425 protein-coding genes, 19 tRNA genes, 3 rRNA genes, 1 other RNA gene, 6 pseudogenes and 4 other annotated features (2 of these 458 only partly in view) are annotated in these 461,373 nt (G+C 48.9%); of the genes and pseudogenes, 89 read left to right on the top strand and 365 right to left on the bottom strand.

Translation table 11 applies throughout. The annotated features are described in order from the left end of the window. Together DCC85_RS13770 and DCC85_RS13775 are read right to left on the bottom strand one after the other, a co-directional pair. Positions 1-600, bottom strand: the 5' portion of a protein-coding gene (locus DCC85_RS13770) for a hypothetical protein (RefSeq protein ID WP_159081877.1). It extends 195 nt beyond the left edge of the window; the window shows 600 of its 795 coding nt (coding positions 1-600); the start codon lies at positions 598-600; the stop codon falls past the left edge of the window. Positions 601-754: 154 nt separating this feature from the next. Beyond that, positions 755-2,842 (bottom strand): sensor domain-containing diguanylate cyclase, encoded by a 2,088-nt coding sequence (locus DCC85_RS13775; RefSeq protein ID WP_234414168.1) that lies wholly within the window; start codon positions 2,840-2,842, stop codon positions 755-757. A gap of 379 nt (positions 2,843-3,221) precedes the next feature. Between DCC85_RS13775 and rpsD the strand changes: the two genes are divergently transcribed. Beyond that, positions 3,222-3,821, top strand: a complete 600-nt coding sequence (gene rpsD / locus DCC85_RS13780) for a 30S ribosomal protein S4 (RefSeq protein ID WP_108466118.1) — start codon at positions 3,222-3,224, stop codon at positions 3,819-3,821. 67 nt (positions 3,822-3,888) lie between these two features. On the opposite strand, the gene tyrS is transcribed toward rpsD, so the two are convergent. Then, positions 3,889-5,142, bottom strand: a complete 1,254-nt coding sequence (tyrS, locus tag DCC85_RS13785; protein ID WP_108466119.1) for a tyrosine--tRNA ligase — start codon at positions 5,140-5,142, stop codon at positions 3,889-3,891. Positions 5,143-5,203: 61 nt separating this feature from the next. Next, positions 5,204-5,461: a binding site (T-box leader), on the bottom strand. Between the two features lie 156 nt (positions 5,462-5,617). Here tyrS and DCC85_RS13790 point away from each other — a divergent pair. Further along, positions 5,618-8,677 (top strand): transglycosylase domain-containing protein, encoded by a 3,060-nt coding sequence (locus DCC85_RS13790; RefSeq protein ID WP_108466120.1) that lies wholly within the window; start codon positions 5,618-5,620, stop codon positions 8,675-8,677. Positions 8,678-8,891: 214 nt separating this feature from the next. Here the strand turns inward: DCC85_RS13790 and DCC85_RS13795 are convergent, their stop codons facing one another. From DCC85_RS13795 to DCC85_RS13810, 4 genes are all read right to left on the bottom strand, one after another. Next, positions 8,892-9,605, bottom strand: a complete 714-nt coding sequence (locus DCC85_RS13795) for a 5'-methylthioadenosine/adenosylhomocysteine nucleosidase (protein ID WP_442789493.1) — start codon at positions 9,603-9,605, stop codon at positions 8,892-8,894. Positions 9,606-9,754: 149 nt separating this feature from the next. After that, positions 9,755-10,759 (bottom strand): catabolite control protein A, encoded by a 1,005-nt coding sequence (ccpA, locus tag DCC85_RS13800; protein WP_108467869.1) that lies wholly within the window; start codon positions 10,757-10,759, stop codon positions 9,755-9,757. Between the two features lie 113 nt (positions 10,760-10,872). Further along, positions 10,873-11,214: a bacillithiol system redox-active protein YtxJ gene (ytxJ, locus tag DCC85_RS13805; RefSeq protein ID WP_108466122.1), complete on the bottom strand. Its 342-nt coding sequence runs from the start codon at positions 11,212-11,214 to the stop codon at positions 10,873-10,875. Between the two features lie 159 nt (positions 11,215-11,373). Then, on the bottom strand, positions 11,374-11,715 hold the full coding sequence (locus DCC85_RS13810) for a hypothetical protein (RefSeq protein WP_159081878.1): 342 nt from the start codon (positions 11,713-11,715) through the stop codon (positions 11,374-11,376). A 240-nt stretch (positions 11,716-11,955) separates the two neighbouring features. Here DCC85_RS13810 and DCC85_RS13815 point away from each other — a divergent pair, with 240 nt between their 5' ends. Beyond that, the gene (locus DCC85_RS13815) at positions 11,956-12,483 is read left to right on the top strand and encodes a type 1 glutamine amidotransferase domain-containing protein (RefSeq protein WP_108466124.1); all 528 of its coding nucleotides are present in this window, start codon (positions 11,956-11,958) and stop codon (positions 12,481-12,483) included. A 68-nt stretch (positions 12,484-12,551) separates the two neighbouring features. Here DCC85_RS13815 and ptsP read toward each other — a convergent pair whose 3' ends face one another. The 6 genes from ptsP to DCC85_RS13845 form a co-directional block, all read right to left on the bottom strand. After that, positions 12,552-14,312 (bottom strand): phosphoenolpyruvate--protein phosphotransferase, encoded by a 1,761-nt coding sequence (ptsP, locus tag DCC85_RS13820; protein ID WP_108466125.1) that lies wholly within the window; start codon positions 14,310-14,312, stop codon positions 12,552-12,554. A gap of 163 nt (positions 14,313-14,475) precedes the next feature. Continuing rightward, positions 14,476-14,910, bottom strand: coding sequence for a CoA-binding protein (locus DCC85_RS13825; RefSeq protein WP_108466126.1), 435 nt, complete (start codon positions 14,908-14,910; stop codon positions 14,476-14,478). A gap of 91 nt (positions 14,911-15,001) precedes the next feature. Further along, on the bottom strand, positions 15,002-16,297 hold the full coding sequence (gene aroA / locus DCC85_RS13830) for a 3-phosphoshikimate 1-carboxyvinyltransferase (RefSeq protein ID WP_108466127.1): 1,296 nt from the start codon (positions 16,295-16,297) through the stop codon (positions 15,002-15,004). A gap of 24 nt (positions 16,298-16,321) precedes the next feature. Further along, positions 16,322-16,834 carry a shikimate kinase gene (locus tag DCC85_RS13835; protein WP_108466128.1) on the bottom strand — a complete coding sequence of 171 codons (513 nt, stop codon included), beginning with the start codon at positions 16,832-16,834 and terminating at the stop codon, positions 16,322-16,324. A gap of 145 nt (positions 16,835-16,979) precedes the next feature. After that, on the bottom strand, positions 16,980-18,386 hold the full coding sequence (gene gndA, locus DCC85_RS13840; RefSeq protein ID WP_108466129.1) for an NADP-dependent phosphogluconate dehydrogenase: 1,407 nt from the start codon (positions 18,384-18,386) through the stop codon (positions 16,980-16,982). Positions 18,387-18,548: 162 nt separating this feature from the next. Beyond that, positions 18,549-19,145, bottom strand: coding sequence for a hypothetical protein (locus DCC85_RS13845; RefSeq protein ID WP_108466130.1), 597 nt, complete (start codon positions 19,143-19,145; stop codon positions 18,549-18,551). A 262-nt stretch (positions 19,146-19,407) separates the two neighbouring features. Between DCC85_RS13845 and DCC85_RS13850 the strand changes: the two genes are divergently transcribed. Continuing rightward, entirely contained in the window at positions 19,408-20,040 is a 633-nt protein-coding gene (locus DCC85_RS13850; RefSeq protein ID WP_108466131.1) for a YktB family protein, read from the top strand. Between the two features lie 67 nt (positions 20,041-20,107). On the opposite strand, the gene DCC85_RS13855 is transcribed toward DCC85_RS13850, so the two are convergent. After that, the gene (locus tag DCC85_RS13855; RefSeq protein WP_108466132.1) at positions 20,108-21,385 is read right to left on the bottom strand and encodes an MFS transporter; all 1,278 of its coding nucleotides are present in this window, start codon (positions 21,383-21,385) and stop codon (positions 20,108-20,110) included. Positions 21,386-21,550: 165 nt separating this feature from the next. Between DCC85_RS13855 and DCC85_RS13860 the strand changes: the two genes are divergently transcribed. Beyond that, on the top strand, positions 21,551-23,026 hold the full coding sequence (locus DCC85_RS13860; protein WP_108466133.1) for an aminotransferase class I/II-fold pyridoxal phosphate-dependent enzyme: 1,476 nt from the start codon (positions 21,551-21,553) through the stop codon (positions 23,024-23,026). A gap of 135 nt (positions 23,027-23,161) precedes the next feature. On the opposite strand, the gene DCC85_RS13865 is transcribed toward DCC85_RS13860, so the two are convergent. The 3 genes from DCC85_RS13865 to DCC85_RS13875 form a co-directional block, all read right to left on the bottom strand. After that, on the bottom strand, positions 23,162-23,485 hold the full coding sequence (locus tag DCC85_RS13865) for a DUF1292 domain-containing protein (protein WP_108466134.1): 324 nt from the start codon (positions 23,483-23,485) through the stop codon (positions 23,162-23,164). A gap of 104 nt (positions 23,486-23,589) precedes the next feature. Next, positions 23,590-24,144 (bottom strand): stalk domain-containing protein, encoded by a 555-nt coding sequence (locus DCC85_RS13870; protein WP_108466135.1) that lies wholly within the window; start codon positions 24,142-24,144, stop codon positions 23,590-23,592. Positions 24,145-24,253: 109 nt separating this feature from the next. Then, positions 24,254-24,766, bottom strand: a complete 513-nt coding sequence (locus tag DCC85_RS13875) for a GNAT family N-acetyltransferase (protein ID WP_108466136.1) — start codon at positions 24,764-24,766, stop codon at positions 24,254-24,256. Positions 24,767-24,856: 90 nt separating this feature from the next. On the opposite strand from DCC85_RS13875, the gene DCC85_RS13880 reads away from it, so the two are divergent. Further along, entirely contained in the window at positions 24,857-25,588 is a 732-nt protein-coding gene (locus tag DCC85_RS13880) for an MBL fold metallo-hydrolase (protein WP_108466137.1), read from the top strand. A 60-nt stretch (positions 25,589-25,648) separates the two neighbouring features. Here DCC85_RS13880 and DCC85_RS13885 read toward each other — a convergent pair whose 3' ends face one another. From DCC85_RS13885 to DCC85_RS13915, 7 genes are all read right to left on the bottom strand, one after another. Beyond that, positions 25,649-27,526: an arginine--tRNA ligase gene (locus DCC85_RS13885; protein WP_108466138.1), complete on the bottom strand. Its 1,878-nt coding sequence runs from the start codon at positions 27,524-27,526 to the stop codon at positions 25,649-25,651. A gap of 42 nt (positions 27,527-27,568) precedes the next feature. After that, positions 27,569-27,801: a binding site (T-box leader), on the bottom strand. 165 nt (positions 27,802-27,966) lie between these two features. Further along, positions 27,967-28,209: a DUF3892 domain-containing protein gene (locus DCC85_RS13890; protein ID WP_108466139.1), complete on the bottom strand. Its 243-nt coding sequence runs from the start codon at positions 28,207-28,209 to the stop codon at positions 27,967-27,969. Positions 28,210-28,290: 81 nt separating this feature from the next. Next, positions 28,291-28,734, bottom strand: a complete 444-nt coding sequence (locus DCC85_RS13895; protein WP_108466140.1) for a GNAT family N-acetyltransferase — start codon at positions 28,732-28,734, stop codon at positions 28,291-28,293. Between the two features lie 61 nt (positions 28,735-28,795). Next, complete coding sequence (locus DCC85_RS13900; protein ID WP_108466141.1) at positions 28,796-29,113, bottom strand: hypothetical protein; 318 nt, start codon at positions 29,111-29,113, stop codon at positions 28,796-28,798. A 78-nt stretch (positions 29,114-29,191) separates the two neighbouring features. Continuing rightward, positions 29,192-29,431 (bottom strand): hypothetical protein, encoded by a 240-nt coding sequence (locus DCC85_RS13905; protein ID WP_108466142.1) that lies wholly within the window; start codon positions 29,429-29,431, stop codon positions 29,192-29,194. A 109-nt stretch (positions 29,432-29,540) separates the two neighbouring features. Next, positions 29,541-30,308, bottom strand: coding sequence for an SDR family NAD(P)-dependent oxidoreductase (locus DCC85_RS13910; RefSeq protein WP_108466143.1), 768 nt, complete (start codon positions 30,306-30,308; stop codon positions 29,541-29,543). Beyond that, entirely contained in the window at positions 30,292-31,110 is an 819-nt protein-coding gene (locus DCC85_RS13915) for an acetoacetate decarboxylase family protein (RefSeq protein ID WP_159081879.1), read from the bottom strand. The genes DCC85_RS13910 and DCC85_RS13915 overlap by 17 nt, the downstream gene beginning before the upstream one ends. A 130-nt stretch (positions 31,111-31,240) precedes the next feature. Here DCC85_RS13915 and DCC85_RS13920 point away from each other — a divergent pair, with 130 nt between their 5' ends. Both DCC85_RS13920 and DCC85_RS13925 read left to right on the top strand, forming a co-directional pair. Continuing rightward, on the top strand, positions 31,241-32,794 hold the full coding sequence (locus tag DCC85_RS13920) for a PucR family transcriptional regulator (protein ID WP_108466145.1): 1,554 nt from the start codon (positions 31,241-31,243) through the stop codon (positions 32,792-32,794). Between the two features lie 206 nt (positions 32,795-33,000). After that, the gene (locus DCC85_RS13925) at positions 33,001-33,357 is read left to right on the top strand and encodes a hypothetical protein (RefSeq protein ID WP_108466146.1); all 357 of its coding nucleotides are present in this window, start codon (positions 33,001-33,003) and stop codon (positions 33,355-33,357) included. Between the two features lie 67 nt (positions 33,358-33,424). Here DCC85_RS13925 and DCC85_RS13930 read toward each other — a convergent pair whose 3' ends face one another. Then, positions 33,425-33,910 (bottom strand): NTF2 fold immunity protein, encoded by a 486-nt coding sequence (locus DCC85_RS13930; RefSeq protein ID WP_108466147.1) that lies wholly within the window; start codon positions 33,908-33,910, stop codon positions 33,425-33,427. A gap of 157 nt (positions 33,911-34,067) precedes the next feature. Further along, a tRNA-Val gene (locus tag DCC85_RS13935) sits at positions 34,068-34,139 on the bottom strand. Between the two features lie 142 nt (positions 34,140-34,281). Between DCC85_RS13935 and DCC85_RS13940 the strand changes: the two genes are divergently transcribed. After that, positions 34,282-34,521, top strand: coding sequence for a YuzF family protein (locus DCC85_RS13940; RefSeq protein WP_199910023.1), 240 nt, complete (start codon positions 34,282-34,284; stop codon positions 34,519-34,521). A 62-nt stretch (positions 34,522-34,583) separates the two neighbouring features. Here the strand turns inward: DCC85_RS13940 and DCC85_RS13945 are convergent, their stop codons facing one another. Beyond that, the gene (locus DCC85_RS13945; RefSeq protein WP_108466149.1) at positions 34,584-36,170 is read right to left on the bottom strand and encodes a sensor domain-containing diguanylate cyclase; all 1,587 of its coding nucleotides are present in this window, start codon (positions 36,168-36,170) and stop codon (positions 34,584-34,586) included. Between the two features lie 185 nt (positions 36,171-36,355). On the opposite strand from DCC85_RS13945, the gene DCC85_RS13950 reads away from it, so the two are divergent. Further along, positions 36,356-36,565 (top strand): hypothetical protein, encoded by a 210-nt coding sequence (locus DCC85_RS13950; RefSeq protein ID WP_108467870.1) that lies wholly within the window; start codon positions 36,356-36,358, stop codon positions 36,563-36,565. Positions 36,566-36,647: 82 nt separating this feature from the next. Continuing rightward, entirely contained in the window at positions 36,648-36,968 is a 321-nt protein-coding gene (locus tag DCC85_RS13955) for an antibiotic biosynthesis monooxygenase family protein (protein ID WP_108466150.1), read from the top strand. A 77-nt stretch (positions 36,969-37,045) separates the two neighbouring features. Here the strand turns inward: DCC85_RS13955 and DCC85_RS13960 are convergent, their stop codons facing one another. The 3 genes from DCC85_RS13960 to DCC85_RS13970 all read right to left on the bottom strand — a co-directional run bounded on the left by DCC85_RS13960 (position 37,046) and on the right by DCC85_RS13970 (position 39,029). Further along, positions 37,046-38,209: a trans-sulfuration enzyme family protein gene (locus DCC85_RS13960; protein WP_234414169.1), complete on the bottom strand. Its 1,164-nt coding sequence runs from the start codon at positions 38,207-38,209 to the stop codon at positions 37,046-37,048. Positions 38,210-38,462: 253 nt separating this feature from the next. Further along, positions 38,463-38,714: a DUF3949 domain-containing protein gene (locus tag DCC85_RS13965; protein WP_108466151.1), complete on the bottom strand. Its 252-nt coding sequence runs from the start codon at positions 38,712-38,714 to the stop codon at positions 38,463-38,465. Between the two features lie 39 nt (positions 38,715-38,753). Further along, positions 38,754-39,029 carry a hypothetical protein gene (locus tag DCC85_RS13970; protein WP_234414170.1) on the bottom strand — a complete coding sequence of 92 codons (276 nt, stop codon included), beginning with the start codon at positions 39,027-39,029 and terminating at the stop codon, positions 38,754-38,756. A 598-nt stretch (positions 39,030-39,627) separates the two neighbouring features. Between DCC85_RS13970 and DCC85_RS13975 the strand changes: the two genes are divergently transcribed. Continuing rightward, a complete protein-coding gene (locus DCC85_RS13975) occupies positions 39,628-39,948 on the top strand; it encodes an acetyl-CoA acetyltransferase (RefSeq protein ID WP_234414171.1) in 321 nt (106 codons plus the stop codon). A 59-nt stretch (positions 39,949-40,007) separates the two neighbouring features. On the opposite strand, the gene DCC85_RS13980 is transcribed toward DCC85_RS13975, so the two are convergent. Then, on the bottom strand, positions 40,008-40,472 hold the full coding sequence (locus tag DCC85_RS13980; RefSeq protein WP_108466153.1) for a general stress protein: 465 nt from the start codon (positions 40,470-40,472) through the stop codon (positions 40,008-40,010). A 239-nt stretch (positions 40,473-40,711) separates the two neighbouring features. On the opposite strand from DCC85_RS13980, the gene DCC85_RS13985 reads away from it, so the two are divergent. Then, entirely contained in the window at positions 40,712-41,245 is a 534-nt protein-coding gene (locus DCC85_RS13985; RefSeq protein WP_108466154.1) for a DoxX family protein, read from the top strand. A 183-nt stretch (positions 41,246-41,428) separates the two neighbouring features. Continuing rightward, positions 41,429-41,806, top strand: a complete 378-nt coding sequence (locus tag DCC85_RS13990; protein ID WP_234414172.1) for a YidH family protein — start codon at positions 41,429-41,431, stop codon at positions 41,804-41,806. Positions 41,807-41,813: 7 nt separating this feature from the next. On the opposite strand, the gene DCC85_RS13995 is transcribed toward DCC85_RS13990, so the two are convergent. Continuing rightward, positions 41,814-42,383, bottom strand: a complete 570-nt coding sequence (locus DCC85_RS13995; RefSeq protein ID WP_108466155.1) for an LOG family protein — start codon at positions 42,381-42,383, stop codon at positions 41,814-41,816. 168 nt (positions 42,384-42,551) lie between these two features. Between DCC85_RS13995 and DCC85_RS14000 the strand changes: the two genes are divergently transcribed. After that, a complete protein-coding gene (locus DCC85_RS14000) occupies positions 42,552-43,064 on the top strand; it encodes a DUF3231 family protein (RefSeq protein ID WP_108466156.1) in 513 nt (170 codons plus the stop codon). A 269-nt stretch (positions 43,065-43,333) separates the two neighbouring features. Continuing rightward, entirely contained in the window at positions 43,334-43,519 is a 186-nt protein-coding gene (locus DCC85_RS14005; RefSeq protein WP_108466157.1) for a hypothetical protein, read from the top strand. A 4-nt stretch (positions 43,520-43,523) separates the two neighbouring features. Here DCC85_RS14005 and DCC85_RS14010 read toward each other — a convergent pair whose 3' ends face one another. Continuing rightward, positions 43,524-44,648 (bottom strand): NADH-dependent flavin oxidoreductase, encoded by a 1,125-nt coding sequence (locus tag DCC85_RS14010; RefSeq protein ID WP_108466158.1) that lies wholly within the window; start codon positions 44,646-44,648, stop codon positions 43,524-43,526. A 71-nt stretch (positions 44,649-44,719) separates the two neighbouring features. Further along, on the bottom strand, positions 44,720-45,745 hold the full coding sequence (locus DCC85_RS14015; RefSeq protein ID WP_108466159.1) for a LacI family DNA-binding transcriptional regulator: 1,026 nt from the start codon (positions 45,743-45,745) through the stop codon (positions 44,720-44,722). A gap of 111 nt (positions 45,746-45,856) precedes the next feature. On the opposite strand from DCC85_RS14015, the gene DCC85_RS14020 reads away from it, so the two are divergent. Together DCC85_RS14020 and manA are read left to right on the top strand one after the other, a co-directional pair. Then, positions 45,857-46,771: an ROK family protein gene (locus DCC85_RS14020; protein ID WP_108466160.1), complete on the top strand. Its 915-nt coding sequence runs from the start codon at positions 45,857-45,859 to the stop codon at positions 46,769-46,771. Between the two features lie 23 nt (positions 46,772-46,794). Then, complete coding sequence (manA, locus tag DCC85_RS14025; protein WP_108466161.1) at positions 46,795-47,739, top strand: mannose-6-phosphate isomerase, class I; 945 nt, start codon at positions 46,795-46,797, stop codon at positions 47,737-47,739. Between the two features lie 66 nt (positions 47,740-47,805). Here manA and DCC85_RS14030 read toward each other — a convergent pair whose 3' ends face one another. The 10 genes from DCC85_RS14030 to DCC85_RS14075 all read right to left on the bottom strand — a co-directional run bounded on the left by DCC85_RS14030 (position 47,806) and on the right by DCC85_RS14075 (position 57,521). Continuing rightward, complete coding sequence (locus tag DCC85_RS14030) at positions 47,806-48,327, bottom strand: DinB family protein (RefSeq protein WP_108466162.1); 522 nt, start codon at positions 48,325-48,327, stop codon at positions 47,806-47,808. Between the two features lie 35 nt (positions 48,328-48,362). Further along, the gene (locus tag DCC85_RS14035) at positions 48,363-48,575 is read right to left on the bottom strand and encodes a DUF3006 domain-containing protein (RefSeq protein ID WP_108466163.1); all 213 of its coding nucleotides are present in this window, start codon (positions 48,573-48,575) and stop codon (positions 48,363-48,365) included. 7 nt (positions 48,576-48,582) lie between these two features. Beyond that, the gene (locus tag DCC85_RS14040) at positions 48,583-49,518 is read right to left on the bottom strand and encodes a ComEC/Rec2 family competence protein (RefSeq protein WP_199909923.1); all 936 of its coding nucleotides are present in this window, start codon (positions 49,516-49,518) and stop codon (positions 48,583-48,585) included. 184 nt (positions 49,519-49,702) lie between these two features. Next, positions 49,703-51,874: an Ig-like domain-containing protein gene (locus tag DCC85_RS14045; protein WP_108466164.1), complete on the bottom strand. Its 2,172-nt coding sequence runs from the start codon at positions 51,872-51,874 to the stop codon at positions 49,703-49,705. 123 nt (positions 51,875-51,997) lie between these two features. Continuing rightward, on the bottom strand, positions 51,998-52,426 hold the full coding sequence (locus tag DCC85_RS14050; protein WP_108466165.1) for a hypothetical protein: 429 nt from the start codon (positions 52,424-52,426) through the stop codon (positions 51,998-52,000). 38 nt (positions 52,427-52,464) lie between these two features. Next, positions 52,465-53,139, bottom strand: coding sequence for a uracil-DNA glycosylase (locus DCC85_RS14055; RefSeq protein WP_108466166.1), 675 nt, complete (start codon positions 53,137-53,139; stop codon positions 52,465-52,467). A 158-nt stretch (positions 53,140-53,297) separates the two neighbouring features. Beyond that, a complete protein-coding gene (locus DCC85_RS14060; RefSeq protein ID WP_108466167.1) occupies positions 53,298-54,275 on the bottom strand; it encodes a glycoside hydrolase family 43 protein in 978 nt (325 codons plus the stop codon). 64 nt (positions 54,276-54,339) lie between these two features. Then, positions 54,340-55,239: a carbohydrate ABC transporter permease gene (locus DCC85_RS14065; RefSeq protein ID WP_108466168.1), complete on the bottom strand. Its 900-nt coding sequence runs from the start codon at positions 55,237-55,239 to the stop codon at positions 54,340-54,342. 51 nt (positions 55,240-55,290) lie between these two features. Then, on the bottom strand, positions 55,291-56,169 hold the full coding sequence (locus tag DCC85_RS14070) for a carbohydrate ABC transporter permease (protein WP_108466169.1): 879 nt from the start codon (positions 56,167-56,169) through the stop codon (positions 55,291-55,293). A gap of 125 nt (positions 56,170-56,294) precedes the next feature. Next, the gene (locus tag DCC85_RS14075; protein WP_234414173.1) at positions 56,295-57,521 is read right to left on the bottom strand and encodes an extracellular solute-binding protein; all 1,227 of its coding nucleotides are present in this window, start codon (positions 57,519-57,521) and stop codon (positions 56,295-56,297) included. Between the two features lie 308 nt (positions 57,522-57,829). Between DCC85_RS14075 and DCC85_RS14080 the strand changes: the two genes are divergently transcribed. Next, positions 57,830-58,732, top strand: a complete 903-nt coding sequence (locus DCC85_RS14080; RefSeq protein ID WP_108466170.1) for an ArsR/SmtB family transcription factor — start codon at positions 57,830-57,832, stop codon at positions 58,730-58,732. A 99-nt stretch (positions 58,733-58,831) separates the two neighbouring features. Here the strand turns inward: DCC85_RS14080 and DCC85_RS14085 are convergent, their stop codons facing one another. The 3 genes from DCC85_RS14085 to DCC85_RS14095 all read right to left on the bottom strand — a co-directional run bounded on the left by DCC85_RS14085 (position 58,832) and on the right by DCC85_RS14095 (position 61,480). Further along, positions 58,832-59,239 carry a GNAT family N-acetyltransferase gene (locus DCC85_RS14085; RefSeq protein ID WP_199909924.1) on the bottom strand — a complete coding sequence of 136 codons (408 nt, stop codon included), beginning with the start codon at positions 59,237-59,239 and terminating at the stop codon, positions 58,832-58,834. An 86-nt stretch (positions 59,240-59,325) separates the two neighbouring features. Further along, positions 59,326-60,699 (bottom strand): MFS transporter, encoded by a 1,374-nt coding sequence (locus tag DCC85_RS14090; RefSeq protein WP_108466172.1) that lies wholly within the window; start codon positions 60,697-60,699, stop codon positions 59,326-59,328. A gap of 226 nt (positions 60,700-60,925) precedes the next feature. Next, positions 60,926-61,480 carry an ATP-binding protein gene (locus DCC85_RS14095; protein WP_108466173.1) on the bottom strand — a complete coding sequence of 185 codons (555 nt, stop codon included), beginning with the start codon at positions 61,478-61,480 and terminating at the stop codon, positions 60,926-60,928. 222 nt (positions 61,481-61,702) lie between these two features. Here DCC85_RS14095 and DCC85_RS14100 point away from each other — a divergent pair, with 222 nt between their 5' ends. Beyond that, entirely contained in the window at positions 61,703-62,062 is a 360-nt protein-coding gene (locus DCC85_RS14100; protein WP_108466174.1) for a BlaI/MecI/CopY family transcriptional regulator, read from the top strand. Next, on the top strand, positions 62,059-63,534 hold the full coding sequence (locus DCC85_RS14105) for a M56 family metallopeptidase (RefSeq protein WP_108466175.1): 1,476 nt from the start codon (positions 62,059-62,061) through the stop codon (positions 63,532-63,534). Before DCC85_RS14100 ends, DCC85_RS14105 begins: the two co-directional genes overlap by 4 nt. A 403-nt stretch (positions 63,535-63,937) precedes the next feature. Here DCC85_RS14105 and DCC85_RS14115 read toward each other — a convergent pair whose 3' ends face one another. The 8 genes from DCC85_RS14115 to DCC85_RS14150 all read right to left on the bottom strand — a co-directional run bounded on the left by DCC85_RS14115 (position 63,938) and on the right by DCC85_RS14150 (position 72,775). Further along, positions 63,938-64,453 carry a GNAT family N-acetyltransferase gene (locus DCC85_RS14115; protein ID WP_108466177.1) on the bottom strand — a complete coding sequence of 172 codons (516 nt, stop codon included), beginning with the start codon at positions 64,451-64,453 and terminating at the stop codon, positions 63,938-63,940. 133 nt (positions 64,454-64,586) lie between these two features. After that, complete coding sequence (locus tag DCC85_RS23005; protein ID WP_159081880.1) at positions 64,587-64,745, bottom strand: hypothetical protein; 159 nt, start codon at positions 64,743-64,745, stop codon at positions 64,587-64,589. Between the two features lie 24 nt (positions 64,746-64,769). Then, on the bottom strand, positions 64,770-65,510 hold the full coding sequence (locus DCC85_RS14120) for an ATP-grasp domain-containing protein (protein WP_108466178.1): 741 nt from the start codon (positions 65,508-65,510) through the stop codon (positions 64,770-64,772). A 33-nt stretch (positions 65,511-65,543) separates the two neighbouring features. Further along, positions 65,544-66,107 carry a DMP19 family protein gene (locus tag DCC85_RS14125; protein WP_108466179.1) on the bottom strand — a complete coding sequence of 188 codons (564 nt, stop codon included), beginning with the start codon at positions 66,105-66,107 and terminating at the stop codon, positions 65,544-65,546. Positions 66,108-66,412: 305 nt separating this feature from the next. Then, positions 66,413-67,060, bottom strand: coding sequence for a pentapeptide repeat-containing protein (locus tag DCC85_RS14130; RefSeq protein WP_108466180.1), 648 nt, complete (start codon positions 67,058-67,060; stop codon positions 66,413-66,415). 105 nt (positions 67,061-67,165) lie between these two features. Continuing rightward, a complete protein-coding gene (locus DCC85_RS14135) occupies positions 67,166-69,391 on the bottom strand; it encodes a DEAD/DEAH box helicase (protein WP_108466181.1) in 2,226 nt (741 codons plus the stop codon). Continuing rightward, the gene (locus tag DCC85_RS14140; protein ID WP_108466182.1) at positions 69,388-70,728 is read right to left on the bottom strand and encodes an ATP-binding protein; all 1,341 of its coding nucleotides are present in this window, start codon (positions 70,726-70,728) and stop codon (positions 69,388-69,390) included. Before DCC85_RS14140 ends, DCC85_RS14135 begins: the two co-directional genes overlap by 4 nt. A gap of 37 nt (positions 70,729-70,765) precedes the next feature. Further along, positions 70,766-72,775 carry a TerB N-terminal domain-containing protein gene (locus DCC85_RS14150; protein ID WP_234414174.1) on the bottom strand — a complete coding sequence of 670 codons (2,010 nt, stop codon included), beginning with the start codon at positions 72,773-72,775 and terminating at the stop codon, positions 70,766-70,768. Between the two features lie 170 nt (positions 72,776-72,945). On the opposite strand from DCC85_RS14150, the gene DCC85_RS14155 reads away from it, so the two are divergent. The 3 genes and pseudogenes from DCC85_RS14155 (at position 72,946) to DCC85_RS14160 (ending at position 74,793) form a co-directional block, all read left to right on the top strand. Then, positions 72,946-73,659, top strand: a complete 714-nt coding sequence (locus tag DCC85_RS14155) for a M50 family metallopeptidase (protein WP_108466183.1) — start codon at positions 72,946-72,948, stop codon at positions 73,657-73,659. A 199-nt stretch (positions 73,660-73,858) separates the two neighbouring features. Next, positions 73,859-73,996 (top strand): annotated as a pseudogene (locus DCC85_RS23010) (IS3 family transposase); the annotation flags it as partial. A 311-nt stretch (positions 73,997-74,307) separates the two neighbouring features. Then, complete coding sequence (locus tag DCC85_RS14160) at positions 74,308-74,793, top strand: tetratricopeptide repeat protein (RefSeq protein WP_108466184.1); 486 nt, start codon at positions 74,308-74,310, stop codon at positions 74,791-74,793. Between the two features lie 484 nt (positions 74,794-75,277). Here the strand turns inward: DCC85_RS14160 and DCC85_RS23720 are convergent, their stop codons facing one another. Next, complete coding sequence (locus DCC85_RS23720; RefSeq protein WP_442789494.1) at positions 75,278-75,496, bottom strand: hypothetical protein; 219 nt, start codon at positions 75,494-75,496, stop codon at positions 75,278-75,280. Between the two features lie 164 nt (positions 75,497-75,660). Next, positions 75,661-75,746, bottom strand: a tRNA-Leu gene (locus tag DCC85_RS14170). Between the two features lie 273 nt (positions 75,747-76,019). On the opposite strand from DCC85_RS14170, the gene DCC85_RS14175 reads away from it, so the two are divergent. Continuing rightward, a complete protein-coding gene (locus DCC85_RS14175) occupies positions 76,020-76,358 on the top strand; it encodes a hypothetical protein (protein ID WP_108466185.1) in 339 nt (112 codons plus the stop codon). 63 nt (positions 76,359-76,421) lie between these two features. On the opposite strand, the gene DCC85_RS14180 is transcribed toward DCC85_RS14175, so the two are convergent. From DCC85_RS14180 to DCC85_RS14390, 40 genes are all read right to left on the bottom strand, one after another. After that, complete coding sequence (locus tag DCC85_RS14180) at positions 76,422-76,580, bottom strand: hypothetical protein (RefSeq protein WP_234414175.1); 159 nt, start codon at positions 76,578-76,580, stop codon at positions 76,422-76,424. A 58-nt stretch (positions 76,581-76,638) separates the two neighbouring features. Continuing rightward, positions 76,639-77,328, bottom strand: coding sequence for an N-acetylmuramoyl-L-alanine amidase (locus tag DCC85_RS14185; RefSeq protein WP_108466187.1), 690 nt, complete (start codon positions 77,326-77,328; stop codon positions 76,639-76,641). A gap of 46 nt (positions 77,329-77,374) precedes the next feature. After that, the gene (locus DCC85_RS14190; protein ID WP_234414176.1) at positions 77,375-77,683 is read right to left on the bottom strand and encodes a helix-turn-helix domain-containing protein; all 309 of its coding nucleotides are present in this window, start codon (positions 77,681-77,683) and stop codon (positions 77,375-77,377) included. A gap of 83 nt (positions 77,684-77,766) precedes the next feature. After that, positions 77,767-77,973, bottom strand: coding sequence for a hypothetical protein (locus DCC85_RS14200; RefSeq protein ID WP_108466188.1), 207 nt, complete (start codon positions 77,971-77,973; stop codon positions 77,767-77,769). Between the two features lie 99 nt (positions 77,974-78,072). Continuing rightward, positions 78,073-78,285, bottom strand: a complete 213-nt coding sequence (locus DCC85_RS14205; RefSeq protein WP_108466189.1) for a BhlA/UviB family holin-like peptide — start codon at positions 78,283-78,285, stop codon at positions 78,073-78,075. Beyond that, positions 78,282-78,461 carry a hypothetical protein gene (locus DCC85_RS14210; protein WP_108466190.1) on the bottom strand — a complete coding sequence of 60 codons (180 nt, stop codon included), beginning with the start codon at positions 78,459-78,461 and terminating at the stop codon, positions 78,282-78,284. Before DCC85_RS14210 ends, DCC85_RS14205 begins: the two co-directional genes overlap by 4 nt. A 71-nt stretch (positions 78,462-78,532) precedes the next feature. After that, positions 78,533-79,093 (bottom strand): stalk domain-containing protein, encoded by a 561-nt coding sequence (locus tag DCC85_RS14215; protein ID WP_108466191.1) that lies wholly within the window; start codon positions 79,091-79,093, stop codon positions 78,533-78,535. Positions 79,094-79,133: 40 nt separating this feature from the next. Next, positions 79,134-81,305, bottom strand: coding sequence for a phage tail spike protein (locus DCC85_RS14220; RefSeq protein ID WP_108466192.1), 2,172 nt, complete (start codon positions 81,303-81,305; stop codon positions 79,134-79,136). Between the two features lie 9 nt (positions 81,306-81,314). Next, a complete protein-coding gene (locus DCC85_RS14225) occupies positions 81,315-81,839 on the bottom strand; it encodes a phage distal tail protein (protein ID WP_108466193.1) in 525 nt (174 codons plus the stop codon). Continuing rightward, the gene (locus DCC85_RS14230; RefSeq protein ID WP_108466194.1) at positions 81,836-81,979 is read right to left on the bottom strand and encodes an XkdX family protein; all 144 of its coding nucleotides are present in this window, start codon (positions 81,977-81,979) and stop codon (positions 81,836-81,838) included. Before DCC85_RS14230 ends, DCC85_RS14225 begins: the two co-directional genes overlap by 4 nt. Further along, positions 81,972-82,412, bottom strand: coding sequence for a hypothetical protein (locus tag DCC85_RS14235; protein WP_108466195.1), 441 nt, complete (start codon positions 82,410-82,412; stop codon positions 81,972-81,974). The genes DCC85_RS14230 and DCC85_RS14235 overlap by 8 nt, the downstream gene beginning before the upstream one ends. Positions 82,413-82,424: 12 nt before the next feature. Further along, entirely contained in the window at positions 82,425-83,603 is a 1,179-nt protein-coding gene (locus DCC85_RS14240) for a hypothetical protein (protein WP_159081882.1), read from the bottom strand. Positions 83,604-83,640: 37 nt separating this feature from the next. Then, entirely contained in the window at positions 83,641-84,045 is a 405-nt protein-coding gene (locus tag DCC85_RS14245) for a phage tail fiber protein (RefSeq protein ID WP_108466197.1), read from the bottom strand. A 31-nt stretch (positions 84,046-84,076) separates the two neighbouring features. Further along, positions 84,077-84,625, bottom strand: coding sequence for a distal tail protein Dit (locus DCC85_RS14250; RefSeq protein WP_108466198.1), 549 nt, complete (start codon positions 84,623-84,625; stop codon positions 84,077-84,079). Further along, positions 84,622-89,268, bottom strand: a complete 4,647-nt coding sequence (locus tag DCC85_RS14255; protein ID WP_108466199.1) for a phage tail tape measure protein — start codon at positions 89,266-89,268, stop codon at positions 84,622-84,624. The genes DCC85_RS14250 and DCC85_RS14255 overlap by 4 nt, the downstream gene beginning before the upstream one ends. Positions 89,269-89,305: 37 nt before the next feature. After that, the gene (locus tag DCC85_RS14260; protein WP_108466200.1) at positions 89,306-89,578 is read right to left on the bottom strand and encodes a hypothetical protein; all 273 of its coding nucleotides are present in this window, start codon (positions 89,576-89,578) and stop codon (positions 89,306-89,308) included. 29 nt (positions 89,579-89,607) lie between these two features. Further along, entirely contained in the window at positions 89,608-89,994 is a 387-nt protein-coding gene (locus DCC85_RS14265; protein WP_108466201.1) for a hypothetical protein, read from the bottom strand. A gap of 61 nt (positions 89,995-90,055) precedes the next feature. Then, positions 90,056-90,580 (bottom strand): hypothetical protein, encoded by a 525-nt coding sequence (locus tag DCC85_RS14270; RefSeq protein ID WP_108466202.1) that lies wholly within the window; start codon positions 90,578-90,580, stop codon positions 90,056-90,058. Between the two features lie 68 nt (positions 90,581-90,648). Then, on the bottom strand, positions 90,649-91,020 hold the full coding sequence (locus DCC85_RS14275; protein ID WP_108466203.1) for a minor capsid protein: 372 nt from the start codon (positions 91,018-91,020) through the stop codon (positions 90,649-90,651). A gap of 1 nt (position 91,021) precedes the next feature. Continuing rightward, positions 91,022-91,432: a hypothetical protein gene (locus tag DCC85_RS14280; RefSeq protein ID WP_108466204.1), complete on the bottom strand. Its 411-nt coding sequence runs from the start codon at positions 91,430-91,432 to the stop codon at positions 91,022-91,024. After that, entirely contained in the window at positions 91,432-91,737 is a 306-nt protein-coding gene (locus DCC85_RS14285; protein ID WP_159081883.1) for a hypothetical protein, read from the bottom strand. The genes DCC85_RS14280 and DCC85_RS14285 overlap by 1 nt, the downstream gene beginning before the upstream one ends. 16 nt (positions 91,738-91,753) lie before the next feature. Further along, positions 91,754-92,152 (bottom strand): hypothetical protein, encoded by a 399-nt coding sequence (locus DCC85_RS14290; protein ID WP_108466206.1) that lies wholly within the window; start codon positions 92,150-92,152, stop codon positions 91,754-91,756. Between the two features lie 15 nt (positions 92,153-92,167). Further along, positions 92,168-92,377: a hypothetical protein gene (locus tag DCC85_RS14295; protein ID WP_108466207.1), complete on the bottom strand. Its 210-nt coding sequence runs from the start codon at positions 92,375-92,377 to the stop codon at positions 92,168-92,170. A gap of 19 nt (positions 92,378-92,396) precedes the next feature. Then, entirely contained in the window at positions 92,397-93,488 is a 1,092-nt protein-coding gene (locus DCC85_RS14300) for an SU10 major capsid protein (protein ID WP_108466208.1), read from the bottom strand. Between the two features lie 66 nt (positions 93,489-93,554). Further along, positions 93,555-94,256, bottom strand: a complete 702-nt coding sequence (locus DCC85_RS14305) for a phage scaffolding protein (protein WP_108466209.1) — start codon at positions 94,254-94,256, stop codon at positions 93,555-93,557. 81 nt (positions 94,257-94,337) lie between these two features. Continuing rightward, entirely contained in the window at positions 94,338-94,640 is a 303-nt protein-coding gene (locus DCC85_RS23430) for a hypothetical protein (RefSeq protein WP_234414177.1), read from the bottom strand. 1,003 nt (positions 94,641-95,643) lie between these two features. Next, a complete protein-coding gene (locus tag DCC85_RS14315) occupies positions 95,644-96,441 on the bottom strand; it encodes a phage minor capsid protein (protein ID WP_108466211.1) in 798 nt (265 codons plus the stop codon). Next, complete coding sequence (locus DCC85_RS14320) at positions 96,441-98,003, bottom strand: phage portal protein (RefSeq protein WP_234414179.1); 1,563 nt, start codon at positions 98,001-98,003, stop codon at positions 96,441-96,443. The genes DCC85_RS14315 and DCC85_RS14320 overlap by 1 nt, the downstream gene beginning before the upstream one ends. Before the next feature lie 20 nt (positions 98,004-98,023). Further along, positions 98,024-99,550, bottom strand: coding sequence for a phage terminase large subunit (gene terL / locus DCC85_RS14325; RefSeq protein WP_234414180.1), 1,527 nt, complete (start codon positions 99,548-99,550; stop codon positions 98,024-98,026). An 810-nt stretch (positions 99,551-100,360) separates the two neighbouring features. Continuing rightward, a complete protein-coding gene (locus tag DCC85_RS14330; protein ID WP_108466213.1) occupies positions 100,361-100,762 on the bottom strand; it encodes a phBC6A51 family helix-turn-helix protein in 402 nt (133 codons plus the stop codon). A gap of 47 nt (positions 100,763-100,809) precedes the next feature. Beyond that, positions 100,810-101,001: a BC1881 family protein gene (locus DCC85_RS23725; protein ID WP_108466214.1), complete on the bottom strand. Its 192-nt coding sequence runs from the start codon at positions 100,999-101,001 to the stop codon at positions 100,810-100,812. A 389-nt stretch (positions 101,002-101,390) separates the two neighbouring features. Then, positions 101,391-102,269 (bottom strand): helix-turn-helix domain-containing protein, encoded by an 879-nt coding sequence (locus tag DCC85_RS14340; protein WP_159081885.1) that lies wholly within the window; start codon positions 102,267-102,269, stop codon positions 101,391-101,393. Further along, positions 102,262-102,510 carry a hypothetical protein gene (locus DCC85_RS14345; protein WP_108466216.1) on the bottom strand — a complete coding sequence of 83 codons (249 nt, stop codon included), beginning with the start codon at positions 102,508-102,510 and terminating at the stop codon, positions 102,262-102,264. Before DCC85_RS14345 ends, DCC85_RS14340 begins: the two co-directional genes overlap by 8 nt. 744 nt (positions 102,511-103,254) lie before the next feature. Further along, positions 103,255-103,632, bottom strand: a complete 378-nt coding sequence (locus tag DCC85_RS14360; RefSeq protein ID WP_108466219.1) for a hypothetical protein — start codon at positions 103,630-103,632, stop codon at positions 103,255-103,257. 76 nt (positions 103,633-103,708) lie between these two features. Next, positions 103,709-104,176 (bottom strand): hypothetical protein, encoded by a 468-nt coding sequence (locus tag DCC85_RS14365; protein WP_108466220.1) that lies wholly within the window; start codon positions 104,174-104,176, stop codon positions 103,709-103,711. 89 nt (positions 104,177-104,265) lie between these two features. Further along, a complete protein-coding gene (locus DCC85_RS14370) occupies positions 104,266-105,180 on the bottom strand; it encodes a hypothetical protein (protein ID WP_108466221.1) in 915 nt (304 codons plus the stop codon). A gap of 185 nt (positions 105,181-105,365) precedes the next feature. Then, positions 105,366-105,821, bottom strand: a complete 456-nt coding sequence (locus tag DCC85_RS14375; RefSeq protein ID WP_108466222.1) for a DUF3102 domain-containing protein — start codon at positions 105,819-105,821, stop codon at positions 105,366-105,368. Between the two features lie 77 nt (positions 105,822-105,898). Next, positions 105,899-106,627 carry a helix-turn-helix domain-containing protein gene (locus DCC85_RS14380; RefSeq protein ID WP_108466223.1) on the bottom strand — a complete coding sequence of 243 codons (729 nt, stop codon included), beginning with the start codon at positions 106,625-106,627 and terminating at the stop codon, positions 105,899-105,901. 318 nt (positions 106,628-106,945) lie between these two features. Beyond that, the gene (locus tag DCC85_RS14385; RefSeq protein WP_108466224.1) at positions 106,946-107,308 is read right to left on the bottom strand and encodes a hypothetical protein; all 363 of its coding nucleotides are present in this window, start codon (positions 107,306-107,308) and stop codon (positions 106,946-106,948) included. Positions 107,309-107,386: 78 nt separating this feature from the next. Further along, entirely contained in the window at positions 107,387-107,833 is a 447-nt protein-coding gene (locus DCC85_RS14390; RefSeq protein ID WP_108466225.1) for a hypothetical protein, read from the bottom strand. Positions 107,834-108,042: 209 nt separating this feature from the next. Between DCC85_RS14390 and DCC85_RS14395 the strand changes: the two genes are divergently transcribed. The 5 genes from DCC85_RS14395 to DCC85_RS14415 all read left to right on the top strand — a co-directional run bounded on the left by DCC85_RS14395 (position 108,043) and on the right by DCC85_RS14415 (position 111,599). Then, complete coding sequence (locus tag DCC85_RS14395; protein WP_108466226.1) at positions 108,043-108,261, top strand: helix-turn-helix domain-containing protein; 219 nt, start codon at positions 108,043-108,045, stop codon at positions 108,259-108,261. 1,288 nt (positions 108,262-109,549) lie between these two features. Continuing rightward, positions 109,550-110,029, top strand: a complete 480-nt coding sequence (locus DCC85_RS14400; protein ID WP_108466227.1) for a BRO-N domain-containing protein — start codon at positions 109,550-109,552, stop codon at positions 110,027-110,029. 141 nt (positions 110,030-110,170) lie between these two features. After that, positions 110,171-110,395 (top strand): helix-turn-helix transcriptional regulator, encoded by a 225-nt coding sequence (locus DCC85_RS23730; protein ID WP_108466228.1) that lies wholly within the window; start codon positions 110,171-110,173, stop codon positions 110,393-110,395. A 59-nt stretch (positions 110,396-110,454) separates the two neighbouring features. Further along, positions 110,455-110,730 carry a hypothetical protein gene (locus DCC85_RS14410; protein WP_159081887.1) on the top strand — a complete coding sequence of 92 codons (276 nt, stop codon included), beginning with the start codon at positions 110,455-110,457 and terminating at the stop codon, positions 110,728-110,730. Between the two features lie 53 nt (positions 110,731-110,783). After that, complete coding sequence (locus DCC85_RS14415; protein ID WP_325048381.1) at positions 110,784-111,599, top strand: phage antirepressor KilAC domain-containing protein; 816 nt, start codon at positions 110,784-110,786, stop codon at positions 111,597-111,599. 162 nt (positions 111,600-111,761) lie between these two features. Here the strand turns inward: DCC85_RS14415 and DCC85_RS14420 are convergent, their stop codons facing one another. The 4 genes from DCC85_RS14420 to DCC85_RS14440 form a co-directional block, all read right to left on the bottom strand. Further along, the gene (locus tag DCC85_RS14420; RefSeq protein WP_108466230.1) at positions 111,762-112,394 is read right to left on the bottom strand and encodes a type II toxin-antitoxin system HicB family antitoxin; all 633 of its coding nucleotides are present in this window, start codon (positions 112,392-112,394) and stop codon (positions 111,762-111,764) included. A gap of 22 nt (positions 112,395-112,416) precedes the next feature. Then, positions 112,417-112,998 carry a hypothetical protein gene (locus tag DCC85_RS14425; protein WP_108466231.1) on the bottom strand — a complete coding sequence of 194 codons (582 nt, stop codon included), beginning with the start codon at positions 112,996-112,998 and terminating at the stop codon, positions 112,417-112,419. A gap of 55 nt (positions 112,999-113,053) precedes the next feature. Beyond that, complete coding sequence (locus DCC85_RS14430; protein ID WP_108466232.1) at positions 113,054-113,260, bottom strand: helix-turn-helix domain-containing protein; 207 nt, start codon at positions 113,258-113,260, stop codon at positions 113,054-113,056. Between the two features lie 568 nt (positions 113,261-113,828). Then, positions 113,829-114,029, bottom strand: coding sequence for a hypothetical protein (locus DCC85_RS14440; RefSeq protein WP_234414181.1), 201 nt, complete (start codon positions 114,027-114,029; stop codon positions 113,829-113,831). Between the two features lie 184 nt (positions 114,030-114,213). On the opposite strand from DCC85_RS14440, the gene DCC85_RS14445 reads away from it, so the two are divergent. Both DCC85_RS14445 and DCC85_RS14450 read left to right on the top strand, forming a co-directional pair. Next, the gene (locus DCC85_RS14445; protein WP_108466235.1) at positions 114,214-115,080 is read left to right on the top strand and encodes an ATP-dependent DNA ligase; all 867 of its coding nucleotides are present in this window, start codon (positions 114,214-114,216) and stop codon (positions 115,078-115,080) included. Positions 115,081-115,174: 94 nt separating this feature from the next. Continuing rightward, on the top strand, positions 115,175-116,776 hold the full coding sequence (locus DCC85_RS14450) for an ORC-CDC6 family AAA ATPase (RefSeq protein WP_108466236.1): 1,602 nt from the start codon (positions 115,175-115,177) through the stop codon (positions 116,774-116,776). Between the two features lie 30 nt (positions 116,777-116,806). Here the strand turns inward: DCC85_RS14450 and DCC85_RS14455 are convergent, their stop codons facing one another. The 24 genes from DCC85_RS14455 to DCC85_RS14560 form a co-directional block, all read right to left on the bottom strand. Beyond that, entirely contained in the window at positions 116,807-117,010 is a 204-nt protein-coding gene (locus DCC85_RS14455) for a hypothetical protein (RefSeq protein ID WP_234414182.1), read from the bottom strand. A gap of 79 nt (positions 117,011-117,089) precedes the next feature. After that, positions 117,090-118,133, bottom strand: a complete 1,044-nt coding sequence (locus DCC85_RS14460; RefSeq protein ID WP_234414183.1) for a tyrosine-type recombinase/integrase — start codon at positions 118,131-118,133, stop codon at positions 117,090-117,092. A gap of 108 nt (positions 118,134-118,241) precedes the next feature. Further along, entirely contained in the window at positions 118,242-119,180 is a 939-nt protein-coding gene (locus DCC85_RS14465) for a tyrosine-type recombinase/integrase (protein ID WP_234414184.1), read from the bottom strand. 349 nt (positions 119,181-119,529) lie between these two features. After that, the gene (locus DCC85_RS23020; protein ID WP_159081888.1) at positions 119,530-119,676 is read right to left on the bottom strand and encodes a hypothetical protein; all 147 of its coding nucleotides are present in this window, start codon (positions 119,674-119,676) and stop codon (positions 119,530-119,532) included. 142 nt (positions 119,677-119,818) lie between these two features. Next, positions 119,819-120,643 carry a glycoside hydrolase family 25 protein gene (locus tag DCC85_RS14470; RefSeq protein WP_108466237.1) on the bottom strand — a complete coding sequence of 275 codons (825 nt, stop codon included), beginning with the start codon at positions 120,641-120,643 and terminating at the stop codon, positions 119,819-119,821. A gap of 7 nt (positions 120,644-120,650) precedes the next feature. After that, entirely contained in the window at positions 120,651-120,878 is a 228-nt protein-coding gene (locus DCC85_RS14475; protein ID WP_108466238.1) for a hypothetical protein, read from the bottom strand. A gap of 4 nt (positions 120,879-120,882) precedes the next feature. Further along, the gene (locus DCC85_RS14480) at positions 120,883-121,257 is read right to left on the bottom strand and encodes a hypothetical protein (protein WP_108466239.1); all 375 of its coding nucleotides are present in this window, start codon (positions 121,255-121,257) and stop codon (positions 120,883-120,885) included. 83 nt (positions 121,258-121,340) lie between these two features. Then, positions 121,341-121,520 (bottom strand): CD1375 family protein, encoded by a 180-nt coding sequence (locus DCC85_RS14485; protein WP_108466240.1) that lies wholly within the window; start codon positions 121,518-121,520, stop codon positions 121,341-121,343. After that, a complete protein-coding gene (locus tag DCC85_RS14490) occupies positions 121,513-121,854 on the bottom strand; it encodes a hypothetical protein (protein WP_108466241.1) in 342 nt (113 codons plus the stop codon). The genes DCC85_RS14485 and DCC85_RS14490 overlap by 8 nt, the downstream gene beginning before the upstream one ends. Before the next feature lie 12 nt (positions 121,855-121,866). Then, a complete protein-coding gene (locus DCC85_RS23180) occupies positions 121,867-123,288 on the bottom strand; it encodes a pyocin knob domain-containing protein (RefSeq protein WP_199909926.1) in 1,422 nt (473 codons plus the stop codon). After that, complete coding sequence (locus tag DCC85_RS14500; RefSeq protein WP_108466242.1) at positions 123,281-123,865, bottom strand: putative phage tail protein; 585 nt, start codon at positions 123,863-123,865, stop codon at positions 123,281-123,283. Before DCC85_RS14500 ends, DCC85_RS23180 begins: the two co-directional genes overlap by 8 nt. Continuing rightward, positions 123,858-124,976, bottom strand: a complete 1,119-nt coding sequence (locus tag DCC85_RS14505) for a baseplate J/gp47 family protein (RefSeq protein ID WP_108466243.1) — start codon at positions 124,974-124,976, stop codon at positions 123,858-123,860. The genes DCC85_RS14500 and DCC85_RS14505 overlap by 8 nt, the downstream gene beginning before the upstream one ends. A gap of 1 nt (position 124,977) precedes the next feature. Then, on the bottom strand, positions 124,978-125,451 hold the full coding sequence (locus DCC85_RS14510) for a DUF2634 domain-containing protein (RefSeq protein ID WP_108466244.1): 474 nt from the start codon (positions 125,449-125,451) through the stop codon (positions 124,978-124,980). Continuing rightward, complete coding sequence (locus DCC85_RS14515; RefSeq protein ID WP_108467884.1) at positions 125,444-125,827, bottom strand: hypothetical protein; 384 nt, start codon at positions 125,825-125,827, stop codon at positions 125,444-125,446. The genes DCC85_RS14510 and DCC85_RS14515 overlap by 8 nt, the downstream gene beginning before the upstream one ends. 16 nt (positions 125,828-125,843) lie before the next feature. Next, a complete protein-coding gene (locus DCC85_RS14520) occupies positions 125,844-126,824 on the bottom strand; it encodes an XkdQ/YqbQ family protein (protein ID WP_108466245.1) in 981 nt (326 codons plus the stop codon). Continuing rightward, positions 126,821-127,465 carry a LysM peptidoglycan-binding domain-containing protein gene (locus DCC85_RS14525; protein ID WP_108466246.1) on the bottom strand — a complete coding sequence of 215 codons (645 nt, stop codon included), beginning with the start codon at positions 127,463-127,465 and terminating at the stop codon, positions 126,821-126,823. Before DCC85_RS14525 ends, DCC85_RS14520 begins: the two co-directional genes overlap by 4 nt. A gap of 22 nt (positions 127,466-127,487) precedes the next feature. Then, positions 127,488-129,131, bottom strand: a complete 1,644-nt coding sequence (locus DCC85_RS14530) for a hypothetical protein (RefSeq protein WP_108466247.1) — start codon at positions 129,129-129,131, stop codon at positions 127,488-127,490. 15 nt (positions 129,132-129,146) lie between these two features. Further along, a complete protein-coding gene (locus tag DCC85_RS23025; protein ID WP_234414186.1) occupies positions 129,147-129,284 on the bottom strand; it encodes a hypothetical protein in 138 nt (45 codons plus the stop codon). A gap of 23 nt (positions 129,285-129,307) precedes the next feature. Further along, positions 129,308-129,742, bottom strand: coding sequence for a phage tail assembly chaperone (locus DCC85_RS14535; RefSeq protein ID WP_108467885.1), 435 nt, complete (start codon positions 129,740-129,742; stop codon positions 129,308-129,310). 70 nt (positions 129,743-129,812) lie between these two features. After that, complete coding sequence (locus DCC85_RS14540; protein ID WP_108466248.1) at positions 129,813-130,220, bottom strand: phage tail tube protein; 408 nt, start codon at positions 130,218-130,220, stop codon at positions 129,813-129,815. Positions 130,221-130,252: 32 nt separating this feature from the next. Further along, complete coding sequence (locus DCC85_RS14545) at positions 130,253-131,719, bottom strand: phage tail sheath family protein (RefSeq protein ID WP_108466249.1); 1,467 nt, start codon at positions 131,717-131,719, stop codon at positions 130,253-130,255. A 1-nt stretch (position 131,720) separates the two neighbouring features. Beyond that, a complete protein-coding gene (locus DCC85_RS14550; protein WP_108466250.1) occupies positions 131,721-131,912 on the bottom strand; it encodes a YqzN/YkzM domain-containing protein in 192 nt (63 codons plus the stop codon). Between the two features lie 11 nt (positions 131,913-131,923). Further along, the gene (locus DCC85_RS14555; RefSeq protein ID WP_159081891.1) at positions 131,924-132,757 is read right to left on the bottom strand and encodes a hypothetical protein; all 834 of its coding nucleotides are present in this window, start codon (positions 132,755-132,757) and stop codon (positions 131,924-131,926) included. 355 nt (positions 132,758-133,112) lie between these two features. After that, complete coding sequence (locus DCC85_RS14560) at positions 133,113-133,574, bottom strand: ArpU family phage packaging/lysis transcriptional regulator (RefSeq protein ID WP_234414187.1); 462 nt, start codon at positions 133,572-133,574, stop codon at positions 133,113-133,115. Positions 133,575-133,732: 158 nt separating this feature from the next. On the opposite strand from DCC85_RS14560, the gene DCC85_RS14565 reads away from it, so the two are divergent. The 4 genes from DCC85_RS14565 (at position 133,733) to DCC85_RS14580 (ending at position 135,402) form a co-directional block, all read left to right on the top strand. Next, complete coding sequence (locus DCC85_RS14565; protein WP_234414188.1) at positions 133,733-134,074, top strand: helix-turn-helix domain-containing protein; 342 nt, start codon at positions 133,733-133,735, stop codon at positions 134,072-134,074. 91 nt (positions 134,075-134,165) lie between these two features. After that, positions 134,166-134,771: an ImmA/IrrE family metallo-endopeptidase gene (locus tag DCC85_RS14570; protein ID WP_108466253.1), complete on the top strand. Its 606-nt coding sequence runs from the start codon at positions 134,166-134,168 to the stop codon at positions 134,769-134,771. Then, a complete protein-coding gene (locus DCC85_RS14575) occupies positions 134,772-135,113 on the top strand; it encodes a hypothetical protein (protein ID WP_108466254.1) in 342 nt (113 codons plus the stop codon). Between the two features lie 85 nt (positions 135,114-135,198). Then, entirely contained in the window at positions 135,199-135,402 is a 204-nt protein-coding gene (locus DCC85_RS14580; protein ID WP_108466255.1) for a hypothetical protein, read from the top strand. A gap of 44 nt (positions 135,403-135,446) precedes the next feature. Here the strand turns inward: DCC85_RS14580 and ltrA are convergent, their stop codons facing one another. Further along, positions 135,447-136,847, bottom strand: coding sequence for a group II intron reverse transcriptase/maturase (gene ltrA / locus DCC85_RS14585; protein ID WP_108463800.1), 1,401 nt, complete (start codon positions 136,845-136,847; stop codon positions 135,447-135,449). A gap of 603 nt (positions 136,848-137,450) precedes the next feature. Continuing rightward, on the bottom strand, positions 137,451-139,268 hold the full coding sequence (locus DCC85_RS14590) for an APC family permease (RefSeq protein ID WP_108466256.1): 1,818 nt from the start codon (positions 139,266-139,268) through the stop codon (positions 137,451-137,453). A 735-nt stretch (positions 139,269-140,003) separates the two neighbouring features. On the opposite strand from DCC85_RS14590, the gene DCC85_RS23030 reads away from it, so the two are divergent. Then, on the top strand, positions 140,004-140,168 hold the full coding sequence (locus DCC85_RS23030; protein WP_159081892.1) for a hypothetical protein: 165 nt from the start codon (positions 140,004-140,006) through the stop codon (positions 140,166-140,168). Positions 140,169-140,339: 171 nt separating this feature from the next. Here DCC85_RS23030 and DCC85_RS14600 read toward each other — a convergent pair whose 3' ends face one another. Further along, a complete protein-coding gene (locus tag DCC85_RS14600; protein WP_108467887.1) occupies positions 140,340-141,206 on the bottom strand; it encodes a YitT family protein in 867 nt (288 codons plus the stop codon). A gap of 212 nt (positions 141,207-141,418) precedes the next feature. Here DCC85_RS14600 and DCC85_RS14605 point away from each other — a divergent pair, with 212 nt between their 5' ends. Both DCC85_RS14605 and DCC85_RS14610 read left to right on the top strand, forming a co-directional pair. After that, positions 141,419-141,586 carry an asparagine synthase gene (locus DCC85_RS14605; RefSeq protein WP_108466258.1) on the top strand — a complete coding sequence of 56 codons (168 nt, stop codon included), beginning with the start codon at positions 141,419-141,421 and terminating at the stop codon, positions 141,584-141,586. 267 nt (positions 141,587-141,853) lie between these two features. Then, positions 141,854-142,192: a L,D-transpeptidase gene (locus DCC85_RS14610; RefSeq protein WP_108466259.1), complete on the top strand. Its 339-nt coding sequence runs from the start codon at positions 141,854-141,856 to the stop codon at positions 142,190-142,192. Positions 142,193-142,354: 162 nt separating this feature from the next. Here the strand turns inward: DCC85_RS14610 and DCC85_RS14615 are convergent. The 18 genes from DCC85_RS14615 to lspA all read right to left on the bottom strand — a co-directional run bounded on the left by DCC85_RS14615 (position 142,355) and on the right by lspA (position 164,190). Beyond that, a tRNA-Ile gene (locus DCC85_RS14615) sits at positions 142,355-142,428 on the bottom strand. 20 nt (positions 142,429-142,448) lie between these two features. Beyond that, positions 142,449-142,522 (bottom strand) — tRNA-Met (locus DCC85_RS14620). Between the two features lie 346 nt (positions 142,523-142,868). Then, complete coding sequence (locus tag DCC85_RS14625) at positions 142,869-144,374, bottom strand: ABC transporter substrate-binding protein (protein WP_108466260.1); 1,506 nt, start codon at positions 144,372-144,374, stop codon at positions 142,869-142,871. 50 nt (positions 144,375-144,424) lie between these two features. Beyond that, the gene (locus DCC85_RS14630) at positions 144,425-145,918 is read right to left on the bottom strand and encodes an ABC transporter substrate-binding protein (protein WP_325048382.1); all 1,494 of its coding nucleotides are present in this window, start codon (positions 145,916-145,918) and stop codon (positions 144,425-144,427) included. A 45-nt stretch (positions 145,919-145,963) separates the two neighbouring features. Continuing rightward, positions 145,964-147,466 carry an ABC transporter substrate-binding protein gene (locus DCC85_RS14635; protein WP_325048383.1) on the bottom strand — a complete coding sequence of 501 codons (1,503 nt, stop codon included), beginning with the start codon at positions 147,464-147,466 and terminating at the stop codon, positions 145,964-145,966. Next, complete coding sequence (locus DCC85_RS14640) at positions 147,463-148,353, bottom strand: ABC transporter ATP-binding protein (protein WP_108466262.1); 891 nt, start codon at positions 148,351-148,353, stop codon at positions 147,463-147,465. Before DCC85_RS14640 ends, DCC85_RS14635 begins: the two co-directional genes overlap by 4 nt. Before the next feature lie 3 nt (positions 148,354-148,356). Further along, positions 148,357-151,254, bottom strand: a complete 2,898-nt coding sequence (locus DCC85_RS14645; RefSeq protein ID WP_108466263.1) for an ABC transporter permease — start codon at positions 151,252-151,254, stop codon at positions 148,357-148,359. Then, a complete protein-coding gene (locus DCC85_RS14650; RefSeq protein WP_108466264.1) occupies positions 151,254-152,387 on the bottom strand; it encodes an efflux RND transporter periplasmic adaptor subunit in 1,134 nt (377 codons plus the stop codon). The genes DCC85_RS14645 and DCC85_RS14650 overlap by 1 nt, the downstream gene beginning before the upstream one ends. Next, positions 152,353-153,354, bottom strand: a complete 1,002-nt coding sequence (locus tag DCC85_RS14655) for an ABC transporter ATP-binding protein (protein ID WP_234414189.1) — start codon at positions 153,352-153,354, stop codon at positions 152,353-152,355. Before DCC85_RS14655 ends, DCC85_RS14650 begins: the two co-directional genes overlap by 35 nt. Positions 153,355-153,551: 197 nt before the next feature. Then, the gene (pyrE, locus tag DCC85_RS14660) at positions 153,552-154,196 is read right to left on the bottom strand and encodes an orotate phosphoribosyltransferase (RefSeq protein WP_108466265.1); all 645 of its coding nucleotides are present in this window, start codon (positions 154,194-154,196) and stop codon (positions 153,552-153,554) included. Next, positions 154,189-154,926, bottom strand: coding sequence for an orotidine-5'-phosphate decarboxylase (pyrF, locus tag DCC85_RS14665; protein WP_108466266.1), 738 nt, complete (start codon positions 154,924-154,926; stop codon positions 154,189-154,191). The genes pyrE and pyrF overlap by 8 nt, the downstream gene beginning before the upstream one ends. 56 nt (positions 154,927-154,982) lie before the next feature. After that, complete coding sequence (carB, locus tag DCC85_RS14670) at positions 154,983-158,204, bottom strand: carbamoyl-phosphate synthase large subunit (RefSeq protein WP_108466267.1); 3,222 nt, start codon at positions 158,202-158,204, stop codon at positions 154,983-154,985. Continuing rightward, a complete protein-coding gene (locus tag DCC85_RS14675; protein ID WP_108466268.1) occupies positions 158,204-159,343 on the bottom strand; it encodes a carbamoyl phosphate synthase small subunit in 1,140 nt (379 codons plus the stop codon). Before DCC85_RS14675 ends, carB begins: the two co-directional genes overlap by 1 nt. Positions 159,344-159,418: 75 nt before the next feature. Beyond that, on the bottom strand, positions 159,419-160,708 hold the full coding sequence (locus tag DCC85_RS14680; RefSeq protein WP_108466269.1) for a dihydroorotase: 1,290 nt from the start codon (positions 160,706-160,708) through the stop codon (positions 159,419-159,421). Positions 160,709-160,786: 78 nt separating this feature from the next. Beyond that, positions 160,787-161,701 (bottom strand): aspartate carbamoyltransferase catalytic subunit, encoded by a 915-nt coding sequence (locus tag DCC85_RS14685; RefSeq protein WP_108466270.1) that lies wholly within the window; start codon positions 161,699-161,701, stop codon positions 160,787-160,789. Then, on the bottom strand, positions 161,698-162,252 hold the full coding sequence (gene pyrR / locus DCC85_RS14690) for a bifunctional pyr operon transcriptional regulator/uracil phosphoribosyltransferase PyrR (RefSeq protein ID WP_108466271.1): 555 nt from the start codon (positions 162,250-162,252) through the stop codon (positions 161,698-161,700). The genes DCC85_RS14685 and pyrR overlap by 4 nt, the downstream gene beginning before the upstream one ends. 502 nt (positions 162,253-162,754) lie before the next feature. Beyond that, positions 162,755-163,702: an RluA family pseudouridine synthase gene (locus tag DCC85_RS14695; protein ID WP_108466272.1), complete on the bottom strand. Its 948-nt coding sequence runs from the start codon at positions 163,700-163,702 to the stop codon at positions 162,755-162,757. After that, positions 163,699-164,190: a signal peptidase II gene (gene lspA / locus DCC85_RS14700; protein WP_108466273.1), complete on the bottom strand. Its 492-nt coding sequence runs from the start codon at positions 164,188-164,190 to the stop codon at positions 163,699-163,701. Before lspA ends, DCC85_RS14695 begins: the two co-directional genes overlap by 4 nt. A 207-nt stretch (positions 164,191-164,397) precedes the next feature. Between lspA and DCC85_RS14705 the strand changes: the two genes are divergently transcribed. Continuing rightward, a complete protein-coding gene (locus DCC85_RS14705) occupies positions 164,398-165,135 on the top strand; it encodes a TraR/DksA C4-type zinc finger protein (protein WP_108466274.1) in 738 nt (245 codons plus the stop codon). On the opposite strand, the gene DCC85_RS14710 is transcribed toward DCC85_RS14705, so the two are convergent. The 38 genes and pseudogenes from DCC85_RS14710 to DCC85_RS14895 all read right to left on the bottom strand — a co-directional run bounded on the left by DCC85_RS14710 (position 165,122) and on the right by DCC85_RS14895 (position 207,278). Continuing rightward, positions 165,122-165,418, bottom strand: coding sequence for a DUF5665 domain-containing protein (locus DCC85_RS14710; RefSeq protein WP_108467890.1), 297 nt, complete (start codon positions 165,416-165,418; stop codon positions 165,122-165,124). The genes DCC85_RS14705 and DCC85_RS14710 overlap by 14 nt on opposite strands. A 218-nt stretch (positions 165,419-165,636) precedes the next feature. Beyond that, complete coding sequence (ileS, locus tag DCC85_RS14715) at positions 165,637-168,741, bottom strand: isoleucine--tRNA ligase (RefSeq protein ID WP_442789495.1); 3,105 nt, start codon at positions 168,739-168,741, stop codon at positions 165,637-165,639. Between the two features lie 72 nt (positions 168,742-168,813). Continuing rightward, positions 168,814-169,085, bottom strand: a binding site (T-box leader). A gap of 66 nt (positions 169,086-169,151) precedes the next feature. Then, positions 169,152-169,646, bottom strand: coding sequence for a DivIVA domain-containing protein (locus DCC85_RS14720; RefSeq protein ID WP_108466276.1), 495 nt, complete (start codon positions 169,644-169,646; stop codon positions 169,152-169,154). A 189-nt stretch (positions 169,647-169,835) separates the two neighbouring features. Then, positions 169,836-170,618 carry a YlmH family RNA-binding protein gene (locus DCC85_RS14725; RefSeq protein ID WP_108466277.1) on the bottom strand — a complete coding sequence of 261 codons (783 nt, stop codon included), beginning with the start codon at positions 170,616-170,618 and terminating at the stop codon, positions 169,836-169,838. A gap of 6 nt (positions 170,619-170,624) precedes the next feature. Beyond that, positions 170,625-170,897: a YggT family protein gene (locus DCC85_RS14730; RefSeq protein WP_108466278.1), complete on the bottom strand. Its 273-nt coding sequence runs from the start codon at positions 170,895-170,897 to the stop codon at positions 170,625-170,627. A gap of 8 nt (positions 170,898-170,905) precedes the next feature. After that, a complete protein-coding gene (locus DCC85_RS14735; protein WP_108466279.1) occupies positions 170,906-171,355 on the bottom strand; it encodes a cell division protein SepF in 450 nt (149 codons plus the stop codon). After that, positions 171,355-172,047 (bottom strand): YggS family pyridoxal phosphate-dependent enzyme, encoded by a 693-nt coding sequence (locus DCC85_RS14740; RefSeq protein ID WP_108466280.1) that lies wholly within the window; start codon positions 172,045-172,047, stop codon positions 171,355-171,357. Before DCC85_RS14740 ends, DCC85_RS14735 begins: the two co-directional genes overlap by 1 nt. Positions 172,048-172,055: 8 nt before the next feature. Further along, the gene (pgeF, locus tag DCC85_RS14745; RefSeq protein ID WP_108466281.1) at positions 172,056-172,925 is read right to left on the bottom strand and encodes a peptidoglycan editing factor PgeF; all 870 of its coding nucleotides are present in this window, start codon (positions 172,923-172,925) and stop codon (positions 172,056-172,058) included. A gap of 104 nt (positions 172,926-173,029) precedes the next feature. Continuing rightward, positions 173,030-173,341, bottom strand: a complete 312-nt coding sequence (locus DCC85_RS14750; RefSeq protein ID WP_108466282.1) for a YlmC/YmxH family sporulation protein — start codon at positions 173,339-173,341, stop codon at positions 173,030-173,032. A 112-nt stretch (positions 173,342-173,453) separates the two neighbouring features. Further along, positions 173,454-174,236: an RNA polymerase sporulation sigma factor SigG gene (gene sigG / locus DCC85_RS14755; RefSeq protein WP_108466283.1), complete on the bottom strand. Its 783-nt coding sequence runs from the start codon at positions 174,234-174,236 to the stop codon at positions 173,454-173,456. A gap of 105 nt (positions 174,237-174,341) precedes the next feature. Continuing rightward, on the bottom strand, positions 174,342-175,064 hold the full coding sequence (sigE, locus tag DCC85_RS14760; RefSeq protein ID WP_108466284.1) for an RNA polymerase sporulation sigma factor SigE: 723 nt from the start codon (positions 175,062-175,064) through the stop codon (positions 174,342-174,344). Between the two features lie 83 nt (positions 175,065-175,147). After that, a complete protein-coding gene (gene spoIIGA, locus DCC85_RS14765) occupies positions 175,148-176,107 on the bottom strand; it encodes a sigma-E processing peptidase SpoIIGA (RefSeq protein ID WP_108466285.1) in 960 nt (319 codons plus the stop codon). A 220-nt stretch (positions 176,108-176,327) separates the two neighbouring features. Then, positions 176,328-177,440, bottom strand: coding sequence for a cell division protein FtsZ (ftsZ, locus tag DCC85_RS14770; protein ID WP_108466286.1), 1,113 nt, complete (start codon positions 177,438-177,440; stop codon positions 176,328-176,330). 63 nt (positions 177,441-177,503) lie between these two features. After that, positions 177,504-178,763, bottom strand: a complete 1,260-nt coding sequence (ftsA, locus tag DCC85_RS14775; RefSeq protein WP_108466287.1) for a cell division protein FtsA — start codon at positions 178,761-178,763, stop codon at positions 177,504-177,506. Positions 178,764-178,962: 199 nt separating this feature from the next. Next, the gene (locus DCC85_RS14780; RefSeq protein WP_108466288.1) at positions 178,963-179,730 is read right to left on the bottom strand and encodes a cell division protein FtsQ/DivIB; all 768 of its coding nucleotides are present in this window, start codon (positions 179,728-179,730) and stop codon (positions 178,963-178,965) included. A gap of 72 nt (positions 179,731-179,802) precedes the next feature. Then, the gene (gene murA / locus DCC85_RS14785) at positions 179,803-181,083 is read right to left on the bottom strand and encodes a UDP-N-acetylglucosamine 1-carboxyvinyltransferase (protein WP_108466289.1); all 1,281 of its coding nucleotides are present in this window, start codon (positions 181,081-181,083) and stop codon (positions 179,803-179,805) included. A 16-nt stretch (positions 181,084-181,099) separates the two neighbouring features. Then, the gene (gene murB, locus DCC85_RS14790; RefSeq protein ID WP_108466290.1) at positions 181,100-182,005 is read right to left on the bottom strand and encodes a UDP-N-acetylmuramate dehydrogenase; all 906 of its coding nucleotides are present in this window, start codon (positions 182,003-182,005) and stop codon (positions 181,100-181,102) included. Positions 182,006-182,142: 137 nt separating this feature from the next. Beyond that, positions 182,143-183,255 (bottom strand): undecaprenyldiphospho-muramoylpentapeptide beta-N-acetylglucosaminyltransferase, encoded by a 1,113-nt coding sequence (murG, locus tag DCC85_RS14795; protein WP_108466291.1) that lies wholly within the window; start codon positions 183,253-183,255, stop codon positions 182,143-182,145. A gap of 5 nt (positions 183,256-183,260) precedes the next feature. Then, on the bottom strand, positions 183,261-184,358 hold the full coding sequence (gene spoVE / locus DCC85_RS14800) for a stage V sporulation protein E (RefSeq protein ID WP_108466292.1): 1,098 nt from the start codon (positions 184,356-184,358) through the stop codon (positions 183,261-183,263). Between the two features lie 51 nt (positions 184,359-184,409). Further along, positions 184,410-185,831 carry a UDP-N-acetylmuramoyl-L-alanine--D-glutamate ligase gene (gene murD / locus DCC85_RS14805; protein ID WP_108466293.1) on the bottom strand — a complete coding sequence of 474 codons (1,422 nt, stop codon included), beginning with the start codon at positions 185,829-185,831 and terminating at the stop codon, positions 184,410-184,412. Between the two features lie 3 nt (positions 185,832-185,834). Next, a pseudogene (gene mraY, locus DCC85_RS14810) lies at positions 185,835-186,804 on the bottom strand (phospho-N-acetylmuramoyl-pentapeptide-transferase). 18 nt (positions 186,805-186,822) lie between these two features. After that, a complete protein-coding gene (locus tag DCC85_RS14815; RefSeq protein ID WP_108467891.1) occupies positions 186,823-188,229 on the bottom strand; it encodes a UDP-N-acetylmuramoyl-tripeptide--D-alanyl-D-alanine ligase in 1,407 nt (468 codons plus the stop codon). Continuing rightward, complete coding sequence (locus tag DCC85_RS14820; protein ID WP_108466294.1) at positions 188,229-189,719, bottom strand: UDP-N-acetylmuramoyl-L-alanyl-D-glutamate--2,6-diaminopimelate ligase; 1,491 nt, start codon at positions 189,717-189,719, stop codon at positions 188,229-188,231. The genes DCC85_RS14815 and DCC85_RS14820 overlap by 1 nt, the downstream gene beginning before the upstream one ends. 67 nt (positions 189,720-189,786) lie before the next feature. Beyond that, positions 189,787-191,739, bottom strand: coding sequence for a stage V sporulation protein D (locus DCC85_RS14825; protein WP_108466295.1), 1,953 nt, complete (start codon positions 191,737-191,739; stop codon positions 189,787-189,789). A gap of 126 nt (positions 191,740-191,865) precedes the next feature. Continuing rightward, the gene (locus DCC85_RS14830; RefSeq protein WP_108466296.1) at positions 191,866-194,160 is read right to left on the bottom strand and encodes a penicillin-binding transpeptidase domain-containing protein; all 2,295 of its coding nucleotides are present in this window, start codon (positions 194,158-194,160) and stop codon (positions 191,866-191,868) included. A gap of 20 nt (positions 194,161-194,180) precedes the next feature. Then, on the bottom strand, positions 194,181-194,597 hold the full coding sequence (locus tag DCC85_RS14835) for a hypothetical protein (protein WP_199909927.1): 417 nt from the start codon (positions 194,595-194,597) through the stop codon (positions 194,181-194,183). A 1-nt stretch (position 194,598) separates the two neighbouring features. Beyond that, on the bottom strand, positions 194,599-195,573 hold the full coding sequence (rsmH, locus tag DCC85_RS14840; protein ID WP_108466297.1) for a 16S rRNA (cytosine(1402)-N(4))-methyltransferase RsmH: 975 nt from the start codon (positions 195,571-195,573) through the stop codon (positions 194,599-194,601). A gap of 18 nt (positions 195,574-195,591) precedes the next feature. Further along, positions 195,592-196,029 (bottom strand): division/cell wall cluster transcriptional repressor MraZ, encoded by a 438-nt coding sequence (gene mraZ, locus DCC85_RS14845; protein WP_108466298.1) that lies wholly within the window; start codon positions 196,027-196,029, stop codon positions 195,592-195,594. 199 nt (positions 196,030-196,228) lie between these two features. Next, entirely contained in the window at positions 196,229-197,500 is a 1,272-nt protein-coding gene (locus DCC85_RS14850; protein ID WP_325048384.1) for an adenosylhomocysteinase, read from the bottom strand. 12 nt (positions 197,501-197,512) lie between these two features. Beyond that, a complete protein-coding gene (gene bshC, locus DCC85_RS14855; RefSeq protein ID WP_108466299.1) occupies positions 197,513-199,138 on the bottom strand; it encodes a bacillithiol biosynthesis cysteine-adding enzyme BshC in 1,626 nt (541 codons plus the stop codon). A 130-nt stretch (positions 199,139-199,268) separates the two neighbouring features. Further along, the gene (locus DCC85_RS14860; RefSeq protein ID WP_108466300.1) at positions 199,269-200,207 is read right to left on the bottom strand and encodes an ABC transporter ATP-binding protein; all 939 of its coding nucleotides are present in this window, start codon (positions 200,205-200,207) and stop codon (positions 199,269-199,271) included. After that, positions 200,204-201,199, bottom strand: coding sequence for an ABC transporter ATP-binding protein (locus tag DCC85_RS14865; RefSeq protein WP_108466301.1), 996 nt, complete (start codon positions 201,197-201,199; stop codon positions 200,204-200,206). Before DCC85_RS14865 ends, DCC85_RS14860 begins: the two co-directional genes overlap by 4 nt. Positions 201,200-201,211: 12 nt before the next feature. Further along, positions 201,212-202,144, bottom strand: coding sequence for an ABC transporter permease (locus tag DCC85_RS14870; RefSeq protein ID WP_108466302.1), 933 nt, complete (start codon positions 202,142-202,144; stop codon positions 201,212-201,214). Positions 202,145-202,146: 2 nt separating this feature from the next. Further along, positions 202,147-203,076: an ABC transporter permease gene (locus tag DCC85_RS14875; protein ID WP_108466303.1), complete on the bottom strand. Its 930-nt coding sequence runs from the start codon at positions 203,074-203,076 to the stop codon at positions 202,147-202,149. 118 nt (positions 203,077-203,194) lie between these two features. Further along, positions 203,195-204,904, bottom strand: coding sequence for a peptide ABC transporter substrate-binding protein (locus tag DCC85_RS14880; protein WP_108466304.1), 1,710 nt, complete (start codon positions 204,902-204,904; stop codon positions 203,195-203,197). Between the two features lie 236 nt (positions 204,905-205,140). After that, on the bottom strand, positions 205,141-205,524 hold the full coding sequence (locus tag DCC85_RS14885) for a DUF3397 domain-containing protein (RefSeq protein ID WP_234414190.1): 384 nt from the start codon (positions 205,522-205,524) through the stop codon (positions 205,141-205,143). A gap of 28 nt (positions 205,525-205,552) precedes the next feature. Then, positions 205,553-206,506 (bottom strand): ketopantoate reductase family protein, encoded by a 954-nt coding sequence (locus DCC85_RS14890; protein ID WP_108466305.1) that lies wholly within the window; start codon positions 206,504-206,506, stop codon positions 205,553-205,555. Positions 206,507-206,624: 118 nt separating this feature from the next. Further along, positions 206,625-207,278 (bottom strand): RsfA family transcriptional regulator, encoded by a 654-nt coding sequence (locus DCC85_RS14895; RefSeq protein ID WP_108466306.1) that lies wholly within the window; start codon positions 207,276-207,278, stop codon positions 206,625-206,627. 424 nt (positions 207,279-207,702) lie between these two features. On the opposite strand from DCC85_RS14895, the gene DCC85_RS14900 reads away from it, so the two are divergent. Then, positions 207,703-208,782, top strand: coding sequence for a coiled-coil domain-containing protein (locus tag DCC85_RS14900; RefSeq protein WP_108466307.1), 1,080 nt, complete (start codon positions 207,703-207,705; stop codon positions 208,780-208,782). Here the strand turns inward: DCC85_RS14900 and DCC85_RS14905 are convergent. The 7 genes from DCC85_RS14905 to DCC85_RS14935 all read right to left on the bottom strand — a co-directional run bounded on the left by DCC85_RS14905 (position 208,779) and on the right by DCC85_RS14935 (position 216,813). Next, the gene (locus tag DCC85_RS14905; protein WP_159081893.1) at positions 208,779-210,056 is read right to left on the bottom strand and encodes an ABC transporter substrate-binding protein; all 1,278 of its coding nucleotides are present in this window, start codon (positions 210,054-210,056) and stop codon (positions 208,779-208,781) included. The genes DCC85_RS14900 and DCC85_RS14905 overlap by 4 nt on opposite strands. Before the next feature lie 198 nt (positions 210,057-210,254). After that, on the bottom strand, positions 210,255-211,589 hold the full coding sequence (locus DCC85_RS14910; RefSeq protein ID WP_108466309.1) for a PhoH family protein: 1,335 nt from the start codon (positions 211,587-211,589) through the stop codon (positions 210,255-210,257). A 151-nt stretch (positions 211,590-211,740) separates the two neighbouring features. After that, positions 211,741-212,202 carry a pyridoxamine 5'-phosphate oxidase family protein gene (locus DCC85_RS14915; RefSeq protein ID WP_108466310.1) on the bottom strand — a complete coding sequence of 154 codons (462 nt, stop codon included), beginning with the start codon at positions 212,200-212,202 and terminating at the stop codon, positions 211,741-211,743. 76 nt (positions 212,203-212,278) lie between these two features. Next, positions 212,279-213,346: an LCP family protein gene (locus DCC85_RS14920; RefSeq protein WP_108466311.1), complete on the bottom strand. Its 1,068-nt coding sequence runs from the start codon at positions 213,344-213,346 to the stop codon at positions 212,279-212,281. A gap of 165 nt (positions 213,347-213,511) precedes the next feature. Then, a complete protein-coding gene (typA, locus tag DCC85_RS14925; protein WP_108466312.1) occupies positions 213,512-215,353 on the bottom strand; it encodes a translational GTPase TypA in 1,842 nt (613 codons plus the stop codon). A gap of 127 nt (positions 215,354-215,480) precedes the next feature. Then, on the bottom strand, positions 215,481-215,975 hold the full coding sequence (locus DCC85_RS14930) for a hypothetical protein (RefSeq protein ID WP_199910024.1): 495 nt from the start codon (positions 215,973-215,975) through the stop codon (positions 215,481-215,483). A 178-nt stretch (positions 215,976-216,153) separates the two neighbouring features. After that, entirely contained in the window at positions 216,154-216,813 is a 660-nt protein-coding gene (locus tag DCC85_RS14935; protein WP_108466313.1) for a TerC family protein, read from the bottom strand. Positions 216,814-217,081: 268 nt separating this feature from the next. Here DCC85_RS14935 and DCC85_RS14940 point away from each other — a divergent pair, with 268 nt between their 5' ends. Beyond that, the gene (locus DCC85_RS14940) at positions 217,082-217,783 is read left to right on the top strand and encodes a TerC family protein (protein ID WP_234414191.1); all 702 of its coding nucleotides are present in this window, start codon (positions 217,082-217,084) and stop codon (positions 217,781-217,783) included. 75 nt (positions 217,784-217,858) lie between these two features. Here DCC85_RS14940 and thiI read toward each other — a convergent pair whose 3' ends face one another. The 6 genes from thiI to DCC85_RS14970 form a co-directional block, all read right to left on the bottom strand. Next, the gene (thiI, locus tag DCC85_RS14945) at positions 217,859-219,100 is read right to left on the bottom strand and encodes a tRNA uracil 4-sulfurtransferase ThiI (RefSeq protein ID WP_108466314.1); all 1,242 of its coding nucleotides are present in this window, start codon (positions 219,098-219,100) and stop codon (positions 217,859-217,861) included. 5 nt (positions 219,101-219,105) lie between these two features. Then, complete coding sequence (locus DCC85_RS14950; protein ID WP_108466315.1) at positions 219,106-220,254, bottom strand: cysteine desulfurase family protein; 1,149 nt, start codon at positions 220,252-220,254, stop codon at positions 219,106-219,108. 108 nt (positions 220,255-220,362) lie between these two features. Next, positions 220,363-221,103 carry a lytic transglycosylase domain-containing protein gene (locus DCC85_RS14955; protein ID WP_108466316.1) on the bottom strand — a complete coding sequence of 247 codons (741 nt, stop codon included), beginning with the start codon at positions 221,101-221,103 and terminating at the stop codon, positions 220,363-220,365. 192 nt (positions 221,104-221,295) lie between these two features. Then, a complete protein-coding gene (locus DCC85_RS14960) occupies positions 221,296-221,733 on the bottom strand; it encodes a hypothetical protein (RefSeq protein WP_108466317.1) in 438 nt (145 codons plus the stop codon). A gap of 59 nt (positions 221,734-221,792) precedes the next feature. Continuing rightward, positions 221,793-222,038, bottom strand: coding sequence for a DUF1540 domain-containing protein (locus tag DCC85_RS14965; RefSeq protein ID WP_234414192.1), 246 nt, complete (start codon positions 222,036-222,038; stop codon positions 221,793-221,795). A 123-nt stretch (positions 222,039-222,161) separates the two neighbouring features. Continuing rightward, entirely contained in the window at positions 222,162-222,662 is a 501-nt protein-coding gene (locus DCC85_RS14970) for a YpuI family protein (RefSeq protein ID WP_108466318.1), read from the bottom strand. A gap of 250 nt (positions 222,663-222,912) precedes the next feature. Between DCC85_RS14970 and DCC85_RS14975 the strand changes: the two genes are divergently transcribed. After that, positions 222,913-224,784, top strand: coding sequence for a S8 family peptidase (locus DCC85_RS14975; RefSeq protein ID WP_108466319.1), 1,872 nt, complete (start codon positions 222,913-222,915; stop codon positions 224,782-224,784). A gap of 105 nt (positions 224,785-224,889) precedes the next feature. Here the strand turns inward: DCC85_RS14975 and rnpB are convergent. From rnpB to DCC85_RS15100, 25 genes are all read right to left on the bottom strand, one after another. Continuing rightward, positions 224,890-225,298, bottom strand: an RNA gene (gene rnpB, locus DCC85_RS14980) — RNase P RNA component class A. 101 nt (positions 225,299-225,399) lie between these two features. Further along, entirely contained in the window at positions 225,400-226,515 is a 1,116-nt protein-coding gene (locus DCC85_RS14985) for a Nif3-like dinuclear metal center hexameric protein (protein WP_108466320.1), read from the bottom strand. Beyond that, a complete protein-coding gene (locus DCC85_RS14990) occupies positions 226,491-227,249 on the bottom strand; it encodes a tRNA (adenine(22)-N(1))-methyltransferase (protein WP_108466321.1) in 759 nt (252 codons plus the stop codon). Before DCC85_RS14990 ends, DCC85_RS14985 begins: the two co-directional genes overlap by 25 nt. Then, positions 227,246-228,070: a hypothetical protein gene (locus tag DCC85_RS14995; RefSeq protein ID WP_108466322.1), complete on the bottom strand. Its 825-nt coding sequence runs from the start codon at positions 228,068-228,070 to the stop codon at positions 227,246-227,248. The genes DCC85_RS14990 and DCC85_RS14995 overlap by 4 nt, the downstream gene beginning before the upstream one ends. Positions 228,071-228,146: 76 nt before the next feature. Then, positions 228,147-229,277, bottom strand: a complete 1,131-nt coding sequence (gene rpoD / locus DCC85_RS15000) for an RNA polymerase sigma factor RpoD (RefSeq protein ID WP_108466323.1) — start codon at positions 229,275-229,277, stop codon at positions 228,147-228,149. Positions 229,278-229,322: 45 nt separating this feature from the next. Beyond that, the gene (dnaG, locus tag DCC85_RS15005; RefSeq protein WP_108466324.1) at positions 229,323-231,146 is read right to left on the bottom strand and encodes a DNA primase; all 1,824 of its coding nucleotides are present in this window, start codon (positions 231,144-231,146) and stop codon (positions 229,323-229,325) included. Positions 231,147-231,194: 48 nt separating this feature from the next. Further along, positions 231,195-231,644 (bottom strand): YaiI/YqxD family protein, encoded by a 450-nt coding sequence (locus DCC85_RS15010; protein WP_108466325.1) that lies wholly within the window; start codon positions 231,642-231,644, stop codon positions 231,195-231,197. A 567-nt stretch (positions 231,645-232,211) separates the two neighbouring features. Beyond that, entirely contained in the window at positions 232,212-232,958 is a 747-nt protein-coding gene (recO, locus tag DCC85_RS15015; protein ID WP_108466326.1) for a DNA repair protein RecO, read from the bottom strand. Between the two features lie 49 nt (positions 232,959-233,007). Next, the gene (locus tag DCC85_RS15020) at positions 233,008-233,145 is read right to left on the bottom strand and encodes a YqzL family protein (RefSeq protein WP_108466327.1); all 138 of its coding nucleotides are present in this window, start codon (positions 233,143-233,145) and stop codon (positions 233,008-233,010) included. A 107-nt stretch (positions 233,146-233,252) separates the two neighbouring features. Continuing rightward, entirely contained in the window at positions 233,253-234,155 is a 903-nt protein-coding gene (era, locus tag DCC85_RS15025; RefSeq protein ID WP_108466328.1) for a GTPase Era, read from the bottom strand. Positions 234,156-234,203: 48 nt separating this feature from the next. After that, entirely contained in the window at positions 234,204-234,623 is a 420-nt protein-coding gene (locus DCC85_RS15030; protein ID WP_108466329.1) for a cytidine deaminase, read from the bottom strand. A 61-nt stretch (positions 234,624-234,684) separates the two neighbouring features. Beyond that, positions 234,685-235,059, bottom strand: coding sequence for a diacylglycerol kinase family protein (locus DCC85_RS15035; RefSeq protein WP_108466330.1), 375 nt, complete (start codon positions 235,057-235,059; stop codon positions 234,685-234,687). Further along, the gene (gene ybeY / locus DCC85_RS15040; RefSeq protein ID WP_108466331.1) at positions 235,059-235,556 is read right to left on the bottom strand and encodes an rRNA maturation RNase YbeY; all 498 of its coding nucleotides are present in this window, start codon (positions 235,554-235,556) and stop codon (positions 235,059-235,061) included. The genes DCC85_RS15035 and ybeY overlap by 1 nt, the downstream gene beginning before the upstream one ends. Continuing rightward, entirely contained in the window at positions 235,553-237,823 is a 2,271-nt protein-coding gene (locus tag DCC85_RS15045; protein ID WP_108467897.1) for an HD family phosphohydrolase, read from the bottom strand. Before DCC85_RS15045 ends, ybeY begins: the two co-directional genes overlap by 4 nt. A 183-nt stretch (positions 237,824-238,006) precedes the next feature. Then, positions 238,007-238,975, bottom strand: coding sequence for a PhoH family protein (locus DCC85_RS15050; RefSeq protein WP_108466332.1), 969 nt, complete (start codon positions 238,973-238,975; stop codon positions 238,007-238,009). Between the two features lie 6 nt (positions 238,976-238,981). Further along, the gene (gene yqfD / locus DCC85_RS15055; RefSeq protein WP_108466333.1) at positions 238,982-240,163 is read right to left on the bottom strand and encodes a sporulation protein YqfD; all 1,182 of its coding nucleotides are present in this window, start codon (positions 240,161-240,163) and stop codon (positions 238,982-238,984) included. Continuing rightward, entirely contained in the window at positions 240,160-240,456 is a 297-nt protein-coding gene (gene yqfC, locus DCC85_RS15060; RefSeq protein WP_108466334.1) for a sporulation protein YqfC, read from the bottom strand. Before yqfC ends, yqfD begins: the two co-directional genes overlap by 4 nt. 184 nt (positions 240,457-240,640) lie before the next feature. Further along, complete coding sequence (locus DCC85_RS15065) at positions 240,641-241,084, bottom strand: GatB/YqeY domain-containing protein (RefSeq protein ID WP_108466335.1); 444 nt, start codon at positions 241,082-241,084, stop codon at positions 240,641-240,643. Positions 241,085-241,100: 16 nt separating this feature from the next. Next, positions 241,101-241,274 carry a 30S ribosomal protein S21 gene (rpsU, locus tag DCC85_RS15070; protein ID WP_005547957.1) on the bottom strand — a complete coding sequence of 58 codons (174 nt, stop codon included), beginning with the start codon at positions 241,272-241,274 and terminating at the stop codon, positions 241,101-241,103. Positions 241,275-241,418: 144 nt separating this feature from the next. Next, complete coding sequence (locus tag DCC85_RS15075) at positions 241,419-241,778, bottom strand: histidine triad nucleotide-binding protein (protein ID WP_108466336.1); 360 nt, start codon at positions 241,776-241,778, stop codon at positions 241,419-241,421. Positions 241,779-242,052: 274 nt separating this feature from the next. Beyond that, positions 242,053-245,475: an AAA family ATPase gene (locus DCC85_RS15080; protein ID WP_108466337.1), complete on the bottom strand. Its 3,423-nt coding sequence runs from the start codon at positions 245,473-245,475 to the stop codon at positions 242,053-242,055. Next, the gene (locus DCC85_RS15085) at positions 245,472-246,662 is read right to left on the bottom strand and encodes an exonuclease SbcCD subunit D (RefSeq protein ID WP_108466338.1); all 1,191 of its coding nucleotides are present in this window, start codon (positions 246,660-246,662) and stop codon (positions 245,472-245,474) included. Before DCC85_RS15085 ends, DCC85_RS15080 begins: the two co-directional genes overlap by 4 nt. A gap of 84 nt (positions 246,663-246,746) precedes the next feature. Beyond that, positions 246,747-250,754, bottom strand: coding sequence for a helicase-exonuclease AddAB subunit AddA (gene addA, locus DCC85_RS15090; protein WP_108466339.1), 4,008 nt, complete (start codon positions 250,752-250,754; stop codon positions 246,747-246,749). Beyond that, a complete protein-coding gene (addB, locus tag DCC85_RS15095; protein ID WP_108466340.1) occupies positions 250,742-254,275 on the bottom strand; it encodes a helicase-exonuclease AddAB subunit AddB in 3,534 nt (1,177 codons plus the stop codon). Before addB ends, addA begins: the two co-directional genes overlap by 13 nt. Before the next feature lie 204 nt (positions 254,276-254,479). After that, the gene (locus DCC85_RS15100; RefSeq protein WP_108466341.1) at positions 254,480-255,847 is read right to left on the bottom strand and encodes a class I SAM-dependent rRNA methyltransferase; all 1,368 of its coding nucleotides are present in this window, start codon (positions 255,845-255,847) and stop codon (positions 254,480-254,482) included. 126 nt (positions 255,848-255,973) lie between these two features. Between DCC85_RS15100 and DCC85_RS15105 the strand changes: the two genes are divergently transcribed. Next, on the top strand, positions 255,974-256,948 hold the full coding sequence (locus DCC85_RS15105) for a Na/Pi cotransporter family protein (RefSeq protein ID WP_108466342.1): 975 nt from the start codon (positions 255,974-255,976) through the stop codon (positions 256,946-256,948). Positions 256,949-256,973: 25 nt separating this feature from the next. Here DCC85_RS15105 and DCC85_RS15110 read toward each other — a convergent pair whose 3' ends face one another. The 7 genes from DCC85_RS15110 to DCC85_RS15140 all read right to left on the bottom strand — a co-directional run bounded on the left by DCC85_RS15110 (position 256,974) and on the right by DCC85_RS15140 (position 262,126). Then, positions 256,974-257,405: an NUDIX hydrolase gene (locus DCC85_RS15110; RefSeq protein ID WP_108466343.1), complete on the bottom strand. Its 432-nt coding sequence runs from the start codon at positions 257,403-257,405 to the stop codon at positions 256,974-256,976. A 164-nt stretch (positions 257,406-257,569) separates the two neighbouring features. Further along, a complete protein-coding gene (mtaB, locus tag DCC85_RS15115; protein WP_108466344.1) occupies positions 257,570-258,910 on the bottom strand; it encodes a tRNA (N(6)-L-threonylcarbamoyladenosine(37)-C(2))-methylthiotransferase MtaB in 1,341 nt (446 codons plus the stop codon). A gap of 1 nt (position 258,911) precedes the next feature. Then, complete coding sequence (locus DCC85_RS15120) at positions 258,912-259,676, bottom strand: 16S rRNA (uracil(1498)-N(3))-methyltransferase (RefSeq protein ID WP_108466345.1); 765 nt, start codon at positions 259,674-259,676, stop codon at positions 258,912-258,914. Positions 259,677-259,786: 110 nt separating this feature from the next. Then, positions 259,787-260,470, bottom strand: a complete 684-nt coding sequence (locus DCC85_RS15125; protein WP_108466346.1) for a site-2 protease family protein — start codon at positions 260,468-260,470, stop codon at positions 259,787-259,789. Positions 260,471-260,472: 2 nt separating this feature from the next. Next, positions 260,473-261,447 (bottom strand): 50S ribosomal protein L11 methyltransferase, encoded by a 975-nt coding sequence (gene prmA, locus DCC85_RS15130; RefSeq protein ID WP_442789496.1) that lies wholly within the window; start codon positions 261,445-261,447, stop codon positions 260,473-260,475. A 102-nt stretch (positions 261,448-261,549) separates the two neighbouring features. After that, a complete protein-coding gene (locus DCC85_RS15135) occupies positions 261,550-261,723 on the bottom strand; it encodes a YfhD family protein (RefSeq protein WP_108466347.1) in 174 nt (57 codons plus the stop codon). Positions 261,724-261,757: 34 nt separating this feature from the next. Then, a complete protein-coding gene (locus DCC85_RS15140; protein ID WP_108466348.1) occupies positions 261,758-262,126 on the bottom strand; it encodes a hypothetical protein in 369 nt (122 codons plus the stop codon). 130 nt (positions 262,127-262,256) lie between these two features. Between DCC85_RS15140 and DCC85_RS15145 the strand changes: the two genes are divergently transcribed. The 3 genes from DCC85_RS15145 (at position 262,257) to DCC85_RS15155 (ending at position 263,485) form a co-directional block, all read left to right on the top strand. After that, positions 262,257-262,595 (top strand): hypothetical protein, encoded by a 339-nt coding sequence (locus DCC85_RS15145; RefSeq protein WP_108466349.1) that lies wholly within the window; start codon positions 262,257-262,259, stop codon positions 262,593-262,595. Positions 262,596-262,780: 185 nt separating this feature from the next. Next, positions 262,781-263,203 (top strand): hypothetical protein, encoded by a 423-nt coding sequence (locus DCC85_RS15150; RefSeq protein ID WP_108466350.1) that lies wholly within the window; start codon positions 262,781-262,783, stop codon positions 263,201-263,203. A 3-nt stretch (positions 263,204-263,206) separates the two neighbouring features. Next, the gene (locus DCC85_RS15155; RefSeq protein ID WP_108466351.1) at positions 263,207-263,485 is read left to right on the top strand and encodes a YxcD family protein; all 279 of its coding nucleotides are present in this window, start codon (positions 263,207-263,209) and stop codon (positions 263,483-263,485) included. Between the two features lie 83 nt (positions 263,486-263,568). Here DCC85_RS15155 and dnaJ read toward each other — a convergent pair whose 3' ends face one another. The 12 genes from dnaJ to gpr all read right to left on the bottom strand — a co-directional run bounded on the left by dnaJ (position 263,569) and on the right by gpr (position 277,059). Then, complete coding sequence (gene dnaJ, locus DCC85_RS15160) at positions 263,569-264,693, bottom strand: molecular chaperone DnaJ (protein ID WP_108466352.1); 1,125 nt, start codon at positions 264,691-264,693, stop codon at positions 263,569-263,571. Positions 264,694-264,823: 130 nt separating this feature from the next. Continuing rightward, on the bottom strand, positions 264,824-266,668 hold the full coding sequence (gene dnaK / locus DCC85_RS15165; RefSeq protein ID WP_108466353.1) for a molecular chaperone DnaK: 1,845 nt from the start codon (positions 266,666-266,668) through the stop codon (positions 264,824-264,826). Between the two features lie 237 nt (positions 266,669-266,905). After that, positions 266,906-267,484, bottom strand: a complete 579-nt coding sequence (gene grpE, locus DCC85_RS15170; RefSeq protein ID WP_108467899.1) for a nucleotide exchange factor GrpE — start codon at positions 267,482-267,484, stop codon at positions 266,906-266,908. 95 nt (positions 267,485-267,579) lie between these two features. Beyond that, complete coding sequence (hrcA, locus tag DCC85_RS15175; protein WP_108466354.1) at positions 267,580-268,611, bottom strand: heat-inducible transcriptional repressor HrcA; 1,032 nt, start codon at positions 268,609-268,611, stop codon at positions 267,580-267,582. A 146-nt stretch (positions 268,612-268,757) separates the two neighbouring features. Further along, on the bottom strand, positions 268,758-268,985 hold the full coding sequence (locus tag DCC85_RS15180) for a P-loop NTPase family protein (protein ID WP_234414194.1): 228 nt from the start codon (positions 268,983-268,985) through the stop codon (positions 268,758-268,760). A gap of 225 nt (positions 268,986-269,210) precedes the next feature. Further along, the gene (locus tag DCC85_RS15185; RefSeq protein ID WP_108466356.1) at positions 269,211-269,678 is read right to left on the bottom strand and encodes an N-acetyltransferase; all 468 of its coding nucleotides are present in this window, start codon (positions 269,676-269,678) and stop codon (positions 269,211-269,213) included. A gap of 172 nt (positions 269,679-269,850) precedes the next feature. After that, complete coding sequence (locus DCC85_RS15190; RefSeq protein WP_108466357.1) at positions 269,851-270,798, bottom strand: DMT family transporter; 948 nt, start codon at positions 270,796-270,798, stop codon at positions 269,851-269,853. 46 nt (positions 270,799-270,844) lie between these two features. Next, entirely contained in the window at positions 270,845-272,029 is a 1,185-nt protein-coding gene (gene hemW / locus DCC85_RS15195) for a radical SAM family heme chaperone HemW (protein WP_108467900.1), read from the bottom strand. Between the two features lie 123 nt (positions 272,030-272,152). After that, on the bottom strand, positions 272,153-273,967 hold the full coding sequence (lepA, locus tag DCC85_RS15200; protein ID WP_108466358.1) for a translation elongation factor 4: 1,815 nt from the start codon (positions 273,965-273,967) through the stop codon (positions 272,153-272,155). 95 nt (positions 273,968-274,062) lie between these two features. Continuing rightward, positions 274,063-274,482: a hypothetical protein gene (locus DCC85_RS15205; RefSeq protein ID WP_108466359.1), complete on the bottom strand. Its 420-nt coding sequence runs from the start codon at positions 274,480-274,482 to the stop codon at positions 274,063-274,065. Positions 274,483-274,517: 35 nt separating this feature from the next. Continuing rightward, positions 274,518-275,885, bottom strand: a complete 1,368-nt coding sequence (locus DCC85_RS15210) for a stage II sporulation protein P (protein WP_108466360.1) — start codon at positions 275,883-275,885, stop codon at positions 274,518-274,520. A 160-nt stretch (positions 275,886-276,045) separates the two neighbouring features. Continuing rightward, positions 276,046-277,059 (bottom strand): GPR endopeptidase, encoded by a 1,014-nt coding sequence (gene gpr / locus DCC85_RS15215; protein WP_108466361.1) that lies wholly within the window; start codon positions 277,057-277,059, stop codon positions 276,046-276,048. 190 nt (positions 277,060-277,249) lie between these two features. Between gpr and rpsT the strand changes: the two genes are divergently transcribed. Then, complete coding sequence (gene rpsT, locus DCC85_RS15220; RefSeq protein ID WP_108466362.1) at positions 277,250-277,522, top strand: 30S ribosomal protein S20; 273 nt, start codon at positions 277,250-277,252, stop codon at positions 277,520-277,522. Positions 277,523-277,606: 84 nt separating this feature from the next. Here rpsT and holA read toward each other — a convergent pair whose 3' ends face one another. The 7 genes from holA to leuS form a co-directional block, all read right to left on the bottom strand. Continuing rightward, positions 277,607-278,629 (bottom strand): DNA polymerase III subunit delta, encoded by a 1,023-nt coding sequence (gene holA, locus DCC85_RS15225; protein ID WP_108466363.1) that lies wholly within the window; start codon positions 278,627-278,629, stop codon positions 277,607-277,609. Between the two features lie 257 nt (positions 278,630-278,886). After that, positions 278,887-280,107 (bottom strand): zf-HC2 domain-containing protein, encoded by a 1,221-nt coding sequence (locus DCC85_RS15230; protein ID WP_108466364.1) that lies wholly within the window; start codon positions 280,105-280,107, stop codon positions 278,887-278,889. Continuing rightward, positions 280,104-280,652: an RNA polymerase sigma factor gene (locus DCC85_RS15235; RefSeq protein ID WP_108466365.1), complete on the bottom strand. Its 549-nt coding sequence runs from the start codon at positions 280,650-280,652 to the stop codon at positions 280,104-280,106. Before DCC85_RS15235 ends, DCC85_RS15230 begins: the two co-directional genes overlap by 4 nt. Before the next feature lie 281 nt (positions 280,653-280,933). Beyond that, entirely contained in the window at positions 280,934-283,561 is a 2,628-nt protein-coding gene (locus DCC85_RS15240) for a DNA internalization-related competence protein ComEC/Rec2 (protein ID WP_108466366.1), read from the bottom strand. Positions 283,562-283,675: 114 nt separating this feature from the next. Further along, complete coding sequence (locus tag DCC85_RS15245) at positions 283,676-284,203, bottom strand: deoxycytidylate deaminase (RefSeq protein WP_108466367.1); 528 nt, start codon at positions 284,201-284,203, stop codon at positions 283,676-283,678. A 19-nt stretch (positions 284,204-284,222) separates the two neighbouring features. Further along, positions 284,223-284,777 (bottom strand): ComEA family DNA-binding protein, encoded by a 555-nt coding sequence (locus DCC85_RS15250; protein ID WP_234414195.1) that lies wholly within the window; start codon positions 284,775-284,777, stop codon positions 284,223-284,225. Positions 284,778-284,860: 83 nt separating this feature from the next. Next, the gene (gene leuS / locus DCC85_RS15255; protein ID WP_108466369.1) at positions 284,861-287,302 is read right to left on the bottom strand and encodes a leucine--tRNA ligase; all 2,442 of its coding nucleotides are present in this window, start codon (positions 287,300-287,302) and stop codon (positions 284,861-284,863) included. Between the two features lie 81 nt (positions 287,303-287,383). Continuing rightward, positions 287,384-287,619, bottom strand: a binding site (T-box leader). 195 nt (positions 287,620-287,814) lie between these two features. Here leuS and DCC85_RS15260 point away from each other — a divergent pair. Then, a tRNA-Pro gene (locus DCC85_RS15260) sits at positions 287,815-287,891 on the top strand. Positions 287,892-288,206: 315 nt separating this feature from the next. Here DCC85_RS15260 and DCC85_RS15265 read toward each other — a convergent pair. Continuing rightward, on the bottom strand, positions 288,207-288,506 hold the full coding sequence (locus DCC85_RS15265) for a hypothetical protein (protein WP_108466370.1): 300 nt from the start codon (positions 288,504-288,506) through the stop codon (positions 288,207-288,209). Positions 288,507-289,020: 514 nt separating this feature from the next. Between DCC85_RS15265 and DCC85_RS15270 the strand changes: the two genes are divergently transcribed. The 4 genes from DCC85_RS15270 to DCC85_RS15285 are packed head-to-tail and all read left to right on the top strand — an operon-like array spanning position 289,021 to position 292,329. Next, positions 289,021-290,205 carry an acetyl-CoA C-acetyltransferase gene (locus DCC85_RS15270; protein ID WP_108466371.1) on the top strand — a complete coding sequence of 395 codons (1,185 nt, stop codon included), beginning with the start codon at positions 289,021-289,023 and terminating at the stop codon, positions 290,203-290,205. 25 nt (positions 290,206-290,230) lie between these two features. Then, positions 290,231-290,977 carry an acetoacetate decarboxylase gene (locus DCC85_RS15275; RefSeq protein ID WP_108466372.1) on the top strand — a complete coding sequence of 249 codons (747 nt, stop codon included), beginning with the start codon at positions 290,231-290,233 and terminating at the stop codon, positions 290,975-290,977. Positions 290,978-291,013: 36 nt separating this feature from the next. Next, positions 291,014-291,670 (top strand): CoA transferase subunit A, encoded by a 657-nt coding sequence (locus tag DCC85_RS15280; protein ID WP_108466373.1) that lies wholly within the window; start codon positions 291,014-291,016, stop codon positions 291,668-291,670. A 2-nt stretch (positions 291,671-291,672) separates the two neighbouring features. Continuing rightward, the gene (locus DCC85_RS15285; RefSeq protein WP_108466374.1) at positions 291,673-292,329 is read left to right on the top strand and encodes a 3-oxoacid CoA-transferase subunit B; all 657 of its coding nucleotides are present in this window, start codon (positions 291,673-291,675) and stop codon (positions 292,327-292,329) included. A gap of 413 nt (positions 292,330-292,742) precedes the next feature. On the opposite strand, the gene namA is transcribed toward DCC85_RS15285, so the two are convergent. After that, positions 292,743-293,753 carry an NADPH dehydrogenase NamA gene (namA, locus tag DCC85_RS15290; protein WP_108466375.1) on the bottom strand — a complete coding sequence of 337 codons (1,011 nt, stop codon included), beginning with the start codon at positions 293,751-293,753 and terminating at the stop codon, positions 292,743-292,745. A gap of 290 nt (positions 293,754-294,043) precedes the next feature. Here namA and DCC85_RS15295 point away from each other — a divergent pair, with 290 nt between their 5' ends. The 5 genes from DCC85_RS15295 to DCC85_RS15315 are packed head-to-tail and all read left to right on the top strand — an operon-like array spanning position 294,044 to position 298,092. Then, entirely contained in the window at positions 294,044-294,751 is a 708-nt protein-coding gene (locus tag DCC85_RS15295) for a response regulator transcription factor (RefSeq protein WP_108467901.1), read from the top strand. Further along, positions 294,748-295,854, top strand: coding sequence for a sensor histidine kinase (locus tag DCC85_RS15300; protein ID WP_108466376.1), 1,107 nt, complete (start codon positions 294,748-294,750; stop codon positions 295,852-295,854). Before DCC85_RS15295 ends, DCC85_RS15300 begins: the two co-directional genes overlap by 4 nt. 57 nt (positions 295,855-295,911) lie before the next feature. Continuing rightward, positions 295,912-296,643 (top strand): ABC transporter ATP-binding protein, encoded by a 732-nt coding sequence (locus tag DCC85_RS15305; RefSeq protein ID WP_108466377.1) that lies wholly within the window; start codon positions 295,912-295,914, stop codon positions 296,641-296,643. Then, positions 296,640-297,341 carry an ABC transporter permease gene (locus DCC85_RS15310; protein ID WP_108466378.1) on the top strand — a complete coding sequence of 234 codons (702 nt, stop codon included), beginning with the start codon at positions 296,640-296,642 and terminating at the stop codon, positions 297,339-297,341. The genes DCC85_RS15305 and DCC85_RS15310 overlap by 4 nt, the downstream gene beginning before the upstream one ends. A 13-nt stretch (positions 297,342-297,354) precedes the next feature. After that, positions 297,355-298,092, top strand: a complete 738-nt coding sequence (locus DCC85_RS15315; RefSeq protein ID WP_159081895.1) for an ABC transporter permease — start codon at positions 297,355-297,357, stop codon at positions 298,090-298,092. A 72-nt stretch (positions 298,093-298,164) separates the two neighbouring features. Here DCC85_RS15315 and DCC85_RS15320 read toward each other — a convergent pair whose 3' ends face one another. Continuing rightward, on the bottom strand, positions 298,165-298,812 hold the full coding sequence (locus tag DCC85_RS15320) for an SGNH/GDSL hydrolase family protein (RefSeq protein ID WP_108466379.1): 648 nt from the start codon (positions 298,810-298,812) through the stop codon (positions 298,165-298,167). Positions 298,813-299,092: 280 nt separating this feature from the next. Here DCC85_RS15320 and DCC85_RS15325 point away from each other — a divergent pair, with 280 nt between their 5' ends. From DCC85_RS15325 to DCC85_RS15335, 3 genes are read left to right on the top strand one after another with little or no spacing between them, the layout of a single operon-like run. Beyond that, the gene (locus DCC85_RS15325) at positions 299,093-301,555 is read left to right on the top strand and encodes a beta-mannosidase (RefSeq protein WP_108466380.1); all 2,463 of its coding nucleotides are present in this window, start codon (positions 299,093-299,095) and stop codon (positions 301,553-301,555) included. 54 nt (positions 301,556-301,609) lie between these two features. Then, positions 301,610-302,563 carry a glycoside hydrolase family 113 gene (locus DCC85_RS15330; RefSeq protein WP_108466381.1) on the top strand — a complete coding sequence of 318 codons (954 nt, stop codon included), beginning with the start codon at positions 301,610-301,612 and terminating at the stop codon, positions 302,561-302,563. 23 nt (positions 302,564-302,586) lie between these two features. Then, a complete protein-coding gene (locus DCC85_RS15335) occupies positions 302,587-303,789 on the top strand; it encodes an AGE family epimerase/isomerase (protein WP_108466382.1) in 1,203 nt (400 codons plus the stop codon). A gap of 112 nt (positions 303,790-303,901) precedes the next feature. Here DCC85_RS15335 and DCC85_RS15340 read toward each other — a convergent pair whose 3' ends face one another. The 16 genes from DCC85_RS15340 to spoVAC form a co-directional block, all read right to left on the bottom strand. Continuing rightward, a complete protein-coding gene (locus tag DCC85_RS15340) occupies positions 303,902-304,972 on the bottom strand; it encodes a LacI family DNA-binding transcriptional regulator (RefSeq protein ID WP_108466383.1) in 1,071 nt (356 codons plus the stop codon). Between the two features lie 252 nt (positions 304,973-305,224). Then, positions 305,225-305,992: a class I SAM-dependent DNA methyltransferase gene (locus DCC85_RS15345; protein WP_108466384.1), complete on the bottom strand. Its 768-nt coding sequence runs from the start codon at positions 305,990-305,992 to the stop codon at positions 305,225-305,227. A 27-nt stretch (positions 305,993-306,019) separates the two neighbouring features. After that, a complete protein-coding gene (locus DCC85_RS15350; protein ID WP_108466385.1) occupies positions 306,020-306,916 on the bottom strand; it encodes a CvfB family protein in 897 nt (298 codons plus the stop codon). Next, entirely contained in the window at positions 306,913-307,260 is a 348-nt protein-coding gene (rsfS, locus tag DCC85_RS15355) for a ribosome silencing factor (RefSeq protein WP_108466386.1), read from the bottom strand. The genes DCC85_RS15350 and rsfS overlap by 4 nt, the downstream gene beginning before the upstream one ends. 203 nt (positions 307,261-307,463) lie before the next feature. Next, positions 307,464-308,045 (bottom strand): bis(5'-nucleosyl)-tetraphosphatase (symmetrical) YqeK, encoded by a 582-nt coding sequence (gene yqeK, locus DCC85_RS15360; protein ID WP_108466387.1) that lies wholly within the window; start codon positions 308,043-308,045, stop codon positions 307,464-307,466. After that, a complete protein-coding gene (locus tag DCC85_RS15365; protein WP_108467903.1) occupies positions 308,029-308,604 on the bottom strand; it encodes a nicotinate-nucleotide adenylyltransferase in 576 nt (191 codons plus the stop codon). Before DCC85_RS15365 ends, yqeK begins: the two co-directional genes overlap by 17 nt. A 43-nt stretch (positions 308,605-308,647) precedes the next feature. Beyond that, positions 308,648-308,941, bottom strand: a complete 294-nt coding sequence (gene yhbY / locus DCC85_RS15370) for a ribosome assembly RNA-binding protein YhbY (protein ID WP_108466388.1) — start codon at positions 308,939-308,941, stop codon at positions 308,648-308,650. Between the two features lie 32 nt (positions 308,942-308,973). Beyond that, positions 308,974-309,846 carry a shikimate dehydrogenase gene (gene aroE / locus DCC85_RS15375; RefSeq protein WP_108466389.1) on the bottom strand — a complete coding sequence of 291 codons (873 nt, stop codon included), beginning with the start codon at positions 309,844-309,846 and terminating at the stop codon, positions 308,974-308,976. Positions 309,847-309,929: 83 nt separating this feature from the next. Next, positions 309,930-311,060 (bottom strand): ribosome biogenesis GTPase YqeH, encoded by a 1,131-nt coding sequence (yqeH, locus tag DCC85_RS15380; protein WP_108466390.1) that lies wholly within the window; start codon positions 311,058-311,060, stop codon positions 309,930-309,932. Continuing rightward, positions 311,057-311,584, bottom strand: coding sequence for a YqeG family HAD IIIA-type phosphatase (locus tag DCC85_RS15385; protein ID WP_108466391.1), 528 nt, complete (start codon positions 311,582-311,584; stop codon positions 311,057-311,059). Before DCC85_RS15385 ends, yqeH begins: the two co-directional genes overlap by 4 nt. A 98-nt stretch (positions 311,585-311,682) precedes the next feature. Continuing rightward, the gene (locus tag DCC85_RS15390) at positions 311,683-313,926 is read right to left on the bottom strand and encodes a transglutaminase TgpA family protein (RefSeq protein WP_108466392.1); all 2,244 of its coding nucleotides are present in this window, start codon (positions 313,924-313,926) and stop codon (positions 311,683-311,685) included. Next, positions 313,919-315,049, bottom strand: a complete 1,131-nt coding sequence (locus tag DCC85_RS15395) for a DUF58 domain-containing protein (RefSeq protein WP_234414196.1) — start codon at positions 315,047-315,049, stop codon at positions 313,919-313,921. The genes DCC85_RS15390 and DCC85_RS15395 overlap by 8 nt, the downstream gene beginning before the upstream one ends. Positions 315,050-315,173: 124 nt before the next feature. Then, positions 315,174-316,130, bottom strand: coding sequence for an AAA family ATPase (locus tag DCC85_RS15400; protein WP_108466394.1), 957 nt, complete (start codon positions 316,128-316,130; stop codon positions 315,174-315,176). 217 nt (positions 316,131-316,347) lie between these two features. Further along, the gene (spoVAE, locus tag DCC85_RS15405) at positions 316,348-316,698 is read right to left on the bottom strand and encodes a stage V sporulation protein AE (RefSeq protein WP_108466395.1); all 351 of its coding nucleotides are present in this window, start codon (positions 316,696-316,698) and stop codon (positions 316,348-316,350) included. Beyond that, on the bottom strand, positions 316,695-317,717 hold the full coding sequence (gene spoVAD, locus DCC85_RS15410) for a stage V sporulation protein AD (RefSeq protein WP_108466396.1): 1,023 nt from the start codon (positions 317,715-317,717) through the stop codon (positions 316,695-316,697). The genes spoVAE and spoVAD overlap by 4 nt, the downstream gene beginning before the upstream one ends. A 2-nt stretch (positions 317,718-317,719) precedes the next feature. Beyond that, positions 317,720-318,220, bottom strand: a complete 501-nt coding sequence (gene spoVAC, locus DCC85_RS15415) for a stage V sporulation protein AC (RefSeq protein WP_108466397.1) — start codon at positions 318,218-318,220, stop codon at positions 317,720-317,722. A gap of 406 nt (positions 318,221-318,626) precedes the next feature. Between spoVAC and DCC85_RS15420 the strand changes: the two genes are divergently transcribed. After that, the gene (locus DCC85_RS15420; RefSeq protein WP_108466398.1) at positions 318,627-319,700 is read left to right on the top strand and encodes a M42 family metallopeptidase; all 1,074 of its coding nucleotides are present in this window, start codon (positions 318,627-318,629) and stop codon (positions 319,698-319,700) included. Positions 319,701-319,774: 74 nt separating this feature from the next. Here the strand turns inward: DCC85_RS15420 and DCC85_RS15425 are convergent, their stop codons facing one another. Both DCC85_RS15425 and DCC85_RS15430 read right to left on the bottom strand, forming a co-directional pair. Then, positions 319,775-320,740, bottom strand: a complete 966-nt coding sequence (locus tag DCC85_RS15425) for a phosphotransferase family protein (RefSeq protein WP_108466399.1) — start codon at positions 320,738-320,740, stop codon at positions 319,775-319,777. A gap of 37 nt (positions 320,741-320,777) precedes the next feature. After that, complete coding sequence (locus DCC85_RS15430; RefSeq protein ID WP_108466400.1) at positions 320,778-322,808, bottom strand: beta-galactosidase; 2,031 nt, start codon at positions 322,806-322,808, stop codon at positions 320,778-320,780. Positions 322,809-322,934: 126 nt separating this feature from the next. Here DCC85_RS15430 and DCC85_RS15435 point away from each other — a divergent pair, with 126 nt between their 5' ends. Next, positions 322,935-323,759, top strand: coding sequence for an AraC family transcriptional regulator (locus tag DCC85_RS15435; protein WP_108466401.1), 825 nt, complete (start codon positions 322,935-322,937; stop codon positions 323,757-323,759). A 96-nt stretch (positions 323,760-323,855) separates the two neighbouring features. Here DCC85_RS15435 and DCC85_RS15440 read toward each other — a convergent pair whose 3' ends face one another. From DCC85_RS15440 to yicI, 6 genes are all read right to left on the bottom strand, one after another. Further along, positions 323,856-326,228: a glycoside hydrolase family 95 protein gene (locus tag DCC85_RS15440; RefSeq protein ID WP_108466402.1), complete on the bottom strand. Its 2,373-nt coding sequence runs from the start codon at positions 326,226-326,228 to the stop codon at positions 323,856-323,858. Positions 326,229-326,300: 72 nt separating this feature from the next. Next, positions 326,301-328,019 carry an ABC transporter substrate-binding protein gene (locus DCC85_RS15445; protein ID WP_108466403.1) on the bottom strand — a complete coding sequence of 573 codons (1,719 nt, stop codon included), beginning with the start codon at positions 328,017-328,019 and terminating at the stop codon, positions 326,301-326,303. 198 nt (positions 328,020-328,217) lie between these two features. After that, positions 328,218-329,117: a carbohydrate ABC transporter permease gene (locus tag DCC85_RS15450; RefSeq protein WP_108466404.1), complete on the bottom strand. Its 900-nt coding sequence runs from the start codon at positions 329,115-329,117 to the stop codon at positions 328,218-328,220. 15 nt (positions 329,118-329,132) lie between these two features. Next, entirely contained in the window at positions 329,133-330,122 is a 990-nt protein-coding gene (locus DCC85_RS15455) for an ABC transporter permease (RefSeq protein ID WP_108466405.1), read from the bottom strand. A gap of 116 nt (positions 330,123-330,238) precedes the next feature. Next, a complete protein-coding gene (locus DCC85_RS15460; protein WP_108466406.1) occupies positions 330,239-332,017 on the bottom strand; it encodes a sensor histidine kinase in 1,779 nt (592 codons plus the stop codon). A 192-nt stretch (positions 332,018-332,209) separates the two neighbouring features. Next, positions 332,210-334,531 (bottom strand): alpha-xylosidase, encoded by a 2,322-nt coding sequence (yicI, locus tag DCC85_RS15465; protein WP_108466407.1) that lies wholly within the window; start codon positions 334,529-334,531, stop codon positions 332,210-332,212. A 135-nt stretch (positions 334,532-334,666) separates the two neighbouring features. On the opposite strand from yicI, the gene DCC85_RS15470 reads away from it, so the two are divergent. After that, complete coding sequence (locus DCC85_RS15470; protein WP_108466408.1) at positions 334,667-335,623, top strand: AraC family transcriptional regulator; 957 nt, start codon at positions 334,667-334,669, stop codon at positions 335,621-335,623. A 32-nt stretch (positions 335,624-335,655) separates the two neighbouring features. Here DCC85_RS15470 and DCC85_RS15475 read toward each other — a convergent pair whose 3' ends face one another. From DCC85_RS15475 to DCC85_RS15540, 14 genes are all read right to left on the bottom strand, one after another. Next, the gene (locus DCC85_RS15475; protein WP_108466409.1) at positions 335,656-338,490 is read right to left on the bottom strand and encodes a glycoside hydrolase family 3 protein; all 2,835 of its coding nucleotides are present in this window, start codon (positions 338,488-338,490) and stop codon (positions 335,656-335,658) included. 153 nt (positions 338,491-338,643) lie between these two features. Beyond that, positions 338,644-340,185: a response regulator transcription factor gene (locus DCC85_RS15480; RefSeq protein ID WP_108466410.1), complete on the bottom strand. Its 1,542-nt coding sequence runs from the start codon at positions 340,183-340,185 to the stop codon at positions 338,644-338,646. Positions 340,186-340,498: 313 nt separating this feature from the next. Further along, positions 340,499-341,674, bottom strand: coding sequence for a sn-glycerol-1-phosphate dehydrogenase (locus DCC85_RS15485; RefSeq protein ID WP_108466411.1), 1,176 nt, complete (start codon positions 341,672-341,674; stop codon positions 340,499-340,501). A gap of 465 nt (positions 341,675-342,139) precedes the next feature. Next, the gene (locus tag DCC85_RS15490) at positions 342,140-343,570 is read right to left on the bottom strand and encodes an MFS transporter (protein WP_108466412.1); all 1,431 of its coding nucleotides are present in this window, start codon (positions 343,568-343,570) and stop codon (positions 342,140-342,142) included. A 38-nt stretch (positions 343,571-343,608) separates the two neighbouring features. Further along, positions 343,609-344,241: a cysteine hydrolase family protein gene (locus DCC85_RS15495; RefSeq protein ID WP_108467904.1), complete on the bottom strand. Its 633-nt coding sequence runs from the start codon at positions 344,239-344,241 to the stop codon at positions 343,609-343,611. A gap of 51 nt (positions 344,242-344,292) precedes the next feature. After that, entirely contained in the window at positions 344,293-345,282 is a 990-nt protein-coding gene (locus DCC85_RS15500; RefSeq protein WP_442789545.1) for an ABC transporter substrate-binding protein, read from the bottom strand. A 92-nt stretch (positions 345,283-345,374) separates the two neighbouring features. Next, complete coding sequence (locus DCC85_RS15505) at positions 345,375-346,259, bottom strand: ABC transporter permease (RefSeq protein ID WP_108466414.1); 885 nt, start codon at positions 346,257-346,259, stop codon at positions 345,375-345,377. Positions 346,260-346,287: 28 nt separating this feature from the next. Next, positions 346,288-347,067: an ABC transporter ATP-binding protein gene (locus tag DCC85_RS15510; protein WP_108466415.1), complete on the bottom strand. Its 780-nt coding sequence runs from the start codon at positions 347,065-347,067 to the stop codon at positions 346,288-346,290. A gap of 115 nt (positions 347,068-347,182) precedes the next feature. Continuing rightward, positions 347,183-347,560, bottom strand: a complete 378-nt coding sequence (locus tag DCC85_RS15515; RefSeq protein ID WP_234414197.1) for a Na-translocating system protein MpsC family protein — start codon at positions 347,558-347,560, stop codon at positions 347,183-347,185. Positions 347,561-347,872: 312 nt separating this feature from the next. After that, on the bottom strand, positions 347,873-349,306 hold the full coding sequence (wsfD, locus tag DCC85_RS15520; RefSeq protein WP_108466416.1) for a glycan biosynthesis hexose transferase WsfD: 1,434 nt from the start codon (positions 349,304-349,306) through the stop codon (positions 347,873-347,875). Next, on the bottom strand, positions 349,303-349,764 hold the full coding sequence (locus DCC85_RS15525; protein WP_108466417.1) for a GtrA family protein: 462 nt from the start codon (positions 349,762-349,764) through the stop codon (positions 349,303-349,305). Before DCC85_RS15525 ends, wsfD begins: the two co-directional genes overlap by 4 nt. Next, positions 349,754-350,767, bottom strand: coding sequence for a glycosyltransferase family 2 protein (locus DCC85_RS15530; RefSeq protein WP_108466418.1), 1,014 nt, complete (start codon positions 350,765-350,767; stop codon positions 349,754-349,756). Before DCC85_RS15530 ends, DCC85_RS15525 begins: the two co-directional genes overlap by 11 nt. A 245-nt stretch (positions 350,768-351,012) precedes the next feature. After that, positions 351,013-351,675 carry a bifunctional 2-keto-4-hydroxyglutarate aldolase/2-keto-3-deoxy-6-phosphogluconate aldolase gene (locus DCC85_RS15535; protein ID WP_108466419.1) on the bottom strand — a complete coding sequence of 221 codons (663 nt, stop codon included), beginning with the start codon at positions 351,673-351,675 and terminating at the stop codon, positions 351,013-351,015. A gap of 51 nt (positions 351,676-351,726) precedes the next feature. Next, on the bottom strand, positions 351,727-352,707 hold the full coding sequence (locus DCC85_RS15540) for a sugar kinase (protein WP_108466420.1): 981 nt from the start codon (positions 352,705-352,707) through the stop codon (positions 351,727-351,729). A 156-nt stretch (positions 352,708-352,863) separates the two neighbouring features. On the opposite strand from DCC85_RS15540, the gene kduI reads away from it, so the two are divergent. From kduI to kduD, 3 genes are read left to right on the top strand one after another with little or no spacing between them, the layout of a single operon-like run. Continuing rightward, entirely contained in the window at positions 352,864-353,697 is an 834-nt protein-coding gene (gene kduI, locus DCC85_RS15545; RefSeq protein WP_199909928.1) for a 5-dehydro-4-deoxy-D-glucuronate isomerase, read from the top strand. Positions 353,698-353,734: 37 nt separating this feature from the next. After that, entirely contained in the window at positions 353,735-354,487 is a 753-nt protein-coding gene (locus DCC85_RS15550) for a DeoR/GlpR family DNA-binding transcription regulator (RefSeq protein ID WP_108466421.1), read from the top strand. A gap of 48 nt (positions 354,488-354,535) precedes the next feature. Beyond that, a complete protein-coding gene (gene kduD / locus DCC85_RS15555) occupies positions 354,536-355,288 on the top strand; it encodes a 2-dehydro-3-deoxy-D-gluconate 5-dehydrogenase KduD (RefSeq protein WP_108466422.1) in 753 nt (250 codons plus the stop codon). 152 nt (positions 355,289-355,440) lie between these two features. Here kduD and DCC85_RS15560 read toward each other — a convergent pair whose 3' ends face one another. The 9 genes and pseudogenes from DCC85_RS15560 to DCC85_RS15595 all read right to left on the bottom strand — a co-directional run bounded on the left by DCC85_RS15560 (position 355,441) and on the right by DCC85_RS15595 (position 366,886). Beyond that, a complete protein-coding gene (locus tag DCC85_RS15560; protein ID WP_234414198.1) occupies positions 355,441-357,279 on the bottom strand; it encodes an ABC transporter ATP-binding protein in 1,839 nt (612 codons plus the stop codon). A 60-nt stretch (positions 357,280-357,339) separates the two neighbouring features. Beyond that, entirely contained in the window at positions 357,340-358,947 is a 1,608-nt protein-coding gene (locus DCC85_RS15565; protein ID WP_108466423.1) for a glycoside hydrolase family 43 protein, read from the bottom strand. Positions 358,948-358,950: 3 nt separating this feature from the next. After that, a complete protein-coding gene (locus DCC85_RS15570) occupies positions 358,951-359,922 on the bottom strand; it encodes a pectinesterase family protein (RefSeq protein WP_108466424.1) in 972 nt (323 codons plus the stop codon). Positions 359,923-359,944: 22 nt separating this feature from the next. Next, positions 359,945-360,841 carry a dienelactone hydrolase family protein gene (locus DCC85_RS15575; protein WP_108466425.1) on the bottom strand — a complete coding sequence of 299 codons (897 nt, stop codon included), beginning with the start codon at positions 360,839-360,841 and terminating at the stop codon, positions 359,945-359,947. Continuing rightward, positions 360,838-362,211 carry a glycoside hydrolase family 28 protein gene (locus tag DCC85_RS15580; RefSeq protein WP_442789497.1) on the bottom strand — a complete coding sequence of 458 codons (1,374 nt, stop codon included), beginning with the start codon at positions 362,209-362,211 and terminating at the stop codon, positions 360,838-360,840. Before DCC85_RS15580 ends, DCC85_RS15575 begins: the two co-directional genes overlap by 4 nt. Positions 362,212-362,247: 36 nt before the next feature. Further along, positions 362,248-363,363 carry a glycoside hydrolase family 88/105 protein gene (locus tag DCC85_RS23435; RefSeq protein WP_325048423.1) on the bottom strand — a complete coding sequence of 372 codons (1,116 nt, stop codon included), beginning with the start codon at positions 363,361-363,363 and terminating at the stop codon, positions 362,248-362,250. Between the two features lie 72 nt (positions 363,364-363,435). Beyond that, positions 363,436-364,335: pseudogene (locus DCC85_RS23440) on the bottom strand (pectinesterase family protein); the annotation flags it as partial. Positions 364,336-364,412: 77 nt separating this feature from the next. Then, the gene (locus DCC85_RS15590) at positions 364,413-365,921 is read right to left on the bottom strand and encodes an extracellular solute-binding protein (RefSeq protein ID WP_108466427.1); all 1,509 of its coding nucleotides are present in this window, start codon (positions 365,919-365,921) and stop codon (positions 364,413-364,415) included. 107 nt (positions 365,922-366,028) lie between these two features. Then, entirely contained in the window at positions 366,029-366,886 is an 858-nt protein-coding gene (locus DCC85_RS15595; protein WP_108467909.1) for an ABC transporter permease, read from the bottom strand. 399 nt (positions 366,887-367,285) lie between these two features. Between DCC85_RS15595 and DCC85_RS15600 the strand changes: the two genes are divergently transcribed. Continuing rightward, a complete protein-coding gene (locus DCC85_RS15600) occupies positions 367,286-368,167 on the top strand; it encodes a carbohydrate ABC transporter permease (RefSeq protein ID WP_108466428.1) in 882 nt (293 codons plus the stop codon). An 89-nt stretch (positions 368,168-368,256) separates the two neighbouring features. Here the strand turns inward: DCC85_RS15600 and DCC85_RS15605 are convergent, their stop codons facing one another. Beyond that, on the bottom strand, positions 368,257-370,500 hold the full coding sequence (locus tag DCC85_RS15605) for an AraC family transcriptional regulator (RefSeq protein WP_108466429.1): 2,244 nt from the start codon (positions 370,498-370,500) through the stop codon (positions 368,257-368,259). Between the two features lie 212 nt (positions 370,501-370,712). Here DCC85_RS15605 and DCC85_RS15610 point away from each other — a divergent pair, with 212 nt between their 5' ends. From DCC85_RS15610 to DCC85_RS15630, 6 genes are read left to right on the top strand one after another with little or no spacing between them, the layout of a single operon-like run. Next, entirely contained in the window at positions 370,713-372,140 is a 1,428-nt protein-coding gene (locus tag DCC85_RS15610) for a tagaturonate reductase (protein WP_108466430.1), read from the top strand. After that, positions 372,140-373,627, top strand: coding sequence for a UxaA family hydrolase (locus DCC85_RS15615; RefSeq protein WP_108466431.1), 1,488 nt, complete (start codon positions 372,140-372,142; stop codon positions 373,625-373,627). The genes DCC85_RS15610 and DCC85_RS15615 overlap by 1 nt, the downstream gene beginning before the upstream one ends. 42 nt (positions 373,628-373,669) lie before the next feature. Continuing rightward, positions 373,670-375,109 carry a glucuronate isomerase gene (uxaC, locus tag DCC85_RS15620; protein WP_108466432.1) on the top strand — a complete coding sequence of 480 codons (1,440 nt, stop codon included), beginning with the start codon at positions 373,670-373,672 and terminating at the stop codon, positions 375,107-375,109. Further along, entirely contained in the window at positions 375,102-375,860 is a 759-nt protein-coding gene (locus DCC85_RS23445) for an alpha/beta hydrolase (RefSeq protein WP_234414200.1), read from the top strand. The genes uxaC and DCC85_RS23445 overlap by 8 nt, the downstream gene beginning before the upstream one ends. Then, positions 375,857-376,558, top strand: a complete 702-nt coding sequence (locus tag DCC85_RS23450) for a rhamnogalacturonan acetylesterase (protein ID WP_234414201.1) — start codon at positions 375,857-375,859, stop codon at positions 376,556-376,558. Before DCC85_RS23445 ends, DCC85_RS23450 begins: the two co-directional genes overlap by 4 nt. Next, positions 376,555-377,397 carry a sugar phosphate isomerase/epimerase family protein gene (locus tag DCC85_RS15630; protein WP_108466433.1) on the top strand — a complete coding sequence of 281 codons (843 nt, stop codon included), beginning with the start codon at positions 376,555-376,557 and terminating at the stop codon, positions 377,395-377,397. The genes DCC85_RS23450 and DCC85_RS15630 overlap by 4 nt, the downstream gene beginning before the upstream one ends. 106 nt (positions 377,398-377,503) lie before the next feature. Here DCC85_RS15630 and DCC85_RS15635 read toward each other — a convergent pair whose 3' ends face one another. Together DCC85_RS15635 and DCC85_RS15640 are read right to left on the bottom strand one after the other, a co-directional pair. Then, complete coding sequence (locus tag DCC85_RS15635) at positions 377,504-379,270, bottom strand: sensor histidine kinase (RefSeq protein ID WP_108466434.1); 1,767 nt, start codon at positions 379,268-379,270, stop codon at positions 377,504-377,506. Positions 379,271-379,514: 244 nt separating this feature from the next. Then, positions 379,515-381,890 (bottom strand): beta-galactosidase, encoded by a 2,376-nt coding sequence (locus DCC85_RS15640; RefSeq protein ID WP_234414202.1) that lies wholly within the window; start codon positions 381,888-381,890, stop codon positions 379,515-379,517. Positions 381,891-382,256: 366 nt separating this feature from the next. Between DCC85_RS15640 and DCC85_RS15645 the strand changes: the two genes are divergently transcribed. Then, positions 382,257-383,012, top strand: coding sequence for a DeoR/GlpR family DNA-binding transcription regulator (locus tag DCC85_RS15645; RefSeq protein WP_108466436.1), 756 nt, complete (start codon positions 382,257-382,259; stop codon positions 383,010-383,012). Between the two features lie 74 nt (positions 383,013-383,086). Here the strand turns inward: DCC85_RS15645 and DCC85_RS15650 are convergent, their stop codons facing one another. The 27 genes from DCC85_RS15650 to aldA form a co-directional block, all read right to left on the bottom strand. Continuing rightward, positions 383,087-385,159 carry a beta-galactosidase gene (locus DCC85_RS15650; RefSeq protein WP_108466437.1) on the bottom strand — a complete coding sequence of 691 codons (2,073 nt, stop codon included), beginning with the start codon at positions 385,157-385,159 and terminating at the stop codon, positions 383,087-383,089. Between the two features lie 36 nt (positions 385,160-385,195). Beyond that, positions 385,196-386,074 carry a carbohydrate ABC transporter permease gene (locus DCC85_RS15655; RefSeq protein ID WP_108466438.1) on the bottom strand — a complete coding sequence of 293 codons (879 nt, stop codon included), beginning with the start codon at positions 386,072-386,074 and terminating at the stop codon, positions 385,196-385,198. 21 nt (positions 386,075-386,095) lie between these two features. Beyond that, entirely contained in the window at positions 386,096-386,986 is an 891-nt protein-coding gene (locus DCC85_RS15660; RefSeq protein ID WP_108466439.1) for an ABC transporter permease, read from the bottom strand. 188 nt (positions 386,987-387,174) lie between these two features. Then, complete coding sequence (locus tag DCC85_RS15665; RefSeq protein WP_108466440.1) at positions 387,175-388,851, bottom strand: type 2 periplasmic-binding domain-containing protein; 1,677 nt, start codon at positions 388,849-388,851, stop codon at positions 387,175-387,177. Positions 388,852-388,972: 121 nt separating this feature from the next. Beyond that, positions 388,973-390,613 carry a response regulator transcription factor gene (locus DCC85_RS15670; RefSeq protein WP_108466441.1) on the bottom strand — a complete coding sequence of 547 codons (1,641 nt, stop codon included), beginning with the start codon at positions 390,611-390,613 and terminating at the stop codon, positions 388,973-388,975. A 21-nt stretch (positions 390,614-390,634) separates the two neighbouring features. Further along, positions 390,635-392,362 (bottom strand): sensor histidine kinase, encoded by a 1,728-nt coding sequence (locus DCC85_RS15675; protein WP_108466442.1) that lies wholly within the window; start codon positions 392,360-392,362, stop codon positions 390,635-390,637. 270 nt (positions 392,363-392,632) lie between these two features. Further along, positions 392,633-395,017: a phosphoketolase family protein gene (locus DCC85_RS15680; RefSeq protein ID WP_108466443.1), complete on the bottom strand. Its 2,385-nt coding sequence runs from the start codon at positions 395,015-395,017 to the stop codon at positions 392,633-392,635. 269 nt (positions 395,018-395,286) lie between these two features. Further along, on the bottom strand, positions 395,287-396,009 hold the full coding sequence (locus DCC85_RS15685) for a GntR family transcriptional regulator (protein ID WP_108466444.1): 723 nt from the start codon (positions 396,007-396,009) through the stop codon (positions 395,287-395,289). Between the two features lie 186 nt (positions 396,010-396,195). After that, the gene (locus DCC85_RS15690) at positions 396,196-397,059 is read right to left on the bottom strand and encodes an SDR family oxidoreductase (RefSeq protein ID WP_108466445.1); all 864 of its coding nucleotides are present in this window, start codon (positions 397,057-397,059) and stop codon (positions 396,196-396,198) included. Positions 397,060-397,409: 350 nt separating this feature from the next. After that, positions 397,410-397,480 (bottom strand) — tRNA-Gly (locus DCC85_RS15695). A gap of 8 nt (positions 397,481-397,488) precedes the next feature. Next, positions 397,489-397,565, bottom strand: a tRNA-Pro gene (locus DCC85_RS15700). A gap of 16 nt (positions 397,566-397,581) precedes the next feature. Continuing rightward, positions 397,582-397,658 (bottom strand) — tRNA-Arg (locus tag DCC85_RS15705). Between the two features lies 1 nt (position 397,659). Next, positions 397,660-397,734: transfer RNA gene (locus DCC85_RS15710), tRNA-Gly, on the bottom strand. Positions 397,735-397,745: 11 nt separating this feature from the next. Next, a tRNA-Leu gene (locus DCC85_RS15715) sits at positions 397,746-397,826 on the bottom strand. A gap of 13 nt (positions 397,827-397,839) precedes the next feature. Next, positions 397,840-397,912, bottom strand: a tRNA-Lys gene (locus DCC85_RS15720). A gap of 8 nt (positions 397,913-397,920) precedes the next feature. Beyond that, positions 397,921-398,005 (bottom strand) — tRNA-Tyr (locus tag DCC85_RS15725). Positions 398,006-398,009: 4 nt separating this feature from the next. After that, positions 398,010-398,085 (bottom strand) — tRNA-Thr (locus DCC85_RS15730). 16 nt (positions 398,086-398,101) lie between these two features. Next, positions 398,102-398,177 (bottom strand) — tRNA-Val (locus DCC85_RS15735). A 9-nt stretch (positions 398,178-398,186) separates the two neighbouring features. After that, positions 398,187-398,258 (bottom strand) — tRNA-Glu (locus tag DCC85_RS15740). A 12-nt stretch (positions 398,259-398,270) separates the two neighbouring features. Next, positions 398,271-398,346: transfer RNA gene (locus DCC85_RS15745), tRNA-Thr, on the bottom strand. A 3-nt stretch (positions 398,347-398,349) separates the two neighbouring features. Next, positions 398,350-398,425: transfer RNA gene (locus DCC85_RS15750), tRNA-Asn, on the bottom strand. 4 nt (positions 398,426-398,429) lie between these two features. Then, a tRNA-Ala gene (locus tag DCC85_RS15755) sits at positions 398,430-398,505 on the bottom strand. Positions 398,506-398,597: 92 nt separating this feature from the next. Continuing rightward, positions 398,598-398,674 (bottom strand) — tRNA-Ile (locus DCC85_RS15760). 51 nt (positions 398,675-398,725) lie between these two features. Beyond that, positions 398,726-398,842: ribosomal RNA gene (gene rrf, locus DCC85_RS15765) — 5S ribosomal RNA — on the bottom strand. A 231-nt stretch (positions 398,843-399,073) separates the two neighbouring features. Further along, positions 399,074-402,124, bottom strand: a 23S ribosomal RNA gene (locus DCC85_RS15770). A gap of 452 nt (positions 402,125-402,576) precedes the next feature. Further along, a 16S ribosomal RNA gene (locus DCC85_RS15775) occupies positions 402,577-404,133 on the bottom strand. Together the 16S, 23S and 5S rRNA genes with 14 tRNA genes alongside form the textbook arrangement of a ribosomal RNA operon. Positions 404,134-404,707: 574 nt before the next feature. Further along, entirely contained in the window at positions 404,708-406,138 is a 1,431-nt protein-coding gene (gene aldA, locus DCC85_RS15780; RefSeq protein ID WP_108467910.1) for an aldehyde dehydrogenase, read from the bottom strand. A gap of 262 nt (positions 406,139-406,400) precedes the next feature. On the opposite strand from aldA, the gene DCC85_RS15785 reads away from it, so the two are divergent. From DCC85_RS15785 to DCC85_RS15795, 3 genes are read left to right on the top strand one after another with little or no spacing between them, the layout of a single operon-like run. Continuing rightward, positions 406,401-407,147: a (Fe-S)-binding protein gene (locus DCC85_RS15785; RefSeq protein WP_108466446.1), complete on the top strand. Its 747-nt coding sequence runs from the start codon at positions 406,401-406,403 to the stop codon at positions 407,145-407,147. Beyond that, positions 407,144-408,571, top strand: coding sequence for a LutB/LldF family L-lactate oxidation iron-sulfur protein (locus DCC85_RS15790; protein ID WP_108466447.1), 1,428 nt, complete (start codon positions 407,144-407,146; stop codon positions 408,569-408,571). Before DCC85_RS15785 ends, DCC85_RS15790 begins: the two co-directional genes overlap by 4 nt. Next, positions 408,568-409,242 (top strand): LutC/YkgG family protein, encoded by a 675-nt coding sequence (locus tag DCC85_RS15795; RefSeq protein ID WP_108466448.1) that lies wholly within the window; start codon positions 408,568-408,570, stop codon positions 409,240-409,242. Before DCC85_RS15790 ends, DCC85_RS15795 begins: the two co-directional genes overlap by 4 nt. 101 nt (positions 409,243-409,343) lie before the next feature. Here DCC85_RS15795 and DCC85_RS15800 read toward each other — a convergent pair whose 3' ends face one another. The 3 genes from DCC85_RS15800 to DCC85_RS15810 form a co-directional block, all read right to left on the bottom strand. Continuing rightward, the gene (locus DCC85_RS15800) at positions 409,344-409,874 is read right to left on the bottom strand and encodes a DoxX family protein (RefSeq protein WP_108466449.1); all 531 of its coding nucleotides are present in this window, start codon (positions 409,872-409,874) and stop codon (positions 409,344-409,346) included. A gap of 404 nt (positions 409,875-410,278) precedes the next feature. After that, a complete protein-coding gene (locus tag DCC85_RS15805) occupies positions 410,279-410,911 on the bottom strand; it encodes a TetR/AcrR family transcriptional regulator (RefSeq protein WP_108466450.1) in 633 nt (210 codons plus the stop codon). Next, the gene (locus tag DCC85_RS15810) at positions 410,904-412,109 is read right to left on the bottom strand and encodes an MFS transporter (RefSeq protein WP_108466451.1); all 1,206 of its coding nucleotides are present in this window, start codon (positions 412,107-412,109) and stop codon (positions 410,904-410,906) included. The genes DCC85_RS15805 and DCC85_RS15810 overlap by 8 nt, the downstream gene beginning before the upstream one ends. Before the next feature lie 350 nt (positions 412,110-412,459). On the opposite strand from DCC85_RS15810, the gene DCC85_RS15815 reads away from it, so the two are divergent. Then, positions 412,460-413,914 (top strand): DHA2 family efflux MFS transporter permease subunit, encoded by a 1,455-nt coding sequence (locus DCC85_RS15815; protein ID WP_108466452.1) that lies wholly within the window; start codon positions 412,460-412,462, stop codon positions 413,912-413,914. A 169-nt stretch (positions 413,915-414,083) separates the two neighbouring features. Here DCC85_RS15815 and DCC85_RS15825 read toward each other — a convergent pair whose 3' ends face one another. Continuing rightward, complete coding sequence (locus DCC85_RS15825; protein ID WP_108466453.1) at positions 414,084-414,971, bottom strand: TetR/AcrR family transcriptional regulator; 888 nt, start codon at positions 414,969-414,971, stop codon at positions 414,084-414,086. 520 nt (positions 414,972-415,491) lie between these two features. Between DCC85_RS15825 and DCC85_RS15830 the strand changes: the two genes are divergently transcribed. Beyond that, entirely contained in the window at positions 415,492-417,189 is a 1,698-nt protein-coding gene (locus tag DCC85_RS15830) for a M4 family metallopeptidase (RefSeq protein ID WP_108466454.1), read from the top strand. 861 nt (positions 417,190-418,050) lie between these two features. On the opposite strand, the gene DCC85_RS15835 is transcribed toward DCC85_RS15830, so the two are convergent. Genes DCC85_RS15835 through DCC85_RS15845 form a run of 3 tightly spaced genes read right to left on the bottom strand, consistent with a single transcriptional unit; the run spans position 418,051 to position 419,496 of the window. Continuing rightward, complete coding sequence (locus tag DCC85_RS15835; RefSeq protein ID WP_108467911.1) at positions 418,051-418,404, bottom strand: hypothetical protein; 354 nt, start codon at positions 418,402-418,404, stop codon at positions 418,051-418,053. 10 nt (positions 418,405-418,414) lie between these two features. Next, positions 418,415-419,302: a hypothetical protein gene (locus DCC85_RS23455; RefSeq protein WP_234414203.1), complete on the bottom strand. Its 888-nt coding sequence runs from the start codon at positions 419,300-419,302 to the stop codon at positions 418,415-418,417. Continuing rightward, on the bottom strand, positions 419,281-419,496 hold the full coding sequence (locus DCC85_RS15845; RefSeq protein ID WP_108466455.1) for a hypothetical protein: 216 nt from the start codon (positions 419,494-419,496) through the stop codon (positions 419,281-419,283). Before DCC85_RS15845 ends, DCC85_RS23455 begins: the two co-directional genes overlap by 22 nt. A gap of 99 nt (positions 419,497-419,595) precedes the next feature. Here DCC85_RS15845 and DCC85_RS15850 point away from each other — a divergent pair, with 99 nt between their 5' ends. Both DCC85_RS15850 and DCC85_RS15855 read left to right on the top strand, forming a co-directional pair. Further along, entirely contained in the window at positions 419,596-420,519 is a 924-nt protein-coding gene (locus tag DCC85_RS15850; RefSeq protein WP_108466456.1) for a GIY-YIG nuclease family protein, read from the top strand. Positions 420,520-420,577: 58 nt separating this feature from the next. Further along, positions 420,578-421,281 (top strand): annotated as a pseudogene (locus DCC85_RS15855) (IS256 family transposase); the annotation flags it as partial. 62 nt (positions 421,282-421,343) lie between these two features. Here the strand turns inward: DCC85_RS15855 and DCC85_RS23185 are convergent. From DCC85_RS23185 to DCC85_RS15910, 12 genes are all read right to left on the bottom strand, one after another. Continuing rightward, a complete protein-coding gene (locus DCC85_RS23185) occupies positions 421,344-421,538 on the bottom strand; it encodes a hypothetical protein (protein ID WP_199910038.1) in 195 nt (64 codons plus the stop codon). 450 nt (positions 421,539-421,988) lie between these two features. Continuing rightward, complete coding sequence (locus tag DCC85_RS15860) at positions 421,989-422,330, bottom strand: hypothetical protein (protein ID WP_108466457.1); 342 nt, start codon at positions 422,328-422,330, stop codon at positions 421,989-421,991. A gap of 15 nt (positions 422,331-422,345) precedes the next feature. Then, on the bottom strand, positions 422,346-424,463 hold the full coding sequence (locus DCC85_RS15865) for a peptidoglycan-binding domain-containing protein (protein ID WP_159081896.1): 2,118 nt from the start codon (positions 424,461-424,463) through the stop codon (positions 422,346-422,348). A 207-nt stretch (positions 424,464-424,670) separates the two neighbouring features. Next, on the bottom strand, positions 424,671-424,946 hold the full coding sequence (locus DCC85_RS15870) for a GNAT family protein (RefSeq protein ID WP_108466459.1): 276 nt from the start codon (positions 424,944-424,946) through the stop codon (positions 424,671-424,673). Between the two features lie 97 nt (positions 424,947-425,043). Continuing rightward, entirely contained in the window at positions 425,044-425,460 is a 417-nt protein-coding gene (locus DCC85_RS15875) for a hypothetical protein (RefSeq protein WP_108466460.1), read from the bottom strand. Positions 425,461-425,739: 279 nt separating this feature from the next. Next, positions 425,740-427,158, bottom strand: coding sequence for a glycosyl hydrolase (locus DCC85_RS15880; RefSeq protein ID WP_108466461.1), 1,419 nt, complete (start codon positions 427,156-427,158; stop codon positions 425,740-425,742). Positions 427,159-427,354: 196 nt separating this feature from the next. Further along, the gene (locus DCC85_RS15885) at positions 427,355-429,058 is read right to left on the bottom strand and encodes an ABC transporter substrate-binding protein (RefSeq protein WP_108466462.1); all 1,704 of its coding nucleotides are present in this window, start codon (positions 429,056-429,058) and stop codon (positions 427,355-427,357) included. 83 nt (positions 429,059-429,141) lie between these two features. Beyond that, complete coding sequence (locus tag DCC85_RS15890) at positions 429,142-430,080, bottom strand: carbohydrate ABC transporter permease (RefSeq protein ID WP_108466463.1); 939 nt, start codon at positions 430,078-430,080, stop codon at positions 429,142-429,144. Positions 430,081-430,090: 10 nt separating this feature from the next. Continuing rightward, positions 430,091-431,050 carry an ABC transporter permease gene (locus DCC85_RS15895; protein ID WP_108466464.1) on the bottom strand — a complete coding sequence of 320 codons (960 nt, stop codon included), beginning with the start codon at positions 431,048-431,050 and terminating at the stop codon, positions 430,091-430,093. 83 nt (positions 431,051-431,133) lie between these two features. Next, complete coding sequence (locus DCC85_RS15900; RefSeq protein WP_108466465.1) at positions 431,134-432,684, bottom strand: response regulator transcription factor; 1,551 nt, start codon at positions 432,682-432,684, stop codon at positions 431,134-431,136. Next, positions 432,681-434,459, bottom strand: a complete 1,779-nt coding sequence (locus DCC85_RS15905) for a sensor histidine kinase (protein WP_108466466.1) — start codon at positions 434,457-434,459, stop codon at positions 432,681-432,683. The genes DCC85_RS15900 and DCC85_RS15905 overlap by 4 nt, the downstream gene beginning before the upstream one ends. Before the next feature lie 121 nt (positions 434,460-434,580). Further along, positions 434,581-436,764, bottom strand: a complete 2,184-nt coding sequence (locus tag DCC85_RS15910; RefSeq protein ID WP_108466467.1) for an alpha-galactosidase — start codon at positions 436,762-436,764, stop codon at positions 434,581-434,583. 227 nt (positions 436,765-436,991) lie between these two features. On the opposite strand from DCC85_RS15910, the gene DCC85_RS15915 reads away from it, so the two are divergent. Beyond that, a complete protein-coding gene (locus DCC85_RS15915; RefSeq protein WP_108466468.1) occupies positions 436,992-437,813 on the top strand; it encodes an AraC family transcriptional regulator in 822 nt (273 codons plus the stop codon). Between the two features lie 66 nt (positions 437,814-437,879). Here the strand turns inward: DCC85_RS15915 and DCC85_RS15920 are convergent, their stop codons facing one another. From DCC85_RS15920 to DCC85_RS15945, 7 genes and pseudogenes are all read right to left on the bottom strand, one after another. Then, complete coding sequence (locus DCC85_RS15920) at positions 437,880-438,212, bottom strand: YxeA family protein (protein WP_108466469.1); 333 nt, start codon at positions 438,210-438,212, stop codon at positions 437,880-437,882. 37 nt (positions 438,213-438,249) lie between these two features. Continuing rightward, on the bottom strand, positions 438,250-440,211 hold the full coding sequence (locus DCC85_RS15925; RefSeq protein ID WP_234414204.1) for an ABC transporter permease: 1,962 nt from the start codon (positions 440,209-440,211) through the stop codon (positions 438,250-438,252). Next, on the bottom strand, positions 440,189-440,974 hold the full coding sequence (locus DCC85_RS15930) for an ABC transporter ATP-binding protein (protein ID WP_108466471.1): 786 nt from the start codon (positions 440,972-440,974) through the stop codon (positions 440,189-440,191). Before DCC85_RS15930 ends, DCC85_RS15925 begins: the two co-directional genes overlap by 23 nt. Before the next feature lie 198 nt (positions 440,975-441,172). Continuing rightward, positions 441,173-442,210: a sensor histidine kinase gene (locus tag DCC85_RS15935; protein WP_234414480.1), complete on the bottom strand. Its 1,038-nt coding sequence runs from the start codon at positions 442,208-442,210 to the stop codon at positions 441,173-441,175. Between the two features lie 8 nt (positions 442,211-442,218). Continuing rightward, complete coding sequence (locus tag DCC85_RS15940) at positions 442,219-442,917, bottom strand: response regulator transcription factor (RefSeq protein WP_325048387.1); 699 nt, start codon at positions 442,915-442,917, stop codon at positions 442,219-442,221. A 158-nt stretch (positions 442,918-443,075) separates the two neighbouring features. Beyond that, a complete protein-coding gene (locus DCC85_RS23035; protein ID WP_234414205.1) occupies positions 443,076-443,282 on the bottom strand; it encodes a helix-turn-helix domain-containing protein in 207 nt (68 codons plus the stop codon). Positions 443,283-443,412: 130 nt separating this feature from the next. Continuing rightward, positions 443,413-443,540, bottom strand: a pseudogene (locus tag DCC85_RS15945) (SDR family oxidoreductase); the annotation flags it as partial. 243 nt (positions 443,541-443,783) lie between these two features. On the opposite strand from DCC85_RS15945, the gene DCC85_RS15955 reads away from it, so the two are divergent. Continuing rightward, positions 443,784-444,230 (top strand): GreA/GreB family elongation factor, encoded by a 447-nt coding sequence (locus DCC85_RS15955; RefSeq protein WP_108466473.1) that lies wholly within the window; start codon positions 443,784-443,786, stop codon positions 444,228-444,230. 132 nt (positions 444,231-444,362) lie between these two features. Here the strand turns inward: DCC85_RS15955 and DCC85_RS15960 are convergent, their stop codons facing one another. The 6 genes from DCC85_RS15960 to DCC85_RS15985 all read right to left on the bottom strand — a co-directional run bounded on the left by DCC85_RS15960 (position 444,363) and on the right by DCC85_RS15985 (position 451,994). Beyond that, positions 444,363-448,397 (bottom strand): S-layer homology domain-containing protein, encoded by a 4,035-nt coding sequence (locus DCC85_RS15960; RefSeq protein WP_108466474.1) that lies wholly within the window; start codon positions 448,395-448,397, stop codon positions 444,363-444,365. A gap of 390 nt (positions 448,398-448,787) precedes the next feature. Continuing rightward, on the bottom strand, positions 448,788-448,979 hold the full coding sequence (locus DCC85_RS23670) for an NUDIX hydrolase (protein ID WP_325048389.1): 192 nt from the start codon (positions 448,977-448,979) through the stop codon (positions 448,788-448,790). A 78-nt stretch (positions 448,980-449,057) separates the two neighbouring features. After that, on the bottom strand, positions 449,058-449,954 hold the full coding sequence (locus DCC85_RS15970) for a PhzF family phenazine biosynthesis protein (protein WP_108466475.1): 897 nt from the start codon (positions 449,952-449,954) through the stop codon (positions 449,058-449,060). 99 nt (positions 449,955-450,053) lie between these two features. Then, a complete protein-coding gene (locus DCC85_RS15975; RefSeq protein WP_108466476.1) occupies positions 450,054-450,635 on the bottom strand; it encodes a DJ-1/PfpI family protein in 582 nt (193 codons plus the stop codon). A gap of 392 nt (positions 450,636-451,027) precedes the next feature. After that, positions 451,028-451,480: a GNAT family N-acetyltransferase gene (locus tag DCC85_RS15980; protein WP_108466477.1), complete on the bottom strand. Its 453-nt coding sequence runs from the start codon at positions 451,478-451,480 to the stop codon at positions 451,028-451,030. Positions 451,481-451,514: 34 nt separating this feature from the next. Then, complete coding sequence (locus tag DCC85_RS15985; protein ID WP_108466478.1) at positions 451,515-451,994, bottom strand: DUF4937 domain-containing protein; 480 nt, start codon at positions 451,992-451,994, stop codon at positions 451,515-451,517. Between the two features lie 306 nt (positions 451,995-452,300). On the opposite strand from DCC85_RS15985, the gene DCC85_RS15990 reads away from it, so the two are divergent. Further along, entirely contained in the window at positions 452,301-452,792 is a 492-nt protein-coding gene (locus DCC85_RS15990; RefSeq protein WP_108466479.1) for a pyridoxamine 5'-phosphate oxidase family protein, read from the top strand. A 43-nt stretch (positions 452,793-452,835) separates the two neighbouring features. Here DCC85_RS15990 and DCC85_RS15995 read toward each other — a convergent pair whose 3' ends face one another. Then, positions 452,836-452,955, bottom strand: coding sequence for an NAD(P)H-dependent oxidoreductase (locus tag DCC85_RS15995; RefSeq protein WP_234414206.1), 120 nt, complete (start codon positions 452,953-452,955; stop codon positions 452,836-452,838). A 113-nt stretch (positions 452,956-453,068) separates the two neighbouring features. Then, positions 453,069-455,150 (bottom strand): helix-turn-helix domain-containing protein, encoded by a 2,082-nt coding sequence (locus DCC85_RS16000; RefSeq protein ID WP_108466481.1) that lies wholly within the window; start codon positions 455,148-455,150, stop codon positions 453,069-453,071. 142 nt (positions 455,151-455,292) lie between these two features. Between DCC85_RS16000 and DCC85_RS16005 the strand changes: the two genes are divergently transcribed. Genes DCC85_RS16005 through sdaAA form a run of 4 tightly spaced genes read left to right on the top strand, consistent with a single transcriptional unit; the run spans position 455,293 to position 459,621 of the window. After that, positions 455,293-456,540 carry an MFS transporter gene (locus DCC85_RS16005; protein ID WP_108466482.1) on the top strand — a complete coding sequence of 416 codons (1,248 nt, stop codon included), beginning with the start codon at positions 455,293-455,295 and terminating at the stop codon, positions 456,538-456,540. Between the two features lie 31 nt (positions 456,541-456,571). Beyond that, complete coding sequence (locus tag DCC85_RS16010) at positions 456,572-458,041, top strand: amidohydrolase (protein WP_442789498.1); 1,470 nt, start codon at positions 456,572-456,574, stop codon at positions 458,039-458,041. Next, on the top strand, positions 458,031-458,699 hold the full coding sequence (gene sdaAB / locus DCC85_RS16015; protein ID WP_108466483.1) for an L-serine ammonia-lyase, iron-sulfur-dependent subunit beta: 669 nt from the start codon (positions 458,031-458,033) through the stop codon (positions 458,697-458,699). The genes DCC85_RS16010 and sdaAB overlap by 11 nt, the downstream gene beginning before the upstream one ends. Positions 458,700-458,742: 43 nt before the next feature. Continuing rightward, positions 458,743-459,621, top strand: coding sequence for an L-serine ammonia-lyase, iron-sulfur-dependent, subunit alpha (gene sdaAA, locus DCC85_RS16020; RefSeq protein ID WP_108466484.1), 879 nt, complete (start codon positions 458,743-458,745; stop codon positions 459,619-459,621). 132 nt (positions 459,622-459,753) lie between these two features. Here the strand turns inward: sdaAA and DCC85_RS16025 are convergent. The 3 genes and pseudogenes from DCC85_RS16025 to DCC85_RS16035 all read right to left on the bottom strand — a co-directional run. Then, positions 459,754-459,930 (bottom strand): annotated as a pseudogene (locus tag DCC85_RS16025) (carboxymuconolactone decarboxylase family protein); the annotation flags it as partial. 131 nt (positions 459,931-460,061) lie between these two features. Beyond that, a complete protein-coding gene (locus DCC85_RS16030; protein ID WP_108466485.1) occupies positions 460,062-460,655 on the bottom strand; it encodes a class I SAM-dependent methyltransferase in 594 nt (197 codons plus the stop codon). 204 nt (positions 460,656-460,859) lie between these two features. Continuing rightward, positions 460,860-461,373, bottom strand: the 3' portion of a protein-coding gene (locus DCC85_RS16035) for an ATPase (RefSeq protein WP_108466486.1). It continues 92 nt past the right edge of the window; 514 of the gene's 606 nt are visible here — the last part of the coding sequence; its start codon lies off the right edge, out of view; its stop codon occupies positions 460,860-460,862.

Consider the following 461,373-nt stretch of genomic DNA (forward strand, 5'->3'; position numbering starts at 1 on the left):
CCAAACCTCAACGCCCTTAGCTTGATAGGAAGCACGCTCGATTAGCGGAAGCTGCTTAAGTCCGAGCTCCCACTCTTGTCTTAAGTCCGCCATCTCCCCGGTAAGCAAATCCCTCAAATAGCTCGATTCGTCTGCCGGATCGGTTTGAATTCTAAGCACACGGGTGCCCCGTGCCGCTCCCTTCTCCAAAGTGACCTGCTTCTTCATGACATGAAGCTTCTCTAATTCAGCCAGCGGGTGAAGCCGCGCTATAGATTGAGCCAGCCCAGGAAGGTTTTTCACCGTTTCAGCACCGCCCTTTACGGACCAAGTAGTGCCTGTCAACTTCATCTCAAGCGGCTTGAATTGTTGCGTGCGAAGCGTCCTATCTGCGGCTTTAAGCACCTTCTCCTGACTGGCAAGTTTGGCCTTCAAGGTGAGCGATGTATGATTCTTTAATTCCCCAGTGTAAGCAAAGGCCTCAGGCTGAGCATTTTCCCCCTCCACCATCAAAGCTGCTTCTCCGCGGAACTTGAGCGTATCGCTTCCGGCAAGCCCAGCCCATGTCAGCTCGAACCACTGCTGCGGAGTCTTCCCTACCGTACAACTTGCAGTTAACAATACCCCGCACGAAGCAAATAAGCATAGTACCAACCGCCATAACCGCACATGCTTCACCCCTTCAAAGAAAGTTAATGATAAACCTTTAGTTGTAGGCTATCCCGTGAAAAGCAGGATATGCGTTATGAAGTTGTAGGCAAAAAAAGACATCCTGTCACAGGATGTCTTCACGCTCATATAATTTGGAAATCCCTGTACCATCTTCATCTAAATCTGCAACCTCAACACGGTTTCTTCCGCCATTCTTGGCCCGGTATAGAGCCATATCAGCTCGATAAAATAAGGCCTCCACACTGATTTTGGCATCCGTGCTTGTCCAATCTGCTACGCCGCAGGAGACTGAAACTTGCGGTTTCGTGTTCATATAGATGCTTTCCCGTATCATCTCGGCCACCAGTGCGCCTTCCTCAGCTCGCATCCCCGGCAAATAAACAGCAAGCTCTTCTCCTCCCCACCGGGCGGCAATATCTTTGTCCCGGATCGTGGATCTAACTATATCACACACTTGCCTAAGAACGCGGTCCCCGCTTTGGTGCCCAAAGGTGTCGTTAACCTGTTTGAAATAGTCAATATCTACAATAATCAAGGTGCCAGATTCATCCTGCTTCTGAAGCCCCTGAACAACATCATCCAAATAATGGCGTGCATAAAGCCCTGTCAGCATATCTCGGTCGGCCATCAGCTGCACCTCAGCATGAAGTGAGGCATTGGCAACAGCCAGACCAATATGGCTCGCAAGCACCTGAAGAAGCTTATAGTTATCATATGAAAAATAATGGGCATTTCGATGGGCAAGCATAATGGTACCATTCACTTCTCCGCGAATAAAAACAGGTGCCGCGATCAGCGATCTAGCCCCAGTCACGTCCATCATCTTGGACTTAACCTTGCCGTATTTTTTGTAGTCGGACAATATGACCGGCTCCCGGGTGGAGAGAACTAACCCGCAAAAGCCGTAATCACTTGGAAAGGGCTCCTCATTCAGCGCAGGCACATTGGATGCCATAATCTTGAATTGATCCCTCTCCCGGTCCAGCTGAGACAAGCAGCAATATTCTGCTTTAAAAATGTGAATCAGCTCATCGGTCGTAAATTTGAATACCTCTTCCAGCCGCAAGCTACGATTAATTTGCTGCGCAAGCTCGTTAATCAAGCGCAGCTCATGAATCAGCAGATTGGATTGTTCATATAATCTGGCATTCTCAAACGCCGTCCCCGCCGTGTCTGCTAGAATATTAATGAGCTGAAGATCAATATCATCCGCTGCCTCCTTAGAGACGGTAAGGAGAAGCACCCCGTATGCCCCCTGCTTACCTACCAGAGGCACAGCGACCTCCAGAATGGGCCCGTCCTCTCCCAGAACCTCCTCTTTAAGCAGAGTAGCCTCCATAAAGGCTCTTACCGACAGCTTGTCACTGCTGTTCTTCCCTTCGAAGCGAAGCGATCTGATCCTGGAATCACGGCTAGGGTGATCCTGAGACATAAGCAGTTCTATATTAGCCTTTGGATAAAGCTCTGTCATAATATCAAACACTTCTGTCAGAACGGCATCAACATTAATCTTGTCGTGCAGCCGCTGTACCGCCCGAAATAGAGCGGCCCTTCGCTTGGCTTCACGATTGGCCTGCTTGCGGAGAATGAGCAAATCCACTACAAATAAATTCTCCAATGCTCGGTAGAAGCAGGAACGAAAAAACTTAGACTGCGCGGTAAACAAATTAAGGCTGTCGATACTGCTAAGGCCAACACAGACAAGTGCCGCGAAAATCTCACAGCTTCGCTTGGTCCGCACAGGAACGGCTACAGCTCCAACCCCTTCATATTCAGCTGTAGAAACAGCGCCTCGAGCCAAAGCAAGCTCTACAGCACGCTTGGCCGCCTTGACCTTATCATTCAGGCCAGGCACGGTTCCTTCCACCAGCTCTCCGGTATGGTCTGTAACAAACCACTCGCTTTCTTCCAGATCTTCGATCGGAAGAGCATCGGAAGCCCAAACGGAAAAGCCTGACTTCAGCAGCGGCTCTAGATAAGGAAAATCGTAATTGGTAATATCCAGTTCCTCCAGCCAGGAATTTGGAGCAGTAACAGGGTCCAGACTGCCGGAATTCGATGAAAGCGATACTGTTTGTTTATGCACCCCTGGATATTCACGAGGATATTCTGCCATAAGAAGCTCCTTAATAACGCCCTGTTCCGGCGGCGTAAATGTTCTTGCTCGAAAGGTAAATATTAAAAAAGCCATATGAATTTAACTTTCAATGGCTCCTCATCTCCTATATTCTACTATTTCCATGATCATTTTGCATTAACTATGAGTAAGAAACCGTGATTTTTTTAGTGCAAAAGCCCTATCGACAAAATATTACTTTTTCATTTATGGTTCGCCGCCTTGACTTTTAGTGGGGTTTTCATATAATATTTATTGTTGAAAAAGACTGGATAGAGTCTTTCCCAGGGCGTAATATTGTGTCACCCTCACGGAGTCGTAACTGACGTTGACAGCGGCTGAACTTTCATGTCAGTAGAGCGGAGCTTTCTATCCATCCGCCCATCATAACGGCATCCGGCGCAAAGTGTAGCCCCAAACTTAAATTTCTTTATAAAAGGAGTCTACCTATACAATGGCACGTTACACTGGTCCTAAATTTAAACTCAGCCGCCGCCTGGGCATTTCCCTGAGCGGTACTGGCAAAGAATTGAAGCGTCCGTTCCCTCCGGGACAACACGGACCGAACCAACGGAGAAAAATCAGCAACTACGGTATGCAGCTGCAAGAGAAACAAAAGCTTCGTCACATGTACGGCTTGGGTGAGAAGCAATTCCGCACCCTGTTCTCTAGAGCTCACAAAATGGCCGGTATTGCTGGTGAGAACTTCATGTTCTTGCTCGAAAGCCGTCTGGACAACCTCGTTTACCGTCTGGGATTCGCTAACTCCCGTGCAGGCGCACGTCAATTGGTATCCCACGGTCACGTAACAGTTAACGGTAAGAAAGTAGACGTTGCTTCCTACCTCGTTAACCCTGGCGATGTAATCGGTCTGCGTGAAAGAAGCCGCGGCTTGACTTCCGTTAAGGAAGCTCTGGAGAACCGCACGCATCTTCCAGCTTACCTGGAGTACAACGAGAATGCTGTAGAAGGCAAGTACATCCGTCTTCCTGAGCGTGCTGAGCTTTCTCAAGATATCGACGAGAAGCAAATCGTCGAATTCTACAACCGTTAATCTTCAAGAAGATAATCCCGGCTGCCCCTGGCAACCGGGATTTTTCTTATGCTCTGCCCCCTTCACGTTAGACAATTCGAAGCTTTGCGAATTTTCGCTTGCCCACTTGAACGATGTCCCCGTTAGAGACTGTTATCGCTGTGTTATAATCTTCAACCTTCTTCTCATTGAGCTTCATAGCTCCCTGCTGAATACTTCGTCTTGCTTCGCTGTTAGATGATGCAAAACCTAATAATGCAAGAAGCTTGATGGGATGAATACGCCCACTCTCAAGTTCAGAGAAGTGGATGTTCTTCTCTTCCACTTCCACCGGAAGAGACCGCTGCTGAAATACAGTAATAAAATGCTCCTGGGCAGCTTCAGCCGCATTCAGACCATGATACATCCGCACAAGGGTGTAAGCCAGCTTCATTTTCACATTACGGGGATGCAGTGTTCCTGTCTCTAGCCCTTCCTCAAGAAGAGTTAGCTCTTCATTAGACAAATCCGTAACCAGCATAAAGTACTTCGTCATTTGCTCATCCGGAATAGACATCGCCTTGCCGTAAATCTCATTGGGCGCTTCATCGATGCCAATGTAGTTCCCCAAGCTTTTGCTCATTTTCTTGACGCCATCCAATCCCTTAAGCAAAGGCGTCATCATCACAACCTGTGGCTCTAACGCGTATTCTTTCTGCAGGGTACGCCCCATGAGCAGATTGAATTTCTGATCCGTCCCGCCAAGCTCCACATCGCTTTGCAAGACCACCGAATCCATCCCCTGCATTAGCGGATAAAAGAACTCATGAATGCTGATCGGCGCCCCACTCTGGTATCGCTTTGTAAAATCATCCCGTTCCAGCATACGAGCCACAGTGACCTTGGCAGCCAGCTTAACTACATCCGAGAAGGTCATCGGAGACAACCATTCCGAATTAAAGAGAACCTGTGTTTTCTCGGGATCAAGAATTTTAAAAATCTGCTGCCGGTAGGTCTCGGCATTACGAAGCACATCCTCTTCCGTAAGCTCCTTTCGCGTCTCTGATTTGCCCGTAGGATCGCCAATTCGGCCCGTAAAATCACCGATGATTAGCTGAACCTGATGTCCGAGCTCCTGAAATTGACGGAGCTTCTGCATCACTACCGTGTGTCCAATGTGAATATCAGGTGCTGAAGGGTCGAGCCCCAGCTTAACCTTTAGAGGCACGCCGCTAATTACGGATTTCATGACTTTACGCTCTAGCGCCTCTTCCGGTACAATCTCCACAACACCTCTGGCCAGACACTTTAGCTGCCTCTTCACTTCCTCTGCTTGAGCATGGGTTAATTCCTTCCCATCCATCTCTTCTTAACCTCCCTATCGCGCTTAAATATCAACAAACACAAAAAGGCTCCTTCTCATCCCAAGGGACGAGAAGGAGCACCCGCGTTACCACCCTAGTTAAAACCGCATGAGCTAAAACAAACTTTAGCCTTACGGTTTTCACCTCATTCTTATAACGGCCACCCGATGCGAACTACTGACGAGCCTCACAGGCCTCATGTTCATCCGCACAGCTCCAGACGGTAATTCAAAGGGGGCCGCTCCTCGGTTCGCACCATCCACCGTTTCTCTGCACAGCCGGTAATCCACCTTCTACTAAGTCCTTCTAAGCTTTTTGCATATTTAGCTTTAAAGATCTTTATAACATAATCAGATAATAAAAACAATACAGGTGAGCACGGACTTTGGCCCTAATCCATCCTTACCAGGTCAAAAGTCCAGTTCAAACTGATATTTTTATGCTATAATGTTGCTGTTATAAAGGAGGATGCCCATGGCACTAAAGAAAGAAAAGAATCCGGACAAGCAATCCCTTGGATCCGCACGCAAGGGTCGGCGGGTATGGAAGGTCCTACTGTGGCTGTTCGTGCTCGGTTTAGCCGGAATCTTATTTGTCGGCGGCGCCGTCTTTGGATATGTCTCTGCCATCGTAAAGGATGATCCGGTACGGTCAAGAACAGCCATTGAGGAGCAAATCAGTAACAGTAATGTTACTGGATTTGTATACTTCCGTGACGGTACGCCAATCGGGCAGCTGCTTTCGGAAGGAGACCGAAGGCCGGTCGATTACAAAGAAATACCTTCAATTGTAATTGATGCAGTGCTCGCCATTGAAGATAACCATTTCTACGAACACATAGGCGTGGATATGAAGGGAACTCTGCGGGCCGTAAAGGAGCGGCTGCTCAATGAGAGTGTACAGACTGGGGGCAGTACGCTTACCCAGCAGCTGGCTAGACGCGTCTTTCTGAATTTGGACCGGACCGACAACCGGAAGGTTAAAGAGATGCTGCTTGCACTCAGATTAGAGCGCTTCCTTTCCAAGGAAGAAATCATCACTGCCTATTTGAACAAAGTTCCCTTCGGGAACGGTTCAAGCGGATACAATGTATATGGCATTAAAGCGGCAGCCCGCGGCATTTTTGGGATCACAGACCTCAAGAAGCTAAACATTGCAGAATGTGCCTATTTGGCAGGTCTACCCCAGCTGCCTTCAGCTTACTCTGCGTTTAACGGTAAAGGTAACTTTAACGAAGACGCCTTTAAGCGGGCCATTAAGCGCCAGCAGCTTGTTCTTCAGCGGATGCTGGAGGAGAATAAGATCACACAGGCTCAGTACGAGGAGGCTCTTGCCTTTGACATTAAAGGGGCTCTTGCTCCTAAGGCCAAGAAGGCTTACGAGAATTACCCGTATTTAATGTTTGAGACGGAACGCCAAGGTGCTCAGATCATCGCTATGCTGAACAATCCAACACTGAAGAAGAGCGACTTGTCCAAAAAGGAGAACAGTCAGCTGCTTCAGGACGCCAGACAACAGCTGATGACCGGAGGATACCAGATCTATACAACCATCGACAAGAAGGTTTATGCAGCAATGCATAAAGTATCCGATAATCCCGACAACTTCTCTCCTACCAGTAAGGCGAAAGGTCTGGAACAGGTAGCAGGCATCATGATCGACCATAAGACTGGCGCTATTCTGGGCATGATTGAAGGCCGTGATTTCTATACCGAAGAAATGAATTATGCCACCCAGATGGTACGTCAGCCCGGCTCAACCATGAAGCCAATTGCCGCTTATCTGCCTGCACTTGAAGAAGGCTTGATTCAGCCAGCAAGCATCATTGATGATTCGCCTGTCATTCTCAGAAACTATCATATTCCTGTCAACTCTTCCGGCGGCTATAAGGGCCTTGTCACTGCGCGTACAGCGCTGAATGAGTCCCGTAATATTCCGGCTCTCAAGCTGTTTAATGATAAGGTTGGTATCGAGAAAGCTTGGGCATTCGCGAAGAAGCTTGGAATCACAACGATTCAGGACGAGGATTATCAGGCACAGACCGGGGTTCTCGGAGGGCTTCGCTATGGAGTCACTGTCGAAGAGCTCACCAATGCCTACGGTTCAATTGCGAATGCAGGCGTATTTAATGACTCCTATATGATCGAGAAGATTGTGGATCCTAAGGGAAATGTAGTTTATCAGCACACCCCAGAGCCTAAACGGGTATTTTCGAAGCAAACGGCTTATTTAATGACCGATATGCTTCGTACCGTAATTTCCGAGTCAGGTTCTACCGGACATTCCATCGCATCCGACTTCAAGAAGTACGGGCAAATTCCGGCGGTTGGGAAGACTGGAACTACGCAGAATTATGCGGACGTATGGTTTGAAGGTTACACTCCGGATGTAACGCTTGGCATATGGATCGGATATACAGAGCAGGTAAATACACTGACCAGTGATGGAAAAAAACGCGCCCGCAAAATCTGGGCCAAAGTGATGAACGAAGTTACGTCAAGCGTGCCTGAGCGCTTTACAACAACCAGCTTCAAGAAACCGGATGGTATTGTTAAGAAGACGGTTTCCGGATTCAGCGGCCTGCTGCCTACTGCTCTCACACAACAAGCTGGCAAACTGAATACCGATATTTTTAATGTTAAATATGTTCCAACTAAATCGGATAATGTGCTGGTTCGTGCCAAATACGTCACATATAACGGGGTCAACTACATTCCGCGAGAAGGGACTCCTAATGACATGGTTCGCGAAAAGATCGTTATGCGCAGGGATAAGCCCATCAAGGAGCTGATAGACGACTTGCAGAAGGCCTTCTCGAAGATGAGGGGCGGACACCGGGATATTAGCTATTATATTCCGAGAGATGCGAGAGAAGATGCGCCTACCAAGGTTGATCCTCGTCAGGATGACGGGCAGGCCCCTTCCTCGCCTTCCAATGTGTCCATTTCAGCTAGCGGAGGTAAAGCAACGATCTCCTTTGCCAAGAATGGCGAGAAGGATGTTGTTGGTTACAGACTTTATCGCTCTGTCAACGGCAGTGCCTTTAAGCACACCGAGTCTCTTCTCACTGGAGAAGGAACGAAATTCGGAGTATCCTCCGCATCAGGGAGTGGTTATTCCTACTATGTAACTGCGGTGGATGTAGCGGGGAAGGAATCCGCACCAAGTGCTGTCGTATCCGTCGACGGTTCAGGAACCAGCGCAGCTCCTGGAACACCTGACAGCAAGGATCCAACGGGTTCAGGCGCCTCCTTGGGCGACAGCACAGCTCCTTCGACCCCTGAGGGGTTACACGGGAAGCTAAGCGATACCGGGGTCGTCCTGACTTGGAGCAGCAATGCTTCTGATGAGATGATTACAGGCTATAACATTTACTTCTCCAGTAATGATGGCAATTACACACTGGTGGGAACCTCAAGAACTCCGAAGTACGAATATTCAGCAGCAACAATTAGCGGGTATTTCCGGGTTTCTGCCGTAAGTGCATTAGGCGAGTCAGGCCTCTCGCCCTCAATAAGAGTTGAAAAGAGTTAATGAGAAAGGCGCCGAAATAAAATTCGGCGCCTTTCTTATCGTCTCTAGCACTATACTACAGGCCTACAAAGCTCTCCCTGGCCGTTTAAGCCACTTTCCTTTCAACTGTCCTATTCCTGGTGACGGCAGCTCTATAAGCCTTATAAAGCCCTTTTATGAGTATTCTGAGAAGCTGAACCATTCGAATACCTTTTGGGGAATACTTGCAGCTGAATCAGCCTAGCTCAAGATGCCGCACCATGTCACTTAAAATCTCATATGAACGGCGAGAGGCTTCTGCTGTGAATTCCGCAAAATTAACGTGTGCCGATCCATCTGCTTTGTCAGACATAGAACGCAGCACAACATAAGGAACATCATTCATATGGCATACCTGCGCTACCGCAGAGCCCTCCATCTCGACGCATGCCCCCTGAAATGTGTCATACAAATTCCGCACAGTGTCACGGCTTGCAACAAACTGATCCCCTGACAGCACCCGTCCGACCAAATAGTTCTTAGACTGAATATTCCGAGCGCAGGCTTCCTTGGCTAGCTCGATTAGCGAAGAATCGGCAGGAAAATCCGATACCTCCTGGTAAGGAATGACGCCTCTCGAATATCCCAATGGAGTAACATCCATGTCATGCTGCTGACAGGAGGAGGAAATGACGATATCTCCAATATTAAGCTTAGGATCAACTGCACCCGCTACCCCGGTGAACAATACCTTCTGTGCACCAAAGTGATCAATCAAGATTTGAGTGGTAGCTGCAGCATTCACCTTGCCAACGCCCGACTTACACACCATGACCTCGCGCCCATGCAGCAAGCCGCCAGTAAAGCGAATGCCGGCATGTACATGCTCCTGTTTGTCACTCATATCACGAAGCAGCAGTTCAATTTCTTCATCCATCGCACCTAAAATTCCAATTGTACTCATATCCATTCACTCCCGTCCAGTATCGATTTAAACCTGCCCTAAACTCCAAAAAAAGCTCCTTAGCAGGAGCTTTCTTTGATTCACGTACAATAACCTTTTTCATATATATCTTATTTATTATACTTCCTTCGTATTCAATACGGCGAAGCTTCTCTTTATAAATGACTTACAGACAATCTGAGGATCGTCTCATGCGGCAGGATTACCCGAGGGTTCTCCACCGTCTCCTTCTTCATCAGCTTGGTCAGAAGGCGCATGGCCACCGCACCCAGGTCGTACATCGGCTGAGCTACCGTAGTCAGCTGAGGACGAACCATGGATGCCATTCGGGTATTATCCACACTGATGATTGAGAAATCGTCAGGAACTTTCAGCCCTTCGTCCTGGATGCTGTGAATAGCTCCGATCGCCATTTCATCCGTTGCTGCGAAGATTGCGGTTGGACGCTTCTTGAGGCCGATGAAATATTTCATTGCCTCAACCCCTGATTCATAACGGTAATTGCCGATACGCACCAGATCCTCCTGATACTCGATCCCGGCTTTCTCCAGCGCCTTCTTGTATCCCTGAAATCTTGCATAACCGTTCGCAGGGTCTTGAAGCGTTCCACTGATCATGGCGATTTCCCGGTGACCATGACGGATCAGTGTGCTTACCGCATCAAACGCAGCAGCCTCATGATCGATATCAACAGAAGGAATAAGCCCGTTCTCATCGCTGGTTGCACACAGAACGATCGGTACTGCAGAGGTCTGGAAAGCCTGCATGTGCTCTTCAGTCACGGTGCCGCCCATGAATAAGAGCCCGTCCACCTGTTTTTCAAGCAGCGTGTTAATAACCCGAATTTCCTTCTCCTTCTTCTTATCCGCATTACACAAAATGATGTTGTAATGATACATATTTGCAATATCTTCAATACCCCGTGCAATTTCTGCAAAAATCGAGTTGGAGATGTCAGGAATCACCACGCCTACCGTGGTCGTCTTCTTGCTCGCGAGTCCTCTTGCTACGGCATTCGGACGATATCCTAATCGCTCAATCGCTTCATATACTTTTTTTCGAGTTTGAGGCTTTACATTAGGGTTATTGTTGACTACGCGTGAAACTGTGGCCATCGAGACACCTGCTTCACGTGCCACATCGTAAATGGTAACCGTCACATTCTTCTCTCCATTGCCATAAATTTTCATTCGCTCGTCCGGTAGTTAGGAAGGATTCTTATTTAGGTCTATGATACGACAAAATACTTTCCCACGCAATGATAACGCTTTATTTAACCGAGAATTTCCTTGAGGGCCTCCGCCGTAATTCGGGAATGGGAGGTATCCCACACCGCTTTCCGATTCTTCACCAGGATCACTTGAGGCGACTCATGCTTCACTCCAAGCAGACTGGCGGCCTCTAAAGAAACCGGGCGATCTTCCACGACATGGATCAACCCGTAAATAGCATTCTCATTAGGGTGTCCGTGCAAATACGCCGTTACCTGCCCATGAGCGCCAGCACTTATCGGACAGCGGGTGCTATGTTTAAAAAGCAGTAGCGGCTGCTCTACTGAAGCATCCAGGGTATTCTGAAGCTCTTCTATGGAGGTGATTCTCGTCATTGCAGGCATTGTAATCCAAACCCCTTTTCCGAAAGATTGGACTCCACACAGATAGCCCAGCAAAGCCAAAGCTATGCCCTATATAACAGCTCCTGTGCGGATCTCTTGACGAATAAAGTAAACTAACTTTCTGATATCTTATCAAAAAGAAAGTAAAAAATCCAATTTTCATGAAAACTTTTCATTAGATAGTATCATTTTATGGCACAATTCAGTAAAATTGAAGCTTTTTGTCGCCATCGACAACTGCCTAAGTCGTTCTTTAAGCTCGTCCATCCAAACCTGATCGCCCTGGACCTTAGCATATTGATACACGTCCAATAGATGATCAATACGCGCCTCCAGCGTTCTCTGGAAATCATGGTAGCTAGCAGACTCACAACCTCGATCTGCATTTTGAAGCCATTCATACATCAGACCCGCCAACTCGTTACAAGCCGTAAACTCTACATTTATGTAACCCGCTTGGCCCTTGAATTCTTCCAACAAACTGCACAGATGTTGCTTCACCTGAGGAAGAATCTCGTATCTGCAGCAGCAGCTGCATTCGATAATTGGCACCCGCTGAATGCTGATTCTTTTGTCGTGTATCACCGTTCGGAAGCTTATGCCCAATTCCTGTTCACAAGCCCAGGAGCTATGCAACCGTACCACCCCGTCTATGATTTTAAAAAAAAGTACTAGTTTGATACAATTAAATAATCGAAATGAAATTTCGTCAAGTTGCCCTGAACAAAGGAGGACATCGAATTGAGACTATTTGGAAAAAGGGTCATCGCCTTAGTCGATGAAGAATTTGAAGATTTAGAGCTGTGGTACCCAGTTTATCGGGTTCGTGAAGAAGGTGCAGAGGTCATACTGGCAGGAGCCGAAAAAGGTAAAAAGTACATCGGGAAATATGGTGTGCCTGCTGTCGCCGAGGTATCCTATGAGGAGCTTCGCAGCAGTGATTTCGATGGCATTCTTGTTCCTGGAGGCTGGGCGCCGGACAAGATCCGCCGTTATGGCAAGGTGCTTGAGATTATCCGTGAAATGAATGAAGCTCGCAAGCCGATTGGACAAATTTGCCATGCTGGATGGGTATTGATCTCCGCAGGTATTCTCAAGGGTGTTGAAGTCACGTCTACCCCCGGAATTCGAGACGACATGGAGAATGCAGGCGCAATCTGGAAAGATGAACCCGTCGTTACGGACGGACATATCATCTCGGCTCGCCGCCCGCCGGATTTGCCTCCTTATGGTAAAGCCTTCTGTGATGCACTAGCTTCCCAATCTTAAAGATATTAATAAACCGCCACAGGGATTATCCCCTTGGCGGTTTATTATTTATCAAGATGATCAGATCCTTAATGGGCAGCTGAACGATGAGGCACGGTGTCCTCATGATGCAGACTTGCGGCATATTGATTCAATAGCTCCTCAATTTCGGCGCTCGTCTTCATCACAAAGCACTCTTGACCAACTGAACGCGCATGGCTTGCCTCCGTATGCAGAATACGATGCTTAATCCGCAGCAAGGCCTGCGGGGACATGCTCAGGCTGTTCACCCCAAGGTGAAGCCAGAGCGGAATGGAGCGTTCATCCCCAGCCATCTCACCGCAGACGCTCACCGGGATTCCCGCTTGATTAGCCGCCTGTACCGCAGTCCGCAGAAGCCGAAGCACAGCCGGATGGTAAGGGTGATACATATGGGCTATCTTCTCATTCATGCGGTCTACGGCCAGCACATACTGCACCAGATCATTCGTGCCGATACTGAAGAAATCCGCTTCCTCTGCCAGCAAGTCGGCAAGAGCGGCAGCAGCAGGCACCTCGATCATAATCCCGACAGGAATATTTGAATCATAAGACAGGCCCCGCTTCCCAAGATCCTGCATCACTTCATGCAGAATTTCATTGGCTGCCCGCAGCTCCTCCAGCGAAGAAATCATGGGATACATGATCTTCACACGGCCGTGAGCACTTGCTCTAAGAATTGCCGCAAGCTGGGTCTTGAACATGTCCTGCCGGTCCAGACTGATGCGAATCGCGCGGTATCCCAGGAACGGGTTGTCTTCTTCCGGCAGCGGAAAATACTCTAGCTGCTTATCCCCGCCGATATCCAGCGTCCGGATCACCACCGGATGATTGCCGGCTTTCTCAGCCACCTTGCGATACACTTCGTACTGCTCTTCCTCCGTAGGAAGCTCCGCCCGGTCCATATACAGAAATTCTGTACGAAACAATCCGACACCTTGCGCTCCATGCTTAACAGCAAGCTCGAATTCCTTCTGCGAGCTGATGTTCCCGGCAAGATGGAAGCGGGCTCCGTCCGGTGTAATCGCCTCCTCAGCGGCCAGCAGCTGGAGCTGCTCCTTGCGGCGGCGCTGTTTCTCAAGCACCAGTGTATACTTCTTGACGGTCTCTTTATCCGGATCAATAAAGAGACTCCCTGCATCTCCATCAAGGATAAGCAGGTCCCCGGTCTGAATAGTCTGATCCATTTTTTGCTCTAATCCTGAGACCAGAGGAATCCCTAGTGCCCGTGCCATAATAGCTGAGTGCGACGTCTTCCCGCCAATCATAGTTACCATGCCGAGAACATTGTTCGGGTTCAGGTGAACCAATTGGGAGGGTGACAGCTCCTTGGCAACTAGAATGTAAGGCTGGGTATCCGCAGGAAGCGTGATATCCGGCGTTCCCAGCAAGTGCTTCAGTAGGCGGTTCCCCACGTCCTTAATATCCAGGGCCCGCTCCTTCATATATTCATCATCCAGCAAATCGAACATCGTTACAAAATGGTCGATCGCTTCCTTAACTGCAACCTCAGCGGCTTTATATTGCCGCTCAATAATCCCCCGAATCTCACTCATGAAGACCGGGTCTTCCAATATGGCTAGATGGGCGTCAAATATTGTGGATTCTTCGGTGCCGACCATCTCTTTAATCTCGTTCTTGATCTCCTCTATTTCATGCTTGGAGGTACGAATCCCCTCATGAAGGCGTTCGAATTCCTTGGAGAGATCAATTGTCTCCATGCGCCGGTCAGGAACATCCCATTCCCACGCAGGCAATACAAAAGCCCTACCGATCGCTACACCGGCAGCAGCGCCGATTCCCTGTATCATTATTACTCAGACCCCTTCAGCATTCCAGATGATGACGGCTTATCTCTCTACCTTAGATATGGTAAGCGCCGTCTTGCCGATTGTCAAAGAAAAAAGATCAACCCAGGGACAAAATGAAGAAAAATATAAAAGGACTCTCCGGTCGGAGAGTCAAATGTAAGCGTTATTTCGCTTGCCGTTTCGGAGCCGTAATAGCCTCCTCCACTTTGATGCAGCGATCCATGATCACCGTAAGTCCAGCCTTGCCGGCAATTTCAGCAGCTTGCTCATTGGCTATGCCCTGCTGCAGCCACAGCACATTAGCTCCGACTTCTACCGCTTCCTTCGCCACCTCGGGCGTGAACTCACTTCGTCTAAACACGTTCACAATATCAATCGGTTCATGAATTTCCTTCAACGAGCCATAGGTCTTCTCGCCGAGGATTTCCCCGCTCACACTCGGGTTCACCGGAATAATCCGGTAACCCCGGCTCTGCATAGCTTGAGCGACCATGTAGGAGGTCCGGTCAGTCTTGTCGGACAGCCCGACAACAGCAATATTCCCTGCTGACTCCAGAATTTTCTTAATCTCTTCACGGCTGGGGTTCTCAAATGCCATTATCATCCCGCCTTTCTATATTTTCTTACTAGTAAACCCTATCAAAATAAAAATTTCCTCTCCAGTTAGTGTACGACAGTACTGGGGTACTTTATTCTTTTACCCATTCTACAGATGCGCCAAGCGAAGCAAGATGGTCAAAAAACTGCGGATAAGATTTGGCTACATGGTGTGCATCCTTGATAAGAATCGGCTTGCGCGCCCGAAGGCCGACGATACTTAACGCCATAATCACCCGGTGATCGAAATGAGCATCAATCTCCACGCCTCCCTCAACACCATGTGGACGACCATGAACAATGATCTCGGCTTGCCGTTCCTCTACATTAGCCCCGGCCTTTTTGAGCTCATTCACAAAATCCGTTATCCGGTCACACTCTTTGTAGCGTAAATTCTCCACATTGTAAAAACGCGATGTGCCTTCGGCAAAGACGGCTGCCGCTACCATAGCCAGAACCGCATCTGTAGCTGCATCTCCATCAAATTCTACAGCACGCAGCCGGCCGTTACCACTCACATGAACCGTTCCCTGCTCGTGGCGCAAAGGAACATCCATCATCTGCAGCACATCCACAATGGCACGCTCTCCCTGTTTGCTTCGCTCCTCAAGCCGGTGAAGCTTAACATCGGAACGGGTCACCGCCGCCGCCGCAAGAATGGCCGCAGAACCTGGGTAATCTCCCTGTACGGTATAAGTCTTAGCTTCGTAAGACTGACGTCCTGCAACCCGGAACGTGGAATAATCAGGAGAGGCTTCGATGCGGATTCCTGCCTGCTCTAATACCTCTAGCGTTTGTCCGACTACCACCTTGGATTTCATATCGCCCGTAACCTGAATGACGCTGTCTTCCTCCAAGAGCGGTGTCAGAAATAACAGGGCGCTCAGGTATTGAGAGCTTACTTCGCCGGATACATTAATAGTGCCACCCTTAGGAGCTCCTCCGCGGATCGTGATTGGAAGTCGCCCATTCTGATGATCCACTTGCACGCCGAGCTGCTCAAGGGCCACAATTAAATCATCATGCGGCCGCTTGCCGAGCGAATCGGGATACGCATTAACGAAGGTTACCTCCGGGGAAAGCGATGCTACTGCCATCAGAAAGCGGAGCACAGCTCCCGCATTGCCAACATTCAGCTCCTTCACATGGCGCGGATGCTTACCAAAGCCCGTAATCACAATCTTCTCGTCGTCTTCCTCAATCACAGCGCCAAGATCGCGGATACAGCGGCGCAGCGCATCACTATCCTCACTATGTGCCGGATAATATACCGTGCTCGTTCCTTCCGCGAGCGCAGCGACTAGCAGGTACCGTGTCGTATAATTTTTTGAAGAAAGGGCCTGTATTTCACCCGAAAGTTCTGACGTAGGCTTTACAATAAGATCCATAAATAAGCTCCTTCACTAATGTAATCAAACGCGGTAACGCGCTAAAATCTCTGAGGTTACCTGTCCGGCACTCTTGCCCGATGTCTCCACTGTGCAATGTGCAAAGTCATATGCGAACTTGCGCGCTTCAAGCAGCTCACGAATTCTCTGCTCAGCACCTCCGGCTAGCAGCGGTCGGTTCGGATCTTCTCCTACCCGGCTCAGAATCGTGCTCACATCCGCCTTTAGCGCAATGACGCGGCCTCGCTGCAGCATTTCCGCACGATTGGCCGGGTTCAAGACCGCTCCTCCACCGGTTGCGAGTACGATGCCGTCGCCGCTCAATACCCGCTTCAGCGTCTGGGCTTCAAGCTGACGGAAATAGGACTCTCCCCTGGTTTCAAATATTTCCGGAATGGAGCAGCCGGCTGCTGTCGCAACCTCCAAATCCAGATCAACCAGCTGTCTCCCGGTCTGTTCCGCAAGCATTGCGGCCACCGTAGACTTGCCGGTCCCCATCATGCCTATAAGGATGAGGTTCTCTTCTTCCCTCTGCATGGGGTCACCTACTTCCCCTAAACTTTTTTCATATCATAACACAGGTTTGGTCATTTAGGCAGTAGCACGTCAAAAAGCGCCGGGAACAGACTGTCATTCAGTCCGCCCGGCGCTATAGATTAAACCTTATTTAAGACCGATAAGCTTAGAACCACTGATGGTGGAATACGCCCTCTTTGTCCACACGCTTGAAGGTGTGAGCTCCGAAGTAATCGCGCTGAGCCTGCAGCAGGTTAGCTGGCAGCCGCTCTGTACGATAGCTGTCGTAGTAAGACAATGCGCTGGAGAAGCCCGGAACTGGAATTCCGCTTGCTACAGCAGCTGCAACCACTTTGCGCCATGCATCCTGGTAGCTTTCTACCACGTTCTTGAAATATGGGTCGAGAAGCAGGTTCTTCAAGGCAGAATCGCGGTCATAAGCATCCTTGATATTCTGCAGGAACTGCGAGCGGATAATGCAGCCGCCCCGGAAGATCATGGCAATGTTGCCATACTTCAGATCCCAGCCGTACTCATCGGATGCTGCACGCATTTGGGCAAAGCCTTGTGCGTAGGATACGATCTTGCTCGCAAAGAGCGCCTTGCGGACATTCTCGATAAATTCCTTCTTATCCCCGGAGAATGCTTTGACTTCCGGTCCGTTCAGGATTTTGCTAGCAGCTACACGCTCTTCCTTCATAGCTGACAGGAAACGTGAGAATACAGACTCCGTGATCATGGACAGCGGTACTCCCAGATCGAGGGCGCTCTGGCTTGTCCATTTACCGGTTCCCTTCTGGCCGGCAGCATCGAGGATCACATCGACCATCGGTTTGCCGGTTTCTTCATCGTACTTGGAGAAGATATCCGCCGTAATCTCGATCAAATAGCTGTCGAGCTCTCCTTTGTTCCATTCCGTGAAAATTTCATGAAGCTCCTTCGCATCCAGACCAAGGATATCCTTCAGCAAATGATAAGCTTCGCCAATCAGCTGCATGTCTCCGTATTCAATGCCGTTGTGCACCATCTTCACATAGTGTCCGGCACCGTCGGGACCAATATATGTACAGCAAGGGTCGCCGTTCACTTTAGCGGAAATCGCTGTCAGAATCGGCTCAACGAGCTTGTAGGCGCTCTCCTGTCCGCCAGGCATAATTGCCGGCCCCTTCAATGCGCCTTCTTCACCGCCGGATACACCGGTTCCAATAAAGCGCAGGCCCTTAGCTTCCAGTTCTTTGCTGCGACGCTGGGTGTCAGGGAAGAACGCATTGCCTCCATCTATAATAATGTCGCCCTCATCCAGATGAGGTACGAGCTGCTCAATTGTTGCATCCGTTGCAGGACCAGCTTGTACCATGATCAGAATTTTGCGGGGAGTCTCCAGGGAATTGATGAATTCTTCAATGGAAAATGTTCCGACCAAATTCTTGCCTTTGGCTTCTTCAAGCAAGTCATGCGTCTTTTGAGGGGAACGGTTAAATACAGAAACAGTGAAGCCTTTGCTTTCAATATTGAGTGCCAAATTCTTGCCCATAACGGCTAGACCGATAACACCAATTTGCTGTTTAGACATCTGGTTCTCCATCCTTTGTCGCTATATTTTGTGGATCAACAGTTATATTTTAGCCGTTTTATATGCAGAAGTGAAGCCTGCTTCCCCTAGTCGGCACAAAACACCCCATTTCTTCAGGTAAAGGGGTGTTTCGCTTAATTCCTAAGTTGGACAGCAGATCTTCTACCACTCCAGCTCCATCAGTGCCCGTCTGATCTTACGCAGGGCCTCTTTGCTCTTCTGCGCCCCCTCTTGATCTTTCGATGCCAGAGCCTCATGGAGATGATCGAGTTCTTCATCCATTTGCTTGCGCAGCGCTTCGATACGCTCCTCGGCCGTCTTGGCCTCAAACATTTGGGTCATCCTCTCTACGCTGAGCTGTGGAGATTTCTGATACAGCACCTTGTGCTCCATGCCGGAAACCTCTACTAGACGAATGACTTCTCCAAACAAGATATTTTCAATCAAAATTTGACGGTCCTTGAACCGTTTGACAACCGCATGGCCCCGCAAATCGCCAATCAGCTTCTCCAGCCATTCCGCCAGCTTCGCATCCTTAATCACATAATTCCCAACCAGCTTATAGCCCTGGCCCAAACGCTCAAAGCGCAGCTTGGTCAGCTTGCGGCCTGTGCGCACAGATATTATAAAGATCGAGTCGTTCTCGCTCCAGTAAAGCGAATACCCATCCTGGATCAAGTCACGAATAAGCTGCTGCAGGTGCCGGCGTTCAAATCGCAGTTCGAGATTGCAATATTCCACTTCATAGCTCTTGTTCACGGCACTCCCCTCCTATAGATATCACCCTAAAACTTTCCTTGCCGAGAGATGCCCCGACAAGCTTACCATATCTTATACTTCATCCTATGTGAATGTAACTTGGATTAATGATTATTTTTACCCTTACTTCCGGTAGGGTGACACATCTGTTTTTACAAGAAGCAGCCAAAGGTCGGAATAAAGTGACAATATGCTATAATTATGATAGCAAACTCGGCCTAACTGCCACACCGATCGTTTTCTTAAGGAGGATTACAAGATTATGAAGTTTAACGGTTTTTCCGAACAGGATTTTCATAGCATGGCTGTGCCTGGATTAGAGCCCCGCATGGATGCCATTATTACTAACGTCCGTCCCAAGCTCGAAGCGCTTGGAAGCACTATAGCCCCCTATCTCTCAGCCTTATGCGGAGAAGAGATGTTTCCTCATGTAGCCAAGCATGCGCGACGCACCGTTCATCCCCCGGAAGATACCTGGGTTGCATGGGCAAGCAGCAAGCGCGGGTATAAGGCGTTGCCGCATTTTCAGGTCGGATTGTTCGCTTCCCATCTCTTTATCATCTTCGCCGTTATTTATGAAAGCCCGAATAAACGTATTTTCGGAAGCTATCTGCAGCAGCACGCAGAAGAGATTAAGCAGATCGTGCCGGATCACTATTATTGGTCTTTGGATCATATGAAGCCGGGAGGTGCGTCTAATCAGGAGACAGAAGTTCAGGATCTCCTCAAGATGGCCGAGAAACTGCAGACGGTCAAGAAATCGGAGATCTTATGCGGACTCAGCCTTCCCATGGACACCGCAGTACTTCGGGATGGGGACAAGCTCACCTCGCTGATCGAAGAAACCTTTAAGCAATTGCTACCACTGTATAAAGCAGCTTACCCAAATTCATAGCATGTTAACAAAGCGGAAGAGTCTCTCTTCCGCTTTCGCTTTGCTGTATATTTCTGAACCCTATCGTTTAAGCCATCTCCTGATCCCTAACATTCTGCCGAGGGCGGGACAGCCGGATATGAATCACGAACAGCACAGCCATTGAAATGGCACTGGCCAGGAACGGTGAGGAGGGTCCGAGCACATCCCACAGCTTTCCGGATACCATAGGGCCGAACACCATGCCCGAGCCCTGGATGGTCAGGAACAGCCCCCAAACCGTCCCCTTCTCACCTGTGGGGAGCTGGTGAGAGATCATCGTATCCCAGGTTGGGAGTATGAAGGCGTAGCTTACACCGATGAGTGCAACCAGCCCCCAGACCCAAGTAATATCTCTCGTCATAGCAAAGCAACCGATCGTAACCGCCGACATGAAAAAGCCGATATGCAGAAACCACTTCGTTCCATACTTGTCCACCAGTCTTCCGATTGGAATCAAGCCCAGCACCGTAATGCCTCCACCAACTATCAGCATCGCGCTATAGGTCTCTGGGGACAGATTCAACTCTGTCCGAATGTAAAGCGTAATGACAGGTGTAAGCAACCCTACTGCAAACGATTGGAGAAACAAAGCCGGATACAGCAGCCAGCTCACGTTCAGATTGTTGCGGACATCCGACAAGGTGCGGCGCAAATTAGCGCCAAGCCGCCGGAGTCCTCCCTTCATCAAGGATTGATCTGAATTCGGATGAAGCACCTTCGGATCGACCTCCCCTGCCTTATTCCGTCCCGGAAGAAGAAAAGCAAGGAAGAGCGTGAGCGCCATACAGCATAGCAAGATCCAGAAGACCGGCTGATAAGATCCTTCAATGAAAAAATTGATCACAATCGGTCCCGTCCCCGAACCTCCCAGAGTAGCCATCTGTATAACTCCCATGGCGGTTCCGAAGTTGTTCTTGCCGCCCGTAATGGCGGTAGCTCCCATCAGCACGCACGGCCAGAGCGGAGCAGTACCGATCCCGAGCAAGGCGCAGGCTAAGATGATAAGGGCTGAATTTTTACCAAAAGCAATCAGGGAAACCGCAGCCGTCGTAAAGATCAGTCCCACAAGCATCGTGGTACGGAAGCCCACTCGTTCAATCAGCCACCCTGCCGGGCTGCGAAACAGGTTATCTCCTATATACTGCAGTGAGATGGATAGGCCAATGGCAAAGGTTGTCAGCTGCAGTACGCTGCCCATGTAGACAGGAAGTATAGTCACCAATAAGGCGCTTTTGACGACCTCCACCAAAAACATAATAAGCAGCAGAAATATAAATGTAGGCGAAAATAGTTTCTTGCTTGGAATTTTAACATTCAGTTCCATACTTAGTTCCACTCCTAACTCTGCACATTCTCTATTCTAGTTTGTCCCACCTTACAGTTAACTTAGACTTATTTCACGATTTTCAAGCTTTATTTGCATTCCTATCTCTTTTTGTTATACTCATCTTTGTTTATATATTACACAGAAAGGCAGTGACGGCTTTAGATGGATCATCACCGCACGCCGCTCTTTACTAGACTGAAAGAACACGCGGCCAATAATCCCGTGCAGTTCCATATACCGGGACATAAGAAAGGCATGGGAACCGATGAGGAATTCCGACAATTTGTAGGCGATAATGCCTTATCAATTGACTTAATTAATATTGCTCCGCTCGATGATCTTCACCAACCCAGCGGGGTTATTGAGGAAGCTCAGAGACTCGCAGCTGATGCCTTTGGTGCAGATCACACCTATTTCTCCGTACAAGGGACAAGCGGTGCGATCATGACCATGATTCTGTCAGTGTGCTCTCCTGGCGACAAGATCATTGTACCGCGCAATATTCATAAATCTGTCATGTCCGCGATCATTTTCTCCGGTGCAAAGCCTGTGTTTGTATCTCCTGCACAGGATCCCAACTTGGGAATTGATCATGGCATCACAACCTCGTCCGTCGAGCGGGCGCTAAAGCGTCATCCTGACGCTAAGGCCGTACTTGTCATTAATCCGACATACTTCGGAATCAGCGCACATCTGGAAGAGATTGTAGAGCTTGCCCATAACTACAACGTCCCAGTCCTGGTCGATGAGGCTCACGGCGTACACATCCATTTCCACGAGGACCTGCCGATCTCTGCCATGCAGGCCGGTGCAGATATGGCCGCGACAAGCGTTCATAAGCTCGGCGGCTCCATGACTCAGAGCTCTGTGCTCAATCTGAATACGAAGAACGGGTATGTGAACCCGCAGCGGGTGCAGACCATCATCAGTATGCTAACAACTACCTCAACTTCATACCTGCTGCTTGCCTCATTGGATACCGCCCGTCGGAATCTTGCGCTTAACGGTCAGGAGATGTTCGATAAGACGATCAAGATGGCAGGCTATGTACGTGATCAAATTAATGAAATAGAGGGTCTCTACTGCTTCGGCAAAGAGATTCTAGGCGGGGAAGCCACCTACGCTATGGACCCTACCAAGATAACCGTCCATGTCCGCCACCTCGGTATCACAGGTTATGAAACAGAGAACTGGCTGAGAGATCATTACAACATTGAGGTTGAACTCAGCGATATGTACAACATCCTCTGTCTCATTACCCCGGGCGATACGGAAGATTCCGTAAACACTCTGCTTGAGGCGCTTCGCGAGCTGTCTAAGACCTACTACAAAGTGGGCGAAGTCAAAGAGCTCGTCGTCAAAATCCCTGAGATACCGCAGCTCTCCCTCATTCCACGGGATGCGTTCTATGCAGATACAGAGGTGATTCCGTTCAAGGAATCGGCAGGCCGGATCATCGCTGAATTCATCTACGTATATCCGCCGGGTATTCCGATACTGCTGCCTGGTGAAGTAGTCTCCCAGGATAACATCGATTATATTGTAGATCATGTAGATGTTGGATTGCCTGTCAAGGGACCTGAAGACCGTTACATTAATCAGGTTAAGGTGATCGTTGAGGCTGACCCCATTTTCTGATAAGAGACAACATCGTTAAAAAAGGACCAGGCCTCGCCTGGTCCTTTTTGTTGTTCCTTCATCTAAAAAACAGCTTGTCCACTGCCCCTGGATATAATAAAAGGCTCCCCTGAAGGGGGAACCTTTAGCGATGAATTAGGCTTCGTCCTGCTGGGCGACAAGCTCGTTGTAAGCCGCTTCGACCTGCTTCCATTCCTCTTCATCCTCAATGTTGTACAGTACCATCTCTTCATCTTCTTCTTCAAGGCGAAGGATAACACCATCGGCCTCCGGATTGTTGCGTTCAAGCAGCAGGGCATATACTTTATCACTAACATCAAATGTTTCGACGAGCACCATTTCTACATCTTTGCCTTCCTCGTCTGTCAATGTCAGTACAAATTCTTCATGTTCATGATCGTGATCATGATCGTGCCCGCATCCGCAAGCTTCGCCATGTTCATGTTTGTGATCGCTCATCTTTGGGTTACCTCGCTTTGAGTTGATTTGTAAATCTTACCGATTCCCCTCGTATCGTATCATTTTCATCCGAGCAGGTCAATTTAACGGTCAAGCACTCGACATCAGTCAATAGCCGTAATGACCTTCTCAGAGATCAGCACATAGTCGTTCTCCTTATCCGGCTTAATATAGAACCCTACCGAATACTTCCCAGCAGTCTTAAAGTCATAAGTGAATTCTGAAGTGCGAAACCAGAAGTTATCCTTCTGATTGCTGCCCACCTCCTGAGATTGAATGTTCTTGATTTGGCCGTCCGGACTCTTGATCGCCACTTTAACCCAAGCAATGTCTGTCTTTAGGCTGTCAATCTGTGAGAAAATACTGAATTTCAGTTTACCAACATTTACATTACCAAACACGGTATCCCCTTTAAACAGAAAAATATGTACGTTAGGTTTATAATATTTCACTTGCTTTGAAGAATCATCGTACTGTACCAAACCATCAAACTCCCGGATGGGCACATAGGTCTTCCCGTCAATAATATAGGCACCATCGGCCAATTCCCGGCCGTTAAAAAGTACGCGTATCTTTTGGGAAGTGCCCTCTGCAAACAGCAGCGTTCCTCCCATGAGGGAAAATAAAAGCACAAGAGCGGCAGTTCTTTTCCAATTCATTAAGTCATGTCCCCCATTCTTCTTCTTGTTGTTGTACATTTATACGAGGTCATGAAGAACTTAGTTGCGGTGAACAGAGCAAAAAGTTAGCCGCTTATTTAGCGGCCCCTCACAGGTCTATTTGATATACCTCACGATAAATAATTCTGCGGTACTCCTCGAACTCGGATTCGGTTAACGGAGCCGGATAACTCATGATACATAAGGGTAAATAAGGCTGTCCTATCCGCAGCGGAGGCTGACTGTATTCAAATGGCAGGAGGTGAAAGCCCAGCCGTTCATAGAACCCGATTCGGCGCAGGGTCATTCCTCCGGATGGCGGCTCTACCTCAAGCAGTACAGGCAGCGGCTTGTCCTGAAGCAAAGCCTGAAGCATCTGCTTGCCGGTACCCTCTCCACGCGAAGCAGGATCTACCGCAAAGTGCTCCAGAAACCGGAAGGTGCCAAGTCTCCATACGCCCATCATGCCGACAAGCTGCCCCTCATCGGCAGTGCGCCTTGTGATAAGCTGGTAGTCTGGATGACTGAGCAGTGCTCTTTGCCCCTCCAGGGTTCGGATTTCACTCTCGGGAAAAGAGCACTCCATTAATTTGTAGACTTCATTAAATTGTTGCGACTTCATAGAATTATGCCCTCTTTCCTGAATTTTTCATTAAGCTCATTCTTGTGTTAAATTATAAGACAACTGCAACATAAATGAAGGAGGATTACGATGGGACTTAAGCTGCAGATGCTTGGAACCGGCAGCGCTTTTGCGAAGCGGAATTACAATAACAATGCTCTTATCTATGGTGATGGCTTTACGCTGATGATTGACTGCGGGATTACCGCACCATTATCGCTGCATCAGCTCGGCAAGACCTGGGCGGATATTGACGCCGTTCTGATCACCCATATGCATGCCGACCATGTCGGTGGCCTAGAGGAATTCGCTTTTCAAATGAAGTATGTTTTTGGTCGGCGGCCTGTCCTCTATATTGCCGACACGCTGGCAGGCCCCATTTGGGAGCACACCCTCAAGGGCGGCTTAGCTCAAGACGGCATGGATCGGCTGGAAGACTTGTTTGAAGTTCATTTGCTGGAGGAAGGTGTGACTGCAAGACTTCATGATTCCATTCAGGTCCGTCTGATTCACACCCCTCATATTCCCGGTAAGAACAGCTACTCTCTGGTGCTGAATGATGACATCTTCTACAGTGCAGACATGACCTTCCAGCCGGAGCTGCTTAAGTCGCTGGTAGACAAGGGATGCCGCCGCATCTTCCACGAATGCCAGCTCACGGGCCCAGGCCAGGTACATACCACTTTGGACGAGCTTCTATCACTGCCAGAAACCGTTCGGGAAAAGATTATGCTCATGCATTATGGAGATGAATACGGTGATTTCGTTGGCCGCACGGGCGGTATGCCCTTCCTGAAGCAGCATGAAATTTACAATCTGTAGACGATTAGAGCCCCCTCGGCTGTCAGCTGAGGGGGCTTCATATGATTCCGGCTTTCAGGACTACATTCTGTCCGGTGCCGGGAGCCCCAGCACTTCCAGCACTTCCCCAAGCGTAGCTTTAAACAGGCTGGTCAGCCAGCTGCGGAACGCTCGAACCTCTTCCTCCACCTTAAGAATCGGGCAGGCTGCATAGAAGTTATTGAAGAGCGCCGCTAATTCATAAGCATAGCTGCAGACCATATTCGGCGATAGCTCCTGTACCGCAGCCCGCAGCGTATCCGGCCAGCCGGCAATTTGTCTAAGCAGAGCATATTCCGGCTTCTCCATCTCCGGAAGCTGTGAAGGAGCTGGAAGCACTCCCGCACCCATTCCCAGCTTACTCAGCACACTTCCTGCCCGGGCATAGGCATACAGCAGATATACGCCTGTATTTCCTGTGATCTCTGTCGCCTGCTGCAGATCAAAGACGACTTCTGTCTGTAAATTGAACCGAAGCAGGTAATAACGGATTGCAGCTGCGGCGATCTCACGGCTGGGCATTCCATTCTTATCTGCCCGTTTCTCTTCGACAATCCGTTCCATCCGGTCCAAGAGATCGGTTATCTTGATGCCAATTCCCGCTCTTCCGGACATCGCATAGGAAGCTTTACCGTCTGAAGTGTCAATGCCAAGCTCGGCTGCCGCAGAAGGGCTGAGGGATACAACACCATAGCCGACATGCTGCAGACTGGCGGCTTCCTTGTCATATCCAAGGAGGCCAAGAGCTTGCTTGACCATGGCTTGAGGGTATTCCTGCCTGTGATCGATCACGTTGATCACTGTATCAGCCTGGCCATATCTCCCTTGCTCCCCTGAACTGGAAGTCGTATAAAGCTCTCCGGCAAACGGCTTATAGAGAAAGTCCTTGTTCAGGACCCCGAACTTCCACAGATGATAAGCTATATCTTTAGCTGTGTAGGTCAGAATCCCGTTGGAGCGTACCAGAACTTTATCCGGTGAATAGCTTTCGTCCTCTTCATCTTGGGACGGAGAATGTCCCTCATGCTGCTTCAGTACCCAGCACCCCTGCAACTTTCCCTCCGTTTCCTGTACAAAATGTGGAGTTGACTTCAGGCGTTCAAATGCAGCGTTCCAGAAGCCTTCCCTTACAATATTGCTTTCCCAGACCAGAAGGTCATACTCGATCCCGAACTGCTTCATTTCCTCTAAGTGCTCATTTACTATGCGCTCAGCCGTTAGAGTTCCAACCCAGGCCAGATTGCCGCGGCCCTCCTCCATGGCGTGAAGCACCCTTGCACGTTCTTCCGCGAGTTCCGGTTCTGCGTTAAGTTTTTGACTTACTTTGGAATATACATCCCAACAAAAATCACCAAACCGCTTATGCTGGCCCTCTGTAGGCAAATGCAGCAGGCCGACAACCGTATCCGCCAACTGATTTCCCAGATCATCAATATAATTATGCACTTCCACTTCAGACCCTGTTCTTCTGAGCATACGCACCAGGGTATCTCCAATACAGGAATTCCGCAAATGGCCAATGTGTGCAGATTTATTAGGGTTGATCGATGTATGCTCTACCACCACTTTGCCAAGAGACAGGGTGGTGAGATCAACCTTCCTGTACGCGCTGTGCACCCAGGCATTCCAGTTCACTGTCATGTTCAAGAAGCCTGGAGCAGCCACTTCCACCTTCGCCATCAGTGTCATAAACCGCTCATCCTGCACCAGAAAGCTCTTCAGCTGCTCCGCAATTTGAATCGGCGGCCTGCGCATCAGTTTGGCGAGAGGCATGGCGATACTTGAAGCATAATCGCCTTGCCCCGGCCTGGAGGACGCTTCTACGCGAACCTTAGATTCTGTTGGCTCCTCTATGCCAGCTTCGGCATATAATCTCCTTACCGCTTCCTCTACTTTTTCTGTAATCCATACTAATAACATCTTACGTACCTCCTGTATCATAAAAAATCCCCGTCTCTTCTAAAAAGAGACGAGGACGGGAGGCTCGCGGTACCACTCTTGTTGCCAAGCCTATCATAAGGCTGGCCACCTTAACAAATAACGGTTTGCGCCGGAATTTCCTACTGCCGCTATAATCTGCAGTTTCGGATATTCATCTCACGGGTCCGCTTCATTCTACACTTCCGTACCGGCTCCCACCCTCCCGGCTCGCTTGGACTTCCTGATAGAATTACTCTCCCGATCATTGATTTTAATAGCGTTATGTAATTTCTAAACATTATAATCAGGTTTACTTCCAAATTCAAGTAGCCAATAGCATCTACGCATAAGTTTCAGCATTAGTCATGCTAAGGACACAGCCAAGAACACCTCCTCTTTGTCGCCAAAGGAAAGTGTTCTTCTGTAGTAACTTTCAATATTTATTCAAAAAACGGCAGTGCATCCAAATTGTTTGTTGGGTCACCGTCTGCATCACCGCGCAGGTAAGTCTCTCCGTCACGTCCCTTAAAGGCGTTAACTCCGGCAATTGCCCCAGCCTGTACTTCCTGAAGGGCTTCATCGTAGGATAGAACCCGACCAGATGAGGTTTTGAATGCGGTCAGATCCCCGTCACCATTTTTCTGTACAGCAATAAACGTCTCTCTTCCTCCAGGTGCAGCCATCCTGATCACTTCTCCTTTCGGATTTTCTAACCAGGCTATAGTGTCCCCAGATGACCAGAGAATTATTTACTTTGTGGTAAATTACAGCTTCTTCTCCATGCGATGGTGCAGGATACCTGCATCATCGAAAGGCTCTTGACTTGTCACGGTGTAGCCCAGCTTCTCATAAAAAGGCACCGCATGCAGCTGGCCATCCAGAACGGATTTCTCGAAGCCTAGATCCCGCGCCACTTCCTCCAAGCCAAGCATCAGAATTTTGCCGATCCCTTGGGAACGATAGTCCTTGCGGACAGCGATCCGCTGCATTTTCGCAGCATTATCTTTATAATATGTAATCCGCCCTGTTGCCGCAGGCTTTCCATCCACTTCAATTAATACATGATGGACATCCGGCCCAATATGATCAAACTCATCCACCTCGAGCTCCTTGGGGACCTTCTGCTCATCGACAAACACTTCCATGCGAATGTCCAGGCAACGTTGAAGCTGTTCTTCCGTTCTTACCGGTATAATAATTGCAGCCATGATGTAAACCTCCTAAAGCATGTAAATTAAGTAAACTGCATTATTATACATAATAATTCGTTCACTTAGCAAGCAAGCTCTCTTCCTCCCTCAAAATTTCAGCGCCCCCAACTCCATATAAATCCGCCTCGACGGAAGGCTCATAAAGGTCTTGAATGACAGCCTGGCTGTTGTCAGTTGAGGTTAAAGTAGTCTGTCTTCGAAACGTCTCATCACTTCGCTGTATCCCACATCCGGACATTAACGTCAGTATCACCGAGTAACCGAGCAGCTTTACAGCCACCGATCGACAGCCGCTGTAGCTTGCACGGCGCGGTTTACCTTCCCGACTATACTGTACCCCTCTAGCTTTGCCGAATCGCTGTCTCTGCCTATACACGGCTGCTCCTCCTTAGCACTTAGCATTTGCTATCATTGTGCGCTGCAGAGAGGCCATTTATACGCTATAAACAGAGCATCAGCACTGGTAATTAACCAAACCAAAAAAACAATCCGCACATCCTTTAGGGGCACCCAATTGCAACAGCTTTGGAATCGTATCTTGAATAAAATGAGAGCAAGTCACTTGAATATTTCTATATTCCTCAAATTGTTCGCAATAATAGGCTATATTCCAATCGAAAGAAATCAGCTCCTGTAACAACAGCCAGCTATGGTTATAGAAATCATCTTTGTCTTCATATGCTATCTGCCGCATAAAAATAACCCCTCCATTGATTCCTACATCTAGTTTACTTTGTCAAGTATCCTAGGTTCAAATCAATGGGGGAATAGAAGCTGATGACTTTAAGATTACTGCTTTGGAATCAAACTGAAGTCCAGCCACCGTCCACAAACAGCGTTTGGCCTGTCGTATAGCTGGAGGCATCAGAGGCAAAGTAGATAGCGGCACCATTCAATTCATCCGGATTTCCGGGCCTTCCGATAGGACATTGCTCATTGTAGAATTGGATAAAGCTGTCCTGATACAAAGAAGCTTCTGTCATTTCCGTGCGGAATAGGCTGGGCCCAATAGCGTTAACCGTAATGCCATACGGAGCCAATGAAGCAGCCATCCCCTTGGTCATACTCAAAACAGCGCCTTTGGAAGCATTGTAAGCAAGGAGCGGAAATGACTTACTGCCAATCATGCCGCAGATCGAGGCCATATTGATAATACGGCCATAGCCTCTGGCTTTCATAGACATCACGACGTGCTTGGACATGAGAAATATACTCTTCTGGTTGGTATCAATCACCCTGTCCCATTCCCGCTCTTCCAGAGTTTCCACCGAACCTGCGGAGGCAACCCCTGCATTGTTCACCAGGATATCAATCTTGCCCCAATGCTCTATAATGGTTGCCACCGCAGCCTTAATCTCATCCTCCTGGGTCACATCGCATTTCAGTGACAGGGCCTTGCAACCTAAGGATTCTATCTCACTAGCTTGGGCTCTCAGCTTGTCCAATTTTAGATCCAGCAGAGCTATGTCTGCTCCCTGCGCAGCGAACGCCTTAGCAAGTTCTGCGCCAATGCCGCCAGCCGCGCCAGTTACAACAGCCGTTTTACCGCTTAAATCAAACAGATTTCTCATGAGGGAGCCCTCCTTCTTCCTCCCACCAGTCCCAGCGCAAATAGGAATATGGCAGGAAATTCACAGGATCTACATTGGCCAGTACGCTGCCCCGCAGCAGGACAGTGTCACTCACCGTGTAAGTGCCTCCCAGCAGTTTGCATACTTCCAGTTCGGCCCAAGGATCATCTGGGGAGTCAAGCAGGCTAAGCTCGATCTCTGCTGCCTTCAGCACCTTGATGTCCATAGTGGTGTTCTGTTGAATAAGGAGCGGCGCCAGATCGAACCCGTTGCCGTCTGCGGATTTGGAATATTTAATGTTGAAGACAGGCAACCCGTCCCCGTAATACTCGTTTAGTATGTTTTGTCCATCGTCGGCATTCATCTTTCCGGTTAGGGCTGCTTTGACCCGAAAAAATTCGATGCCCCGGCGTGAGACGCTCCCTTCAACCATCTGTCCCTCTTTGCTAAGGCTGATGTCAGCCATCTTCTTGGGGAAACCGTAAATTTCACGGCCAAGTCCCATTGCAATATCATCGCTAATTGGCATGGACAAACAATAGTTCCCAAGCACTCCATTGTATTCTGCCAGCACAAATATGGCTGCCTCACGGTAAGGGGGACAAAAGCTGGTGCGTGGATAATTGGCAACGAACGCTTGAACCAATGGCTTGGGACCAGGCTTCAGCGGGGCAGGCAGAATACGCCGGATCGTATCAGGGGATGTCTCCCAATAAACCGTAAGCGTCTCGGCATTATAAAACTTCGTCGGTGTTGTAGTTCTTTTCACAATTTCGTTCACATCTCTAATAAAGCTGCCCATCCTCATTCCTCCTACTAGATATGATCAGCTCCAATGTAACATAGCACTACCATTGTTTATATATATGGAAAATATAAAAATAATTGGTATTTTTGTGCATGCCGCACTATAATAATAGCGGGTGAAAGAGATGAGTATAAGTTTTGAACAACTGGTTGGGTATTTTGGCAAGAAGGCGATCCGTGTTTACAGAAACAAGGATTATAAGGCGATTTACAATGATGCCAAACTGATCACGAAGAACCAAAAGCGCTTTGAGCCTGGATTTATCTATGTGGGCAATGGAGCTATGCTCCCAAACCATGCGGATAACGTGGAGAATGCCAGCTTCATGCTGATCAATGATTCAGAGCTTGCTGTCCAGGCGTGTATGGAGAAGAACCCGAATATGATTGAGTTTCAAGCGGGCGAGGATGTCTTTGAAATCTACAACCAGACCAGGGAGCTCTTTCTGGAAGAAACCGAAACAGAGCAGGCTAAGGCGAAGCTGCTTAAAGCGCTTGTTGCTGGAAAAGGACTTGATTATATTGCCCGGGAAGCAGCAGATGTTCTAGGTAATCCGGTGATTGTCATTGATTTAAGCTATAAAGTTCTAGCCTGTTCAGATAGTGCAGAAATCAGCGATCCGATCTGGAAGGATAATCTGCAGAAGGGATACTGCTCCTATGATTTCATAGCTGCCGTTAAAAAGATTAAGAGCGTGCAAAGCAGTGTGAATTCTACGGAGCCGTATGAAGTCATCTGCAGCAGCAGCGCTGCTGTAAAGCTGGTGTCGAAGGTGAAAATCGGGGATAAGCCTGTTGGGAATGTGGTTCTACTGGGCTGCAGACGACCTATTGTTCCAAGGGACCATGAGTTAACCGCCTTTATCAGTGTAATGGTAGCGGCCGAGCTGCAGAAGAACAGTTTTTACCGTAATTCCACCCATGCTGCGTACGAGGAATTAATCTATGACTTGCTGGAGAATGATCTGAGCGACAAAGAACTTGTCCAAGATAGACTTCGAAGCAGTAATATCAGGCTAAGTGGCGGATTGTCCGTGCTAGTGCTCGATATTGCAAGGTACGATGCTTCAGGCAAGTATAACGGGTATTTACGCGATCGAATCTGTTCACTTTTTAAGACAGAGCATCTGATTTTTTATAATAAGTACATCGTCAGTGTCAAAGAACGGGATCTTGAAGCAGCTCCGAGAATGGAACTCGGGCCTGATATTTACGAATTTCTGATCTCCAATCAGATTCGCCTCGGAATTAGCAGTGAATTCGCGGATATTATGAATTGCCGGAAATATTATCTGCAATCGGTCAAGGCACTGGAGATCGGCCTGATTGTCCTGCCTGCCGAACCGGTAATCCAATATTCTGATGTGCAGCTGTATGACATGTTATCTTCCTATTCAGAGAGTGATTACCAGGATGTGTGTCATCCGGCGCTGATTACTTTGCGGGAATATGATGAGAAGCACCATGCCGACCTGTACCACACGCTATTTACTTATCTGAAGAACAACCAGCAGTTGCAAAAAACTGCAGACGAGCTGTTTATCCACCGCAACACTATGCGATATCGCCTGCAGCAGATCAGTGAGTTCATTCATATTGATCTAAACAATATTGATAACGTTCTCAAATTATATATGTCCTATAAAATGATCGCTTACCTTGATAGATTGAGAGAATAGTTTTTAGCGGAACTTTATTCTCACTCCGGTAGTCCTCAAGGATTTCGAAAGAAGACTACTGTTCGCATAGTGTTTTAACTTCCTATTTAGCTCTGCAGCTGCCTCTGATATCCACTTCCAATAATCATACGCGGCCATCTTTACAAATTTTAGAGAAAAACCGATATAGATTATTGAGTACTGGCTATACGAGGGGGATAAGACTTTTGAAAATGGCTAATGGACTGTTAATTACAGTATGGCTGCTCTTTATGGGCTATAAAGCGGTGACAATTACACCTGATCCGTATGATTTTGAGGCTCAGTCGCTTCGAGCCCTAACGATGATACTCTTATTCGTCCAATTAATCGGTTGGGCATTTTCATTTTCGAAGCCGTTTGTTACATTTTGTTTCATGCTCGCTTCTACTGTTGTAAGTATTCTTTACGTGCTTGGCGGCGAGTCTCAATACTTACTTATGGCATTCATAACTATAATTTTCGCCATTCTCTCGCTGGCTGCTCACAGTGAAGTAAAGAAAAATAAGCTAAATGCCAAGAAACAAACCAAGCAGTCCGCTTAATGCGGCTGCTTGGTTTGTTTGATTCTCGGAGCGTTATGCTTCACAAGAGGGATTCGACGGAACTTACTCATCTGGTCCCATACATCATGAGCAGCTTTCCAGTTTCCTTTGCTAACGCAATATAGGTAACTCCGCCTAGATGCCCTGGAGGCAGCGTTCCTTCAATTATCCAAGCTTCTGCCACAGGGTTGTAGCTGATCGCAAAAGGGGATTCCTCCAAGATAGAAGCGCATTGTTCCGCCAAGAATCGGAAGATAGCCTTCGCAGCTGCATGTTCATCTGGAAGTTCACCAAAAGAAATGCCCTCCCCCACCCGATCATTCTGGATGAGAGTGTCCCGTTCAGCGAAATAGAGCTCGTATCTTCCAATCAAATTCTCATCGTCCATATCACGCTCCACCAGCCCATATTCGATGGTCGTTTCCTTTTGGTGGACCTTGTTTCTACTCTTCTTCTTAAAGTTGACTTTTACAGTGATTTGATTCACGCGAAGCCGATCTCGTTCCCGCTCCTGTTCTGCGAATAATTCCTCCCAACCATCCATAAAACCCATCTTGATTCATCTCCAATGCCGGTTTAATCCTGTAATTCTCTAAAGATCATATTTTGACCAAGTCTGAACCCGAGTCCCCCGCTCTGGGCTGTTCGGTATATCTAGCGAAGTTGTAAGAAAGCAAAAAAACCTTGATTTCTCAAGGTTTTCATTCATATAGGACGGATGGGGATCGAACCCATGACCCCTACCCTGTCAAGGTAGTGCTCTCCCGCTGAGCTACCGTCCTTCAGTGAAATTTATTGTATCATCAGTTATTTCAAAAAACAACAGAAAAATTTATGGGCTAAAGCCCATAACGAACACTTAGGCATCTGCATAGGATACAGTATAAATTTCAGGTGGGAGTGAATATATTGGATCATTATCAAATGCCTTACCCAGTTCACCCGTATCATCATGCGACTAAGCCGCTGAGTGTGACTCTGATCGATCCCTGTGTCGTGGAAGCTTTGCGCGGGGCACTAGGCAAATATGTCGTATTGGAGACAACGCGCGGACGGCTGGAAGGCTGTGTAGCCGATGTAAAGCCTGATCATGTGGTGCTGGATGTTCGGGGGAAAATGTTCTTCGTCCGCATTTGTGAGATCGTCTGGATCATGCCTGATTAAAAAAGCAAGCCGCCCAAGTGAAGCCCTAGCGCTTCACTGGGCGGCTTTTAATATAGCTGCACCTACCGCGTTCCTGCTTTGATCGTGCGGTTTCTTCCCGCAGCCTTGGCCCGATACAAGGCCTGGTCGGCTAATTCGTACAGCTCCTCCAGATCGGAGGTTAGTGCCGGATATTCAGCAACGCCAATTGAAATCGTAATAGGCCTTCTGACCGGGCTATCGGTGGATTCACAACGCTTCCGGATCTGTTCAGCCATCAGAAACGCCTCATCCAACCGGGTGTCCGGCAGCAGTACGATCAACTCTTCTCCCCCTAACCTGTAGCAGATGTCTTGTGGCCTTATAGATGTTCCGATCAAATCGGCTAAGAATTGAAGCACTTCATCGCCTGCTTGATGCCCGAATGTATCATTAATGTTCTTGAATTTATCAATATCCATCATAAGCAGTGAGAAGCTCTGCTGGTTCTCAATCAGGTCATCCAGCTTGGCATTTAGTGCTCTGCGGTTCAGCAGACCCGTCAGAGGGTCCTTCATTACGGAATCTGATAGTTCTGCGTGCTCCTGCTGCATCTTATGAATGGTCGTCATGACAGCCTTTGTCAGGAGATCTGCCTCCCTGTTCCAGTGATGCTTGATTTGTGGGATAACCATTTTACCTTGTCCTGAAGAAGCCTTGCTCACAAATCTGGCTAAATATACAAATGGAGCCGCCAATCTCTGTGCAAGCCATACGGCAATCGCCATAAACAGCAGAAAAGGTGGCAGCATGATGAGAAACATCTCGGTAACCTGCTTACTCTGTTCCTCGCTAACCATCCGAATAGGGGTTTGGACAACGATCCCCCATCCATTCTCGTCCACGGTATGATAACCAGCCAGAAAAGCTACGCCTTTGGTATTGATAACTCGTTCCTTCCCGCTCATATTTTGCTTCAAGTTCTGTACAATCGGATTCATGCTCACATCCTCTCCAAGCCGATCCTTGTTAGGATGATAGATCAGGCTCCCCTTGGAATCTACAACGTAGAAATAGGATCCAACCTGGTCAACATGATTCAAGCCAAAAATGGAACTGAGTATGTTGTCCTCCTGAAGATAGAGCGTCCCGCCCATTATTCCCCTATAGTTCCCCTTGCTATCAAAAATAGGCTGTGTCATAAGGACAATCAATCTGCCCGTTGTCCCAATATAAGGTTCGGAAATTTCCGGCCTTCTTGACGCAAGGGCTTCTTTGACCGCTTCTGTCTTAAGCTGCTTGCCGACTAAGTTCACGGAAGGAGGAGTAATGTTCAGAACACGACCATCTAGACCAATCCAAGACAGAGAATTAAAGTAATTGCTACTTTTATTTACCAGGTCCAACCGCTCCTGAATTAGACTGGAATCCCTTTTCGGATCCATATCAGCCACTTCTCTAGTAATTTCTTCAAGATTTCCCCGCATAGATTTAAAGAGCATATTCATAGTATTGCTTGTTCTAATTGCGTCAGAACGGTTCATTTCCAAGGTTCTTCCATATAACAGCTCTCTTTCTGATTTCGAAGAAGCTGTTACCGCAATGATGATTGTAATAAGGAACGATAAAATAACAATTCCAGAGAGCAATACGGTAAGGCTAACCTTTTTTGGGCTTTGGGCAGCTTTCATCTAGTATGCAACAACCTTTATTCGAATTTAGAAGCTGCTATTCAGCTTGAATCTTCTTTACTTATCGGACAAATTCCCAATTTTTTTAGTAATTTCTGCGAAGCCATTCAAGAATCGACTGGAGAATACGATATATATCTTAAAGCACTTTACTTTCAATTTAAGGGAGAACATTTGCCTTGACTATGAATAAAGAAGATTTAATCCAGTTGAAAATTGCCGTCACTCTTGAGCAGCACGTCGCGGTCAAGCTGAATAGCGGCCAGTCCATGATTGGCGTCCCAAAATGGAATGCGAATCCTGATCAGGTTCAAATCAAATCCACGGAAGGCGCAGCTTGGGTCTTACTCCATGAGATCGAGCATGTCACGCGAATTATTTCGATGCCCGTATAAAGATAGTCCCATTCTCTTTTGACAATGATATTCATTATCATTTAATATGAACATATATTGCCTTTAGATGGGAGAGATATGTATGTTCGTTCAAATTAGAAGAATTACAGTTACCGAAGGGAATGCAGATAAAGTAGTTGAACGCTTCAGCAGTCCGGGTATTGTTGATGAGCAGGAAGGGTTTGTCGACAGCCAGGTTTTTGTGAAAAAAGCATCCCGCGGTGAAGAAGAAGTCGTGGTGATGATCCGCTGGGAATCAGAGGATCACTGGAAGCAGTGGGAGAAGAGCGATGCCCACATCGCCGGTCACAAAGCAAACCGTGGGAAACCAAAACCTGACTATATCGTCAACACCGAAGTAGGTATGTACGAGCTGAAGGCCGTTAAATCCGCCTCTAAGTAAAGTAAGGTCTCCAACTGCCCCTGAATATAGACAAACACTCCTTGTTCAGCGTTACGCCTACTCAAGGAGTGTCGTCCTTAATTCTGGAGCGCCTGCTCCAGATCTTCAATTAGCCAATTTGGCGGTTCATGACCTACCGCAAGACGAATTAATGACAGTGGAATGCCCTGCTCTTTAAGCTGCTGTTCATTGGTTCCGATGTTTGGGGAGATGACCTGACTCTCCATTGCTCCCCAAGATACACCAATCCGAAAGCGCTTTAATCGATTAATCACTTTGCAAACGGCCTCATAGGATGACTCCTTCAGCACGAAGCTGAACAATCCCCCATAGCCTGAAAGCTGTCTTCGGCCTAAATCATACTGCGGATGCGAGATTAGCCCTGGATGATGTACTGCTGCGACACTGGGATGCCCGGATAAATACTCTGCCACCTTCATGCCTGCCTCATGATGCGCATTCATTCTAAGCGGAAGCGTGCGAAGCCCCCTAATCAGCAGCCATGCTTCAAACGGTCCCATAGCCGCTCCAAGTAACAGGTACTCTTCATAAAAGATCCGCTCCATAATGTCGCTGGAAGCGATGACAGCGCCGCCTACCAGATCATTATGTCCTCCTAAGTATTTGGATACCGAATGAACTACAATATCTACACCGTAAGACAGCGGTTTTTGAAATATCGGGGTCGCCCATGAATTATCGACAATGGTGCGAATACCACTGGATCGTGCCATCTCAGCTACAGCCTTTAAGTCCACCAGCTCAAAAGTAAGAGAGGTTGGGCTCTCCAGTAAAATGGCTCTGGTCTGATTCCTAATAGCCCGCTCTACCTGTTCTACTGACGTGCCTTCTACCTGGGTATAGCTAATTTGAAATTTGTTCAAATACTGAATGAGGTGGACAGAAGTTTCATAAACATGTCCAACCAACACGGCATGATCCCCTGTGGTTAAACAGCACATCAGAGCTGCGTGGATCGCGGCCATCCCTGACGCAAAGCATCTGCAGTCTTCCCCGCCTTCAAGCTCAGCGAGCATCGACTCCACAATTCGCACCGTTGGATTTGTGCCTCTCCAGTAAACATAATGGGATGCTTCAGCCCTTGCTGCCTCGGCATATTCCTCATAACTGTTGAAAAAGAACGGGGCTGCCTCGAACAAGGGAGCTACCGAAGAGCCGTGAAAACGTCCATCCTTGTCCTCAAATCGAAGACAGGTTAACCAATCTTTGCTATTAATCACGCTGCACCTACCTGTTGAGTGATCAATTTCCATCATGCCATTATCGCTCGGAAATTATACAGCTGTTTATGGATAGGCATCATCGACCAGGACTAGACGACCCGGAAGCTGCTCTAAGCATTCTCCTAGTGTCATGCCGTGCCCCCTCGCCTCTTCTCTTTGCTATCCTGTGCCTACTTTTATACCTCGATCTACAGCAGTTGACGCAAAAAAGGCCATCCTGCACAGGACAGCCTCCTTGACTCCTATTCTCTTAAACTTTTGTCACGCCATGCTTTCTCTTGTAGATTAATCCTGCTACGATGGACGCCGGCCAAAAGGCACCTTGCTGATGAGCATGCAGCTGCTCTTCTCCAAAAGGCATATCCTGATACAATTCCTGCTGAGATTTTCCGCTGCTTTGCTGGCGTTTTCGCAACTCACCAATATACGAATACTGAACTGGAATCATGGCAGCATTTATCAATAGATAAACTCCGATCCCTAAACAGATAAACCAAAGCATGAATATCCCCACCTTTATAACAATGATGCACTCATTATATCACATGCTGGAAACATAAACCTGGTCCAACGCGATCCGATTAGGCAGGCCGAAATCTACGAATTGCAGCGGCTCTCCGTTTTGAGGCGCTGCACTATAGTTAGCGAACAGTACTGCTTCATATACAACTCCGGCAGAAATACCCTTCGATCCGTTCTTGAACGCAGAACGCTCGGCAATATTAGTCCCGGTTAAAATGCCGTGGGTTATGTTCATAAAACCAACCCAGATAAACGACGGGATACGAGCACAAAAATAACCTAAGCGATCTGCCAATAGTAATGAGGTTTGAGAGAGAGAAGCGCCTATGGAATACTCAACTTGCCTTGGGGGCTCTTTGCCAATCAGAACGTTAATCATAATAGTGAGGAACATAGTCAAATCACGACAAAGCATATGATGAAGGTCGTTTTAATAACATTTTAGCTGCAACAAGCCATGCAAGGCCACGCCGACCCATTGTAGACAATTATCCTTTTTAAACACGGGACAAACGAACAAGACAATCGGTCAAGGAATTAATATAATGAACCATCTTATGCGAAGGAGTTGATTGTCTAATGTCAAAACCTTTCTGCTGTCCTCCGGCTGATCCCATTATACTGGACCCCATTGTCATTGTAGAAAACCATTTTCATCCACAGCTTGTACCTGTAATTCAACCGATACAAGTCGTTCATAACCATCACTGTGTACCTATCTACAAGAAGCTCTATAGCTGCTCCAGTGAGGAGCGTCCTGTGCAAGTGTGTAGTGTGAAACAGAGCCGTCCTGTAAAAAAGGGAGTCAAGAAATAAAATAATGGGCTTCTACACCTCCTCTAGGCTTATTGCATAAGCTGAAATCACAAATACACTTGCGGAGGTTGTAGAACATGAATGTACTACCTGAGCAGATGGACAGAAATGTCATCTATCAAGCGTCACCTGAGACGGTAAACAACATGAGAAGATACAGAGATCATATTCACCAAGCTGCTGCCCCCTATCTGAATCGCCGGGTGCGTGTGCAGACTATAGATGGCCATGTGTATGAAGGCATTTTGGTTTATCTGGACGGCGGCCTACTGCATTTGCAAACCACGCATCCGCATCACGCTGTACATTCTATAAACCGCTCCTTCTTCAATCCTTATTCCAGCGCCATTCTCCCTCTCGTGCTCTATGAACTGCTTGTTATTACTCTGCTCTATTAACCCAAGAAAATCGCCTTGGCTCCTCTTGGGGACCAAGGCGATTTTCTTGGGGAAGAATGTTATTCTACAGCGATTTGTTGATGGGCGGACAGAATTTGACGAATTCGCTCCGCTTTAGGCTCTTCACAGGCAACTAATACTAAATAGTGCTCCTTTCTTACATAAGTCTGATAGTTCCTTGCATCCTCGTCAGGAATTCCAGCGCTCATTAATGCGACCGCTAGTTCATCACCTTCTCTCCACAGCTCTGTACCAGCGGTCATCTTCGTGGCCGCACCCATTGCGCCTGCCTCTCCACGAGAGCCCTTAGCAATTCCCGCAAGCTCCCTCAACGTTCCAAACACGCCGCCGCCCGTACCTGGATCGGCATCCTTCAGCCCATTGTCATCGGCTATCTTTTGAAGCTCTGTCAGATCTTTGGCAATGACAGATATATCCTTGTGAGATACTCCCTCTTCCATAATGTCATGGACAGCCAGCGATGCATCCTGTCTAGTCTGAAATACGGCCACAGCCAGTTTCATGCTCCGCACCTTCCCTTTTCATCTTCTGCCTCATTATCCCTTTTCATTAACCATTTTGGCCGTGAGGGAAACGGCAGCTGCACAGCGGTCACACGTACAGACGCATCAAATTTTAATTAAATTTTTATTATTTGTGATTTAAATCACATGTATTGTGAAAAAAATCACTTATACTAAAGACATCAAAGATGATCATCTAATAAATAAAAAAAGATAAAACGAAAAGAGGAGTGGTTAATATGTTTAACCAATGGCTCAGAACGAACAAAGTTGCAATGTGGTTGCTCACTGTAATTAGAGTATATCTCGGTTATGAATGGATCACAGCCGGTTGGGGAAAATTGACGAAAGGGTTTGATGCTGCAGGCTTCCTAAACGGAGCGATTGCCAACAGCACCGGAGATCATCCAGCTGTGCAGAGCTGGTGGGCTACCTTCCTCGAACACGCTGCGCTGCCAGGCGTTAAGTTCTTCAATGTACTCATTCCACTTGGCGAGTTCCTGGTTGGGCTTGGATTGATTCTAGGCACATTCACTACCTTTGCTGCTCTAATGGGACTCGTTATGAACGCCGCCTTCCTTTTCTCGGGAACAGTAAGCACGAATGCCCAAATGCTAATACTCGAAGTGTTCCTTGTTGTTGCAGCTGCTAATGGCGGCAAGATCGGGCTGGATCGTTGGGTCATGCCCTATCTGCGGAGCCTCTTCCACAAAGAGCACAACGAAGGACAGGCGAAACTTCCCAAGAGCATGAAAGTAAAACATACAGCATAGCCTTCTTAAAAAGATAGTATATAACAACCTTCTGCTTACAGGCAGAAGGTTGTTTTGCTCCTGGTCAATCCCCCCTTAGCTTCCTTCTGAAATTCAGCTCTTAACGATTCGAAAGAACAGGAAGTGTGGTAAAACATATGAAGTGTTATTTCATTCTTTAATCCATGCGAGGTGTTGTACGCTATGACGGTCCCACAACAAGAAGAAATGAACGACGAAAGCAAGTACATACAACAGCATTTAGCAAACGAACGCACCTTTCTTGCTTGGCTTCGAACTAGTATAGCTGTTGTAGGCGTCGGGTTTCTAGCCGCTGGTCTGGTGTTTAACAGCAGTCGTGAGGCTGTAGCCCACATTTTCTCGGCCATTGCGGGAATTAGCGCCCTCATTTTTGGGATAGCCATGATGATTGCGGCAACCATTGAATATCGAATTAAGCGTAACCAAATCAATACTCAATCTTTCCGTTCTTCTTATCTGGTCGTCAATCTGACCTTCTTATTCATGCTGGCGATATTTGGACTTTTATTCGGATTAATATATTTCCTGCTGTTCCCTTAAGGGGCAGCTAGGACCACTTTTTCTCGGGAATAAGTAACGAGTGATGTCTCATCTGACTGAGAAGATCCTCCGGCTCATCAGCAATGTGAATGGCTTCAAGATTGGAATGTGATGCGAAGCCTTCAGTTATACAGTGACGAATGAGTCCCATGAGGGGCTCATAATAACCCAGCGTGTTTAGCAAACCTACAGGTTTGCCATGAAGACCGATTTGAGCCCAGCATAATACCTCGAATAATTCTTCAAAGGTCCCAATCCCGCCCGGCAAAGCAATGAAGGCATCAGCATATTCCGCCATTTTCGCTTTACGCTCATGCATGCCATTGACCTCTACAAGCTCTGTCAGCTCCCGATGTACAATCTCCGCTTTGAATAGACCTGTCGGCATAATGCCGACGACCTCACCCCCATAGGCCAAAGCTTCATTCGCCGCAATTCCCATCAGCCCGTTGCGAGATCCCCCATACACTAGGCGAATATCTTGTTCAGCCAGCAATCGTCCCAACAACGCCGCCTTCTGCTGATACTCGGGCTTGATTCCCGGATTGGCTCCGGCAAATATGCATATAGATCGCATTACCGCTCACCCCTCATCTCTTTTAGGCTCTCCATATATTTTACTATAGTCCATGTGAATCCCATGTTAAATTATAACAAATCTTAAATGATTTCTGGATGTGCATGAGTATTTCAGGGCATTCTATCTCTGAAGTTCATTTTGCACTTGAGGAAGGAGCATTCATACATGGGTGTGTTAGATGGAAAGAATGAACCGATGCATTACGGTGAAATTTATCATGTGTGGGAATATTCCAGCAAGGCGAAAGCCAGTCTCTCCGGTTACCAAGCCATGCTAAATCACGCAGGAGATAAAGACCTCAAAGAGGTACTTCAAGACTTGATCACACAGGCTCGACACGAAATTAAAGAGACCGATGATCTGCTCATGAAGAACAACATTACCCCTGCTCCGCTTCTTCCTGAAAGACCGGAAGCGCACTGGGAAGAGATTCCCGCAGGCGCAAGATTCTCCGATATCGAGATCGCCATGGGTATTGCTGCCGATATCGCCATAGGACTACCGGCCATCAGTACCATTATCGGGATGTGCATCCGGGAGGATGTAGCCTTAATGTTCACCAAATATTATGCTAAAAAGCAAGCCATGGGAGAACGGGTGCTTCGTATGAATAAAGACAAGGGTTGGCTGATTCCTCCACCGCTGCATGTAGATAGACCCGAAATGGCTCACGTTTAACGCCACTTATTTATGAATCCACCAATTAGCACTATCCTTGCTTAATACACGCAAAAGGTTTCCGTTAGCCGGCTTAGGCTTATACGGAAACCTTTTTTATCTATTAGGGCTCTTCTGTGGACTATCGTACAGGAAATTTTCAACCAATAAAGCAATCCGCTGCAGACAAATGCGTATAACAGCAAGGGGCCCGAACCTTCCTTTGCGGATGCACGTAATTTATAGAGAACATCTCATCGAGCGGCAATTCGCCAGACAGGAGGAGGACAATGAAGAACGTCCACACCCGCCAGATCATTCCGAATAAAACTCAATCAACAACTACAACAACAACCGACAGAAAGCTTGATATACTTGCGGCTATTGCAGCAGTCCTGACCTTATTGGCTGCAATTATTGGCATCTACATTGCCTGGAAAAATTTAAGAGGCCACGATGCGCCGATCGTTATTTAATCCCCTAGTCCTCGACAGGAAACCAGCCGGGAGTGTGTATAATTGCATCCCATAGCTTGTCTGGAATAGCGAGCTTCTCTCGGCTGGGTTTATGGATAACCGTCATTATGGACTCTTCATTCCCTTCCTTGACTTTCCGGACCCAATCAGGCTCCATAATCAGCTCTCTTCCCAAGGCTACCAGAGGAACTGTTTGTCTTGCCTGAAGAACTTCATCCGCTGTATGCAGTGATCCAACCCCAACGACAGGCACTCTTCCAGCCGCTTGCTTCACGATCCAATCTAGCCGCGAACGAGTCGCCTCTGCACCGCGTCTTGGCTTGGAATCAAATTCGTTCAGAGAGACATGGATATAGTCAAGCTCCTTCTCGGCAAGAAAATCCACCAGATGCAGGGTCTCTTCCATTGTAATTCCCGGCGTCTCCGGCTCTTCCGGTGAGAAGCGATAGCCTACAAGGAACGGACGCTTGGCATGCTGTTTCACACAGCTCATGACTTCCTCAATTACAGCCTCTGCAAATGACAACCTTTCCTGCACCTCCCCACCCCAGCGATCGGTACGGCGGTTCGCGTGCGGTGAGAAAAATTGCTGCAGCAAATAACCATTGGCCCCGTGAAGCTCCACACCGTCAAAACCCGCTTCAATCGCACGTCTCGTTCCCTCGCCAAAAGCATGAATGATGTTCAAGATTTCATCATGGGTAAGTTCCCGCGGCTGTGGCGCTCCATCATGTTCAGCAGGTACAGGGCTTGGGGCAACCACTTCCCCGCCAGGGACAAGCTCTGGAATGGCCAGGCGCCCACCGTGAATCAGCTGGATTACGGACTTTGCGCCGCTCTCACGAATCGTGTCCGCGAGTCTGCGAAGACCTGGAATGAGCTCATCTCTGTCAGCTCCGGGTTCTCCATAGAACCCTTTACCATCCGCTGTAACGTTAGAACAAGCAGTGATGACCATACCCAGTCCTTGAATTCTTTTTGCATAATAAGCCAGCTCTTCTTCCGAGACTTCTCCCTGCTCTTGAGAAGCAAAATGGGTCATAGGCGCCATGACCAGACGATTATCCAGCTTAATTCCGCTGCGCAGCTCAATGGGCTCGAACAAGGGTTGATACTTAGGATTCACCATACATCTCTCCTCTTATTTATTCTTCAGATAGACTGCTCTAAAGCAAGGATAATTATGTTCTTTCATACCCGTCATTCCAGCATGGATATGGACCCTCTTACGATCAGTTCCGCCGGTACCTCCCACCGGATCGCCTCCCGTTTAGGATCGTCCAGAGACAGAAGCAGTTCAACGGCGGCTGCCGTCATTGCATCCTTTCCAACGCGCATTGTAGTCAGCGGAGGCTCGGCATGCTCTGACACCTTCAGATCATCAAAGCCCATAACAGAGACATCTTCTGGTACTCTAACTCCCTGCTCCTTAAGAAGCTCCGACAGCATAAGAGCTATCCGGTCATTGCCACAGAAGAATGCCGTTGGCAAAGAATCTAGACCGCTAAGATACTCAGCGACTTCCTTCCTTGTAGAGTCAAACCCAGCAGAATGAATTAAACAGTGCTTAGGATCTGGAATCACTCCCCCATCCTGAAGCGCCTTCCAATATCCAAACCAACGCTCATCATGACTGGTAGTCAGATTGACTGGCCCAATGAAGCCAATTCGGCGATGCCCCTGCTGCAACAAGTAACTAACAGCTTGATAGGCCCCTTCAATATTTGCCGAAGAGACCACAGGGCAGGGCAGACCACGGTAATAGGAGTCGAACATAACCAGTCTTCCTTCCTGTTCCCAGACCAGCTTCGCGTATTCCCTCCGAACAATACCGAATAGAATTACACCAGCATGTTCTATATTGGCAAACACACCAGGCAGCTTCAGGTTATACTCCATATCGCAATCGATCCGGGCAATAACTGCATTATACCCTTTCTTCCTTATTGCAGCCTCCAATCCCCAGATGAGATCGTGATAGAAATGAAAATGTTCATTATCCTCATAGCTCATGATTCGCTCAGGCACCAGCACCAGCAGGTTAGGGCTCTCTGCTTCTTTCTTGGCATAAGGGCCGTACCCCAGCTCCTTGGCGGCCTCAATGACACGATGCCTGATCTCTTCACTGACCCCTTTTTTATCCGAGAGCGCCAGGCTAACTGCATTTCTTGATATTTGAAGCCGATCCGCGATCGTCTGCATAGATATTTTCTTCGGCCTAGCCATCTTTGCAATCCTCCTAAAATATGCTACACTTACCCCAATAATACTTTACAAATTTTAATTTAGTCAAGTTTTGTCAAGTTACGCTTGACTGGGCTATTGGAGGAATGGGTATTGAGCTACGCAATCGGCATCGACATCGGGGGCACCAAGACAGCGATTGGCCTTGTTAACGAGCAGGGGCAGATTTCGGCTAAAGTGACTATCCCTACAGATCCCGCCATATCTCCATCCGAGATGGTGGTTCGGATCGCAGATTCGGCTAAGTCGCTGATTCAAGATAGCGGAGTTAAGGCAGAGCAAATCAGCGGAATTGGCATCGGGGCACCTGGCCCTTTGGATACGGCCCAAGGACGCATCGCCTGTCCGCCGAATTTGCCTGCCTGGCGGAACTTCCCCATTGTTGACGAGTTGGCCAAGCATTTCAGCTATCCAATTCGCTTTGAGAATGACGCGACGGCAGCCACGCTGGCTGAGAAATGGATCGGGGCCGCGCAGGATGCGGAGCATTTCGTTTTTATTACAATCAGTACCGGAATTGGGGCCGGTATTTACATGCACGGCAAGCTCATTACCGGAGCTTCCGGCAATGCCGGGGATGTAGGCCATCTGGTGATCGATCCGACAGCCGGGCACTGTGTCTGCGGCCAGGATGGTTGCTGGGAGTATATCGCTTCAGGGACAGCGATTGCCCGGCAAGCCTCCGAGCTGCTTGACCGCGAAGTCACCACTAAAGAAGCTTTCGACTTGGCTGCCCAAGGCGAGCCGGCCATTCGCGAACTCGTGGACCGGGTATTCCGGTATATCGGGATTGGCTGCGTTACACTTATCAATACCTTGGATCCGCAGAAGCTGGTCATTGGCGGCGGTGTATCCCAGGTAGGAGACCCGCTCTTCCAGGCAGTTCGCGCCTATGTTGTTGAGCACGCCCTAAATCCATCCGGTCGCAGCACACCAATCATTCCAGCCGCTCTGCAGCAGGATGCCGGCCTGATCGGCGCGGCAGCCCTAGTCCATATTCGTTATTAATTGAGTAAAGGAGATATTTACGTATGAACGAACCTATCTTTCTGGAACCCGTATTCAAAGATCGTATCTGGGGAGGAACCAAGCTTCGGGATCTGTTCGGTTATGAGATTCCAAATGACCATACAGGTGAATGTTGGGCTATTTCCGCCCACCCTCATGGTCAAAGTGTTGTGCGCCAAGGTACATACAAAGGCAAACGTCTAGGTGACTTGTGGAGTGAGCATCCAGAGCTATTCGCCTCAGATTCTAAAGTGTTCCCTCTTCTCACGAAAATTCTGGATGCCTCGGATGATCTCTCCGTTCAGGTGCATCCTGATGACATCTACGCCGGAGAGCATGAGAATGGCGAGCTTGGCAAGACCGAATGCTGGTACATCGTTGATGCTGAGCCCGGATCCGTCATTGTGTATGGACATGAAGCGAAGAGCAAAGAAGAACTGGTACGCTGGATTGAAGAAGGAAAGTGGGATACGCTGCTGACTAAGATTGAAGTAAAGCCAGGCGACTTCTTCTATGTTCCAAGTGGAACTATTCACGCCCTTGGCAAAGGAATTGTCGTTCTGGAGACGCAGCAAAGCTCGGATACCACTTACCGGGTATACGATTATGACCGCAAGGACAGCGAAGGCAATACCCGAGAGCTCCATCTCGAGAAAGCCATTGACGTCACTACAGTTCCTCAATCCTATCAGCCTGGAAGCTACCAAACGTCGCAGCAAGGCGGAACCGAGATCACTACTTTTGTATCCAACGAATTCTTCTCCGTTCAAAAATGGCGCGTTACGGGGCCGGCCCAATTCGAGAAGAATAAGACCTATCAGCTATTCAGCATCATTGAAGGAGAAGGTGAGCTGAGCGTAGAAGGCCAAGCTTATCCTCTTCGCAAGGGAGAGCACTTTATTTTGCCAGTGAATTTTGGCCCTTACGAAGTGTCTGGAAATTTCGAAGCTGTCGTATCCTGGAATTAAGAAGAGTATAAGCATACAAAAAGCCGCCTTGGACCTCGTCCTTGGCGGCTTTATATGATTTGTATTCTACTTCAAATATCTGTCCTTAATGATGTTCAGATGATGCTCGGTATGGCCGGCAATAATGTAGGCCAAAGCACGGACCGTTACCCCATAGCCACTTGCGATCCCCTTACGGTACCAAGCTTCCTCGGATAATGACTGGATTAGAACAAGGGTTGCCTGGCGTACAGCGCGCTGTTCTTCCAGCAAATCCGTCAACTCGCGCTCTTCAAAGCCGGAATGGTTCACAAATTCAACCTCATTGAAGCCAGCTAGCTCTGTCGTGTCTCCTCTTGCAATCCGCAGCAGCCGGTATGCCATAATCCGCTCCGTATCCGTCGCATGTCCGACAACTTCTTTAATGCTCCATTTTCCTTCCGCATAACGAAAGCCTGCCTGCTCGGCGGACAAACCGCTTAGCACCGAAGCATAATCCTCTAGCTGCTGCTCAAGCACCTGTATGAGTCCGGTTTCTGGAACAGATGCTATGTATTCTCCATAATAGTCTGCATACTCTCCAACCTCAGGTTTAGTCAATTCTATCATGCGTAGCCTCCCTTTCTACCTCCGAAAATTGGCCCCTAGTCTTCCCAAAGATCGTTCATGAGCTTCGCGATCTCTTCTTGCCTAGCCCTGGTTTGCTCTGGAAGCTTAACCCAGTGCCCTTCCTCCCATTCTACAACATCTCCAGGGACTACTCCATCCTCGACCTGCACAACAGGAACCTCACGCGTATGGCCCTCAACCTCAATAATGCAGAACCCCTCTTCATAACGGTCTACTATTCCTCTCATACGAGTATCACCTCTCGGTTATCGTGTACAGCTTCTGCCCATCGGATGCAATTTCAACAGTCCCCTGTTGATCGTTGCGGAATACTTGTACGCCTTGTTTGAGAAGACGCTGCAGCACGGTCTGTGTCGGATGGCCATACTTGTTGTCCTTGCCCACCTGAATGACAGCGAACTTCGGATTTACAGCCTGCAGAAATTTTGCTGAGGTCGAGGACCTGGACCCATGATGACCAACCAGCAGCACATCTGCCCTCAAATTTGCTCCGGATGCGAGCATATCCCGCTCACTCTCCCCTTCAGCATCACCTGTAAGCAGGAAAGACGTCTTGCCATAGACCACCTTAATGACTGCGCTCATATTGTTATTATCATCATAATGACCTACTGGGGCAAGCATCCTCACACTTATACCGGGTTCAAAATCCAAAGTTACCCCTGCCTTAGCCGTAGTCACTGTTAGGCCTTTGTTCTTGATCGAATTCAGCACCGATTCAAAGGTTTTGGTGTTGGACTGGGCTTTGGGCATATATACCTTACCGATCTCCAGCTCGTCAATCACTTTGTCCAGACCGCCCACATGGTCTGCATCCGGATGAGTTCCGATCACGATATCCAGCCGTTTGACTCCATATTTCCGGAGGTCTCTCAGCACCGTCTCTTCCTGATCATTGTTCCCGGCATCGATCAGCATAGTTTTACCGGTTGGACCGATCAGCAGCTGGGAGGCGCCTTGTCCCACATCAAGAAAAACAACCCTTAGCTTTGAATCCGTGCTCGCCTGTGTTCCCGCCTCACCGCCCGGTACACTGTCCTGTGAATCCGGACCAGCCATATCCGTATATCTCCACAGAAAAGCAACAAGGGCTAGCAGAGCAAGAATGGTGATCTGGGTTCCAGTCAAGCGAGCCCCCTTCTTCTTGCGGCGTCGTTTCTTCGTTGTCATAACTTACCTTACCTTTTTTTAAAAAGTATGTAGAACACATGTTCCATTATATAGAAGCTTACCTTATCAAGCAACCATCCCTAATTAAAAAACACCCCTTAATAAATCAACTGCACCTCCAACTGTTAGTTGATGTCTAACAACAATTGGGGTGCAGTTGATTAAAGAGATGTTTTTCAAAAGCTTATTTTTTTACGGAGACTGTAACAGTAACGGTCTTCCCGCCGAATTTCGCTTTGATGCTTGCTGTTCCTTTAGCCACAGCTACGATTTGTCCGTTATTTACGGTTGCTACATTCGGTTTGCTGCTTGTCCATACTGCGCTGCTGTTCACACTGGAACTGCTTCCAGTGTCATACAGTGCCGTCAAGTTCACGGTCTTGGCAGAACCTGGAGCAAGCACAACCTTACGTTCACTTACTGTAAGCTTCGCGAGCTTCGGAACTACAGTGATTGTTACGGATACAGCCTTGCCTTGATAAGAACCGCTCAAAGTGGCGGTGCCTTCACCAACAGCCTTAACGGAGGTTTTATTAACGGTTGCTACTTTTTCATTACTGGATACCCAATTCACCTTCGAGGACAGGTTTATCGTTTTACCGTTGGCATAGAAACCTGTTACCTTAATCGATTTGGACTGCTTGATATTCATTTGAAGCGAAGTCGGTGCCACTGCAATCTTAATAACCTCTTGTTCTACTGATACCGGAATTTTGATGGTTTGATTCAAATAAGTGCCTGTAAGGGTTGTATTACCCTTAACTAGACCTTTAATCGTCCCATCCTTAATGACAGCCGTACTGCCTGTCATAGACCATTCTATGGAAGTAGTCACATTAACCTCATTCCCATTCTCCAATACGGCTGTTACCGTTTGAGGAAGCGGACTGGTTTTGCCTGTAACAATCTGATAAACCTCGGTATCTGCCAATAGCACCAGTACCTTCTCAGAGACCGTTACCGGGATGGTGACAACCTCTTTAGAGCCGATTTTAGCTGTTAATTGGGCGGACCCTGTGCCCACAGCTTTAAGCTTACTGCCTTCTACAGTAAACACAGTCTCATTGCTTGAAAACCACTGCACCGCGTTACTAAAGTCCTTCTCTTCTTCATCCAGCAACGTACCAGTCACTTTCGGAGCCGATTTGGACTCGCCATTCAGCAAGCTCAAACTGGTTGGATCTGCTTCGAATTTAGTTACCGTAGGATGCACAGTAACATTAAATTCTTTGCTAAGCCCCATATAAGAGACCTTGATCGTAGAGCTTCCAACAGCTTTCGCTGTAATCTGGCCCTTGTTTACAGTGACTGCAAGCGGATTGGAAGAGGTCCATTCAGCGGCATCCGTTACCGAACTCGTACCTCCATTGCCGCCAGTAGTGGCCGGAGCATTTCTGACCTCCACCCCGACGCTTTCAGATTGGTTCAAGAACATCACCGGATTCTTCACGAAATCCTTGTTTGTAAGTAACAAGGACTCATAAGGATTACGGACATAAACATCAACAGAAGCCGTAGACCCGAGATAACTCGCTGTAATGGTTGTTTTACCAAGAGAAATTGGCTGCAGCTTACCGTCTACAATTTTTGCTACGGATTCGTTAGAGGAATTCCATTTCACCTTGTCTGTAACTTCAGTGCCTGCGGCTGTGTCAGTGCTGGACAGCTTGGCAAATGCCTTTAATTCTTTGGCTGCGTCGCCAACCAGCATCTCCTGATCGCCATTTGGTTCAATAACCAGCTTACCGTAAGGCAGGACAACTTTTACCTTCACGGAAGCTGTAACGCCTTTATATGTAGCTGTTACCGTGGCGGTACCTTTGTCTACAAGCTCCACTTTACCCTTATCTACCTTGAGGACCGAGCTGTCAGAAGTCGTCCAATCGGCGACTGTGGATACATCATTGCTGCCGTCTGCAATCGCCTTAATAACTATTCCTTCTGTACCCAGCTTATATTCTACGTTATCAGCTTGGTCCAGTTTCAGCTCATCAACAGCATACTTAACTGTAACATTGATGTATTTAAGTGCGCTTTTGTATTTTGCTGTGATTTTTGCAGTACCTTTACTGAGCGGTGTCAACAGACCGCCATCTACTTTAACAACTCTGGCATCGGAAGAAATCCATGTTACATCATTCGTAACATCTTTCTTAGCGACAGAACCTTCAAGCGTTGCCAGCACACGAAGCTGCACTGTTCCTTCGTTAACGGTTAATTCAATGTTGCTTTCTGACGTGTCAAAATCAATCGACGTCACGTCCCCGGTCGCCGCAAATGCGCTGGTAGGCAGCACCGTTGCCAGCATCAGTACAACGACAAGGAACCATTTCGTCATTTTCCTGTTCCCGCTCATTCATTTCTCTCCTTTGACTTTCAGTTCTTCCTGGAAATTTTCCAGTCTTAACCTATTTTATCGTCAAGAAGGCCTATTTTGTTTATCTTTTTCTGTTATTTTGTTAAAAATAGACATAAAGTCCTAATTTCCATGTACAGATCTCACTACGAATTCATGCTCCTGCTTGCTGAGCACTTCCCCGGTACGCAGTACAACCTCACGGCTGTTATGGGCCACAATCACCGCGCGATAGCGAAGAACCTCATCTCCTGCCCAGACTGTAACCGGAGAGCGGAAATGGATCGCATTGTCGAATTGAATGGGGTCCTTCATGACATAACCAACAGAGTGGCTTCTAGCCGCCACTCCTGCCGCCGGACCTCTCCGGTGTGTGCCTGCCTCAGAGACTGTAATTTTCAAGATGTCGTCGAGCGGGATAAACATCAGTTTAGGCCCGAGCTGAAGACGTCTCTTCTCGTGGTCCCACCCATCAATTCTTCCTGTGTAGATCCGATCTTCGTCCATACGAAATATGGTAACGTATCGACCGATCCATCTCTCGTGCTTCATACCTGTCCCTCCAATCCATCCAAGAACGTTTGATTCGCCTAGATGTCGCTCTCTTCTATACTCCAATTGATGGGCTCAAGCCCCTGCTCTCTCAGAAACTCATTGCATCTGCTGAATGGGCGGCTGCCGAAAAATCCATGCCGTGCCGCCAGCGGGCTTGGATGAGCGGAGGCAATTACTTGATGTCGCTTCTGGTCAATAAATGCCCCCTTCTTCTGGGCGTAATTCCCCCAAAGGATAAATACAAGCGGGGTGTCCCGCTGATTCAATCTGGATATCACCGCATCTGTGAACCGCTCCCAACCTTTACCCTGATGGGAATTTGGCTTGCCCTCCCTTACCGTAAGCACAGAGTTCAGCAGCAGAACCCCCTGCTGAGCCCAAGAAGTCAAAGTCCCTGTCAACGGTACAGAAACTCCGAGATCCGCCGACATCTCCTTGTATATATTGTGCAGTGAAGGGGGAATTCGCACTCCGGGGAGTACAGAGAAGCTCAAGCCGTGAGCTTGTCCCAGTCCGTGGTACGGGTCCTGTCCCAGAATAACTACCTTTGTCTCCTCATAGGAGGTAAGCTTCAGAGCCTGAAACAGGAACTGCCGTGGGGGGAATACTGTATGTTCCGCATACTCATGATCCAGCCAGCTCATTAAATCATGGAAATAAGTGCTCTCCATTTCATCCCTTAATAATTCATCCCAATCGTTACCAAACAAATTCAACACTCCTCTTCTCCAATCCTATTTATTTTATACCCGCCCGCTCTGTATATCCACCACTGGAATTAAAAAGCCGACCCGTAGGGTCGGCTTCATTCTTGCATACTATATATAATAGTAAAAATCCAAAGTTGAATTTACTTTACTCTCTTCATTTAAGATACTTGGCTCGCCTTGGCCGTATCCGGTCTCGGCACTCCGAAGTTCGGAGTCCCATCTTCATTCCACTGGAAAACCTGCACACGGGCATGGCGGTTTGGATCATACAGCGGATCTCCCGTAACCTCTTTATAACTTCTCGCATGGTATACAAGAATATCCTCCGTACCATCCTCAGAAACCGTAAAGCTGTTATGCCCTGGTCCATACTGTTCGTTCTCTTCAGAGGTCTGGAATACCGGCTCAGGATGCTTAACCCAGGATTTTGGATCAAGCAGATCTGCATTCTCATCTGCTGTAAGCAGCCCCATGCAGTAGTTATGATCCGTAGCGCTTGCGGAGAAGGTCATAAATATCCGTCCGTTGCGCTTCAGAATCGCAGCACCTTCATTCACCAAGAATCCGATCTTCTCCCAATCGTATTCCGGCGTAGAGATTTGAACCTGCTCGCCTTTCAACGTCCATGGATTCTCCATCTCAGAGATGTACAGATTGGAGTTACCCGGGATTTCCGGATCCTTCTGGGCCCACACATAATATCTAATCCCTTTATGCTCGAAGGAGGTTGCATCCAGGGCGAAAGATTCCCACTTCGTCTTGATCTGCCCCTTCTCCACCCATTCCCCTTCAAGCGGGTTAGCCGAAGCATTCTCCAGCGCAAACATGCGGTGATCGAACAGACCATCCTTGGTCTCAGAAGTATGTGCCGCAGCAAAGTATACATACCATTTCCCATCAATATAATGAATTTCCGGAGCCCAAATGTTAGCACTCATGAGCCCTGTCTCATGCTTTACCCAGATTGTCTTGGCTTCAGCTGTCGCTAAGCCTTCAATCGTTCTGGAGCGACGCAGTTCAATCCGGTCGTATTCCGGAACAGAACCTGTAAAATAATAATAACCATCACTATGTTTATAGATAAAAGGATCTGCGCGTTGTTCAATTAAGGGATTATTAAATTGAAGTCTGGTCATATCTACAACTCCTATACAATTTGTATTCTTTATATTTTTTAGTGATCGGTTAGATCAATAGGGTTTAACCTTTAATACCTGCATTTAAGTTAATTGATTGTACAAAATATTTCTGAGCGAACAAGAACAGCAGCAGCGTTGGGATAATAGCCAGAATCGCCGAACCCATCAGCTGCCCGATCATGCGGTAATTGCCGTAAATGTCCTGGAGCAGGAGCAACCCGGCCGTAACAGGCATTTTAACTACATCGGTGTAGACGATAACCGGCCACAGAAAGTCATTCCATGATCCTGTAAAGGAGAACAAGGCACACACGATCAGAATTGGCTTAACAAGAGGCAGAATGATGGAGAAATAAATCCGGAAATCGGAAGCTCCATCCACCTTAGCAGACTCATCCAGCTCTTTCGGAATTCCATTCATAAACTGCCGGACCAGGAAGATATTCCCCATCCCTGCAAGCCCCGGAATAACCATTGCCCAAGCGGTATTTACCCAGCCCAGAGCATCAATAATTTTATAAGAAGGAATAAGGTTAACTACACCAGGGAAAAAAGAAATCCCCAATAGCGTGAAGAACAAGGTGTCTCTGCCTTTGAATTTCATGCGGGAATAGCCGTAGCCGGTAATGGAAATGACAACAACTACCAGCAGGGTATGACTCACCGCAATAAACACGGAGTTATACAACCAGCGCAGAATCGGCGCAGTGGAGGTATTCTCCAGTATAGCGACGTAGTTCTCCATGATCCAGTTCTCTGGAAGGAGACGGAACCCGCTTGAGACAACCTCCGTTTGGGAACGGAAAGATGTAGTGATCCCAAAGATCACAGGAATAACCCATAACAGACAAAGAATGATCAAAAACAAATAGGCCACATATTTTGAAATACTAATCTTACCGCCCTTTTTTGGGGTAACATTCGTATTCTTCTTCAGATCGACCACAGCCTGGTTCGACATGTTCTAAGCACCCACCTTTATTGGTTCCATGATAGCTTGCCACCGGTACAACTAAGCAGACTTCCGGTTCATGAGATAATACTGAAGGGCAGAAATAATAAGAATAACAACCCCCAGCAATACGGCCATCGCTGACGCCATCCCGGCAATCGATTCACCGCTGCCGAAAGCCAGCTTACGGATGTACATCATCAATACGCTCGTGCTCTCTTGTGGTCCGCCTTTGGTTAACATCAGCGGCTGCCCGAAGACATTAAATGCACCGGCCGTAGTCATGACAAAAGTATAGATGAGCGGGAAATTGATCGAAGGCAGTGTTATACTGAAAAATTTCCGGATGGGTCCAGCACCATCCAGATCCGCAGATTCGTACAGATCTTGACCCACACCGCTTATAGAAGCGCGGTAAATAATCATGTTGCCGCCGACGCCGCCCCAAAGGGTCAGAACTACGATCATGATCCAAGCATAGGGTTGATGTGAGGCCCAAACCGTTTCAGACCCGAACACATTGCCGGTAATACCAAGCTGTTTATTGAAGATCAGCGACCAGATCAAGGCAGCTGCAGAGATAGAGATCAGACCAGGAAGATACAGAATGGATTGCATCAAACTCTTAGCCTTGACCTTCTTATGTTCCAAGGCAACTGCAATCATCAATGGGATAATAATTAGCAGAGGAACGGTAAGAACAACAAACATCAGAGTATTCCGTAAACCTCTGAAAAACTGCGTATGGAAGGTTGAGGTCGAGTCAAAGAAAATTGTCTTATAGTTATCCAACCCTACCCATTCCGGCGCACCAAGCAGGTTCCATTTAGTAAATGAAGCATAAATCCCGTAGATGGTAGGCAACAAAATAAAGACGATGAATAAAATAAGATGCGGACCTACAAAGAAAACGGGTGCTAAATTAAATTTCTTTTTCATAGGCTTTCATATCTCCTTTTTCAGGATCTTGCAGGTAAAAGCATTAGTGAAAGGTAATATGCCGGTTTCGGCATATTACCTTTACAACATGTCTTTCTCGGTTCAGAATTTCCGCTTCCTTAAGATTAGTTCTCGTTAATCTTATCCTCTACATATTTCTGCATCGTCTTCAGGCCTTCATCAATAGGTACATTGCCGCGAACAAGGTCAGATACATAAGTATCTAAAGCTTCAGCAACATAAGGGTAATATTCATAGGTGTAGATATAGAGTGATTTAGTTTCTTTCTCATCTGAAGTGAAGAAGGATTGAATATAATTCTTATATTCTGGGCTTTCGTTGACTTGCTTACTTGCTACGATTTGGCCAGCTTTTGCCCATTCCATCGAGTTGCTGCGAATAAACTCCAGAAAGGCTGCAATGCCTTTTTCTTTCTCTTCAGTTCTCTTTTCATTCTTAAACATCGCGAACAAGTGAGAGGAGGCTCTGTTCGTGAATTTGTCAGGGCTAGGTGCATATACGTTCGTTACACCAAAATTCAAGTTCTCAACTTTAGCATGTGCTGTGGAGCTCCAAGTACCGTCTGTGGAGAAGAGAACATTGCCAGATTGGAACATCAGGTATCCGTCTTCCCCTTGAGGTGTAAGAAGACCGGCATCGTTCAGTTTCTTAACCGATTCAATTGCTTTCTTCATAGCTTCTGTGTTAACTGCTGGCTTGCCGTCCTGCTGAATATCTCCGCCCAGGTTCTGAATCTGAGCCAGGATAACCCAGCTAAGGAGTGCATCATTAACTACATAATCTCCTTGCTTCAACTTGCCTTTCAGAGACATCATCTCGTCGAAGGTAACGACGTTGTCGTCCAAGAAGTTCTCAACCCCATACTCCTTCAGCAAATCTTTGTTGTAATACATTGCGCTGCTGTGAATATCGAGCGGAATGGTGTATTGTGTGTTGTTAATGTTCCCTACCGACCAGGCTTGTGGCAAGTAATTGTCTTGCTTAAGCTCTGGTTGCGCTTGCATTACAGTGGTCATCGGCTGAAGCAAATCTTGCTTAACGTAGCCGGGAACACGGTCAGCGTGAATAATAGTCAAATCAGGAATGCCCTTTTTAGAGTTCAAAACTGTAGACAGCTTTGTATACATATCGGAAGTAACAACATGCTTAACTTTAATTTCTGGATTTGTTGCATTGTAGTCTTTAACGAGCTGATCCATATACGCCCCGTCATCACCTGTCAGTGGTGTCCAAAACGTAATCGTCTTCGCGTCATCCTTACCGCCACATCCAGCTAACACCGTTGTCATTACAAGAACGAGTGTCAATAAGGCCCCCAGTTTTTTCTTCAACGCTTTCTCCTCCTAATAAATCTTCATCTAAGTTAATTATTTACATGTAAAGCTTTCCGCAAGTAATTAACCTGGGATAAGTATATCCCTTACTTGAAAACGTTGTCAATAACCATTTCGTAAAGTCATAATAATTATTTTTAGTTTAATTAACATTTTTGTTTACTAAACAAAATGAAAGCTGTTTCTTAGTTAACTTAAATTATCTTTAAAATTAATTTATGTACATGCTAATAATCTTTCTGGTATTATACATACATAACGTATAGTTAAAGATTAATGAAAACATTTTGAAAGAAGTGGTCAATGTGCAGCTTGAAATAGACCTATCTTCACTCGTCGTCTACGAGGCATTAGCAAGCGAGGTACGCATTAAGATTATTCAACTGTTGTCTAAAAACAAAATGAACATCAAAGAGCTGGCAGAAGAACTTCAATTAAGCAGCCCTATTGTGATCAAACATATTAAGAAGCTTGAAGATGCCGGATTGATCAAAACTGAGAAGGTACCCGGAAAATCAGGGCTGCAAAAAATTTCAATCCTAAAGGTAGATCATATTGAAATCAACTTTCCAAAGAAGATCTTTCACTCTTTCGCTTCCTATGAGACCTCAGTCCCAATCGGGCATTATACGGACTTTGACTTGCAGCCTACCTGTGGGCTGGCTACCGAGAAGGAGTTTATCGGCCGAGTGGATGAACCCAAATATTTCATGGATCCTAAACGGGTAGATGCTGAAATATTATGGTTTACGAAAGGCTTTATCCAATACAACATCGCTAACTTTCTGCAGCAAGAAGAGAAGCTGCAGCAGTTCGAGATCAGCCTGGAAATTTCTTCGGAATTTCCCTTCTCCAATGATGTCTGGCCATCGGATATTACCTTCTCCTTGAACGGAATCGAGCTCGGCACCTGGACTAGTCCAGGAGATTTTGCCGATACCCGCGGGAAATTCACGCCTGATTGGTGGCCCCATAACATCAATCAATACGGACTGCTTAAGACGATCCGCATCTTCAAGCACGGAACTTACATCGATGGCGACCAGATATCCGAAGTCTCTATTGATGACCTGGATACATCTTGCGACAGATGGACCTTCCGCATTGAGGTGAAGGAAGACGCCAAACATGTGGGCGGAGCCACCATTTTCGGGAAGAAATTCGGAAACCATGATCAAGATATTAACTTCAAATTGTATTACTTGTAGCAAAAACTCGCGAGGCTTGCATGAACCGCAAGCCTCGCGAGTTTTTTAGTTGAGTCCGGGTTATTTGTAATTCTATTAACGATGTACCCTAGCAACCTTCTAGAGATGTTTTGTTAAGATCATTTCAAGAGGCTGAGTGTCAAGGATCAGACATCCGGCATCCCGGTATCCAATTTTCCTGTAAAAATGCTGTGCCTCATCATCGGATTGTGTGGAAGTCATAACGAGCATATATCCTCTTTGACGCATAGCTGCTTCCCAATGGTATACAGCTTCCTTCCCCCCACCTTGTCCTCGGTACTCCTCATCGATCCATAACATATTCATAAACGGTATGTTATCCCAAAAATATCCGAATCTCATCCAACCGATGTTTTCCTGGTCAGCATTTTTAAAGATAAGAATCTCCTTCTCACGGATCTTCCTGCTCACCAGCGGCTCAGAAATATGTTGATCTCTCTCAATAATATACTCATAATCTTGTTCCGTTGCCCACTCTATCTTCAACGCCATCCCCTCCAAATATGCCTCTATTAAGAAGTGAAAAGGACTTATGATTTGCCCTACTCCGCTGATGAATTGTCGTATCAGGACTATGTGTCTGTAATCCGCTTAGCTCTTCTGACAGTAAACCAGAATACAGTTCCGCAGACCATGAGTACCCCAAGCAGTAGCAGTGCCAAATTGCTGTACAAATAAGCTCTAGGATCCGTTATGGTCGGAATTATTCGGAGGTCTAGCGAATGTTGCACGAGCATGCCGCCTACAACTGCGATACCGATCCCTTCAGCTAGGAAGCAGGCATAGTTCAAAAAGCCCATCCCTGAACCCGTCTCGTCAGAACCAAGCGCATCTGCCACCGTTGTTGAGATGACAGTCTTGACAAAGGAAAGGCCTCCAAAGATCAGAATTAAAGCACCGGAAATCAGCCATGGGCTACCATCTGTCAACAACGCAATAATCAAGAAACCTGCTCCTAATAAGAATATACCAGTAACCAAGACAAAGCCTGCTCCCCGCCTGTCTACCCAATTACCGCCTGCAACCCCAAAAAGAATGACGCTGATCGTTCCGGGAAATAAGACGCCACCCCCAATCAAACTGGTCGTCATCTGATACACTTCTCGCATCATATAGGGAACCATGGAAATAAATCCGGCAACGATTCCAAGGAGTATGCCGCCTAACAACACGCCGACAATGAACTTTCGCTTTTTGAATAAAGCGGGATCGATGAAAGGTTCCTTCACGCTACGTATCCGCCACGAAAACAACGCCAGCAAAATAATACTGGCGCTTCCATACAGCCAGTTATAATTCGTCATAAACAAGGAAAATGATACAATGCCCAGAACCAAAAGTCCTCCTCCAATAACATCAAGCGGCGCTTTTTTCGAAGGTGTGTCCGGAAGTGTTCTCATAAAGAACGGCAGTGTGACCAGCGTAATCATAGGCAGAACAAATAGATATGACCAATGCACAAAGTCTGCGATCAATCCTCCCAGAACCGGACCGATCCCTTCTCCCAAGGCCACAGTCGAACCGATCAATCCGAAGGCTTTGCCCCGGTGCCGGTGATCTACACAAGTGGCGACAATGACCACAATGAGCCCTGGAACGACGGAAGCGCCTACCCCTTGAATGAATCGAGCAAGCAGCAAACCCGGAAACCAGGTATGAAGCAATAGGCCCGCCATCGATCCACCGGCGTAAAGACACAGGCCAAAGCGCAACAATCGTTTCACACCGAACGCATCAGCTATTTTCCCATAGACCGCGGTTCCTGCCGCAAAAGAAAGCATAAAGCTTGTATTAACCCAATTCGCTGCAGACGGCTCAATTCCGAATTGGGCACTAATGTCCGGCAACGAAACATTAAATACCGTCTCATTTAGCACGCTAAAAAATGCAAGAATGATGAGCCAAATCAAGAATTTTGGGAAAGCTCCCGCCACCTGTTGTTCCATTCGTATAATACCCCTTTATATCGTAAGGGGAACATGCAGTTTATAGGGCCAGTGATGCGTGATCCCCTTTGTTTTGTGCCCAGTTTTTTGTATCGCACTTCATTGTAACGCCTCCAATAATGTAGTTAATGACTTTGTTCCAACGCAATGATACCCTGCCTGAGAAAATAAATCATAGTAAAAAATAATTTATAATCAATTATTGCTTGGCTTCTTCTTCATCAAGTTACCTACTTAAATTCACTATGCTTTGGATAACTGACTTAACCTCTGCGGAATCTTTAATGATAAATAAGTCATCAGCTTCTCCCTCTCTAGGATCGATGTTATGCCCAAGATCATACTCTGCATCTTGTCTACTTAGCACTTCCTTAAAATTCGAAGCAGTTCGGAAGATCGATTTACTGCGGCAACTGTTACGAACACGTTCCTCCAAAATAGGGTTCGGAAGATCAAAATGAACAAGAACGCTTCTAAAACTTTTGCTATGAAAATAAACAAGCAGCTCTGATCGATTTTTCAAATTAAGGTTTGAATTACTAAGGATAAGATGATAATTCGTCATCTGTACCGCATAATCTACTATGGTATTTGTAATGGCATATTTGATTATGTTGGGTCCCTGCTCTGGACGTAGTGATTTATAGTGTGTATTAATGAATTCAGCATGATGATCTTGATCTATTACAACAGAATTCTTCAGTTGCTGTTCTAATTCTTTAGCAAATGTAGTTTTACCGCTGTGGGTCTTGCCCACGGTTATAATGGCGAGCCGTTTCACAGCACACCTCCTTTAAAGAGACTTCAACCAAGATCACACAGTTTCGTTCTGATATGTCTCATATCATAATTCGACCGAACAGTATTTTATTCCATTTGGCTACCCCTTCTTCCTGTAGCACATTCGTAATTTTACAATCCGGTGGCACAACGATCTTCGTCTTACCATGACTTGACAAAAGAGGTTTATCACAATAAACTTCGTGTAGCAGGGAGCGATCACATGGAAAGCTACAAATTGTTCGATGCCGAATACAAATTTGCATGCCTGATTTGGGATCATGAACCCATTAATTCCACAGATCTTGTTAAACTGAGCCAGGCCAATCTGGGTTGGAAAAAGTCCACGACGTATACCGTATTAAGAAAACTGTGTGAACGGGGAATTCTTAAAAATGAGAAAGCAACGGTCACGGCTATTGTTAAGCGGGAAGATGCTCAGAAATATGAAAGTCAGACGGTTGTTGAAAAAGCATTCAACGGGTCGCTGCCGCAGTTCTTAACCGCATTTTTAGGAGAGAAGAAGCTGTCAGAGAAGGAAGCGGAAGAATTAAAGCGGATTATTGAGGAGGCGACCCAATGACGAGTCTGTTTCTTACAATTCTTAATATGAGCATTACGGCAAGCTATGTCGCCCTTGCGGTGATTTTGGCGAGATTTCTACTTAGGCGTGCCCCTAAAATATTCAGCTATATTTTATGGTCGGCCGTCATCATCAGACTGGTGATCCCCGTGAGCTTCACCTCAAGCTTCAGCATATTAAGGTGGGTGCAGCCAGAGTACCAAGCTCAGACAAACACAAGTTCCATAGAGTTCGTATCGAAAGACATGGAGATCTTGAAAAATCCGGTCGTAGACCATGGAGTTCGGGAAATCACCCGCTTGATCCATTCTTCCCTTCCGGGCACTCCCCCAATAGCAAGTGCAAATTTACTGCAGATCATCCTGTGGATTGGAACGATCATCTGGATCGCCGGCGCTGCCTTACTCCTTCTTTACAGTATTATCTCATATCTGAAAATTATGGCTAGAATCCGAACGGCAACGCTCGTTAAGGATCATATTTTTGAGACCGATCAAATTACAACTCCGTTTGTCTTCGGATTCCTGAGACCAAGAATCTACATTCCCACCGGCATGCATGAGCAAGAGCTATCTTACATTTTATTGCATGAAGAGACTCATATCCGAAGACGTGATTACTTGATTAAGCCTTTTGCATTCATACTCCTAATCATCCATTGGTTTAATCCTTTAATGTGGCTGTCTTATGCGCTGATGTGCAAAGATATGGAGATGTCCTGTGATGAGCGTGTCGTGAGCAGAATGGGCGAACAGATTAAGGGCAGCTACTCTAAGACCCTGCTTTCCCTGTCATTAAGCAGAGGCCGGTTCATCTCCGGCAGCCCGCTTGCTTTTGGAGAGAGCAATGTTAAGGCCAGGATTCGGAATGTTCTCTCTTATCGCAAGCCCTCTTCCTGGATGCTTGTAAGCTCCATTCTGCTTATTGCCGTCTTCGCCGTTGGGTGTACGACCAATCCTAATTCTAAGACTATATCTCTAGAGCCTTCTAAGCAGCCTCTCTATTCCGGCTACAATATGGAAACGCTAATGAAGAACAAGACCCTTTATGTAGGTAATCATATCAAAGTAGGGGGGCTTATTGGCGGAATGCCAAGACCTGAAGGACTCGAAGCTAAAGGGCTTGAACTCCAGACAACTAAGCAGCCCTATGGAGTCATTGTCCATTATTTAATGAACGACTCAGCGGAAGTGATGAAGGAAGGGGCACCCAACGTTGAGGCTTTTTACCGTAACGCCATTCTGCTCCTGAGCCTGATTGATAATGTGGGTTATATTACTTATTCCATGGTTGACCATACCGGCAGGCTGAACGGAGAGACGTATAACTGTACTTTCACAAGAGAGCAAGCCGAGCAATTCCTTGGAGAAGATGTCCGGCGCTATGCCGATGATGAAGCAAGCCTGCGGAAGTTGATCGATCGGTTAAATAACCAGTCCTTCAATGTGGCAAACTCTGCTTCTTCACTCTAAAGCCATAAACACTAAAGAACCCGAGCAACGGAGTGCTTATTCTCCTGCCCGGGTTCTTTAATACAATACCTATTATCTGATTTCAATTGTTAGCCTCTTTAATATACTTAACCAATTGCATAGCTTCACCCAAGGAACGATCCATCGAAATAGCGAATTCACCCGATGTAAAAACACTGGATACTCCGGGTGAAACCACTAATTCACCATTATAATATATTGGAAGTTCTTCCCCTAACACCTTTTGAGTAATGTATTTTAGTTTCTCTTTATCCTTGAACTGTCCTGCGACACTGTACCCCCCATCCCTGTCCACCACGACCTTAAATGAATCTTTATCAAGATCGGATCCGGTTGCTAATACATTTCTGTCTTTATCTTCAAACGTTAAACCATCTTCCTCCTAGCTTGAGTGTCTTCGTGATACTCCAATAGATAAATGATAGAACTTCTTATCAACGGGCATTATAGGGAATTCTGTTGGCAAAGCTTCCTCCGAAATCTCTTTAAAATTGTTTTTCTCATAAAACCTATGCGCAGCTTTAAATTGTAGGGTTGTCCCTAAATATATATTCTCGATATTCTTCGATTCCGCCCAGTTTACGGCATGCTTCAATAATAATGCTCCTGTATTCCACTTACTCCCTCTATATTCTTGTGCGACAAACATTTTTCTTAATGCGAGATTCCCTCGGCCGATATCTAATAAGGCTATAGTTCCTACGACAACTCCTTCAACTAATGCAATCCAAAAATTTCCTATACCCTGCTGATAGACCCCTGGTATATCAAGTAGATCCGGTTGATCATCCTTGGTGATCGGTACATCATATTCTACCTGTTGTATGTGCAAAATTAAGTTCAGGACCCCATCCTGATTCGATTGTGAAAATTCCTGAATTGTCAGTTCTTTGCTCATAGAGTTCCTTTCTTTTGCTCTTCTTCAATGATTCCCATTTGAATGTCTCTAATTATATGATCGTTAAGCTCAGCACAGCGTTGATCCGTACAAATGCAGTGCCCTTGGCGTCCCGATTAGCATAGATATCCTGTTAGGTTATTAGTAATTCTGGAATATTCGCAGTATCCCATTTACCTAAGCCCCCAACAGGTCTATACACCGTCTTCTTCACGTTGTTATCAAATGTTTCTGCAACTAGAATTTGATCATCTCTTCGAATCAGACATAAAGAAACGATTCCAATTTTCATTATATCCCTCCTTTAACTTCTACCTCATAAGCTTCTTAAGTAGTCTGTTGTCCCTGTCATTTCTGACCATCTGGCTGAGAGGAATTTCGCATAGTTTAGTGGGCTAATTCCATATGTCCCCAGAGAATGACCGTCGTTAATTTCCACCAATTTCATTCTGCCTTCTTGATCCAGTCCAAAATCCATACCATAAGCCGCCGGAGCATCCCTAAAATCCTTAACAGCACTTGTTACCACACTTAAATCCAGCTTAGAGTCCCAGGCTCCCTTATAATACCGAATGTCTAGGATCTCTCCGTATCGTATAAAACAACGCCATTCTGTCTTAAAATCAACAATTTCCGAACACCAAATATTCGTATCCTGATGTTCTTCAACTAAGCCTATAAAATCTTTATATTCTTTCACAACGATTCCAGCAAATTTCTTGGTGACATCTTTGGGCTTAATAAAGACATTCCAATTCTGTTTATTCTCAAACAGCTCTTGAACCGTTGTAGCCCATATTTTTCTGCCAAAATAAGCAGATAAGGATGACGGGTAATCGATTTCTCCCTGCCCTCTGTCTAATCCTAATGATTCAAGGCGTCCGCGCACATTACCAATTCCACCAACCACTACATCTTCCGGGTCATTTCCTTCAATCTCTGCAAGGTCATAAAACTTAACGGTCTCCCAGCCTAATAAACTAAAGCCCTCATTAGCGATGAAGGCATTTACATTGTAGAAGTCCCCATTTTTATTGGTTTGGATATAGGCTCTCATCACTTACACCTCCTGCGTTAGAGAAACAATCGGTTATACAATCCGCTTTATATCCTTGATTAATTCATCTTGGTTAATTTCGACATATTGAAACAGCGCATCAAATAAATCCTCATCATCACGATATAAATACAGCTGCTCTGCTTCTTTCTCCACCAGCATTAGAACATGGCGAATGTCATCTCCGTGAGTCTTAGAAGAATAACTAACTTGATTCACAGTCAAATGGTTCATATTTCCTCTTAGTTTTTCGGTGCAGATCCCGTGTTCTTCTAGCACTTCCTTGATGCTAATCATAATAGCCTGGTCTTTAGTTTGTTGAATGTTCCCTAGAGCTTTTATGGTTTCATTCAAATAGCACCCGCTTGTGTTCTCCAAAAAACCTACAATTCCGTTCATACTTAATTCCGTATCAAAGTCAATCAACAGTAAGATGTCTCTCAACACCTCAGGCAAAGCACCTATGTTCTCTCTTATACTACTAAAATCACTATGATACATATTAAGCGCAATATGCCCCACAATCTCCTCACTAGACATGCGGGATAGCTCATCCGCTGAGATCAATCTATTTATGGAATGTTTTATATGGTTCATTCTTATATCCTCTATACTTGAAAAATTATTATGGATTCTAAAAGAAATAGACCGCCATAACTAGGTAACGGTCTGCTCTCTGGCCTAACTTTCAGCGGCCGGCTGCTCCTTATGCATGTATTGTGCTTTAAAGTTAGTATGCAACACAGTCCTTATCTGTTCTTGCCCCAGTATAACTCAATCTATTACGCCCTCACAGAGTCCTAAGGTACATATTTCCACGTAGTATAGTGCTCCTCTTGCTCCCAAGTGATCTCCCAGACAAAAGAAAGAGACAGCCCTCACGAGGGTCTGTCTTAGTCACTTTAATACTTCACCTTCAGCCCTAACAGCTTGGCGAACCCGATCGCCTGCTCCGGCGAGACCGTACAACCAGCCAGGGCCTGCATTGGGATGTCGATCCGTTCATAGGTGCAGGTGCTGATATCTATCCCTTTCAGGGAAGTATCATTGAAGTCTGCTTCGTTCAGGTCATTCTCATGAAGCTCCAAGTCTTTGAACTTACAGCCATAGAAATTCGCGCTCTGCAAAGAACAACTGGCAAACCGTACTTGCTTCAAAGAAGCCTCTACCAGGTCCGCCAAATTCATAAGACAGTTCTCAAAGGTAACATGTCCTAAGTTTGCTTTGGACAGATTCATCCCCGTCAATTTGCAGTCTTTGAAATGAACGCGGTGAATTACCCCCTTTTCAAGCCGGGCATTGGACAAATCACAGTTTTCCAGCACGACGTCGGTCAGATCCAGCCGGTCAAACGTCGTATTTGTAAAAGAACAATTGCGAAGCTGCACCTTGGCCAAGATACAGCGTTCCATGACTTCATAATCATAGGAAGCGCTGTTTACCAAACCGTTGACCAGCTCATGATCGTGATCTGCTAGCACGTCCTCCCAGCTGGCCTCAGTCAATTCCGTCGAAAGCTGGGGGGAGTTAATTTTACTTTTCCCTGCCATGATCTATTTATCTCCTCTATATCAACTCGATTCGCAGCAAGCCTTTAGGGATTTGATTTGTCCTAGAGCTTCCCACGGGCTGCTCTCAGCACTAAATGCACTTTACTACACTTCCGTGCTCCTGCCTATCGCTAGCGCCTCAGCCAACCCCTTCAGGTCCAGCCCATCTACAGCGAACGCACGCCGAACCAGTGCTGGCGGGATATATTCATCATATTTACCAAGGTACGGAGCCTCCGACTCATCCAGCAGAGCTTCCGGCTCCTGAGCGCCAGCCAGCTCGGCCTGAATCCCGGCAAGCAGTTCCTCCGCCCCCGTTCTCCCCGCCACAACCATATAGTACGGCTCCATCGGCACGACTTGCCTTAGTCCCATAGGCTCTGTCAGGTTATGCTTCAGCAGACGCTCCAGCGTACGGAACTGCTTACTTCCTGCCCACGGTAAAATAAACAGGGAATCCCCGCCCGCCGGAATCACTGGACTGCGCAGCAGCCCACTCTCCCGAGCAAGCCGCCGGGCACGTTCCAGACGATTCACCGCACCGGGGGCCAGGTACGGATACAGCATCTGCTCCTCAAGCACCTGGCGCATCTTTTGCAGGATACGAGTATGGACGTCTCCGCCCGCGCCAAGCCAGAGCGTATCTACCTTTCCCCTGGAGGACTTTACGTACACCGCCTTGTGCTTGTTATCCACTTCCTCCACCTTCCACAGCTTACCAGCTAACGAGAAGCAGTAGCCTGGGGGTGGCACTGTCGTAATGCTCCCGATCTCCTCGGAGCCATTGTATACCACATGCTCCTCATCATCCTTGAACACGGCATAGAAGCGAAAGTTGTTCACAATCTTCTCCCCGCCGAGTCCAATGATCAGCGTGCCTTCTTCGGTCTGCTGGATATGGTCGGTTTGCAGCAAATATTGCAGCATTCCCCGGTATTCCTCCGGCTCAATGCCGCGAAAAGCCGGCAGTGTCAGCACCGCCCGTGCCAGCTCGGCGGGCGCGGCCTCGCCCATACTCTTCAGCGTGCTCATCGTCTGGTGGTAGAGAACGCCGACTGGCTTGCGCCGCAGATCGAGCGGCTCGACCCACCTCTCGCGAATGTACAGCTCGATCACGGCGATCGCCCGCAGCAGCGTCCACGGCATGCGGGCAGGCAGCTGCGCCTCCTCGTCCTCTTCCTCGGCGCAGAGGAACATCATCTCGGACGCCTGGTCTCCCCGGCGTCCGGAGCGGCCGAGCCGCTGCACAAAGCTGGAGCAGCTGTACGGTGCTCCGAGCTGGATAACCCGTTCCAGCTCGCCAATGTCAATGCCCAGCTCCAGCGTTACCGTCGCTGCGGCTACCGCAGGCCCCGGGCCGGTGCGAAGCGCGGCCTCGGTCTCCTCCCGCAGCATCGCGGAGATGCTTCCGTGATGCACATGGAACACATCGCGTTCCTCCCGCTTAACAGCAATCCGCCGCAGCTCCAATGTCGTGAGCTCAGCGTCGGAACGGCTGTTGGTGAAGACCAGCGCTTTTTTACGGTGCGTATGGTCGTAAATATAATTGTAGTAATTCTGCTTAGCCAGCTCCAAATGCTCGGCCTCCCGCTCATTCCGTGCATCCGGGAAGGAGAAATGCTCCACCGACAGCTTCAGCTTCCGTCCGCCGTGCGGAGAGACGACCTCAACCGGCTGCGGAGTTCCTCCCCCAAGCCAGCGGGCGGCGGTGTCATAATCACTAAGCGTGGCCGACAGCCCAATCCGCCGCGGCGTGCAGCACGCCATGCGCTCCAGCCGGGTCAGCTGGCTCAGCACCTGAATGCCCCGGTCTGCGCCCATAAAAGCATGTACTTCGTCGATCATAATATACCGCAGATCATGGAACAGGGCGGGGATCGCATTCGGGCGGTTCATCAGCAGGCCCTCTAACGATTCAGGAGTAATCTGCAGCACACCGCACGGGCGCTGCATGAGCTTTGTTTTCTCGGCCTGAGAGACATCCCCGTGCCAATGCCAGACCGGCACCTCTCCCTCCCGGAGCAGCTCGCTGATTCGCTCGAACTGGTCGTTGATCAGCGCCTTCAGCGGCCCGATATAGAGGATGCCGACAGAGCCGGACGGCCGGTGGTACAGCTCGGTGAGCGCCGGAAAAAAAGCAGCCTCCGTCTTCCCCGACGCCGTCCCCGAAGCGATCAGCAGATGATGCTGCGTATCAAACAGCACGCGGCAGGCCTCGACTTGAGCCTCGCGTAGGGAATCCCACTGCTTGCGGTAAATGTACTCCTGTATAAACGGGGCTAACCGGGAGAAAGGGTTCCCTCTCCCTGCTTTAGAATCATGCCCGCTCATAGCTCAAACTCCGCCAAAAAGTCATCGAGCTCGTCTTTTTCCTCATTATGACCACGCGCGCCTGCTGCCGCAGCCTCCAGCTCCCGTTCGCCCATCAGCTCTTCAAATGTCAGCTCGCTATGCTGATGCAAAATATGCAGCACATCCATAAAGTCCCGCACGACCTCCCGGGTCGTCAGCAGCTCCTCCGCACCAAGCCGGTTCACCGCGGCCTGCATGAATGCAATCAGCTGCTCGTCGCTAAGCCTAGCTTCATAGCCAAAATGCAGCGCATGAATACCCCGAAGCTTCTGCAGCAGGATCATAATCTCTTCATGGGACAGCATGTCCAGCTTCAGAATCGGCGAGGTGTAGGTCCGCCGGGCCCCGCTGCTATACCTTCCATCCATCAGCCGTGACCGGAGGGCATCATAGCTGAACAGCCCTCTGCGCTCATCCTCCACAAACTGCGGCGTCCCGCCCAGGTAGATGCCCAGATATTGGGCTTTGCCCTGCATCGTATCATTAAACATTGTCAGCAGCTTCTCGTAATTGCTCTGCCTGGAGATGCTATTCGTAATTTTGTACAAATTCACACCTTCATCAATAAAGAGCAGGAGCCCCTTGTACCCGATCCGCACGGCGAATTCCGCCCACAGCTTCATATAATCGTACCAGTTGTCGTCATCGATAATGACGCCAACCCCCAGCTCTTTCCGCGCTTCCGTCCGGGTCGGGAATTCTCCGCGCAGCCAGCGCAGAGCCGCCGCCTTCCGTTCATCGTCGCCCAGCTTGTAGCCCGACCAGTATGCGGCCAGCACTTTGGAGAAGTCAAAGCCGTGCACCAGATTTTGCATTTCAGCCGTGACCGCATAAATGCGCAGCTCTACCGCCTCCAGCAGCTGAGGATCTCCTGGACGCAGGCCACTTGACTGCATCTGCTCCTGCTGTAATCCGGCGATCCACTTCTGCAGTATACTCTCCAAAGCGCCGCCGTCCGGCCTTGTCCGGGTAGACAGATGCATCATCAGCTCACGGTATGTAGCCAGTCCCTGTCCCTTCGTGCCGACGAGCCGCCGCTCTGGCGACAGATCGGCATCTGCCACCACAAACTCCCGATCCATCGCATAATTGCGGATCATCTGCAGCAGAAAGCTTTTCCCGCTCCCATAGCGCCCGGTAATCAGCCGGAAAGCCGCTCCGCCTGCCGCGATATTGTCCATATCCTGGAGGATGGATGCCACCTCGGCCCGACGGCCGACCGTGATATGCTCCAGCCCAACCCGCGGCACCACGCCCGCCGTGAGGGAATTCACCAGTGCGGTTGTGAGCCGTTTCGGAATTTGCACCTGTTTCAACGTGACCACCTCTTCTATCTAAACATTCTATTCAAAATTAAGAACCTCTTCGGAGCACATGATGAAGCTCGTCCCGGTATTCCTCCGTAATTTCATCCACATCAATAAGCAAATCGCCGATCTGCTCCATCGAGATCTCGTTGATCTCATCCATCATCAGCTCTGGCATCGAGCCAGCTTCCTCAGCAATGCTGTAACGTACGGCGTCACCTTCCCCGCGAAGCAATGCAGCCAGCAGCTTCCTATGAGGCTCAGATAATCGCGCCGCCAGCTCCTGCCATTCGATTACTATCGGCCACTCATCCGCCTCATCAATCAGCTGACCATCCGTATCAAGGTAAACTGCACCACCTTCACCGAACGGTGAGTCTTCCGACAGAGCAGCACAGGTATGAAGCTTCTGGCTCAAGTCCTTCTCATGGCTATCCACTGGAGCCTGCTCCACAAGCTGCTCCAACAGATGCTTCTCAGTTCCCTTATCACTATGCCCTTTAGCTCTTTCTTCGCTGCTACCTTCAGCTCGTTCAGCGCTGCTTACTTTAACCCTTTCATCACTTCGCCGCATTTCTTCCGGCTCCCACACTTCCTTTGGTTTCTCCTCTGGAGATGCAGCCTTGCCCTGAGTTTCTTCCTTGTACGATTCTTCCTCATATCCCAGCCAGCCCCGTTCGAAATCCAGCACGCCCTGCTGAGGCTCATTCCCAGCTTTATGGCGGCCTGCCTTGCTAGCTCCCGGCTTAGCTTGAGATATTAATTCAGCCGCTCCGAAAGATGCTGTTGTTCCTTGCGTGACTGGGTCATCAGATTCGCCGGATGGTTTCCCATAAACACGGTTGTCCCCTAGGTTCAGCTTCAGTTCCTCTGTAAGCAGCATGTCCCGCACCTCGTCCGACTCCCGCTGAAGCTTGCGAAGCTTCGCAGTATTGATCTTGATCGCAGGAACCTGGGACTTCACTTCTTTCGCCCGGCGCAGTTCAAATTCCTTACGCAAGTAACGGGAGATTATCTGCTCAACCTCTGGCTCAACCTGGATGCCCCGCAGCCGTCCCTTGAATCCTGTCAGCTCCCGCAGCTGATTCTCCGTAAGCCTTGTCAGCTGCGTCAAATAAGCCCGGAGTGGGGGATGCTGGCTGATCGGCAGCACAGGTACCGTTATCGTGCGCCCGTAAAGCCCATGGTCATAAACCGCGCTGCGGAACAGGTAGCGGGTAACCCTTTTTTCACGTGGCATAAAAAGGTCTAAAAGCCGTCTTCCCTTCGTCTTCGATAAGTACCCATCGACCAAAACCACCACTTTCGGCAGATATTCCCGCAGCACCTTTCGCCCTTGCTCACGGTAATAGCGGCCCTTCTCCACCTCATAATCGATGAGCTGCAGCAGCAGCTCCCAGGTCAGCTCCAGCGGCTCGGCGCGAAAGCGTCTTCGCCATTCCAGCTCCCTTAGCTCGGGAGATAGGCTGCGCGGAATCTTGGAAAGCGGTTCGGCGGGAGTCGGGTCCAACCCGAACACCAGAACTAAATCGTACAGCCATTCCCGCACATACTGATCCAGCTTAGGGTACCTTTGCCGATAAGCCTGCCATATTCGATCCATCAGCTCGTAACCCTGCTTAGGCTCACGCCAGCCGATTCCGTGGATTAGCTCATACAGATATACAAATACATAGGACAAGTCTGTATCCGGATAACGCCCGGCCCGAACCTCTCCCCGCCAATACAGGTACCACCGCTTCTGTGCGGATTGCATCTGCTCATAAGTCGGCCAGTAAGTGTGAAAAGGAACAAATTCGGCATGCTCCACAGCCACCTCCTCCAGGTCCCGTGCCTGCTGCACAAACTGCCCTTCCCGGGAGACATAGCGAAAGCTATCCCCCCATTCCACATCCCGCTCGTAGCGGTCTGGGGTCACAACCCTGCTGATCGGTTCCTTCTCCTCATGCACCGGCACATCAAGCTCTACCTCCGCAAATTGAGGCTGCCGCTCTCGCGGTATTCTTGCTCCGTCCTTTTCTATATGAATGTCGTGTTTGTACGTTCTATTGTTCATCTTCCACAGACCTCCATCACGATTCCCATTATACCATCCTACCGAAAATTTGTTCGCTTTTTCTAAAGAACAAATATGGCTCGGAAGGAATAAAATTGGCATCCGGCAAGTTTTCATATTATGCTGAGAAGAGTATGGAACTTTGAATTAGAGTTAAAAGGGGCAATGTTATGAATAAATGGCTTAAGGCGCTACTGTTCCTGGTGGGAGCGGCATTTCTGACAAGGCTGATTCCGTTCTCCAGCTGGTTCCGCATGCTGGACACCATGGTGCATGAGCTGGGGCATGCCATAATGACCTTGGTGATGTCCGGACGCGTCCTCCGTATTGAACTCAACGCCGATCACAGCGGTGTGACTTATTCCCTGCTCACTTCCACAGGCTGGGGACAGATCCTCGTGTCACTAGCGGGCTACATTTCGGCTTCTCTGTTTGCGATTGCCTTGTTTTATGGCTACCATAAGCACAAAGAAAAGGCCGGTCTCATGACCATCAACGTGCTGGCACTGGTTACACTTCTCTTTTTTGTGCGATCCGGATACGGTTTGTGGTGGCTGATCATCTTTATCGCGATCAACCTGGCCTTCCACTTTATCGGCGGGCGAATTGTGAACTTCTATTATTTGCTGCTGGCGTTTCTTTGCTTGGAAGAGTCCATTATGGGCCCGGTTACACTCTTGCTGCGTTCCATTACCTCCCCCAGCCAAGCCGGAGATGCCGCCAATCTGGCCCATATGACGATGGTTCCCGCCTTTATCTGGTCACTGCTGTTCCTTGGCATCTCGCTCTGCTGCGCCATGGCCGCGCTGCGATTATTCTGGAGAGATCGAGGTCAGAGCAGACAGAGTAAGGCTAATCCTAGACCGGTACGTCGTCCGCTGTAGTGCAGTGAGTTGAGCGGATGAATCACCTATACCACCCGAATTAGATGGTGGTTGGCCGCCTTATCGGCAAACGCAAAAAAAGCGCAGCTCATGCGGAGTTATCTCTTGGCTGACTCATAGTGTGAAACAAATTAAAACACCTTCAAGAGAATGCAACCCTGTCGTAAGATATGGAGACAGCCTTGGAGGTGTTTTTGCGTTGGCAACAAGAGTCAGCTCCCCAGTAGAAGTGAAGATGAAAGCCATTGAAATGAGATTGGAAGGTATCTCCGTGAAGGAAGTCATGGAGCAATTGAATATACGAAATAAGACACAAGTGGAAACTTGGATGAGATGGATTTATAACTCCAACATGAAGTAGATAATATTATAGCTACAACGACATTTTGTGGTAAAATAAAAGGAACATGCATTCTCGGAACAATACATTGCCGAAAACAAAAATGTGTTGCTAATTATTTTGAAATGTTCAAGTTACACGAAAGAATACCCTTCTTTATTCAACTAAACGAGGCAGGTTTGCCTGAAGGGAAATTTTTAACTTGTTCCACAAACGCGCTATTTAATGGAGGAAGAATCTAAAAGCAAAATTGAGTATGTTAGAATCGGTGTTTGCGAAAGAAAAAGAATATAATCGGAGATGAAATAATGAAGAAAGAAATGACTAAAGCAATTGAGTTAAGGATAAACGGAAATCTAAAAGAATCTAATGAGTTACTCATAACCATGGTTAAAGAGTCTCCTAATGATGCCTACATTAACTATCAATGTGCTTGGAGTTTTGATGTATTAGGTGAAGAAATGAAAGCAGTCCCCTTTTATGAAAATGCAATCAATTTAGGATTGGATGGAAAAGATTTAGAAGGCGCCTTATTGGGACTAGGAAGTACATATAGAACACTAGGCGAGTATGAAAAGTCAAAGAGTACATTCAGTAAGGGGATGGAATTGTTTCCAGGTAATAAAGCAATTCAAGTGTTCTACTCAATGACTTTGTATAATTTAAAAGAGCATAATAGCGCTATGAAGTTACTGTTAAATTGCTTAATAGATACGACTACAGATAAGGAAATTTTGAGTTATAAGAAAGCAATCAGTTTCTATTCCGATAAATTAGATGAAATTTGGAGTTAATTGTATTTATTCCAACCAACATGATTGTTGTGGTAAATGAGGTCATTTGTTGTATAAAAAAGGATAGATGAATACAGGTATTTTAATCCTGTTAATCTATCCTCTCTTCTGTTATAAAAGTTAGTTGTTCAATTATTTCTACTTTCAACCCTGTACTAAGTTCAAGTGCTTCTAGTACTTCCTCTGCAAATAATTTAACTAAAGCAGCAGCTGCACCTTGTTCTTAACGCTTTCCTCCGTAATTTCCACAATCTTATCGCATTCATCGAGTTCTTCCGCAGCAAATACGACAATTGGCGCTTGCTCCAATGGATTCAATTTTCCTGCAATATCGTAAAAGAAACGCTCACCTCCGAAGAGATGAGCGTAGCAATCATTTTAACTTTGTATTACGTTTTGTTTGTGTTAATAACGAATTAACAGGACATTCCTTTTCATGCGTTGTACGTAAGTCGTAGTTAACAAGTCGTTTCCTCGTACTATGTCAGAGTAACTTCTGCGTAGAGAAAGCGTTCGCACCGTTACGAAGAAATTCAAGCGCAAAGGCATGTCTTAGATCATAGGGCCGGATGTAATGGCCGATACTCTTACTACTGTAAAGCTCCATACGATCACCCCACGTATGACAGTTAAGCGGGCGCCCTTCATACGAGCAGAATATTGGAGTATCTTCGCCCCATTCCTCCATTCGGACGGATAACAACTTACGTAACGTAATCTTACCAAAACAAAAACGCCTCCTTCGTATTTAGAACGGAGAGGCGCCTTGCTGGTCCTGTGTATTTGCGTTTTCATCGGTGCAGCTACGCAGGACCTCCCGCCATTTGACGGGCATTTTTCGTGATGTGACCGTGAAAAACCGTTGTATGCCGAGGACCGGGATCGAACCGGTACGGTAGTCACCTACCGCAGGATTTTAAGTCCTGTGCGTCTGCCAATTCCGCCACCCCGGCATGGGTGACCGCTTAATAGCGATAGGTCTTACGCAACTACCCGAGGACCTAGTCGCACATTTAAACGATATGTGTCACGCAAGGTTAAAATCCTGTGCGTTTGACACCAATATAGTTTACGACAGATTTAGCGATTTGGCAAGCGTAATGTTAAAAAAGATCCAGCTCTCGTTAATCAACGTGAAGTTACGTTAAAACTATTAAAAATACCTAGTCGTATTTGTTCCAATCTGGTAAATTATAACTATACTAATACCTAGAGAGGGTGCAACAATGCTTAAAAGTTTCGCACAATTATTTTATGTCGCAGCAGCGGCTCTGCTTATTTTCGGAGTTGTTGTTATGTATCATTACGGAGATTACAGCGCAGATTACAATGTTACCGGTAGCAAATTCGGACACATCGTTGAAGGCGACGCCTACAATTACATAATCAACGCAACTAGAGGCGTAGGCATTATCGTCATAGGCGCTATGTTTGCGATTGTAGCCACTGCGCTATTAATCGTCGAGAAGCTCGGGGACATACGCAAAGCAATCGCTAATAACAATAGCGAAAAACCCGCGCAGATGACCGAGACTACCGTGCCAGCTCCGGAAATAACCGCATAAAACGTAAAAAAAGGCGCAGCCCCTACGGAATCATATCCGCAAGGGCTGCGCCTCATCTATTCGTTATTCCTCGTCATTTCCGCCGTTCGACGCGTCACTCGCACCCTCCGCAAGCATATACGCAACGCACGCACCAACCGCCCCGATAACTCCCGTTACCTGCAGCGTTACATTGTCACCGGCCCCTGCCGCAGCCAGTACGCTAGTTGCCAGCGCAGCCAACAACGCCCAAAACTTACGCGATGAGAGTTTACGCGACCAATCGATTTTCTTCATCGTATTACTTCGCCCCCTTTTCGATTTGCACCGCGTTATTAGCGCCATCCCACGTTACACACGCGCCTAATGCTTCGGCCACTACACGCACGGGCACGTAAGTAACGCCGTCATCTACGACACCTTCGCCGATCTTCTTGCCGCCCACCTTAACGCTAACGATTACGTCCTTTTTCACGCTTTTCTCGCTCCCCTTCGATTCATTTAGTTTTGCGGATACCTTCGCCTTAAACTCGGCCCAGCCCGTCCACTTGCCTCCGTCGTACATTAGGCGCGGACATACCTTGCCGGACCAATCGTAATGCCGGCGCAATCTATCAACGCCCCAGCCGCGCTCTTTTAGCATTTGCGCAACCAGGCCCGCAGCATTATCGAGCGTCTTCGCATAGTTGCCGCTCTCGCATATCTCGATGCCGATCGATGTGCGGTTGCCGGACTTTGCTCCGCTTCCGTCCCCGGCATGCCATGCGTTCTCGTTAAGCGGAATGCACTCGAGGGCTTCGCGCTCGTCCACTACGATGTGAAACGATGCTGTGCGCGTATTCGATGGATTTGTCAGCCAAGCGCGCTCATTTGCAGCCGATGAAGACGCGTTGCCCGTGTTATGGATCGTAATCGTTGTCGCGTTCATTGCGTTGCCGGGACGCCGGCTGTGTGCGGTATTTCTCGGAATAAAGTCTTTACGATAGTTCATGCGAATCACTCCTTATAAATAATAAAAAGCCGCTCAACAGAACGGCTCATTCTTCTTTCCATATTCTATTTTTAACAATGTCAGAAATAGTTGACCTACTAACGCCGTATTTAGATGCCAAAGCTTGCTGCGATACTTCATAGGGTACGTACTCTTCTCTTATCTTCCTGACGAGTGCCCAGGTCAATTTAGCCTGAGGGTTTAACTCCCCTTTCTTCCGTTCAGATAGCTGAATTACATATTCAGGAGTGCACCTTTTTTCCAGTATCCCTCTCCGTATGTTAATTTTGGCTTCCTCTCCCATCGTGTATCCTCGTTTTCCATAGAACGGGTGCCCTTTTTTTGCCTCACTCATCTTTCTCCTAGACTCTAGTGAAGCCTTTCTACCGGTCAGCGTTTGACTGATTTTTCTTTTTGTTTCTTCGCTGTGAGGCTTATTCATAAGTACCAACCATCATTGATCACTGTTAGATGCGCCTTGTTGTCAAGCATTGTCATATGATGAACAGTGTTCTCTCCAAGTTTAGCGTATAATATAACAGTCTCATTACCGTTTGTCTTCACGCCGGTTATGTTAAACTTTTTTCGTCCCTGTACTACCACATCCCCCGGAACAAGAAGGTCTGCCCTTATTTGCGTTCTCATTTAATTACTCCTCCTATTTCGCTATTGACCAAAATGTAACACATTCCAATTGTATGGTCAACACCTATTAAGTGGATTTAAATGAGAAACAGAAATCTATCACTCCTTATCATGGTCGCGAGGAAGGCGATCCTTCATCTCGCGTATCTCTCCGATAATCAGGTCGTACTTGTCCGAAAATTTATCGAGTAAGTCCTGCAGCCGGCCCTCGCGTTCCTTATTCGTGCGCATGACGTAGATTAAGAGCCACACGAACAGGACGGCGAACGGTCCCTGCGTTAGGAAATACTTGACGATGTCGATTTCGCTCACCCTTCGGCCTCCTCCGCTAATAGGGCGCTTGTGATCTCTTCGTCAAGCCTGCGCAGTAGCTCTGTCCGGCCCTCCGCGTTAGGGACGGTCGCTAGGACAGCGTTGATAACTGCGGACAGCTCTTCGAGAGGCTGCGCGATATCGATCGTACATTCGATTAGTTGGCGTATTTTCATATTCGTGGCTCCTTTTGCGGAAATAAAAAGAGCGCAGCCATTTCGGCCACGCCCTTTCGATTGATATGCGGTTATTTTAGTTGCGCGAGAGCTGCTTCTGCTTGCGCGATGTCAGCTTTTGTTTCAGATATTTTAGCCTCTATTTCAGCAAGTTGCTTTTGTTTCGATGATAGTAGCTCAGGGGCTTCCGCCTTCTTTGCCTGTTCGATTTCTTTAAGAACACCATCTCTAGCAGTCTCGTTAATTCTTAAAATTTGGTTCTTTAATACGTCTAAGGAATCCTCTATAGATGCTTTACTTAAACCGATATATTTATTCGTGGAAGGCGTTGCAGGACTGGCTGCTGCAAGAGGCTCATCTTGCGAAGGTGTCCCGGTAGTTACCTTCACTGTCTTTCCATCTACCATTATGTCAGCTCCCATAGCATCAGCCAACGCCCGGACTGGAACGTTGGTTTTATTGTTAATTACTGCACCTTTGTCGCTCAGCACTTTGCCGTTAACAACAACTGTCAATTCAGAAGTCACCTTCTGTCCCACAAGGCTCTTAACCTGAGCAGCTAACGCGCTACCCGATGTTGCTAAAACTGCTCCTATTACTACTCCGCTTACGAGATACATCCACTTTTTCATTACTTACTACCTCCGTTGGTATAATTAACCTTATACTACACTACAGGGCAGTTGTTGTGAAGGTCCCTCCGCCGGAGTTCGAGTTTTGCGGATTTCCGTGATTATGGTTCGGAATAGTAACACTGTGTGTGTGACTAAGCGGTGCCTTACTGTTTATCGCAATCCATATCTGGCTAAGCTCTTTACTTAGGCCAGTTATAGTGTTAATAGGAATATCACCGCTAACTGTACTTCGGAATGTAACCGGTCCACTGAAAATAGCCGCACCGTCCATGCGTATCGGGTTTGCTGTGTTATTAGACCCGATTGTAATATCGTTAGAGAATATCATGAGCTGCCCCGTATTTTGATACGAGTTAATTTCGCCAGCAAACGCGCCGCCTGTTCCGTAAAAGGTTAACGCAGCCACTCCGGTATCTGTTCCGGTATTAATCTTAATCCGATTGGCACCGCTGCCGTCATAAGTACGCAAGCCCTGCGCGTCCAGCTCGATACGCCGGCCAGACGCAGACGTCCGGATAAGCGACCCGGTAATTGTGCCGCCGATCGTCGTACTGCCCTCTGCGTACATATTCCCCGCGCTGTCTACCGTGAATCTTCCGCCACCGACGTTAATCGACGAACCTACAATCGCGCCATTCGTAAAGTTGGACGAGAATATATTCGCGCTGTTTGCGGTGAGCCTATTCGCTGTGATGTTGCCCTGCATATCGACGCGAAACGGTGCGCTGTTAAAGTCCGCATGGCCCGCGCTTAACCCGTTCGTATTGATCTTCGTAATGTTATTGCCTGAGCCGATCTCTAGCGTAACGAAATTCCCGAGCTGGCCCGAGATGACTTCCGCTGCAATCCCGCGTGCCGTTATCGCAGTCCTTGCGGTTCTTCCCCCATCCGTCGTTAAAACGATCCCGTTCGATGTCATAATGACCTGATTGCGCGCATCCGTCTTATCCTGCAGGATGATTCCGCGTGTATCGTACTTAACCTCGGTCTTCGAGTTATTGACATCAATGACCGCCTGCTTTGCGAAATCCTCGAACGCATCCGCCCGAATGCGGCCGCCGCTGAGCAGGTCCGTGAATGCCCGCTTAGACTTGTCGAGGTCAGCGATGATCTGCGCATAATCCCGCGTCATTACGTTAGCAACGGTTACGGTCGATTGCTTGTCCCGCTCGTACGGATACTCGGTCAGCTCCGTAATCCGCGCCCTAATATTGGCGAGGCCAAGCTCCGGATCGACACACGTTACCACATCGCCGAGGCCCGGCTTAGGCTCCGTTTTATCGAGTTTATATAGGTCCGCAGCGTTGACGGATACTTCCAGCGTTGGCATCTCACGCTCGGCCAACGCCTTTCTCGCGAGCTCCAAGAGCTTAACCGGATCGGTAACGTTTTGGTCAATAATCTCATCGTCAAAAAACGGCACGCTATCACTCGCCCACTGGCTCGCGTATTGGGATACGAGATAGTTAACCGCAAGCTTCCCGCCAACAATGGCGCCCGGAATCGCTTCGAGACGCGCCCGCTCATCCGCCGTTAGTATCGACGCAGGCTGACCGATCCAGGTACGCCCATCTTTCATCTGCGCGAACAATCGCGTACACAAAGAGGAGCTATCGTCTGTAAACGTAGCCCCTACGATATTTTTCGCAAGCTGATAGCGCATCTCAGACGCTTGGTCGCCGACCCTTTTGCGCAGGTGAATCGTAAAGTTGTCCGGCTCTACCTCGGCGCCGTACATCTCAACTACGCTATTTAGCGCCTGCAGACACGTGCCTCGGCCGAAGTCCTTAACGTCGACCAAATCGAAAGTATCGTCGATTGAGAACGTAAAGCGGCCGCCAGTAGCCTGCGAGATAAGCGAGGTAAGCTGCGAAATGTGAATCCCGTAGCCCTCAGCCATATATGACGCGTACGGGAACTTGTAATCCGTGAGCTTAAACATAACGTGCGTACACGAGATTTGCGCCGTAAGCTTGCGGCCGTCTCTCGTTCGTTGCCGCGAGTTAATAACGTAGTATTGGCCGCGCTCATCCCGAACGTGGCCTTTTACTACGATTTTTTCGCGAAAGTCTGCGGAGGTCATCGGCACCGAAAACGTTAGCGAGTAGTCTGAGTTAATCCGCCTTGTCCGCTGGATTTCGTAAGCATCGACGAGAATGCCGATGCGTTTGCGGTCCTTATCGTATGACTGTAAATACTCCGTAATCAGCGCCCTCCTTTAGTATAAGTATCGGTCTCGGTGCGTAACCCGCGTGAGGACTGATCGCACCGATTCGTTGTCCGTATAGGTTATTGCGTTGGCTCCGAAAATAAGCTCGAAGAAATCCCCGTCCATCTTATCAAGCACATTGACGCCGTTTAGCGTAATCGTCTTAGTGCGCGTATCAATAACGAGACGGTCGCCCGGCCTAAAGTCGCCAGTAAACGCGATCTTATCGACGTGCGTGCTAACCGCCTTCGCGATAAACTCGGTCGACGACTGGATGGGCGCCGTGAACGACCGCTCTCGAATGAGCTGCGTAAATAGCTCGGACGCCGACTCGATCGCTGCGATAATCTCGTATTCTCGCGTTAGGCTTACGCTAAGGTCGGACGCGGATTCGAATACGACGGTCACCGGGAAGTCAACGGAGAGGCGCCCGTTCGCCTCCGTCAGAGATTCGAAAACTGCGGAAAATAACGTCTCTAGCGAGTAGGGACGGTTAAAGGGCAACCGGTTAAAGGGTCCGCCGAACGTGGTCACGCGCTGTACTCCTCGCTAGTGATTTTCTTATATTCTTCCGGAGTGATCACCTCAAACTTAACGTACAGCTTAAGCTGCGGCTCTTTAGCCCACTTTTTTTCGAAGTAATATTTCAGGCGCTCAAAATCGTTCTCAAACATTTGCGGTATCCCCCTCTGTTTTAGTAGTTTCTAGCGTCAGCACGCGCAGTTCCAGCCCTACGATCTGCCCGCCAAGCGCTTCATTCTGCGCCTTTAAGTCGGTCGCTTCTAACTCGCGCTGAACGATTTGCTGACCTAAGATTTCGTTTTGTTGGCGCAGTTCTAGCGCCTCTAATTCTCGGGCAACTATTTCCGCGCCCATACGGTCGAGTTCGGACGGCTGCGGTAGGTAGTCTTTTGCGTACCATCCGCCGTCCTCACTCTGAGTTACCTCCATTTCCACTATTTCAGCGTCTTCAGGCAATGGGTTATTAATCCGTTCCTCGAAAAGTGGTTCGTCTTCCCCTGGATTAATCAGCACTCGTTCTTTTTGATAATCCCACGGACCAATATTGATAACTTGACCGTTTAGCAAAACACATTCCTTTATCACTTGCAGCCCCCCTTACTTAGCTGTCCAGCCAGTGTTTCCTGATCCGGACGTTTTGATATACAAGGTAGTGGACGTTGCCCCATCCGATCTAAGGTACATTGTTCCAACAGAAGCCGTGACCACACCTTCTGGGCTTCCTGTCCCGCGTCTGATTACTGCTGATAAGTTATTAACTATACCGGAAAGCACCACTGCATCAGCCTCGTTGGAATACGGTGTATCATAGGGTGTTTCGGCTAGCTTAATCCGTGCAAAAGAGGTTCCAGCACCTTCGGGGACATTATTAACTACCAATCGAACAAACACAGAAGAAACGCCGGAAGGCATCACAAATGTTACTGCTTTTCGATGCCACCACCTTTTAGGATCAGCAAGCAAAGTAAGAATAATATTATATGGCGCTACAGCGTTAACCACTTCGATGTATACCCTGGAGTCATTGGGTAAATCACTCGTTGCAAACATAGCTTGCAAATGGTAGCTCGAACCTTGATTGACATGTATATCCTCGCTACGCAGTAACTTGTAATCTGTGCTGCCCACTGCACTATTAGTCCAAAAACCTCCCCCAGTAGTTGGATTATTAATATCATATCCCCACTGTCCTAAACTCGGATCGGATTGTGCTATCCACCCCTCTAAACCTAGCAGAGCAGTTGAGTTCTTGATCAAGTTTGGACTAGCCAGGACAGTTGATTTATAAAGATCATTTACTGCGGAGACAGCATTAGACTTGTCCAGTGTATTGAGCTTAGATAAATCACCAATTTTACCATCGCTGTGAGTGTTAGCCGCAGAAATTGCAGCCGCTTGTGCCGCGTCCGCCTTAGCTTGAGCGCCTGCCGGCGTTTCTGCTGTGTCTGCTATCGCTTTAACGGATTCTAACCGCCCGTCAAGATCCGTAATATTTTCGCGAAACGCTTCGTGATCGGCCGCCGTAAAGTACCGCGCTACCGAAGCTCCTGCGACCCACGCCTTCGCGGTCCCGTTAAACCCGCGCACACATCCGGTTAGTTTATTGCCGCTTATCCCCGTATACTTAACCGTCTCTGCCGTCTCATCCGCCCCAATCGTAAACAGGTTCGGAGCCGCCGCCAGCTTAGACGCATCCAGTACGGTAATTGTCGTATCGGTTGCGCTAATGTCTGCGGCCAGCTCCGTTTCGGGCGAGTTTACGACGGCGCTATACATCTCAACTTGCGCCAATATTTACGCCACCTTTCCGTTTTTATTGTACGAATGCTACCGTTACGCCTGACGCCAGGAATTTCGGCTTGTCGCCGGTCTGAATCGTACGCGGACTCGGCAGCGCCACCGTCCAAAGTAAGTTTCCGCCTGTTGCCGCGTCTCGAATGCCGACATGTGTAACGAGGCCCCAGTCCGCCGTAGCAATCGGGAACTCCACGTCAACCGCGCTACTCACCGTTTGCCTGCCGGATACGAGCGCAGGCGCCGCGAATGTAATCGCCTTGCGCACATAGCCCCCGCCCGTTACTTCCGCACCAGTATCTGCCGCTGTTGGGTCCGACGTGTAGAGCGCAAGATAAACGCTAGTCGGCGCCGTAAAGTTTGTGCTGCGCAGGGCTGCGTTAAGTAGCTGCGCGGATAGCCAATTCGATATTTGTACCGCCATTTAGTCCGCTCCTTTCGCGCTTTAAGCGCGTTTAATCGTTGCTGTACTCGTTTGTGATCGTAAATCCGTGAATTGTATTCGCGCCGGTATTTGTGAGCACGATAACCGGTTGAGCCGGCACATCTGCGTCTGACGAGATGACTACGGATTCCGGCGAGCGGGTTATCGTAACTTCGCGCACCTGCTCGGGACCGCTCGGCCACGGGTCATTCATGCGCAGGCTAACGTCCAATAGCCGACTGCCGATCTGCCCGTCCAACGCGAGAGTCCCCGTGTACACCGCCCGATAATACTTGCCAGGCATATCGCTAAACTCAAGCGTTAGCTCGCCGCGCTTCGCGTTAAAGATGCGAGCCAGCTTCGCAAGTGTGCGGTGAAACTCCTCGGGGGCTACCGTGATCTCTAGCGTTAAGTCGAGCTGTCGCGTAGAGTATGTGCTCCCAAAATCGACCACGCCGTCAGTGCCCGCGATCTTAACCGTGTTCTCTTCCTCCGCCGGCAAGACGGGAATGTGACGCTCGAATAGCGAGGCGCCCAGCGTTGATAACCACGTCCCATTTACACAAACGTCATAGATCATCGCGTCTTCACTCCTTGCGCCTGAATTCTCGCAGCTACACGGGCCCGCTCATCGACAATGGCGCGCCCTGTATCAGGGTCCGCGGCCTCAACGCTACCGATAGACATATCGATATGGTTCGTGATCTGCTGCGTTGGCTGTGCGCTCGGCGCTAGTCCGGAGTGAGCCGCCGTTGCTCCGCCATTTAGCAGGCCCCAAAGCGCCGCCTGCTGCTGCGGATTTAGGACGATCTCTCCCGCGTGTGCCTGGACCATAACTGCCGAACCGCTCGCTCCTTGCACGATTCCGCCGGTTGCAAAGGACTGCAGCTTCCCGGTATCCTTCGTAATTCCGTACTGTTTGCGAATCTCAGCGTTCCGTACCTCAAGCCGCGCCATCTCCGCTTTATTGCCGCTCGCCTTAGCCGCGTCCCATGCGTCCTTATTCGAGTTATATTCCGCAAGGTCAGCGTCTCGCCCCGAAAGAGATGCGTTAGCAACTACGGCCATCTTAGCGTTATACTGCGCTAAGAAATTATCGAGATCCGCGAGAATCTGAGCGTTAGCTGTTGCGCTAGAGCTTACGCGAAAGGCCGCAATACCGTCCTCAATCGATTTGATGTTACCGGAGTAACTATCGAATGCTTCGGCCAGTGCGGTGTATTGCGCCTCAGCCGCAGCCTTTTCGTTTTCAAATGCCGTCTCTTGCTCGGACTTCTCGTCCTGGATCGCTTTCTTCTGCGATTCCAATTCGCGTTTGCGGAGATCACGGTCATGCTCAAGCCTCATCCGCTCGATCTCTTTTATCGTATCCTCGCGCTCTTGGATGCCCTCCGGCCCGACTGCGCTTGCCAGTAAGTCAACACGTGCCTGCTTTTCCCGGAGCTGCGTTTCGTAGTCAGCGTCCGTATTAAGCTCGGCCTCTTTCGCGAGGAGATCGTCAATCGCCTTGATGCGCGCATCATAGTCGGCCAGCGCCGCCTTCTTCCGTTCCTCAATCGCAGCAAGTTCCGCTTTCTTCGCATCCTCGATCGAGGACTTCTGCGTCTTAACGAGGTCCTCCGCAAGTTTCTCCGATTTCTGCGTCAGGTCCTTGCGCGCCCGGTAGACCTCCTCGTCGGCCTTCTTATATAGTTCAGAGTAACTTTTGTATAGCTCGGAGTCCTTTTTGTAAAGCTCAGATTCCTTCTTGTAACGATCGCGAACCCGAGTCCAGGCCGCAAGCTTCGCAGCCGCGATGTCCTGTTCGGATTTGCCGGCGTCTTCCATGCGGCGCTCTTCCTTCTCGATCCACTCGGCCGAGGCTTCGTACTGACGCTTTGACTCGGCTACTAGCGCAGAGGTGAGTTCCTTACGCGCCTGATACAGCTTGTCGTCCGCATCTTTAAACTGATCGGAGGTTTTCGCGTATTTACTGCGCAGGCGAGTGTAAGCGTCAACTTTCGCCTTCGCCATCTCAACGTCCGTCTTATTCGCCTCTTCCATGCGTCGTTGGTCCTTATCGATCCACGTTGTTGACAGTTCGTAGCGTGACTTAACGCTATCCTCCGTCAGCCGCTTAAGTTGTAGGTTGAGTGTGCGCTGATCCTCGATAGACTCCGCAAGGTACTTTTTGTGACGGCCGCGTACCTTTTCGTACGCCTCGATTTGCTTATCGGCAGACCAATCGTACATGTCCGCCTGGTAACGTACCGTCGCAATGTCCGCGTCATACGCTTTCTTGCGGGCTTCTTCCGCCAATTCAGCCGCCGACTTTCCGGACTTTTTCGTCTTCTTCGCCTTGGCCCCGCCAGTCTTCGCTTTGCGCGTTTTAGACGGAGGCGTCAGGTCAATACTCGGAAGCTTAGCGCCTCCTCCCTTGTAGCCAGCGTCTAAACTCGCTAGGGCGCGTTTGACCGCTTGCTCCGCCTGATTGTTAGCCGCGAGTTTTTGCTCTAAATCAAATAGCTCGCCTTGGTCCGTTTTGAGCGTTGACTTGTGGTTTTTTCCGGCAGGCGCGATAATCGATGCCCCGGCTTTAGCGCCAGCCAGCGTAGACATCACATTTATCAACTGCTGATAGTTCTGGATTTGCGCCATGATCTCGGAGCGCTGGGCCTCCGTCGTCTTCTGTAGGTTCGTTAGATAGCCGCGCATACTCTTCGCAGATTGTTCGTAAAAATTACGGTCGGCCTGTATTTGCTTCTGAACCATGTCGACTTCGCCCGCCCGCATTGTCGTCGCTGTGCCGAGTTTGTCGTTAAGATCCGGATATTGCTTGCGGAGTTGATCGGTGATGCTAACGAGTTCCTGCTGCTGCGCGGCGCTAGTGTTCTGCGCACCCGAGAGTTCCCGGTACCGTTTAACGAGTCCCTCCATCGTGGAGATTTTATCGTTTTTAGCGGCCAGGTCATCGATTTCGGCGCGCTTCATTTCGAGGAGTGCCGGAACGGATTGTTCAGCCGCCTTCCCCATTTCGGCGAGCTTCTTCTGCGCTTCGGGCGCAGAGTCATAGCCGAGTTCTCGCAGCTTTTCGTCGAGCCCCTCTATTCCCTCTTTTAGCACGTCTATCTCTGAAACAACCCCGTAATTATCACCTTTGCTACCCTGGGCTTCCAGCTCGTTCAATCTTTCTTGGAATTTAGTCCGCTGATCTAACACCTTCGCAAGCTCGTCGTGCTTAGCCTTCAATTCTTTAAGCTCCTGGACGCTACGACTAAGCGGCGACTTATTGAGCGTATCGTTTAGGGCTTTCTGTGCATCGTCGTGTTTTTTAACCGCTTCAGCAGCTTCCCTATTCTTAGCAACAATCGCTGATATTCCGGCAGCTAACGCACCCACCGCAAGTGATATCGCGCCAATAACCGGAATACTCGCACTGAACGTCGCCATTTGGACCCCGGCTGCTGCAAGCGTGGTTTGTAGCGTAGCGAAGGCCGCCCGAAGCGCCACAACTGCAGTAATAGCTCCGGCGACAAGCGGCGTAATTGTTGCGAAGATTACGATCGCATTCCGCATCTCAGGGTTCATTTGCGAGAAGCCGGATAGCAGCTTCGTTATACCCTCCGCCGCTCCCCTTATCGCAGGGGCAAACGTGTCTCCGACGGTAATGCCTACACCCTCTAGCGCCGATTTCATTTCCGTTATCGAGCCTTTCAGCGTATCCATCTGTACGCCGGCAACCCGCTCAGCCGTGCCGCCTGCGTTTTTGAGCGACTCCGTATATTGGTCGAGTGTGCCTTGCCCGTTTTGAATGAGCGTGATAAATCCGGATGCTGCCTCACGTCCTACGAGCGTAGCTGCAACGTCCGCCTGCTGCGCCTGTGTTAAGCGCCCCCATACAGATGTTAGTTGTCCGATCAAGTTCGAGAGTGGCACGATATTGCCTGAGCTGTCTTTAATATTGACGCCGAGTCTCTCCATATAAAACGCGGCTTCTTTAGACGGGGAAGCGAGCGCGAGAAGAATTGCGCGAAGTTGCGTGCCAGCCATTTCGCCTTTAATACCTGCGTTACTGAGTTCGCCGACGGCTGCCGTTGCTTCCTCAATCGATATACCCATCGATGCCGCTACCGGAGCCACATATTTCATCGCATAACCTAAGTCCGTAACGTCCGCGTTTGTGTCGATTGAGGATTTAGCGAGGACGTCTACAACTCGGCTCGTCTCTTCCGCTTGCAGCCCGAATCCACGCAAAATACTCGATGAGATATCCGCTGTTGTTGCGAGGTCGACCTGCCCTGCGGCCGCAAGCGATAAGACGCCAGGCATGGCCGCGATAATTTCGTTCGTCTTAAAGCCGGCCTGAGCGAGCAAAGCCTGCGCGTCAGCACTTTGAGCCGCAGTATATGCGGTCGTGGCACCTAACTGTAGCGCTTGGTTTTTTAACCGCTCAAACTCGTCACCCGTTGCCTCTGAGATCGCTTTGACGTTAGCCATCGATTGCTCAAAGTCAGCGGAGGTTTTAACAGCTTTGGTAATAGCCACGCCCATCGCTACTGCCAGTCCCGTGTACGCAACTCCTAGCGCCTTAACCTCGTTAGATACCCGTCTTGATGACGTTGCATTACGCTCTAATTCCTTCGTTACTTTATCGATATCTGCGCTGCTCGCGCCAAGACGCTTCATCTCCGCCGTTACCTCAGCGAGTTCCCGCTTCAACACTTCCGGGTTCGCCTGCTTCAACGACTTCTCAATTGCCGCTATTTGAGATGAGCTTGCGCCTAGCTGCCGTAGACTGTCTCCGATTTGCTTAAAATTAGCGGAGGTGATTTGCGCAGACTTTCCGGACTTAGCAAGCGAATCCTCAAGCGCCCATATTTGCTTTGCCGTTTTGTCTGAGGTCGCGGTAAGCCGGAGTAACGCCCCTTCCGTATTCGCAATTTGAGCCTCTAGCTTACTGCGTTTCTGCGCGTCAAACGTTGTATCGTAAGATGCTTTAAGCTCCGCTAATTTCTTCCGCTGGACCTCAATACGCGAGTTAACGTTGTCCAATACCGACGTTAGCTGCGTAATTTTACTACGAGTCTCCGCCATTTGAGCTAATCCGGCACTTGCCTGTCTGCCGGCAACTCCTAGCTCGGCCGTTTTCGCCTTGGCCCGCTCAACCCCCGCCTCATACCCGCTTATGTCCGCGGTAATCTTGGCGCGTATACCCCCTACGTCTACTGCTTCGATCTTCGTCACCTTCCTTCGGGCAAAATAAAAAGCGCCCTGGTAGGCGCTAGATTCCGAGCTTCATTTTCGTTTTCAGCCGTTCAAAACCGGACTTGTCGAACGTAGGCTTGTCCGCTTTATCCGCAAAGCCCGCTTGTTGCTGTAGACTCGCGACAAACTTCCGGAAATCTTCTGGCTGCGTCGAATGCGACATGACCGCGACATTTAGGTCATCAAGCGATCCTTGAGCGCGAACTCTACGATTAGCCTCAAGCACTTCGAAAAGGTCCATTACGAAATAGCCAGTTTCAAATTCGAGCTGCGTCTTGCCGAGCCGCACCGCACATTCGATAAAAAATTCATCAAGCGTTACTCGGCGCCCTGATCCGCTGTCGTCTCCGGATTCGCCAGTTTCAGAGCGCTCTGCACGTTTTTTAAAACATCGCCAAAGTTATTCGCTCGGGCCGTTGCCGTGAAAAACGCAACCAATTCGTCGATCGAAGCGTTCTGCTCGATCCACTCCGCATCTAGTCCGGTCAGCACGGATACAACGTTAACCACATCATCGAGTGAGTTTTCGATCGCCACAATAAACGTAGGTAGCCGATCAGCTTGCGGTGCTACCAAAATCGAGATAAGCAATTGAGGCAGCGTATTGATAACGTTAAATAGCTCACGCCACTGTGCGATTGTGATCTTGCCGACTTTTACTGGCTTGCCGCCGATTTTTAATGTATCTGAACGCAATAAGCGCATTATTTTCGCTCCTATCGTAAAAAAGATAAGGCGAGCCGAAGCCCGCCCCTTTTGCCGTATATTACGGAGTAATTGTGACGTCTCCCAGGACCGCAAGTACGTTATCTTTGTCCGGAGTCGCGCGCAGTGTTACATTGGTGATTCGCTCGTTTTCGTTGTTATATGAATAGCTCAGGTCAGATTCGGAGTATGCCAGGGGCATAGTGACCCAAAAATCAGGATCGTTAAGATGGGCGATCGGCTTAATGACGGCCTTTTTCGCAGTATCGATCAAGTTGATACCTACGCCAGTCTTGAGGTTAATCTTCGTTCCGTTCGCGCCCGTTACCGCCTCAGCGCCCGCCATGATCTTCGGAATAATGGACAGCTCGTACTCGCCGAACGGCACCTCCACGGACACGTTACGTCCAGTTACCCGTTTGCCTACGACGGTCTCGCCCGTTTGGTCGGTCTTTTGCTCCCGGTAAGTCGTTTCGGTGGTGAGCGTTACACCACCGATGGTCGTCTCAAACTTAACCATATCCGCCCCTTCGCCGTACTCTACGACCGCTGGGCCAATCTCGATCTTTTCAAAATTTTGAGACATAATATCCCCCTTGTTTTTGCGCAACACAAAAAGGCCGCCCGTGATCGGACAGCCCGTTTATTTGCGGATTAAATTGTTGTTAACGTAAAGTTGAGCGAATACTGCGTTCGCCCATTCGCATCCTTGCCAAGATATATCGGAGCGCTCTGGTCAGCTACGCATTTTACAACGCGCGTACCTCCGAGACTAAACGCCGCTTTCCCATGCAAGTCATCGTATATCGCGTTAGCCTGCGTTTCGGCTGCGGCCGCACTCTTCGCACGTAGGACGATTTGAAACGACGGCCTTCGCTTGCTCGTCCACTGTGACGGGTTATAGCCGCCCGTGATCCGAGTGTAGGCACAATCGTCCGGGCTCGCCGCCAAAAATTCGTTGCCTACGTAGTTTCCCGGAACTGCTGACCGCAGGTACGCGTTAATGTTCGCTACTGTCAGCGCCATATTACAGCCCCTTTCGCACAGCGTCCGCAATCATTTCGTTATAGCGCTGAGAGTTCGCCTTCAACGGCCGCTCTAAAAATTTTGGCCGAGTACCAGGCGTTGTCGGGCGCTTATAGTTTTCGCCGAGCTCGTGCTGATAAATTGCGTAGTTAAAACGCTCGCCACTTTCGGACTGGTCAACGACCGAGTAATAGACTTCGCCGACTACTTCGTCTCCCTCCACCGTTACCTCCGTGCCTGCCGTTGCCCGAAGCGTGCCTTCTTGTAGTGGAGCCTCCTCGCGAGATAACGCCAGTAGATCGTCCGTCGCATCGTGTACGCCAGTTACGGCGCTCTGCAAAACGGACTCTACTGACCGATTAAGGCGAGTAATAAACGAATTAAACTCGAACGTAACACTATCACGCGCCATTACACATCTACCTCCGTTAGTAGCGGTTTGCCTACGATATCCCTAATTACGCCTATGCTTAATGGTTTGTAGGTCGTCACCGTGCCTAATTCGTTGGTAAACGTGAGTTTATCGTCAAAACCAACGCTGACAAGTTTGTTAAACAAGAAGGACCCGTTACTCACGACCTCTTCCCCGCGTTGGTTACGGACCAACTTAACCCCCTCATCGAATCGGCACTTTAATACGATATCTGGACCGTAAATAGGATCGCCGTAGTCAGGATCGGAACCGACATACGGAGAGAGTACGACTTGTTGCCGCATTGCAACGATTGCCACGTCACATCACCGTCCATTTAGGGGCACGCTTCGAAAGAGTTACGCCGTTTTCAGCGCCTATAATATCGAGAGCAGCTTGCGGTATAAACTTGCGAGTGTCTCCGCCCGGACCAGTGACGAGCGCGTCCTTGTAACTAACGGAGATTTTGCCGCCGATAGACTGGGAGACAACGCCTTTTTGCATCGCCCCAGCCACATCCCCGTAAACCGTTGCTAATACGTTAGCAAATTCGTACACTGCCGCATCTGGTATCGTATACTTCGAGTAGTATCGCGCAAGATCCCGAGCAGCGACGGTAACTATACGTTGTTTTTTCGCCTCGTCTGCGCCTATCCACTCGTCAATATCGATACAATTAGCGGCAATATAAGCATTCGCGTCATCGACCGTTACTGCCACACGCTACACCTCCGTTTATTTTGCGGAGGATTTCGCTGTGGCCGGCTTGCGTGCCGCTGGCTTTTCGGCTGGCTCCTCCGCGTGTTCTTTCGTTACATCCTTCATTTGTTCAAGCACCGCGACCACCTTCGCGTCTTCGGTCGAATAGGTCCCGCTTGAAAACGAGTGCCTAACGCCGTCAACGTAGAAGGCAAGTTCGCGGTACTTCGAGTGAAATACCGCCATTTACTCGTCCTCCTTTCGATTACTTCGCGCCTTTAATGCGGGCGTGTGCAGCTTCTTGCAACAGTTCCAGCGTAAACTCACCGACGATTTGACCTTGATAGTAATCGCCCTTCTTGCCGAGGTACTCATGCCCAAAGTCGCGGCCCGTCAGCGGTTTAAGAGAGATACGGTTTTTATCAAGAATCAAAACTTCATCATTATCCAAGTTATCGTTAATAGAAACGTTGAACTCACCGAAGTCCGTAATCAAGCGATTTACTACCGTTCCGCGAGCTTCATCACCGTTATTAATTCTGATGAGGTTGTCGCTGAATTTGCCGATAGCACGCTTTTGCTTCGCTGGTACTACGATTTCATAGTTACCACCGCTTTTAAATCCACCGGCTGTGTAAATGCTCTGTAAGGAATCGTTAAGTACGTCCATTGTAAGAGCCTCGTTGTTCAGGTTCGTAATGTTCGTTTCCAAAAAGCTACGGATACCGTCCATTTGGCGTACAGTTCCATTTTCATAACGTATCCCACCAATGAAAGCTTTCTCCGCTTGGAGGGTGAGTTCAAGCAATTTCTTGGCTTTCTCATATTCATACAAATCGTCGATTCCGTAGCTAGCTACTACCGCCGCAGTACCAGAGATTTCAACAGTGTCATCGAAAATTTGCGTAATATTAGACTTTCTAACACGTTTCTTGTAGCGACTTCCTCTCGCGTCGGCACCCTCAGAACCAGCGGTAAATTGTACAGTTAAAGTCTCGCCTACCTTAATATCTGCTGCATTTGTTCCAGCGTACCCACGCATAACAGCAAGCTTATTAGAAACTGTATCGACTCCAGTAACAAGGAGTAGCTCATCCCCAATTTTAACAACCTGGTCTGCTCTAAATGGTTCGACTTCTGCTACCGAAAGAGTTGTTTCGGTAGCATCGGCTACGGCGATGACCTTAGATTCGTTTCCAAACATAGAGTCTTCAAACCAGATATGCTCAACCTGAGTGACTGGTGAGCCAAAGCCTAACATGGAAATCAATGGAGCTTGGTATGAATTTAATAGCAGAAGTTGGTCTGTGACAGACTCACGTTTACCAATCAGTTCACCAGAAAGAATTTTAGACATCTAAATACCTCCGTAATGTTATTTATAGGCAAAACAAAAAGACGCCCGATTTCGGTGCGCCTTCGCTTATAATCCAAGTTCTCGCTTTAATTTCGCGTATGCTGCTTGATCCTCGATTCGCCCGCTCTTACGCGCCTTGTTGGCAGCTTCCGCGAGCAACTGTTCCTTTGTTTTGTCCGCCGAAGTTGCAGTACCACCGCTAGGCCCGCCGATCGGCTTCGGCTTGTCCGGCGCAGTTTCCACGAGGTACGGATTCGCCTCGACGAGCGCCTTAATCGCGTCCTCTACGCCTTGGGGGTTGCCGTCATCACCGACGGTCGCACCGCTCAAGTCCGCCAATTTTAACGCAGCCGCAACGCGGTCAGCCGGAATCTTATGTTCGCGGGCCAACGCTCTAAACTCTGCGTTAATCAATCGTTGATTTGCCGCTGTAAGCGCGCCGTTCTTAGCCTCTTCGGCCTCTTGCGCTTTCTTACGCGCCTCCTCAAGCTCGGCCTGCAGACGCTCGGTTTCGGTAAGTTCCGCCTTCTTGCGGGCTTCCTCCGCCTTCTCTAAATCGGTGAGCTTCGCCTTGATATCGTCGTAATCCGCAAACTTTTCGACCTTCTTGCGCTCCCTTGCGATTCGATCCGCGATAATCTGGTCGAGTTCCGCCTGGGTAAACGTCTTTTCCGGTTCTGGCGTCGGTGCCGGATCTGGTTCCGGATCGCCCTCCGCGAACAATTGCAAATCTAACGGATATCTATAGCGAGTATTTTCGATTTTCATTTCGTTTCCTCCCGTTTAAGGCCCGTCGGCCGTAGCGTTTAAACCGTAGAGTTTAACGTCATACCACGTCTGGACAGCTAATCAAGCCGCGAACAGTTCCGGAGATACTTGCGCACATTCCGGTATCTCGCGGCGAATGCGTTCTATGAGTTCCGCTGCCTCCGCACTCTTGCGTGGACGGTCGTAATAAGTGCGTACAAACTCAACGAACTTATTAAACTTCCGGTCCATGCGGATGCTTGCGTCAGTATTTCGGTACATTAAAAACAGCCAGCGCAATGCGTCTGACTGTGATACTGCATGAAGTGATATGAAATTGTCTCCGCGGAGGTCAGCCCTTACGCGTATACCCTCGGACAATAGCGTGTCGCGCATTTGTAACATAAACGACTCGGCAGCACCACAGAAAGAAGCGCGAACGGTTTGACTACGTGTGCTTATTGAAACGCACCCGTCACCTTCGAATGCCCCACGAATAAAGTCCCACAGAAACTCTTTCGGCAATTCGGGAAACTTAGCGTCGAACGTCTTATTCCTCTCAGGTATCCCTATACGGCGCAATGAAGCCACCATTTCTCGGTTACAGGTTCGGACTTCACATTTTCCGGGGTACTCGTACAGTGGTCCGTCAAACTCGAAGTGCTGCTTAATCTTTCTAACTACGTCTATATCCGCGGTCTGCAACCTTATGCCTACGTATTTATCACAAACGTGTCCATCTGTAATGATCCATCCGTACATCCACGCTGATGGCCTACTCCACTTGTCAAAAACAGCCCCATTTGATTTATATGTGTCTACTCTACCGACCTCACGCTTCCAGCCAAGACGTCGTACCAATCTACTAAATGTCGAAGAATCATAGGGGAACCCAATCTCCGCGATAATTTCTCCATACTTCATTTTCCTTGCATAGAAAAGGTCTCGGAATTGCTCTTTTGTGATAAAGTAACCTAAGTTGATCGAATGATTTGGGATTATTTGCCCTTTTGGACCTCGCCCGAGGTTCCACTCTGATAAGGATTTGTCTCCATACTGCATCCAACATCAAACTCCTTAAGTTCGATTCCTTGGTGGAAAGCCGCGCAGGACGCCAAGGTCGCGTCTTTTTGGTGATCAGCCTATCGCGGCAAAATAAAAACGCCTCAAAGGGCGTTATCTGGATTTCTTACTGGAGTTATTACGTGGCGACATCTCGGCTCACGTTGTTGTCTCCGATTTCTCAGAGTGTCGGACTATCCCATGATCTTCGAAAAGACCCCGCTATTATAGTCTCTGCACGTCCCTGCCTACTTTGTGATTGCGGTATACGCGAGCAGGTTTCGATCAGGATTGCCGTAGCAAATGCCGTAGGGTTCCCTGAGTTTAAGCGGTTATTCGATGCGAGTCACCCCGCAAAGCCACCCGTTTGTCGATGGAATATTTCGCGTTGGTTTAAATCTCCGATGTAAGGGTAATCTCCTGGGGCATCTGGTACTAACTTAACGATGCGGCCTTCCCAGTTACGGCACGCATCCTTTGCGCCATGCCTTGATATTTGCCCGTAAAGCACATCCCGAGACAGTGCTTCGTTTATTGTTGCATCCCGATGAGCTGACATTAATTTGGTTCTGGTGACCATTTCTACATAATTTTGAGGCAACCAGCGCCGACCCGCGCTATCAATAATTCCGGTATTGACTGCGTTGCCTAGCGTTCGGCGCATCTGATCGAGGATGTCGCGGCTTATCGTCCGTCGGCCGTTAACACCCTTCGCGAGATTGGCACGAAATGAATCGGCCGTAGCCTGGCGAACGGCTGCGCGGACCTTACGTTCGACGTTCTGCGTTACCGCCAAGAGATCCGCCTGCGTATCCGCTATGGCCGACGCGACTAACTCCTTGTTGATGCGGTTAAACTTGACGATTTTCTCCGCTTCCTCAACCGTTTCAGCCACGCCGAGTCCAATAATTGCCTGCGTTACTCCGTCGCGGGCAGCCTTCGGGATGTTCGCTTCAACCCATGCGGCCGATTCCTCATTAAGCCCGGCGAGTATTTCCGCGACAGACTTAAGCGTGGCCTGTGCTTGTGCTCGACTCATTGCGGACAAGTCTAAGCGTTGCAGCTCCGCCAAGATTGCGGCCACCGCGTCTTTATATGCGGATACTAATCGGTCGATCTCGTGGTCATATGTTGGATCGACCATCACTCGTCAACCTCAGCGTTAAATATCGAGCCGTCTACGGTGCCACTAACGCGTTGCTCATCGTCGTCGATTCGCTTAACTATTTCCTGCGCCTGAGCGTCGCTAACCCCGTCGAGTTCCTTGATCGCATCGGCTACGGATTGGGTCGGTTTGCCTCCGGTACGAATCTGCGCCACTTCTGCGGCTTCTTTAGGGTCCTGCGGAATGCCATCGCGCCAGTTGATTACGGGATAAATGGGTTCGTAAGGCTCGAAGCCTTCTACGTCTTTGTTCGCATAGTTTTCGAGCTGCATCGCCGTCCATATTGCGTCGCGAAACGCCCTATCTACGTGTGCTCGTATCCGGTTAACCTTCGCCAGGATCGGCATAAACCGCGCTTTGATTGCGCCGGAATCCGTGTGTGATGTGCCTGTGCCGCCTTTATCGTTGGCAAGCGTTGTCCCGAACAACCATTGCGGCGTCTCACTCATCTGGTAAACGAGTCCGAGAAGGATATCGAGCTCCTTAAAGGCCCCGTCAAGTTGCGAGTCCCACGTAAGATAGCCCGGCGTTGGGTCATCCTTACTTAACGGGATGTAGCGGCCACCCCCGCGAACCTTATCCCCACCGTCGTCAAGGTCCTCCGGCCCATACATCCACGGGTCACTGTGTTTCCAAAGGATATAATCGATCTGAGCCAGACGTTCGTTAATCGCACTAAGTACGCTCTCAAGCTTCTCGATCCCGCTAATGCCTTCCCAGCGGTCGTCTACCGATTTGTACGGGATATGGTGCGCAAGAATTCGAGCAGTTCCCGTTGCGACAACGTCTTCCTCGCGCCCGGTCGGCACTTTCTCGCCGATGGTGTAAACGGAAATGGGTACGTCCCATTTCGTATTCACCGTTGGGGATTCGAGTTTATAGCGCTCATAGAGGATGTATCCGGGCACATGCCGTTCGACTACGAGATACGGCGTCGCGTTTACGTATCGGCCGAGTATCCAACGCTGCAGGATTCCGGTCGGTTCTTCAACCCACTCGACCCACGCAATATTCACGGCTTTAAATTTCTTCCGCGATCCGACGGACAATTCCGGGAATACGATGTTAGCCGGAACAGCCTCGATGATAGGTTCCGGATTTGATTCAGGTGCCGTCAATCCGAGCGCCTCCGTCTCGCTAACGTCCGCTCGCGGTGCATAATACGTTTTGATCCACGAGTCGCCGCGATAGCCGCCACCGATAACAAGTTCGTGCATCATCTGCGTGATGTCGTTTTCCTCTACGATCGAGTCGAGACGTTCTTGCTCGCGCGTACCCGGACCCGTCCCCGCCTCAAATGTCGGAGGCTCGCCCGTCAGCAAGTCGGCCGGCTTCGTGAGCAAAATATCCATGAGGTTGACCGCGATAAATAACGTTTTGAGCTGTGCAGCGTGCGGCGTATCTTTAAGTAGCGATGTCGCCCGCTCGTATATTTCCGCATGGCGGCCGTCGAAAATAACGCGGCCCCGCTTGTACTTGGCTAATCGCGGCACATCTTCGGCCGGAGGATACTGAGCCCCGGTCTTAAATAACTTCGCCAATTCGCACCCCTCCTTCGTGTTTAATACGCCCATGCGGGCTTATTTCGGATCTTCTTCTTGTTCTTTTTCGCGATACTAACGGCCATTTCGAGAGCGTCCGGCAAGTCATCGTGGGACCCGGTTGGGTACATTTCGAACTGCTCAAGCAGCAGCGCATGTTTCCGTGAAAACTGGATTGCACCGCTTTCGATATCTGGGGCCAGCGCCTCGATCCGTAGCTCTTTACGTGCCCGTTGGTGGATCTCTTTAACCCGCGTGTGCGCCGGATAGCCCGCAGCCCGGAGCGCATCCTTAAGCTGCATTACGAAAAACTCTTGCGCTGCCTGCGCCTCGGCTGCGATAGCACTCGGCTGATAGCGCAGGGCTTTTTCAACGATCACACGCAAAAAAGCGTCCGGCTTAATTCGTTCGCCGAACGCGTCAATCACGTATTTAGTTCCGGTTTCTTTATGGCGTGCGATGACCACGATTGCCGAATAGTCACCGCGTGTCTTACCCATCGCGAAGTCAACGCCCATGTAGACGTCAAAAACGTTGGTCGGGAGCGGATACTGCGTTAGGAGGTCGTGAAGCTTGGCGCTGGCGCTGTCCCAATACGTGAAAGTCTCCGGATTGAAGATCATCGACTCCTCGTCGACCGGATTGTTCATATACTCGGTGTTGAACGCTTTCGATCCGTCATCCCATTTTTTGCGCATCAACACCCAAATCGACTGCGCCTCGGGCCATAATACGACAGCTCCCCGATCCATCTCCTCACGATTCAATTCGTAAAGCCGACGCGCCTCAGCGACTCGATCCTCTTTCGGGCGATCCGGGTCTTTGTATACGAGCCGGCACGCTTCCCATAGATCCATACGCTCAGGCCATTCAATAACTGCGCGATAGACTCGCGACTTAAAATCTGACCGGTTGTACAACACGTCAACGAGCAGCGCTTCGTGATGGACCGTTGTTCCCATGTAGATAAACGCCGTACGTTTCCCTTTTGGGTCGCCCAGGGGCACGACAGTTTGCGAAAACCAGTCCTTTAGCTTTGCTCGTTGTTCTGGAGTCGCTGCATTACCGCCTGGTCGTGCGTCTTCCAAATCGTCACATACAATCAAGTCTGGCCGTTTCTGATTCCAGTTACGCCCCCGAAGTGCTTGTCCGGTAGACGCTGCGTCGACCTTCGCGAGCAGCCGTTTAGTTCCATCATCTCGCGGTTCCCAAGCGATAAACTCCGAACTGTTATCGCGTGGGTTCTCTTGTTGCTTTGGGCTTAGTAATGGACCAAAATCCGCCCGCAATTTTGCGTTACTCTTTAGTTGGAGCGCGATCCAATCCAGGTTTGAGCTCGATACCGTAGGTGTCTCCGAAATGAGAATCGCATACCTCCGTTTGCGGTAACATATCTCGCGCAAAGGGGCGGCTTTTGATAAGTACGTTGATTTCGCGTGAGAACGGGGCGCCGCCACCGCGACCTTATCGTTAGTGTGAACGTTAGATATATCGTCTATTATCTCGGCAATCTCACGGTGAAATTCAGGCGCTTCCTCATACGTCACGATATCGAACCCGTCCCAGTTTCCGTCGTTGCCGGGATTACGCGCTTCCGAGAAGTATTCGAGCGCAAACTCGATCAGATTCGTTTCGCAGCGGTGAATCCGCGTTAGCCGTTCGTACTCCGTGAGCTGCGCGTCAATCTCCGCCGCGTCTTCCGGACTAAGTGCGGCGATATCTACGCCATCAAGTACGTCCAGTAACGCTGCGATTTCTGCGATCTTGGCTTCGCGTTCGGGGCGCGTTAGCCACTTGCCGCTGACCCATGCGATAGATATCGCCTCCTTTCCGTTAAATTAGCGATTTTAGGCGTGAAATTAGCGCAATTACCTACGTCCGGGGGTAATCGTTCCCCTTGCGCGATAACTCCGCTAATTTCACGGCGATAATAAGCGAGAGGCTAACGCACTATGCGTGGCCCCTCCGTAAAGTCCAAACGTTAATTTTGATGCGCGGATTGTAAATGCACCTAATGCGGCCGATTTCGGAGGGGGCCTTGGGGGTACACACTTCATCGTATTAACGCGCTGGCATATGTACAAAACCCGCGTTTTATACACTAGTCTCTCGCTGGCTTAGGCGCCGCAAACCCGCGTCACGACTGCGTTTATACCCCGCTGCCCCTTCCGTAACACCTGCGCACATCCTCCGTTACCCCTATTCGTCCACCCAGCGCGAACAAAATGGCCCCTTTCGGACCCTCGCGTTGAAAATTTCGGAGAGGGCACGCGTCAGGAGTCCGTCGTAGATAAATCGGGCGGACCCGAAAGGATACGAAATCATCTCGCCGAGTTTCTACCTATTAAATGCGCGCATTATTCGTTCCCTTCGGACGCTTCACCTTTTGTCTGTCTCATTGCGCTAATCCGTTGTTTCAGCGCTTCGACATCCGTTCCCTCGCTATCCTTCGTATCTACTTCGATTCTATCCGTCAGCATACCGCTAACCTGTAGCGCAAGCTTCGCCATAGCCGCGTTACCATCACGCATCGCAATCGTAGATAACGAATCGACTAATTCCGGTAACTTAGCGCTGTTCTCACGTACAATAGCACGCTTAAACTCCGCATCGAATGTCGCATCCTTACGCCAGTTCTCAAGCGTGCGTGCAGTAACACCGCATATCTCCGCAATCTCCTCGTATGTCTTTCCGCCTTTACGCGGCTTAGCAAGCCATTCGATCGCAATCAATTGCCCTGACGTTAATGTCTTCGCCATATCTAACATCCTCCTTTCCGTTCACACGCGCAGGCATTACGCATGAACTAATCGATGTTTATCGTAATAACCGCAGGTCCCGAGAAGTTAACAAATGTATTTGTACGCAACCCTCCGCCATTACATTTAACGTTAATCTCCGCGCTATCCTCCGTACTTAGAGCGTAGGATTTTACGCCCTCTCTACGGGATATCTCTGCTTGTAAATCCGCTGTACTTACCGTTGATAAATCGATCATAATCGCAATCCCTCCGCTCACTTAACGTTCGCTTAGCGCGTGTTAATGCCTACATGAGATACTTCTCTGAATAGGCTTCATGACTAACAATAGAGATCATTTAACTCAAACATACTCACGCGGCTTTCAGCCTTGCCCGTCGCCTGTCGGCTCCGGAATAGACTTTTATGCGCGGATTAGATATTTACACAAGGACCTGCTCTTTGGTCCGCGGTGTTCGGAGCTTGCTCCGATTAACTCGCGAAGCACGTTGTTGTCGCGTACATAAGATAAGAGTTGCTCAAGCTAAAAAACGGCTGTAACCCGCGCCGCTCTAAGGCGCAGGCCACTTTTTAACTCCGCAATATATGGAACGAAATCGCTCTAACTCCGCAGTATATGGAACGTTTTTAGAACGGAAGGCTTTCGTCAGTAATTCCGAATGCATCCGCAGCTTTAGCGTTTTGCTCAAACTCATAACGGACACTTTGCGTATAGTCATCGTCATCGAACTTCTTCCGGTACATCACGTCCGGGTTCATCTTGATTACGATCGCGCCGAATGCTTCCGATCTCATTACGAAGCCGTGCCGACTAAGCTCTTTCATGCCGCGAGTAACCGTCTGCTCCTCTACGCCAATCTCCCGAGCTAGATCCGCCTGGCGCATGTGCTGCAGAAGATCGCCATCGCGCTCGTCCGGATTATGTACGAGATAAAGCCGCTCATAGTGAATGAACGGTATCATGCAATATAAAAGCCCGGCCGCCTGGACCGATAGGTTCCTGACGTCGGACTTCGTTTTAGTTTGATATACTTTCGTGTATCTGGCGCCTGCAATCGTTTCGCCCATCGTGTGATATTCCGGATTAACTCCGAATACCTTACGTCGGCCATCGCGCGACTCAGTAAGTACGCCAACCGAAATTAGCGTTTTAACTACGCTCTCGGCCCAGCGCTGGGACTTGCCGACTGCTCGCGCAATTTCAGCGATCCCCATCCGCTTAGGCCCATCGTATAGGTCGCCGTTTTTATCGCGTCGCATATACGGAATGATCTTCATGACTGCACCCAGCTCGTTAATCTCGAGTACATCAGTCAGACTGCGGACTGACTCGTGGTATGACGTCACATAATGGCGCGTGTTACGTTTTCTGGCGTCCTCTCGCTGCGCATATTGACGTTTGCGTTCACGCTCTTCGACCGATTCGTGCACGTATCCATCTACCGGAAAGCTCTCCCGATATTGGCCGAGTGCTTCATCGTAATATACATACGCGTCGTTATTCATCCGCAAATACCTCCGACGCATCGCCTAGAACCTTGATATCGACGAACAACTCATCGTCTCCATCGTGAGATTTCAGGAAGTTGTTAGGCCGAGCAATCAGGCCGTCAAGAGCTGTCAGCAGCTTTCCGTCAATTTTGTGAACATGCGCAAATATTGCTAAAGTAGCGCTAGAGCTGATACACATCATACGTTCGCTCTTATACTCGATTATGCAGTTAATTTGATATCTACGTTTACTCAATGCTCGCTCTCCTCACCGTTTAAAATGGCGCAAGGATGTGCGGAGTCTGCCCGCAACATTCGTCCTCCGAGCGTTTTATTTAATCTGTGCGGAGCCTTTCGGACATCCGCGACCGCAAGGGCCACTGTTCCCAAACGGGAATAAGACCGCACTAAGGCGGTCCTCTCATATACGTAGGCACATTTAGGAGAAAAATGCACGGTCATTGAAGGAATTTCTAGCAAAAAGTCGAAATTATTTACTATGAAAACGTTAAATTCTGATATTGATTTATTCATTGCAGCCCTTACGCAAGATCGAGTCACTGTGGTTGAGAAGGATACAGGCAAGATCGCAGACTACGGCGGTCCAGTTGATTACTTCTCCTTCAACGCGGTACGGATAGGTGGTGTTTATTACACGCGTGCCGCAAATATTTTTCGAGTAAATCGTACATAGGGAGATGTTTTAACTCATGTTTGACTTTCTAAAGTATAGGGATGGGAAGGCCGTGACTGTTCGGTATATCCCATCTGGTAAAGAGGAGACTTTTATTATCGGCCGTGATATTGACCGTGACGAGGTAATCGAGAGAATAGACAAAAAGAAAAGAGTAATTCATGCAATAATTATGTACGATGAGCGAGGTGAGGCAGTGACGAAATTGATTTCGCCAGAGGACGTAGAGTTTTGGACGCCCTCTTGACGAAAATTGCAAATTAAACAATAAACCTCTATCGTTCGGAAGTGGGGCGAGTTGGTCGCTCATGCGTATTTCACCCCCGAATGGAAGCCGTGTTCTCTCATGCGTCGAATTTCGGCCAGTATGTGGTGGACGGCGAATGCATAGTTAATTTTTCGTTCGCGCGCATAGGATGTCTGGATGAATTGAAATCCAATTTTCCGCGCTAACCCACTCATTTTATCCGTTTTAATGCGCGCTAGAGCCACTCGGTCAACGGTCGCGTCAACAAAACGTTCAATCGCCGGCATAATGTCCTCCTCGTTCCAGGCGGTTGTATGAGAGGTAACCATAGCCTTCTCACGATTGCAAAACAGGCCTACGATATTGCCTAGCGTATCTCTCGTCTCACTTACGACATGCTCTTCGTTACAGAAGCGACAGTATGTTCTACGTTCCATTCGTCGAAACCTCCATTTAGTTTGAATTTTATATAGTCATGAAACCTATAAAAATACACGGTCAAACGGTAACTTTTTAATCGGATGCGACAATCATTCCGCCTTTGTGCCGTCCGTTAATTGTCCAAGAGTCATCTGGTGTGCCATCAAGCCCGGCCGAATTGTTACCTCGTTCCTCAAAGCTATACCTTTCGTGCTTATTTCGAACCATAGCCAATGCCTTTTCGGACATAAATGTATAGACTAACGGGTCATACCCCGCAGATATCCACGCCTTCAATCGTTGGGCTGTTTCATCAGGAAAAGACTCCCCGGTAATGTACTCGTAATAGCCAGTCAAATCAGAGATCGTAGTTCTCTTCTCAGCCATTGTCATAACGCACCCTGTTAGCTTGCTTGTTACAACGCTAAGCATCAGTCTATTGTTCGTGCCCTTAGTAAAAGCGCCCACCCAAAAATATCCTTCAGTCCATACATCTCTCAGGTTGCCCTTAGGAGCTTCAACATCAGTCGGAACTTGGAGTTTATAAGCTAATGTTGTCATTTCCATTTCCCCTTTGTATTTTAATGTAAGCCGGAACCCTCCGACCTGGTGGTTTACACTAAAAGAAAGTAATATGCAAAATCAGGAACTCATGCCGCTCTAGCTTTAGATAGCGATTTTCTCAATGTGCTTTCCTCGATGCCCAAACGTTCGGCCAAGTATCTAAAATTAATCCGATAGCTCCCCCTATCATCAACTTTGTAACGAGCCATGTTCCCTGTTCTAATGTCCTCAGTAACAATATCGTAAACTTTTTGGATACGTTGCCGTTGGGCTTTAGTTAATCGGGCCATCCGCTGCTCTGCCATCCTCGCAGTAACTCCTGGTGCGAATACAATCTCCCAAGCGTTTGGCTCTGATGGAGTCACGTAAATATTCCGGTACCTTCCGGACTCGTCTCGCCGGCCGAGCCTACGTGTGCCGGTTTGTTTTAGTTGAAGCCGGATATACTCCGTTGCAAAGGCTCGGTTTATGTAACGAACCATTTCTTTCTCGCTCCGGGAAGTATCCACGCAAGAAAAGGCGTACTTTAGAGCTGGAATAATTAACGCAGGTTCCAGCTCAGCGACCGCCTCCTCGATCGCATCAGAACTGGCTACTAAGTGCTCTCTGTATCGCCGTATAGCCTCACAGAGAGAAGCAAATTGTTCTCCCCCAAGGTACGACAAGATTTGTTTATTATGTGTCATTAAAGAACCAAAGTCAGGCTCCGAAAAAATGTCGATCCCGAGGTCATCCTTAATTGCTTTCCGGTAGCTTGGTAGGTCTTCAGGATCGTAACTAGTCGATTGTCGTTTGTATTTTGCTGCTTTCATCTTACCGAGTAAGATCATGTTAATTCTAAATGCAATGTACATGCCGTGTTCCTCAAAGTCGAAACCGCGCCGCATTAAATGAAATTTAATTCGCATGTAGTCAAGAACCTTATAAATAATCCACTCATCAGCGTATTTTTGGTATGCAACTACTCTACTTTTAAATCTGTCTCGGTCCAGCATTGGCATAATAAAGTCCTCCCAAATCAGATAATGTGACCACTTTGATTTTGGTGTTGACAAATAAACGATTACGCCTTATACTTATATTGTGATGATAAGTTAAGATCGGAATCTATTGCCGAAAATTAGTGGTCCATTTTTCAGTATACCACTTTTTTCTCTTTTCGCAATAGGTTTTTTATTTTTTTCACTTAAGCCTCCACGACGGCATCATAATCCGCCTCCGCCTTCTCACGCGCCTCCCTTTCCGCCTTGAGTTGCGCCTTAACCTCGCGCAACTCGCGCACGGTCATTTCGTCGACCGTCTTTACTGCGCCCGTGGACGGAATGGTGTGCGGCTGGGAAACGAACTCGCTGCGATCAATGTCGGATGGGAGCGAGAGCATTTCGAAGATTTTTCCGGCTGGAATTGCGTACGACGTCGTACGGTCTCCGAACTGCTCGTACGCTTGAATCATCCGTGTTGCCGTCTGCGGCGCGACGTCAACTTCTCGTAGCCATTCGTACCATCCCCCAAACCCTTCCGCCAGCTTCGTTTCCTTTACGTGCTTCAACCGTTTGCCTATTTCGAATATTGCTTCGCCGGCTACGCGTTTGTAGGCGTTGATCTCCGCTGTGATTGTCGATAAGTCTGTTAATTGCGTCATATAGCTGCCTCCCCATCGCTTGATACCCGACGTGCGCACACTCTCCCGAGATCCTACTCTATCTCACGTAACCCAGGTCACGCCCCGCACCGTTTAAACCGCCGCGCCTTCAATTCCGCTAAACCCTCTACGTAACAGTCGTAAAATAGCCCGGTCGGACTGTATACGTCTCCTCGCGGCAACCCTGTCGTCATGTCGACCGCTTTATCGAAGTACCGCTCGGCTGCAAACTGGATCGCGTCCGGCTCTATTGCATCACCAAATCGACGGCTTAACATCGCGTAGATGTCCTCAAAGTAGTGATCGTAGAGGCTTGCGGTGTCATTGAGCGGCAGGCGGCGTAATACTCGAGTAAGAGTCGTTAAAACGCGAGTATCGCGCGTCTTACTTACTTCCTCCTTAGAGTCATTATTATTTATATTATTAATAACTAGTGGCGGGTTATCCGTGTCCGGAACCTCCATATCCGGAAAATCCGTATGTGAAAAGTCGCCGCTCGGTCGCTCATATACAACCGTCTCCGTTCCGGTAATTCTCCCGTTCTCGCGCGCCTGCCTCCGCTCTACATAGCCGCACGATTCCAGCTCTTTGAGCGCGGAGTAAACAGCGTCTCTCCCGTCTCTTGAGCGCTTGATTAGATCCGTTGTATAAACCGTCCAGTTGCTCGGCTTGCTCAGCAAATAAGCCAGCATCCCCTTCGCCTTCCACGAGAGCCGCGTATCCCCTAAAAAGTATGTATCAAGCACCGCGTAGCCGCTTTCACGTTTGCTGACGCGGACAATGCCAGTCTGTTTGCTATCGCTCATATCGACATACTCCTACTCCAAAAAAAAAGTTAATAAATACGAAACTTAACGAACCTATGTTCGTATTATATAGCATAAGGGAGCGGACGACACGGTGCCTGACCCGGACTTAATCCCGGCCGCATCGCCCGCAGAATACTAATCTATGTCAACGCGCCTGCCTGACGGAGCCCGCTAAGCTCCGGACGCGGTATTAACGGGACCGACCGGAATGTTGGCGCAAACCGGTCGGTACTGCTCAGGCACACCCTCGCATGGCGATCCTCTCCGTTGCAGCGGATAGGTACGAGGTAAGGCAATATGCGTCACCTCCGCTTATCAGCCGTTGGCGCGGCCGGCATCATCGGTGGGCAGATGAAATTCAAAGTCTCCTTGTAGATAGCTCATTAAGTCAGTGTGCAAAAAGTCAAACGCGCTCATGTTGGCAAGACGGTTGTACATCTCCTCGATAATGATGTCACCGCGGCCCGTGTCGTTCGCAAGAATAACGCCGGCCCGTTCCTCATGCGCGAGATAAAGCGAGTCGCGTCCCTCAACCTTTCGGACCGCGCGCAGCCAAAGCAGGCCCTCGCTAATGTACATCGCCATACCATCAGCGACAAGGTATCCGATATCCTCTTGATACCCGTGCTCAAACTCGTATGGACCGTCAATTATTGATATCCGCTTAAATCGACTCATGCGATCAGCTCCTTTGCGATGATAATGAGGGCGTACAGGATACGTATTAGTTTCTTGCGGTCAATTCTCTTCGGCGCATTATGCCGAGTATACTGCGGTGTATAGGCGATCAAGCTGGCCCGCCTCCTTTCCGTTTACCACGAAGCCGAGACGCTGAGCCTCGGATGGCGTTACGCTCACGGAGCCAAGGACTGCGCGGTTAGAAACGCCTGTGATGTACCGGAAGTTAACGGCCGGAACGCGGATTACCTGGTTAGTGCCGAGCAGCTCCGCAATATAACGCTTGCCGATCAAGCGCGGCTCTATGACGTAGCGGATCTGCAGGTCAACAGTGTAGCCTAGCGCCTCAAGTTGCGCAGGTGTCGCTTGGATGACGTCGCCGGTCCAGCGCCGGTCCAGATTCGGGAAAATGGCGAGAAACAGCGGTAGTCTTACGGTGATATGGCGGCGTTTGTAGTTAACGTGGATTAGGCCAGTGCGGCAGTTGCGGTAATAACCGAGTTCGAACGTAGGGATAATTTTCATGTCGTGGAACCTCCTAATTGATTAGATTGAAACTCTTTGATAAGATGAACGTATTAGTTCTATAGATGTGAAATTTACATACTACTGTAAACCAAATGCACATTACAGTGTTTATTTCGTTGATTTCAGTATATACAGTGTAGCGTGCATTGTCAACAGCTTAATTAATATTTTAAACACTGTAGTGTTGAATTATATGGAGGTTCGTAATGATTAAAGTTCACTTATCGCGCATAATGGGTGAGAAAAGGGTTAATATAGCGGAGTTATCCAGGATGACGGGACTTCATAGAAACGGAATAACTCGCTTGTATAACGAGGATACAGATGGGGTTAAGTTTGAAACACTCGATAAGATATGCAAGGTACTCGGCTGCAGGGTTGGGGATGTTATTGAATATGTGGAGGATGAAAATGGAGAAAATTAAGGGTGGTTTGATCGGGCTTACGTCCGTTTCAATTTCTTTTGGCGTTGTGTATAAGATACTCGCTAATCTTATGTCTTGAGCCGCAACATAACTATACATAAAGCATCGGCCGCCCAGCGTTAAGAGGGCGGTTTTTTCGTGGGATCGTAAGGGTACTTACAATATGCGTACCCTCGGAGATGGCATGACCACAGTGCATTTAACGCACGCTGGTTCTAAATAGCAAAGACACGCGGAATAGAATACCCTCATTTAAGATGATAGTATTCAATGTGTAAAATAGTGCAAATAGACGTTTACCAATTTTGGCGCGGATAAAATTCGTTGTTGACAAATTGGGCCACGCGTGGTATTTTATTAAATCTTTTTAGATCTTAAAGACTTTAAATCTTTAAAGATCTTTACTCAGTTATTCACTTCGTTCATAACTTCGTACCGCTCCGGTACAAAAACCGTACCGAAACGGAATATATACACACATTCGACTGCGCGTGCAGTTAAATAAAAGAGAAAAACCGTACCCGATGCGCCGCGCCTGCCATCCTCACTGTCCCTCGCCACCCTTCCCCGTGAAAATAGCGATTTTAAGCGTGAAATTAGCGCGTTTCATATCGAGAGGGGACGATTATCCCTCCCGGTGAAAATAGGCGGTAATTTCACGGTGGTTTTATGGGCGATGAAATTGGAAGCGGACATGTGCGTACTTACCGTTTGTAAGTGTAGAAAAGTGCAAATCATGCGGCGAGTGCAGGCGCTTCAAAGTTCGGCCTTCCTCATGAATCAGTGACGGTGTAGTTTGAAACTACATCGACCTTAACCGCCGTTTCTTCGCGGTCGGTGCGGATGCTGGCCGAAGTTTTCCGTCTGCGGACTCGACATGTTCAACTGCTGATTTTTCAGCGGTTGAAATTACATCCACACCGCGAGTCCAGTGCAAAACTGTAGTATTATGAACGCCCAGCCATGCGCCAATCAAACGGTAACTCTTACCTTTCTGGCGGCCTGCCTAATTGACAGGTTGGTTTTGAATGTGCGAGTTGCAGGCTTGCGTGATTCGTTGATAATGCTATCAGCTCAAGCCCTCAATAGTAATGAGTGCTCGCTCGTCCTAAGAGCCATCACCCAATATATGCGCGTAACGCTCCTGGACGATGAGAAAACAGCGCATATACCGCACTATATAGCGAATCTGAGCGTGAAATTAGGCGGTCTGTGTGCGGTTGAGAGGTAACAAATCGTCCGATTATGTGGTTACGGAATAGCAGCGCCAAGCCAGGAAAGAGACGAAATGGGTGTAAGTTCAATTGACACCCTTGGTGCGTTGGCAGAGAATGGGTGTCCACTACTACCGGCACCCTCGAAGCCGTTTCTTGAGACACTGGTTGTGAATACTCGTCAAGCGTTGTTTCAACCTACACCGTCACCGATTCACGCCCAAGTCCGAACGGTGACAGTCGCCAGAGAATCGTGGTTTGTTGCAAAAGATGTTTGCGAGGTGTTGGGGGTAGGAAATACGAGCCAAGCCTTATCGAGACTCGATGCTGATGAAAGGAATACTATCATTTTAAATGAGGGTATTCGAGGGAACCCAAATATCACCATAGTTAATGAGTCAGGTCTATACTCCCTTATTCTTACATCTCGCAAGCCCGAAGCTCGCGCATTTAAACGTTGGGTCACGCACGAGGGAATACCGCTGATCTGCAAAACAGGTGGCTATGTCGTGAACGATAAATTTGTTTACTTGAAATCTTACCCATTCCTATGAAATCTCATTTTCTTTTCCTACTATTGTATATTATTTAATTTAAGCGAGAAGGAATAAACGAAAAGTTGCCTGCTGGGCTTCTTTTTTTTTTATTTCCATTAATGTGAGAAATCAAAAATACACTATAACGGAGGAACAGACATGACAGGAGAAACCGTAAAAAACATTAGACTCGCTAACGGATTAGGACAAGTTTCATTCGCTTTAGAGATCGGAGTGTCCCCATCAACGGTCGCAATGATCGAACGAGGCCACCGCCAAGTTACTGACAGTGTCCGCTTCAAGATAGCTCGACGCTTTCCGATCGACGAATGTACGGTGGAAGTCATTAATAACGCAAAGAAACTCCAAGGGACGGTGAACTAATGGGCGCTTGCAAAGTCGATATTAATAAGAAGCAGCGAGCCTTAGACGAGAGGTATCGGATGACCACGGAGGACGGCGTAAGAGCCGTTCTTTTTTCATATGCAGATTTAAAATCTGCGAGGTTTTCTGAAGGATACGAGCTAGTTAATTTGATCATAGACTTCGAAGATGCAGTGTCCCGTGCTGGCCTGAACCGCGTTGAATTCAACGCCGTCTCTATAACCATCCAAGGAGGGCCGCATAGGTGGATCAATACTAATGCACTTGACTCAGCGATTAAAAAAATCACAAAAGTATTTATAGACTGGGACTACGATCTCACAAACCGAGTTTGAGTTCTGGAATAGCGGGTATGATCCGCAAATATAATTAAAAGGAGAGATTCTAAATGGATCAATTGACAAAGGTATTTAATCACGAACAGTTTGGCGGCATTCAGGTGGTCACACTAGCCGGGAAAGTGATGTTTGGAGCGACTCAGGTAGCTAGAACATTGGGGTACTCAAACCCTCAAAAAGCAATTCGAGACCACTGCAAGTCAGATGGGTGCACGAATCGTTCAGTCATCGACCCCCTCGGCCGATCCCAGATGGTTAAGTTCATCACAGAAGGTAACGTTTATCGACTTATCGCTCGCTCAAAACTTCCCTCCGCTGAGAAGTTCGAATGTTGGATATTTGAAGAGGTGCTTCCATCTATTCGAAAAAACGGAATGTACGCAACTGATTCACTGCTGGACGACCCCGATCTACTCCTTAAAACAGTCACAAAACTGACAGAAGAACGAAGAGCGCGTCTTGAAGCGGAGAAAAAAGCAGCATTCCTGCAGGCAGAGACGGAAGCTCAAGCGGAGATTATAGAGGAACAAGCAGGGCGCCTGACCTACCTGGACAAAATCCTACAGTCTACTGATACGATGAATGTAACGCAGATTGCGGCAGACTACGGACTTACTGCGCGTCAACTTAACGAAATTCTGAAGGAAGAGCGTATTCAGCGCAGAACCGGTGGTCAGTGGGTTCTTTGCGCCAAATATCACGGAAAAGGTTACACAAAGTCTTACACCCACGCCTTCCCCATTCCGACAGGCGGTACTAAGACAGTCGTTAATACTCGGTGGACGCAGAGTGGCCGCTTACTAATTCACGAAGTTCTGGTAGCCCGAGGGATTGAAGCAAACGTTGATCGAAGTTTAGCCGCGTAATAAAGGTACGATACTATCGCCAGGCTAGGATTTCCACCTCGTAACCTGGCGATCCTATTCCTTTGAATTAGAGGATATATAGCAGTTCCCTCTACCATAGATTGCATAAATGAAAGTTACTTCCTAAAAATATCGGGCTTATTATGTAGTCTCTTGCTTTATCTACGGCTTGGGTGTTTTCTTGTCGATGAGCATATCAATTACTTTTCTTGTTTTTATAACTCTCATGTTATTTATAGAAAATAAAAAGCAAGCCGCTCCAATGCCAAATACAAGTAAAAAAGATGATGCGAGAGCAGAAATGACCGATCCCTTCATTACCATTGAGTTCACTAAGGGTAAACTTATCGAAATTGGTATGCCAATGAAAACGATTATAATTCCAACTTGTTTATTATCTTCTTCCCTACTCTCATAGATAATCTTTAATTTATGTAGGTCTTCAAGAGTATAATCAGAGTATTTTGAAATTAGTTTATTTAATTTTACTATGTCTATTGCTTTCTTCTCAACCTTATTGTTCAGTTGGTTCCGCACAGGTGGCATCCATACTTCGACTAATACGACGACTTGGTCGGGTCCCGTTTTGATCTCTGAGGCGCGAGTAGGCTCCGGAATATCATCGCTGTCGTCTTCCATTCCGAAAAGGTGGAGCGAGAGGCAATCTTTCGCCATATACAGCGCCTCCTCATCGTTATCTCCGGAAGTGAATGCGCCAGGGAGATCGGGAAACTCAACGGAGATTCCGTCGTCCGCGTATGTGAATACGGCCGGGTATACGTAACGATCTTTCATGCGTATTCTCCTATATAGTTGATTAATAACGAGAGGTGCGATTTTTGTAATATCCATCAGATAGGTTAATATATCCGAATAAGATGCTAAGGAACTTATCGACGACATCGGGCGCACCATAAGCCAACTTTTCAACCTTACCCGTGGCGTAAATTTGACTTTTATACGAATTTGAGTAATGAATAATTTTGTTTCGTAAAAAGGTCAGTTGTTTATATGGTCTTTTAATTGACAAGGGAATTTTAGATCCAAATATATCTTCCACAACCTTAATTTTGCCATCAATTGATCTAAAAAAGCGAGGTGGGGTACCATTCGGATCGTTTAGGCTGTTTTTTAGCTCAATATACTCGTCGCCCTGCTCAAGTTCATGCTCGATTTGAACCAGCTTATCGCTCACAATTCTACACATAGCTGCTTCTACTGACGTGCAAAAGTAAATAATTGATGCTCTAAGAAAACGTCTCTTTAAAAATTCATCTGTAGCTTTTTTAGCTTGCTCCAAGAAGTAGAGACCGTCATTATGCATTTCTGCCATGTAACTTTGGGAAGCCACTTTACCGCTAATATCAGAACTATTTCCCACATACTCGCCCCTTTTCATGTGTTTATTAACTCCTGCAAATTACATATCTTAAGTAATTTCTTTAAAGAAGCACTTACTCCGCCTCCCGCAGTGTAAAGAGTTCCTCAATACTTACGTTGAGAACGCGCGATATTGCGAATAAATGAGCGTCCTCATGTCGCGTATTCTTATCGAAGCGTGAGATCGAACCTTGCGGCACACCAGACATTTGCGAGAGCTGCGTCTGCGTGATGCCGCGTTCTTTTAAAATCTCGCCTAGACATGGTGTAACGATGAGCATAACGAATCACCTCCGAAATCAATTATACGATAACGAATATTTTTCGTCAAACCTATTGCAATCGTATATACGATATCGTATAATAGAGACAAGGAGGTGAGTTTATGAAAGATTGGGCGATACTAGTAACGGCTTTAATAAACTTACTAACAGCTTGGATCAATTACAGAAAAGCCGCCAAAGAAAAAGGAACCCGAAAACGACGCATCCGACGCAGACGTTAAAGGTTCCACCGGAGGGAGTTAGCGGCTCCCTCCTCCCAATCTTATCATATACGGAAATGAAAATAAATGGAGGCGGTCGAAATGTTGAACGTAATCACATGGGCGGTAATCCTCGTCGGTTTCGCGCTGTCTATCGTAGCACTTGTCAAATCGCTGAGAAAGTGAACGGAGGGGCGCATATGAATCGTAAGCTATTCGCGGCAGGGCGCCGGTACAACGGGCGTCTTTACGTTAAGCAACTAGACGGGAGCTGGACAGGGATTACGGAGATCATAAAAGAAAGACCGTCGTAATGGCGGTCTTTTATGTCTCAACGCGAATTATGTCGTGGTGCTCCGGCTATGTCAGTACTCCGTCCAGTAGTTAGCGTTCGTGGTAGGCTTCGTAGGCGTTTCGCGTTCCCAGCCTTCGAGGATGACGATCGTGTCTAGCGCGGGCTTATCCGGCCAGAATATGTACTCCGCGAGCATTAACGAGTTCAAGGCCGCCTCAATGTCGGGAAAGTTGCGGCCAGTCAGACGTGAAAGCTCGTGGCGAGTCGGCATGCGCCGGCGCTGCGAAGAATAATTGCATAAAATACGAAGCAACTTGCGTTCAAAATCGGATAACATATTAAATCCCTCCCTGATGCAATTATAGGGGAACGTACGTTCTTTTACAAGGGGCTGCCACTACTTACCGCCTCACTTCATTCATAGCTCGCGTTATAATTATGATGAGGTGTTTACTATGTTTATTGACCCGATGTTACTTGCGACGGCACCCGGTCCGTTTTCGGATTCGCGCTTTATCTACGAGCCGAAAATCGACGGCCATCGCTTAATATTTTCGCAACAGGACGGGGTTATTCGTTTATATACACGGCATAACAACGACTGCACGCGGCAATACCCGGAGATAGCCGACGGGCTCTTTCCGCATGACATCGTCCTTGACGGAGAGATCGCGTGTGTTAACCCGGAAACAGGCGTGTCCGACTTTGAGGCGGTGATGTCACGCTTTCAGGCGAAGCGCGCCGATAAGATTACGCGCCTAACCGTTCAGCAGCCGGCCTATTACGCTATTTTTGATATATTGCGCTATAAAGGCGAGGACTTACGTAAGCTGCCGCTCCTCAAGCGCAAGGAAATTCTCGCCAACCTAGCGCTACCTAACGGAAGCTTCGGCGTTGTGCCACACGTTGAAGGTGCCGGCGAGGCGTTATTCGCGCAGATTCAGGCTCGCGGCATGGAGGGCGTCGTGGGCAAACGGAAGGACAGCGTATATGAGACTGGCCGCCGATCGGAGAACTGGCGCAAGGTTATTAACTGGACGCATGCTGACGTCTATATTACGGGATATAAAAAGGGAGAGTTCGGCTGGCTTGCGGGCGTAGCGGATGAGCGCGGCAAGGTGCGGCCGGCTGGCGTTATCGAGTTCGGTGCGTCGCCTACCGATAAGCAGGCGTTTTATGGCGTGAGTAAGGTGCTGATTACCGGGGAGGATCGCGACTTTGTTTACGTGGAGCCGCGGCGGATTAGGGTGCGCGTGAAAATGCGAAACTGGACTCGCGCGGGGATGCTGCGGAGCCCAGTATTTGAGAAGTTTATAGTATAAAAGTAATTATAATAGCAGTAATTACACTACCATCTGGAAAATATATACTAGGTATAGTAGACTAGAAAGTAGATTTCCAATAACTGGGGTGGTTATGATTAGCATAAATCAGAATCTAAATAACGCGATATTAAAAGTTACAAAGAGAGCAGAGTCAAGTAATAGAGCTCACTTGGTATCTACTTTTGTTGATGTCGGTCCATTATTTACCTTACTTTCGAATATTGAAAATCAAATTTTGTTTGGAAGACGGGGGACTGGAAAAACACACGCATTATCCTACTTAGCTAATTACGTTGACGAGAGTGGAGACATTGCTATTCAAATAGATATGCGGAATATTGGGTCATCTGGTGGTATTTACTCGGATAGCTCACTTGGTATTTCAGAGAGAGCAACGACCTTAATCGTTGATACGCTCTCAGCAATGCATGATTCACTATTAGAATATGTAATTCAAAAAAGCGAGGAAGTTAATTTAGCAGTAGTCGGCCCTTTACTGGATAATTTAGCTGACGCAATTACGCAAGTAAAGGTGGTTGGAGAAGTTCAAGTTGAAGATCACAGCTCTGACCGCAGGGTGACTCAAGAAGGGGAAAAGCTAAGCCTGAGCTATGATAAAGGAATTAAACTGGGGTATGAACTCAATGACAGTAATCAAAATGAAAGCACAAATAGTAGAAAGGTTAACCGAACTGGGCGTGAGCGCCTTAGGATTCATTTTGGAACTGTAAAAAAGTTCATTTCAGCCATACTTAAGAGTGTTGCGCCAAAGCGTTTATGGATTATTTTAGACGAATGGAGCGAAGTACCGATTGATTTACAGCCTTATCTCGCCGATTTACTGAAGAGAACATTGCTCTCAGTGGAAGGGGTATCTGTGAAAATTGCTGCAATTGAGCAAAGATGTAATTTTAGGATAACAGAAGATGGGAGTTTAGATATTGGTATCGAAATTGGAGCGGATGTAGCTGCGAGCCTTAACTTAGACGAGTACATGGTTTTTGAGAATAGCTCCGAAAATGCTAAAGATTTCTTTGGTCAGTTAATTTTTAAACACATAGCTAGTATTATACCCGCTGATGATCTAAAAGGGATTAAAACATATGAGCAGTTTACTAAGCTTGCGTTTACCCAAGTAAATGCCTTTGATGAATTTGTAAAAGCATCAGAAGGAGTGCCTAGAGATGCAATTAACATTCTTGGTATAGCCGCCCAACAAGCAAAATCTTCACCAATCTCAATACCTAATATTCGGCATGCCGCAAAAGTTTGGTTTAATCGTTCAAAAGAAACAGCGATTACTCCACGACCAGGAGCAACTACGCTGCTACAGTGGATCATTACTGAGGTAATTGCACATCGGCGGGCGCGAGCCTTTTTACTGAGGAGCGATGTTAAAGACCCGCTAATTGATTTTCTATTTGATTCTCGTGTCCTACACGTAATAAAACAGAGCGTATCTAGCCACGACTCACCAGGTGTAAGGTACAATGTGTACTCAATTGATTACGGTTGTTATGTTGATTTGATAACTACTACAAGAGCTCCAGAAGGATTATTCGAAGTAGAAACAGAGGAAGGGTCTCAGTTTGTGGATGTTCCTTCAAACGACTATCGAGCAATACGTAGGGCGATCCTCGACCTCGGTAAGTTTAAAGAGTTTCAAGCAACGCAAGGAGTGATGATTTATTAGAAAAAGGCCGGTTTAAACGGCCTTTTTTTGTTAACCCGCATATTTAAACGTACAGACAGCGCGAAGAAATCGCTCGTCTCCGATCTTCACGCTTTCCTCCGTAATTTCCGCAATCTTACCGCTGCCGACGAGTTCTCCCGCAGCAAATACGACAACCGGCGCTTGTTCCATTTGCGCGGTATAAAAGTGCAAGTTGGCCGTTAGCGTCCGCATAAATCGACTCGATCGTTTCATTTGCGTAGTCCTTTCGTCATGTTTGCGTTAATATTTCGACGAATTGGTTCGATTTTTCTGCCGGTAAAAATGTATTGGACTAATAAGTCCGCTTGATCTTTCTTTCGAGGCTCCGTTTCCCCAACACATCATGCATCGGCGTATACTGCTCATGTTGGGCTTTGAGCGCCTTATCTGAGATATGTGTGTAGCGCATAACCATACGCAAGTCTGAATGTCCCATTATTCCCGCAAGGTGACGAAGATCCCCACCATTTTCAAGAAACATCGTGGCCGATGTATGGCGAAACAAGTGCGGATGAACGCGGATTTTTAATCCTGCATTCTTGGCGTGTTGTTTTATTCGATCGCGAAGTCTATCGTCTCTTATCGGTTCACCGTAATTCGTTAAAAAAATGTACTCAGACTCGAACTCCTCGTTCTCTCTAATTAGCTCTTTTAGAAGGCGCAGTGTTCGTTTAGTTACCGGAACAGACCTTCCGCGTCTTGTTTTTACTATTTTCTCATCAAAAAAGAGCATTCCTAACTTGAAATCAATATCTGTTATTTTCAAGGAAAGCACCTCACTTATACGGGCAAAACTGTCAATTAAAACACACATGGCTACGTGATCCCTGAAGCCGGCATAAGTTTTACGGTTAGGTTGATTGAGAAGTCTCCGCATCTCTTCAACACTCATAATTTTCAATTTCTTTACCGGTTCGTTTAACTTTTTGATGCGTGCAGTTGGATCATGATTGATATGTCCCTCTTCATTAAGATAACGAAACATTCCCTTGATTACTTTAATCTTTGTATTAATCGTAACTGGTGACAGTCCTAACGTCATACTATCCTCACTCTTATGAGCATGACCTTCCCACTTTCTCTTTCCATGAAGCATCCAAGAAATATATGACCTCAGTAGATCTGGAGTTACCGCAGTCTGTGTCCGCTCCACTCCGATCATTTCCATATACTCGCAAAGATGACGATATCCTTCCGTATACGCCTCAAGGGTTCTGGGGGATCTGCCTTCTGCAGTCTTGGCGTTATAAAATATTTCGAACAACTCATCCAGAGGTAAGTTGCGATTACATACGTTACGTTCATTTTTGTATCTTCTTCCTATTCGCTTATCCATTGCCACAAGCCCTTTCTTCGTTTTGATACCCCTATATTAACAAGATAGACCGTATAGAAAAAATAACGCTCACCCCTGCGGCTATTTGCCGAAGAGATGAGCGTTATACTATATTTTCGTTGTTCTTTTCGTGTTCTTCATTAGTTTATTCAACGGACTTGCCTTTGCATGCTCCGCCTTCAAATCGTCAGTTACCAGAGCGACATATCGCTTAGTCATCTCCATACTCGTGTGCCCGAGTGTTTTCTGTAATGCAAAACTATTCGCCCCATTGCGAATGTATTCTAAACTAAACGCATGTCTTAGATCGTAAGGTCTAATATGGACACCCAATTCTCGCGTATACTTTTCAAGCCGATCGCCCCAGGTATGGCGATTTAGAGAGCGTCCCTCATACGTACAGAAAATCGGAGCTTCCTCGCCCCACTCAGCGGGCCGTGCCGCTAAGAGGCGTTTTAATGTCTTTAGCGTGATATCAGATATCGGCAGTGTGCGCGATATCCGAGTTTTAGCATTTTTCGCCGGAATATAAATTTCGTAAGAAGCCGGATTAAAATCACAAGGCAATAAGGTGAGGGCCTCTTTCGGTCGGATGCCGGTGTCTAAAGTTAAGAGGATAAGCGCGTAATCCCTAAGACCAACGAATGTTGACTGATCTGGCATCTCTAGCAACTTCTGCAAGATGCGCTCATCAACTGCGACAACACGCCCTTCATCTTTCCGCTTCTTCATGTTCGCGATCGGATTATGCGTTATTATTCCCTTCTCCACACACCAATTCAAAAACGTGCGCAAGTAAATCAATCGATTGTTAAACGTAGCCGGTTTTACCTCTTCGGAGAGATGTGCGTATAACCCTTCCGTCAAATTGTCCGGAGTATTCCATGCGTTGGGGAACCGCTTAAAAAATAGCCGCGCGTGCTTATCGTAATCTTCGTAAGTCTGCGCGCTGATACCCTGAGCGGTTTTATAATCGAGGAATCCTGCGAGGGCTTGCTCCCACGTCATGAGCGAAGGATCAGTGGTAATTTTACGTACTCTAGCCAAAATAAAAACGCCTCCATTTCGAATGGCTGCGCTAGGTTCTGTGTAGTATTTTTGCGTATAAATCAGACCCGGAGGACCTTACGTACATTTAACGCTATGTAAACGGATAATCGCCCATTTAACGGGGATGTGAGCGTAAAATCAACCGCAGGATTTTAAGTCCTGTGCGTCTGCCAATTCCGCCACCCCGGCATGGAATAATGTACTGTTCTCAAACAGATACTTCAAACTTCACAAAGAATATTATATCCATAAACAGTTAGAAGATCAACACTTTTTTTAAAGAAGAAAAAAGCGGGCTCCAAAAGCCCGCCTTTTTACAATAATTCATTAAATTATAGTTGGCTTTTTAAAAGAAAAAAGACCGTGTAATGATGACCAGCAGGATGAACAGAACCAAAATCGTACCTGTTGATGTCCAGATGCCACCAACTACAGGGCCTGGACCCGGGCTTGGAGCAGGTCCGCATCCAACTCCGCCTACAACTCCACTCATGCTGATTCCTCCTTTGATTTTGACTACACGATACCATATGTTGAAACGACCGAAGTGCTTGGGTATCTGCCTCCTGCCTATAGAAAAAAAGCCTCGGGACACGTAGTGGGAGAAATTAAAAAGAGGGAGTATTCAAGTTAGTTTAAGTGTGAAAGCGAGACAACAATGTCCCCAAAGTACCGATATCAATAGGGTCTTCACTGGCCCATTCTTCGCTGAGCCCCAGCTTTTTGATCAGCCATTGGCGGCCCTGCTCCTTCCAGAGCGGCGGGGTCTTGTGGCCTGAGTCTTTATCCTGCTTGTCAGAGTCTTTCTCTCCTGCCTTAACACCCACACCGAACGCGGCGTACAGCTCCTCCACTGTTCCTGCATACTCGTTCAAATCTACATTCCCCTGTATGCCCGCTACTTTCCCCTTACTGCTATATTGCCAAAATGACCATGCGCTCCAGGCAGGCACAGTATAAGGAACCTCTGTGCTGTAACGGGCTACCCATAACTTATACTTACTTAGCTTGGCCTCAAAATTTCCAGCAAACGAATTGCCTGAGTATAAAAGGGGCTTCCGCCCGGTGAGACGCTCAATCTCGGTCAAGAACGCTTCGGCAACCGCGGTAATCTGCACCTTGCTCAGCTTGCCCGGGTTGTCCTCATAATCGAGCACGGGAGGAAGTTCAAAAACAGCTGGGCCTCCAGCCGCCTGCATAGCTGAATGAAAATTAGAGGCTTCCGCCTTAGCAGTTGCTGCCGAGGTAGCATCCAGAAAATGATAGGCGCCCACCAGCAGCCCTGCACGGCGCGCCTCCTTAACGTTCGTCAGAAACTTGGGATCACGGTAGCTTATCCCTTGGGACGCCTTGATGAAGACAAAGCTCTTGCCTGCCGCACGCACCTGATCCCAGGAAATGCTGCCGTTATGGTGAGAAACATCAATGCCTTGCGCATTGTTAGCATTACTCTTCTGCATAGGTTGTTCACTCCTTCTTCTTCGCGAACTGATAAGCCCCAGTGGCGGAAAGTCCGACGATGGATACCAGGATCAGCTTATCCTGGAGCCAGCTGGGCACAAGCACAAAAACAGCCGCGATCAACACGGCTGCGATGTTAAGCCATTTTTCCTGCAACCCAAAGCCCCGGACCACGCCAACATAGGCGGCAACCAGGGCAGCTAGGGTTAGGATGTCGTTTGAAATCGTCTCCATATCGTTAACTCCCGCCCAACTTGATCCCAGCAATAATCGCGGAAACGATAAGACCGGCAAATCCAGTAATCATGGCACCGTAGAAGGTTCGCCTGAACCATTCCTGGTCATCCTTCTGGGCCTCCTGTTCGGCAATGGCCGCTTGAGCCGTACGCAGTGCCTCATCCGCTATCTCCTTCGCCGTCTGAAGCACATCTAACCGCTGGTGTGCCGACCTCGCCGACTGATCCGCGTTCCTTGCAATTTCCCTAAGCGTCTCCACAGCTGCCGCCAAGGTTGGCACGACCTCTAGCGTCTTCTCAATTCTCGCTAGCTGAATTTGAATATCTACAAGAAGCTTGGCATTTTCTTCATCCACTTTGTTAACTCCTTCCTGCATCCTCTCCCTCCTTTTCTGTGGAAAAAATGATGCCCTCGAATGGGTTCGAGGGCATAAAATAACCGCTGCCAGTATAGCGCGGTCTATTCGGCTGCGCCGTTCAGCGCGTCCAGATCTGTTTTTACTGCATCGCGGAGATTGGCCGGTACTTGCTCAATGGTCCGGCGTCCGGCGACGATTAACGATACGTAAATCGTTACGAACACTTGCATAAATAGTTCGCCTCCTTTCAAAAGTGCAAATCCGGTAAGAAGCTTAAGCATTAGCTTCTTTAAGTAGCATTTCATAGAGTGAAGCTATGGATTCACGATTTTCAATGTCTCTGGCTCTAAGAGCATCGTTCTCTGCCTGTAGTGCCCGTGTTCGGCTCTCAAAAGTTTCCCTGGCGATATAATCATAATAGAGTTCTTGTGTTTCTAAATTGATTCGCAGATAGGGATCCATATTAATTACTTCCTCACGCTGCGGAATGTCTCGCTCAATGTACATACCATTATCCACAATTTGCTCGGGATATGGCTGCTGAATAACTGCTTGTACATTACCTATATGGTCTGTTAACTTTTCATAAATTACATACTTCGTTACTTTTGACATGTGTGATTCCTCCTATCCATAATAAAGATGTCCATCAATGCTCAGATACGCGCTTCTTTCTGTAGGAAGTGCATTTGGGTTATTAATAATTGTACGAAAACAAAGAGTAATTGGATTATTGAGATCAAAATTAGCAGGCATATCCATAGTGCCGCTAAACATTCTTATACTACTAGAGCTAGAGTTATACGGATCATCAAACCATATTGTCTTTAAATTGTTTATCATATCAAGTTGAAGCCCTCTAATAATTGAAGGGTTATCATAGTCAATTGTAGTTACTTCACCCTTGATATCTTTAAGAATCACTCTAGCTTGTGTGTAATTACCGTTGCTTGGAGGTTCGTACCCTTTGAAGTATAATCGCCCCCTAAACGACATGAATTTCAACATATTAGGCATCCTTAGTATTTCCACATCCGTTATGCCATTAGGCACATTCCCAGTGGTGTACTCTTTAGTAAAAGATACATTTATGATACCCGACTTGGATAATGTCTGAATTTTACTTGCCATCGTGGCCCAGTCATCATTTGTGGATGCGCTACCTCCCATGGCGTTAATGGCATCCACAATCCCTGCCTTAGCATTAACGCCAGATTGAAAAAGATCTGGACTCCAAGCGCTCCAATTACCATTGTCTCTTTGACGTTGATACAGTGTGGGAACGCCGCCGTTAGTAAGCCTACTTGCTCTTTGCAGAACATAATCATTTGAATACGAGTGACACTGAACTTCAATGTACCACCATTCATATTCGTTAGCAGATGTAGGTGCATTCGTAAGATTACTCCCGTTATAAAATCCGGTCGCTGTCAAATTATTCAGATCATGCCCGTTTATCAGAATGTTTCTTGAATCATCTGTCGTTAGCTTTGCTTTTTGCCAATCTAAATTTGAGGTGGCCACCATAGTCCAATTATTCCACATTGTTTCGGTCCTCGTTCTAAACATTATCGAATGTGTGGTTACTGAGACTACTCTTTGTAAAATATACGGTCCATGTATACCTACGCCTCCCACGATAACCTCTAATATGGTCCAGTCAACGGATGCAGGCATGTTAGTATATTTTGCCGCTTCTATTAACTGATATACCCCCGGTTCAGTAACAGTATCCAAATCGGTACCCGCAGCTAAGTGTCCCTTAAAAGTCAGACTTTGCTTATCAGAATACTTCTTCGCAGCTTCATTAGCCGCCTTCAATGCCTTGGATGTAGCCGCCTTATCCTCCGCATCGCTATCTAAATCACTCGACAGCTGAACAATCCCCTTCTGCTCCAGTGAAGCATCCGGTAGGTCCGGATTAACATTAGCCACCGCTTCATCAATCTTATCCCAGTTCTCGTTCAACATCTTATCAATGTTGAACGTCTTCTCCCCGTCCACCGCCGGGTCTACCTTATACAGCTTCAAATTCGTAGTTTCAGCCATGCTGGCCCTCCTCTCGGTTAAAAGCAAACAGTGTGAGCGGCTTCGCCTCCAGCTCACGCAGCGTCATCTGCTCATGCACGTCCCGAATGAGCAGATAACGGAACTCATACTCCACCGCCATATGCGCTGGCTTAATTTCCTCAATCGCCGCCTTCAGATCGTCGATATTCGGCGGCAGGCCGAGCGTGTCCACGAACTTGACCGTGAAGCTCCACGCCTCCGGCCGAAAGGACACGTCCACCGCACCGCCGTCATACGCCTCGGCCACGTTCTTCACCAGCCGGCCTGTAAACCGGCCGGCTCCGCGCAGCTTCGACTCCACCACGGACCGCCGCTGCTCCAGCGGCTTGAGCGGTTCCGTCACAATGCCCAGCTCTCGCTCCCACCGCTCCAGCCCCCAGGTAGCAGTGCGGACGAAGAACTGCTGCAGCGTCTCGCTCAGCGCGAGATAGAACAGGTCCATCTCCATGCCCTTGGACTGCATGTCGGCCTTTATTACCCGCGAGGTCTCGTAGTAGGCCGGGAGATAAGACATCAGCTCTTTCCCCTTAGGGCTGGTTACGGCAAAATCACTCATGCACATCCACCTTCCCCAGTACAGCAACTTGACCTGTGCCGACCTCAAGATTCGTATCAGCCAGACCGTTCACGGTCAGCTCGCTGAAGTCAATGATCGGCGGAATGTCGAGCAGGACCGCTGCGATGCGCGTAGTCCGAACCAGCGGATCGGCAAAAGCGAGCTGCTTCAAGTAAGCCCGCACTCCCTTCTCAATCAGCGAGCGGACGTCGGCAAGCACAGCGCCGGACGCCAAGGTCAGCCGGACACTGACATTGACCGGCACCTCTTCGGCGGGCATCAGATGCACCACCGCGCCCGCCGGGGCCAGCCCTTCCCCTTGACCGTCCTGCGTCGGATCAATGGCCTGCTGGGCGGCGGCGACAATGTCCGCCGCCGCAGCCCGCTTCTCGGCATCCAGCAAATAGATGCCGACCGTGCCCGGCCCCTTCCACAGCGGCTGCACCTGCACGCCGCCAACGCCGGGCACCTCCGAGGCCCACTGCATGTACTGCGCTTTATTGCCGCTGGTGCCCGCATGGCGCACCTTGGCATAATAGCGCTCCAACAGCGCCTCATCGGCCTCGGTATCTGTTCCGCCTCGCGTCTCGGCCGGGTTCGTCACGGCCGTGACCCCGCTGACCGGGGAGGCGATCACCGTGATCGTGCCCGCCGGCACATTGCCGCTGCGCCCCGGGATGACGGCCCGAATCGGGGCGGAGCCGCTGCCCGATTCGTCCAGCGTAACGGCGGCGGTCGTCTCGTACTCCGCCGACGGCTCGCCGGACAGCTCGTCCGCAGGCGTCGCCACCAGCGTGCCCGCCGGGACGACCCGGCCAGCGGTGCCCGTGAAGAGCACCTGGCCGGAAGCTGAGACGGCCGCCCGGCGCGTCAGTCCGTGCTCGGCCGCCCGCAGGTCAAGATATTCGCCGTACGCGGTCTCGGCGAACCCACGCTCCAGCACCTGCTGAGCCCAGAGCGCTGCCTCGGACAGCATGAATGCCGCCGGCGCGGCGGCATCCCAGATAAAAGAACCCTCCGATTTGTCAATATCGGAGGGAATGCGTGCAAGCATGCGCTGCATAATCTGTTCTTCTGTTTGTTCTTGCAAATAAATCGGCAGTTCTGCCAACTTAGATCACCACACTTCCCGATAATGAGGCGGATTCATCCCGTTCACTCGTCACCCGGCAGGTGAACGAGCAGGTTTCACCCGCCCAAGTAAATGCGAAGCCGTCCACACTGGCTGTCCGGGGATCGGCAAGCAGAGCCTCCTCCACCATCCGGCGGATTTCACTCTCGTAAGCTGCCCGGGTAAGACCCGAGCCCAGCAGCTCGTCCAGCTCATGCCCATAGCTTCGCGAATAAATCAGATGACGGTACCTGGGCGTGTGCAGCACCTTGCGGCACCATTCCAGCCAAGCATCCGTTCCGGCAGCCACTGCGGCCTTGCCGGTAGGTGTGAGCACAAATTCCCCGGCATCATAATCAAAGCGCCAGCTTCGTCCGAATGGGACCGGCTGTGCCGCCGGCTCCGTCAAGTCTCCATTTTTACTCGCCGCCAAATCATCGTAAAATTCCATGTCCTCAGGGAACAGCTCAGGCATGCCGCTCCACCACCTTACACATCACGAGTACATCACGGCCTCCATTCAGCCGCAGGGCAAGCACGCGGTCACCGGGGGCAAAGCCCCCGTCCAGATCAAGCGCAGCCTTCTCAATCTCAGCGGGCTCGAATTCAAACTCTCCCTTGCCGCCAACCAGATCGCCGGTACTGTCACGCAGTCCCTGTACCGTGCCAGAGAGCTTCAGCTCAGGAAGCTTAAGCTTCCCCGGCAGCTCGGCCACTAAGTAATCCTGAATTTCGTGCTTGAAATCATCCAGCTTCAGGCCTGTTCCGGTCATCGTACCCAGCACCGCACCCGTCTGAGCCAGCGCTGAGCGCGTCTGCCGCTTAACGGCAGAATGTACTGCCTCCGCCAAGCCGCTGTTCTGTTCGTTATCCGTCAAGGTAATACCTCCTTCTCACATCTTCATAGGCTGCCAGCTCAAGTGTCATACTGCCCGGGCTGCCCAGCTGGTGGTTAACCGTTGTCACGATCAAGCGCATCCCGTTTAGCATGACTGCATCCCCTGCTCGAATGATGTTGATGTCAGGCGCTGCTACCGTGAACGTCTGCTGAATACCTCTCAGCTTCGCTTTTGCCAAGGTCTTAGCAGCAGACGCTGTCTTCACCTTGTCATCCTGCACCAATGCCTGAAGGGTACCGAACTTGTCCTTGTCTTTGGATTCAATGGCCAGCACCTTCGATGCGGCCGAATCACTCGCAGATTCGGAGACCCCGATCACCTTGACCTGGGTTACGGCCCCTTCCAGCGTTCTGGATTGGCTGACCTCTTCATTCTGATCCAGTACATAAACCGTCTTATTGCTGCCAAGCTTGTACAGCTCCAGCCCAGAGGGCGTCATACGGGGATGGTATAAATCTCCGCCGGCTTTGGCCGTCTCCTGAAGGTCGGCGGTCATCATCGCATGGATGGTCTGCGAACGGTATACCGCCTTCCCCAGCTTCTTCCCTGTGTCAGGCACGCTGGCCAGCTTGATTTTCCAATCGGCGGCATATTTCCAAACCCTCTGGGACGCTGTCTGATTTTTCGGAAAAAGATATTCGTCCTCCGATTTGTCCAAATAAATCGTGCGGTCATAGAGCGTCAGCGATATCCGCTTGGCACCGTTATTGCTTGAGCTGTCACAGTCCCACACCACCGCCGGATGAAGCAAAGGAACCATCTCCGTCTTCCCCAGCGGCACACCGCTGATCCGGATTTCATCCCCAGGGGTAACCGAAGGCATGCTTGCTCCGGCCACCAGCTCGACATTTCCTTGATAAGCAATCTGCTCCAGGGAATCCTTAAGCGAGATGCTTTGTACCAGGGGGGTGAGATCATATTTATTCTGCAAAATCACCTTATAGCTCACGGCATCACCAGCTTCTGCCCCGGCTTGATCCGGTTCGGATCTTTGCCGATCACCGTCTTGTTCAGCTTGTAAATCTCATTCCAGCGAGCGCTTGAACCGAGTTCCAGCTTAGCGATTTTGGACAGAGAATCCCCCGATTTAACCGTATAGATCTTGGGACTTGTCTTCAAATCAGCCCGGTTCCGGGCGGCAGTCACGCTGCTCCCCCCTTTGGAAGCCGCTGCGATCTTGCCTACTTTGAGCTCCCGCCAGGTGCGTAAGGTCAGGTCGAAATAGACATCACCCGTTTCCCCTCCCCGAAGCGTTGTTTTATGGGAGGTCACCCATACCGGCACATTGACGCCTGTTCCCGTAATCATGAAGCGGAGCGGTGTTTTGGATAAGAGGAACAAATTCAGCTGATTCATTGCCTCCATGGGGTCAGGTATGTTCATGTAACGGCAGTATCCTTCATCATATTGCTGTGGAAAAAAAGAAGAGAAGGATATCTCCTTCACCTTCTCTCCCTGCGGCAGATCGAATTCACCGGATGATAACAGGGTTACGGTCTCCATCCCCTTATCCCTGAAAATGTTGACTTCTTCAGGGTTGACCGGGAACCAGAAACTCTTGCCCTTCCCATCCTTCAAAATAAAGTCCACATGCTCACCTCCTTTGCCGGCCTCAAGATGCCGGCTGCTTGCGGTTCTCCAGCGCCCGCTTCAATTCCGCCCCAATCTGCTGGCTAACCTGCTTCGATATGGCTGCAATATCGATCTCATTGTCCTTGACTTCAATCTGCACGGCGCCTACCGGAACGTTAACCTGAATCTGCTGGGTTTCCATCTTCAGGCCGCTGACCAGGCTGCTCAGTGTATTCATCTGCACATCGCTGATCTGTACGGTCTGCGTTCCGGATACACCCGGCCGAACGGGAGCAGCAGCTCGGCTGCGAGGGATAGCTGGGCTTGCAGCTGACGCTCCTGCCCCGCCAGCAAAGCCGATCGCCGCACCGCTAGCCGCAGCTCCAAGACCCGCGAGGCCAATGGCCTCAGGGGCCGTCTGGAGTGCAGGATTCGCAGCAAGTGCACTGATTGCGGGCCGATTAATCGCTCTCAATCGGTTTGGAGACGGTTCGGCCTTTTTCTTCTTTTTCTTACGAGAAAATAAGCCGCCGATAAACTTGCCCAGCTTGCTGCCACCGAAGCTGCCCAGCAACCCGCCGACCGCACCGCCGATAATTGTGCCTACGCCGGGGAAAATCGCCGTACCGATGGCCCCGCCCATCGCGGCTCCGCCCCAGCCGCCTGCACTTGAGCCGATCGCTTCTCCGCGCTCCTCGGCATTTTTACTCTTTACAATATCCACAACATCAAGCGCTGTTCCTAAGGGCTTTAGCACCTTTCCTCCATATTTCCCAGCCCACTTCAGTCCTTTCCACACGCCACCTGCAGCCTTCTTAAGTCCGCTTCCCGCTTTACGCAGCCCTTTGCCAGTAGCGCTTAGGGCTCCCTGGAGCTTCCCTCCTTTAGGAGCGGCTGGCGATTCCTTGAGCACCGTATCCTCTAGTGGAGAAGAAGAAGCTCTTTGGCGGTAAGGATAAGATTTGGAGTTGTTTCGGGAGGAAGATCCTCCGCTGCCGGAGTCGGATGAAGTCTTTGATTTGGGTCTGTTTCCGAACCTGGACCTGGACCTGGACTTTGCCTTCGTTCTGCCCCCTTCTTCCTCAGTAGGCAGGCCGTTTTTCCTCTCCTTGCGATTCTTATTCCATTTCTTCACTTTCTTACCTGTATCCAAGAGGTTGTCCTTTAGTTCATAAATACTGTTGGCGAAATCAACCCCATCCTTCAAGTGATCAAACCAGCTTTTATCCTCCTCCTTCTCACCCTTGCAGGTGCAATTGCAGGTTACGGCTACAGATACTTGTGGCGGTTGGTTGACAATGGTGATCGCCTGCGTAGCGGTCTGCACACTGGTCTGGGCCACACTGACAGGCAGCGCATTTCCTTTCTGGCCTGCCTTGGACAGCTTGTCTAACAAACCTGCTAAGCCGGCCAGCTCAACCTGTACCTTCTGCTGAACCGCCAGCTTCATCGTTGCCGGCTTGAATAAGTCCTGCTCCCGAATTCGCCGCAGCGCCTGATCCAGCCGCTTCACAGATTCGGTCAACCGGTCTACCAGGGTGATCTGCCGGGCAAGCCCGTTGCGGCTCATCGAATTCGCCTTTTTCTCAATGCTGGCCATATATTTATCCATAGCCCTGAGCTGATTGTTTGCCTTAACAAGGCTGCCTGTATCAAGATTTAAATTGCTCATGGCATCTGCCATTCTTGCTTCACCTCCTTATCCAAAGCTATCGCTACCAGCCTGCGCGTCAAGCTCTTGTTGCGTAAAAGCCATCAGCAGCATCTGCTCCCCGCGGGGGAGCCTTCTGAACTCTCCGGGACGAAGGTGATGCCGTACCCACAGATGGTACAGCATCGTCGTCATTCCCCCGGAGCCGATCAGTTTTTTAAGTCATCAATATCGACCCCGAAGCCGGACAGCTCCAGCACTTTATCGCCGACCGCATCGAGCTCTCCGGCCAGCAGCATCCGCCGTACAGCCTGCTCTCCGCCAGACAGCTTTAAGCGGGAAGTGATGCGGGAATCCCCCCAGCCCGTTAGCTCCAGCCCTTTGACCTCAAGTCGGACTGTAGATTCGGAGATCAGGAGAGCGTTGAACACCTCGGTATCCACCTTTTCCTCTGTGCGTCCCTTAATCGTTCTGCGTACCGTGCAGCGTTCCCGAATGCTGTCAACCCGGCTTGAAGTAAGGCCCCGCAGAATCATCCGCAGGTCCAGGCGCTGAATATAAACGGCCTCTTCCGGCAGCTTATCCGCCGCTTCGAAGAGACCATCCAGAATTTGTTCCTCATTCAATTGTTCCATTTCGTTCATCTGCTTGTATCCTCCATTTTCATCATGGGTATATTTCTGAACACCTTGCGCCAAGTATCCTAGGTCCCTCTTAATTCGCTGTAATCGGATCCAGCAGCTCGTAGCCTTCGAAGGTGAAGGTCGTTTCCTCCTGCACTTCTTCCCCTGCAGTCCAGTTGGCCAGCTGAATCTTGTCCGGTGAACAGTTTATTAAGCGCACACGCTCATGACCGTAGGCTTCCGGGTCCTCCAGCTTGGTAATGATCTCGAACTTGGTGAAGCCGCGGCGAATCATGTCCGAGGTCACCTTATAGCCGCTCATTGTGCCCGTGCCTTTCTTAATTCCGCTTTTGTGCACCTTCCAGTCGCTGCCGCACAGGTTCAGCTCCCGCTTCTCCATCTCTACACTAGCTTCCAGCTTGTTGATATGTGTCTGCCATACCCCATCAATATAGGCTTGGCCATAGGTTCCCAGAATCACTCTTGAAGCGTCTAACATCGTCGATCTCTCCTTATCTCATTAATATGGGTTTACTGTACGTAAAAGGTTCCGAAAAGCTGCTCCATTACATCGGTCAAACGGGCATTCCACTGCAGGTACACCTGGTCCGGCTGCGGAGTCAGACTGGCTCCAGGCCCATAGTAAGCCGGGTCCAGGGTGACATCATAGCCGTTTGCCTCGATCACTCCGCTGCCTGCCAGCTGGGCCAGATAAGCCTTGCAGGCTCCGATCAGCGCAAGACGTCCTTCCTCTGTGTTGTTCACACGGCCGATATAGGTTTCCTCTGCCGAGCGCTGCAGGTCGGAGGTAATGGCGTCCATGACGCGCACGGTGCGGATTTTGGACCAGCCTTTGTTCTGCCCGCTCCGCGGCGTAATCAGGCTGTTCATGCCTCGCAGCACCTTAACCTGGCGCCCGTCATGGAACAGGATGAACACGCCTCCACGCACGGCGTCCTCTTGTTCGGTGCGCGTCCAGCGGCGGGTGACATCCTCGAACGGCGTCACCGCATAGGTGGTCGACTCGTTCAGACGCTGACCGGCAATCAGCCCAGCAACGTAAGCAGAAATTTGGGCAGAACTGTAGTCCGTTCCGTTCAGGCGGGCTCCTGTCCCCACATTGATGATGCCTTCATGGTTCAGCAGGGCAGAACGCGCAGATGCCAAGGCCGGCGCCTTAGCTGCGGTATCATCCGCTAGGGAACCGCCGAGCACGAGCAGCACCTGCTTGCCTTCCTGGCGGACCCGCTTGGTCCAAGCCGCAAAGCTCTGCTGTAAGGCGCTGTCCGTTACACCGTCCAGGGCCAGCACATCGAAGCTCTGCGTCTCCAGCGCAGCCTGAGCGGCAATGTAGTCCGCATTGGTCAGGCTGTCAATGCCGCTTGCGCCGCCTGCAAATGCTGCGGAAGCAATCTCGGCGAGCGTGCTATCCGCCGCATCTGCCGCAGCCTGAGCCGTAACCCACACATTCTCGCTGTCCCCGTTAATCGCCTCACGGGCTGCTTCAGCGGAGCCGCTGCCTGCATTGAAGGTTCTTAGCAGCGCCGTGCCTTCATAGAGCTTGATCTCTTTCACAGCCGGGTCAGTCACGCTTGGCTGTACGGTCATGCGGAAGCTGTTGCCTCTGGCGCCAGGATATTTAGCGCTAAGCAGGAGAAGATCTTTATCGTCCTTGCTCTTTAGCTTAAGCTCCGCGACTTTGGCCGAAGCGTCGGCCAAACGATAGGCGAACAGCTTCTTCGGCCCACCTAGCAGCGCCAAGTACAGCGAGCTTGCAGCGGTCGCCTTCTCAGAAATTTGAGCGCCGAAAGCCTGGCGAATTCCCTGCTCACTGCTGATTTCAACAAATTCCCTGACAGGACCCCAATCGGCCTTAACGGGAACCACAACCGTTCCCCGCGCTCCCGGCTGAATTGCCGAGGCCGCCGCAGCCTGAAAATTCATATACAATCCCGGTAACAGCTTCTCGTCCATCTGATTCCATGTTCCTCCTGCCATGTTACTTCACCATCGCTTTCATAAATTGTTGAATTTTGAGTTTGGCTTGTTCTACGGTATGCTCGGTTTCCTGTGCTCCGTAGAAGGCTCCTTGAAGCACTTCAGGGCGCACATTGAACAGTGCTTCAGCCTCTGCTTCAAGTTCCTGGAGCGTGTATTTTGTTTCTTCAATAGATGGTTTTTTAGCTGACATGTATCCTTTCCTCACCTTTCTGCTTTAGAATAATGAATTTGCTGCATCAGCGCTGCAGGCACCTCGGGTCTTGGCACCCGCCGGGCCAGTGTCAGCGTAAGCTGGCCATGGCTCAGCGGATCTGCCTGAAGGTCGGTACGGATCTCTTCGGCTGTCATATAGGCCTTGCTGACAGCGGACAGCGGAATCTTGCCCTGTTCACCCAGTGCCGTGGCCAAGGCAAGCACCGCGGCTTGCTCCTCTGCTTCGCTGCGACCCAGCACGTGTCCGGCGAGCTGCTTGCGAAGCTCGATAGCAGCCCCGCCAGCCGGCTTGACCTCACAGCCCGTTACCCGCCATAGCACAGCCGGCAGGGAGTAGTCCGGCGGCCAGCTTCCTCGGCAGCCGGTCCATGCTCCGCCAAGCTGCTGCTCCGACCAGAGAGCCAGTGCGTCAAGCCAGAGATCTGCGCCGTCTGTTGGTGCCTCACTAATAAGAGCATCCGCAGCAAACCGATACTCACGAACGGACAACTCCAGCGCTTCATCCCGTGTGTCAGAACCCTTCTCGCTTAAATAGCGACAGCGGAAGACGCTCCCTTCCTCTGTAGTGAAGCTTTGCTCATGCAAAAGGCGGATCAGCTTCTCTCCCAGCCGGTCGATCTCCGCAAAGCCCCCGGCCTTAGCATAAAGGCGAATCACCACGGATTGCCTCTCGCCCCTGCCGGGAAGCCCGGAGCCGCTGCTGCCCATCAGCACCATGGCCGCAGGATAGCCCGTCAAAGCCTGAGGAGATTGAAGATCATATACTCTTCGTTCCAGCTCGCTGAAGTGCTCAGCCAGATGCTGCTTCATCGCAGTTCTCATCTTAGTCTCCTTTCTGATAGAATCCGTCATCAAAGCATTATGTGAGCATTTCTTACGCGGAACACAAAGGACCGGCCATAACTTAGGCCGGTCCCTCTTCATAAGCTGATTGCTTTGCGTAATGCTGCTTTCCATAATTCTTTGATGATATAATCATAGCACCCTTTTCTCCAAATGAACGGCCAGGATGCGGCCACAAGCCGGCCACAAACCGGCCACAACAGAATCCTCCCTCTACAATACAAAAGACCGGCCTTCCTTAAGCCGGTCCTTCTCTTTCTGAGCTGCCCCTTCCCGAATAACCGCTAGGCCGCTCTGATTTGCTATAAGTTTAACTTCTATATTACCGATCTTCCTATCCTATCGCGGGAACCTCAAGCTGCAAAGCCCATGCCAGCTTAGCAATGGCTGCCGCCTTGACCCGGCGATATTTACGTTCACTAACACCCAGGTCCCCACAGATCAGATAATCGTAAGTATCGTCCGTCTCTAGATAACGCTTCATTATTAATTCTCGTTCCAGCTCATTCAGACAGGCCAGAGCCTTGTCCATCATCTGAGACCGCCGGGCCAGCTCCGTCTCCTTATCGACATTCCATATGGCAACAGTCTCCGAAGGCTTGCTTACTCGGTTCGTTGCTCCATGCAGGCGGGCTTCATAACTAGCTGTCGTCGCAGCCTCTCTGCGAACGCTCCCCATCCGGCGGTACATTCGTATCCGTCCTAGTTCATTTTCCACACGGCGTCGAGTCGCTTCACGATTAATAGCAGGCAGTTCAAGCATTAAAGAGAATGTCTCTGTTCTGGTTTGTCCCAAGACCATCACTCCGTCCATCATTGATTAAGCAACATTTCGTTGCCTCATACTCTTAATTATAGGCAACAATTTGTTGCTGTCAACCCAAATAAGGAAACTATATGTTGCCTAAACTCTATAATGGGTTATAATAATAAGTAGATAGACGAGGTGATCTGGTGTTAACAGACAAATTAGCCGAGTTAAGATTAGCAAGAAATTTAACCCATAAAGATATGGCCGACAAGCTCGGTATTACCCGTCAGGGTTACGGCAACTATGAATCGGGAAAGCGGACCATTGATTCCGCTACGCTTAAGAAAATTGCTGACATCCTGGACGTGGACACCGATTATTTGCTCGGCCGAACCTCTGTCCCCCGTGCCTCTGCGGATGAATCCGGGCTTGCTTTCTACGGTGGACCGGATAAGTACAGTCCAGATGAGATCGAAGTCATGGAGGCGGCCCTCAAGGCCTATCGGGAACAAAAAAAGCGGCTGCTGGAGGATCGACACTCCTAACAGCTGCTAACTGCCTGCCCTTTCAACACTAAAGGGCATTCTTTTTCATCTATAATACGAACATATATTCTGTACCTGGAGGAATTTGAAAATGGATTTAACTCTCTATCAAGAAACTGAGCTGGAACAATCCATATCGTCCGCTTATAAGAAGCATGGTTTTTTGAGGCCAGAAGATCTGGATATTGACCAGGTGGCAGATGCCTTCGAGATTGATATTGTATATTATGAAGGAAATCCCTTCTCCTGCAATATCTCCTACGTGATCTTTCTCGATAAGAAGATGGAGCCAAGACAGCAGCGCGAGGTGTTCTTCCATGAGCTCTGCCATGTGCTGAGACATGCTGGCAACCAAAAACTGATGCCTCGTCTCTTCCTGGAGCAGCAGGAGATCGAAGCCGACCGGTTTGCCCTCTATGCGGCCGCCCCTTTTTTCATGATCCGTGAGCTCGAGCTTCCCGATCATCAGAAGGAGGCAGCCGATATGCTGGCCGAAGAGTTCAAGCTCCCCGCCGCCTTAGCCAGAAGCCGAATTGAACAAATGCAAGGAAGAATCCTGCAGCATGTATGGCAGAACGAGACAGCCAAAGCGTTGAATCCTAGCTCTAACAGTGTCCTCAGCAAATCTTCATGGACCGAAGAGACTCAGAAATTGCTGGACAAGCTGTATCATCAGCTGGAGGGGAGAGAATCCTAGATGCCGCAAATTCATGTACTGTCTTATTTTGATACTGAGCGCATTCACCCTTCTGTTCTGCTTGTCCGGCTGGAGTCTTCGGAATGGAGCCCCCCAGATATTTTGTATATTCCCTTATCCGGACCTTTTGAACCGATTGAGGATGAAGACCTTGGTGATCTGGAAGGCGTCACCGTCCTGCTGGAAGATTTAGTCGCCCGTTCTTCAGCGCCTAATCAGGTTGGCATCCGTCTAGCCCACATAGCTTCACGACATGGACTCACCGAGATACCGCAGCTTTTTGTACGTCTTCAGGATGTGGAAGAAGTACTGCAAGCATGTCCGGCTCCAGATAGCCCATGATTCACTTTCCTTTATTTCGTTTACTGGGTACATATACCGTCACCGCATCGCGCAACCTAGTCCCATAATAGAAAGGGTGGTATCTATGAAGTCAGTAAATCCTGAAGAACGCGAACCGGGGTTTAATTCCATACCCGATCCGGATCCCAAGCGGCCCGCTCCAACCGATATGATTGATGAAGCGGTCGGGGATATGATGGACAAGATCCAGGAGGATGCCACCGGTAAGCCTGTGCCCGATCTTTCCAAGTCCTCCAATCGAGTAGGAGGCTATTCATTAGATGAGTAGCCGACCTCTCACACCACCGTACGTACCGTTCGGTATACGGCGGTTCAACCGCATAAGTGCAATTTACGTAAACGCTCGTATTGCGCAGGAAAGTCATAATATCCTGCCTGTACGAGCTTTTTGTTTGTTATGGAACGAGACAACACTGGACTTCCGGCGATGCGCCAGTACCCGAGACGGGAATTGCCCCACTGGTAAGCCTGCCATTCCGGTATCCCCAGCTTCCGCAGGTTTTGTACTTTTGTTCGCGGCTTTTTCCACTGTTTCCAGATGTACATCCGCAGTCGTCTTCGCAACCATTCGCTCCAGCTTTGCAGGATCCGTTTCATGTCGGCCACATAGTAGTAACCAATCCATCCCCGAATGTAGACTTTTACCTTTTCCATGACTTGGCGAACATTTCTGCCCTGGCTGCGACTTGTGAGTTCTTTCAACTTCTTCTTCGCTTTTGCGAGGGATTGTCCATGGGCACGGATATACATGCCGTTCTTGTTCTTTCCCAGGGCAAAGCCGAGAAATTTGAAGTGCTTTCGAGCCACTACGCTACCGACCTTACTTTTCTGCGTATTGATCTGGAGTCTCAGTTTGGTCTCCAGGTACTTTCCGCAGGATTCCAGTAGCCGCACCGCTGCCCGTTTGCTTTTGGCAAGCACCACAATATCGTCCGCATAGCGGATGACGTTCACTCCGCGGCCTTTCATCTCTTGGTCAAATTCGTTCAGGTAGATGTTCGCCAGAAGCGGCGACAGGGGGCCTCCCTGAGGGGAGCCTTCTTCTGTTTTGCAGTGCACCCCGTTCTCCATAACCCCACTTTTCAGGTATCTCTTAATCAGTTCGGTTACGCGTCTGTCCTGAATTTGTTTGCGCAAAAGATGCATAAGCAGCTCATGATTCAGCGTGTCGAAGTATTTGGAGAGGTCGATTTCTACTGCGTAGCCGTATCCCTGTTCTGCATAGTCTTTCACCTTGCGAATGGCCTGTTGTGCGCTCCGACCGGGGCGGTAGCCATAGCTTCCCTCCGAGAAGAGCGGCTCGAACAGGGGCTGGAGCTGCTGGGCGACTGCCTGCTGAATCACTCGGTCTACGACCGTGGGTATGCCAAGCTTCCGTACTCCGCTTCCATCTGCTTTGGGAATTTCCTTGCGCCGTACTGGGCTGGGCTTGTATCTGCCTTCCCGGATCTTTTGCAACAGCTCGTCTCTATGTTCCTGCAGCCAGGGTAGCGCGTCTTCTACGGTCATTCCGTCGATTCCTGGCGCTCCATGGTTGCGTTTGACCTGTTTGTAGGCTCTGTTCAGATTGTCTCTGTCCAGAATCTGCTCCAGCAGGTCTGTTGCACCGCCTCTTTCTTTACGTTCCCGAGTGCCGGCGCTCCGCACTCCCGCATGCTCTTCGCGTTCCACGCTATCCCTTTGCAGGTAGCCCTTTCGGTATTCTGCTTTCATCGCGTCAGCTCTCCTTTCGGTATGTACTCGAGACTTACGATTGTTCGGCCCTTCCCCGAAAAAAAAACCTTCCGGGTACTATGGCCTCTGCTGACTTCTCACAGCAAGCTTTACTCCGTCTTTCGGTTTTTTTTTCCTACTTGTCGTCTGTGAGACCTCCCCGGGTAAGAGCGATAACCTTCCCCTCATCTATCTGCCACATTTACACCATGGGATTCGGGCAGTATTGGACTTTGCTTTGTAGTGCAAGCTCGTCCGTCCCATGATGCCTTCTATGTGATTTCTGTTCGTCAGACCGAGGGTTTGCCTCCGGCTTCCTTCAGATTCCGCCTCGCGGCGGACACCCTTGCCTTCAGCTAACAGTTCCTACTGCCAAGCCTGTAGCGGACTTTCACCGCCGAGTTATCGCCCATGCCGGGCGCACACTCAAAAGGAGAAGAGCACTAAGCTCTTCTCCTTTTGTATGTTCCTGCTAAAGCTGCTTGATTGCGCTGTCGATCCTAATGTAGGGAGAAACCTCGACATTCGTGTCTAGTCTTTATGCTGTGTCGGTACAGATCAGAATAGGGTCTGTACCCGGCATTTTTATACTGAACTTTAAGGCTAATTCTTCAAGTGGAATGGCACCGTAGTTACAATTACTTCTTTGTATCTTATAAAATATGCCCGCATCATAATACTCGTCTGATTATGAAGCACATTCTCCCACCAATGCTTGGTTACGAACTGCGGAATCAGGATGGTGATATGATCCTCTGCTGATTTCTTCCACTCGACCGTCTGAATGAACTTCATTAGCGGGCGCATGATGCTGCGGTATCTGGATTTAAGTACAATCAGCCGGATGCCTGGATCCCACTCCGCCCACTTTTTTTCCATCTTGGCAATGGATTCATCATCAAACCCGATATACACGGCCACTACATTATTCGACAGGGTCTTAGCATAGCTTACCGTGTTCAGCACAACTCGTGTAATGCCCGAGATCGGAATAATAATCGTGTTTCCTTTGGGATTCGGCTTATCTTCTTGCAGATTGATTCTTAATTGATCCGCCGTATTATCATAATGCGCTCTAATCTTATAGAACACGTAGACCACCAAAGGCAAGAAAATAAAGATGACCCAAACCTGTGTGAACTTGGTAATCACGAAAATAAGGGTAATCGATAAGGTTGTCAGCATGCCGATCGTATTGATTGCAAGCTTGATCACCCATCCATCCGGCTTCAGCCGCACCCATCGCATCATCATTCCGAGCTGGGACAGCGTGAATGGAATAAACACCCCGACTGCATACAATGGAATCAAGGACTCCGTATTCCCACCAAATACAATAACTAAGATAGCTGAAAATATGCTAAGGAACAGAATTCCGTTAGAGAAGCCTAGCCGGTCTCCACGAACCATGAACATATGCGGCATATATTTATCCTTCGCGAACATGAAAGCCAGCAACGGGAACGCAGAATAAGCTGTGTTGGCAGCGAGGAACAGGATGACAGCCGTCACGCCCTGAATAATGAAATACAATGCGCCTCTGCCGAATGTCGCTTCAGCAATTTGTGAAATGACTGTCGATTTCTCAGTAGGCTGAATGCCGAACCAATAAGCTAAAAGGGTGATTCCAGTAAACATGGCGCCCAGAATCAAACCCATCATTAAGAGCGTCTTGGCTGCATTTTTTGCTGCAGGCTCCCGAAAGTTAGGAATGGCATTCGATACGGCCTCAACCCCGGTTAGTGCCGAACACCCTGAGCTGAACGCTTTGAGCAGCAGGAACAAGCTTGCATTGGAGACCGCAGCTCCGAATTCGGGATGTGCTGCGTGAACTCCTCCTGACATATATTTAATAATTCCGCTCACAATCAGCACGAAGATTGCTATAACAAATAGATAGATCGGAATGGCTAATACGGAGGCGGATTCAGTCACTCCCCGAAGATTTAAGATGGTCAAGAAAATAATCATGATGAGGGCAATTAGCACCCTATGGTCGTGCAGCGATGGAAATGCCGAGGTAATCGCATCTGTCCCTGCCGAAGAACTCACGGCTACCGTCAGAATATAATCGACAAGAAGTGACCCTCCTGCCACGAGGCTGGGCGCCTTCCCTAAATTATCCTTAGCAACGATATAAGCTCCACCGCCCGAAGGATAAGAGAAGATGGTCTGACGATAAGAAATAATTAGAATCGCTAACAGACCCAGTACAGCAAGTGCAATAGGCAGAGAATACCAGAGAGCCGTAAATCCCGCCGCAATGAGCACTAGTAAAATCTGTTCTGTTCCGTAAGCTACTGAGGATAACGCATCTGAAGATAGAATAGCCAGCGCCTTAAGCTTACTAAGCCTCTCTCCTTCCAGCTCATTGGACTTCATTGGTCTGCCAATCAGCAAACGTTTTAATCTCTCGAACATGGTTTCTCACTCTTCCTCTACGTATCTATAGTTAAAATTTAGCATAGTTATTATTGCTTAGTTTTCGTGAATTTTCAATGATTTTTCATGTCGAATTTCTTAAAAATAATTACCCTGTTCTTAGAATCTTCACACCTCCATTTTCTAGTCATGCATGTATTGGGAATCGGCCTGTTCAAGCTGCTGTACCTTACACATTGACACCGCATGTTATTACCTATAAGATGGGCTTATTCCCTTGCTATATAGATTGAACTACAGTTTTACATTGATCTCTCTATATATAACGGCCTGCTACGGCCCTACAACATTTATTTCTATAGTTCATTCTATATTGGAGGCTATAATGCGCCAGTGGATTAAACACTATGTACAGCTGTATATTGTTCCTTTACTATGTGTTCTGGTCATTTTGCCGATTACATTTCCTGGTCACAGGGAACTTGCTTCTCAGCATTTCACTCTGGATCAGTCTCCTTCTGAGCTTCATAAGACGATACATTTTGTTCCACATGGCCTAAAGGGAGCCTTTCCAACCCTTGCTGTTCCAGTTAAACCCTTCTATATGGGGAGAAGGAACGAAGACTGCTTATGGCAAGCAGCAGCTCTCTTCTTACTCTCCTGCATTCCGATCCTATTAAAGCATTTGCTGCTTAAGCCTTTGAAATTCAGGAGTACCTTCGTGTCAGCACCTTATGGTTTGAATTGAATTCAAATCATAAGGAGGTTATACCTTTGAAGGAACAGCAAACAGGAACAGAGCTTGCGATGACCAAGGAACAACAAAGGGACATCGCGGAGCACCAGCATATGATCAAGGAATTAAAGCGCACCGGTCTATTTTTCTTCGGAACCACTGTCCTGCTCGTTATTTTATATTTCGTAATGGAATCTTTCTAAATATATAGAATGAACTAAAGAAATGAACGTTATAGGGCCGTATTAGGCCGTGATAACAGAAAATTCAATGTAAAACTTTAGTTCAATCTATATAAAGCAAAAAACCTTACCCCATACTAGCTGGGGTAAGGTTTTTTTGTAAGCCACAATTTGACGTATAGCTTTGCCTGTTTAATGAATACTTTTCTTAGAGAAATTACCGCCCGACACATCTGAGACATGCTCGATCGCGATAAAAGCCCTACGGTCGATATCCTGTACCACGGCTTTCAGCTTCGCCACCTCAAGTCTTGTCACTACACAATAAATCATCTGCGTGTCTTCCTGTGAATATCCGCCTTTTGCATAAATATAAGTCGTGCTTCTGCCCAGGCGATCCATAATCGCTTGAGAAATCTCTTCATATTCCTTGGAAATAATCGTAACCGATTTCGACTCATTGAGACCTTCCACGACAATATCCATCACTTTGGAAGCAATATAGAAGGTGAATATGGAATACATGGCGGAATCCCAACCGAGGATAAACCCAGCCACGATAAAGATCACTACATTAATACCAAGAATGATCTGTCCTACCGGAATGTTCGTTTTCTTAGAGATCAGAATCGCCAAAATCTCGGCACCATCTGTTGAACCGCCGGCCCGAAGCACAATACCGACTCCGAAACCGAGTAGAAGACCACCAAACAGTACGGCCAGAATCTTCTCATCTGTAACCGGCTTCCAATGGTGCATTAAGGTAGTCGTCACTGATAAGACCACAATCCCATATAGAGATGAAAAAGCGAATGTTTTGCCGACCTGCTTATAACCAATAAAGAGAAATGGCAAGTTAATGACGAAAAGGAATATACCGAGAGGCATTTTAGTAACCTTAGCGAGGACGATGGATACGCCAGTAATTCCTCCATCGATAATGGTGTTGTTTACGAGAAAAACTTCCAGCGCTGTTCCGGCAAGAACCGCACCCACTGTGATGAGCAGGAACCTCATCAAAAATTCAGCAGGTGTAATTTTCCTGTGTTTATGAACCATGCATTCAACCCCTTTTTTCTCTACTTTACTTATAATTTTAAAGGAATTATAATATTTACTCAAATTTTTTTTGAAATCAGCATAAATTCCCTCTAACAATACCCTTTGCAATTGAATTAATTTTATGTATTCTTCCTGCCCATGTATATTTCCTGAACCCAGGTTTAAAAATAATACCGTCTTTCAAACCCCATTCAAAAGGAGTGTTACTGATGCGCGAAGGTTTAATTCCTACTGTGTTAGGAACTGTCGTGTCTGCATCTGCCGCTTCCCTGCTGAACAGCAAGTATAAACTTGCCGCTACGGGTCTCCTTGGCTTTGGTCTTGCCCATATCGTGCTGGGCGCTATCGACTTGGTAGAGCACCGGGAGCGTTACTAGGGTTCATTTGAGAGACCAGGGGGGATTCACAAGCATGCGTGATTCTGCTCCTAAATAGGCAAAGCCGCCCATGTCCTGGGCGGCTTTGCACTGTCATTTCCTTATTTTTTGTCCCAATGAGTCTCAAGTGAAACTCATCCCTGCCTGACTTCTCCTGGTCTTCCTTATAATACTTCCCGCTAATAACCTTCACTTTAGGGCAGTCACAGCCCAATTCCCATATTTTCAGCCACGTACATAGAATAATACAAAAAGGAGGCGTTAGCTCTGCCAAATTATCGTATTATCGTGGATTTATCTGACCGGATGCTTTATCTGCTTGATAACAATATTGTCGTTAGAAGCTTTCCGGTAGGCATAGGGCGAATGGTCACCCAAACTCCATCGGGGGAGTACACCATTATTAACAAACAGCCAAATCCTGGCGGGCCGTTTGGGGTCATGTGGATGGGTCTCTCTAAGCCGCATTACGGGATTCACGGCACTAATGACCCATCCTCGATAGGAAAAGAAGTCAGTCACGGTTGTATCCGAATGCATAATGCGGATGTCCTTACATTGTCAGGATTAGTCCCATTAAATACTAGGGTCACGATTAGGCCATAAATGCAGAGGGCCTCCCCTCTCGTTATCCTTTTCACCTGACTAGCCTTGTCTAAGTTTAGACGAGAAAGAGACAGAAGGAGATCAGCATGTCTGCTGTTGATTATTATCTAACACATAAAGAAGACCCTTTGCCTGTGGCAAAGGGTCTTCTTCATCGCTTAATGGGCCCTGCAGGACTCGAACCTGCGACCGATCGGTTATGAGCCGAGTGCTCTAACCAACTGAGCTAAGGGCCCTCGTTCCAGAAAAACTATAATTGCGGGGGCAGGATTTGAACCTGCGGCCTTCGGGTTATGAGCCCGACGAGCTACCGGACTGCTCCACCCCGCGTCATTAAATAGCGACATAAATTAATATAACCTATATCCTCTAGATTCGTCAAGTCTAAATTCAAGGTAAAAAGCGAACGCCATATTTTCCTTTTCTGGACCGGTACACCTCAATTTCTCTCATATCCCCAAATCCATAAATCCACCCATCATGCTCAAGGCGCCGGGCCAGGCAGCCTGCCTGAAATCTTGACTTATACAACTTATTATAATAAACCCATGACATCGCCAATCCAATCGCTCGCTTTCTTGATGAATTCGCTGTAAATCCTCTGTTCCACTATCCCTAAGGATGCCCGATTGCACAAAAAAATAGCCGCCGATTTTAATTCGGCGGCTTAACGGTTTTATTTTCCGTTTTCCTGCGGAACGTATGGCGTACCGTCAGGTTGGAACATGGTTTTGGGATTGTTCTTAATGGCCTGAAGCATCTCATTGCCTTTTTGCTCATAAGCCTTCAGGGCTTCGGCAGGCGTCTTCTTATTCTCAAGCACTTGCTGGAAGAAGGTTGAACCTACATATCTAACACTGCTAAGACCCGGTTTTTCAGTAATCAATTTCTGATCCTTGGAGCTCATTTGAGGTGTTGGCTTCAAGGTATAGAATGCGGCAACGTTATAATCCTTGCCTTCAACCGGCTTAATGTAGGATTTGCGGCTAACCATTTCATAACTGCTGCGAGATTTGAGCTTCGCCCACTCTTCACTCGCCTGGAATTTCACGAAATCCCACGCCGTATCCGGGTTAGGAGCACTCGCGTTAATCGCAAAAGCATTATTAATATACATATTTCCGCCCACGCCCGGCTTCTCCGGGTGCACAGGTGCGGTTACAATGTCCCAATCCACCGGCTTAAAATTTTTCATCACTTTACCGGCATTTTCATTCGCATCAATCAACGTATTCACATAGCTGCTGTCCGCAAGGACCATAGCCACACGACCGGAAAGGAACGGATCCTGGCTAACTTCATTATAATTGGTTTTATTGTCATTTTGCTGTTCTTCCATCAGCGCTTTGGAGTCCAGGATTACCTTGTCTCGGTAATATTTGCTGATCGTACTCCATACCTTTTCCCACTGCGGCGTATTCACCGTCATTTTCTCCGCCTTATCATCAAAATAACGAAGTTGAAGCGGCTCTGCATACATAGTTACCCCCATATAAGGCTCTGCTCCCACATAATTGCTAAAGTCAAAACCATACATACGGTTCTTGCCTTCCCCCTTAGCCACACGGGTGGCCAGATTGAAGGTCTCATCCCAGGTCATTCCATCCTTAGGCGGTTCAACACCGGCGGCCTGGAATGCCTTTTTATTGTAGAACAAGGCCGATGAGCTGAATGTAGAAGCCATAGCGTAAAGCTTATTATCTCCGATCTCCTTCAAGCCGTCCATGATGGTGGGTACAAAATCAGACATATCAAGCTTATCTTCCTGAATCAACGGATCCAGCTGTTTAACCATATTCTCCTGGATCAAGTCTCTTAAGGAAGAGGTATCCAGCATGATAACATCTACCGGATTGCTGCCAGTCATGATCTTCTTCATGCTCTCAACCGCATCCGGCTGTTGATCTTGCGTAGGTCCATCACTATAGCGATATTGACTCTGGTCGATCGCATATACGAACTCAATCTTGACATTTGGATGAGAATATTCAAAAACATCTGTATATTGCTGACGCAAGTAGGAGTCGTCACCACCGCCTCCGCCGTACAGCATACCGATCCGCAGTACCTTCTCTTCCTTGCTGTCTGAAGATTTCTCCCCGCTGCAGCCAGCAAGCAGCGACAGCAAGAAGGTCGTTGCCAGACCCGCAACCAATACCTTTTTAATTTTTTTTAATTTCATGGTTTTTCCCCCTTTGTTGATTTTCGTTCAGTAACCACAAACCATCCTGTCTACTTCACGTTTTCCTGCGGAACGTATGGTGTACCGTCAGGCTGAAAAATGGTTTTTGGATTGTTCTTAATGGCTTGAAGCATCTCATTGCCCTTTTGCTCATATGCCTTCAGGGCTTCGGCGGGCGTCTTCTTATTATCAAGCACCTGCTGGAAGAAGGTCGCCCCTATTTCTTCAATGCTAGATAGACCTTGCTTTTCTCGATACAACTTTACTACCTTGGTACTCGTTGGAGGTGTTGGCTTTAAGGTATAGAAAGCTGCAATATTGTAATCCTTGCCTCCAACTGGCTTGATGTACGATTTACGGCTGACCATTTCATACGAACTGCGAGATTTGAGCTTTGCCCATTCCTCACTGGCCTGGAATTTTACGAAATCCCATGCCGTATCCGGATTAGGAGCACTCGCGTTAATGGCAAGAGTGTCCATATACATATTTCCACCTGCACCTGGTTTTTCAGGGTGAACCGGTGCGGTGACGACATCCCAATCCACCGGCTTAAATGACTTCATCGTTTTACCGGCATTTTCATTCGCATCATTCAGCGTGTTCACATAGCTGCTGTTGGCAAGGACCATAGCTGCACGTCCGGACAAGAACGGATCTCGAGTAACTTCATTGTAATTGGTGTTATCATTGCTTTGTTCCTCCATCAGCGCCTCGCTATCCAAGATCACCTTTTCCCGGATATATTTGCTGATCGTACTCCACACCTTTTCCCACTGCGGCGTACTCACCGTCATTTTCTCCGCCTTGTCATCAAAATTACGAAGCTGGAGCGGCTCTGCATAGGTCATCAAACCATTGTAATTATCGAAGCCTATATGACGATTAAAAGAGAACCCATACATGCGGCTTTTGCCTTCCCCCTTAGCCACACGAGCAGCCGCATTGAACACCTCATCCCAAGTCATTCCATCCTTAGGGGGTTCAACACCGGCATCCTGAAATGCCTTCTTGTTATAGAATAAAGCCGAGGAGGTGAAGGTAGGTGCCAAAGCGTACAGCTTGTTATCTCCAATCTCCTTCAAGCCGTCCATAACCGCAGGTACAAAATCGGATGTATCAAGCTTATCTTCCTGAATCAGTGGGTCCAGCTGCTTCACCATATTCTCCTGGATTAAGTCTCTTAAGATAGAGGTATCCAGAATCATCACATCTACCGGATTGCTGCCGGTCATAATCTTCTTCATGCTCTCCACTAGATCCGGCTCTTGGTTTTGCGTAGATCCATCACTGTACCGATTTTGACTCTGGTCGATCGCAGGTACGAACTCAATCCTCACATTCGGATGAGAGTATTCATAGACATCCGTAAATTGCTGACGCAAATAGGAGTCATCATTGCTGCCTCCGCCATACGACATGCCGATTCGCAACACCTTCTCTTCCTTGCTGTCTGAGGATTTCTCCCCGCTGCAGCCGGCAAGCAATGACAGTAAGAAGGTTGCTGCCAGACCGGCAACCAATACTTTCCTGATTGTGCTCATTTTCATGATTCTCCCCTTTTAATACAGTAACTACAACCATCCTATCTACTTCCCATTTGCTTGAGGAACGTATGGTGTACCGTCAGGCTGGAACTTGGTTTTTGGATTGTTCTTTATGGCCAGAAGCATCTCATTGCCTTTTTGCTCATATGCCTTCAGAGCCTCGGCAGGCGTCTTCTTATTCTCAAGCACCTGCTGGAAGAAGGTCGAACCTATTTCTTTAATGCTGTATAGACCTTTCTTTTCACGATACATTTTTGCTTCCTTAGAACTCATTGGAGGGGTCGGTTTTAAGGAATAGAATGCTGCAATATTGTAATCCTTGCCTCCAACCGGCTTAATGTAGGATTTTCGGCTCACTAATTCATAAGAGTTACGAGATTTAAGCTTCGCCCATTCCTCACTCGCTTGAAACTTCACGAAATCCCATGCCGTGTCAGGATTAGGGGCACTCGCGTTAATAGCAAAAGCATCACTAATAGACATACTTCCGCCCACGCCCGGCTTCTCCGGGTGCACAGGTGCGGTGACTACGCCCCAATCTATTGGTTTAAATGTCTTCATCGTTTTACTGGCATTTTCATTTGCATCATTCAGCGTATTCACATAGCTGCTATCGGCAAGGATCATAGCTACACGACTGGAAAGGAACGGATCATGGCGAACTTCATTATAATAGGTATAATCATTACCCTCCGGTTCCTCCATTATTTTCTTGTCGATGAGCACCTTTTCCCGGCTATATTTGCTGATCGTGCTCCACACCTTTTCCCACTGCGGGGTATTCACCGTCATTTTCTCTGCCTTGTCATCAAAATAACGAAGTTGAAGCGGGTCGGCATAAGTCATCAAATTATAGTAATCATCGTAGCCCATAAAACGATTAAAAGAGAACCCATACATGCGGTTTTTGCCTTCGCCCTTGGCCACACGGGCAGCCGCATTGAACACCTCATCCCAAGTCATTCCATCCTTAGGCGGTTCAACACCGGCATCTTGGAATGCCTTTTTGTTATAGTACAAGGCCGATGAGATGAAGGTAGGTGCCAAAGCGTAAAGCTTGTTATCTCCGATCTCCTTCAAGCCGTCCATGACCGCAGGTACAAAATCGGACGTATCCAGCTTATCTTCTTGAATCAGCGGATCCAGCTGCTTCACCATGTTCTCCTGGATCAAATTTCTGAGTGAAGAAGTATCCAGAATCACCACATCAACCGGATTGCTACCGGTCATAATCTTCTTCATGCTCTCCGCCGTGTCCGGCAGTTCATATTGCTGAGGGTCATCCATATAGCGTAAGCCGCTCTCATCGATCGCAGATACGAACTCTATCTTCACATTAGGATGAGAGTATTCATAAACGTTGGTGTATTGCTGACGCAAATATTCTTCGTTTCTTCTGTCTCCGCCGTACGGTATGCCAATTCTCAGCACCTTCTCTTCCTTGCTGTCTGAGGATTTCTCCCCGCTGCAACCAGCAAGCAATGACAGTAAGAAGGTTGCTGCCAGACCGGCAGCCATGACTTTCCTGAGCTTGTTGAATTTCAATTTTTCTCCTCCTCTAATGACTTTGGTGCGGTAATCACAATTTTCTCACCATCAAATTCCATGGTGGCTCTGCCGCCGATTCGTGCTGCTTCCAGGTACTCTTTGGGCACCTGTAGACGGCCGACCCGGTCGACCACTACATAGGCTTCATGAACATCCTGAAGCCCTCCTCCTTGACGAATTGCTTCCCCGGCCGCATCCAGATTTGGGTTGCGCTTCAGGAACTCTGTGCTGGTGAGACCGTCACGAATCGCGACAACCCGGTCCACTTTACTGGCCAGCGTCAGATCGTGAGTAACGATTACAATCGTAATACCAATCTCTTTGTTAACCCTTCGGAAGATACCCATAATCTGATCAGAGGTTTGCGTATCGACCGAACCGGTCGGTTCGTCGGCCAGCAGCAGCTTCGGGCGATTGGACAACCCGATAGCTATAGCTACACGTTGCTGCTCACCGCCGGACAGCTGCTGAAGCTTGTTGTTCATTCGGTCCTTAAGGCCGACCCATTCCAGCAACTGCTTGGCATAAGCCCGATCCACCTTGCCGCCTAGCATCATAGGCATCTCAACATTTTCCAGTGCCGTCAGGTAGGGCAGGAGGTTGCGAGCATTGTTCTGCCACACGAAGCCTACAGTCTTGCGCTTGTATTCTACAAGCTGCTCATCCTTGATCTTAAGCAGATCCCATCCGCCTACATTGACCTGCCCAGCAGAAGGGCGGTCAAGACCGCCTAATATATTCAGCAGGGTTGATTTACCGCTTCCGCTGTTGCCGATAATGGCCATCATCTCGCCTTGTTCAACATTCAGGTTCAGCCCCTGCAGAGCTACGACTTCGATATCCTGGGCTTTAAAAATTTTGACCAGTCCTTCACACTGAATCATCTTCTATCTCTCCTCTCCCATCTTAACTGCTTGATGAACCCGGAGACGGCGGATTTGCCAGAACATAAGTCCCGCACCCATCAGCAGCATAACGCCGACTACAATGTAAAGCTGCATTGTATCCTGAGAATCAAAGATGATTCGGAATGGAGGCACTTGGGTGGTCACATTGTCAGCTGTCTGTAAGAACGGCAGATAGAGCTTGCCTACCAGCTTCCCAATGCCAATCCCTAGTAAAATAGACAATCCGGCAGTCAGCACCTGCTCGGCAAGCAGCATAAATGTGAGCTGGCGTCTGGATAGTCCCATTGCCCGCAGAATCCCGAACTGGACAACGCGTCCTGATAAATTGAAGAACCAATACAGGACATACCCAATCAAGGAAATAACGACAGACAGCAGGAAGCCAAGGCTCAAGATTCCGAACACCCCTCCGCGCGTCGGAAGCTTGCTCTGAACAGCTAGCTCGCTGCGGACATCCTGAACAGACGATAATTCGATTCCCTGATCGGCTACCGCCTTCATCAGCGGAGCAACTTTAGCTCCTGGCTTCATCTTCAGCCATACTTCATAAGGGACGATCGGAGCCTGGTCATAGATGTAATCCAAGTTCGCGATGACAAATGGCTGCTCATCGGGATATTGGGTCGGCCAATATGGAATAATGCCATAAACCGCAAATTCAACCATCTGATCCTGCAGAGAAACGTTAAAGGTATCTCCTGGCTTCAGCTTGTATTTCTCAGCAAGATTAGAAGGCACTAGCGCTGCAGCCTCGTTCATACCCAACAAATTCAAATATTTAAATGGGTGTACGGGGAACAGATCATTGCGGAACCATGCCACCTTGGAGAAATCAACGTTATCGATCCCCATGATCATCCCTTGCCCGGCCGATTTACCTGAGATAATGATGTTTCCTTTGGTCTGAAGAACGCGAGCCGCATGCTCAACGCCATCCAATTTACGGAATACCTCAAATGGCGGCTCGGTATAGACCATCTTGGTCGGTTTGGGCTGCTGTCCGCCCTGTGAACCGCCTCCTGGTGTGCCGGCTCCTCCACCCCCTGCACCTTGTGAGCCGCCTGATCCGCCATTCTGATTGCCACCGTTTGGCTTGGCGGCACTCGACATATCAGGCGTTCCAATCCATACCGTCTGCAGCTTCACATCTGTGCCATACTTGTACAGCGTACGCTCTGTTGAGTTCAAATCAATCGTACGTGCTGCGGACGCGTTATACACTCCCAATCCTAGCGTAAGCACCAGCAAAATCATTAATGGATAGTAAGATGATGCAGAGCGTGACAATTGGGTTAAGCTTAAATAGTAGGGCACCGGCAGCCAGCGTTTGCCGATCCAGCCGATTAACCGTAGTATCCATGGGAATATCCGCAGGAAGAACAAACCCGCCGCGAAAATTGCTATCGCCGGAACAAAGAACAGGAACGGCTGAACTTGCAGCTCATCCGTGGTCATTCCCGTCTGAAACGTCAACATTTGACGCTCATTGAACAGATAGAACCCATACCCTGCAATACCTAGCAAGACGATGTCAATGAACCAGCGCTGCCAGCCCGGCTTACGATCTGTGCGAGCCTGCTTGCGCTTGGCACTTACAATGGAAGACCTCGCATAGGAGATTGCCGGAAGCAAAGTAGACAGGATTGCTATAAGAACCGCTCCGCCGCCTAGTGCTAAAGCATCCACATTAAAGCCTACCGGAATCGACTTGCGGTCTACGAAGGCAAGGAATCCATCGGCAGCCCCGATGCCCTTGGCCATGAACCAGCCTAGCATCGGCCCAAGCACCATGGAAACTATACCGAGAACAAAGCTCTCCAGCAGATAGATCATGATAATCTGCCGGGTTGAAGCTCCACGGCTGCGCAGCACTGCAATATCACTTCGTTGCTTCTCCAAGGCTTGGCGCGCATTCATGACGATAAAGTAGAATACCATCGCGATCATAGGAGCCGCGAGAGTAAAGAGCATCGTCTGAAGCTGCAGACTCTGCTTGCGGAACTCTTTTAACAGATCGCCAAAAGAAATATCCACCTTGGTATCCTTTAATTTCTGATAAAGCTCAATATCAAGCCGCTCCAGTGTCCCGGATAGCGGGGTGATTTGACTGGTCTGTATATTTCTTAAATCGAATACATAGTACCATTGCGATACATTGAGCGGGATCGACTTCTCCTTGACCAGCTCATCATTCAAGACCTTCTCACTGACATAGAAATTATTCACCATGCCGTCGAAGCCTTGATACCAATAAGCATCCGCTTCGTTCGAGGCCTTGAAGGAGCCGACAATCTTCACGCGGAGCGTGATGTCCAGACCGCTGTAGACCGGATATTCCAGGATATCTCCTACATGAAGGTCATTTTGGTACATCCCTTCCTCAAGCATCAGCGCTTCAATGACACCATCATTGCTCTTATCTCCATACATTCGGCCATTGGTCAGCTCAATATGATCCTTTAACCCGGACATAGTGGAAATCATCATCGTACGCGAACGGCTGGCATCTACCTTTGTCGGATCTTCCGGTGAGACATCCGTGCTGCGGATCGATCTTGTATTTACATAGATACTATGAGGAAATCCAATCTCTTTCGGTACATCCGTCCTGATGTACTCATCGACTGCAGCAAGCCCTGCACCGTCCGTCTTCGATCCGCCAGGCGTCTGGTAGTTCATCAGCAGTGAACCTGCCGGCATTCCGGTACTGCGCTCTTCCAGGGACTTGGCGACTACTCGTTTCAGAGCCCCGTCCGAATACATGGGAATACTCACTGTAAATGAAACCGCGACGACAAGTCCAAGCAGTGTGCTCAGGGTCATCCACCGGGTATTCCACATTTTACGGAACAGAAAGCGTAATAGCGGCATTCCCATTATTGACCCACTACTTTCTGTCCGGGTGTCAGTCCTTTAATGATCTCGATTTGCGTAGGAGTCTGCTGGCCTACTTCTACGTCAACTTCCTTCTTGGAGCCATCACTCTCAACGACCTGTACGTAATTGCGGGAGCCTACCGAGCGAAGTGCTGAAATCGGAATTAAGATTACATTATCTTTACGCTGAATCACGACCGTCACACTGAGCGGCGTTCCGCGATTCAGACCTTTAGGCATTTTGTCCAGCTGTACGATCAGGTACTTATCAAGACTGTCCTTCGGCGGGGCTGAACCGTTTCCGCTTCCCCCTGCTCCTGCTCCTGTTCCTGTTCCTCCAGTTGCTCCGCTTGGCGTGGTGCTTTCATCTGTTTTCAAAGGCATTACCTTGATCTTACCGTTTACGGTCCCGACACCGTTAATGTCGACTTTTGCCTTCATTCCTACGGACAGCTTCTCTAGATCCTCCTTAGAGAATGAAGCGGCCACCACTAAATTGGACGTATCTGCAATTGTGGCAATGGGATCATACGCCTTCACCGTTGCTCCCTTCTCCACATTTACAGACAGAATCGTGCCGCCGAACGGAGCGGTGAGCACACCCTTAGAGATCTTAGCCTCCAGATCCGCAATTTCCTGACGCGCTTCCTCAAAGACAATGGATGCTTCTTCAAACTCTACAGGCTCCATCTCGTCTTTCTTACGCAGGTTTTCTTTCATGGTCACTTCCTGCTTACGGAACTCCAGCCGCTTCTTCCTAAGATCCTTCTGAAGGTCCTCAACGTCTAGAACGGCAATTGTATCTCCCTTGGCTACCTTATCCCCGGCTTTTACCTTAATATCCTTGATATGTAGACCATCCTCGGTAAAAAATATCGGTTCCTCGCGCTGGCTCATCATCTTACCAGTTGCATTCACTGAGTTCTCGATCGAACCGGTTGTCACGTCATATTCAGGCTTCTTGGAAATGGTCGGAGCCTTAATTTCCGGGAGAGCCTCCTCTTCCTCCTCCTTCGGCAGCAGACCGCAGCCGGATGACAGAAGCACGACTGCTGCAAGAGAAATAAAGCCGAATCTACGCAGAGCATGACCTCCTTTCTTAAATAAATCTTCCGTCAACCATTTCGTAAACATGGTCCGCTACCTCCAAGATTGTAGGATCGTGTGTGGTCATACAAATCGTAACTTGCTCGACCTCAATAATATTTCGAAATACGGCCATCACCTGTGCCCCCATCTGGGAATCCAAATTTGCCGTCGGCTCGTCCGCGAGCAGCAAATGAGGCCGATGAGCTATCGCCTTGGCAATAGCTACACGCTGCTGTTCACCGCCTGACATTTCGCTCGGCCGATGGTGTTGGCGCTTCCCCAGACCCACCAGCTCAAGGCAATGTGTAACGCGGTCCTTCCACTGAGATGCTGGAATAGAAGCCATTCGTAAAGACAACTCCACATTCTCCCTTGCAGAGAGCAAAGGCAGCAACGCGTAGGCCTGGAAAATAAATCCGATCTGCTTGCGTCTGAGCATGGTGCGTTTGGCATCACTAAGCTCGTGCACAGGCTGCCCACGGAACCAGATTTCACCTTGAGACGGCTGGTCAAGACCGCCAAGCATGTTAAGCAGGGTCGTCTTCCCCGAGCCTGACCGGCCTTTCAGCATCACAAGCTGTCCTGGTCTTACTTCCATATTAATTCCCTTGAGCACATGCAAGGTGGTACTCCCCACCGGAAAAGAACGGTGTACTTCGCGTACAGATAGAATCGGCTCGTGGTCAGCCTCGGGTAAGGCTGCCTTCTCCTCCATAGCGGCAACCGCCGCTTCTTGGGAGCCCGTATTAAGCGATTCTGCCTGATCCTCTCCACAATCAGATTGCTGGGGAATCTGCACTGCATCCGGCTCAATTATGAGCTGCTGCTCTTCTTCAAGCACCGCAGTCTTCTCCGTGGTTCCAGTCATTGCTTCCGAGTTTCCCTCATCTTCACCGACGTTCCCCTGCGGCATGCTAATACCGGAATCTTCACCTTCCCGGGAAGACTCCGGTACGATTTGTCCTTCGGTCGTTCCCGCTTCTGCAGAACGTTTACGAAGCCATCGAATCATGAATGAACGCTCTCCCTACCTATTTGTTTATGTAATTCTAGAATGTCGTCGCTAGCATTATAAACGAATTAGTTTGGCAAAAAGTTACAAAGCTTTTTCCATCTATTCTCTATATTGCATTTTTTGCAATAATCCTAAGGTTCATAGACAGCAAAAAACCGGACTTTTAAGTCCGGTTTTTAGAAGAATCTATCAATTTATGATTTAGCGAACGAGGATGGGTCCTTACGCCAAGATTGCAGCAACTCCAAATCCTCTGTTTTAATCTTCCCCTGCTCTACCGCCACTTCAATAAGCGACGTATAGTTGGATAGCGTCTGCAATGGAATTCCCGCTTCTTCAAAGGCGGACACCGCCTTATCCAGCTGGTAGCTGAAGATCGCAAGTACCGCTGCTGGCTCTGCACCTGCAGCTTTTACAGCGAGAGCAGCTTTCAGTGAGCTGCCGCCTGTCGAGATCAAATCCTCGATCACGACAACCTGCTGTCCGGGGCGAATCAACCCTTCGATTTGATTCTCCTTGCCATGTCCTTTAGCCTTATCTCTAATGTAGACCATAGGAAGACCTAGCTTTTGCGATACAAAAGCTGCGTGCGGAATCCCCGCCGTTGCCGTCCCGGCAATTACTTCAGCTTCAGGGTACTGCTCCCGAATTAAGGCAGCAAAGGATTCTGCAATGAAATCACGAATTTGCGGATAGGACATTGTTAGCCGGTTATCACAATAAATCGGAGAACGAATTCCCGAAGTCCAGGTAAACGGATCATGAGGACGAAGCGCTACAGCTTCAATCTCGAGCAGTGATCCTGCAACTTGCTTGGCTGTCTCATTTGCATTAAACACCTTGTTTCATCTCCTCCAAAATTTCAACTAGGGCTTCCCGCGGATTTTTAGCAGCTGTAATCGGTCTTCCCACCACCATATAGTCCGTCCCTTGCTCCATAGCCTGGGAAGGTGTAAGAACTCTCGATTGATCCGCAAGGGAACTGCCGGCAGGCCGGATGCCTGGGGTTACGGTCTTAAATTCGATCCCGCAAGCCGACTTGATCGCCGAAACCTCAAGCGGTGAAGCCACCACGCCTGTAAGCCCTGCTTCCTTGGTCATCTGAGCATAATGTACTACTGCATCCTCCACACTACCGGGAATTCCAATCTCTCTATTCAGCGTACTCTGATCCGTACTTGTCAATTGGGTGACGGCAATGATCTGAGGCAGGTGAAGCGAAGGTTCCTCAGCCACAGCAGCCAGAGCTCCTTCTCTTGCAGCCTGCATCATCTTGACCCCGCCTGCGGCATGGACATTGAACATGTCCACACCAAGCTTGGTGACACTGTTCGCTCCGCCTTTAACCGTATTGGGGATATCGTGCATCTTCACATCAAGAAAAACGGAGTATCCCATAGCCTTGAGCTCTCTTACAAAATCAGGCCCAGCCGCATAGAACAGCTGCATTCCTACTTTCATATAGCAGGGAATCCCTTCGAGAAGGCGCACCAATACGCGCGCCTCCTCGGGATTTGGCACATCCAGCGCTACCATCAGCCGGTTAGCGGTCTCTACTGCCAAACTCATCTGCACTGCCCCTTCCAATATGCTTTATAAATTCTGCTATTTAAGCGGTGGTCCGATTAACGGCTGGCAGATAGAGCAGGCATCGCTTGAGACGAGAAGTTAATCGCCTGCAACATTTCAAGCAGTGCGGCAACCGTATCCAGGGAAGTCATGCAGACAACTCCGTTCTCTACCGCTTCGCGGCGGATGCGGAACCCGTCACGCGCCGGCTCTTTGCCCTTGGTGAGGGTATTGATGACAAAGTGGGCCTGGCCCTCACGGATCAGATCCAGAATATTCGGCACGCCTTCGCTCAGCTTGTTCACATTGGTCACATGCAGGCCAGCCTCTTCTAAGCTGGTGGCAGTTCCTCCAGTGGCAATGATCTTGTAGCCCAGGTTATAGAAGCCGCGAAGCAGCTCTACAGCTTCCTCTTTATCCTTATCGGCAACCGTGGCGATGATCGCTCCAGTGGCAGGGATCTTCATACCAGCGCCTATCAAGCCTTTATACAGTGCTTTGGCGTATTGGGCATCGCGGCCCATGACCTCGCCGGTCGACTTCATTTCTGGACCGAGAGTAGGCTCTACACGGCGAAGCTTCGCAAACGAGAACACCGGCACCTTCACCGACACATACTCACTCTCTGGCCATAAGCCGTCTTCGTAGCCCAAATCCTTCAGCTTGGTGCCAAGAATGGCCTGTGTTGCCAAATTCGCCATTGGAATGTTGGTCACTTTGCTTAAGAACGGAACGGTCCGGGAAGAACGAGGGTTTACTTCGATCACATAGACTTCGTTCTTATAGATGACAAACTGGATGTTAACCAGGCCTATCGTCTTAAGCTCCTTAGCGATACGGATCGTGATGTCCACAATTTTCTGCTTCAGCTCGGACTCTAAATGCTGCGGCGGATATACCGCAATCGAATCGCCGGAGTGCACGCCTGCGCGCTCAACATGCTCCATGATCCCTGGAATCAGCACCGTCTCGCCATCACAGATGGCATCCACTTCAACTTCCTTGCCTAACATGTAGCGGTCAATCAGAACCGGGTGCTGAGGGTTAATCTGAACCGCTTCTTTCATATAGCGGAGCAGTTCTTCATCCGAATATACAATCTCCATTGCGCGGCCGCCCAGTACATAGGATGGGCGAACGAGGACTGGGTAACCAATGGATTGGGCCGTGCCCACAGCCTCTTCAACGGAGGTGACCGTACTGCCCAGCGGCTGTGCAATTTGCAAGCGGGACAGCAAGGCTTCGAATTTCTTGCGGTCCTCGGCTTCATCAATGCTCTCCAGGGAGGTTCCTATAATGTTCACCCCTGCTGCTCGCAGCGGGGCAGCAAGATTGATCGCAGTCTGTCCACCGAACTGTACAATGACCCCAATTGGCTTCTCCTGCTCAATGACATTCATGACATCCTCGAAGAACAATGGCTCAAAGTACAGGCGATCCGATGTATTGAAATCCGTGGAGACCGTCTCCGGGTTATTGTTGATAATAACCGCTTCATACCCTGCATTTTGAATCGCCCAGACAGCATGCACGGTAGAGTAATCAAACTCAATCCCCTGTCCAATCCGAATCGGACCGGAGCCAAGCACGACGACCTTCTCCTTCGACGATATAGTGACCTCATTTTCGGTCTCATAAGTGGAGTAGTAATAAGGTGTTGTAGCCTCGAACTCTGCCGCACAAGTATCCACCATTTTATATACCGGACGAAGGCCAATTTCCAAACGCTGTGCTCTTACACTCTCTTCCGCTGCCTGCTGGCTGCGGCCTGCTCCGGCACGGAGTTCCGCGATTGAGCGGTCTGTAAAGCCCATTCGTTTCGCTTCATACAGCATCTCATTGCTCAGCACTTCCTCTGCCGCAATTTTAGCTTCAAAGGCAATGATTCGTTCTATCTTATCCAGGAACCACCAGTCAATTTGGGTAAGGTCGTGGATATTCTGCAAAGTGTAGCCGCGGCGGAACGCTTCAGCTACCAGGAAGATCCGCTCGTCATCCGGCTGAATCAAGCGCTTGTTCAGCGTCTCTTGATCAAGCTGGTCTGCACCCTTCAGATGCAGACGATGTGTGCCGATTTCCAGAGAGCGGACAGCCTTGTGAATGGACTCTTCAAAGGTCCGACCGATGGCCATCACCTCACCGGTAGCCTTCATCTGCGTCCCCAGCTTACGGTTTGCATGAATGAATTTATCAAATGGCCAACGCGGAATTTTGCTTACTATATAATCCAATGTTGGCTCAAAGCAGGCATAGGTCTGGCCCGTGACCGGGTTCACAATTTCATCCAGTGTGTAACCAAGTGCGATTTTGGCCGCCATTTTGGCGATAGGATACCCTGTCGCTTTGGAAGCGAGTGCCGAGGAGCGGCTGACCCGAGGGTTTACTTCGATCACATAATATTGGAAGCTCTGCGGATCTAGGGCAAACTGTACGTTACAGCCCCCTTCGATGTTCAAAGCGCGAATAATCTTCAAGGAAGCCGAGCGAAGCATCTGATATTCCCGATCCGACAAGGTTTGGCTTGGAGCTACTACGATACTGTCCCCGGTATGGACGCCGACAGGGTCAAAGTTCTCCATGTTGCAGACTACGATGCAGTTGTCATTCGCATCCCGCATAACCTCGTATTCGACTTCCTTCATGCCGGCAATCGACTTCTCAATCAAGCATTGTCCAATAGGGCTATAACGGATGCCTGAAGCCACAATCTCACGCAGCTCTTCTTCGGTAGCGCAAATTCCACCGCCAGTACCTCCGAGCGTGTAAGCCGGGCGCACAATAACCGGATAACCGATCTTCGCTGCAAAGCTGAGCGCTTCTTCAACGGTGGTAATGATGTCGCTATCCGGCACCGGCTGTTCCAACTCGCGCATCAGCTCGCGGAACAGGTCACGGTCCTCAGCTTTCTCAATCGAAGCCAGCTGGGTTCCCAGGAGCTTGACATTCTCGCGCTCCAGAACACCAGCCTTCGCCAGTTCAACCGCCATGTTCAGGCCGGTCTGGCCGCCAAGAGTCGGCAGAAGGCCATCGGGGCGCTCCTGGCGGATGATCTGCGTAACGAACTCAAGCGTAATTGGCTCAATATATACCTTGTCAGCCATGTTGGTATCAGTCATAATCGTGGCCGGATTGCTGTTAATCAGGATAACTTCCACGCCTTCTTCTTTCAGTGCCTGGCAGGCCTGTGTGCCGGCATAATCGAATTCGGCCGCTTGACCAATGACAATCGGACCGGAGCCGATCACTAGTATTTTCTTGAGGTTATTATTCTTCGGCATTACAGCACTACTCCCTTCGAGGCGGCAACCAGTTCAGCCTGGCGCGGCATTTGCGGATTCTGACGCTTGTGTTCACGGATCATTTCTAAGAAGCGATCAAACAAATAGCTGTTATCATAAGGGCCCGGTGCAGCCTCAGGATGATACTGGACAGAGAAGGCTGGATATTCCGTATGCTTCAATCCTTCTATCGTCTTATCGTTATTGTTGATATGTGTTACTTCTAACTTGGTGCCTGCTACGGAAGATTCTGTTACGGTGTACCCGTGGTTCTGTGATGTGATATAGCAGCGGCCCGATTCCAACTCCTTCACCGGATGGTTCCCGCCGCGATGTCCGAATTTCAGCTTCTCCGTATCTGCGCCGCAAGCGAGAGCGAACAGCTGATGCCCCAAGCAAATACCGAAGATCGGATACTCGCCCAGCAGCTCGGAGATCATTTCAACAGCATAAGGCACATCCTTAGGATCCCCAGGTCCGTTGGACAGCTGGATTCCATCTGGATGCAGGCGGCGGATTTCTTCAGCCGTTGTGTTATGAGGAACTACAACCACATCACAATCCCGCTTATTCAGCTCGCGCAGGATTCCGCTTTTGGCGCCAAAATCGACGAGCACGATACGTTCCTTAGCGCCTGGGTTACTGTAGATAGATGAAGTTGAAGTCCGTGCAACCTGATTGCGGAGCTCCTCCATACTGGTCTGGTTGATCATTTCCTTAAGCTCTTCTACAGACTTGCTTCCTGTCGTTAAAATGCCTTTCATGGTTCCATGCTGCCGAATAATCCGGGTCAGCATGCGGGTGTCAATTCCACTAATGCCGGGAATGCCATATTCCTTAAGCAAATCCCCGACACTGTACTGAGCGCGCCAGTTGCTTGGCACCGGCTCATAGCTCCGAACAATAAATCCGTGAATAGACGGAGCAACAGACTCGAAGTCATCCCGGGAAATCCCGTAGTTGCCGATAAGCGGGTACGTCATGGTGACGATCTGTCCGCAGTATGATGGGTCAGACAGCACCTCTTGGTATCCGGTGATCCCGGTATTGAACACAACCTCCCCGGTTTTATCAACATCTGCTCCGAAAGAGGTCCCTGTAAACAGTGTACCGTCTTCCAACAATAATCTTGCCTGCATCCCCTATTCACTCCCTGTATATGTTGTATGCTATCGCTGAATAATCTTGTTTTTCCTTAATATATGAACAATCGCCTAGCTGCGGGCATGTTCCGCAGACCAGATCATCTTGCCGTCTACAATCGTAGCGACCGGCCAGCCTTTGAGCTCCCAGCCTCCAAATGGAGTATTCCGTCCTTTCGAAGCGAACTCCGCCGGATCAACAGCCTTCTTGCATTCCAGGTCAATAATCGCCAAATCTGCAGGAGCGCCTGGCTCGAGGCGTCCAGTCTCAAGGCCGAACACTCTTGCCGGGTCGGCTGTCATTCGCTGCACCAGCTTGGCGAGCGGCCAGCGGCCGGTCTCTACAAAGCGGGTGTACAGCAGAGGGAACGCCGTCTCGAATCCTACAATTCCAAATGGTGCCAGCTGCATGCCTTTCGCCTTCTCCTCTTCGCTGTGCGGAGCATGATCTGTCACAATGATATCAATGGTGCCGTCCTCAAGAGCTTCGATACAGGCTTCAACATCGCGGCGTGAACGAAGCGGCGGATTCATCTTCCAGTTGGCGTCCAGACCCGGAATATCCTCTTCCGACAGAACCAGGTGGTGCGGACAAACCTCTGCGGTCACATGGATGCCGATCTCTTTAGCCTGACGGATCAGCCGAATCGACTGTTCGGTGCTGACATGACACACATGGTAGTGAACCCCTGTAGCCTCGGCTAGAAGAATATCCCGGCCCACATGAATGGCTTCGGATTCATTCGGAATTCCCTTGAGTCCATGCTTAGCTGCGAATTTCCCTTCGGCAACCGGAGCTCCTTCCACAAGCGAGTTGTCTTCACAGTGAGCGATGACCGGCATGCCGAGCGACTTCGCCAGCTTCATCGCATCCTTCATCATCTGCGCATTCTGAACGCCTACTCCGTCATCCGTAAAGCCGATCGCTCCGGCTTCTTTGAGGGCGGCAAAGTCGGTCAGCTCACGTCCCAGTTCACTTTTGGTAATAGCTGCGTAGGGCAGCACATGAACGAGACCTGCCTCTTCTGCCTTGCTTCGTACCAGCCGAACGGTATCAGGATTATCTGTGACCGGTCTAGTATTCGGCATGCAAGCGATTGTCGTGAATCCTCCCCGCGCAGCTGAAGCCGAGCCAGTGGCAATGGTCTCCTTATGTTCAAAGCCTGGCTCCCGAAGGTGTACGTGCATATCGATCAGACCTGCGGTCACCAACTTGCCCGCCGCATCGTAACTTTCTCCTGCCGGGAGCGGTTCTTCGGCGTTCAGTATTTGAGCAATCTTCCCTTCTTCCAGCACGAGATGTTTGCGTTCCTGTGTTCCTTCTGCATTCAGTACATTGGCGTTCTTTATGATAAATGGCATAAGTACCTCCGAATCGTTTGTTCATCCATAGTTTTTAGTTCTTCTTCGACACCCATGGGCTTGATACTGCTGTTGCCTCTAGAGCCTCATAGCTCGTTCCATAACCGCCATCCGTACAGGCACTCCGTTAGCCATCTGCGGAAAGATCCGTGACTGAGCGCTTTCTACTACCGCATCATCAATCTCAACGTTCCGATTAACTGGGGCCGGATGCATGATAATGGTATGCTTCGCAAGCTTAGCGGCGCGCTGCTCGGTCAGCCCGTACTGCAACCGATATTCCTCAGCAGAATTCAGCATTCCAGTTGTGTGGCGTTCCAGCTGAACGCGCAGCATCATCACCACATCGGCCAGCATCGCTTCTTCCATAGATACATATGGAGCTTCTGCCTCAAGCTCAGGAGCCTGCATATTCTTCGGCGCACAGAATTTAACTTCTGCACCGAATTTGCGCAGTGCCCATAAGTTTGAACGGGCTACCCGGCTGTGAGCGATATCCCCGATAATGGAGATTCGCAAGCCTTTCAATTCGCCGAACTGTTTCTTCATAGTGAAAAGGTCCAGCAAAGCCTGAGTGGGATGCTCATTGTTTCCATCACCGGCATTCACAAGCGGTACGCCTACCTTTTCCGCAAGCTGCGGCAGCAGTCCGATCGGCTTTAAGCGAATGACCCCTGCGTTAATCCCCATCGATTCCAGTGTGCGAACCGTATCGTAGATGGATTCTCCCTTTTCTACGCTTGAGGCTGCGGCTGAGAAGTTCAGTACCTCTGCTCCGAGCCGTTTCTCCGCCATCTCAAAGGAAAAGCGGGTTCGGGTGCTATTTTCAAAGAACATGTTGGCAACAAAACGGTCCTTAAGCACGGGGACTACTTTCTCATCTCGACTCTCCCAGTACGCAGCTCTGACCAGCAGCTCTTCAATTTCAGTTCGGCTTAGGCTTTTGAGTCCCAGCAAACTGCGTTCCTTCAGTGCGGATGATGTCAAAGTCATTTGCTCTCACCCCGCTGCTGCTTGATAATGACTTGGTCGATTCCGTCCTGTTCTTTGAGGAGCACTTCCACATCCTCCGCTTTCGAAGTAGGCACGTTCTTCCCAACATAATCGGGGCGAATCGGGAGCTCGCGGTGTCCCCTGTCCGCCAGCACAGCGAGCTGGATGGATTCAGGACGTCCGCAATCCATCAATGCGTCCATAGCCGCGCGAATGGTTCGTCCGGTATACAGCACATCGTCGAACAAAATCACCTTCTTGCCGTGAACATCAAGTCCGGTCAAAGCTTCTCCATGTGCACTTTCTTGAGCTTCGTCCAGCCGGTCATCCCGGTAAGAAGTTACATCAAGCTCTCCCCAAGCAACCTTCAATCCTTCAATGTCTTCAAGTCTTTCTGCCAGCCGCTTGGCGAGGTAAATCCCCCGTGTGCGAATACCGACAAGGACACACCCTTCAATCCCTTTGTTCTTCTCTAAGATTTCATGGGCAATTCTCGTTAATGCGCGGCGAATTGCTGTTTCATCCATAATGACATGATTATCTACGCTCATGCATAAGCCTCCTCAGGAATGTTTGCACCTTGGAATCCGTGAGCGGCCACAAAAAAACTCCTTGCCCATCCAGGCAAGGAGTTGTTAGCCATAGTCATACCATGACTGTCATCTGAGACTTCAAAGAGGGCATAACTGCACAGCATGCAGTAGAGGACCCTCAAAGAGCCTCATTCACGTTACCTTGCCAGCCTCACGGGACTGATTTAAAGGTGCTATTGATTTACATGAATTATGACAGAATCCAAATAGCATGTCAAGGCATGACCGCCGGAAAGGCTCCTGAGCTGTATGGTTTATGCATATCCTAAAAGCCCCGCCTATTAAAATAATAGGCTTTACAGAGTATTGGGAAGTTTGTTTTTAATAATTATACGATATTAATGCATAATTATCCACAACTAAATTTCACCTTGAATGTCATAATTCATTTTTCACCCACCATTTTTGGGCAAAAAAATACTGCCGATTTTAGAATTGGCAGTACATTACAATTATTCATTTAACGGCTCCGCAATATGGCCAGAAGCTCTTCCATATCCTGCGGAAGCGGAGCTGAGAACTCTTCGTACGCCCCTGTTCTTGGATGCATAAATCCAAGGACCGCTGCATGAAGAGCCTGTCCGTTCATCTTGATGCCTTTGCTGCGTCCATATACCGGGTCTCCTACGAGCGGATGTCCAATAAACTTCATATGCACCCGAATCTGATGAGTCCGGCCTGTCTCTAGCTTCAATTCAAGAAGGGTATAGTCTCCAAATCGCTCAACCACTTGAAAATGTGTCACCGCTTCCTTGCTGTTCTTCTCCGTGACAGTGAACATTTTACGATCATGAGGATCACGACCTATAGGAGCATCTACGGTCCCTTGGTCGTGTGCAAGATTGCCGTGTACTAAGGCATAGTATTTACGGGTGACCGAATGCTCCTTCAGCTGAGCTGCCAAGGAAGCATGTGCCATGTCGTTCTTAGCCGCCATAAGCAGGCCAGAAGTGTCCTTATCAATCCGGTGAACAATTCCCGGTCTAAGCTCCCCGTTGATTCCGGACAAATCCTTGCAGTGGAACATCAAGGCGTTAACCAGCGTTCCTGAAGCATGGCCAGGAGCAGGATGCACCACCATTCCCCTAGGCTTGTTGACAACGATGACATCTTGGTCTTCAAAATATACATCCAGAGGAATATCCTCCGGAATAATCTCCACACTGCTCACTTCAGGAATTTCCAAAGCAACAATATCGTTAACCGATAGCTTGTAATTGGATTTGACCTGTAAGCCATTTACCTTAATATGGCCATTCTCAATCCATAATTGGATCTGACTGCGGGATACTTGCTCATCCAAACATTCCCGGACGTATTTATCCAGTCGGTCTTTTGCGAACTGAGCCTCCACGGTCCATTCTTGAATGTTCTCATCATTTGCTGCAGAGGACTGTTCTATGCTCATACATTCTCCTCCTGCTGAGTATTTCTTTGCTTCTTCTCACGCTGCACCTCAAGCAGTGTATCCAAGATAATTAGTGCCACCCCGATCACGATGCAGGTATCTGCAATATTAAAGATCGGAAAAGTATAGCTGCCAAAGTTAAACTGCAGAAAATCGACAACTTCGCCGGTCCAAGCACGATCTAGAAAATTTCCTACCGCGCCTCCCAAAACCAAAGACAGCGCAACTGGCATTAGCTTCTGCCCATTGCGTCTTACCTTTTGCATATACCATACAATACCTACTACCACTACAATGGTAATAATGATCAGCAGCCATCGCTGATTCTCCAAGATGCTAAAGGCCGCCCCGGTATTGCGGCTGGAGGTGATCAGAAAGAAATTCCCGATAACAGGAATCTGCTCCGCAATTTCCAGACGAGTAGCTATCAAATATTTAGTGCCTTGGTCAATCAAAAAAGCGATCAATGCAATGAAATAATATACCACGTTGTCACCTCTGTTTATCTGTTCTCTGCCTCATTAATGGTCGTTAGGCAGATATACCCAAATTGGAAAGACCCTGTTTATTGTAGCATGGCTCTAGTGAAAACGTCCATGTGCGATAGGATTTTCCTCCTGTAAAACAAGCGGGTCCGGCGCAAACTACAAAGGAAAAGATCGCTGCTTAAGCGGTATTCGGAAAGGAGCATTCCCATGACCCATCTTAGCCAGCATGATCTGCACGAGCTTAAGACCAAGCTCCTTGAGCAGAAGAAGGACTTCGAGAACAGACTTTGTGATAACGGCCACTTTGGGATTCAGGCGTCTCTTCGTGATACTACCGGGGAACTCTCCACCAATGACAATCATCCGGCAGACGTCGGCAGTGAGATGTTCGAACGCTCCAAGGACCTGGCCTTAAATGAGCAAGAAGAATACAGATTAACTCGCATTGACGAAGCTTTGGAGCGTATTGAGAATGGTACCTATGGTATATGTGAAACCTGTGGACAGCCGATTGATAAAGAGCGCCTCTATGCTCTTCCGGAAACAAAATACTGTAAAGCGCACAGCCCGCAGTCTTTCGTCTCCCAGCGAAGACCCATTGAAGAAGTTTTCCTTGATCCGCCCTTTGGCAGAACCAGCATGGATGACCGCGAGGATCAGAACGGGTTCGATGGCGAAGATGCCTGGCAGATTGTTGAAAGCTACGGCTCATCCAACACTCCAGCGATGGGTGAAAGCTCGGAAATAGACGATTATAACGACATGGAGGTTGAAGCCGATAATGAGCTGGATGGCTTTGTCGAGCCTTATGAGAGCTTTGTAGCCACCGATATTTACGGCAACAACCCGGTCTTTTACCGCAATGCCTTTTACCGTAAGCACATGAAGGCAACAAAGCATTTAGCTTCGGAAGACTCCCTTGGAACAGGTTCTAATAAGTATTGAGCTCCATTTGGCGTTGGACAATACGGACGAGATCGGCAATGTAATCCCCAATAATAGGGAGATTCAAGGCCCCCAGCACCTGTAACACATATATAATTGTGGCAGCAAAAAAGGTAAAGCCGATGGCGATCCCTACTCCGCGCGCAGTTCCGGACAGCAAATTCAGCCAAATTAACTTTATGGGGCGATGCAGCAGCTGGGTATAGTCTGCAATACGGGACTTCTCTAATTCGCGAGTCCAATACAACGTGAGCTCATATATAGCGTTTATTCTCTTGTTCATTTCATCGGTACTGATCTCTTTATTTTCACCACTGTTGCGGCTTTGATCCTGGTCGGTTCCCTTCTTCATTGGTGCCCCCATCCTTGTACCTTGTAACAAGCGGCCTTACAAGCAAACGAGCCGATCGCTCCTCGGGGAGCGAATTATCGGCTCGTTCTACATGTTCTTGTATTCTATTATACGTGAAGTCCCCTCATATCATACGGCAAGGGTTAGATTCATTCCGCGATATGGACTCCAATTTGCTTGGAACCCAGGTCTACCAGCTCCATGGGCTCTTTCTCTCCAAAGCTAACCTCATTAACAAGCACATTTTCACGCAGCACCTGTTCAAAAGCCTCGATCGCTGATTTCAGCTGATCATCAACCTTAAGTGTCAGATTAACCCGTTTCTCGATTGCCAAATCAAGCTTCTTGCGGGTATCCTGAACGGCCCGAACCACTTCACGAACCCAGCCTTCCTGCTCAAGCTCTGGCGTGATATCTGTATTCAGCGCCACCGTAATACCATAGCCTGAAGCGGAAGCAAAGCCCTCTTTAGCCTGTTTCTCAACTAACAGCTCTTCTGAGGTCACTTCAAGTGCCTCTCCTTCAGGGGAGGTTACACGAAGCACTCCGCTATCAACAACCTGGCGTGTATCCTCTGGAGACATATTTTTAAAGAGGCCCTGCAAGAAACCTACATTTTTTCCATACTTCTTACCGGCAACCTTAAGGTTAAGCTTCAGTGTGAAATCTACGAATCCGCTGTCGGTGGATTCAATTTCCAGATTCTTTACATTAATTTCTTCTTTGATAATCTCTTCATAATCTCCCACATTGAAGCTGTGATCAATGGATACAATCAAGCTAGACAAAGGCTGGCGTGTTTTAATTCCCGTTTCATTCCGAACGTTACGAGCAAGCTCAACAATTTGACGAGCGGTCTCCATATCCGCCTCAAGCATCTTGTCGATCAGCGTCTCATCGGCCTTCGGATAATCGGCAAAATGAACACTTTCCCCGCCGCCTAGATTATTGAAGATATCTTCAGACAGCATAGGCGTATATGGTGCCATTAACTTCGCCAAAGTAAGCAGAACCTGGGTCAGCGTCTGATATGCCGAAAGCTTGTCATCCTGCAGTCCTTCGCCCCAGAAGCGGTCACGCGAACGCCGGATATACCAGTTGCTCAGCTCATCGATAAAGCCTTCGATCGCTTTGGCAGGATTCAGGAAGTCATTGACGGCAAGGCCTTTCTCAACGGTCAGAATCAAGCTGTTAACCCGGGACAGAATCCAGCGGTCCAGCTTATTCTCGGAAGGGCGATACGGATGAGCTTCCGGCTGATATCCGTCAATATTGGCATACAGCGCCAGGAAGGAATGTGTATTTACCAGAGTGTCAATTACCTTGGATTTAGCCTCTGCCACAATTCCTTTGGAGAAGCGTTTGCTGTTCCAAGGCGCACTGTCCGACAAGAGCGCCCATCTGAACGCATCGGTACCGTACTCTTCAATGATATCCCACGGATCAATTACATTGCCTTTAGATTTAGACATCTTCTGGCCGTTCTCATCCAGCACATGCCCTGTTGCAATTACAGCTTTGTATGGAGCCTTACCGTTGTAGAGCGTAGATACAGCAAGTAAGCTGTAGAACCATCCGCGAGTCTGGTCGATCCCCTCACAGATCATATCCGCAGGATATTGATCGGCAAAGCCTTCTTCATTCTCGAACGGAAAGTGCTGCTGTGCGAATGGCATCGAGCCGCTGTCGAACCATACGTCGATCACTTCCGGCGTTCTTGTCATCACGGCGCCTTCCTGGAACGGGGACTTCAGTTTAATCTGGTCCACATACGGCTTGTGCAGCTCAATGTCCTCTGGGACATCTCCAACCGCGCGCTCACGCAGGTCAGCAATGCTGCTAGGCGCATACTCTTTGCCTGTCGCCTCACATACCCATACGTTCAGCGGAGTCCCCCAGTAGCGGTTACGGCTGATATTCCAGTCCACCAAGTCATCGAGGAACTTGCCAAACCGACCTTCACGGATATGCTCAGGATACCACTGAACTGTATTGTTGTTCGCAATCAGCTGCTCCTTAACGGCCGTAGTCTTGATAAACCAGCTGTCCATTGCATAGTAGAGAAGCGGTGTTTTACAGCGCCAGCAGAACGGATAGCTATGCTCATACTTTTCTTTGCTATACAGCAGGCCCCGCTCGGACAGCATCTTCACAATTTCAATATCCACTTCGCCGTCTTTGACGAAGCGTCCGGCCAAATCCGATACACGATCCGTGTAACGGCCGCGGCTGTCTACCACATTAATGAATTCAACTCCATGCTCACGGCAGGTCTTATAGTCATCTTCACCATGAGCAGGTGCCATGTGGACAATACCTGTACCGCTTGATTCAGTAACAAAATCAGCGCCGAGCACTTTTAGCCCATTCTCTGGATGAATGTAATCAAATGGAGCAATATAAGCTCTGCCTACGAGGTCAGCTCCCGGCATGGTGGAGAGAATTTCGTAGTCTCCTTTAAGCACACTCTCGGCAAGATTTTTAGCTACAATATAAACTTCTTCCCCTTGCTTGACACGAGCGTATTCCAGCTTAGGATTCACCGCCAAAGCGGAATTCGCCGGCAGCGTCCAAGGCGTAGTTGTCCAGGCGAGAACATATTCTCCGCTGTCCTTCAGCTTGAATTTGGCCGTCGCACTGAGATCCTTCACATCTTCGTAGCCTTGGGCTACTTCATGAGAGCTCAGCGTAGTTTGGCAGCTAGGACAATATGGGCTTACCCGGTGTCCACGATAGAGCAGGCCTTTGCCATGGATCGTCGAAAGAATATTCCACACGCTTTCGATATAGTTGTTATCCATGGTGATGTATGGATGATCGAGATCTGTCCAGTAACCGATCGCTTCCGTAAGCTCACGCCATTGCTTCTCATATTCGAACACGCTTGCCTTACATTTCTTCACAAATTCTTCAATACCATAGTTCTCGATTTCATGCTTGCCGGAGATGCCAAGCTGCTTCTCAACCCCGAGCTCCACGGGCAGCCCATGCGTATCCCAACCCGCTTTGCGGACTACACGGTAGCCGTTCATCGTCTGATAGCGGCCGATAAAATCCTTGATTACCCGTCCAAGAACGTGGCCAATATGAGGCTTCCCGTTTGCAGTAGGCGGGCCTTCGAAGAACACATAATTCGGCCGTCCCTTACGATTCTCGATACTGCGCTTGAACGTATCTTCACCCTGCCATTTCGCCAAGATGCGTTGTTCACGTGCCCGCGCCTTCTCTTTCACATCCACTTTTTGCAATTTCATAACTTCCTTTCGTGTTTATTAAAGGTATGCTAAGCTCTTGTTGGTGCAGAAAAACAAAAAAAGCCTCGTCCCCAAAGGGACGAGACTTCTGCTCGCGTTACCACCCTAATTCCATGGTTAAGCTGCCGTAAATGGAGCTGCCATGGCACTTTAGTACCCGTACAATGCATACGAGGCCTGAATAACGTCAGGCAACCGGTTAGGCTTACACTTTCCAGAGGGAAATTTCAGCTTCACATCTCAGGGAGGATATACGATTGGCGGCTTGAACATTGGCTTGCAGCATATGCCAACTCTCTGGGGATCAAGGTTCACCATGTACGGGTTCCCATCATCGATCTTTATTTTATCAACATTTAGATATTCCCTATTTTAGCGCGTTTGATTGAAAAGTCAACCATCCCAAGGATCTAATAAATCTCCTTCACTTCACGCTCGATGTTGCGGTCTTCAAGAGATTCCCAGCTCTCCTGGGTAAGCAACTCCAACTGAGCTTCCACAAGTGTCCGGAATCTGGCACGGTAGATAGAAGCCTGCTTCTTCAGCTCCTCTACTTCCAGAGAAACCCGGCGTGATTTAGCCAACGCCTCATTCACAATGCGATCCGCATTCTTCTCTGCTTCCTTGAGAATTAGCTGAGCCTCTTTCTTCGCATTGTTTCTAACCTCATCGGCCGCTTCCTGCGCAACGATAATCGTCTTGCTCAGGGTTTCCTCAATATTTGCAAAATGGTCCAGCTTCTCCTGTACCGTCAACAGCTGGTTCTGCAGTTCCTTGTTCTCTCGAATAACACTCTCGTAATCCTTGATCACTTGATCGAGGAACTCGTTCACCTCGTCCTCATCATAACCCCGAAGTCTGCGAGAGAACTCCTTGTTATGTATGTCCAGCGGTGTTAATGGCATGTGGGGCACCTCCTGAATGATTGTTAACCGTTAATTCTATGCATCATCTCGAGCAGTAACTGCACGAAGGCATATTCCATCCTGACTGTCACTGACTTTCCTGTGGAAAGCAGCAGGGCTTGCAATGTTCAGGTAACTCTTCTAATTCGACAGAGACATTCAATCTCCTGCATAAATCCTGCATGAAAATTATACAAATTTTCCGATTTTCACGCGGTACCTGCCCTTTTTCGTCAGACCGTCCAATTCAAGCACTTTAAAGCGCCCGAATCCCTGAAGTGAAACGACATCTCCCGCTTTTAGCGGCTTGGAAGGATCCTCTTCAGCCTTCCAGTTCACACGACAGCGGCCTGCTCGGATTGGAATTAAAACCTTGCTACGGCTTAACCGGTATACATCACTCACAATGCCATCCAAACGTAAAGAAGCCACCGTTAAATCCAGCGGCTCTAAATGTACGGATGAGACGCGCAGCTCCTCCGGACTGATCAGCTCGCTATATACGGATAAACGGTGAACCTGATGCAAATGTGTTGTTAAGAAAGCCCCTATCTCTTCGGCAATGACTACATGACAGCCATCTTCATGCACATGGATATCACCAATCTTGTCCCGTTTTAAGCCAAGGCCTAAAATCGAGCCTAAATAGTCGCCATGATCTAGCTCATCTATTCTGGAATCCTCCGAAGAGATTGACAATACAGCCAGGGACAACGATTCTGCAGCCAAGTCACGGTAATCCGGCGCAACCAGCGCCCGCTTACGCTCCGCACCTTCATATCCGCCGGACAGCTGGATAGCTGCATCAGGATGACGGTTAACGAGACTCTCCAGGATAAACGCTTGCCGGGGATCCAGAAAATCGGTCAGCTTCATTTCATGATAATCCCCTGCATTTGTAACCCATTCCCATGCCCGGTCTACAAATTGGCGTTCATCTGGATGAAAATGTTCATAGATGTCATGTCCCATGATGCCCTACCCCATCATACGAATTAAAATTGAAGATAAGCCGTACGACGCAAAGCGAAGAGCAAACAAAGCAACGATCGGCGAAATATCAATCATGCCCATAATCGGCGGAATGAATCTGCGGAACGGCGTTAGAAACGGTTCCACCATCTTGCCAAGCATCTCACCGATAAAGCTCTCCTGAATGCTCGGTACCCATGACATCAGCACGTAAATAATGATCATATAAGAATAAATCGTAGTTAATAGCGCAATAAAGCTAATTAAATCAAAGCTCAAGTTCTCTGTCACCTCATTCTGTTATAGTCTTGTTCCTCCGCAAGTATCTCTGTGATGGAGCCTTGAATTTCAACAGTATCCGGCGTGCACAAGAAGATATTGCCGCCGATCTTGGAAATGCTTCCGCTAAGCGCATAAACTGTACCGCTAAGGAAGTCGATAATCCGCAGCGCCTGATCGTTTCTAACGCGTTGAAGATTCACTACAACGGAACGGTGAGAACGCAGATGGTCGGCGATCTCCTGCGCTTCGTCGTAAGAGCGCGGTTCATACAGAATTACTTTGACATTCTTCTGGGAATGAATGCTGACCACATTGCTCCCCTTCTGATTTCTACGGGGTTCGAAGCCAGGGGTTTCAATTTCCTGCTCCTCTGTCCCGGAAAGTTTCTCGCGTTCTACAACTTCCTCTTCTTCCTGTAAACCAAAGAAGTTCATAAAGCGGTTCATAACACCCATTAAGAAACCTCTCCTTTCCCGACTAAAAGAGACCCAAGACGCAGCCAGGTTGCCCCTTCTTCAATCGCCACTTCAAAATCATTCGACATCCCCATCGACAGCTCGGTCATCGGCTGTCTGGTGATGGCCATACGGTTCAGTTCGTCCCTAAGCTCCCGAAGCCCCCGGAATACGGGGCGTGTATGCTCGGGCTCCGCCTCAAAGGGAGCCATGGTCATCAGCCCCACGATGTCCAAATGCTGAAGAGAAGCTGTGTCCTTCAGAAATGCGGGAGCCTCTTCAGGGGTTAATCCCTGCTTGCTCTGCTCGCCGGAGATATTGATCTGAATAAAAGCCTTGACCACCTGGCCTGCAGCTCCTGCCCGTTTCTCCAACTCCTGAGCCAGAGACATTCGATCCAGCGAATGTATATATGCAAATTTTCCGATGACATCTTTAACTTTCTTACTTTGCAGACTGCCGATAAAATGCCATATCCCTTGCCCGTTTAGCGCTTCCCATTTGGGTACAGCTACAGAAACCCTGTTCTCGCCTATATGGGTAAGTCCCGCCTGGAGAACCGCAGCCGTCTCAGCTGCCGAGACGTATTTGGTCACCGCCACTAGGTTAATGTCTTCACGGGATCTGCCGCTTGCTTCGCAAGCCTTGCTGATCCTTGCTTCTACCTGATCTATCCGTTCCTTGAGCGACAACGAAAGGCTCACCTCTCCTTCATGCCAATCCAGCTCGCCATTCTTCCCGTCACTCCGTTCTCCTTGCGATAGGAGAAGAAATGAGTATTGTGACAGCTTGTACACCATGTAGTACATTCGATATGGGTCGGCAGGATTCCTGCTTTTATCATAATAATTCGATTCAATTCTTTCAAGTTCAGCATCTTACGCCCTTGATTTTGAGACTCTCTGAACACGGGCTCGGCTGCGATTTCCTGAAGGCCTGCCTGATCCAGCACAGGTCTTACCCGGGTTATCACCGCTTCATCCACCTCATAGCAGCAGCTGCCAATCGAAGGCCCGATCGCTGTTCTTATCTCCTCGCGCCGGCTGCCATAAGCCTGCTCCATTACTGCGATCATCTTGGCGGCAATCTCCCCTACCGTGCCCTTCCAGCCTGCATGAGCAAGACCGACCACTCGATGAACAGGATCGAGGAAATAGAGCGGAACACAGTCTGCATAAAAAGAAGTCAGCAGAATACCTGGAACATTAGTAACCAGCCCATCGGTCTGCTGAAACGCGCTCTCTCGATCCATTCGCCCTTTACCGCGGTCTTCGTCGGTTACGATCGCTATCTGTGTCCCGTGCGTTTGTTCCCCGCAGGTCCAGGCCCCCGGTTCAAACCCAAGCTCCTGTTCAAGCAGCACGCGGTTCTCCAGAACATCCTCCGGATGGTCGCCAACATGGAGCGCCAGATTGAAGCTTTCATAGGGTACTTTAGATCCTCCCCCGTGCCGACCCGTAAATCCCGCGCTTAGCCAACCGTTCTCTGCGTTCCAGCCCTCCAGTTCAAAAAGCTCCACAGCCTTCTCTTTCTCTATATGATCATAACTTCTCCTAACAAACGGCTCCATATTCTCACCCTCTATCCTTTTTCCAAGTGTAAACGCACTTTCGATCTTCTCCCAGTGTAGCACAGATATAAGGTACTAAGCACTCTGCCAGGTAATCCCTTGCCTTAGTAGCTTCTGCGGTCCAGGCGTGCATCCCTTTCTGAATAAGAGATAACCTCTGCTTCCTGTACCCTGTTCAGACGCGCCTCTTCCATTTTGACCAGAACAACATCTGCTCCGATCTTCACGATATTCTTCCATGGAATAATCAGATCGTCTCCCCCGCCGAACAGGCCCATGAATTTACTGTAGCCAGGCACAACGATGGCTTCAATAATCCCTTTATGAAGATCAAGCTCGAGATCACTGATTTGCCCGAGCCGCTTTCCGTCAACCACATTGATAACATCCTTCGCCTGAAAATCCGATATCTTCATCGCTTTCGCCTCTCCTTCCGCACCGCCAATAAACGCCTTAATTTCAATATATGATAGGATTCTGCAATTAAGATAAGTTACGCATAAAAAAACGATCCCCTAAGGGATCGTTCTAAGATTTAACGTGCTTTTGCATCTGTAAAATGGCGGATTTCTCAAGCCTTGAGACCTGGGCCTGCGAGATACCGATCTCATCGGCAACTTCCATCTGGGTCTTTCCTTCAAAGAACCTCATGGACAGAATCATTTTCTCCCGGCGTCCCAGCCTTTGCATGGCTTCACGGAGGGCAATCCCCTCAATCCAGGATACATCCTTGTTGCGGTCATCGCTGATCTGATCCATCACATAAATGGGATCCCCGCCGTCATGGTATATCGGTTCAAATAGGGATACCGGGTCCTGGATGGCATCCAAAGCAAACACTACATCCTCTTTGGGCAAGCCCATTGCGGCCGAAATCTCAAAAACCGTAGGCTCTCGCGAATTCTGATTGGTCAGGCTGTCACGCATCTGCAATGCCTTATAGGCAATGTCCCGCAATGACCTTGAGACACGAATCGGGTTGTTGTCACGTAAATAGCGCCTGATCTCACCAATAATCATCGGCACAGCATAGGTAGAGAATTTCACATTTTGCGACAGGTCAAAGTTATCAATGGCCTTCATAAGTCCAATACAGCCCACTTGGAACAAATCGTCAACATACTCTCCCCGATTGTTGAATCGTTGGATGACGCTCAGCACGAGCCGGAGATTCCCGTTAACCAATTTTTCCCTAGCTGAACGCACGTGGTCTTGCTGTAATGAGTGGAACAATTCACGCATTTCTGCATTGGTAAGCACAGGAAGCTTTGCGGTATCCACACCGCAGATCTCGACTTTGTTACGGGTCATCGTGTAATACCTCCCCAGGAGAAACATTAATGTTCATTATCTCCGGGGACTGTCTTTTTATTCCTTCAAGGTGGCCCTTCATCCCTAAGTTCAAAATTCCAAAAGTTATACCATTTTGTTGAATTCTTTACGCAGCCGTTTAATAATCCGCTTCTCAAGCCGCGATATGTAGGACTGGGAGATGCCCAGCAAATCGGCAACGTCCTTCTGCGTCTTCTCTTCTCCGCCTTGAAGGCCAAAACGGAGTTCCATAATCATTCTTTCTCGTTCTGTCAGCTTATCAAGGGCTTTGTGCAGCAGCTTGCGGTCCACCTGTTCTTCAATATTCCGATAGATCGTATCGTTCTCAGTACCGAGAACATCGGACAGCAGCAGTTCATTTCCGTCCCAATCAATATTCAGCGGTTCATCAAAAGAAACCTCGGACCGGATTTTGTTATTGCGCCGCAAATACATTAAAATTTCATTCTCTATGCACCTAGAAGCATAAGTAGCCAGCTTGATTTTCTTCTCAGGATCAAACGTATTCACAGCCTTGATCAGACCAATCGCTCCGATCGAGACCAGATCTTCAATGTTAATACCTGTGTTCTCAAATTTTCTGGCAATGTAGACAACCAGGCGCAAGTTCCGCTCAATCAGCACCGATCGAATTGCCGAGTCCCCCGAGGGCAGCTTCTGCAGCAGAAATTCTTCTTCCTCACGGGTCAGCGGAGGCGGCAGCGCTTCACTACCCCCAATATAGTAAATCTCCTCACTCTTAAGTCCAAACAAAAAGAGCAATCGATAGTACTGGAGCTGCAGCCGCAGCCTCAAATTCATGCGCATGTTCTTAATCCTCCCCCAGTGATTGCCGCGCAAAGGCTATCGTTGTCTTTAGCCCGGCTATAACCTGTTCCTCATCTGCTTGACTATGATGATAGAGCCCGTACAGGCTCCATTGCCTCGGCCTGCTGTTCCGCAAGAGCCGGATGAATGATAGCCTGGTAACTCCCCTCTGATGATAGACGGCCGCCATCGAGGCCGACCAGCACCCGCTTGGTCGTAATTTGTGTTCCTTGTAGACTAAGAATGACCTCGTCCGGCTTTAAGGCGAGCATGAATTGCGAGCCTTTGTTGATTCCCCGGTAAGGTACCAAACGCAGACGATCTCTCCATGGAAAAGATTCGTCTTCCCCAAGCTCCAGAATAAGGTTGTCCGCCTCTCCTGCGGCAAGTTTGGCTCCCCACTCGCCAGGAAGATGCTCCTGCCAGAGGGAGGCTTCCATTACCATGACTGGCATACGCGACAGCGGACAAGTCAGCTGGTTCCCCGTATCGATCAAGCCTTCACAGGCTACGATAGAGTCCCCGATCCGGACCTCTACATGCCTGATGTAATCAGCCGTCTGCTGTTGCCGGCGCTTAGCCAGCTGGACCTTTTTAAACCACCATAACACTACAAAAAGGACAGCAAATGAGAAAAATGATCCTATTTTCAACTGAAACTCAAGCCCCCCAGTGGAGGAGTACCAAATCCCGTTCCATATCTCCCCAGAGCTCTGAAGTAAATAATAGCTCCCCAGAACACCGCCTGCCGCTACAAAATTGACGATATAAAAGGCACCTAAATTGCGCAGATAGTTTTGCAGACTTCTAAATCCGAACGCTATCCATAGCATCACCACCGAGAATATGAACTTCGTCAGAAAGGTGAATAGAAAGGACAGCTCGGGCAGAAACATCATAAGCACATACAAGGCACCCAGAACCGAGGCAAAGAGGATCCTCCATACCCTGACCCGCTGTCTGCGCATCCAAGCCGTCACCAGCAGCAGAGCGCCATCTATAAGCAGGTTGGTCATAAAGATCAAATCAATATAAACCACCATAATATCACCTGCCTGCTTCCTTTAGACTCCCTGATAGAAAGCGGCTATCCTATGACGGGATGCTATCAGTATAAAGACATTCATCTATGAAGTCTGTCTAAAATTGAGCGCAGAGCAGGACTTCTTTTGTCGAACCCTTTCTCCTTTTGGAACTAGCAGAATACACAAAAAACCCGTTTATTTCTCACATAGAGAATTAAACGGGTTTGTGTTGATGAAGTTAGTCGTTATTACGGCGATTGCGCAGGAATGTTGGAATATCCAGCTGATCCTGGCTCGGCTGGTTGCCAAATGGCCGCAGCGGTGAATTGCGCGGATCTGCAGGTTCTGCAGTATTATTGCTTACGGGTTTGCTGCGTCCCGGAATGGTCGGTGCAGACTTATGCTCGAACCCGGTCGCAATGACCGTTACTTTGATTTCTTCCTTCATGCTCTCGTCAATAATTGCACCGAAGATCATGTTCACTTCCGGATCAGATGCAGAAACCACAATCTCGGCAGCTTCGTTCACTTCATAGAGCGACAAGTTCGCTCCGCCAGTAATATTTATGATCACACCCCGAGCTCCTTCAATGGAAGTTTCCAGAAGTGGGCTCATAATCGCTTTGCGTGCAGCTTCTGCAGCCCGGTTCTCGCCAGTAGCTAAGCCGATTCCCATCAGGGCAGAGCCGCGCTCTGTCATAATGGTCTTTACATCTGCAAAGTCAAGGTTGATGAGGCCCGGTACAGCGATAAGATCCGAGATGCCTTGAACGGCTTGACGCAGTACATTATCGGCTTCCCGGAAGGCCTCCAGCATCGGGGTTTTCTTGTCCACGATTTCTAGCAGTCGGTCATTGGGAATGACGATAAGCGTATCGACCTTTTCCTTAAGGCCATCAATTCCAAGCTCTGCATGAGAAGAACGCTTACGTCCTTCAAAGGTGAAGGGACGGGTTACGACCCCAACGGTCAACGCCCCGCACTCACGTGCAATCTCAGCGATGACAGGAGCGGCTCCTGTACCTGTACCGCCGCCCATGCCGGCAGTTACAAATACCAAATCCGCACCCTTCAGTGTATTGGCAATCAAGTCCCTGGATTCCTCAGCCGCCTTCTTACCGACTTCAGGGTTCGCACCGGCTCCAAGGCCCCGCGTAAGCTTGTCCCCAATTTGCAATTTATGCTCAGACTTGGCCAGATGCAGAGCCTGGGCGTCCGTATTCACGGTAATGAATTCTACGCCCTGGACACCATTCTCGATCATTCGGTTGACCGCATTGCTTCCGCCGCCGCCTACACCGATGACCTTAATTTTTGCCAAGCTCTCCATTTCAAAATCAAATTCCAACATACTCTTCCATCTCCCCCTCAATGTGCATGGATGGCCCGTCCATCTTTATGGGTGCCGTTATCGTTATATGAATTCACTAAATAAGTTCTTAATACGTTCCACGAACCCCGTCTTACGGGCACTTTCCTGAGCGGGAGCCGGTTTGTTCCGGTTTGCCGCCTTCTTGGAGTTTCCTCCTCCGCCACCGCTGTGGATCCGCAGGTTACGAATAACATTATACAGGATGCCTACCCCGCTTGTGAAACCAGGATCACGAACACCGATATAATCAGGCACCGCAACTCTTACTGAAGCGGACAGCTCATTCTGGGCCACCTGCAGCAGTCCCGGCATGGAAGCCGTACCACCCGTAAGTATATAACCCCCAGGAAGCTCATTGTAACCAAGACGCTTCACTTCCTGTTTGATCAGCTGGAAAATCTCTTGAACCCTCGGCTCGGCAATTGCCGCCAAATCCTCTTGGGTAAATTCCTTATCCACATTGCTACCGATTCTAGTAACTTTAAAAGTCACATCAGGAGCCGCATCATCCATCAGGGCACAGCCATACTTAAGCTTGACCTTCTCCGCTTGATCGGTTAAAGTCCGAAGCCCGTAGGCTATATCATTCGTTATAAATTCCCCCCCGATTGGAAGTGTTGATGTAGCTACAATGGTTCCACTTTCGAATACAGCGAGCGTAGTCTGGCCGGCACCGATATCAACGAGTACGGAACCCATGGTCTTCTCATCCTTCGAAAGGGCGAGCTGGCCGGCACCAAGGGACAGAAGTATCAAATCCTTAATTCGAAGACCCGATTTCTCAACACAACGCAAAAGGTTATGTATGGCCGTCTTGCCTCCGGTTATGATCGTCGCTTCAACCTCCAGCCGAACACCAATCATGCCGCGCGGATCCTGAATTCCTTCCAAGCCATCTACTACATACTGCTTCGCTACTACATCAATAATCTCTCGTTCTGGCGGAAGAGCGATCACCTCTGCTGCCTTCAGTACACGCTCGATGTCTTCTTCGCCAATTTCCCGATCCTCGTTCGAGACAGCCACAACTCCGTGGCTTGTTTGAAGTCCGATATGATTCCCCGAAATGCCGACATACACTTCTGATATTTGAATACCTACCATACGCTCCGCATGATCAACTGCATTCTTGATGGACTGTACGGTTTGGTCAATATCCACTATAGCGCCTTTGCGTATTCCTTCCGAGTCGGCAGATCCAACTCCAATAATATTAAAGGTTCCATTGCTTATTTCCCCAATAATAGCCCGAACTTTGGATGTACCGATGTCCAAACTAACAATGATGTCATTGTTGCTCAAGTCCTTGGCACCTCCTATGAACTAATAAATTTTCTATTATTAATGAACATACACTTTCTAAATATTCAACGCCCTTCATGCGATCCCTCTTTTTTCTACAAATTTTTTGACTGCCAACATTTGACTATAGTCCAAAAACCATAAGAAAAAAGAAGGATACAAACAGGAGAGTCCATAAAGTGTATTTTATCATTGTTTTCTAATCGTGAGTAGTCTCTTTTTCACCCTCTTCGTCTTCTAACGCAGAAGGCTGAAAGGGCTCGTAAGTATCCGCTTCAAGCATCGTAATAACGCCTGGTTCCTGCGTTCCCACAATACCGTTCAGATACTCCGCCTTCTCTGGCAAGAGAGAGACTGATGTCACGACCTCAAACCCGGAGCGGGTGTAAATCTTAATCCGATCCGGAAAGGAAGCTGATGGAGACGGAGCGATTTCGGAGAAATCCGAAGTCAGCTCGTCAGGCAGCTTGGACAAAGCGCTGCAGAGCTTCATCAGGACAATATCATCCTTCTTCCAGCCGCTCAGCATCGGCTTTTCAATAGAAATCGCCTTCTTGACGACAACACTTTTGCCGTTCGATAGATAAGCTTGCAGTTCACCACTGCTGGAAAGCTCATAAGCGACAGAAGGGTACTCCTCAACGGTCACCTCAATCGTGCCAGGGAAACGCTTGTCCACCTTTACATTCTCCACAGCAGGCAAAGAAACCAGCCGCTTACGAATCGTATCCGCGCTTGTCCCGAAGAAAGAATCCCCCGTATGAAGACCGCTTTGCTTAAGAAGCTCCGCATTGGTCGCGTAGGTGCTGCCATGAAACGTAATCTCTGAAATTTTGCTGAGTGACGATCGGAAGAATAGGACGGCAAGAAGCACGGCAAACAACAAAATAAGCAGCCAAAGCAGCTTGCTTTTTGTGTGTTTCTTAGGGATATGCTCTTTTAACGCGGGGACACTAGTTCTTGGCATAATCACTTCTCCACAAACACCTTGGATCCCCTCAGATTCGAGGGGACCTCTCAAGGCTTTATTCATTCCGGATCAAGCAGGATCAAGCTGCCTGAGAACCGGGGCTTCTCTATGAATTACTGCACCGAGCTGGCTAAACAGCACTTCGATCTGATCATACCCTCTATCGATATGATGAACCTGCTCCACAACGGTCTTTCCTTTGGCGGCAAGTCCGGCAATAACGAGAGCGGCTCCTGCCCTCAGATCTGTAGCCTCCACAGTGGCTCCGTATAAGCGGGGAACGCCGCGAATAATCGCTGAATGAAGATCAACCGTAATATCCGCACCCATTCGGACTAATTCATCAACATGCTTGAACCGTCCCTCAAACACAGTCTCTTTCATAATGCTAACCCCATTGGCAAGCGCCAAAAGCACCATAACTTGAGATTGCAAATCGGTGGGGAACGCCGGGTAAGGCGAAGTGACAATCCGCTCTACCGCTTTAGGGCGAATCAGGCCGCTTACATTAATTATATCATTGCTCACCTGCATTTGAATACCGGCGCGTCTTAGCACATGTATCAGCGAAACTAAATGCCCAGGGTTGCACTCGGTTATGGTGACATTACCGCGAGTAACGGCGGCAGCTATCATCACCGTGCCGGCAACAATTCGGTCAGGAATTACCCGATACTCGCAAGGGGACAGCTGAGCTACACCCTTAATAGTAATTGTATCCGTTCCTGCGCCGATAATCGAAGCTCCCATCTCGTTCAGAAAGTTCTGAAGGTCTTGAATTTCAGGCTCGCGGGCCGCGTTGGTAATCGTAGTTGCTCCCTCAGCAAGAACAGCGGCCATCATAATGTTCTCCGTAGCGCCCACACTTGGATAGTCTAGATGAATGTCGGCTCCGACCAGCTTCGAGGCACGGCAATAAATCCGCCGGTCGCTCTCCTCGATCACAGCTCCGAGCGCTTCTAGACCTCTCAGATGAAGATCAATCTTTCTCTCTCCAATGGCACACCCGCCAGGCTGATAAACACAAACTTCTCCGAACCGTGCCAGAAGAGGTCCCATTAGAAAAATGGAAGAGCGCATTTGTCCCATTAGTTCCTCGGGAATATGAAACGAATCGGCCTGACTTGAATCCACGGTCACACAATCTCCCTCGAACACAGCCTTACATCCCAAGCGGTTCAGTATGCCCAGCATGACTTCAATGTCAAGCAGCCGCGGAACATTGTGCAGCCGGACCTTTCCTTCAGCCAGCAAGCTTGCCGCAAGGATCGGCAGTGCAGCATTTTTTGCCCCATGGATGCTAATGGTTCCTGATAGGGGTCTCCCGCCTTCAATCACCAATTTGTCCAATGTATCACCTCCGAGTTTACCGCTCACCCACAAGGAATACTTCCGGAACCAAGGCAATTCCGTTTTGCTGCTGAATCGTCTCCTTGATTGTCTGAATAAGGGTGAGAACGTCCCCCGCTGTGGCTTGCCCGTTGTTCACGATGAAATTGGCATGAAGCGTTGATACTTCGGCCCCTCCGACGCGCAGTCCCTTTAGTCCGGCAGCCTCAATCAGCCTTGCCGCGTGATCGCCGGGAGGATTGCGGAATACACTTCCGGCACAAGGCAACTGCAGCGGCTGTGTCTGTCTTCGGCGATCCTTGAAGGCAGTCATGGATGAATGGATAACTGCCCCGTCCCCTTCCGCTAAAGAAAAAACAGTGCCTGCAACGATCCCCTTCTGTTCTTGAAGCACGGAACGCCGGTATCCGAATCTCATATCTTCAGCCTCATACTTCACCAATTCACCGGTCTCCAGTACAATTTCAGCGGACTTGAATATGCGTGACACATCAGACCCGTGAGCTCCAGCGTTCATATACACGGCACCGCCAACCGTCCCTGGGATTCCAGATGCAAACTCAAGCCCGGTGAGGCATCTTTTGCCTGCTTGAATACTAAGGCTGACAAAAGATGCTCCTCCACCCGCCTCCACTTCGGTTCCCCGGAATTCAGCAGTTTCAAACCCTTTACCAAGCTTGATAACCGCTCCACGGATCCCCTTGTCAGATACGAGCATATTCGAGCCTTTCCCAACCAGCAACCAGGGAACCCGCTCTGTATGAAGAATGCGGATCAACTGCTGAAGCTGGCTTGTTGATTCTGGAATGATCAGAGCGTCGGCGGGACCGCCGATTTTCCAAGTCGTATATTTAGACATCGGCTCGTCTTGCAGGACGGTTCCGACTTCATGTTCAAGTAACAGCGAGATCCACTGGCGCATCGTTCTAACAAACCTCCTAGACTTTTCGAATCGGGCTGCCTAAGCTTTGCGGGCTTGCGGTCACGAATTATAGATTATCTTATGAAGACGGCTTGCAGTGTGTGACAATCGCCCAAATACGCTTTCGCCCTATCTACTTACTTTCTCGCATGAACTAAATTCAGCATTTCTTGCATCAGCAGCTTAGCTGCCTCCGGCTCTCCCAGCCCTCTAGCAGCCTGAGACATGGCAGCATGCCGCTCGGGCTGACGCATGATATCTGTTATAGCGTTAAACAACGTCTGGCCATTAAGCTCCGTCTCCAACAGCACTTTAGCTGCGCCTGCCTTCTCCAGACGCCGTGCGTTCTTCTCCTGATGATTGTTAGTAACATTAGGCGATGGAATTAAGATTGAAGGAATGCCAAGCGATGTTATCTCAGCGAGAAAAGAGGCTCCTGCTCGTCCTGCAACCAGCTGAGTGGCAGCGAGTACTTCGGGCATATTATGGATATAAGGGAGCACATGCAGCCGGTGCGGAACCGTACCCAGCTTGTCTTTAATGGTAGCAAGGGTAGATTCATAATATCCCTCGCCTGTCACATAGACAAAATGGACTTTCTCCAGCTGCTGCACCAGCGGGGCCATATCTGCCATCGCTTCCGTGATCGCCTTAGCGCCCCGACTGCCTCCCACAATGAGCACCACCGGATTGTCTGAGGACAGTCCAAGCGCTGCAAACCCTTTGGCCGGGTCCGCGCGATGAACGGTCGTTGCTCTTGGATTCCCGGTGTATACAATGCGCTTAGCGCCCGGAAAAGCCTGCTCCATACCTTGGAAGCTAACGGCCACCGTGTTGACATACTTGCTAAGAAAACGGTTCGTTAAGCCCGCTACCGCATTCTGTTCGTGAATAATGCTCGGGATACCGAGCTTGGCTGCCGCGTACACAACCGGTCCGCAGACATAGCCTCCAGTACCGATGACGGCGTCGGGTTTGAATTCTTTTAAAAGCTTCTTCGAAGTTCGTACTCCTTGAAGAAACCGCATGACCGTCTTGATGTTATCCAAAGACAATTTACGGCGAAAACCGGTAATATCGATGGCTTCGAATCGAAGTTGATGTTTGGGGACAATCCCGCTTTCCAGTCCGCGGGTCCCGCCGATGTATAGAAATTCCGCTTCGGGATATTCTGCTTTAATTTGCTCTGCTACGGCCAGCGCCGGGTAAATATGTCCACCGGTGCCGCCGCCGCTTAAAACGATACGCACTGTCTTCACCTCGCATAACGGGATAGATTAAGTAAAATACCAAGTGCCGTAAGCATCAGTGTAAGCGAGGATCCGCCGTAACTGATGAGCGGCAGGGTAATGCCTGTCACCGGCATCAGACCGATGACGACTCCAATATTGATGACAACTTGAACGGCAACCATGCCTACAATCCCAACAGCAAGCAGGCTGCCGAAAGTATCTCCTATAGTCATGGCAACCCTCATGCCCCTCCAGACCAGGATCAGGAAGAGCAGCAGGACAAGCACACCGCCGATGAACCCTAGCTCCTCCGCCAAGATGGAGAAGATAAAATCAGTTTGGGGCTCAGGCACATAGCTGTACTTCTGGCGGCTCATGCCTAGTCCCAGCCCTGCAAGGCCGCCAGGTCCGATGGCATACAGCGACTGAATGATCTGATAGCCCGCACCAAGCGGATCAGACCACGGATCAAGGAAGGCTGTAATACGCTGAAGACGGTAAGGGGCCGCTAGAATCAGGCCTACGAATCCGGCTGCCCCGGCCAAGGCCAGAGCCGCCAAATGCTTGATCCGGGCTCCGGCTGTAAAGACGATCAGCAAGGAGGCCCCCAGCATGACGGTTCCTGTCCCCAAATCGGGCTGAAGCATGATAATGCCGAAGGCAAGTCCGATTAGCCCAAGCGGCGGAAGCAGGCCTTTGGTAAAGCGGGTGATATCTGACTCTTCCCGGCTTAGCCAATAGGAGAGAAACAGAATCATCCCAAGCTTCATGAATTCCGAGGGCTGAATGCCAAAGGAGCTGATGCCCAGCCAGCTTCGCGCTCCTCCGCGGACCACCCCGATACCGGGGATCAGCACAATGATAATCAGACCGAAGCAGACGATTAGACCGAGCTTCGCATATTTTCTGAGCAGACGGTAATCATAGTTCATGGCAAAAAACATAGCTACCAGCCCAAGAACTGCGAACAGCAGCTGTCTTTTCAGAAAATAGAAGGAATCTCCGTAATCATGATAGCCAAGAACCGATCCCGCGCTGTAAACCATAACCATGCCTATAACAAGCAGGCTCAAGATGCTGATCAAGAGCCATATATCCGGCGCACGGCGCACTTTCGTCATAAGGGAAGCCACCTCTTATTAATAAGTAGGGGCTTGTACCGGCCCCCCTACTTAAAGGTTATGCACCGCCTCTTTAAAAATGCGTCCGCGCTCCTCATAGGAAGAGAACATGTCCCAGCTCGCGCAAGCAGGAGACAGCAGAACGATGTCGCCGGGCTCGGCCAAGCCTGAAGCTGCCTGAAGCGCAGCACGCAGTGTATCGGCGGCTGTCTCCACAGTATCGACAAGCACGATACGGCTTATGCCCGCTAGCTCTGCCACTGTTCCTATCTTCTCTTTCGTCTCTCCCAAAGCTACCACAGCTTTCACTTTATCCTTAAAATCCTGCAAAAGCTCCATATAATCAGAGCCCCGGTCAAGACCGCCTGCAAGAAGGACAATAGGCTGGGACAAAGCTCTTAAAGCCATAGAGGTTGCCTTGGCATTCGTAGCCTTGGAGTTATTGTAGTAGGAGACGCCTTGCTTGGTTTCTACAAATTCAAGCCGGTGCTCCACACCGCGGAATTCCTTAAGCGGCTGCGCCAGCTTAGCCGGATCAGCCCCGGCAGCGAGAGCGCAGGCCACTGCAGCCAAGGCGTTCTCCACATTGAATCTTCCCGCAAGACCAATCTCTTCTGTACGAATAATGGCATGAACCTCACCATCAGCATTCCGGTATACAATGTCCCTGCTGAGCTGATCCTCCACACCAGGAACATAAGGAGGCTCCACATAAACCCCTTCGTCCAGCGGCTCAGTCATTGAGAAAGGAAATAGCTTCCCTTGAATATAGGGCACCAAATCTCTGCACACCGGATCATCCCAGTTCAGGATAGCTGTATCGGAATCCAGCTGGTGTTTGAACAGCTTCGCTTTGGAAGACACGTAATCCTCCATGCTTCCATGATAGTCCAGATGCGTCTCAGCCACGTTCAGCAGGCAGCCGATACGAGGTCTGAAATCCTCCGTCCCCTTTAATTGGAAGCTGCTAAGCTCAACCACCATCCAGTCATCCGGTTTGGCCTGCACCGCTGCTTCACAAAGCGGCGTCCCAATATTGCCCGCAATGATGGGATGCATCCCCGCCGACTCCAGCAGCTTGCCTACCCATGTCGTGGTTGTCGTCTTGCCGTTGGAGCCTGTAATGCCTATCATTGGCGCTTTACACAAATGATAGGCAACCTCAACCTCGGTTACAACAGGAATGCCCAGCTCCAGCGCTTTTTGCACAGGAGGCACCTTATAAGGAATGCCGGGATTTTTGACCATCAGCTGAACCCCTGGATGAATAAGCCCATCTGGATGTCCGCCGCATAGAACAGAAATTCCCAAAGCCTCCAATTCGGATGCTTCGGGACATTCTGCTCTATCCTTCTTATCGTTGACGGTCACTTTGGCACCGACTTCATGCAGCACTTTTGCCACCTGGACGCCGCTCTTGGCGAGCCCAAGCACAACTACCTCTTGTCCGCGGTATGATTCTGGATGCTTCATCGTTTACAACCCCTTATTAAGATACAATCCGATACCGGCGAGTATAATGCCCACCGCCCAGAAGGTGACGACAACTCGCCATTCCGACCAGCCGGACAGTTCAAAGTGATGGTGAATCGGACTCATTTTAAAGATACGCTTGCCTGTCAGCTTAAATGAAGCTACTTGCAGCATAACGGATAACAGCTCAATGACGAAAATACCGCCAATGACGATAAACAGCAGCTCACTCTTAGTTACAATAGCGATCGTCGCGATGGCGCCCCCGATACCAAGTGAGCCTGTGTCTCCCATGAACACCTTAGCAGGATGTGCGTTGAATACGAGAAAGCCTAGAACTGCACCGATCATGGCGGCCGCAGAAACCGCTGCAGGAAGTGAGGTTGCCTGCATGGCAACCACCGCATAAGCTCCGAAAGCAATCGCACTGACACCTGATAGCAAGCCGTCCAGACCATCCGTAAAGTTAACCGCATTAGTTGTAGCCAGCATCATAACCACAATAAATGGATAGTAGAACCATCCCATCCAATCGAAGGATATATCCGTTCCTGGAATCCCTATAGCCGTGCTGTGACCGCTTCGGGCGAGAAGAACACAAATGATAATGGCGAACAGCAGCTGTCCGAACAGCTTCTGCTTTGGCGTCAGTCCCAGCGAACGCTTGAAGACAATCTTGATATAATCGTCCAAGAATCCGACTAATCCAAAACCCAGCGCACCGATCAAGAGCACATAGAATTCAGTGTTCTGGGTAGTGGAGAACTTCAGGAATGCCAGCGTGAACGCCAGCATGATGACGATGCCCCCCCATGGTGGGAGTACCTGCCTTTTTCAAATGGCTCTGCGGTCCCTCTCCCCGTATCTGCTGGCCGAACTTCATGCGGCGCAGCACGGGGATTAAGAGCGGTGATGCAATCACGGCGAGAATAAAGGATACGCCGATGGTAAGAAGTATAAGTTGAAAATCCATGATGGCTCTCCCCTTTCGCTATGATGGAATGATTGGCTGATTTCTAACGGCTTCAACAACCTCTTCCAGACGCATCCCCCGCGATGCCTTGACAAGTACAACGTCTTTAGGATGAAGTCTTGTGCTGAGATCCTCAATCAGCTCAGATTTATTATTGTACGCAGCAACACTTGCGGCGGGTAAAACTTCGGATGCTCCTTCCGCAATCGCCGCGCCAAGCTGCCCATATACAAACAGCAAATCTACCGTTTGCGGCGTGAGCGATCGTCCAATATTCCGATGCATCTCGATCTCGTCCTTGCCAAGCTCAAGCATGTCTCCCAGCACAGCGATTTTTTTACGGAAGCCCTTCATTGATCCCAACACTTCTAGTGCCGCCTTCATGGAGGTAGGGCTGGCATTATAAGCATCGTTCAGAATAGTTATACCGCTAACGCCTTCGATCAGCTCAATGCGCATACCCGTCAGCTTCAGCTTCTCCAGGCCAAGCCGGAGATTCTCTTCGCTAATTCCGTAATGCCTTGCACAAGCTATCGCCCCAAGCGCATTCAATACATTATGTTTGCCCAGAAGCGGCAGCTTGAACGGCTGTGAATCTGTGCTTGTATTATCGGTAAAGATCGTCCCCTCGGTATGAAACATCATTCCGGTAGGATGGATGCTGCAGCCCTCTCCCAAGCCAAAGGTAGATCCGTTCAAGCCCTCTGGCTTAACCGTTGAGGGTTCGTCCAACACGGCAGGAATGAGCGGCTCATCCCCGTTATAGAGCAGCAGACCACCTGCCGGCATACCTGCGGCAATCTCTGTCTTGGCTCTTGCAATCTCCTCCCGGGAGCCGAGCTGTTCCAAATGGGATTCACCTATATTCGTAATAATCGCTGTCTCGGGATGGGCCAATTCAGAAAGCAGACGAATCTCCCCTCTTGCACTCATTCCCATCTCTAAGACAACAAAATCACTTTGCTCCGGCATCGACAACAGCGTAAGCGGAAGTCCGATGTGATTATTGAAATTACCTTCGGTTTTATGAACCTTGTATGTCGTGCTAAGAAGGGAGGTTACCATATCCTTCGTCGTGGTCTTCCCGTTACTCCCGGTAATTCCAATCACGCGGGCGCCGCTTTCCCGCAAATAGCCTGCCGCCAGCTTCTGCAATGCAACCAGCGTATCCTCTACTAGAATGACAGGCCCGGCCGGCGGCGTTCCGTGATCCCGCTGCCACAGTGATGCAGCAGCCCCTGAACGCAGAACCTCCTCGGTATAATCATGTCCGTCAAACCGTTCACCCACCAGAGGGATGAACAGGCACCGATCTCCCGGCTTCCGAGAATCCGTAGTTACTCCCTGAATCATGATCGCAGCGTCTTCACGGTGTGCAAGCTCCCCTTCGCAAAGCGCTGAAACCTCTGTTAATGTCCTCTTTATCACTTGACTAAGCTCCTTATCGCTTCTCTGGCAACGAGTCGGTCATCGAAATCGTGTACCGTATTTCCGATCAATTGATAGGTCTCATGACCCTTCCCCGCAATCAATACTACATCCGCAGGGCTTGCCATTTCAATAGCCTTTTGAATAGCCTCTCTGCGGTCTACAATCAGCTCATAACGGCTGCTTGCGACGCCGTCTGAACGCAGTCCCTCTTCAATATCCTTCAATATGGCTTCAGGCTCCTCGGTTCTCGGATTATCAGAGGTAACCAGAATATGATCTGCGTATTTACCTGCAATCTGCCCCATGATAGGACGTTTGGTACGATCGCGGTCGCCGCCGCAGCCAAACACGCACAGTACGCGGCCTTCCGCAATTTCCTTCACCGTAGTCAGGACATTCTCCAATCCATCGGGCGTATGCGCATAGTCAACGATTACCGCAAACGGCTGCCCTTCATCGACAGCTTCAACCCGTCCGTCCACACCTTGAACAGCTTCGAGACTAGCTTTGATCTCCTCAAGGGGGATGTCCTCAAGCAAGGCTGCAGTGATTGCTGCAAGCGCATTGTATATATTGAACTTGCCCACCATGCGGAGCATAATATCGGCATTGCCCTTAAAGGTATCCACACGGAAGGAGGTGCCTTTGGCTGTAAGTGCAATATTGGAAGCACGTACATCCGCCTGAGCCTCCACCCCATAGGTGATCGCTTCGACCGCCGTTAGCTTCGCAAAATAATCAGAAGCCGGATCATCCGCGTTCAGAACGGCATACTTGCGCTCAGCAGGATTTGCCGGAAATACATTGCCGAGTCTGGAGAAGAACAGCCCTTTAGCGGCTCGGTAATCCTCCATCGTCTTGTGATAATCCAGGTGGTCCTGAGTAAGATTCGTAAATATGGCTGTGCGAAAATCCGTTCCCTTCACACGTCCCTGCTCCAGCGCATGTGAGGATACCTCCATCACACAATAATCCGCTTCAGCTTCCGTCATCTCATGGAGATAACGCTGCAGCTCCAGGGATTCAGGTGTTGTTCCGGACATTGGGTAAGTCTTGCCGTTCAGCTTCCGCTGGATCGTACCGATGAGCCCGGTCTTATGTCCATGATCATTCAAAATACGCTCGATTAAATAAGTTGTCGTTGTCTTCCCGTTAGTTCCGGTAATCCCTATCACCCTAAGCCGGCGGCTCGGCGACTCATAGAAAACATTCGCGAGCACAGACATCGCAAGCCTACTGTCCTTAACAAGGAGCTGGGGCAGACTAACATCCGCAAGAGGCCGCTGCACGACCAATGCGGCAGCCCCTTTGCCTGCAGCCTGCTGCGCATAATCATGTCCGTCTACGGTATGGCCGGGCAGACAGATGAACAAGTCCCCCGCCTTTACTTTGCGGGAATCGACTTCCAAATCCGTACACAGCACTTCCCCATCGCCCAAGATGGACGAGCCAGTTAGATATGTAGCTAGGTCATTTAGCAGCATGACATTTCCCTCCATCACAATTCCAATGCATCAATTATAGTACGTACATGTTTATCATAAGAGCCGGTTAATGGCTATGATTCTTATCCAGCTCAATCTCCGATTCGCCGCCCATGTAGATCCGGATCGTTGAACCTTTCTCCACGCGTTCTCCGGCTTTAGGAGATTGGCTGACAACTACATTCCCCGCACCCGATTTAGCTAGTGTAAAATTCATATTCATATCTTCGTATAGATCCTGAACGGAATGACCAATCAAATCAGGCACAGTCACAACCGGCGTCTCGCCATATTTATATTTTTTGCCAACCTGATCTTTTCGCGGCTTAACTCCCAGATATTGAAGAGAATCTTCCATTATATTCTTGACGATTGGCGCTGCAACCACACCTCCGAATTGAATTCCCTCAGGATTATCGACCGCTGTATATACGACGATCTGAGGATCGTCTGCCGGGGCAAAGCCAATAAAGGAGACAATATGTTCACTCGACGAATACCGTCCATTCACGACCTTTTGCGCAGTCCCTGTCTTGCCGCCAACGCGGTAGCCGTCAATGAAGGCATTGCCGCCCGTCCCCTGCGCTACAACACTCTCCAGCGCCATACGAATCTGCTTGGACGTATCTTCGGAAATGACCCTTCGAACAAGCTCCGGCTTAATCTCCTCCACCGTCTGACCGGTCTCCGGATTCAGCCAAGCCTTGGCAACATGTGGCTTATACAGATTGCCGCCATTAATCGCGGCAGACACCGCCGCCACCTGCTGAATCGGCGTTACAGATACGCCTTGGCCGAATGAGGTAGTGGCCAGCTCTACCGGACCCACCCGGGACAGCTTGAACAATATCCCGTTTTCCTCTCCGCCCAGATCGATTCCTGTCTTACTTCCGAATCCGAAGTCCTTAATATACTTGAAAAGTGTCTCCTTGCCAAGCCTCTGCCCCAGGGCTACAAAGCCCGGATTGCAGGAATTTTCCACAACCTGCAGGAAAGTCTGACTTCCATGACCGCCCTTCTTCCAGCAGCGGAGCGTAGCTCCAGCTACCTTCACATAGCCCGGATCGAAGAAGTGTTCCCTCAGGAGATCCACCTTCTTCTCTTCCAGTGCAGAAGCCAGCGTAATGATCTTAAAGGTTGAACCGGGCTCGTATGTCATCCAAATTGGAAGATTACGATTGTAAACCTCTGAAGCATAATCTCTATAATTGGCTGGCTCATATCCAGGCCGAGAGGCCATCGCGAGAATCTCTCCATTCTTCGGATTCATCGCAATAGACCATGCACCGTCCGCATTAAGCCTCGCCATCGCATCATCCAGTTCACGCTCCATAATGCTCTGAATGGACTTGTCTACGGTTAATTGGAGCGTAAGCCCATCCTTGGGCTCTACATACTTCTCGGAGGAACCAGGCATCAGCCGGCCTCCCGCATCTGAGAGGAAAGAGATGCTTCCGTTCATCCCGGTCAGGGATTTATCATAGACCTTCTCCACACCGGTTAACCCCTGATTGTCAATCCCCGTAAAACCAAGAATATGTGCGGCAAGACCTCCATAAGGATAATACCTTTTGTTATCTTCGGCAACAACAATACCCGGCAAAGCTAAATCACGAATCTTCTGTGCCTTCTCCATCGTAATTTTGCGTCCGCCGGGCTGTAAACGTACTATTAACTGCCTCTTCTTAATGATCTTAAGCACGTTCTCCTGAGTCATATCTAGAAGCGGAGCAAGCTTGCTAGCCGTCTCTTCAGGGGATTTCACCTGAGCAGGAATCGCCATTATGGTTGGTGTCGTTACATTATAAGCAAGTGCTGTACCATTGCGATCCATAATTTCCCCGCGCTTGGCCGAGAAAGGAATATTTCTTCGCCAGGATTCCTCCGCCTTGGCCGAGAGTTCCTCACCTTGCCCTAACTGAACATAGGCTAAACGGACGACGAGCGCCCCAAACATTAGACACAGTAGGATCAGCAGCCAGAGCAGTCTTCTTCTGACTGTCATTGCAGAAATCTTCATCGTACGCCTTCCCCTTTCTCTCTGAGCAATGGCGCGTACAGCGGATGTTCGCTTCCCCTTGCTGGAAAGTATACATCCGCTGCTGCTTGTACCATGCTATTCAGATTGAGAGGAGGTTAGAACAAGCTATCCCGCCGGAGTAGAAGTTTCTGAGGATTCTTTCGAATCGACGCCCTGGGAATCGTTCTTAGAATCTTCTGACTTCTGCTCTGTATTTTCCTTAGCCTTGTCCGCTTCAGCTTTGGCCTGCTCTGCCTCTGCCTTAAGCTCAGCCTCTGTCTTCGGCGGCTCCAGCGTTAACGCCACGGTTCTCGTACCATCCTTATTTTGGGTAGCCTTCTGACTGATGACATACCCTTCCCCACTTGCCGTAACTTTGACCTGCATTAAATTGAGAATTTCTACGGCATCCCTCAGTGATTGTCCGGTCAGATCGGGAACCTGCATCTTCTTGCCTTCCTCTGTCAGCAAATAAATTTGCTGGCCAACCGTCATATCCGAACCCTCCTTCGGGTACTGAGAGACCACCTTGTCCCCTTTGCCTAAGGTTTCATAGGCAAGGCCTTGATTTCTCAGGCGGGAGGAGGCTTCTTTCAAGGACAAGCCCGTCATAGGAGGCGTCTTGATAAGCGTTTGGGACTTCTTATCCTTCTTAGAGTCGGCATCTGTTGTTTCTTTAGCGACTCCCATATAGGGGAGAACCTGGCTTACAATTTGCTTGAAAATTGGAGCAGCAGCCGTACCGCCTCCCAGTTTTGAATTCTGCGGCTGGTCAATGACGACCAGTACGAGTATTTTCGGGTCATCCACAGGCGCATAGCCAATAAATGAGACGACCTGTTTCGTGTAGTCATACTTCCCGTTGATAGGTTTAACCGCCGTCCCCGTCTTGCCTGCTACCCTGTACCCTTCAATATAGGCATGCCGTCCGGTTCCAATCTTCTGGTCTGCGACCACCTGCTCCAGATAGCTGCCGACCTCTCTGGCCTTATCAGGAGAAATGACCTGGCGAACGACTTTAGGTTCGGTACTCTCTGTCTTGCCTGTTGTTGGATCAGTAATAGACTTGATAATATGAGGCACCATAAGCTTACCTCCGTTCGCCACGGCGGCTACAGCAGCGACCTGCTGAATCGGTGTAACCAGGAGCTGACCATGTCCATAGGTAGCTGTTGCATATTCAATCGGATAGTGCATACTTACCTGGCCGGGCAGCTCACCAGGAAGTTCAATTCCAGTCTTTTGGCCAAAACCAAAATCCTTAACATAGTGTTCAAACTTCTCTTCTCCAAGCTTCTTATAACCAAGCTGGACGAAAGCTACGTTACTGGACCGTTTAACTCCCTCTAGGAAGCTAATGGGCCCCCATCCGTAGCGATTGATATCGTGAAGAGTACCTCCCGGTACATGGATGGATCCGGACATATAATTCTCATCAGGATTAAACACCCCTTCTTGGACCGCCCCAGCCAACGTTACAATTTTGAACGTGGAGCCCGGCTCATACTGCGACCGCACTGCATGATTGAAGAAGTTCTCTTGCTTAACATTGTCATAGTACGTATTCGGATTGAATGTCGGCATGTTAGCTAGACCAAGAATCTCCATCGTATTTGGATCGGCCGCAATGACGGTCATACTGATCGGGTTGAGCTTGGCATAAGCTTCCTTCATCGCATTCTCAATATATTGCTGAATCGTATCATCAATCGTAAGCTGGATATTCTTGCCGTCCTTGGCCGGCTGGTATACTTCGCTTGCTTTAGGCACATGAACCCCTTTCGGGTCCGCTTCGTACTGAAGTATTCCGTCGTGGCCTTTCAGGTCCTCATCGTACTCCTTCTCAAGGCCTGTCACCGCATTCCCGCCCCGGTCGGTATAACCGAGAATATGTGCGGCCAAGGATTCCTTAGGATAATAGCGCTTTTCTTCCTGAATTAGTATAATGCCCGAATCAGGAATCTTCTTCTCCTTCCGCAGCTGCTCTGCGAAAGCTTCCACCTTATCTTTCAAATCGAGATCGATTTTCCAACCTTCATTACGAACCTCACGCTGACCGTACAACTTGCCATCTTTCGTCTTGGCATTAATCAGCTTGAGCAATTCGCCTTCTGGTTTGCCGAGCAACTTGTGAAGGCCCTCAACCACTTCCTGCTGGATCCCATACTTCGTAATAATCCTAGGATTAATAGCCACCGTATATGCAGGAATGTCCTCTGCCAGCACATCCCCGTTCCGGTCGGTAATCGTTCCCCGTGAAGCAGGTAGATCCAGCTCCTTGGACCACTGAGTTTTGGCATGATCCTGCCAGAAATCAGCGCTGACAATCTGAATCCAGAAGATTCGGGTTATCAATACAACAAAAAAGAGGGTGGTTAGTCCCCCTATGAGTAATGTCCGAAGTTTTATTCTCCTTGTCATTTCTCTACCCTCTTTATCCTTTATTTCTTAGCCGAAGCCGGTACATCTTCCACACCTGCAGAAGAGGAATTAGACTGGATCATAATTCCATCATGTTCAGGGGTAACATAGCCAAGCTTTCGGGCCTCTTCAGGAATAGCCTCCAAGAGATTCTGCTTACGCACAGACAGCTCGGAATATTCGAGATTCGCTTCCTTAATCTTGCTTTCCGCTTTATGAATCTGCATCTTGAGGTCGTATAAATGAGCATTGCGCCATATAATGGCCCCGCCCACAACTATTATAAAAGCCAAGGTCATAAGATAAAGAAGCTTCTCCTTAGCAGGCAAACCGCTGCGCCGGGTAACCACCTTGGTTGTCTCCCGGTATTTCGGCGCGCCATGTACGCGTTCAGTCGCTCTTTCTTTAACCGCTAAATTCCCTCTCGTATAAGCCATATCAGTTATCCTCCGCTATCGTTGGCAATTTCTCAGCTACGCGCAATTTGGCTGAACGCGCTCTGGAGTTCTGTTCCAATTCTTGTTCCGAAGGAAGCAGCGGTTTACGGTTGATCAGCTTAAGCGTCCCTTTCCCCCCGCATACACACATCGGAAAATCCGGCGGACAGGTACATTTCTCTACATACTCTGCAAAGATTTGCTTGCACAGACGATCTTCCAAGGAATGAAAAGTAATCACAGACACTCTACCACCCGGAGCCAGACAGCGTACCGATTGATGCAGCGCCTCCTTAAAGGCTCCAAGCTCATCATTTACGGCGATGCGAAGCGCCTGAAAGCTGCGTTTGGCCGGATGGCCTCCCGTCCGCCTCGCAGCAGCAGGTATTCCTTCCTTAATGAGCTCCACGAGTTCACCGGTCGTCTCGACAGGCGCCTCCTTTCGACGCTCTGCAATCACCTTAGCAATTCTGCGGGAGAACTTCTCTTCCCCGTACTGAAAAAGAATGCGGGCGATCTCCTTCTCCGGCCATTCATTAACAATGTCACGTGCGGTTAATTCCGCTGACTGGTCCATGCGCATATCCAGCGGCGCATCCGCATTGTAGCTAAATCCCCGCTCGCCTTCATCGAACTGGGGAGAAGAGACCCCCAAATCGAACAGAATCCCATCGACTTGCGGAATGCCGTCTTCTTGAGGAACTCCCTCGATTTCCAGCAGCTTCTGCTCCAAATCGCGGAAATTGCTCTTCACGAGCGTATAACGGCCTTCAAAGTCTTTCAATCGTTCTCTTGCGTTCTCCAAGGCCCAATCATCCTGGTCGAAGGCAATCAGCCTTCCGGACGGGCCGAGCTGCGACAAAATCACGGAGCTGTGTCCGCCACCGCCGAGAGTACAATCCACGTAAATGCCGCCCGGCTTAATGTGCAGCCCTGATGTCGCTTCCTCTTTTAGCACTGTGATGTGATGAAACAAGCTGCAAACCTCCAGACTTTATAAATCAAAATTAAAATCAACCAGCTTCTCGGCAATTTCGTTAAATGAATCCTCGGACTGGGCGAAATATTGTTCCCACACCTCGCGGTTCCAGATCTCCACCCGGTTCGAAACGCCTATAACGACACATTCCTTCTCCAGCTTGGCATATTGTCTCAAATTAGCCGGCAAATTTACCCTTCCCTGCTTGTCCCATTCACATTCGGTTGCACCAGAGAAAAAGAACCGGGTAAAGGCGCGGGCATCGGATTTCATCAACGAGAGTGACTTAAGCTTGCTCTCCATGATGCTCCATTCATCCATAGGGTAGACAAAGAGGCATTGGTCTAAGCCGCGGGTCACAACAAACGAGGTGCCCAAGGAGTCGCGAAATTTAGCCGGAATGATAATCCGGCCTTTGTCGTCAATGCTATGTTGGAATTCCCCCATAAACATCGAAGCACCCACTCCTTACCCTCTTCCCACCACTTCGTGCCACTTTCCACCACTTTATAAAGAATACTTATTCTTCGGCTATGCGTCAAATCCTTCTTTGGTTTACAAAAAAATATTGGTAATTTGAGGATAAACACGAAAAAGGCCCCTCATCTCAGAGTGAGATGAAGAGCCTTGCTGTACTTCTTATATATGAAGATTAAGCCTGCCAGCTGTCCAGGTATATTTTTTGCTCTTCGGTCAAGGTATCAATCCCGATCCCCAAGCTCTCCAGCTTATACCGGGCAACCTGCTCATCAAGCTCATAAGGGACATTGACCACCGTTTTGCCGATTTCGTTATAATGATCATTCACATATTTTAGCGAGAGCGCTTGAAGTGCGAAGGTGGTATCCATGATCTCAGCCGGATGTCCGTCGGCAGCAGCCAGGTTTACTAGACGTCCCTCGCCCAACACGTAAATTTTACGGCCGTCCTTGAGCCGATACTCTTCAATATTTTTGCGGACCGTACGAATGGATTCACTGCGTTCTGCAAGGTCAGGCTTGCTGAATTCCACATCAAAATGACCGGCATTGGCCAGGATCGCACCGTCCTTCATGACATCATAATGTTCTCCGGCAATAACGTAACGGTTGCCTGTCACCGTAATGAAGAAGTCCCCCTGCTTGGCTGCCTCAACCATCGGCATCACATGGAAGCCGTCCATATGGGCTTCAACCGCTTTGATGGCATCTACTTCTGTCACAATGACATTTGCGCCGAGCCCTTTCGCACGCATAGCCACCCCTTTGCCGCACCAGCCGTAACCCACAACGACCACCGTCTTGCCAGCTACAACAAGATTCGTCGTCCGGATGATGCCATCCCAAGCGGATTGACCGGTTCCATAGCGGTTATCGAACAGATACTTGCAGTAAGCGTCATTAACGGCGACCATAGGGAATTGTAAGCGGCCTTCTTTATTCAGAGCTTTCAATCTTATAATGCCCGTCGTCGTCTCTTCCGCACCTCCGCGGATGTTAACGCCAAGCTCAGGGCATTCAGACTGGAGCAGGGTCACCAAATCCCCACCGTCATCGATGATCAGATCAGGTTTGGATTCCAGCGACTTGCGAACAAGCTGTTTGTACTCCTCAGGCTCGGGATCATATTTCGCAAACACTGTGATCCCGTCCTCTACCAATGCTGCACATACGTCATCCTGCGTCGATAACGGATTGCTTCCGGTAATGGTAACTTCAGCTCCACCGGCTTGAACGACCTTGGCAAGATATGCCGTCTTGGCTTCCAGGTGCAAACAAATCGTAACTTTAAGCCCTTTAAAAGGCTGCTCGGCTTCGAATTGCTCACGAATGCGGTTCAGCACCGGCATATGCGCCTCGACCCAATCAATCTTCAAATGTCCTTCAGGAGCCAGCCCCATATCCTTAACAATACTATTCTTCAAGGCATTTGTATTTGTAGTCACTATTGCATCCTCCTATAACAAAATTAGCCGATGGCTTCCATCCGCTCGGTAAGGAAGCTCCATCAGAGTGTTGATCCATGTATATCCATATCGGTTGATGTAGGTAAATACATTATATACGCGTTCCTGCAACTTGTCTTGCGGGTATAGGGATAACCCCACTAAGTCCCAATGCCTCAACGCCGTCTCATGGGCTCTCGTTACAGCGTCCTTAGCTCGCCCCCGCAAGAAGTCCATTTGCTGGGTGATTTTCTCTTTGTTAGTCGCCCCCAGCTTGAGCAGACCTTTCTCCAAATTGCCCAGTTCAGAAATCAGCGGCTCATAGATCGCCTCAAAGGCTGATTTCACCTCAAGAAAACGGCGATCCAGATCAACCTCGACCTGCTCAGCCAACCAAGCCTCTTTCTTCGCCTGCAATCCCGTCTTCACATCTCCAAAGGAAAGATTGTATCTCTCCATATTCTTCTGGACTGTACTGTCAACTATAGTGAAGGACATCCGCGGCAGAAGGAGCGGCATTTGAAGGCCTAACACCTCGAATGCTCCTTTGGTCAGGGCCCAATAGGCAATCTCCCCTGCTCCCAACACCGTACCCAGCACCGGAAGCAAAGAATCCTGCATCAGAGGGCGGGTCAGCACATTGTTGCTGAACCTGTCGGGATGCTTCTGAAGCAGCTCGACCAACTCTTCAGGGGTAAAGGATACGATTCCCTTACGGTCTCCAAACCGTCCCTTGCTCTCAAAGAGCAGCAGACGTTCTCCTTCATGTATGTAGAAGAGGTTTACCCCATCTTCCGCTACGTCAGCCTGAGGCTCATGCCCCATCGCTCTCACCTGATCCGCCGCCTCAAGGTAGGCCAATCTGAGTTCCTGATTCCGGGTAATCAGCTTCTCGAACACAGGGGCTTCCAAGCGGCGCAGCTCAGGGTCGGCAGAATCCATCAAGATCAAGCCATAGCGTCCGAACCAATTCCCCATCAGCTTCGCAAAGCTGTCAGTCAAAGTCCCGCCAACGCTTTCTTGAAGCTCGGCCAGCAGTTCACGCTTAATCTCGGAGTCTGGCAGACATTCAGCCAGCTCACTGATCACGCGGGACCACTCCTCATCACTGAGCTTCGTGTAGCTTACAGGTGTGCGAATATCATCCTGACGGCGGGCCCGGATGCGGTTTAGCTGAAGATCACCGGACAGCATATAAACATGATTGACCTCGTCCCAGTCATGATCTTCGCCCGCAATCCAGAATACCGGAACAACCGGACGGCAAAGTTCTCTCTCCGCCTCGGCTGCTGCCTGGATAATCGTGATTGCTTTGTATATCACAAGCAGCGGACCCGTGAACAAGCCGGCCTGCTGGCCACCTACAATAACACTAGTCCCCTCCTGCTCCAGGCGGTCTAACGACCGGGCTACAGCCTCATAATGATTATATTTGGCGTTATATTCGCGAAGACGGTGAACAACCGCCTTTCGATCAATTCGCTCTCGTACCGAAGCGTCCAGCCATTTTGCTCTCGCCTTCCAGCTGTCCAGCTTCATTGGATCATTTCCATATAGATGCCCAACACGGGCAAAATCCGAGATCAATGCAGCAGCTAAAGGCTGCTGAGATGATATCGGCTCATCCCTTACTTCCATTTCAGTCATTGCCTCCTGTCTCCATACAACCTCCCTTGATTGTACCGGAGCAGAATATTTCCGTCAAAGAATTTACTAAAAAAACCGCCGCAAGCGGCAGTTTATTAGTATCTATTCATTATGAACTTACTTACATTGTCATAGCGACCCAATGTCCTTCCGATACCTCAACCAGCTCCGAAGCGCTCAAACGATAAGGATCATCCCCTGCTGCTGCCGTTTCCTTATCGGTATGAATAGGACTGGCCATGCCTTCTTCCGGAAATACAAAGGACTTGCTCTCTTCAACATCCGGATCAGGGATCGGAATAGCCGACAACAAGGTACGCGTATAAGGATGAACCGGATTGGCATAGAGCTCAACGCTTGAGGCAAGCTCTACGATTTGCCCCAAATACATGACGGCAACCCTGTCGCTAATATGCTTAACCATCGAAAGATCATGGGCTATGAACAGGTAGGTAAGCCCCAATTCTTTTTGAAGATCCTGCAGCAGGTTCACAATCTGCGCCTGAATGGAGACATCAAGCGCCGAGATCGCTTCATCACAAATGATGAATTTCGGATTGACCGCAAGAGCTCGAGCTATGCCAATTCTCTGCCGCTGCCCTCCTGAGAATTCATGCGGATATCTTGTAGCGTGATCCGGATTCAGACCTACCAAATCCAGCAGCTCCCCAATCCGCATCTTACGTTCCTTCCGGCTTCCCACCAGTTTATGAATATCAAGGGCCTCGCCAATGATATCGCTTATCGTGAAGCGGGGGTTCAAGGAAGCATAGGGATCCTGAAAGATCATCTGCATATCCCGGCGCATTTGCTTCATATTACCGGGCGACAATGTAAATATATCCGTCCCATCAAAACGCACGCTTCCAGCCGTTGGCTCATACAGCCTAAGGATCGTTCTACCCGCTGTCGATTTTCCACAGCCTGACTCCCCCACAAGGCCCAAGGTCTCCCCTTGCTTAATAGAGAAGCTGACTCCGTTAACCGCCTTAAGCACACGGCCTTTGCCAAGATTGAAATATTTCCGCAACCCGTCCACTTCTAGAAGAGGTGTATTCATGAGCTCTTCGCCTCCTTCGCCAGAGCGTGATGAAGCCAGCAGCTGGCTGCCTGAGTCTCACTGAAGCGGACAGCATCCGGGCTATGCTTGGCGCATACCTTCATAGCATGCTCACAACGGGCCGCAAAGGAGCAGCCTATCGGCGGATGAAGCAAATCCGGCGGGGTTCCGATAATCGGAACCAGCGGCTCGCTCCGCTTCTGATCCAAACGCGGCAGTGAGCGCAGAAGGCCGCGGGTATAAGGGTGCTGCGGATATTTGAAAATCTCCCTCTTCGTCCCCGTCTCAACAATTTCCCCGGCATACATTACGATAACGCGGTCGCACATACCGGCTACCACGCCTAAATCATGCGTGATGATAATAATAGAGGTTCCAAGCCGCTTCTGCATTTCCTTCATCACATGGAGAATCTGCGCCTGTATCGTTACATCCAGCGCAGTCGTCGGCTCATCCGCAATCAAGAGGGCCGGGCGACAGGCCAGCGCGATGGCGATCATTACCCGCTGACGCATCCCTCCCGAGAATTCATGCGGATATTGATGATAGCGAATTGCCGGATTTTTGATGCCTACAAGCCCTAGCATCTCAATGGCTTTGCTCTTAGCTTCAGAAGGGGAAAGCCGCTGGTGCTTGATAAGACCTTCCGTAATCTGTCTTCCCACCCGGAGAACAGGATTTAGGGAAGTCATCGGATCTTGGAAAATCATGCCGATATCTTTTCCCCGGATGGACTCCATTTCCTTTTCCGTCTTAGTAAGCAAATTCTGTCCTTGAAACATCACTTCTCCCTGCTTAATCCTTGCCGGAGGCGATTGGAGCAGGCGCATTATCGTCTGTGCGGTGACACTCTTCCCGCTGCCCGACTCTCCTACGATCGCCACCGTTTCGCCTTTGCCCACCTCAAAGTTAACTCCGCGAACCGCCTGCACTTCCCCCCCTCGGATAAAGAAAGAGACGTGCAAATCTTTAACCGTTAAAATCGGCTCCACTTTAAGCCCTCCTTATTTTTTCAACTTTGGATCGAGTGCATCCCGCAGCCCGTCTCCGAAAATATTAAAGGCAAGCATGATCAAGCTGATAAGAACGGCCGGAAACAGCATTCTCCATGGATACAGCATCCATCCCGACAGCGCAGAGCTAATCATCGATCCCAGTGAGGAGATGGGCTCCTGAACGCCGAGTCCAAGGTAGCTGAGGAAGGCTTCAGCAAAAATCGCATTAGGGACGGTCAAAGTTAGGGTCACAATTATTGGACCCATTGCATTGGGCAGCAGGTGCCGGAATAGTAGACTTGCATTCGTTGCCCCTAGTGAACGGGATGCGAGCACAAACTCCCGATTTTTGAGCCTCATGATCTCGCCTCTTACAATCCAGGACATATTGATCCAACCCGTAATCGTTAAAGCCAATATAATAGTACCGAGCCCCTGTTTCATCACCACCAGCAAGAGAATGCTTACAAGAATGTAGGGAATGGAGTAGAGGATTTCTGCGAATTTGTTCATAATCTCATCGGTTCTTCCGCCTACATAGCCCATAATTCCGCCGTAGATCATACCGATAATTAAGTCGATCAGGGCGGCAGTGATTCCTATAGTCAGCGATATTCGCGCCCCCATCCAGGTACGCACGAACATATCGCGCCCTAAATCGTCGGTTCCAAACCAGTGGGTAAGAGAAGGGGGCTGGTTGGTATTCAACAGATCGTTCGTTTCGTAATTATAAGATGTGATCAGAGGGCCAGCCAGAGCCATTGCACCAATAAAGATCAGCAGCAGCAGGCTCCCCATCGCCAGCTTATTCTGCCGTAAGCGCCCCCATGCATCCCGCCAGGCGGATAGACTCTCTCTCTCAATCCGTTCCGACTGCTTGTCATCCGGACCTACCTTTTCGAAATCCTGAGGCGTAAGAACCAAATCATTGCGGACCCCCATGCTCATCCCTCCTTCCTCTGACTCAGCTTGATTCTAGGATCAATAAAGACATAAGCTACATCCGTCAGGAAGCGCGCAAGCATCAAGATTACGCCATAGAAAATAGTAACGCCCATAATAACGGTATAATCTCTATTGCTGATGCTGTTCACGAACACTTTACCCAATCCTCCAATGCCAAAGATCTGCTCAATCGCCACCGACCCGGTAATGACATTCGCTGTCATTGGCCCCAAATAGGTTACCACCGGCAGAATCCCATTCCTGACCACATGACGGGATAGAATTGTAAACCAATTCAGCCCTTTGGCTCTGGCGGTCTTAATATAATCGGCATGCAGTACTTCCAGCATGCTCGATCGGGTTAGCCGGGCGATAAAAGCAATAGGCTGCGCAGCCAGAGCAGCGGCCGGGAGAACGTAATCCAGGGGACCCTTTAAGCCCATCACGTTAAACATGCCTGCTTTGAGCCCTAGAAAATACTGTAGCAGTGAAGCAATGACAAAGCTGGGTACCGCAATTCCTAGAACCGCGGCCACCATAGCTGCATGATCGATGAGCCTTCGGTGATAGAGTGCCGCTAGCATCCCCAAAGCAATCCCTACTATGGAGGAGACAATAATGGCGATAAGACCCAATCGAAGAGAAGGACCTAATGTATCTCCAATTTGCTGGGTCACATCTTTGTTAATCATTTTCATAGAAACGCCCAGGTCGCCCTGCAACAGGTTGCCAAGATACCGAACATACTGCTCTAGTACCGACTTATCAAAACCGTATTGTTCATCCAGCCGCTCTTTGATCACCGGGTTCATCTTCTCTGAGGCAAACGGATTTCCGGGAATTGCCTTCATCAGAAAGAAGGTCACCGTAATTAAAATGAATAACGAGACCAGCATGTAAAAAAACTTACTCGCTATATAGCGGACCATGCCCCAACCACCTCTTTTCAAGATAAATAATCCAATCATGGTGACGGACAGCTATAGAAAAAAGGGATATATGGAGAACCTTCCTCACGTCCATATACCCCGAAAAGATTTATAAAGCCTAATGTTCCAGAAGCTTTATTCTTGTAAAGTCCAGTGCCCCGCTATAATCTGCAAGCAGTCCCTTCACATATGGCTTGACAAGTCGAGGATCAGTATAGTAATAGAGCGGCATAATGACCTGATTGTCCTTTAGCAAAATATCTTCAGCTTTCGCCATATATTCATTGCGCTGCTTGTTATCGCCTGTAGCATAAGCATCCTTCACCAACTTGTCATACTCCGGATTACTCCAGCCGCTGTCATTATTTCCGCTGGTTGAGGTCCATTGATCAATAAATGTCATCGGATCATCGTAGTCAGCAACCCAACCTGCGCGGGCTACCTGATAGTTCAGCTGTTTGCGGCTCTGGAGATAGACCTGAAATTCTTCATTTCTCAAAGTAACCTCGGCCCCAAGATTCTTCTTCCACATGTCTGCGATCGCTAGAGCTACCTTCTTATGGTTATCATTGGTGTTATACAGCAATTCAATGGGCGGAAGCTTAGTGTAACCTTTCTCCGCCATACCTTCCTTGAGCAGCTTCTTAGCTTCTTCAATATCCTCCTTGCCGTATACGTTGTCCGGATGCTCTTCTCTGTAATCCTTCTCCACGCCTTTGATTCCCTCAGAGACAAATCCGAATGCCGGTTTTTGGCTTGCTAAGGTTACCTTATCTACTAACTCCTGACGGTTAATCGCCATAGTGAAAGCCTTACGTATTTTGAGATTGTCAAACGGCTCGGCCTTATTGTTAAATTCATAAAAATAGGTTGAAGCTACTGGATTTATCTGGAACTCATCCGGCAACTCCTGCTTCAGTGCAGGAATCTGGTCTGTCGGCATCTCGCCGATCGGCCGTCCTGCGATGTCGAGCTGGCCGCTTTTGTAAGATGCTATTTCTGCTGCCGCCTGATCATTAATACTCATTGTGATGCGGGATAGCGTGATATTCTTGTTGTCCCAATACAGGTCATTCTTCACGACGACCACTTCACTGCCTGTCGTCCAGTTCTCCAGCTTGAAGGGGCCATTCGATACCAATGTGCTTGCATCGTTCGCCCATTTCGGGTTACTGACCGATGCTTGATGCACCGGGTAATAGGTGGAGAATGAGGTGAGCCCAAGCCAGTAAGGGGTCGGATTCTCGAGCTCTACTGTTAAAGTGTAATCGTCAGTTGCCTTTACTCCGACCTGATCGGCCGTGGCTTTCCCTGTATTGTACGCTTCCGCATTCTTCAGATAATACAGCTGATAAGTATAGTCCGGAGCGGGCTGCATCTTAGGGTCAAGCACCCGTTTCCAAGCAAATTCAAAATCCTTTGCTGTGACCGGATCACCATTGCTCCATTTGGCGTTCTGACGGATTTTGAAGACATATTTCTTGCCGTTATCCAGAACCTGCCACGATTCAGCTACGCCTGGTGCATCTTCGCCTTTTTCATCCTTAATGGTCAGACCTTCAAACAAAGTTCTCAGTACGGTACTAGAGATATTATCCTTGGACAGTGCCGGATCTAAAGTAGGCGGCTCGGAAGCTAGATTAATACGCAGCGTCTGGTCGGCAGCGAGTTTCTCTTCCCCCGTTGTGCTGCTATTCGCGGGTTTCTCGCTGCCTGTTCCCTTGTTCTTATTCTCATTGTTCGATGCGCCATTGGATCCCCCGCAGCCAGCTAAGATCGTGCCGACAACTAGAATCAATGACAATAGAGTCAGCCATCTCTTCTTCATCCAGTATTTCCCCCTTAATGGATAGATTGGTATTTGATCACAGATTATACATAGGCGATGTAAAAAAATCTATCCTATACATTACATAAATAGGTATTAAATTAACATATAAATCCAATTAAATAATTTTATTACTTAATATTTGAAGTTATATGTTACTTTATATGACATATTTCGCTATAAATATAAAAAAAGCTTGGATTATATCACCAGCAGGTGACATAATCCAAGCTTTGTTATACTGCGTTTATGTATGGAATAAGTCCAATAAGGAAAAAAAGAATATATCCAATTACTGAGACTAGAAAAGATAACCGCCAAACCGCCCTAAAGAGCCTCTTGGGATTCACCGTTCCCTTTAGCCGGTTCTGTGCGCCGCCAATAAGACCTATACAGATCAACATAAGGATCAGGAACAGATATATGCCGAATCCCGTGTTAAAGATTTGATTAAACAAAGCCGACACCGACAAGATCAGGAAAAAGGTTGTCACATCGATGGCCAGCAGCAGTGATTTCTTCCGGTCTCTTTTCCAATAATAATGAATGAAATAAACCAGCAGAAAAGGGACAAACGGAAGCACACTGGCCGCTGAGAAAGACATCCAAATTAAGTTCAACTTCCCACCCCCTCGTATTGTGCAGACTTCAGCCGGATGCAAGTCCCTTAACCAGCTTCCACACCACTTCATGTCTGAGAGCCTGAATTCCGGCAGTCCGTGCCATCTCTACCAAATAACCATTAATATAGTCGATTTCTGTAGCCTTCCCCTGCAGGACATCGCTTAACATGGAAGAGATATTGCCTGCCGTAGTGCGGCACACATCCATAATCTGTTCCTTCACATCCGAATCATAAGGCAGCTCATACTCGTCATAGATGATCAGCGCTTCATCGATGAGCTCATTCATCAGCTCCAGGCGTTCGGAATCCATAAGCAGCTCACCATTGGGGATCCGCCACAGCGCCGTCAGCGGATTGATGGCCGCGTTAATTAACAATTTGCGATAAATCTCTTTTACGATGTCATTCGACAAAAACGCTGGAAATCCTGCCTTCACGAGAACCGCCGTCAAATTTTCTGCATTTTTATTCATACCAGGCTGAGGTCGACTGCCAACTTGACCCAAACGGGTCTCGCCGGTCAATGAGCGTACTACCGCTCGCCCGTCCTGACGCTTCGCTCCCTCGGTAGTTAAAGCCGCATAAGGAGAACCGTACCGCATCGCCTTTTCAACCCTCTCCATATGACCGTAGCCGTTCTGAAAACACACCACTCCTGTATGTTCATCCTGCATGTTCGCTATAAGCTGAAGCAGTTCCTCTGTCAAATCACGTTGTTTGACCGTTAGAAAGATCCAGTCTGGTGGCTGCACTTCAGAAATAGCGTTCTCTTCCAAGGGTGAGGCACTGAACAAAGAGCCCGGCAGATGTACTCTCTGGTCTGCATGTCCCCCTCTCCCCCAACTGATGCCTTCCCGCAGAAGCAATTCTGCCTGCCATGCTGTCCTTGTCCAAAAATGTACTTCTTCCCCGGCTGCCGCCAAGCCCGCGCCAAACAGCAGTCCTAAAGCGCCCGTTCCCACAATACCAAACCGCATATTTATATCCCCCTGCTATCTTATCTCTTTATCCTTTATAACAAACTTTCAGACAATTCAAAAGGACTGCCTTCAGGCAGCCCTTTATTCTCTCTTGCTAGCGAAACGGATCTCGACTCTATTCGATTCGTTCCAAATTGCCATTGGCGTCCATCTTGAACCGCGACTTCTGCTCCTCATCTTCCTCGTTCAAAAAAGCGAGCCGGCGCGCCCGGTCCATAATCTGAATCAGGGCCTTATAATCATCATTAACTACCCGGTAATCGGTCTGGACCTCATTGACCTGGGCCGACAGCCGCTCATTCTCCTCCCGCAGCTGCATCAGCTCCTGATCCTTGTCTAGCAATTCCTTCTCCAGCAGTTTGAGCTGCCGATTGTTCTCTTGAACTGTATTCTTCCAGCTGCGTAAAAAGCGAATTACCGCGTCAATAGAAATCGTCTCTTCAGTAACCGTATCCGCTTTGTACAGGTCCATCTCCATGTCTGCCGAATTCAGCGAAGCCATAACAGCTCCTCCCGAAAGGGTGGGCTGCTTCTTCAAATAATTCCTCTTCTGCCTTTGAGCCTTGGCAATCTGTATCGCAGATTCATATCTTTTGCGAACACAGCTGTTCCAGCGAAATCCGCAGGCCGCGGCTGTCCTTCCAATACGCTCACCAACCTCCTCAAACGCCGTCAGCTGTGTGCTGCCTTCCCGGATATGACGAAGAGTGACTTCAGCCAAAATCAAGTCATCCTCCGCACTCCATGCATCCTGCCTAACTGCTGTCATGCGATCAAAACCCTCCTAACGACATCCTAATTAACCTCTTCATAAACCGGCAAACCTCCGGTAGGTGAATGGGGGAAATTAATGCTTACTACATTTCTATGCCTCGCATTAAGTTCATAGAATCTATTTGCTACTTGTATTTCCAAAATTGCATAGTCACATACCTGTGAATGCCGAACAAAACTTGTTCATTTCCCATATCACTAAGGAAGCACATACTAACGGAAAGCCTTGCCCAACAATAAAGCTCAAAACGCTATACAGCTTCTTCCGAATCGCTTACACTTATACCATATGCCCAAATTTAAAAATACGATTATAGGTTTTCCTTGGAGCTTCTACGCGATTTTAATGGTTATTTCGTTTAATGTATTCATATATTCTATATGAGCGAAGGATTTTAGATGTAAAAGGAGGAATTTGCTTGGCCCGCCGCAACTTAAAATGGTATGCAAGCTTGGCGCTGCTGGCCGCCGCCCTTTTCTCCCCTGGCGCATTGCTCGCCGAGCCTAACCCAGATTCTACGCAGCAGATTCTGGAGAAGAGCTTGTCGATTGTAGAAATTGACAGAGAGATCAAACATATTGAAGAGCAGCAGCAAGCTACAAAACAGTCTATAGAAGACCTTTCAAAGCAGTTGGATGTGAAGGAAAAGAATATTAGTACCAGCCGAGATCGTGCAGGTGATCGCATACGGGCATATTATATGGGAGAAAGGGAGGACCTGCTGGGAGCACTATTGTCAGCACACAATCTCACTGACTTTTTTTCAATAGCGGATTACATAGGGATGATCTTCGGAAGAGATCAAGAGATTATTTCGGACTATCAGAATGAATATGCTGTGCTCAAGCGGGACCAAGATAAGCTTCAACGACTGAACGATGAGCTTAACGAGATCAAGAGCAATCTGCTGGAGCAGAGGGCAAGGGTACTTGCCTTGCAACGAAGCGTTGACGGTTCCATTCAGGGAAGCAGCGATCCGGACAAGCTAAAGGCTCTAATCTCGGAAATGACAGCCTACTGGGAAAATGTCGGATTATATGAAGTTCGCCGGCATTTTAAGGCACTCGCCTCTGCCATGGAGGATTTTCCAGAGTTCCTTCAGGAACACAACCAGAGCATGGTCGTTAAGGGCGGAAGCTACACTCTGACGATTCAACAGGAATCGCTGAATGAATTCCTTCGTTCTAAGGACGAGCTGTTTCAGCATTTTTCCTTTACTTTTGACAAGGACAAAATTATTGCCGAAGGTGAGCGGGACTCCTTAAAGCTTCGTGTAGAAGGCCACTATTCTGTAGAAGATGAGCCTAAGAACTCTATTCAATTTCATGTAGATCATCTGATTTTCAATGGACTGGAGCTGCCTGACACCACATGCCGGGAGCTGGAAAATGACTTCGATCTTGGCTTCTATCCGCAGCAAATCATCCCTCTGATTAAAGCTACTGCAGTGGAATTAAGAGAAGGAGAAATGATTGTACAATTAAAGCTCGCCCTTTAAGGGCGAGCTTGTGTTATTTTGGCATATGCATCGCTAAAAGCCTTAAGTGGCAGCTGTCCATTCATAAAAGCTGAAGCGGATACCGAAAAATTCTCAAGTTCAGTATTTTGCGCAGAATTAGATGGAATGAAGAATGCAGGCTCCTGCTGAGATTTGGCAGAGATCCATTCCTTAAGCCCTGGATGAAAGGATGAAGAATAAGCTGATTTTAACGCGGGGAGTTCGCCAGAAATATCGAACCAGTCAGCCTGCATTTCCGCGGAGGTCATTGCTGCGATCCATTCGTTAGCCGTCTCTCCCTCCGAAGAGCTTGCTGCTACGGCAAAGCTTTTGCCTGCTGCATACATTCTGTGCTCAGGATTCAGTAAACCTGGATATTCGATTTTCAAGCTTGTGGAAAACGGCCGGTTGTGCAGTTCTGAAGCACGATAGATTCCCAAGACTGCCTGTCCTGTAGACAGCTGAGTCCAAAAGTTATCTCTAGCTAGAGTATCCGGTGTACTATAAAATACCGAACGGGCTTTATCCATGACGCGTAGGGCTTGATTTTCCCCTTCGGTCAAACCTTCTGATCCATCCCGCTCCTTCTGAGGATGTCCTCCGATTCGCCATATCAAGGAGAGTACGGCCATAGGATCCGTAGTATCCAAGCCCAGAATGCCACCTTTGGCCGTGCTGTTGGCCTTCATTGCGCTTAGCAGCCGTTCCCATCCGGCCAAATTCGTCGGAAGTGAGTTAACCCCAAACTCCCTTAGGCGGTCCGGTTGATAAACAACGACATAAGGATCCATATCCTTCGGAATTGCCCAGACATACCCGTTCCATTCATTTAGAGCAAGCAAACCTTCTACAGTCTCACCGGATGATGTCCCTGAGAAATAAGCTTCTGAAGGAAGCAGGTATCCCCTTTCGGCAAATTCCTGCACCCATTTATTATCCAGCAGCAGCACATCCGCAGATTCACCTAGAGCAAGAGCATGCCTAAACGTCTCATAAGCCTCCGAAGAAGCAACATTAATAAGGTGAATTTGTACATGCCTGCTCTCCATAAACTCTCGGGTTCGCTCCTGAAGCCGTTCAAAGAGCTCCGGGTTTAAGGAGACAGCAGCCGTTATATTTCCTACTTCCCGTTCCTCCTGACGATGAGGCAAAGAGACGGGCTCCGACAAGCGATTGTTCTCGCTGCTTAGCAGGTTGCGGTTATCGCCGGGAGACAGTCCGATTAAAGCGAGTAGCAAAAGTGCAAAGAGTACCCAATGTTTTTTTCGCTTCACAGCTGTACGTCCTCTCATGGATCATCCATTTCTGCATTATATTGTATCAAATAATCTCATCTCTTGTCCTCTGCTTTCTTTCCTCCCTAATATCTACCCCTTCCTCATCATCAATTCCCGGGAAATAAATATCGCAGCCTGTTCACAAAAAAGAGCACGACACTAGTTCCGCAGTGTCCTGCTCTAAACTTCCATCTTCTATAAAAGATCTGCAGCAATCTGTGCTAGCTTAGAGCGCTCTCCTTTTTCCAAAGTAATATGGCCGCTTATTCCCTGGTTCTTAAACCGTTCAACAATATAGGTTAGCCCATTGCTAGCTGCATCTAGATAGGGGTGGTCGATCTGCTCCGGGTCCCCCATCAAAATGATCTTGCTCCCTTCTCCCACTCTGGATACAATGGTCTTCACTTCGTGCCTGGATAAATTCTGGGCCTCATCCACGATAATGAACTGAGCTGGGATGGATCTTCCGCGGATATAAGTCAGAGCCTCAACCTGGATACTCCCTAGTCCCATTAGAATCTTATCAATATCTCCCGACTTCTTCGTGTCAAATAGAAATTCAAGATTATCGTAAATCGGCTGCATCCAAGGACGCAGCTTCTCCTCCTTCTCCCCCGGCAAATAACCGATATCCTTTCCCATCGGCACCACCGGTCGAGCAATAAGCAGCTTCTTGTATTTATGCTCGTCTTCAACCTTTAAGAGTCCGGCAGCAAGCGCTAGCAGCGTTTTCCCTGTGCCTGCCTTCCCGGTAATGGTGACCAGTGGTATTTCGTCGTTCAAAAGCAGCTCCAACGCCATCCTCTGCTGAGCATTTCTGGCATTGATCCCCCACACAGGTTCATTGCTTAAATAGAGGGGCTCTAAGCGGGAGGCATCTTCCGTAACCTTTAGCAGTGCAGATTTGCCGCTGCCCATCTCATCCTTAAGAATCACAAACTCATGAGGATAGAGGGAACAGTTCAACCCCAGAGCATTTACTAGCAGGTAACGGTATGTGTAGAATTGATCGATGATTGATGGATGAACCTTAATAGAGCAATAACCACCATATATATCAGAGGGCCCGGCGGCGGTCCGGTCAGATAAATAATCCTGAGCTGTCATACCGAGCACATCTGCTTTAATGCGGACCAAGACATCCTTGCTGACCAAGACGACAGGACGAGGGGACTCCAGCTCCTGCTGTTCAAAATGATAGTTCAAGGCAACTGCCAAAATCCGATTATCATTTGTAATTTCGCCGAACATCTCCTGCACCCTAACAAAGCTGCGATGATTAAGCTCCACCTTTAAGCTTCCGCCATGATCCAGCAGGACCCCGTTATGAAGATGCCCCTTTTCTCTGAACCCATCCAGCAGGCGAGAGACCCCTCTCGCATTCCTTCCAATCTCATCGGCGTTTCTCTTCTTAGAATCAATCTCTTCCAGGACGATGGCCGGGATAACCACTTCATGCTCTTCAAAAGCAAAAATCGCATTAGGATCATGTAATAGTACATTCGTATCCAACACAAATATTTTTTTCACTCTTATCCCCTCCACCGCGATCAGTGCATCCTCTTCATTACATACATATTTAATGGGTGTGCCTGGCAGAATAGAAAAAAGATAATTACCGGATGTCCTGCATCTACAGCTGCCCAAAAGACAGGCCATAGAAAAAAAGAGCTCTAGCGCGTTATTGCGCAGAGCTCTTGTGCATGGCAGAGAGAACCTGAGCATCTAGCTCATCTGCCGCCCGCCGATCATAAATTTTGGTATAGGTAGGTGCCGAAGCAAGCTGTGCTCCGTAAAATAAAGCATTGCGTACAGCCTCTATCGTTAGCTCAAAACAGCACATCGGAAAAGGTACATTCTCCAGCGGGTCCTGCAGAACAGACACCCGTCCGTTAATCGCATAGATCGTATCTTCTCCAAAGACACTGATCGTAGCCAAAGGATTAATCTTAAGATTACGAACTAATCTTGAACGGTGATCCAGCGCAAAACGAAGCGTGGAATAATTAGCTGCATATATCCATGAAATCGCACTGGACGTCGGTCCCCCGCATTCTGCATCAACTGTATTCAGCAGGACAAATGTTTCGGATTGGAGCATCGTGTATAGCGATTCAGTCAACTGTGTAACGGATCCCGAAATGGTAATCTACCTCCATGGGTACAACAGAATTTAACATATTATAGCACATAAGATCCGCTGTCTTCCATTTCCTCCGCTACTTTGCAGAAGTTTCACTAGTAGAGCGAGTTCCCGCCAGCTCCTCCTGTAGTGCCTCCTTCGCTTTGTTGATCTCGTTGTCACTTAAATACACATAAGGACTCTTCCAATCCCCAACCAGCGGTACAAAGCGAACATTTTGCTTTGAGATATTCCAATAAGTCATGATCATGTCTTTGATCTGTTGTGATTCCAGGTCAGTGGTCATATTGTCTCCTACCGATTTAATCACCTTATCGGCATTAAGAACCCCATTGAGTGATTTAGCCTGGTCCATCAATGCATGCAACACTTCATTCTGGCGCCGGTTGCGGTCAAAGTCATCAGAAGCCGCCGTCTTCGGCTTACAGTTGGATTTACGGTAACGGACATAATCCAAGGCTTGTTTGCCGTCTAGATGCTGCTCCCCTTTTTTCAGATTAATGTTTGTTCCATCCGCCTTGTCAACGTAACACATATTCTTATCCACATTAACATCTACCCCGTCAAGAGCATCTACAATATCCCGAAATCCTTGAAAGTTCAGCACGGTTACATAGTCGATGTCAAGGTTAAAAAACTTGCCCATCATCGTCTTCATCTCTGATTCTGCAGAAATGCCGGACTCCTTCGCTTCCCGTAGGAAGATAGGGTAAAACGCGTTAATCTTATTCGTCTTGTAGCCCTTCAGCGAAATCCGGGTGTCTCTCGGTACAGATACAAGCGTAGCCGTCTTAGTCTGCGGGTTCATCACCATCAACATGATGACGTCACTAAGGTGCGTCTTGGATTCAGGACGGTAATCCGTCCCAAGCAGCAGCATAGAGATCGGTTTGACTTTAGCGGATCTTGCTGGGTCCAGCGGTTTATCCGTACCCGCTTCATTAATTGTCGAATTCAGACTCCATAAAGTGCGGCCAGCCCAAATACCCACCACGATCAATACAATAAGCATAATACCCAATACTGTCTTTAGAAAAACCTTGCCCGGACTGGATTTTTTCTTCTTCTTCCTGGGAGACGCCGCCGGTTTCCCCGTCCGTTGGCTTCGCTCTCTTGGCGGGAGCCCTCTGCCGGATGTGCCCATATTGGTCAACCCCTTTTATCAGTCTTCATGATCTTGGAACAGAAAAATATCGGCCGCGGAAGCGACCGATATTCTCTCTATACGGCTAAACGGCCGCTCCACTTCAAACTAACGTTCTTACCTTCAAAAAGTTTCATTTGCCGTCAAATGTCGAGCTCTTCAAGCTTAGGCATTTGCCTCAGCATTTTTGCGATGCTTCTCTGCGCGTTCACGCTCGCTCTTGTTCAGGATCTTCTTACGAAGACGCACAGATTTAGGCGTAATCTCACAGTATTCATCGTCATTCAAATATTCCAGGGCCTGTTCCAAAGAGAACAGACGAGGTGTCTTCATCTTGACGGTATCATCTTTCGTTGCCGAACGAACGTTGGTCAACTGCTTCTCTTTGCAAATATTAACAACAATATCATTATCGCGGGTATGCTCGCCCACGATCATACCTTCATAAATCTCAGTGCCCGGTTCTACGAAGAGAATACCGCGATCCTCGATAGACAGGATACCATACAAAGTAGATACCCCGTTCTCGCTCGATACCAACACACCCTCGTGACGCCCACCAACTTGTCCGCCAATCAGCGGTCCATAGCTATCGAACGCATGGTTCATCACACCATAGCCGCGAGTGAGTGTCAAGAAATGCGTGCTGTATCCGATCAGGCCACGGGCAGGAATCAGGAATTCAAGGCGAACTTGGCCCGTTCCGTTGTTAACCATGTTAACCATCTCTGCCTTACGGGAGCCTAAGCTCTCCATGACCGCTCCCATGCTCTCTTCCGGAACATCAATCATGAGCCGTTCAACCGGCTCCATCTTAACGCCATCGATCTCTTTGACGATAACTTCCGGCTTGGATACCTGCATCTCGTATCCTTCGCGGCGCATATTCTCAATCAGGATGCCAAGGTGGAGCTCACCGCGGCCTGATACGATGAACGCATCCGGGCTGTCAGTTTCATCCACACGCAAACTGACATCAGTTTCGAGTTCCTTGAGCAGACGCTCACGAAGCTTACGGGAGGTTACCCATTTGCCTTCACGTCCTGCAAACGGACTGTTGTTCACAAGGAACGTCATCTGCAGGGTAGGCTCGTCAATCTTAAGGACAGGCAGCGCTTCAGGCTGGTTCGGATCGGCGATGGTCTCCCCGATGTTGATGTCCTTGATTCCGGCAATCGCCACGATATCGCCAGCGCCCGCTTCCGGAATCTCTACACGGCGCAGCCCTTGGAAGCCAAACAGCTTCTCAATGCGGGCCGACTTCTTGCTGCCGTCACGCTGAATAACGGTAACCGGCTGTCCTTGACGGATGATACCGCGGTTAACCCGGCCGATGGCAATCCGGCCCAAATATTCATTGTAGTCCATAAGTGTAACGAGAAATTGAAGAGGCTCATCCACCTTCTCTGTTGGAGATGGGATATGCTCGATAATCGTCTCGTACATTGCAAGCATATTATCATCCTGTTTCTCAGGATCCAAGCTCGAAGTCCCGTTCAGGGCAGAAGCATAAACAACCGGGAACTCCAGCTGCTCATCGGAGGCTTCCAATTCAATGAACAGATCAAGCACTTCATCAATAACTTCTGCTGGACGTGCTGCAGGACGGTCAATCTTGTTCACAACAACGATTGGAGTCAGGTTGGATTCAAGCGCCTTGCGAAGTACGAACTTGGTCTGAGGCATGCAGCCTTCATAAGCATCTACGACAAGAAGAACGCCATCAACCATCTTCATGATCCGCTCCACCTCGCCGCCAAAGTCGGCGTGGCCTGGTGTATCCACAATATTAATCAAGAAGTCCTTGTAGGTGATCGCTGTATTCTTCGCCAAAATGGTGATACCGCGCTCCCGCTCCAAATCATTGGAGTCCATTGCGCGTTCTTGAACGGCTTCGTTCTCCCGGAAAATTCCGGATTGTTGTAAAAGTTTATCGACAAGTGTAGTTTTGCCGTGGTCGACGTGGGCAATAATCGCAATGTTGCGAATTTGTTCTCTGGATTGCATGGTTTGTCTCCATATCCTTTCTGGTCTCTAGTTCACAAAAGAAGCGCCGGATCAGTAATTGGCCGACGCTTTCATATCCCCTATATTATACGCTAAATTGAGTATAATTCAAGAACTTATCATCAGATCACCAACCGCGGCGATTTCTTCCTCGAAATCCAATCAGCCCGAGCCCGCCGATTATAAGGATTAAGGCAATCAGATAAACCGCTGAGAAAGCCAGCAGTGTAATCACAAACAGCAGGATGGAAATGGCGATAAGTCCCAATGCCAGCGATAAAATGCCCGGCTGACGGAAGCGGGAGGCTCTGTCGAATTCCAGCAGTCCTGCACCTATACCCAGTATAAAACCTGGCCACAAAAAACGTAATGTCTGCCAGCCCCACAGGTTCCCAATGCAGAAGAGCAGCCCGTAAATCACCAGAATGCCTCCGGGAACAAGCGCTGCCGCAGGAACTTTACGGCCGATATACAAAAGATGCAGCAAGATCCCCGGAATTAGGAATAGCAAAGGCCAGAGCGCACTGCCCAAAAAGGAAAAGACGCCCCACTTTCCCAGCAAAATAATAATGCCGGCCGCTACAATAATAACCCCGGTCATCAATTTGTTGTTATCGGACACTACAATCACGCACCTTCCGAAATAAACATGATGAAGGACTGGCTCCTGGCAAATTACGACATCCCTCGCTCTCTATTTTAATGGATTTTTTCGTAAAAAACTACTTTTTGATCTTTTTTCAGAAAAAACAACAGGCAGGCCGCTTGAGGGCGGCCTGCCTTACATATAAAATACAGCTTTATCTCCGATTCCATAGATATCCGTGGATAAATCCAATCAGCACAGCCCCAACTGCAAACACTGCCGGAATACCGGCTGCAAGCCCAGGGGCTATGCTGTGAAGCAACTGTCCCAGCTTGGGATCGTGCAGCAGCATTTTACCTGCGGTAAAAGCTAGGATTCCTGCTCCCGCATAGATCAGTGCAGGATAGCGATGCAGCCAGTCCGCAATCAGGTTGCTGCCCCAAATCACAATGGGGATACTGATCGCAATACCTATCACCAATATGGCAACATCTCCATTCGCCAATGCAGCAATGGCTAGGACATTATCCAGACTCATTATGAAATCTGCTGCCAGAATAGTCTGAACCGCCTTCCATACCGTTGCTGCGCTATGTACCCGGGAGTCCTCCTCCTTCTGCAGCATAAGCTTAAAGGCGATTCCTGCAAGCAGAATTCCTCCGCAGGCCTGAATAAAAGGGACACGCAATAATATAACTGCGATCCAAGTCAGAAGGCAGCGAAGCAGCACAGCTCCGACCGCTCCCCACCAGACTGCTTTTCTGCGCTGTGCAGGAGGAAGGTTCTTGCTGGCCATTGCGATTACTACCGCATTATCTCCACTAAGAACCAGGTTTATCATCAAGATTTCAATTAACAGCATGATCCATTCCACTGGCCTTCCCTCCCTATATTTCTCAGATGTATGCGGAAAAAGGCCAAGCTATGCTTTTTCTAGTGATCTGTGTTTTAATAAGAAAGGAGCTTTGAAATGAACTTTTCTTTTTGAATCCTTTTAAACCTCTGTCTCGTATTACATTTGTGCTGGGCTAAGCAATGTTTTGCCCTTGCTTGAATTTTTGTACATAGGGGTATTATATTAGACGAGTTTTTTGTTTCTGCATGGCCCAAAGATATGAACTTCATTGGAGGAAGTGACACAGTTGGAATTATTCAGTATGACTTTTTTTCTGGCTCTGATTAACATCATCTTTATCGACCTGATCCTTGCCGGAGATAACGCTATTGTCATCGGTATGGCAGCCCGAAAGCTCCCGAAGTCTGTTCAGAAAAAAGCTATCCTATATGGAACAGGGGGCGCTGTTCTTCTCCGTATTCTAGCAACCCTGGTCGTTGTATGGCTCCTGAGAATCCCTTGGCTGCTCGCCGTAGGTGGGCTCCTCTTGATATTCATAGCATATAAAGTCTTGACCGATGAGGGAGATCACGACACCATTGATGCCAAGGACGCTTTGTGGCCGGCCGTAAGAACCATCGTCATCGCAGATGCCGCTATGGGACTGGACAATGTCATCGCCGTAGCCGGTGCATCGAACCAGCATAGCATCCTAGTCATTATCGGGCTCTTGATCAGTGTGCCTATTGTCGTATGGGGCAGCACCATTTTCATCAAGCTTCTCACTTGGTTCCCATGGATAGCTTACCTGGGTGCGGGAATTTTGGCTTACACCGCAGCGCATATGATTACGGAAGAGCCTAAGCTTCTGCCTTTCCTGGAGGACAAGCCTGTACTCCGGTATGGATTTATCGCTATCGTTATTGTCGGAGTGCTCGCAGCCGGGTTTGCCCATAAACGCAAGGTCCGTTCTGGACAGAACAAACGTGACTCCCAACCGGCTCATTAATATTTAGCCTATGCAAATAAGCCTACAACCTGTCCCCACCGGGAAGGTTGTAGGCTTATTTATGCTGCAGATAGGTCAGAACCATTTCTCCGGTACAGTAGTAGTTTGTGCGTCTCTGCCAAAGATCGTCCCATCTGCTTTGATCGTTAACGTCTCAGTCTGATCCACAGCCCCTTGAATTAGTTCCTCCAGCCCTTCCAGGGTGGCCTCAACCTTCTCAACTACCCGCAGATTCGGGTTCGTGGTTGGAGATTTGGGGAGAAACAGCGTGCAGCAGTCCTCATAAGGAAGAATGGACAGCTCATAAGTTCCCACCTTCATAGACAGCTGAATAATCTCCTCCTTATCCATCATAACAAGCGGACGAAGCAATGGAAGATCTGTCGCCCTGCCAATCACATTCATGCTGGATAAAGTCTGACTGGCTACCTGTCCCAGGCTCTCCCCGGTCACGATAGCTAGAGCCTTATTCTTCTCCGCAAGCTCGGTTGCAATTCGCAGCATGGCCCGGCGCATGAAGGTAATGATCAAATTGTCCTGTCCCGCCTTGGTAAACGCTGTTTGCACTTCTGTAAACGGAACAAGATGAAGCTTAATCTGACTTCCTGAGTATCCGGATAGTATTTTAGCAAGCTCAATGACTTTGTCTTCTGCCTGTTTGCTTGTGAACGGATAACTGTGAAAATGAACACACTCAATTTCCAGGCCCCTGCGCATAGCCGACCAGCCGGCAACCGGGCTGTCAATGCCCCCGGATAACAACAGCATGGCCTTTCCATTAGAACCGAAAGGATAGCCTCCTGCAGCGGGGATCACTTCACTGTACAGGTAGGTCGCTTGTTCGCGAACCTCTACACGCAGCTCAATTTGAGGATGATGGACATCCACCTTGAGAGCAGAGCAAGCCTTCAGGATCGGATCAGCCACCTGTTTATTCATCTCCTGGGAAGAATAAGGAAACTCCTTCCATACCCTGCGGGCATTAACCTTAAACCGGGTTCCTTCAGCAGGCTGCAACTTACTAATAAAGTCTGTTGCTGCAGTTAAAATATCTTCAAGCTGTGATTTGGTGCGTAGAACGGGGCTGATAGATGTGATGCCAAACACCTTCTTGAGCTGCCCTATCAACTCTTCAGCTGATTCCCCGTTCAACTCAATATACAGACGACCATAATCTTTGATAACTTTAGCCTTTGGAAATGAATCGAGCAGGCTCTTCACATGGGTGATGGCTGCTTTCTCAAATTTAGAGCGGTTCTTTCCTTTAACACTAATCTCCCCGAACCGCAGCAGGAGCATATCATAATTAGGCTTCATTGCAATTAGACCCCACCTTTCAATCCACGAAGCGAACTTACCGCTTTAGACAAAGCAGCAAGCAGCTCTCTGATGTCTTTCTCTGTATGCTCCTCGCCCAGGCTGATGCGAATTCCTGAAGAGGCCGTATCCATATCCTTACCCATCGCCAGCAGGACCCGGCTTGGCTCACTCCGTTTGGAGGAGCAGGCCGATTTAGTGGATACCAGCATCCCGGACTGTTCCAAGCTGTGAAGCAGAACCTCTGCCTTCATTCCCGGAAATGAAAAATTAACAATGTGAGGAGCTCCATCCATATTGGAATTCAAAACCAGGTCCTCCTGCTGCCCAATCCCTTGAATCAGCAGTTCCCGAAGAGCCTGCCACTGCTTGGCTCGTGCTTGTTGTCCATGAGCAGCAAGCCTCACGGCCTTAGCCATCCCGACTACATTTGGAAGATTCTCCGTCCCTGAACGAAGCCCAGCTTCCTGCCCTCCCCCTGCAAGCAGAGGGAAAAGTCGTATCCCCTTCCTAACCACCAGAAGTCCTGCTCCCTTAGGTCCTCTGAACTTATGGGCAGAGATGCTGTAAAGATCTACCCCTGCCTCCTTCGTCAACAGCGGAAGCTTGCCGAAACCTTGAACTCCATCCACATGAAATATCACCTTGGGGTGTTCCTTTTTGAGGCGCCTTCCAATCTCCTCTATAGGCTGAATACTGCCTGTCTCATTATTTACCTGCATGACTGATACTAACACAGTGTCCTTCCTCACTGCCTGGAGGACCCGATCTGCCGATACCTTCCCCCGCTCATCTACCGGGATGAAGGTAATCTCATACCCGAGCTGCTCTAGCTGTCGGCAGCATTCATAGACAGAAGGATGCTCAATCATAGTCGTGACAATATGTCTCCCCCGTGATCTATATTCTATAGCGGCTCCTTTGATCGCCAAATTGTTGCTCTCTGTAGCAGAAGAAGTAAAGATCACCTCTTCAGGTGCAATGTGCATGGCATCCGCACATACTTTACGCGCCATCTGAAGCAGCTTTGCGCTATCCAGTCCATACTGATGCAGCGAGGAGGGATTGCCGTAATGCTGCTTCATGACCTCCGTGATCGTATCAATCACTTCTTCATAAGGCGGGGTAGTTGCTGCATGGTCAAAATACTTCATTGATCCTGCCTCCTTTGCTGCATGACAAAAGCCAAAACGGAGGACGGTAGCCTAATAAGGCGCGTCTCTCCGTTTTGGCGCTTAAGAATGATCTAATCTTAGCTTACCTTACACCTCATACTTCTGGCGGGCACGCTCAATCTTGCCAATATAATTCTGCGTCTCGACCGGAAGCATATGAAGCTTATCCATCAGCTCCTGATCGCTGCTAATCCCCAGCTTGTTAAGACGTCCCGGTCCCGCGTTATACGCGGCAAGTGCCATCTTCTCTTGCCCGCCGAAGCGCTGCAACTGGTAAGAGAGATAACGGACCCCACCGTCGATGTTCTGAGCCGGGTCCATGGGATCACTTACGCCCAGGCCTTGAGCCGTCCCATCCATCAGCTGCATTAAGCCCTTGGCTCCGGCCGAAGATACCACATTAGGTTTGAATGAGGACTCTGTATCAATAACCGCTTTAATCAGCGATTCGCTTACACCATACTTTTGGCTGGCCGCCTTAATGATTTCATTATAGGCGGTTGCCTTACTGCTTGAGGAGGACGATGTCGAATCCGCTGAAACAGCTGGAGTTGCTGCCGTCGCTTCTGCTGTATCTGTCGTTGTGGATGCAGGGAGATACTGCCATAGCTGGCCATCGATCATTGCCGAAGAATTAGATGAGGACATATCATCAAGCAGTGAAGACGTACCCTGTCCCCCCTCCATCATCTCTTGAAGCAGCAGGTTGAACATGGAGTTGCTGCTGTCTGTAGAAGATGAACTTTGCAGAGCAGTGCCCTGAAGGTTGATACTGTTCATTAACTGTAGCTCGATCAGCTGCTTGAGGGTGCGTGGATCAATTTGCATTCCGAATGACTCCTATTCTATCCTTGCGATAGTCACGTTAATCTGCAAGGAGGTTTTTCCATTTGGTAATGTATTTATTTTACACGCCCGGAGCTCGAATAACCAGTCTTTTTGTCAGAAAAAACGAGAAACAGGCCCTCTTACGACCAAGGACCTGTTCTAATAGCTAATTGCTGATCTGTAGGATATTTATTATCGCGTAAAGGGAATAAGAACAAAGTAGCTGATCGTAGAGATAATCCCTAGTGTCAGTGCCCATGCCCCCGATGTCCGTTTGCCCTGATTATAGGCATAGAAGCCAAGCACCGCTGCAATAGGACCAAGTACAATAGACCACATGAATAAGGAGAGAACCCCCAGCCCTACACCGATATAGCCGGCGGTTTTCCCAGCATCCTTTTCCCCTGCTGCGGTCTGAGCTGAAGATTTGTCCGTACGGTCACTGTACTTTCGGATCGGCACCACCGATTTATCCACGATAACTCTCCGATCTAATGGCCGAACATTGGTGGTTCGATTGGACGGAGCTATTTCTGCGGCATACTCCTCATGATCGGTTTTGCGCGGGTAATCCACACGTTGGATCGGCTTCTTCGGCTCAGACAAATCCGGTTTCTGTTCATCGCTCATTTCATTTACACCTCCGGAATATTCTGAATCATCATTCGCAATTAGTTTGGTTAAGGCACTTATGCCTTTGGCTTAAAGGTGTGGCAGCACGTAGCCGAAGAGGTTTTAGCCTCATCTTGATGCGTGCTGTCAAATGTCTCTCCTGCGAACTCTTCTCGGTAATGGGCTTTTGCATGCTTATCGATATCAATCATAATTAAATCGGCTTTACAAATATTTTGTTCTCCCCAGTAGCCGCAATTCGCAACACTGCATTTAACTATGGGTTTATCGCCATTTGGCATATTGATCACCTCAGTCATCATTGTCTCCCCGCCTAATCACAGCTATGCAGCCGCCGAGATGACAATTGACTCCAGCCATCAGTAAGGATTTTCCAACGAAAAAGACGCCCTGCTAACAAGGCGTCTTCTAAACAAATTCTATAGTTATGATCCACTGCGCTGCATGCGGCGCTGAGTCAAGTAATCACTTTCGTAATAAGTCAGTTCATCTCTCAAATCCTCAAAAATCTTGCTCACATCCAAGACTACATCCCGTGCGGGACGTACGGGCTTCTTCCGAAACCGGATCGCATCCTGGCCTGTGTAAGCATATCGACCATCCTCAGAATAACTCTCATTCTTAGGATAGAAATAGCTATTCACACAGTCATGGTACACATGATAGAGTGCTTTCTCTGCGGCATCCTTGTCAAAATTGGCACGGCGAAGCAGAACTCCCAACCGCTCATCGTTCGCTTCCGAGTAGACAAGCAGGTGTCTCAGATCCGTCAAGAATCCTTTGTAGAAACGTGCCGTTTCCTCATCCTGTTCTTCCATAAGCTGTGGCAGTGCATATTCATTTAGGAACTGTTCTAGTCTTTGGGCTGCTTTCTTAAGCTTCTCTCTTACGGCTTCACATAGATGTTGGGTATTGGCTTCTGGCATAAAGTCAGTTCTCCTTCCATTCTGTCAAAGCAAGGGATACAGTTAAGTCTTTGTCATGGTAAGACTAGTTCCACTAGCTTTATCCTACCATAAAATACTTGGAAGCGGTATCCCGTTCTTGCCTCATAAAAGCGCCTTAGCCCAGCATTTGCCACCTAAGGATTTGTGCCTTGCTCAGAATAAAATCCTACCCGATTTCTAAGCCTAAACGGCATAGATGATCAGTTAACATTCATAGGAGGGTCAACCCATGTCTATCCGCCACTGGACAGCCGTCTTAATGATTGGAGCTGCCGCAGTTCTCATTCTTGTCATGCTGCCTGCTGGACACAACAGCCACCCTGGCAAAAAAACAGCAAACCTCACACCTCGGCAGGAACAAACTATGAAGCAGACGATGTTAAAGCGAGATCTTGATGCGACAGATCGGCTTGCAAGGCGTGATGCGCGGCTGCACTTAAAACAGCTACAGCAGCAATTTGAGCAGTCACCAGAGTCCGCATCCAATGAATGCCGCATCTTGCAGAAGACCCATGGACATTTGCTTGAGGTCATTCCTGTTGGAGTAAAAGCTTCCAAAGCTACTATCCGTCAAAATAGCTTCCGCCCAACCAGCGAGGATGAAGCCAGCCTGAAGCTATATGTCGGCTTGGCGAAGCAAGCATTGAAGAAAGGTAAAGCTTATGAATCTCCGGGCTTTCCTGACCGGGACTCCCGGTATTTCATAGCAGCAGAACCAAGCAGCAGTGGCAAAGGTGGAATCATCGGAGTATTCAGTACGGGAATTATGAAACAGGTGGAGACTCATCAGCGCCGCAATCTTCGCATGATTCCGTATCCTAAGGAAGGCAACTACAAAGTTGAGTCCGTTCACCCTGATACGCTTAACGATGTTACAGTCCGAACCGGACATGATAATGAAAATGCCAGCCATTATTATGAGAACGAGGTTGTGGTGACCTTTAGGTCGCATCCTACCCCTCAGCAATTGGCTAAAATCAAGCATGATATCGACAGCGAGGAATATCAAAAGCTCAATAGCACCTACATTTTTCACGCGAAACAGATGAGTACGCAACAGCTTATGAGCTACTTCAAGAAGAATTGGAGTCCCAAATTTGTAGAGCCGCATTATCTGTATTTGACCAATGAAGCAAGCCCGACCAGCGATATTGAACTAAAACCGGAGGTTCCCAATGACGCGCTCTTTTCCGAGTACCAATGGAATCTGCCAATCACCGAAACCAATCGCGGCTGGAACCTGTCCAAAGGCAGCAACGATGTCATCGTGGCCGTCGTTGATACCGGCGTGGACCTTAACCATCCCGATCTTACCGGGCGTATTCTCCCTGGATACAATGTCATTAAGCCTGGACAGAAGCCTATGGATGATGTAGGGCATGGTACACATGTGGCCGGAATCATCAGCGCCAAGGTCAACAATGGAGAAGGGATAGCCGGGATGACCTGGGGTACGAAGATACTGCCGGTAAAAGCCCTTGATAAATCCGGCTCCGGTACCACCTATTCTGTAGCACAGGGCATCATTTGGGCTACCGATCATGGAGCGAAAGTGATCAATCTAAGCCTTGGTAATTATGCACAGGCCAACTTCCTGCATGAAGCGATTAAGTACGCATATGACCATGATGTGGTCCTGATCGCAGCCACCGGCAACGATAATACAGAACGTCCCGGCTACCCTGCAGCCTATCCTGAAGTGCTTTCTGTTTCGGCTACGGATGCCAAAATGAAGCGTGCCTCCTTCTCTAATTTTGGAGACTACGTCGATGTTATGGCGCCAGGCGAGAGCATTGCCAGCACGTATCCAGGAAACCAATATGCTGCCCTGTCGGGCACATCGATGGCAAGTCCCCATGTGGCAGCATTAGCAGCCCTGATCCGCTCAGTCAATCCGGATCTGCGCAATACCGAAGTTATGGATATTATCCGAAACAATGTCATTGATTTAGGGAATCCCGGACATGACAAGTATTTCGGCTATGGTCAAATCGATGTGTTCTCTGCACTGAAATCTGCTGGACAGAGCCAATCCCCTTTGCTACTATGGCCCCAATGTACAGAACAAAAACTGAACAAGCTCATGAAGGGGAGCAAGTAAAATCTATACAATTCAATAACAAAAGCAAAAAGCCCTGTAAGACAAGCGATTCATCGCTGTCAGACAGGGCTTTGTTCTAAATTATGTTAAGAAGTGTGTTGCAGTGATGGAAGTTTTCCGTAAGCCGGGTTCTGTACTTGTTGTGGTCATAACGGGAACTACCCTCCCACCTTAAGTGACAATCATCTATCTAGGCTGCTCATTGCTAAGCAGCTCCAGCGACCAACCCAGACGCGCCTCGGGCTAAGGCTGCTCTCTCCCGCGAAGGGAAGCTGCGTCCCATTAGGTCTTGCTCCAGATGGGGTTTACCAGGAGCGAAGTCACCAACGCTCCTCGGGGTCTCTTACACCTCGGTTCCATCCTTGCCTGTGCCGCTAAGCGGCCATCGGCGGTCCATTTCTGTGGCACTATCCTTCGGCTCGCGCCGACTGGACGTTATCCAGCATCCTGCCCTATGGAGCCCGGACTTTCCTCCCGCGGCTGCTAAGCCGCCGGCGATTGTCTGTCAAACTTCCAAACAACACTAGCTAGTATATATAAAATCGATTCATTATACAAGACCAAAAATCAAGGAATTTTATACGATTTCTGGAGCCCCTTCCAGGAGCTTAGCTCCTAGCGAAGTTGAAATGGGTTGGTATCCACCTGTGAAGCATATACCCGGGTATCGTACCGTCCCTCTTGTAGCTTGGCACTCAGCCAATCCGCCACCTTGGCACGCATGATTTTCTCGGCATGGTGACCAGGGTCGATGAGCGTCATGCCCGCAGCCAGGGCCTCCTGAGCCGTGTGATAGTCCACGTCACCTGTAACGAGAACATCTGCACCGCGGAATTTGGCCCTGCTCCAATATTTACCACCTGAACCGCCCAGCACAGCGGCCTTGCGAATCTCTTTGTTAAGATCACCCACAATAGTTACATGAGGGACACCCAGTCCCTCCTTAACACGGTCTGCAAATTGCTCGAGCGTAACCGGCGCATCCAGCTTGCCAACCCGGCCCAGGCCAAACGTTCGTCCCTTCAGATCTACCGGATATAAATCATAAGCTACCTCTTCATAAGGATGATTCTTGAGCATAGCCTGAATGACCTTGCTTCTGATGCTGTTCGGAACAATAGTCTCGACCCGAATCTCTTCCGCCTGCTCCAGCTTTCCTTCCTGCCCCAGGTAGGGATGAGTCCCTTCACGGGGAACAAATGTCCCGAACCCTTCAATATTGAAGCTGCAATGGCTGTAATTCCCGATCCAACCTGCACCTGCTCCAAGAATGGCATCAAGCACCTTTTTATGATGATCTTTGGGTACGAATACAACAAGCTTGAACAATTTGTCCATATGCACATCATCTACAGAGACCGTACTGTGAATACCAAGAGCCTCGGCCATCCAGTCGTTCATACCGCCTTCCGTAATATCCAGGTTGGTATGGCTGATATACACGGCGATATCATGCTTAATCAGCTTCTCATACAATCTTCCGGCCGGGGTGTCGGTAGTCAGCGACGTAACTGGACGGAAAATGATAGCATGGTGAGCAATGATCAGATCAACGCCCAGGGCGATCGCTTCATCCACCACCTGATGGGTCACTTCCAGTGTGACCAGCACATTCTTAATTTCCTTCTGAAGCGTGCCTAATTGAAGGCCTATTTTATCCCATTCCTCAGCAATATGCTTAGGAGCCAGCTGCTCCATATACTGAATTACTGTTTGTCCTTTGGCAAACATGACAGAACCTCCTTCAATTGGTCGATTTGCAGTGTAAGTTCTGCTTCCTTTTGACGGGCTGTGTCCTGCTCTGACTGTGCCATTTGCTTGCGAATCCGCTTGAGCTTGTCTCCTTCAGACTCCCACTTCTCATGAAAAACAGCACCTGGCTTGTTCAGGAGATAAGGTCCCATTAGCAGCAGCCATTCTTTGGTCAGCACAAGTCCAGAGGAAAGTGTACGCTCATGATATAGATTCTGGTTCGCTTTCACAGCCTCATTATGCCGCTCAGCCGTCAAAATTTCATAAATTTTCCCGTCTTCCTTAAGAATGTGCTCGTCCGTCAAATACCAATCGTGCTCAAGCAGCCAGCGGCGCACAATCTCTTCGCCAACATTGGGCTGCAGGATGAGACGCTTGACCCCCTCAAGCTTGGAAAGCCCCGACTCCAGAATTTGAGCCATAAGCGCTCCGCCCATGCCGGCAATGGTGATTGCTTCCACTTCACCGGGAGCAATGACGGCAAGGCCATCTCCCTTGCGCACGTCGACCTTCCCCTCTAACCCTGCGCCTGCAACCTGACGTTTAGCAGACTCATAAGGGCCATCATTCACCTCTCCGGCAACAGCGCTCTTTGCCCGGCCGCAGAGTACAGCAGACACCGGAAGCAGCGCATGATCAGAGCCGATATCGGCAAAGGTACAGCCTTCAGGCAGTCGATTTTCGATTTCCTGCAGTCTTACAGATAGTTTCATGATGCCACCCACGCAATCCATTTTTTTCTAAATAAAAACAACATAACAAAAGCTATTGCTAATTTAACCAGACATAACAGAACAAATCCCTGCGACACATTCTGTCTTAATAAAAAGGCATCCGCCTCAGACATGAACCATACCGTCAGACCAACGGCAAAGTAAACTGGTGAGAGCCGTTTGATCCGGTGATGGGTTAGCCAGCTTAGCCAGATCATCACCACGCTGATCGGCAACCAGAGCAGCTGAAGCAGCAGCCAGGAAGCCTCCGGGTGAAAATGGCCAAACAGGTATGCATATAGCAGCATAGCGCAAACATAGCCGCAAAAATGAATAATGCCAAGATTCAAAAAGAATCCGGCCGCGCCCCACGCCACAGCGCAAATACCAAGCAGTGCGGCCACAGCAGGCACGCTGTGCCACCCTTGCAGCGATAATATCCAGGAGCCCGAAGCCAGAAGCAGAAAACTTCCCATGCTGGACATCACTAATGCCGCAAGCTTGCGCCGGGGCCTCCAGACGGCAGCTACTGTATAACAGGTTGATGTTAACAGTAAAGAGATCGCCATTTGCAATGGCCATGGAAAAGAGCTAAAATAAAGTCCAATAATGAATATTAAGGAAATAATTCCAAATCCAAGCAACCATGTCTTTACATTACCTTGCCGGATCTGAGTGATAGAGAACACATTTTTGGAAGATTGCACATGCTCATCGGTGTATAAATTCTCAAGAAAATCGCAGTACTGTTCCGGCAGCAAGCGGCCTGTCCTCCAATGGTCAATTTCGGTTAAGATGATTTCCTTTTTCTCAGGGTTCACCGAACATGCCTCACTTCCCATACATATTTCAAAAAAAGGACCTTGCTGCTAAGGTGCAGAAGGTCCGAAACAAGCACTATTCGAGAAAATCCTTCAGCCGTTTGCTGCGGCTAGGATGGCGAAGCTTGCGCAGTGCCTTCGCTTCGATCTGCCGAATCCGCTCACGTGTCACCCCGAATACCTTGCCGACTTCCTCCAATGTTCGGGTACGACCATCATCTAAGCCGAAGCGGAGTCGAAGCACATTCTCTTCGCGTTCCGTAAGCGTATCAAGTACGTCTTCCAGCTGCTCCTTAAGCAGCTCATAAGCCGCTGCATCTGCCGGAGCCATAGCCTCCTGGTCCTCGATGAAGTCACCCAGGTGTGAATCATCCTCTTCCCCGATCGGCGTCTCCAAGGAGACAGGTTCTTGAGCGATCTTCATAATCTCGCGTACCTTCTCAACGCTAAGTTCCATCTCGGCCGCTATTTCCTCCGGTGCAGGCTCACGGCCCAGCTCCTGAAGCAGCTGACGGGACACCCGAATCAGCTTGTTGATCGTTTCAACCATGTGTACCGGTATACGAATCGTTCTAGCTTGGTCCGCAATCGCCCGGGTAATGGCTTGGCGAATCCACCAAGTAGCGTAGGTACTGAACTTAAAGCCCTTGGAATAATCGAACTTCTCCACTGCTTTAATAAGTCCCATGTTGCCTTCCTGAATAAGATCCAAGAACAGCATTCCTCGGCCAACATAGCGTTTGGCAATGCTGACTACAAGACGCAGGTTCGCCTCGGCCAGACGACGCTTGGCCTCTTCGTCCCCTTTTCCAATCCGTTTTGCAAGCTCCACCTCATCATCCGCTGAGAGCAGTGGAACCCGGCCAATTTCCTTCAAGTACATCCGCACCGGATCGTTAATCTTGATTCCCGGCGGCAAGGACAAATCGTCATCAAAGTTGAAATCGTCCTGATCTCCGCCTTCTTGATCATCCCGTTTCCGAACGGATAGTTCCTCATCACTGTCGCCGGTAACATCTATACCGAGATCGCTTAATTGTTCAAAGAACTCATCCATTTGTTCTGGATCCTGGTCAAAAGGGGAGAGCTTTTCCATAATTTCCTTGTAAGTTAGAGAAGATCTCTTCTTACCGTTCTCAATAAGCTGTTCCTTCGCTTGGTCCAGCGTCATTTCCGTTTCTAGTTCAGTATGCTGATCATTCGTCATCTTTGGCGCTCCCTCCTCCCTAGAAACATCCGCACCATCCAACGTTCACTGTCTCTCTAGGGCAATAATCTCACTTGCAATTTGTGCCGCACGCAAAAAGTCTCCGGCCCGCTCCGCCGCAATCATCTCTTCCTTCTTGCGGTCAATGCTGTTAACACGGGAGACTTTGCGAATTTCGCGAATGTAATCATCCAGCTCCTGTGTCGACCACTGCTGCGGCGTGTCCATCATCGCAATGGAACTCACGGTCTTCTCCAGCCGTTCATCCTGAAGTGAGGAAATGAAGCGGCTGGCATCCGGGGCCTTCTCTTCCGCATAATAAGCATATAGATAGGCGGCGATTGCCGCGTGTTCCTCAATATTAAAGCTGTCTCCAAGATGCTCGCTTACATAACGCGCTACCTCTTCATCCTGAAGCATAAGGGACAAGAGCCGCCGTTCTGCTGTATGATAAGCTGGCAATAGAACAGGCGCTTCCGCTTGCCTATTTTTATGCCTACCATTATTCCACCTTTTGGAGTTATTATCCCCTTCGCTTTGCTTTTTTTGCATGTTCTGCCTAAACTGATTGCACTCCTGCTTCAAGCTTTCGAAGGAGACCTGCAGCTCTGAGGATAATTCCTTCAAGTAAATTTCCCGTTCTGTCGGGGAAGTAAGAGGCGCAATGACTTCCATGGCCTCTTTGATATAGGCAACCTTGCCTGCATCTTCTAGAAGTATATGGTTTTTTTTCAGATATATAAGCTTAAATTTAACTGCTGAAACAGCGCCTTCTATAACTTGCCGTATGAAGCGCTCGCCGCCATGCTTCCGAATGAATTCATCCGGATCAAGCCCTTCTCCGCCCAGAACGGAGATTCTTACCTGAAACCCTGCCGATTCGAGAATAGGTATGCTCTTCATGGCTGCCGCCTGCCCTGCGCTGTCCCCGTCATAGCAGACAATCACCTCATCCGCTAGGGACTTAAGTATGGCTGCATGGCTTTCTGTTAAGGCAGTTCCCATGGTCGCAACCCCATTATGAACGCCCGCTTCCCAAGCGCTGATTACATCGCCATAGCCCTCAAACAATACGACTTGGCCTGTCTTGCGAATCTCGTTCTTGGCCCGGTGCAAGTTATATAAGGTTCGGCTCTTGCTGAACAGCTTGCTCTCCGGCGAGTTCAAATATTTGGGCTGCCCCTCACCTAAAATCCGGCCCGCGAAGGCTATCGTCTTCCCGGTCCGATTATGAATGGGGAATATCACTCTGTCCCGAAACCTGTCTACGAAGCCGGTACCGTTATTCTTAGAAGCAAGAAGCCCACCTCTCTCCATGGCCGTCAGGTCAAAAGAACGCTTCTCCAGAAATTGGACCAGCGTATCCCAACGGGCTGGAGCATACCCCACTTCAAACTGATCGATCATTTTGTCCGTAAAGCCGCGCCCTTTTAAATATTCCATGGCCGGCTTGCCGTGCTCGGTATTCTTAAGCAGAAAATGGTACAGCTTGGCGGACCACTCGTTGGCCTGCAGCAGTGAATCTAGTTCAGGATTCCGTGGAGCTGACGCTGCTCCTCCTCCGTCTTCATACGGAATATGTGCTTCCTCCGCCATAGTTCTGACAGCCTCTGGGAAAGTCAATCCTTCGATTTCCATCCTGAATTTGATGGCATTTCCACCCATGCCGCAGCCATAGCAGTGAAAGATCTGTCGTTCTGGAGTCACCGTAAAGGACGGTGTCTTCTCGGAATGAAACGGGCAAAGGCCCTTCATATATTTCCCCTGCTTCGTGAGATGAACATGCTTGCTGACCGTATCAACGATGTCATGCTGCCTTAGTACCGCCTCGATGACTTCTTCCGGGATATTGCCGCGTCCGGTACTCATCTAAACCACCTTCATCTCTATTAACACGTAGATATTAATTCGCTATTCTTACACATTCTCCTGCAAATCATGTAAAAGTTTTGTCAACTTTTGTTGAAAAGCCTGTCTATGTTCCTCGGTAAAGGGCTTTGGCCCCTTGGAATGCTGTCCAGCTCTCCTTGCTTTCGCCTGAGTATGCCTTCGGTCAAGCAAATAATCAATATTGCCTTCATGATAGCTGTCTCCTCGCGGAGACAGCACGGCACAGGACTTGGCAATCGCAAGTGCTGCAAGTCCATAATCCTGTGTGATTAGAATGTCTCCTTTAACCAGGGTGTTGGCAATATACAGATCTGCACTCTGTGAGCTCCGATCCACACGGACGACCTCCACCCCTTCTCCCCCTTGCAGCAAATGGTCAAAGGAGGATACCATAAGCACCGCGATCTCGAACAGGCTCGCCGTGGCTACAATCTCTTTCTTGACCGGGCAGGAGTCGCCATCCACAACAATTCGCATGCCATTCACTCCTAGTCAAGTAACATTAAATATTTGTTTATTATATACGCTGCCCGGCATTAAAATCCTCCCGCTTTTAGCCGATATTAAGACCAAATCAGCCTTCCAAAATCTGCGAGTAATGTAAGGCCATCATCAATGAAGGCAGGCAAAGCAAGGTGATTTGCACGAACCGTCGGATTCATCGTCCCGCCCCCTTCTCCGTATCGTCAAGCTGGGATCTCATAGCGTCCTCTCCTTAAACAAATAGTATTTAACATCTGCTTGCAACCATATCTGGACAGCAAAAAAGCCCCCATCTCTACGCCTGCTAATGCAGACGTAGGGACGAGAACTTATATCCCGCGGTTCCACCCTACTTAGCCCGCTAACGCTTCACGAGCCCACTTTTTACGTTCATAACGCGCTCCAGGGACGCCATATTAACGAAATCTTCCGTTAGCCGGGCTCTCACCATTCCCGGATCGCTGGTTTGGAATTAGTACTTTTCGCTACTTTCCCGTTCACTGCGCGTGAATTTCTCCATAAGAGAAGTATCCATTATCATAAGGGATTTTTTGAATTACGTCAAATTTGATATTTGTCTAGCTGATCCAGGAAGTTCCTGGATTTGAGCGGGATACCTAGCTGCACATCCATGAGTGCCCGCATGATAGCTTTAAGCTCCGTTTTGGTTGCATCTTTGACTTCAACGTTGCCAAGCCGCCTAAGGTCCAGACGACCAAACAGTCTAAGCAGCTTCATGGCCGTCTGGGATGGTTTCATTGCGGCGGGATCGTGATGTTTACACCGTCTGCATAGAATGCCGCCTAGCTGCGGGCTGAACCATTCTGTCTCCTCACCGCTTCCGCAGGAGACACAAGCCTCAAGCTCTGGGCCATATCCCGCTGCCTGAAGCATCTTCATCTCGAATAAATGAATAACAATCTGCGGGTCTTTGCCTCCGTCTAATGCTTCCAGGCACGCTTTCAGCTGGCTGAACCAAAATGAGCCGACCTCTTCATCCTGCAAGATCCGGTCCAGCAGCTCGCAGGCATAAGATGCATAGGCAGCTAAAACTAAATCCTCACGAAGAGCATGATGTGATTCGATAATCTCTCCAGCATTCAGCGTGCCTAATCCAGTGTTCCTAAAAAAAACATATTGGCCGTAAGTAAACGGCTGGGTTAACGCAGCATGACGGCTTTTCGACTTTTTGGCTCCCCGGACGAGCACTCCCACTTTGCCGCTTTCTTCTGTACAAAGTGTGATAATCTTATTGCCTTCCCCATAATCCATGCTCCGTATAACAATTCCTTCAACTCTGTATAGCATGAACTCTCCCCTGGCCGGTGTCCGAAGGGAGGGTACGCTATGATTGCTTTTAGCCCTCCGCTTCTTCGGGAACCAGCTCTTCAGATAAGTCGGCTTCTTCCTCTGGACGCGCTCCGACCTCTTTGTAAAGCAAGTATGCGTCGACATCTCCAGTCATCGAAAAATACTTCCACGAAAAATCTCGCATTCGTATTCACCCTTTCTTCGGAAATGACACTTGCCATTTACAAGAATAGGATGTACCCGAAGCCGACATCTATGCGTTGGAATAACTCCCAGTATAATCGCCTGAAATTAAACATCCTTGTGGAAACCAAGGTCTCTCAAAATCCGTTCCTGATTGCGCCAATCCTTCTTTACCTTAACCCATAACTCCAGGAAAATTTTAGAACCTAACAGATTCTCCATATCCTTGCGGGCCAGCTTGCCGATTTCTTTCAGCAGAGCGCCTTGCTTGCCAATGATAATTCCCTTTTGCGAATCGCGCTCTACGTAAATAACCGCAGAAATCTGAACTACGCCATTCTCCTGTACTCTCATATCCTCTATCGTCACCGCAATGGAATGGGGAACCTCTTCCCGCGTCAAATGCAGAATTTTCTCCCGAATTAGCTCTGCACATACAAATTGCTCCGGGTGGTCCGTAATCTGGTCGTCCGGATAATATTTAGGTCCCTCAGGCAGATACTTGCCAATCTGGTCAAGCAGGGTATTCACATTGTTGCCAAGCATAGCAGAAATCGGTACAATTTCAGCAAAATCGTGCAATTTGCGGTACTCTTCAATCAGTGGAAGCAATTCTTCCGGTTGAACCTTATCGATCTTATTCAGTACCAAGATCACAGGCGTTCGTAGATCCTTCAGCCGCTGAATGATAAAGCGGTCTCCTCCGCCAAAGCCTTCCGAAGCATCGGCTAGAAATAGTACGGCTTCCACTTCCCCAAGTGCATTCAGCGCGGTCTGATTCATGAAGTCACCCAGCTTGGATGTCCTTTTGTGAATTCCTGGTGTGTCCAAAAAGACGATCTGAAGCTCGTCTGAAGTATATACTCCGTGTATTTTATTCCGCGTCGTTTGCGGCTTGTCGGACATGATGGCAATTTTCTGGCCGATCACATGATTCATCAATGTGGATTTACCTACGTTAGGCCGGCCGATGATGGCTACAAATCCGGATTTAAACTTGTGGTTAGACATGAATGGGTATCTCCTATCCAATAAAATTCCTTAAATTACGCTGCCTGCTTAGTATTGCTTCTTGGCCTCATCAAGATGTACAGGAACAAATGCATGCGGTAGCAGCTCTCCGAGCGTGGTCTCCCGCAAGTTCCCTTTCATATTGCCGAGAATCACCGGCATATCCGGCCCGCAGAGCTCAATTAATACTTGGCGGCATACACCGCACGGAACGATAGGCTCGTCTGTATCCCCTACAACAGCCAGCGCTTTGAAATTTCCGGGGCGTCTTCCATCTGCAATCGCCCGAAAAACCGCTGTACGTTCAGCACAATTGGTTGGACCATATGCGGCGTTCTCCACATTACATCCATGATGAACGGAACCCTGGTCATCCAGTAAGGCTGCACCTACAGCAAAGTTGGAATAAGGAACATAAGCTGTAGCGCGTGCTTTCACGGCTTCCTGCATCAAATCCGAATGATTCATTTAAATACACCTCTTTTGATGTAATGAAACGCAAGGTTTTAGACTAATGTCAAATAATCGCTTATCCCAAACCAAGCTTGCTTAGAACAGGCTCATAAAATAAAACGGCTCCGATCAATACGGCAAAAATTGCCGCGACCAGAACCGCTCCCGCCGCCGTGTCCTTGGCCGCCTTTGCAAGCTGCTTCCAATCTGAAGTCACCAGATCAACCACCGACTCAAGGGCAGTGTTCACCAGTTCAAGTGAAATGACCAGACAGATCATCAAGAGCAGAACAGCCCACTTCACGGCAGATAGCTGGAAGAAGGCCGCCGCGCCTATAGCCAAAACGGCAGCAACAAGATGGATTCGTAGGTTCCGCTGCGTCCTAATTCCATACCATATGCCAGATGCTGCATAGCGGAAGGTGAATCTCTCCGCAGGACGCCGCTCCATCAGCGCACAAGTCCCACTTGAGCAAGGACCGCTTCCTGCTTGCCCATCATTTCCGCTTCACTTTCTGCATCCTGATGATCATACCCAAGCAAATGAAGGAACCCGTGCACGAAGAGAAATCCTATCTCCCGATCCAGAGAATGACCGTATTCTTCACTTTGTGCCTTCGCCCGCTCAACGGAGATAATAATGTCCCCAAGAACCACCGGAAGCTCCTCAGTCTCTTCGCCTTCCTCAAGCTCATAGACGATTTCCAGCTCCTCATCCAGCGACTCATTCATCGCAAAAGACAGTACATCCGTTGGCCGATCAATTCCGCGATAATCACGGTTCAGCTCATGAATTTGTGCATCATCAACAAAGGTAAGAGCCACTTCGCCGTCAGCAACCCCCTCGGCCTCCCCTGCTTTCTGCAGAAGAGTATCCAAGATATCGATCAACTCCTGGCTAATTTCAAACTGTTCCTGATCATTGCTCCAAGCCAGACTCAAACTCATGGCTGTTCACGCCCCTCACTCTTCTGTTCTTCTATTTTGGGCTTCTTCGGCTCTTCCGGATATTCAATCCGGGAATGGAATATGCCCATGACGGTTTCCTTGAGCGTCTGCCCGATAATATCAAGCTCGCGCATGGTAAGATCACACTCGTTAAATTGATGATCATCAAGACGGCTCTTGATAATCTTCTCAATCATGGTCTCTACCTGCTCTACGGTAGGCTTGCGCAGTGAGCGTACTGCGGCTTCCACACTGTCAGCAATACCGACAACAGCTGCTTCCTTGGATTGTGCCTTCGGCCCGGGATAGCGGAAGTCAGCCTCGGTAAAGTCAGGCTCGACGCCCTGCTCTTCAGCCAGCTTCAGAGCCTTATGATAGAAAAAATGGAGAAAGGTTGTTCCATGATGTTGTTCTGCAATATCCCGTATAGGTTTGGGAAGCTTATAATCCTTTTGCATCTCCACCCCATCCCTGGCATGGGCAATAATGATTGATTTGCTGAGCTTAGGATCTATAAAATCATGCGGATTCTCCATATTGTTCTGATTCTCAATAAAATAACTCGGCCGTTTGGTCTTCCCGATATCATGATAGTAGGAACCCACCCGGCATAGTAACCCATTTGCCCCAATCGCTTCGGCTGCTGCTTCAGACAGATTCCCCACCATGACACTGTGGTGATAAGTTCCCGGCGTCTCCGTAAGCAGTTTGCGCAGAAGCGGATGGTTCGGATTAGAGAGCTCAACCAGCTTGAGGGCCGACAATATGCCGAAGCTGACTTCGAAGAACGGCATTAGCCCAATCACCATGATGGTAGTAAGCAGCCCTCCGGCAAAAGCAAATCCTAGAGCATACAGTGTACTCTGTTGGGTCCATCCCGCACTGTCGATCAGAACAAGCACCATGACGGACAGCGAACCAAATATGGACACCATAATGCCTGACTTAAGAATGGACGAACGCTGACTTGCCCGATGAATGGCAAAGATGGAGACAAAAGAAATGACCACAGTAAAGAACCCAAAGTAAAAGTCAAAAATTTGTCCCTGTCGCTCGTTCAAGATCACACTGGCTAATATTGCAAAAACCATCGAGCAGATATATGCCAGCTGCATATCGAGCAAGAGTGTAATCAGCATCGAGCCTATGGCAATAGGTGCGAGATAGCCTACATATGGCCGCTGTTCATTCTGAAGAATGCTGACCACGTACATGGACAGAATGGTGATTAGAATAATCAGCACGAGCATCAACAGCTGAACATTATTATATTTAAAATGTGCGGCCCCTTCCGCTTGACGAATAAACATATAAATGCCTAAAGCAATCAGAATTGCTAATACAGCAAGCCCTACCTGAGGCCAATAATTCACCTCATTTTTTAGGAGGCCGTTCTCCTTCAGAAGCGTATACATTTCCTCGGTAATAATTTGACCTTTAGGCACTAGAACATCGCCTTGTTTAATATATACCGTTCCAGTATTCTCCCGCGCCTTAACCTTAGCTTCCTTGGTAGCTTCCTCATCGTAGAACTTATTCGCAGTAATCACATAGCGAGCAAGCTCCTGCACGATCTCCCGAGGAATCCGCTTGCTTAAGGAGCTGGAGCTTACCTGTTCGGCAACCTTAGCTCTTGCCGTCTGAGCTTCCGTAATGGGATCATACATTAAGCGCGTAACAATATCGGATGCCACAGGCTTCATCTCCGTGATATCCTCTGCCGTTAGCTGAGGAATCTTCACAAAAGTCTCCTCGGAAATATGATAGGCTTGTTCATTGATCCGCTGCCTGATTTCGTCAAGCAGTGCAGAAGAATAATTGCCGTTGTTTCGGCTGGACATAATAAAATTCTGGACATGCGATTGGAATATTTGCGGCAAGTCCTGACGATAAATGGATATTTTATCGTTTCTAGAAACCTCATCGTCCTGATTTATGCGCAAGATTTGATCCAGCATCTGCGTAATGATGGCTTCATTCCGGATTGAGGACACCCTTGTATAAATGGGCCGCACGTTCTCTGCCGCTTCTTCCTGCGCTTTGAGCGTCGCTTTCGTGTTTGGAATCTGCATCGGCGCCAGTATTTCCTTCTCACTCGGCGATCCCACCGAAATATTATAACGCTCAGGCAATAGCTTAGGCGCCAAGCTAACATACAGAAGCACAATAATCAGCAGAAACAAACAATAGCGTGCCCACACGCTATTTCTCCATCCCGCTATTTTGTTCTGAACGCTTGAATTGTTTGATGTTTCTTTCGAGGTCATGAAGCAGCCCTCTCTATCCTTTTGAAATTTGACCCCCATCATTCCCCGTTAGAGCCTTCAATCCGATAGCTGCGGTACTCCGCGTTGCATATACAGCTAATCTTTCTTCTATTTGATGAAACCTGGATCACAGTTATTGCTAACTGCCCGCTACTGCAATCCATGGCTCATCATCTCATGACTCTAATTTTGATCCGCAGCTTCTTCATAAGCTACTATAATCTTCTGTACTAAGGAATGACGAACTACATCCGATTCCGTAAAGTGCACAAATCCGATTTCTTCGATATTTTGCAGTATCGTCTTTGCTTCAATTAGCCCGGATTTCTTGCCTCTTGGAAGGTCAATTTGGGTCACATCTCCGGTTATAACCATTTTCGAGCCGAACCCAAGGCGCGTCAAGAACATTTTCATTTGTTCCGGCGTGGTGTTCTGAGCTTCGTCCAAAATAATAAAAGAATCGTCTAAAGTACGCCCGCGCATGTATGCTAGAGGGGCAATCTCAATCAGGCCTCTTTCTAATGCTTTGCCAACCTGATCTGGTCCCATAACGTCATACAGCGCATCATAAAGCGGCCGGAGATACGGATCAACCTTCTCCTGCAGATCACCAGGAAGGAAGCCCAGGCTCTCTCCCGCCTCCACCGCAGGACGGGTTAGGATAATCCGCTTAACGGAACCCTCCTTCAGGGCTGCTATCGCCAGCACGACGGCCAAATAGGTTTTCCCTGTTCCAGCAGGCCCCACGCCGAATACGATATCCCGCTTCTTAATTGTTGTTACATAATGCTTCTGTCCAATAGTCTTCACACGAATCGGTTTTCCGCGGAAGGTGACAGCAATTTCCCCTTTATATAAATCAAGCAGTTGATCAGCGCGCAGCTCCAGAGCCAGGTCTATGGCGTATAGCACATCCCGCTCTGTCAAAATATAGCCGTTGCGAATAAGCTCGAGCAGCACCTCAAACAGCTGCCCTACCATCTGAGTTTCGCGTTCACCGCCCCGAACGGTAATTTCAGATTCCCGGGACACGACCTGCACTTCAATCCGCTGTTCTACCAGCTTCAAGAAAACATCCTGTGGACCAAACAATGCTTGTCCTTCCGCAGCACTCTGCAGCGGTATTTTGATAATCGCCTTTTGTTCTGTCAAATAGCCTCATTCTCCTTGATTTTGTACGATTGGAACCTCTTGTACAATATTCTGATCTACTTCAAACAGTACTTTCATATAAACTTTACCATTCTCTGTGTTCTCATGCAAAATTTTTTGCTCCAGCACCTTTGCATCGGGTCCGTATTTCGCAATAATGTCCCGCTTTGCCTGTTCAAGACCGCGTGCCTTGGCCTCTTCCTCAGTCTGCGGAATTTCCAGAACCGTCGTCTCCATTTCTGTCTCACTCCTCCAACCGATCGGCAGTTTCCAGCTCCTCCAGGACAGCGGGCTTGATGTGCTGAGAGACTCCGACTGATCGAACCCTGATTTGCCGTAACCCGAAATCTGAACCGCGGTCTCCCCAAAATACAAATATCCTCTCTGTTTTCTTTGTCCGGTGAACACCTTTTGCTTAACAACTAAAGGGGCTTCAATTTTATATTCATGCCAGACCGCACCTCTAACCTCTCCCTTCGCCACAACCGTCTGGTTGCCTTGAATGCCAGAGATAAGAACCTCGCCTTTTCTGACCCGATCATTCTTGGAAACTTGGGGTGTTCCCCGTTCTGCATAAATATAAGACACTACCGCATCAGCTCGACTCACCAAATTTCTCGGGTCCAGAAGTTCTTGTTTCTTCGGCGGTGTAGCTTCTACAACTTCGATCGTGGCTTTAGTCCCGTTCACCGTCACTCCTACCCATGAGGTGCCGGGGAGCCGGATAGTCAAACTCTTGGACAGCTTGTCCTGCTCTTCAAGCTTAAATTTCCACTGAAATGGGTAAAGCCCCTCTTCTCTAGCTGCGTTCATAATATCTTCTGTGGGAATGCTGACATTACCTTTGACTTCAACATCCCATACTAAAGAAGACATCAGATATAACGCCGCAAAAAACAGAAGAGTTCCCGCCGCAAACAGCTTGCGGCGAGCCAGTCTTGCAGCTGTAAACGGCAGCCCTCTTTTGCGTAGTATATGAACCCGACAGCCTGTCTGCTTTAACAGCGGACGAAGCCGCAGAAAATCTGCTATCCTCACACTCATGACCATTTTACGCTCCGGCTGTGGGCTTACCTCCCACATTTCAATACCTGCCGAAGACATATCATTGAGCAGCCGCTCCAAATCTCCCCCGCGGATGCTGATGGTTACAGTTCCGCGGAGCGCGCTCAAGATTGGTGTTTTCATGGCTTCCCCTCTTTTCCATGATACTTAATCTCTGTTATGTTCCCTTCTATCATCACTTCTTCAGGCAGGATCGTCTTGATCACAAGCCCGGAGCCTATCACGTCTAGGCTGCCGCCTTCACTCAGGGCCAGGCTTAAACGGTTCTCCGAAAAATGCAGAACCCCCTTGTGATTCTCGATGAGCAGCTGTTTGCCGCCAATCAGCGTGAGCCGAGGCAACCCAAAGACAAGATCCCCCGGCAGGTCGAGCGCGTCAACAGTCCATTTGCGAAGTTTGCTGGCAATGCGGCTCATACGAGGCAATCCTCCTTCCCTATGTAACAAAATTATGCAGCAGCCAGGAAAAATATGAGGGTGTTTAGGCGAAGCTATTCTTCAAAGAGCATTAAAAAAGCTGTGGCAGCTTCTATAGCCCCACAGCTATAATTTACGGATATAGAAAAAACACCCTCTAAAAAGAGGGTGTTTTACGTGTAATTTATTGCAGAAATTGCTGAACTGCCTGGTTCACAAGCTTACCATCAGCCCGACCTTTTACTTTGGGCATCAGTGCGCTCATGACTTTTCCCATATCAGCTTTCGAAGAAGCACCGGTTTCCTGGATGGTCTGCTGTACAATCACTTGAATTTCTTCTTCGGTTAGCTGCTCGGGAAGGTACCGGGCAATAATGTCAATCTCACCCTTGAGATTAACCGCAAGATCATCACGACCTGCTTTGGTAAATTCTTGGAGGGCATCTTTGCGCTGTTTGATCTCACGACTTAGGATATCAAGCACTTCATCATCGTTCAAAGTTCTTTTCAGATCTATTTCAAGATTCTTAATCGTAGCACGAACCATCCGAATAGTGGAGAGTTTGAACTTGTCTTGACTCTTCATCGCCTGCTTCATATCTTCGTTCAATCGCTCGCTAAGATTCATCGTAGTTCAAATCCTCCTAAAACTTTCTCTTACGAGCAGCCTCAGACTTTTTCTTGCGCTTTACGCTTGGCTTCTCATAATGCTTGCGTTTCTTGACCTCAGCCAAGACACCATCCTTTGCGATGGAACGCTTAAAGCGACGAAGCGCAGCATCAATTGTCTCGTTTTTGCGAACTTTAGTTTCAGACACCAGTTTTCCCTCCCTCCGACCAGACCGTCCAAGAGCATAACACGGATCATCAAACTTCATTATAGGCGATAAGGAAACGGGGTGTCAACCTGATGCACTTTCTTTTTTTATACAGCATACAGGCTAGAGGAATTATCCAACCCCCTAAGCGTGGGAACTAGAGATTCCTGTAAGCGCACCCAGCCTTGCTCCCCCAAGCAGATGGTAGTGGATATGATACACACTCTGCTCGCCATCCGGCCCGCAGTTGTTAATCAGACGGTAGCCCGTCTCGGCAATGCCCAGTTTCTTAGCAGCCTCCTGTGCAACCTTGTGCAGCTCGCCAATCAGTTCAAAATCCGCCCCCTCAGCATCATTCATCGTAGCAATATGCTTCTTCGGAATGATCAGCACATGTGTAGGTGCTGCCGGCTGAATATCATGAAATACGAGAAACTTCTCATCTTCATAAACTTTATTGGAAGGAATTGTACCTTCAGCAATCTTACAGAACAAACAATCCATATTCCTTGTAGCCTCCTTCAGTGTTATCATCCGAACTCGCGGCGCCTATGTCAGCGCCGGTACAAGTTCTATGATACCTAAAATAGACAAAAAAAAGAAGCACCCTGCTTCCCCCGAAGACCGGGGGTCACATCGCACGGACGTATTGGTGTGAAACTTGAAATTTCTTACCCATACGTCCGTCGGGGTACTTCTTCATATCATGTCGGCTTAACTGTATTATAACAGGGAGGTGAACCTGTATCTGTGATCTAGTTCACTCCCATGGAATCTTTTACAATTTTTCCAATTCAACTCGCGAGCCTTGTCCAGCGCTCTCTGCCGGAATAACAACCAGCTTTCGCGGAAGGCGCGCACGCAGCTCAGCCACATGGCTGATCACGCCTACTGCCAAATGATCATGATGCAAATGCTCCAGAGAAGTGATCACCGTATCAAGCAGATCGGGATCAAGTGTGCCAAAGCCCTCGTCCAAAAAGAAGAACTGAAGCGGATACTGACCCCGCAGCTGAATCTGAGCCGAAAGCGCCAGCGCCAGCGCCAAAGAGGTCAAGAACGTCTCTCCACCCGAAAGCGTGGAGACCGGACGCTTAATGCCCCCATTGGCATCATCACAGATCACAAATCCTCCGCCGGAATCGGTCTCCAGCGAGTATCTCTGTTTGGTCAGGGAGCGCAGACGCTGAGAAGCCGCATGACTTACGCTCATTAACTGCTCTTCAGCTACATACTCCACGAAGGCATTCCCGCGCAGGCTGCTCTGCAGCTTAGCAAGGAGGCCGGATTGATGGTCCAGCTCCGCCCGAACAGTCTCTAGCTCCTTCCAGCGAAGGTGTCGAACCTTGATATCCTCCCAGTCTCTTTCCGCCTTAGCCTTCCCTTCCAGGGCTACCTCATCTCTTAGCTTGCATACCTGAAGCTGCTGCTGAATAAGAGACCACTCTTCTTCGGAAACAGTTCTTCCCTCCAGGCGGGCGGTGATTTCCCGAAGCCGAATCCGGAGCTCTTGTTCCGCATCCCGGTGCTGCCCAATCCGCAGCTCCATCGCTTCCATAACTCCCTTCTCCAGAAGGGCGGCTGACGCATCCTCTTCGCTCGTGAAGGGCGACTGTTCAAGCTCAGCCTGCCATCGCTCCAGCAGCTGCTCCGTTTGTTCTGCAGCCGTATGAGCTGCCTGACGAGCCAGAAGGGCCGCCTGCATCGTCTCTTGTCTCGCCGTATCAGCTTCTCTTTGTCGATCGCGAGTCCCTTTGGCTTCCTTCCGCAGAGCATCCAGCTTGTCACTCGCTTCGGCAAATAGCTGTTCCGCCGAACGGCCGGAGGTAATCGTCTCAAGCCGCTGCAGCTTCTCCTGCAGCAGCTTGTCCCCACCTTCAAGCCTTGTCGCCCATTGGACCAGCTCCCGGTCCAGCTCTGCCATTTCCTCTTGGAGAGAGCGCAGCTTCGCATTCTTCTCCTCAATGAACGGGACGCTGAGCTCAAGCCGGCTGCGCACATCTTCCGCTTCGGTATCCATAGCATGCAGCTTCTCAAACTCCAGAGCTGCTGCCTCCAAGCTAAGGTTGGGAAATAGCTCTTCCCACTCCTGTATTTTGGCCTCATATTCCTGCTGAACCGCTTCGCGTTTGCGAGTCATCAGCTCGCTTTGCTGACTCACACTGCGCCGCTCTGCCGCAGCTGCCGCAGATTCCTGCCGCCATGCATCCCGGCGGTCTTGGTACTGCTTCACTTCACGCTGAAGCTGAGCAAGAGCCGTCCCGCTGACCTTAAGCGCCTGCTGGATGCCGGTGACGCGTCCCCGAGCTTCAGCAATCGCAAGAGGCGCATCGCCAGCTATAGGCAGATGTCTCTCCTGCGCCGCAGCAGCCTCGGCTTCACTTGACACGGCTTCCAGATCAGCATTCTTACCCAGCGCTTCGGCAAGACCGCGAACAGCCTCTGCACCTCTTGCTGCCTCATAGCGCAGCTCCCGAAGCTCTGGCAGCAGGTTGTTAAGCTGGCCTAGCTCTGTGTCCGCAAGCCCCGCTTCATGCGGCAGGCTTGCTGCCGGGGCAGGATGGTGTACCGATCCGCAGACAGGACAGGCTTCACCCGTCTGCAGCTGCTCCGCAAGCTTCACAGACCAGATATGGCGCTCACTGGCCGCCATTTGCTCCCTAAGCCCTGCTTCCTTGAGCTCCAATTGTTCAAGAAGCTGCAGCAAATCGGCGTCCAGTTGCCTCAGCCTCATTCCTGCCGTCAAAGCCGTATCCAGCATGTGCTGCTGGCTTGATGCGAGTTCGGCTTCCTGCCTTGAAAGCTTCTCCGCCAGAGCATGACTGCTCAGGCTTCGCTCCTGCTGCGCCTGCTCTTCCTTAAGCGCCAGCTGAAGCTGCTGCTCCTGAGCTGTGAGCGCATCCTTACGCGCCACAGCATCCTGAAGGCGGCGGCGATCCGCCGCCTTCACCTCGCAGCTCTTCAGCTTAGCCTCCAGCTCCTGGCGCCGGTGCATCGCCTTGGCAAGGAGCTGCTCCTCCTTCGCGGCCTCCGCTGCGAGTTCCTGCCGGCGCTTCTGGCCGCCGGCATGGCTGGCCGCATGCGCTGCCTGCTCCTGCTGCAGCGCCTTAAGCTCCACCTGGAGCTGCTTCGCCTGCTCCAGATGTTCGAGCCGCCGCAGCAGCCCGGGCTCCTCAGCCGTCAGCACGCTTTCGGCAAGCAGGGCGGCGTCAGCGGCACGCTGCGCCTGAGCCGCGCTTGCTTCAGCGGCGGCGGCGGCACGCTGCGCTGCGGCTTCCCGCTCAGCCGCAACCTGGGCGGCCGCCTTCCAGGCGGTAAGGGCCGGGCGCATCGCCTCGGCAGCCATCGCCTGCTTCAGGCGGGACTCCTCGGCAGCGATGTCTGGGCTCCGCTGCTGCAGCTGCGCTTCTTCCGCCGCCAGCTGCCGCTGCTGCAGCACGAGCTCGCGCAGGCGCCCGAGCTCCTCTGCCGCCGTTTGGGCGGCCTGGAGCTCCAGACGAGCGGCGGCGGCTTGCTTCACAGCGTCCTGCATTCGCTCTTCCGCCGCCTGCAGCGCTTCTTCGGAGGCACTGCCCAGGCCCTGCTGCTCAGCCGCCAGCTCCTTGAGCCGTCCCTCTGTTTCCTTCACGCGCCGGCTAAGCTTCTGCCCCAGCAAATCACCGTATTTCTCCAGATGAAACAAGCGCTGCAGCATCTGCCGTCTTTCACTGCCCTTCAAAGCCAGGAATTCCGCAAATTTCCCCTGTGGCAGCACAACGGCCCTCGTAAAGTCATCCATCTTGAGCCCAATCTTATCTTCTACACAGCGGGTAACTTCGGCCAGCTTGTCAGCAAGCACCTCTTCCCCTTCCGGCTTAACGGCAATAAACCTGCTGATCGTATTGCTAACAGAGTGATCCCCTGTACGTTTGAATCGGCGCTCGACCCGGTACCGCTCCACTCCTGCGGCAGACATAAGCTCAAAGGTAAACGAGACAAACAGAGAATCCTCAGAATGATTCATAATTCCTTGAGTGCCGCCATAAGCACGTTCTACCTTGCCGTATAAGGATAGAGTTATAGCATCCAGCAGCGTGGACTTGCCGCTTCCCGTAGGTCCAAAAATTCCGAACAGCCCCGTCTCGCATAGCTCCGTGAAATCAATCTCCTGCGCTTCCCGGTAGCTCTGCAGTCCAGACAGCTTCAAATGAATTGGCTTCATCTTTCGTCCCCCCCTCCTTCGGAAGTGGTCTCTTCCTCATGATCGGCAAGCAGGCTCATGAAGAGATCAACAAGCTCTGATTCCGGTTCGGCACCACCGCTCTGCCGCTGATAGAACTTCCTGAACAGCTCATGGATTGGCAGCTGTGAACGGTCAGCTTGCGTATCCTCAGACTGAAGTCCAGGATAGATGGGTCTAATGTGAACAATTCCCTCATGCGCTTTGCGAAGGCTCTGGATATCGGCCATAGACATCGCTTCGGTCAGCGAAATCTCAAGATCTATAAACGCTCGGGCGTCCCGCCCCTCATCCAACCAGCGACGGACTTCCTCAAGCCCTCCCCGGCTGCTCCATCTTACCAGAGGCTTGCCGCTGGTAAGATGAATCTCTTCCATAACCGGATCCTTCCCTGGAGAGACATCCAGCATCATGACCGATTTCGCTTGACCGGCTTCAGAGAAGCTGTAGGCTAGCGGAGAGCCGCTGTAGCGGGTCAGCCCCCCACCCTTCACAGCCTGCGGACGGTGAAGATGTCCAAGAGCCGTATATTGGGCTCCAATATCCAGGGATGACGGATCCACTGTATAGGCGCCGCCAACCTGGATCGGTCGTTCGCTGTCAGATTCCACTCCGCCAAGCACATAGATATGACTCATCGCCAAATTCACTGTATTTTCACGAAAGCTCTGTGCCAGCCCCTTCATCAGCTGGGCCACACGGGCACTGTAAGCCAGCCTCAGTTCCCCCTCGTCTCCATCACCGGCTAGCAGCTCGTTAAGACGAGACTCCGAAGGATAAGGAAGAGCTGCGATCACCGCTCTCTCTCCGGTACGGGCCACCTCTACATGAACCACCTCGCTCGTGGGCAGACCTACAAGCTGAATACCGCTCTGTGTAACAAGCGGCCGGACTGCGGCCACCCGCTCCGGCTGATCGTGGTTGCCCGCAATGGCAACGAGATGCCTACCTTCCTCTGTCAAGCGGGCGGCAGCCTCATAGAACAAGCTCTCGGCGGCTGCAGGCGGATTGACGCTATCATAGACGTCCCCTGCCATCATAATAAGATCCACCTGCTGCTCCCTGACCAATTTCACCAGCTCGTCCAGAAACTGTTCCTGCTCCTGCAGACGGCTGCGGCCTTCCAGCGTCCGCCCCAAGTGCCAATCTCCTGTATGCAAAATACGCATAGTCTTCCCCCTCTCTCATAACCTTCACGGGCCTGTGGCTGCAGCCCCCTCATTTCCTTCGTTCCTCCAGCCGAACTCTATTCATCATAGCTTTACTGCTTCGCCGGTGTCGAAGAAATACAGCCATTTCTCCTCCACAGGCACGCCTGTAATGTCGTAGAGAGCGGCCGCATACAGCTCAAGCTGGCTGCGGTACTGCTCCTTCAGCGCTGAAATGCCACCACGGTGCGCCAGCACCCGGTCGCTCTTGTAATCCAGCAGAATCTGCCGGCCTTCCAACTCAAACAAACAATCTACAATCCCTTGAATCAACACAATCTCCTGATCCAATTCTGTCCGGAGCTGAACCTCAGATATGCTACCTTCCTGAACACCCTCCAGATAAGGGGCAAATTTCGGATAAGCGTCCACCGCGGACAAGCCGTAGCTGAATGGCAGCTCTCTGCGGACCCACGTAGCTCGTCTCACCATATCTCCCAGTGGACTTCGCAAAAAATCCGCAATCCGTCCGTTGTCTAGCTCCTCAGCCTGTGAGGCGGGTAGAATTTGCAGGCTTACGAGCCTATGAATTGTCTCTTGCACCAGCTCTTCTGCCGATTGGTCAGGTGTACCCTCGAAGGGAAGGTGCTGCATCACCGTGTGATAAGCTGTTCCCCGCTCCGTTGGTGTCATCTGTCTACGCTCCATAAATTTTGGCCGACGCAAATGGAGCTTGAAATCCGCCTGTTCCGGCAGCACCTGGCTCTCCTGCCGAATCTTCTCCATCTCGGCAGCATCCAGCGGAGGCTGCTCCTGCATAGTCAGCAGCGCCTTCATCTCAGTGACCGAGGTCTTGGCCGAAATTCGGCTTGAAATTTCATAAGGATAGTTCCAATCCAGGGAGGCTCTTATGCGCTCGGATAATGCAGGGTCCTCATCTCCCACCGAAGGAAGCCCCATTCCTGTAAGAAGGCGCTGAACAGGGGAGGCATATTCCACACCTGCACTGTCCTTCTCTTCATCCTTGGTTACGGCTGCAGCCTGCACAATCTGATGAAGTGGCAGCGTAACGATTTTCCAAGGAAGAGACTCTTCCCCGCTAGCTATGAAAAGGCCAGAGGTTTCAGCAGGAATGCCCGCCAGTTCCCGAAGCTTGCCAGCTTCAGGCTGTCTAATTAAAGCCGGCCCAATCCAGTCCAAATAACTGCGGCCTCTGGCCAGCAGATAATCGGGCAGCATTTCCTGCTCACTCTGCAAAGCCTGACTCCATACAGCCGCCGCCTTACTCAAGTCCTTCACTGCGGATACCAGAATCAGCTTGTCTTTTGGACGAGTGAGCGCCACATATAGAATCCGCATCTCTTCGGCGAGCAGCTCCATCTGAGCCCTGCGCCGAATCGCCAGATTGGGAAGTGTCGGATAGCTTACACGGGTAACCCCATCCACATATTTAGGACCAAAGCCAAGTTCCTTGTGCATAAGGAACGGCGAATTCAAATCCTGCCTATTAAACATTTTGGATAACCCGGCCACAAAAACAACCGGGAACTCCAGCCCCTTACTTTTGTGAATCGTCATAATCCGAACCGACTCTTCATCTTCACCTGCCGTAGACGGGGCACCAAGATCACTCCCTGTCTCCTTCAGTCTTCCGATAAAGCGCAAGAAGCGGAAAAGGCCGGGAGCCGCAGCAGACCGTTCATACTGCTTGGCCCGGTCATGCAGTGCTCTAAGGTTGGCTTGCCGCTGAATCCCTCCCGGCATACCTCCAACCCAATCCAGGTACCCCGTCTCCCGGTACACCCGCCATATAAGTCCGCTTAGCTCACCTATACGCGCTTCGGTTCGCCAAGCCTCAAGTCGGTCCAAAAAAATAGTCAGCTTGCCCGCCAGCTCACCATCTCCATCGCCAACTGAGCTCAAGTCCGCTTCCTCCAGACCCTCGCTTGGATGCGTAAGGTTCGGTTCCTCCTCATGATCCAGATCAAGGCCGACTCCCGAAGCAGCCTTCACAAGCGCTTCATAGAAGCTGCTTCCGGAAGCAGCAAGACGAACGCCTGCCAGCTCTTCCTCTGTCAAACCTACGATCGGAGAACGAAGAACGGAGGCTAGCGGTATATCTTGCTGCGGATTGTCAATGACTTGCAGTAAGGACAGCATTATTTCCACTTCAGTCGCTTGGAAATAACCCTGATTAAGCTCCCCGGAGGCAGGAATCCCTTCCAGCATCAGTTCTTGAATCATTAATGGGGCCCATGCAGAGACAGAGCGAAGCAGGATGACAATATCGCCATACCTTGCGGGACGCGAAGCCTTGATTCGCTTGTCATAGACCATAAGCGGTCTTCCATCGTCGCCTAGAAGCGAGCGAATTCGAGCAGCAATGGCTCTCGCCTCAAGCCGAACCGCTTCAATCTCTACTGCTTCCTCACCAGGCGCCTCTTCTTCAAGGGCAGCTTCTCCTCCGGTCTCTTCCGGCTTTCTTCCGCCTTCACTGCGGTCCATCAGCAGTAATTCCGGCGCATACTGGGGAAGCCCCTTCTCGTTCTGCGGAAATAACTCCCCATAGACAAGCTCTGCTCTGGCATCATAATCAATCTCAGCAACGGTTCGGTTCATCATCTGCCTAAACAACATATTAACGGCGCTTACCACCTCGCGCCGGCTGCGGAAATTACGCGCCAGGTCGATTCGCAGGCCTTCCCCGCCAAAATCATCCGCATAGCTGCGATATTTATCCAGGAACAGTCCCGGCTCTGCCAACCTGAAGCGATAAATACTCTGCTTCACATCCCCAACCATAAACCGGTTGCCCGGGGAAGGCCGAGAGATCAACTGAACAATCATTTCCTGTACCGTATTCGTATCCTGATACTCGTCAAGCAGCACTTCTTCATACTGAGCCTGGTATTCCAGAGCCGCATCCGATGGGAGCACCTGCAAAGGATTTGAGCCGGGATGACGGAGAATTTGCAGACAGTAATGCTCCAGATCAGAGAAATCAAGCCAGCTCTTCGCCTTCTTCTCAGCCTGATAGCGTTCACCGAAACTGATCACAAGCTCGGCCAGCTCCTGCATCAGCGGACCTGCCTGATGCAGCTCTGTAATGAATGCCTCAGCAGGCCTTCCAAATAGCTGACCTCGAAGCTCTGCTAGCGATTTCTTAGCCTCTTCGCGAAACCCCTTAACCCGATCCTGAACTGCCGGATCTGTCTGATCCTTACGAACAGCCTTCAGCTTGCCAAATGCCGCCTTCTCGAACTGGCCATGCAGAGAAGACCAAGGACCTGCCTCCACCGCACGCTTCAGCTCAAGCACCATGCTCAAATCCTCTTGAAGCGTGACCGCATACGGAGCAGGACCCCCCGGAGAAAGAGACAAATCGATCCCCTGCTTTAGCAGATGAATAATTCCGTCCAGGGATAGCTGCGTGTCCGACACAATGCTCTTTACCCAGGAGCTTTGCTCCAAAGAAGACGTATCGGCGGCTGTAAAAGCTGCTGCTGTGCTTCGCAACCAGTGATCTGGCCAAGGATGGCTCCGCGAGAAATCGTACAGCCGCTGAACCAGGTAGAACATTGCATCATCGCTTCGCTCCCCGCTGAACCAGTCAACCAGCTCCAGGAATGAACTCCCTTCTGACTCGGAGCCGTATTTTTCCTCAAACAGCTCCTCCAACACTTCCTGCCGCAGCAGCTGTGTCTCATGCTCGGAGGCAATGCGAAATCCCGGATCAAGGGGAATCAAGGTATAATACCGCTGAATGACCTCCATGCAGAAAGAATGCAGTGTCGTAATGGAGGCGCGTCCAAGCATGGCTAGCTGTCTTCGCAAATGTTCATGCTCCGGGTCCTTCTCAAGCTCCGCCTCCAGCGCCTCACGTATGCGCTGGCGCATCTCGGCAGCTGCTGCTTTGGTGAAGGTTGCTACCAGCAAGCGATCAACGTCTATGCCCCCTGAAGCCCCGGTTATTTTGCGGATAATCCGTTCAACCAGAACCGCCGTCTTACCAGAGCCTGCAGCAGCGGCAACGAGCATATTTCCGCCGGACATGGCAATCGCCTTCCACTGATCATCGCTCCAATGGGTTCCGACCGGTTTTACAAGCTCCATGGTGATTCCTCCTCAATCTTCGTCCACATCTGTTCTTTACCTGGCTTGCTGAGCATCTTATACCGCCCCTGATCTGTCTTCTCGTCAAACTGGCATACCGACTTATAAGAACAAAAAGTGCAGGCCGTCTCTTGACCGATCCGATAAGGTTCTATGGCAACGTCTCCGTCTGTGATCCGTGTCCCGATCGCTTTGATCTTGGTGCGAACCACGCCGAGCAGGGCAGTCCACTGATCCAGTGTTGCTACAGCAGCGCTGCTGTAAAAACCTCCGTCCGCCTTGACCGCAACCGGCAAAATATCTGAGTAGCCCTTCTCCAGCTCACGGTCCATTTTACCGATCGTCTCCCGGTCAGCAAGCAGGAGTCCCCTCATCTTGAACCGCCGCAGCATTTCCTGACGGGCCTGCTCGGGATCCATCGCATTCGTGCTTTGAAGCAGCGGATTATGAACATGGAAATATAGCGTTCCCGCCGGGAGAGCGGATTGACCAAGCCATGCCTCTGCTGAGGTTAAAATTACATCCAGATAGGTGAGCATTTGCAGGGCCAGGCCATAGTACACTTCGTGCAGCTTAAGGTCGGTCTGACTTGACTTGTAATCGATAACACGCAGCAGGAGCCCATCTTCGCTCTCCGCCATATCAACCCTATCAATTCGCCCTACGATCTCCATGACACAGCCATTCTGCAGCTCGAATCTTAACGGAGGAAGCTCGCGTCCCGGGCCAAAGTCCAGCTCTAGTCCCACCGGCTCGAAGTCTCCGCGTCTAGACTGCTCTCCCAAGATGACAGAGGCCCGTCCGACAATATGCTTAAGCTTCCGTGAAATATAGCCGTAGCGTTTGGAGCTGAGTAGAATTTCCCCTTGAAGCTTGGGAGCCAGCTTGTCCACTGCCGCTTCCGCCTCGCGCATACACTCCTCTGGGGTCAAGGAGCCCCAGCTTCGGTTCTCCTGCTTCAGTGTCACCGCCATCGCGCTTAAGGCTGCGTGAAACAGCTGCCCGATGTCCGGAGCCTTCAGACGGTATAGCTGACGTTCTCTCAGCTTAAGACCATGTGAAGCAAAGTGGGAAAATGGGCATGCCGCAAATCTCTCCATTCGGGACACACTGGTCCGCAGACGCTTGCCGTACAGCTTCCGACTGGTATCCGGGGTAAGGTTCCGGGTTGCATTACGGTAATCCAGAGAGTAGAGCAAATGCTGAAGCGGCTCTTTCCAATCAGGCTGAGACCGGTACCATTGCAGCGCCTCCCACCATACCTGTGAGATATCTACCCCGTTCTTCCACTGGCGCAGCTGTCCGATCAGCTGGGACAATCCCGGCAGCGGGCGGGAAAGGCTACTCAGAAGGAGCTCCTCATGTGCATTCACCGCCAGCACTTCACTGATGAACTGCTCTTCTAGAGCAGGGAAGATAGCCCGCACATGCCGGATCACTTCTGAAGGATGCAGCGCTTTGCCCTCCTCATCAGCTACAGGATAACTAATCCAGAGCGAGCAGGCAGCCGAGGATAACGCATGATAAATTAAAAATCGTTCATCGAGTAGCTTACGTGTTATTCGAGAGCCAAGGGTCAGCCCCCCTTCTTCAAGGCGGCCGAGTTCCTGGTCTGTCAGGACGCCCTCCTCCTGAAATACCGCAGGCATAATTCCTTCATTGATGCCGAGCAGAAACACATGCTTCACATGACTGGAACGGGTCCGGTCTGTGGTTCCAATCAGAACCTGATCTAGGGAAGGCGGCACCAGGCCGAGCTTAAGATCCTGCAGGCCGGTATCGAGTACGCCTGCGAACAGCTCCAGTCCCAGCTCTTCGTCCCCCATCATTTCTACGATTTGATCCAGCATGTCCAGTATGGCACCCCATAGACTGCGATGCTCCATGGCTTGCTGCGGCTGCCCCTCTTGTACGGCCTGATGGGCTAGCAGATCAAGCCGGGAGGCAGCGCCCACATCCTCAAGCAAATGATAGACGGCCGTGCACATTTGCTCTGCCGTCTTGGCTCTCTTGATCCGTTTCTCAAATAACCCAAGCGGCAGGGTGATCGCTTCGCGGCAGCGCCATATCCGCTCCATGGAAGCCTCTGCCTCCGTCTCTGTCTTCGCCTGAGTCTCCCCGGACGTATTTTCCCCAGGATCAAGCGACAATCTGGGTGTCCCCTTCCAAACCTTATCACTGCTCCAACGCGATCCTTCAATTCCACTGGCCAACACATAGTTCTCTAGGACATCCATATCTTCACGGGTCAGACTTCCATCAGCTGGCAGCAGAAAGTCCGTTTTCACCATCCGGAATACATCCTCATACTTCCAATAACGTCTAATCACATCCAGGGAAGCACGTATGAACTCAAGCAGTGGATGATGAACGACGCTCTTTCTCTGGTCTAGGAAATATGGGACTCCGTAATCCTGAAATACCGGTGCTGCGATATGATCATAGTCATCAAGGCTGCGCACAAAGATGGCCATATCTCTCCAGCGCGCCCCTTCTTCCCTCGCCAGACGCACCATCTCCCGTACGGCTGCTTCCACTTCAGCTCGCCGGCTGCTTGCCGCACGCAGCATTAAGCTTCGCTTCAAATCTTCTGGCTCTTCTACTACACGGGTTCTTCGCTCGTAAGCTCCTTCTAGCAGCTGCAGTGTCCGGCTCGCTTTAAAACGCGGGAAGGGCCGCTGATTCAAGTTATCTGTCTCCAGCACAGGCACGCCGCATGACTCGGCTAGAGCCTTTAGCTTCAAATAGGTCGTGGCCGTAGGATGGAACAAATTCAGCTCATGCGGCGGCAGCCCGTCATCATAGGGCCGGTCCAGCGTAAGGGCTACCTTTAAGCTCGACACCGACTTCAGCATGGCCCCCAGCGCCTTATACTCCTGCGGGGTAAAGGTGTGAAAGCCATCCACCCATATTTCCGCATCGCGCAAATAGGCTGACAGCGGAGCTCCCTCCGCCAGCTTGATCACATGATCCTCCGCATCAATATAGAGTCCGGCGAGCTCTTTCTCGAACTCGCTGTAAATAAGGGTCAAGTCATGCATTTTATCCTTCAGCAGCGGTGACTCCGCCTCCAGGCCTTCGAGCAGCCCAAGATGCTCTTGAAATCCTTGCGGATCTGCACCGTACTTCTTGGCCTCGGTAAACAAGCTGTTCAACTTATCCACCAGACCCATCTGACTGCCGGAATTCCCGTACATCTTCAATTCGCTCTGAAGGCGCCGCAAAATCTTGTACAACAGCATTTTCTTGCCTTCTTCGCTAATTGGGATCAGCGCCGATCCGCCCGTCTCCTGCATCACGCGCAGAGCCAGTCTGCGGAAGCCCAGCACCTGAGCGCGAACGGTCCCTCTCAGCTCCGGGGAGCTTGCCAGCGCATGTTCAATTTGGAATGTCCCCTGTTCGGGAACAAGCAAAATCAGCGGGGGACCTAGTGGATCCTGCTGCAGTCGGGATTTAATCTGATCCAGCATCTTTTGGCTCTTGCCGCTGCCCGAGCGGCCTATCATCAATTGAAGTGACATGGGAAGCCTCCTGCTATATACATAAAATCAAATTTGTAAGTAACAACTGTCCGAAATTTCGTTATATTCCAGTATAACACACCCCTCCCCAAGAGGAACGTACGTTTGGAAAATTACAACATGGTATTCCATACAAAATAAGCTCACCGTCTCCTGAACAGAAACGATGAGCTTAGTGAAATCATAGTCTATACCCTAAGAAGCCTATAATGTTGTCTTGCTCCGTACTTCAAAGATAGCGAATTTCAAATAGTGGCCTTCCTCCACGCCGAGAATCTGCGGATGGTCCTTCCCTGCTGCCCTCCATTCGATAAGGCGCAGGATTTTCCCAGCGTCTGCCGCAGCATCGGCGATCGTCTCCAGGAACAGGTCTGGCCGCATGTGATACGAGCAGCTCGCTGTCACCAGGTAGCCCCCTTCGTTCACCAGCTTCATACCATGAAGATTGATATCCTTGTAACCTCGACAGGCGCCCTTCACCGCACTCTTGGTCTTGGCAAATGCTGGCGGGTCGAGGATTACAACATCCCAGGTGCGTCCAATGCCGGCCGGCATTGGAACCGAAGTATCCGCCCTTCCTTCAGCTCTGGCCTTCCGCTCATCCTGCCCCTTAACCTGACTTCGCAGGTAATCAAAGGCATCTGCGACCACGAATTCCACTCGGTCCTCAAAGCCATTCAGCTGGACATTGGCCTTGGCGCTCTCAATGGCATGCTCCGAAATATCCAGACAAGTTACTTTTTTCGCCCCATACTTACAGGCGTGAAGTGTAAAGCTTCCGGTATGAGAGAAACACTCCAGCACCGTAGCACCGTCCCAATATGGGAACGTCACTTCTTTCCCATTGCGGTTCATCGGAGCAATCCGTCTCTCGCCGTTCTCATCCGTCAGCTCTCCCAGCGCAATACCGCTGCGCTCTCCCCAGCCGGTCATCAGCGGGGCGATGGAGGCCCGGTTCTCCCGCTGGTCAAAGAAGTAGCCTGTCTTCTGTCCTTCTACAATATCGATAGACAATAACAGACCATTCTCTGTTATGGTTACATGTCTTGGACATTCACCATAAAGCGGCCCCTTTGTCTGCTCCAAGCCTTCCATTTCCCGTATGCCGACATCGCTGCGTTCGTAGATCCCCTTAGGATGCAGCACTTCTACCAATGCATCAACAATTTCCTGACGTCTTTTGTCCATTCCCAAGGTCAACAGCTGAACCACCAGCACATCGCCAAATCGGTCAACCACCAGACCTGGCAGAAAATCTGCTTCTCCATATACGAACCGATAGGCATCCTCTTGAACAAAACGGCTGCGGTGCTTCAGACATTCACGGAATCTTGCTGCAAAAAAAGTTCTGTCCATCTGTTCAATGGGTTGGTAGGAAACGACACGGACTGTAATTTGGGAAGCCGGGTTATAGTAGCCTACGGCAAGGAAGCGACGCTGATGATTCAGCACCTGCACCAAATCGCCTGGAGCTGGTTCTCCTTCAATCTGCTCGATTTCATTCTTAAAAATCCAGGGATGCCCCTGTTCCAGTCTCTTCTTGCGGCTGCGCTGCAGTATTACGCTTGCCATGCGATCAATCACTCCTAAGTCAAATTGTATTCCTATCTACAGCAGCCCTAAGGCGGCTTGGCATCGTTTGTCCTCATCCCGCATAAGCATGTTCATAGCATGTACAAAGAAAGGAGGCCGCTCCTCATGATACGCGACCTGATCATCCCGCTGACATTCGGACTGGCCCTCTTTATATTCGGTATGAAAATGATGGAGCTCTCGCTTCAGGCCTGGGCAGGTCCTGCGCTGAAGAAGCTGCTGAACCTGTCTACGTCCACTCCGCTCAAAGGAATGCTGTTCAGCACAGCAGTTACGGCCGCACTGCAGAGCAGCACGGCTGTAACTGTAATGACCATTGGCCTTGTCAACGCAGGCCTGCTCAGTTATAGCCGCACGCTCGGCATCATCCTTGGTGGCAATATCGGCACCTGCCTAACCACAGAGCTTATTGCCCTGCAAATTAACCGATGGGGGCTCCCCATATTTCTGCTGTCCCTATGTACGTGGTTTATAGCTTCCGCCCTGACACAGCGGCTGCCCGCTGCCTTAGGCCGCATGGCGAACTTCCTCCGCTCTTTACAATATGCAGCTCTTGCATCAGCTGGATTCGGTCTTGTGCTGACCGCCATCGCCTGGATGCAAGGCACGGGTGAAGCTATGGAGGCCTACGGCCTAATCCGCTGGTTCACGGCGCAGGCGGGGACAAACGTTGTATGGGGAGCGCTTGCCGGAGCCGCACTTGCTGCCATGATTCACAGCAGTGCTGCTGTCATTGCTCTGGCGATGGGACTGGCCGCATCAGGCGCACTGCCCTTGCCGCTGGCCATTGCAGTTGTCATCGGAGCAAACGTCGGAACCTGTATCACCGCTGTCATCGCCTCGATCGGAGGCACAAAATCCGGGCGTTTTGTAGCCTGGTCCCATGTCGTTCTCAACCTTGGCGGCGCGCTTCTCTTTCTTCCGCTTGTAGGACAGCTTGAGCTTATAACCGCCTGGTTCTCTACAGACCCGGCGGCCCAGGTGGCTCATAGTCAGACCATCTTCAATATACTTAGCTCCATCCTGGCTCTGCCCTTATGCTACTTACCTGTATGGGACCGTCTTAACCGGCAGACATGACCTTTGAATCAACACTGCTTTCAGGCTACAATTGAAACCCAAGCAGCTTCAAACCTTTTTCCAATATAAAATCGTTATTATCATACCCGGAATGGAGCTGCTTCTCCCAAGCCTCCTTAGGCTCATACCAAGCTACCCCGCGAATCTCCTCTATTTGCGGCTTCAGCTCTCCGTCCTGGCATTCCACAAGATAATAATGAACCTCTTTATCCACTTCTCCGTGTTCCGGATGCTGATACGTATACGCAATAATATCAATAGGCTCTTTAATGACTCCCTTAACCCCGGTCTCTTCCCAGATTTCCCGAAGTGCCGTCTGCTCAATCGTCTCTCCCTGTTCCTGTTTTCCCTTTGCAAACGAGATTTTACCGTAGCGGTCCGTAATCAGCTGTACCTGCAGCTGTCCAGCCTCTCTGCGGTATACAACTCCTCCGGCTGAAATTTCTTTGTATGCCATAGAAATCACCCTTCCTAATTAAATGTACATGGTTTGGTCTTTACCTTCATTTCCCTGTTTGGACAACAAGGATTTCAACCCTAGCGGGATGAAATCCTTGTTAAACCAAGCCAAGGAGCTTGGAACTACCGTTTAATTTATCCTGGTTCCATGGCCAAGGCTAACTACGCAATTTCCTGCGGAAGATCGCTCATCACCCGGACGAGCACCCCTTCACAAGTGTTGACTCCCGCCTTGGTCAACTTCACACGGCAGACCTGACCACGCAGGTCCTCAGAGCCTTCAAATACAATCTGCAAGTAGTTGTCGCTATAACCCATAATGCGGCCTTCTCCGGCTAAGCCTTTATCGTCATTCTCCGGAATAACGTCAAGCACCTCGCCAACGAATTTCTCGGCATACTGAAGCTGCATTTGTTCGGATAGATCAATCAGCTCGTGAACCCGTGCGTTCTTCACTTCATCATCCACCTGATCCTCCATCCGGGCTGCAGGTGTTCCGGTACGCTTAGAATAAGGGAAGACGTGCATTTCTGAGAAGCCAATCCGCTTAATCGCTTCGAAACCATCACGGAAAAGTTCGTCCGTCTCGCCCGGGAACCCGACAATAATATCTGTAGTTATCGCCACGTCCGGCATGAATTCGCGAATCTTGCGAATTTTCTCCTCAAATTCAGCAATGGTATATTTTCGTCTCATCCGCTTAAGCACTTCATCGTTGCCCGCTTGCAGCGGAATGTGGAAGTGGCGGCACATCTTCGACGAGCCCTTAAGAACTTCCAGCATCTTATCATCAATCTGGCTTGCTTCAATAGAGCTGATCCGAACCCGTTCCAAGCCTTCCACTTTATCCAGATCCCACAAAAGGTCGGACAAACGGTAATTGTCCAGATCATCCCCATAGCCGCCGGTATGAATACCGGTCAGAACGATCTCTTTGAAGCCTGCAGCCACCAGCTGCTTGGCTTGCTCGATGACGCTCTTCGGTTCACGGCTGCGTGAAAGCCCGCGCGACCATGGAATAATGCAGAAGGTACAGAAGTTATTGCACCCTTCTTGAATTTTGAGGAACGCACGCGTACGATCCGCAAAATCCGGTACGTCGAGCTCTTCAAACTCCCGCGTCTTCATAATATTTCGCACGGCATTAATCGGCTCCCGCTGCTGCTGCAGCTGCTGGACATAAGGCATGATCTTATCTCTGTCCTGGGTTCCGATTACCAAATCTACACCGGGAATATCGAGGATTTCCGCCGGTGAAGTTTGGGCATAGCAGCCCGTTACGGCCACGATGGCATCCGGGTTTCTCCGCACCGCTCTGCGGATGATTTGGCGGCTCTTCTTGTCTCCAGTATTTGTAACCGTACAAGTATTGATTAAATAGACATCGGCGGTCTGTTCAAAATCAACCTGCTCATAGCCCTCATTCTTAAACAGCTGCCAAATGGCTTCTGTGTCATAAAAATTAACTTTACATCCCAAGGTATAAAACGCTACGGATGGCATGTTACAGTCCCCCCATTTCTCCGGTTTCATAAAGTATGCAGGTCAGGGCGGCCATCCCGGCCGTCTCCGTTCTCAAAATACGCCGGCCCAGTCCCACTGATCTGGCCCCGGCTGCTTCAGCCTCCCGGACTTCTTCCTCTGTAAATCCGCCTTCAGGGCCCACTACGACCATCATGCGATACTTCTGCTTGCGATCAAGTCCAGCCACAAAAGGAGCAAGGACGTCTCTGAGCTGCTCCCCATTTTCTTTTTCATAACATAAGCAAACAAGATCGTAATTAGGAGCCGTAGCCAGAAGTCTGCCCCAGTTCACCGGGCTGTTCATCACTGGAATTTTGCTGCGGTGCGCCTGTTCTGCCGCTTCTTTGGCGATCTTGCGCCACCTGGCGGCACGCTTCTCTTCCTTGCGCTCGTCATACTGGACGATAGTCCGTGCAGAAAGGAAAGGAACGAAGGCAGAAGCCCCGATCTCTGTGCATTTCTGAATAACCGTCTCCATCTTATCGCCTTTTGGCAGGCTTTGAGCGATCGTCACCTCAAGCCATGGCTCTCCAGAGAGGGCCAAGAACTCTACGATCGCAGCCTGCACCTCCTGAGGCTCTATGCTTACAAGCTCGGCGACAGCCTCCTTGCCGGCGCCATCGCTTACAATAATCTGGTCCTTCGGTTTGGAGCGCATAACCTTGCCTATATGGCGGGCGTCGTCACCGGTAATTGTTACCGTGTCTTCGCCAAACTGTTCAGACGGTATGAAATAACGCTGCATATCTCACCATTCCTTGCCCGAAAAATCGCCAAGCCTCATCATACAACTTTTAAGCTGTAGTGACTAGCCTGGCTCATCGATTTTGTCATATTGCACATCTTCCTTGCACATTACCCGCCAACAATAGCCAGAAAAATATTCCGAAACCCGTCCACTATAGGTGTCATCAGGCTGAACAGCGGGTCCAACGTGATGCGGCGCAGAGGATCAATAAATACAAGCAGAAGAAAAATCAGCACCGACCATTTCTCGTATTCCTGCAGGTAGGAACGGAAGTTCCGGGGCACCAGATCCTCTACGATACGATAACCGTCCAGCGGAGGCAGAGGAAGCAGGTTAAAGAAGAATAAAGTAATGTTAATTGAGATTAGATAATTCAAAAAAATATAGATGGCCTGATTCAGCTTATCCTGGCTAGTCAGATCAATAATGTGATAATAATCCAGCGAGAAATAAATCATTGCAGCGATAAACCCGATCACCAAGTTGCTTAGTGGTCCCACCAATGAGACAATAATCCCCATAAGACGCGGCTTACTGAAATTGTCTCGATTCACTGGAACCGGCTTGGCCCAGCCGAAGCCGAGGATCAGCAGCATCAGCATCCCGAATATGTCAATGTGAGGAACCGGGTTCAGCGTTACCCGGCCCAGCATCTTAGCGGTCGGGTCTCCGAATTTGCTGGCCGAATAGGCATGAGCAAATTCGTGCACCGTAAATGAAATCACAAGGACAAGCAGGACAAATGGTAAATGCTGCACAGGAAAACGCAAAATCGAGCTCAAAAAATCCATCTTTACCTCTTTCTCGCTACAAAAGCGATCCAGTCTTCTTCACGTGCCGCTTCTACAATATCAAAGCCGGCAGCAAGCAAGGCCACTTCGACGTCCTTCTCTTTATTCTTATATATGCCTGAAGCGATATAATATCCGCCAGGCTGCAGCGCTTGGTGCACATCTTCGATGAACAGCAGGATGATCTCCGCCAAAATATTCGCCACCACTACACGTACCGGCAGGTTCACTCCAAGCTCATCGGCGCCGCGTCCACTCTTTAATACAGCCAGCAGGTCACTCTCATAGACGGTAATGTCTTGGTCAAGACCGTTCAGATGCGTATTTTCTTTTGCACTTGTGACTGCAATCGGATCCAAATCCAGGGCCAGCACATGCTTCGCGCCCAGTCTCATGGCCCCAATCGCTAGAATACCAGAACCCGTACCTACATCAATGACCTCGTCCCCTTCTTGAATAACGCCTTCCAGCGTGCGGAGACAGAGCGATGTCGTAGGATGAGTGCCTGTACCAAATGCCATGCCTGGATCCAGTTCAATAATCTTCTCTTCCGGAGAAGCCGGAGTATATTCTTCCCAGGTTGGCTTGATGGTCAACCGGTCTGACACTCGCAGGGGCTTGAAATATTGCTTCCAGTTATTCGCCCAATCATCCTCGCTAACATCCCGTACTGAGAACTCAGCAGCGCCCGGATCAATATCAAAGCTCCGTAGTTCCTCTATCCGGCCCTTCACTTCGGCCTGGATGCCTTCAAGGTCGCAATCTCCCAGAAAGTAGCCACTTACCTTGGCTTCGCCTTCCGGAATGTCATTTGGCGGAATTTCGAACCATTGTCCCAAGGAAGTATCCCGCGGTTTATTGTTATCAACGTGCTCCTCAATGGAGACTCCCCCTGCACCGGCTTCATGCAGGAAATTGGAGATCATCTCCACCGCTTCCTCCGTTGTATGTATCGTGAGCTCTTTCCAGATTTTCAATTTCTTTGTCCTCCTCCTAACAATGCATACGATACATTGTACTATAAAATCGGTTGAAAATGAAAACCGCCGAATCAGTATTCGACGGTCACATTTTACTCCTTAAAGCTTTTGGTTTTTTTCCTGCCTGGCATCAGCCCGTTCACTTCGCTCCAGCGCCTCCCAATCATCCGGATCGGCTCTTTCCTCAGAGAATTCGATATCGAGGTTATGGCCGACAGGCGACCGATTTACCTTCTTCGGATAGCGTCTTGGTTCTTTACCAAGCTGTGTCATCGCTAAAAAGCCCCTCTCTATTTACATTTTAAGTTCATATCATACCGCCCGCTTCTTCGATAATCCGAAGCGCCTGATGATGGATGTTCTCATCCACCACGGCAGTGAGCAGGATGTCACGCCCGGTAGGGCCTCCCTGCCCTCCGTGGCTCATGCCGCTCGCAGCTGGATCCGCAGCCGACAATATGCCTGCAGAATGATTCGTAATGGATGCGTCCTGGGTGAGGGATGCGAGGCTCGTTACTTCTCCCGTAATAGGGTTCAAAGAATTGTAGCCCTCACCGGGATAACGGCTGAAGCGATCGATAGACATATGCTCAACCCGCAGCGCCCCAAGCTTCCTAGCTGCGCCCTGCGCCTCCTCCGGACTTTTGAAATATGCGAGAATGTTCTTTTCCGCCAAAGTTCTCTCACCTGCGCTTTTTAGGTATACTTGTTACTAAATCGAAGCCTGCAGCATTGGTTATTATGTGACTTAATTGCCTAGAATATCCGCAAAGCCAATTTTGCAGGCATACCTTGGAGGTGCTCTTTTGGATAATTCATCTTCAGAGCGAAAGCCGCTCAGACTCAAGGCCTTATCACCCATGCATAACACTCCCAGCGGTGTGCTGCGAAATTATATTTTGGAGCAGAAGCCTGTTAACGAATTTGTCTCTCTAGTCAGCATTTCGGCCGACGCCCCGAACCCTGGTTATGACCTCCTCATTCACCGAATTGAATTTGAAGGCGAGCATGCCGCCATCTACACCCGCCCCGTGCCCCCGGTTCCGGGTGGTATTTTCCCCCAAGTCATTACCAGGCTGCATACCTCGATCTACCTTGACGCTAAGTACACTGCCAGACTGGGAGACGATTCTCCGGAGGCCTGACTGTAACAGGCAGGCACCGTATAATTCTAAAAATTCACACAAAAAGATTAATGCTGCCCGATAAAGCTCGTGCACGGACACGAGTTTTTTATTTTTTAATTAAATTTGAAACTTCAGTAAATATTGTCCGTATTACCGTATATGTAAGGAAACTTTTAATTTTACAGGAGGGTTCAACGATTAACATGTTCAAAAAACTTACGCTAGTCGTCATGGCACTTACCTTATTCCTTGCTTTTACGATCCATGACAATGCCGATGCACGAAGAGGCGGCGGCTACAAATCGGGGACTCGTTCTTACACGACGATTCCGAAGAAATCCAACGATAGTGTATCCAAGTCCAGCAGCACGACGAATAGAAACGGTGCTACTGGGGCTTCAACAAACCGTGGCTTCTTTAGCGGTGGCGGCTTCTGGAAAGGCATGATGATCGGCGGCCTCGCAGGCATGCTGTTCGGCGGAATGTTCTCCGGCATGGGCTTCTTCGGCAACATTCTCGGATTTGCTGTTAACCTGTTTGCAATTTATCTCATCGTAGTCATCGCTGTCGCGCTCTTCCGGCGCTTTAGACAGAAGCCGAATCGGCCTCGCGACGACCGGTACTAATCCATGGTACTTAGCGAAGACGAAATTATTAATGCAGTCTGCCTGCATACTGCACAGCGCAAGCAGGTTCGTCCCACCGATGTGCAAGTTGAACTCGCTTGGGATGAAGATACCGGATTCACCGCTGAAATTTGGGTGAACGGGCGAAGCCAATATTTAATTGAAGCCAACCTGATTGAAGCCATTCTTTTATATTTGCATGAACATTACCAGATCCGGGCTTACCGTGATGAAGTTACACTAGATCTGGAGGATGAAATTATCGCCGTAGTTCGGCAGTAACAATCACACCAAACGAACAAAGAGGCGATCCTGTTCTAATGACAGGATCGCCTCTTTCTATATCAAACCAATGAATTTCCTAATTAATCTCCCCGGAAGGCACGCTTCATACGGTCAAAGAACGATTGCTCATGCTCGTGCGTATGCTCACCGTCCATAGCCGCAAATTGACGCAGCAAGTCCTTCTGTTCCTCGCTAAGCTTGCTAGGCGTAACAACGACCACCTTCACATGCTGATCGCCCTGTCCAATCCCGCGAAGTCTTGGGACACCTTTCCCCTTCAGACGGAAATAGGTTCCGGTCTGTGTACCCGCAGGAATCTTCAATTTGACCTTCTCCGTCAGCGTAGGAATTTCGATTTCATCACCAAGGGCAGCCTGCGCAAAAGTCAGCGGCACTTCGCAATAAATGTCATCGTTCTCCCGTTCGAAGAAATCATGTGGTTTCACGCGGATGACGATATACAGATCTCCCGCCGGGCCGCCGCGAAGCCCTCCCTCACCTTCGCCGGACATACGCAATTGCGCCCCATCGTCAACACCTGCAGGGATGCGGACATGGATTTTACGCTGCTTCTTTACACGGCCTGAGCCATGACATGTCGTACATTTCTCTTTGATGATCTTACCGGTTCCTCCGCAATGAGAACAAGCCCGCCGATTAACCATCCGGCCAAACGGTGTGTTCTGCACCACTTCCTCTTGACCCGATCCGTGACACACGGAACAGGTTTGCGGCTTCGTTCCTGGCTTAGCGCCTGATCCGAAGCAGGTGTCACAGGTTTCTGTGCGGGGAATTGTGATGTCGGTTTCTTTGCCGAAAACAGCCTCTTTGAACTCAACGGTCATCGTATACTGCAGATCATTCCCCCGCTGCGGAGCATTCGGATCACGCCGTCCGCCGCCACCGCCAAAGAACATATCGAAAATATCGCCAAAGCCGCCGAAATCCCCGCCGCCGAATCCGCCGCCACCCATGCCTTGGTTCGGATCGACATGACCATATTGATCATAACGAGCCCGTTTCTGGGAGTCACTCAATACATCATAGGCTTCTTTTACTTCCTTAAATTTTGCTTCTGCGTCATCTGCTTTATTGACGTCAGGATGATACTGGCGCGCCAGCTTTCGGTAAGCCTTCTTGATCTCGTCATCGGAAGCCTCTTTACCAAGACCAAGCACCTCATAGTAATCACGCTTATCGGCCATTCTCCCACCCCCAATGAATTGATTTTTTGCACAAAAGGAAAGTCAAAGCGCGGGATGCCTGAGCGCTTTGACCTTCCCTGTGTACTGCCTATTTACAAACTATTTACAAACCGTGTACTTCGGTACCGGATTAATCTTGTTTCTTATCTTCGTCCACAACTTCGTAATCCGCATCGACAACGTTGTCTTTGCCAGCTCCACCTGCGGATGCTCCAGCATCACCTTGAGCCTCACCGGCTTGAGCAGCTTGCTCATACAGCTTCACAGACAGCTGCTGTACAATCTCGGTCAGCTTATCAGAAGCAGCCTTGATTTCGTCCAGGTTATCACCTTGCAGTGCTTTTTGCAGCTCGTCCTTAGCAGCGTTGGCTTTCTCAACTTCAGCTGCTTCTACTTTGTCACCAAGGTCTTTAATCGTCTTGTCAACACTGTATACGAGCTGGTCACCGTTGTTCTTAGCCTCTACAAGCTCTTTGCGTTTCTTATCTTCCTCAGCGTGCAGTTCAGCGTCCTTCATCATTTGTTCAACTTCTGCATCACTCAGGCCGCTGGAAGAAGTGATCGTAATCTTCTGGCTCTTGCCTGTACCTTTGTCTGTTGCCGAAACGTTAACGATACCGTTGGCATCAATGTCAAAAGTAACCTCGATTTGTGGAACCCCGCGTGGTGCCAAAGGAATGTCGCTCAGTGTAAAGCGACCCAGAGTCTTGTTGCCGGCAGCCATCTCACGTTCCCCTTGCAGGACGTGGATTTCTACGCTTGGCTGATTATCCGCATAAGTGGAGAATACTTGGGATTTGCTTGTTGGAATCGTGGTGTTGCGTTCGATCATCTTTGTGAACACTCCGCCAGCAGTTTCAATCCCCAAGGACAATGGAGTTACGTCGAGCAGGACTACGTCCTTAACGTCACCTGTCAATACGCCTGCTTGCACAGCAGCACCCAAGGCTACTACTTCGTCAGGGTTAACGCCCTTGTGCGGCTCTTTGCCTGTCAGCTTCTTGATCGCTTCCTGTACAGCAGGAATACGAGTGGAACCACCGACAAGAACGACCTTATCGATATCGGCAGGAGTCATACCTGCGTCAGTCAAGGCTCGACGAGTAGGTCCAAGTGTACGTTCAACCAAATCAGCGGAAATTTCTTCAAATTTCGCACGAGTCAGGTTCATCTCCAAGTGCTGAGGCACTCCATCAACAACCGTAATGAACGGCAGGGAGATCGTTGTTGTAAGCACACCGGAAAGCTCTTTCTTAGCCTTCTCTGCTGCATCCTTCAAGCGCTGAACAGCAGCCTTGTCTTTGCTCAGGTCAATACCTTGATCTTTCTTGAACTCAGCTACCAAATAGTCGATGATCACTTGGTCGAAGTCATCTCCACCCAGGTGGTTGTCACCGCTGGTTGCCTTAACTTCGAAGAAGCCGTCGCCCAGCTCCAGAATAGATACGTCAAATGTACCGCCGCCAAGGTCAAATACGAGGATCGTTTGGTCTTCGGATTTCTCAAGGCCGTAAGCAAGGGCTGCTGCTGTTGGCTCATTGACGATACGAAGAACCTCAAGGCCTGCAATTTTACCTGCATCCTTAGTCGCTTGACGCTGGCTGTCGTTGAAATAAGCTGGAACGGTAATAACCGCTTGGTTTACCGACTGCCCCAAATAAGCTTCCGCATCTGCCTTCAATTTTTGCAGGATGATTGCGGAGATTTCTTGTGGAGTAAAGTCTTTACCGTCAATGGATTCTTTATGATTCGTACCCATATGTCTCTTGATCGAGATGATGGTCCGATCAGGATTGGTGATCGCTTGACGCTTTGCAGTTTCACCTACAATACGCTCGCCGTCTTTCTTAAAGCCTACTACGGACGGAGTCGTCCGCGCGCCTTCTGGGTTAGGGATAACTACGGCTTCGCCGCCTTCCATAACCGCTACGCAAGAGTTCGTTGTACCTAAGTCAATACCGATTACTTTGCTCATGAACTGATCCTCCTAAGAGTTTTATGGAGCATTTGCTGTAGGAAGAAGCTTCGTAATAAAACTTACTTCGTCAGCATTTGCCGAGTTTTATGGAGCATTTGCTGTAGGAAGAAGCTTCGTAATAAAACTTGCTTCGTTAGCATTTGCTGAGTTAATATGTAGCATCCGCTACCCTAAACTTCGAGAGAACTAACATGGATAGATGTTAATTCGGCAGTTTGATTATTAAGCTGCTGCTTAACCGCTAACCTTAACCATAGCGGGACGGAGTACTTTATCCTTGAGAAGGTAACCCTTCTGTACTTCCTCCACTACGATGCCTTCCTCGTACTCATCAGATTCCACCTGCATAATGGCTTGATGAAATTCTGGGTTAAAGGGCTGCCCTACAGATTCCATTGCTTTCAGACCTTCTGCTTGGAGAACACCATCCAGCTGGCGGAAGATCATCTCGACTCCCTTCACGAAAGAAGCCTGCTCGGATTGTTCCTGAACATTCGCCGCAAGGGCTCGTTCAAAGTTATCAAATACCGGCAGCAGCTCTGTAATCAGCTTGGCCGATGCATACTTGCCCAGCTCTTCCTTCTCTTTCAAGGTACGTCTGCGGAAATTATCGAAATCCGCTTGCACTCGCAGCAGGCGCTGCTGGTGTTCTTCAGCCTCAGCGCGCAGCCGAGTTATTTCAGAATTCTCCTGGGCGGAGAGATTCTCTTCTTGTTCGTTCACTGTATCATTCAGGCCCGCATCCTGTGCTGTGTTCTCAGCGGAAGCTTGCGGCTCTTCTGAACGTTCCTGATCCATAGGTTCGTTATTCATCGTCTCTTCCTTTTCATCTGGAATATGGTTGTGATCTGTATGTGATTCCTTCAAAATCTCTTCACCTCCTTAAAAGGGGGAGCGGCGTCTTAGCCTTAATTCAGCTTTGACAAAAACGCCGTCAGATCCTTAGATAATATGTTCAAAATCCCAATAACTCTCGCATAGTCCATGCGTGTAGGGCCCAAAATCCCAATGGTGCCAAGTGCCTCCCCCTCAACCGCATAGGTGGCTGTGATGAGACTGCAATTTGCAAAGGCCTCATGATCATTCTCGGTCCCGATACGCACCTGTATGCCGGCACCTGCCGAAGCCGAGGAAATCATTTTCAACATGGTCGGCGTTTCTCCCAGCAAATCCAGAATGCTCTTCACCTTCTCAACATCCTTGAATTCCGGCTGGGTGAGCATATTCGTTGTGCCGCTCAAAAAGAGCCGTTGGCCCTCCTGGCTTGCATCAAAGGCCTCATCCACGATCGTCATCAGCTCCTCAAAATGCTGAGTGTGACGCTGCATCTCTTGGCCCACTTCATTGTATATCGCTGATTTAAGCTTATAAATCGGGACACCCGTAAGTCTGTGGTTCAATAAGTTGACCACTTTCTCCATCTCAGAAACAGAGACGCCGGGAGGTATAGTCACCGTCTTATTCTCCACTTGCCCAGTGTTCGTCACAATGATCGCCACGGCCTTGTTATCGCCGAGTGGAAGCAGACCAAAGTGACGCAGCGAGGTATGAAATACCTCAGGTCCAAGCAGAATAGACGTGTAATTCGTCATATGTGAAAGAATGGAGCCCGCATGCTGTACCACCTGCTCAAGCGCATTCAGCTTCTCAGCAAAAAACGTCTTCAACACCTCAAGCTCTTCGGAAGAAAGAGAATCTACCGGAGATAAGTGGTCCACATAATAGCGGTAACCCTTATGAGATGGAATCCGGCCTGCTGAAGTATGAGGCTGTTCCAGGAAACCAAGTTCCTCAAGATCAGCCATTTCATTACGAATGGTAGCAGGACTGTAACCAACATCACCGCGCTTGGAAATACTTCGGGACCCCACCGGTTCAGCCGAGCGAATGTAGTCATCTACAATTGCCGTTAGAATCAACCTCTGGCGCTCCGTCAACATGGTAATCCCTCCTAGCTGATTTCGGTTCGTTAGCACTCACCAGACAAGAGTGCTAATCGATAATACAAAAATACCAGACCGACATAACCATTGTCAAGTCAGTCCAGCATTTTGAACACTCATATTTACTTAACTTGGGCAGCCCTTCACTGTACCCTTTCATAGAAGGCAAGATCGGGATTATCCGCTTCGTTATGAACAAATTCTTCATAAGAGCCCTCAAACTGCATCCTCCCTTGGTGCAGCAAGTGTATTTTACAATCAATATTAGAAAATTCATGAAGAGTGTGAGTTGACAACAGCACAATAACTTCTGGATTTTGAACAAGCTGCTCAATTCTTCTTAAAATTTGAACCCTGGCTTCTGGATCCACACCCGATGTAGGTTCATCAAATATGTATAGCTTCCGCTGTATTAACGTTACAGCCAATATACTGAGGTATCTTCGCTCACCCCTCATTATTCCGCCTCTCAGAACAAAGTTATTTCACAATTAAATAAGTGGCCGTATTCGATTGATTTCTTCAATCAAATACAGCCACTTATTATTAAATACAGCCATAAATTTAACTCCGGCGTCCCATTGTCGAGTCACGAGTCAGTCCAGCGTTTTGAGCACAGCCACTTCATCACAGGCGTGCTGCTTGGCACAGTGAATGCAATCTGTCCATACTTTCTCGGGAAAGATCTCTTTATTTACAATTTGAAAGCCGTTCTTCACAAAGAAGGAGACTTCATAGGTAAGAGCCATAATCTTAGGGACCTTCAGCGTTCTAGCCTGCTCCGTCAGTTTATTGACCAGAAGCGAGCCCAATCCCTGTCCTTTATGACCTTCCATAATTCCCAGTGAGCGAATCTCTACGAGGTCATCTCCGAGCCTGCATAAAGAGCCGCAACCCACAACCTCGCCGTTCACTTCCGCGACAACGAAATCTTGAATTTGCCGTTCCAATACCTTGCGGGATCGCGGAAGCATAATTCCTCGCTTGGCATACTGCTCTATCATAAGAAACAAAGGTTCTATATCTTCATTTGTTGCAATTCTGCATACGGCAACGGCGGGCATGGGCCGTGCACCTCCCCGGGCTGATAATATGAATAAATATACAACAGTCCGTATAAAAGTTCAAGAGGCGATGTAATGGTTCCGCTATGAACCGCTCGACTATAGTCGGCTCAACCCTTAAAAGGTATGCAGTCTTGCAGAAAAGCGTGATAACTCTTAGGTTTATTGGATTTTATTCAGGTTCCTTACCGCTCCTATGTGTGTCCTGCTTTGCCGCTCTTCGAGACCCGAGAAAATTCGCACACAGGATGCCGCCTATAATCAACACTGCACCCACGATATGATAGGCATATAGCTGCTCATTCAGGATGATGGCTCCGGCCACCATAGTAAGCAGGGTCGAGAAGTTGCTGAACACACTCATCTTGGAAGCCTCCAGCTGCGTCAACGCATAGTTCGTCAAATAGGAGGTCAGCAGCGAGGAAATAATTCCTAGATATAAGATGGCTATAAGGAACTTCATATCTCCAAGTGGAGCGAAGTACGAAGTCACAGTCCCTTCCATCATGTGGCGTCCTAAGGACAGTATGTTAAAGAATAAAAATCCAAAGCCTGACATCACATAGGTCATATCCATCACGCTGAAATTTCGAACCAGCTTACGGCCCAGCACGTTGTAACCTGCTGATGACAGGGCTGAGATTAGAATAAGAACCGCGCCTAGCAGGCTTGTATTCTGAACATTGACCCCTTTCATCGCAAAAATATAAATCACACCGGTTACAGAAACCGCTATCCCAATCTTCTGCGCTATGCTGGCCTTCTCCCCTAAAAAGTAAGAAGCCAAAAACATCGTCAGAATAGGAATTACAGCTTGCAGAATTCCTGCTTCCGAGGAAGTGCTGTGTTCCAATCCAAAAACCTGGAAGGCAAAAAATGCGATCGGATACAGCATAGCCAGCGGAAGCAGGCTCAGCATCTCGCGTGCGCTTATTTTAAGCCGCCTTCTCCCCAGCAGAAACAGCAGGGTACCTGCAACGAAGCTGGCCGTAAACCGATGTGCAAGTGTATCGAGCGGATGAGCCGATTCCAATGTCATTTTTACGAATACAAATGAGAAACCGATGATTAAACTGTATGATAATGCAGCGGTATACGCTTTTTGGATAGAACGATTCATAATTTCTTCTCCTGACATTATGGTTTATTCAAACATCCAAATTCGTTTAAACCGTCAGATGGCCGATGAACGCTCCAAACACATCATTGCCGAACAAAATGCCCTTCTCGCTCAAGCGGTAGCCGTCCTGATCCTCTCTAGCTTCGACGAGCCCCTCCTTCAGCATCTTCGTCAAAGGTTCCTTGAACACTTCCTCAAATTTTGCGCCAGCAAACTGCTCCTCAAACCGTGAGGAACGGAAGCCTTCCAACATCCGCAGGCCCACCATCGCAAAATCCTCCATCGCTTCTTCACGAGCAACCTCGAACTGCTCCAAACGCGGCAGACCTTCGGCAGCCCCCTGATTATAAGGGGTCACCCCTTTAATATTTACATGCCGGACACCGCCCACATATCCATGAGCACCTGCTCCAAGCCCGTAGTAATCTTCGTTACGCCAGTAGGTCATATTATGCTTGCTCTCAAAGCCTGGCTTTGCAAAATTGCTGATCTCATACTGCTTATAGCCGGCCTGTTTCATACGCGACATCAGCAGCAAATACATCTCCAGCTCATCCTCTTCGCTTGGAAGCGGCAGCTGATTCTTCTGGTACATCGTATGGAAGAGCGTGTTCTCCTCCACTTTAAGGCTGTAGATGGAATAATGCGGGAGCCCTAGCTCAAGCGCCTTGGCCACGCTTTGATCCAGCATATCCACGGTTTGATTGGGCAGGCCGAACATTAAATCAATGGACAGATTATGAAGGCCCGCTTTATGAGCATTGTCCAGACTCCGGTACACATCATCCGTATTATGAATGCGGCCAATTCCGCTTAACAGGGTGTTCTGAAACGCCTGGACTCCAAAGCTGACCCGGTTGACTCCGCCATTTCTCATAACCGACAGCTTCTCCAAATCCGTTGTCCCCGGATTCGCCTCCATCGTGAATTCGATATCCTCAGACCAGTTTGGAAAATGACGTCTCACTGAAGATAAGAAATACTCCATCTCCACAGGATTGAGAACGGTTGGAGTTCCCCCGCCTACAAATATAGTGCGGATCTGACCCGGAGGAGTCTGGCTAACCGTTAACTCCATCTCCCGGTCCAGCGCTCTCAAATAATCCATTACCGGCTGATCCTTGAGCACGTAGGAATTAAAATCACAGTAGAAGCACTTGTTCGTGCAGAACGGAATATGGATATATACCGCCTCTGGAGCCTTTCTGGGGCCTGCGGAATTCTCAGGCATCCCCTGCTTAATTAAATGCGTTTGTTGATTCACGAAGAATGCCTCCTTTGCATTTCTATCTATATTCTATCTATTGAAAAAGGAAAGCCTCATGCGGGCTTTCCTTTCTGGAGCCTTTTGCTCTTACTCGTCGATTTTCAGTACTGCCATAAACGCTTCCTGAGGCACCTCGACATTGCCGACCTGCTTCATGCGTTTCTTACCTTCCTTCTGCTTCTCAAGCAGCTTCCGCTTCCGTGAAATATCCCCGCCGTAGCATTTCGCAAGGACGTTCTTGCGCATGGCCTTAACGGTCTCACGGGCAATAACCTTCGTTCCGATTGAAGCCTGAATCGGTACCTCGAACATCTGCCGCGGGATCAACTCGCGCAGCTTCTCGCAAATGATGCGTCCGCGCTGGTAGGCCTTCTCGCGGTGAACGATGAAGGAAAGGGCGTCAACCTGCTCCCCATTCAAGAGAATATCCATCTTCACCAGGTTCGACTGACGATAGCCGGAAATCTCATAATCGAAGGAGGCATACCCTTTGGTGCTCGATTTGAGCTGGTCAAAGAAGTCGTACACGATCTCAGACAGCGGCACCTGGTACGTAATGGTCACCCGTGATGTATCCAGGTACTCCATATTAATGAATTCGCCTCGTTTGCCCTGGCAGAGCTCCATGACAGTTCCTACATAATCATTAGGAACAATGATTGAAGCTTTCACATAAGGCTCTTCGACATGCTCGATCTTGCCGACTTCCGGATAGTTGGACGGGTTGTCGATCTCAATTGTCTCCCCGTTCGTCAGCGTGATCCGGTATATTACGCTCGGCGCCGTAGTAATCAGCGGAATATTGAACTCCCGCTCGATCCGCTCCTGGATAACATCCATGTGCAGCAGTCCCAAGAAGCCGCAGCGGAAGCCAAAGCCTAAGGCGCTGGAGGTCTCCGGTTCGAAGCTTAGGGAGGCATCATTCAACTGAAGCTTCTCCAGAGCCTCTCTCAGATCGTTATAGTCCGAGGTCTCAATCGGATACAATCCGCAATACACCATCGGATTAATCTTACGGTAACCAGGTAGCGGCTCCGGCGTCGGGTTCTTCGCCTCTGTAACCGTATCCCCTACCCGGGTATCGCCGACATTCTTAATTCCGGCTACGATAAAACCAACATCTCCGACATTCAGCTCGTCCACAATAGTCATCCGCGGCATGAAGGCGCCGACTTCGATGACCTCGAACGATTTGTCAGTAGCCATCATCTTGATCTTCGAGCCCGCCTTGATCTTCCCATCAATAACCCGCACATACACGATAACCCCTTTATAAGGATCGTAGTGTGAGTCGAAAATAAGCGCCTTCAGGGGTTGATCAGGATCGCCAGTAGGTGCAGGCACCTTATGAACGACCTGTTCAAGGATCTCCTTGATCCCGATGCCCGCCTTCGCAGAGGCAAGCACAGCATCGCTGGCATCCAGTCCGATAACATCCTCAACCTCCTGCTTTACCCGCTCAGGGTCGGCGCTTGGAAGATCAATCTTGTTAATGACCGGCAGAATCTCCAGGTTATTATCCAGCGCAAGATATACATTGGCCAGAGTCTGGGCTTCGATGCCTTGAGCCGCATCCACGACAAGCAGTGCCCCTTCACAGGCAGCCAAGCTGCGGGAGACCTCATAAGTAAAGTCTACGTGCCCGGGAGTATCGATAAGATTCAGCAGGTATTCCTCGCCATTGTCCGCCTTGTAGGTAAGACGAACCGCCTGAAGCTTGATCGTAATCCCGCGTTCGCGTTCCAGCTCCATCTGATCCAGAACCTGCTCCTGCATTTCGCGGGAGGTCAGCGCCCCGGTATACTCCAGAATCCGGTCTGCCAATGTTGATTTGCCATGGTCTATATGTGCAATAATGCTAAAGTTCCTGATCTTAGACTGTCTTGCTTTAATGTCGCTCATGCCTTACCCCCACAAAGAATCCTCAAGTAACAATCACTTCATTATATCAGCTGGAGGATAAGGCATCAATCCTAACAGCCAGGACACTGACAGTTTCACTCTGTAAGCGATCCGAACAAAGACACAACCCAATCTATGCTTTTTCTGGAGGCGTTCTGAAGCAGCTCGCCTGTCTTATCTGCTAATCGGTCAACCGCGGAAGGCGGCGCAGGCTCAAGCAGAACTTGCTCAGGGCTCTGATATCCTTCAGCAGCCTGACCTGTGTCCAAACCGCTCTCCCGGGTTAGGGGAGCTGCTGTCTGGCCCTGATGTTCAGCAGGCTGCCTCATTCCAGAACTGTCCCTCAGATAATCTTGCTGCTGGCTGCCGCTTACAGATGGATCGTCCTTTACGGCTGTCCAGGTATAAGGAGAATTTGCTGCAGGCGGGTCTTCTGCAGAGAGCTGCATACCGATCGTCGCTCCAGCGATTAGAAGTCCGCCGTAAATAACCAGCTTTTTCGCCGTCCGTGACAAGGAATCCGCCTCCTTTCATATTACATTAATAAAATTTAAGAATGGGTCTTCTGCACGCCTGCGGGCGGGGTAGTCTGAGACTTGGCTTTTTCTTTGCCCTGCCCTGTCTTGCTGCCCGGTGAGGCTGCCGGCTCCTTTGTCTTCGCTCCTGTGCTGGCCTTCTTCGCCTTCTGATCCTTGAAATACACTTCTGCAATGATGTCTGCAAGAACCTTCGAAGACCGCTCAAGCTCCTCCTTGGTGTTATCAATCCCGCCGATTTCGATCAGGACACTGTTCGGAGAGAGCGATTGGTTGTATTCCCCGTTCCCCTGGGATGAAGTTTTGCCCCAGATCCCTCTGGATAGACCCGGATACGCCTTTTCAATCCGTTCATGGATCGAGTTGGCAAAGGCTTCATTCTTCCGCCAATTCGGATTGCCATGGCCTATGATGAAATACAGCTGGGCATAGGATACGCCGTCAATGGTTATCGTCGTTTTCTTGTGGCGCTGCGAGTCCCGGTGAATATCAATGAAATAATCCAGGTCCTCATGTTGGGCCAGCGCTTCCTTAACCGTAACCCTTGAGTATTTGTAAGAATAGTTGTAGTTATAGCTTTTAACGGAAGACATGTAATCTTCAAAAGAATGAAGAGCTCCTACTCCCTTTTTCTCTAATTCCTTGGCTAGAAAATCCCCGACCATCCCTACATTTTTAGATTTGGCTGCTGAGCTGGGATTGGCGCTGTTGCTGCCCAGAAGCGGATTATAGGATTCATGCGGGTGAGAATGATAGATAAGAATCGATTTCTGCTTTTGTTTTACTGCTCCCTCCTGAGACTGAGATCCTTGATTGTCTTCCCCGGCCTTTGGATCGGCAGACTTCGTACCTGGGGATGATGAATCTGTGGTGCTTTTATCCTGTCCTGAAGAGCCTGTCTCTCCCTTCTGTCCGGACTTGACCGTATCTGCTGGCAGCGGCCGGTAATCCTCCGGCGCCGTTGGCGCTTCACCGCTTGTCCCCCCGCGCAGCAGGATAGGAAGAGAGGAGTCAAGCCCGGGAACCTCCCGCGCAACCAGGCTCTTCGGATCTTGCGGATTAACATTGGTCAGAAGCTGAAATACAAAATTCGTCATCTTCTTCCCGTCAAAGGTATGCTGCGACTCTTCTGGCTCCTGTAAATGGGGAACCTCCATCCCCATCATACTGACGAAAAAGCGGCTGTTCAGCGTAGAAGCAAGCCCCTTCATCGAAGAGACCGGCGAGGTGTTGAAGTTCTTCTCTGCCACTCCCCCTAGGCCCAGCATTATAAAAAGAATCAGCGACATGAATGCAAGAATCAGCAAGGTTCGCCCCATAGCTAGAACCTGGAAAGATTTGCGCCGAAGCTTACCGACATTCCAAGCTTTGAATCCATTCATTTCTTATGGGTCCTCCTCCATCTGCTAGATTGGAATCTCTTGTAATCTCTTATACTCCAAATCTATGAACCGCAAGATAGAGATAGAACAGCTAGAATACAAAAAAAGACGATGCCGGGTAACGGCTTCGTCTGCTGTTGAATGCTATGTCACCTGTTCGTCAATGGGTGTATGCTGCTAAATTCTCTTCATTTACGGCCCGGTGCAGAGCCGCATTAAGTCCACTGGCGATAATATTAGCAATGTCCTCAATAAAATCATCGATCTCTTTGGGCGTAACAATTAAGTCATGTCCCAGCGGCTGCAGCACCTCTCTAACCAGAGATAAACGCTCTTGATCCTTCAGGTCTGTCAGCATGCCCATAATCTGACGGGTCTGTACGCTGCCTCCGCCCTGCTCCTCATTAAGATGTGTCTTCATCAAATCAATCACGCTGCCGACAATCGTGGAGGCGTAAACCACAGTAGGAACCCCGACAGCCACGCAAGGCACGCCGAGAATCTCTTTGGTGATGCCTCGCCGTTTATTGCCGATCCCGGAGCCGGGATGAATGCCGATATCCGCCACCTGAATCGTTGTATTGACTCTCTCCAAAGACTTAGAGGCCAGCGCATCAATTGCAATAATCAGGTCAGGGCGTGTTCGCTCCACAATCCCCTGCACCACTTCGCTCGATTCAATACCGGTGAGGCCCAGCACGCCCGGAGCCACAGCACTTACCTCCCGGTAGCCAGGAGCAACCTGGTCCGGAGCCAGCTGAAAATAATGCCGGGTAACCAGCGTATTCTCAACGACCAGCGGCCCTAGAGCATCCGGGGTTACATTCCAGTTGCCTAAGCCCACAATCAGCACCTTGGCATCGGGAGTAATGCCGATTTTTTGCAAAAACGCCGCTATCTCCTTGGTGAAAACCTGCGTTACTTTCTCCTGCAGCGTTGTATCCTGATTCCGTAGCGCAGGCACTTCAAGGGTCACATAATGCCCTTGGATTCGCCCAATATGGCGTGAAGCTGCCTCATTCGTTACATCCAGGCGGGTTACCTTTATTCCATCCTTTTCTTCAACTTCTTCATTCAAGCCAGGAATAGGCGCCCCATGAGCGATCTCCGCTAATTCCTTAGCCTCCACTGCAAGATCGGTCCGAATCGCATAATTCTGTAAGTCCAATGACATGTTTGTTCCCTCCATCTCCATGGTTTCTATGTATTGTGCAGGAATGGAGTCAAGATTATGCAGCGGCCTTCTGCAAATCGGCTGTTTAAAAACTGTTTATACGATTATATTGCATTTTCTTTACGCCCATGCTAAACTATTTTAAGTTGTGAATCATCTGGGTGATTATGCCTTACAGGAGGTGAATGCAATGCCAAATATCAAATCCGCTATCAAACGCGTTAAGACTAGCGACAAGCGCCGTGCGCTGAACGCTTCCCAAAAATCTGCGCTTCGTACAGTTGTTAAGACTGCTGACACCGCGCTGGCTAACAACGAAGTTGAAGCAGCTAAAGCTGCAATCGCAGCTGCTTCCAAGAAATTGGACAAAGCTGTAACTAAAGGTCTGATCCACAAAAATGCGGCTGCCCGCAAGAAATCCCGCTTGGCTAAAAAATTGAACGCTCTTACGTCCCAAGCGTAATTGACGTTATTTATACAGCTAATAGGTAAAAATCCTGAACGATTTCGTTCAGGATTTTTTAATTTCTCATAATGTCCTATAAGCCTAGCTTGCCCCAAGACGCAGCAAAAACATCTCAATGCCTAACACCTTATCAATACCGCCGCTCTTCATCCGATAATCCAGCTGAGCTAACTCCGCAAGTGTGAACTTGAGCTTGGCTGTTTCAAATTTTCGCGCTTGTTCCCCTGCAATCTTGACGGCATAGGGGTGAAGACCAAGCTGAGAAGCGATTTGCTGCTGGGAATAGCTCTGGCTTCCCAATTCCTTAACCTGCAGCATGATGCGAAATTGGCGCGCAATCAACGCAGCGATCTTGATCGGCTCTTCTCGCTGTTTAAGCAGTTCATAGAAAATGCCCAGCGCCCGGTCAAGCCTTAAATTAGCAATGTCCTCTACCATAGCAAAAATATTTTGCTCCGTTGTACGCGCAACCAGCTGGCTTACGGCTTCTTCTGTGACTTCTCCGTTCTCCCCTGCATACAGGCAGAGCTTATCAATCTCAGCTACAAGCGAGGCCATCTGAACGCCTGCACTGGCAATTAGAGCTTCAGCGGCAGCCGAGCTTATCCGGCACTTTCTGCGCTCCACTTCCTTGACGACCCACTGAACCAGCTCTGCAGCGCCAAGCGGCATAAATGCCAGCACTTGACCAGCCGTCTTGATCGTCTTCACCGTCTTCTTGCGTTCATCAAGCTTCTCTGCATTGACCAGAAATACAACAACGGTATGCTCAGCGGGATTACCTAAATAAGATAATAGACGGTCTGTATTGTGCTCGACTTTCCCGCCTTCCTTGCCTGCCGTAAACATAGGATTGGCCTGTACAATCACCAGCTTGCGCGGGACTAGAAACGGCAGTGTCTCCGCTTCCTCCACGACAAGGTCAACAGGCGTCTCTGTCAAATCAAAATGGACCACCGCAAATTCCCGATTATCTGGTTCCACCAGATTATCCCGCAGCAGGGTGATGAATTCACGCATTTGATATTTCTCCGTACCATAACACAGATAAAGCGGGCCGATCTGACCACGCTTGATTTCTTTAATTGCAGCTTTAATATCCATGCATAATCCCCTTTACTTCCAGCAAAAAACAATACACATACAACATGATCGTCCTTCTATTGTAGTAGAAGTTTGCCGTTTCAACAACAAAGGAACCTCCGCCTTCCCCGGCTAAAGGTTCCTTTGTCCCTGAGCATCTATATAAACGCTGCCGGGAAGCTCTAGAAACTTCCTGCACCGCGGTCATACGACTACCCGGGTAATTTACATCTCTCTATATAACTTATCTTATTCATGTTCTCTCAAAAAGGTGCTTACTATTTTCCATTACTTGCTGAATCGGATTGAGGCGCTGTGAACTGATATCCTGAGGATTTCCCGTCCTGCTCTGTCTCATAAGCGAACACACTGCTGTCCGGCGCCCATTCCCCCTTCACCAATTCTCCTTTTAACGGATTGCCATATACTCTTTTTCGCTCAGAAGAAGTAACATCATAGATATTCAATTGGTTATCTTCTAGAGAAGCTACGTATTTGCCGTCCGGGGAACTCCATTCTTGAGAAGAATTAGAGGGAACGGAGGTAATGCCAAACATAGGCACCTTATCCTCTCTCGCTGGAGGAGTATCCGTAACAGGTTCATCTTCTGTGGGAGCTTTATCTTCATTAAGCTGAGCCCCATCCGTTCCGGCGGCTTTGCCCTTCGATTGAGTGTTCGAAGCCTTATCTTCCGCTCCATTGGAATTAGCACCGCTTCCTCCCGAAGGGGAGCTCTTGGCCGATTGATCCGGCTTGGCGGAATCAGCCGCCTTGCTTGAATCCGCTGGCTTTGGCTCGTCCGCCGCGGAGGAGCTGTCAGCGGATTTTCCGCTGTCTTCAACCTTTTGACTTACGCGATCCGACGGCTGGCTCTCTCTGTCCCCTGAATTCGAAGGGTTCTGAAGAGCAGAAGATGAAGCTTCGCTTTCGGAATCCTCTCGTATATTTCTCTCAGGGGCCGTATCCTGCTTTAGCTGAGGATTGCTACCCTGATCTTCAGCCGCCTGATCTGCATTATTGCTGCTATCTTCCGGCGCCAATGCAGTCTGCTGCTGCTCCGGTGCAGGGGGCTCTGCATTAGGAATGGTCTTCGGCTGGAACTGATAAATGCAGAACGCCAATATCATAGCCGCTGCAGCCCCGCCGGCCAGTCGAAGACCATACCGGTTCCTAGGCTTAGAGCGGATCAGTTCTGATTTTCGTTCAGGGATGGAATCCATCAGAGGAATCTGCTCATCCTGCAAAGGGCTATCTGCGATGATTCCCTTCCGCTCACGGTCAATCGCCTCAAGCTGCGGCATGATCCGGTCAACCAGGCTATAGTTCGGAGTCACGTCCGGCAGACTTTCGAGACGTCTGGATATCGCCCTCATCAAGTCGAACGTTTCTGCGCATTCTTCACAGCTGTCTAAATGCTGGAAAAGCTGCAATTGTTCTTCTTTATCCAGTTCGCGGTCTAAATAACGATTCATCCATTCCACCGCCTCCGAGCAGTTCATCCTGATACACCACCTTTCTGATAGTCTTGTAGTAGGTTTTGAAGCTGCTGTCTAGCTCTGTACAAATAAGATTTGACCGTATTTAGAGGAAGATCCAGACTTTCAGCTATCTCGTTGTATGAAAAATCCTGCAAATATCTCAGCACAACTACCGAGCGGTGATGCTCTGGTAGCTGCTTGATCGCTTCCTGAATATCTTCAGCCAAATATCCGGACATAACCTGCCGTTCCACACTCTCATTGCCCTGGAAGACAAGGTCATGTTCTTCAATAGAAACCGTAGGCTTACTTCTTCTAAACTTGTCAATGCATATATTCGTTACGATCCGCTGGACCCACGTCTTGAACAACGCCTTCTCCTCATAAGAGTCGATTTTCGTATAGATGCGAATCAGGGCTTCCTGCGCCGCATCATGGGCGTCCTGTTCATTATTCAGAATGTAGTAGGCCGTCCGGTAAACATGCTGTTCAATCTCTCGCAATAGGGTGATTAGAGCGTCGCGATCGCCCGATTGAGCGGCTCTGATGAGTCCCTGCTCTACCACTAAGATCCCCCTTCCTTGCAACTTTACAGACGCACTAAGGCATGTAATTGTTGCAGCAACACAGTGTCTTTTTTCTCATAAATATAATAAACATAGGAACTACGGCTCATGAGAGCCGCAGTCTCATCTAAGGATACCAGAAAAAGCTAGTTCCGTCATCCGCCGCTAGCCGTATGTAACCCACTGTGCCTGCAGCCTATTCTATAACGATCACACTACAAAAAACAGGGACCTAACGTTCATGCTACCACAGCTGCAAAAGTCTCTGCTTCGATCAGGATTCATCCGCCTCCATGAAGGTGATGACGATAACGAATCCTCCCCTCCTTGACCTCCATCTGCACTTCCCCCATCTTATCTGTCCGGTGAACTTCAGTATGATGCGAAGACAACAGATCGATAACCGTGGGATGAGGGTGCCCATAGGTGTTCCCTTCTCCTACCGAAATCACGGCAGCTTCTGGCCTCCACCGTTCCAACCACTCGGCTGTTGTGGAGCTTTTACTGCCATGATGGGCAATCTTCAGGACATCAACAGGCAAACCCGTAATATCAGGAAATAAGCTCCCTTTATCTAAGGCTTCCAGCACTTCACCCTCAGCAGCATCGTCCATATCTCCTGTAAAGAGAAAGCGGGCTCCGTCCATCTCAAGAAGAAAGACAATAGAGTGTCCGTTCTGTTCCTTCTGATAAGTAATGCTGCCACTGGAATCCTTCGATGGATTTAGAAAATATAGCTCAGTAAGCGCGTCCAGCTTCATTCGCATGCCCCGGGATGCGGAATACACCGGAACTTCTGACTTCAGAGCTGTCCGCAGCAGCTGCTTGAAATTAGACGTATCTGCCAAACTTCCATTTAATAGTAAGGCTCTAACCGGAATTTGTTCCAATACCGCCTGGAGACCTCCAGCATGATCCTGATCTCCATGCGTGATAATAACAGCATCCAGAGAGTGAATGCCGCGCTTCTTCAGCAGGGGAGCCACCACCTTCTTGCCCACTTCATAAGGCTCACGCCGTTCTTTCCAGCTGTCCTTAGACTTGCGAAAGGACACCGTTCCCCCGCCATCAATTAGTATATTCTTTCCCCCAGGAGTTGTAACTAGTATACAGTCGCCCTGCCCTACATCAATAAATTGTACATAGCCCGCGCCATTCGCATAAAGAGGCTGATACCCGAGAATCAGCAGGGCCGCCATTGCACTGGCCAGCCCAAAGCGAAGCAGGGTAAGACGCCCCAGCTTGATCCGCCGGGCAACTGATAGTTGTGGCGGCTGCAATTGAGGATTCAGAGGTACGGTCTCATCTGGAGCAGCCTGAGTATTCTTAGTCTCGCGAAATCTGCTTCCTGCGTACAACAAAAAATATAAGAGCAAATAGTAGGATAGAATCCACCAAATTGCCGGAGAGCCCCAAATCATTACCCCTTGGCCTAAACCATCCAGCCAGCCGGCTATGACAAAAGTAGCACGGTTCATCCAATCCACGAAATATCCCAGCCATCTGCCAAGAGGAAGCCAAATATAGCTTAAAAGTAATGCCGCTGTACCGACCGGAAGGCTGACAAGACTGGAGGCAGGCACAATAACCAGGTTGGCTGCCAGTGACAGCAGAGACAGCTGGTTAAAATAATAAATGGTAATCGGGAAGGAAATCAGCTGTGCCGTAACTGAGATGGAGACCGCACCCGCCAGCCGGCGCGGTAGAAAGGTGAAGAAGCGGTTCAGTAGCGGAACATAAACAATGAGACCAGCAGTCACAATAAAGGACAGCTGGAAGCTAACATTCAGCAGATAGTAAGGCTCCCAGAGCAACATCAGCCAGGCTGTGGCAGACAGCACATGAAGGCCGTCCTTCAGCAACCCTTTTCGCAGCAAGTAGATCCCAATCATCGCCATAATTCCCGAACGCACAACTGAGGGTGACAAGCCAGTTACCATAACATATATAGGAATGAAAAACAACACGATGACGTAAGACGCTTCCTTAGTGACTCGCAGACGACGCAGCAGCCAAAACAGCATCCCGATATTGATTGCCACATGAGTGCCTGAGATAGCTAGTATATGGGTTAGGCCTAAGGTGGAGAAGCTGTCATAAATCTCCCGGTCAAGCCCGCTCGTCTCGCCGATAAGGAGGCCTCTCATATATTCTGCGCTGCGCTCCCCAAAGATCGCAGTGATATTCTGGCCAATCTGCTCTCTTAACAGGTCGTTCCAGGATAGTAGGCGAGCCATACTCCAGCCCCCTTCGGTTACCTTAACCGATGCGGCTCCAGCTGCTTTAAACAGCCAGTGGATATGCTGGGTATGCAAATATTTATTATAATCGAAGCCTTCAAAATTCCTCGAGCCCTGCGGCTTCTGAAGCTGGCCCGTTACCTGGATTCTTTGCCCGCGCCTCCAGCCTGAGGCCACTTTAATCTCATTCTCCTCGGTCAGGCGCACCTGGACGAGCAGCTTCTCCCCATGAACAGACTTCGCTGTCTTGCTGGTGGCCTTTTCTTTTCCCCCTGAAGTACTCCCTACAGCACTCCCTGCTATACTGTCCGCCGAAACTGTAAAATCCACCCGGTCCCCATCTCTTTCCACACTGGACACTATAGTTCCAGACATGCTAACCAGAAGGCTTTCTATGTCCTCCGCATTACCGCTTCCCCCGAGTACACTTGGGATGACCGTCACATTTTGCGACTCGTTATACTGCCAATATGCACCCGCAAGAATGAAGCAAAACAGAGGCACAAACAATTGCCTATAAGACGTTCCTGCCAGACGAAGTACCAGTGGGCAGATGAGAATAAGTCCAAGACAAACCAGTACAAAGGTGAAGCCTGAATAAAGATAGGCGACACCGCTGCCGGCAATCCAGCAGTCAGCAGCACAAACTAAAGGCCGCCTGTGAAGCATTGCTGCATACCTCCCTGTACAAAAAAAAGAACCTCTACTGCATGTAAGCAGCAGAGGTTCTTCCTCTACATCTATTTTGCGATGATTGATGATGCGCCTAATTTCCTAACTGTCTTAATCCACAACAGATTCATCTGGATCTACAGTTTCACGAGGCGGCGTATAAGGGTCTAGTCGGCGGAAAGTAATTCCTTTCTGCCTCATCAGCTCTGACACCTTATCCGTATCCTTACGGTATGGCCGATGATAAACGATCTCCACGATTCCGCTGTTCGCTAGCATCTTAGCACAGGTCCAGCAAGGTTCATCCGTCACATAGACGCTGGAGCCTTCCCGATCGGTCCGGTCAGTGAACAGCAGCAGATTCTGCTCCGCATGAATGGTCCGGATACAGCGCTGCTTCTTAACCATTTGCTGCTGTCCATCCACCATCATCGGCTCATACTCCTCAGCAATCATGCAGCCGGCCTCGGAGCAATCCGGCACACCTGAGGGCGCTCCATTATACGCGGTACCGAGCAGCTTCTTTCCCTGCATCAATACGGCGCCAACATGCCTGCGGCTGCAGCGTGAACGGGTGGATACCATATAAGCGATATCCATAAAATAAGTATCCCAATCCTTCCGTCTGTCAGCACTCATTCCTGTTCATTCTCCCATCCTAAAGCCCGATGTAGGGCTTCATCTTCTGAAGCATTTTATCTCCAATGCCTTTGATCTTCGTCAAATCGGAAATTTGTTTAAACGCCCCGTGCTCATTCCGATAGTCCAATATGGCCTGAGCCTTCTTCGCACCGATCCCCGGAATATCCTGCAGTTCAACTAAGCCTGCTGAATTAATGTGGATCAAGCTATCGTTAGCAGCCGGGAGAGCAGCTGGAGAGGAAGAATTCACATCCATCTTGGCTATCGGCATCTCCTGCCCAGAAGCCAGGCTAGAGCCCGTTTTCAGTTCAGACGCTCCAGCAGTTGCTTCATTTACGCTGGATGCGGAGGAGCTGTTCACAGATTTCTTCTGCTTGTCCTCGGCAGCTTCAGCTGCCTTAGCCGGCGCTTTCGAATCCTTGTCTACCGAGGTTGCCAAAGCTTGGGCCACCCCTTCATTAACAGGCAGCCATCCTTCAACTCCCGGCTCGCCCTTGCCGCCAAGTGCGAAGAACACAAGGCCGGCACCAACCGCAGCAGAGATCACTGCGGTTAGCCATCGGTCCTTCATCATTTATAACACCTGCCCATCTTCATTCCATAATATGAACCGTCATGAAGGAGCTCTATAGATGTCAGTTATTTAAACAATGCTTAGTTTGCTACGATATTAACCAATTTGCCAGGAACCGCGATGACTTTGCGGACGGTCTTGCCTGCAATGGCGTTCGATACATTCTCAAGTGCAAGCGCATGCTCCTGCATGGCCGCTTGGTCCAAGTCCTTAGAAATCTTCGTACGTTCAACGATTTTACCGTTCACCTGCACAACAATTTCAACCTCGGCATCTACCGTCCATGCCTCATCAAACTCAGGCCAAGACACATAGGTTACACTCTCATTGTGACCGAGGCGCTGCCACAGCTCTTCAGCAAGGTGCGGAGCCAATGGAGACAGCATTTGAACAAAATTCTCTGCAGCTGCTCTAGGAACTGCGTCCGTCTTGTAGGCCTCATTAATGAAGATCATCAGCTGGCTGATCGCCGTATTGAAGCGCATATGCTCAATATCTTCTGTGACTTTCTTAATGGTCTTGTGCCAGGTCCGCTTGAATTCATCGCTGCCGTCGCCATCCACAATCTTCGCATTCAGGCCGCCATCTTCATTGATGAACAGGCGCCAGATCCGAGACAGGAAGCGGTGAGTACCTTCTACACCATTCTCATTCCAAGGCTTGGTTGCCTCAAGCGGTCCCATGAACATTTCATAGACGCGCAGTGTATCCGCACCGTATTCACCCACGATAACATCCGGATTGATGACGTTCCCTCTGGATTTACTCATCTTCTCGTTGTTCGTACCGAGAATCATACCTTGGTTCACCAGTCTCTGGAATGGCTCCTTGGTCGTAACAACTCCGAGATCATACAGCACCTTGTGCCAGAAGCGGGCATACAGCAAATGAAGAACAGCGTGTTCTACACCGCCGATGTAAAGGTCTACAGGCAGCCATTGCTCCTGCTTCTCCTTGGAGCAGATCTCCTGATCATTGTGCGGATCAATGTAACGCAGATAGTACCAGCAGCTGCCGGCCCATTGCGGCATAGTGTTGGTCTCACGGCGGGCTGGAAGTCCCGTCTCTGGATCTGTTGTGTTCACCCAGTCCGCTACATTGGCCAGCGGTGATTCCCCAGTGCCGGACGGCTTAACTTGATCGACCTCTGGCAGCATCAGCGGCAGCTGATCCTCAGGCACCGTCTTCATTGTGCCGTCTTCCAGGTGAATAATCGGAATGGGTTCGCCCCAATAGCGCTGGCGGCTGAACAGCCAATCACGCAGGCGGTAAGTGACCTTGCCTTGTCCTTTTCCGTTCTCTTCGAGCCAAGCAATCATCTTCTGAATCGCTTCTTCGTTATGCAGCCCGTTCAGGAAGTCCGAGTTTACATGCGGACCGTCCCCGGTATATACCGCTTCTTCTATATTACCGCCTTGAACAACCTCAATAATCGGCAGCTCAAACTTCTTCGCGAACTCGTAATCGCGTTCGTCATGACCCGGTACTGCCATAATGGCGCCAGTTCCATAACCTGCCAGAACATAATCGGCAATCCAGATCGGCAGCTTAGCGCCACTTACTGGATTTACAGCATAAGCTCCGGTAAATACGCCAGTCTTGTCTTTTGCCAGATCTGTGCGTTCCAGATCACTCTTGCGTGCCGCCTGATCCTGATAGGCCTTCACAGCTTCCGATTGCTCCGCTGTCGTAATGGAAGCCACCAGCGGATGCTCTGGCGCAAGCACTGCATAGCTTGCCCCAAACAAGGTGTCAGGACGGGTTGTAAAGACGGTCAAGGTCTCTTCATGCCCTTCGATGGCAAAGACAACCTCAGCACCTTTGGATTTACCAATCCAATTGCGCTGCATTTCCTTCAAGCTCTCCGGCCAGTCCAGCTCTTCCAGATCCTCAAGCAAGCGGTCTGCATATTCCGTGATCTTCAGAACCCACTGACGCATCGGCTTACGGATAACCGGATGGCCGCCGCGCTCGCTCTTGCCGTCAATAACTTCTTCATTGGCAAGTACCGTGCCGAGCGCCGGACACCAGTTCACCGGAACCTCTGCAACATAGGCAAGACCTTTCTTATACAATTGAATAAAAATCCACTGAGTCCATTTATAATACTCAGGGTCCGTCGTGCTGATCTCACGATCCCAATCGTAGGAGAAGCCCAGCGACTTGATCTGACGGCGGAAGTTGTTGATGTTCTGAATGGTGAAATCCCGCGGATGCTTGCCCGTGTCGATAGCATACTGCTCAGCAGGCAGGCCAAAAGCGTCCCATCCCATCGGGTGAAGCACATTGTAGCCTTTCATTCGTTTGAAACGTGAAATAATATCTGTCGCCGTATATCCTTCTGGGTGGCCTACATGCAGCCCGGCTCCCGATGGATAAGGAAACATATCCAAGGCGTAGAATTTCGGTTTGCTCGCGTCCTCTGTTGTTTTAAAAGTCTTGTGTTCATCCCAGTAGGCCTGCCATTTCGGCTCGATCGACTGTGGATGATAGACGTTGCTTGTATGATTGTGCTCTGACATCATAAAATCCCCCTTCATAAATTGCGGCAATACAACGCTTTAAACCATCAAAAAAGCCCCTCATCCCGTAGCGTTATTATCGCTAGGGACGAGAGGCTGCAGTTCCCGTGGTACCACCCTAGTTAGCGCGGATATGCTTTATCCGACACTCACTTTGCACCCTTAACGCGGGCGGGACGAAGATCTTTCACGTTCGGACGAACGCTTTCATCTTAAGCTCCAGGGCGAGTTCATTTCGAATAGTTAACCGACTTTCACCAAGCACCGGCTCTCTGCATAACTAACCGCAAACTAATGCTCCCTATCATCGCAAACATTTATCCGATTATTTACCAACCATTATATCTAAAAAAGTCGAAATGTCAATCATTCTCCTGAATACTGGATGATAAAGTCTAGGTCATGACTTTGTTCACAAAAAGTTACCCTTCATACTCCAGAAGATATATTTACAGCTATCCATTTCAGAGTATAATTAAGAATTGATCCAACGATCATTCACCTTAAATTATCGAGACGTGGCTCAGCTTGGTAGAGCGCTTGCTTCGGGAGCAAGAGGTCGCAGGTTCAAATCCTGTCGTCTCGACCATTATAAAATCAACGGTTGCGGGGCTTTTGACCGCAACTTTTTTATGCTCAAAAACGCTGAATGTACCCACCGTGTACCAACGGACTTCACCCCGCTATTCGCCCAACAACCCGGTTCACCGCGTCAAGCATCGCCTGAATGGAATCCAACAAAATACTGACTCCCTCCGGAACCCATTACGCCAGCTCATGATCGAAATCCGCAAAACTTTCATTTTCGACAAGTTGGAAGAACTCGCAGTTTTTCGAATCCTGTCAGAAATGAACCGGAGCCTGTCCGGCCAAATAAGTCACCTGAACCAAACCTCCGCCTAGTTCAAAATACAAGCAGTTTTTCGGGGCTGCGCGGTGCTGATAGATTGACCTCCGTTAACTGAACGGGGTACCTGATCTCTTCCCTCGACAACTCCAGCGATAGTATCTGATAGGTGTCCCGGAAGGATAACCACGGTGTCCGTTCCCAACCAGAGTTCTCGCCGCCGTATAAAATTGCCCCGATGCTGTCATAGTTTGCGAAAATCCGGTTAAGGTCCGCTTTTTCCATGCGGAGATCCGGGTGGTCGAAAACCAATCTCTCCTCCCCGACATATTCAATTAAACCGCTGCCCTCATCCAATCCATCACGACCCCTCCAAATTGATATTTCGGTTATATCTATGAAATTCTATTTATTTTCATATATTCCCCTCAAAGTTCAGGAAAGCTTAAAATCGTTCTCTACATGGCAATCAGCAATCATTTCCTCCCATTATATAACATTTGTTCCTTTATTTACAGAAACATTCAGAAGCATTCAGAAAAATCCAGAAAATAAAAGTAATAATGGGCTATAATGGATTTTTTGGAACTATATATATTATTTTAAAATTTTATGTTTATATTTAGGCATTGAGCAAATTGGGCATTAGAACTAAGATAAAACCGCTACAAAATTCCAATTAAAGGAAGAAAGAAGGCTGTCAAAAATGATGGATAACGCAAGGTCGTCATGCTCAGTGTTTCATTCGCTGTAATTTTCCGATGCCATGGATCTCAAAGCCGGTGTGGTTCTTAAATCTGAGGAAAACACGAAATAAAATGCAGTCACGGATTTTTTTGTCTTAAACACAACGAAAGGATTGTGAGTGTTTATGAAAAAAGTTGCACTAGTAAGCCCATTGAGAACGGCGGTCGGCTCCTTTAACAAAACCCTTGCGCCTTTAAGCGCTCCCGAACTGGGGGCCAACGTGATGACAGCATGCCTTCAGCAAAGCAAGCTAGAGCCGGCTAAGATTGATCAAGTCTTTCTGGGAAATGTCCTTCAGGCGGGCGTTGGCCAGAACCCCGCCAGACAGGCGGCGCTCAAAGCCGGCATCCCCATCGATGTGCCCGCATCAACGATCAACACGGTTTGCGGTTCAGGACTTCATGCCATTGCATTAGCTTACGAATCCATATTGTCGGAGCAAAGCAGCATCGTCATGGCTGGAGGCATGGAGAGCATGTCCAACGCCCCTTATCTGCTAAGCGATGCCCGAAACGGCTACAGACTGGGCAACGGCGAACTGGTCGACTCCTTGGTGAACGACGGACTTACGTGCCCGATCAACAAATACCATATGGGAATTACCGCAGAAAATGTCGCCGAAAAATATGAAATTTCTAGACTTGAACAGGATGAATTTTCCTACGAAAGTCAGATAAAGGCCGCAGAAGCCAGAAACAAAAAGGTTTTTGCGGAACAGATCGTTCCGGTCACGATCAAAACCAAAAAAGAAACGATCATTTTCGCGGAAGACGAACACGTAAGAGGAGATACCAGCAAGGAAAAACTCTCCAGTTTAAAGCCCGCGTTTAAGAGGGACGGAACGGTTACCGCGGGAAATGCTTCGGGAATTAATGATGGTGCGGCGGCCGCACTCGTCGTGTCGGAAGACAAATGTAAAGGGCTTGCGTTAAAACCGCTGGCATATATCAAAGGTTACTCATTGGTCGGCGTCGACCCCGCCTATATGGGAATGGGACCGGTGAAAGCCATTTCGTCGCTTCTTAAACGCCAGGGAATGTCCATCGATGACATCGATCTTTTTGAAATTAATGAAGCCTTCGCCGCACAAGCAGTTGCGGTATTGAAGGAGCTTGGAATCCGTCCGGACAAGGTCAATGTTAATGGCGGCGCAATCGCAATCGGGCATCCTGTCGGGGCAAGCGGCGCTAGAATATTGGTTACGCTGGTTCACGAAATGATACGAAGATCTTCACGTTACGGCATAGCCTCGTTATGCATCGGAACGGGCATGGGAATCGCGATGCTGGTTGAGAATGCACTCATTTAACTTAAAAAGGGAGGGCGAGATCGTTATGAATCAAAAAGAGGTACTTTCACTGCAATCGATGCCTGCGGCCAGCGCCAGTTACGGACGGCCGCCATGCCGTTTCATTAACCGGGAATTTTTTATCATTACTTATGAATCCGATCCCGCCGCAATTAGACAGGCGGTCCCAGAACCGCTTGAGCCGGACGGAAGCAACACCGTTTCGTATGAGTGGATCAAGATGCCCGATTCGTCCGGTTTGGGAAGCTATGAGGAAAGCGGGATCGTTATTCCGTGTACTTTTCAAGGAAAGCCGTGCAATTTTGTCGCGCAAATGTATTTGGACAATGCGCCCGCTATTCTCGGGGGACGGGAAATCTGGGGATTTCCGAAAAAATGGGCGAAACCTCGCTTGAGAGTCGAAGAAACCGAGACGCTGACGGGCACACTGCACTATAATAACGTCCTGGTGGCCATGGGAACGATACCTTTCAAATATCACATTCTGGATGAAGCGGAAACAGCTAAATCGATCGCCAAAACCCAGGTTAATTTAAAATTGATCCCCGATGTTGACGGCACTCCGAAAATCGCTCAGTTAGTGGCGTATAATCTGGAAAACATCACGGTAAAAGGCGCCTGGTCAGGGCCCGCCAGATTATTCCTGGTCCCCCATGTCAATGCCCCTGTGGCCGACTTGCCAGTGAAAGCTTATGTTGGCGGAAAACATTTTATCGCCGATTTAACGCTGCCCTATGCGAGAGTCATCCACGATTATCTCCAAGAAAGTTAGTTTCCCTAAAAATTAGACAAGGGTGGGAGAAACATAATGAACAAAATCATCTCTGCGGAAGAAGCAGTTAAGAAGGTGAAAGACGGGGATACGGTGATGGTCGGAGGTTTTCTCGCCGGAGGTTATCCGGAAGAGCTGGTGCGCGCGCTGGTCGACACTAATTCCGCTGGCAATCTAACCGTAATTTCCAACGACACGGGCACACCGGAACTATCGATCTATGAGCTTGTGAAAAGCGGCCGAGTAAAGCGGATTTTTGCTTCCTACATCGGCGCCAATCCGGAAACGGGAAGACTCCTGATGACAAAAGAAGCGGATGTGCAGCTCTTCCCGCAAGGCACACTCGCGGAAAAAATCCGCGCAGGAGGAGCGGGCTTGGGCGGTGTTTTAACCCCTGTAGGCGTAGGCACCGTTGTCGAGACAGGTAAACAGAAGCTGGAGATAGACGGACGGGAATATTTGCTGGAGCTACCGCTCAAAGCGGACGTGGCGTTAATTCGCGCCCATAAGGGGGATGAAGCGGGGAACCTGGTCATCAACGGCTCTTCACGCAACTTCAATATCGTTATGGCAACGGCGGCCGAGTATGTCATTGCACAGACGGACGAATACGTAAAGACAGGGGACATTGATCCCAATCATGTCAACGTCCCCGGAATCTTTGTCGATGCGATCGTAAAGGTGGGAGATTAAGCATGAATAACCGAGAATTAATCGTTAGAAGAGTAGCCCGGGAATTTAAAGACGGCGATATCGTCAACCTTGGAGTCGGCCTGCCTACTATGGCAGTGGATTATATCCCCGAAAACGTGCATATTACGCTGCAGGCTGAGAACGGAATTGTCGGCGTAGGCCCCAAGGCGGCTCAGGGAAAGGAAAGACTCGATTGTATCGATGCTGGCGGAAACTACGTAACTGCCGTAAAAGGAGCTTGTTTTATCGACAGTACGCTATCTTTTTCCATTATTCGCGGAGGGCATGTAGACATCACCGTTCTGGGCGCCCTGGAGGTCGATGAGCAAGGCAACCTGGCAAGCTGGATGATTCCCGGGAAAAAAGTGCCGGGTATGGGCGGGGCCATGGATTTGGTGGTTGGAGCCAAGCGGGTGATCGTAGCCATGGAGCATCTGACCAAAGACGGAGCGCTGAAAATCCTGAAAACCTGCAAGCTCCCCCTGACCGCCGTAAATGTTGTAAAGACCATCGTTACCGAAATGGCCGTCATCGATGTGATTCCAGGAAAAGGGCTGCTACTAAAGGAAATCGCTTCGGGTTTGTCGGTGGAAGACGTTCAGAAGGCCACCGAGGCTAAGCTGATGGTTTCACCGGATTTGAAGGCTATTGCAGTGTAAATCATAGAAGTGGAACAAGCCCTCAAGGAAACCAGCTTCCCGAGGGGCTTGTTCTTTTTCATATGAGTTTGTCGTCACCTTTACCTTGTAAGGATCCGTAATGCCTATCCGTTCATTCGCTATGTTCTTCCTACAGATGGGATACGATAGGAAACCCGTGAGGCGCACTGTAGATGGTTTACGAGGTATCTTTTTCAGCGCTTCCACCAACTTTACGTATACCCGGTCCTCCCGCGTGAGGAAAAAATATTGATCTCATGCTCCCCTACCTCTATAGATTCTACTAGCGCATCATGAAAGTATAATAAATCAAAACAGTCTATTATAAAAATTCCAGTCTCTTCTGTAACAAAAAAAGCGAACCCGGACAACGATCCGGATTCGCTTCTTCAGCAATACAAAGTATGCTGATATTACCAGCCACGCTCATACTGTGCAGGCGCTTCGATCTCAACGCCCAACTGCTTAGCCGCTCTGCGCGGCCAGTAAGGGTCACGAAGCAGCTCTCTGGCCAGGAAGACCAGATCGGCACGGCCATTCTGGAGGATTTCCTCCGCATGCTCAGGCTCTGTAATAAGTCCGACTGCTCCTGTTGGAATATCCGCTTCACGGCGGATTTGCTCAGCGAACGGCACCTGGTAGCCAGGATACACGCTGGAAGGACCTTTGCTGATAACGGCGCCGGAGCTGACATCGATCAAGTCTACACCGAGCTCTTTCAGCTGCTTGGCGTAATATACATAATCAGCAGGCGTAAGTCCTTCCGGATCATAATCATGAGCGGATACACGAACGAGCAGTGGGCCATCCCATACGGTATTTACAGCCTCAATAACTTCTTTCAGAATACGGAAGCGCTTGTCGCGGTCACCGCCATACTCGTCTTCCCGATGATTGCTGAGCGGGGACAAGAATTGGTTAATCAGGTAACCGTGCGCAGCATGCAGCTCGATCACATCAAATCCAGCTTCCTTCGACCGGCGGGCTCCTTCCTTGAAGGCCTCAACCGTCTCATGAATCTGAGCCACTGTCATCTCTTGCGGGGTTTGGTAGCGGTCGCTGAACGCGATCGCTGACGGAGCGATGATCGGATCCTTCAGCTCTGCCTTACGGCCTGCATGAGCCAGCTGAATTCCAATATGAGAGCCTTGGCTATGTACCAGGCGGGTCAGTTCCTGAAGTCCGGCAACATGATCATCACTCCAGATGCCAAGATCATACGGAGAAATTCTTCCTTGAGGAGTAACTGCTGTCGCTTCGACGATCAACAGCCCCACTTGCCCTACAGCACGGGAAGGGTAATGAATTTTATGGAAATCTTGAACCAATCCGGACTCATCCATACAGGAGTACATGCACATAGGGGCCATGACGATCCGGTTTTTCAGCGTAATGTTTTTTAGCTGGTAAGAACTAAACAGCACAGAATTTCACATCCTTCACAGGTTTTTAACTCTTAATCAATATACCTTATTCTTTTGTATATCGCAATATTTCAATATATGAAAACACTATGAACAAGGCATATACGAAATTAGCCACAAAGTCCTCCGCCTTCGTAATGACAACCACGCCAACCATGATCATTAAAAGGACAAGACATAATCCATAAAGAAGGGAAGCTTCCTAAATGGCAGGGCTGACATTTCTTCATGCCCAATCCAAGTGCTATGATAATAGATATAAAACGAAACTATCGGATGGAGTGAGTCACGTGGAGAACGGCACTGTCCTGCTGGTAGATGACGAGCAAGGCTTGTTAGATCTGCTGGCGTTTACTTTGCGAAATTTCGGGATTACAAATTTATTAACTGCAACGACGGCACAAGAAGCCCTGGACATCATCGCCTGTCATGATGTATCCCTGATTGTCTTGGATGTGATGCTGCCGGACGGGGATGGATTCGACGTATGCCGGCAGATCAGAACGATCACCGAAGCGCCTGTACTATTTTTGACCGCCAAGAATCAGGATATGCACAAGATTACCGGGTTTGAGCTGGGGGCGGACGACTACATCACAAAGCCGTTTAACCCGACCGAAGTGACGGCGAGAGTGAAGGTTCATTTGCGCAGAGTAGCCAAGCTTCAAACCATGTCCCGAGCCGTTTACGATTTTGGACATTTTAAACTGAACAAGCAAAGCGGGCAATTATTCGTTCAAGGGCAAGAAGTCTCCTGTGCGCCGATGGAATTTTTATTGCTCGCTTTCTTTTGCGAGCATCCCAATTTTATTTTTACGGTGAGCGAATTATATGAAAAAGTGTGGAAGCCCTATCAGGAGGGCGATGAAAAAACGGTGGTAATCCATATTTCAAGAATCCGAAAGAAGATTGAGCCCGATCCAAGACAACCGCAGTTTCTCCTCAATATGAAAGGGCTTGGCTATAAATTGGTTAAAAAAGCGAGGAATGTTCAATGACGATTGTTCGCCGCTCCATGCTGCTGTCCCTTGTATTTTTAATGGCTTCTGTATTGGTGATCTCCGTCGGCTTTGTGGCTATTACTGTTGTCATCATTCTCTTAATGGAATCTATCCCTGCGCTTCATCTAATTGATATAAACATTTACCATATACTAGTTATGGTTGGGATGCTAGGCCTATACATGTATACGGCCGGCTGGCTGATCGGCAAGCCGTCACTGGCTGTAGTAGGCTGGATGAAGGGTTTGTCCGAAGGGCAGTACGACTCCCGGTTTTATGGCGAACGTTATTCATTTCTTTGGAAGAATCAACATAAGATCAGGCTGATCTATGCCCCCTTCAAAGATATGATTATTCGTCTTCAGGAATTGACGGCCACGCTGGAGCACAACCGTCAGGAGCTTGAACAAGCCAACGAAGTAAAAGAACAATGGATTTCCGGTGTATCCCACGATATCAAAACCCCACTCTCTTACATCAAAGGATATCTGGATGTGATGGCTAGCCCGCAGGTTGAATTGGCCAAGGAGGAGGAAGAGCCGATTTTCCGATTGTTACTCCAGAAAGTTCAAGATATCGAGGGGTTGATCCAAACGTTTCAGTTCAAGCACGGAAAGACCCAGGCGCTGAAAGCAAGAAGCGACCTTGTCGGTTTCTTGAGGGAGCTGACGCTTGACGTGGCCAACAATCCCAAATCCGCTGCCTATCATTTCAGCTTTGAATCCCATGTCCCCGCCCTACCTTACTATTTTGATCCTAAGCTTCTAAAAAGAGCGGTGCAAAATATATTGATGAATGCGGTATTGCATAACCCTTCCGATACGAGCATCTCTGTCCGGGTGTTAGCAAATCAAAACGTACAAATCATTGTGACCGACAATGGTATTGGCATGCCCCCCGCAGTCGCTCAGCGCCTCCAACACAGCCATCCAGGTGAAATCCAGCACAAGAGTGAGGGAATCGGTCTGTACGTTGTGAAGGACTTAATCAAGGAGCATCAAGGAAAACTGGAAATCCACAGCGTCCCAAAACAAGGAACAATCGTCACGATCCTGCTCCCGCTTGATGCCGTGATGCCGTCAGGCAATTCGTTTACCTGACGTTTACTTTGTTCGCCTAACCTTTAAGGAGAATATAATCAGAGGTGAACAAAGAAAATGGCACAGTTTGTACTCGAAACAGACGCTTTATCCAAGCAATTTGGCGATCATCTTTCCGTGAACCGGATCGATTTGCAAATCCCTGAGGGTTCGGTTTACGGTTTTTTGGGACCTAACGGAGCCGGAAAATCGACAACGATCAAAATGCTGCTTGGATTGGTCCAGCCCGACGGGGGCACCATCACGATATTTGGCAAGCCTTTTCCAAAATCACGGATTGAAATTCTGAAGAGAATCGGATCGCTGGTTGAATCCCCGTCTTATTACGGTCATTTGTCGGGATATCAGAATATGAAAATCGCAGCCACCTTGCTGGGAGCCTCGGAGTCACGCATTGCGGAAACACTTGAATGGGTACGTTTAACGGATCAAGCCAGCAAAGCGGTCCGGAAATACTCGCTGGGCATGAAACAAAGACTCGCCATTGCGATGGCGATTCTCCATCATCCCAAATTATTGATCCTTGATGAGCCGACTAACGGCTTGGATCCTTCGGGGATACAGGAGATCCGCAGTTTGATTACCGCCATGCCCCAAATGTACGGCATGACCGTATTGGTGTCGAGCCATCTGTTGTATGAAATTGAACAGGTTGCAGATCATGTGGGAATCATCAATGAGGGAAAACTCATTTATCAAGGCACACTATCCAGCCTTAGAGAGCAAGGCGGAGATCAATCGCTGGAACAAATCTTTCTCAGCATGACCGGCATGGGGAGAAGCTTATGATCAAGCTAATTCGCACGGAATGGATGAAATTGAGAATGTTTTGTCTCGTTCTACCTGTCATCGCGGCCGTGCTACTACTAGGGGTGATGAGCGCATTCTGGTACATGAATTTTCGGGATTCGCCCGGCGGGGCATACGCCACGATGTCCGTGATGTACTTTTTTCTTTCTTTTACCCTCATGCTTAGTGTCACCTTGCTCGCCAGCGTCATGGCCTCTACAGAGCATGAAACAAAAGTCTGGAACCGGATGTGCACGATTCCTGTAGCGAAGCCAAAAGTTTACTTAAGTAAATGGATCGTCACGTGCCTGCTGCTGCTCATTGAAGTATTGCTGATTATCGCAGGCACGATCGTGCTTTGGAAGCTGTTATTCCATGAACCGGTGCCGTTCGAAATTATCATCAAACAGCCGCTTTATTGTTTTTTCGCCGTGTTTGCCTTTATCTCGATTCAAACATGGTTGTCCATCCTGTTTGCTAATCAATCGATTGCGATAGGAGCGGGAGCAGCCGGTTCCATGGCCAGTTTGTTTTTGGCACGATCGACGTTTCCCCTCCTCCATTACATGCCGTGGACATATCCCGCACTGTCCACTCCCCTCATCCCTGGACATGGGCGATGGGTATTTGCCGGCCTATCCGCCGGAGTCGTTTTATTGGCTGCGGGATGTTGGCATTTTAACAGGAAAGAATGGTAGGAGGAAAAAGAAGATGAAAAGACTACTTACCGCAGAATTCATAAAAATTCAATGGCGGCTGATCGCCGTTCTTATTTTCATCGCCCTGATTGCGGATATATCATTAGCTAGCAGCAATTGGGGCATGCTTTCCGCAGTTTACGAACCGAGTTGGCCGAATTACCTGATGTATATCATTAACCTGCATACCGCGTTTTTCTTCCCGTTGTTATCCGGAACCATAGCCGGTCTAATCTGCTTGTACGAGCATAGGTCGGGGGGATGGAAACAGCTGCTTGCCACCCCTTACTCCCGTTCCAGCATTTATTTGGCCAAATACGCCGTGTTGCTCTGCATGCTGGCGATAATACAGGTCCTATTCATGGCGGCGGAGATCGGCAGCGGCATGGTTGCCGGCGTTACAGGCAGCATCGATTGGACATTCCTAGTGAGCAGCGCCGTATTGGGCTGGATCGGCATCCTTCCATTGGCAGCCATCCAGTTATGGTTCTCCACCCGGTTTAAGAACTTCGGCATTGCCTTTAGTATTAATGTCGTCTGCGTCCTGCTCAACATCGTGTTCTCCGGTCTCCCTTCCGCGCTTGGCATGTGGTTTCCGTTCACTCTGCCGTTCTATACCATGATGCCGCAAGGCACCCCTTTCTCGCCGAGAGTTCAGGAATGGAGCTTATATGCGATGGTCGTCCTCAGCTTCGTCTTTTACTTCACACTAGGACAATCCATGTTCCGGAAGAAATCATTGGCGTCGTGACTGTCTGCATAAAAAATTAGGAAAGGAGTTCCTGCTTGGTTTGCAGGAACTCCTTTCCTAATGTAAACTTGATTATTTCCCTTCCCAATTAAAGCCGATCGCATTCAAGAATGCCCGCGCAAGAACCATATGACCTGCACCGTCAGGGTGAACACGGTCCCAGTTGAAGGACAGCTCGGCCAAATAGATGTCGCTGGCCACAGCATCAAACGCGGCCTGCGTGTCTACAAACACTGCATCATATTCCTCAGCAAGCTTCTTCACAATGACACCGCATTGGTCCATTAAGGATCGCATCCGGTCATTCTTGTTAGATTCCAGTAAATATGGCGTCATCAGAATAAGGCCCTTTAATGAAGGCTTAATATCTTCAATAAGCTTGCGAAGCCGGTTCTCGTAAGCCGTTAGTGACTGCTCCGCTTCAGGCTTGCCGATCTGCCGCCACACATCATTTGTACCGATCATGATGGACAGCCAGTCAGGCTTTAGATTCTTCACATCGGTCTCCCACCGCTCTTCAAGCTCAAGCGTCGTATCTCCGCCAACGCCTGTATTCAGCACCCGAATATGAAGCTGCGGATAAACCGCCTTAAGCAAGGCAAACACCTGGGACGCGTAACCGTTGCCCAGCCCCCCGCTCTCTCCAAACGGTCTGTCGCGGCCGCAATCCGTAATGGAATCTCCTGTGATCAGCAATGTGTCATTTAATTGTAGCTTCATGATTATATTCTCCTCTGCATAGTGATCCAACAGCATTTCTTAGCACAATTATATAACAAAAATCTAACTAACTTCTATAATCACTTTGAACCCTTTCTAAATATGTAGGCAGTTACACAACTTTTCTGTAATTAAAAACTAATGGTTACATTATAAAATCAATACTTGAAATCGCTCACAGAGTGAGTTATAAATAAAGCATGTTGTTATTATAACTTACTTAACAAGACAATAACAAAATATAACAAAATAATATTCTTACTAAAAAGGAGTCTGGTATATGCAAACAATATCCCTTGGCGGAGGCTGGACGCTGACGATTTCGCCCGAGCAATCGCCCATTGATGTGCTTGTGCCCGGATCTGTCTATCATGATCTGCTCCAAGCTGGACAAATAGAAGATCCATTCTATCGTGATCGTGAAGAACATGCCAAAGAGGTCATGAGACAGGATTATATCTATTCCCGCACTTTCGATATCAGCCATGAGCTTTATCAATTAGATCGTCTTGAGCTCGTCTGCGAGGGTCTGGATACGCTCAGCTCCATTTATGTGAATGGGCAAGCCATAGCTGAGACGAACAATATGCACCGGACTTATATTTTCGATGTGAAAGGCTATCTGCAGCCGGGGACCAACGAGATCTCCATCAAATTCAAGAACACTCTGGATTACATTGAGGACAAGCAAAGCAAAACGTTCCTGTGGGCACCGGAAATTTCGGTAAGCGGATTTCCGCATATTCGTAAAGCCCATTACAGCTACGGCTGGGACTGGGGGCCTCAGCTTCCAGACGCAGGAATCTGGCGCGATATTTATATTCGCGGCTATGAGCAGGCACGTCTAACCGACGTGTATATGACCCAACACCATCAGAAGGGGCTGGTTACACTCGATATCAAGACCGAATCCGAGCTTTGGGGCGAGGCTCCCTTCGAACTTAAGGCTCTCTTAACCAGTCCAGATGGCCAGGTGTTGACCGCTAAAGCCTCCATCATACAGAACTCGAATACCTTGCAGCTTCAGATTGAGAATCCCGAGCTCTGGTGGCCTAACGGCTATGGCGATCAACCGCTCTATCAGCTGCAGGTGCTTCTTCAGGCAGAAGGTAAGCTTCTGGACGAGCGGAACTATACCATTGGCCTTCGGACCCTGCGAGTAAAGCAGGAGCCTGATGAATGGGGAACCTCTTTTGCCTTTGAGGTGAACGGGGTTGCGATCTTTGCGATGGGTGCGAATTACATCCCGGAGGATAACCTCCTGCCCAGAACGTCTGCCGCCAAGACAGAGCAGCTTATCAAGGATTGCATTGAAGCTAACTTCAACTGCATCCGGGTATGGGGTGGCGGGTTTTACCCGGGTAACGATTTCTATGACCTGTGCGACCGCTACGGCCTGATCGTATGGCAGGATTTCATGTTCGCCTGCGCCGTCTATGAATTGACCGATGAATTCGCGGAGAATATCCGCCAGGAAGCTATTGATAACATGCTTCGCCTGCGGCATCATGCCTCTCTCGGTCTGTGGTGCGGCAACAATGAGATGGAAATGGCCTGGGAAACCTGGGACTTCCCTAAAGATGAGAAGCTTCGCCAGGACTATCTTCAACAGTTCGAGGTTCTCCTGGCAAAGACTGCAGCAGAGTATGACCCGAATACGTTCTATTGGGCTTCCTCCCCGTCCTCGGGCGGCGGATTCGACGATCCGAACGACCAGAACCGGGGCGATGTCCACTATTGGGATGTATGGCATGGCCTTAAGCCTTTTACAGACTATCGCCATTTCCATTTCCGCTTCTGCTCCGAGTTTGGTTTCCAGTCTTTTCCGAGCATGAAGACGATCGAAACCTACACACTTCCGGAAGACCGAAACATCTTCTCCTATGTCATGGAACGGCATCAGAAGAATGATGGCGCGAATGGCAAAATCCTGTATTACCTGGCTCAGAATTTTAAATATCCTAAAGATCTCGCCTCCCTCGTCTACGCTTCACAGCTGCTTCAAGCCGAAGCCATGAAGTATGGCGTGGAACATTGGAGAAGACACCGGGGACGGTGCATGGGATCCATCTACTGGCAACTGAACGACTGCTGGCCCGTTGCTTCCTGGTCCAGTATAGATTACTACGGGCGCTGGAAGGCGCTGCATTATTTCGCGAAGCGCTTCTATGCTCCAGTCCTCCTATCTGCCTGTGATGAAGGCGCGAAAGTGGAGCTGCATGTATCCAATGAGACCCTTCACAGCGTGAGCGGAACGGTAAGCTGGAAGCTCTGGAGCACAAAGGACGGACTACTACGTGAAGGATCTTCCGCAGCTGAAATAGCTGAGCTAAGCTCGGCAGCGGTTGTTGCCCTGGATTTCTCTGAGCTGCTGACAGCAGAGCAGCTTCGCTGCGCCTTCCTGGAGTACCGTTTTGAATCAGACGGACAAACGATCAGTGACGGGGTGCTGCTCTTCGCACCGCCGAAGCACTTTACCTTCCCTGTTCCGCAGTTTGTCACAGAGGTACAGGAAGAGGCTGACCATTTTACAATCAAGCTTGGTACAGATTCGCTGGCCAAATATGTAGAGGTAGAACTGAACGGACTTGACGGCCATTTGGATGATAATTACTTCGATCTGGCGCCCGGCCGTACAAAGATCCTTATCCTCGCCAAGTCTTCCCTGTCAGAGCAGCTCACTTTAGAGCAGCTTAAGAAAGCTATAACGGTGCGGAGCGCTGTAGATATCACTGATGTTTAATCCGATGAACATACAACATGATGGACTATATTTTTAATTAAGAGAGGTGCACCTATGAACTTTGCTAAAGAATATGTTGCCGGAATGACTTGGGGCTTCATGGGCATCCGCGGGACCTGGGCTACAGATCAAGCGAATCAATCGATGGAAATTATGGCTGAAACAACAGGTGTAAATTGGACCGCTATCGCCTTCTCGGCGATGCAGGCCACAGCTCATTCCACCGAAATCCCCTATTGGGAGGAACCTACCGTTACGGACGAGGAGGTTGTCTGGGCGATCCGCAAGGCCAAATCACTTGGCCTAAAGGTCTGCCTAAAGCCTATTGTGAACTGTACGGATGGGACGTGGCGGGCGCATATCAACTTTTTTGATAAAGATGTGCCCTGTGAGCCGAAGTGGGCCGACTGGTTCCGTTCATACACGAACTATATTCTGCACTATGCGGAAATCGCCGAACGAACGGGATGCGAGATGCTCTGCATCGGCTGTGAGATGGTTCAGACGGACCGGCGTGAGGCCGAGTGGCGGAAGTTGATCGCGGATGTCCGTGAAGTCTACAGCGGAATTGTGACCTATAACTGTGACAAATACCAGGAGGATAATGTAACGTGGTGGGATGCGGTAGATGTTATTTCTTCAAGCGGTTATTACCCTATTCATGATTGGGAAGCCCAGCTGAACCGAATTGAACCGGTAGTCAAGGCATTCAACAAGCCCTTCTTCTTCATGGAAGCAGGATGTATGAGCCGGACCGGCTCTGCCCAAATCCCGAACGACTGGAACCTTCCGGGAGAAGTGAATCAGAAGGAGCAGGCCGACTGGTACCATGCGATGTTCGCAGCCTGTGACAAGCGCGACTGGGTTCAAGGTTTTATGCTCTGGGACTGGAAAGCCGAGCTGTATGCGCCGGAGATGGCAGCCACCAATGATGATTACTGCACTTATAACAAAGAGGCCGAATCGGTCATTAAAGACTATTACACTTCTAAGACCATATCTATATAAAATGTTGAAGGGAGCACAAAAAAATGAGTCAAGCAGCTGCTTTAAAACCGCGTTTGGAACAAGAACTAAAGGAGAATATTCTAGGCTTCTGGATGAAGCATACGATTGATAAGAAAAACGGAGGCTTCCTCGGCGAAATCGATCATGCGATGAATGTTCATCCCGAGGCTGAGAAGAGCTTGGTGCTGAATGCCCGTATCCTGTGGACGTTCAGCACAGCTTACCGGATGTATAAACAGGAAGACTATCTCAAGATGGCAGAGCGCGCCTATGACTATCTCACCACTCATTTTGTGGACAATGAGCATGGCGGGCTGTACTGGATGGTTGATGCGCTAGGCAACCCTTCACAGGACAAAAAGCAAATTTACGGCCAATCTTTTGCGATCTATGCCTTGTCTGAGTACTATCGCGCCGCAGGCCATCAAGAAGCGCTGGAGCTCGCCAAAGAGCTCTTCCACATTCTTGAGAAGCACGGTTACGATCCGGTTCATAAAGGCTACATTGAAGCCTTGGCTCGCGACTGGAAGCCTACGGATAACCTGAGCCTCAGCGACAAGGATTTGAACGAAGCCAAATCCATGAACACCCATCTTCACGTTCTGGAAGGCTACACCAACCTATACCGCGTGTGGAAGGACGAAGAGCTGCGCAGCAAACTGAGCGAACTGATTGAGGTCACCCTGGACCATATCGTTGACCCCAAGACCGCTCACTTCTTCCTGTTCTTTGACGAGGAATGGAATGTGAAATCCGATGATATTTCTTACGGTCATGACATCGAGGGCAGCTGGCTGCTGTTCGAGGCAGCAGAAGTGCTTGGGAATGATCAGTTGCTGGCACGTACCCGGGAAGTTGCTATTGCCATGGCAGAGGCCACTTATAATGAAGGTGTAGACAGCGACGGCGGGCTGCTTAATGAGGCTAACGCTGAGGGTCTGACAGATACCAATAAAGACTGGTGGCCGCAAGCCGAAGCGGTTGTCGGCTTCTACAACGCCTATCAAATGACAGGGGAGGAGAAGTTCGCTGAAGCGGCCGTCAGATCTTGGAACTTCATCGAAGAGTTCATCATCGATAAGAAGCATGGGGAGTGGTACTGGAGCGTTAACCGTGAGGGTGTGCCCCAGCTGCACGAAATGAAGGTTAGCGCCTGGAAGTGTCCTTATCATAACAGCCGTGCCTGCTTCGAAATGATCGAGCGTCTTAGCAAGTCCGAAGCCTAAGACAAGACATATCAAAGAGCCAGCCTACCGGTTCCGAAAGGCTGGCTCTCTTCATATATTCCTATTTCCGCAGCAGCCTAGCTTCAGAATCGATCCTGCGAACATGGCTAACTTACCCTCTAGCCCTCGGTTCAGCTACCGAATCCCGGTATACAATATCTGCCGAGATCAGCACCTTCTCCAGCGGATCATGAGGATTGGCAATACGATTCAGCAGCTTCTCTACGGCTCGCTTGCCCAGCATCTCCTTAGGCACATGGATCGTTGTCAGCGGAGGCGTCCCCCGGTAAGCATCCTCGATGTTGTCAAAGCCGGTAACCGAAATTTCCTGAGGTACGGAAATGTCTAGCGATTGCAGCGCACTGCAAACGGTGAGCCCAATGGAGTCGTTCGCACATACGATGGCTGTCGGCAGCTTGTCCATTTTTTTACGCTTGGCGAACCAGCTCTTGATTTCCTCCCAATATTCTCCACGGTCGATTCCAAATAGGGACAGCATCGGGTCGTCCAGCGCCGGAGTCTCCAGCGAGTTCTCCTCAAGGGCACTTCGAAAGCCGATCCACCGATCCCGGAAGCTGCGGGAAAAACGAAAATCACCCATAAAATGCAGCCGTTCATGTCCAAGTCCAATCAAATGCTTGGTCAGTCGTGTGATGCTGTCTACATTGTTAGCGAACACTGTGTCAGTAGGGATAAGTGCATCTTCATGATCGACAAGCACCATTGGCAGTCCAATGCGGTGAACCTCAAGCAGCAGAGAGGTGGAAATTTCCCCTACACCAATCATACCCAAGATGCCGGAAGGGTTCAGCACATTCGCAAAATTATCCATCCGCTGCTCCGAGATAATCACCATCCCCAGTCCTTCGGCCTCTAAAGTCTGGGAAATTCCCTCCAGAATCTTACCCCAGTAGAGAGAATCCTTCGTCTGAAACCGTATATTGGGCATTAGCACAATGACAGACTGCTTGCTGCGATCTGACAGGGAGGCCGGAGCCGTGGGTTTTATATTTTTGACATAAGCGTTCTTCTGCGCAAAATATCCCAGCTGGGAAGCAGCCTCAATTACCCGCTCCTTGGTCGTCTCATTTACTCCGCCTTTACCGGAAAGGGCTTTGGAGACCACAAACTTGGAGACGCCTAAATAGTCTGCGATCTGCTGCATGGTCACTTTTTTGGCCATCGTCGCTACCTCCGCTCTTACTTGTTATCGTCGTCTCTCACTCATTAATAACCCGTTCAAATTTGATATATAAGTTTCATTATTATTCTAACTACATTATAACAAAAATAATAAAGTTCGGGAATGAGGAACTGAATATTAGGTTTTTTCGCACAAAAAAATAAACGACGGGCCTTTGACGAAAGTCCCATCGTTATTTCAAGCGAACATGATTTGATGAAATAAGAACTGTAGATTCTTGCTCTAGCTTGCCTACTTCAGAGCCACGAAGAAAAGACGCTCCGTCTTCTCATCCGCTTCCCTCCATGAAAAGTCGGCGTAACAGTACACCTCATGGAAACCTGCGCGAAGCAGCTCGCTGCGCAGCCATTCCGGCTCATAAGCACGCTGAACATGTGTTTCTTCAAAACGACGGTACAGCGGCCCTTCCTTCTCCTGCGCAAAAATGGAAAGATGGTGCTCGATCTCACAGCGAAGCGAATCAAAATCACAGGTCCATATATAGGAGATCGATTTCTCGTCCCATACGAACGGCTGCTCCTCATCGTAACGGCGAAGGGTATTCGGATGGTGAACATCGAACAGAAAGCTCCCGCCCGGCTTAAGTCCAGCATAGGTCCGGTTGAACACCGCTGTAATGTCCTCTTCCTCCAGCAAATAATTCAGACAATCGCAGAATGAAATAACCGAATCTACAGGTTCCGGCACTTCCCAGCTCCGCATATCCTGCTGCACCCATCTTACGCTCCCGCTTTTGAACAGCCTCGCTCCGTTCGGCGAAGACTCCATCTTCTGCCTGGCCACGGCCAACATGTCACCAGACAGGTCGATCCCCGTCATCTCAAAGCCTGCATTGATCAGCGGAATCGTAATGGCTCCCGTCCCGCACCCTAGATCGACCACCGATTTCGGCATATCGTACTTCTCCCAAGCGGTACGTGCGAAGCGCAGCCACTCGGGATAAGGCATATCCTCCATCAACTCATCGTATACATAAGCAAATTTCCGGTAAGACAGCATGATGCCACCACGCTTTCTATTTCAGACCTATTTCCGATCAGATTCCGGTTCACGGCCCTTCAGATAGGTCCAGCTTTCTTTTTGCGTAATCTTGCCTTCCTTCATCAGCTTGCCAAGTGCCCGCTTGAATGCCGCTTTACTGATGTCAAAGCGCTGCTTGATAACTTCAGGCGGCGTTGCATCCGAATAAGGCATTGAGCCGCTAGGACGCTCTTCCAGATACGCCAAGATCCGATCCGCATCCTCATTGCGTCCAATCTCCTTGCGCGGAGCCAACGACAGATTCACCCGTCCGTCCTCGCGAATATGGGCTACGCGAACTCTGATCCGTTCACCCAGACGAAGAAGCCGGTTGCGTTCGGAAGCATGAATCATCCCGATCGCCCCGAATCCAAGCACCCCGCCTTCTACAAGTACAAAAGTGCCCATTTGCAGCGGTTTGTAGACAATCGCCTCATGCCATTCATTCATCCAGGTTGTGGGCGCGTGAAAGGCTTTGACCGCCAGGTCCTGTTCTCCAGCCAGCTTAGCCTTCAGCCGTCCCTGCTTGTCATGCTCCATGATGACGAAGACCTGATCACCGACCCGCGGGTGCAGCTCCTTGTATTCGGGAAGCTCCCGAATTGGAAGCAGCAGCTGGCGTCCAAGGCCCATCTCCAGGAAGCAGCCGAGGCGTGGGTGAACATCGGCCACTTCCAGCAGCGCCATCTCGCCTAGCGTCAAGTAAGGCTTCTTCATCGTCGCAGCAAGCCTGTCTTCCGTATCAAAATACAAAAATACGTCTATTACCTCGCCCGGCTTCACCTCACGGGTTAATTCCGTATAGTGAAGCAGGATATCTTGTCCGCCTTCGGTGCGAAGAAAATAGCCGAATGGCGAAACCTCCCGGTCAATCGGGAGAGTGACTATTGTTCCTGCAATCATAGAGTCTCCACCACTTTGGCATCAGACCACAGGCGTTCGATATTATAATATTCACGCTCATCCCGATGGAACACATGCACGACAACGTCGCCCAAGTCCATCAGTACCCAACGTGCCGAGTCAAGGCCTTCAATGCCGCGAATGTTCGCGCCTGCCTCTTGTGCCTGCTTGCGGATTTCAGACGCAATCGCCTGCACCTGCGTATCGGAATTACCGTGGCAGATGACAAAATAATCCGCAATGAGTGAGATGTTCTGGAGATCCAGCGCAACAATGTTCATAGCTTTCTTATCCTCGGCGGCTGAAACCGCGATGTTTAACAGTTCGTTTGGTGTTACCGTCATCGGTTACCTCCTAAAAGTTTTGCGAAGCATACGCTTCACTGGGTTATTTCGCAGCAAAACTGCTTCGTAAGCATACGCTTAGTTTTGCGAAGCATCTGCTTCACTGAGTTATTTCGCAGCAAAACTGCTTCGTAAGCATACGCCTAGTTTTGCGAAGCATCTGCTTCACTGAGTTATTTCGCAGCAAAAACTACACTTAAGCACTATCGTCTAGCAGCCTTCAACTGGCGAATCAGATCATTACGGGAAAGGACCGTTAAGGGAAAGATCGCTTTTCCTTTTTCCAGCAAAAAGGAAATCGTCGAGTCAAAGCCTGCAATCAGGCCTTCCTCCAGGCTATTCTCTCCAAGCTCCCGGATTCTCTCGACTCCCGGAAAATCACGTCCAGGCTCTGTATAATCCGCAAGACACACGATTTTGTCCAGCAAGGTCATTCCTTCTCGGCCCGAGGTATGGTAACGGATGGCATCCAGTACCTCCTGGTCAAGCACTCCATAGTCCCGTTTCGCGACAAATGCGCCTACTTCGGCATGGAGCAGCTGCTTATCATGCTCAAGGAGCTCCTGATTCAACCCGTTCTCCCGAATGATCTCTTCTTGCCGATCAATGGGCCAATACTTCGCCACATCATGCAAAAGCGCCGCCAAGTCGGCTTTTTCGGGATCGGCCCCGTATTTTAATGCTAAATGAACGGATGTGGCCATGACCCCTTCAGTATGCTTCCAGCGCTTCTCCGGCATTTGACCGGATACGGCTTTAATCAACTCTTCACGGGTGTATTCCATAAATTCCGCTCCTCATCATATAGTCATATACAGGTTCCGGAACCATATACCTGATTGACCGTCCCTGCCGCAATCTTGCGCGGATCAAGCTGGAGGAGATGTCCACGAGCGGCATATCGGCCAGAAGCACGGCAGATTGAACCGCCTCCGGCAGTGTATCCAGCTCAAGCATGCTTCCCGGTCGCTGCAGTCCGATAAAAGTCAGCAGGCGGACAAGCTCCTCAATTCCTTCCCACTTGGGCAGGTAATTCACCATATCTGCACCGATAATAAAATAAAAATCGAGCTCCGGATGTAATCCGCGAAGCTCTCGGATCGTATCGATCGTATAAGAAATGCCCCCGCGCACAAGCTCAATATCTAGCGGTTTAAAGGCAGGATGGCTTTCAATAGCGGCTTTGACCATGTCCATCCGTTGCTGCCCGCTCACGCCAGCCTTCTCCTTGTGAGGCGGAAGATGGGAGGGCATAAACCATACCTCTTCCAGCTTGTATTGATCCCTTGCCGCCTCAGCGGCCAGCAGGTGTCCACAGTGAATCGGATCAAAGGCACCGCCCATAATTCCGACTTTTCGCTTTGTCACCGGCACATCCTCCCTATCATTACTTCGGCAGCTCGATCTGCTTATACTCTCGGGACTCTTTGTACAGTACGATGGTTCTTCCGATGGTCTGTACCAGCTCAGCACCGGAACCCTCAGCAAGCTCGGCCGCAATATCCTTCGGATCGTCCAGGCAGTTGTTCAGCACAGAAATCTTAATTAATTCACGTCGTTCCAGCGCCTCTTCAATATGGCGGATAACCCCTTCGTTGGTGCCGCCCTTTCCTACTTGGAAGATCGGATCCAGATGATGCGCCATCGCGCGCAAAAATCGTTTTTGTTTGCCTGTTAGCATGTGTACTCATTACTCCTATTCTTATTCAAAAATCATTCCTGGCCGTCAAGCTGCTCCAATACGGCATTTCGCATCGCCGGAATGGGAGCCGGCTGTCCGGTCCAATACTCAAAGGCGTAAGCCCCTTGGTAAACAAACATTCCCAAGCCGCTGTGAATACGACAGCCGCGAAGCTCAGCTTCACGCAGCAGCCTGGTCTTAAGCGGGTTATAGATCAAGTCGCTGACAACGGTGCCACCAGGCAGCAAAGACGTATCCAGCGGACTTTCTTCAATTCTAGGTGACATCCCGACAGAAGTGGTATTAATGACCACATCCGCCTGGGGAACCCATTCACTCAGTTCCTCAAGAGAGCAGGCCTCCAGGCTGCCGAGTTTCTGCCACTCTTCACACAGCTTCGAGGCCGTCTCTTTCGTTCGGTTGGCTACAATTACTGTCCTTGGACCCTCGGTAAGAAGTGCGTGAATAACCCCACGGGCAGCGCCACCGGCTCCAAGCACGACTACTGTCTTGCCAGAGAGCTCTGGCACTGCTTCTTCTTTAAGCGACCGAATATATCCGATACCATCTGTATTATAACCCGTTAGACGACCATTATTGTTAACGATTGTATTGACTGCACCTACTGCAGCCGCTGCCGGATCAATCTCGTCCAAAAAGGCCATAACCTTGACTTTATGCGGAACGGTTACGTTCACTCCCCGAAACCCTAGTGTTCTTATGGAGAGAATAGCTTCTCCCAGCTGATCTGCTGTAATGTGAAGCCGAACGTAATCCCCTGGAATTCCGGTCTGACGCAGGGCTGCCTGATGCATAACGGGCGACTTCGAATGCGCAATCGGATCGCCCATCACACCGAGCAGCATAGAACCGGAACTGCTCACAGGTACTGCTAAGTTACTCATTTCGCTTCTCTCCTTCCGTACGGCTGGCGTGAGCGCTGACTGCCTCAGCAACCAGCCTCCTAAGCCCTCATCATCAAGGAGGACTAGATCAGCGAAGTTCGCACAAGCGTTTTTACCCCTTTAGGAATATGAAGTGCAACAACTGCACCTTCCTCGCTGTTTATTTTCACCCATCCCAGTCCTGAGACGAACACATCTGAGCGTGTCCCTTTTTGAATTCTAAATTCATGTCTCGTCCATTCCGGCAGCTTAGCCAGATTCTCAGGATTCGGAGGAGACAAAAGTTCTCCTGCATGATTAGCAAACAGCTCATCTGCACGTTCCAGCTTGGTGCGATGGATCGGAACACGGCCGCTCACGAAGCAGGTGAAAGACTGGTGCCCTTTTCCCTGAATAAAATCAAATCGACCAAAGCTTCCGAAGAACAGCGTCTGTCCCTCATTAAGTTGGTAGACGGTCGGCTTGAGCGGCTTGTCTGGCATAAGAACCCCCAAGTCTTGTGCTCCTACCAGCTCCGTGTATCTGGAAGGATACATAATTCCCGGCGTATCGACGATATAATGACCGTCATCAAGCGGGATGTTGACCATATCCAGTGTAGTTCCTGGGTAGCGGGATGTGGTGAGCTCTTGGTCCAGGTCGCTGTAATCGCGAATCAGACGATTAATCAGCGTAGATTTGCCTACATTCGTAGCACCAACCACATATACGTCACGATTCCCCCGGTGCAGATCAACAGCTTCCAGCAGACGGTCAAAGCCCTGATTCTGCTTGGCACTGCAAAGCACTATATCCGCAACCTTCAAGCCAAGGTCCTTGGCTTCCTTCTGTACCCAGTTGCGGATTTTGTTCCAGTTGCTGACTTTAGGCAGCAAGTCTGTCTTGTTGACGGCCAGCAGCACAGGATTGCTGCCCACAAATCGCTGCAGGCCTCCAATCACGCTGCCCTGAAAATCAAAAATGTCGACGATGTGAATAATCAGCGCGTTTTTTGTGCCGATCTCACTTAACAGACGCAAAAATTCATCCTGGTCAGGAGTAACTGACGAGGATTCATTATAATTCTTAATGCGAAAGCAGCGCTGGCAGATGATAGGTTCCCTCTCCAGCGCCTTCTCCGGAACATAGCCCGGCTTTCCTGTATCTACCGTCTGCAGCTGAATTCCACAGCCGCTGCAGTGCGGAAGGGCAGGAGCCCCGTTATTCTGTTTCATTGATCTGAATCCTCCTCAATCCATAATCCCACTTTCTTCAGCCGCCGCTTTACAACTCTCTCCAGCCGCCGATTAAACCGCGTCCCGAAGCCTTCATCCATAATAGAAATCGGAAGCACCAGAATGGTATACAGGCCAAGCCGATTGCCTCCGTACACATCTGTCATCATCTGGTCCCCAATCACCACCGTCTCCTCCGGCTTCAGATCCATCATCTTAATGGCTTTTCTGAAAGGGCTGTTGGAAGGCTTCTTCGCCTTATGAACGAACTCAATATCTAACGGGGTCGCAAACGCAGACACCCTGTCCAAATTATTGTTGGATACGATAATAAGTTTAAAACCATAACGCTTTACATTTTCGAACCATGCTGCGAGCTCTGGTGTAGCAAGCGGATCTTTGGCACCAACCAGCGTATTATCCAGGTCGGTTATAATTCCCCGATATCCCTTCATATATAGCTCTTCCAAATTGATGTCAAACACCGAATTTACCCGCAGTTTGGGCATGAATATTTCCAGCAATCGTGTCACCTCGGTTTCATACGACAAACTATACCATAATCTTGATATATAGTAAAAAGAAAACCGCCCCAGGCAAAGCCTTCCGGGGCGATTCAAGCTTAACGCTTGACCTGTTTATTTTTGATCAGCCTCCGAAGCTGTCTTGTGAGCAGCTGTGTTCTGCGCCATTCCTCGTCCGCTACTTCGAGCGGACTATACCGTGCCTTCTCGAACTGCTGAAGCAGCAGGCCAAGCTGACCGGCGATCTCAGGCTCATCCTGCTGCCAGCGGACAACTGTCTCCCTAAGGGTCTCATGTTCAAGCCGTTTGTATCCGCGGCGCTTCATAAGACCGATCCAGCTCCGCGACTCCGCGATAACCTTCTCGCCTGGAGTAAGTTCACGCCCTCGGCGCAGACGCAGCACTGTAAAATATAGAGCGGTGCGATACTTCCACAGCATATATGCTGCCCATACGACAATAACGCCAACCGCACCCCAAACCATCCAAGTATAATTCGTCGTCTCTTTCTCGATTTGAGGTTCCGGCGCAGGCTTGCTCTCTTCCTCTTCCACCTCAGGCTGCTCTTCTACCGCCGGCTCCTCTTCTTGCTCCTCTGCTACGACTGGAGCAACAAATCCAGGTGTCGCTTCAAAGGTAATCCACCCGTATTCTTCCCCAAAATAAATTTCAGCCCAAGAGTGTGCGTCAGAATTCGTCACCGTATAGGTAGCTGCTTCGGGCTTGACTCCTTGAGAGGCTGTGCGCTCCATTAGGTTGGTGTCAGCAATCTGGCCTGGAGCGTAGCCCTTCACCCAGCGGGCCGGCATTCCAACGGAACGGGCCATTGTAACCATTGCAGTAGAGAAGTAGTCGCAATACCCTTCTTTGACATCGAAAAGAAAACCTTCTACAAAATCTTTGCTCACTCTTTTAGATTCATCGGGAGTGTTGGTATAGCCATAATTAAGCTGGAGGTAATTGCGCAAAAGCTCCATTTTGGCATAGGGCGTCGCTCCAGAAGCTGTAATCTCTTCAGCGAGAGTTGTGACCCGCTGGGGGTAATTGGCAGGCAGCTGCAAATAGGCTTTCATGTCCGGGCCATCTGCGCCGAACAAATCCGTGTAGCTTTGCTGCTCCAACTTGCTCACCGGAATGACCGGAACTTCTGAGGTGACGGAATACGACTGAGGATATTTATCGCTTCCCCGAGCATTCGATCTATACCCGTCCCACTTCAGCTCAGCATCTTTCTGATTCCATAATAGATTAGGGACGAACCCCGCAGCGCTCTGATCCGTAATCTGGATGTTCTTAATGGCATAGGCTCCAAACATAACAGGATATTTACGCGATGAGAGCATCGTGATGTTTTGGGTAATGGTTACGCTCGGCAGCGCTGTGCTGCCTTGGTTGAACAAATCCTCTTGCTCTCCTACTCTGTTGAACTGCCGGCTTCGTTCAGTACTAATCCAGCCCTCTCCCGTATAGAATTCCCTCGTCTCACCACGCCAATATGCGCGCTGCGTAGAGGTCACCGACATCACCGGAGTGCTGTCGTAATTAAACCCGCCGCCAAGCTCGCTGTCATCCCGGCTGTAACCAGAGGATGAACGGACGGTCTCGCTAAGGGTTCCATCCGACTTGTCCGAGGAAGCTTGTCCGCTGCCCGTTTCCTTCCAGCTCTCCCATAAAGAATACGGATCAGTCAGGATTGGGGATACCGCAGGCATACTGACCCCGATCAATAGGACACAAGCGAAAATCACCGCAATATTAAGCCCAATCTTCAGTGGATGACGCCTCACATGTCTAAAGCCCTGGGGATGCCTTAATTGAAATCGGCGGAAATGACTGCAGACAAGCCAAGCCATACCTGCAAATACCGTCCACGCCGTCTCTACCCATAAGCGGTATGGTGTAAAGGAGTCAAGTATACCAAACGCGATAATATTCAAGCCTGCAAAGAAAAGAATTGTATACCTGCCTGTTACAACACGAAGGGCCAGCTCAAACAGAGCCCATGCCGCTACCGCGAACCATACGTAAGGCACTAAGTTAGAAGTAAATTGCTGAACCTGATCAGGGAATACAGGGCCATATGGCTGGTATACCCCGTATTTCACAAGCACCCAACGATGTATGGCTATAACTCCGATAAATTTCAATATCCATTTATAAAGACCTTTGAAAGGGAGCGCCTCAATCACGGCCACCGTTAACAGTGTAAAAGTAACCAGCTTTGATGTCTCCTCATACCAAACCTCATCTGTAAAAGACAGCCACTGATAAGCAATGACAAGCAGCCATATTATACTTATCACATAATACCAGCTGTAACTAAAGCGCGATGTTTTATCCATAACGGAGACCTCCCATTGCCGAAGGCAGTTCTTGAAGAGAAGGTACATAGACACCGCGGAGCCCATGCTGAAGAAGTATAGTCTGCCACTTCCCTGACTTCTCACCCGAATGCAGAGGGTCGCCGATCTCCACATGATAAGGCGTCATTTGGCGCACTCTAGCCCAGACCAGTAAGTCCAGGATCTCCTCATCGGCTTCTGGGCTGACAAAGACAAAAAACATACCCGAGGTGAAGAAATCGCTTCTAAGTTCCAGCCTGGCTTTTGCATTCCCGTAGCCGTCCGCATCCAAGTCCACTAAATGGTTCAGCATCCGTTGACGATCCATATAACCGGCTTGGGGCATAAACGCTTGAAACTTGTCCCCCAAAGTACAGAGCCCCATGCTCATTCTCTCACGAGCTCCATATTCCAATAACGAGGCTGTCGTGGAGATGGCCAGTTCAAATTGCGCATCAGAAACATAACTGGATTTCCGTCCATCCAGAACCAGAACTGTTTTTGGCATCGATTCATGCTCAAATTCCTTGGACTTCCATGTTCCCGTCTTAGCGGTTGCATTCCAATGGATTCTCGAAATTCGGTCTCCATAGACATAATCCCGGACTCCGTTAATCTGTGTAGTTTCCCGACGCGACAACGATACCGCCGTCTCCGTACCCGCTCGCTGTGAATTCCGGTCAAACAGCTGCCAGTGCGGGATAAATATCATTCTAGGCAGCACTCTAAATTCTCCGGGAATGCGGCTAACCCGCTTTTGCTCCAGTAGACCAAAAATATCCTCTGATATGATCTCCGTATTCTCGAAAGCATATCTGCCCCTCTCCAGAGGTGGGGTCTGAAATTTTATTTCGCCGCCGCCGCGCAGCTTTGTAAGCACACTCTCCTCGAACGACCAGGATTCACCGTTGTGGCGCTTTAACACCTCGCGGACTACAAAGAAGGAGGCAGGCATCAATCCGGAAAGCCCAACCTTCAGACGGATATGAAGCTGATCTCCAGCCTGCAATGCCCCGCGGTCCACCTCATGCGAGAAGGTCCGAGAACCCCTGATCTTTTGAAACCTTCCTAGACTTAGAAGCACCCAATACACAATCAGCAAGGAGACCATGACAAACAGCATAATGGAGGTCTTTCCTCCCTGAAACAATACATATAACAGACAAGAAACCCACACGAAAGCAAACGCCAAAAATTTACGCGACCCCTTTTTATCCTTTTTACCTAGACTCAAACCACGCATGTTCTCAGCGCCCCACCGATACAGGCACAGCCACCTGTCTTAATATATTTTGCAGAACTGTTGCGGCGTGCAGATTGTCTAATCTTGCCTCAGGACGAAGCAGGATGCGATGCCCCAGCACATAAGGTGCTAACTCCTTGATATCATCGGGAAGCACATAGTCCCTTTCTTGCAGAAAAGCATAGGCTTTGGCCGCAGTCATAAATGCCAGTGAAGCGCGAGGACTTGCTCCTAGCATCACGGCACCATGCTCCCGCGTTGCCCGGACAACTTCCAGTAGATAGTCGGCAACCGTATCATGAATGTGAACCGTCCGAATCTCCCTTTGAATCTCGGCGATTTGTGCCATATCCGTAACGGGCTGTAATTGATCCACGGGCTGGCCCGCCTGATGGGATAGCAGCATCGATTTCTCAGTGGATGCGTCCGGGTACCCCATCGAAATTTTGAACATAAAGCGATCCAGCTGAGCTTCTGGCAGCATGTAGGTTCCTTCGAAATCAATCGGATTCTGGGTAGCACAAAGCATAAACGGATGCGGCAGCGGGTATGTTGCCCCATCCACGGTCACATTCCGTTCTTCCATAACCTCTAATAGAGCGGACTGGGTCTTGGTCGTAGCCCGGTTGATTTCATCTGCAAGCAGAATATTTGTCATTACCGGGCCTGGACGAAACACAAATCGTTCCTCATGGGGATGAAAAACAGATACACCTGTAATATCACTCGGCAGAATATCCGGGTTACACTGAATACGCCGGTAATCGCCGTTCATAGATTTAGCTAAAGCCTTGATCAACTGGGTCTTCCCGGTCCCTGGAACATCTTCAATCAGGACATGGCCGCCTGCCAGCAGTGCGGTAAGCAGCAATCTAATTTCAAATGATTTTCCAAGAATGCAGGATTCCAGGTTATTTTTAACTGCGGATATAACGGCAATAGATTCGCGAGTAGCGGGCATGTCGGTATCCTCCTTAGTATGATAACTTCAAATAAATGAATTTTTTTCAAATATAAAATGATGACTATCTTTCATTGTACATGAAAAAGGAAGAAGAAGTATATTAGACACTCTACTAAAAAGAAATGTAAAAGCTCCAAAACACCGTAAAACAAACCAAAATCCCCCTTTCCAACAGATCGGAAAGAGGGATGAGAAAATTATTTTATACTGATAATTAGCCCCTGGGACGGACCGCTAGTGCCGCCAAGAAGGAGAAGATTATCGCAGAGGAAATCCCGGCGCTCGTCACATCAAAGATTCCGGTAATGACGCCTATCCAGCCATCCCGATGAAGTTCAGTAAGTGCCCCGTGGACCAAGGAGTTGCCAAAGCTCGTAATGGGAACCGAGGCGCCAGCACCGGCAAATTTAACAAGCGGGTCATACCAGCCCAAACCGTCCAATATGGCTCCAATAACAACAAGCGTGCTCATTGTATGAGCCGGAGTCAGCTTGACTACATCAAACATCAGCTGGCCCACTACGCAAATTAAGCCTCCTATAATAAACGCCCATAGAAAAATCATGAGCCTGTCCCCTCCTTCTCGATGGCTACCGCATGGGCAATACACGGAATCGTCTCTCCCTGCTGATAAGACAGGGGTGACAGTAAAGCCCCTGTTGCCACGACTAAAATGCGGTTTAGCTCACCTTTGCGGACTTTGTTCAGGATGTGGCTGTAAGTGACGACCGCTGAGCAGCCGCAGCCACTGCCTCCAGCGAGCACAAAGGGCTGCTTCTTCATATCATAGATCATCAATCCACAATCTTTAAATTCGGTCTGTTCCATATTTATACCGCTTTGTTTCAGCAGATCCTTAACGATCGAGTGCCCAAACGTAGCCAGGTCTCCAGTTACGATCAAATCATAATCAGCTGGCGTGCGGCCCGTATCCTTAAGATGTGTGACAATAGTGTCCGCAGCAGCAGGAGCCATGGCGGTGCCCATGTCGAACGGATTCTTGACACCGAGGTCCTGTATTTTGCCAATTGTAGCGTGAGTGACACGCGGGCCGCTTCCTTTGGCAGCCACAACGGCACAGCCTGAGCCCGTCACCGTATACTGCGCGGTAGGAGGCTTCTGAGAGCCATATTCCGTTGGATATCTAAATTGCTTCTCCACCGTACAATTATGACTGGCTGTTCCGGCCAGCACATGCTGTGCTCCCCCCGAATCCACAATCATGGAAGCCACCGCCAGGCTCTCCATAGATGTAGAACAGGCCCCGAACACTCCCAGATAAGGAACACCAAGCTGGCGTGCGGCAAAGGAAGCACTGATAATTTGATTCATCAGGTCGCCGCCGATGAAGAATTGCAGCTGCTCTCTGTTAATGCCTGCATTAATCAGCGCAAGTGAGCTGGCCTGCTCCAGCAGCTTTCGCTCAGCCTTCTCCCAGGTGGATTCATCAATCTCCAGATTGTCATAGATATAATCAAATTCTTCAGCTAACGGACCCTGTCCCTCTTCAGGCCCCACAACCGAGGAGGACCCGATGATGACAGGCTTATTCTTAAACTCCCAGGTTTGCGAACCAATTAGCATAGTTAATGGCCCCCTTGAATGCCGAATATGGCATAGATGACACCAATGATAAAGGCTGCCACCACGCCAAATACGATGACGGAACCGGCAAGCTTAAACATATTAGCCCCTACACCAAGTACAATGCCTTCCGAACGGCTCTCAATCGCCGAGGAGCACATCGAGTTGGCAAAACCCGTTACAGGGACGGCCGAGCCGGCGCCCGCCCATTGAGCAATCTTGTCATAAACACCAAAACAGGTCAGGATCACAGAGATGATAATCAATACAGCGACCGTGGGGCTGCTCGCTTCCTGATTCGTCATTTTGAACACGGCTTTGAAAAATTCCTGGATGGCCTGTCCAAGCACACAGATTAAACCTCCAACCACAAACGCCCGCAAGCAATTCATGAAAATATTTGGCTTAGGGCCATGCTTCTTCGATATTTGTTTATACTCCTTCTCGTTCAGCGACAATGAATTCAGCCGGAGCCCCGAGCCGGATTTACTATTTGTTGCCAACGTTTTGCCCTCCTCTTTTTTTGCTGATAACTAACCAAGATACCTTCAGGATTCGTCATCCCTGTCCGTTTTATGTAAAACGTTCACACTTTTAAAGAGATACAAAATAAAAACAGTCATTTCCGCCTGCCGCTAACTTGCGGGCAAGAAAGACTGTTTTTTAGCATGTTTTATAACCATAGAAGCACAATAATCAGCAGCAGAAATAGCAACAGGATCAATAGCCCTTCCCGGTCTGCAGGACTTAACATCATCACCATAACGCCTCCGCTTCTCCTGACCTGTTCTAGTGTATTCCGCCAAAGGCCTGCCGTGCCAGTCCCAGCATACTTTTACCAGCTAAGCACATAGACAATAAACCTGCCATCGTTCATACTATAAGGAATGAAAGGGGAGATTAGTTGACATGGAACAGAAGACACTCGATCTATTCAAACACTTAACAGAATTCCCTTCCGCTCCGGGATTTGAAAGAGAGCTTCGGAGCTGGATTAAAGAACGTTTGTCCGCATATACCGAAGAGTTTGTTCAGGATCGGCTGGGAAGCCTATTCGGCGTACTTCGCGGGGATAACGAAGGACCTAAGGTCATGGTTGCCGGCCACATGGATGAGGTAGGCTTTATGGTAACCGGGATCAGCGACAATGGCATGGTTTCCTTCCAGACACTGGGCGGCTGGTTCAGCCAGGTCGTCCTTGCTCAGAGATTGCAGATCATCACACCTAATGGCCCTGTCGTCGGTGTGGTTGGCTCAACTCCAACCCATCTGCTAAGTGAGGCGGATCGCAACAAACCCGTAAATATCAAATCCATGTATCTGGACATCGGCGCTGACAGCAAAGAAGAAGCGGAAAGTGCTGGAGTACGTCCTGGATTGCAGATTGTACCTATCTGTGAGTTCACACCGCTTGTAAATCCTAAGAAAATCTTGGCGAAGGCTTGGGATAACCGCTATGGAGTGGGGTTAGCTATCGAACTCGTTGAAGCTTTACATAAAGAGAAGCTCCCTAATATCGTCTACGCTGGAGCGACAGTTCAAGAAGAGCTTGGACTTAGAGGGGCGCGCACATCGGCAAATCTAATCCAACCTGATATTTTCTTCGGCTTAGATGCAAGTGCTGCCAACGATATGACCGGAGACAAGAGGGCCTTCGGCAAGCTTGGTGAAGGCGCATTGCTGCGCATCTTCGATCCGACCATGCTGACTCACCGCGGAATGGTGGAATATGTACAGGACACTGCTGAGACCCATAAGATCAAGTACCAATACTTCGTTTCTCCTGGTGGAACAGACGCAGGGCAAGTGCATTTAAGCGGAATCGGAGTCCCTTCAACGGTCATTGGCATTTGCTCGCGCTATATTCACACGTCCTCCTCCATCATCCATACGGATGATTACGATGCTGCCAAGGAATTGCTGATCAAGCTCGTTCGAGGTCTGGATCGAACGACACTGAATACAATTCTTGAGAACGCATAATTAATTTGCAGTAAAAAAAGACCTTTACCTGCTCCTTTCGAGCGAGGCAAAGGTCTTTTGCTGTTACGGGGAAACTATTTCAAATCATTAGCTATTTGCTGCCAGCTGGCCCACAGATTATCCTTGGCCCACTTCCGGTGGCCATCATTCTCATAATCCCGAAATACGCATTCAATATGCAAAATAAGATCAAGATACAGATCATACAGCAGCTTGCGCGCCTCATATCCCGGAGTCCTATCCAGCTTACCATATCCTTGGTGAAAAGCTCTGGAATCCGCAAATCGTCTAAAATAATGCTCCATGAGCGGATCTCCCCACAAAGCCCGTTCACAATCAATAATGCCGCTGATCCGATCCTCCTCCACAAACAGATTGCCGTCCCATAAATCCCAATGTACCAGCTTCGGAGTTAATACTTCTTCCAAATAACCTCTTTGCTTGTGTACAAGCTTCAAAATCTCTGCTGAGGAGGCAGGAAGAGGTGTATGCGATTCCTCCGCATCCTTCATCAGATCCTCCATCATTCCGAAGAAAGCGGAAGGCCAATCTCCGTAACGCCTGTCTGCAGCGGCCGGACTACCGAACCGGTCTCCCTGAATCTCATTGATCATCTTGTTCAGCCGACCCAGCTCCTGCTCGACAGTTTCTCTTTGCTCAGCAGAAAGGGATTCCTTGATCTTATTGTAAGGCTCCCCTGGCAGCTTCTGCATAAAAAAATACTCACCATCTAAAATCGTTCTGTCCGTATTGTAATCATATACTTCCGGAGCCGGAACCCCTGCTTCTTGAATGAGTCTGAGCACCTCAACCTCGGTCCCCATAATCCCTTGTTCATACCTCATCGTAACAGCTTCCGGGGGAGGACCGACCTTTAAGACAACCTCCTTGCCCCCGCTTAGCTGAATCAGACAAGCCGTATTGAACCACCCATCCTCTAAAAATCTAACATCATCTACTGAAACAGCGGGCCCAAAAGACTGGGCAACCATAAGTTCAAGCTCCGAACGCTGCAGCGCCCTCTTCATTTTGCTATGCATTGTAAGACTCCTCTACCACAGATAATTAGAATAAACCCTAAGCCAATCTCTGGACCAAAATGAGAACTCCCCGTCCCGGAACCGTCACCGAGCTGCTAACCATAGAGTCACTAAGCAGCTCTTGTCTTGCTTCCGGTCCTATATCAACAGAGGCAGGCTCCGGATTATGATTAAGCAGGAATAAATAGCTGGTTCCATTCTTTACGCGCTCGGAGGTCTCGACACCTTCTGGTACGGCAAGCAGCGGCTTGACGCCTTTCTCTTCACAAATATTCGCGAGCAGTCCTTGCAGGAAGGCCTTATCAGGGCTTGAGGCTACATAATAGGCTTTGCCCTGCCCGAACTTGTTCACAGTCAGAACCGGCATGCCCTGATAGAAGTCCTGACCATATTCGGCAAGCACCTCTGCACCTTCACTATGAATAAGGTCGCACAAAATACCGCATTCATAGGAATCCTTCAACTCACCCCATTCTGACTTCATCACAATGCGATTATGCTGATCCGGGAACAAGGCATCAATTTCTTCTGCCCAAATCCCCATCACCTTTCTCAGCTCGCCCGGGTATCCGCCCGTTGTCACGATATCCGTCTCGTTAACAATACCGCTGAAGAAGGTTGTCAGGAACGTTCCTCCATTCGCCACAAACTGCTCTACCTTGCTGGCATATCCCGGTTTCACCATATATAGCACAGGAGCGATGACAATATCATAGCCTGATAGGTCCTCCTCCACGCCAATCATATCTACCTGAACATGAAGCTGGAACAAAGCATCATAGTACTTATGAACCTCTTTTACATAATCCAGAGCAACGGTTGGTCCACTGGAAAGGTCGATCGCCCAGCGATTCTCCCAGTCATATACGATCGCAACTTTAGCGCGGCTTCGCCCATCCAGCAGCTGATCCCCCAGTTGCACAAGCTCTCTTCCCAGCTCAGCACATTCCCGGAATACACGGGTATGCTCGTGTCCAACATGTTCGATCACAGCTCCATGATACTTCTCGCAGGCACCGATAGACCGGCGCAGCTGGAAGAACATCACGGTATCCGCTCCGCGGGCAACGGCCTGATAGCTCCACAACCGCATGACTCCTGGACGCTTCAGCGAATTGTAGGCTTGCCAGTTCTGCTGACTCGGCGTCTGTTCCATCAGCATGAACGGCTGACCGCTCTTCAGTCCTCGCATCAGATCATGCGTCATAGCCGTAAAGCTGACAGGCGTATCGAGAGACGGATAGTTATCCCAAGAGACGACATCCATATGTTTGGCCCACTTAAAATAGTCCAGCTCAGGATAGAATCCCATCAGATTTGTAGTAACTGGAATGTCTGGTGTATGGCGCTTGAGCTCATCATACTCCAGCTTATAGCAATCTAGAAGACTCTCCGACATAAATCTGCGATAGTCCAAAGAAATGCCTTGGAAGTTGGTACGTCCTCCCCATTCCTCACTCAGTTCACTGGCAGGAACAATCTCCTCCCAATCATAGAACGTGTGGCCCCAGAAACGAGTATTCCAAGCCTTGTTCAAAGCATCGAGATTCCCATAACGTTCCTTCAACCATTCTCTAAACTGCGTTGCACAGTTCTCACAATAACAGTAGCCGCCATATTCATTCGAGACATGCCAGATCAGCAAGGCAGGATGATCCTTATAGCGTTCAGCAAGCTTGCCTGCGAGCTGAGCCGAGTATTTACGATAGGTAGGGCTGTTCGGACAGGAATTATGTCTTCCACCAAACGCACGCTTTCTGCCTTGACTGTCAACCCGGCGAATATCAGGATACTTTCTCGCCATCCAAGCCGGATGCGCGCCTGTGCTTGTCGCCAAACACACTTTGACGCCGCTGGCATGCAGACGATCCATCTGTTCATCAAGCCAAGCAAAATCATAAGTGTCTTCACTTGGCTGATTAAGCGCCCAAGAGAACACATTGAGCGTTGCCACATCAATGCCAGCCAGCTTGAACATGCGCTCATCCTCGCTCCAGATTTCCTGGTCCCACTGTTCCGGATTATAGTCTCCTCCATACCAAATTTTCGGAAGTCTTTCATTAATCATTTGCATACACATCCTCATGTAATATAATTATATGACTATTGTAATACCGCTTTCATTCGCGATAAATATAAGATAATTGTCTTCTGAGTATCATAATATGGAACAATAAAGGGGGGGGAAGTAAACATGAAAGCACAGCGCAGATTTGTCTTTACTGTAGCAGGAGGGCGCCAGCTTCCGCTCCTTGTTGAGAGTGTTGGCTTCAACCCTGACCAGGAGCCGATTCAAAGGCCTGATGGCTATCCGGTATACCACTGGATTCAGACCTTGGAAGGAGAAGGTGTCCTAACCTGTGACAATCAGACCTGTCAGCTTCCCGTGAATACAGGTGTGCTGCTGATGCCTCATGTACCTCATGCCTATCAGGCTGCTGGAGAGAAATGGAGTACTCTGTATCTGACGCTCAGCGGCAGCAACGCGGCGGCTTTGCTGGGCTCGCTGGGAATTCACCATTCCTCTTATTTCGAATGGGAGAATGGAATTCCTCTCGGAGAACTGATCCAGGGCATGCTGGAAAGGCTGGACCAGGAGCTGGATGTCTTCGGCATAGAGACTTCCGCAGATGCTTACCGCTTTCTGCTTATGCTCAACCGGTTTGGGCAGAAGAGCGCAAGCGGCCTTACCCGCAATATAGAGAAGCTAGCCCCCTTAATTGAATGGATGGAAAGTCACTATGCGGATCCGGATATCGGGCTAGCGGAATTCTGCTCGGTAACCGGATTATCCTCCAGGTACTTAAATACACTGTTCCGCAAAAGCTTTGGTCTCTCTCCTTACGCTTACCTTCTGCATCTAAGACTCCACAAGGCCAAGGAGCTGCTGGCAGCGAGCAGGCAATTAAGCATTACTTCCATCGCTGAGCAGACCGGCTTCCGAGAAGTGAGTCATTTCATCGCAACATTCCGTAAGAATACCGGATCTACGCCGGAGCAATTTCGCCGCCTGCACTAACATGAGGAGGAGCGCATGAATCCAGGTCTCTTATTCGCTCGCGCTTAGATTTAAGGATTCACCTTTGTAAGCTGGTCTCCCTTACTGCCCTGATCCTTATACCCTTCGAACAGTGTATTCTCTGCCCGGCTCAGCGATAAAACTCAGCTGCTTGCCGCTCTCAGCCCCTGCTTTGTCCAGCAGTTTCAATGTCTCTTCTCCATACTGCACCTTGCACGGTACAGGAGCCGCTCCCGATAAAGTGATTTTAGCTTCTGTGAGCCCTCCATTCTCCCAAACGATGTCGAGCGTAAATCCACCTCTTGCCCGGAGTCCCTTTACCTCTCCCTCCTTCCAAGCGGAAGGAAGAGCTGGAAGCAAATCAATGACCTCTGCATGGCTTTGCACCAGCATTTCAGCTATTCCGGACGTCCCGCCGAAATTCCCATCAATTTGAAAAGGAGGATGGTCATCAAATAGATTGGGATAAGTAGAGCGCGACAGCAAAGTTTCAATAAAATGATGGGCTGTCTCTCCATCCCGAAGTCTAGCATACAGGTTGATCAGCCAAGCACAGCTCCACCCTGTATGTCCCCCTCCGCTGGCAATTCTCGCATCCAAAGAACTGCGGGCGGCTGCGGCCAGTTCAGGAGTATGCAGTGGATGGATCTGAGCCCCTGGATACAGCCCGTACAGATGAGAGACATGGCGGTGTCCCGGCTCTGCCTCCTCAAAATCTTCACTCCATTCCTGGATTCTCCCCGAATCGCTGATCTGCAGAGGCTTCAAGCGGGCAAGCGCCTCTACCAGCTCGGAGCAAAAACTATCATCGAGCTTCAGCTCCCCAGCCGCCTTGATGCAATTCTCAAACAATTCACGGACTAATGACAAATCCATGGCCGAACCAGCTGAGACACTGCAAGGCTCACCTTCCGGTGTTAAGAACTTGTTCTCGGGAGAAGTAGACGGGATGGTCAGCAAATTCCCCTGCTCATCCGTGACCAACCAATCCAGACAGAACATCGCTGCCCCTTTCAAGAGCGGATATGCCGTATCTTTCAGATACTTGGCATCCGGCTGATACAGGTAATGCTCCCATAGATGGCGGGATAGCCATACGCCTCCCATCGGCCAAAATGCCCAGCTGGACTCACCATCAGAAGGGGTAGACGTCCGCCATAAATCCACATTATGATGAGCGGTCCAGCCCTCACAGCCGTAATGAATACGGGCAGTCCTTGCCCCGGTCACGCTCAGATCCCGAATCAAGTCCATTAGCGGCTCGTGACATTCTCTAAGATTGCACACTTCTGCCGGCCAATAGTTCATCTCCGTATTGATGTTCGTCGTATAGTTGCTGTTCCATGGCGGCTGAAGATGAGGATTCCAGATGCCCTGCAAATGCGCAGCCTGTGTGCCCGGCCGGGATGAACCCATGAGCAGATAGCGTCCATACTGGAAATACAGCGCCTCCAGGTCTGGATCAGCCCCGGCATTCTTACGGTAAGCTTCAAGACGCTCGTCGGTAGGAAGCTGACGTTGCTCCTCACTGCCCAGCCTTAGGTCCACCCGGTTAAACAGCCGTCTGTGATCCTCGGTATGACGCGTGAGCAGCTTCTCGTAGCCAAGAGCTGCAGCCTCTTTAAGCCGCTTCCCGCACAGGAGTGTTAATTCACCCTCCCCTTCTGACGGCATGATCTCAAAACCCTTGAAGCTGGTAGCGGCTGTAAGCAGCAGCGTCAAGGACTCAGCTTCTTGAATGCGCAGGCTGTTCCCATGGACTGCTTCCAGCCGTCCCTGATGGTGGTCAAGCAGTACAGACAAGTGAATTTCAAACGTAAGGCCCCGGTCATCTTCAAACAGAACAGACTGCGGATGATCGCCCCTGTAATTGTCTGCAATATGCGAAGGACAGCGTCCCTTAAGCACAAGACACTTGTCTTCGGACACCTGAACACAGTGGTGCAGCAGAGAATCCAGTGAAAGGGTAAGGTCATGCGCCTTCCCTGCTTCGATCCGAACAACCATCACTTGATCGGGTTCGCTTACAAAAACTGTACGACGGTACGAGTCACCTTGCTGGTCGAAGCTTACACGGGATACCCCGTCATCCAGAGACAAGTCCCGAACATAGTTGGTGATTTCATCAAAGCCTGGGCTTTCTATATACAAATCACCAAGCGGCAGGTAAGCTTCCGTCCGGCGCCCAAGCATCCTGGCATCTATTAATCGTTCTGCCTCTTTGTATTGACGCTCCTGAATCAGTTTACGCGCTTTCTCAAGGTGACGGAGCGCATCGTAATTGATGGTGTCTCTGGGATACCCCGACCATAATGTATCTTCGTTGAGGCTAATCCGTTCTTTGGCGGCATCTCCGAACACCATACCTCCTATCCGGCCGTTGCCGATCGGCAGCGCCTCCTCCCACACCTTAGCAGGCTGTCTGTACCACAGACGCCAAAGCTTCTGCTCACTGTGCTCTTTGCCCATAGCTCAACCCTCCCGTTTATGTAGAGCAAAGGGCCCGAACAGGAAGCCCGGACCCTTTGCTCTTAACTTATTTTATTTAATGTCTTTACCTGTCCAGAGCGCCACTCTTGCTTTTACAAGCTCTGTATACTCCTTCTCCATCTTCTCAGCGCCTACTTTATTCAGCTCGGCGATCATACCGTCATAGACTTTATCGAAGTCGGCGGTTTTACTAAGGATGGCTTCAGGAATCCGTTTGCGGATGATATCCTGCGTCTTTTGGAAAATAACCTGGTATTGTCCGTCCGTAGGAACCGGCATGTTGTACAGCGCGCCCCATTCCTTGACAGGGAAATCCTTCTCAGTTGGCCAAAGATCTTTCCAAGTTGTTGCTTTGTAGCCCTTCAGAGATTCCTTCTCTACATCTGAATAGTTGGCCACGATTTGTTCAGGGAAGTTAGTTGTATAGTAAGAACCCGAAGGATCCTTGACTCCATCACCATAGTGTGGTGCGAAGACTGTGTACAAACTAATACCTGTTTCCTTGGCAAAGTTGGCAGCGTCATTAACCTTGCGATCCTTGATATCCTCCGGAACGACACGAACCCCGTTCTCAATCTTGTAGTGCTTGTCTTTGATGCCCCAGTTCAGCAGGACCTGGCCTTCATCGGAAGCCAGCCAGTCGATAAATTTGATCGCACGTACAGGGTCTTTACACTTATCCGTAATACCGATCCCGTATCCGTCAATCCCCACCTGCTGGAAGGAATGATCCTTATATTGTTCATTCAACGTTACCGGGAAATGACCATAGGTGTATTCATGCTTGCCTTCCTTCTTCAGGGCATTCTCGGCATCCTGGTAGCCCCATTCCTGATCGATCAGGCCGAGCACGCGGCCGCTGGAAATTTTGGCTTTATATTGGTCATCCTTTTGAACAAATGAATCCTTATCAAGAAGGCCCTCATTATACATATGGTTCAACCAGCGGAAATACTCCTTCTCTTCTGGACGCTTGTAATGAAGCTTAGCTTCATAAGTGCTCGGATCAATGTAATACTCCCCATCATCCGGGGCACCGGTTGTAAGAAACGCTGGGTTTGTAACCGTAATCATAATTCTCCAGTCATCTGCATTCAGAGTCAGCGGAATTGTAGGCTGTCCATCTGTGGTTGGATGCTTGGCAACATACTGCTTCAGAACATTCTCGAAATCTTGTACGGTTTTGATCTGAGGATAGCCCAGCTCCTTCAATACACGGTGTTGAACTTCGAATCCGCCTGTGGCGTCAAAATCCTGCTTATCTACCCCCACATTTGTTGGAATGGCATAGATTTTCTGATCATCATTGCTGTACTTCAGACGGTTCATGTTGTCCCCGAACAGCTTCTTAATATTAGGTGCATATTTATCGATAAGCTCTGTCAAATCAATCATCGCACCTGCGTCTACCAGCTTGCCGATTTCATTCTTCGCATAAATAATATCCGGATACTCACCGCTTGCTGCCATCAGGGCGATTTTACTTTGTCCGCCGCCGCTGCCCACATCGTATTCCGCTTTAATGGTGACCCCGGTTTGTTTGATAATTTCTTGGCCTACGTCATCCTTCATATTGTTCCAGTTCGGGCTTGCATCCGCGCCGAAGAAGGAGAAGGTGACCGGACTCTTGTCATCAGCTTTACTTGCATTTGTAGCTTTGTTGCCGTTCGTGCTGTCGGCACTATTGTTGGAATTGCTGCTGCAACCGCCGAGTACCAGCGCACCAGTCAAAAGAAGCATAACTAGCGATTTAGGACTGCTCCACTTCATTCTACTTTCCCCCTTGTAGGAATATAAAGCTGTATATTGTATATCAGGCTAAAGCCTGGGTATACCAAAATTGATCAACAATTGCTCTCTTACTCACCAAGTAAGTGCTTACATTTATGTGTTTTTGATACGGTTCCGACTCACTTCTACCAAAGAGAGTCTGGAACCGTAGCTATTACTCAGATGATTGAATCTGCCTTACGCTTTTACAGCGCCTAGCGTCATACCGCCAACAAAGTATCTTTGCAGGAACGGATACACAACCAAGATGGGCAGCGTAACTACAATGGTAATTGCCATCTTGATGGAATCGGGAGAAACCTGAGCCATCTGCGTGGCCAAGTCATTAGCGTTAACCATGTTGCCGCCCTGTTGAGTGCTGTCCAGCACCTTCATCAATTCGAACTGAAGCGTAGTCAGGTTCGGATTCGTGCTGTTGTAAAGATACGTATCGAACCAAGAGTTCCATTGGCCTACTGCCAAGAATAGAGCAATTGTAGCCAGTACAGGCTTACAGAGCGGCAGGATGACCCGCCAGTAAATGGTGAAATCATTTGCCCCGTCCAGCTTTGCGGATTCTTGCAGGGCATATGGCAATCCATCGATAAAGGAACGAATAACGAATACGTTAAAGGCAGCTACTAAGCCCGGCAACACATAAACCCAGAAGCTGTTGATCAGGCTAAGCTCGCGCATCAAAATGAAGGTTGGAACCATGCCCCCGGAGAAATACATCGTCATTGCCAGAATAGTTGATACAAATTTACGTGCCCGGAAATCAGGCCGGCTTAAAGTGAATGCCAGCATCGAGCCTGAGATCAAACCGAGGATCGTTCCCACTATTGTGCGAAGCACGGATATTTGAAAGCCCTGGATCAGGCCTGTATAGCTAAAGATTGTCTTATAGTTCTCCAACGTAAATGCGCGGGGCCAAATATAAACGCCGCCCTTTACCGTATCTACCGAATCATTGAATGATATCGCCAAAACGTTCAGGAAAGGATAGAGCGTAATTACCAGCACTAACACTAACAATACATAGTTTATAAGATCAAAGGCTCTCTCCGATTTGGTGAGGTTGAACGCTTTTGCCGCCATTTCTTCTCCTCCCCCTTACATGATGCTTTCTTTCGTAAATTTCTTAAACAGACCATTGGCGGTGAACAGAAGGATAATACTCACCACGGAGTTAAACATGCCGATTGCCGTACCATAGGAGAAGCGGTTAATTTCAATACCGTATCTAAGCGCATACAAATCAAGAACCTCCGAATAATCCGTAACAAGCGGGTTGCTAAGCAGCATTTGCTTCTCGAAGCCGATGCTGATTAAGTGACCGATCGACATGATCAGCAGGACCATAACGGTGGATCGGATTCCAGGCAATGTGATATTCCAGATTTGTCTGAATCGGCCTGCGCCATCCACCCGTGCCGCTTCGTACTGTTCCTGATCAATACCTGTTATAGCGGCGAGATAAATAATTGTGTTCCAGCCTGTTTCCTTCCATATATCTGAAGCGGTTACAATTGACCAGAACCAATGCCCTTTGGCCATAAATTGAATCGGTTCATCTATTAAGTGCAGCGATAACAGAACATCATTGACAATGCCTCCGTCGATCGACAGCATCTTGGTAATAATCCCGGCTACAACGACCCAAGATACAAAGTGCGGCAGGTATGATACGGTCTGCACTACGCGCTTGAACTTCATCGCCCTGACCTCATTCAGCATCACGGCAAAGATAATTGGAATGACAAAGCCGAAGACCAGACCCATAAGGCTCATGGCCAGCGTATTTCTCAACACCATATAGAAGCGCTCATCTTGGAACAGCTCTATAAAGTTATCAAAGCCCACCCATTTCTGCTCACCGAATGATTTGGCCGGCTTGTAATTCTGGAAAGCCATCGTCCAGCCCCATAACGGCAAGTAGTTGAAAACAAACAGCCACAGCACAAAGGGGATAGACATCAAATATAGGTATTTCTGTCTTCCCACGCTCCTCCAAAATCCGGTATTTTGCCTTCTTGGCTTCTTTGATTTCTTAGGGGTTACGCTTTCATTTTTAGGAGCGGTGTTGATTGTCAGCGTTTTCATTTATTAATTCCCCCTCCTCTTCTATACCTTGATTGTATAGGAGGAGGCGATTCGGTAATACCCTACAGATTTGAGAGAAAACCATGTAATAATTAGACATGGAAGATCATCGAACTCTAATTGGGGATGGAAAATTCAATCAAAGTGCCCGATCCTGCTTCGCTGGAGATCTTCAGTCCATGCTCCTCTCCATAGGACATGACAAGCCGCTGGTGTACATTCCTTAGGCCTATGCGAGAGGCCGCCGATTCCTCTGTTCCGGTGATGGAACGCATCACTTCCTCCAGCCGTTCCTCGGTCATCCCGCCGCCGTTATCTTTAATAGCAATTAAAATACTGTTCTCAGTTCGTTCTATCGTAATCTCAACTGAAATGCCCTCAGTCTTGTTCTCCAGGCCATGGACAATGGAGTTCTCGACCAGAGGCTGAATAATAAGCGGAGGAATCATGAGAGGCAGCGCTTCTGGATCTACGCTTAAACGATAGGTCAGCCGCTCTTCATAACGAAATTTCTGGATTTCCAGATAAGACTGGACCATATCCAGCTCTTCCTTAAGCGGAATGTGATCCCGGCCGATCTCCAGATTCTTGCGCATCATTTTGCCGAGAAGCCGGACGATATTGGCAATTTCACTCTCTCCTTTTAACAAAGCGTTCATGCGTATCGACTCCAAGGCATTGAACAGGAAATGAGGATTAATCTGGCTTGCCATCATTTTTAATTTAATTTCCTTCTGGGCAATCTCCAGTCTGTTATTCTGTTCGTTCGTCTCTACTACTTGGTTCATGAGCTGATTGATGCTGCCCACCATGTAGTTAAACTGCCTGGACAGCTGGCCAATCTCATCATTGCCGTCAATCCTGGAGACAACTTCAAGATCTCCCAGTGCCAGCCGGTTGAAATGACGACTTAAGCGAAGCAAACGCCGCGTTGTTAACACAGAGACGATATGTACAAACAACAGAGCAATTAATAGGACAAGGATAATGACGAGAAGCCCTGTAAAGCTAACCCGGTTGGCCCCTTCCACAATGCTCCCTGTCGCAAACACGGAAATGATCTGCAGGCCGTTCATACTGGAGGCGGGTGTCAGCTTATTCACAATGACATAAGAAGGCTTGTCCTTCACATTGCGCTTCACCGCTCCTTTATTCTCTGCACTTGAAATATCTTTGAGATCCAGATCTTGTATGGTACTTCCCACAAGCTCGGGATTTTTGGCAGCAACAATATATCCTTGCTCATCCGCTATATAGGTATCAAAAGGCTCCTGACTGAGCATGCTGTTCAGCTGTTCCTGGCTCATCTGAATAACCAGAACGCCGTTCTTGCGGGCATCGGGCAGCGAGATACGGCGAACCAGGCTCAGTCGATTCACAGGGGAGTTCTCGTTCTCCCCATCCTTAAAGTAGAACCATCCAATGTTACTGGCTTTCATAGCCGCTTGATACCAGTGCGATCTCTCCGTACTCTCATCCACTGGAATCATTTCCAGGTTGTTAATGAGCGTTGGATTATCTACATAAAAGCGAATTCCAGAAATCTCCCGATACTGTCTTACATACTGTTTGAAATCAGTATAAGAACGGTAGGCCCGTGTGAGTTCCAGTACATTCGCATATCTTTGTCCGGCGATTTTTTTCAAATCCTCGTCAAACAGCAAAATATTAGATATCCCCGTGGGAACGCCAAGCATATAAGCCGTCTGGGTCTTAATCTTCTCCACATTGTTGGTAGCCTGTTCAATCGCATTATTCAAAGCCTGCTGCCTGAAGTAAGCGGTTACCAATCCGCCTACAATCAGCACTGGAATCATCACAACGAGAATGTAAGAGATGATCAGCTTATGCTTTAATTTGAAATTGTTAGAAATCTGCACTAATCTGGCCAGCATGATTGAGTTCCTTTCCACCTGATAGAGATCAATAGGATATAAAGCGGTTTCTTGATAGATAAAGATAATTATAGAACCTGGATCTATATCTGGCTATGTTAAAAAAGGACGAAAGTAAAGAAGCCGCCTCTCCATGATGAAAAGGCGACCTCCTTAATATAGGACGTTATCTGCTTAGATTCCGTCTATTGACTACTCCAATTCAATCGAGAACTTAATCTCAGCTTGGCCTGCAGAGATGCGGACCTTAGCTTCGTCGACCCGTTCTGCACCGCTCACAGAAGCAATCTTACCCGTATCATGCAAGGACAGTTCGAAGGCTTTCCCTGATCCGCTGCCTGTTACTGTGATTGTCTTCCCGCGGCGCTCAGCGGTAACGGTCAGTTCTGTTTCACCCTTCTGATTGCGGACAACCGCTGTCGCGTTAGCTCCATCAGCCAGGGAGTATACAGACAGATTAACGCCATCTGCAAAATCATAATCCGGACGCAGCTCATTGGCTCCAAAGGCCACGATAGAGTTTTGACGAATATAGAGCGGCAGGCTGAGGAAACCATGATTTTCTTTACGCCATTTCCCGCCTTCTACAGTCTCTCCGGTAAGCAGGTGCGTCCAGCGTCCTTCCGGTAGGAAGACCTGTACGTCACCCTTCTCGCTAAATACCGGTGCTACCAAGATGGAATCCCCTAACATATACTGCCGATCCAGCGTTTCACTTGCCGGATCATCCGGGAACTCCAGAAGCATTGCGCGCATGACTGGAATCCCTTGTTCTGTTGCCTGCACAGCTGAATTATAAAGATAAGGCATCAGGCGGCATTTCAGCTTGGTGAAGAACCGGGTTACATCGACCGCTTCGTCGTCATAAGCCCATGGCACGCGGTAGGAGCTGCTTCCATGAAGACGGCTGTGGCTGGATAACAGGCCGAAGGCCAGCCAGCGCTTGAAGACATGGGATGGAGCCGTATTCTCAAATCCGCCAATATCGTGACTCCAGAAGCCAAATCCAGACAAACCTAGTGACAAGCCACCGCGCAGACTCTCTGCCATGGACTCGTAATCCGCGTAGCAGTCGCCGCCCCAGTGCACAGGGAACTGCTGCCCGCCGACCGTTGCCGACCGTGCAAACACGGCCGCCTCGTTCTTGCCAAGCTTCTCAACCAGAACATCAAATACAACCTTGTTGTACAGGAAGGTGTAATAGTTGTGCATCTTCACCGGATCAGACCCGTCATGGTACACCACATCGGTAGGAATCCGCTCGCCGAAGTCCGTCTTGAAGCTGTCGACGCCCATGTCTACCAGCTCACGCAGATAACCGGCAAACCATTCGCAGGCTGCTGGGTTCGTGAAATCAACGAGAGCCATACCCGGCTGCCACAAATTCCACTGCCATACATCCCCGTTCGGCTTCTTCACCAGATAGCCGTTCTTCTTGCCTTCCTCAAACAGCCGCGAGCGCTGTCCAATGTAAGGGTTAATCCACACACAGATTTTGAGCCCCTTCTGCTTCAGCCGTTGAAGCATGCCTTGCGGGTCCGGAAATACTCTAGCATCCCATTGGAAGTCGGTCCACTGGAATTCACGCATCCAGAAGCAGTCGAAGTGGAATACATGCAGCGGCAAGTCTCTCTCAGCCATTCCATCCACAAAAGAGTTAACGGTAGCCTCATCGTACTCTGTCGTGAAGGAAGTGGTCAGCCACAGACCGAACGTCCATGCAGGTGGAAGTGCAGGTTTACCGGTCAGATCGGTATACTTCCGCAGCACTTCCTTAGGCTCCGGCCCGTCGATTACGAAATATTCCATCGACTCTCCTGCTACACTGAACTGAACTTTCTTAACCTTCTCGGATGCAATCTCGTATGAGACATTTCCAGGATGGTTCACCAGCACGCCGTAACCCTTGTTGGTAATATAGAAAGGAATGTTCTTATAGGCTTGCTCGGAGCTTGTGCCTCCATCCTTATTCCAAATGTCCACAATCTGTCCGTTTTTCACAAATGATGTGAAGCGCTCTCCAAGCCCATAAACCCATTCGCCAACGCGAAGGTCGAGCTCTTCCCGCATGTATGTCGTGCCTTCAGGATCCGTTACATGTGCAATGGACTTAAATCCGCTGCCTGTAATGCGCTCATCACCACGGAAGAAATCTACCGACCACTGCGGACCCTTCGCAATGCGTACGCTCAGGTTGCCGCTTCTCAGCTCTGCACCGTGCTCATCCTCCTTGATCTCTACCTGATGCCCTGGAGCGCTTGCCAGTTCAAAGGACGGGCCATGATCCACCACACCGTCAAAGTGAATCAGCTTCACTCCGATCACATCTGGCATGGGTGAATGAAATTTCACAGTAAGTAAGGTTGTATTTATCATTCCTCCCCGATCGTGAATCGGAGTTGTAGACACATAGGCTGTTAGTGTGTTGTCTTTAATTTCAAAGTCGTGCACCTGCACCGCAGTGGACAAATTAAAGCCTTCCCGGATTAACCAGTTGCCGTCTGTAAACTTCATTGTTCATCAAGCCGCCCTTCAATCATTTTTTACAATTTATTTTGTAAGCGTTATACTTGCATTATAATGATAATAAAGAAGGATAACTAACATAATCGGGTGATTTTGTAATACAATTTTGATGAGGTGAATGAAATGGACAAAATGCTGCGCCAGTCGCTTAAGGAAAGTAAAATTCACGGGGAGGACCTGCTCCCTTTCGGCGCTTACAGCTATGCCTACGGGCCAGGCGAGCATGTCGTTGACTGCCACTGGCACGTAGAGGCCGAACTGTTCTATGTACTGGAAGGAGAGGTACTGTTCCAAATCGATACGGACTACTTCCCGGTCAAAGCGGGAGAAGCAGTGTTTATCGACGGCGGAGATATTCACGCAGGCCTCCCGCTGGGGGACGACGGCTGTCGCTTCTTCGCGCTCGTCTTTGACATGAATTTGCTCGCCAGTGTGCAGTACGACGCCATTCAGGAGAGAATCGTCCTTCCGCTCCAAGAGCGCAAAGCCACGTTCCCCCGCCACATCCAAGGGACAAGCGAAGCCGGACAGCGCCTCCTGCAACATATATCCGGGATCGAGAGCTGCTGCTCTGCCCTTAAGCCAGGCTATGAAGCCGCGGTAAAAGGTCATCTATTCCTTATGCTGCATGAAATCGCCGCAGGAGGGTCTGCCTGCAACCGAAGCATCAGCAATACGGGCAGCTCGGCCAAGATCGACCGTCTGAAGACGGTGCTGCTCTTCATTCAGCAGAACTATGGCCGGCCGATACGACTGGCAGAGCTTGCAGGGCTGATCCCTATGAGCGAAGGTCAATTCTGCCGCTTCTTCAAATCCATGACCCGGCAGACGCCGACCGATTATATCAACTCTTACCGGATCCGTCAGGCTGTAGAGCTGCTGCGGAATGAAGACCGCAAAATCTCTGACATTGCACTTGAAGTCGGCTTTGACAACATCAGTTATTTCATTCGGGTATTCCGAAAGACCATGAAATGCTCCCCTTCGGAATTCCGTAAGGGTGCAGAAGTCCAGGAGCTAAAAGCAGCTGCGAGCTTAAGGCACAATAATAGGGTCTGTTCCAAGCTGCCGCTAACATAGCGGTTGGAACAGACCCTTTCTTTTAACTTGAATTATTCGATGCTAAAGCGGCTTAGCAGAACAGAGCCTATGAGAACCACATAAAGATCCTGCCGTCCTTGAAGACCTTCCAGTGGAACGTTCAGCGTAGTCCACGCTTGGGCTCCTCCCGTTCGCGGTACAGCACAGCTCTTCACGAGCGGCCCGTCGGCATGATCCAGCCGCAATTCAATCCCCGCATTCGGACTAGCTGAAGAGACTCTTGCCGTGAACTGTGAAGCACCTTTCTCGCCGAAATCAACATCCTTGAATGCCGCCCATCCGGATTCACGGCGGCAGCGAATACTGCTGCCCCCTTCGGTGCACTCGTCCAGGTAAATCCCTTCATAATCATCATAATTAACAGCCTTAACCCAACCTTGCAGGCTTCTCGGAGGTATGACTTCGCCATCCGCCTCAAAGCTCGCCTCGGCCCGAATGTCACCCGAAGAGCTGCCCACCAGCACTGTATAGGTTCCAGCCTCCAGGGCATAGCGATCACGAGTAACGTCCCAGAACATCAGATCGGCAGCTGTAAGGGTGAACTCTACCTTTACAGCAGCTCCGCTATCCATATGCACCCGGCGAAATCCTCTCAGCGTCTTAAGCGGCCGAGGTATCCGAGATTGATTAGCTCGCACATACAGCTGCACCACCTCATCACCGGCAAGCTTGCTGGTGTTCTTCATCTCGACGGTCACCGTAAGACTGCCGTCCGCAGCCAAAGCTGGAGAGCTAAGCTGCAGCTGGCTATATTCAAAGCTGGAATAGCTGAGACCATGCCCGAACGGATAAAGAGCTTCTTCCTCGAAATATTGATAAGTCCGTTTCCCCTTAATAATGTCATAATCCATAAAGTCAGGTAACTGCTCTACACTGCGGTACCAGGTCATAGGCAGCCGTCCGGCAGGGTTGTATTCTCCGAACAATACGTCTGCAATAGCCCGGCCATGCTCCTGGCCGGCATGGGAAGAATACAGAATGGCTGGCACATGCTCCTGCTCCCAGTTTATGGCGAACGGGTAGCTGCCCACCAGCAGAACCACCGTGTTCGGGCTCGCTTCCTGCACCGCGCGAATCAGCTCTTGCTGCGCGGCTGGCAGCGTAATATCCGGGCGGTCAATCTCTTCCTTCCCGTTAATAAACGGGATGTTCCCTACTACAACAATTGCGGTATCTGCAGCTTTTACAGCTCTGACGGCCTCTTCAATCCCGTCTGCTACCTTCTCAATCACAAATTTTGCGGCAGGCGCGTCCGCACGATCCGCATGGGGAGCTACGATCAGCTGGCCTTGCTCGTTCATCACAATACTCCGGCCCTGCCAGTTCTTCAATTCGTAGAAGCCATTCTCGTCAGTCTCGAGTTGGAGAATCTCCTTAACAAACCAGCCTCTAGCTTCGTCAGCCGAAGCAGCCAGCAGACCCTCCTCGGTCTCAGTGACGAATTTACCACTATCATCCGCACGAAGCGTAAAGCTGCCCCATCCCCAGTCTGTCAGACGGAAAACCGGTGCAAGCTGCTTGGCCTCCACTCCCACAGCTAGGAACTTCGCAGGCTCACTATGAATGCCCACGTATTTACCTGTAGCAGCGCAGCGCAGAATCACTCTGTCACTTCCGTCGAACGCATGCACGGCTTTGCCCTCAAGCTTGCTGCGAATCCCCTCAAGCGGTGTAATCCGGTAAGCAGGCGTTCCGCTGTACCAATCCGTAAGGACTTCGTCGCCCAGCGGGCCAATCACTGCCGCCGAGCCCAGCTTATCTGCCTTCAGAGGCAGCAGCCCCTCGTTCTTCAGCAGGACGATGGATTCGCGGGCAGCAGTTAGAGACAGCTCTGCATGCTCAGGCGCACACAGCTTAGCTTCATCCACATGCGCATAGGGGTTCCGATCCGCCGGATCGAATTCCCCGAGCCGGAATCTGACCCGGAACGTATTGTGCAGCGCCCGATCCAGATCCGCCTCCTCAAGCAATCCCTGCTCAAGGGCATCCCGCAGCGCCCGGAAGGAAATCTCCTGATCATCTGTAATGCTGTCAATTCCACTTTTTACAGATCGCGCTACAGCTTCGGCATAGGACTGCACATAAGCATGATCATTGACCGTTCCCAGGACATCGCCTGCATCTCCTACGACGAATCCGTTCATGGACCATTCGCCCTTAACAATCTCATTAATCTCCGAATTCAGGTTGCAAGGAACTCCATTGACGGCGTTATACGCCGTCATCATAGATGCCGCTCCGCCTTCACGAAAGGCCGGCTCGAAAGCCTTCAAGTAATACTCCCGCTTGTTGCGGGGGTCGATGCTAACGGAAGCCGAGCCCCGATCAATTTCATTATTATTACCATAAAAGTGCTTCAGGGTGGCTACGGTTTTGTAATAGAAGGGATCTGGTCCCTGCATGCCCTTAACCAGCTCTGTGGACAGCCTTCCTGTCAGATACGGGTCCTCCCCGTAAGCTTCTTCGGTGCGCCCCCATCTTGGGTCCCGTTCCATGTCCACCGTGGGCGCCCAGACCGTAAGTCCATTTATGGCAGGATTCTTCTGATAATAGATTCTGGCCTCGTCCCCGATGACCGCGCCGATTCTTCCCATGAGGTCCGGATCCCATGTGCAAGCCAGGCCCGTATTCTGGGGAAAAACCGTTGCTTCTCCTAACCACGCGACACCATGCGCTCCTTCGGTGCCATGTTTATAAGGAAGCACGCCGAGCCTTGGAATTTCGGCTTGATATTGGCACATTAATTCAATCTTCTCTTCCAAGGTGAACCTGGACACCAAATCGGCTACCCGCTGTTCCAAAGGCAAATCCGGATTTCGAAAAGGGTAAGCGTTTGCAGAATTCATGAAGCCACCTCGTTCTCTCGCATATTGTTTACTATAGCCCAAGCCCCGATTTTAGCTGGAACCTGAGCTAAATCATCGCTATAGATATCATATCGTCAGCCGCTTCCTCGCTGCTACCAGGATAATTAGGCAGGTTTTCATATAGAAATTAGACTACTCGTTCGCTGCACCTTTACGGTAAACTGACGGGGATGTCCCTACATATTTACGGAATTTGCTGTGAAAATAATCTACATTGGTATATCCGACCTTCTCCGCAACCTGATACACCTTCATTCCCTCCTGCAGATACTTCTTCGCCTGCTCAATCCGCACCTTATCCAAATAAGTATTAAAGTACTCTCCCGTCGCATTCTTGAACAATTTTCCAAGATAGGCACTGTTGTAATTGAAAATGCCGGCCAGCGTCTCGAGTTTGAGATTATCGCTGTAATTGCGGTGGATCAGATCAAGCATGTTCTTCACTTCCTGCTCCTTAGTCCGGCTTCCCCCCTGATGCAAGGCACAGTTCAGCATTTGATCAAGGTGCTCATAAAGCGAATAAATACTATGCTGCTGATACAGCTGAGCGAATTGTTCCGTATATCCCTTTAGACCTTCAAAGTCTTCAGACTGACGAAGAGAGAGCTTGGTAAGCAGCTGTGTCATCAGCTCCGCAAATTTCCGTTTGATCTCCTGCTCGGTTTGGCCCTGGGTGACCAAGGTTTGACCATAGTTTCGGATCAAGGACTTAAGCTGAGTGCCATTACCAATGTCCAGCGCATAGTACATCTGCTCCTCCAGAGCAGATAAATCCAGTCCCTCTCCTACGGCATCTATAGGAAGCGTCAGAGGCTCATGCAGAATACGCCCATTGTCAAAATAAAATTTGTTCCGGATCAGCTCCTTCGCTTCCATGTAAGAGCGGTGCAGGTCTGTCAATTGCAGCACCTTGGAGCCTATAGCGGCTGTGAAGCAAAAAGAACTGCCCAGCAAATGCTGCAGCTCATGGCGAGCCTCCTCCCGCAGCTGCTCATGGGAAAGCGGAGTTCGGAGCACAATGTTCACTTGTGACTGTACTACCGTCCCAATCCCCCTGCCGCCCTGTTCAAACCAATCTGCCGTGCGCCGCAGTACCTGCTCCACCGTCTCAGGAGCGGCATGTTCAGGAGGAAAAAGTTCAATCACAAGCATCTGATATTCCTTCCACAGCATTCCAAGATGCTCGGCCTTATTCAATAGGCCCGGTGTTAGCGGAGCAGATCCTTTAAGAAGCGATTGGACCAGCACCTCCCGATTCCAAGACGCCGCCTCGCGACCAAGCGCTTCCTCCTCCTGTTCTCTAACACAAGCCGCCTGAATCCGCTCCAAATAAGTAACCATTTCATCTTCATCTACCGGCTTAAGAAGATAACCATCCGCTCGCTCCGAGATCGCCCTCTTGGCATATTCAAAATCAGCATAGCCGCTTAATATCAATATATGGAGCTTCGGATCAACCTTCCGGAGAGCTTGCACCAGCTCAAGTCCGTCCATCCCCGGCATACGAATATCTACAACCATAAGGCTGGGCTGCAGCTCTTTATGCTTATCCAGCGCTTCAAACGCATTCGCCGCCGTACCTGCCACAACGAACCCGTAGGATTCCCAAGGGATAAACCGGGCCAGACCTTCCCGTTGTTTGGGTTCATCATCAACAATCAGTACATTCCTCATCAGAGCCTACTCCTTCCCACCATCTCTATTTATGAAGCGGTTACAATTTGATATGCATCTGGCAACCTTGTTTCTCAATTGCATTATACTGATAACTAATCTATATAACTAATAAAATATCATGCTTCAATAACACAATATTAACATAATTTAGGAGTCTGGTTCCTTATATACAGGAAAAAAGTGGGGGGGAGGAATTCAGTGATGGCCTGAATGATGTATTTGTTCGATCTATTCCTAACCTGCAGCAAAATCCCGGACTGCCTTACTCACAGTACCGGGACTTATGAGATCAAAAAGGAATTAATTTAACTTATGCTTCATTAAGTGCTCTTAATAAAGTATGCCGATTCAGCCGTACCTCGTGGGCCTCGCGTAAGCTTCGCGCAAGCAGAGTATCATCTATGCCAAGATCAACCCGGCTTGAAGGGCCTCCTGCACGCCGCATCAATTCCCGGATGACGGATTCCTCAGGCACCTGCCGAATCCACGCGGCGAGCTGCTCCCCGTATTGGTCTACAATGCTTGGCTTCGCTCCTGGATAAGTCTTGTGATCCAAAGCTTCATGATACAGGCGAACAATTTCGGCGCAGGCAGCCCCTACTTTCGCGCCGTGCAGCAGCTGCCTTTCTCCGCGCTGGAGGTACTCCATCTCCCAATAATGGGAGACATGGTGTTCTGCGCCGGAAGCAGGATGGGATTGTCCAAATAAAAGCATAGCAATGCCTGATTCAATCAAGGCGGTCATTAGAGCCTTTATACCTGCTTCAGATCGCTTGCCGATCTCATCCACTTGATCCACACAGCTGAGCAGAGCCCGTTCCGTAATTTCCGCAATAGGGTCTGAGTAGGGCTCATCCGCAGTAAGATGCGATACCTTCCAGTCAAAGAGAGAGGTATACTTGCCGAGCATATCCCCAAAACCTGCGGCGACCAACCGCTGCGGAGCTTCCTTCAGGATATTTAAATCTGCAAAGATCGCCACCGGAGCTGTCGCCTGAATCGTCTTTTTTATTCCTCTCAGAATAATCGGGGCGCCAGCCGAAGTGAAGCCATCCACCGAGGGTGCCGTTGGTACAGATACAAAAGGGATTTGTCCATGAAGGCTTACAAACCGCGTGATATCATGAAGCGTCCCCGAACCAGCGGCAATCAGGCAATCCGTACGCTCAGGGTCAGCTTCGACGAACAGCTGCATCATGGCCACCTCATCCGCAATGACATCCCCTTGTTCATTCGGTTCAATCAGGCAGACTCTTGCCCAGATGCCTTGTGCTTCAAGAAGCTCGTTTAACTGCTTGCCGGCCGCCAGGTATGTATGCTCATCAGCAACAATAATAGGCTGGTTCCATCCCTGCTGCTTAATGTAAGCAGCCGCTTCCTGAATAGCTCCTGATTTTAGGACGATCTGTTCAAGCCGGTTTAAGGCTTCATGCGCACCATTCCGTTCTGTTTCTGGCAGTCCCATAAATTGCCATGCATTTGGCATGCTTATTTTCCTCCTCAATAGTTCTTCCTTATATATGGTTTTATCTCGTAAACAGCGTCGCAGGTTAAAGTGTGTAAGCATAGTACAACAAACTGTATTCTCGTTTTTAATTGTACGTACATTTTTACATTGCCTAAAAGAACTGAAAAACAAGGAATCTAACAAGCAGCGGCTAGCTTGTGATAGCAAATCAAACCAGACTAAGTTGAAATCGGCTGGAAATTTTCGAAAAAGGGACCAAAAATTGATTATCTTCCCCATTAAGACACGCACACTTTATCTTAATATTAATAAAATATGTACGTACATATTATTCCAATATTATTCTATTGCTTATCAATCTAACCCGCAAGGCCTAATTGTGAACAAAAAAAAGGCTAAACCCCGAGATCATGTGCAACACAACCTTCGGGGGCTTAGCTATCCCTTTCATATCAGTAACAATGTTTATGTTCATTTTCGCACCTACTGCTGCAAAGGGGATTCGGCCACTCTTTTTCGCTTACCTACTCTAACCATAAGGACTAAGGTGGCAAGACCGCAGATCAACAGTATAGAACAGACGGCAAACACCTGGTGTATTCCAGCTGTGCCAGACGCGGTTGAATTCCCCGCCGTACTAACAGGTAAGGTGACCAAGGCTCCACCCACCGCTGTGCCCAGCATCATTCCTAGGTTACGGGAGAGGGCAAGCAGACTGCTGATCAAGCCCAGGGACGGCTTCTCCACTCTGTCCATCACCAGACTGTTGTTCGGAGAAGTGATCATACCCATTGATGCACCGAGCAGGATTACAAGGAGTATAATGACTGTTACAGGAAAGCTTGGCGTCATAAATCCCAGCGTTACCACCGAACCGATCATCGCTGCCAGTCCTGCACCCAACAGCGGCAGCGGCCCCTGCTTGTCCGACCAGCTGCCGCTTAGAGGGGCGACAATAATTAGGGCTAGTGGATAACCCATCATCATCAATCCAGCCTGTGCTGCTGTCATTCCCAATTCACTTCGCAGGAAGACAGGAAGCACGAGCTGTGAAGCAAATGCGGACATATAAGTCACAATCGTAATAAATATGCCGGTCATCACGCCTGCATCCCCAAACAGGCTGAGCTGAATAAAAGGCTCCCTTCCCTCACTCCGCTTGCCGCTCCAGTGCGGAGACAGGCACCAGACTACAAAGCTCACGGTACCTAGAGCGAAAAGCAGCAGCAGAAGCATGACCTGAATACTTTCCCAGCCCCAGGCCGAGCCTAGATTGACAGCAGTAATGAGACCGGTGAGCGCTGCGGCGAACATCGCCGCCCCTGCCAGATCTACACGCCCGCCACCACCGGAATGATCCTCCGGGATGTAACGCTGTGCGAGCAGCCATGCTGCGGCTGTCAGGACGGTCAGCAGCCAGAAATTCGCCCTCCAGGAGAACCACTGGATCAAGAACCCTCCGAGACTGGGGCCGACCATGGAGCCAGCCGCGACAAAAGTACTGATGAGCCCGAGCGCCCTCCCTCGCTGCTCCTTCGGGAATACGGCAACAATGAGAGCCATATTGGTAGCCTGATACATGGAGGCTCCTATTCCTTGAAGAATCCGAAAAGGGATGAGGAGAGAAAGCGCAGGCGCTAGGGCTGAGGCTAATGCTCCAAGCATAAAGATGAAATATCCCAAGTTATGAATCCTTCTTTTTCCGAATCGATCGCCCAAGCGCCCCATCAGGGGCAGACTAACAGAGATGACCAGCAGGTATATTGTAACAATCCATTGAGCCGATGAAATAGAGGCCCCAAACTCATTCGCGATGTCTACAAGGGCTATATTAAACATACCTGCAGATAAATTGGACAGAAATGCGCCAAGGCATATTACATATTGAACAACTGCTCGAACATTCAGCCTCATGCTCTATGACCACCAAGCTTCCTCAATTCCCTCTAGGCTCATAGGGACAGCGCGGCCTTCCGGCTTGTTAACCATTGCCCCATCACCTCATGTGTATCGGTCACCTTCCCAAAGTAACCGTCAATATTCACCAGGGTCATTTCATGTGCTTCTTTGGAGTAGGCGGCGCAGGCATCCTTCAAAAATACAATGTTGTAGTCCAGCATAAAACCATCTCTCGCCGTGGATTCTACGCATACATTAGTGCTGACTCCGGTCATAATCAAGGTTTCAATCTTGAGCGTTCTAAGCACGGAATCAAGCCGCGTATTTATAAATGCACTGTACCTATGTTTATTGACAATAATTTCTCCCGTCTGGGGAGCAACTTCATAGAAATCAGCCCCCCAGCTGCCTCTCCGGCATACCATGGCCGAGTGTCCGGAAGAACGGGTCGCCCAGGCCTCCGAATCAGTTGCCGCTTCGTGAAAGGTCTGAATGAAGATGATCGGCACCTCTTGCTCCCTAGCCGTGAACACCAGCTTATGCAGGTTTGGCATCATCTCTGCAACTCCGCTGACATCACTGCCTTTGCTTCCTAGCGCGCCTTCAGGATGACAATAATCATTCTGAACATCAACAACAATAACGGCTGCTTTCCGCTCCACAATCAGCTCCCCAATAGACTTCATCTTCGTCACCTCTAAGTTATAATTAGTAGTCATTTGCTCTCCCCCGCCTGGTTATTTTGTATTTGCCTGATTCACAAACTGCATATCCACCAGCTTGTCATAAGCATAGTCTCCTTTGAAAATTCCTGTCTGGATCATCACATCCATATCCTGTTTCAAGGCTGCCTCCGATATTTTGCCGTCTAGGCTCCACAAATGATCAGCATATGCCCGGTCCATGGCAGCTTGAATCGCTTCATCGGACAGCGTAGGGAATTCAGCCTTAAGGTCTTTTTGGACCAGCTCCTTATCGGATTGAACGGTTTTCAACGCTTCGAGAATGGCATTCGTGAACTTCTGTACCGTTTCCGGGTCCTTGTCGATGGTGGATTTCTTCACACTGAGTACGGAATAAGAGAAGTCCCCCAAATCATGAAACTTGTAAAACGGCTCCCCCCATACCTTTTTCGAGATACCGTCACTGATTTGAGGTTCGGACCCGTTGGCAATTTCCGCTGCGCCCTGCTGGACCATGGTTACTACTGTTGAACCATCCGCCGGTTCCAGCAGCTGTACATCCTTCTCGGGGTCAAGGCCCAGCTCCAGAAGCAGGTAGCGCGTTAGCAGATTAGGCGTGCCCCCGTGCCGCCCTGCATTGATCTTCTTGCCCTTTAAGAACGCCTTCAGATCCTCGGGAGAGCTGCCCTGAGGAGCCGTTCCTTCTTTGGCCATCAGATACACATTAGCTCGGTTAACCACATTAACGACAGATACGATCGGGTCTTTGTTGTTATTATTAGCCAGTGCATTAGATTCCGTGCCGCCGATAACTCCCCACGCGTCCCCGCTGACCACCGCGGTCACATGAGCGCCGCCAGCGGCCTGAATAATCTCCACCTCAAGTCCCTGCTTGGCAAAATACCCTTCCCTCTGTGCTAAGTAAAGCGGCAGGTAACCGGTAGAGTGAAGCGGCTCGGCAATGACGATTTTCTTCAGCTTCTTGTCTCCTGAAGCGGCATCTGCCGTCCGAGTATTTTCTCCTCCGCCACAGGCGGACAGCATGCCGGAAAACAGCATCAGACTAAGCAGCAGCAGCAGTTTGGCTCTATTTTTCATAAAGCAATCCCCCTATCCAACTATGGTCATTCCTTGTCTTACTGCTTAACTAATCCTTTGGACATCCATCTCTCAAGCAGCACAACTCCCCAGTACATCACCATAGAGAGCGCGGACAGCACCACAACACCCACCCACACGAGGTTGATATCCAGAATGGTTCCAGCATACATGATCATTCGTCCGACTCCCTGGCTGGAAGCAATGAATTCTCCTACAATCGCTCCGGCGAGGGCGAGAGCAATGTTGATCCTCAGGCTGCTGATGATCCAAGGCATGGACCAAGGAACCACAACCTTGGCGAAGACCTGCCATTTTTTGGCACCAAGAGAATACATAAGTTTTTCCATATCGGGATCCACACTCTTTACTCCGCTGTACGCAGACAGAGCCGAGACGACAACGGTCATCGAGAAGGCCAATGCCACTTTAGAGAAGAATCCAATTCCGAGCAGGATCACCAGCACGGGAGCCAGCGCCAGCTTCGGCAGGGCATTTAGAATGATGAGATATGGCTCGCTGATGCCAGCGTAGGATTTGGACCACCAAAAGGACAAACCAAGCAGCGCTCCAAGCGCAGTGCCAAAGATAAAACCGATCAAAGTTGCGCCTGAAGTGTAAGCGATGTCCCCAAGCAGCGCTCCTTCAGTAATCTGTATCCACGTTGTCCGCAGAATCGCGCTAGGACTGCTCCAATAATAAGAATCCAGCAGGCCCATGCGGGTGAACACCTCCCAGATCACAAAAATCATAACAGCTACTAGGAAGCGGCCCCACCCGATGCGGCGTGACCTCGTGCGAGCTATCGCCTCTTCGTCCTGGATAACAGGGACACTCTCCGGCCTTTTCACAGCTGCTGCGGGGACCGGCTCTGGCGCCTTGATAGTATGAATCACAAAAGCTTCATTGCGTGCGGTTTCCATGTCTCTTCCTCCTTGTCGGTTCAATCATTTAAGAAATTTGCTCATCCTCATGTCCGGCTGACAGCAAGTCCATGAGATGATGCTTGAGCTTCATAAAGGCGGGAGAGGTCATATCCTCCATCTTGCGAGGTCGCTCCATCGTAACCGTGATCTTGGACTTAATCCTGCCCGGCCGGGAAGAGAATACATAAATGTCATCCGACAGATAAATCGCTTCATCAATGTCATGCGTCACGAACAAGACCGTCTTCCCAAAGTCCTCCCAGATTTGCAGCAGCCAGTTCTGCATCGTCAACCGGGTTTGGGCATCAAGTGCTCCAAAGGGCTCGTCCAACAAAATAATATCCCTGTCATACAGAATCGTGCGCAGCAATGCTGCCCTCTGCCGCATTCCGCCCGACAGCTCCCTCGGATAATGCTTGTCAAACCCTCCAAGCCCGTACTTCTCCATCAGCGGAAGCGCGCGCTCCACCGCCTCCTGATGGGATACCCCCCTTATCTCCATGCCAAGAATAATGTTGTCCAGAATGGTGCGCCAAGGAAGCAGCATGTCCTTTTGCAACATGTAACCAACATAGCCAGCCTTGCCTACGATATCCTGCCCGTCCGCTATGACCTTCCCTGTCGATGGCGGCATCAGCCCTGCAATAATATTGAACAGCGTCGATTTGCCGCACCCGCTCGGTCCGATCATGCTGACGAAGCGTCCTTCCTCGATCGAGAGATTGGTTTCCCGCATGGCCGGAATTTCTTCACCGTTCCTGCGGAACCATTTGCTTACTCCAGAGATTTCGATTTTGTGTGTCATGCGCTCTTCCTCCTTATCTCAGCAGATATAAAAAAATCGCCAGTCTAGTCCCTAAGGCTGCACAGTTCATGCAGCGTTGACAGGTTCCAAACTGACGATTGCGCGGCTCTCCAGTTCAGCGGAGTTCCGACGGTTCGTTCAGATAACACTCGATATCCCGTTCCAGGAAAATGATCGTACCCGACAATTCGGTCTCCGCATCATAATCCTTAAGAATCGTGACGATATTCAGTTGAAATTGTTCCTTAAGCACTTGCTTGATTTCCTGTTTAAAAACTTGAAACAAAAGGTGGTCCAGCTGTCGGGTGGAAAGAGGGTGGTTCGCATCCAACAGCTTCAAGACCGGTACTCTGCTGTTTGTTGAGACGATTACAATCTTATTGCCGACGAAATCAACTTTCTGCTGTTTTACACCCACGTTAAAGATTTTCTTATTAATCGCGTTGTAAATCCTCAGAAGGTCCTGCTTGAATTCGCCTGCTGTCGTAATCATCTTGCACACCTCATCATGTTAGATATATTCCCACATTTACGAGTGTGTTGCTACCAACCGCTTCGTATGTGTTTAATTATAGGCATAAAAACAGCTGCGTCAACTATTTTATGTCATAAATAGTGACATATTTATTTTATATGTTAGATTATTTAACATTATTAATGAGTACTTTCTTATCCCACCATTACCATAAAAAAGTCCCCTCACAGCGGCCATGCTGCTGCAAGGAGACTTGTCTTCATTCTTTTGGTGACTTTGTCATTCTCTTATCTCTTCTACGCTAAATATGCAATTGCAAACTGCAGGCTTCTACCATCTGCTTCTGCGGAAAATCCGCAGGTTAACCAGCTGATAAGCCAGCCATACTACAGCAACAACGAGCATCATATCGAAGCAGACGTTAAACAGGAACAAATGCTTCCCGATATCAGCTTGGCCATCCCCCATGATTGGAACCATAAATCCAATGATGCCTACAAGGCCAATGAGCATCATAAGCTCTGTCCGGATCCGGCTGTGACGGTCCCATCTGCGGATGTATTCAAATATAGCTATCCCATAGTAGACTACATAGAACAAAGTAATAAACAGCAAGCTCTTCGGCATGTGCTTGTTCTTAAACTCGCTATAGGCGCTGTACGTATAAGCAAGCGCACCTGACGGCTTATTCTCTTGTTTCACATAAGAACCTAAGTAATACGGCCTGATGCTCATGCTGTTATTTGCCGCAAACTCCATCTTGCTGATCAGCCTGGATGGGTGCTTTAAATAGAACAACAGCACATCCTTATGAGATACCCGATCATAGAAATCTTCCTTCATTGAAGGGGCATCCTGCTTGATCGCTGTGTCTGTCTGGAAATAATTCGTACCGGCCAGCACCGACAGATGCTCCGGCAATCCCAGCTCTTTGAGGTCCCCTGGAACATCAGGAGAACCGTTCAGAATTCCGTAGAAGAAGGTTTGATACAAATTGATATTCTTCAAATCTTTCGGAGCCGCAATATACATCACCACCGAAATGACAAAAATCGAAACCGACAACCACATTGTTAGGCGGCGCCAGCTCAAATCATAACGCAGCGTCATAAAGCGCAGTCCCAATAAAGCGAATAAGATCCCCACCGGAGCATTCTGGATCTTGGAACAGGTGAGGAAGAAGACAGCGATGAAGTACATCCACAGCACCTTCTTCGACGGCTCCTCCTGATTTAAGAGCCACAACGCCAGCCCCACAGAGAGCAGCATGAACACAAGCGAAACCGGTTCACCGAAGAGCGAGTTGAAGTAAGCCAAATACGCAACATCGTAGAACACAAGCAGCAGGCAAATCGCAAGAACAATGCCAACAATCGTGGATTTGTATTTATTATGCCGCACTAAGATGAAGGTTGCTGCGAGCAGAAGAATGCAGAACAACGCCCCCATCACCCGGATATCGAAGGCCGAAGGATGAAATATGTATCCGATCAGCCGAGCTGCTGCAACAAGAATAATCTGGGTTGAAGTATAAAAACCTCTGAAAAAATGATCATAGGCAAAATATTGGTGAGAATAACCAAAGAATCGATCCTCATAGGACTCTCCCGGCACTCCGTAATTCAGCCCGATCGTCCCCATTACCCTCAAAAAGTCACCGTTATCCGCCACTCCGATAAACGGCTTCATAAACAGAAGGTAGATTATAATACATGCCCCTGCCAGAACGGCCACCCATTCAGCAGTAAAAAATCTTCTCATCATTCATTCGACCCTTCCCTTAATTCGGTTTCCTTTCGCGAAAATGTGATCCGCTTCTGCCCAAAGTAGTTCATGATCGTATATAATCCGCTCCCCGCTAATGCCGCCAGATTATCCTGCAAACGCGCACCTGCGGAAGGCAGAACCAGGGCAAGCAGCTGCTGCGCCGCTACCGCTGCCGCTCCATAAGCGACTGCATAGCATACTGCAGTGACAGCCATGAATCTCCACAAAGTAGCTCTGATGCTAGCTGTTGAGCGGAAGGTAAAGCTCTTATTCATGAAATAGCTGTTTACAGCGCCAACAACATTCCCTACCAGTGTAGAGATCCAATAGTTGAAGCCTAACGCGTTCAGACATATAAAGGTCACGGAAAGACCGATCAGGGTATTCACAATCCCGACCAGCGCAAACCGGATAAAGCCGCTCCCCACAACCTTGGAAACCGCCTTACCGCTCATGACCGGAATCCTCTCGTACGTCCCTTACTCCCACCTGTTCCCCCGCTGCCGAAGGAAGGTGCTGCTCGATCAAATAAAGAGGTCTATGCTTCACTTCCTTGTAAATCTTGCCGATGTATTCCCCGATCAGTCCCAGTGAAATCAAGACCATACCCCCAATAAACCACAGGGACAGCATAAGGGAGGTCCATCCGGTAACCACATTCCCGGAGATCTTGGAGAATACCGAGTAGATCCCGGCCAGGACACTCACTCCAAAAAAGAGAAAGCCCGATACAGTTACAAGCCGAATCGGCTCTACGCTCAGCGAGGTAATTCCTTCAAAGGCAAAGGCCAGCATTTTCTTGAACGGATATTTGGATTCGCCCGCAAACCGCTCCAGCCGGTCATACTTCACCGTAGTAGATTTAAGGCCGATAAGTGGAACCATCCCGCGAAGGAATAGATTCACTTCCTTGAATTTGGCCAGCTGCTCCAGCGCATTTTTACTCATCAGGCGATAATCCGCATGGTTGTATACCACCTTTAGCCCCATCCACTTCATTAGACGATAGAACGCGAGCGCCGAGTTGCGCTTGAACCAGGTATCCGTACTGCGGCTCTCCCGCACACCGTATACGATTTCATACCCTTCCCGATACCGCAGTACAAATTCACGAATTACTCTAACATCATCCTGCAAATCGGCATCAATGGAGATGACACAATCCGCCTGCTCCTTCGCCTGCATCAGCCCGCTGAGCAAGGCATTCTGATGCCCCACATTAGCGGCCAGCTTCAGCCCGGCAACCAAGGCATTGCGCTCATGATGCTCTTCAATAATCTCCCACGTGCGATCCGAACTGCCATCATTCACAAAGAGCAGAAAGCTCTTGTCCGAGACCAGTCCTTCCTTCATTAATCCATTTAGCACATCGCTAAGTTGTCGGATCGTCTCTTCAAGCACAGGTTCCTCATTATAACAAGGCACGACGATGCCCAGCGTTGGACTTTCTTGTACCATACACAACCACCTTAATCTATGTATCTTGGTAATGCTGCTGATTATTCTGCAAAATACCAACGTCCATTGTAACATTTTCTTACGCAATGGCAAAGTTCAAGCAGTATCTTACTTATTTAACCATACTAGGTGCTGTATGACACAAAAAAAAGAGAAACCATTCCCAGAGCCGCTAACCATTAACTGCTCCTTATGGCTTCTCCCTATTCGTCTATGGAATTGCCGCTCCTGGCTTAGTCTCTAAGCTAACGGACAGCAGATTTATAAGCTTCCACATATTCATTAGCTTTATGGGCAACAAGCGAGTAATCTTGGCGTTTCAGCGCCTCGCTGGTCAAATCTGAACCGATGCCTACAGCTACGGCACCTGCCCGGATCCAATCCGCCAAGTTCTCAAGGCTGACCCCGCCTGTAGGCATAATATTGGCCTGCGGCAGCGGACCCTTAATCGCTTTGATAATCGACGGTTCAAAGACGTTGCCCGGGAACAGCTTCACCACATCCGCTCCAAGCTCGAGCGCTGTCTGAATCTCGCGGATCGTCATCGCTCCTGGCATCACAGGAACCCGGTAGCGGTTGCACAGCCGAATCGTCTCTTCATTCACGGAAGGAGCCACAACGAATGCAGCACCGCTCAGGATGGCTGCTCTCGCTGTCTCAGGATCCAGCACGGTCCCGGCTCCAATGACAGCCCGGCTTGCCTCCTCCTCAGCGTCCCAGCTGTACTTGCGGGCAAGTGCAGCAATGGCCTCAAGCGCGAAGGGAACCGTTAAAGTCACTTCGATCACTTTAATCCCCCCCGCAATCGCCTGCTCTGCCAAAGCCACAACTTGCTCAGGGCTGTCCCCCCTTAGAACCGCCACCATACCTTCTTGTACGATTTGCTGTACAATCTGAAATTTTTTCATATTAAGAGTTCATCCTTTCCTTTATGAATTAAGATTGCTTCGTCTGCTTCACTAGCGCTCCACATGTGACTTCCCTTCAAGAACCTGTTCAACCTCTGTCCATGAAGGCAGCCCTTCCCAGTCTCCAGGAGTCTGGATCACCATCGAACCGATCAGATTGCCAAGACGTACAGCTTCTCCGTGGCCCCTACCCTGAAGAAGACCTGCCAAGAATCCTGCGCAAAATCCGTCTCCTGCTCCGACCGTATCTACCACGCGCTCTACATTAAAATAAGGAATCTCCGAGAGGTTCCCATCCTCGAGCAAATAAGTCACTTGATCGCCGCCCTTGATAATCTTCACCGCGGACAAGGTATTCAATTGGCCGATGATCTCTTCCAGAGAATCCGTTTCATAGAGCATCTTCAGTTCATCCAGCCCCGGGAGGAAATAATCTGCCTGCTCAGCCAATTCCAGCAGCACCGGTCTTGCCTCCTCCATGCTCCAGAGTTTCAGCCTTAGATTGGGATCAAAGCTGACCTTGGTGCCATGCTTCTTCGCAAGCTCTACCGCCTTAAACAGCGTATGTCTGCTGGAATCGCTTAAGGCAGCGGTAATTCCGGTGATATGCAGGATTGAAGCGCTTGCAATGTAATCCTCATTCAAGTGTTCTGGCTGGATGCAGCTCGCCGCAGAATTTTTTCTGTAATAATAGACCGAGCTTTTGCCGCCAACCTGCTCTCTCAGCATTAATCCTGTCGGGGCTTTCTGGTCAAATTGAACCTGTGTTATATCAACGCCTTCCCCGCGCAGAGACTTAGCGATTCGGCGTCCGATCGGGTCATCCCCCAGCCTTCCAAACCACCCTGAACTTCGGCCTAATCTGGACAAACCAATGGCCACATTGCTCTCGGCCCCCCCGAAGGACATCTCAAGTGCTGAGCTATATTCCAAGCCCTTCTGGCCCACAGACATCATCAGTCCCATGGATTCCCCAAAGGTAATTACCTCCAAGGCGGGATTTGGACCTACCCGTGAGGACACATTCACCATATCCCTTCACTTTCCCCTTTCCTTCGCCAAAATGAGAAATAAAAAATAATTTAAGTTCATTTACGTTTATTTTAGTACAAAAGCTTGATTAATGCACCAAAAAGATTTAATTTATACTCATACGAACAAACACTAAAACGACAAGGAGAGATTAAAATGGAAATCCGCTATGCATCCCATCCTAGAGAAGTCAAGCAATTTGATACAGAGCGTCTGCGGCAGGAGTTTGTAATTGAATCCCTGTTTGTTCCTGGCAAGCTTACCTTGGTATACTCCCACGTGGATCGCTTTATTGTTGGAGGGGCCGTCCCGCTGGATGACAAGCTTGCTCTTGAAGCCGATCCGAAGGAAATCGGAGCTTCAACCTTCCTCGAGCGCCGCGAAGTCGGCATTATCAATATCGGAGGCCAAGGTAAAATTACGGTCGACGGTGAGGTGTACACTTTGGAATCCAGAGAATGCCTGTATGTCGGCCTAGGCGTGAAGGAGGTTATTTTTGAAAGTACCCATGCGTCCGATCCTGCTAAGTTCTACCTGAACTCCACCCCTGCTCATAAAGCATACCCAACGGTAAAAACAGGACAGTCCGACGCTTTCAATGTTCATTTGGGTGCAATTGAGAACTCTAATGAACGGACTATTTATCGTTATATTCATGAGAAGGGCATTCAATCCTGCCAACTGGTCATGGGCATGACCCAATTGGAAAGCGGTAACATGTGGAATACCATGCCTGCTCATACCCACAACCGCCGTTCCGAAGTATACCTGTATTTCAATCTGCCTGAGGAAAGCGTAGTGTTTCATTTGATGGGCGAACCGCAGGAAACAAGACATGTGGTGATGCGCAATGAGCAGGCCGTCATTTCACCAAGCTGGTCCATCCATAGCGGTGTAGGCACAAGCAATTATGTGTTTATCTGGGGAATGGCCGGCGAGAACCAGGTTTTTGAGGATATGGACGGCGTCGATATGAAAGAGCTAAAATAAATGCATTACTCTTAAAAAGAACGGATGGAAGCCTAGAATGAACCCTATACGAAGATATGAGAAAATCATGGAAGCCATGCTGGCTGAGAAAGAAGTGACGGTTGCCGAGCTTAGCGAACGGCTTCAAGTCACAGGCAAGACCATTCGGGAGGACCTGACCAAGCTGGAAGAACAGGGTCTTGTCGTGCGTGTACACGGCGGTGCTATTCTTGCCGACAGCGACCAGTTTGGCATGTTATCCGGGAAGGACCGGCTGGTTAAGCATGCGGAGGAGAAGAGCGAAATTGCCGAAGCCGCCATGAGATTTATTGGCCAAGGCGATATCGTCGCACTGGACGGAGGAAGCACCACGCTTGAGATTGCCCGGCGTCTGGGGGATTCTCCGCTAACGGTGATCACCAATGACGTCTACATTATCAGTGAGCTTGCTCCCAAGGAGCAAATCCGGCTCGTCGTTCCCGGCGGTTATCGGGTGCGTAACATGCTGGCAGGCCCTGAAGCTGTCTCTTATATCCGCAAGCTGAATATCCAGAAAGCGTTCATCTCTTCAACCGGGGTTCATTCAGAGCACGGCTTGTCGGTTTATACCGGCGATTTAATCGATTTCAAAAGAGCGCTCATCGAGACAGCAGCCGAACGCTATGCTGTAGTTGATCATCATAAATTTGGCCAAACCGCACTGCGCACCTTTGCTTCACTGTCTGAGCTGGACGCGCTGATCACCGACCGCAAGCTTAGTCCCGAAACGGCAGAGCTGTTTGCGCAAGAAGGGGTCCGGATCGAACGGTAAATCCATCACTAACTAATCATTGTCGATATAATAAGGAGGTTTGTTCTCATGAACTTATTTGATCTTCAAGGCAAAACCGCGCTTGTCACCGGAGCAGCCAGCGGACTAGGCCAAGGCATCGCCCTCGCCTTCGCCGAAGCTGGAGCAGATGTCATATCCGTGTCTCTATCAAGCAGCGAAGAGACCGTAAAGGGAATTCAATCATTTGGCAGACAAGCGAAGGAAATCGCCGCAGACTTAAGTCAGGCGGATCAGCTGGAGCGGATCTTCCAAGAGTCTTTGGAACTGACAGGGCAAATTGATATCCTGGTGAACAATGCCGGCATTATACGCCGCACACCTGCTGCTCAGCACAGCAGACAAGACTGGTATGATGTGATTGACATTAACCTGCACACCGTATTTCTGCTGTCCCAACTGGCAGGAAACCATATGATCTCCCGTGGAAGCGGCAAGATTATCAACATCGCCTCCATGCTTTCCTTCCAAGGAGGCATTAATGTGCCAGGCTATACGGCGAGCAAGCATGGCGTTGCCGGATTGACCAAAGCCTTCGCCAATGAATGGGCCGACAAAGGTATTCAGGTGAACGCCTTGGCACCAGGATATATGGCCACAGACAACACAGCACCGATTCGCCAGGATCAAGAGCGTACCCAATCCATCACAGATCGCATTCCTGCCGGCCGCTGGGGAACACCGGATGACCTGAAGGGGCCTGCTGTCTTCCTCGCTTCTGCCGCATCCGATTACTTAAACGGACATATTCTCTGTGTAGATGGGGGCTGGATGGCTAGATAGCACCGCCAACAAGCACCCAAAGTTAAATAGGCTGCTCTTTGCATGCTGCTTTATGTCAGCCTTGCAGAAGCAGCCTTAGTCCGATTTTTTCAGCGGTTTAAGTAACACCAAAATCCCTTAGCAGACTTAAACTGCGTCTCTTCTCCCTTTGCTTACATCTGCATCTGCTTCAGCTCATAGAATGCTCCACGCCGCTCCATCAGTTCCTCAAAGGTACCGAACTCGGCCACCTTCCCCTCCTTCATGACCACAATCCGATCCGCATCCCGAATAGTAGATAAACGGTGAGCTACAATGAACGTGGTGCGGCCCCGGGTCAGCTCCTTCATCGCTTTCTGTACGATAAACTCCGAGATATTATCTAGTGCTGAAGTCGCCTCATCGAGCAGAATAATCTGCGGATCACGGATCATTGCCCGGGCAATAGCAATGCGCTGCCGCTGGCCTCCAGACAGCTTGCCGCCATGCTCACCGATCAGTGTATCGAGTCCCTGCGGCATTTGAGCAATGACATCCTGCAGATTGGCAAGCCGAATGACCTCCTGCAGCTTCTCTTCGGGTACATCAGACAACCCGTAAGTAATGTTATTTCGAATGGAGCCTGAGAATAACACCGTAGTCTGAGGCACCACAGCAAGCCTCTGCCGGTACAGACGAATATCCAGCTCGTCCAGTGGAATACCATCTACCCTAATCTGCCCTGCTGTCGGCCTATAGAATCCAATCACAAGACTCAGCACGGTGGACTTTCCCGCACCAGACTCTCCTACAAATGCGATACATTCCCCCGGCTGGACGGTTAATGTAAACTGGTTCAACACATGCTTGTCCGTATCCTTATAGCTGAACTCCACCGTATCAAATTCAAATTTACCTTCAAAATGTTCAACACTTCGCGTTCCCTGATACTCCTCAACCTGTCTGGAAGTCAAAACCTCTGAGATTGAATGGATCGATTCGAATCCTCTGGCAAACTGGGGGTACACATTCAGCATACTGTTTACTGATGCCAGAATGGTCGAGAAGAAGCCCTGATACATAACTACATCGCCAACTCGGATTTGACCGTTGTAAGCCATAATGCAAGTAAATCCCAGACACACGATCTGGAACAAGGAGAAGGAAACCCAGCTAGAGGCGCCAAATAAGGCTTCGGTAATATCAAGGCGATACCCCTTGCCTTTCAATTCGGCCAGTGTCGTATCCACCTTCTCAATCTCCATTTCCTCCAAGCCATGCGCCCTAGTAACTGGTATCATTTCTACAGTCTCGGCCACCTGGCCGGACATGCTCTCAATTTGCTTGCGAAACTCACGGTTTCGGGCGCGGATTTTACCCCGGAAGAAAGTGATGATGATCACCCCAAACGGAATGACAAGCACAAAAAACAAACTGACCTGCAAACTCCGATACGCGGTAATGGTGATGGCAATCAACACATTTGTTACCGCCGGCATGAAGGAGTACATCATCTGTTTGGACAAAGTCTCGACCGCTTCTACATCCCGAAGCACCTTCGATTGAAGCCGGCCCGCCCGCAAATCACTGTGATAGGACATGGATAAATGCTGGAGCTTGCGAATGAGTGTGCCACGAAGCCCTGCTTCCACCTGTCTTGAGGAGCGACTCATGAAGCTTACATGTGCATAAGCGGAAGGAACATTCTGTACGATGACAATAGCAGCAATAGCTATATCCAGCCATAGCCACCCCAGACCTGCGGTGTCCGGGCTGCTCAGATGGTTGATCATATCAGCTGTAATCATTGGAATCACCCAGGTGGGCGCATGCTTGAAAACATAGAAAATCAAGGACACAAGCAGGTTTAGACGCATACCTTTATATAGCTGCAAGAGTGTATAAAAGGGTTGCCTCTCGCCCATACCCGCTTCCATAAACTGTTTCTCGAAGTCAGGGATTCGCTCTTCCGCCATACGCATCTGCATTCCTTCTTTCCTAGAGAAGCTGTCTTGCTGATCTATGATTTCCATAATACATGGCCTGTAGACGAGTTCCTTAGGAACAAATGTCTACAGGCCATGTAAGTAGAGTTAGCTGTGCACCTCTTCATCTGCTAACCCCTCATAATGGAAGAAAGCAAAGTCTGCATGGCTGCCCTTGAACTGGCGCATATCCTGTGCGGCGATCCCCACAAAATTGCCGGTAAAGCCGCCGGAGAGAAAGCCGATATGCTCAGGACCGCCCAATGGCTCCCACGCTGCAGTCTCGCTTGTACAGAAGCTGAACTGTGCCTTTAAGCCGTGCACCTCTACCGCTAAGGATACAGCTCCCTGTGCTTCCAGCTTAATCACATCCGGGAGTAGTGTGAACTCATCTACTGCGCAGCGCATCAGGCGAAGCACCCTCCCCTCGGCTTCGTCGTGGCTGATATACGCGTAGAGGTAGTTATCCTCATTTAAGTAAAGAAGGAGGCCTGCCATCTGCAAATAAGTTACTGGATCATACTCCAGCAGAGTCTCAGCCCGAAAGCTCTTATCGGTTTGGCGGATCGCCAGAAGGTGCTGATTAAAAAGACTCTGCAGCGACTCACCTCCATAGATCCGTAAGAACCCAGCCCTCTTCTGTAGCGAGCACCAGCTCTCATTCGCAAGAATGCGCAGCGTATTCCAGTTGCTTTTCAACTGCGGACCGTTAAAGTCATCCTTGAAAGATAATGACTCCAGCTGCCTCTGCTGGATCACTGTTCCCTTTGGCGCAGGTACTTCGATTCTAGGATGGTTGCCTCCCCCAACTAGTCGCAGCCAGCCTTCCTCGTCCCAATACACCTGCTGCAAGGCGGTTTCCCGTCCTAGCACCGCATATTTGCCTGCAAGCGGACGTGTGCACAAGTGGGCCATATACCATTCGCCATCAGCCGTCTCTACAAGACTCCCATGACCCGCGCACTGCAGTGGCAGCGCCGAATCATCCCGCGAAGTCAACATCGGGTTGAGAGGGTCCACCTCGTATGGCCCAAGCAGCTCACGGGACCTTGCCACGGTAACAGCATGACCGGTACCTGTTCCTCCTTCGGCAGTAATTAAGTAGTAGTAGCCCCCGTATTTGTAAATATGCGGAGCTTCCGTCTTCTTGAGTGGGGTGCAGTCGAATAGCTTGACCGGATCACCGATCAGGCGCTGCTGCTTCGGATCATATTCTTGGATAACGATGCCGCTTGATTTATTTCCCTCTTCAATCCGGTAATCCCACAGCTGATTTAACAACCATTTACGTCCATCCGTATCATGGAACAGGGAAGGGTCGAACCCACTGCTGTTCAAGTAAATGGGTTTCGACCAAGGGCCTTCAATTTGAGAAGACCTAATTAAGTAATTGTGCGCATCCTTAAACGGACGCTTGGTGCTTTTCACATCCGTATAAATCAGATAGAAATAACCATCATCGTAGCTGAGCTGCGGAGCCCAAATACTGCAATTCTTCGGATTTCCACGTAAATCCACCTGGTCTGTCAAAATATCCGTGCAGTGCTCCCATTCCAATAGGTTGCTTGATTTATAAATCCGGACTCCTGGAAGCCATTCAAAAGATGAAACTGCAATATAATAAGTATCCTCAACCCTAATCATACAGGGATCAGGGTTAAATCCCCGCAAGACGGGGTTATGAATTACACAGTTCTCTGAACGTTCGCTAATCATCGGTTATCTACTCCCTCCTCCGTGATAAAAGTTTGATCCGCTGAAGAACTCTTCCATATGCGGGCCTCCTTGATCCGATTCATAGCTTTCCGTCCAATCGGCACGTCTAACTCCTGCATGGCCGCTCTCAGGTCTGGAGCTATACTCCCGATAGCGAACCGTAGATTCATTCGCCGGATTTCCCCAATTATCCCATCCCAAGGGATGAATATGGCTTCCCATTATACAGTTCACAAAATCTGTCTTCGCATACTCACGCCAAGGGCGCCCTAAATAAACCTCGTTCACTCCCTCTTCAGCTGTCAAATAACAATGACTGAACACATAGCCGTCTCGCTGCTCCCTTGGTGTAGAAGCGGCCGTGATGTAGCCAGGGCCGCCCCCCCAATGCTTCAAGCTGCGAATCTCGCATTCCTCAAACCAGGCTGCTGCACCGCCAAAGATAAAATCAACCGTTCCTTCAATATAGCAGTGAAGGTACAATTGTCTGCAGCGGTCATGCTCCTCCTTTAAAGGAACTCCTTCAAAAGCTCTTCCTTCCTTAGTGGCCGGAGGGAAGGGACCCGTGAATAATGTGTCCTGATACCCTTTGAAGGCACAATTCCGGAACACTGCTTCGTCACAATGGGCGTAAACGGCCACCGCCTGCCCAATACCTTCTCCCTGCCCTGCTCTGTTGGACACCGTGATATTCTCCACAGTCAACCGGCTGCCGCCTAGGAATAAGGTAGGCGTTCCGAAGGTGCCGATTTCCCGCCCGTTCTGCCCCAGCTGGCGGGCGTACAGGCTGCCTCGAATCTCCACTTGGCCTAGTCCAATCACAGTTAAATCAGAACGATATATGCGGACGTTCTCCTCGTAGAGGCCTGATAAAATGTACAGGGTATCCATTTGCTTCTGTGGCCGCCGCTCAAGGGCATCCACCGCCTCCTGAATCGTCCGGTAATCGCAGAACGCTTCATGACCAACCAGCATGCTTATTCCCCCAGTTCGTCTGTTATAAGTACTGGTGCAGAAATTGCTGCCAACAAAACCGCATCTCAGCAGTCTCCATATGCCCCCCGCCAGTAATTATCGATTGCCAGTGATCCGGTGCTCCAGCTGCTGCATAAGCATCGCACAGCCCCTTTTCCAGCAATTCTACGCCCTCTATAGGACACATCCGGTCATACCTTCCGGTTAAGCTCATGCGCGGCCGGGGAACGATGCGTTTCTGGATATCCAGTGTGGAGAAATGCTTCAAAAGGCCGGGAACATAGGAATAGAACCCATGATGGTCCAGTCCCCGCTTGGCAATCAAAGTGCGGGCATCCACCTGCCCGCATATATCAATCGTCACCTTGATCCGCTCGTCGATTGCAGCCAGCCACCATGCCATGAGTCCTCCCATCGACATTCCGATGGTTGCGATCCGGGAGGCATCCATGTCCTGTCTTGAACACATGTAGTCTATAAGGCGCCGGTTATCATGCAGCATCATGCCCCACAGTACCTTTCCCTCCCACAGCATCTCCTTGACCAGCTCACTTTCCGACTTCCCGCTGCGTTCATTAAAACCCCACATGTCGATGCAGCAAGCGGCATATCCCATGTCTGTCAAGGCTTTGGCGAATGAAGGATTCTGAAGATAAGCGCTGCTTCTTGTGAATTCATTCCTTCCACCTGCATAGTTACCGCCATGAGAATGATTAAAGATGACGATCGGATAGGGTCCCTCCGTCTGCATTGGAATAGCAATAGAGGCCGGGACCCGCTCAAGACCATTCAGATCAAGCAGCCGTGTCTCAAGTAAATAGCCATCCTGCTCCTCGCTCCAGAGCAGCTCCGCCGAAATGGGCCCCGTTTCCGGAAGGTCGCCCAGAAGCTTCAGCAACTTATCGCTCTGCTTGCTCATCGGTGCTGCTCACTGAGGTCTTCCTGAGAAGGCTCTACAGTAACCTGCTGCACCAAGTCTTCAGGCCGCTTCGTGCGCAGCGACCTGCACTGCTCGATCTCTACATCTTCCCCATTCTCAATATAGAATGCGGGCCCTTCATGATTCTCGATGGTTACCTGCTGGAAGCGGATGTCCCGCACATTGCCGAGATAGAAGCCCCGTCTAGCCATATCTTGAATGCCGGACATCATCGCAGGCCGCCCGGGGATTGCATGCTCGGCCATAGAGATATCAATATTCGCAAAGGTAATCTCTGAGATGTACTGCTCAGCAAGTCCGTACATAAATCCGGCGGAGGCGTGTACATTGCGGGCGGTAATATCTGCGAAGTGAATACGGCGGAAGTGCGGCGTTTCGCCTGTCACTGGATAAGGATTCTTATCCCACACATATTTATCCTTGCCGCGCGGACCGCAGAAGTAATACAGATTAAGTATGAACGGACAAATGACGTCTTCCATAACAATATTGCTGACGCGGATATCTTCCACGATTCCTCCGCGTCCGCGTCTGGATTTCAGTCTAATGCCGCGGTCGGTTTGCTTGAAGATACAGTTGCTGATTACCACATTGCGAATATCGCCGCTCATTTCGCTCCCAAGCACTACTCCGCCATGGCCGTGGACCATGGTACAGTTCGTAATTGTGATATTCTCGCAAGGAACCCGCTCCGCCGTATCCTCTGTCCCCGACTTGATCGCAATACAATCATCCCCAACATCAATGTTGCAATTGCTGATGCGAACATTCGAACAGGATTCCGGATCAATACCATCCGTATTGGGGGAGTCTGCCGGATTGTAAATCGACAGATTGTCGATCGTTACATCGTGACACCGGATCGGGTTCACCGTCCAGCTAGGAGAATGAGTCAGCGTCAAATCCTTGATCGTCACACGCCGGCATCTATCGAAGCTGATCAGCTTAGGCCTTGGATACTCCAGCTCCTCTGGACGTTTTCTCTTCAGCTCCCACCACGGAGCCCCGTTGCCGTCAAGCTTCCCGCTTCCTGTAACGGATACATTGACTAGATCTATCCCGAATATGCAGGAGGCGTAAACCTCGCGTTTTACTCCTTCCCAGCGAGATTCAACGACAGGATAATCCTTGGGGTCGGTGCTGAAGGACAGCACAGCCCCCGGGCTTAGGTGCAGCTCAATATTACTCTTCAAAATAACAGCACCCGTGCGATAGGTTCCTGACGGAATATATACGGTTCCACCTCCCGCTTCACTTGCCGCTTGAATGGCAGCTTCAATAGCCTTGGTGGACAGTTCAGAGCTGTTCTTTGCCGCACCGTAATCATCAATATTGAACCATGACAGCATCGCTAATCTCCTCCTTGATTCCATTTTTTTCGGGCCTTAAGGGTGGGACAAATGTTCATACTCGCCGCAAGCCAGCAGGAAGGCGCCGAGTCCCTTCAGATCATTGGTGATAATCGGTTCGCTGATGTAATACGCAAAGGTGCCGTCCCGGCGATCCTCGCCACCCAGTCCAGCCACCATGCAGTTTTTATTCAAATTCACCCAGCCCTGCTTCGTCAGCAGTACAAATTCGGCAATTAAGCCGGCGTAAGCGTGGTCCATAGGAGCTCTCCAGCTGTCATCCAGCAGGCCTAGCCGGATCCCTTTGGCCATAGCGTAAGTAATCATGCTGGAAGCCGATGCCTCCAGGTAATTTCCCTTATGATCCGGTTTGTTAAGGACCTGGTACCATACTCCGCTCTCTTTATCTTGGAATGCGCGCAGAGCACTCAGCGTACGCCGAAGCATATCAGCCAGGCTGCCGTAATCTTCATGTTCCTCGGGCAGCAGTTCCAATACATCTGCCAGCGCCATCACAAACCAGCCGAGCGAACGCCCCCAGAAGTTCTCGGACAATCCTGTCTCCGGATGGCACCAAGGCTGAACCCTCTGTTCATCCCAGGCATGGAACAACAGCCCAGTCTCAGCATCCCGAGTGTGCTTCTCACAGAGAATAAACTGCCGGGTTACGTCGGAGAGATCGCCATCTTGCTCGTAAGTCAGCAGGTATTCAAGATAAAACGGTGAGCCCATATATAAGCCATCCAGCCAGATCTGGTAAGGATAAATCTGCTTATGCCAGAAAGCTCCTTCAGAGGTTCGCGGATGGGTCTTAAGCTGCGACCGCAGCAAATCTGCAGCCTGCTTGTATTTGGCTTCACCCGTCTCCTTGTGCAGCGTGAACAGTAATTTCCCATTATTAATGTGGTCAATATTATATTCGTCCGCTCTATAGCCCCTAATGGTACCGTCCTGCTGAATAAAGTAATCCATATTATTGCGGATATAATTGAAATATTTAGCTTCTCCTGTCAGCTTCCAAAGCCGCTCAAAACCTTTCAGCACTACACCAAAATCATAGGACCATTTTCCGTTATAACCTCTGTGTTCAAATAACTCCGGCGTTCGCTCCATGATTGAATTCGCTGTCCGGATTGCCCAATTCGTCTCCAAGTTTATTCCTCCTTCATCAAATGAATTTTGTTCGCAATAAATCCACGCTGTATCACCAGCAAAGCAGCGCTCCAGCGAATAATCGCTCGCTTCCTCGGAAGTCAGCTGGCGGCTCCAAAGAATACGCTCCTTAGCATCCGCGCCCGGGCCGATTGAAGAGTACTCCCCATACACTACCGTTGACTGTACTGCGTCCTTGTCCCAATCATTCCAGCCTTCGGGGTGAATATGTTCACCCATCCAACAGTCCAGAAATACCGTCTTCGCGTAATCCCGCCACGGCCTGCCCAGAAAAACACTTCCTTGAGCTGCGTCACTTAGCAGACGGCAACGATGAAAGACAAAGCCAATCTGCTTATCTACCGGCGTAGCTGCTGCCGTAATGTATCCGTTGATCGGCCGCTTCTGATCCAGGCTAATGATGTCACAGCGCTCAAAAAAGGCTGTGGCCGAGCCAAAGATGAAATCGATGTCTCCAACAATCGTGCATTCCTCGAAGTAATTGCGTCCGCTGATGTTGCGGCGCTCCTCCTTGGGCTTGCCCAGATATAAGGTATCCTGCTGGGATATGAAGGAGCAGTGCTTGAACGCTGCTCTATCTGCATCTACATACACAGCCACCGCTTGACCTACATCGTCACTTGCTCCAGCCGTGTTCTCAAACCGGATGCCTTCGACTCTAATGCATTCCGCAGTAATGTACACACTGCTTGAGGCATAAGTCCCCATCGGCTGGCCGTCCGCTCTAGGTTTACGGGCATAATCATCAAACTGCACGATGACTTCTCCCCTTCCTTTGAGGAAAAGATACGGCTTATGAATATGCAGCTTCTCTTTATAAATGCCCGGTTCCACTTGAATTAGCGTCCAGCCCTCAGCACGATGTTGAATGCTGTTAACAGCTTCCTGTATCGTCTGAAAGTCACCTGTGCCTGCCCAATTCACCGTTAGAATCCGTTTTGATGATCGCATGATCGCACTCCCCGTATTTAGCGTTCTGATGACTTATCCCACCCTTTTGAGGTGGGATAAGCGGAATACTAGAGATATTATTTTTTGCTCTTCTTATAGGCTTCTTCATATTCCTTAGCGATCTGATCTCCGCCTGACTTCTTCCAGTTGTCTACCGCTTTCTTGAATCCTGCTTCATCTGTCTCGCCCATAATGAATTTGATGCTGGCATCCGTAATGATCTTTTGCAGCTCGGTGCCCTTCTCGTTAGCTGTTGCAGAATCCAGCGGAACGGTTGGGTCAAGCACAGCGTATTTGTCATTTTCTTTGACCAGCTGATTGGCCATTTCCTTCTCCGGGTTGGCATCCTTCAGAGAGAAGGCCACTTCGCTCGGTCTGGAGCTTGAGAATGGCTGAACATCTGCCTGCCACAAATCTTGGTTAATAATTTTGAAGGCACCGTTCTCATCAATTTGGTAGTGCGTGCCTTCAATACCGCCGGTCATCAGCAGGTAGACCTTCTCGTCCATCAAGTCATTCACAAATTTCAGGAGCCGCTTCAACTCAGCTTCCGATTTAACCTCCGATTTCGGGAATGCCAGCAAGCCGCCTACGCCGCTGCCCTCACTCCAGACATGATATTGACCGTCGCCTTTGGAAATTTTATTTACCGGTACAAGCTTCAGCCCTTCCTGAAGACCTTGACTCAAGTTGCGCAGGTTGTTGATGTCAATCATGCCGGTATAAATGCCCGTTTTGCCTTGGGCAAACTGCTGCTGCTGATCCGTCTTGGCCGTTACGGCAAAATCCTTAGCCAAGTAACCGTTCGTATAAAGCTTGTTCGAATATTTCAAGGTTTCTAAATACTCAGGAGTCTCAAATTCAGGAATGAACTTACCGCTCTCATCGACCTTCCAGCCATTTGGAGTACCGAAGTAAGAGCTCAGCAGTTTGAAGCTGCTGTAGCGAAGATCATTCCGATCGCCGAAGCCAACAGTGTCGTTTTTGCCATTGCCGTCCGGGTCATCTTCTGTAAACGCTCTCGCAACTTCATACAGCTCATCCAGTGTAGTAGGCACCTTCAGACCTAATTTATCCAGCCAATCCTGACGGATAACAAAGCCGGAACGAGCCATGTTCTTCTGGAAAGGCACCCCATACAAAACGCCCTCAATCGAAGCCGCCTCACGAATTTGCGGTGGTATCTTCTTCAAATTCTCGAATTCATCCAGATAAGGTCCTACATCCCAGAACAGGCCGGATTTCAAAGAACTTCTTACAGATGAGTTAGTCATCATCGTCAACGTGACGATGTCAGCCAGCTGACCCGATGCAAGTGAGGTTGTGATGCGCTCCTCCTTAGAAGCGTCGGGCACCCAGTTAAAGGTAATCTTCGACTTGGTGTACTCCTCAATTTTGCTCTTGATGACATCGGTTGGCGGTGAAGCCGTATGCAGAATATTCAGCCAGGTCAGTTCGACGGTAGAATTGAGATCATAATCCTTCGCATCGGCGCTGCTCTTCCCTTCTTTATCCCCGCCGCACCCTGCCAGCAATGTTGCCATCAACATAACCCCTGCCAGAACTCCACTTAGCGTTTTTTTCATGTAAATGCTCCTTTTTAAATTGATAAGGAATATATATCTTCTTCCTTGGTCAAGCCTCTTGTATGTTGCCTGGCCAAAGGTAGAATTCTAACTCTCAGCAAGGCGGCTTAGTAGACGCCATCCTCACCCATCTTTTTGGCCAGCCGGTTAGAGAGCATAACTAGGATCAATCCGACAACTCCCTTGAATAAACCAACTGTTGTACTGAAACTGAGCTGACCGTTCTTCAGACCTGCCGTATAAATATATGTGTCAAAAATTTCAGCCACTTCTCGGTTCAGGGAATTGAGCAGCAAATACATATGTTCGAAGCCGAGATCCAGCGTGCTGCCGATTTTCAGAATGAGAAGCGTAATAATGACTGGGCGGATTGCCGGCAAGGTAACATGCCAGATCTTCCGCATTCGGCCGGCTCCATCCATCTCTGCGGCTTCATATAATTGCGTGTCCACCACCGTGATAGCAGCCAAATAAATAATAGTAGACCAGCCAAGCTCCTTCCAAATAATCTGCAGAATATAAACCGGACGAAGCCATTCGGGTGACGTTAGAAAACTGATTTTCTGTCCACCAAGCGCAGCTATGATCTCATTAAGCACCCCGCCATCCACGGTCATGAAGACATAGGTAATAGAAACGATAATTACCCAGGACATAAAGTGCGGAATGTAGATAATCGTTTGAATCGCATTTTTAAAGAACTTATGTCTGACCTCATTAAGCATAAGTGCAAGGATAATAGGTAAAGGAAAGAAGATGACGATATTTAGCGCGAATAAAATCAACGTATTACTTAGAAGCATAAAAAAGGTAGGTTCGGTAAACAAACGAATGAAGTGTTTGAATCCTACCCAGTCGCTGCCAAGAATCCCTTGATAAGGCTGATAATCCTGGAAAGCGATAATCAGTCCGCCCATCGGCAGGTATTTAAAAACAACGAAGTAAATAAAGCCGGGCAGGATCATAAGGTACAGCAATTTGTTTTTTCGAATTCCGGCCAGAAAGTGGGACTTTCGCTTTCGCTTGATCAAGTCCACATCCAGCGCGGGGGCTGTTGAAGTTTTCACTAAGCTAACCTCCTTGTTTTCAATCCTGATATGAGCGTAAAGGATTCGGATGCATTCCGTATATAATCATTAAATGATAGCGTTTGCAAAACAGCGTGGTTACGCGGGTTCTCTGCCCCTTTGCCTTAGCTTGGGATTATCGTCCAAGCTGCTGATTATCTCCGCACCTCTAGGCTGTATTTTAAGCTCATGCTCCCTATGTTTGCCTCTAAAGGACACCTCAGAAAGTGATTATATACGTAATATCCCACCCCTGCTAAAGTTATCTGTAAACGATTACAAGGAGGAAATTCGACTATGTCGCAATCGCTACGAAAAGAGTCGCTGGGCAGCCGCATATTTACCGTTATTAATAATGCGCTGCTGGTCATCATCGCTCTAGCTTGTCTGCTGCCTTTCATTAATATCATCGCCAGCTCATTCGCAACCACAGATGAAGTAATGGCCAAGCGGTTTATTCTGTTCCCGACTACGTTCTCATTGGATGCTTACAAGTATATTTTGTCGACGCCAACGATATTTAGAGGCCTGGGCGTTTCTGTCGGCGTCACCATTGTCGGAACCGTAGTCAGTATGGCCCTGACTTCCTTAATGGCTTATGCCCTCTCCAGAAAATATTTGCAGGGCAGAAACTTCATTAACTTTATTGTAGTGTTCTCCATGCTGTTCAGCGGTGGCATGATCCCTACCTTCCTAGTGGTGAAGGGAGCCGGACTGATCGATTCCTATTGGTCTTTGATTCTGCCTGTCGCTATCAATGCGTTCAATATGATCATTATGCGGAACTTCTTTCAGGCACTACCTGAAAGTCTCGAAGAATCGGCCAAGATTGACGGGAGCACCGACTTCGGCGTTTTCTTCAAGATTATGCTTCCGCTGGCACTCCCCTCTATTGCGACTATATCGCTCTTCTACGCAGTTGCTTACTGGAACACTTATATGAATGCCATTCTGTACATTACAGACTCTGCAAAATGGCCGATTCAGGTACTGCTTCGTCAAATCGTTATCGTCTCTAGCGGCATGCAGGCCGAGACCGGTTCAGTGGAGGTTGTTCCACCGGCTCAGACCATAAAGATGGCCGTTATCGTGATTACTACTGTACCCATGCTGCTTGCCTATCCTTTTGTACAGAAGCATTTTGTTAAAGGCGCGATGCTGGGAGCCGTGAAGGGATAATGGAACGAAATAGAGCTGCTTGTTAACCGCTTGTTAAAACGGCTAAAAACAGCTCTATGATCGTAAATCTTAATCGCACAATCAGATGATTATTCCGCCTGATTAAGCTTCCTGTACGTTCCCGGCGTTACCTGTTCCTTCTTGCGGAACGAGCGAATGAAGTTCTGCGGGTTATGGTATTGCAGCCGCTCAGCAATATCCTTGATCGTCATATCTGTCTCGACAAGCCATTTCTTAGCCATTTCCAGACGATAGCTCATCAGGTAGTCACTGAAGGTGGAGCCGAACTCTTTTTTGAAAATGCTGCTTAAATAGTTGGGATTATAGTGCAGCCTGTCGCCAATCAACTCCAGAGATAAATCCTGATCGTATTCCGAACGTACAATAGCAGCAATTTTGTCAGATAAGCAGCGGAACTGCTTGCTCGTCTTCTCCTTCACACCCTTTACGAGCGGCTGAATGACTTCCTCGACCAGAATACGCTCGATCTCCTCCGGATTGCGGATATCCAGCAGACGGTGATAAAGCATAGAGTGGTCCGGAGTCAGCAGAACCTCGCCGCCGATCATCTGCTCCAGCTTGATCAGATTGTTCACAAAGCGAATGAGTGTCACTTCAAAATTCATCGGGCTGGAGCTGTGCTTCATCATAGCCCCTAGAAAGGGATACAGGGTGCGGGACACCTGCTCCTCGTCCCCTAGGCGGATGGCATCAAACAGCTGTGATTCTAGCTCTGAAGGATAGTTCAGCAGCACCCGGCCGGAGAGAACCATTTCGATATCTTCATAGAAGATAATGGACTCCTTGCCAAGGTTAAGCCGGTGGTGAAGCGCCTGCTTGCTCATCTCCCGCGCTTCCTTGGTCTCAAGCAAGCTGCCGTAAGTTCTGCTGAAGCCCACGCTGACCGACAGCTTTAAATACTCTCTGGCCGACCTGATGACCGCTTTGGCATCATCCATGAGCTGTTTGCGAACTTCCTGCTGGCTGTGGCCGTGAAACATTAGAATCGTTGCCTGGGTTCGATCATTAAGCAATATTGGAAGCATTCGGCGATCGGGAGGGATTGCCTCCTCAACCAGCTTGTTTACCGCGAGCAACAACACGTCCCTGTCCGAGGCAGACTGTTCTCCATAATTGTCCAGCTGAACCAGCATGGTCACATAAATCGTATCCTCCATCTGGTGATAGCCAAAGCGCTGCAGCGCCCGCTCCATTTCTTCTTCGGACAGACTGCCGCGGAATAAATTAAGAATGAACTGTGTTTCGAGCTGTGGCTTCTCGGCCTCAATGAGATTCTCGAGGCTTTGCTTCTCAGTCAAAATATGATCAATGGACCTTAAAATCCAATCAATTTCATTTCTTGAGGATACATTGGACGTAACCGGAAGACTTCGCTGAATCTTCTGAATAGGTCTTGTGAAAAAGACCGAGATGAAGTAGGCCACGATGACAATCAGGAAGGTAATGATCAAGGCCATGATGATTAAGCCAAAACGAGTAGTCTCCAGCGCATTTGAAATTTCCTTCGGATCGAGCAAGGTCACATAAATCCAACCATTATAGGAGGACTTTGAATAAATGGACCGAACATCCGGCAGACCGTCTTTGGCGAGGGAAGTCATCCCTGTAAGCTTGTCACTGTTAGACCATTCGGAGGCTGTCTGGAGCCGGGCACCTGCCGGCAGCCGATTCTGCGGATCAGACGAATACATCAGATCTCCATCGCTATTCAAGATATAGACTTCTGCATTCTCTTCTGTTCGCATTAGACGATCCAGCGTCTTAAGAGAAATATCTGACAAAGCAATAGCTTTCTTGTTATTGGAGAAGACCGGGAGCGTATTGACAAACCGGATGCCGTCATCTGTCTTCACCCAGAACAAGCTGTTGGTCTGGCCATTGACATAAGTTCGATTTAGTTCGGCCAGATCACTCTCCGTCAGGTGAGTGAGCCGTCCGTTAGAAATCTGCCAATTGCGGGCCAGGCTGATCAGCGTATACTGAGCGTCTTCAATTCCCAAAGTGGCGATGTAGTTCAGCTGTGTGTTCACATCTCTGTAAGCTTCATAGTTTCGCTCAGTGATCGGATTGTTAATGACCTCGCTGAAGGAGCTCGTTGTGCTGTAAGTATTGAAGGTGTATTCAACGGTTCGAATTTTCTGCTCCAGCGCATTCTTGGCTTGTGTAATAAAGCTCTGTTTACTGTTGGCCACCCTATCGACAACGGAACTCATCGTATTGAAATAAACATAGCTTCCAAAGCTGGCAACAAGTCCTATGCCCAACATAAGAATAGGAATAAAAATTTTATAAAACATGGTGCCTTTTCTCATGACAGGACTCCTTAATCCTTGAGTATGCTTATAAATACAGCGCTTACAAAAATCGACTAGATCAAATTTCAATCAGCTGCACCCCCGAAGTAATGTGAGAGTTATGAACGATCGGATAGTATACATTTCTTTGCTTAACAAGAAAAACCTTTCTTTTTTATTACATTTTATTAAACCGCCATAAAATCATGAACAAAGGAGTATGAATACTGATGACAAAGCGCCTGACAAGACAATTCATGAACGATCTTCCTGTATATCCTGAGCGGGTAATCCAATTTGGCGAAGGAAACTTTATGCGCGCCTTCGTGGATTGGCAGCTCCAGCAAATGAACAATCAAGGCCTCTTTCAAGGAAGCGCAGTATTAGTACAGCCCATTGGCCAAGGTCTGCAGGACCTGCTTGCTGAACAAGACTATCTATACACCGTGCTTCTGAATGGAATTATGGACGGGGAACCTGTCAACTCCAAGGAGATTATGACCAGCGTAAGCCGCATGATCAACCCGTACAGTAATTATGAAGCCTTCATGGCTTTAGCTCAAGATGACAATCTGGAATTCATCACATCCAATACAACCGAGGCCGGCATTACCTACCGCCCAGAAGACCGCATAGAGGATACCCCTCCGGCCAGCTTCCCGGCCAAACTGACAATCCTCCTGCACAAGCGTTATGAGCTGGGCAAGCCCGGATTTGTCATCATTCCTTGTGAACTGATAGACCGCAACGGCGAGAAGCTGCGCGAAATTATCGGAAAGTACGCCGAGGATTGGAAGCTCGGGCAGGAATTTATGGACTGGCTAGATCGTGAGAATACGTTTTGCTGCAGCCTAGTAGACCGGATTGTTCCTGGTTATCCGCGCGATAAGGCAAGCGAACTGGCTGAAGAACTGGGCTATGAAGACAAGCTAATGGTCACCGCAGAACCTTTCCTCTTCTGGGTGATCGAAGGTCCGGCAGAGATTTCAGAACGCCTTCCGCTTGCTCAGGCCGGACTGAATGTCGTAGTTACGGATGACATGACTCCTTATAGAGAGCGCAAAGTTCATCTGCTTAACGGTCCCCATACCGCTATGGTTCCGTTAGCCATGATGGCTGGACTTAAGACGGTAGAAGATGTGATGAACGATGAAGTGTTCTCCCAGTTCGTCCAAGAGCTGATTGAGGAAGAACTGATCCCGATGCTCGATTTGCCGAGAAGCGAGCTGCAATCCTATGCCTCCGCCGTCCTTGAGCGTTTTCGGAATCCGTTCATCCGCCATGAGCTGGCCTCTATTTCATTGAATAGCATCTCCAAGTTCAAAACCCGACTGCTGCCGATTCTACAGCGATATCAATCCGAGAACGGCAAGCTGCCGGCACGGATTGTTCTGTCCTTCGCCTCCCTTCTCCTCAGCTATCGCGGGGATCAGGTGCAGCGTCAGGACAATCCTGAAGTGATTGCTCTCTTCGATAAGGCTTGGAGCGAGCCTGCTCGTTTTGTAGGCAGTATCCTTCAAGAGGCCAGCCTGTGGGGCGAGGATTTAAATCAAATACCGGATTTGGCGGACCAAATCACCCGCAGTATTCAGCAGCTTGAAGATCAAGGCAGCCGCAGTGTTGTCTCCCAATTAACTTCCCTAAGAGGTGAAGAATAATGAAACAACTGAAAAAAATGAATCCTCGGGATAACGTAGCTGTAGCGCTTCGCCCCATCGCAGCCGGAGAAACCCTTGAGCTGGACGGCATTACTGTTACTGCCGCTGAAGACATTACCCAAGGTCACAAAATTGCATTAACGGATCTGGCTCCAGGGCAGCTGGTTACGAAGTACGGGTATCCCATCGGCCATACTACAGCTGCGATCTCCCAGGGTGCATGGGTTCATACCCATAATATTCGCACCAATCTTGCCGGCGAGGAAGAATACGAATATAAACCTGAGCTGCACCCAGTGACTTACCCTAAGCGGAACTTAACCTTCAACGGATACCGCAGGAAAAACGGCAAGGCCGGCATTCGCAATGATTTGTACATCATTCCCACCGTAGGCTGCGTTAATGGTATTGCTGAACAAATGCTGGCCGAATTTCGGCAGCTTCATCCGGACCTTGGCACCTTCGACAATGTTACTGTACTCAAGCACCCTTATGGGTGCTCACAGCTTGGAGACGATCACCGGATGACCCGCAGCATCCTGCTGGATGCCGTAACCCACCCCAATGCAGGAGGAGTTCTCGTCTTCGGGCTCGGCTGCGAGAATAATATTGTCTCGGAATTCCGCAGCAGCCTAGGCGAATACGACCAAGAACGCGTTAAATTTCTGGTTGCCCAGGAAGTCGGAGATGAGGTTGAGGCGGGCCTAGCCCTGCTGGAAGATTTATACGAAGCCGCGAAGAACGACAAGCGGGAACCGATTCCTTTGAGCGAATTGAATGTGGGGCTGAAATGCGGCGGTTCGGATGGCTTCTCAGGCATTACGGCAAATCCGCTGCTAGGCGCCTTCTCTGACTTCCTCATCTCTCAAGGCGGCACCACGGTGCTCACAGAAGTCCCCGAAATGTTCGGGGCGGAAAGAATGCTAATGGCACGGGCAGAAAGCCAGGAGGTCTACGAGCAAATCGTCTCGCTCATCAATGACTTCAAACACTACTTTCTCTCGTATGGAGAGCCGGTCTACGAGAATCCGTCGCCAGGCAACAAAGCGGGCGGGATTAGCACCCTGGAAGACAAATCGCTAGGCTGTACGCAAAAAGCGGGCTCGGCGCCTGTTGTGGATGTCCTGAAGTATAGTGAGAAGCTCCGCAAGAAAGGGCTCAGCCTGCTGGAAGCGCCGGGAAATGACCTCGTGGCTTCCTCAGCTCTCGCGGCGGCGGATTGTCAGCTGGTTCTGTTCACTACAGGACGGGGAACTCCATTTGGAAGCTTCGTCCCGACCGTTAAGGTAGCTACGAACAATGAGCTATTTTCTAAGAAGGGACATTGGATGGACTTTAATGCCGGCCCTTTGCTGGAGAAGCCTATGCAAGAGGTGCTGGAAGATTTCATCAGCTTTGTAATTGAGGTAGCAAGCGGGCGGCAAACCCGGAATGAAGAGAATGAAGTTCGGGAGCTCGCCATCTTCAAAACAGGTGTCACTTTGTAAAAGACCTTTTATTTATTTCATAGAACAAAGGAGACGAAGAACATGTTCTTAAATGATGATTTTCTATTGTCTACTGATCTGGCCAAGGAATTATATCACCATCATGCCCAAGCTATGCCTATCATTGATTATCACTGCCATCTGGACCCTAAGGAAATTTATGAGGATCAGCATTTCAGCAATCTTACAGCAGCTTGGCTTTACGGAGATCATTACAAATGGCGCTTAATGCGTGCCAACGGAGTTGCCGAAGAGCTCATTACCGGGGACGCTTCCGATTACGATAAATTTCTAGCCTGGGCTCGCACGGTCCCCAAGACGGTGGGCAACCCGCTCTACAGCTGGACACACTTGGAGCTTCGCCGCTTCTTCGGAATCACAGAGCCGCTGAATGAACAGACAGCGCCGAAGATCTGGCAGGCGGTGAACCACAAGCTTGCTGAGCCTGAATTCAGCCGCCGCAGTATCATTAGGAACTCCAATGTCAAAATTGTCTGTACGACTGACGACCCCGCAGACTCCTTGGAATATCATCGTCTGCTGGCTGCAGAAGAGACGGCATTCCAGGTCTTCCCGACCTTTCGGCCCGACAAGGCACTGAACATTGATGCTCCAAGCTTCACCGACTGGCTGGTGAAGCTTGAAAGCGCCGCCGGACGCCCCGTCTCATCCTATGCAGATCTGACAGACGCCCTCCAGTCAAGGGTGGAATTCTTCCACGCTCATGGATGCCGCCTCTCTGACCATGCTCTGGATGTAATGAAGTACAAGGCGGGAACTTCTGAGGAAGCAGAGCGTATCTTTGCCAAGAGGCTGGCCGGCGAAGCGCTCACATCTGATGAGATTACCCTCTACCGTACAGAGCTGTTAACCGCCCTTATCGGCTTCTATCATGCCAAGGGTTGGACGATGCAGCTGCACCTGCATGCCTTCCGCAACAATAATACGCCGATGTTCCAGAAGCTTGGCCCGGACACCGGTTATGACAGCATCCATGATTTGCCGCTTGCAGAATCGCTCTCCCAGCTCCTGGACCGGGCAGAATGTGAGCAAGGGCTGCCGAAGACTATTCTCTACTCGCTCAATCCGAAAGACTATCCTGTTCTGATTGCTCTGATGGGCTGCTATCAGAAGGATACCCCCGGTAAGATGCAGCTTGGATCGGGCTGGTGGTATAACGATACACGCAGCGGGATGCGTGATCAGCTTACCCAGCTTGCCGATGGAGGCTTGCTATCCCGTTTTGTAGGCATGCTGACGGACTCACGCAGCTTCCTGTCCTACACGCGGCACGAATATTTCCGCCGCGTGCTCTGCGAGTGGGTCGGCGAATTGGCTCTGCGCGGTGAGGCTCCTGATGATCCTGCCCTGCTGGCAGAGATGATCAGAGATATCTCATACAACAATGCAGCCGGTTATTTCGGCTTCAGCACACCTTCCGCTTCCGATGCCCCTCAAGGAGGCCGGAATATTCATGCTTAACATTTGCCATGCCGAAGAGCAGAGGGTTCGTGAGGAGGGAACTTCCCTCCTCACGCTCTATCCCCTGCAAGATCATGAACCGCATCCTTTCATGCTTGTGCTGCCCGGCGGTGGCTACCAGCATCATGCAAGGCACGAAGGTGAAACGATCGCAAGGTGGTTTCAGGGACTGGGAATGCATGCCGGCGTATTGGAATATCAGATTGAGAAGATTCAACCTGAGGCTCTGATTCAGGAGGTAGAGAGCAGTCTAAGATGGGTGCGCGAAGCGGAGAAAACATGGAAGGTCAACAAGGATCAAGTTGGCCTCATCGGCTTCTCCGCTGGCGGACATCTGGCTGCAATCAGCGCAGTCACCGGCAGAGAGAAGCCGAATTTGCTGCTGCTCGGCTACCCGGTCATTACCTTAGATGAACCGTATGCCCATGCCGGAAGCCGGCACAACTTCCTCGGTGAGCAGATGTCTGCAGAGAGGCTGGCTGCCTATTCTGCGGATCGCCAGGTAGACTCCAGTACACCGTCCGCATTTCTGTGGACCACCGCGAACGATGCGAGCGTTCCTGTAGAGAACAGCCTAAGGTTCGCTGCAGCCCTATCCTGTGCGGGCGTTCCCTTCGAGCTGCATGTTTTTGAGGAGGGACGGCACGGCCTGGGACTTTCTGAAGAGAATCAGGATTGCCGCCAGTGGGTACGTCTTTGCGAGAACTGGCTGGCCAAACATCATTTTTGCAGGAAGGAAGAGATGATATGAGCATCAAACTGTTCCTTGCCGGCGACTCCACAGCCGCTCAGAGGGGATCGGATCAGAAGCCTATGGCAGGTTGGGGGGAATATCTTCAATCCCATTTGGATTCACAGATCACAGTGGTGAACCGAGCGGTAAATGGACGTAGCACGAAATCCTTCCTCGAACAGGGCCGTTTGGCAGATATCATGCGGGAATTCCAGCCTGGCGACTATTTATTTATCCAGTTTGGTCATAATGATCAGAAAGTCGAGGATCCTGAGCGCTATACACACCCCGGGGGAGAGTACCGCCAAAATCTGCATACCTTTATTCATGCGGCGCGTCAGCTAGGCGGCTATCCCGTTCTGCTGACCCCTGTAAGCCGCAGACGATACATCCCAAGTGGAGAACTTGATCCTCTAGCTGTCGGAGAATACCCGGAAGCCATGAGACAAACTGCGATCGAGACCGACACGCCGCTGCTGGATATCTTCGCCGCTTCCCAGTCGCTCTATCACAGGCTTGGCAGAGATGAGTCTAAGAAGCTATTCATGCACCTCCCCGCCGGTGCCTCCCCCAACTATCCAGACGGGATCGAAGATGACACCCATTTCTGTGAGGAAGGTGCAGAGGCGATTGCACGGCTGGTCATAGAAGCTATGGAGCAAGCGCCGGGATTAGCCCTGTTAAAATCCCATATTCAAAGGAGGGAACTTCAATGACCCCACCCTTACAGCTTGGCATCCGGGCTCATGATTTTGGGCAGATTCCTCTATCTGAGCTGACAGGCAAACTCACACATTATGGATTTACTCATATCCAATTTGCAGTCAAGAAGTCGTTCCCCGATAGCGTTCCTTCATTTCCTGCTCTCAGCCCGGGTACAGCAGCCTATTTCGGCAGCGCCTTCCAAAGAGCTAACGTTCGAATCGCCGTGTTAGGCTGCTATGTAAATATCACGGCTTCCGATTTATCAGAGCGGGTTCAGGCTATCCGCGATTTCAATACACATCTGCGTCTGGCCAGGGATTTCGGTGCAAGCCTAGTAGGGACGGAGACGGGAAGCGTTGGACAGGGCTATACAGAGGCCAACTTTACCGAAGAAGCCTTTGAGCGGGTTGTAGAATCGGTTCGTACCATGGTCTCCGAGGCTGAACGATTTGGTGTGACCGTCGGCATTGAGGCGGGGCTGAATCATCCGCTCTATACAGCCCCGCTTACGCGAAGGCTGCTGGACCTTGTTCCTTCTGACAACCTCCAGATCATCCTGGATTGCGCCAATCTCATGAGCCCGGACAATTACAAGGATCAGGACGAGGTAATTACTGAAGCACTAGAGCTGCTGGGCAACCGGATTGCCTGCATTCATCTTAAGGATTTCAGCGTTGTAGATGATCAAATCCGCATCGTCCCTGTAGGACAGGGTCAGCTGAACTTTGAGTCTATCCTGCGCTATATGAAATATAAACGGCCGCATATTCAAGGAATTCTTGAAAGCACGGCCGAGCCTTATATCGCTGAAGGCATTGCTTATCTGCAGCGAATCTATGACCAAGCCTAGCTTAAGTCATTATCCAAAAAAGGCCGCTGAAGCCTCGTGAAATACGAGACACAGCGGCCTTTCTTACTTTAGCAGAGCAGCCTGATCCATTTTCTTCAGACAGCCCTTAACCCTGGATTAGCTCCTTCGGACTTAATGGAATATGAATTTCAAAGCAAGTGAGCTCGTCGTTACTTTCCACGACAATATTACCGCTGTATTCCTCTACCAGTTTTTTGACAATGGCAAGTCCCAAACCACTATTATGGGTTTTGGGCTTGGTCGAGAAACCGTGCTCGAAGATCCGTTCCTTCAGCTGCTTAGGGATCGGTTCCCCATTGTTCAGCACCTGAATCGTCAGCATCCGCTCTTCCACCTGAGCAAGCAGGGTTACTTTACGGTGCTCATCTTCTCGTTCTTGAACGGCATAGAACGCATTATCAATCAAGTTGCCTGTAATGCGCACCAGATTGGTGATCTTCAGAATATCCAGATTCAGCTGGTCAAAGCCTTTGAAATAATATTCAAAGTTGATTTTTCTCTCTAAGGCTTGCGCGGCTTTGGCCTGAATTAATCCATGAAATGCAGGAATATGAATGTCCGCAATGTCATTTAACGACTTATTAATGTGCGTAAGGCTTAGGAGGTACGCCTCAAGCTCATCATATTTCTTAATCCGTGCCAAGCCGGTTAACGCAAAGATATGATTTACAAAATCATGGCGATACTCTTTGACCGTCTTGAACAAGCTGTCTATATTTTGCAAATACATTCCCTGCACATCGTCTACAATGACGCTCTGCTTCTTGATATATCTTCCGACCGCCGCAAGCATAAGGCCTCCAATAAGCAAAATAACCAAAGCCACGACAAATATTCTTATTTCTTTGGCAGCTAATGTTGAAGTAATTTTATCCATATCCGAAGTAACAATAATAAGCATGCGGTCAAAGCCTTTGTTCACATTATCCTGCAGGCGAATAGGCGAATAAGATCGAAGGACAGACTTCCCATTGAGCTTCATCACTTCATGGACCTGTTCCATCTTGGCAAATGCCTCTTTGGCCAACTCCAGATCTTCCGGGGAGCTGTAGTTATAATTGCCATACAGCAGCTTCCGCTCCGAATGCCATTCGGGATTATTCTGGTTTGGCGCCTTCCATTCCCCTTGAAGAATTTTGTCGTTAAGAATTCCGATCTCCAGGATGAGTGGATTATTCTTCTCCTGCTCCTCGATATTAAATTCTACCCCGGCATTATCATGGAATCGATTAATAATATTGTCAGAAATATAAGGGTCAATCAAATAATCGGTAGTCCCGTCATTATAATAGCCCCACTTGCTGATCCGGGAGGGATCCGTAGTCGCGGTATCAAAAGGCCCTGCCCAAAAGCTTGGCAGATTCTCGCCAAAATTCTTAATTGGCGTAGCGTTATGCTTCTCCATCAGCTCTGTAAACACCTTGTTCCATTTGCCGCTGCCCCATTTCTCCGTAGTTAGACCAATCTCTTCCGGATCACTGGACTTGGCAGCGATAAAGTTATGTTCCTCTTTCAAGTATTTAAATAAGGTCAAGTCCTCTATGCCAAGCTTATCTCTTACCTCGGCAAGCTGCTGATTGGTTACATCCTCAAGTTTTGGCGGAAGCATACCTTGGGCGGCAATCGCAGCAATCCGCAGCTTCTCCGCAAGCGCTTCTTCAAAAAGCATCTCACCATTTTGTGTAATTTCCAAGGATGATTTAATATGAGAGGTCATAAGTTCTATACTTTGCTTTTGCCCATCTAACAAGGTGCTTCTCATCGTATAATAATAAATCCCGTTTAATAGGATCAACAGAAGGCCCATAACTAATATGTAAATTATCAATAGCTTCTTAATTCCTATCTTCATCGACCATTCCCCTTTAACCTTCTAACCGCTCTAATTTCTACAATTTTCGACACTTCTATATTTATCGACATTTTTCCTTATTATCTGACACTATTCTATAAAAAACTAATTCTGCTTTCTTCGCTTATGACATTAAAAACGGCCAGGTATGATCGCTGCTGGCCGTGTGCTTTAAGTATATCATTTTTTGACGAAATATTGCGGATAGATTTTCTATTTCGGGGCGTTACGCCTCAAGCAACTCTTACATTACTTCAATTGAGATCTCACGGACAAGAACGATCCGGATATCCGCCAGCTTAGCGATCATCTCCTGCGCTTGCTCGCTCCAGCCTGCCATGGTAGTGTCACTGTGAATCCGGCTGCCTCTGCGAAGAGGGGAAATGTAGATATACATTCCTTTCTCCAGCAGCTTGTCTTCATATGACTTTAATCCAATCACCCATGCCTTTCCGTCACTGAAGTTATCATGAATCAGCTCGCCGTCAATGAACGCGTAACCGATATCCCCCTCATAATGAACCTGAAGAAGAACCTCCTTCATCCCTTCGAAGGTACATCGCTCAAAGGTAAAGACGGCCTTATCTTCACCGACTCTCTCTATATGATAATGCGATTCACGATAGGGCACACCCAACCGATAAACCGAGAATAGGCCCTCTTGCTTCTTCTCCAACAGTTCTCCATCCTTCACACGGCCTAAACCGTTCACATCAGGAAAAATGCGCAGTTCGACTTCTCCGCCGCCCACCGTCTCAAGCTTAATCTCCTGTCCGGAGATAAGCAGATTCGCGTCTGTCATAAACACACGACTCTTATCCTGAAACTCGGCCTGCCAGAACCCAAGGCTCTGCTTATCTGTCAGTGTGATAATATACCCCCTCTTTCCTCCAGCAGAGAGCAGCTCGATCTGTCGTTCCCAACCTACAGAAGGACGTATATAGATCACCCCGTCCTTTTCCTCGGCAAGCGCTTCCCCCACATGCAGCTCGGCCAGTGAAGCAGAATCCAGGGCGAATTCGGCTATCATACCTTCAGGCTGAGCAAAAAAGTAATACGATTTCCCCTCATTCTCGATGCGGGTAATCAGTTGTGCTGTCGCATACTTCAGAGTAACCCCGTCCATATCGAAATGATAGGGCAGCATCGCACAGCGATCTTTGCCAAGGCCAAGCGGCCCTTCTGCCGGAATACGAATCTTCTCTGAAGCGGTTTGAATCGTAATCCCTTCCGGTATCGACAAATCACACGTCCTTGCATGATCCTGATAATTATTCAGAAAGAGAATACCTGAACCTTCATAAGAACGTACCGCATACCGCAATGTGTCTGTATCCTTAGGATCCATGTGTGAGGTATCGCCAGGCAGAACCGTCTTCGTCTTACATATCCAATTCTGGAACGTACGGAAGAAATAATGCTGCAGCTTTGTCCGCTGATACGATTCTCTCACCTGACCAAATTCGCCAAGACATGCATTAAAGTCATAAGAAATTTTAGGCGTCGCCGGATCATTCAGGAATTCACCGCGTTTTCCTAGCGGATTGGAGCCTCCATGGTACATATAATAGCCAATAAAGTTGCAGCCTTCGGCAACCTTAATTCCTGTCATCGCAGGCACACTTGCATAAGGGAAGTCGAAACGGTGCTGATAGAAAGGGGTCATCCCCCCGCCCATCTCACAGCATGCATAAGGAATATCCTCCGGCGGATAAGGCGGGTCAAAATTGTAGCTGGCTGGAATACCGTTATTATGTTTATCGCGAAAAATATACTCAGGTGTCGCCGGGTGCTCCTGCACCTGATCTGAAGCATCATGCCCGTAATAGATCCAGGGCCAGTGCGAATAGCCGCCCCAAAGTGGAAGCATCTCCCCTACTGGAACGGAAGCACCTCCCCATGCCGTACACGTATAGATCGGTGTATCAATTCCTGCTTGAACAGCTAGTTCCTTCAGACGGAGCATGTGATAAGTTCCGCCGCTACCGCTGGGGAGCCACTGATTGCTTACCCCTGATGTCATCGCCCACATTGCCGCTGAATGATTATGCTCATTCTCAATTTGGGTGCCAATAATCGGCCCTCCCTGCTTGAACAGCAGTCCCTGAACCTGCGCGCTGATCTCCTCGAACAGCCGCTTGACATTAGTCAGGTAGTGCTCGTCATTAGAACGAACCGCAAATGGGCGTCCGAACAGCCAATCCGGCAAGCCACCGTTACGGATTTCTCCATGATTGAACGGGCCAATCCGGATTATAGCGTATAGGCCATGCCTGCCGCAGAGCTCTATAAACCGGCGGAGGTTCCTTCTACCCTCCCAGTCAAAGGAACCCTGGAGCTCCTCATGAACATTCCAGAAGATATAAGAAGAGACGATATTCACACCGCCAAGCTTCATCTTAACAATCTCGTCTTCCCAGAAACGCTCATCATACCTGCAGTAATGAAACTCTCCGCATATGCCAAAAAAGGGCTCTCCATTCTTCTCCATATAATAATTTGTAAAGCTGATCCGATCCCCCGCCGGTGAAATCCCCTGCATTCTGCCTTGAAGCGGCCGTATCCATTTCCTGTCGTTCCTAACCTCAATCCGGTAGCTGTTCACTTTGTGCTCCCCCATCACTAAGATAATTTTGATCGTCCTACCTTATGCAGCACATGATGCTTTCTGAAAAAAAAGCCTCAGTTCCTTTAATTCTGCAAGAACTGAAGCTTTATTAACCCCTTTGATCATGTCTTTTTAGGTAAAATGTAAGCCCTTTAAAATTATCGTATATCAATGGTTGATATCCCAAAAATCACTACGTGTACATCGTACCTGCGTTATATTTTGTTGTCAACGTAATCTAACATGATCTTGTTGATTTTTTGTTTGTATTATAACAGTATTACCAACCAACCCACTAAAGCGGACATTTACTTCCTATACAAATCTGTGTTCCCAACTTATAATGGGATATATCTAAGGTTATAGAAAGGAGCTCCTATGCTTGCAGCTGAACGACGCCAAATCATTATTGAATCTGCCAAGCGGGACAAGCGCGTGCTCGTATCTGAACTGAGTCAGCGGTTTCAGGTTACCGAAGAAACGATTCGCCGTGATCTTGAGAAGCTAGAGAAAGAAGGTATTGTTACCCGTACCTACGGGGGAGCCATTACCAACGAACATACGAGCGAGGATCTGCCGTTTGCCACCCGCAAATCTACAAATGCCGAAATCAAACAGGCTATTGCCCAAAAAGCACTAACATATATTAAAGATGGAGACACCCTGATGATGGATCCGAGTTCCACCTCTTTGGAGCTTCTGAAGCTGCTTCCTGCACGCAGGAAACTAACCATCATTACCAGCTCCATATACATGCTTCAGGAATCCGTTAACACCGGGCTTCACCTTATTTCCACCGGAGGCTCTCTAAGAGGCTCGTCTATGTCCTTGGTAGGAACAGTTGCTCAAGACACGGTGAACAAATACAATGTGGACACGGTGGTATTAAGCTGTAAGGCCCTTTCGCTGGAGAAGGGAGTTATGGATTCAAGCGAGCCGGAGTGTGAGCTGAAGAAGGCTATGATTCGGCAGTCGGGAAAAGTCATTCTGCTGGCCGACCATTCCAAATTCGATAAGACCGCCTTCGTCCAGCTGATGGAGTTCGGCCAAATCAATGTGCTCGTTACCGACCGGGAACCATCAGCAGCCTGGCTCGATGTGCTTCACGAACATGGCATCGAGGTCGTCTACTGACACTCGCTTTATCTCAAAACAAGTCCGCCCCTGGATCTGAAGGGTGCGGACTTGTTCGTTTATTAACTTATATATTATTTTCCAGAGAGCTTGAGCACCTTCACCTCATAGGGCTTCAGGTACAGCTCTCTATAGACTTTCTCACCGGACAGCAGCTCCGTATAACGCGATTCATCCAGTCTCATCTGCTGCTGCTTGTCTATAAAATTCATTACAAAGATATAATCGCGCGTCCCATCGGTTCGAAGCGCTGCGTGAACCCCCTCTGGTAATACTGCAGCAAGAGCCTTACGCACACCCGTCTGAGCTACCAGCTGCTGATAGAAATCCTGCTGGAAGGCTTCGCTATTCCTGGATGCAATATAATAAGCTTTCCCTTGACCCAGATGATGTACTGTAAGCGCCGGGCGATCCTTATAAAAGTCACATCCATACACAGCCAGCGCCTCTGCACCCTCAAGATGAATGAGCTCGCACAGCTCGGCAGCTTCATAGCTCTGCTTAAGCCCCAGTACATTCCCCTCAATTGGCCGAATCTCATTCCGGTCATGGTCGTGCAGGCCATCAATCTCCTCTGCCCAAATGCCAAGCGTTCTGCGCAGCGGGCCTGGGAAGCCGCCTAGAAAAGCCAAATCATGCTCATCAACCAAACCGGACCAGTATGTAGCCACAAAAGTTCCGCCATTCTCAACGAATGCCTGTATTCGCTCACCTACGCCCGGCCGCACCATATAAAGCATAGGAGCGATCAGCAGCTTATACGGTGCAAAATCCTGCTCCATATCAATCACATCTATCGGCACTCCTTGTTGCCATAAGGCGAAGTAATGCGACTGAACGGTTTCCTCATATTTAATCCCCATATTGCGTGGACCCTGAGAATCATTAACTGCCCAGCGGTTCTCCCAGTCAAAGATTATGGCGGCCTCAGCCGGAACTGTAGTTCCAACCACCTCATTCAGCTTCATAAGGCTCTCTCCCACCTCGGTGACATCTGCAAATACGCGAGTATGCTCATGCCCCGTATGGTCCACAACGGCTCCATGCCATTTCTCACTGGAACCGCGGCTTTTGCGCCACTGGAAATACTGCACGGTATCCGATCCATGCGCAACAGCCTGAAGGGAAGATAGCAGGTGCATTCCGGGGCGTTTTAATTTGCTGACCGGCTGCCAATTCGTCAAGCTCGGCGTGCTCTCCATCAGCATCCACGGCTGTCCGCCCTTCAAAGAGCGAACGATGTCATGCATCATGGCAATTTTCCCGGCCTGCTTGCGATCATCTTGCCCTTGATCATGCCAGGTCGGATAACTATCCCAAGAGACTACATCGAGGAAGTCGGCAAACTTCCAATAATTCAGACCTTCAAAAAATTCCATAAAGTTCGTCGTAACCGGCAAATCCGGTTTCTTCTCTTTTAGCGGAGCAATCTCATGCTTCATAAAATCGGCTGTCTGGTGGGTAACAAAACGCCTCCAATCCAAGTTCATACCATGCACCTGTGTCTCCCCATGGGGAGCAGGGGACTCTATTTGCTCCCAATCTGTATAGGTATGGCTCCAAAATCCCGTCCACCAAGCATGATTCAGCTCCTCCAAGGTTTCATATTCCTGCTGCAGCCATGCTCGAAAGGCTGCCTGGCAGTAATCGCAGTGGCAATCCCCGCCATATTCATTGGAAATATGCCAGCCGATTACGGCAGGGTGGTGTGCGTAGCGTTCCGCCAACTTGGTGTTCATGAGGCGAATCTTCTCCCGGTAAACCGGCGAGGTGTAACAATGGTTGTGACGAAAACCATGTAAATTGCGGACCCGTCGTTCGTTCACCCGCAGGACTTCAGGGTATTTAGCCGACATCCAAGCTGGCCGGGCTCCACTCGGAGTGGCCATCAGGGCATATATTCCATTTTGCGCAAAGGAATCAAGCACGTGATCCAGCCATTCGAATGTAAATTCACCCTCCTTCGGTTCAAGGGAAACCCAGGAGAAGATTCCGACCGACATCACATTGCACTTGGCAAGCTTCATCAGCCGAATATCCTCTGCCAAGATTTCAGGGTATCGCTGCCACTGCTCAGGGTTATAATCGGCACCGTGCAGCATGTGCGGAACGCGTGGGTTTATAGGAGGATATTTTGCTGGTTTCATGATTACATCTCCTTTATTCACTCAATTTGTCGGGGCTTATTCTTTAACTGAGCCGAGCGTCATCCCTTTTACAAAATACTTCTGCAAAAACGGATAGACGATTAGAATAGGGGCTGCCCCGATAAAAATTTGCGCGGCGTTGACCGTTGTTTGTGACAATAGCTCCATCTCTTTCGGGCTCATGCTCATAGAGCTCATATCTCGCTGAATGATCACTGTCTGCAAGAAGGTGGCTAACGGAAACTGCTTGGAATTGTTCAGGTACAGCAAACCGTCGAACCATGAGTTCCAGTGGTTGACCATGCTGAACAAGCCAATAGTCGCAATTGACGGCAGAGAAATCGGCAGAAAAATACGAAATAAGGTTCTAAAATGTCCGGCCCCATCAATCATGGCTGCCTCTTCCAGCTCCTTAGGGATGCCTCTGAAGAAATTCAGCATTAGAATGACAAGAAACGTATTCACAGCACTGGGAAGCACAAGCACCCAGAACTTATCAATCAAGCCAAGCTTTTGAATAACGATATAGAATGGCACCAGCCCGCCGGTAAACACCATGCTAAACACAAACATCCACGAATACAGTGTTCGGCTGCGGAAGGCACTTCTCTCCTTGGATAACGGATAAGCCGCCAGGAAAGTGACTAGAAGCGTTAGAGCCGTTCCAATCACTGTTCTAAGCACCGAAATCCAGATGGAATGCAGAAACAACGGGTTGTAGACTGTCTTCTTATAAGCCTCCAGTGTAAAATCTCTTGGCCACAGCCCTACCAGATTTGCATCCGCCGCCGCTTTGGAACTAAAAGATACAGCCAACACATGAATCAGTGGAACAATACAGAGCAGGGCAAGAAAAATGAGAAAACAGGTATTTAGAACCGAGAACACCCGGTATCGCGCGGTCTTGTGGTACATAGCTCTCCCTCTTTCATTCTCTTAAAATATGCGGTAACCCGCCCACTTGTAGGCTAGGCGGTAGGAAATCAGAATCAAGATCATACTGATCACACTCTTAAAGAGTCCAATGGCTGTGCCAAAGCCCATCTCGCCGTTCAAAATTGCCGTCCGGTAGACAAAGGTATCTATGATGTCCCCCTTTTCGTAGACGAGAGAATTGTACAAGTTGAAAATTTGGTCAAATCCAGCATTCAGCACGTTCCCAAGTGCCAGTGTCCCGACTACAACGACCATTGGCATCAGAGACGGAAGGGTAATATGCAGTGTCTGCTTCCACCGGCTTGCGCCGTCCATCTCGGCAGCCTCGTAAAGCGAAGGATTGATGGCCGTTAAGGCCGCCAGGAAGATGATCGTGTTATATCCGAATTCCTTCCATACGTCAGATACGATCACAGTAAACCGAAACCAATTGTTATCTCCCAGAAAAAAAATCGGGCCAGCTCCGAACCATCCCAAAATGCGATTGACAAATCCATCCGTTGACAGCAGATCCAGCAGAATGCCGCCGAGAATTACCCATGAGAGGAAGTGCGGCAGGTAGACAAGCGTCTGAATCGCCCGCTGGAGTCCAACCTTGCGAACTTCATTAAGCAGAATGGCGAAGATTAGCGGTACAAGCAAATTGAAGATCATTTTGAGAACAGCGATGACAAGGGTATTCCATATCACCTGCATACTGTCATTTCGTTCGAATAAATACCGGAAGTTATCAAGTCCAACCCATTCCGATCCGCTCAATCCAAGCCAGGGCTTATAATCCTGAAAAGCCATTACAATCCCGCCCATAGGAATGTAACTGAATAAAATCAAAAAAATGACCGCCGGCAGCAGCATGACATGTAGCGGCCAAGTTTGGCGTAAACCTTTCATTCTCGATCCCCCCAAGTAGCTTCTAAATCTCTTACACAATTTAATTATAGGTAGGCGAGAATCACTCCAGTAGGCCATAAAACCAATATAAATGGCACAAAAGCAACCAGATGCTCTGCAGGTTGAAATCGAATTATAGCAGCAAAAAAACGGCCAACATTTCGATGGCCGTTTTCCAAGATAGTCTATTATTTCACGCTCTCATACCAAGTGTTCACTTCATTTGTAATTTGTTCCCCGCCGCCGCCTTTCCATGTCTTAACAAAGGCATCAAAGGCTTCAACCGGTTTCTTACCGTAGATTATTTCGTTAAAGGTCTGGTTCTCAATCTTAGTCAAATAATCCCATTTGGATTTCATTGTATTCGTCGTAGGGCCTGTGAACATATCCTTCTTAGAAATGTCCTTTTGTTCCAGCAATACCTTGGCAGCCTGTGGCGTATCCTTGCCGTAGTTGACCGCAACATCCTTCTCCAGACGAGTCTCCGGCTTTCCGCCTTCAGCCAGCTTCAGCAGCGCGGTCATTTGCGCATCAGGAATACGCGCTCCGTCCCGAACGAGCAGGTAACGCACTGTATTTACGTAGCCGCCTGAAATCTGATCATTGGCAACCATATTTCCCTTTTCATCTAAGTCGTAGTCATAGCCCTTGAACAAGCCGTTAGCAAACTCTCCGCTCGATCCAGCTGCAGCAAAATGATCAAACAAATAATTCTGATACGTAAAAAACGCCTCTGGATGCTTGGTATCCGCTTTGATCAGCGTGACTCCGTTCGTAAACTGTGTCCCATGGCGCATAGCTGTCCCATCAGGTCCTGCCGGAATCGGAATCGGCTTCCAGACGGCGCCAGGGGCATTCTTCGCAGTATCCTGAAGCGGCCAGCCACTCATCCAGTAAGGTCCAGGAATGATGCCAGCGGTGCCGGCAACGGCAGGCTCGGATGTCTTATTCTCGTCCCAAAGAGCCGCTTCCTTCGGAATATAGCCCTTGTCCATCCATTCCTTAAGCTTCTGCAGTCCCTGCTTCATCCCCTCGTTCACAGAGCCGTACTCCAGCTTGCCATCCTTCCCGATATTCCACTGCTGGGGAAGCGTTCCATAAGCGCCGAATATCCAGGAGGGGTCCCCCATCCAGGTGTTCATGGAAGTCTTAAATCCAATGCTGAGCGGCACAACCTTATCTGGGGACAGGCCCGCAGGATTTTGGTTCTTAAATGCCTCCATCACCTTTTCTAACTCATCCAACGTTTTGGGAGCCTGCAGCCCCAGCTTATCCAACCAATCTTGACGAATCCAGAGCACATAATCATGGTTGTAAGCGAAGTCCAGAATCGGAATTCCCATCCGCTTGCCGTCTCGGCTGTATTGATTCCACACATTCGGATCCTGATTCATCGCCGCCTTCCAGGTTTCCGAAGCATACTTATCAAACAATGGCCCAACCTCACCATACATGCCTGAATCTATCAAATCCTGTGCAAGCTGCTGATTCTCGGTGCCCAGGGTCAAGATTTCCGGCATCTCCTGTCCGGACGACATGGCCAGCCGCAGCTTGGTAGCGAGCGCTCCATTAGTGTCGGTCACAGACCACAGTGACTCAATATTAATCCCGAATTTCTCCTTGGCCCATTTGGTTGCCACATTATTTTCTATAGTCTCTCCATTTTTAAATTTGAGCGTAGGGTCTACTCCCCATACCGTGGTCAATGTCACCTCCGGATCATACTTTTCCTTGTATCCGTTTTCAGTAGTGACCGAAGCAACCTTTTTTTCCTCACCTTTTCCTGAGCAGCCGGCAAGGCTGGCAGTAAAAGCCAGTGTTAACGCCAGTAAAGACAGCCACCCTTTAGCAGAACGAGTCCTCATATTGCTCCCCCTTATCGTTTATGATTACTCATTCATTATAGATTGCTGGCTTTACACAGCCTATGTCACAAAACGAAGATTTCTGCACCTTTGTCAACCTGATTCTTTCTTAAGCATTTGATTACTGATCTCTGAACTCATTTGGCGTCATACCATAATGCTTCCTAAACATCTTGCTGAAATACTGCGGATTCTGATAACCCAGTTCCGAAGTAATCTCATAAATCTTCTTATTCGTGTTTTTCAACAGATAAAGTGCTCTCTCCATTCTTTTACGGATAAGATAATCGCCCAGTCCCTCGCCCGTTTCCGATTTATAGACTTTAGATAAATAAACCGGGTGCAAGTACACCTTGTCTGCAATGGTCTTGACAGATAAATCATATCCTTGATCAGCAGCAATCAATTGTTGGACCTGCTTGACAATATAACTTCTCGTCTTATTCTCCTCTGCGGCCGGCTCATAAGCGAGCTTCTCTAGAATAGCAAAGGTCCAACTTTTCAGGCGAGATATGGACAGCAGCATTTGCTGGGAGTTCAAAGGATCAAATTCCATAGGGTCCAGATAAGTGATACTTTGTCCGCGTTTGCGGGCTATATATATAAAGGCGTTAGTGATGCCTAGAAAGGCTTCATACAGATGATAACGGGATACCCGATACTCCTTCATCTCTGAGAAAATAGCATTCAGCTTGTCTTCGGCTGCTTCCCACTGTCTTGTCTCCAAGAGATGCATGAGGCTCGGAGGCTTGTGCAGGGCCGCCAAGGGGTTAATGGCTATAGGCAGTACAACGGGTTCATCTTCGAGAAACTGCAATGACGATGCATGATCCTGCTCAGGCAGGTAGGAATAACCCAACACAGCCCGGTAGGAGGAGGCAAGCCCCTCTGGGAAATCAAAAGACTTGGATACAATCAAAGAAATATCGCCCTTTAAATAACTGTTCACACTGCTTTGAAACTGTGCAGCATGTTGCTCTAAGGTTTCCCTCCCCCCTGTTGGATATAGAGATTTCATCTGCGAATCATCCACTTCATATGAGTTCCTCTGTAAAATAAGTACAAGACAATCATGCGGGGCCTTAGCACTCCATACACGATATGTGGGATGAAATATTTCAGCAGCCATGTTCCCGATCGCATACTCCATCAGTTTCACCGAATGAGAATCCATCGCCGCAAACGATTTGCCCATCTGCACAAGAACAAGCACAGCAGACGCGTTAGCCTCCAAATTGATCTCATATTTCACCAAATTCTCACGGATCTTGGAAGGATTCAGCTGCTCCCCCAGCAACAAATCATGCATGAAATTGGAGTGCAGAATTTCCAAGTCCGATCTTCGGCTATACAGCAGCTGATGATATTTCTCGATTTCCTCTCGTTCTGATTTGATAGACAGCACGGCTCCAGACACACTCTTTATAAATTCCTCATCTTCAACCGGCTTCAATATATAATCATGGGCCTGCAGCTGAATTGCCTTGTGTGCATACTGAAAATCCGAATAGCCGGTCAGTAGAAGCGACCTCATATCCGGCCATCTTCCAGCGATAACCTCAATGAGCTCCAGGCCTGTCATTTCAGGCATTCGAATGTCTGTAACCACGATATGAATATCTTTAGCCTCTAGCAGATCAATCGCTTCAAGCGCGGATGAGGCTTGATACACGGATGAAATTTCAAGGCTTGTCCAATCTATCGTTTGCTTCAAACTCTCCGTCACATACGATTCGTCATCCACCAACAAAATTGAAAACATATGAATTCCCCCATAGATCTGTTACAGTTTCTCGTCAATATCCCATGTCAGCATGGCACCAAGACCGCCCAGCTCCGACTTTCTAAAAGATAACTGAGCGGTCTCGCCAAACCGTAAGCGCAGCCTCTGCTGCACATTCCATAATCCGCAGCCCATCGTTTCATCCAAAGGACTGCTGAGCCGGTTCTCAAGCTGCAAAAGTTCTTCACCTGTCATCCCTTTTCCATTATCCTCTACCACCACTTTCATTCTCTGATGCTCCAAAGATACGAAAATCCTGATCACGCCTTTATCCGCTTGCGGCTCGATCCCATGCAGCACCGCATTCTCAACCAGAGGCTGTATAAGAAGCGGCGGAAGCTCCATTCTCCTGCATTTGTCCGGTAAATCAATGTCATAAACCAATCGGTTCATCCGCATCGTTTGGATCTCCATATAATATTTTACGAAATCCAGCTCTTCCTCCAGCGGTACCAGATCCCTCTCTTGCCTTGTTGTATAGCGGTAATACCTGGACAGGCTGTTGGACATAGCTACTACGGCTTCATGCTTTCTGAGCTTGGCCATACTTGTAATGAAAGAGAAGCAGTTATAGAAGAAATGCGGATTAATTTGAGATTGGAGCTGTTTTAACCGGGCTTCCTTAACGTGAATTTGCTCCAGATACACTCGCTCGAACAGCTCCTGTATCTGCTCAACCATAGAATTAAACCGAAGGGATAGGAAGCTGAACTCGTTGTTGCCTTTAACATTTATTCTAAAGTTGTAATCCCCTGCCTTTAGCCTCTGAAAACCATAGATTAGCTGCTTTAGCGGCACCTGTACTTGAGAATACAGCAGATATGCAGCAAGGAAGCTCATGAGCAGGAGTGCACCTATTGAGTAATAGAATAGTCGGTTGGAGTCACCGATCGGCTTCATAATTTCCGAGAGCGGAAGGTAATCCACCATATACCACCCGGTAGTTTGCGACTTAACAATGTTGACCGTATAATTCTGATCTCTTAACCTCACCGTCCGGTTCTCTACCTCTGGCATGGGCTTGTCTTGCAGCTGCCTGATCAACTTCTGGATAAAGGGGCGGTCTGCCGTCCGATTGAAAATGACTCCTAGGCTGGCATTGTAATAGAAGGGATCTCGGTGTCCTCCCGTTTTAAATCCGTCCAGCATATCTTGAATGTTGCTGCTATCGAACTCAACTTTAATGATCGTATTGGCATTTTCAGACTGTGCTGCAGTCAAGAATGGCGCTGTCGCAGACCAGGAGAACAGATAGCTTGTCTCCTCTCCATTCTGATATGGTTGTACCTGCCATCCATGCTTCACCGCGATATCTTCTTTCCTGTAGTAGCCGGCATCTCTTTCAGTGACCACTCTGCTTAAAGAAGGCGAATAGATATACAGTTTGCTTTTCCAATTCGATGAGCTCTGCTGTAAACTAATTTTGTCCTGGATTCGCTTGATTAGATTAATGCTGTCCAAATTCAACTGCTTATCTTGCAAATAGATGTCTTGAAAACTCTTAATATCCGGATCGTGGGTCAATAAATTGGTCCAGGAAGCCAAAGTATCAAACCTTGTGCTCAGCTGATCCTGAAAGAATACAAGCTGGTTCATATTAGACTGATTCAGTTCTTGCCTCAATACCTCTGAGCTTGTGCGATTAGCATAGAAATAAAGCGCAATGATCGGGATCAGCATGACAATGATGAGGAGAACGATCTTCCGGAACAAATTTGATTTGAACATTTTCGCGGCCACCCTATTTCATTTAGTAAATAAAACGCTTTCAAATACACAAGCTATTATACTTTACCTGAAGATGATGGAATAGCCGAATCTATGACTCAAGGCACAATCTGTCATTATATTATTTTAGCGGAGCTTCCCTTAGCTACATAGGATAAAAAGGTAAGATTTCTGCTATTATTTCAACTATAATTTCTAACGCCAATATAAAAAAAGCGCCTCTTCCTACCAGCCCTTAGGCTAAGCAGGAAGAGGCACCATTTATACTGCTTATTTCAATTCCTTCCACTGCCAGTTCTCTACCTCTGGCAAATCAAATCCTTCTTCACGGATGTATGCATGGTGCTTCTGAACCATCGTATCCATTTCGTCGGTGATTGCCTTGTACTTCTCAGCATTCGGCAGACTCAATACCGCCTCTTTCACCAGATCATAACGGTCCATCTGATTCAGCACGCGCATATCAAATGGGGTGGTGATATCACCGTTCTCACGGTAACCATGTACATGAAGGTTATGATTATGACGGTCGAAGAACAAATCCCGAATCAATCCTTCATAGCCATGGAAAGCAAAAATTACAGGCTTATCTTTTGTGAAAAATTTATCAAACTCCTCGTCAGTTAATCCGCGCGGATCCAGCTTTTGACTTCTCAGCTTTAATAAGTCGACGATGTTGATATACCGAATCTTCAGATCAGGCAGCTTTTCGTGAAGGATTGAAATCGCGGCTAAGCTCTCCATCGTTGGCTCAGTACCTGCGGAAGCAAATACTACATCCGGTTCTGCTCCACAATCCGTGCTTGCCCAGTCAATGACCTTAAGCCCTTTATCTACTAGCTCTTTCGCTTCCTCAGCGCTAAACCATTGCGGACGCGGATGCTTGGAGGAAACAATCAAGTTAATCTTCTGACGATCATTCAGCACCGTATCAAAGACGGCCAGCAAGGAGTTAGCATCAGCAGGCAAATACTCACGGATAAATTCAGGCTTCTTATCAGCTAAATGCCCGAGCAGCCCTGGATCTTGGTGGGTATATCCATTATGGTCCTGCTGGAACACGGTTGAAGTCGCAACAACGTTTAGGGACGGAATATCGGCACGCCAACCTTGGTCTGTTGCTTTGCGCAGCCATTTAAAGTGCTGAGTAATCATCGAATCCACGACACGCAAGAAGGCTTCATAACTGGCAAAGAAACCATGACGTCCGGTTAATACGTAGCCCTCCAATAACCCCTCCGCCTGATGCTCGGACAGCTGGGAATCAATAACGCGGCCATAAGAAGCCAGGAATTCATCATTAGGCTCCTTAATATGCTCTACCCACTGCCGTCTGGTCACTTCAAAGACAGGCGCTAGGCGGTTGGACATCGTCTCATCAGGTCCAAATATTCTGAAATTGCGCTGATTCTCATTCAAACGAACTACATCTCTTACGTATTTGCCTAAGACGGACATGTCCTGAGCCACGACCTGACCTGGTGCAGAATTGTCTAGAGCATATTCGCGGAAATCGGGTAAACGCAAATCCTTAACCAGGTTCCCCGCATTGGTAACCGGGTTCTTGCCCATCCGTTTATTGCCCTTCGGCAGAATTTCAGCAATTTCAGGCTTAAGGCGGCCATTCTCATCGAAGCACTCTTCAGGCTTATAGCTGTTCAGCCATTCCAGCAAAGCTGGTGCATGCTCCATATGCTTTTGATCAACCGGGATTGGCACCTGATGGGCACGGAAAGAGCCTTCATTTGGCACTTGGTCCCATTCCTTCGGACCGGTCCAGCCTTTAGGTGTGCGGAAGACCAGCATCGGCCAAGCAGGGCGGGAGGAGTCGTTATTTTCACGAGCATACTTCTGGATCGAGGAAATCTTCTCGATAATCGCATCAAGTACTTCTGCCATAGCAGGATGCATAAGCTTCGGATCGTCACCTTCCACGAAGAAAGGCTCCCAACCCATCCCTCTAAAGTACGCAGTTAATTCCTCATTCGTCTGACGAGACAGGATTGTAGGGTTGCTGATCTTAAATCCATTCAAGTGAAGGATAGGCAGTACCGCACCATCTGTGATTGGATTAATAAACCGGTTAGAGAACCATGAAGCAGCCAGCGGTCCGGTTTCGGCCTCACCATCCCCAACAATCACAGCGGATATTAAATCCGGATTATCCAGAATAGCACCAACACCATGGGACAGGGAATATCCTAACTCGCCGCCTTCATGAATGGAGCCTGGTGTCTCCGGAGCCGCGTGGGAAGCAATTCCTCCCGGGAAAGAGAACTGCTTGAACAGCTTCTTCATCCCTTGAATATCCTGTGTGATTTCCGGATAGATTTCTGTGTAGCTTCCGTCCAGATAAGAGTTGGAGACCATAACCTGGCCACCGTGACCCGGACCTTCAACATAGAACATATTAAGATCATATTTGTTAATTACACGATTAAGATGTGCATAGATAAAGTTCTGGCCCGGGATGGTTCCCCAGTGACCAATCGGTTTGACCTTAACGTCTGATTCCTTCAAAGGCTCTCTTAACAACGGATTGTCTTTGAGATAAAGCTGTCCTACAGAAATGTAGTTAGTTGCACGCCAATAAGCATCAAGTTTGTCTAAGTAAGTTTGAGATGAGTAATCCACTTGCACCGCTGGTGTTCCCATTTCATCCACCCCTTAAATATTTTCCTGTGTATTTTTTTCCAATCTTTGTGTCGACACCTTTATAATAACGCCGCGGCCGCGAAATTCAACCTTTTTTACAAATGATACGGTCCAATTTTGTGAAATTATGAACATACTTTGAAAGATGCGCGAAATTCGTCTAAAAATAGCCTATCTGTTAAAAAATCTGTAACAAAATGTCGTTTCACTGTTTCTAAGCTCAGATTCAAATTTGCGCACAAAAAAAGAGCTGAATTGAAATTCAGCCCTTAATGAACAGAAACAAACGTATTAAATTTCATATATTTGTAATGAAACCGCATGTGTGAAAATTCAAAGGGAGTACCGTTGTCCAAGAAAAATATGCCTTCCATAACGCCCACCGGCTCATGCTCACTTAAGTGAAGCAGTTCCTGGTCCTGAGCCTCAGAAGGCTCTGCAAAAATAGATAGAAAGGATTTGGTTACTGCAAGATTATGCGAGTCCTCCAAATAATTAAAGATTGATCCTTCAATGATGGATTGATTCAAGTTCTGCACGATCTTAATGGGGATATAACCTGTCTCGATCATAAAAGGCTCGTCATCGAACAATCGCAATCGTATGATTTTATATACAAAATCATGGGGCTGCAGGAATAAATCCCGCTGCAATTCTTCTGTAGGGGGAATCACCTCAAAGGTGAGAACTTTGACCTTCGGCTTTTTCCCATGCATTTGAAAATTGTCTGTTACGCCTAAATTCGTGCCCTCATAGTTGAAGATGGATTCATTCTTAATATACAGCGGATTAATAAAGGTGCCTGAACCCTGCTTCTTAAAGATAATTCCATCGCTCTCCATCTTTGTCAGGGCCCGCTTTACCGAACTGCGGCTCACTTGATAAGTTTCACTGAGGCTGCGCTCATCCGGCAATCTCATATCCGCAAATTGTCCAGCAAAAATCTTCTTCTTCAGATCGTCAATGATTTGCTTATAGACATATTGGGCCATGTAGTACTCCTTCTTATAGTTCGTAACGTTATAAAATTAATTATGATATGTATGACTTTCACCAACACTAAATATAGAAAAAATTTCCCTATTAACTATATCATATTCACCAAATAGTTAACATAAAGGATTATAATAAAAAGCCGACTTCCCTTCATTTCAAGGAAAGCCGGCTTCATTACTGCATTATGACAACTGAGTTACAAGCTGACCAAGCGCCTCATGTACGGGTGTGGCTGGACGTCCGAGCAGCTTCTCGAAATCATTGCTTTCGATTTCAAGCGCTCCTTCCCGAATACCCTTTTGAATCTCCACAAGCATAGGGAGAAGGAACTCCGGTACCCCTGCCTTTTTCATGATATCTGCGTAAACAGCATCATCCACCTGCTGCACGGAAACTTCCTTATTTAGAACCTTGGCAAGAGCTCCCGCCAGCTCTTCCTGTGTCAACAGCTTACCGGACAATTCGTAAATCGTATTCTCATGGCCTACCCCCGTCAAAACAGCGGCAGCTGCTTCTGCATAATCCTGCTGCAATGCCCAGCCAACCTTGCCGGACCCTGCAGACGTTACCCACGGAGCTCCTGCTAGAACGCCCTGAATGCTTGCGCCCTCATTCTCCAAGTACCAGTTATTTCGCAAGAATGAATAGGGAATACCCGTTTGCAGAATCGCTTTCTCTGCAGCCTGGTGCGGTGGAGCCAGGAACATCTTGCTTTCCTGGGCATTGCCTAAACTTGTGTAAGCGATAAAGCCTACTTTGGCTCTAGCAGCGGCTTCCACAGCATTCGTATGCTGACGGATTCGGGTCTCATTGTCCCCGTCTGCGGAAATAATCAGTAGCCGATCAATCCCGGCAAAAGCCTTGTCCAGTGATTCCGGATGATCGAAATCCCCCTGTCTTACCTCCACGCCTTGTGCGCGAAGTGCTTCCGCTTTCTCCGGATGGCGAACACTGACTGCCAGCTGACTTGCCGGAACGGATTTCAAAAGTGTCTCGACGACCTTGGATCCGAGCTTTCCTGTAGCGCCTGTAACTAGAATTTTCATAAAAAGGACCTCCTATATTTAGCTGTATCTTTTCATATTGTAACATAGATAGTTACAATATGGTGATAAAATAAGAGCTCTTTTTCTTTTTCCTGAAATAGGACAGTCAGCTGCTTTCTTTATAGAAGCCAGTCTCCGTTCCACGCAGACCGAACTCTCCCCAGTTCTGGCTATAGAAAATGATCAATATTCCGTCCCACCTCGATTAAGGATTAAGTATGGACGACCATGGAAAGGTGTGTACTCATGTAATTTACATCGTATCCACATCGTTGTAACAGTGAGAGTTATACTTAGTGGAAATAATAAAAAAAGAAACGACATTATTGTCGTCTCTTCTTTGTAAGCAAAGCGGGTGATGGGAATCGAACCCACGCTACCAGCTTGGAAGGCTGGAGTTCTACCATTGAACTACACCCGCAAAATATATGGTCGGGATGACACGATTTGAACATGCGACCCCCTGGTCCCAAACCAGGTGCTCTACCAAGCTGAGCTACATCCCGACAAGCAATAAAAAAATGGCGCGCCCTAAGAGATTCGAACTCCTGACCTTTTGATTCGTAGTCAAACGCTCTATCCAGCTGAGCTAAGGGCGCATGGAGCGGACGACGGGAATCGAACCCGCGACCCTCGCCTTGGCAAGGCGATGCTCTACCGCTGAGCCACGTCCGCATAAATAATGATGCGCGTGGAGGGACTTGAACCCCCACGTCAAAGACGCTAGATCCTAAGTCTAGTGCGTCTGCCAATTCCGCCACACGCGCACATTTAAAGAAGTGAGCCATGAAGGACTCGAACCTTCGACACCCTGATTAAAAGTCAGGTGCTCTACCAACTGAGCTAATGGCTCTTACTTACTGGTGGAGGCTGATGGATTCGAACCACCGAACTCGACGAGAACAGATTTACAGTCTGCTGCGTTTGGCCACTTCGCTAAGCCTCCACAATGGTGCCGGCGAGAGGACTTGAACCCCCAACCTACTGATTACAAGTCAGTTGCTCTACCAATTGAGCTACACCGGCATATGAATATGGAATATGGTGGAGGCTGAGGGGTTCGAACCCCCGACCCTCTGCTTGTAAGGCAGATGCTCTCCCAGCTGAGCTAAGCCTCCGAAATGGGATGACCCGTAGGGGAATCGAACCCCTGTTACCTCCGTGAAAGGGAGGTGTCTTAACCGCTTGACCAACGGGCCTTACTATCAACATGGAGCTTTCAACCGGGATCGAACCGGTGACCTCATCCTTACCACGGATGTACTCTACCTACTGAGCTATGAAAGCAAGTGGCTCCCCGAACAGGACTCGAACCTGTGACAACTCGATTAACAGTCGAGTGCTCTACCAACTGAGCTATCAGGGAATAATGGTGGAGCCAAGCGGGATCGAACCGCTGACCTCCTGCTTGCAAGGCAGGCGCTCTCCCAGCTGAGCTATGGCCCCTTATCTCATCCCAAAAAGTGATGTGCAACTTTGGGATTCATTCCGATTATTTCTCGGGTCCCTGTACACTCAATTTCATGGAAGTTAGAGAATGGTGGGCCCTAGTGGACTCGAACCACCGACCTCACCCTTATCAGGGGTGCGCTCTAACCAGCTGAGCTAAGGGCCCTTATCTAATCTGCCGAACCATCGGCGAGACAAAGTTCCCATCAGGGAATTTGCTTGGCGGCGTCCTACTCTCCCAGGACCCTGCGGTCCAAGTACCATCGGCGCTGGAGGGCTTAACGGTCGTGTTCGGGATGGGTACGTGTGGAACCCCTCCGCTATCGCCACCAAACAGGTTTTTTCCGGTCGCTATCGCTCCCTGAAATTCATCAAGGAAAATAACCCACCTTCAAAAACAGCCTGCGAGAAAATATCAAACCTTGATATCCACCCACAATTGTTCAGATGTTTGATCACCTGAAAACTGGATACGAAACGAAATTGTGATTTAGATCTTCTCGGGGTTCCCGCAAAGTATTCGGAATCAGCCTCGAAGCCTCTTCTTCACTTTGTGGGGTCATTTTAGGATAAGCCCTCGACCGATTAGTACTGGTCAGCTCCATGCATTGCTGCACTTCCACCCCCAGCCTATCTACCTCGTCGTCTTCAAGGGGTCTTACTAACTCGGGAAATCTCATCTTGAGGGGGGCTTCACGCTTAGATGCTTTCAGCGCTTATCCCTTCCGCACTTAGCTACCCAGCTGTGCTCCTGGCGGAACAACTGGTGCACCAGCGGTGCGTCCATCCCGGTCCTCTCGTACTAAGGACAGCTCCTCTCAAATTTCCTACGCCCACGACAGATAGGGACCGAACTGTCTCACGACGTTCTGAACCCAGCTCGCGTACCGCTTTAATGGGCGAACAGCCCAACCCTTGGGACCTACTTCAGCCCCAGGATGCGATGAGCCGACATCGAGGTGCCAAACCTCCCCGTCGATGTGGACTCTTGGGGGAGATAAGCCTGTTATCCCCAGGGTAGCTTTTATCCGTTGAGCGATGGCCCTTCCATGCGGTACCACCGGATCACTAAGCCCGACTTTCGTCCCTGCTCGACTTGTCAGTCTCGCAGTCAAGCTCCCTTTTGCCTTTGCACTCTTCGAATGATTTCCAACCATTCTGAGGGAACCTTGGGGCGCCTCCGTTACTCTTTAGGAGGCGACCGCCCCAGTCAAACTGCCCACCTGACACTGTCCCCGCACCGGATTACGGTACCAGGTTAGAACTCCGATACGATCAGGGTGGTATCCCAACGTCGCCTCCACCGAAGCTGGCGCTCCGGCTTCCTAGGCTCCCACCTATCCTGTACAAATCGTATCAAAGTCCAATATCAAGCTGCAGTAAAGCTCCATGGGGTCTTTCCGTCTTGTCGCGGGTAACCTGCATCTTCACAGGTATTAAAATTTCACCGGATCTCTCGTTGAGACAGCGCCCAAGTCGTTACGCCATTCGTGCGGGTCAGAATTTACCTGACAAGGAATTTCGCTACCTTAGGACCGTTATAGTTACGGCCGCCGTTTACTGGGGCTTCGGTTCACAGCTTCGGATTACTCCTAACCACTCCCCTTAACCTTCCAGCACCGGGCAGGCGTCAGCCCGTATACTTCGCCTTGCGGCTTCGCACAGACCTGTGTTTTTGCTAAACAGTCGCTTGGGCCTTTTCACTGCGGCCCCCTCGGGCTATTCACCCTACCGAGGCACCCCTTCTCCCGAAGTTACGGGGTCATTTTGCCGAGTTCCTTAACGAGAGTTCTTCCGCGCGCCTTAGAATTCTCTTCTCGCCTACCTGTGTCGGTTTACGGTACGGGCACCTTCACCTGGCTAGAGGCTTTTCTTGGCAGTGTGAGATCATGACCTTCGCTACTGTAATTTTCACTCCCCATCACAGCCCAGCCTTAAAGTGTGCGGATTTGCCTACACACCAGCCTCACTGCTTGGACGGACATCCATCAGTCCGCGTCACTACCCTGCTGCGTCACCCCATCGCTCATAGCGGTTTACGGTGGTACAGGAATTTCCACCTGTTGTCCTTCGACTACGCCTTTCGGCCTCGCCTTAGGTCCCGACTTACCCTGAGCGGACGAACCTTCCTCAGGAACCCTTAGGCTTTCGGCGGATCAGATTCTCACTGATCTTTTCGTTACTCATACCGGCATTCTCACTTGTATGCTGTCCAGCGCTCCTTACGGTACACCTTCAACCTACATACAACGCTCCCCTACCCCTGAATCGACTTCACTCCGCCTTCGAAGTGTGTCTATCCCCTGGAGAGCATTTAGCCTCAGACCCTATAGAGGTCTATCTTCGGCCAAAATGTCACTCTCAGGCTCCACGCCTCAAAGAAGCAGTGAAGTCGATTCAAGCCATAGCTTCGGTGGTGTGTTTAGCCCCGTTACATTTTCGGCGCAGAGTCACTCGACCAGTGAGCTATTACGCACTCTTTAAATGGTGGCTGCTTCTAAGCCAACATCCTGGTTGTCTGTGCAACTCCACATCCTTTCCCACTTAACACACACTTGGGGACCTTAGCTGATGGTCTGGGCTGTTTCCCTTTTGACAATGGATCTTAGCACTCACTGTCTGACTCCCGGATATGAGTCCATGGCATTCGGAGTTTGACTGAGCTTGGTAACCCTTGGCGGGCCCCGCACCCAATCAGTGCTCTACCTCCACGACTCTTTTCTTCCGAGGCTAGCCCTAAAGCTATTTCGGGGAGAACCAGCTATCTCCGAGTTCGATTGGAATTTCTCCGCTACCCCCACCTCATCCCCGAACTTTTCAACGTTCGTGGGTTCGGGCCTCCAGTGCGTGTTACCGCACCTTCACCCTGGACAGGGGTAGATCACACGGTTTCGGGTCTACGCCCACGTACTCAATTCGCCCTATTCAGACTCGCTTTCGCTGCGGCTTCGGCTCTTCACCTTAACCTTGCACGGGAACGTAACTCGCCGGTTCATTCTACAAAAGGCACGCCATCATCCATATAGAGGACTCTGACTTCTTGTAAGCACACGGTTTCAGGTTCTGTTTCACTCCCCTTCCGGGGTGCTTTTCACCTTTCCCTCACGGTACTGCTTCGCTATCGGTCGCTAGGGAGTATTTAGCCTTACCAGATGGTCCTGGCGGATTCATACGGGGTTTCACGTGCCCCGCACTACTCGGGATCCGTCTCGGAGGGAACACATTTTCACCTACAGGGCTTTTACCTTCTCTGGCGGGCCTTTCCAGACCTCTTCAACTAACCTGTTCCTTTGTAACTCCATGTGAGACGTCCCACAACCCCAGAGAGCAAGCTCTCTGGTTTAGGCTGTTCCGCGTTCGCTCGCCGCTACTGACGGAATCACTCTTGTTTTCTCTTCCTCAGGGTACTTAGATGTTTCAGTTCCCCTGGTCTGCCTCTTCACACCCTATGTATTCAGGTATGAGTGACTGGCTATTACACCAGCCGGGTTTCCCCATTCGGACATCCCCGGATCAAAGCTTGCTTACAGCTCCCCGAGGCCGTATCGTTGTTCGCCACGTCCTTCTTCGGCTCCTAGCGCCTAGGCATCCTCCGTGTGCTCTTAATAGCTTAACCTAATCGCTCGGATTTTGGGCTGACACGCTCTGTTGTTCCTTGGTTTCTCGATTGAAATGAATCAAGGTTGAAACCCACTCACAAAGGATCGATCGTCTCCAAAATACCTCGCTCTGTAGCTATCACTTCACTTGTTCTCTTCGATCACAAGTTTCAGCTAAAGAGATGTTTCTAAAACGCAATTTCGTTTCGTTATCCAGTTTTCAAGGATCAAGGACGAAATTTTGGGACAATCACCTTGAGGTGCTGTTCAAAATTTCTGTCAACCTGCCAGCTTAATCAGCCGGAAGATCATCTTATCACATCCATACTCACTTAACTACAAGCAAGTTCTGGAAGCGACAGTCCTGAGAGTTTGAGCTCTCAAAACTGACCAACGAGTGAGATGGTTTGGTTAACTCCAGGTTAACCGATATTTGAATGTCTTCACCACCGAAGACGATTCTCCATAGAAAGGAGGTGATCCAGCCGCACCTTCCGATACGGCTACCTTGTTACGACTTCACCCCAATCGTCTACCCCACCTTCGGCGGCTGGCCCCCTTGCGGGTTACCTCACCGACTTCGGGTGTTGTAAACTCTCGTGGTGTGACGGGCGGTGTGTACAAGACCCGGGAACGTATTCACCGCGGCATGCTGATCCGCGATTACTAGCAATTCCGACTTCATGCAGGCGAGTTGCAGCCTGCAATCCGAACTGAGACCGGCTTTTCTAGGATTCGCTCCAGATCGCTCCTTCGCTTCCCGTTGTACCGGCCATTGTAGTACGTGTGTAGCCCAGGTCATAAGGGGCATGATGATTTGACGTCATCCCCACCTTCCTCCGGTTTGTCACCGGCAGTCACTCTAGAGTGCCCAGCTTGACCTGCTGGCAACTAAAGTTAAGGGTTGCGCTCGTTGCGGGACTTAACCCAACATCTCACGACACGAGCTGACGACAACCATGCACCACCTGTCTCCTCTGTCCGTAAAGGAAAGGTACATCTCTGTACCGGTCAGAGGGATGTCAAGACCTGGTAAGGTTCTTCGCGTTGCTTCGAATTAAACCACATACTCCACTGCTTGTGCGGGTCCCCGTCAATTCCTTTGAGTTTCAGTCTTGCGACCGTACTCCCCAGGCGGAATGCTTAATGTGTTAACTTCGGCACCAAGGGTATCGAAACCCCTAACACCTAGCATTCATCGTTTACGGCGTGGACTACCAGGGTATCTAATCCTGTTTGCTCCCCACGCTTTCGCGCCTCAGCGTCAGTTACAGCCCAGAGAGTCGCCTTCGCCACTGGTGTTCCTCCACATCTCTACGCATTTCACCGCTACACGTGGAATTCCACTCTCCTCTTCTGCACTCAAGCCACCCAGTTTCCAGTGCGACCCGGAGTTGAGCTCCAGGATTAAACACCAGACTTAAATGGCCGCCTGCGCGCGCTTTACGCCCAATAATTCCGGACAACGCTTGCCCCCTACGTATTACCGCGGCTGCTGGCACGTAGTTAGCCGGGGCTTTCTTCTCAGGTACCGTCACCTTAAGAGCAGTTACTCTCTCAAGCGTTCTTCCCTGGCAACAGAGCTTTACGATCCGAAAACCTTCATCACTCACGCGGCGTTGCTCCGTCAGACTTTCGTCCATTGCGGAAGATTCCCTACTGCTGCCTCCCGTAGGAGTCTGGGCCGTGTCTCAGTCCCAGTGTGGCCGTTCACCCTCTCAGGTCGGCTACGCATCGTCGCCTTGGTGAGCCGTTACCCCACCAACTAGCTAATGCGCCGCAGGCCCATCCGTAAGTGACAGATTGCTCCGTCTTTCCCAAATCCCTCATGCGAGGAACTTGTGTATCCGGTATTAGCTACCGTTTCCGGTAGTTATCCCAGTCTTACAGGCAGGTTGCCTACGTGTTACTCACCCGTCCGCCGCTAAGTTATTCAGAAGCAAGCTTCTAAATAACTCCGCTCGACTTGCATGTATTAGGCACGCCGCCAGCGTTCGTCCTGAGCCAGGATCAAACTCTCCAATAAGGTTTTTTCGAGGTGACATCTTTACCCGAATTGCTTCGAGAAAATAACCATCCGAAAATGTATTGAATAAGCTGATGACTCATTTTGAAACTGACGAGAAAGGATCGAATTTCAAGTCGAGATGGACTTAAAAATTCATCCGTTAATTCTCATTTATATCTCACTCGTTGTTCAGTTTTCAAAGATCAAACTGTTCTTACGTTTCAACCGAACTCGTCGGCGTCAACTTTTATATCATAGCATGTTAGCAAGCAAGATGCAAGCTTTTTTTTTTACAAAGACATTCAAGCTTCGCTTTACTACTTAACAGCCACCAGCATTTCAGCAGCTGGATTAATAATATATCATTTATAGACCATAAATGCTACTTGTAAATTATACCAAATAGATTACTGCGAGCGCCTCAACAATATCTCCGCTCCGCTTACATATAATACACAATAGATGCACAACAAGACTCTCGGTAATCACAATTAATAGGGCCAGGAACTGTCCAGAAGAACCTGGCCCTCACAAACTTCATTTTGTCCTAATGGGAAAATGTAATTATAAACCTCTCGTATAATTCCATATCTTATTGGACATCTTTATCATACTGAAGATACACGGCCTGGGTTTGTAAATACTCATTCAGCCCATGTTTGCCGTCTGCCCCGCCGATGCCAGATTTCCTCCAGCCAGCGTGAAAGCCCTGCATAGCTTCAAAGTTCTCACGATTAATATAGGTCTCCCCGTATTTCAATTGCTTGATGGCCTTCATTGCAACATTCAAATTTCGAGTATAAAGCGAAGAAGCTAGACCGAACTCACTGTCATTAGCCAGCTTAATGGCTTCATCCAGATTACTGAAGGAAATAACGGGAATCACGGGTCCAAAAGTCTCTTCCTGCACAATCTCCATCTCATTCGTTGCTTCTATTATAATAGTGGGCTCAAAGAAACTGCCTTTGCCCGGCACCTTGCTGCCACCGCATATAACTTTGGCACCTTGTTCAACTGCGCGGTCTACCTTCTTCTGAACGGAATCCTGCGCAGCCTTGTTGATCAGCGGCCCCATTTGAATATCCGCATCTTTAAGAGGATCGCCGTATTTGACAGACTTCATCGCTTCGACAAGACGGTTCGTAAATTCATCCCGCACCTTCTCATGCACATAAACACGTTCGGCACAATTGCATACTTGCCCGGTATTAATAACGCGGGAATCCACAATCGCTTTGACCGCCAGGTTCAAATCCGCATCGTCCATCACAATGGCAGGGGCTTTGCCGCCAAGCTCTAAGCTGACTTTAATAATGTTGGCTGCTGCCGCCTCCATGACCTTTTGTCCTGCTGGAACACTGCCTGTCAGACTGACCATGCCGACTTTCGGGTTGCTGGCCAATTCATTACCGACTTCGCCTCCCCTCCCTGTTACAAGGTTAAAGACACCTTTAGGAAGGTTAACACGGTCTACAATTTTGGCAAAAGCCATGGCATTATTAGGCGATTCAACGCTTGGCTTAATGACAATTGTATTGCCTGTAATAAGAGCTGGAGCCATTTTTCTTGCAATCAAAAAGAATGGAAAGTTCCAGGGGAGGATGCCTGTAGTTACACCAATCGCTCTTTTAAATACAAAAATGTTCTCATTATCCCGGTCGCTCTGCACAATCTCGCCTTCATAGCGGCGCGCCCATTCCGCCATATAGTCCATGTAGTCTGCCGTAAAATTCACTTCCACGGTGGAAAGCTCCAGCGTCTTACCAACCTCTTCCGAAATCAGCCTCGCTATATGATCAGATTCCGCGCGAATACCATCTGCTATGGCATGAAGATACTTCCCCCGCTCAACTGCGGGCGTCTCTTCCCAGGCAATCTGAGCCGCCTCTGCCGCATCAATAGCCCGAATTACATCCGTTCTAGTCGCTTTCGGCACCTGCGAAATAACTTCATCCGTTGACGGATTGATGACGTCCATCCATTCTCCGTTCTCAGACTCCGTAAACTGGCCATCAATGTACATTAAATGCTTCTCCACCGGTTCTTTCCTCCTTAAGAATAAGATACGGCTTACATTTCCTGCCTTTTGTATTGTAAACGCTGTCAGTGATTATTGTCAACGAAATGAAATTTGTTCTTGTGGTATTATGTTGTTTTCATCTGAATAACTGTTGTTTATCATTTGCTTTATACGGTAAACTAAAACTATTCACAGTCATATAAATATAGGTTACAAAAGGTTTGAAGCAATAATAACTATCGCTCGCCAATATGGAGGGATTCAAATGAAGGTCAGCATTTTCTCAACCTGTCTGGTGGATCTGATGTTTCCGAATGTGGGCATAGCAATGGTTGAAGTCCTTGAAAGGATGGGCTGTGATACCAAGCTGCCCTCCTCCCAGGCTTGCTGCGGACAGCCTACGTACAATAGCGGATATTTAGAGGAATCCAAGAAAGCGATGAAGAACATGATGCTTGCTTTTGAAGATTCTGACTATGTCGTCGGGCCATCAGGCTCCTGTGTGGCTATGCTTCACGAATATCCAGCTATTTTTAAAGGAGATCCCGATTGGGAGTCGAAAGCGATTTCTCTAAAAGAAAAATCCTATGAGTTCACCCAGTTCCTCGTTCATGTGCTTGGCATTACAGACGTAGGAGCCGCGCTGAAGGGAACCGCCACCTACCACACCTCCTGTCATATGACGAGACTTCTTGGCGAGAGGGAGACGCCGTTTCTCTTGCTTGAAAATGTGTCCGGCCTTGAGCTAAAGCCCCTTAAGAGCAGTGATAACTGCTGCGGCTTTGGAGGTACCTTCTCGGTCAAAATGCCAGGGATCTCCGAGCAAATGGTCGACGAAAAATGCAATTGCATCACAGACACTGAAGCAGATATTCTGATCAGCGCAGACATGGGCTGTCTGATGAACATCGGCGGACGCTTATCGCGCAAGGAGAAGACCATAAAAGTGATGCACATTGCGGAAGTGCTGAACAGCCTGCCTGAACCTATCAAAGGAGGTGTGGGGAAATGAGTCTGCAAACCGATAAACGAGGTTTTGACAAACGTACTGCAGAGGGTATGAGGAACTTATTTATGCGAAGCAGCGTCAGCTCGGCACAAGACAGCCTTAAGACAAGACGCTTGACCGCGGCTTCAGCTCTCGGCGATTGGGAGCAGTGGCGAGAGCTCGGCCAGCAAATCCGCAAGCATACGCTCGAGAACCTGGACCACTATTTGGAGGAGCTTGCTGTCAATGTAGAGAAAAGAGGCGGGAAGGTCCTTTTTGCCAGTACCAAGGAAGACGCAAGCAGCTATATCAATCAGGTTGCAGCAGCCAAACAGGCCAAGAAAATCGTGAAATCCAAATCTATGGTTACAGAAGAAATAGAAATGAACCGTGTGCTGATCGAAGCCGGCTGCGAAGTGGTCGAGACCGATCTCGGCGAATATATTTTACAGCTGGATGATTGGGATCCCCCTTCTCACATTGTTGCCCCAGCCTTGCATAAGGACCGGGCTCAGATTAGAAATGTGTTTGAACACAAGCTATCTTACAAGGGGGACGAAACTCCAGAAAATCTAACAGCCTATGCGCGAGATCAGCTCCGCAAAAAATTCCTTGAAGCAGATATCGGCATTACAGGCTGTAACTTTGCCATCGCCAACATGGGAGCCATCAATCTCGTCACCAATGAGGGGAATGGAGATCTTACCGCCGCAATCCCCAAAACCCATATTGCCGTAATGGGCATGGAGAGAGTTGTGCCTACCCTTGAGGAAATGGAGGTGCTGGATAATCTGCTATGTCGCAGTGCCGTTGGCCAGAAGCTAACCAGCTATATCACCGTTATGGGGCCTTCTGCAGCCGGGGAATCGGACGGTCCCGAGGAGTTCCATCTCGTGATCGTAGATAACGGGCGCTCGGATATCCTTGCTAGTGAATTCCGCGAAGCTCTGCAATGCATCCGGTGCGGCGCTTGCCTTAACGTGTGCCCCGTATACCGTCATATTGGCGGACACGCTTATGGTTCCATTTATCCCGGCCCTATTGGCGCTGTGATCACCCCACTGCTTGGAGGCTATAATAATTATAAAGAGCTTCCTTATGCCTCAAGTCTCTGCGCTGCCTGTACGGATGTCTGCCCAGTGAAGATTCCCCTGCATGAGCAGCTCATCCTGCATCGCCAGAAGATCGTCAGTCAGAAGAGAACAGGGCCTGGCGAGCAAATCCAGATGAAAGCCATAAGCCGCGTAACAGGCTCTCCATCCCTATTTAGAAAAGCAATTCGATTAGCGAACCCCGGCAGCAGGCTGATCAGTAAAAACGGCCGCATCGTCCGGGGACCAGGAATGGTCAGAAATTGGCTTAAGGTTAGAGAATTACCGCAGCCCGTGAAGCATCAGGACAGCTTTCGCTCTTGGTATGAAAAACGCAGAGGGGGCGGTGCGAAGTGACGGACTATCAGCGGGAATCGTTCCTTAACTCTCTTGCTTCCAAGCTGGGGAGAGAACGTAAAAGGGTCGTGACACGCCCGAATTGGGAACGGATATATCCTCAAGGGTCACGCAAGAGCTACAGTACCAATGAGCTTGTCACGATCCTGAGGGAGCAGTGTCTCTTCATTCATACCCAGCTCATTGAATCAACCCCTGAAAAGCTGCAGCAAACCTTAAATGATCTGATCGCCTCCTATGGCGGCGGCCCTGTTATTCGCTCTGGAGATAGCCGCTTTGCCAAATACAAGCTTGAGTTCCCAAACTCGCTCATCTGGGAAGAGGCAGCCGGACGGGAAGAGAATATAAGGCGCTCGGCGCTCGCCAATGGGGCGCTTGTATTTGCTGATTATGCACTAGCAGAATCAGGTACTGTTGTAGTTGAAAGTCGTCCTGATCAGGGACGGGCCATGCACTTTCTCCCAGCCCATTATATCGCCATAATTGAAAAAGAAAGACTTGTGCATCGCTCTACACAAGCGGCAGCCGACCTCAACCGCCGAATTGAAGCCGGGGAGCCTGTTGGCTCCTGCATCAATCTGATCTCGGGCCCTTCTAATTCTGCCGATATTGAGATGCAGCTTGTTGTCGGCGTTCACGGTCCGCTTCGCGCAACCTACGTGCTCATATAATTTCAAGGACAACAAACGTAATGTACAAAAAGATACCTCCTCCGCATCCAAGCATGCTGGAGAAGGTATCTCACACCCACTAAGCTGTTATTTAAATTGGTTTATGCGGTATGTTTCTTTCTAAGCGGGGTTACTGTAGCTGGCCCTTGGGCTCCTTCCCGTTTAAAGAAGCGGCGGAGATAAGGCAGAACGTAATGGTCCAAACCGATTTTCCCTGCGTTTGCTGCAGCTACTACCACAAACACTTCAAGAAGCAGCATTTGAGCATTCGTGCTTACCGTACCCGAGAAGAGGAATGCCGCATTCATCACGATTGCCATCAAGGCTGCGAATGTGGTGAAGGTTCCGAGGATTAATCCTAATCCTACAAGGAATTCACCTAGCGGAATCAGGACGTTGAAAAATTTCACTCCCGGCATAGCGGCATGCTCCAGAAATGCAGCCCACCAGCCTTGAACCGCCGGATGCTCGCCAGTGCTCTTGGCGATTGCTCCCTGCAGGAAGCCCCCCGCATCAAATCCGCCCGTCAGCTTCTCCCAGCCATGCGATATCCACTGATAGCCAAGATATATCCGTACCACGGTAAGAAGCCACATTGCAACTTTATTCGTTCTCAGCCACTCGTTAAACATATAAATCTCTCCTTTATCTTCCCTTAAATTTTTGGTGATTTTGTTTTATGTGTGATTTGTTATTCGATGATCATCTCTTATGGCTTTATTATATGTGATTTATTTCACATTATATGTGATAAAAATCACAATTAGAGAGATTATTTAAAATTTAATTTTTATTTTGAAGTTTTTATCTGTTTCCATACGCAAAAAAAAACTCCAGGGTCCCGGAGTCTTAAAAGTAAGAAATGTATCTTATCAGTAACCTAAGTCTTATAACTATGAAATAAAATATTGCCATAAAATCCGCTTCGACCTCAAATATGCTGCTAGAGGGCAGGCTATTTTAACCAAAATAGTCGCTTATAGAAGCTGCGCTCAGATAAAGAGGATTTCAATAAAGTCCCTCTTCATAAGGCTCACTACTTTTCAATAGAACGCATGACCATGCCTACTACAGAAACAGCGATATCCTCAAATGCATCTGTCTCATGCGGCTGAGTAATGCTCATCCGCTGCAGCAGTCCCATCATCATAGTGAAAATGAGCATTCCCGTTCGATTAGGATCTGCATCCTCTCTGATTGAGCCGTCTTCCATCCCGCGAACAATTACAGACTTCAGAAAATGATTCTCTTTGCGCTGCCGGATAAAGCTCTCATACCTCTGGCGAAGCTCATCGTTAAATTCGTCTGCTTCATAGTAGAGATCGAAAAAGATAATAAATTTCATATGCCGTTTATACTGCTGGGCATAATCAATCCAGGCATGAAGCAGCAGCCCCAACCGCTCTCTTCCAGTCAGCTCTGTTCTATCCTTGCTCTCTATATATTGCACCATCTCATTCATTACGGTCATTTGCACTTCGAAGATTAAATCATCCATCGAGCTGAAATGCTTGTAGAAGGTAACCCGGCTGATGCCTGCCAGGCTGCAAACGTCCTTGACGCTGACCTGAAGAAAGAAGCCATCCTTGAAGAACAGCTCTTTGGCTGACTCTATAATGTCTTCACGGTTTTTATTTTTTACATGCTGATGCCATGATTGATCATTCATCCGTAACGCCCCGTTCTATATTAGAATTGTAATTCCGCAGTGGAAAAAACACCGAAGCGAGCAAAATAATAGCCCCCATAATATAAGGGAAATTTAGATTTTTATCAAAAAAGTTCCCAGCTAAGACAGGCCCTATCACATTTCCAAGGCTAGTGTAAGTGGTATTTAGTCCCGATACAAATCCTTGCTGATCTTTGGCCTGTTTGGAGAGCAGGGTATTAATCGTCGGTCTTAAAAAGGCATTGAATATAAAGAAGAGCGAAGATACGGCCAGCAAATACACAAAATTAACTTTAATGAGCATAAGTACTAGGGAAGCGGAAGTGATCAATAACGACCATTTAATCAGCTTGCTTTCTCCCAAGCGGTTAATGGCTGACTCAATAAGCCATACCTGCACCACCGTTCCGATCAGAGCTCCAAGGGTAATAAGTATAGAAATCTCCCGGGAAGTGAATCCATACTTCTGCTCTACATACAGAGAGTACACGGTCTCATAGTTAATTAATCCGAACGTAATAATCAAGATAAGCAGCAGCAATTTGAAATAAGGAGACCGGAAAGACTGTAAGAGCTGCTTCAAAATGGAGGGCTGTTTGACCCCTGAGGAGGACGCAGCCTTCCTTAAGTGGGAAGGCAAGGTTTCCGGCAAAATGAAGGTCAAGAGCGTAGCGGCAAGCCCTAGAGCCGCAGCGATATAATAAGGCATTCTGATGCCAGCCTGGGCTATAATCCCTCCGATACCCGGCCCCAGCACCATTCCGAGGTTCATCGATGCACTTAAGTATCCCATTCCTTTGGCTCTTGTTGCATCTGTTGTTACATCGGCCACATAAGCAAGCACAGACGGAACCATAATTCCCAGCCCTATGCCGCCAACGAACCTGGCAATATACAAAAGGACCAAGTGATGAGCTATGGCGAACAAATAGTCCGCAATCACTGTAAAAAATAACCCCAACAGGATCATCTTCTTGCGGCCGTATTTATCCGAGAAGCGTCCGCCAATAGGCGAGAAAAGGAACTGAGCTGCTCCAAAGGCAGCTACCAAGTAGCCTGCCGCAGATCCTGCTGCATCAAACTCCTTAAGATAATCAGGCAGGATGGGAATGACCATTCCTTGTCCTAACAAAGCTATAAATAGGTTAAGCATTAGAATAAATAACGAATATTTCTTTGCTCCTGAAATTTGAATCATTCTAGACCTCTCCCCACAAGGTTAACAGTGCATAAACGGTTTACGTCATGTAAACCATTAATTTATCTTTATCTTAATCGCACTTTGCTAGTTTGTAAATGATGTACCTCGTATTTGCTTTTCTCTCGTTAATCGAACAGAGATTCTATGCATAGACAGATATACTGTTGATCTTGCAATAAACTTACAAATTATGGTTTGACACCCGTCATCCTCCTCGTTATTATTTATAACGTGGTGTTTTGACTGGTGAGTTTTTTACAAAAACAATCGGTCACAATTAAGAGCAAGTAACGTTCGCCTCTTGCTCCAAAAAAATTTATTTTATGTAGAAAGTAGGTTTATGCATCATGTCCAGTTATCCTAGTGCACAAGGCACACCGCCGCAGCAAGCAAGCGAATTCTCAATCAAGCAGCTGTTCGCTCCCCTTGTGGCTGTCATTATCGGCACTTTCATGGTTATCCTAGACAGCACCGTTGTAAATGTTGCCATCCCTACGCTTGTAAACTACTTTGACACTTCACTTCAAACCATTCAGTGGTCTGTGACAGCTTACACCCTAGCTCTCTCAGCGGTCATTCCGCTGGCGGGATGGTTGTCTGATAAGTTCCAGCCCAAACGCGTATTTCTTGCGTCCATAGGTCTGTTCACATTAGGGTCCATCCTGTGCGCACTTGCGCAGTCCCCTGAGCAGCTGATCTTGTTCCGGGTCCTGCAAGGGCTCGGCGGCGGAATGGTCTCGCCGATCGGGACAGCCATGGTCTACCGTCTGGCCCCGCCGGATAAACGAGGCTCCGTCATCGGGATGTTTGGCATCCCGATGCTATTGGCTCCGGCCCTTGGCCCCGTATTGTCCGGGTGGCTGATTGAATATGTGAATTGGCAGTGGATCTTTCTGATCAACCTTCCAATCGGGGTAATCGGAATCTTAATCGGCGCCAAAAATTTGCCCGCTTTCCCTGGCGGTAAAGCGCCTTCTCTGGATGTTCTGGGGATGATTCTGGGCCCTCTGGCCTTTGCTATGATCACCTTTGGAGTAAGCGAAGGCAGCGAAAGCTGGACTTCTGCCAGTACATTGACGGGGCTGATCGTGGGGGGATTTGCTCTTCTGCTCTTTATCTTGAACTGTCTAAGACATAAACAGCCGCTGCTGGAGTTACGGGTGTTCAAATCGTCAGATTTCACCCGCGGTATTGTCACTTCATGGATCATGCAAACCGCTCTATTCGGCACAGTGCTGCTGTTTCCGCTGCTGCTGCAACAGGTCAAGCATTATACGCCGCTTGCGACAGGGCTGATCATGCTGCCGCAAGCGCTGGGAGCGATGATATTTATGCCGCTGGCCGGAAAACTTTTTGACAAAGTAGGGGCACGTCCACCGCTTCTAGTTGGGATGACGCTAATCACGGCCGCGATGTTTACCATGTATCTAACGACTGGGACTTCACTAGGAATCATTATGCTCTCACTATTCTTCCTGGGCTCGGGTATGGGACTGTCCATGATGTCGCTTAACACCCATGTGTTAACTGCAACACCTCCGACCCTCGTCAGCAGAGTTACCCCTCTGACAAGCGCGTCCCAGCAGGTAGTCTCTTCCTTCTCCATCGCCGGCTTTACCGGGTTTCTCTCCTCCCGTATGACGGCTAACGTGGCAGGGGGTGCCAATGGGGATGACATCATGCAATCAGGTCTAAGCGCGTTTGGAGATACCTTCCTATTGGCCGCATGTATCGCGTGTGTTGGCCTTGCGCTAAGCTTCTTTTTAAGAAGACCGAAGCAGCCCTGGGCCGAATCAAAATAATCAAATCATTCGACATACAATAAACGCTTGGATATTCTCCAAGCGTTTTCTTTGTATTTATTCGACTGTAATCCCCAATTGCCTTTCGTAATTTCTTACGAGCATTCCGCTTGATTTCAGCATGCCGAATTTCTCATCATAAGAAACCAAGTCATCGTCACAACCCAAATCAGCGGCTTCCAAGCACCAACGGCTGAAGCTGATGAACATAGCTGGCAAGCTCGACTTCCGAACCAAGATCACGTAGCAAGGCATGAATAAGAAATGCCCTTGGCTGCTCTTTATTAATTTCTGCTTGAAGCAGTTCTAATACGCCGCTCAAGTCACTTTTTCTGGCGTTGGGGGCCGCAATATCAGGGATCATGGACCGCATGGCTTCAAATAGACCTGTTCTGCGAATTTCATGAACCTCCTGTAAAGACTTCATCTCCGTCTGGGCATATTCTGCCATCAGATCATCTGTAAGCAGAGGGATCGTCTTCCGCTTGGAAAGCCCCGCCACAAGATCATCCATCCGTTCCGCTATAAACACAGCCAGCACCCCGCAATCGAGCGGCTTATACCCAAACAGTAGATGGAAGGTGTACTCTCTGATCAACCCGCAGAACACAGCAGTCACATCCCATTTCCAAGCTGACACTTCAGCACCATAATGACGATTCAATATGTCCTGATAGTAGCGAAACATCTCCTTGCGAAACTGATTCAGCATCGCTCCAACAGTATCCTTATTTAAGGAAGTCAGCTCGTTATGATCACGTGCGATGTAATATCCATGTTCGATATAAAATTCAATTTGGCAAGCGATTTCCTCCAAATAAGTCTCTCTGGCAGGCAGCTGCTTCTGCCTGATTTGCTCTACTGCAGCCATCATGCTTTGCTGCCGCCTCTGGAGAATCTGAATGTAAAGCTCATCCTTCGAGGCAAAATGCTTATACAGCGATCCCTTGGCAATGCTGCAATCATCCGCGATATCTTGGATCGATGTTGCTTGAAACCCCTTCTCTGTAAAAAGCCTGATCGCAGACTGAATGATCTTTTCCTTTAACATGCTCATTATAAAGAAACCCCTTTAGAGAACGACTTATACAACCTATTTTACAGGTTCTCTTGAATGAACTCTATCCTTCTCTTTATCTACTACTTGATTATACCGTTGTGGATTCACGTTAGAAACTTTGACGTAACATTCATTTCTATAGCTCCTCATTCTATATAGTTAATAAAATTAATTTATATAGGATGATTGCAAATATTATGAATAACTCTGTAAAACAAATATTGTAAATTAATCCTATTTAATATATATTTTCCATAGAACCTCATCTCTCCATTATCCTCACCATATAATGGACAAGCCTTTGACACCTTTAAGCCCACTTTCCCTATAGGAAAGGAGTGATGTTTATTTAGACATGCTTTGCTCCATATGAGGTATTCTACTAATTCTTAACTCGCTTGATTTCGCTGTACCATCCTAAAACCTCAACTTTCTGCTAGCACCCGCGATCTCCAACCCAGAGCCGACCATATGATGATATTGTTCTACCAATCATAGATTAGGAGAGTGTTCATTTATGGGAAAAATTTGGACGATCATTCTTGGGGGATCGCTGCTGCTTGGCACAGTGGCCACTAGTGCTCCCTACGCTTATGCCGATGCTTCACCACTAGGCATGCAGCCTACATTTATCGCTGACTCATGGAGTTCCCCTTCTGCTTCGACCGATGAAGCCTTGATTTGGAAGTATCTGCTGAGCAAAAAATCCGACTTCGGCTTATTGAGCACCGACACGGACATTCAGTCCCAATTTAAAATCACAACCCGATCTACAGATGACGTAGGCGTTCGCCACTACCGCCTCAAGCAATATGTCGACGGCACACCAATCTATGCCGGTGACCAGACCATTCATATTAACCAGGCCGGACAAGTCTCTGCATTTGTTGGCGCTGTCTTACCTGAGTCTGAAGTAAAGGTACCCACTACCACACCCAAAATCAGCCCCGAAGAAGCCATAAAGATTGCTTATGATGAAGCAGAGTCCCGCATTGGTAAACCCATGACTCAGGACACAATCAGCGTAACGGACAGTGTATACAGCGAGGAAGCTACAGAAGGGAATACGATTGCCGTACCTTCTGTCGACCCTACTGACAACTCGAAAATGGTGAAGAATCTAATTGACGCTGCTGAGGCAGATCCTAAAGCAGACTTGTACATTTTACCTTATGAAGGACAGACCTTCCTGGTTTATGTCACAGAAGTCAATGTCATGAGCCCACAGCTTCTGCGCACCCGCTATTTCATCGATGCAACAAATGGAAAGATCATCAAGCAGGTGGACATCCTGAACCAGGCTACCGGAACTGGAACCGGCGTGCTTGGAGACACTAAGTCGTTCACAACCACTTTATCCGGCAGCACTTATCAGCTCCGTGATACCACTCGTGGCAGCGGCATCTCCACCTATACAGCCGGCAATCGCCAGACTTACCCTGGAACACTGCTCACAGATTCAGATAACAAATGGACTGACCCGGCTGCGGTTGATGCCCATTATTACGCAGGTGTTGTATACGATTACTATAAGAACAGATTCGGCAGAAACAGCTATAATGGCAACAATGCCGCCATTCGCTCAACCGTTCATTACGGCTCCAGATATAACAATGCCGCCTGGACAGGGACACAGATGATTTATGGAGATGGGGATGGAACGACCTTCCGGGCATTTTCCGGAGACCTTGACGTTATCGGCCATGAGCTGACTCACGCTGTAACCGAATATACAGCCGGCCTGGAATACGAGTACGAGCCTGGGGCGCTTAATGAATCGTTCTCCGATATTATCGGCAATGATATTCAAGGCAAGAATTGGCTGATCGGTGATGATATCTATACGCCAAATATTCCTGGAGACGCTCTGCGTTCCATGTCCAATCCAACTCTGTACGGTCAGCCTGATAGCTATAAAGACCGGTATACAGGGTCTGGAGATTACGGCGGTGTGCATACCAACAGCGGAATTAATAATAAAGCCTACTACCTTATCGCCCAAGGCGGCACCCATAATGGCGTAACCGTTACCGGTATCGGCCGTTCTGCAGCTATTCGCATCTTCTATAGCACCCTGGTCAATTACCTGACTCCGACTTCTAATTTCTCTACGGCTCGTGCCGCAGCTATTGCCGCAGCAACAGATTTGTACGGTGCGAACTCATCCCAAGTCACCGCCGTCAAGAAGGCCTATGATGCTGTCGGAGTGAAATAACCTTTTAGAATGAAGAAAGAGGTGCCCGGCTATGAGTTCAGCGGCACCTCTTTTTTTTAATATAATAGTGATTTTCAAGGGTGTGGAGTATTTTTTCGCAAGAGAAGATCTAGTTATTAAATTGTATATTAACCTGCTCAGTTTCTATAAAATGTCCATCAAATACCTGCCAACATAATTTTTTTCACCTTCATGGTCATCCACCAAAAAATATCCTGTTATTTCTGGAATAAGTGCTATTTGGAAATTTGTTTCTTAATAAAATCGAGATGATACTCTCTTATATCTGCTCCATAAAAGATATACATAGTCCAATTTACTTGCTTCTCAGGGAAAACCCACCCTGCTTGATACAGTTTACGCGTGCTGTAACTTAATTCCGTATCACTATAATTCTCGGTAAATTTCCTCTGCCAGGCTCTCCCCTATGCTGTTCTTGATATCCTCAAAGCTAGTCTCCCCGTTGCAGATCGCCTTCGCCAGCGTATAGGATTGCGGAACAAAATTGATGATCCCGGTTACGGTATCGACGGCATCATCTCCGACCTGTCTGACGACTCATTCAGCTACGCCTACAGGGGTGAGCCAGCCTTCTTTTTTGGAATTCTCTACTAATTGTACTAGCTGCTCATCGATTTCAAGATTAGTACCGTTTAAACTAACAGAAAACAGGTCAATTATGAAATATCTGGTCATAATCGGCCTGTCCAATGTAACGGATTTTATATACATACAATAGAAATGACCAAATCTTTACACGTGTATTACATGGGTTATGTGAGTTATTCTGCACTGGGTAGCTCCCACCCTAAAAATAAACCTCGATAGAAGTACTAAGCCAATCAAGGTTTACCCACTGCACTATATCTTATCAATTAAAATTGAAGTGCAAAGTATTTGTGCGTTAAGAGGGGGCATTAAAATTTTGCAATTTAGTAAACTATGACCCTCACTCTGAACATCTGTTACTTCGATATCTTGAAGAAAATAAGGAATTTGTGGTCGAGTCAACTCTTTTAAAGGTTTTATCCTATCATCGACACTTGTAACAAAGGAAAAACTAGAACACCCAATAAAGGACAACTTAACGTTAAACTCTGTGTCTTCAAACACAAGGGTTATTTCATCACCAAAAAAACTTGAGTCAAACTTTAGTACTCTAGCATCCCAGTAGTGCATTGCCTCAATTTCGGATAGAATTTTCTCAGCATTCACGCTAATCACCTCACTTTTTATATGGGATATGAGCATCTGGGCTTTTTCTGTCAACAACATTCAGGTTTACATCAATCGGATTACCACTCTCATCAAACAAATGAACATGGTCATACTTTGTAACCTTATCAGGTGGGTCAATTTTCATTCGGACGTTTCCATTAGCATCTCTAATGTGAACGAAACCATTGTTATCAGTATACTTCCAATCCTTCGGCAAGCTATCTAAGATTTCTTGCTTTGACATGTTAGGGATGTTTTCAGCATTAATTTTACCTGCAAAGTTCCCTGCAGCATTACCCTTCCCCTCAAGCTTCTGCCGTTCCTCATTAATCACTTTCCAAAAGTTCTTCTGCGTTTCGTTCAGTTCAATCGATATATCCGGTACCTTCGTATCCGGAATCGTCATATTAAATCCGTGCTCTGTCATGCCGACCGGCTGCTTTTTCAAAGTGTCGGCGATCTCAGGGAGCACCTTTTTCAGCTTCTGCATGGCGCTGCTAGAGAGTTTGATTCCCGCTTTACCGGCACTGAGGGCAACCAGAAAGACCTGAGCCACCTTCGTGACAGCCCTTCCGTACTCCACACATTCGGCGTAAGTCGCGTCCCCGTTCATGACCTTCCAGGACAAGCGATCCAGCGTCTTGAACGGCTCCTTATATTCCTCTGCCAGGCTCTTCCCTATGCTGTTCTTGATATCCTCAAAGCTAATCTCTCCGTTGCAGATCGCCTTCGCCAGCGTATAGGATTGCGGTACAAAATTGATGATCCCCGTCACGGTATCGACGGCATCGTCCCCGACCTGTCTGACGACTCCTTCCGCTACACCTACAGGCGTGAGCCAGCCTGCTTCTTTGGAATTCTCTACTAATTGTACTAGCTGCGCATCGATGCCCACCCGGCCAACAGGTTTCTTTGTCTTTCCGCCTCCGCACGAGCCTCATCCATATATCCCTGTCTCCCATACGCCTGGTAAACCCTGTAGGCTACCTGGCTTTTGGAGATTTCGCCAAAGGCTGCAGAGATCTTCTCCAGCTCCTCCCGTGCCCAAATCTGGTCCTTCTCTTCTCCCGTATGTAAAATATCCAGCAAGGACGCGATCCGCTCATCTTCACAAACCTCAGTGCCATTGGTATTTAATTGAAAAGCGTCTTATTCTATTATAAGCTAAGCAGAAAGGGGCTGATTTAAATGACCACAAGAGGAAAAAGTATAAATCTATTTCTAATGGATGGTACTCCAACCGGAATAATCAAGTGTACTTTAGCTAACTGGACAGGCCTAGCTTACAAAATCCCGCGCACAGAACTTGATAAGTGCAAAGGTCGCGACGATCTGTCCCAAAGCGGTGTGTATTTTTTATTTGGTACTTCTGATGAATCAGGTAAGGGTGTTGTATACATAGGACAAGCTGGTGTAAGAAAAAGTGGGGAAGGGCTTCTCGGCCGTTTGGTAGAGCATAAAAAAAATCCAGAGAAAAATTATTGGACCGAAGCTATCGTGTTTACGACCTCGAATAATTCGTTTGGGCCAACCGAGATCAGCTATCTTGAAAATCGTTTCTGTAGACTTGCGACAGATGCCAAGCGATATGAGATCCAGAACAGTAATGATCCTACCTCCGGTAACATTACAGAAGAAAAAGAAAGCGAACTCGAAGAGTTCATCGACTATGCCAAAATTGTAATGGGTACTCTTGGGCACCGTCTGTTTGAACCACTGACTACTATAAAACAGAAATTAGACACCACACTAGAGACTTCTGAAGACGAGGATTTACTACTTTTCATGAAACGAAAAACTCGTAGAAGTAATACTATGGTTGATGCAAGATGTAAACAGACGAATGAAGGTTTTGTTGTCCTAAAAGGTAGCCGGATAGAAACTATTGGCTCAGATAGTATTCCATATGTGGTCAAAGAAAGTAGACACAATGCAAAGATAGATAAAGAAGGAATTTTACAAGAAGATATTCTATGTAGCAGCCCCTCTTATGCTGCTGCATTTGTCATTGGTGGCCATGCAAACGGACTTATAGAATGGAAAACAAAAGATGGGAAGTCTTTAAAAGAGGTAGAAAATACTGATGATATTAGAGTGGAGTCTGTAAAATAGTTTGTGTAAATTCCCAATTCTATTAAAATGGAAAGTAATAGAAAGATTGGGAGAACACATGGGACTTTGGACAAAAGAGCAATTGCGAGCTTTAATTAAAGAGAATAAGCTGGTCACTGCCCAGGATGCACAGAACGCCCTGAAAGATCTGTTTGCAGAAACGATTCAGGAGATGCTGGAGGCTGAATTAGATACTCATCTTGGCTATGAAAAGCATGAGGTTAAAGCCAAAACCACATCAAATAGCCGTAACGGCAAGAGTAAAAAGACCGTGGTCAGCGAGTATGGAGAGCAAGAGATCATGGTTCCTCGGGATCCGCTCGGCGAATTTGAACCTTTGGTTGTACAGAAACATCAAAAGAATGTGACCGGCATCGAAGATCAGATTATTGCCCTTTATGCTAAAGGAGTTAGCACTCGGGAGATCCAGGACCATCTTCAGAATCTGTACGGTATTGAAGTCTCACCTACGCTCATTTCTAATGTCACAAATAAAATTGTGCCGCTTATCAAAGAGTGGAAGAACCGGTCTCTACAGGGAGTTTATGACGTCGTCTACATGGATGCGATTCACTTCAAGGTCAAGCAGGACGGGGCTATTGTGAATAAGGCCGCCTACATGGTGATTGGTATTGACCTAGACGGAAACAAGGATGTACTCGGCATGTGGATTGGAGAGAACGAGTCCAGTAAGTTCTGGCTCAGCTTGTTAAATGATTTGCGAAATCGGGCATGCAGGACATCCTCATTATCTGTGTAGATTTGGCATCCTTCATAATGAAAACCATTGACCTTCCCATTCTTGAGTATTTCACCATCAAAAACTATGGAGGATATTGGATGATGTTCTCCAAGGGTATTTTCTCATCAGGTCTGTAAACCAGTTCAACCCTTGTGCGTTCCTCCTCTTGTTCAATCCCCTTCGACTTCTGTTCTACCTTTTTATCATAGTTACGGCAAAATCGCATGATCTTTGCTTTCGAATTTCCGCCCGTAGTATCGAGTTCCCTCATAGACATTCATATTCCGCCCCGTATTGGATGCAATGAAAACATTACTCATCGGATATGGAATATCGTATGCTAACTCACTCACATCGAAAGAAAGAAACCTTCTGCGTGTGGCTATACAATCAAGCAACTGTTAAAACTTTACTAAGTGGTCAGGTATTATGCAATAAAGTTGCGACCAAGTCCTTTCACCGTTTTTATCGTTGCAGTAATTTACATGGTTGCGATTTCTTTTGAAAAAAACGAAAGAAAACGAAGATAAAAAATAGGTCAATCATGGTAGTATCTGACCATAATCGACCTGTTCGTTGCAACGGTATAGCGTTATTTAGGGTATAAGATTAAAGCATTTGATGTGCGTACAACGGAAATCAAGAAATCTTTATACGGGTATTACAAGGATTATATGTGTTATTGGTTGAATGGTGGCTTCACTCGGCACTGGGTAGGGCTTTTTAATCAGCCGCCCAAACATCCTTTAATTTCATCAGCTAGTTTAAGGACTTTCCTCCAATCAGGTGAATTTCTAACTGCATTAACATTCCACTCATCGCCTTGCTGTAACTCTAGAACTAAGTCTCTTAAAGTAGAACTCTTATACACCATCTCATCACTAATTAATCCTGCATCACTAAGTCTTTGTAAGACATCAGCGTGTAAAAATGAAATTACCCCTGTATCGAATTCTTCAAAGATATTGTACCCAATTACCATATCATCCTCACTTAGCAGATATGTTCCACATTTATCAATCGTATCTACGTATAGCTCCATTAGTTTTTCTATGGATATTTTATTCATCTACACAAATCCCCTTTATTTTTGAATAACTGTAGCCTTATCACCGGGTAACGGTTTATAATCGGGTCCCACTACCTTGACTTTGCCTGTCTGACCACTTGAGAATCCAATGTATGACCCTTCATGTACCCCTCCTCCTGGATGGTAGAACACAGACTTATCACCGTTAGTGAATTTCCATCCAGTACCTGCTGAGCCATAAGTACCTTTCGTCCATCCATCTCCAAGAGTTTTTGCAACTTCATCAGCTGATTTACCCCATAAAGCTTTGGGATTACTTAGAATATCGTCATAAGATTTTAATTCTGTTACCCATGTAACATTTCCGTCCCCATATTTGCTTTTGTAGTAATCATTCCATTCTGCTCCTGTTCGAGGTATCTGTGCAGCATTACCCTTCCCCTCAATCCCCTGACGTTCCTCATTAATCACTTTCCAAAAGTTCTTCTGCGTTTCGTTCAGTTCAATCGATATATCCGGTACCTTCGTATCCGGAATCGTCATATTAAATCCGTGCTCTGTCATGCCGACCGGCTGCTTTTTCAAAGTGTCGGCGATCTCAGGGAGCACCTTTTTCAGCTTCTGCATGGCGCTGCTGGAGAGTTTGATTCCCGCTTTACCGGCACTGAGGGCAACGAGGAAGACCTGAGCAACCTTCGTGACAGCCCTTCCGTACTCCACACACTGGGCGTAAGTCGCGTTTCCGTTCATGACCTTCCAGGACAAGCTATCCAGTGTCTTGAACGGCTCCTTATATTCCTCTGCCAGGCTCTCCCCTATGCTGTTCTTGATATCCTCAAAGCTAATCTCTCCGTTGCAGATCGCCTTCGCCAGCGTATAGGATTGCGGTACAAAATCGATGATCCCCGTCACGGTATCGACGGCATCATCTCCGACCTGTCTGACGACTCCTTCCGCTACACCTACAGGGGTGAGCCAGCCTGCTTCTTTGGAATTCTCTACTAATTGTACTAGCTGCGCATCGATTTTTCCATCCGGCTGGGTGTTCCCGCTCAGCTGCTGATAGGTCTTCATCGCCTCCAGGAACTCCTCGTCATACTTGCCATTCACTTCTCCAAAATACAGTTCCTGTTTCTTTAAATACTCCTGTACTTTCTCAATATCCTCCGATGAAATCGCACGGTTGTACTCTTCAATTTGGCGCTCCCGCTCTTTACGTTCCTGGATCATCTTCTTGACCGCTGTCTCGATCTGAGGATAATTCGCCTCTGCCCAGCTGCGGTACTTCCCATCCAGCATGCCAATCTCAACAACAAGCACGAGCTCGCTCTCTTTGGGCATGGGCGACCCGTCTGTAAGCAGCGGGTTATACTTACAAGCTGTGCTCGGAGAGCCTTTAAAGTGTACTCTCAAGTCTACCCCCGGCCCATACCACTTGGGATCGATGCCGAGCCCGGCCAACAGGTTTCTTTGTCTTTCCGCCTCCTCACGAGCCTCATCCATATATCCCTGTCTCCCATACGCCTGGTAAACCCTGTAGGCTACCTGGCTTTTGGAGATTTCGCCAAAGGCTGCAGAGATCTTCTCCAGCTCTTCCCGTGCCCAAATCTGGTTCTTCTCTTCTCCCGTATGTAAAATGTCCAGCAAGGACGCGATCCGCTCATCTTCCTGGAAAGGCTTCAGCCTGCGCTCCAGCGAGAAATCCTTCGCTTGATTCACCAGCGCCTTGACCATGTCCATCAGGGTGGGCGGGTTCCTCAGTAGGTTTATGTAGGTGTCCATCATTTGCTGACGCAGCTCACTTGCTCGCTCCGTAAGCTGGGTGAACGTCCGTTTCATCACCCCGAATTTTGAGGTGAGGCTCTGCTTGGTCTTGGCTTTCGCTTCCGCCTCTGCCTTCCGGTACTGTTCTGCTGCCCACTTAAGGTCCGCTTCCTTCTTCTCCATGCTTCCAAACAGCTGATCCATGATCCGCTTCATCTCGCTGAGCAGCTGGTCCACTTGCCCTGCCGCCTGCCGGACATAGGCCTCTGAATAAACCTTACGCGTATCGTCCACCAATCTCTGAATCTCCCGGTGTACCCCGATCGAATGGTTCTCCACGGCACTGCTCAGGGTCTTGAGCTGGCGGGATAGATCCATAACCTTGGCCGGGTCTACCTTTTGCTCCATATAAACCTCCTCATTCAAGGCTATATTTAATCCTTCATCCCTACTTATGTACATGCTCGATTTGCTTAAGGATAATTCTGTAAAAAACTCCGTTCTATGAGCATACTCCATTCCTTTGCAGCCAGAGAAGGTGCTTAGGTCTGTACCCTTATATGGCAAAGGAACTATTTTACAATTCATAAAAACTTGAAAGGCGTGAGCGGCCTTTCAAGGTCTGGTTTCTACAATTTCTCGTTCTTCCTTATCTATGGGATATGTTTGTATGTAACCAATATCTTGGTCTTGGTATTGGATGATTCCAGAAGTTATCCCGTCGTCTCTATCCTCGTAAAAATGCTGCCGAACTAAGGCTAAATCATGCACATGGTCCCGCCCTTCATAATATTCCAGAACCATAGGATTACTTAGCCAGCGTGCTAATAGTTGATCATCTTCATCCAATAGGTATCGGATCTTCAAGTCTGGAGACTGGGTGATCCACATTATTACTGTTCCTCCTCTCGTAAGTTAAGTATGTGGTTATTTGGGAAATTCCAATCTTAGAAGAGTACAAGGCGTCCTGACACAATAGCGCAATTACCTATTTAACCCAATCCGCGATCCGTTCGTTCTCAGCCAACGGCTCTCTTTTATAATAATATACATTTTGAATCGTATAGTTCACTTCAGCAGCTGAAATGAAAAACGCAGTCTTAAATGTCTGATCTTCCAGACATATCGTCGGCGTATCGTTGTATCCATACGAAAATTCATTTAACCTCTTCAACTCATCTTCAGTTGCAAGTCGAAACAGCTCAACGGTAAAAATCCCTCCCGGACAAGTAACAAACGACACCTCATTAAACGTAATCTCAATATTGTGATAGTAACTAAAATCAAAACTGCCTGCCAATACCAAGCTGGGCCTGCTGGTGTAATTATAAATATAGTAATGTTGGATGTTAGTTCTTGCTAATTCCTCATTTAGAGTTATTAGGGTTTCACTTAAATTATCCATAGTTCTGCTCCTTGATTCCCATCTATTTTAGATAACTCTGATCTTAAAGCCTAGTCATTGGTTATCTAGTTATTCTTCTATTATCGTGCATAAGAAGGGCAAATGCACCATCCATCCACTATGGCCTTCCTTAAAGTGATGACCATGATCTGTCCCTGGGCCGCCTCATGCCTCCCGCCACCAGCCTACTATATTAAAGCTTGGTAATAGATTCATATCTCTAAAAAAGACCTGCCGCCCGGCAGGTCTTCGTGTTCCTTCCCCTGGAGATGAGTCACCTCACCTAAGCTTGTATTTTTTAAGGTTCGGCAGTTCATCCAGTGTTACAACAAAGGCATGATTATAGACCTTCTTCAAATGATCCAGCGAGTTTGTTTTTCCGTCGTAGCCTCCCCATGTACTAAACCAACTCCAATCCGCATGATGCGTTATTAGCATATCCGGATCCGGAATGGCACTATTCTCCGTCATGGCAATCAGTTTTTGGCCGCTGACGAGGAAAAGCAATTGATCATATTTGCCTACCTGCGGATTATAGTCACCTTCCGGAGGATAAGAATCGTAGCTAACAATATCAACCACATCATCTCCGGGGTACCAGTCCGGCGAAATCGAGTTCCACACCCAGATCAAATTATTCAGATGGTGTTCATTTGTTAACCGGTTGTAAATAAGTCGGTATAATTGTTTACAGGGTTCTGCCCCTTTGGCCCCCCACCAGAACCAGCCTCCCTCCGCTTCATGCAGCGGGCGGAAAAGCACTGGAATATTTGCTTCCTGCAGCCTCTTCAATTGGGTGGCAATTGCATCGATGTCTTTGAGGAGAAGATCGTAATCCTTGGATTTCGGATGGGCCAGAGCATACTCAATATCAAAGGTTGTCGAATCGGTATAAAAGCCTCTCCACCACTCCTTACCCGGCTGATCGATTAAGTCTTTTGGCGCGTTCCAATGCCACACGAAGGCAACGATGCCTCCTTGACGGTCCCAGTCTATCGCATGTTCAATCTCTTGAGTAGACGCACCGCGCTCAACGCGTGAAAGCGAATAATCCATTAAATCGAAACCGACCACAGCCGGCTTTTTCCCTAAATGTGTCTGCAACCATGCAACATTGGCATAATCCTGTTGTCCTGATAGGATTTTGTGCCCATAGCTGTCTACCAAGTAACTCATAAGTGATTTCGCCTCTGCTGTCGCGGATGGGTTAACCAAGGTTTTGGAAACTCGATGGACGGGCGGCTCGGTCACCTGTTCTATTGAAAAGTAGTCGATATCGTACCAGCCCCAACCCTTATCGATTCGAATTGTATTCGCACCAGCCTTCAGCATGGCTTTAGTTACGGGGATCTCCGTAAAACTGTTCGTTGGTGCAAAGTCAACAATCCCTACCGAAGAGCCGTTTACAAATAAATTTGCTTGCTTATGTCCCTTTGATGCGTTATACCGAATTTTAATTTGATATAACCCGGCTTTTGCGGGCTTTACCGTTACGGCTAAAGAGTCTCCGTCGTTGTCAAAGTCCGTAACATATCCTGCACCAGAAAAACCTGGCTTAGCTGTTGATACATTTGTTCCTGTCAGAATACCGCTTTCTGCCTCATAAATCTGGGGTCCTTCTTTTGCTAATGAAGCTGCCGGGATCATTGACCCTAACATTGCAATAAGGATGACAACCATCATGCCTGCTCGTTTCATAATTCATCCCTCGCTCTCTCATTTCATTCCCTCGGACCTGGCGCTATCCCACTGGATTGGTATCGCTTTCATTTATATAGACAAAGCAGGCGGCCTGTTACCGCTAAAATACCGGGCAAGCCACCACAAAAAGCTACTATTCTACCTGACCGTGGACAACGACAACACGCGACTCATCTTAATATTTACAGATGAATTATCGAGTGGACCAAAGCTCAATCCGATCCTTGATATGCTTCGTATACGCTTCTTCCATTTCTTTCACTCCGGCTTTCTCCAGTTCGGCCATGTAGGCGTCCCAAATTTTGTCGAAGTCTTCAGGCTTGGACATGACCGCTTCCGGAATACGCTTCCACGTAATATCTTTCATCTTGGCTCCGAGAATCACAGCAGGATCATCATTAGGCAGAGACATCGTGTATGCTGCTCCATATGCTCTCGGCTGAAAGTCTTCTTCCTTAGGAAAGAGGTCTTTCCAATGCTCAGCCTTATAAGCTTTTAAGGTCTCCTTCTCCACCTCACTGTAATTCTCGGTCAACAGCTCAGGGTAGTTGCGGGTAAAGTAGTTGCCAGTAGAGTCCTTGATCCCGTCACCGTAATGGACCATCAAGTTCCAGTACAGCCCGAGACCAGACTCCTTTTGGAAGGCTGCCCCATCATTGTTCGCCCTTTCCTGAACGGCCGGAATGAGCTTCCGCTTTCCATTTTCAACGGTGTAATGCTTCCCCTCAATACCCCAGTTATTTAAAATTTGTCCTTCTTCTGATGCCAGAAAGTCAAGGAACTGAATAGCGCGTACCGGATCCTTGCAGTTGCTGGAGATCGAGATTCCGTATCCTCCATCAAAGCCGGCTGGCCAGAAGCTTGTATCCTTATATTCCTTGCTCATGGTAACCGGATAGTGGCCGTAAGTTTGATCAAATTTCCCCGCTGCCTTCAGCGCATTCTGTCCGTCACCATAGTCCCATTCGGGGTCGGCAAGGCCCAGAACTCGCCCTGAAGCTACCTTTGCCTTGAACTGGTCCGTCTTCTGTACAAAACTCTCGGGATCTAATAGTCCAATGGCATTCATGTGATTCAACCAGCGGAAAAACTCCTTCTCTTCCGGACGGCGGAAATGGTAAGTCGCTTGATGCGTTTTCTGATCGATGTAAAGTTCACCGTCATCCGGCCCACCGGTCGTCTGGAATCCCAAATTGGTTACCTGATACATATGCCAATCATCCGCATTCAGCGACAAGCCAATATTCTTGTTTCCGTTTTCGTCCGTCGGGTGCTTGGTAATATAATCGTGAATGACCTTTTCAAAATCCTTCACATTACGAATCTCCGGATACCCCGCTTCCTTAACGACACGATGCTGCAGTTCAAAGCCTCCGTCTGCTTTAATCTTCTTTTCATCTACGGCAGACCAAGTCGGCACAGCATAAATCGCTTGGTCATCTAAACTGTACTTCGTCCGAACAAGCTTGTCACCAAGCATCTTCTTGATGTTCGGCGCATGCTTGTCGATTAAATCTGTCAGATCGATAATGGCGCCGGCATCGACAAGCTTCCCTACGTCAGCCTTAGCTGCGATCAAATCTGGATAATTACCGGTTGCCGCAATCAATGAAATTTTCTGTACCGGATCACCGACAGCAAACTCGGCATCCAAAGTTACGCCCGTTTTTTCTGTGATTACCTTGCCGACCTCATCCTGCATATGATTCCAGTTCGTGCTCGAGTCTTCCGAGAAGTAAGTAAATGTGATGGGCTTGGATTCATCACCTTTTGTTACAGATGAAGCGCTTCCCTTATTGTCGGTGGTCGATCCGCCATTTCCGCTGCAGCCAGCAAGCGCAACAACTAAATTCAGTGCCAGTAAAGCCGCTACCATCCTCTTTTTTCCCGAATTCATGAAGCTCCCCCCCAAGGTAATTTTGAATAAAGGCTTTATTGTATGGAACAGGGCAATATGCCTGAGCATACCAGCTTTTAGGTTTAACTCTTCACGGCTCCAAGTGTCATGCCTTTCACAAAGTATTTTTGCAGGAAAGGATAGACGACCAGAATGGGTACCGTAACGATGATCGTAATCGCCATTTTAACAGATTCCGGTGACACCTGTGCCATACGCTCCGCCATATTAGCAGCGTCTTGTGAATTGGTTGCACTTGTGGTTGTGCTCTGCAAAATTTTCATCAACTCATATTGCAGGGTTGTTAAAGATTCGTTTGAACCGTTGAACAGATAAGTGTCGAACCAAGAATTCCATTGTCCTACCGCCAGGAAGAGGGCCACAGTCGCCAGTGCGGGTTTACAAAGAGGAAGAATAACGCGCCAGTAGATGGTAAAGTCGTTGGCACCATCAAGCTTGGCGGATTCTTGCAGCGCATAAGGCAAGCTGTCAATGAAGGAGCGAATAACAAAGACGTTAAACGCACTTACGAGGCCCGGCAAAATGTAAACGGCAAAGGTATTGATTAAATGCAGGTCCTTCAACAGGATAAATCCTGGAATAAGCCCCCCCGATACATACATGGTTATAGCGAGAAAGGTTGAAATCCATTTTCTTGCTTGAAAATCACTGCGCGCAAGCGTGTAAGCCAACATAGAGCCGCTGATCAAGCCCACTACAGTACCGATGATTGTCCTAAGCACCGAGACTTTGAATCCCGTGATCAAGCTACCATAAGTAAAGATCAACTCATAGTTCTTCCACGTGAATTGTCTGGGCCAGATCGTAATTCCCCCTCTAATGGTATCCACTGAATCGTTAAAGGAGAGCGCCAGCACGTTTAAGAAAGGATATATGGTCAGAACGGTGACCACGATCATGGATAGATAAACGACCACTTCCAAAATTCGGTCCTGCCATGATTTCGACTTCAGCTTGCTTTTCATTCGACCGACCGGTGCAGTATGATTGATAGTTCCCATGTCTTCCTCCTTACATAATGCTTTCGTTCGTAAAGCGCTTAAAAATTCCATTAGCCGCGAATAAAAGGACCAGACTGATCACGGAGTTGAAGATATTGATCGCCGTCCCAAAGGAATAGCGTCCCATCGCCAGGCCATAATTAAGCGCATACAAATCAAGCACTTCGGAGTAATCAATGACTAGGTGATTGCCTAACAGAAACTGTTTTTCGAACCCTGTCCCGAGCAAATGTCCAATAGACATAATCAGGAGCACGATAATCGTCGGCCGAATCCCTGGGAGCGTAATATGCCAGATTTGCCGCAGTCTGCTTGCGCCATCAACCCGTGCCGCTTCGTACAACTCAGGACCAATGCCAGAGATAGCCGCCAGATAAATGATGGCGTTCCAGCCGGTCTCTTTCCAGATGTCTGAGCCCGTAACAATCCACCAAAACCAATGTCCCTGCGCCATAAACTGGATGGGCTGATCGATCAGGTTGAGGCCCATGAGTATGCTGTTCACAATGCCTCCGTCGATCGAGAGCATTTTAGTGACAATCCCAGCTGCAACAACCCACGAAACAAAGTGCGGCAGATAGGATACGGTCTGCACAAAACGTTTCATCGCATGTAAACGAACCTCGTTAAGCATGAGGGCAAAGACAACCGGTACGACAAAACCCGCGATCAATCCCATAAAGCTCATGGCGAGCGTATTTCGCAGCACTTGATAGAAATGGTCATCCTGAAACAAAGTGCGGAAGTGCTCAAAGCCCACCCATTTCTGTTCAAAGAAACTTACTCCGGGCTTATACTTTTGGAAGGCCATAGTCCAGCCCCATAGAGGCAAATACTGAAAGACGAAAACCCATAGAACAAACGGAATGGACATGAAGTAAAGGTACTTCTGATTTCTCAACACCTTCCAGGCACTCTTCTTTGTTGGATTTGTAGGTTTGTATGCGTTTTCCACATTGATCGTTTTCATCATATTCCCCCCCTCTCTCGCCTTTTATCATAAGTTAGAGCAGAGGAATGGCCCATACTAGGGATTTCGATAAAAATCATCTACTAATTATGGATTTTAAAGTCTGAAGGCGAACGTCCCACATATTTTTTGAATTTGCTGTGAAAGTAATTTACGTTTGTGTAGCCGACTCGCTCGGCCACTTCGTAAACCTTCATTCCCTGTTCTAGCAGCTTCTTTGCATTTTGAATCCTAACCTTGTCGAGGTAGGTGTTAAAGTACTCTCCCGTCTTGTTCTTAAAAACCTGTCCCAAATATGCCGTACTATAGTTTAGCATCCCAGCCAAGGTCTCCAGTTTTAGGTTGTCGGCATAATGCTTGTGAATGACGTTAATCATGATCTTCACTTCCTTTTCCTTCCCTTCCGGTACGGAGTACTCCGCCAATGACTGCAGGAAACGGTGAGTCTCTTCCAAAAGTTCGGTCAGATACTCAAATTCGAAGATCTCTTTCAAAAAGCGCGATACCTCCTCAGTCCGGTTAAATTTCTTAGGGGAGCCTGCGGTTAGCTTATGAATGACCGCATTAGACAGATAGAAGAACGATTCTTTTACAAAGTTCTCCTCCCGCTCTTGGTTAAGAAAATAAGCTGCCGCCTCTTTCAGCAGTGGAAGAATCATCGATGGATGGCCTGCATCCAAACTGTAATAAATACGGTAAATGAAGCCCTCCATCATCTCTTCGGTGCTGGTACCGGACACAGGAGAGGAGTCAGGCAAAAGGGAAGATGGAATATCCGGTCCCAGGAGGCGTCCCTTCTCACTGAAGAAGGCTTGTTTTATACATTTCTGGGCTTTTGAATAGGAATTGCTAATCTCATCGGGAACAGATACAGCTCCTCCCGTTGCAGCAACGAACCGAACATTCAAAGCATATTGGATCTTCTCATATAGTTTCTGTCGCTGCTGCATACCGCGAAGCGGCTTGTTGAGAAGAAGTACGATATATGGGGAAATAACGGTTACCACCCCCATACCTATTCCTTCAATCGCGGTTTTCAAGGTACTCGCGAGCTGGTGAAGCGCATCGATGCGGCCCCTATCAGTATTTCGCGGAAAAACAGCAACAACTTCATAGCTGCTCCACAACAGTTCTGCTTCTATGGCAAGGGTTTTTAATTTGGTGCTAGCCTCGTTTGTATCCTGCGGAATTAGAAGGCTATGCAGGCACCACTCCCGATTCACAACATTGTTCTGTCGTTTTCCCCGTTGCAGTCGTTCCTCTTCGATACGTTCGCACACCCGTTTTAAAGTGCTCGTCATTTCTTTAATATCTACCGGCTTAAGGAGATAGCCTGCAGCCCCGTATTTAATAGCTTGTTTGGCATATTCGAAATCGGCATACCCACTAAGTATGATAAATTGAGACTGTAGGCCGTTAGATGTTAGATACTGGATCAATTGCAGTCCATCCATTAGCGGCATACGAATATCGACGACTAAGATATCTGGCGGCTCCTTATCAATAACTTCTATCGCTTCTTCACCATTAGCTGCCGTGGCCGTCACAGTTAGCCCCAGGCTTTCCCATGGAATCAGCGTTTGAAGGCCTTGACGAAGCTTCGGTTCGTCATCCACAATCATCACCTTAATCATCGAATATCCCCTCCTGGTATGAAAAACGTAATACAAGTTCCAGCCCCAGGCTCACTCTCGATCATCAAGGAGCTGGATAATCCGTACAGCAAAATAAGCCGATCATTTACATTTCGCAAACCGATCCGCTCCTCCTCATCCAGAACCGATGAAGTAAGCTCCTTTCGGACAAGAGCGAGGCGCTCAGTCGTAAACCCTGCCCCATTGTCTCTCACCTTCACCTGAATTCCCCCAAGTTTCCTTCCCACATCTACCTCAATGAAGACCCCTTCCGCACGGTTATCCAAACCATGAACCATGGCATTCTCCACCAGAGGTTGGATAATTAACGGAGGTACCCCTATTTGCTCCAGATCGGGCTCTACCGTTATTTGGTACCTTAGGCGGTCTTCATACCTGAATTTCTGAATATCAAGATAGCAGCGCACACGCTCAAGCTCTTTGCCAAGCGAGATTTTACCATTACCCGTCTCGAGACTGCTTCGCAGCAGTGTGCTCAGCAGCCATACGGCCTCGGCGATATCGTCTTGTTTGCGAATATGGGCCTCCATTCGGATCGACTCCAGGGAATTGAAGAGAAAATGAGGGTTAATCTGGCTGGCGAGCATCTTGAACTTCATTTCGTTTTGTCGCTGCTCCACCAAGTATTTCTGTCTGTTGGTTTCCTGAACTTCATGAACCAGATCGTTAACTTCTCTAACAAGCGCATTAAACTGCCTGGACAGCAACCCAATTTCGTCTTTTCCGTCGATATTTAAAAAGGTCTCCCAGGATCCTGACCGAACTTTGGTCATATGCTTGCTCAACCGGAGAAGCCTTCCGGACAGTAACGAAGCCGAAGCATAGATAAGTAAGGCAGCAATAATCAGACTGACCGTGATCACAACTACACCAAGTCGGATTACTTGGTTGGCATCACGGGTAATGTCGGCAACGGAGAATATGGAAATAACCCGGAGCCCGTTCCAACTGTCCTGTGGATGTAAACTTGCAATAACCACTTTGGACTCTTTACCGCCTATAGATAGGTTATAACTTCCCTCCTGAAGAGATCGTATATTTTTATCGGCATAGACATCCGAAAGGCCCTCTCCCGACAACACAGCTTCATTCGATGCGACAATTTGATTTCGATTATCCACAATCAAGGTGGGGTAGAATTCCTGGTCCAGAATGGAGCTTAATCGCTGCTTGTCCATATTGATGACGAGAACCCCTCTTCCTCCTAATGAGTCTAGCGGAAATGAGCGAATTAGACTTAAATAATCCATGCCTTTCCGTTCATCTCTGATCAAATTCCAGCCTGCCACCCCTTTCTGCTCTATGGCCTCCTTGTACCAATACTGGGCTCTCACACTTTCTTCCGGCTGGATAAACTCCCAATTATTGAGTGATCCGGGATTAACGGCATAGACGCGAATCCCTGCTATCTCTTTGTACAGCTGAAGGTAGTCGCGAATATCCGTATAGTTACGGTACGCCTGAATGACTTCAACGTAGCTCTGATACTTTTGGCTGGCCACTTTCTTCATCCGATCGTCATTCATTAACCGATTGGAAATATCCAAGGGTACCCTGATCAGTTCTTCCGTCCGCTTTCGGACGCGTTCAACATTGTTGGATGCTTGAGTAAAGGCGTCCTTAATGACGACCTCGCGAAGCTTTCCGGTCAGATACAAGCCACACAGCAACAAGGGAAGTACGGCTACCGAAATGAACGTAATGGCAAGCTTCTTCTTCATTTTCATGTCATTCATCATCCGGACAAAAAACATGGTGATAACCTCCTGGGGCTAGCTCGTCTGTTACGTGCAAAATGCCCCTTTTCTATAAAAGGGGCATCTACCATTATCGAATAAGTTCTAATTCTGTTTAGTCGCAGACTTGGCCTTGACTTCATGCATTTTGCGGATTTATCGCTTTAAGTCTGAACCAGCCGCTTTCGTAATCCTTCTGTTCAAGAGTTAACGGCAGGCCCAGCTGCATAAGCCGGTCTCCCCCCATAATAGATTTTTCTCCGTGGTCGCCGGACTCTACTTCGTATTCGATTTCCGGATCAAGCCCGGAAAGACGCAGGGTTCGCCGAGGAGGATGCGGCACAGCCATCACTTGGAAATAGTAGACAAGCGCCTCCGCCTTGTCCTCGGAAATAAACATCCAGGCTGACTCGTTTCCTTCAAACGGACTTTTTAAGCGGTACAAGTCGCCCTTTTGCACCAAACCGCGGATTTGTTTGTAGGTTTGGACCTGGCGTTTGACCGTTTCTTTCTCCACATCCGTGAATTTTGTAAGGTCAAGCTCATAGCCGAAGTTTCCGGACATAGCGACATCTCCGCGGAAATCCAGGGGCGTGATCCGTCCAACTTGATGGTTCGGAACGGCAGATACATGCGCGCCAATGGTGCTGACAGGATAAACAAGACTGGTGCCATATTGAATCTTCAGACGCTCCACCGCATCGGTATTGTCACTGGTCCAAGTTTGCGGCATATAGTAGAGCATGCCTGGATCAAAACGTCCGCCGCCGCTTGAACAGCTTTCGAAAAGAATATGCGGGAAATCGCTCGTAATCCGCTCAAGCAGCTCATACAATCCGAGCACATAACGATGAGCCGTCTCAGCCTGACGCTCCGGCGGGAGTTCGGCGGACCCGATTTCGGTCAGGTTGCGGTTCATATCCCATTTTACATAAGCGATCGGTACGGTAGAGAAAATAGCGGAAAGCGAATCATAGATGAAATCGCGCACTTCCTTGCGGGTGTAATCAAGCACCAGCTGCCATCTTGCTTCGGAGCGTCTCCGTCCAGGGACATGCAGGCACCAGTCCGGATGCTTCCGGTACAGCTCACTGTCCGGCGAAATCATCTCTGGCTCAAACCAGAGTCCGAATTTAAGACCTAGCCGATTGATACGCTCCGCGACTTCCTTAAGCCCTCCTGGAAGCTTCTCGCGATTCTCGTACCAATCTCCCAGTGATGAATTGTCAGAATCCCGTTTGCCGAACCAGCCATCATCCAAAACAAACAGCTCAATGCCCAGCTCGGCTCCTTCTTCGGCAATCGCTACGAGCTTATCGGCGTTAAAGTTAAAATAAGTAGCTTCCCAATTATTCACCAGAATAGGCCGCTCTTCATCCCGATATTTCCCCCGACATAGACGTGTCCGATACAGACGGTGATATGTACGTGACATGCCGCCCAGTCCATGGCCGGAGTAGACCATTACGACCTCCGGAGTTTGGAAGCTCTCCCCCGAATTCAGCAGCCATACAAAATCGAAAGAGTTCAGGCCAATGCTGAATCGTGTAGAACCGAATGCATCCACTTCTGCTCCTGCTTCAAAACTGCCGCTGTAGACCAGGCTAAAGCCGAAGGCCTCCCCATGCTCTTCTGTCGTTTCCTTGGTAACCAGCGCAGCAAAAGGGTTGAGCTGATGACTGCTCATGCCTCTTTTGCTGTCGATCCGGGTTTCGCCCTGAAGAAGGGCTCTGCGGGTGATATTTCCTTCCCGGGACCAGGCACCCGAAAGGTAGGTCAGCTCCAAATCGCCTTGACCCATAAAATCAACACTGGCGCTCAGCGCGCGGATAAGCTTAAGCTTCTGCTCTCCTTCATTACTCAACCGAGCCGAACGAACGATAACATTTCGGTCGGCGAAAACAGTGTAAAGGAGGACAACCTTGAGGCCGGAATAGGCATCCCTTAGCTCCAGTTCCAGCGTATCCGCTTCGGATTCATCCTCTGTATAAACGGCTGGCAGCCCCGTGAGCGGCGGCTTCCCCTTCGTAATCCGGTAACCTTCGTATTGTAGTTCCGTAATTCGTGTTCCGTCCACAAGTTCTGCTTGGTACGCCGGATTCCGGAAATCTCCGCTTCCATATTGGGGATATTCCTGCGGCAGCCGGTCAAGCCCTGCCCCTTCCGGGCAGTGGATCAACAGATCGCTCATAGATTTCCTATGCTTCAGCCTGCCTCCCCAATATACATGCACAGGATAGCCGTTTACGATCTGGATCAGATAGCTCATTTCAGAGGATTGCAGATGAAACAACCCGGTTTGCTCTTGAACAATTATGCCCATTTAAGAACTAACTCCCTTCCTAACATACTGACATTTCAGCCGACCCAAACCGTTTGATTGGGACCGGTGCAAACAATGAGGACGGCATGTTTTAAAGCTTGATTACTTTATACTTGGAAAACAGCCGACCATAGAGAAATCATATATTAGGAATAGATATGGCGTACATGGCATGGTGCTCGCTAATTATGTTATAATGCTTGAAATTAACTATGAGGGGATTTACGGTGATAGAGTATTTGTCTCGCAATAAACAACACTCCGAATTATACCTGACTCAATTTGGCAGGGAGGAATGTGTATCTTGTCATTTTCACGGACCGGCGGTTAGAACTCACTATCTGCTGCACTATATACTGGACGGGGAAGGCATTTTCAAGGTGGGTGGCAAGCAATATAAGCTGGGCAAGGGACAAGGTTTTCTCATTTGTCCTGATGTCATTACTTATTATCAAGCCGACGAGACCCATCCTTGGACTTATTGCTGGGTTGGGTTCAACGGGCCTCTATCTGAAGTGCTCCTCAAGCAAGCCGGGTTATCTTTGACTTCTCCAATCTTATATTATGAAAAGCACGATCAGATCGCCGAATATTTGCAGTTGATGACAGAGTCAAAAGACTACCGAAAAGCACGGGAAACGAGACTGACCGGACTGCTTTATCTATTGTTATCGACACTGGTGGAGCACGGTCCAACAGCCCCTCCTGTTCACAAGGAAAGCCGGGCCGAAATTTACGTTGAACAAGCTAGAGATTTTATTGAACTCAATTATGCGCAGAAAATTACCATCGAGGATCTTGCTCGTTTTATTGGACTTAACCGCAGTTATTTGTGCTCCCTATTCAAGCAGCGAATGAATATAAGTCTTCAGGATTATTTAATTCGCTTCAGAATTAATAAAGCGTGTGAAATGATGGGAAACGAGAAGCTCTCAATAGCCGACATCTCCCGTTCTGTGGGATACCTCGACCCTCTGCTCTTCTCAAAGACATTTAAAAAGATTAAAGGGGTCTCCCCAAAACAATACCGTTTGGAACGCGACGCTTGAATGCAAATAGTCCCTTAGCATAACGATGCTAGGGACTATTTATCATATTATGGGCTCACTTACGGTCTACCATTTTATTCCCTTAGGAACCTCTTCTTCTGCAATCTTCTCGTAGTTCTCAGTATAAGCACCCTTGGCCGATACTTTTAGATAGGTCCCCTCAGGAAGCTGTATGCTTGAGGTGAACGTCACTTTCTTCTTCTTGCCCTCCGCATTATAGCCGGTAAGCTCATATTTAAACCGCCCTTGATCAGGCTTTGCCGGCTTGTTAACCCGGACAAATACATCTTCTTTGGGAACCAGTGGATTAAACCGGTCTACGACATCTCTGGCAGACACCACCAGGAACACCGCTAAAACAATGAGTATTAGCGCTGTGATGACCCCGCCTTTTTTCATATCGATCACTCCTTTACGTTGATTTTTTGAAGCAAGATCAGATGGGCTTATACATGACTGATTTGACCAGCTTCCGGTAATGCAGAATCGTCAGTGCGCCAAACATAAAGTAAATCAATCCGTAAACCCCCATGGCGATCGCTGAGGGTACGACGATATTCGAGAGCACCAGGACGGAAGCTGCCTTGACGGCAAAAATAGAATGCAATAGCCCGATTAGCAGAGGAATCGCGAAGACGAACAGCTGCTTGCGAACGATGCCGCTCATGATATCCTTAACATCAAATCCTAATTGCCGAAGGGTCAGGAAGCTCCTTTTCTCCTCTTCTGCTTCCGCAATTTGCTTGAAATACAGGATGCTCCCCGTCGAGACTAGGAAGACCAGGCCCAGGAATCCCGAAATGAAGATATACAGGCCGAACGACTTGAGCGCTTCCCGGTACTGCGATTCATAGTCGGGCTTAAAATCATCCTTTGTCACGTATTTCGCATACAATGCCGATGCCTTGGCCCGCTGTGCGTGATTCGGGATTCGATAGGTACCCAGGGTGACCTCTTCACCTTTGGAAATGGAGCCCTTCTTTTCTCTAAGCTCCTGAACGACCGACTCCTTCACGATCATTTGGTCACCATATACGTTGTAATTCATAGCGAACTTGTCCACGCTTTCTGTCAACTTAAGAATCTTGCTCTCTCCCTGACTCGTCTCCTTGATCCTCAGCACAATTTCCTTGGGTTCATTCCGGTCATCCCGATTCCCGAGCCTATTCAGTCTGGCCCTTCCATCGAACAGCAAGGCTTCATCGGCACTTAGAATCGGAATATCCGCCCCGGTCTCTCTCAGTTGCTCGGCCGGCAAGAAGAGGAGCCCTTGGGTGCCGGATGTCTTCGGATGGGCTTGATCTCGGATCTCGCCGAGCCCCCGAAAGCCTTTAATCGGCTTATAGACGAAGTCTATCCCTGCCTTCTGCAAATCTCCGCGGAAGGAGGATGAGGCTGGTTCATCGTTCTCAAACACCATGTCATAAGGCAGGGCAATCCGCGTGTCGCTTCCGGCCGAATAATAAAGCGAGTAAGCCAGCGCAACCATCGTCAGTGTCATTGCGGACAGCACCGTAATCAGCGTCAGTGAATTGGCGTTTCCTTTCATCCGGTGCATCAGCGGCGCCAGCGACAGGCTATTTTTAAGACCGAGGTGGCCCTGCCGGCTCTTACGGTACCGGTATAACAGCCAACTGATGGTCACCCGGAAGAGCAGGTACGTCCCGACAATCGTTGTGAGCAGAACCAGCAGCATGTTAAGAAAGAGCATTTGGTTGAACATGTGTCCTGACAACACATAACCGGCAACCATCAAAGCGATGCCGAATAGCGCCAGAAATGCGGCCCGAAAGCCGCCCGGCTTCTGGGGATGCTCGGCCTGCTTCTCGGCATAAAACAGCTCGAGCAAGGTGCTGCGGTATACGCTGCGCCCCATCTGAACCGAGGTGATCAGCACAAGGAGGGTGAAAACAATGGCCGTCTGTGCAGCCGCAGCCATGGAGAACTTCAGTCCAACCATTCCGTCAAACCCTAGAATCTTCAGCAGGATGAGCAGGAAAAGCCGAGACAAGGCAGCCCCGCAGAGTATTCCCACTAGAAGCGCTCCCACCCCTAGCAATAGGTTCTCCGTGATCAGGAAGCGCACGACACCTCTTCGGCTCAGGCCGATGAGCTGATACAACCCGATCTCCTTGCTGCGGCGTTTCAGAAAAATGCTGTTCGCATAGACGGTGAAGACCGCTACGATGCAAAGTAGCAGAATTCCCGCAACCTTAAATGCTGCGGCGAAGTTCAGGTCTGTTCCCGACATGCTCTTAATGGACGGGTCATACTGCAGTGTCGCAAAAATGAAATACAAGCTCGTACTGAAAATCAGCGCAACAAAGTACAGGTAATCTTGCTTTACATTTTTCCGCATGCTGCGGACGACCAGTTCAAAGAATGTCAACCGTGTCACCCCCGAGAACCGCCTGCACGTCCATAATGTCCTTGAAGAAGGAATGTCTCGATTTATTCCCGGAGTGCAGCTCCGAGTATATTTGACCATCCTTAAGAAAGACGACACGGCTGCAATAACTCGAAGCCACTGGATCATGAGTGACCATTACGATAGTCACCTGACGGTCCCGGTTAAGTTCCGCCATGGTTCCGAGCAGGGCGGAGGCCGATTTCGAGTCGAGCGCCCCGGTGGGTTCATCGGCAAAGACCAGCGATGGCCGATGGATCAAGGCGCGAGCGGCCGACGCACGCTGCTTCTGCCCGCCGGATATCTCATGCGGGTATTTATCGGCCAGCTCCCGGATGCCAAGTATGCCGGCAATGACCTGAAATTCGGCTTCCGTGTCCTTGAACTTCCGTTTGCCGAGAGAAACCGGCAGCAGAATATTCTCCTTCACGGTCAGAGTATCCAGCAGGTTGTAATCCTGAAAGATGAACCCCAGCTTGTCGCGGCGAAAAGCCGACAGTTCGGCGTCTTTCATAGCGGATACGTCGGCTTCCTCAATGTGCACCGTTCCTCCCGAGGGGCGGTCAATGGTCGCCAGTACGTTCAATAGCGTCGTTTTTCCCGAACCGGACGGCCCCATAATGCCAACGAACTCCCCTTCACTCACACGAAGGTCAATTCCCTTTAACACTTGCTGCGCGCTGCCCTTGCTTCCGTACGACTTCCGCACATCTTGGGCACGCAGCATGGTTTTTGGCGATATCGTTATACTCATGATGGTAAACCTCCACTTTCGTTATGACCTCATTGTACCGGTCCTCCGGCAGGGTTGTCGTATGATTTAAGTGATAATCCGGACCTGCAACATGACATTTTCGTCACTTTGAGACATTCGGTTATTTCTCTGGCACTTTATAGAGCAGAACAGTGCGCCTTAAATGCAAAAAGCCGGGGGTTGTCCCCGGCTAAATTCCTAACGTGATGCCTTGTACATTTCCTTCCGAACCGTTTCAAACGCATTGCCCGCAGTAAAGGTTAGGCGCAGGGCGGTTCCCTCGCCAAGCACCGACTCCGCCGCCAAAGTCACCCCGATCTTCTCGCCCACGACCCGTGCCAGATATAATCCGAGACCTGTGGCAGCGTTATGAATTCGTCCTTGGCCGCCGGTGAAGCCTTTGTCAAAAATCCGGGGCAGGTCATGCGCCGGAATGCCAGGCCCTTCGTCCTGAATAACCAGCACGGTATGCCCAGCCGGAGTCCGCCCGGTCTCCACCCGGATGGTGCCGCCTTCCGGACTGTATTTCACGGCGTTAACCAGGATTTGGCGGAGGATAAACCTGCACCACTTCCTGTCGGTGGTCACCTCCACGTTCTCCCCTTCGAACTCGACCGCCAAGTTCTTGGCAAGGCACCATGAGGTCAGCTCGCGCACTTCTTTGGCCGCCAGTCCCTGTATCGGCGTTTCCTCCGGCATATAATCCGATTCCAGGGAGGGCAAGCGCGTGATATACAGCTGCCGGTCAACGAGAAGGTACATTCTTAACCATTCGGTTTCGATGGTGCGCATCGCCGGATCGTGAGGATGGGCATCCATGATCAGCTTCATAGCCGTTAGCGGGGCCTTGATTTCATGAATCCAGGAAGCCAGCGCATCGCTTTCAAGCAGCCGGGTTTGTCTCAGATCGGATAGCTTTCTCTTATAATACTCATCAATTGCCTCAAGCAGCTCGTCCACCATCTCGTCCCGAGCCTGCTCGGGGCGCTCCAAAGCCTCCAGCCAATCGTCATGCATCTCCCTGGCGAGGACGGTTAACTTCGTCGTATATTTCATTTCTTTTCGGTAACGCCATATGACAAAAACAGCAAAAACCAGCAAGAACAGCGCGTTCAAATATACGAGGGAATTTGCTTGTACAGAGATTCCTTTATCGAGAACAATCAGCAGGTCGGTCATGCCTAGCAGTAAGACGACTAGTAGAATCCAGCTGAGCATGCTGCGGAAATAGCGCATAAACACGTCTAGGCCGTGCCTCCTTCCAGCGTAACCGCTGCGTATCCCAGTCCTTTTCTCGTGATAATGGCTTCATCCAGATGAAGAAGTGCCAACTTCTGGCGAAGTCTCGTTATATTGGCCGTCAGCGTATTGTCGTTTACGAAATGCTCGTCTTCCCAGAGTTTTTGAATGAGGTCTTGGCGCGCAACAATTTCATCCTTGGCTTCGACAAGGAGGGTTAGAATGTAAAACTCATTTTTCGTTAGCACGACCTCCTTGCCGTCTTTACGGATGGCGCCACGTTTCAAGTCAAGTATTGATCCATTCCATTCGATGACATCCATCGCTTCTTCCCCATAGGCATAAGTGCGGCGCAGGATGGCTTGAATCTTGGCCAGCAGCACGTCCGAATGAAATGGCTTCTGGATATAATCATCGGCCCCCATATTCATGGCCATTACCATATCGATCGGATGGTCTCTCGAAGAGAGAATCAGGATCGGCACCTTTGAAACCGCTCTGATCTCTCGACACCAGTGAAAGCCATCATAAAAAGGAAGCTGAATATCGAGAATAACCAGGTGGGGCTTCTGCTTCAAGAAGTCCCCCATAACGTTTCTGAAATCGCTTGGTCCATCGACGTGCAGCGACCACTTCTCCAGCCTCTGCCGCAATGCTTCAAAAATGTGGGCATCGTCCTCCACAATGAATATATTCATATCCATGAAAGCACCCCCTACTCTTCATGACTTGCGTTATTCAATTTTCCATAAAATAAAGATCAGAAATTCTCTTTCTTCTTCGGTTAGATAGAATGAACTAAAGAAATGAACGTTATAAGGACAGTATTAGGCCGCGATAACAGAAAATTCAATGTAAAACTTTAGTTCAATCTATATAGATGCTCGAACAATTTTGTTCGAAGCAGACGTCCCTCTTCCTGGGCTTTATTGACCATGTCGATTCCTATATCTGTTATTTGAAGGTAGACGATCCGCCGATCCTGTTCATCCGTCACTCGGGTGGCCAATTTTCTCCTTAACAGCTTCTCAGACAAGTGCGTTAATGTCGGAGGAGTTAAGCCTAACAACCTCTGGCAACATCAGTTTAAAGATATTCTGCTCGTGCTTCCTGGTTCTTTTACCTGCTTTCGTATATAAAATTATGACCCCCTATACATTGTATAGGGGGCTTGTACAAAAGTCATTCTTATAAACGCTTTACTGAGCTGAAAAACCGCCGTCTATGAGCAGCTCGATCCTATAATATACGAAGACTCATCTGAAGCGAAGAATAGTGCCGCATTAGCCACATCTCCCGGCTGGCCCAGTCTTTGTAAAGGTGTTAATCTATACCGGTTTGACATCCCATATTTTAGGTGATATGGTAACCCTAATTAGGCATTCCGCCCAACGGGCGGAGTGCCTAATCCTGCTTTTAGCGTTTCTTTACATTAAAAGTAAAAACAAAGGAGGCGACCAGGCTTTTATTAAATTCGATTTTAAAATTTGTAATCAGATCCATCATTCAGGAGGAGAAAAGATGAAACCTATTTATAAACCCGCTACCACAAGCAGAGGAGCAGAGTACTATGAACCATAGCGCACTACTGGAGGAGGCAAAGTCACAGTTGTTAGGTCAGCTTGTCTACTTTGATGAAGGACTTACTCCATTTCTGGACCATTACTTATCAGACCATCCGCAGCAGCGTTATATAATCGAGAAGACATTGAACACTTACATCACTGTTCTTGAAGGAATTCTATCGGACTTTACTTATAGCCGTATAAATTCTTCGACGCTGATTGGCAGTATGGTCAACGTTCAGTTTCTGGACAATATGACCTCTGATTCGTTCACCATCGTTTTTCCGACCATCGCTGATCCGGACAAAAACTTCATCTCGTTCTTGTCCCCGATGGGCCATCAGCTGCTCATGTCTCGAAGAAATGAGACCTACCCATTAAAAACACCATCAGGTGTCATTTCCGTCCGGGTTGAAGATACCTTGTTCTACAACAGTGGCCATATAAAGTAATAACACCAAGGCATAGTGTCCCTTAAGGCTACACACGGGCCTAATAAGAATCTTCTTCATGACCTACAACGTGGCTGGGACGGCAAAAAGATCGCAGGTTTTAACCTGCGATCTTTTTGATGTTAGTAATTGTTATATAGTATGATGCGAAATGAACTGAAGCGTTCCAACGGGATAAGAGTTCCACTCTCCTGCAGGGCTGAAGATAGAGGTGCCAGACCAAATCCCTGATTTCCGGATAATGGTCCCTCCATATGGCATAAATTGCGTTTTGCCGTCAGGATCGCCCAATACGTCAATCGTAACTCCATTTTTCTTAAGAACATAGCCTGTCGTTACATTTGTATTTGATTCTAATAACATCATCTCATCGTTATAGTATGATGCAGGCGTGATATCAAAATAATCATAAAATGTGCTATCTATAAATATATAAGGCATGCCTTTGTAAAAGGTATTAAGAGGCAGACTCCACACCTTAGGAGTATTTGTGTTTAAATTATACTGATGGACCTCAAGTGAGTAGCCTGCATTTTCTATAGGTTTAGAAGTATCTCCTACCGGATTGTAAAAGAGCTCAATGGCAGTACGGGTTTGATCCAAGGATACATACTGTGAGAAATATAAATCCTCCGGCCCTTGAGGGCCTGGAATCACTTGGAATACAGCGGCAGTTCCGTTTGCTCCGATCACCCAGTAGTATTGAAGAGAATCCCCGCTCCACGTCCACACTGCCCCATTAAGCGGCATCGGCCCCAGAAAAGTAGAATCCGCCGTACCCAAATAGACCTTAAATGAATTTTCACCCGGGAATATCGTTGACAAGTCATAAGTAATCGGATCTTTAACCCCTTGCTTCGTTCGTATTTGGACAATTCCATTCGTCGCAAGAGGTGCATTCGTGACTTGAAGATCATAGGTGGCTGTTCCACCATTCCCGTCATCTGCTGTAATTGTTACTTTAGTGCTTCCCGTAAGATTGCCCGGAGTAAGAGTTAGGTTTGATGCGCTAACATCTGCATTTACGACACCGCTTGATGCTACTGTAGCCGTAAACATCAGGGCATCCCCATCATCATCGTAGAACAATTGAGATAAGTCATATGTTCTTGGATTTGTGATTCCAACAGTCAACACTTGATCATTAATAGAAGCAACGACTTGAGGCGACTGATTAGAAGATGAGGGAGGTGAAGCTGCCGATTGAACATTTACCTGGAAGGTCGTTAATGCCTTTCCTCCTCGCCCATCCTCAGCGTTGATCTCTATGATTGTCGTTCCTGCAGCTAGAGCATGGATTTTCAATTGAGTTCCATCGATCTCCGCCGAAGCAACTGTCTCATTTGAAGAGGATGCCTTATAGGTTAGCGTGTCCCCGTCAGGATCGGTAAAGACAGGGCCCAGATCGAGAGAAAAGATCGGATCGCCCACCGTTAGCGACTTGTCAGCAGGCTTGGATTCTATCGGATCATGATTCTGTGGGACTGCAGCCGTTACGTTAGTTAAGAAAGTGTCGGTCACTTCTCCACCACGACCATCCGTTGCCTGAACAGATACCGATGCGCTGCCGGCCTTTAACGGAGTAAGCGTAAGCACATCTCCATTCAAGACTGCCGACACCACAGTCGGGTCAGAATTATCCGAAACCCTATAGGCTAAAGTATCTCCATCAGGATCGGAAAAGAACTGATTTAAAGATAGTTGAATATCCCCAGAATTCATCTCTTTCGTCTGATCTGGAATTCCCGATGAAGCTGGAGGGGCATTGACAATAACGTCAAATTCGGTAGTAACCTCTCCCCCGCGTCCGTCTTTGGCTGTAAGCTGAATCGTTGTCTGCCCTGAGGAAACCGCATGCACCGTGGCTTGGTTGCCATCAATCACTACGGTCACAACGGAGGCATCCAGGGATGCTGCCGATACGTTCAGCAGGTCGTTATCCGGATCACTGAATACTGGGGTTAGGTCCAGTATGTAATCTGCAGCTCCTAAGGTGATTGTCCGGTTAGCTGGCTTCTGATTCACGATCGGGCTTTGGTCAGGTACAGCAGTTACTTCCATTTGAAATGACTGACTTGCACTTCCACCACGGCCATCGAATGCTTTAACCGTAACCCTTGCACTGCCTACCTTTGCCGGAGTTAAGACTAATTGGTCACCCGTCAGGCTAAATGTAGCAACGGTAGGGTCATCGATCACAACCTCATAGACCATAGGATCATTTTCAGAATCTGAGAAAAATGTCCCTAAAGATAAGTTGATTCCCCCACTGCCTAACTGCTTCACCTGGTCTGGAATACCCAGTGCAGCTGGAGGTTCATTGACCCGGACCTTAAAGCTCGCTCCTGCTCTTTTCCCGACCTGATCATCTGCCGTAATCGTAATGAGCGCCATGCCTTTACCAACCGCTTTAATAAACAAATTCGTCCCCTCGACGCGGACTGAAGTGATTTTTGTACTGGATGACACTGCCGAATATTTGAGTTCGGATTGCTCCGCATCTTTAAAATGGCCCAGTAAGTCAATTTGAAGCTCAGGATCGCCCACCGTGATGTTTTGATCACTGTACTTGGAGATTAACACTGGTGCGGTGTTCGATACAACAGGAGCAGGCGAGTCCGAAGACCCTACTGATCCGCTTGCTGCCGCTGTTGTCTGTGATACCCCTGTCACAGTTGCCTGTGATACACCTGACGCAAGAGAAGTGTTTGTAACTTGGCTGGAGGAACTTACCGTAATATTCGCAGCAGGATTATTTACTTGTAAGTTAGAGATTGTTCCAATTACCTCCAGCTTTACCGGAGAAGAACTGTTCACAGCCAATGCGTTAATCGAGGCATGACCTGTGAGAGCTACGGATTGATCGCTATTGACCGACAATTGCTGAATCGTTCCCTGTAACTCCACTTGCTGCGCGCCGGTAAGAACATTTAGCTGCTTTAACGTTGAGGAAGGATCATTTTCAATCTTAGCATTGGACGTCAGGGACATTTGATCCACCGTAGATTTCCCTTGAGTAACCACGTGCACATCCTGTTTGGAAACCTCAACATCATTCAGAGTGGAAGCATTAAACATCACGGTGTTCTGATCGCCACCCTGAATCCCTGTTTTTCCTTGCACTGTCAACTTAGAGGCATAGAAGTCATGCTCCAAGCCCGGCATAATGGTAAGGTTGATTTTGACATTCAAATTCATAATGGAAACATAATCGCCGTCAATAACTAGATCTCCATTCACTAGCGAATCATGACCGTCTAGGATCAGATTTCCGCTAAATTCAGCATTTTGTTCAGCAGGGGCTTGTCCGCTCGCATGAATTACCAGTTTAGTGATCGATTCAATGGTTCTCTGTGAAGCTGCAAATTGGATATCAGCTCCCTTTAGAACGTCTCGGTTAGAGGGGTGTAGAATGCCTTTGACAGAATCAGACAGCTTATATTCAATTCCGTTAATCCAAGCCTTCCCATCCTCTATTTTTTGAAGCTGGGCTAAATGCTCTTTAGGGAAAAAGGTAGACATCATATACTGGGCTATATCTTTGCGCTTCACAGATGATTTGGGTGCGAAGCCTGGCTGGTCCGTCTCCATGGAGCCCGACTGCAAAGCCGCATTGACATAAGGTCGTGCCCATGGACTAACAAGCTTCCAATCGGAAACCTTAGAAGATGCTGTGACGTCAGCCGAGATAGAGAGCCCAGCAGCCCGCATAAGCAGAACCGCCGCTTCCTCCTTAGTTACAGCAGCTTTAGGTCTGAACTTGGAGCTGCCATCTCCATTCATAAGTCCTGCTCGATGAACGGCCTCAATATAAGGACTTGACCAACTGTTTGTGTCTACGTCCGCGAAACTGCTCTTGGCTGTTTTATCATTCGTAGGGAGTTGGAGAGCCCGGGTTAATAGAGCCGCCATTTCCTGTCGGGTCAGCAGGTCCATCGGCCGATAAGATCCATTGGGGGCACCTTGCAAAAGTCCGGCTTCAACCGCTTGTAAAATACTTGCCTTCTGTTCTGAAGCAACATTACTGATGTCTTTAAAAGGAGGGCTGGTTAGGACCTCTTTGCTGGCTGCGCCGCTGGCAGCTAATGCATTCGTCTGCAAAGTCGCCGGAGCAACAAGGGCAGCTATCGCTAATGTAATCAACCACTTGTTTGGTTTTGAACTCATGATGTCCCTCTATTCTATTTTTATATCATGATATTTATCGACAAAAACATGATTATGCTAAGCCTTTTTCCATGCTTTGGCACATTTTATTTCAAAATATATGATTAATGTCATTTCCAATGTAAAACATCCCTCTGAACGGATTCTGAACATAAATTGTTGTTAGCGAGAAATACTGCTTTAGTGCTCAGGCGGAAACGACAAAAAGCGATGACTCCTTCAATGAAGTCATCGCTTTACATGCATTTTGATCAGATTGATAAACATTACTTGTTCCCTTCATTAAAATATGTAATTTCATTCCCGTTAATTAAGTTCCTAAAACCATCCTTATAATAAGGCATGAATTCATCTGCCTGTTCTAGATCTAACCAAGCCATTTCGGAGATCTCATAGGGTGACTTTAATATCAAGCCCTGTTTCTTCTTTGGCTTCCCGAATAGCTGCTTGTTCCAAAGATTCATTAGGCCAGGCAGCTCCACCAGGTAGAGACCAACTCGAACGACCTACATTCTTGACTGCAAGCACCTTAGATTTCGATTGATCTGTGATTAACGAATAAACTACATCTACTCTTTTCATGAATCTATCTCCCTTCTACTTTTGATCTGATATGATTCGAATCGTAGTCTTGTATTCAAGAAATTCGCTCTTCAATGATCATGCATACGGTACGTCAAATTCCTTAACAAATACTCCTGTTCCCGAGATAAATACATCCATAACCTCGTCGTGACGCTTAACTCTAACGTATACTCTCCCATCCTTGTTTATTTCTTGACCTTGTTCAACTACAAATTCTGCAGCAGCTGCATCTTTATTGAGGTACGTTAAATAGTAAGCCCCCATAACTCCCGAAGCCGTTCCTGTAACCGGGTCCTCAAGAGTACCGGAGTATGGTGACGAGAAATGTCTCGCGTGCATCATCGCATGATCATCAAAGGTATCTCTACAAAAAGGATGAACAGAAGATTTCGGATTCTCTTTCAAAATGCCCGGGAACATTCGGTTATCTGGTTTCATTCTATTAAAATGATCCAAGCCCTTTATTGGAACAAGCAGCGTCCAAGCCCCTGTACTTCCGTAAACTATAGGTTTAGATAAATCAATTGCATCCGGTGATAATCCCATGCTTTTAGCTAGCTCCGAAGTAGACCCACCAAAAGGTACAAATTGGGGATTGCCTTGTTTCATCGTTATAAGTAATTCTCCGTTTCGCCTTTCAAAAGTAATGGGTAAATTTCCAACATTCGTTTCAATCGTAATAAAATCCTTATCTTCTAATAACCCCATGGTCTTTAAGCCATACATTGAAGCTATTGTGGCATGACCACACAAATTAATTTCATGACCTGGTGTAAAATATTTCAATTTCAAATCCGCTTTTTTAGAATTCAATACAAATACTGTCTCATTAAATCCGACCTTCTTGGCAATGGACTGCATTTGATCTTCATTCAAATCATCAGCACTCAACACCACACCAGCCGGATTTCCCTGATTTGCAGTTGATGAAAAAGCATCATAATGAAGAATTTTTCTGTTAAACATCTTCATCCCACTTTCATTTATCGTTATTAGCGAATTTCTGGCCAATGGCAATAGTCCCGATGGGTAAATACGATGTTATTGAATGTACTCGACCGCTTGAATTGCCTATACTTCCACTATTCCAACTGCAGTATATGGATAATCAAGCTGCTTCTTCACAACGTTAGCCGCTTCCATTCCAGCAAACAATTCAATAATAAATAGCCCTAAATCAATGGATGTGGCTACTCCTCCAGCTGTTATTACGTTACTATCCTTCACAATCCGAGATTTAATGACCTCTAAACAATACGGCTCTAGTAAGTCATATACATTGGGGTGGGTTGTTGCTTTCTTATCTTTCAAAAATCCCGCAGCTCCCCACAACAATGAACCTGTACATACCGATACTTTATACTTAACTGGCTCAGCAGTCTTCATCCAATCAATAAATCCAATATCATCTTTAAGCTTTCTTGTCCCCATTCCACCTGGAATGAATACAAGATCATACTCAGATAAATCAGGCTTAATGACATTTACCTTTACCTTCATACCAAGTTCATCCGTAACTTCCTCGGTCAAACCACAAATATCCCAAGTGGTTCCTTTAGTCTGATCAAATAGGTTTAAACGATGAATAACGTCATAAAACCCAACAAAATCAAGGAAAGTAACCCCGTTGAATAAAACTAATGCAATTCTCATTGATTTAACCTTCTTTCTATAGCTAAATTAGCTTCTTCGTTTAGTTGTTTAGGATTCGCCCCACCGATTGCTCCGCTGAATCAGCTCCTCTTATTAGGGTTTCTCTTTCTCTCTATAATCCCGGCAAGGATCTGGTGATATCATTCAATATTTAACTACAATTTCTTCATGTTCATCCAACTTATGCTCGTTGATGTATAAGAGGAGTCTCCAATCAACAACAGAAACCATTCGACCTTTCACTTTTGAAATGTTTTTGTACGTTTTTCTAGTCTCGACCCACCTCTGCCTTTTACGATATTTATAAAATCAATGCGATATTTTGACTAACGTTTATGTATTCTAGAAGCCGAGAACCTTAACCTAAGGCCAGACGTTCAACTGAACTTATCTTATAATTTCAAGCAATAAAGAACTTCCTCGTCTACGATTTTACCTGTATTTTCAAATCCAAATTCTTCATATAGCTTTTTTGCAGAATTGTTCTCCGGATCGAATGATAAATATATTTCTGAACATTCCTTGTTTTTTCTCATCTCTTCTATGATCAGATTTATTGCCTTTCTACCGAAACCTCGACGTTGAAATTTATGGTCAATCATAATACGGCACAATTCAAAACAATTATCCTCCCCTGAATATCCGTACATTGTAAATCCAACCATTGTATCTTCACTATAAATTGCTTTTGTTATCCATCCTTTTTCTATCTTTGATTGAGCAATCGAAACTGCATTTGAAGCTACAAATTTTTCTACAAGATAATGATTCTTATCAGGGTCAGTCGTTAGAAAAATACATTCTAGCCAGTTAGTTTCGTCGATGTCCTTTAATGAAACTTCCACAGGATTCCCCTTCTTTCTAGTGTATGTCTGGCTTTTAATTCAAATGGCGCTTTACACTCCATACAGGTTCTAATTCAATGTTTAAAGTACGATTATTTATACCATTAATCATAAATACCTCACCTTTTGAAACCAGTGTCCCTGTATTGTACATCTGATAAAAAGCTTTATTCTCTCTGAATTCGGCAACTATTCTATCTATAGATTCTAAATCAAAATGTTCTGTATTTTCTGCTACCTCTCCGAAGCGAATCTCTAAAGATTCATATGTCCCATCTTGCTGAGTCTGTTTAAATATTTCATCATGAAATTCGTCCATAAATTTATTATAAGAATTAACATCTCTCCATATTCCAAAAATATGAGCCTTCAGGAAACTGTTTGTACGCTCCCAACCGCCAAATTGTGTAACAAAGCCAGGAACATTAGCAAGTAATCTCCATTTAGACTGACTAGTTAAAAAAACATCTTCTTTTGCTATCTCCACATTGCATTCAACCCATTTGAAATACATATATCATTCACCTCTCAGCTAGTTTGAAACCTCTTCTTCAACCTCAGTTGGACCATAGCGATCGCAACGAGACGCAAATATGTTGTTATCTAGATAGTTCCGTTATTAAATCTTTCTCATAATCTAGTATAAGTCGTTCTGGTATTAAATGCATAATCAAACATACTCTTGGCAGTCGAAGATAGAAGGAGAATTCTATTTCTGCCTTTCCACACCACCAAAACACAACACATTCCGTCTTGGTTTAGCACCTCCCAACAAGTGTAATAATAATGGAATACTACTTATGGAAAGGTGATCCAAATCATGAATACAACGTCTCAACACCAGCAAGCGGTTGAACAAGTTCGTGAACTGATCAAAGGCATAGAAACAGCGATGCTGACAACAGTATCGGAAGAGGGACTTGTATCCCGCCCCATGAAAACCCAAGATGTAGAGTTTGATGGCGACCTCTGGTTTCTGACCAAGAAGGACACGGACAAATTCCATGAGCTCCTCCATAACCGCCAAGTCAATGTGGCCTATGTGGGTAAATCCTACGTTTCCATCCGTGGCGAAGCCGAGCTTGTGAACGATGCCGAGAAGCTCAAACAATTTTGGAGCCCTGCGTACGAGAAAGTTCTAGAGACCAGCTATGACGACCCGAACCTTATTCTTATCAAGGTAAAGGCGGAAGCTGCCGAGTATTGGGATTCGGGCAATAAGTTTAAAATGGGGAAATTCTTGTTTCGCAGATTACTCGGCAAAGATACGGAAGGTACAGATATTAATCGAACGGTCGAATTAAATGATTAGCTTGATATAAAAACAGCCGCAGCCCAAGAATCTGATCCCAGGTTCAGGGCTGCCGCAGCAGATGCGAAGGGATGGCATCAAAGTAGAGCGGAAATGCCAGCACAATTACATCGGCTTCGTTAAGCTCCCGATATTGCTCAGGTTTCAACGGCTTTGCATTCACTCGGTACGAGTTAAGCTCGTTGCCTTCTGTGATGAGTGGCTTGAGCTTTTGGTGAGGCCTTGAAGGTGTTTTTACGCAGCAACAAAAGTCGGTTATCCGCGTGACCATTCGGTTTACGGTTTCTCGCTTACCTTCGGCAGCGTCTGGCGCAGATAACAAGCCAATTGCAAATGCAGCAGATGCTCCTGATCGTCGAAGGACATGCCCAGAATATCCTCAATCTTGCGAATTCGCTGATACAACGTATTGATATGAATATGCAGCTCGGCTGCGGCTTGTGCCGCAGACCCGCTGCAGGCCATGTATGCGATCAGCGTATCCACCAGAACGGCCGTCTGCCCTTTAGGCTGTCGCAGGGGTTCGAATACCTCGTCAATGAATGCGGCTAGATCTTCTGCGGGCTGGCGGATGAACAGCCGATTGACTCCGATATCAGCGTAACGGATAGAGGCTGCCATCCCCCGTGATTTCTGATAAGCCAGCGCTTTGTCCGCTTCTTGGTAGCTGATGTTAACCGCATCTACACCTGTGCGTACAGATCCGATTCCGCCGAACAGTGTAACCCCGGCCTTTCGCTCCCAATTGGATAGTAATGTTAGGAATCTCCGCTCCAGTTCTCCCGATTTATATCCTTCGGGAGCCATCAGTAATATCGTGATCCGCCTTTCGCTCCCGAAAGCGACCGGCAGCACCTGAGGCGTCAGGCTATCCCTTAACAAGGCGATCAATTGAAGGGATAGAGCACCTAACGCTGAAGGATCTCCGGGTTCCGGAAATTCCAGCAGCCCCACCGCAATACGTGTGGACGGGCCAATGCCAATCTCACTCGACTTTTCCCAATAGTCAGCAGAATCTTTACTGAGGCGCAAATCATTGAAGAATTGCTGTGTCTTCTTGAAATACAGCTCGGCTAGCGACTGCTTCCGCATCTGCTCCAGCGCCAGTATCGAGCTGCCCTGTTCTAGCGCCACCAGTTGCAGCGGCTCCAAGTGGCCTTCCGCCTGCACCAGCAAATACCCCAAACACTGTCTTGCGGAAGCGATGGGATATAGGTGAAGACGCCCCCCCTCCCTTTCATCCCCCACGGATGCCAGATATTCAGGAGATTGCAGAGACTGATACAGCTTCAGGAGACGTTCCATGTCCCACTCTTTTGCCCACTCCGCACGCCTCGGATACCATTCCCGGTCGATAAAATCAACAAAGACAAGCTGCAGCCCAATGACGCGCGCCATCTCCCCGACAATGGAGGCAACACCTTTGTTCTGCAGAGACAATCTCATCAGCGAAGTATGGATTTCATCTCGCCGGATGAGCGCACGGTTCTGTTCCCTTAAATGCGCATATAGCTTCGCATTGGTAATGGCAATCGAGACCTGATCCGCAAAGCTCTGCAGGAGCCGTACCTCCGCTTCAGAGAACAGCGGTATACCCCCTTTTTGATAAAAAATCAGCACCGACTCTGTTTGCCCCTCCACCTTAATCGGTACAGAGATAATGGAGCATATATTCTCAAAATGGTAGGCTTTATATAGATGACGCTGATTCTCCGCTGACATATTCCCTATATCCTCTTTCAGCATGTGAATACTGTTGTATAACCGCGGTTCCCCCCGTACGAAAGTCTTGCCGATTATCCCCTCGTCGGGCTTCATTCTCATTTTTAGCATCTCTTCACCCATTTCACCGGCCCTTGCCCTGACTGTGAGTGCATCGATAGCCGGATCATAGCTCCAGAGCACACCAATACTTTCGTAAGGAATAACCACCAGTGCATTTGCCAATATTCTTTCCAGCAGTTCGTTCAAATTAAGCAGCTGGGTGACATCACGGATGCTGTTCATCATCTCATTGAGCGCACGTTCATGCTTTGCAGCTATAAACTCGGTATAGTATGGATATAAGAGCGAGGAAAGTGTATGAAGCTCATCCTCCGTACAATCCCATGGTTTGAATAGCCTAAGCGCAATACATACATTGTGATCATATGGAAGAAAAGCTGACGTGCACCCCGTTGATTCCCGATTAGCCATCGGAGTTCGCAAGGGTAGGTTGACCAACGGCTCAGGAGGCCCCGTCTCCACCGTCCCAGTTCGGAAAATGGGTGTCCACTCTGTCCAGTTATGGCTGATCCATATCTCAAACTCGCAGGTACCCAGATATTTTTCCAACATATCCCTGAAAAAGTCCTTCATTCCATCACCTCATGTCAATGTGGATTTTTACATCAAGATACCTCCAATTATATAGAGATATCCATTGTAGTGAAATCCTCAATCCTGTAATTTGTATATAATAAAGGTAACTTAAATAACAACCAATGACAAGGAAGGTGACATGATGTCGAAGGTGATTCAAAGTAAGTACTTTAAGCACATTGTTCTGTCTCTGTTATTCCTCGGCTGGTGCCTCGGAAATCTGGACCGCTTCGTCATCAATTATGCCGTAGTCAGCATCTCTGATGATTTGGGCTTGAGCGCATCCTCACAAGGGATCATCCTGAGCAGCTTTTTCCTCGGGTATGCGATTATGCAAATTCCGGGCGGCGCATTAGCGGACCGATTCGGCTATCGTAAAGTAATTCTGTTCTCTCTGTTTTCCTGGTCGGTGTTCACCATGATTACCGGCTCCGTCTGGTCCTTGTTCTCTCTGGTGCTCGTCCGGTTCCTGTTCGGCATAGGTGAAGGCGGCTTTTTCCCTTCCGGCTCGAAAGCAATCGCTGTTAACTTCCCGGTCAACCAGCGCAGCAGCGCCATGTCCATCATGCTGGCTTCCGCCGCTATAATGGGCGTAGTCACCCCCCTAGTTTCCGGCTTCGCTCTGGATTCGATCGGCTGGCGCAGCTTATTTCACATTTTTGGTATTATCGGCATCATCATTACCGTTCTGATGTTCTTCTTCTTGAAAGAACCTGCCCGCATTTCTGCACAGCCTGCCGCTTCCACATCATCCAACAAAAAGGCTTCCCTAATAACCGTACTTAAAAGCCCTATGATTTGGGGTCTGTTCATCAGCTACTTCAGCATCTATGCCGTAAACTGGGGACTCTCCTCATGGATGCCTACGTATATGGTAAATGTCCGCGGCCTGAATCTGAAGGAAATGGGACTGCTGTCGGTGATCCCGGCGGTTATCAGCATCTTCTCTATGCTGCTGGGCGGGTATGTAATGGACCGCATTCCGCCAGGCAAAGTCAATAAAATCTCTGCGGTATTTGGAATGGTTGTAGCCGCCGCCCTCTATCTAATGAGCACTGCGGGAAGCATTGCTATGCTCATCACTTACGAAACCATTGTTAGAATCGCTGCCGGATTTGTGTCCACGCTGATTATCTCCAAATCGGTAAAATCAATGCCGGAAACCCTTGCAGCAACCGCCAGCGGATTTGTCAACACAGGTGCTCAGCTCGCTGGCTTCCTGACTCCTATGCTGATCGGTTTCCTGGTCGATGCCTCCGGCGGAGCGTATGGGACAGCCTTTACGATGCTGATTGGCTTTGCCGTCATTTGCTCCGTATCATTGCTGTTTAACCCCCGCACCCAGACAGATCTGCCGGCAGAACCGCAGACCACCCTGAGCCATTAATCTTATTCCAATAAGTGAGGAGTCTTCCTTTATGAATATGACTATCGATTTAACCCGTTTTGTATCCGATGCGATTGAGAATAAAAAAGATCGCTACACCTCTGCGAGCGACCAGATTTGGTCTTTCGCGGAGACACGTTTCGATGAAGTCCGCTCAGCTGGCCTGCTGATCAAGGTACTGGAAGATGAAGGATTTACCGTTTCCCGCGGGGTAGCGGGTCTGGAGACAGGCTTTATCGCCTCATACCGCTCAGCTGCAGCTCCGGGCAGTCCCGTTCTGGCGTTTCTCGGCGAATACGATGCTTTGGCAGATTTGAGCCAGGAGGCGGGTCTTAGTGAATACCTGCCGGTTCATCCGCGCGGCAACGGCCACGGCTGCGGCCATAATCTGCTAGGTGTAGGCGCCCTTGCCGCCGCCGTGGCCGTTAAGGATTATTTGACCGAGCATCCTGAGACGGCTGGAGAAGTACGATTCTATGGCTGTCCCGCCGAAGAGAGCGGTTATGGCAAAGCATATCTGGCCCGGGAAGGCTACTTCAAGGATGTGGATGCCGCGTTCTCCTGGCATCCGTATACGATGAATGCCGTGATGCACGGCAGCTCCAACGCAGTAATCCACGCAACCTTCACCTTTAAGGGCCGCAGTGCCCATGCCGCTGCAGCCCCGCATCTGGGCCGCAGCGCACTGGACGCTGTGGAGCTGATGAATATCGGTTCAAACTATATGCGTGAGCATATGATCGATCAGGCCCGCATTCATTACGCTATCACTAATACGGGCGGCATTGCCCCGAATGTCGTGCAGGCCGATGCGGAAGTGACCTACTTGGTCCGTGCACCGAAGTCGGCGCAAGTGCGCGAATTGTTTGAGCGCTTGGTGAAGGTCGCCGAAGGCGCCGCCCTGATGACCGGCACCCAAATGAACTATCGTTACGAAGGTGCCTGCGCCAACCTGATTCCCAACAGCACACTGGAGCGGGTGCTGCACAAGCATCTGACGGCTCTTGGAGCACCAGCCTATGATGCGGCAGAATACGCATTTGCCAAAGATATTTACGAAACCTTGCCGCAGCAGAACAAGCAAGAGGCCGCAGCATTAGTCGGACCACAGCTTGCCCCGCTGCTGGCAGAACGTCCATTGCCTGACTTTGTGGCACCCTATTCGGATGAGAAAGAGATGTTCATGGGCGGTTCTACCGATGTAGCTGATGTTAGCTGGAACGTGCCGACAGCTCAGTGCGTCACGACCACAATGGCATTCGGGACCCCGCTGCATGCCTGGCAGACGGTTGCCCAAGGCAAATCCTCGTATGCCCACAAAGGGATGCTCCTCGCGGCCAAAGCAATGGCAGCGGCAGCTATTGAGACGCTGTTGCAGCCTAATCTGGTGGAGAAGGCCCAATCTGAACTCAAGAAGCGGCTGGATGGCGAAGCTTATGAATGTCTCGTACCGGCAGACGTTCATCCGCCGAAGCAAGGAGCGGACACTCTTGCGCTTTAAAGACATCTTCTCCATCATCGGTCCAGCCATGGTAGGCCCCTCCAGCTCCCACACTGCCGGAGCGGTACGGATTGGTCGTGTGGCCCGACTGCTGTTCGGCGAATGTCCGGCCAGCGCCGAGATTCTGTTGTTCGGCTCCTTTGCGGCCACTTACCAAGGGCATGGCACAGATACAGCGCTGGTAGGCGGGCTGCTCGATATGGCCCCAGACGATCCTAGGCTGCCGGAATCCTTCAGGCATGCCGAAGCGGCAGAGATGGCTGTAACCATCTCGCCCGGCAAAGGACTGTACCCTCATCCCAATACGGCAAAGCTACATTTGGCGAACGCCGCTGGAGATCAAACGCTGCAGCTGACCGGCACTTCAATCGGCGGGGGCAATGTCGAGATCGTAGGGATCAACGGTTTTAACATAAAGTTGTCAGCTTCCTATCCCACGCTTGCCATAAGGCATCGGGACGAACCCGGCGTTATTGCTATCGTCACCGGCCTCCTTGGCGGAAGTGGTATCAACATTGCTCATATGTCGGTTGACCGCCGATCACGAAGCGGAGAAGCGATGATGGTCCTGGAGTGTGACGGCATACCGGCACCAGAGATGCTCGAAGCCATATCTGCTCTGCCGATGGTGCGGGAAATCCGATTATTATCGGTCTAGCGACGCCCCTTCTTCCATCACATCTCGATAAAGGAGCAACTTCATGAATTTCCGAACATTAAAACAGCTTGCCGAATTAGCGGAAACCCGGGATTGTTCACTGGGACAGCTTATGCTTGACGAACAATGTCTGGAATCGGGCGAAGACAGAGAAGCCATATTTAAACAAATGTCAGACTATTATCAGATTATGAAGGATGCCGTACGGCAGGGGATCTCTACCGATACTACCTCCAAAAGCGGCCTGACTGGAGGCGATGCCCACCGGATGCACGGATACCGCTCGGACGGTGAATCGCTGCTTGGCGATCATGCCAGCCTGGCCATGACCTACGCGCTAGCTGTATCAGAGGTCAATGCCTCAATGGGCCGGATCATCGCTACACCTACTGCGGGCTCTTGCGGAATCATTCCCGGCGTACTCATCAGCAGCCAGGAGCGATTCGGATGGAGCGACGAGCAGATGGTCTATGGGTTATTCGCTTCCGGTGCGATTGGTTATGTGATTGCGAACAACTCCTTCATTTCCGGAGCCGAAGGCGGCTGTCAGGCTGAGGTCGGCTCGGCGATCGGCATGGCTGCAGGCGCCCTGGCCGATATCCGCGGCGGCACTCCGGCCCAGGCTATTCATGCCGTCGGCCTCGCACTGAAGAATACGCTGGGCCTGATCTGTGATCCCGTCGCCGGACTGGTGGAAATTCCATGTATCGTCCGCAACGGTTTTGGGGCAATCACCGCGCTGGGTGCCGCCGATATGGCGCTTGCGGGAGTGCGCAGCATCATTCCGTCCGATGAAGTCATACAGGTGATGCTGGAGGTGGGCTCAGCCATGCCGGAATCGCTGCGGGAGACGGCCGGAGGCGGTCTGGCACAGACACCGACCGGCCGGCAAATTACCCGGGACTTACTGCAGCGGCCCTGAACAAAATATAAAGACCGTGAATAGCTCCCAGCGACAGGGCGAGGGAGTTATTCGCGGTCTTCATTTTTCTTCTTATTCTCATAAAATTAATTGGATATACACATCCGTGGTTGATGAAAGGTGATTTAATTTCTATCCTATTTTCAAATCTCGTTCTTCAAAAATCTCTTTTGCCACAAAGATTGCATTAAGAACTCTTGGGAAGCCCGTATAAGGGATGCAGTGTATGATTGCATCAACTACCTCTACTGGCGAAAGACCAACATTAAGTGCAGCGTTGATGTGGACATTAAGTTGTGGTTCACAACCCTCTCCGAAATGTTATCCGCGGGGTATGCAGCTACAAGTGGGTCATAAACGAAGCGGAAGCAAGACGTAAAACCCAAGCGAAAGAAGTTAGTCGACGTATTGAAGCAGGGGAACGTGTTTCCGCTTTAGATTTACTTTTTGATTTTACAAATAAAGAAAGGGTACTCGGGAAAAGCATCATAAATATTCTTTTGTTCTAACTGATAATTGGTTTGCTTAAGATAACCTTCTAACATTGCCATTGAAGAGTATTTTAAGTTTGCCATAAACATGAGATACCCACCATGCTTTAGCAAGCTAAAACATGAATCTAAACACCTCTTGAAATCCCCTGTCTCATTGATAGCTGACCCTATTAAGGTTACAATATCATATTTTTCTTTAGGTAAGTCAGAATCGAAAATACTTTTACACAATACTTTTGAAGGGTTAGGATGTCCTTCCCGTTGTTGTCTATAAGCAAATATTTCACAAATTTCATTGTTGATATCAATACTTGTTAAATGTCCTCTGCCTTTGAGCCAATATCCAAGATAATCATCCCAATCTCCTGTTCCAATACCAACATTACAAACTTGGATTCCATCAGTAAGTGTAAATGTCTTCCTTACATAATCCCTTGTAATTAACTCAGTATGGATACATTGCGGCGACAAATTCCATTCACCAGCTTCAGGACTTTTAAGTTCAAGGTAGAAATTAAATAATTTTTCATCCAAATTCACTTGCTAAACCTCCTCATCTCATCTTATGTAGAGAAAACAATTCAACATAGACCCGAAATATTCCTTCCCAGTATCTGCTATTGTGCGCTCCGATGTAAATGAGGTCCTCCACGTCTTCTCCGTTATTATCGTTTTTTGAGAATATGGACACGATGCCATATCAAAAAAATAAACCAATTACGATCGATCCCGATTCGAATTGGTTTACCTTTGCGTTTTACATTTAATCTGTAATTGTTTATCAATTATTTGTGCCCATTCAGGTAATTCATTTAAATAATATTTCACCCCACTTTTATCTGATCCAAGAATAATCTCACCAGCAGCTTTACTATTATCAATAACTAACAATTGATCTATTAGGTGTAAGTGAGACAACAAATTTTTCATACTCGTTACATTTCGTCTGATAATATCCTCGGTGTCAATATGATGACCACCATTCTTCACGCGCATAGCAACACGTTCAATATTTAGCTGAACATCTCCTAGTCCCACATAAAACATAATGATTTCGAAGCCTTGCTGCTTTGCAGCTTTCATCTGTCTTAAAACGTTACCGCCCGCTAGAGTAGTTTCCACAGTAAAATCCCACTTATTTCGGATACATTCTCTGGCTATTCTTATAGCTTCTTTACCGGCAGATACCTTACTCATTTCAGGATTTCCGTTATTAATTTTGCGGGCGAGTGCGTCCGGATCAATATTCACACTTACC

The organism is Paenibacillus sp. CAA11 (assembly GCF_003060825.1).
GTDB lineage: Bacteria > Bacillota > Bacilli > Paenibacillales > Paenibacillaceae > Fontibacillus.

Bases quoted from the DNA above. Each gene is read 5' to 3' on its own strand.
- DCC85_RS13775 (WP_234414168.1), bottom strand. From the start codon at position 2,842: ATGGCTTTTTTAATATTTACCTTTCGAGCAAGAACATTTACGCCGCCG.
- rpsD (WP_108466118.1), top strand. From the start codon at position 3,222: ATGGCACGTTACACTGGTCCTAAATTTAAACTCAGCCGCCGCCTGGGC.
- tyrS (WP_108466119.1), bottom strand. From the start codon at position 5,142: ATGGATGGGAAGGAATTAACCCATGCTCAAGCAGAGGAAGTGAAGAGG.
- DCC85_RS13790 (WP_108466120.1), top strand. From the start codon at position 5,618: ATGGCACTAAAGAAAGAAAAGAATCCGGACAAGCAATCCCTTGGATCC.
- DCC85_RS13795 (WP_442789493.1), bottom strand. From the start codon at position 9,605: ATGGATATGAGTACAATTGGAATTTTAGGTGCGATGGATGAAGAAATT.
- ytxJ (WP_108466122.1), bottom strand. From the start codon at position 11,214: ATGCCTGCAATGACGAGAATCACCTCCATAGAAGAGCTTCAGAATACC.
- ptsP (WP_108466125.1), bottom strand. From the start codon at position 14,312: ATGATACAGGGAATCGGCGCTGCTGCCGGTGTAGCGATCGGTAGGGCT.
- DCC85_RS13825 (WP_108466126.1), bottom strand. From the start codon at position 14,910: ATGGCATTTGAGAACCCCAGCCGTGAAGAGATTAAGAAAATTCTGGAG.
- aroA (WP_108466127.1), bottom strand. From the start codon at position 16,297: ATGGATCTTATTGTAAAGCCTACGTCAGAACTTTCGGGTGAAATACAG.
- DCC85_RS13835 (WP_108466128.1), bottom strand. From the start codon at position 16,834: ATGCAGAGGGAAGAAGAGAACCTCATCCTTATAGGCATGATGGGGACC.
- gndA (WP_108466129.1), bottom strand. From the start codon at position 18,386: ATGTCTAAACAGCAAATTGGTGTTATCGGTCTAGCCGTTATGGGCAAG.
- DCC85_RS13850 (WP_108466131.1), top strand. From the start codon at position 19,408: ATGAAGTTTAACGGTTTTTCCGAACAGGATTTTCATAGCATGGCTGTG.
- DCC85_RS13855 (WP_108466132.1), bottom strand. From the start codon at position 21,385: ATGGAACTGAATGTTAAAATTCCAAGCAAGAAACTATTTTCGCCTACA.
- DCC85_RS13860 (WP_108466133.1), top strand. From the start codon at position 21,551: ATGGATCATCACCGCACGCCGCTCTTTACTAGACTGAAAGAACACGCG.
- DCC85_RS13865 (WP_108466134.1), bottom strand. From the start codon at position 23,485: ATGAGCGATCACAAACATGAACATGGCGAAGCTTGCGGATGCGGGCAC.
- DCC85_RS13870 (WP_108466135.1), bottom strand. From the start codon at position 24,144: ATGAATTGGAAAAGAACTGCCGCTCTTGTGCTTTTATTTTCCCTCATG.
- DCC85_RS13875 (WP_108466136.1), bottom strand. From the start codon at position 24,766: ATGAAGTCGCAACAATTTAATGAAGTCTACAAATTAATGGAGTGCTCT.
- DCC85_RS13880 (WP_108466137.1), top strand. From the start codon at position 24,857: ATGGGACTTAAGCTGCAGATGCTTGGAACCGGCAGCGCTTTTGCGAAG.
- DCC85_RS13885 (WP_108466138.1), bottom strand. From the start codon at position 27,526: ATGTTATTAGTATGGATTACAGAAAAAGTAGAGGAAGCGGTAAGGAGA.
- DCC85_RS13890 (WP_108466139.1), bottom strand. From the start codon at position 28,209: ATGGCTGCACCTGGAGGAAGAGAGACGTTTATTGCTGTACAGAAAAAT.
- DCC85_RS13895 (WP_108466140.1), bottom strand. From the start codon at position 28,734: ATGGCTGCAATTATTATACCGGTAAGAACGGAAGAACAGCTTCAACGT.
- DCC85_RS13905 (WP_108466142.1), bottom strand. From the start codon at position 29,431: ATGCGGCAGATAGCATATGAAGACAAAGATGATTTCTATAACCATAGC.
- DCC85_RS13910 (WP_108466143.1), bottom strand. From the start codon at position 30,308: ATGAGAAATCTGTTTGATTTAAGCGGTAAAACGGCTGTTGTAACTGGC.
- DCC85_RS13915 (WP_159081879.1), bottom strand. From the start codon at position 31,110: ATGGGCAGCTTTATTAGAGATGTGAACGAAATTGTGAAAAGAACTACA.
- DCC85_RS13920 (WP_108466145.1), top strand. From the start codon at position 31,241: ATGAGTATAAGTTTTGAACAACTGGTTGGGTATTTTGGCAAGAAGGCG.
- DCC85_RS13930 (WP_108466147.1), bottom strand. From the start codon at position 33,910: ATGGGTTTTATGGATGGTTGGGAGGAATTATTCGCAGAACAGGAGCGG.
- DCC85_RS13940 (WP_199910023.1), top strand. From the start codon at position 34,282: ATGCCTTACCCAGTTCACCCGTATCATCATGCGACTAAGCCGCTGAGT.
- DCC85_RS13945 (WP_108466149.1), bottom strand. From the start codon at position 36,170: ATGAAAGCTGCCCAAAGCCCAAAAAAGGTTAGCCTTACCGTATTGCTC.
- DCC85_RS13950 (WP_108467870.1), top strand. From the start codon at position 36,356: ATGAATAAAGAAGATTTAATCCAGTTGAAAATTGCCGTCACTCTTGAG.
- DCC85_RS13955 (WP_108466150.1), top strand. From the start codon at position 36,648: ATGTTCGTTCAAATTAGAAGAATTACAGTTACCGAAGGGAATGCAGAT.
- DCC85_RS13965 (WP_108466151.1), bottom strand. From the start codon at position 38,714: ATGCTTTGGTTTATCTGTTTAGGGATCGGAGTTTATCTATTGATAAAT.
- DCC85_RS13975 (WP_234414171.1), top strand. From the start codon at position 39,628: ATGAATGTACTACCTGAGCAGATGGACAGAAATGTCATCTATCAAGCG.
- DCC85_RS13980 (WP_108466153.1), bottom strand. From the start codon at position 40,472: ATGAAACTGGCTGTGGCCGTATTTCAGACTAGACAGGATGCATCGCTG.
- DCC85_RS13985 (WP_108466154.1), top strand. From the start codon at position 40,712: ATGTTTAACCAATGGCTCAGAACGAACAAAGTTGCAATGTGGTTGCTC.
- DCC85_RS13990 (WP_234414172.1), top strand. From the start codon at position 41,429: ATGACGGTCCCACAACAAGAAGAAATGAACGACGAAAGCAAGTACATA.
- DCC85_RS13995 (WP_108466155.1), bottom strand. From the start codon at position 42,383: ATGCGATCTATATGCATATTTGCCGGAGCCAATCCGGGAATCAAGCCC.
- DCC85_RS14000 (WP_108466156.1), top strand. From the start codon at position 42,552: ATGGGTGTGTTAGATGGAAAGAATGAACCGATGCATTACGGTGAAATT.
- DCC85_RS14005 (WP_108466157.1), top strand. From the start codon at position 43,334: ATGAAGAACGTCCACACCCGCCAGATCATTCCGAATAAAACTCAATCA.
- DCC85_RS14010 (WP_108466158.1), bottom strand. From the start codon at position 44,648: ATGGTGAATCCTAAGTATCAACCCTTGTTCGAGCCCATTGAGCTGCGC.
- DCC85_RS14015 (WP_108466159.1), bottom strand. From the start codon at position 45,745: ATGGCTAGGCCGAAGAAAATATCTATGCAGACGATCGCGGATCGGCTT.
- manA (WP_108466161.1), top strand. From the start codon at position 46,795: ATGAACGAACCTATCTTTCTGGAACCCGTATTCAAAGATCGTATCTGG.
- DCC85_RS14030 (WP_108466162.1), bottom strand. From the start codon at position 48,327: ATGATAGAATTGACTAAACCTGAGGTTGGAGAGTATGCAGACTATTAT.
- DCC85_RS14035 (WP_108466163.1), bottom strand. From the start codon at position 48,575: ATGAGAGGAATAGTAGACCGTTATGAAGAGGGGTTCTGCATTATTGAG.
- DCC85_RS14040 (WP_199909923.1), bottom strand. From the start codon at position 49,518: ATGACAACGAAGAAACGACGCCGCAAGAAGAAGGGGGCTCGCTTGACT.
- DCC85_RS14045 (WP_108466164.1), bottom strand. From the start codon at position 51,874: ATGAGCGGGAACAGGAAAATGACGAAATGGTTCCTTGTCGTTGTACTG.
- DCC85_RS14050 (WP_108466165.1), bottom strand. From the start codon at position 52,426: ATGAAGCACGAGAGATGGATCGGTCGATACGTTACCATATTTCGTATG.
- DCC85_RS14060 (WP_108466167.1), bottom strand. From the start codon at position 54,275: ATGACCAGACTTCAATTTAATAATCCCTTAATTGAACAACGCGCAGAT.
- DCC85_RS14065 (WP_108466168.1), bottom strand. From the start codon at position 55,239: ATGTCGAACCAGGCTGTGGTCGATCTGAAGAAGAATACGAATGTTACC.
- DCC85_RS14070 (WP_108466169.1), bottom strand. From the start codon at position 56,169: ATGAAAAAGAAATTTAATTTAGCACCCGTTTTCTTTGTAGGTCCGCAT.
- DCC85_RS14090 (WP_108466172.1), bottom strand. From the start codon at position 60,699: ATGGAACAACAGGTGGCGGGAGCTTTCCCAAAATTCTTGATTTGGCTC.
- DCC85_RS14100 (WP_108466174.1), top strand. From the start codon at position 61,703: ATGGAAAGCTACAAATTGTTCGATGCCGAATACAAATTTGCATGCCTG.
- DCC85_RS14105 (WP_108466175.1), top strand. From the start codon at position 62,059: ATGACGAGTCTGTTTCTTACAATTCTTAATATGAGCATTACGGCAAGC.
- DCC85_RS14115 (WP_108466177.1), bottom strand. From the start codon at position 64,453: ATGAGCAAAGAACTGACAATTCAGGAATTTTCACAATCGAATCAGGAT.
- DCC85_RS23005 (WP_159081880.1), bottom strand. From the start codon at position 64,745: ATGAAAATTGGAATCGTTTCTTTATGTCTGATTCGAAGAGATGATCAA.
- DCC85_RS14120 (WP_108466178.1), bottom strand. From the start codon at position 65,510: ATGAGAGCCTATATCCAAACCAATAAAAATGGGGACTTCTACAATGTA.
- DCC85_RS14125 (WP_108466179.1), bottom strand. From the start codon at position 66,107: ATGAACCATATAAAACATTCCATAAATAGATTGATCTCAGCGGATGAG.
- DCC85_RS14130 (WP_108466180.1), bottom strand. From the start codon at position 67,060: ATGGCAGGGAAAAGTAAAATTAACTCCCCCCAGCTTTCGACGGAATTG.
- DCC85_RS14135 (WP_108466181.1), bottom strand. From the start codon at position 69,391: ATGAGCGGGCATGATTCTAAAGCAGGGAGAGGGAACCCTTTCTCCCGG.
- DCC85_RS14150 (WP_234414174.1), bottom strand. From the start codon at position 72,775: ATGAACAATAGAACGTACAAACACGACATTCATATAGAAAAGGACGGA.
- DCC85_RS14155 (WP_108466183.1), top strand. From the start codon at position 72,946: ATGAATAAATGGCTTAAGGCGCTACTGTTCCTGGTGGGAGCGGCATTT.
- DCC85_RS14160 (WP_108466184.1), top strand. From the start codon at position 74,308: ATGAAGAAAGAAATGACTAAAGCAATTGAGTTAAGGATAAACGGAAAT.
- DCC85_RS14175 (WP_108466185.1), top strand. From the start codon at position 76,020: ATGCTTAAAAGTTTCGCACAATTATTTTATGTCGCAGCAGCGGCTCTG.
- DCC85_RS14185 (WP_108466187.1), bottom strand. From the start codon at position 77,328: ATGAACTATCGTAAAGACTTTATTCCGAGAAATACCGCACACAGCCGG.
- DCC85_RS14190 (WP_234414176.1), bottom strand. From the start codon at position 77,683: ATGAGTGAGGCAAAAAAAGGGCACCCGTTCTATGGAAAACGAGGATAC.
- DCC85_RS14200 (WP_108466188.1), bottom strand. From the start codon at position 77,973: ATGAGAACGCAAATAAGGGCAGACCTTCTTGTTCCGGGGGATGTGGTA.
- DCC85_RS14210 (WP_108466190.1), bottom strand. From the start codon at position 78,461: ATGAAAATACGCCAACTAATCGAATGTACGATCGATATCGCGCAGCCT.
- DCC85_RS14215 (WP_108466191.1), bottom strand. From the start codon at position 79,093: ATGAAAAAGTGGATGTATCTCGTAAGCGGAGTAGTAATAGGAGCAGTT.
- DCC85_RS14230 (WP_108466194.1), bottom strand. From the start codon at position 81,979: ATGTTTGAGAACGATTTTGAGCGCCTGAAATATTACTTCGAAAAAAAG.
- DCC85_RS14240 (WP_159081882.1), bottom strand. From the start codon at position 83,603: ATGTATAGCGCCGTCGTAAACTCGCCCGAAACGGAGCTGGCCGCAGAC.
- DCC85_RS14245 (WP_108466197.1), bottom strand. From the start codon at position 84,045: ATGGCGGTACAAATATCGAATTGGCTATCCGCGCAGCTACTTAACGCA.
- DCC85_RS14250 (WP_108466198.1), bottom strand. From the start codon at position 84,625: ATGATCTATGACGTTTGTGTAAATGGGACGTGGTTATCAACGCTGGGC.
- DCC85_RS14265 (WP_108466201.1), bottom strand. From the start codon at position 89,994: ATGCGCTTATTGCGTTCAGATACATTAAAAATCGGCGGCAAGCCAGTA.
- DCC85_RS14270 (WP_108466202.1), bottom strand. From the start codon at position 90,580: ATGTCTCAAAATTTTGAAAAGATCGAGATTGGCCCAGCGGTCGTAGAG.
- DCC85_RS14275 (WP_108466203.1), bottom strand. From the start codon at position 91,020: ATGGCGCTGACAGTAGCGAACATTAACGCGTACCTGCGGTCAGCAGTT.
- DCC85_RS14280 (WP_108466204.1), bottom strand. From the start codon at position 91,432: ATGGCGCGTGATAGTGTTACGTTCGAGTTTAATTCGTTTATTACTCGC.
- DCC85_RS14285 (WP_159081883.1), bottom strand. From the start codon at position 91,737: ATGCGGCAACAAGTCGTACTCTCTCCGTATGTCGGTTCCGATCCTGAC.
- DCC85_RS14295 (WP_108466207.1), bottom strand. From the start codon at position 92,377: ATGGCGGTATTTCACTCGAAGTACCGCGAACTTGCCTTCTACGTTGAC.
- DCC85_RS14300 (WP_108466208.1), bottom strand. From the start codon at position 93,488: ATGTCTAAAATTCTTTCTGGTGAACTGATTGGTAAACGTGAGTCTGTC.
- DCC85_RS14305 (WP_108466209.1), bottom strand. From the start codon at position 94,256: ATGAAAATCGAAAATACTCGCTATAGATATCCGTTAGATTTGCAATTG.
- DCC85_RS23430 (WP_234414177.1), bottom strand. From the start codon at position 94,640: ATGTTACAAATGCGCGACACGCTATTGTCCGAGGGTATACGCGTAAGG.
- DCC85_RS14315 (WP_108466211.1), bottom strand. From the start codon at position 96,441: ATGGTCGATCCAACATATGACCACGAGATCGACCGATTAGTATCCGCA.
- DCC85_RS14330 (WP_108466213.1), bottom strand. From the start codon at position 100,762: ATGGCGAAGACATTAACGTCAGGGCAATTGATTGCGATCGAATGGCTT.
- DCC85_RS23725 (WP_108466214.1), bottom strand. From the start codon at position 101,001: ATGATCGATTTATCAACGGTAAGTACAGCGGATTTACAAGCAGAGATA.
- DCC85_RS14340 (WP_159081885.1), bottom strand. From the start codon at position 102,269: ATGAATAACGACGCGTATGTATATTACGATGAAGCACTCGGCCAATAT.
- DCC85_RS14360 (WP_108466219.1), bottom strand. From the start codon at position 103,632: ATGGAACGTAGAACATACTGTCGCTTCTGTAACGAAGAGCATGTCGTA.
- DCC85_RS14365 (WP_108466220.1), bottom strand. From the start codon at position 104,176: ATGACAACATTAGCTTATAAACTCCAAGTTCCGACTGATGTTGAAGCT.
- DCC85_RS14370 (WP_108466221.1), bottom strand. From the start codon at position 105,180: ATGCCAATGCTGGACCGAGACAGATTTAAAAGTAGAGTAGTTGCATAC.
- DCC85_RS14375 (WP_108466222.1), bottom strand. From the start codon at position 105,821: ATGACGCAATTAACAGACTTATCGACAATCACAGCGGAGATCAACGCC.
- DCC85_RS14380 (WP_108466223.1), bottom strand. From the start codon at position 106,627: ATGAGCGATAGCAAACAGACTGGCATTGTCCGCGTCAGCAAACGTGAA.
- DCC85_RS14385 (WP_108466224.1), bottom strand. From the start codon at position 107,308: ATGAGTCGATTTAAGCGGATATCAATAATTGACGGTCCATACGAGTTT.
- DCC85_RS14390 (WP_108466225.1), bottom strand. From the start codon at position 107,833: ATGAAAATTATCCCTACGTTCGAACTCGGTTATTACCGCAACTGCCGC.
- DCC85_RS14395 (WP_108466226.1), top strand. From the start codon at position 108,043: ATGATTAAAGTTCACTTATCGCGCATAATGGGTGAGAAAAGGGTTAAT.
- DCC85_RS14400 (WP_108466227.1), top strand. From the start codon at position 109,550: ATGGGTGTAAGTTCAATTGACACCCTTGGTGCGTTGGCAGAGAATGGG.
- DCC85_RS23730 (WP_108466228.1), top strand. From the start codon at position 110,171: ATGACAGGAGAAACCGTAAAAAACATTAGACTCGCTAACGGATTAGGA.
- DCC85_RS14410 (WP_159081887.1), top strand. From the start codon at position 110,455: ATGACCACGGAGGACGGCGTAAGAGCCGTTCTTTTTTCATATGCAGAT.
- DCC85_RS14415 (WP_325048381.1), top strand. From the start codon at position 110,784: ATGGATCAATTGACAAAGGTATTTAATCACGAACAGTTTGGCGGCATT.
- DCC85_RS14420 (WP_108466230.1), bottom strand. From the start codon at position 112,394: ATGAAAGATCGTTACGTATACCCGGCCGTATTCACATACGCGGACGAC.
- DCC85_RS14425 (WP_108466231.1), bottom strand. From the start codon at position 112,998: ATGAAAAGGGGCGAGTATGTGGGAAATAGTTCTGATATTAGCGGTAAA.
- DCC85_RS14430 (WP_108466232.1), bottom strand. From the start codon at position 113,260: ATGCTCATCGTTACACCATGTCTAGGCGAGATTTTAAAAGAACGCGGC.
- DCC85_RS14440 (WP_234414181.1), bottom strand. From the start codon at position 114,029: ATGCCGACTCGCCACGAGCTTTCACGTCTGACTGGCCGCAACTTTCCC.
- DCC85_RS14445 (WP_108466235.1), top strand. From the start codon at position 114,214: ATGTTTATTGACCCGATGTTACTTGCGACGGCACCCGGTCCGTTTTCG.
- DCC85_RS14450 (WP_108466236.1), top strand. From the start codon at position 115,175: ATGATTAGCATAAATCAGAATCTAAATAACGCGATATTAAAAGTTACA.
- DCC85_RS14455 (WP_234414182.1), bottom strand. From the start codon at position 117,010: ATGAAACGATCGAGTCGATTTATGCGGACGCTAACGGCCAACTTGCAC.
- DCC85_RS14460 (WP_234414183.1), bottom strand. From the start codon at position 118,133: ATGGATAAGCGAATAGGAAGAAGATACAAAAATGAACGTAACGTATGT.
- DCC85_RS23020 (WP_159081888.1), bottom strand. From the start codon at position 119,676: ATGAGTGGAGTTGTAGGCGGAGTTGGATGCGGACCTGCTCCAAGCCCG.
- DCC85_RS14470 (WP_108466237.1), bottom strand. From the start codon at position 120,643: ATGCAGAAGAGTAATGCTAACAATGCGCAAGGCATTGATGTTTCTCAC.
- DCC85_RS14475 (WP_108466238.1), bottom strand. From the start codon at position 120,878: ATGGAGACGATTTCAAACGACATCCTAACCCTAGCTGCCCTGGTTGCC.
- DCC85_RS14480 (WP_108466239.1), bottom strand. From the start codon at position 121,257: ATGCAGGAAGGAGTTAACAAAGTGGATGAAGAAAATGCCAAGCTTCTT.
- DCC85_RS14485 (WP_108466240.1), bottom strand. From the start codon at position 121,520: ATGCTTAAGCTTCTTACCGGATTTGCACTTTTGAAAGGAGGCGAACTA.
- DCC85_RS14490 (WP_108466241.1), bottom strand. From the start codon at position 121,854: ATGTCAAAAGTAACGAAGTATGTAATTTATGAAAAGTTAACAGACCAT.
- DCC85_RS23180 (WP_199909926.1), bottom strand. From the start codon at position 123,288: ATGGCTGAAACTACGAATTTGAAGCTGTATAAGGTAGACCCGGCGGTG.
- DCC85_RS14500 (WP_108466242.1), bottom strand. From the start codon at position 123,865: ATGAGTGATTTTGCCGTAACCAGCCCTAAGGGGAAAGAGCTGATGTCT.
- DCC85_RS14510 (WP_108466244.1), bottom strand. From the start codon at position 125,451: ATGCCTGAGCTGTTCCCTGAGGACATGGAATTTTACGATGATTTGGCG.
- DCC85_RS14530 (WP_108466247.1), bottom strand. From the start codon at position 129,131: ATGGCAGATGCCATGAGCAATTTAAATCTTGATACAGGCAGCCTTGTT.
- DCC85_RS23025 (WP_234414186.1), bottom strand. From the start codon at position 129,284: ATGCTGTACCATCTGTGGGTACGGCATCACCTTCGTCCCGGAGAGTTC.
- DCC85_RS14535 (WP_108467885.1), bottom strand. From the start codon at position 129,742: ATGAACGAAATGGAACAATTGAATGAGGAACAAATTCTGGATGGTCTC.
- DCC85_RS14540 (WP_108466248.1), bottom strand. From the start codon at position 130,220: ATGTTAGACGCTTCAAGAGTGATTCTGGGAACCTATGGCCAAGCCTAT.
- DCC85_RS14545 (WP_108466249.1), bottom strand. From the start codon at position 131,719: ATGGCAGGAGGAACATGGAATCAGATGGACGAGAAGCTGTTACCGGGA.
- DCC85_RS14550 (WP_108466250.1), bottom strand. From the start codon at position 131,912: ATGTCAGCTAAAAAACCATCTATTGAAGAAACAAAATACACGCTCCAG.
- DCC85_RS14555 (WP_159081891.1), bottom strand. From the start codon at position 132,757: ATGAGAACTGCGATGAAGCAGCATCTGGCTGAGCACTTCAGCGAGCTG.
- DCC85_RS14570 (WP_108466253.1), top strand. From the start codon at position 134,166: ATGGATTTAACTCTCTATCAAGAAACTGAGCTGGAACAATCCATATCG.
- DCC85_RS14575 (WP_108466254.1), top strand. From the start codon at position 134,772: ATGCCGCAAATTCATGTACTGTCTTATTTTGATACTGAGCGCATTCAC.
- DCC85_RS14580 (WP_108466255.1), top strand. From the start codon at position 135,199: ATGAAGTCAGTAAATCCTGAAGAACGCGAACCGGGGTTTAATTCCATA.
- ltrA (WP_108463800.1), bottom strand. From the start codon at position 136,847: ATGAAAGCAGAATACCGAAAGGGCTACCTGCAAAGGGATAGCGTGGAA.
- DCC85_RS14590 (WP_108466256.1), bottom strand. From the start codon at position 139,268: ATGTTCGAGAGATTAAAACGTTTGCTGATTGGCAGACCAATGAAGTCC.
- DCC85_RS14600 (WP_108467887.1), bottom strand. From the start codon at position 141,206: ATGGTTCATAAACACAGGAAAATTACACCTGCTGAATTTTTGATGAGG.
- DCC85_RS14605 (WP_108466258.1), top strand. From the start codon at position 141,419: ATGCGCGAAGGTTTAATTCCTACTGTGTTAGGAACTGTCGTGTCTGCA.
- DCC85_RS14625 (WP_108466260.1), bottom strand. From the start codon at position 144,374: ATGAAATTAAAAAAAATTAAAAAGGTATTGGTTGCGGGTCTGGCAACG.
- DCC85_RS14630 (WP_325048382.1), bottom strand. From the start codon at position 145,918: ATGAGCACAATCAGGAAAGTATTGGTTGCCGGTCTGGCAGCAACCTTC.
- DCC85_RS14640 (WP_108466262.1), bottom strand. From the start codon at position 148,353: ATGATTCAGTGTGAAGGACTGGTCAAAATTTTTAAAGCCCAGGATATC.
- DCC85_RS14645 (WP_108466263.1), bottom strand. From the start codon at position 151,254: ATGGGAATGCCGCTATTACGCTTTCTGTTCCGTAAAATGTGGAATACC.
- DCC85_RS14650 (WP_108466264.1), bottom strand. From the start codon at position 152,387: ATGTTTACGAAATGGTTGACGGAAGATTTATTTAAGAAAGGAGGTCAT.
- DCC85_RS14655 (WP_234414189.1), bottom strand. From the start codon at position 153,354: ATGATTCGATGGCTTCGTAAACGTTCTGCAGAAGCGGGAACGACCGAA.
- pyrF (WP_108466266.1), bottom strand. From the start codon at position 154,926: ATGAGTTTGGCAGTAGAGACCGCTAACCGGCTGATGGTAGCGCTGGAT.
- carB (WP_108466267.1), bottom strand. From the start codon at position 158,204: ATGCCGAAGAATAATAACCTCAAGAAAATACTAGTGATCGGCTCCGGT.
- DCC85_RS14675 (WP_108466268.1), bottom strand. From the start codon at position 159,343: ATGCAGGCAAGATTATTGTTGGAAGACGGTACACTGTTTACAGGGACC.
- DCC85_RS14680 (WP_108466269.1), bottom strand. From the start codon at position 160,708: ATGCCATTTATCATAAAGAACGCCAATGTACTGAATGCAGAAGGAACA.
- DCC85_RS14685 (WP_108466270.1), bottom strand. From the start codon at position 161,701: ATGACTTTGACATCATCCGCACTGAAGGAACGCAGTTTGCTGGGACTC.
- pyrR (WP_108466271.1), bottom strand. From the start codon at position 162,252: ATGAGCGTAGATAATCATGTCATTATGGATGAAACAGCAATTCGCCGC.
- DCC85_RS14695 (WP_108466272.1), bottom strand. From the start codon at position 163,702: ATGAGCATAGAACAGTCCTCTGCAGCAAATGATGAGAACATTCAAGAA.
- DCC85_RS14705 (WP_108466274.1), top strand. From the start codon at position 164,398: ATGACCCATCTTAGCCAGCATGATCTGCACGAGCTTAAGACCAAGCTC.
- DCC85_RS14710 (WP_108467890.1), bottom strand. From the start codon at position 165,418: ATGAACAAGAGAATAAACGCTATATATGAGCTCACGTTGTATTGGACT.
- ileS (WP_442789495.1), bottom strand. From the start codon at position 168,741: ATGAAATTGCAAAAAGTGGATGTGAAAGAGAAGGCGCGGGCACGTGAA.
- DCC85_RS14720 (WP_108466276.1), bottom strand. From the start codon at position 169,646: ATGCCATTAACACCGCTGGACATACATAACAAGGAGTTCTCTCGCAGA.
- DCC85_RS14725 (WP_108466277.1), bottom strand. From the start codon at position 170,618: ATGGGACATGACATCTATGAACATTTTCATCCAGATGAACGCCAATTT.
- DCC85_RS14735 (WP_108466279.1), bottom strand. From the start codon at position 171,355: ATGGGTGTTATGAACCGCTTTATGAACTTCTTTGGTTTACAGGAAGAA.
- pgeF (WP_108466281.1), bottom strand. From the start codon at position 172,925: ATGGAGCCGTTTGTTAGGAGAAGTTATGATCATATAGAGAAAGAGAAG.
- DCC85_RS14750 (WP_108466282.1), bottom strand. From the start codon at position 173,341: ATGAAGATATCGGATTTTCAGGCGAAGGATGTTATCAATGTGGTTGAC.
- sigG (WP_108466283.1), bottom strand. From the start codon at position 174,236: ATGACCCGTAACAAAGTCGAGATCTGCGGTGTGGATACCGCAAAGCTT.
- sigE (WP_108466284.1), bottom strand. From the start codon at position 175,064: ATGCGCATGAATTTGAGGCTGCGGCTGCAGCTCCAGTACTATCGATTG.
- spoIIGA (WP_108466285.1), bottom strand. From the start codon at position 176,107: ATGGTGGTTTATATTGATTTGATCTTTATGACCAACCTGCTTATAGAT.
- ftsZ (WP_108466286.1), bottom strand. From the start codon at position 177,440: ATGTTGGAATTTGATTTTGAAATGGAGAGCTTGGCAAAAATTAAGGTC.
- DCC85_RS14780 (WP_108466288.1), bottom strand. From the start codon at position 179,730: ATGCCAAGAACTAGTGTCCCCGCGTTAAAAGAGCATATCCCTAAGAAA.
- murB (WP_108466290.1), bottom strand. From the start codon at position 182,005: ATGCGCCAGTGGATCTCGCTGTTACTTGAACATGAAGTCGGAACCGTC.
- spoVE (WP_108466292.1), bottom strand. From the start codon at position 184,358: ATGACGAAAGTGCGCCGTGCGCCGGATATATGGCTCTTGATCAGCATC.
- murD (WP_108466293.1), bottom strand. From the start codon at position 185,831: ATGAAGCATCCAGAATCATACCGCGGACAAGAGGTAGTTGTGCTTGGG.
- DCC85_RS14820 (WP_108466294.1), bottom strand. From the start codon at position 189,719: ATGCTGCTAAATGACCTAGCTACATATCTAACTGGCTCGTCCATCTTG.
- DCC85_RS14825 (WP_108466295.1), bottom strand. From the start codon at position 191,739: ATGAAGATTTCTGCAATGACAGTCAGAAGAAGACTGCTCTGGCTGCTG.
- DCC85_RS14830 (WP_108466296.1), bottom strand. From the start codon at position 194,160: ATGACAAGGAGAATAAAACTTCGGACATTACTCATAGGGGGACTAACC.
- DCC85_RS14835 (WP_199909927.1), bottom strand. From the start codon at position 194,597: ATGGCTTATACGAGAGGGAATTTAGCGGTTAAAGAAAGAGCGACTGAA.
- mraZ (WP_108466298.1), bottom strand. From the start codon at position 196,029: ATGTTTATGGGGGAATTCCAACATAGCATTGACGACAAAGGCCGGATT.
- bshC (WP_108466299.1), bottom strand. From the start codon at position 199,138: ATGGAAGTAAGGGATGAGCCGATATCATCTCAGCAGCCTTTAGCTGCT.
- DCC85_RS14860 (WP_108466300.1), bottom strand. From the start codon at position 200,207: ATGAATACACCTCTTCTAGAAGTGGACGGGTTGCGGAAATATTTCAAT.
- DCC85_RS14870 (WP_108466302.1), bottom strand. From the start codon at position 202,144: ATGGGGGTCCGCAATGATTTGGTTCTTACGCCTCAGGATTTCGAAAAG.
- DCC85_RS14875 (WP_108466303.1), bottom strand. From the start codon at position 203,076: ATGGTCCGCTATATAGCGAGTAAGTTTTTTTACATGCTGGTCTCGTTA.
- DCC85_RS14880 (WP_108466304.1), bottom strand. From the start codon at position 204,904: ATGAAGAAGAGATGGCTGACTCTATTGTCATTGATTCTAGTTGTCGGC.
- DCC85_RS14890 (WP_108466305.1), bottom strand. From the start codon at position 206,506: ATGCGGTTTGGTATTGTGGGAACGGGCGCTTTAGGACTGCTGTTTGGC.
- DCC85_RS14895 (WP_108466306.1), bottom strand. From the start codon at position 207,278: ATGACAGCAGTTAGGCAGGATGCATGGAGTGCGGAGGATGACTTGATT.
- DCC85_RS14920 (WP_108466311.1), bottom strand. From the start codon at position 213,346: ATGGGCACATCCGGCAGAGGGCTCCCGCCAAGAGAGCGAAGCCAACGG.
- typA (WP_108466312.1), bottom strand. From the start codon at position 215,353: ATGCAATCCAGAGAACAAATTCGCAACATTGCGATTATTGCCCACGTC.
- thiI (WP_108466314.1), bottom strand. From the start codon at position 219,100: ATGAAGCCTAATTATGATATGCTCCTGCTGCGGTTCGGGGAGATTAGT.
- DCC85_RS14950 (WP_108466315.1), bottom strand. From the start codon at position 220,254: ATGAAGTATTTTGACCATGCAGCAACTACCCCGCCTTATGAAGAAGTG.
- DCC85_RS14955 (WP_108466316.1), bottom strand. From the start codon at position 221,103: ATGCAAATTGATCCACGCACCCTCAAGCAGCTGATCGAGCTACAGTTA.
- DCC85_RS14960 (WP_108466317.1), bottom strand. From the start codon at position 221,733: ATGAGCGATGAACAGAAACCGGATTTGTCTGAGCCGAAGAAGCCGATC.
- DCC85_RS14965 (WP_234414192.1), bottom strand. From the start codon at position 222,038: ATGATGACTGAGGTGATCAATATGCCAAATGGCGATAAACCCATAGTT.
- DCC85_RS14970 (WP_108466318.1), bottom strand. From the start codon at position 222,662: ATGCCAGAAGCCAATACCCAACATCTATGTGAAGCCGTAAGAGAGAAG.
- DCC85_RS14975 (WP_108466319.1), top strand. From the start codon at position 222,913: ATGTCTATCCGCCACTGGACAGCCGTCTTAATGATTGGAGCTGCCGCA.
- DCC85_RS14985 (WP_108466320.1), bottom strand. From the start codon at position 226,515: ATGTTTGCCAAAGGACAAACAGTAATTCAGTATATGGAGCAGCTGGCT.
- DCC85_RS14990 (WP_108466321.1), bottom strand. From the start codon at position 227,249: ATGAAACTATCTGTAAGACTGCAGGAAATCGAAAATCGACTGCCTGAA.
- rpoD (WP_108466323.1), bottom strand. From the start codon at position 229,277: ATGACGAATGATCAGCATACTGAACTAGAAACGGAAATGACGCTGGAC.
- dnaG (WP_108466324.1), bottom strand. From the start codon at position 231,146: ATGAGTACCGGACGCGGCAATATCCCGGAAGAAGTCATCGAGGCGGTA.
- DCC85_RS15010 (WP_108466325.1), bottom strand. From the start codon at position 231,644: ATGCGAATTGTTGTGGATGGCGACTCCTGCCCGGTCAAGAAAGAGATT.
- recO (WP_108466326.1), bottom strand. From the start codon at position 232,958: ATGCTATACAGAGTTGAAGGAATTGTTATACGGAGCATGGATTATGGG.
- DCC85_RS15020 (WP_108466327.1), bottom strand. From the start codon at position 233,145: ATGCGAGATTTTTCGTGGAAGTATTTTTCGATGACTGGAGATGTCGAC.
- era (WP_108466328.1), bottom strand. From the start codon at position 234,155: ATGTCTAACCACAAGTTTAAATCCGGATTTGTAGCCATCATCGGCCGG.
- DCC85_RS15030 (WP_108466329.1), bottom strand. From the start codon at position 234,623: ATGAATCATTCGGATTTGATGCAGGAAGCCGTGAAAGCACGCGCTACA.
- DCC85_RS15035 (WP_108466330.1), bottom strand. From the start codon at position 235,059: ATGGAGCGGCGTCCTGCGGAGAGATTCACCTTCCGCTATGCAGCATCT.
- ybeY (WP_108466331.1), bottom strand. From the start codon at position 235,556: ATGAGTTTGAGTCTGGCTTGGAGCAATGATCAGGAACAGTTTGAAATT.
- DCC85_RS15045 (WP_108467897.1), bottom strand. From the start codon at position 237,823: ATGACCTCGAAAGAAACATCAAACAATTCAAGCGTTCAGAACAAAATA.
- yqfD (WP_108466333.1), bottom strand. From the start codon at position 240,163: ATGAAAACACCAATCTTGAGCGCGCTCCGCGGAACTGTAACCATCAGC.
- yqfC (WP_108466334.1), bottom strand. From the start codon at position 240,456: ATGAGCCGCATTGCCAGCAAACTTCGCAAATGGACTGTTGACGCGCTC.
- DCC85_RS15065 (WP_108466335.1), bottom strand. From the start codon at position 241,084: ATGAATCTTAGCGAGCGATTGAACGAAGATATGAAGCAGGCGATGAAG.
- DCC85_RS15075 (WP_108466336.1), bottom strand. From the start codon at position 241,778: ATGGATTGTTTGTTCTGTAAGATTGCTGAAGGTACAATTCCTTCCAAT.
- DCC85_RS15080 (WP_108466337.1), bottom strand. From the start codon at position 245,475: ATGAAGCCAATTCATTTGAAGCTGTCTGGACTGCAGAGCTACCGGGAA.
- DCC85_RS15085 (WP_108466338.1), bottom strand. From the start codon at position 246,662: ATGCGTATTTTGCATACAGGAGATTGGCACTTGGGGCGGACGCTGGAA.
- addA (WP_108466339.1), bottom strand. From the start codon at position 250,754: ATGGAGCTTGTAAAACCGGTCGGAACCCATTGGAGCGATGATCAGTGG.
- addB (WP_108466340.1), bottom strand. From the start codon at position 254,275: ATGTCACTTCAATTGATGATAGGCCGCTCGGGCAGCGGCAAGAGCCAA.
- DCC85_RS15100 (WP_108466341.1), bottom strand. From the start codon at position 255,847: ATGGCAAGCGTAATACTGCAGCGCAGCCGCAAGAAGAGACTGGAACAG.
- DCC85_RS15105 (WP_108466342.1), top strand. From the start codon at position 255,974: ATGATACGCGACCTGATCATCCCGCTGACATTCGGACTGGCCCTCTTT.
- DCC85_RS15110 (WP_108466343.1), bottom strand. From the start codon at position 257,405: ATGGCATACAAAGAAATTTCAGCCGGAGGAGTTGTATACCGCAGAGAG.
- mtaB (WP_108466344.1), bottom strand. From the start codon at position 258,910: ATGCCATCCGTAGCGTTTTATACCTTGGGATGTAAAGTTAATTTTTAT.
- DCC85_RS15120 (WP_108466345.1), bottom strand. From the start codon at position 259,676: ATGCAGCGTTATTTCATACCGTCTGAACAGTTTGGCGAAGACACGGTA.
- DCC85_RS15125 (WP_108466346.1), bottom strand. From the start codon at position 260,470: ATGGATTTTTTGAGCTCGATTTTGCGTTTTCCTGTGCAGCATTTACCA.
- DCC85_RS15135 (WP_108466347.1), bottom strand. From the start codon at position 261,723: ATGACACAGCTTGGTAAAGAACCAAGACGCTATCCGAAGAAGGTAAAT.
- DCC85_RS15150 (WP_108466350.1), top strand. From the start codon at position 262,781: ATGTTCAAAAAACTTACGCTAGTCGTCATGGCACTTACCTTATTCCTT.
- DCC85_RS15155 (WP_108466351.1), top strand. From the start codon at position 263,207: ATGGTACTTAGCGAAGACGAAATTATTAATGCAGTCTGCCTGCATACT.
- dnaJ (WP_108466352.1), bottom strand. From the start codon at position 264,693: ATGGCCGATAAGCGTGATTACTATGAGGTGCTTGGTCTTGGTAAAGAG.
- dnaK (WP_108466353.1), bottom strand. From the start codon at position 266,668: ATGAGCAAAGTAATCGGTATTGACTTAGGTACAACGAACTCTTGCGTA.
- grpE (WP_108467899.1), bottom strand. From the start codon at position 267,484: ATGAATAACGAACCTATGGATCAGGAACGTTCAGAAGAGCCGCAAGCT.
- hrcA (WP_108466354.1), bottom strand. From the start codon at position 268,611: ATGTTGACGGAGCGCCAGAGGTTGATTCTAACGGCAATTGTAGATGAC.
- DCC85_RS15185 (WP_108466356.1), bottom strand. From the start codon at position 269,678: ATGCCCGCCGTTGCCGTATGCAGAATTGCAACAAATGAAGATATAGAA.
- DCC85_RS15190 (WP_108466357.1), bottom strand. From the start codon at position 270,798: ATGAATCGTTCTATCCAAAAAGCGTATACCGCTGCATTATCATACAGT.
- hemW (WP_108467900.1), bottom strand. From the start codon at position 272,029: ATGCCTGAGAATTCCGCAGGCCCCAGAAAGGCTCCAGAGGCGGTATAT.
- lepA (WP_108466358.1), bottom strand. From the start codon at position 273,967: ATGAGCGACATTAAAGCAAGACAGTCTAAGATCAGGAACTTTAGCATT.
- DCC85_RS15210 (WP_108466360.1), bottom strand. From the start codon at position 275,885: ATGAATGGATTCAAAGCTTGGAATGTCGGTAAGCTTCGGCGCAAATCT.
- gpr (WP_108466361.1), bottom strand. From the start codon at position 277,059: ATGTCATTGGACTTACAGAATTATGCGATTCGGACCGATCTTGCAGTG.
- rpsT (WP_108466362.1), top strand. From the start codon at position 277,250: ATGCCAAATATCAAATCCGCTATCAAACGCGTTAAGACTAGCGACAAG.
- holA (WP_108466363.1), bottom strand. From the start codon at position 278,629: ATGGATATTAAAGCTGCAATTAAAGAAATCAAGCGTGGTCAGATCGGC.
- DCC85_RS15230 (WP_108466364.1), bottom strand. From the start codon at position 280,107: ATGAACTGCTCGGAGGCGGTGGAATGGATGAATCGTTATTTAGACCGC.
- DCC85_RS15240 (WP_108466366.1), bottom strand. From the start codon at position 283,561: ATGCTTCACAGGCGGCCTTTAGTTTGTGCTGCTGACTGCTGGATTGCC.
- DCC85_RS15245 (WP_108466367.1), bottom strand. From the start codon at position 284,203: ATGAGTGCTGACAGACGGAAGGATTGGGATACTTATTTTATGGATATC.
- DCC85_RS15250 (WP_234414195.1), bottom strand. From the start codon at position 284,777: ATGAAGGACCGATGGCTAACCGCAGTGATCTCTGCTGCGGTTGGTGCC.
- leuS (WP_108466369.1), bottom strand. From the start codon at position 287,302: ATGTCAGAGCACAATCATACAAGCAACGTCTATCATCCACAGTCGATC.
- DCC85_RS15270 (WP_108466371.1), top strand. From the start codon at position 289,021: ATGAAAAAAGTTGCACTAGTAAGCCCATTGAGAACGGCGGTCGGCTCC.
- DCC85_RS15275 (WP_108466372.1), top strand. From the start codon at position 290,231: ATGAATCAAAAAGAGGTACTTTCACTGCAATCGATGCCTGCGGCCAGC.
- DCC85_RS15280 (WP_108466373.1), top strand. From the start codon at position 291,014: ATGAACAAAATCATCTCTGCGGAAGAAGCAGTTAAGAAGGTGAAAGAC.
- DCC85_RS15285 (WP_108466374.1), top strand. From the start codon at position 291,673: ATGAATAACCGAGAATTAATCGTTAGAAGAGTAGCCCGGGAATTTAAA.
- DCC85_RS15300 (WP_108466376.1), top strand. From the start codon at position 294,748: ATGACGATTGTTCGCCGCTCCATGCTGCTGTCCCTTGTATTTTTAATG.
- DCC85_RS15305 (WP_108466377.1), top strand. From the start codon at position 295,912: ATGGCACAGTTTGTACTCGAAACAGACGCTTTATCCAAGCAATTTGGC.
- DCC85_RS15310 (WP_108466378.1), top strand. From the start codon at position 296,640: ATGATCAAGCTAATTCGCACGGAATGGATGAAATTGAGAATGTTTTGT.
- DCC85_RS15315 (WP_159081895.1), top strand. From the start codon at position 297,355: ATGAAAAGACTACTTACCGCAGAATTCATAAAAATTCAATGGCGGCTG.
- DCC85_RS15320 (WP_108466379.1), bottom strand. From the start codon at position 298,812: ATGAAGCTACAATTAAATGACACATTGCTGATCACAGGAGATTCCATT.
- DCC85_RS15325 (WP_108466380.1), top strand. From the start codon at position 299,093: ATGCAAACAATATCCCTTGGCGGAGGCTGGACGCTGACGATTTCGCCC.
- DCC85_RS15330 (WP_108466381.1), top strand. From the start codon at position 301,610: ATGAACTTTGCTAAAGAATATGTTGCCGGAATGACTTGGGGCTTCATG.
- DCC85_RS15335 (WP_108466382.1), top strand. From the start codon at position 302,587: ATGAGTCAAGCAGCTGCTTTAAAACCGCGTTTGGAACAAGAACTAAAG.
- DCC85_RS15340 (WP_108466383.1), bottom strand. From the start codon at position 304,972: ATGGCCAAAAAAGTGACCATGCAGCAGATCGCAGACTATTTAGGCGTC.
- DCC85_RS15345 (WP_108466384.1), bottom strand. From the start codon at position 305,992: ATGCTGTCTTACCGGAAATTTGCTTATGTATACGATGAGTTGATGGAG.
- DCC85_RS15350 (WP_108466385.1), bottom strand. From the start codon at position 306,916: ATGATTGCAGGAACAATAGTCACTCTCCCGATTGACCGGGAGGTTTCG.
- rsfS (WP_108466386.1), bottom strand. From the start codon at position 307,260: ATGACGGTAACACCAAACGAACTGTTAAACATCGCGGTTTCAGCCGCC.
- yqeK (WP_108466387.1), bottom strand. From the start codon at position 308,045: ATGGAATACACCCGTGAAGAGTTGATTAAAGCCGTATCCGGTCAAATG.
- DCC85_RS15365 (WP_108467903.1), bottom strand. From the start codon at position 308,604: ATGGGCGGTGCCTTTGATCCGATTCACTGTGGACACCTGCTGGCCGCT.
- yhbY (WP_108466388.1), bottom strand. From the start codon at position 308,941: ATGCTAACAGGCAAACAAAAACGATTTTTGCGCGCGATGGCGCATCAT.
- aroE (WP_108466389.1), bottom strand. From the start codon at position 309,846: ATGAGTAACTTAGCAGTACCTGTGAGCAGTTCCGGTTCTATGCTGCTC.
- yqeH (WP_108466390.1), bottom strand. From the start codon at position 311,060: ATGAAACAGAATAACGGGGCTCCTGCCCTTCCGCACTGCAGCGGCTGT.
- DCC85_RS15390 (WP_108466392.1), bottom strand. From the start codon at position 313,926: ATGGATAAAACATCGCGCTTTAGTTACAGCTGGTATTATGTGATAAGT.
- DCC85_RS15395 (WP_234414196.1), bottom strand. From the start codon at position 315,049: ATGCTGTTTGTCATGGTCTCCTTGCTGATTGTGTATTGGGTGCTTCTA.
- DCC85_RS15400 (WP_108466394.1), bottom strand. From the start codon at position 316,130: ATGCCCGCTACTCGCGAATCTATTGCCGTTATATCCGCAGTTAAAAAT.
- spoVAE (WP_108466395.1), bottom strand. From the start codon at position 316,698: ATGATTTTTCTATGGGCGTTTATTATAGGAGGCTTAATTTGCGTAGTG.
- spoVAD (WP_108466396.1), bottom strand. From the start codon at position 317,717: ATGCTAATTGGTTCGCAAACCTGGGAGTTTAAGAATAAGCCTGTCATC.
- DCC85_RS15420 (WP_108466398.1), top strand. From the start codon at position 318,627: ATGGAACAGAAGACACTCGATCTATTCAAACACTTAACAGAATTCCCT.
- DCC85_RS15425 (WP_108466399.1), bottom strand. From the start codon at position 320,740: ATGCATAGCAAAATGAAGAGGGCGCTGCAGCGTTCGGAGCTTGAACTT.
- DCC85_RS15430 (WP_108466400.1), bottom strand. From the start codon at position 322,808: ATGATTAATGAAAGACTTCCGAAAATTTGGTATGGAGGAGACTATAAT.
- DCC85_RS15435 (WP_108466401.1), top strand. From the start codon at position 322,935: ATGAAAGCACAGCGCAGATTTGTCTTTACTGTAGCAGGAGGGCGCCAG.
- DCC85_RS15440 (WP_108466402.1), bottom strand. From the start codon at position 326,228: ATGGGCAAAGAGCACAGTGAGCAGAAGCTTTGGCGTCTGTGGTACAGA.
- DCC85_RS15445 (WP_108466403.1), bottom strand. From the start codon at position 328,019: ATGAAGTGGAGCAGTCCTAAATCGCTAGTTATGCTTCTTTTGACTGGT.
- DCC85_RS15450 (WP_108466404.1), bottom strand. From the start codon at position 329,117: ATGGCGGCAAAAGCGTTCAACCTCACCAAATCGGAGAGAGCCTTTGAT.
- DCC85_RS15455 (WP_108466405.1), bottom strand. From the start codon at position 330,122: ATGAAAACGCTGACAATCAACACCGCTCCTAAAAATGAAAGCGTAACC.
- DCC85_RS15460 (WP_108466406.1), bottom strand. From the start codon at position 332,017: ATGCTGGCCAGATTAGTGCAGATTTCTAACAATTTCAAATTAAAGCAT.
- yicI (WP_108466407.1), bottom strand. From the start codon at position 334,531: ATGAAGTTTACAGACGGCAACTGGTTAATCCGGGAAGGCTTTAATTTG.
- DCC85_RS15470 (WP_108466408.1), top strand. From the start codon at position 334,667: ATGGACAAAATGCTGCGCCAGTCGCTTAAGGAAAGTAAAATTCACGGG.
- DCC85_RS15475 (WP_108466409.1), bottom strand. From the start codon at position 338,490: ATGAATTCTGCAAACGCTTACCCTTTTCGAAATCCGGATTTGCCTTTG.
- DCC85_RS15480 (WP_108466410.1), bottom strand. From the start codon at position 340,185: ATGAGGAATGTACTGATTGTTGATGATGAACCCAAACAACGGGAAGGT.
- DCC85_RS15485 (WP_108466411.1), bottom strand. From the start codon at position 341,674: ATGCCAAATGCATGGCAATTTATGGGACTGCCAGAAACAGAACGGAAT.
- DCC85_RS15490 (WP_108466412.1), bottom strand. From the start codon at position 343,570: ATGAGGCTGAATGTTCGAGCAGTTGTTCAATATGTAATATGCCTTGGC.
- DCC85_RS15495 (WP_108467904.1), bottom strand. From the start codon at position 344,241: ATGAAGTCTATTGGGGAGCTGATTGTGGAGCGGAAAGCAGCCGTTATT.
- DCC85_RS15500 (WP_442789545.1), bottom strand. From the start codon at position 345,282: ATGCTGTCCGCCTGTGGCGGAGGAGAAAATACTCGGACGGCAGATGCC.
- DCC85_RS15505 (WP_108466414.1), bottom strand. From the start codon at position 346,259: ATGGAAACCGCACGCAATGAAGCTTTTGTGATTCATACTATCAAGGCG.
- DCC85_RS15510 (WP_108466415.1), bottom strand. From the start codon at position 347,067: ATGACACACAAAATCGAAATCTCTGGAGTAAGCAAATGGTTCCGCAGG.
- DCC85_RS15515 (WP_234414197.1), bottom strand. From the start codon at position 347,560: ATGATTACGACAGCAGGCGAATTCAAGCAGGACCTTCTGAGGATTTAC.
- wsfD (WP_108466416.1), bottom strand. From the start codon at position 349,306: ATGATGAGAAGATTTTTTACTGCTGAATGGGTGGCCGTTCTGGCAGGG.
- DCC85_RS15525 (WP_108466417.1), bottom strand. From the start codon at position 349,764: ATGAGCGGTAAGGCGGTTTCCAAGGTTGTGGGGAGCGGCTTTATCCGG.
- DCC85_RS15530 (WP_108466418.1), bottom strand. From the start codon at position 350,767: ATGGTACAAGAAAGTCCAACGCTGGGCATCGTCGTGCCTTGTTATAAT.
- DCC85_RS15535 (WP_108466419.1), bottom strand. From the start codon at position 351,675: ATGAAAAAATTTCAGATTGTACAGCAAATCGTACAAGAAGGTATGGTG.
- DCC85_RS15540 (WP_108466420.1), bottom strand. From the start codon at position 352,707: ATGGTGAATGTGTCCTCACGGGTAGGTCCAAATCCCGCCTTGGAGGTA.
- kduI (WP_199909928.1), top strand. From the start codon at position 352,864: ATGGAAATCCGCTATGCATCCCATCCTAGAGAAGTCAAGCAATTTGAT.
- DCC85_RS15550 (WP_108466421.1), top strand. From the start codon at position 353,735: ATGAACCCTATACGAAGATATGAGAAAATCATGGAAGCCATGCTGGCT.
- kduD (WP_108466422.1), top strand. From the start codon at position 354,536: ATGAACTTATTTGATCTTCAAGGCAAAACCGCGCTTGTCACCGGAGCA.
- DCC85_RS15560 (WP_234414198.1), bottom strand. From the start codon at position 357,279: ATGGAAATCATAGATCAGCAAGACAGCTTCTCTAGGAAAGAAGGAATG.
- DCC85_RS15565 (WP_108466423.1), bottom strand. From the start codon at position 358,947: ATGATTAGCGAACGTTCAGAGAACTGTGTAATTCATAACCCCGTCTTG.
- DCC85_RS15570 (WP_108466424.1), bottom strand. From the start codon at position 359,922: ATGCTGGTTGGTCATGAAGCGTTCTGCGATTACCGGACGATTCAGGAG.
- DCC85_RS15575 (WP_108466425.1), bottom strand. From the start codon at position 360,841: ATGAGCAAGCAGAGCGATAAGTTGCTGAAGCTTCTGGGCGACCTTCCG.
- DCC85_RS15580 (WP_442789497.1), bottom strand. From the start codon at position 362,211: ATGCTGTCATGGTTCAATATTGATGATTACGGTGCGGCAAAGAACAGC.
- DCC85_RS15590 (WP_108466427.1), bottom strand. From the start codon at position 365,921: ATGAAAAAAACGCTAAGTGGAGTTCTGGCAGGGGTTATGTTGATGGCA.
- DCC85_RS15595 (WP_108467909.1), bottom strand. From the start codon at position 366,886: ATGATCCTGCCCGGCTTTATTTACTTCGTTGTTTTTAAATACCTGCCG.
- DCC85_RS15600 (WP_108466428.1), top strand. From the start codon at position 367,286: ATGTCGCAATCGCTACGAAAAGAGTCGCTGGGCAGCCGCATATTTACC.
- DCC85_RS15605 (WP_108466429.1), bottom strand. From the start codon at position 370,500: ATGAGAAAAGGCACCATGTTTTATAAAATTTTTATTCCTATTCTTATG.
- DCC85_RS15610 (WP_108466430.1), top strand. From the start codon at position 370,713: ATGACAAAGCGCCTGACAAGACAATTCATGAACGATCTTCCTGTATAT.
- DCC85_RS15615 (WP_108466431.1), top strand. From the start codon at position 372,140: ATGAAACAACTGAAAAAAATGAATCCTCGGGATAACGTAGCTGTAGCG.
- uxaC (WP_108466432.1), top strand. From the start codon at position 373,670: ATGTTCTTAAATGATGATTTTCTATTGTCTACTGATCTGGCCAAGGAA.
- DCC85_RS23445 (WP_234414200.1), top strand. From the start codon at position 375,102: ATGCTTAACATTTGCCATGCCGAAGAGCAGAGGGTTCGTGAGGAGGGA.
- DCC85_RS23450 (WP_234414201.1), top strand. From the start codon at position 375,857: ATGAGCATCAAACTGTTCCTTGCCGGCGACTCCACAGCCGCTCAGAGG.
- DCC85_RS15630 (WP_108466433.1), top strand. From the start codon at position 376,555: ATGACCCCACCCTTACAGCTTGGCATCCGGGCTCATGATTTTGGGCAG.
- DCC85_RS15635 (WP_108466434.1), bottom strand. From the start codon at position 379,270: ATGAAGATAGGAATTAAGAAGCTATTGATAATTTACATATTAGTTATG.
- DCC85_RS15640 (WP_234414202.1), bottom strand. From the start codon at position 381,890: ATGGGGGAGCACAAAGTGAACAGCTACCGGATTGAGGTTAGGAACGAC.
- DCC85_RS15645 (WP_108466436.1), top strand. From the start codon at position 382,257: ATGCTTGCAGCTGAACGACGCCAAATCATTATTGAATCTGCCAAGCGG.
- DCC85_RS15650 (WP_108466437.1), bottom strand. From the start codon at position 385,159: ATGAAACCAGCAAAATATCCTCCTATAAACCCACGCGTTCCGCACATG.
- DCC85_RS15655 (WP_108466438.1), bottom strand. From the start codon at position 386,074: ATGTACCACAAGACCGCGCGATACCGGGTGTTCTCGGTTCTAAATACC.
- DCC85_RS15660 (WP_108466439.1), bottom strand. From the start codon at position 386,986: ATGAAAGGTTTACGCCAAACTTGGCCGCTACATGTCATGCTGCTGCCG.
- DCC85_RS15665 (WP_108466440.1), bottom strand. From the start codon at position 388,851: ATGAGGACTCGTTCTGCTAAAGGGTGGCTGTCTTTACTGGCGTTAACA.
- DCC85_RS15670 (WP_108466441.1), bottom strand. From the start codon at position 390,613: ATGTTTTCAATTTTGTTGGTGGATGACGAATCGTATGTGACGGAGAGT.
- DCC85_RS15675 (WP_108466442.1), bottom strand. From the start codon at position 392,362: ATGTTCAAATCAAATTTGTTCCGGAAGATCGTTCTCCTCATCATTGTC.
- DCC85_RS15680 (WP_108466443.1), bottom strand. From the start codon at position 395,017: ATGGGAACACCAGCGGTGCAAGTGGATTACTCATCTCAAACTTACTTA.
- DCC85_RS15685 (WP_108466444.1), bottom strand. From the start codon at position 396,009: ATGGCCCAATATGTCTATAAGCAAATCATTGACGATCTGAAGAAGAAG.
- DCC85_RS15690 (WP_108466445.1), bottom strand. From the start codon at position 397,059: ATGAAAATTCTAGTTACAGGCGCTACAGGAAAGCTCGGATCCAAGGTC.
- aldA (WP_108467910.1), bottom strand. From the start codon at position 406,138: ATGTACATTGATGGCCAGTTTACGGAGTCTGAGAACGGAGAATGGATG.
- DCC85_RS15785 (WP_108466446.1), top strand. From the start codon at position 406,401: ATGAAGGTCAGCATTTTCTCAACCTGTCTGGTGGATCTGATGTTTCCG.
- DCC85_RS15790 (WP_108466447.1), top strand. From the start codon at position 407,144: ATGAGTCTGCAAACCGATAAACGAGGTTTTGACAAACGTACTGCAGAG.
- DCC85_RS15800 (WP_108466449.1), bottom strand. From the start codon at position 409,874: ATGTTTAACGAGTGGCTGAGAACGAATAAAGTTGCAATGTGGCTTCTT.
- DCC85_RS15805 (WP_108466450.1), bottom strand. From the start codon at position 410,911: ATGAATGATCAATCATGGCATCAGCATGTAAAAAATAAAAACCGTGAA.
- DCC85_RS15810 (WP_108466451.1), bottom strand. From the start codon at position 412,109: ATGATTCAAATTTCAGGAGCAAAGAAATATTCGTTATTTATTCTAATG.
- DCC85_RS15815 (WP_108466452.1), top strand. From the start codon at position 412,460: ATGTCCAGTTATCCTAGTGCACAAGGCACACCGCCGCAGCAAGCAAGC.
- DCC85_RS15825 (WP_108466453.1), bottom strand. From the start codon at position 414,971: ATGAGCATGTTAAAGGAAAAGATCATTCAGTCTGCGATCAGGCTTTTT.
- DCC85_RS15830 (WP_108466454.1), top strand. From the start codon at position 415,492: ATGGGAAAAATTTGGACGATCATTCTTGGGGGATCGCTGCTGCTTGGC.
- DCC85_RS15850 (WP_108466456.1), top strand. From the start codon at position 419,596: ATGACCACAAGAGGAAAAAGTATAAATCTATTTCTAATGGATGGTACT.
- DCC85_RS23185 (WP_199910038.1), bottom strand. From the start codon at position 421,538: ATGTCTATGAGGGAACTCGATACTACGGGCGGAAATTCGAAAGCAAAG.
- DCC85_RS15860 (WP_108466457.1), bottom strand. From the start codon at position 422,330: ATGAATAAAATATCCATAGAAAAACTAATGGAGCTATACGTAGATACG.
- DCC85_RS15865 (WP_159081896.1), bottom strand. From the start codon at position 424,463: ATGGAGCAAAAGGTAGACCCGGCCAAGGTTATGGATCTATCCCGCCAG.
- DCC85_RS15870 (WP_108466459.1), bottom strand. From the start codon at position 424,946: ATGTGGATCACCCAGTCTCCAGACTTGAAGATCCGATACCTATTGGAT.
- DCC85_RS15875 (WP_108466460.1), bottom strand. From the start codon at position 425,460: ATGGATAATTTAAGTGAAACCCTAATAACTCTAAATGAGGAATTAGCA.
- DCC85_RS15880 (WP_108466461.1), bottom strand. From the start codon at position 427,158: ATGAAACGAGCAGGCATGATGGTTGTCATCCTTATTGCAATGTTAGGG.
- DCC85_RS15885 (WP_108466462.1), bottom strand. From the start codon at position 429,058: ATGAATTCGGGAAAAAAGAGGATGGTAGCGGCTTTACTGGCACTGAAT.
- DCC85_RS15890 (WP_108466463.1), bottom strand. From the start codon at position 430,080: ATGGGAACTATCAATCATACTGCACCGGTCGGTCGAATGAAAAGCAAG.
- DCC85_RS15895 (WP_108466464.1), bottom strand. From the start codon at position 431,050: ATGAAAACGATCAATGTGGAAAACGCATACAAACCTACAAATCCAACA.
- DCC85_RS15900 (WP_108466465.1), bottom strand. From the start codon at position 432,684: ATGATTAAGGTGATGATTGTGGATGACGAACCGAAGCTTCGTCAAGGC.
- DCC85_RS15905 (WP_108466466.1), bottom strand. From the start codon at position 434,459: ATGTTTTTTGTCCGGATGATGAATGACATGAAAATGAAGAAGAAGCTT.
- DCC85_RS15910 (WP_108466467.1), bottom strand. From the start codon at position 436,764: ATGGGCATAATTGTTCAAGAGCAAACCGGGTTGTTTCATCTGCAATCC.
- DCC85_RS15920 (WP_108466469.1), bottom strand. From the start codon at position 438,212: ATGAAAAAAGGCGGGGTCATCACAGCGCTAATACTCATTGTTTTAGCG.
- DCC85_RS15930 (WP_108466471.1), bottom strand. From the start codon at position 440,974: ATGAGTATAACGATATCGCCAAAAACCATGCTGCGTGCCCAAGATGTG.
- DCC85_RS15935 (WP_234414480.1), bottom strand. From the start codon at position 442,210: ATGCGCTATTTCCGCAGCATGCTCAGCTGGATTCTACTAGTCGTCTTA.
- DCC85_RS15940 (WP_325048387.1), bottom strand. From the start codon at position 442,917: ATGGATATGAATATATTCATTGTGGAGGACGATGCCCACATTTTTGAA.
- DCC85_RS15955 (WP_108466473.1), top strand. From the start codon at position 443,784: ATGAACCATAGCGCACTACTGGAGGAGGCAAAGTCACAGTTGTTAGGT.
- DCC85_RS15960 (WP_108466474.1), bottom strand. From the start codon at position 448,397: ATGAGTTCAAAACCAAACAAGTGGTTGATTACATTAGCGATAGCTGCC.
- DCC85_RS23670 (WP_325048389.1), bottom strand. From the start codon at position 448,979: ATGAAAAGAGTAGATGTAGTTTATTCGTTAATCACAGATCAATCGAAA.
- DCC85_RS15970 (WP_108466475.1), bottom strand. From the start codon at position 449,954: ATGAAGATGTTTAACAGAAAAATTCTTCATTATGATGCTTTTTCATCA.
- DCC85_RS15975 (WP_108466476.1), bottom strand. From the start codon at position 450,635: ATGAGAATTGCATTAGTTTTATTCAACGGGGTTACTTTCCTTGATTTT.
- DCC85_RS15985 (WP_108466478.1), bottom strand. From the start codon at position 451,994: ATGTATTTCAAATGGGTTGAATGCAATGTGGAGATAGCAAAAGAAGAT.
- DCC85_RS15990 (WP_108466479.1), top strand. From the start codon at position 452,301: ATGAATACAACGTCTCAACACCAGCAAGCGGTTGAACAAGTTCGTGAA.
- DCC85_RS16000 (WP_108466481.1), bottom strand. From the start codon at position 455,150: ATGAAGGACTTTTTCAGGGATATGTTGGAAAAATATCTGGGTACCTGC.
- DCC85_RS16005 (WP_108466482.1), top strand. From the start codon at position 455,293: ATGATGTCGAAGGTGATTCAAAGTAAGTACTTTAAGCACATTGTTCTG.
- DCC85_RS16010 (WP_442789498.1), top strand. From the start codon at position 456,572: ATGAATATGACTATCGATTTAACCCGTTTTGTATCCGATGCGATTGAG.
- sdaAA (WP_108466484.1), top strand. From the start codon at position 458,743: ATGAATTTCCGAACATTAAAACAGCTTGCCGAATTAGCGGAAACCCGG.